The 461,373-nt window shown below is 41.4% G+C and carries 448 protein-coding genes, 17 tRNA genes, 3 rRNA genes, 5 pseudogenes, 3 CRISPR repeat arrays, 3 riboswitches and 3 other annotated features (2 of these 482 only partly in view); of the genes and pseudogenes, 152 read left to right on the top strand and 321 right to left on the bottom strand.

All coding sequences use genetic code 11. The features are described from left to right. Window positions 1-797, bottom strand: the 5' portion of a protein-coding gene (locus MHB79_RS05910) for a methionine biosynthesis PLP-dependent protein (protein ID WP_034619989.1). It extends 322 nt beyond the left edge of the window; the window shows 797 of its 1,119 coding nt (coding positions 1-797); the start codon lies at window positions 795-797; its stop codon lies off the left edge, out of view. Window positions 798-876: 79 nt separating this feature from the next. Beyond that, window positions 877-998, bottom strand: a riboswitch (SAM riboswitch). A 221-nt stretch (window positions 999-1,219) separates the two neighbouring features. Between MHB79_RS05910 and MHB79_RS05905 the strand changes: the two genes are divergently transcribed. From MHB79_RS05905 to MHB79_RS05895, 3 genes are read left to right on the top strand one after another with little or no spacing between them, the layout of a single operon-like run. Continuing rightward, window positions 1,220-1,960, top strand: a complete 741-nt coding sequence (locus MHB79_RS05905; RefSeq protein ID WP_003211044.1) for an alpha/beta hydrolase — start codon at window positions 1,220-1,222, stop codon at window positions 1,958-1,960. A 52-nt stretch (window positions 1,961-2,012) separates the two neighbouring features. Beyond that, window positions 2,013-2,528, top strand: a complete 516-nt coding sequence (locus MHB79_RS05900) for a YjcG family protein (RefSeq protein WP_003210845.1) — start codon at window positions 2,013-2,015, stop codon at window positions 2,526-2,528. Window positions 2,529-2,534: 6 nt separating this feature from the next. Continuing rightward, window positions 2,535-2,969, top strand: coding sequence for a GNAT family N-acetyltransferase (locus tag MHB79_RS05895; RefSeq protein ID WP_340989286.1), 435 nt, complete (start codon window positions 2,535-2,537; stop codon window positions 2,967-2,969). A gap of 82 nt (window positions 2,970-3,051) precedes the next feature. On the opposite strand, the gene MHB79_RS05890 is transcribed toward MHB79_RS05895, so the two are convergent. Beyond that, on the bottom strand, window positions 3,052-3,309 hold the full coding sequence (locus MHB79_RS05890; RefSeq protein ID WP_003210759.1) for a hypothetical protein: 258 nt from the start codon (window positions 3,307-3,309) through the stop codon (window positions 3,052-3,054). 126 nt (window positions 3,310-3,435) lie between these two features. On the opposite strand from MHB79_RS05890, the gene MHB79_RS05885 reads away from it, so the two are divergent. Beyond that, window positions 3,436-5,748 carry an ATP-dependent helicase gene (locus tag MHB79_RS05885; protein ID WP_340989285.1) on the top strand — a complete coding sequence of 771 codons (2,313 nt, stop codon included), beginning with the start codon at window positions 3,436-3,438 and terminating at the stop codon, window positions 5,746-5,748. 16 nt (window positions 5,749-5,764) lie between these two features. On the opposite strand, the gene MHB79_RS05880 is transcribed toward MHB79_RS05885, so the two are convergent. The 5 genes from MHB79_RS05880 to MHB79_RS05860 all read right to left on the bottom strand — a co-directional run bounded on the left by MHB79_RS05880 (window position 5,765) and on the right by MHB79_RS05860 (window position 7,240). After that, window positions 5,765-6,022 carry a stage VI sporulation protein F gene (locus MHB79_RS05880; protein WP_003212292.1) on the bottom strand — a complete coding sequence of 86 codons (258 nt, stop codon included), beginning with the start codon at window positions 6,020-6,022 and terminating at the stop codon, window positions 5,765-5,767. Window positions 6,023-6,160: 138 nt separating this feature from the next. Next, a complete protein-coding gene (locus MHB79_RS05875; RefSeq protein ID WP_003212017.1) occupies window positions 6,161-6,298 on the bottom strand; it encodes a YjcZ family sporulation protein in 138 nt (45 codons plus the stop codon). A gap of 84 nt (window positions 6,299-6,382) precedes the next feature. Then, a complete protein-coding gene (locus tag MHB79_RS05870) occupies window positions 6,383-6,604 on the bottom strand; it encodes a hypothetical protein (RefSeq protein ID WP_003211789.1) in 222 nt (73 codons plus the stop codon). 85 nt (window positions 6,605-6,689) lie between these two features. Next, the gene (locus MHB79_RS05865) at window positions 6,690-6,818 is read right to left on the bottom strand and encodes a hypothetical protein (protein ID WP_003211271.1); all 129 of its coding nucleotides are present in this window, start codon (window positions 6,816-6,818) and stop codon (window positions 6,690-6,692) included. Window positions 6,819-6,889: 71 nt separating this feature from the next. Continuing rightward, window positions 6,890-7,240, bottom strand: a complete 351-nt coding sequence (locus MHB79_RS05860; protein WP_034620057.1) for a DUF1360 domain-containing protein — start codon at window positions 7,238-7,240, stop codon at window positions 6,890-6,892. Between the two features lie 168 nt (window positions 7,241-7,408). On the opposite strand from MHB79_RS05860, the gene MHB79_RS05855 reads away from it, so the two are divergent. From MHB79_RS05855 to MHB79_RS05835, 5 genes are all read left to right on the top strand, one after another. Then, window positions 7,409-7,804: a spore coat protein gene (locus MHB79_RS05855; RefSeq protein WP_226805033.1), complete on the top strand. Its 396-nt coding sequence runs from the start codon at window positions 7,409-7,411 to the stop codon at window positions 7,802-7,804. 43 nt (window positions 7,805-7,847) lie between these two features. After that, entirely contained in the window at window positions 7,848-8,177 is a 330-nt protein-coding gene (locus tag MHB79_RS05850) for a hypothetical protein (RefSeq protein WP_034619991.1), read from the top strand. Between the two features lie 100 nt (window positions 8,178-8,277). Next, window positions 8,278-8,760: a spore coat protein gene (locus MHB79_RS05845; protein WP_003212213.1), complete on the top strand. Its 483-nt coding sequence runs from the start codon at window positions 8,278-8,280 to the stop codon at window positions 8,758-8,760. Window positions 8,761-8,906: 146 nt separating this feature from the next. After that, window positions 8,907-9,398, top strand: coding sequence for a CotY/CotZ family spore coat protein (locus MHB79_RS05840; RefSeq protein ID WP_003211658.1), 492 nt, complete (start codon window positions 8,907-8,909; stop codon window positions 9,396-9,398). Window positions 9,399-9,600: 202 nt separating this feature from the next. After that, window positions 9,601-10,044 carry a CotY/CotZ family spore coat protein gene (locus MHB79_RS05835; protein WP_144523679.1) on the top strand — a complete coding sequence of 148 codons (444 nt, stop codon included), beginning with the start codon at window positions 9,601-9,603 and terminating at the stop codon, window positions 10,042-10,044. A gap of 35 nt (window positions 10,045-10,079) precedes the next feature. Here MHB79_RS05835 and MHB79_RS05830 read toward each other — a convergent pair whose 3' ends face one another. From MHB79_RS05830 to MHB79_RS05785, 10 genes are all read right to left on the bottom strand, one after another. Next, entirely contained in the window at window positions 10,080-10,730 is a 651-nt protein-coding gene (locus tag MHB79_RS05830) for a CotO family spore coat protein (RefSeq protein ID WP_003211290.1), read from the bottom strand. Between the two features lie 113 nt (window positions 10,731-10,843). After that, window positions 10,844-11,620, bottom strand: a complete 777-nt coding sequence (fabI, locus tag MHB79_RS05825; protein WP_340989280.1) for an enoyl-ACP reductase FabI — start codon at window positions 11,618-11,620, stop codon at window positions 10,844-10,846. A 150-nt stretch (window positions 11,621-11,770) separates the two neighbouring features. After that, the gene (thiD, locus tag MHB79_RS05820; RefSeq protein WP_340989279.1) at window positions 11,771-12,577 is read right to left on the bottom strand and encodes a bifunctional hydroxymethylpyrimidine kinase/phosphomethylpyrimidine kinase; all 807 of its coding nucleotides are present in this window, start codon (window positions 12,575-12,577) and stop codon (window positions 11,771-11,773) included. Window positions 12,578-12,593: 16 nt separating this feature from the next. After that, window positions 12,594-13,607, bottom strand: a complete 1,014-nt coding sequence (locus MHB79_RS05815) for a thiazole biosynthesis adenylyltransferase ThiF (protein WP_106030379.1) — start codon at window positions 13,605-13,607, stop codon at window positions 12,594-12,596. Further along, entirely contained in the window at window positions 13,604-14,371 is a 768-nt protein-coding gene (locus MHB79_RS05810; RefSeq protein ID WP_340989276.1) for a thiazole synthase, read from the bottom strand. The genes MHB79_RS05815 and MHB79_RS05810 overlap by 4 nt, the downstream gene beginning before the upstream one ends. 4 nt (window positions 14,372-14,375) lie before the next feature. After that, the gene (gene thiS, locus MHB79_RS05805) at window positions 14,376-14,579 is read right to left on the bottom strand and encodes a sulfur carrier protein ThiS (RefSeq protein WP_003210896.1); all 204 of its coding nucleotides are present in this window, start codon (window positions 14,577-14,579) and stop codon (window positions 14,376-14,378) included. Further along, window positions 14,576-15,688: a glycine oxidase ThiO gene (thiO, locus tag MHB79_RS05800; RefSeq protein WP_003211712.1), complete on the bottom strand. Its 1,113-nt coding sequence runs from the start codon at window positions 15,686-15,688 to the stop codon at window positions 14,576-14,578. The genes thiS and thiO overlap by 4 nt, the downstream gene beginning before the upstream one ends. Next, window positions 15,672-16,289, bottom strand: a complete 618-nt coding sequence (gene tenI, locus MHB79_RS05795) for a thiazole tautomerase TenI (RefSeq protein ID WP_003211366.1) — start codon at window positions 16,287-16,289, stop codon at window positions 15,672-15,674. The genes thiO and tenI overlap by 17 nt, the downstream gene beginning before the upstream one ends. Next, a complete protein-coding gene (gene tenA / locus MHB79_RS05790) occupies window positions 16,264-16,974 on the bottom strand; it encodes a thiaminase II (RefSeq protein WP_003211004.1) in 711 nt (236 codons plus the stop codon). The genes tenI and tenA overlap by 26 nt, the downstream gene beginning before the upstream one ends. Before the next feature lie 78 nt (window positions 16,975-17,052). Further along, window positions 17,053-17,162, bottom strand: a riboswitch (TPP riboswitch). A gap of 59 nt (window positions 17,163-17,221) precedes the next feature. Next, entirely contained in the window at window positions 17,222-19,063 is a 1,842-nt protein-coding gene (locus MHB79_RS05785) for a monovalent cation:proton antiporter family protein (protein ID WP_340989273.1), read from the bottom strand. A 162-nt stretch (window positions 19,064-19,225) separates the two neighbouring features. Between MHB79_RS05785 and prpE the strand changes: the two genes are divergently transcribed. Further along, window positions 19,226-19,969: a bis(5'-nucleosyl)-tetraphosphatase PrpE gene (gene prpE, locus MHB79_RS05780; RefSeq protein WP_003211819.1), complete on the top strand. Its 744-nt coding sequence runs from the start codon at window positions 19,226-19,228 to the stop codon at window positions 19,967-19,969. A 42-nt stretch (window positions 19,970-20,011) separates the two neighbouring features. Here the strand turns inward: prpE and MHB79_RS05775 are convergent, their stop codons facing one another. The 4 genes from MHB79_RS05775 to MHB79_RS05760 form a co-directional block, all read right to left on the bottom strand. Continuing rightward, window positions 20,012-20,878: an RluA family pseudouridine synthase gene (locus MHB79_RS05775; protein WP_106035864.1), complete on the bottom strand. Its 867-nt coding sequence runs from the start codon at window positions 20,876-20,878 to the stop codon at window positions 20,012-20,014. A 44-nt stretch (window positions 20,879-20,922) separates the two neighbouring features. Continuing rightward, window positions 20,923-21,723 carry an NAD kinase gene (locus MHB79_RS05770; RefSeq protein ID WP_003211364.1) on the bottom strand — a complete coding sequence of 267 codons (801 nt, stop codon included), beginning with the start codon at window positions 21,721-21,723 and terminating at the stop codon, window positions 20,923-20,925. Between the two features lie 65 nt (window positions 21,724-21,788). Next, the gene (locus MHB79_RS05765; RefSeq protein WP_003211990.1) at window positions 21,789-22,418 is read right to left on the bottom strand and encodes a GTP pyrophosphokinase; all 630 of its coding nucleotides are present in this window, start codon (window positions 22,416-22,418) and stop codon (window positions 21,789-21,791) included. Window positions 22,419-22,451: 33 nt separating this feature from the next. Beyond that, complete coding sequence (locus MHB79_RS05760) at window positions 22,452-22,817, bottom strand: UPF0738 family protein (protein WP_003210805.1); 366 nt, start codon at window positions 22,815-22,817, stop codon at window positions 22,452-22,454. 236 nt (window positions 22,818-23,053) lie between these two features. Here MHB79_RS05760 and MHB79_RS05755 point away from each other — a divergent pair, with 236 nt between their 5' ends. The 5 genes from MHB79_RS05755 to MHB79_RS05735 all read left to right on the top strand — a co-directional run bounded on the left by MHB79_RS05755 (window position 23,054) and on the right by MHB79_RS05735 (window position 26,471). Next, a complete protein-coding gene (locus MHB79_RS05755; RefSeq protein WP_003212158.1) occupies window positions 23,054-23,632 on the top strand; it encodes a CYTH domain-containing protein in 579 nt (192 codons plus the stop codon). 21 nt (window positions 23,633-23,653) lie between these two features. After that, on the top strand, window positions 23,654-24,421 hold the full coding sequence (locus MHB79_RS05750; protein WP_253622727.1) for a lytic transglycosylase domain-containing protein: 768 nt from the start codon (window positions 23,654-23,656) through the stop codon (window positions 24,419-24,421). A 274-nt stretch (window positions 24,422-24,695) separates the two neighbouring features. Further along, complete coding sequence (locus MHB79_RS05745; RefSeq protein ID WP_008355333.1) at window positions 24,696-25,094, top strand: globin domain-containing protein; 399 nt, start codon at window positions 24,696-24,698, stop codon at window positions 25,092-25,094. Next, window positions 25,091-26,002, top strand: coding sequence for a ClpXP adapter SpxH family protein (locus MHB79_RS05740; RefSeq protein ID WP_268493137.1), 912 nt, complete (start codon window positions 25,091-25,093; stop codon window positions 26,000-26,002). Before MHB79_RS05745 ends, MHB79_RS05740 begins: the two co-directional genes overlap by 4 nt. Before the next feature lie 295 nt (window positions 26,003-26,297). After that, window positions 26,298-26,471: a hypothetical protein gene (locus MHB79_RS05735; protein WP_003211988.1), complete on the top strand. Its 174-nt coding sequence runs from the start codon at window positions 26,298-26,300 to the stop codon at window positions 26,469-26,471. Between the two features lie 100 nt (window positions 26,472-26,571). Here the strand turns inward: MHB79_RS05735 and pepF are convergent, their stop codons facing one another. From pepF to MHB79_RS19015, 5 genes and pseudogenes are all read right to left on the bottom strand, one after another. Then, window positions 26,572-28,398: an oligoendopeptidase F gene (gene pepF, locus MHB79_RS05730; protein WP_340989266.1), complete on the bottom strand. Its 1,827-nt coding sequence runs from the start codon at window positions 28,396-28,398 to the stop codon at window positions 26,572-26,574. A 214-nt stretch (window positions 28,399-28,612) separates the two neighbouring features. After that, on the bottom strand, window positions 28,613-29,773 hold the full coding sequence (locus tag MHB79_RS05725; RefSeq protein WP_106030386.1) for a competence protein CoiA: 1,161 nt from the start codon (window positions 29,771-29,773) through the stop codon (window positions 28,613-28,615). A 160-nt stretch (window positions 29,774-29,933) separates the two neighbouring features. Next, the gene (gene cls / locus MHB79_RS05720) at window positions 29,934-31,454 is read right to left on the bottom strand and encodes a cardiolipin synthase (RefSeq protein WP_050945276.1); all 1,521 of its coding nucleotides are present in this window, start codon (window positions 31,452-31,454) and stop codon (window positions 29,934-29,936) included. Between the two features lie 85 nt (window positions 31,455-31,539). Then, window positions 31,540-32,205: an adaptor protein MecA gene (gene mecA, locus MHB79_RS05715; protein WP_050945278.1), complete on the bottom strand. Its 666-nt coding sequence runs from the start codon at window positions 32,203-32,205 to the stop codon at window positions 31,540-31,542. Beyond that, window positions 32,172-32,292, bottom strand: a pseudogene (locus MHB79_RS19015) (hypothetical protein); the annotation flags it as partial. The gene mecA and the pseudogene MHB79_RS19015, both read right to left, overlap by 34 nt. Before the next feature lie 175 nt (window positions 32,293-32,467). Here MHB79_RS19015 and MHB79_RS05710 point away from each other — a divergent pair. Further along, entirely contained in the window at window positions 32,468-33,133 is a 666-nt protein-coding gene (locus tag MHB79_RS05710; RefSeq protein WP_050945279.1) for a TerC family protein, read from the top strand. Window positions 33,134-33,172: 39 nt separating this feature from the next. Here MHB79_RS05710 and spxA read toward each other — a convergent pair whose 3' ends face one another. The 8 genes from spxA to MHB79_RS05670 form a co-directional block, all read right to left on the bottom strand. Continuing rightward, window positions 33,173-33,568, bottom strand: a complete 396-nt coding sequence (gene spxA, locus MHB79_RS05705) for a transcriptional regulator SpxA (protein WP_003211421.1) — start codon at window positions 33,566-33,568, stop codon at window positions 33,173-33,175. Window positions 33,569-33,761: 193 nt separating this feature from the next. Then, complete coding sequence (locus MHB79_RS05700; protein WP_058014295.1) at window positions 33,762-34,340, bottom strand: GNAT family N-acetyltransferase; 579 nt, start codon at window positions 34,338-34,340, stop codon at window positions 33,762-33,764. A 137-nt stretch (window positions 34,341-34,477) separates the two neighbouring features. Further along, complete coding sequence (locus MHB79_RS05695) at window positions 34,478-34,765, bottom strand: hypothetical protein (RefSeq protein ID WP_340989264.1); 288 nt, start codon at window positions 34,763-34,765, stop codon at window positions 34,478-34,480. A 105-nt stretch (window positions 34,766-34,870) separates the two neighbouring features. Then, complete coding sequence (locus MHB79_RS05690) at window positions 34,871-35,791, bottom strand: ABC transporter ATP-binding protein (protein ID WP_106029964.1); 921 nt, start codon at window positions 35,789-35,791, stop codon at window positions 34,871-34,873. Between the two features lies 1 nt (window position 35,792). Next, on the bottom strand, window positions 35,793-36,872 hold the full coding sequence (locus MHB79_RS05685; protein WP_404841103.1) for an ABC transporter ATP-binding protein: 1,080 nt from the start codon (window positions 36,870-36,872) through the stop codon (window positions 35,793-35,795). Between the two features lie 12 nt (window positions 36,873-36,884). Beyond that, window positions 36,885-37,802, bottom strand: coding sequence for an ABC transporter permease (locus tag MHB79_RS05680; protein WP_050945283.1), 918 nt, complete (start codon window positions 37,800-37,802; stop codon window positions 36,885-36,887). A 3-nt stretch (window positions 37,803-37,805) separates the two neighbouring features. Next, on the bottom strand, window positions 37,806-38,750 hold the full coding sequence (locus tag MHB79_RS05675) for an ABC transporter permease (RefSeq protein ID WP_050945284.1): 945 nt from the start codon (window positions 38,748-38,750) through the stop codon (window positions 37,806-37,808). Window positions 38,751-38,865: 115 nt separating this feature from the next. After that, complete coding sequence (locus MHB79_RS05670) at window positions 38,866-40,503, bottom strand: peptide ABC transporter substrate-binding protein (protein ID WP_050945285.1); 1,638 nt, start codon at window positions 40,501-40,503, stop codon at window positions 38,866-38,868. Between the two features lie 481 nt (window positions 40,504-40,984). Next, window positions 40,985-41,203: a binding site (T-box leader), on the top strand. A gap of 53 nt (window positions 41,204-41,256) precedes the next feature. On the opposite strand from MHB79_RS05670, the gene trpS reads away from it, so the two are divergent. Next, window positions 41,257-42,252 carry a tryptophan--tRNA ligase gene (gene trpS, locus MHB79_RS05665; protein ID WP_003212181.1) on the top strand — a complete coding sequence of 332 codons (996 nt, stop codon included), beginning with the start codon at window positions 41,257-41,259 and terminating at the stop codon, window positions 42,250-42,252. Between the two features lie 35 nt (window positions 42,253-42,287). On the opposite strand, the gene MHB79_RS05660 is transcribed toward trpS, so the two are convergent. From MHB79_RS05660 to MHB79_RS05620, 9 genes are all read right to left on the bottom strand, one after another. Continuing rightward, entirely contained in the window at window positions 42,288-43,040 is a 753-nt protein-coding gene (locus tag MHB79_RS05660; RefSeq protein WP_050945290.1) for a YjbA family protein, read from the bottom strand. Window positions 43,041-43,192: 152 nt separating this feature from the next. After that, the gene (gene opp4C / locus MHB79_RS05655; protein ID WP_003212337.1) at window positions 43,193-44,092 is read right to left on the bottom strand and encodes an oligopeptide ABC transporter permease; all 900 of its coding nucleotides are present in this window, start codon (window positions 44,090-44,092) and stop codon (window positions 43,193-43,195) included. A 33-nt stretch (window positions 44,093-44,125) separates the two neighbouring features. Further along, window positions 44,126-45,076 (bottom strand): ABC transporter permease, encoded by a 951-nt coding sequence (locus tag MHB79_RS05650; RefSeq protein WP_050945293.1) that lies wholly within the window; start codon window positions 45,074-45,076, stop codon window positions 44,126-44,128. 226 nt (window positions 45,077-45,302) lie between these two features. Continuing rightward, window positions 45,303-46,937, bottom strand: a complete 1,635-nt coding sequence (locus tag MHB79_RS05645) for a peptide-binding protein (protein WP_050945295.1) — start codon at window positions 46,935-46,937, stop codon at window positions 45,303-45,305. 83 nt (window positions 46,938-47,020) lie between these two features. Continuing rightward, window positions 47,021-48,043 carry an ABC transporter ATP-binding protein gene (locus MHB79_RS05640; RefSeq protein WP_050945297.1) on the bottom strand — a complete coding sequence of 341 codons (1,023 nt, stop codon included), beginning with the start codon at window positions 48,041-48,043 and terminating at the stop codon, window positions 47,021-47,023. Beyond that, window positions 48,040-49,020 carry an ABC transporter ATP-binding protein gene (locus tag MHB79_RS05635; RefSeq protein ID WP_340989261.1) on the bottom strand — a complete coding sequence of 327 codons (981 nt, stop codon included), beginning with the start codon at window positions 49,018-49,020 and terminating at the stop codon, window positions 48,040-48,042. Before MHB79_RS05635 ends, MHB79_RS05640 begins: the two co-directional genes overlap by 4 nt. Window positions 49,021-49,190: 170 nt before the next feature. Next, window positions 49,191-49,985, bottom strand: coding sequence for a DUF2268 domain-containing protein (locus MHB79_RS05630; RefSeq protein WP_050945299.1), 795 nt, complete (start codon window positions 49,983-49,985; stop codon window positions 49,191-49,193). A gap of 77 nt (window positions 49,986-50,062) precedes the next feature. Beyond that, window positions 50,063-51,304, bottom strand: a complete 1,242-nt coding sequence (fabF, locus tag MHB79_RS05625; protein WP_003211631.1) for a beta-ketoacyl-ACP synthase II — start codon at window positions 51,302-51,304, stop codon at window positions 50,063-50,065. A 21-nt stretch (window positions 51,305-51,325) separates the two neighbouring features. Continuing rightward, window positions 51,326-52,264, bottom strand: coding sequence for a beta-ketoacyl-ACP synthase III (locus tag MHB79_RS05620; protein WP_003212296.1), 939 nt, complete (start codon window positions 52,262-52,264; stop codon window positions 51,326-51,328). A 169-nt stretch (window positions 52,265-52,433) separates the two neighbouring features. Here MHB79_RS05620 and MHB79_RS05615 point away from each other — a divergent pair, with 169 nt between their 5' ends. Further along, window positions 52,434-52,667 carry a hypothetical protein gene (locus MHB79_RS05615; protein WP_226805013.1) on the top strand — a complete coding sequence of 78 codons (234 nt, stop codon included), beginning with the start codon at window positions 52,434-52,436 and terminating at the stop codon, window positions 52,665-52,667. A 10-nt stretch (window positions 52,668-52,677) separates the two neighbouring features. Here the strand turns inward: MHB79_RS05615 and MHB79_RS05610 are convergent, their stop codons facing one another. The 4 genes from MHB79_RS05610 to MHB79_RS05595 form a co-directional block, all read right to left on the bottom strand. Then, entirely contained in the window at window positions 52,678-52,875 is a 198-nt protein-coding gene (locus MHB79_RS05610; RefSeq protein ID WP_003211983.1) for a ComZ family protein, read from the bottom strand. 10 nt (window positions 52,876-52,885) lie between these two features. Further along, window positions 52,886-53,848 carry a BMP family ABC transporter substrate-binding protein gene (locus MHB79_RS05605; protein WP_050945301.1) on the bottom strand — a complete coding sequence of 321 codons (963 nt, stop codon included), beginning with the start codon at window positions 53,846-53,848 and terminating at the stop codon, window positions 52,886-52,888. A 90-nt stretch (window positions 53,849-53,938) separates the two neighbouring features. After that, a complete protein-coding gene (locus MHB79_RS05600; protein WP_226805011.1) occupies window positions 53,939-54,514 on the bottom strand; it encodes a nad binding enzyme in 576 nt (191 codons plus the stop codon). A gap of 75 nt (window positions 54,515-54,589) precedes the next feature. Next, window positions 54,590-55,330 (bottom strand): hypothetical protein, encoded by a 741-nt coding sequence (locus MHB79_RS05595; protein WP_050945303.1) that lies wholly within the window; start codon window positions 55,328-55,330, stop codon window positions 54,590-54,592. 211 nt (window positions 55,331-55,541) lie between these two features. Here MHB79_RS05595 and MHB79_RS05590 point away from each other — a divergent pair, with 211 nt between their 5' ends. Continuing rightward, a complete protein-coding gene (locus MHB79_RS05590; protein ID WP_003211779.1) occupies window positions 55,542-55,736 on the top strand; it encodes a YjzD family protein in 195 nt (64 codons plus the stop codon). 115 nt (window positions 55,737-55,851) lie between these two features. Here MHB79_RS05590 and MHB79_RS05585 read toward each other — a convergent pair whose 3' ends face one another. From MHB79_RS05585 to MHB79_RS05525, 13 genes are all read right to left on the bottom strand, one after another. Continuing rightward, window positions 55,852-57,117, bottom strand: coding sequence for an MFS transporter (locus MHB79_RS05585; RefSeq protein WP_340989259.1), 1,266 nt, complete (start codon window positions 57,115-57,117; stop codon window positions 55,852-55,854). Window positions 57,118-57,287: 170 nt separating this feature from the next. Next, on the bottom strand, window positions 57,288-57,467 hold the full coding sequence (locus MHB79_RS05580; protein WP_003211282.1) for a YjzC family protein: 180 nt from the start codon (window positions 57,465-57,467) through the stop codon (window positions 57,288-57,290). A gap of 102 nt (window positions 57,468-57,569) precedes the next feature. After that, on the bottom strand, window positions 57,570-58,520 hold the full coding sequence (argF, locus tag MHB79_RS05575) for an ornithine carbamoyltransferase (RefSeq protein ID WP_340989257.1): 951 nt from the start codon (window positions 58,518-58,520) through the stop codon (window positions 57,570-57,572). Further along, the gene (locus tag MHB79_RS05570; protein WP_050945310.1) at window positions 58,517-61,597 is read right to left on the bottom strand and encodes a carbamoyl phosphate synthase large subunit; all 3,081 of its coding nucleotides are present in this window, start codon (window positions 61,595-61,597) and stop codon (window positions 58,517-58,519) included. The genes argF and MHB79_RS05570 overlap by 4 nt, the downstream gene beginning before the upstream one ends. After that, the gene (locus MHB79_RS05565) at window positions 61,590-62,651 is read right to left on the bottom strand and encodes a carbamoyl phosphate synthase small subunit (RefSeq protein ID WP_310427111.1); all 1,062 of its coding nucleotides are present in this window, start codon (window positions 62,649-62,651) and stop codon (window positions 61,590-61,592) included. The genes MHB79_RS05570 and MHB79_RS05565 overlap by 8 nt, the downstream gene beginning before the upstream one ends. Window positions 62,652-62,720: 69 nt before the next feature. Next, window positions 62,721-63,872, bottom strand: a complete 1,152-nt coding sequence (locus MHB79_RS05560) for an acetylornithine transaminase (protein WP_310427113.1) — start codon at window positions 63,870-63,872, stop codon at window positions 62,721-62,723. Continuing rightward, window positions 63,869-64,645 (bottom strand): acetylglutamate kinase, encoded by a 777-nt coding sequence (gene argB / locus MHB79_RS05555; RefSeq protein ID WP_050945314.1) that lies wholly within the window; start codon window positions 64,643-64,645, stop codon window positions 63,869-63,871. Before argB ends, MHB79_RS05560 begins: the two co-directional genes overlap by 4 nt. A 14-nt stretch (window positions 64,646-64,659) precedes the next feature. Continuing rightward, entirely contained in the window at window positions 64,660-65,880 is a 1,221-nt protein-coding gene (argJ, locus tag MHB79_RS05550) for a bifunctional ornithine acetyltransferase/N-acetylglutamate synthase (protein ID WP_113386935.1), read from the bottom strand. 20 nt (window positions 65,881-65,900) lie between these two features. Continuing rightward, a complete protein-coding gene (gene argC, locus MHB79_RS05545; RefSeq protein ID WP_034620058.1) occupies window positions 65,901-66,938 on the bottom strand; it encodes an N-acetyl-gamma-glutamyl-phosphate reductase in 1,038 nt (345 codons plus the stop codon). Window positions 66,939-67,075: 137 nt separating this feature from the next. Further along, window positions 67,076-67,624, bottom strand: coding sequence for an MFS transporter (locus MHB79_RS05540; protein WP_212046083.1), 549 nt, complete (start codon window positions 67,622-67,624; stop codon window positions 67,076-67,078). Continuing rightward, on the bottom strand, window positions 67,621-69,066 hold the full coding sequence (locus MHB79_RS05535) for an FAD-binding oxidoreductase (protein WP_310427117.1): 1,446 nt from the start codon (window positions 69,064-69,066) through the stop codon (window positions 67,621-67,623). The genes MHB79_RS05540 and MHB79_RS05535 overlap by 4 nt, the downstream gene beginning before the upstream one ends. Window positions 69,067-69,187: 121 nt before the next feature. Further along, window positions 69,188-69,496, bottom strand: a complete 309-nt coding sequence (locus MHB79_RS05530; protein WP_003211530.1) for a metal-sulfur cluster assembly factor — start codon at window positions 69,494-69,496, stop codon at window positions 69,188-69,190. 45 nt (window positions 69,497-69,541) lie between these two features. Continuing rightward, on the bottom strand, window positions 69,542-70,327 hold the full coding sequence (locus MHB79_RS05525) for an alpha/beta fold hydrolase (RefSeq protein ID WP_284906220.1): 786 nt from the start codon (window positions 70,325-70,327) through the stop codon (window positions 69,542-69,544). Between the two features lie 136 nt (window positions 70,328-70,463). On the opposite strand from MHB79_RS05525, the gene MHB79_RS05520 reads away from it, so the two are divergent. From MHB79_RS05520 to MHB79_RS05510, 3 genes are all read left to right on the top strand, one after another. After that, on the top strand, window positions 70,464-71,276 hold the full coding sequence (locus MHB79_RS05520; protein WP_050945320.1) for a Cof-type HAD-IIB family hydrolase: 813 nt from the start codon (window positions 70,464-70,466) through the stop codon (window positions 71,274-71,276). Between the two features lie 88 nt (window positions 71,277-71,364). Continuing rightward, on the top strand, window positions 71,365-71,517 hold the full coding sequence (locus tag MHB79_RS05515; RefSeq protein ID WP_008348539.1) for a hypothetical protein: 153 nt from the start codon (window positions 71,365-71,367) through the stop codon (window positions 71,515-71,517). After that, window positions 71,514-71,705, top strand: coding sequence for a DUF3813 domain-containing protein (locus tag MHB79_RS05510; protein ID WP_003211719.1), 192 nt, complete (start codon window positions 71,514-71,516; stop codon window positions 71,703-71,705). Before MHB79_RS05515 ends, MHB79_RS05510 begins: the two co-directional genes overlap by 4 nt. 61 nt (window positions 71,706-71,766) lie before the next feature. Here MHB79_RS05510 and MHB79_RS05505 read toward each other — a convergent pair whose 3' ends face one another. After that, window positions 71,767-72,222 carry a BsuPI-related putative proteinase inhibitor gene (locus MHB79_RS05505; RefSeq protein ID WP_044139906.1) on the bottom strand — a complete coding sequence of 152 codons (456 nt, stop codon included), beginning with the start codon at window positions 72,220-72,222 and terminating at the stop codon, window positions 71,767-71,769. 14 nt (window positions 72,223-72,236) lie between these two features. After that, a complete protein-coding gene (locus tag MHB79_RS05500; RefSeq protein ID WP_003211320.1) occupies window positions 72,237-73,079 on the bottom strand; it encodes a YitT family protein in 843 nt (280 codons plus the stop codon). A 140-nt stretch (window positions 73,080-73,219) separates the two neighbouring features. On the opposite strand from MHB79_RS05500, the gene MHB79_RS05495 reads away from it, so the two are divergent. Beyond that, window positions 73,220-74,077, top strand: coding sequence for a DegV family protein (locus MHB79_RS05495; protein WP_003211090.1), 858 nt, complete (start codon window positions 73,220-73,222; stop codon window positions 74,075-74,077). 48 nt (window positions 74,078-74,125) lie between these two features. Here the strand turns inward: MHB79_RS05495 and MHB79_RS05490 are convergent, their stop codons facing one another. From MHB79_RS05490 to MHB79_RS05480, 3 genes are all read right to left on the bottom strand, one after another. Then, entirely contained in the window at window positions 74,126-75,775 is a 1,650-nt protein-coding gene (locus MHB79_RS05490) for a methyl-accepting chemotaxis protein (RefSeq protein WP_050945323.1), read from the bottom strand. Then, window positions 75,772-76,749, bottom strand: a complete 978-nt coding sequence (locus MHB79_RS05485; RefSeq protein ID WP_339161737.1) for a BMP family lipoprotein — start codon at window positions 76,747-76,749, stop codon at window positions 75,772-75,774. Before MHB79_RS05485 ends, MHB79_RS05490 begins: the two co-directional genes overlap by 4 nt. 232 nt (window positions 76,750-76,981) lie before the next feature. Continuing rightward, complete coding sequence (locus MHB79_RS05480) at window positions 76,982-77,830, bottom strand: CvfB family protein (protein ID WP_003212403.1); 849 nt, start codon at window positions 77,828-77,830, stop codon at window positions 76,982-76,984. Window positions 77,831-78,067: 237 nt separating this feature from the next. Between MHB79_RS05480 and MHB79_RS05475 the strand changes: the two genes are divergently transcribed. The 4 genes from MHB79_RS05475 to MHB79_RS05460 all read left to right on the top strand — a co-directional run bounded on the left by MHB79_RS05475 (window position 78,068) and on the right by MHB79_RS05460 (window position 85,074). Further along, window positions 78,068-78,559, top strand: a complete 492-nt coding sequence (locus MHB79_RS05475) for a YajQ family cyclic di-GMP-binding protein (RefSeq protein WP_003211707.1) — start codon at window positions 78,068-78,070, stop codon at window positions 78,557-78,559. Window positions 78,560-78,640: 81 nt separating this feature from the next. Continuing rightward, window positions 78,641-78,759: riboswitch (SAM riboswitch) on the top strand. Window positions 78,760-78,837: 78 nt separating this feature from the next. Next, window positions 78,838-80,679 (top strand): bifunctional homocysteine S-methyltransferase/methylenetetrahydrofolate reductase, encoded by a 1,842-nt coding sequence (locus tag MHB79_RS05470; protein WP_137054802.1) that lies wholly within the window; start codon window positions 78,838-78,840, stop codon window positions 80,677-80,679. After that, window positions 80,663-84,091 carry a methionine synthase gene (metH, locus tag MHB79_RS05465; protein WP_340989245.1) on the top strand — a complete coding sequence of 1,143 codons (3,429 nt, stop codon included), beginning with the start codon at window positions 80,663-80,665 and terminating at the stop codon, window positions 84,089-84,091. The genes MHB79_RS05470 and metH overlap by 17 nt, the downstream gene beginning before the upstream one ends. Window positions 84,092-84,216: 125 nt before the next feature. Further along, window positions 84,217-85,074 carry a GNAT family N-acetyltransferase gene (locus MHB79_RS05460; protein ID WP_339161728.1) on the top strand — a complete coding sequence of 286 codons (858 nt, stop codon included), beginning with the start codon at window positions 84,217-84,219 and terminating at the stop codon, window positions 85,072-85,074. Between the two features lie 42 nt (window positions 85,075-85,116). Here MHB79_RS05460 and MHB79_RS05455 read toward each other — a convergent pair whose 3' ends face one another. From MHB79_RS05455 to MHB79_RS05430, 6 genes are read right to left on the bottom strand one after another with little or no spacing between them, the layout of a single operon-like run. Continuing rightward, on the bottom strand, window positions 85,117-86,931 hold the full coding sequence (locus MHB79_RS05455) for an IucA/IucC family protein (protein WP_340989243.1): 1,815 nt from the start codon (window positions 86,929-86,931) through the stop codon (window positions 85,117-85,119). 13 nt (window positions 86,932-86,944) lie between these two features. After that, on the bottom strand, window positions 86,945-88,294 hold the full coding sequence (locus MHB79_RS05450; RefSeq protein WP_340989242.1) for a lysine N(6)-hydroxylase/L-ornithine N(5)-oxygenase family protein: 1,350 nt from the start codon (window positions 88,292-88,294) through the stop codon (window positions 86,945-86,947). Further along, a complete protein-coding gene (locus tag MHB79_RS05445) occupies window positions 88,269-88,823 on the bottom strand; it encodes a GNAT family N-acetyltransferase (protein ID WP_253622742.1) in 555 nt (184 codons plus the stop codon). The genes MHB79_RS05450 and MHB79_RS05445 overlap by 26 nt, the downstream gene beginning before the upstream one ends. Beyond that, a complete protein-coding gene (locus MHB79_RS05440; protein ID WP_340989239.1) occupies window positions 88,820-90,601 on the bottom strand; it encodes an IucA/IucC family protein in 1,782 nt (593 codons plus the stop codon). Before MHB79_RS05440 ends, MHB79_RS05445 begins: the two co-directional genes overlap by 4 nt. Continuing rightward, window positions 90,598-92,094, bottom strand: a complete 1,497-nt coding sequence (locus MHB79_RS05435; protein WP_106035937.1) for a pyridoxal phosphate-dependent decarboxylase family protein — start codon at window positions 92,092-92,094, stop codon at window positions 90,598-90,600. Before MHB79_RS05435 ends, MHB79_RS05440 begins: the two co-directional genes overlap by 4 nt. Next, complete coding sequence (locus tag MHB79_RS05430; protein ID WP_113386925.1) at window positions 92,081-93,427, bottom strand: aspartate aminotransferase family protein; 1,347 nt, start codon at window positions 93,425-93,427, stop codon at window positions 92,081-92,083. The genes MHB79_RS05435 and MHB79_RS05430 overlap by 14 nt, the downstream gene beginning before the upstream one ends. A gap of 386 nt (window positions 93,428-93,813) precedes the next feature. On the opposite strand from MHB79_RS05430, the gene MHB79_RS05425 reads away from it, so the two are divergent. After that, the gene (locus tag MHB79_RS05425; RefSeq protein ID WP_034620007.1) at window positions 93,814-94,350 is read left to right on the top strand and encodes a serine O-acetyltransferase; all 537 of its coding nucleotides are present in this window, start codon (window positions 93,814-93,816) and stop codon (window positions 94,348-94,350) included. Here MHB79_RS05425 and MHB79_RS05420 read toward each other — a convergent pair. The 4 genes from MHB79_RS05420 to MHB79_RS05405 all read right to left on the bottom strand — a co-directional run bounded on the left by MHB79_RS05420 (window position 94,345) and on the right by MHB79_RS05405 (window position 96,418). After that, window positions 94,345-94,605: a hypothetical protein gene (locus MHB79_RS05420; protein WP_080984794.1), complete on the bottom strand. Its 261-nt coding sequence runs from the start codon at window positions 94,603-94,605 to the stop codon at window positions 94,345-94,347. The two genes, MHB79_RS05425 and MHB79_RS05420, sit on opposite strands and share 6 nt — an antisense overlap. Before the next feature lie 36 nt (window positions 94,606-94,641). Continuing rightward, window positions 94,642-94,908 (bottom strand): hypothetical protein, encoded by a 267-nt coding sequence (locus MHB79_RS05415; RefSeq protein ID WP_003212235.1) that lies wholly within the window; start codon window positions 94,906-94,908, stop codon window positions 94,642-94,644. 68 nt (window positions 94,909-94,976) lie between these two features. After that, window positions 94,977-95,537 carry a GNAT family N-acetyltransferase gene (locus tag MHB79_RS05410; RefSeq protein WP_003211119.1) on the bottom strand — a complete coding sequence of 187 codons (561 nt, stop codon included), beginning with the start codon at window positions 95,535-95,537 and terminating at the stop codon, window positions 94,977-94,979. Between the two features lie 14 nt (window positions 95,538-95,551). Then, window positions 95,552-96,418: an AraC family transcriptional regulator gene (locus MHB79_RS05405; RefSeq protein WP_003210875.1), complete on the bottom strand. Its 867-nt coding sequence runs from the start codon at window positions 96,416-96,418 to the stop codon at window positions 95,552-95,554. A 113-nt stretch (window positions 96,419-96,531) separates the two neighbouring features. Between MHB79_RS05405 and MHB79_RS05400 the strand changes: the two genes are divergently transcribed. Further along, window positions 96,532-97,908: an MATE family efflux transporter gene (locus MHB79_RS05400; protein WP_321999174.1), complete on the top strand. Its 1,377-nt coding sequence runs from the start codon at window positions 96,532-96,534 to the stop codon at window positions 97,906-97,908. A 25-nt stretch (window positions 97,909-97,933) separates the two neighbouring features. On the opposite strand, the gene MHB79_RS05395 is transcribed toward MHB79_RS05400, so the two are convergent. The 4 genes from MHB79_RS05395 to asnB form a co-directional block, all read right to left on the bottom strand. Further along, window positions 97,934-98,773: a phytoene/squalene synthase family protein gene (locus MHB79_RS05395; RefSeq protein WP_050945342.1), complete on the bottom strand. Its 840-nt coding sequence runs from the start codon at window positions 98,771-98,773 to the stop codon at window positions 97,934-97,936. Beyond that, window positions 98,766-100,241 carry a phytoene desaturase family protein gene (locus MHB79_RS05390; RefSeq protein ID WP_340989235.1) on the bottom strand — a complete coding sequence of 492 codons (1,476 nt, stop codon included), beginning with the start codon at window positions 100,239-100,241 and terminating at the stop codon, window positions 98,766-98,768. Before MHB79_RS05390 ends, MHB79_RS05395 begins: the two co-directional genes overlap by 8 nt. After that, window positions 100,238-101,755 carry a phytoene desaturase family protein gene (locus MHB79_RS05385; RefSeq protein ID WP_340989233.1) on the bottom strand — a complete coding sequence of 506 codons (1,518 nt, stop codon included), beginning with the start codon at window positions 101,753-101,755 and terminating at the stop codon, window positions 100,238-100,240. Before MHB79_RS05385 ends, MHB79_RS05390 begins: the two co-directional genes overlap by 4 nt. A 148-nt stretch (window positions 101,756-101,903) precedes the next feature. Further along, window positions 101,904-103,745, bottom strand: a complete 1,842-nt coding sequence (gene asnB / locus MHB79_RS05380; protein ID WP_340989231.1) for an asparagine synthase (glutamine-hydrolyzing) — start codon at window positions 103,743-103,745, stop codon at window positions 101,904-101,906. A gap of 155 nt (window positions 103,746-103,900) precedes the next feature. On the opposite strand from asnB, the gene MHB79_RS05375 reads away from it, so the two are divergent. Then, complete coding sequence (locus tag MHB79_RS05375) at window positions 103,901-104,428, top strand: DUF2777 family protein (protein ID WP_044139877.1); 528 nt, start codon at window positions 103,901-103,903, stop codon at window positions 104,426-104,428. Window positions 104,429-104,466: 38 nt separating this feature from the next. Here MHB79_RS05375 and MHB79_RS05370 read toward each other — a convergent pair whose 3' ends face one another. From MHB79_RS05370 to cotG, 3 genes are all read right to left on the bottom strand, one after another. Continuing rightward, window positions 104,467-104,835 (bottom strand): YisL family protein, encoded by a 369-nt coding sequence (locus tag MHB79_RS05370; protein ID WP_003212021.1) that lies wholly within the window; start codon window positions 104,833-104,835, stop codon window positions 104,467-104,469. A 92-nt stretch (window positions 104,836-104,927) separates the two neighbouring features. Beyond that, window positions 104,928-105,833, bottom strand: coding sequence for a fumarylacetoacetate hydrolase family protein (locus MHB79_RS05365; protein ID WP_310427153.1), 906 nt, complete (start codon window positions 105,831-105,833; stop codon window positions 104,928-104,930). A 126-nt stretch (window positions 105,834-105,959) separates the two neighbouring features. Next, entirely contained in the window at window positions 105,960-106,523 is a 564-nt protein-coding gene (cotG, locus tag MHB79_RS05360; RefSeq protein WP_340865837.1) for a spore coat protein CotG, read from the bottom strand. A gap of 205 nt (window positions 106,524-106,728) precedes the next feature. Here cotG and MHB79_RS05355 point away from each other — a divergent pair, with 205 nt between their 5' ends. The 8 genes from MHB79_RS05355 to MHB79_RS05320 all read left to right on the top strand — a co-directional run bounded on the left by MHB79_RS05355 (window position 106,729) and on the right by MHB79_RS05320 (window position 110,195). Beyond that, the gene (locus MHB79_RS05355; RefSeq protein WP_340989229.1) at window positions 106,729-107,823 is read left to right on the top strand and encodes a CotH kinase family protein; all 1,095 of its coding nucleotides are present in this window, start codon (window positions 106,729-106,731) and stop codon (window positions 107,821-107,823) included. Window positions 107,824-107,945: 122 nt separating this feature from the next. After that, window positions 107,946-108,107 carry an aspartyl-phosphate phosphatase Spo0E family protein gene (locus MHB79_RS05350; protein WP_012009503.1) on the top strand — a complete coding sequence of 54 codons (162 nt, stop codon included), beginning with the start codon at window positions 107,946-107,948 and terminating at the stop codon, window positions 108,105-108,107. 127 nt (window positions 108,108-108,234) lie between these two features. Next, the gene (locus tag MHB79_RS05345) at window positions 108,235-108,456 is read left to right on the top strand and encodes a spore germination protein (RefSeq protein ID WP_003211745.1); all 222 of its coding nucleotides are present in this window, start codon (window positions 108,235-108,237) and stop codon (window positions 108,454-108,456) included. Between the two features lie 14 nt (window positions 108,457-108,470). Beyond that, complete coding sequence (locus MHB79_RS05340) at window positions 108,471-108,704, top strand: spore germination protein GerPB (protein WP_003210877.1); 234 nt, start codon at window positions 108,471-108,473, stop codon at window positions 108,702-108,704. 31 nt (window positions 108,705-108,735) lie between these two features. Next, window positions 108,736-109,350 carry a spore germination protein GerPC gene (locus MHB79_RS05335; RefSeq protein ID WP_003211179.1) on the top strand — a complete coding sequence of 205 codons (615 nt, stop codon included), beginning with the start codon at window positions 108,736-108,738 and terminating at the stop codon, window positions 109,348-109,350. After that, complete coding sequence (locus MHB79_RS05330; protein ID WP_003210893.1) at window positions 109,347-109,523, top strand: germination protein GerPD; 177 nt, start codon at window positions 109,347-109,349, stop codon at window positions 109,521-109,523. The genes MHB79_RS05335 and MHB79_RS05330 overlap by 4 nt, the downstream gene beginning before the upstream one ends. Next, entirely contained in the window at window positions 109,523-109,954 is a 432-nt protein-coding gene (locus MHB79_RS05325) for a spore germination protein GerPE (protein WP_050945359.1), read from the top strand. Before MHB79_RS05330 ends, MHB79_RS05325 begins: the two co-directional genes overlap by 1 nt. Window positions 109,955-109,976: 22 nt before the next feature. Continuing rightward, window positions 109,977-110,195, top strand: a complete 219-nt coding sequence (locus tag MHB79_RS05320) for a spore germination protein (RefSeq protein ID WP_003211468.1) — start codon at window positions 109,977-109,979, stop codon at window positions 110,193-110,195. A 45-nt stretch (window positions 110,196-110,240) separates the two neighbouring features. On the opposite strand, the gene MHB79_RS05315 is transcribed toward MHB79_RS05320, so the two are convergent. From MHB79_RS05315 to addB, 5 genes are read right to left on the bottom strand one after another with little or no spacing between them, the layout of a single operon-like run. Continuing rightward, complete coding sequence (locus tag MHB79_RS05315; protein ID WP_113386916.1) at window positions 110,241-110,540, bottom strand: HNH endonuclease; 300 nt, start codon at window positions 110,538-110,540, stop codon at window positions 110,241-110,243. A 19-nt stretch (window positions 110,541-110,559) separates the two neighbouring features. Continuing rightward, on the bottom strand, window positions 110,560-113,955 hold the full coding sequence (gene sbcC, locus MHB79_RS05310; RefSeq protein ID WP_253622754.1) for an exonuclease subunit SbcC: 3,396 nt from the start codon (window positions 113,953-113,955) through the stop codon (window positions 110,560-110,562). Continuing rightward, on the bottom strand, window positions 113,952-115,127 hold the full coding sequence (sbcD, locus tag MHB79_RS05305; protein ID WP_044139868.1) for an exonuclease subunit SbcD: 1,176 nt from the start codon (window positions 115,125-115,127) through the stop codon (window positions 113,952-113,954). The genes sbcC and sbcD overlap by 4 nt, the downstream gene beginning before the upstream one ends. Before the next feature lie 26 nt (window positions 115,128-115,153). Further along, a complete protein-coding gene (addA, locus tag MHB79_RS05300) occupies window positions 115,154-118,852 on the bottom strand; it encodes a helicase-exonuclease AddAB subunit AddA (protein ID WP_340989225.1) in 3,699 nt (1,232 codons plus the stop codon). Further along, a complete protein-coding gene (addB, locus tag MHB79_RS05295; RefSeq protein WP_340989222.1) occupies window positions 118,830-122,339 on the bottom strand; it encodes a helicase-exonuclease AddAB subunit AddB in 3,510 nt (1,169 codons plus the stop codon). Before addB ends, addA begins: the two co-directional genes overlap by 23 nt. 165 nt (window positions 122,340-122,504) lie before the next feature. Here addB and MHB79_RS05290 point away from each other — a divergent pair, with 165 nt between their 5' ends. Next, on the top strand, window positions 122,505-122,951 hold the full coding sequence (locus MHB79_RS05290; RefSeq protein WP_003211961.1) for a ferritin-like domain-containing protein: 447 nt from the start codon (window positions 122,505-122,507) through the stop codon (window positions 122,949-122,951). 197 nt (window positions 122,952-123,148) lie between these two features. On the opposite strand, the gene MHB79_RS05285 is transcribed toward MHB79_RS05290, so the two are convergent. The 3 genes from MHB79_RS05285 to MHB79_RS05275 are packed head-to-tail and all read right to left on the bottom strand — an operon-like array spanning window position 123,149 to window position 124,870. Continuing rightward, a complete protein-coding gene (locus tag MHB79_RS05285) occupies window positions 123,149-123,559 on the bottom strand; it encodes a DoxX family protein (RefSeq protein WP_106029930.1) in 411 nt (136 codons plus the stop codon). Between the two features lie 56 nt (window positions 123,560-123,615). Next, entirely contained in the window at window positions 123,616-124,455 is an 840-nt protein-coding gene (locus MHB79_RS05280; RefSeq protein ID WP_050945367.1) for a M56 family metallopeptidase, read from the bottom strand. Next, window positions 124,448-124,870, bottom strand: a complete 423-nt coding sequence (locus tag MHB79_RS05275) for a BlaI/MecI/CopY family transcriptional regulator (protein WP_003210872.1) — start codon at window positions 124,868-124,870, stop codon at window positions 124,448-124,450. Before MHB79_RS05275 ends, MHB79_RS05280 begins: the two co-directional genes overlap by 8 nt. Before the next feature lie 266 nt (window positions 124,871-125,136). On the opposite strand from MHB79_RS05275, the gene MHB79_RS05270 reads away from it, so the two are divergent. Beyond that, window positions 125,137-126,282 carry an AbrB family transcriptional regulator gene (locus tag MHB79_RS05270; protein WP_212046139.1) on the top strand — a complete coding sequence of 382 codons (1,146 nt, stop codon included), beginning with the start codon at window positions 125,137-125,139 and terminating at the stop codon, window positions 126,280-126,282. Between the two features lie 34 nt (window positions 126,283-126,316). On the opposite strand, the gene lepB (MHB79_RS05265) is transcribed toward MHB79_RS05270, so the two are convergent. Further along, window positions 126,317-126,829 (bottom strand): signal peptidase I, encoded by a 513-nt coding sequence (lepB, locus tag MHB79_RS05265; RefSeq protein WP_003212294.1) that lies wholly within the window; start codon window positions 126,827-126,829, stop codon window positions 126,317-126,319. Further along, entirely contained in the window at window positions 126,829-127,446 is a 618-nt protein-coding gene (locus tag MHB79_RS05260) for a TVP38/TMEM64 family protein (protein WP_340989216.1), read from the bottom strand. The genes lepB (MHB79_RS05265) and MHB79_RS05260 overlap by 1 nt, the downstream gene beginning before the upstream one ends. Window positions 127,447-127,599: 153 nt before the next feature. On the opposite strand from MHB79_RS05260, the gene MHB79_RS05255 reads away from it, so the two are divergent. After that, window positions 127,600-127,962, top strand: coding sequence for a hypothetical protein (locus MHB79_RS05255; protein ID WP_003210969.1), 363 nt, complete (start codon window positions 127,600-127,602; stop codon window positions 127,960-127,962). A gap of 68 nt (window positions 127,963-128,030) precedes the next feature. Here the strand turns inward: MHB79_RS05255 and MHB79_RS05250 are convergent, their stop codons facing one another. The 3 genes from MHB79_RS05250 to MHB79_RS05240 form a co-directional block, all read right to left on the bottom strand. Continuing rightward, complete coding sequence (locus MHB79_RS05250) at window positions 128,031-128,987, bottom strand: LCP family protein (protein WP_309216351.1); 957 nt, start codon at window positions 128,985-128,987, stop codon at window positions 128,031-128,033. Between the two features lie 257 nt (window positions 128,988-129,244). Beyond that, a complete protein-coding gene (locus tag MHB79_RS05245) occupies window positions 129,245-129,520 on the bottom strand; it encodes a barstar family protein (RefSeq protein ID WP_309216350.1) in 276 nt (91 codons plus the stop codon). 64 nt (window positions 129,521-129,584) lie between these two features. After that, entirely contained in the window at window positions 129,585-130,754 is a 1,170-nt protein-coding gene (locus MHB79_RS05240; RefSeq protein ID WP_310024014.1) for an MFS transporter, read from the bottom strand. A 144-nt stretch (window positions 130,755-130,898) separates the two neighbouring features. Between MHB79_RS05240 and pdxR the strand changes: the two genes are divergently transcribed. Continuing rightward, window positions 130,899-132,338, top strand: coding sequence for a MocR-like pyridoxine biosynthesis transcription factor PdxR (gene pdxR / locus MHB79_RS05235; RefSeq protein ID WP_340989212.1), 1,440 nt, complete (start codon window positions 130,899-130,901; stop codon window positions 132,336-132,338). Here the strand turns inward: pdxR and MHB79_RS05230 are convergent. From MHB79_RS05230 to MHB79_RS05220, 3 genes are all read right to left on the bottom strand, one after another. Next, entirely contained in the window at window positions 132,329-132,853 is a 525-nt protein-coding gene (locus MHB79_RS05230; protein ID WP_340989211.1) for a hypothetical protein, read from the bottom strand. The two genes, pdxR and MHB79_RS05230, sit on opposite strands and share 10 nt — an antisense overlap. A 315-nt stretch (window positions 132,854-133,168) precedes the next feature. Next, window positions 133,169-134,275, bottom strand: coding sequence for a D-TA family PLP-dependent enzyme (locus tag MHB79_RS05225; protein ID WP_137054823.1), 1,107 nt, complete (start codon window positions 134,273-134,275; stop codon window positions 133,169-133,171). A gap of 158 nt (window positions 134,276-134,433) precedes the next feature. Further along, a complete protein-coding gene (locus MHB79_RS05220; protein ID WP_003212419.1) occupies window positions 134,434-135,012 on the bottom strand; it encodes a competence protein ComK in 579 nt (192 codons plus the stop codon). Window positions 135,013-135,300: 288 nt separating this feature from the next. Between MHB79_RS05220 and MHB79_RS05215 the strand changes: the two genes are divergently transcribed. Next, window positions 135,301-135,531, top strand: a complete 231-nt coding sequence (locus MHB79_RS05215; protein ID WP_003210924.1) for an IDEAL domain-containing protein — start codon at window positions 135,301-135,303, stop codon at window positions 135,529-135,531. A 63-nt stretch (window positions 135,532-135,594) separates the two neighbouring features. On the opposite strand, the gene MHB79_RS05210 is transcribed toward MHB79_RS05215, so the two are convergent. Next, on the bottom strand, window positions 135,595-136,455 hold the full coding sequence (locus MHB79_RS05210; RefSeq protein ID WP_340989210.1) for an SDR family oxidoreductase: 861 nt from the start codon (window positions 136,453-136,455) through the stop codon (window positions 135,595-135,597). Between the two features lie 145 nt (window positions 136,456-136,600). Here MHB79_RS05210 and MHB79_RS05205 point away from each other — a divergent pair, with 145 nt between their 5' ends. The 5 genes and pseudogenes from MHB79_RS05205 (at window position 136,601) to MHB79_RS05190 (ending at window position 141,700) form a co-directional block, all read left to right on the top strand. Continuing rightward, window positions 136,601-138,133: an FAD-dependent oxidoreductase gene (locus MHB79_RS05205; RefSeq protein WP_003211807.1), complete on the top strand. Its 1,533-nt coding sequence runs from the start codon at window positions 136,601-136,603 to the stop codon at window positions 138,131-138,133. A 91-nt stretch (window positions 138,134-138,224) separates the two neighbouring features. Then, window positions 138,225-138,764: pseudogene (locus tag MHB79_RS19010) on the top strand (protoglobin family protein); the annotation flags it as partial. A gap of 144 nt (window positions 138,765-138,908) precedes the next feature. Further along, window positions 138,909-139,520, top strand: coding sequence for a methyl-accepting chemotaxis protein (locus MHB79_RS19005; RefSeq protein ID WP_404841025.1), 612 nt, complete (start codon window positions 138,909-138,911; stop codon window positions 139,518-139,520). 61 nt (window positions 139,521-139,581) lie between these two features. Then, window positions 139,582-140,166, top strand: a complete 585-nt coding sequence (locus MHB79_RS05195) for a histidine phosphatase family protein (RefSeq protein ID WP_310023417.1) — start codon at window positions 139,582-139,584, stop codon at window positions 140,164-140,166. Window positions 140,167-140,554: 388 nt separating this feature from the next. Further along, window positions 140,555-141,700: a serine alkaline protease SapB gene (locus tag MHB79_RS05190; RefSeq protein ID WP_340989209.1), complete on the top strand. Its 1,146-nt coding sequence runs from the start codon at window positions 140,555-140,557 to the stop codon at window positions 141,698-141,700. A 41-nt stretch (window positions 141,701-141,741) separates the two neighbouring features. On the opposite strand, the gene MHB79_RS05185 is transcribed toward MHB79_RS05190, so the two are convergent. Next, complete coding sequence (locus MHB79_RS05185; RefSeq protein WP_340989207.1) at window positions 141,742-143,025, bottom strand: M48 family metallopeptidase; 1,284 nt, start codon at window positions 143,023-143,025, stop codon at window positions 141,742-141,744. Window positions 143,026-143,201: 176 nt separating this feature from the next. Here MHB79_RS05185 and MHB79_RS05180 point away from each other — a divergent pair, with 176 nt between their 5' ends. Further along, window positions 143,202-143,609 carry a hypothetical protein gene (locus tag MHB79_RS05180; RefSeq protein WP_003211259.1) on the top strand — a complete coding sequence of 136 codons (408 nt, stop codon included), beginning with the start codon at window positions 143,202-143,204 and terminating at the stop codon, window positions 143,607-143,609. A gap of 86 nt (window positions 143,610-143,695) precedes the next feature. Here the strand turns inward: MHB79_RS05180 and MHB79_RS05175 are convergent, their stop codons facing one another. The 3 genes from MHB79_RS05175 to MHB79_RS05165 all read right to left on the bottom strand — a co-directional run bounded on the left by MHB79_RS05175 (window position 143,696) and on the right by MHB79_RS05165 (window position 147,156). After that, complete coding sequence (locus MHB79_RS05175) at window positions 143,696-145,249, bottom strand: fatty acid--CoA ligase family protein (protein WP_050945383.1); 1,554 nt, start codon at window positions 145,247-145,249, stop codon at window positions 143,696-143,698. Window positions 145,250-145,420: 171 nt separating this feature from the next. Then, the gene (gene lplJ / locus MHB79_RS05170) at window positions 145,421-146,410 is read right to left on the bottom strand and encodes a lipoate--protein ligase LplJ (RefSeq protein ID WP_340989205.1); all 990 of its coding nucleotides are present in this window, start codon (window positions 146,408-146,410) and stop codon (window positions 145,421-145,423) included. 2 nt (window positions 146,411-146,412) lie between these two features. Continuing rightward, window positions 146,413-147,156, bottom strand: a complete 744-nt coding sequence (locus tag MHB79_RS05165; protein WP_050945473.1) for an MBL fold metallo-hydrolase — start codon at window positions 147,154-147,156, stop codon at window positions 146,413-146,415. Between the two features lie 156 nt (window positions 147,157-147,312). Here MHB79_RS05165 and yhfH point away from each other — a divergent pair, with 156 nt between their 5' ends. Beyond that, the gene (gene yhfH, locus MHB79_RS05160) at window positions 147,313-147,450 is read left to right on the top strand and encodes a protein YhfH (RefSeq protein ID WP_008359029.1); all 138 of its coding nucleotides are present in this window, start codon (window positions 147,313-147,315) and stop codon (window positions 147,448-147,450) included. A 339-nt stretch (window positions 147,451-147,789) separates the two neighbouring features. Next, window positions 147,790-149,079 carry a cation:dicarboxylate symporter family transporter gene (locus MHB79_RS05155; protein ID WP_144484625.1) on the top strand — a complete coding sequence of 430 codons (1,290 nt, stop codon included), beginning with the start codon at window positions 147,790-147,792 and terminating at the stop codon, window positions 149,077-149,079. Between the two features lie 34 nt (window positions 149,080-149,113). Here the strand turns inward: MHB79_RS05155 and MHB79_RS05150 are convergent, their stop codons facing one another. The 7 genes from MHB79_RS05150 to MHB79_RS05120 form a co-directional block, all read right to left on the bottom strand. After that, the gene (locus tag MHB79_RS05150; protein WP_003212389.1) at window positions 149,114-150,163 is read right to left on the bottom strand and encodes a M42 family metallopeptidase; all 1,050 of its coding nucleotides are present in this window, start codon (window positions 150,161-150,163) and stop codon (window positions 149,114-149,116) included. A gap of 118 nt (window positions 150,164-150,281) precedes the next feature. Beyond that, a complete protein-coding gene (locus MHB79_RS05145; RefSeq protein ID WP_212046107.1) occupies window positions 150,282-152,591 on the bottom strand; it encodes a YhgE/Pip domain-containing protein in 2,310 nt (769 codons plus the stop codon). A 63-nt stretch (window positions 152,592-152,654) separates the two neighbouring features. Further along, on the bottom strand, window positions 152,655-153,233 hold the full coding sequence (locus MHB79_RS05140) for a TetR/AcrR family transcriptional regulator (RefSeq protein WP_212046108.1): 579 nt from the start codon (window positions 153,231-153,233) through the stop codon (window positions 152,655-152,657). A 173-nt stretch (window positions 153,234-153,406) separates the two neighbouring features. Continuing rightward, entirely contained in the window at window positions 153,407-154,819 is a 1,413-nt protein-coding gene (gene hemY / locus MHB79_RS05135; RefSeq protein WP_050945386.1) for a protoporphyrinogen oxidase, read from the bottom strand. Window positions 154,820-154,841: 22 nt separating this feature from the next. After that, complete coding sequence (gene hemH / locus MHB79_RS05130; protein WP_340989201.1) at window positions 154,842-155,780, bottom strand: ferrochelatase; 939 nt, start codon at window positions 155,778-155,780, stop codon at window positions 154,842-154,844. Window positions 155,781-155,812: 32 nt separating this feature from the next. Next, a complete protein-coding gene (gene hemE, locus MHB79_RS05125; RefSeq protein WP_003211982.1) occupies window positions 155,813-156,871 on the bottom strand; it encodes a uroporphyrinogen decarboxylase in 1,059 nt (352 codons plus the stop codon). A gap of 124 nt (window positions 156,872-156,995) precedes the next feature. After that, window positions 156,996-159,131, bottom strand: coding sequence for a transglycosylase domain-containing protein (locus tag MHB79_RS05120; protein ID WP_340989200.1), 2,136 nt, complete (start codon window positions 159,129-159,131; stop codon window positions 156,996-156,998). Between the two features lie 127 nt (window positions 159,132-159,258). Here MHB79_RS05120 and MHB79_RS05115 point away from each other — a divergent pair, with 127 nt between their 5' ends. Next, window positions 159,259-159,744: an antibiotic biosynthesis monooxygenase family protein gene (locus MHB79_RS05115; RefSeq protein WP_003211655.1), complete on the top strand. Its 486-nt coding sequence runs from the start codon at window positions 159,259-159,261 to the stop codon at window positions 159,742-159,744. A gap of 64 nt (window positions 159,745-159,808) precedes the next feature. On the opposite strand, the gene MHB79_RS05110 is transcribed toward MHB79_RS05115, so the two are convergent. Then, window positions 159,809-159,961, bottom strand: coding sequence for a hypothetical protein (locus tag MHB79_RS05110; protein ID WP_339161671.1), 153 nt, complete (start codon window positions 159,959-159,961; stop codon window positions 159,809-159,811). 282 nt (window positions 159,962-160,243) lie between these two features. Between MHB79_RS05110 and MHB79_RS05105 the strand changes: the two genes are divergently transcribed. After that, window positions 160,244-161,431: a M20 family metallopeptidase gene (locus tag MHB79_RS05105; protein ID WP_137054831.1), complete on the top strand. Its 1,188-nt coding sequence runs from the start codon at window positions 160,244-160,246 to the stop codon at window positions 161,429-161,431. A 28-nt stretch (window positions 161,432-161,459) separates the two neighbouring features. Here the strand turns inward: MHB79_RS05105 and MHB79_RS05100 are convergent, their stop codons facing one another. Genes MHB79_RS05100 through MHB79_RS05090 form a run of 3 tightly spaced genes read right to left on the bottom strand, consistent with a single transcriptional unit; the run spans window position 161,460 to window position 164,174 of the window. Further along, a complete protein-coding gene (locus MHB79_RS05100) occupies window positions 161,460-162,167 on the bottom strand; it encodes an EcsC family protein (RefSeq protein WP_137054832.1) in 708 nt (235 codons plus the stop codon). A 53-nt stretch (window positions 162,168-162,220) separates the two neighbouring features. Then, window positions 162,221-163,441 carry an ABC transporter permease gene (locus tag MHB79_RS05095; protein WP_137054833.1) on the bottom strand — a complete coding sequence of 407 codons (1,221 nt, stop codon included), beginning with the start codon at window positions 163,439-163,441 and terminating at the stop codon, window positions 162,221-162,223. Beyond that, window positions 163,434-164,174, bottom strand: coding sequence for an ABC transporter ATP-binding protein (locus MHB79_RS05090; RefSeq protein ID WP_340989198.1), 741 nt, complete (start codon window positions 164,172-164,174; stop codon window positions 163,434-163,436). The genes MHB79_RS05095 and MHB79_RS05090 overlap by 8 nt, the downstream gene beginning before the upstream one ends. 487 nt (window positions 164,175-164,661) lie before the next feature. Between MHB79_RS05090 and MHB79_RS05085 the strand changes: the two genes are divergently transcribed. From MHB79_RS05085 to MHB79_RS05075, 3 genes are all read left to right on the top strand, one after another. Next, window positions 164,662-165,090: an HIT family protein gene (locus tag MHB79_RS05085; RefSeq protein ID WP_335365285.1), complete on the top strand. Its 429-nt coding sequence runs from the start codon at window positions 164,662-164,664 to the stop codon at window positions 165,088-165,090. Between the two features lie 357 nt (window positions 165,091-165,447). Beyond that, window positions 165,448-166,527: a 3-phosphoserine/phosphohydroxythreonine transaminase gene (gene serC, locus MHB79_RS05080; RefSeq protein ID WP_044140686.1), complete on the top strand. Its 1,080-nt coding sequence runs from the start codon at window positions 165,448-165,450 to the stop codon at window positions 166,525-166,527. A 125-nt stretch (window positions 166,528-166,652) separates the two neighbouring features. Next, window positions 166,653-167,171 (top strand): tryptophan transporter, encoded by a 519-nt coding sequence (locus tag MHB79_RS05075; RefSeq protein WP_003212065.1) that lies wholly within the window; start codon window positions 166,653-166,655, stop codon window positions 167,169-167,171. Between the two features lie 49 nt (window positions 167,172-167,220). Here the strand turns inward: MHB79_RS05075 and MHB79_RS05070 are convergent, their stop codons facing one another. Next, window positions 167,221-167,412, bottom strand: coding sequence for a hypothetical protein (locus MHB79_RS05070; RefSeq protein WP_003211362.1), 192 nt, complete (start codon window positions 167,410-167,412; stop codon window positions 167,221-167,223). A 128-nt stretch (window positions 167,413-167,540) separates the two neighbouring features. Between MHB79_RS05070 and MHB79_RS05065 the strand changes: the two genes are divergently transcribed. Together MHB79_RS05065 and MHB79_RS05060 are read left to right on the top strand one after the other, a co-directional pair. After that, window positions 167,541-167,897 carry a YtxH domain-containing protein gene (locus MHB79_RS05065; RefSeq protein WP_007497160.1) on the top strand — a complete coding sequence of 119 codons (357 nt, stop codon included), beginning with the start codon at window positions 167,541-167,543 and terminating at the stop codon, window positions 167,895-167,897. Between the two features lie 187 nt (window positions 167,898-168,084). Then, window positions 168,085-168,708, top strand: coding sequence for an HTH-type transcriptional regulator Hpr (locus MHB79_RS05060; RefSeq protein ID WP_340989194.1), 624 nt, complete (start codon window positions 168,085-168,087; stop codon window positions 168,706-168,708). Here the strand turns inward: MHB79_RS05060 and MHB79_RS05055 are convergent. After that, window positions 168,683-169,030 carry a YhaI family protein gene (locus MHB79_RS05055; protein WP_050945394.1) on the bottom strand — a complete coding sequence of 116 codons (348 nt, stop codon included), beginning with the start codon at window positions 169,028-169,030 and terminating at the stop codon, window positions 168,683-168,685. The two genes, MHB79_RS05060 and MHB79_RS05055, sit on opposite strands and share 26 nt — an antisense overlap. A 233-nt stretch (window positions 169,031-169,263) precedes the next feature. Between MHB79_RS05055 and MHB79_RS05050 the strand changes: the two genes are divergently transcribed. Beyond that, window positions 169,264-169,782, top strand: a complete 519-nt coding sequence (locus MHB79_RS05050; RefSeq protein WP_003210901.1) for a DUF3267 domain-containing protein — start codon at window positions 169,264-169,266, stop codon at window positions 169,780-169,782. An 82-nt stretch (window positions 169,783-169,864) separates the two neighbouring features. Further along, window positions 169,865-170,050 (top strand): hypothetical protein, encoded by a 186-nt coding sequence (locus MHB79_RS05045; RefSeq protein ID WP_072368131.1) that lies wholly within the window; start codon window positions 169,865-169,867, stop codon window positions 170,048-170,050. A gap of 53 nt (window positions 170,051-170,103) precedes the next feature. Here MHB79_RS05045 and MHB79_RS05040 read toward each other — a convergent pair whose 3' ends face one another. Further along, complete coding sequence (locus tag MHB79_RS05040) at window positions 170,104-170,193, bottom strand: YjcZ family sporulation protein (RefSeq protein WP_017360317.1); 90 nt, start codon at window positions 170,191-170,193, stop codon at window positions 170,104-170,106. A 146-nt stretch (window positions 170,194-170,339) separates the two neighbouring features. Beyond that, window positions 170,340-170,426: a YjcZ family sporulation protein gene (locus MHB79_RS05035; protein WP_008361129.1), complete on the bottom strand. Its 87-nt coding sequence runs from the start codon at window positions 170,424-170,426 to the stop codon at window positions 170,340-170,342. Between the two features lie 161 nt (window positions 170,427-170,587). On the opposite strand from MHB79_RS05035, the gene MHB79_RS05030 reads away from it, so the two are divergent. Next, window positions 170,588-171,472 carry a peptidylprolyl isomerase gene (locus MHB79_RS05030; RefSeq protein ID WP_003211354.1) on the top strand — a complete coding sequence of 295 codons (885 nt, stop codon included), beginning with the start codon at window positions 170,588-170,590 and terminating at the stop codon, window positions 171,470-171,472. A gap of 52 nt (window positions 171,473-171,524) precedes the next feature. Here the strand turns inward: MHB79_RS05030 and MHB79_RS05025 are convergent, their stop codons facing one another. The 4 genes from MHB79_RS05025 to MHB79_RS05010 form a co-directional block, all read right to left on the bottom strand. Next, window positions 171,525-171,755 (bottom strand): sporulation YhaL family protein, encoded by a 231-nt coding sequence (locus MHB79_RS05025; protein ID WP_340989193.1) that lies wholly within the window; start codon window positions 171,753-171,755, stop codon window positions 171,525-171,527. Between the two features lie 114 nt (window positions 171,756-171,869). Further along, window positions 171,870-172,814, bottom strand: a complete 945-nt coding sequence (gene yhaM, locus MHB79_RS05020) for a 3'-5' exoribonuclease YhaM (protein WP_003211952.1) — start codon at window positions 172,812-172,814, stop codon at window positions 171,870-171,872. A gap of 62 nt (window positions 172,815-172,876) precedes the next feature. Then, a complete protein-coding gene (locus MHB79_RS05015; RefSeq protein WP_340989191.1) occupies window positions 172,877-175,666 on the bottom strand; it encodes an ATP-binding protein in 2,790 nt (929 codons plus the stop codon). A 16-nt stretch (window positions 175,667-175,682) separates the two neighbouring features. After that, window positions 175,683-176,888 (bottom strand): metallophosphoesterase family protein, encoded by a 1,206-nt coding sequence (locus MHB79_RS05010; RefSeq protein WP_340989190.1) that lies wholly within the window; start codon window positions 176,886-176,888, stop codon window positions 175,683-175,685. A gap of 172 nt (window positions 176,889-177,060) precedes the next feature. On the opposite strand from MHB79_RS05010, the gene MHB79_RS05005 reads away from it, so the two are divergent. Further along, window positions 177,061-177,249 carry a YhzD family protein gene (locus tag MHB79_RS05005; protein ID WP_003210963.1) on the top strand — a complete coding sequence of 63 codons (189 nt, stop codon included), beginning with the start codon at window positions 177,061-177,063 and terminating at the stop codon, window positions 177,247-177,249. Between the two features lie 31 nt (window positions 177,250-177,280). Here MHB79_RS05005 and MHB79_RS05000 read toward each other — a convergent pair whose 3' ends face one another. After that, window positions 177,281-178,054, bottom strand: coding sequence for an enoyl-CoA hydratase (locus tag MHB79_RS05000; RefSeq protein ID WP_340989188.1), 774 nt, complete (start codon window positions 178,052-178,054; stop codon window positions 177,281-177,283). Window positions 178,055-178,651: 597 nt separating this feature from the next. Between MHB79_RS05000 and MHB79_RS04995 the strand changes: the two are divergent. Then, window positions 178,652-178,876 (top strand): annotated as a pseudogene (locus MHB79_RS04995) (hypothetical protein); the annotation flags it as partial. Here the strand turns inward: MHB79_RS04995 and MHB79_RS04990 are convergent. The 5 genes from MHB79_RS04990 to MHB79_RS04970 form a co-directional block, all read right to left on the bottom strand. After that, the gene (locus MHB79_RS04990; protein ID WP_106029913.1) at window positions 178,861-180,135 is read right to left on the bottom strand and encodes a lysine N(6)-hydroxylase/L-ornithine N(5)-oxygenase family protein; all 1,275 of its coding nucleotides are present in this window, start codon (window positions 180,133-180,135) and stop codon (window positions 178,861-178,863) included. The pseudogene MHB79_RS04995 and the gene MHB79_RS04990 overlap by 16 nt on opposite strands. A gap of 75 nt (window positions 180,136-180,210) precedes the next feature. Then, a complete protein-coding gene (locus MHB79_RS04985) occupies window positions 180,211-181,710 on the bottom strand; it encodes a coproporphyrinogen III oxidase (RefSeq protein WP_226804870.1) in 1,500 nt (499 codons plus the stop codon). 114 nt (window positions 181,711-181,824) lie between these two features. After that, window positions 181,825-182,691 carry a Cof-type HAD-IIB family hydrolase gene (locus MHB79_RS04980; RefSeq protein WP_050945401.1) on the bottom strand — a complete coding sequence of 289 codons (867 nt, stop codon included), beginning with the start codon at window positions 182,689-182,691 and terminating at the stop codon, window positions 181,825-181,827. A 451-nt stretch (window positions 182,692-183,142) separates the two neighbouring features. Then, window positions 183,143-183,499, bottom strand: coding sequence for a YlbF family regulator (locus tag MHB79_RS04975; protein ID WP_003211109.1), 357 nt, complete (start codon window positions 183,497-183,499; stop codon window positions 183,143-183,145). Between the two features lie 121 nt (window positions 183,500-183,620). After that, the gene (locus MHB79_RS04970) at window positions 183,621-184,754 is read right to left on the bottom strand and encodes a DUF445 domain-containing protein (RefSeq protein WP_251191032.1); all 1,134 of its coding nucleotides are present in this window, start codon (window positions 184,752-184,754) and stop codon (window positions 183,621-183,623) included. 214 nt (window positions 184,755-184,968) lie between these two features. Here MHB79_RS04970 and MHB79_RS04965 point away from each other — a divergent pair, with 214 nt between their 5' ends. The 7 genes from MHB79_RS04965 to MHB79_RS04935 all read left to right on the top strand — a co-directional run bounded on the left by MHB79_RS04965 (window position 184,969) and on the right by MHB79_RS04935 (window position 191,233). After that, window positions 184,969-186,072: a YheC/YheD family protein gene (locus MHB79_RS04965; RefSeq protein WP_340989185.1), complete on the top strand. Its 1,104-nt coding sequence runs from the start codon at window positions 184,969-184,971 to the stop codon at window positions 186,070-186,072. Beyond that, window positions 186,029-187,387 (top strand): YheC/YheD family endospore coat-associated protein, encoded by a 1,359-nt coding sequence (locus MHB79_RS04960; RefSeq protein WP_251191034.1) that lies wholly within the window; start codon window positions 186,029-186,031, stop codon window positions 187,385-187,387. Before MHB79_RS04965 ends, MHB79_RS04960 begins: the two co-directional genes overlap by 44 nt. Before the next feature lie 155 nt (window positions 187,388-187,542). Then, the gene (locus tag MHB79_RS04955; RefSeq protein ID WP_003211787.1) at window positions 187,543-187,752 is read left to right on the top strand and encodes a YheE family protein; all 210 of its coding nucleotides are present in this window, start codon (window positions 187,543-187,545) and stop codon (window positions 187,750-187,752) included. Between the two features lie 20 nt (window positions 187,753-187,772). Next, window positions 187,773-188,648, top strand: coding sequence for a helix-turn-helix domain-containing protein (locus MHB79_RS04950; protein WP_340989182.1), 876 nt, complete (start codon window positions 187,773-187,775; stop codon window positions 188,646-188,648). 139 nt (window positions 188,649-188,787) lie between these two features. Next, a complete protein-coding gene (locus MHB79_RS04945) occupies window positions 188,788-189,894 on the top strand; it encodes an ABC transporter ATP-binding protein (protein WP_137054843.1) in 1,107 nt (368 codons plus the stop codon). A gap of 231 nt (window positions 189,895-190,125) precedes the next feature. Continuing rightward, entirely contained in the window at window positions 190,126-190,329 is a 204-nt protein-coding gene (locus tag MHB79_RS04940; protein ID WP_003210761.1) for an alpha/beta-type small acid-soluble spore protein, read from the top strand. A 286-nt stretch (window positions 190,330-190,615) separates the two neighbouring features. Beyond that, window positions 190,616-191,233 (top strand): NAD(P)-dependent oxidoreductase, encoded by a 618-nt coding sequence (locus MHB79_RS04935; RefSeq protein ID WP_003212493.1) that lies wholly within the window; start codon window positions 190,616-190,618, stop codon window positions 191,231-191,233. Between the two features lie 103 nt (window positions 191,234-191,336). Here MHB79_RS04935 and MHB79_RS04930 read toward each other — a convergent pair whose 3' ends face one another. Further along, on the bottom strand, window positions 191,337-193,352 hold the full coding sequence (locus tag MHB79_RS04930; protein ID WP_212046115.1) for an ABC transporter ATP-binding protein: 2,016 nt from the start codon (window positions 193,350-193,352) through the stop codon (window positions 191,337-191,339). Next, entirely contained in the window at window positions 193,349-195,106 is a 1,758-nt protein-coding gene (locus MHB79_RS04925; protein ID WP_050945409.1) for an ABC transporter ATP-binding protein, read from the bottom strand. Before MHB79_RS04925 ends, MHB79_RS04930 begins: the two co-directional genes overlap by 4 nt. A gap of 557 nt (window positions 195,107-195,663) precedes the next feature. On the opposite strand from MHB79_RS04925, the gene MHB79_RS04920 reads away from it, so the two are divergent. Continuing rightward, window positions 195,664-196,170 (top strand): universal stress protein, encoded by a 507-nt coding sequence (locus tag MHB79_RS04920; RefSeq protein WP_003210990.1) that lies wholly within the window; start codon window positions 195,664-195,666, stop codon window positions 196,168-196,170. Window positions 196,171-196,216: 46 nt separating this feature from the next. Here MHB79_RS04920 and dat read toward each other — a convergent pair whose 3' ends face one another. Next, entirely contained in the window at window positions 196,217-197,074 is an 858-nt protein-coding gene (gene dat / locus MHB79_RS04915) for a D-amino-acid transaminase (RefSeq protein WP_050945410.1), read from the bottom strand. A gap of 296 nt (window positions 197,075-197,370) precedes the next feature. Between dat and MHB79_RS04910 the strand changes: the two genes are divergently transcribed. Then, window positions 197,371-198,225 (top strand): polysaccharide deacetylase family protein, encoded by an 855-nt coding sequence (locus MHB79_RS04910; RefSeq protein ID WP_003211425.1) that lies wholly within the window; start codon window positions 197,371-197,373, stop codon window positions 198,223-198,225. A 40-nt stretch (window positions 198,226-198,265) separates the two neighbouring features. Here the strand turns inward: MHB79_RS04910 and MHB79_RS04905 are convergent, their stop codons facing one another. The 3 genes from MHB79_RS04905 to MHB79_RS04895 form a co-directional block, all read right to left on the bottom strand. After that, entirely contained in the window at window positions 198,266-198,997 is a 732-nt protein-coding gene (locus tag MHB79_RS04905; RefSeq protein WP_371475034.1) for an NAD-dependent protein deacylase, read from the bottom strand. A 29-nt stretch (window positions 198,998-199,026) separates the two neighbouring features. Then, on the bottom strand, window positions 199,027-200,115 hold the full coding sequence (locus MHB79_RS04900; RefSeq protein ID WP_050945412.1) for a mechanosensitive ion channel family protein: 1,089 nt from the start codon (window positions 200,113-200,115) through the stop codon (window positions 199,027-199,029). A gap of 164 nt (window positions 200,116-200,279) precedes the next feature. Then, on the bottom strand, window positions 200,280-200,381 hold the full coding sequence (locus MHB79_RS04895; RefSeq protein ID WP_008359843.1) for a YhdX family protein: 102 nt from the start codon (window positions 200,379-200,381) through the stop codon (window positions 200,280-200,282). 307 nt (window positions 200,382-200,688) lie between these two features. Here MHB79_RS04895 and MHB79_RS04890 point away from each other — a divergent pair, with 307 nt between their 5' ends. Genes MHB79_RS04890 through crcB (MHB79_RS04880) form a run of 3 tightly spaced genes read left to right on the top strand, consistent with a single transcriptional unit; the run spans window position 200,689 to window position 202,172 of the window. Beyond that, window positions 200,689-201,405 (top strand): glycerophosphodiester phosphodiesterase, encoded by a 717-nt coding sequence (locus MHB79_RS04890; RefSeq protein WP_050945413.1) that lies wholly within the window; start codon window positions 200,689-200,691, stop codon window positions 201,403-201,405. 5 nt (window positions 201,406-201,410) lie between these two features. Then, complete coding sequence (crcB, locus tag MHB79_RS04885) at window positions 201,411-201,806, top strand: fluoride efflux transporter CrcB (protein WP_340989180.1); 396 nt, start codon at window positions 201,411-201,413, stop codon at window positions 201,804-201,806. Beyond that, the gene (crcB, locus tag MHB79_RS04880; RefSeq protein WP_106032302.1) at window positions 201,807-202,172 is read left to right on the top strand and encodes a fluoride efflux transporter CrcB; all 366 of its coding nucleotides are present in this window, start codon (window positions 201,807-201,809) and stop codon (window positions 202,170-202,172) included. On the opposite strand, the gene MHB79_RS04875 is transcribed toward crcB (MHB79_RS04880), so the two are convergent. After that, window positions 202,169-202,561 carry a hypothetical protein gene (locus MHB79_RS04875; RefSeq protein ID WP_050945415.1) on the bottom strand — a complete coding sequence of 131 codons (393 nt, stop codon included), beginning with the start codon at window positions 202,559-202,561 and terminating at the stop codon, window positions 202,169-202,171. The two genes, crcB (MHB79_RS04880) and MHB79_RS04875, sit on opposite strands and share 4 nt — an antisense overlap. Window positions 202,562-202,650: 89 nt before the next feature. Further along, window positions 202,651-204,033, bottom strand: coding sequence for a hemolysin family protein (locus MHB79_RS04870; protein ID WP_003210868.1), 1,383 nt, complete (start codon window positions 204,031-204,033; stop codon window positions 202,651-202,653). A gap of 334 nt (window positions 204,034-204,367) precedes the next feature. On the opposite strand from MHB79_RS04870, the gene MHB79_RS04865 reads away from it, so the two are divergent. Together MHB79_RS04865 and MHB79_RS04860 are read left to right on the top strand one after the other, a co-directional pair. Continuing rightward, complete coding sequence (locus MHB79_RS04865) at window positions 204,368-204,808, top strand: MerR family transcriptional regulator (RefSeq protein ID WP_034620022.1); 441 nt, start codon at window positions 204,368-204,370, stop codon at window positions 204,806-204,808. A gap of 58 nt (window positions 204,809-204,866) precedes the next feature. Beyond that, on the top strand, window positions 204,867-206,198 hold the full coding sequence (locus tag MHB79_RS04860) for a hemolysin family protein (protein ID WP_034620023.1): 1,332 nt from the start codon (window positions 204,867-204,869) through the stop codon (window positions 206,196-206,198). 39 nt (window positions 206,199-206,237) lie between these two features. On the opposite strand, the gene MHB79_RS04855 is transcribed toward MHB79_RS04860, so the two are convergent. Continuing rightward, complete coding sequence (locus MHB79_RS04855; protein ID WP_003212102.1) at window positions 206,238-206,840, bottom strand: lysophospholipid acyltransferase family protein; 603 nt, start codon at window positions 206,838-206,840, stop codon at window positions 206,238-206,240. Between the two features lie 372 nt (window positions 206,841-207,212). Here MHB79_RS04855 and MHB79_RS04850 point away from each other — a divergent pair, with 372 nt between their 5' ends. The 3 genes from MHB79_RS04850 to MHB79_RS04840 are packed head-to-tail and all read left to right on the top strand — an operon-like array spanning window position 207,213 to window position 209,033. Next, window positions 207,213-207,704: a sigma-70 family RNA polymerase sigma factor gene (locus tag MHB79_RS04850; RefSeq protein WP_003211938.1), complete on the top strand. Its 492-nt coding sequence runs from the start codon at window positions 207,213-207,215 to the stop codon at window positions 207,702-207,704. Beyond that, window positions 207,697-208,755 carry an anti-sigma factor gene (locus tag MHB79_RS04845; RefSeq protein ID WP_310427223.1) on the top strand — a complete coding sequence of 353 codons (1,059 nt, stop codon included), beginning with the start codon at window positions 207,697-207,699 and terminating at the stop codon, window positions 208,753-208,755. The genes MHB79_RS04850 and MHB79_RS04845 overlap by 8 nt, the downstream gene beginning before the upstream one ends. Next, window positions 208,743-209,033, top strand: coding sequence for a hypothetical protein (locus MHB79_RS04840; protein WP_003212420.1), 291 nt, complete (start codon window positions 208,743-208,745; stop codon window positions 209,031-209,033). The genes MHB79_RS04845 and MHB79_RS04840 overlap by 13 nt, the downstream gene beginning before the upstream one ends. A gap of 135 nt (window positions 209,034-209,168) precedes the next feature. Here the strand turns inward: MHB79_RS04840 and MHB79_RS04835 are convergent, their stop codons facing one another. Next, window positions 209,169-210,002, bottom strand: coding sequence for a C40 family peptidase (locus MHB79_RS04835; RefSeq protein WP_340989176.1), 834 nt, complete (start codon window positions 210,000-210,002; stop codon window positions 209,169-209,171). 354 nt (window positions 210,003-210,356) lie between these two features. On the opposite strand from MHB79_RS04835, the gene MHB79_RS04830 reads away from it, so the two are divergent. Beyond that, the gene (locus tag MHB79_RS04830) at window positions 210,357-211,721 is read left to right on the top strand and encodes an alkaline phosphatase (protein WP_137054848.1); all 1,365 of its coding nucleotides are present in this window, start codon (window positions 210,357-210,359) and stop codon (window positions 211,719-211,721) included. A 46-nt stretch (window positions 211,722-211,767) separates the two neighbouring features. Here the strand turns inward: MHB79_RS04830 and MHB79_RS04825 are convergent, their stop codons facing one another. Further along, a complete protein-coding gene (locus MHB79_RS04825) occupies window positions 211,768-213,192 on the bottom strand; it encodes a SpoVR family protein (RefSeq protein WP_373466169.1) in 1,425 nt (474 codons plus the stop codon). Window positions 213,193-213,259: 67 nt separating this feature from the next. After that, complete coding sequence (locus tag MHB79_RS04820; protein WP_106029903.1) at window positions 213,260-214,459, bottom strand: globin domain-containing protein; 1,200 nt, start codon at window positions 214,457-214,459, stop codon at window positions 213,260-213,262. 188 nt (window positions 214,460-214,647) lie between these two features. On the opposite strand from MHB79_RS04820, the gene MHB79_RS04815 reads away from it, so the two are divergent. Together MHB79_RS04815 and MHB79_RS04810 are read left to right on the top strand one after the other, a co-directional pair. Beyond that, on the top strand, window positions 214,648-215,079 hold the full coding sequence (locus tag MHB79_RS04815) for an Rrf2 family transcriptional regulator (RefSeq protein ID WP_050945422.1): 432 nt from the start codon (window positions 214,648-214,650) through the stop codon (window positions 215,077-215,079). Window positions 215,080-215,238: 159 nt separating this feature from the next. After that, window positions 215,239-216,714, top strand: coding sequence for a catalase (locus tag MHB79_RS04810; RefSeq protein ID WP_050945423.1), 1,476 nt, complete (start codon window positions 215,239-215,241; stop codon window positions 216,712-216,714). 40 nt (window positions 216,715-216,754) lie between these two features. Here the strand turns inward: MHB79_RS04810 and MHB79_RS04805 are convergent, their stop codons facing one another. Continuing rightward, window positions 216,755-217,138: a YqzG/YhdC family protein gene (locus MHB79_RS04805; RefSeq protein WP_226804858.1), complete on the bottom strand. Its 384-nt coding sequence runs from the start codon at window positions 217,136-217,138 to the stop codon at window positions 216,755-216,757. 128 nt (window positions 217,139-217,266) lie between these two features. Here MHB79_RS04805 and MHB79_RS04800 point away from each other — a divergent pair, with 128 nt between their 5' ends. Then, complete coding sequence (locus MHB79_RS04800; RefSeq protein ID WP_024426598.1) at window positions 217,267-217,515, top strand: YhdB family protein; 249 nt, start codon at window positions 217,267-217,269, stop codon at window positions 217,513-217,515. 35 nt (window positions 217,516-217,550) lie between these two features. On the opposite strand, the gene MHB79_RS04795 is transcribed toward MHB79_RS04800, so the two are convergent. The 15 genes from MHB79_RS04795 to MHB79_RS04725 form a co-directional block, all read right to left on the bottom strand. Further along, on the bottom strand, window positions 217,551-218,435 hold the full coding sequence (locus MHB79_RS04795; RefSeq protein ID WP_340989172.1) for a GNAT family N-acetyltransferase: 885 nt from the start codon (window positions 218,433-218,435) through the stop codon (window positions 217,551-217,553). 252 nt (window positions 218,436-218,687) lie between these two features. Then, window positions 218,688-219,338: a response regulator transcription factor gene (locus MHB79_RS04790; RefSeq protein WP_321999229.1), complete on the bottom strand. Its 651-nt coding sequence runs from the start codon at window positions 219,336-219,338 to the stop codon at window positions 218,688-218,690. After that, the gene (locus MHB79_RS04785) at window positions 219,335-220,480 is read right to left on the bottom strand and encodes a GAF domain-containing sensor histidine kinase (protein ID WP_050945426.1); all 1,146 of its coding nucleotides are present in this window, start codon (window positions 220,478-220,480) and stop codon (window positions 219,335-219,337) included. The genes MHB79_RS04790 and MHB79_RS04785 overlap by 4 nt, the downstream gene beginning before the upstream one ends. Before the next feature lie 151 nt (window positions 220,481-220,631). Continuing rightward, window positions 220,632-222,377: a phospho-sugar mutase gene (locus MHB79_RS04780; RefSeq protein WP_340989170.1), complete on the bottom strand. Its 1,746-nt coding sequence runs from the start codon at window positions 222,375-222,377 to the stop codon at window positions 220,632-220,634. 345 nt (window positions 222,378-222,722) lie between these two features. Next, a complete protein-coding gene (gene glpD, locus MHB79_RS04775; RefSeq protein ID WP_113386892.1) occupies window positions 222,723-224,384 on the bottom strand; it encodes a glycerol-3-phosphate dehydrogenase in 1,662 nt (553 codons plus the stop codon). Between the two features lie 139 nt (window positions 224,385-224,523). After that, window positions 224,524-226,020 (bottom strand): glycerol kinase GlpK, encoded by a 1,497-nt coding sequence (gene glpK / locus MHB79_RS04770; RefSeq protein WP_003212099.1) that lies wholly within the window; start codon window positions 226,018-226,020, stop codon window positions 224,524-224,526. Between the two features lie 15 nt (window positions 226,021-226,035). Then, on the bottom strand, window positions 226,036-226,851 hold the full coding sequence (locus MHB79_RS04765; protein ID WP_003211784.1) for an MIP/aquaporin family protein: 816 nt from the start codon (window positions 226,849-226,851) through the stop codon (window positions 226,036-226,038). A gap of 213 nt (window positions 226,852-227,064) precedes the next feature. Further along, window positions 227,065-227,622, bottom strand: coding sequence for a glycerol-3-phosphate responsive antiterminator (locus MHB79_RS04760; protein WP_003212480.1), 558 nt, complete (start codon window positions 227,620-227,622; stop codon window positions 227,065-227,067). A 182-nt stretch (window positions 227,623-227,804) separates the two neighbouring features. After that, complete coding sequence (locus MHB79_RS04755; protein WP_340989168.1) at window positions 227,805-229,145, bottom strand: aspartate aminotransferase family protein; 1,341 nt, start codon at window positions 229,143-229,145, stop codon at window positions 227,805-227,807. A gap of 256 nt (window positions 229,146-229,401) precedes the next feature. Continuing rightward, window positions 229,402-230,994 (bottom strand): PucR family transcriptional regulator, encoded by a 1,593-nt coding sequence (locus tag MHB79_RS04750; RefSeq protein ID WP_050945432.1) that lies wholly within the window; start codon window positions 230,992-230,994, stop codon window positions 229,402-229,404. Window positions 230,995-231,026: 32 nt separating this feature from the next. Then, window positions 231,027-231,944 carry an AEC family transporter gene (locus tag MHB79_RS04745; protein ID WP_003212117.1) on the bottom strand — a complete coding sequence of 306 codons (918 nt, stop codon included), beginning with the start codon at window positions 231,942-231,944 and terminating at the stop codon, window positions 231,027-231,029. A gap of 87 nt (window positions 231,945-232,031) precedes the next feature. Beyond that, complete coding sequence (locus MHB79_RS04740) at window positions 232,032-232,448, bottom strand: VOC family protein (protein ID WP_050945474.1); 417 nt, start codon at window positions 232,446-232,448, stop codon at window positions 232,032-232,034. Window positions 232,449-232,573: 125 nt separating this feature from the next. Further along, entirely contained in the window at window positions 232,574-234,112 is a 1,539-nt protein-coding gene (locus MHB79_RS04735) for a bifunctional GNAT family N-acetyltransferase/carbon-nitrogen hydrolase family protein (RefSeq protein WP_106032291.1), read from the bottom strand. Between the two features lie 15 nt (window positions 234,113-234,127). Next, a complete protein-coding gene (locus tag MHB79_RS04730; protein WP_003211898.1) occupies window positions 234,128-234,793 on the bottom strand; it encodes an HAD family hydrolase in 666 nt (221 codons plus the stop codon). Window positions 234,794-235,103: 310 nt separating this feature from the next. Next, complete coding sequence (locus MHB79_RS04725) at window positions 235,104-235,454, bottom strand: DUF5365 family protein (protein ID WP_003212251.1); 351 nt, start codon at window positions 235,452-235,454, stop codon at window positions 235,104-235,106. Window positions 235,455-235,562: 108 nt separating this feature from the next. On the opposite strand from MHB79_RS04725, the gene MHB79_RS04720 reads away from it, so the two are divergent. Then, on the top strand, window positions 235,563-236,471 hold the full coding sequence (locus MHB79_RS04720; RefSeq protein ID WP_340989166.1) for an RluA family pseudouridine synthase: 909 nt from the start codon (window positions 235,563-235,565) through the stop codon (window positions 236,469-236,471). Window positions 236,472-236,508: 37 nt separating this feature from the next. Here MHB79_RS04720 and MHB79_RS04715 read toward each other — a convergent pair whose 3' ends face one another. The 3 genes from MHB79_RS04715 to MHB79_RS04705 form a co-directional block, all read right to left on the bottom strand. Beyond that, window positions 236,509-237,075 carry a class D sortase gene (locus MHB79_RS04715; protein ID WP_185107634.1) on the bottom strand — a complete coding sequence of 189 codons (567 nt, stop codon included), beginning with the start codon at window positions 237,073-237,075 and terminating at the stop codon, window positions 236,509-236,511. Between the two features lie 46 nt (window positions 237,076-237,121). After that, window positions 237,122-240,025 carry a 5'-nucleotidase C-terminal domain-containing protein gene (locus tag MHB79_RS04710; protein WP_340989163.1) on the bottom strand — a complete coding sequence of 968 codons (2,904 nt, stop codon included), beginning with the start codon at window positions 240,023-240,025 and terminating at the stop codon, window positions 237,122-237,124. An 86-nt stretch (window positions 240,026-240,111) separates the two neighbouring features. Beyond that, window positions 240,112-243,492 carry a CheR family methyltransferase gene (locus tag MHB79_RS04705; protein WP_106029886.1) on the bottom strand — a complete coding sequence of 1,127 codons (3,381 nt, stop codon included), beginning with the start codon at window positions 243,490-243,492 and terminating at the stop codon, window positions 240,112-240,114. A gap of 144 nt (window positions 243,493-243,636) precedes the next feature. Between MHB79_RS04705 and MHB79_RS04700 the strand changes: the two genes are divergently transcribed. Beyond that, window positions 243,637-244,281 carry a spore coat protein gene (locus MHB79_RS04700; RefSeq protein WP_003212525.1) on the top strand — a complete coding sequence of 215 codons (645 nt, stop codon included), beginning with the start codon at window positions 243,637-243,639 and terminating at the stop codon, window positions 244,279-244,281. Between the two features lie 29 nt (window positions 244,282-244,310). Here the strand turns inward: MHB79_RS04700 and MHB79_RS04695 are convergent, their stop codons facing one another. Next, on the bottom strand, window positions 244,311-245,186 hold the full coding sequence (locus MHB79_RS04695) for a hypothetical protein (RefSeq protein ID WP_310427296.1): 876 nt from the start codon (window positions 245,184-245,186) through the stop codon (window positions 244,311-244,313). 156 nt (window positions 245,187-245,342) lie between these two features. Then, the gene (locus MHB79_RS04690) at window positions 245,343-245,852 is read right to left on the bottom strand and encodes a YhcN/YlaJ family sporulation lipoprotein (RefSeq protein WP_003211812.1); all 510 of its coding nucleotides are present in this window, start codon (window positions 245,850-245,852) and stop codon (window positions 245,343-245,345) included. A 151-nt stretch (window positions 245,853-246,003) separates the two neighbouring features. Between MHB79_RS04690 and MHB79_RS04685 the strand changes: the two genes are divergently transcribed. Beyond that, the gene (locus MHB79_RS04685) at window positions 246,004-246,402 is read left to right on the top strand and encodes a hypothetical protein (RefSeq protein WP_034620025.1); all 399 of its coding nucleotides are present in this window, start codon (window positions 246,004-246,006) and stop codon (window positions 246,400-246,402) included. Window positions 246,403-246,436: 34 nt separating this feature from the next. On the opposite strand, the gene MHB79_RS04680 is transcribed toward MHB79_RS04685, so the two are convergent. Continuing rightward, complete coding sequence (locus MHB79_RS04680; RefSeq protein WP_003211455.1) at window positions 246,437-246,817, bottom strand: hypothetical protein; 381 nt, start codon at window positions 246,815-246,817, stop codon at window positions 246,437-246,439. Between the two features lie 98 nt (window positions 246,818-246,915). Between MHB79_RS04680 and MHB79_RS04675 the strand changes: the two genes are divergently transcribed. Both MHB79_RS04675 and cspB read left to right on the top strand, forming a co-directional pair. Next, a complete protein-coding gene (locus MHB79_RS04675; RefSeq protein ID WP_003211754.1) occupies window positions 246,916-248,001 on the top strand; it encodes a GGDEF domain-containing protein in 1,086 nt (361 codons plus the stop codon). 217 nt (window positions 248,002-248,218) lie between these two features. After that, complete coding sequence (cspB, locus tag MHB79_RS04670; protein WP_003212277.1) at window positions 248,219-248,419, top strand: cold shock-like protein CspB; 201 nt, start codon at window positions 248,219-248,221, stop codon at window positions 248,417-248,419. Window positions 248,420-248,532: 113 nt separating this feature from the next. On the opposite strand, the gene MHB79_RS04665 is transcribed toward cspB, so the two are convergent. The 9 genes from MHB79_RS04665 to queG all read right to left on the bottom strand — a co-directional run bounded on the left by MHB79_RS04665 (window position 248,533) and on the right by queG (window position 258,449). Continuing rightward, window positions 248,533-248,892, bottom strand: coding sequence for a hypothetical protein (locus MHB79_RS04665; RefSeq protein WP_003211027.1), 360 nt, complete (start codon window positions 248,890-248,892; stop codon window positions 248,533-248,535). Between the two features lie 13 nt (window positions 248,893-248,905). After that, window positions 248,906-249,430: a flavodoxin family protein gene (locus MHB79_RS04660; protein ID WP_003210946.1), complete on the bottom strand. Its 525-nt coding sequence runs from the start codon at window positions 249,428-249,430 to the stop codon at window positions 248,906-248,908. A gap of 17 nt (window positions 249,431-249,447) precedes the next feature. Continuing rightward, window positions 249,448-251,067, bottom strand: coding sequence for a DHA2 family efflux MFS transporter permease subunit (locus MHB79_RS04655; protein ID WP_050945441.1), 1,620 nt, complete (start codon window positions 251,065-251,067; stop codon window positions 249,448-249,450). Between the two features lie 39 nt (window positions 251,068-251,106). Further along, entirely contained in the window at window positions 251,107-251,739 is a 633-nt protein-coding gene (locus tag MHB79_RS04650) for an HlyD family efflux transporter periplasmic adaptor subunit (RefSeq protein WP_003211200.1), read from the bottom strand. A gap of 363 nt (window positions 251,740-252,102) precedes the next feature. Beyond that, window positions 252,103-253,266 carry a sporulation protein YhbH gene (gene yhbH, locus MHB79_RS04645; RefSeq protein ID WP_003211440.1) on the bottom strand — a complete coding sequence of 388 codons (1,164 nt, stop codon included), beginning with the start codon at window positions 253,264-253,266 and terminating at the stop codon, window positions 252,103-252,105. Window positions 253,267-253,405: 139 nt separating this feature from the next. Further along, on the bottom strand, window positions 253,406-255,301 hold the full coding sequence (locus tag MHB79_RS04640) for a PrkA family serine protein kinase (RefSeq protein ID WP_003211752.1): 1,896 nt from the start codon (window positions 255,299-255,301) through the stop codon (window positions 253,406-253,408). Between the two features lie 518 nt (window positions 255,302-255,819). Continuing rightward, on the bottom strand, window positions 255,820-256,293 hold the full coding sequence (gene trmL / locus MHB79_RS04635) for a tRNA (uridine(34)/cytosine(34)/5-carboxymethylaminomethyluridine(34)-2'-O)-methyltransferase TrmL (RefSeq protein WP_003211950.1): 474 nt from the start codon (window positions 256,291-256,293) through the stop codon (window positions 255,820-255,822). 43 nt (window positions 256,294-256,336) lie between these two features. Continuing rightward, window positions 256,337-257,239, bottom strand: a complete 903-nt coding sequence (locus tag MHB79_RS04630; RefSeq protein WP_106029883.1) for an amidase domain-containing protein — start codon at window positions 257,237-257,239, stop codon at window positions 256,337-256,339. A gap of 61 nt (window positions 257,240-257,300) precedes the next feature. Beyond that, a complete protein-coding gene (gene queG, locus MHB79_RS04625) occupies window positions 257,301-258,449 on the bottom strand; it encodes a tRNA epoxyqueuosine(34) reductase QueG (protein WP_106029965.1) in 1,149 nt (382 codons plus the stop codon). Window positions 258,450-258,532: 83 nt separating this feature from the next. Here queG and MHB79_RS04620 point away from each other — a divergent pair, with 83 nt between their 5' ends. Further along, window positions 258,533-259,129: a hypothetical protein gene (locus tag MHB79_RS04620; protein ID WP_223251207.1), complete on the top strand. Its 597-nt coding sequence runs from the start codon at window positions 258,533-258,535 to the stop codon at window positions 259,127-259,129. A gap of 99 nt (window positions 259,130-259,228) precedes the next feature. Here the strand turns inward: MHB79_RS04620 and MHB79_RS04615 are convergent. The 7 genes from MHB79_RS04615 to MHB79_RS04585 form a co-directional block, all read right to left on the bottom strand. Next, window positions 259,229-259,302 (bottom strand) — tRNA-Gly (locus MHB79_RS04615). 127 nt (window positions 259,303-259,429) lie between these two features. Then, window positions 259,430-260,086: a hypothetical protein gene (locus MHB79_RS04610; protein ID WP_003211065.1), complete on the bottom strand. Its 657-nt coding sequence runs from the start codon at window positions 260,084-260,086 to the stop codon at window positions 259,430-259,432. Window positions 260,087-260,167: 81 nt separating this feature from the next. Beyond that, complete coding sequence (locus tag MHB79_RS04605) at window positions 260,168-260,449, bottom strand: hypothetical protein (RefSeq protein ID WP_003211021.1); 282 nt, start codon at window positions 260,447-260,449, stop codon at window positions 260,168-260,170. Continuing rightward, window positions 260,446-261,351, bottom strand: a complete 906-nt coding sequence (locus MHB79_RS04600; protein ID WP_340989155.1) for a PqqD family protein — start codon at window positions 261,349-261,351, stop codon at window positions 260,446-260,448. The genes MHB79_RS04605 and MHB79_RS04600 overlap by 4 nt, the downstream gene beginning before the upstream one ends. Then, the gene (locus MHB79_RS04595) at window positions 261,335-262,801 is read right to left on the bottom strand and encodes a hypothetical protein (protein ID WP_340989153.1); all 1,467 of its coding nucleotides are present in this window, start codon (window positions 262,799-262,801) and stop codon (window positions 261,335-261,337) included. Before MHB79_RS04595 ends, MHB79_RS04600 begins: the two co-directional genes overlap by 17 nt. Then, window positions 262,779-263,525 (bottom strand): ABC transporter ATP-binding protein, encoded by a 747-nt coding sequence (locus MHB79_RS04590; RefSeq protein WP_050945447.1) that lies wholly within the window; start codon window positions 263,523-263,525, stop codon window positions 262,779-262,781. Before MHB79_RS04590 ends, MHB79_RS04595 begins: the two co-directional genes overlap by 23 nt. A gap of 115 nt (window positions 263,526-263,640) precedes the next feature. Next, window positions 263,641-263,853: a hypothetical protein gene (locus MHB79_RS04585; protein WP_003211695.1), complete on the bottom strand. Its 213-nt coding sequence runs from the start codon at window positions 263,851-263,853 to the stop codon at window positions 263,641-263,643. A gap of 780 nt (window positions 263,854-264,633) precedes the next feature. Here MHB79_RS04585 and MHB79_RS04580 point away from each other — a divergent pair. Then, window positions 264,634-265,929 carry a homocysteine synthase gene (locus MHB79_RS04580; RefSeq protein WP_340989151.1) on the top strand — a complete coding sequence of 432 codons (1,296 nt, stop codon included), beginning with the start codon at window positions 264,634-264,636 and terminating at the stop codon, window positions 265,927-265,929. Window positions 265,930-265,966: 37 nt separating this feature from the next. Here MHB79_RS04580 and lepB (MHB79_RS04575) read toward each other — a convergent pair whose 3' ends face one another. Together lepB (MHB79_RS04575) and MHB79_RS04570 are read right to left on the bottom strand one after the other, a co-directional pair. Beyond that, the gene (lepB, locus tag MHB79_RS04575) at window positions 265,967-266,536 is read right to left on the bottom strand and encodes a signal peptidase I (protein WP_003211638.1); all 570 of its coding nucleotides are present in this window, start codon (window positions 266,534-266,536) and stop codon (window positions 265,967-265,969) included. A 155-nt stretch (window positions 266,537-266,691) separates the two neighbouring features. Then, complete coding sequence (locus MHB79_RS04570; RefSeq protein ID WP_003210978.1) at window positions 266,692-268,632, bottom strand: LTA synthase family protein; 1,941 nt, start codon at window positions 268,630-268,632, stop codon at window positions 266,692-266,694. A 533-nt stretch (window positions 268,633-269,165) separates the two neighbouring features. Here MHB79_RS04570 and MHB79_RS04565 point away from each other — a divergent pair. From MHB79_RS04565 to MHB79_RS04545, 5 genes are all read left to right on the top strand, one after another. Further along, complete coding sequence (locus MHB79_RS04565; RefSeq protein WP_340989150.1) at window positions 269,166-269,969, top strand: DUF2262 domain-containing protein; 804 nt, start codon at window positions 269,166-269,168, stop codon at window positions 269,967-269,969. Window positions 269,970-269,987: 18 nt separating this feature from the next. Further along, window positions 269,988-270,677 carry a DUF1963 domain-containing protein gene (locus tag MHB79_RS04560; protein WP_340989148.1) on the top strand — a complete coding sequence of 230 codons (690 nt, stop codon included), beginning with the start codon at window positions 269,988-269,990 and terminating at the stop codon, window positions 270,675-270,677. 65 nt (window positions 270,678-270,742) lie between these two features. After that, entirely contained in the window at window positions 270,743-271,012 is a 270-nt protein-coding gene (locus tag MHB79_RS04555; protein WP_113386887.1) for a hypothetical protein, read from the top strand. Between the two features lie 127 nt (window positions 271,013-271,139). Continuing rightward, on the top strand, window positions 271,140-271,331 hold the full coding sequence (locus tag MHB79_RS04550; RefSeq protein WP_003212265.1) for a hypothetical protein: 192 nt from the start codon (window positions 271,140-271,142) through the stop codon (window positions 271,329-271,331). Between the two features lie 54 nt (window positions 271,332-271,385). Continuing rightward, on the top strand, window positions 271,386-271,931 hold the full coding sequence (locus MHB79_RS04545; protein ID WP_268459678.1) for a histidine phosphatase family protein: 546 nt from the start codon (window positions 271,386-271,388) through the stop codon (window positions 271,929-271,931). A gap of 36 nt (window positions 271,932-271,967) precedes the next feature. On the opposite strand, the gene MHB79_RS04540 is transcribed toward MHB79_RS04545, so the two are convergent. The 22 genes from MHB79_RS04540 to MHB79_RS04435 all read right to left on the bottom strand — a co-directional run bounded on the left by MHB79_RS04540 (window position 271,968) and on the right by MHB79_RS04435 (window position 281,646). Next, window positions 271,968-272,666, bottom strand: coding sequence for a hypothetical protein (locus tag MHB79_RS04540; RefSeq protein WP_340989145.1), 699 nt, complete (start codon window positions 272,664-272,666; stop codon window positions 271,968-271,970). Window positions 272,667-272,921: 255 nt separating this feature from the next. Continuing rightward, window positions 272,922-273,716, bottom strand: coding sequence for a phosphotransferase (locus MHB79_RS04535; protein ID WP_340989144.1), 795 nt, complete (start codon window positions 273,714-273,716; stop codon window positions 272,922-272,924). Window positions 273,717-274,041: 325 nt separating this feature from the next. Further along, window positions 274,042-274,123: transfer RNA gene (locus MHB79_RS04530), tRNA-Leu, on the bottom strand. Between the two features lie 36 nt (window positions 274,124-274,159). Beyond that, window positions 274,160-274,248 (bottom strand) — tRNA-Leu (locus MHB79_RS04525). 13 nt (window positions 274,249-274,261) lie between these two features. Next, window positions 274,262-274,332, bottom strand: a tRNA-Cys gene (locus tag MHB79_RS04520). A gap of 5 nt (window positions 274,333-274,337) precedes the next feature. Then, window positions 274,338-274,412, bottom strand: a tRNA-Gly gene (locus MHB79_RS04515). 7 nt (window positions 274,413-274,419) lie between these two features. Continuing rightward, window positions 274,420-274,491, bottom strand: a tRNA-Gln gene (locus MHB79_RS04510). Between the two features lie 9 nt (window positions 274,492-274,500). Further along, window positions 274,501-274,576: transfer RNA gene (locus MHB79_RS04505), tRNA-His, on the bottom strand. Window positions 274,577-274,606: 30 nt separating this feature from the next. Beyond that, window positions 274,607-274,680: transfer RNA gene (locus tag MHB79_RS04500), tRNA-Trp, on the bottom strand. Window positions 274,681-274,693: 13 nt separating this feature from the next. Then, a tRNA-Tyr gene (locus MHB79_RS04495) sits at window positions 274,694-274,778 on the bottom strand. Between the two features lie 15 nt (window positions 274,779-274,793). After that, window positions 274,794-274,866 (bottom strand) — tRNA-Thr (locus MHB79_RS04490). 6 nt (window positions 274,867-274,872) lie between these two features. After that, window positions 274,873-274,948: transfer RNA gene (locus tag MHB79_RS04485), tRNA-Phe, on the bottom strand. A gap of 18 nt (window positions 274,949-274,966) precedes the next feature. Beyond that, window positions 274,967-275,043 (bottom strand) — tRNA-Asp (locus tag MHB79_RS04480). Window positions 275,044-275,091: 48 nt separating this feature from the next. Continuing rightward, window positions 275,092-275,168: transfer RNA gene (locus MHB79_RS04475), tRNA-Met, on the bottom strand. A 15-nt stretch (window positions 275,169-275,183) separates the two neighbouring features. Continuing rightward, a tRNA-Val gene (locus MHB79_RS04470) sits at window positions 275,184-275,259 on the bottom strand. Window positions 275,260-275,291: 32 nt separating this feature from the next. Continuing rightward, window positions 275,292-275,366 (bottom strand) — tRNA-Glu (locus MHB79_RS04465). A 17-nt stretch (window positions 275,367-275,383) separates the two neighbouring features. Next, window positions 275,384-275,474: transfer RNA gene (locus MHB79_RS04460), tRNA-Ser, on the bottom strand. A 4-nt stretch (window positions 275,475-275,478) separates the two neighbouring features. After that, a tRNA-Asn gene (locus MHB79_RS04455) sits at window positions 275,479-275,553 on the bottom strand. 9 nt (window positions 275,554-275,562) lie between these two features. Further along, window positions 275,563-275,678: ribosomal RNA gene (gene rrf / locus MHB79_RS04450) — 5S ribosomal RNA — on the bottom strand. Window positions 275,679-275,787: 109 nt separating this feature from the next. Continuing rightward, a 23S ribosomal RNA gene (locus tag MHB79_RS04445) occupies window positions 275,788-278,718 on the bottom strand. A gap of 182 nt (window positions 278,719-278,900) precedes the next feature. Continuing rightward, window positions 278,901-280,449, bottom strand: a 16S ribosomal RNA gene (locus tag MHB79_RS04440). The 16S, 23S and 5S rRNA genes sit together here with 16 tRNA genes alongside, the layout of an rRNA operon. A gap of 318 nt (window positions 280,450-280,767) precedes the next feature. Next, complete coding sequence (locus tag MHB79_RS04435; RefSeq protein ID WP_340989143.1) at window positions 280,768-281,646, bottom strand: nucleotidyltransferase-like protein; 879 nt, start codon at window positions 281,644-281,646, stop codon at window positions 280,768-280,770. Between the two features lie 190 nt (window positions 281,647-281,836). Between MHB79_RS04435 and MHB79_RS04430 the strand changes: the two genes are divergently transcribed. Beyond that, window positions 281,837-282,184, top strand: coding sequence for a YgzB family protein (locus tag MHB79_RS04430; RefSeq protein WP_003217804.1), 348 nt, complete (start codon window positions 281,837-281,839; stop codon window positions 282,182-282,184). A 34-nt stretch (window positions 282,185-282,218) separates the two neighbouring features. Here MHB79_RS04430 and perR read toward each other — a convergent pair whose 3' ends face one another. Both perR and bcp read right to left on the bottom strand, forming a co-directional pair. Continuing rightward, window positions 282,219-282,656: a peroxide-responsive transcriptional repressor PerR gene (gene perR / locus MHB79_RS04425; RefSeq protein ID WP_003217782.1), complete on the bottom strand. Its 438-nt coding sequence runs from the start codon at window positions 282,654-282,656 to the stop codon at window positions 282,219-282,221. 157 nt (window positions 282,657-282,813) lie between these two features. Further along, window positions 282,814-283,281: a thioredoxin-dependent thiol peroxidase gene (gene bcp / locus MHB79_RS04420; protein WP_003217794.1), complete on the bottom strand. Its 468-nt coding sequence runs from the start codon at window positions 283,279-283,281 to the stop codon at window positions 282,814-282,816. A gap of 128 nt (window positions 283,282-283,409) precedes the next feature. Between bcp and MHB79_RS04415 the strand changes: the two genes are divergently transcribed. Together MHB79_RS04415 and MHB79_RS04410 are read left to right on the top strand one after the other, a co-directional pair. Further along, window positions 283,410-284,705 carry a glutamate-1-semialdehyde 2,1-aminomutase gene (locus MHB79_RS04415; RefSeq protein ID WP_212046471.1) on the top strand — a complete coding sequence of 432 codons (1,296 nt, stop codon included), beginning with the start codon at window positions 283,410-283,412 and terminating at the stop codon, window positions 284,703-284,705. A gap of 246 nt (window positions 284,706-284,951) precedes the next feature. Continuing rightward, entirely contained in the window at window positions 284,952-286,025 is a 1,074-nt protein-coding gene (locus tag MHB79_RS04410; RefSeq protein ID WP_050944721.1) for an FUSC family protein, read from the top strand. Window positions 286,026-286,059: 34 nt separating this feature from the next. Here MHB79_RS04410 and MHB79_RS04405 read toward each other — a convergent pair whose 3' ends face one another. The 10 genes and pseudogenes from MHB79_RS04405 to fabL all read right to left on the bottom strand — a co-directional run bounded on the left by MHB79_RS04405 (window position 286,060) and on the right by fabL (window position 295,602). Further along, a complete protein-coding gene (locus MHB79_RS04405; protein WP_335365062.1) occupies window positions 286,060-286,956 on the bottom strand; it encodes an ABC transporter permease in 897 nt (298 codons plus the stop codon). Window positions 286,957-286,973: 17 nt separating this feature from the next. Next, complete coding sequence (locus tag MHB79_RS04400) at window positions 286,974-287,975, bottom strand: ABC transporter permease (protein WP_003217874.1); 1,002 nt, start codon at window positions 287,973-287,975, stop codon at window positions 286,974-286,976. A gap of 60 nt (window positions 287,976-288,035) precedes the next feature. Then, window positions 288,036-289,622 carry an ABC transporter substrate-binding protein gene (locus MHB79_RS04395; RefSeq protein ID WP_044139669.1) on the bottom strand — a complete coding sequence of 529 codons (1,587 nt, stop codon included), beginning with the start codon at window positions 289,620-289,622 and terminating at the stop codon, window positions 288,036-288,038. After that, the gene (locus MHB79_RS04390) at window positions 289,597-290,574 is read right to left on the bottom strand and encodes an ABC transporter ATP-binding protein (protein ID WP_340989139.1); all 978 of its coding nucleotides are present in this window, start codon (window positions 290,572-290,574) and stop codon (window positions 289,597-289,599) included. Before MHB79_RS04390 ends, MHB79_RS04395 begins: the two co-directional genes overlap by 26 nt. Beyond that, entirely contained in the window at window positions 290,543-291,565 is a 1,023-nt protein-coding gene (locus MHB79_RS04385) for an ABC transporter ATP-binding protein (RefSeq protein WP_340989137.1), read from the bottom strand. Before MHB79_RS04385 ends, MHB79_RS04390 begins: the two co-directional genes overlap by 32 nt. A gap of 112 nt (window positions 291,566-291,677) precedes the next feature. Further along, window positions 291,678-293,420, bottom strand: a complete 1,743-nt coding sequence (locus tag MHB79_RS04380; RefSeq protein WP_340989135.1) for an ABC transporter ATP-binding protein — start codon at window positions 293,418-293,420, stop codon at window positions 291,678-291,680. 95 nt (window positions 293,421-293,515) lie between these two features. Next, a complete protein-coding gene (gene ntdP / locus MHB79_RS04375) occupies window positions 293,516-294,046 on the bottom strand; it encodes a nucleoside tri-diphosphate phosphatase (RefSeq protein WP_003217818.1) in 531 nt (176 codons plus the stop codon). A 147-nt stretch (window positions 294,047-294,193) separates the two neighbouring features. Next, a complete protein-coding gene (locus MHB79_RS04370; RefSeq protein ID WP_113386875.1) occupies window positions 294,194-294,454 on the bottom strand; it encodes a YgaB family protein in 261 nt (86 codons plus the stop codon). 174 nt (window positions 294,455-294,628) lie between these two features. After that, a pseudogene (locus MHB79_RS04365) lies at window positions 294,629-294,775 on the bottom strand (gamma-type small acid-soluble spore protein); the annotation flags it as partial. Window positions 294,776-294,849: 74 nt separating this feature from the next. Beyond that, the gene (fabL, locus tag MHB79_RS04360) at window positions 294,850-295,602 is read right to left on the bottom strand and encodes an enoyl-[acyl-carrier-protein] reductase FabL (RefSeq protein WP_003217873.1); all 753 of its coding nucleotides are present in this window, start codon (window positions 295,600-295,602) and stop codon (window positions 294,850-294,852) included. Between the two features lie 81 nt (window positions 295,603-295,683). Here fabL and MHB79_RS04355 point away from each other — a divergent pair, with 81 nt between their 5' ends. Further along, complete coding sequence (locus tag MHB79_RS04355) at window positions 295,684-295,908, top strand: hypothetical protein (RefSeq protein WP_003217808.1); 225 nt, start codon at window positions 295,684-295,686, stop codon at window positions 295,906-295,908. On the opposite strand, the gene mutY is transcribed toward MHB79_RS04355, so the two are convergent. After that, a complete protein-coding gene (mutY, locus tag MHB79_RS04350; protein ID WP_340989133.1) occupies window positions 295,895-296,995 on the bottom strand; it encodes an A/G-specific adenine glycosylase in 1,101 nt (366 codons plus the stop codon). The genes MHB79_RS04355 and mutY overlap by 14 nt on opposite strands. A gap of 191 nt (window positions 296,996-297,186) precedes the next feature. On the opposite strand from mutY, the gene MHB79_RS04345 reads away from it, so the two are divergent. Beyond that, complete coding sequence (locus MHB79_RS04345; RefSeq protein ID WP_106036204.1) at window positions 297,187-298,167, top strand: metal-dependent hydrolase; 981 nt, start codon at window positions 297,187-297,189, stop codon at window positions 298,165-298,167. Window positions 298,168-298,830: 663 nt separating this feature from the next. Next, window positions 298,831-299,723: direct repeats of the CRISPR family, unit length 32 nt; unit sequence ATTTCAATCCACGCACTCATGTAGAGTGCGAC. Window positions 299,724-299,898: 175 nt separating this feature from the next. On the opposite strand, the gene cmr6 is transcribed toward MHB79_RS04345, so the two are convergent. From cmr6 to MHB79_RS04300, 9 genes are all read right to left on the bottom strand, one after another. Continuing rightward, complete coding sequence (cmr6, locus tag MHB79_RS04340) at window positions 299,899-300,675, bottom strand: type III-B CRISPR module RAMP protein Cmr6 (RefSeq protein ID WP_340989130.1); 777 nt, start codon at window positions 300,673-300,675, stop codon at window positions 299,899-299,901. Then, the gene (gene cmr5 / locus MHB79_RS04335) at window positions 300,672-301,040 is read right to left on the bottom strand and encodes a type III-B CRISPR module-associated protein Cmr5 (RefSeq protein ID WP_066031134.1); all 369 of its coding nucleotides are present in this window, start codon (window positions 301,038-301,040) and stop codon (window positions 300,672-300,674) included. The genes cmr6 and cmr5 overlap by 4 nt, the downstream gene beginning before the upstream one ends. Next, entirely contained in the window at window positions 301,037-301,906 is an 870-nt protein-coding gene (gene cmr4 / locus MHB79_RS04330; protein WP_223251329.1) for a type III-B CRISPR module RAMP protein Cmr4, read from the bottom strand. The genes cmr5 and cmr4 overlap by 4 nt, the downstream gene beginning before the upstream one ends. Before the next feature lie 13 nt (window positions 301,907-301,919). Next, complete coding sequence (gene cmr3, locus MHB79_RS04325; protein WP_340989127.1) at window positions 301,920-303,152, bottom strand: type III-B CRISPR module-associated protein Cmr3; 1,233 nt, start codon at window positions 303,150-303,152, stop codon at window positions 301,920-301,922. After that, entirely contained in the window at window positions 303,145-304,956 is a 1,812-nt protein-coding gene (gene cas10, locus MHB79_RS04320) for a type III-B CRISPR-associated protein Cas10/Cmr2 (RefSeq protein WP_340989124.1), read from the bottom strand. The genes cmr3 and cas10 overlap by 8 nt, the downstream gene beginning before the upstream one ends. Beyond that, window positions 304,926-306,263 (bottom strand): type III-B CRISPR module RAMP protein Cmr1, encoded by a 1,338-nt coding sequence (cmr1, locus tag MHB79_RS04315; protein ID WP_340989123.1) that lies wholly within the window; start codon window positions 306,261-306,263, stop codon window positions 304,926-304,928. Before cmr1 ends, cas10 begins: the two co-directional genes overlap by 31 nt. A gap of 15 nt (window positions 306,264-306,278) precedes the next feature. Beyond that, window positions 306,279-307,121, bottom strand: coding sequence for a DUF6602 domain-containing protein (locus tag MHB79_RS04310; RefSeq protein ID WP_106036211.1), 843 nt, complete (start codon window positions 307,119-307,121; stop codon window positions 306,279-306,281). A 240-nt stretch (window positions 307,122-307,361) separates the two neighbouring features. Next, window positions 307,362-307,656: a CRISPR direct-repeat array (repeat unit 32 nt; unit sequence ATTTCAATCCACGCACTCATGTAGAGTGCGAC). 343 nt (window positions 307,657-307,999) lie between these two features. Beyond that, window positions 308,000-308,295: a CRISPR direct-repeat array (repeat unit 32 nt). A 181-nt stretch (window positions 308,296-308,476) separates the two neighbouring features. Next, window positions 308,477-308,698, bottom strand: coding sequence for a sigma-O factor regulator RsoA (gene rsoA / locus MHB79_RS04305; protein WP_165840243.1), 222 nt, complete (start codon window positions 308,696-308,698; stop codon window positions 308,477-308,479). Then, complete coding sequence (locus tag MHB79_RS04300) at window positions 308,646-309,248, bottom strand: sigma-70 family RNA polymerase sigma factor (RefSeq protein WP_340989120.1); 603 nt, start codon at window positions 309,246-309,248, stop codon at window positions 308,646-308,648. The genes rsoA and MHB79_RS04300 overlap by 53 nt, the downstream gene beginning before the upstream one ends. Before the next feature lie 166 nt (window positions 309,249-309,414). On the opposite strand from MHB79_RS04300, the gene MHB79_RS04295 reads away from it, so the two are divergent. From MHB79_RS04295 to MHB79_RS04285, 3 genes are all read left to right on the top strand, one after another. Beyond that, window positions 309,415-309,579, top strand: coding sequence for a YvrJ family protein (locus MHB79_RS04295; RefSeq protein WP_340989119.1), 165 nt, complete (start codon window positions 309,415-309,417; stop codon window positions 309,577-309,579). A 94-nt stretch (window positions 309,580-309,673) separates the two neighbouring features. Further along, the gene (locus MHB79_RS04290) at window positions 309,674-310,837 is read left to right on the top strand and encodes an oxalate decarboxylase family bicupin (RefSeq protein WP_066031141.1); all 1,164 of its coding nucleotides are present in this window, start codon (window positions 309,674-309,676) and stop codon (window positions 310,835-310,837) included. A gap of 67 nt (window positions 310,838-310,904) precedes the next feature. Continuing rightward, window positions 310,905-311,327: a regulatory YrvL family protein gene (locus tag MHB79_RS04285; protein WP_339206878.1), complete on the top strand. Its 423-nt coding sequence runs from the start codon at window positions 310,905-310,907 to the stop codon at window positions 311,325-311,327. A 2-nt stretch (window positions 311,328-311,329) separates the two neighbouring features. Here MHB79_RS04285 and MHB79_RS04280 read toward each other — a convergent pair whose 3' ends face one another. After that, window positions 311,330-311,797 (bottom strand): DinB family protein, encoded by a 468-nt coding sequence (locus tag MHB79_RS04280; RefSeq protein WP_003217857.1) that lies wholly within the window; start codon window positions 311,795-311,797, stop codon window positions 311,330-311,332. 206 nt (window positions 311,798-312,003) lie between these two features. On the opposite strand from MHB79_RS04280, the gene MHB79_RS04275 reads away from it, so the two are divergent. Then, window positions 312,004-313,137: an FAD-dependent oxidoreductase gene (locus MHB79_RS04275; RefSeq protein ID WP_340989117.1), complete on the top strand. Its 1,134-nt coding sequence runs from the start codon at window positions 312,004-312,006 to the stop codon at window positions 313,135-313,137. 23 nt (window positions 313,138-313,160) lie between these two features. Here MHB79_RS04275 and MHB79_RS04270 read toward each other — a convergent pair whose 3' ends face one another. The 3 genes from MHB79_RS04270 to MHB79_RS04260 all read right to left on the bottom strand — a co-directional run bounded on the left by MHB79_RS04270 (window position 313,161) and on the right by MHB79_RS04260 (window position 317,385). After that, window positions 313,161-315,752: a YfhO family protein gene (locus tag MHB79_RS04270; protein ID WP_340989115.1), complete on the bottom strand. Its 2,592-nt coding sequence runs from the start codon at window positions 315,750-315,752 to the stop codon at window positions 313,161-313,163. A gap of 87 nt (window positions 315,753-315,839) precedes the next feature. Beyond that, window positions 315,840-316,823: a glycosyltransferase family 2 protein gene (locus tag MHB79_RS04265; protein WP_003217835.1), complete on the bottom strand. Its 984-nt coding sequence runs from the start codon at window positions 316,821-316,823 to the stop codon at window positions 315,840-315,842. 289 nt (window positions 316,824-317,112) lie between these two features. After that, on the bottom strand, window positions 317,113-317,385 hold the full coding sequence (locus tag MHB79_RS04260) for a YfhJ family protein (protein ID WP_003217809.1): 273 nt from the start codon (window positions 317,383-317,385) through the stop codon (window positions 317,113-317,115). A gap of 116 nt (window positions 317,386-317,501) precedes the next feature. Between MHB79_RS04260 and MHB79_RS04255 the strand changes: the two genes are divergently transcribed. Further along, window positions 317,502-317,651, top strand: coding sequence for a small, acid-soluble spore protein K (locus MHB79_RS04255; RefSeq protein WP_003217849.1), 150 nt, complete (start codon window positions 317,502-317,504; stop codon window positions 317,649-317,651). Between the two features lie 25 nt (window positions 317,652-317,676). Next, window positions 317,677-317,850 carry a YpzG family protein gene (locus MHB79_RS04250; protein ID WP_003217811.1) on the top strand — a complete coding sequence of 58 codons (174 nt, stop codon included), beginning with the start codon at window positions 317,677-317,679 and terminating at the stop codon, window positions 317,848-317,850. A gap of 102 nt (window positions 317,851-317,952) precedes the next feature. On the opposite strand, the gene MHB79_RS04245 is transcribed toward MHB79_RS04250, so the two are convergent. Both MHB79_RS04245 and recX read right to left on the bottom strand, forming a co-directional pair. Then, on the bottom strand, window positions 317,953-318,267 hold the full coding sequence (locus MHB79_RS04245) for a YfhH family protein (protein ID WP_340989113.1): 315 nt from the start codon (window positions 318,265-318,267) through the stop codon (window positions 317,953-317,955). A 3-nt stretch (window positions 318,268-318,270) separates the two neighbouring features. Further along, a complete protein-coding gene (gene recX / locus MHB79_RS04240; protein WP_065097456.1) occupies window positions 318,271-319,062 on the bottom strand; it encodes a recombination regulator RecX in 792 nt (263 codons plus the stop codon). A gap of 94 nt (window positions 319,063-319,156) precedes the next feature. On the opposite strand from recX, the gene MHB79_RS04235 reads away from it, so the two are divergent. From MHB79_RS04235 to MHB79_RS04225, 3 genes are all read left to right on the top strand, one after another. Then, the gene (locus MHB79_RS04235) at window positions 319,157-320,053 is read left to right on the top strand and encodes a TIGR01777 family oxidoreductase (protein WP_340989111.1); all 897 of its coding nucleotides are present in this window, start codon (window positions 319,157-319,159) and stop codon (window positions 320,051-320,053) included. 52 nt (window positions 320,054-320,105) lie between these two features. Then, window positions 320,106-320,216, top strand: coding sequence for a YfhE family protein (locus MHB79_RS04230; RefSeq protein ID WP_017358836.1), 111 nt, complete (start codon window positions 320,106-320,108; stop codon window positions 320,214-320,216). A 61-nt stretch (window positions 320,217-320,277) separates the two neighbouring features. Further along, entirely contained in the window at window positions 320,278-320,433 is a 156-nt protein-coding gene (locus tag MHB79_RS04225; protein WP_003217852.1) for a YfhD family protein, read from the top strand. A 40-nt stretch (window positions 320,434-320,473) separates the two neighbouring features. On the opposite strand, the gene MHB79_RS04220 is transcribed toward MHB79_RS04225, so the two are convergent. Next, window positions 320,474-321,061 (bottom strand): nitroreductase family protein, encoded by a 588-nt coding sequence (locus MHB79_RS04220; protein WP_003217860.1) that lies wholly within the window; start codon window positions 321,059-321,061, stop codon window positions 320,474-320,476. A gap of 272 nt (window positions 321,062-321,333) precedes the next feature. Here MHB79_RS04220 and MHB79_RS04215 point away from each other — a divergent pair, with 272 nt between their 5' ends. Continuing rightward, complete coding sequence (locus MHB79_RS04215; protein WP_050944748.1) at window positions 321,334-322,590, top strand: transcriptional regulator; 1,257 nt, start codon at window positions 321,334-321,336, stop codon at window positions 322,588-322,590. Between the two features lie 36 nt (window positions 322,591-322,626). On the opposite strand, the gene MHB79_RS04210 is transcribed toward MHB79_RS04215, so the two are convergent. The 3 genes from MHB79_RS04210 to mprF form a co-directional block, all read right to left on the bottom strand. Beyond that, on the bottom strand, window positions 322,627-323,094 hold the full coding sequence (locus MHB79_RS04210; protein ID WP_003217856.1) for a thiol-disulfide oxidoreductase DCC family protein: 468 nt from the start codon (window positions 323,092-323,094) through the stop codon (window positions 322,627-322,629). Between the two features lie 336 nt (window positions 323,095-323,430). Further along, window positions 323,431-323,979, bottom strand: a complete 549-nt coding sequence (locus tag MHB79_RS04205; RefSeq protein ID WP_003217810.1) for a thioredoxin family protein — start codon at window positions 323,977-323,979, stop codon at window positions 323,431-323,433. 91 nt (window positions 323,980-324,070) lie between these two features. Continuing rightward, window positions 324,071-326,641, bottom strand: coding sequence for a bifunctional lysylphosphatidylglycerol flippase/synthetase MprF (gene mprF / locus MHB79_RS04200; protein WP_050944751.1), 2,571 nt, complete (start codon window positions 326,639-326,641; stop codon window positions 324,071-324,073). A gap of 168 nt (window positions 326,642-326,809) precedes the next feature. Between mprF and MHB79_RS04195 the strand changes: the two genes are divergently transcribed. After that, window positions 326,810-327,289, top strand: coding sequence for a MarR family transcriptional regulator (locus MHB79_RS04195; protein WP_003217817.1), 480 nt, complete (start codon window positions 326,810-326,812; stop codon window positions 327,287-327,289). Window positions 327,290-327,311: 22 nt separating this feature from the next. On the opposite strand, the gene MHB79_RS04190 is transcribed toward MHB79_RS04195, so the two are convergent. From MHB79_RS04190 to MHB79_RS04165, 6 genes are all read right to left on the bottom strand, one after another. Next, window positions 327,312-327,593 (bottom strand): hypothetical protein, encoded by a 282-nt coding sequence (locus MHB79_RS04190; RefSeq protein ID WP_050944752.1) that lies wholly within the window; start codon window positions 327,591-327,593, stop codon window positions 327,312-327,314. A gap of 12 nt (window positions 327,594-327,605) precedes the next feature. Further along, on the bottom strand, window positions 327,606-328,133 hold the full coding sequence (locus MHB79_RS04185) for a YfiT family bacillithiol transferase (protein WP_003217850.1): 528 nt from the start codon (window positions 328,131-328,133) through the stop codon (window positions 327,606-327,608). Continuing rightward, window positions 328,130-329,155: a zinc-binding alcohol dehydrogenase family protein gene (locus MHB79_RS04180; protein ID WP_340989109.1), complete on the bottom strand. Its 1,026-nt coding sequence runs from the start codon at window positions 329,153-329,155 to the stop codon at window positions 328,130-328,132. The genes MHB79_RS04185 and MHB79_RS04180 overlap by 4 nt, the downstream gene beginning before the upstream one ends. A 90-nt stretch (window positions 329,156-329,245) precedes the next feature. Next, entirely contained in the window at window positions 329,246-329,749 is a 504-nt protein-coding gene (locus tag MHB79_RS04175; RefSeq protein WP_340989107.1) for a hypothetical protein, read from the bottom strand. A gap of 96 nt (window positions 329,750-329,845) precedes the next feature. Then, window positions 329,846-330,592 (bottom strand): anti-sigma factor, encoded by a 747-nt coding sequence (locus MHB79_RS04170; RefSeq protein WP_212046489.1) that lies wholly within the window; start codon window positions 330,590-330,592, stop codon window positions 329,846-329,848. Continuing rightward, window positions 330,589-331,155, bottom strand: coding sequence for an RNA polymerase sigma factor (locus MHB79_RS04165; RefSeq protein ID WP_340989104.1), 567 nt, complete (start codon window positions 331,153-331,155; stop codon window positions 330,589-330,591). The genes MHB79_RS04170 and MHB79_RS04165 overlap by 4 nt, the downstream gene beginning before the upstream one ends. 333 nt (window positions 331,156-331,488) lie before the next feature. On the opposite strand from MHB79_RS04165, the gene MHB79_RS04160 reads away from it, so the two are divergent. Further along, complete coding sequence (locus MHB79_RS04160) at window positions 331,489-331,815, top strand: YnfA family protein (protein ID WP_050944757.1); 327 nt, start codon at window positions 331,489-331,491, stop codon at window positions 331,813-331,815. Window positions 331,816-331,894: 79 nt separating this feature from the next. Here the strand turns inward: MHB79_RS04160 and MHB79_RS04155 are convergent, their stop codons facing one another. The 7 genes from MHB79_RS04155 to MHB79_RS04125 all read right to left on the bottom strand — a co-directional run bounded on the left by MHB79_RS04155 (window position 331,895) and on the right by MHB79_RS04125 (window position 339,533). Then, window positions 331,895-333,610, bottom strand: coding sequence for an ABC transporter ATP-binding protein (locus tag MHB79_RS04155; protein WP_050944758.1), 1,716 nt, complete (start codon window positions 333,608-333,610; stop codon window positions 331,895-331,897). A gap of 12 nt (window positions 333,611-333,622) precedes the next feature. Continuing rightward, window positions 333,623-334,552 carry an ABC transporter substrate-binding protein gene (locus MHB79_RS04150; RefSeq protein ID WP_050944759.1) on the bottom strand — a complete coding sequence of 310 codons (930 nt, stop codon included), beginning with the start codon at window positions 334,550-334,552 and terminating at the stop codon, window positions 333,623-333,625. Between the two features lie 138 nt (window positions 334,553-334,690). Next, complete coding sequence (locus MHB79_RS04145) at window positions 334,691-336,274, bottom strand: helix-turn-helix domain-containing protein (protein WP_340989102.1); 1,584 nt, start codon at window positions 336,272-336,274, stop codon at window positions 334,691-334,693. A 272-nt stretch (window positions 336,275-336,546) separates the two neighbouring features. Continuing rightward, complete coding sequence (locus MHB79_RS04140) at window positions 336,547-337,590, bottom strand: NAD(P)/FAD-dependent oxidoreductase (RefSeq protein WP_050944761.1); 1,044 nt, start codon at window positions 337,588-337,590, stop codon at window positions 336,547-336,549. 153 nt (window positions 337,591-337,743) lie between these two features. Further along, complete coding sequence (locus MHB79_RS04135) at window positions 337,744-338,373, bottom strand: rhamnogalacturonan acetylesterase (protein WP_003217853.1); 630 nt, start codon at window positions 338,371-338,373, stop codon at window positions 337,744-337,746. A 150-nt stretch (window positions 338,374-338,523) separates the two neighbouring features. Next, window positions 338,524-338,988 carry a DUF6884 domain-containing protein gene (locus MHB79_RS04130; RefSeq protein WP_340989100.1) on the bottom strand — a complete coding sequence of 155 codons (465 nt, stop codon included), beginning with the start codon at window positions 338,986-338,988 and terminating at the stop codon, window positions 338,524-338,526. Further along, on the bottom strand, window positions 338,985-339,533 hold the full coding sequence (locus MHB79_RS04125) for a VanZ family protein (protein ID WP_050944764.1): 549 nt from the start codon (window positions 339,531-339,533) through the stop codon (window positions 338,985-338,987). The genes MHB79_RS04130 and MHB79_RS04125 overlap by 4 nt, the downstream gene beginning before the upstream one ends. A gap of 173 nt (window positions 339,534-339,706) precedes the next feature. Here MHB79_RS04125 and MHB79_RS04120 point away from each other — a divergent pair, with 173 nt between their 5' ends. From MHB79_RS04120 to MHB79_RS04110, 3 genes are all read left to right on the top strand, one after another. Further along, the gene (locus MHB79_RS04120) at window positions 339,707-340,285 is read left to right on the top strand and encodes a TetR family transcriptional regulator (RefSeq protein ID WP_034620888.1); all 579 of its coding nucleotides are present in this window, start codon (window positions 339,707-339,709) and stop codon (window positions 340,283-340,285) included. Between the two features lie 273 nt (window positions 340,286-340,558). Continuing rightward, a complete protein-coding gene (locus MHB79_RS04115) occupies window positions 340,559-340,903 on the top strand; it encodes a DMT family transporter (protein ID WP_003217798.1) in 345 nt (114 codons plus the stop codon). Continuing rightward, window positions 340,904-341,218 (top strand): DMT family transporter, encoded by a 315-nt coding sequence (locus tag MHB79_RS04110; RefSeq protein WP_003217878.1) that lies wholly within the window; start codon window positions 340,904-340,906, stop codon window positions 341,216-341,218. Between the two features lie 53 nt (window positions 341,219-341,271). Here the strand turns inward: MHB79_RS04110 and MHB79_RS04105 are convergent, their stop codons facing one another. The 3 genes from MHB79_RS04105 to MHB79_RS04095 are packed head-to-tail and all read right to left on the bottom strand — an operon-like array spanning window position 341,272 to window position 348,361. Then, window positions 341,272-341,598 carry a hypothetical protein gene (locus MHB79_RS04105; protein ID WP_113386859.1) on the bottom strand — a complete coding sequence of 109 codons (327 nt, stop codon included), beginning with the start codon at window positions 341,596-341,598 and terminating at the stop codon, window positions 341,272-341,274. After that, on the bottom strand, window positions 341,591-342,193 hold the full coding sequence (locus MHB79_RS04100; RefSeq protein ID WP_335356042.1) for a class D sortase: 603 nt from the start codon (window positions 342,191-342,193) through the stop codon (window positions 341,591-341,593). The genes MHB79_RS04105 and MHB79_RS04100 overlap by 8 nt, the downstream gene beginning before the upstream one ends. A 21-nt stretch (window positions 342,194-342,214) precedes the next feature. Next, window positions 342,215-348,361: a SpaA isopeptide-forming pilin-related protein gene (locus MHB79_RS04095; RefSeq protein ID WP_340989097.1), complete on the bottom strand. Its 6,147-nt coding sequence runs from the start codon at window positions 348,359-348,361 to the stop codon at window positions 342,215-342,217. 711 nt (window positions 348,362-349,072) lie between these two features. Here MHB79_RS04095 and MHB79_RS04090 point away from each other — a divergent pair. Then, window positions 349,073-350,581 (top strand): helix-turn-helix domain-containing protein, encoded by a 1,509-nt coding sequence (locus MHB79_RS04090; RefSeq protein ID WP_137055515.1) that lies wholly within the window; start codon window positions 349,073-349,075, stop codon window positions 350,579-350,581. A gap of 53 nt (window positions 350,582-350,634) precedes the next feature. On the opposite strand, the gene MHB79_RS04085 is transcribed toward MHB79_RS04090, so the two are convergent. From MHB79_RS04085 to MHB79_RS04040, 10 genes are all read right to left on the bottom strand, one after another. Next, window positions 350,635-350,916 (bottom strand): hypothetical protein, encoded by a 282-nt coding sequence (locus tag MHB79_RS04085; RefSeq protein WP_003217864.1) that lies wholly within the window; start codon window positions 350,914-350,916, stop codon window positions 350,635-350,637. A 313-nt stretch (window positions 350,917-351,229) separates the two neighbouring features. Then, a complete protein-coding gene (locus MHB79_RS04080) occupies window positions 351,230-352,519 on the bottom strand; it encodes a hypothetical protein (protein WP_340989095.1) in 1,290 nt (429 codons plus the stop codon). A 17-nt stretch (window positions 352,520-352,536) separates the two neighbouring features. Further along, complete coding sequence (locus MHB79_RS04075; protein ID WP_113386856.1) at window positions 352,537-353,103, bottom strand: hypothetical protein; 567 nt, start codon at window positions 353,101-353,103, stop codon at window positions 352,537-352,539. Between the two features lie 170 nt (window positions 353,104-353,273). Continuing rightward, the gene (thrS, locus tag MHB79_RS04070) at window positions 353,274-355,196 is read right to left on the bottom strand and encodes a threonine--tRNA ligase (RefSeq protein WP_340989092.1); all 1,923 of its coding nucleotides are present in this window, start codon (window positions 355,194-355,196) and stop codon (window positions 353,274-353,276) included. Between the two features lie 50 nt (window positions 355,197-355,246). After that, window positions 355,247-355,471 (bottom strand) — a binding site (T-box leader). A gap of 37 nt (window positions 355,472-355,508) precedes the next feature. Next, window positions 355,509-355,731: a binding site (T-box leader), on the bottom strand. A 174-nt stretch (window positions 355,732-355,905) separates the two neighbouring features. Further along, window positions 355,906-356,640, bottom strand: a complete 735-nt coding sequence (locus MHB79_RS04065; protein WP_340989090.1) for an HNH endonuclease — start codon at window positions 356,638-356,640, stop codon at window positions 355,906-355,908. A gap of 149 nt (window positions 356,641-356,789) precedes the next feature. Then, a complete protein-coding gene (locus MHB79_RS04060) occupies window positions 356,790-357,620 on the bottom strand; it encodes a DNA alkylation repair protein (RefSeq protein WP_340989088.1) in 831 nt (276 codons plus the stop codon). Between the two features lie 190 nt (window positions 357,621-357,810). After that, window positions 357,811-358,998, bottom strand: coding sequence for an MFS transporter (locus MHB79_RS04055; RefSeq protein WP_003218012.1), 1,188 nt, complete (start codon window positions 358,996-358,998; stop codon window positions 357,811-357,813). Window positions 358,999-359,024: 26 nt separating this feature from the next. Next, window positions 359,025-359,852, bottom strand: a complete 828-nt coding sequence (locus MHB79_RS04050; RefSeq protein ID WP_003218038.1) for a MerR family transcriptional regulator — start codon at window positions 359,850-359,852, stop codon at window positions 359,025-359,027. A 138-nt stretch (window positions 359,853-359,990) separates the two neighbouring features. Further along, a complete protein-coding gene (locus tag MHB79_RS04045; protein ID WP_003218056.1) occupies window positions 359,991-360,314 on the bottom strand; it encodes a carboxymuconolactone decarboxylase family protein in 324 nt (107 codons plus the stop codon). A 26-nt stretch (window positions 360,315-360,340) separates the two neighbouring features. After that, window positions 360,341-360,730 (bottom strand): tautomerase family protein, encoded by a 390-nt coding sequence (locus MHB79_RS04040; protein WP_003218064.1) that lies wholly within the window; start codon window positions 360,728-360,730, stop codon window positions 360,341-360,343. 111 nt (window positions 360,731-360,841) lie between these two features. On the opposite strand from MHB79_RS04040, the gene MHB79_RS04035 reads away from it, so the two are divergent. Next, the gene (locus MHB79_RS04035) at window positions 360,842-361,726 is read left to right on the top strand and encodes a LysR family transcriptional regulator (protein ID WP_340989082.1); all 885 of its coding nucleotides are present in this window, start codon (window positions 360,842-360,844) and stop codon (window positions 361,724-361,726) included. Between the two features lie 29 nt (window positions 361,727-361,755). Here the strand turns inward: MHB79_RS04035 and MHB79_RS04030 are convergent, their stop codons facing one another. The 5 genes from MHB79_RS04030 to MHB79_RS04010 all read right to left on the bottom strand — a co-directional run bounded on the left by MHB79_RS04030 (window position 361,756) and on the right by MHB79_RS04010 (window position 367,268). Further along, entirely contained in the window at window positions 361,756-362,169 is a 414-nt protein-coding gene (locus MHB79_RS04030) for a DUF6508 domain-containing protein (RefSeq protein WP_106030220.1), read from the bottom strand. Window positions 362,170-362,275: 106 nt separating this feature from the next. Further along, the gene (locus MHB79_RS04025; RefSeq protein WP_340989080.1) at window positions 362,276-364,135 is read right to left on the bottom strand and encodes an alpha/beta fold hydrolase; all 1,860 of its coding nucleotides are present in this window, start codon (window positions 364,133-364,135) and stop codon (window positions 362,276-362,278) included. 58 nt (window positions 364,136-364,193) lie between these two features. Beyond that, on the bottom strand, window positions 364,194-364,760 hold the full coding sequence (locus MHB79_RS04020; RefSeq protein WP_034620919.1) for a TetR/AcrR family transcriptional regulator: 567 nt from the start codon (window positions 364,758-364,760) through the stop codon (window positions 364,194-364,196). A gap of 154 nt (window positions 364,761-364,914) precedes the next feature. Continuing rightward, a complete protein-coding gene (gene rlmD, locus MHB79_RS04015) occupies window positions 364,915-366,300 on the bottom strand; it encodes a 23S rRNA (uracil(1939)-C(5))-methyltransferase RlmD (protein WP_340989078.1) in 1,386 nt (461 codons plus the stop codon). Between the two features lie 98 nt (window positions 366,301-366,398). After that, window positions 366,399-367,268 (bottom strand): DNA-3-methyladenine glycosylase family protein, encoded by an 870-nt coding sequence (locus MHB79_RS04010; RefSeq protein WP_340989076.1) that lies wholly within the window; start codon window positions 367,266-367,268, stop codon window positions 366,399-366,401. Window positions 367,269-367,704: 436 nt separating this feature from the next. On the opposite strand from MHB79_RS04010, the gene MHB79_RS04005 reads away from it, so the two are divergent. From MHB79_RS04005 to MHB79_RS03995, 3 genes are all read left to right on the top strand, one after another. Further along, the gene (locus tag MHB79_RS04005) at window positions 367,705-368,217 is read left to right on the top strand and encodes a stress protein (protein ID WP_340989075.1); all 513 of its coding nucleotides are present in this window, start codon (window positions 367,705-367,707) and stop codon (window positions 368,215-368,217) included. Window positions 368,218-368,349: 132 nt separating this feature from the next. Then, window positions 368,350-369,309 carry a magnesium/cobalt transporter CorA gene (corA, locus tag MHB79_RS04000; RefSeq protein ID WP_003218035.1) on the top strand — a complete coding sequence of 320 codons (960 nt, stop codon included), beginning with the start codon at window positions 368,350-368,352 and terminating at the stop codon, window positions 369,307-369,309. 33 nt (window positions 369,310-369,342) lie between these two features. After that, entirely contained in the window at window positions 369,343-369,834 is a 492-nt protein-coding gene (locus tag MHB79_RS03995; RefSeq protein ID WP_340989073.1) for a DUF2716 domain-containing protein, read from the top strand. 35 nt (window positions 369,835-369,869) lie between these two features. Here the strand turns inward: MHB79_RS03995 and pdaA are convergent, their stop codons facing one another. Both pdaA and MHB79_RS03985 read right to left on the bottom strand, forming a co-directional pair. Further along, complete coding sequence (gene pdaA, locus MHB79_RS03990) at window positions 369,870-370,661, bottom strand: delta-lactam-biosynthetic de-N-acetylase (protein ID WP_003218060.1); 792 nt, start codon at window positions 370,659-370,661, stop codon at window positions 369,870-369,872. A 101-nt stretch (window positions 370,662-370,762) separates the two neighbouring features. After that, window positions 370,763-370,954 (bottom strand): SE1561 family protein, encoded by a 192-nt coding sequence (locus tag MHB79_RS03985; RefSeq protein WP_003218031.1) that lies wholly within the window; start codon window positions 370,952-370,954, stop codon window positions 370,763-370,765. Between the two features lie 146 nt (window positions 370,955-371,100). Between MHB79_RS03985 and yfkAB the strand changes: the two genes are divergently transcribed. From yfkAB to MHB79_RS03970, 3 genes are all read left to right on the top strand, one after another. Further along, a complete protein-coding gene (yfkAB, locus tag MHB79_RS03980) occupies window positions 371,101-372,222 on the top strand; it encodes a radical SAM/CxCxxxxC motif protein YfkAB (protein WP_106030318.1) in 1,122 nt (373 codons plus the stop codon). A gap of 7 nt (window positions 372,223-372,229) precedes the next feature. Beyond that, window positions 372,230-373,066 (top strand): mechanosensitive ion channel family protein, encoded by an 837-nt coding sequence (locus MHB79_RS03975; RefSeq protein WP_003218032.1) that lies wholly within the window; start codon window positions 372,230-372,232, stop codon window positions 373,064-373,066. A 260-nt stretch (window positions 373,067-373,326) separates the two neighbouring features. Continuing rightward, a complete protein-coding gene (locus MHB79_RS03970) occupies window positions 373,327-374,046 on the top strand; it encodes a YebC/PmpR family DNA-binding transcriptional regulator (protein ID WP_012009270.1) in 720 nt (239 codons plus the stop codon). A 353-nt stretch (window positions 374,047-374,399) separates the two neighbouring features. Here the strand turns inward: MHB79_RS03970 and MHB79_RS03965 are convergent, their stop codons facing one another. The 3 genes from MHB79_RS03965 to MHB79_RS03955 form a co-directional block, all read right to left on the bottom strand. Continuing rightward, window positions 374,400-375,182: a YfkD famly protein gene (locus MHB79_RS03965; protein ID WP_034620914.1), complete on the bottom strand. Its 783-nt coding sequence runs from the start codon at window positions 375,180-375,182 to the stop codon at window positions 374,400-374,402. Between the two features lie 67 nt (window positions 375,183-375,249). Then, window positions 375,250-376,317 (bottom strand): calcium/proton exchanger, encoded by a 1,068-nt coding sequence (cax, locus tag MHB79_RS03960; RefSeq protein ID WP_106030316.1) that lies wholly within the window; start codon window positions 376,315-376,317, stop codon window positions 375,250-375,252. 64 nt (window positions 376,318-376,381) lie between these two features. Further along, window positions 376,382-376,759, bottom strand: a complete 378-nt coding sequence (locus MHB79_RS03955; protein WP_340989071.1) for an OsmC family protein — start codon at window positions 376,757-376,759, stop codon at window positions 376,382-376,384. 75 nt (window positions 376,760-376,834) lie between these two features. Between MHB79_RS03955 and MHB79_RS03950 the strand changes: the two genes are divergently transcribed. Further along, entirely contained in the window at window positions 376,835-377,998 is a 1,164-nt protein-coding gene (locus MHB79_RS03950) for an MFS transporter (protein WP_003218010.1), read from the top strand. Between the two features lie 16 nt (window positions 377,999-378,014). Further along, on the top strand, window positions 378,015-378,515 hold the full coding sequence (locus MHB79_RS03945) for a GNAT family N-acetyltransferase (RefSeq protein ID WP_253622840.1): 501 nt from the start codon (window positions 378,015-378,017) through the stop codon (window positions 378,513-378,515). Window positions 378,516-378,729: 214 nt separating this feature from the next. Here MHB79_RS03945 and MHB79_RS03940 read toward each other — a convergent pair whose 3' ends face one another. From MHB79_RS03940 to MHB79_RS03930, 3 genes are read right to left on the bottom strand one after another with little or no spacing between them, the layout of a single operon-like run. Continuing rightward, window positions 378,730-379,548, bottom strand: a complete 819-nt coding sequence (locus MHB79_RS03940) for a YihY/virulence factor BrkB family protein (RefSeq protein WP_044139737.1) — start codon at window positions 379,546-379,548, stop codon at window positions 378,730-378,732. Between the two features lie 18 nt (window positions 379,549-379,566). After that, a complete protein-coding gene (locus MHB79_RS03935) occupies window positions 379,567-379,899 on the bottom strand; it encodes a YtxH domain-containing protein (RefSeq protein ID WP_340989068.1) in 333 nt (110 codons plus the stop codon). Window positions 379,900-379,919: 20 nt separating this feature from the next. Continuing rightward, window positions 379,920-380,390, bottom strand: a complete 471-nt coding sequence (locus MHB79_RS03930) for a low molecular weight protein-tyrosine-phosphatase (protein ID WP_050944791.1) — start codon at window positions 380,388-380,390, stop codon at window positions 379,920-379,922. A 173-nt stretch (window positions 380,391-380,563) separates the two neighbouring features. Between MHB79_RS03930 and MHB79_RS03925 the strand changes: the two genes are divergently transcribed. Both MHB79_RS03925 and MHB79_RS03920 read left to right on the top strand, forming a co-directional pair. Beyond that, entirely contained in the window at window positions 380,564-381,919 is a 1,356-nt protein-coding gene (locus MHB79_RS03925) for an alanine/glycine:cation symporter family protein (RefSeq protein WP_003218008.1), read from the top strand. A gap of 77 nt (window positions 381,920-381,996) precedes the next feature. Further along, window positions 381,997-382,212, top strand: a complete 216-nt coding sequence (locus MHB79_RS03920; RefSeq protein ID WP_003214000.1) for a DUF1128 domain-containing protein — start codon at window positions 381,997-381,999, stop codon at window positions 382,210-382,212. Between the two features lie 111 nt (window positions 382,213-382,323). On the opposite strand, the gene MHB79_RS03915 is transcribed toward MHB79_RS03920, so the two are convergent. Continuing rightward, on the bottom strand, window positions 382,324-382,842 hold the full coding sequence (locus tag MHB79_RS03915) for a type 1 glutamine amidotransferase domain-containing protein (RefSeq protein ID WP_050944793.1): 519 nt from the start codon (window positions 382,840-382,842) through the stop codon (window positions 382,324-382,326). 254 nt (window positions 382,843-383,096) lie between these two features. On the opposite strand from MHB79_RS03915, the gene MHB79_RS03910 reads away from it, so the two are divergent. Next, a complete protein-coding gene (locus tag MHB79_RS03910; RefSeq protein ID WP_340989066.1) occupies window positions 383,097-387,386 on the top strand; it encodes a multifunctional 2',3'-cyclic-nucleotide 2'-phosphodiesterase/3'-nucleotidase/5'-nucleotidase in 4,290 nt (1,429 codons plus the stop codon). A gap of 49 nt (window positions 387,387-387,435) precedes the next feature. Here MHB79_RS03910 and MHB79_RS03905 read toward each other — a convergent pair whose 3' ends face one another. From MHB79_RS03905 to MHB79_RS03875, 7 genes are all read right to left on the bottom strand, one after another. Continuing rightward, entirely contained in the window at window positions 387,436-387,816 is a 381-nt protein-coding gene (locus MHB79_RS03905) for a terpene synthase (RefSeq protein ID WP_340989064.1), read from the bottom strand. A gap of 121 nt (window positions 387,817-387,937) precedes the next feature. After that, the gene (gene treR, locus MHB79_RS03900) at window positions 387,938-388,666 is read right to left on the bottom strand and encodes a trehalose operon repressor (RefSeq protein WP_044139741.1); all 729 of its coding nucleotides are present in this window, start codon (window positions 388,664-388,666) and stop codon (window positions 387,938-387,940) included. Window positions 388,667-388,685: 19 nt separating this feature from the next. After that, entirely contained in the window at window positions 388,686-390,386 is a 1,701-nt protein-coding gene (gene treC, locus MHB79_RS03895) for an alpha,alpha-phosphotrehalase (protein WP_106036318.1), read from the bottom strand. 15 nt (window positions 390,387-390,401) lie between these two features. Next, window positions 390,402-391,838 carry a PTS system trehalose-specific EIIBC component gene (treP, locus tag MHB79_RS03890; protein ID WP_050944797.1) on the bottom strand — a complete coding sequence of 479 codons (1,437 nt, stop codon included), beginning with the start codon at window positions 391,836-391,838 and terminating at the stop codon, window positions 390,402-390,404. 164 nt (window positions 391,839-392,002) lie between these two features. Next, the gene (locus tag MHB79_RS03885; protein WP_106030308.1) at window positions 392,003-392,389 is read right to left on the bottom strand and encodes a DnaJ family domain-containing protein; all 387 of its coding nucleotides are present in this window, start codon (window positions 392,387-392,389) and stop codon (window positions 392,003-392,005) included. A 131-nt stretch (window positions 392,390-392,520) separates the two neighbouring features. Continuing rightward, window positions 392,521-394,245, bottom strand: a complete 1,725-nt coding sequence (locus tag MHB79_RS03880) for a methyl-accepting chemotaxis protein (protein ID WP_106033230.1) — start codon at window positions 394,243-394,245, stop codon at window positions 392,521-392,523. Between the two features lie 31 nt (window positions 394,246-394,276). Beyond that, complete coding sequence (locus MHB79_RS03875) at window positions 394,277-395,935, bottom strand: pyridoxal phosphate-dependent decarboxylase family protein (RefSeq protein ID WP_340989062.1); 1,659 nt, start codon at window positions 395,933-395,935, stop codon at window positions 394,277-394,279. A 579-nt stretch (window positions 395,936-396,514) separates the two neighbouring features. On the opposite strand from MHB79_RS03875, the gene MHB79_RS03870 reads away from it, so the two are divergent. Together MHB79_RS03870 and MHB79_RS03865 are read left to right on the top strand one after the other, a co-directional pair. Next, complete coding sequence (locus MHB79_RS03870) at window positions 396,515-398,497, top strand: LTA synthase family protein (protein ID WP_050944801.1); 1,983 nt, start codon at window positions 396,515-396,517, stop codon at window positions 398,495-398,497. Window positions 398,498-398,597: 100 nt separating this feature from the next. Further along, a complete protein-coding gene (locus MHB79_RS03865) occupies window positions 398,598-399,185 on the top strand; it encodes a YjgB family protein (RefSeq protein WP_268459389.1) in 588 nt (195 codons plus the stop codon). A gap of 45 nt (window positions 399,186-399,230) precedes the next feature. On the opposite strand, the gene MHB79_RS03860 is transcribed toward MHB79_RS03865, so the two are convergent. Beyond that, window positions 399,231-399,734: a DoxX family protein gene (locus MHB79_RS03860; RefSeq protein ID WP_003214123.1), complete on the bottom strand. Its 504-nt coding sequence runs from the start codon at window positions 399,732-399,734 to the stop codon at window positions 399,231-399,233. 194 nt (window positions 399,735-399,928) lie between these two features. Between MHB79_RS03860 and MHB79_RS03855 the strand changes: the two genes are divergently transcribed. After that, window positions 399,929-400,687 carry a DUF817 domain-containing protein gene (locus MHB79_RS03855; RefSeq protein ID WP_226804769.1) on the top strand — a complete coding sequence of 253 codons (759 nt, stop codon included), beginning with the start codon at window positions 399,929-399,931 and terminating at the stop codon, window positions 400,685-400,687. 18 nt (window positions 400,688-400,705) lie between these two features. On the opposite strand, the gene nagE is transcribed toward MHB79_RS03855, so the two are convergent. Beyond that, window positions 400,706-402,070, bottom strand: coding sequence for an N-acetylglucosamine-specific PTS transporter subunit IIBC (gene nagE / locus MHB79_RS03850; protein ID WP_050944804.1), 1,365 nt, complete (start codon window positions 402,068-402,070; stop codon window positions 400,706-400,708). Window positions 402,071-402,257: 187 nt separating this feature from the next. Between nagE and map the strand changes: the two genes are divergently transcribed. From map to MHB79_RS03835, 3 genes are all read left to right on the top strand, one after another. Beyond that, entirely contained in the window at window positions 402,258-403,007 is a 750-nt protein-coding gene (map, locus tag MHB79_RS03845) for a type I methionyl aminopeptidase (RefSeq protein WP_003213886.1), read from the top strand. 124 nt (window positions 403,008-403,131) lie between these two features. Next, on the top strand, window positions 403,132-403,293 hold the full coding sequence (locus MHB79_RS03840; RefSeq protein WP_003214360.1) for a hypothetical protein: 162 nt from the start codon (window positions 403,132-403,134) through the stop codon (window positions 403,291-403,293). A gap of 134 nt (window positions 403,294-403,427) precedes the next feature. Further along, window positions 403,428-403,565 (top strand): YflJ family protein, encoded by a 138-nt coding sequence (locus MHB79_RS03835; protein ID WP_003214303.1) that lies wholly within the window; start codon window positions 403,428-403,430, stop codon window positions 403,563-403,565. Window positions 403,566-403,607: 42 nt separating this feature from the next. Here the strand turns inward: MHB79_RS03835 and MHB79_RS03830 are convergent, their stop codons facing one another. Then, window positions 403,608-404,258, bottom strand: coding sequence for an MOSC domain-containing protein (locus tag MHB79_RS03830; protein WP_340989059.1), 651 nt, complete (start codon window positions 404,256-404,258; stop codon window positions 403,608-403,610). Between the two features lie 122 nt (window positions 404,259-404,380). Between MHB79_RS03830 and MHB79_RS03825 the strand changes: the two genes are divergently transcribed. Next, window positions 404,381-404,653 (top strand): acylphosphatase, encoded by a 273-nt coding sequence (locus MHB79_RS03825; RefSeq protein WP_226805323.1) that lies wholly within the window; start codon window positions 404,381-404,383, stop codon window positions 404,651-404,653. Window positions 404,654-404,680: 27 nt separating this feature from the next. Here the strand turns inward: MHB79_RS03825 and MHB79_RS03820 are convergent, their stop codons facing one another. Both MHB79_RS03820 and MHB79_RS03815 read right to left on the bottom strand, forming a co-directional pair. Then, a complete protein-coding gene (locus MHB79_RS03820; RefSeq protein WP_335365592.1) occupies window positions 404,681-405,787 on the bottom strand; it encodes a nitric oxide synthase oxygenase in 1,107 nt (368 codons plus the stop codon). Window positions 405,788-405,891: 104 nt separating this feature from the next. Further along, window positions 405,892-406,449 carry a PadR family transcriptional regulator gene (locus tag MHB79_RS03815; protein ID WP_340989056.1) on the bottom strand — a complete coding sequence of 186 codons (558 nt, stop codon included), beginning with the start codon at window positions 406,447-406,449 and terminating at the stop codon, window positions 405,892-405,894. A 112-nt stretch (window positions 406,450-406,561) separates the two neighbouring features. Between MHB79_RS03815 and MHB79_RS03810 the strand changes: the two genes are divergently transcribed. Next, entirely contained in the window at window positions 406,562-407,047 is a 486-nt protein-coding gene (locus MHB79_RS03810) for a phenolic acid decarboxylase (RefSeq protein ID WP_050944807.1), read from the top strand. A 72-nt stretch (window positions 407,048-407,119) separates the two neighbouring features. On the opposite strand, the gene MHB79_RS03805 is transcribed toward MHB79_RS03810, so the two are convergent. The 12 genes and pseudogenes from MHB79_RS03805 to MHB79_RS03750 all read right to left on the bottom strand — a co-directional run bounded on the left by MHB79_RS03805 (window position 407,120) and on the right by MHB79_RS03750 (window position 423,508). Further along, window positions 407,120-408,751, bottom strand: coding sequence for a M14 family metallopeptidase (locus tag MHB79_RS03805; protein ID WP_253622847.1), 1,632 nt, complete (start codon window positions 408,749-408,751; stop codon window positions 407,120-407,122). Between the two features lie 179 nt (window positions 408,752-408,930). Further along, on the bottom strand, window positions 408,931-410,229 hold the full coding sequence (locus MHB79_RS03800; RefSeq protein ID WP_050944809.1) for a citrate:proton symporter: 1,299 nt from the start codon (window positions 410,227-410,229) through the stop codon (window positions 408,931-408,933). Window positions 410,230-410,420: 191 nt separating this feature from the next. Further along, window positions 410,421-411,401 (bottom strand): tripartite tricarboxylate transporter substrate-binding protein, encoded by a 981-nt coding sequence (locus MHB79_RS03795; RefSeq protein ID WP_340989053.1) that lies wholly within the window; start codon window positions 411,399-411,401, stop codon window positions 410,421-410,423. Between the two features lie 3 nt (window positions 411,402-411,404). Beyond that, complete coding sequence (locus tag MHB79_RS03790; RefSeq protein ID WP_170966035.1) at window positions 411,405-412,103, bottom strand: response regulator; 699 nt, start codon at window positions 412,101-412,103, stop codon at window positions 411,405-411,407. Window positions 412,104-412,106: 3 nt separating this feature from the next. Then, on the bottom strand, window positions 412,107-413,702 hold the full coding sequence (locus tag MHB79_RS03785; RefSeq protein ID WP_339207317.1) for a sensor histidine kinase: 1,596 nt from the start codon (window positions 413,700-413,702) through the stop codon (window positions 412,107-412,109). A 138-nt stretch (window positions 413,703-413,840) separates the two neighbouring features. Further along, window positions 413,841-415,957, bottom strand: a pseudogene (locus MHB79_RS03780) (exosporium glycoprotein BclB-related protein). A gap of 631 nt (window positions 415,958-416,588) precedes the next feature. Next, complete coding sequence (gene ribD, locus MHB79_RS03775; protein WP_339206818.1) at window positions 416,589-417,674, bottom strand: bifunctional diaminohydroxyphosphoribosylaminopyrimidine deaminase/5-amino-6-(5-phosphoribosylamino)uracil reductase RibD; 1,086 nt, start codon at window positions 417,672-417,674, stop codon at window positions 416,589-416,591. 276 nt (window positions 417,675-417,950) lie between these two features. Next, complete coding sequence (locus tag MHB79_RS03770; protein WP_050945775.1) at window positions 417,951-419,708, bottom strand: WD40 repeat domain-containing protein; 1,758 nt, start codon at window positions 419,706-419,708, stop codon at window positions 417,951-417,953. Window positions 419,709-419,712: 4 nt separating this feature from the next. Next, on the bottom strand, window positions 419,713-420,516 hold the full coding sequence (locus MHB79_RS03765; protein ID WP_050945774.1) for a formylglycine-generating enzyme family protein: 804 nt from the start codon (window positions 420,514-420,516) through the stop codon (window positions 419,713-419,715). A 33-nt stretch (window positions 420,517-420,549) separates the two neighbouring features. Further along, on the bottom strand, window positions 420,550-421,275 hold the full coding sequence (locus MHB79_RS03760; RefSeq protein WP_052465529.1) for a GTP cyclohydrolase II: 726 nt from the start codon (window positions 421,273-421,275) through the stop codon (window positions 420,550-420,552). A gap of 278 nt (window positions 421,276-421,553) precedes the next feature. Continuing rightward, complete coding sequence (locus MHB79_RS03755) at window positions 421,554-422,210, bottom strand: class I SAM-dependent methyltransferase (protein ID WP_003214095.1); 657 nt, start codon at window positions 422,208-422,210, stop codon at window positions 421,554-421,556. Between the two features lie 950 nt (window positions 422,211-423,160). After that, the gene (locus MHB79_RS03750; RefSeq protein ID WP_340989050.1) at window positions 423,161-423,508 is read right to left on the bottom strand and encodes a general stress protein; all 348 of its coding nucleotides are present in this window, start codon (window positions 423,506-423,508) and stop codon (window positions 423,161-423,163) included. 221 nt (window positions 423,509-423,729) lie between these two features. On the opposite strand from MHB79_RS03750, the gene MHB79_RS03745 reads away from it, so the two are divergent. Both MHB79_RS03745 and MHB79_RS03740 read left to right on the top strand, forming a co-directional pair. Continuing rightward, window positions 423,730-424,119, top strand: coding sequence for a YfmB family protein (locus MHB79_RS03745; protein WP_003214189.1), 390 nt, complete (start codon window positions 423,730-423,732; stop codon window positions 424,117-424,119). A gap of 108 nt (window positions 424,120-424,227) precedes the next feature. Then, the gene (locus MHB79_RS03740; RefSeq protein WP_137055405.1) at window positions 424,228-425,232 is read left to right on the top strand and encodes an NADP-dependent oxidoreductase; all 1,005 of its coding nucleotides are present in this window, start codon (window positions 424,228-424,230) and stop codon (window positions 425,230-425,232) included. A gap of 35 nt (window positions 425,233-425,267) precedes the next feature. Here the strand turns inward: MHB79_RS03740 and MHB79_RS03735 are convergent, their stop codons facing one another. Then, window positions 425,268-426,410 carry a DEAD/DEAH box helicase gene (locus tag MHB79_RS03735; protein WP_106032774.1) on the bottom strand — a complete coding sequence of 381 codons (1,143 nt, stop codon included), beginning with the start codon at window positions 426,408-426,410 and terminating at the stop codon, window positions 425,268-425,270. A 152-nt stretch (window positions 426,411-426,562) separates the two neighbouring features. Between MHB79_RS03735 and MHB79_RS03730 the strand changes: the two genes are divergently transcribed. Continuing rightward, a complete protein-coding gene (locus tag MHB79_RS03730) occupies window positions 426,563-428,116 on the top strand; it encodes an ABC-F family ATP-binding cassette domain-containing protein (RefSeq protein WP_284907813.1) in 1,554 nt (517 codons plus the stop codon). A gap of 211 nt (window positions 428,117-428,327) precedes the next feature. Here MHB79_RS03730 and MHB79_RS03725 read toward each other — a convergent pair whose 3' ends face one another. From MHB79_RS03725 to MHB79_RS03715, 3 genes are all read right to left on the bottom strand, one after another. After that, window positions 428,328-429,518 carry an MFS transporter gene (locus tag MHB79_RS03725; protein ID WP_003214465.1) on the bottom strand — a complete coding sequence of 397 codons (1,191 nt, stop codon included), beginning with the start codon at window positions 429,516-429,518 and terminating at the stop codon, window positions 428,328-428,330. A gap of 56 nt (window positions 429,519-429,574) precedes the next feature. Beyond that, window positions 429,575-430,000, bottom strand: a complete 426-nt coding sequence (locus MHB79_RS03720; RefSeq protein ID WP_003213966.1) for a MerR family transcriptional regulator — start codon at window positions 429,998-430,000, stop codon at window positions 429,575-429,577. A 146-nt stretch (window positions 430,001-430,146) separates the two neighbouring features. Continuing rightward, window positions 430,147-432,030 (bottom strand): ABC-F family ATP-binding cassette domain-containing protein, encoded by a 1,884-nt coding sequence (locus tag MHB79_RS03715; protein WP_050945769.1) that lies wholly within the window; start codon window positions 432,028-432,030, stop codon window positions 430,147-430,149. A gap of 133 nt (window positions 432,031-432,163) precedes the next feature. Between MHB79_RS03715 and MHB79_RS03710 the strand changes: the two genes are divergently transcribed. Continuing rightward, a complete protein-coding gene (locus MHB79_RS03710) occupies window positions 432,164-433,231 on the top strand; it encodes a tetratricopeptide repeat-containing glycosyltransferase family 2 protein (protein WP_003214241.1) in 1,068 nt (355 codons plus the stop codon). Window positions 433,232-433,417: 186 nt separating this feature from the next. Beyond that, complete coding sequence (locus MHB79_RS03705; protein WP_106036035.1) at window positions 433,418-434,809, top strand: amino acid permease; 1,392 nt, start codon at window positions 433,418-433,420, stop codon at window positions 434,807-434,809. A 37-nt stretch (window positions 434,810-434,846) separates the two neighbouring features. On the opposite strand, the gene MHB79_RS03700 is transcribed toward MHB79_RS03705, so the two are convergent. Together MHB79_RS03700 and MHB79_RS03695 are read right to left on the bottom strand one after the other, a co-directional pair. Beyond that, complete coding sequence (locus tag MHB79_RS03700) at window positions 434,847-435,080, bottom strand: hypothetical protein (RefSeq protein WP_024424583.1); 234 nt, start codon at window positions 435,078-435,080, stop codon at window positions 434,847-434,849. 6 nt (window positions 435,081-435,086) lie between these two features. Beyond that, window positions 435,087-435,287 carry a hypothetical protein gene (locus MHB79_RS03695; RefSeq protein WP_340990559.1) on the bottom strand — a complete coding sequence of 67 codons (201 nt, stop codon included), beginning with the start codon at window positions 435,285-435,287 and terminating at the stop codon, window positions 435,087-435,089. Between MHB79_RS03695 and MHB79_RS03690 the strand changes: the two genes are divergently transcribed. Then, window positions 435,275-435,586 carry a hypothetical protein gene (locus tag MHB79_RS03690; RefSeq protein ID WP_340989044.1) on the top strand — a complete coding sequence of 104 codons (312 nt, stop codon included), beginning with the start codon at window positions 435,275-435,277 and terminating at the stop codon, window positions 435,584-435,586. The genes MHB79_RS03695 and MHB79_RS03690 overlap by 13 nt on opposite strands. Window positions 435,587-435,591: 5 nt before the next feature. On the opposite strand, the gene MHB79_RS03685 is transcribed toward MHB79_RS03690, so the two are convergent. Further along, on the bottom strand, window positions 435,592-437,007 hold the full coding sequence (locus MHB79_RS03685; protein ID WP_137055411.1) for an SLC13 family permease: 1,416 nt from the start codon (window positions 437,005-437,007) through the stop codon (window positions 435,592-435,594). A 260-nt stretch (window positions 437,008-437,267) separates the two neighbouring features. Here MHB79_RS03685 and pbp4 point away from each other — a divergent pair, with 260 nt between their 5' ends. Then, entirely contained in the window at window positions 437,268-439,307 is a 2,040-nt protein-coding gene (gene pbp4, locus MHB79_RS03680) for a penicillin-binding protein PBP4(5) (protein ID WP_340989042.1), read from the top strand. Window positions 439,308-439,441: 134 nt separating this feature from the next. Then, on the top strand, window positions 439,442-440,680 hold the full coding sequence (locus MHB79_RS03675; RefSeq protein ID WP_284907807.1) for an MFS transporter: 1,239 nt from the start codon (window positions 439,442-439,444) through the stop codon (window positions 440,678-440,680). A gap of 35 nt (window positions 440,681-440,715) precedes the next feature. Here the strand turns inward: MHB79_RS03675 and MHB79_RS03670 are convergent, their stop codons facing one another. Genes MHB79_RS03670 through rfbF form a run of 5 tightly spaced genes read right to left on the bottom strand, consistent with a single transcriptional unit; the run spans window position 440,716 to window position 445,497 of the window. Beyond that, complete coding sequence (locus MHB79_RS03670) at window positions 440,716-441,645, bottom strand: putative nucleotide-diphospho-sugar transferase (RefSeq protein WP_335365536.1); 930 nt, start codon at window positions 441,643-441,645, stop codon at window positions 440,716-440,718. After that, on the bottom strand, window positions 441,646-442,836 hold the full coding sequence (locus MHB79_RS03665; RefSeq protein ID WP_212046305.1) for a glycosyltransferase family 2 protein: 1,191 nt from the start codon (window positions 442,834-442,836) through the stop codon (window positions 441,646-441,648). It lies immediately after the preceding gene. Beyond that, window positions 442,833-443,744, bottom strand: coding sequence for a putative nucleotide-diphospho-sugar transferase (locus tag MHB79_RS03660; protein WP_253622860.1), 912 nt, complete (start codon window positions 443,742-443,744; stop codon window positions 442,833-442,835). Before MHB79_RS03660 ends, MHB79_RS03665 begins: the two co-directional genes overlap by 4 nt. A 12-nt stretch (window positions 443,745-443,756) precedes the next feature. Further along, the gene (locus tag MHB79_RS03655; protein ID WP_041816148.1) at window positions 443,757-444,728 is read right to left on the bottom strand and encodes a GDP-mannose 4,6-dehydratase; all 972 of its coding nucleotides are present in this window, start codon (window positions 444,726-444,728) and stop codon (window positions 443,757-443,759) included. A 4-nt stretch (window positions 444,729-444,732) separates the two neighbouring features. Beyond that, window positions 444,733-445,497, bottom strand: coding sequence for a glucose-1-phosphate cytidylyltransferase (rfbF, locus tag MHB79_RS03650; RefSeq protein WP_340989040.1), 765 nt, complete (start codon window positions 445,495-445,497; stop codon window positions 444,733-444,735). A 356-nt stretch (window positions 445,498-445,853) separates the two neighbouring features. Between rfbF and MHB79_RS03645 the strand changes: the two genes are divergently transcribed. Together MHB79_RS03645 and MHB79_RS03640 are read left to right on the top strand one after the other, a co-directional pair. Further along, window positions 445,854-446,003, top strand: a complete 150-nt coding sequence (locus MHB79_RS03645; protein ID WP_003213883.1) for a DUF1540 domain-containing protein — start codon at window positions 445,854-445,856, stop codon at window positions 446,001-446,003. A gap of 198 nt (window positions 446,004-446,201) precedes the next feature. After that, complete coding sequence (locus MHB79_RS03640; RefSeq protein WP_012009211.1) at window positions 446,202-447,281, top strand: DUF3900 domain-containing protein; 1,080 nt, start codon at window positions 446,202-446,204, stop codon at window positions 447,279-447,281. 64 nt (window positions 447,282-447,345) lie between these two features. On the opposite strand, the gene MHB79_RS03635 is transcribed toward MHB79_RS03640, so the two are convergent. Continuing rightward, window positions 447,346-448,545, bottom strand: coding sequence for an MFS transporter (locus tag MHB79_RS03635; RefSeq protein WP_268458195.1), 1,200 nt, complete (start codon window positions 448,543-448,545; stop codon window positions 447,346-447,348). A gap of 103 nt (window positions 448,546-448,648) precedes the next feature. On the opposite strand from MHB79_RS03635, the gene MHB79_RS03630 reads away from it, so the two are divergent. Next, a complete protein-coding gene (locus MHB79_RS03630) occupies window positions 448,649-449,557 on the top strand; it encodes a LysR family transcriptional regulator (RefSeq protein ID WP_106030039.1) in 909 nt (302 codons plus the stop codon). Window positions 449,558-449,590: 33 nt separating this feature from the next. Here the strand turns inward: MHB79_RS03630 and MHB79_RS03625 are convergent, their stop codons facing one another. Next, window positions 449,591-450,070, bottom strand: a complete 480-nt coding sequence (locus MHB79_RS03625; RefSeq protein WP_050945755.1) for an aminoacyl-tRNA deacylase — start codon at window positions 450,068-450,070, stop codon at window positions 449,591-449,593. A gap of 148 nt (window positions 450,071-450,218) precedes the next feature. Here MHB79_RS03625 and MHB79_RS03620 point away from each other — a divergent pair, with 148 nt between their 5' ends. Further along, window positions 450,219-451,418 (top strand): MFS transporter, encoded by a 1,200-nt coding sequence (locus MHB79_RS03620; protein WP_340989035.1) that lies wholly within the window; start codon window positions 450,219-450,221, stop codon window positions 451,416-451,418. Window positions 451,419-451,435: 17 nt separating this feature from the next. On the opposite strand, the gene MHB79_RS03615 is transcribed toward MHB79_RS03620, so the two are convergent. Then, complete coding sequence (locus MHB79_RS03615; protein ID WP_137055419.1) at window positions 451,436-452,167, bottom strand: MurR/RpiR family transcriptional regulator; 732 nt, start codon at window positions 452,165-452,167, stop codon at window positions 451,436-451,438. 199 nt (window positions 452,168-452,366) lie between these two features. On the opposite strand from MHB79_RS03615, the gene MHB79_RS03610 reads away from it, so the two are divergent. Further along, entirely contained in the window at window positions 452,367-453,695 is a 1,329-nt protein-coding gene (locus MHB79_RS03610) for a 6-phospho-beta-glucosidase (RefSeq protein ID WP_050945753.1), read from the top strand. A 34-nt stretch (window positions 453,696-453,729) separates the two neighbouring features. Here MHB79_RS03610 and MHB79_RS03605 read toward each other — a convergent pair whose 3' ends face one another. Then, the gene (locus MHB79_RS03605; protein WP_233421748.1) at window positions 453,730-453,978 is read right to left on the bottom strand and encodes a DUF3885 domain-containing protein; all 249 of its coding nucleotides are present in this window, start codon (window positions 453,976-453,978) and stop codon (window positions 453,730-453,732) included. Window positions 453,979-454,091: 113 nt separating this feature from the next. Here MHB79_RS03605 and MHB79_RS03600 point away from each other — a divergent pair, with 113 nt between their 5' ends. Further along, a complete protein-coding gene (locus tag MHB79_RS03600; protein ID WP_137055420.1) occupies window positions 454,092-454,292 on the top strand; it encodes a hypothetical protein in 201 nt (66 codons plus the stop codon). Window positions 454,293-454,302: 10 nt separating this feature from the next. Here MHB79_RS03600 and MHB79_RS03595 read toward each other — a convergent pair whose 3' ends face one another. Both MHB79_RS03595 and MHB79_RS03590 read right to left on the bottom strand, forming a co-directional pair. Further along, window positions 454,303-455,217, bottom strand: a complete 915-nt coding sequence (locus MHB79_RS03595) for an NAD(P)/FAD-dependent oxidoreductase (RefSeq protein ID WP_340989033.1) — start codon at window positions 455,215-455,217, stop codon at window positions 454,303-454,305. Window positions 455,218-455,281: 64 nt separating this feature from the next. Then, complete coding sequence (locus tag MHB79_RS03590; RefSeq protein ID WP_003214239.1) at window positions 455,282-455,719, bottom strand: Rrf2 family transcriptional regulator; 438 nt, start codon at window positions 455,717-455,719, stop codon at window positions 455,282-455,284. A gap of 182 nt (window positions 455,720-455,901) precedes the next feature. Here MHB79_RS03590 and MHB79_RS03585 point away from each other — a divergent pair, with 182 nt between their 5' ends. Beyond that, window positions 455,902-456,270, top strand: a complete 369-nt coding sequence (locus MHB79_RS03585) for a hypothetical protein (protein ID WP_340989031.1) — start codon at window positions 455,902-455,904, stop codon at window positions 456,268-456,270. Between the two features lie 55 nt (window positions 456,271-456,325). Here the strand turns inward: MHB79_RS03585 and MHB79_RS03580 are convergent, their stop codons facing one another. From MHB79_RS03580 to MHB79_RS03560, 5 genes are all read right to left on the bottom strand, one after another. Continuing rightward, entirely contained in the window at window positions 456,326-457,180 is an 855-nt protein-coding gene (locus MHB79_RS03580; protein ID WP_340989029.1) for an SMI1/KNR4 family protein, read from the bottom strand. A gap of 107 nt (window positions 457,181-457,287) precedes the next feature. Next, window positions 457,288-458,262 (bottom strand): tRNA dihydrouridine synthase, encoded by a 975-nt coding sequence (locus MHB79_RS03575; protein WP_050945748.1) that lies wholly within the window; start codon window positions 458,260-458,262, stop codon window positions 457,288-457,290. A 580-nt stretch (window positions 458,263-458,842) separates the two neighbouring features. Continuing rightward, window positions 458,843-460,750 (bottom strand): hypothetical protein, encoded by a 1,908-nt coding sequence (locus tag MHB79_RS03570; RefSeq protein ID WP_340989027.1) that lies wholly within the window; start codon window positions 460,748-460,750, stop codon window positions 458,843-458,845. Next, the gene (locus MHB79_RS03565) at window positions 460,737-461,222 is read right to left on the bottom strand and encodes a hypothetical protein (protein WP_224930658.1); all 486 of its coding nucleotides are present in this window, start codon (window positions 461,220-461,222) and stop codon (window positions 460,737-460,739) included. The genes MHB79_RS03570 and MHB79_RS03565 overlap by 14 nt, the downstream gene beginning before the upstream one ends. Then, window positions 461,219-461,373, bottom strand: the 3' end of a protein-coding gene (locus MHB79_RS03560) for an SIR2 family NAD-dependent protein deacylase (protein WP_340989023.1). The gene runs 1,138 nt beyond the window's last position; the window shows 155 of its 1,293 coding nt (coding positions 1,139-1,293); its start codon lies beyond the right edge, outside the window — the gene reads right to left on this strand; it ends in the stop codon at window positions 461,219-461,221. Before MHB79_RS03560 ends, MHB79_RS03565 begins: the two co-directional genes overlap by 4 nt.

The following is a 461,373-nucleotide window of genomic DNA, read 5'->3' as shown; positions in this document are numbered from 1 at the left end:
TTTAGAAACTCAGCTAGCTCCTTCGCATTTGCCTCGTGCTGGCGCATTCTAAGAGCCAGTGTTTTCATCCCTCTCATTAACAGCCATGAGTCAAATGGAGATAAAACGGCGCCAATTGCGTTTTGATGCTGGAACATGTCTTCAGAGAGCTTCTCTCCTTTTGTCACCACAAGCCCGGCAAGAACGTCATTGTGTCCACCTAAATATTTGGTTGCACTATGGATGACAATGTCCGCTCCAAGCGTAATCGGCTTTTGCAAAACGGGTGTGTAAAAGGTGTTATCGACAATGACCAAAGCGCCATGTTCTTTTGCAATCTTCGCTATTTTTTGAATATCCGCTTCCTGCATAAGTGGATTTGTCGGCGTTTCAATAAAGACTGCTTTTGTGTTTGGCGTGATTTTAGAGCGTAAACAGTCTTCATCTGAAAAATCATCGTAAAGAAAACGTAAGCCGTACTTTTTCCATTCGTTTTCAAACAAACGGTATGTACCGCCATATAGGTCTGATGAGACGATGAGTTCATCACCGCTTTCAAATAGCGCCATGATCGTTTGGATCGCAGCCATTCCCGAACTGAAGGCAAATCCGGCCGTCCCTTTTTCGAGTGAAGCAATCGCATCCTCTACAAGCTGTCTTGTTGGGTTTTTCGTACGAATGTAATCAAATCCGGTTGATTCCCCTATGCCTCTATGTCTGTAGGCTGTTGAAAGATAAACGGGGGGACTGACCGTACCAGTCGCCTCTTCGCTGCGGTTTCCAATTTGCGCTAATGTCGTTTCCACATGTTCTGTCATTTGACACCATCCTAAGTAAAAATCTGATTTCAAAACAGAAAACCCCTTCTTCATAAGAAGAAGGGGTTTTAATCGCTTCCTCTTATCTTCCAAGCAAAAAAGCTGCTTGCTGGATTTAGCACCTTGGTACATCACATGAAGTGATGCATACCGGTTGCTGAGGTTTCAAAGGGCCAGTCCCTCCACCTCTCACGATAAGAATGTGTTGTCTGTCTGTTCTAATTCCTAATACTGTAACGCATTAAATCTCATTTTTCAAGAGGAATCTGAACAATTAATTGAAATTTTCTGTATTTTATAACAGATTCGGTGTTAACTGAATTGATTGCATGTTAGCATATAGGAACAACGCTATTTTTCATGTTACAATGAATGGAAACGTTTCACTTTGTGATGAAATCGGTTAGCTGGAGGAATGGATTATGGTGAAGAAAACAGGCATTATTCAAGAAGAAACATTACATTCAAAAGAACTTGGGGCGGATGTGACCCTTTTGATCTATTTGCCAGTCAATTATTCCCCCCTTTATACATATCATGTCATCATTGCCCAGGATGGTCATGATTATTTCCGCTTAGGCAAAATAGGCAGACAGGCAGAAGAATTGATGCAAAACAAAGAAATGGAACGCTCCATTATCATTGGTGTTCCTTATGAAAATGTCACGGAAAGACGGAATACGTATCATCCAGACGGCACAAAATTTGAAGCGTATAAACGCTTTTTAGCAAATGAACTTGTCCCTTATATTGATACGCATTATCCAACCTATCAAATTGGCTCAGGTCGCACGTTTATTGGTGATTCACTAGGTGCTACAATTTCTCTTATGACAGCGATTGATTATCCTTCTTTATTTGGCGGACTCATTTTGCAGTCACCTTACGTTGATGAGTCAGTCTTAGAAGCTGTTAAACAGTCGACAGCCCTTTCTCATTATGCAATTATCCATCAAATTGGACTGGAAGAAACGGCTGTGAAAACGACAGATGGCCAAGTGCTTGATTTTATTCAGCCAAACGACGATTTAAAGGCACTTCTTGAACAGTCAGGTGCGGATTATTTATTTGAGACATTCGAAGGGGATCATAAATGGACGTTTTGGCAGCCGCTCATTGCGCCTTCGTTAAAAAGAATGCTCCCATATTCGTTAATCAACTGAATTTTGTTATAATAAACAATAATAAATACTTTCTTAATCAGGAGGGAACAAGATGAAATACGGAGTTGTTATATTTCCATCAAAAAAATTGCAAGATATTGCGAACTCTTACCGGAAGCGTTATGATCCGAACTATGCACTCATACCGCCTCATTTAACACTTAGAACACCTTTTGAATTAACGGATCTAGAAGCGGCTGAGGTCGTCTCAACGTTAAGAGAGTATGCAAAAAATGTTTCTCCTATTACGTTACGTATTAAAAAATTCAGTTCATTCGCTCCTGTAAACAACGTCATTTATATGAAAGTAGAACCGAACGAGGAAATCATGGCGCTCAATGAAAGATTGTACGCAGATCCACTTGAAGGTACACCTGAATATGCCTTTGTTCCGCATGTAACAGTGGCTCAAAAACTATCAGATGATGAGCATTCAGACGTACTTGGCACATTAAAGCTGAGAAAGATTGACCATGAAGAAACAGTGGATCGCTTCCACCTTTTATATCAATTAGAGAACGGATCTTGGACCGTCTATGAAACATTTATTTTAGGAGAAGAGGGTTAAGTACACTTGAAAACAGTCATCGCAACAGCACAAACACAACGAGAAGATGCATATTACGTTCGAAAAGAAGTATTCGTCAAAGAACAAGAAGTCCCAATAGAGATTGAAATAGATGAACTAGAAGACGAGGCCATTCATTTTGTCATTTATAACGATGACATGAAGCCTCAGGCAGCCGCTAGATTACGGATCATTGAAGGGCCAAAGGCAAAGCTAGAACGAATTTGTGTGTTAAAAGAGGCGCGCGCTTTCGGCCTTGGCCACAAACTATTAGAAGCGCTGGAAACAGAAGCCATTGCGAATGGAGCGAAGGAAGCAGTTATGCACGCACAAGTCCAAGCTCTTCCTTTCTACGAAAAAAAAGGCTACAAAGCCGTATCTGAACCGTTTGAAGAAGCGGGGATCACACATGTCAAAATGACAAAAACACTGTCTGTTTGACCAAAAGAAAAGCCAGAGCATTCAAGATGCCCTGGCTTTTCTTTCTTTATCATCGTTCGTCAATGGAAGAAAGCGCAATCATTTATATATACGTATTAATATGAACGCCTTTACCTTCCTCCATAAACATATCTCGTACAAAGCGTTCCCGCTTTTTTTGTTGTACTTTCGTTTCCGCTTCTGTCACTAAGTCCTCTTTTTTCTCCAGCTCTCTGTATATCTTGTCATGAAAAGTGCGAGTAACCTTAGTTACTTTCGCGTAGTCTTCTTTATCCTGAGGAGCAGGACGATTGATATATTGAAAATACAGATCCGGCTGAATCGGGGCTATATATCCCATCAAGAACGCCTCCTTTGCTTCTCTTCTACTCTACTATTCCCTAATTAATACTGTTTGAAACACGTCTCATTTGATATGATTAGATGTGTTTCTTTTTAAGATTGATTAACTATTGGAGGACTAGCTTTGAAATGCGCACGACGACATGATCGAACGATCTCATTACATACGTATTCGAGAGAACATTATCAATTCCTCCATGACGAGGGAAAAAAAGGGCACTTATTCTGCCCATATTGCGGACAACCAGTCTTTTTTAGATTAAATATACATGAAGAACCTGCCTTTATTCATAAACATATGACGCAGCAAGAGATGTGTGAACAAGCAGAAGAACAAGAAGATCAGAAAAAAAATGCAGAGCAAGAGGAAAGTGCTACCTATAAAGAACTTGGGGGCTTCCGTTTTCCAACAGGTAAACAAATCATCTCGCAAACGAATGAATCATATGACTGGCAGGAACCAAGGTCGATTCAATTTAGTGATGCGTTACATTTAGAAGAGAATGAACAAGCACATACCATCGATCTCTTTCCGCATATCACCTTTAGCACACCGCAGCTTCAAGCTGTCACACATAAAGACGGTCCAATGCTGGTGCTGGCTGGCGCTGGCAGCGGGAAAACAAGAGTCCTGACAGCAAGAGCGGCTTATCTCATGTCACATCATCATATTCCTGCTCACCATATCTTACTCGTGACTTTCACCACAAAAGCCAGCAGTGAAATGAAAGAAAGACTGCGCAAGCAATATCAGCTTCACCCATCACAAGCAAGCCAAGTGGTGACAGGCACTTTCCACAGTCTTTTTTATAAAATGCTGCTTCACGATGACGCAAACAAATGGAACGGCCAGCACCTGATCAAGTTTGATTGGCAGAAGGAACAGTACATTCGGAAAGCCATCATGAATGAAGGACTAGATGAAAAAAACTACCCTACCGATCAAGTCCTGCAATCGATCGGCTTTTGGAAAAATGCTTTTTTACCAGGCGAGCTTCCTGATTTGAAGGATGAAAAAGAAAAACACATGTGGACGATCTATCAATCTTATGAACAGCAAAAACGAGACAATCAGCAATTTGACTTTGATGACATGGCCATTGCCTGCTTGCACATGCTGACAGAACAGCCTGAACTACTGAAACGATATCAAGAACGGTTCAAGTATATTTTGGTGGATGAATTTCAGGATATAAATCCAGTTCAATATCAATTGATTCAGCTATTAGCTGGAGAAACTGAGCAGCTATTTTGTGTCGGTGATGATGATCAAGCCATTTATGCGTTTAGGGGCAGTAACCCTGCTTTCATTCTTGAATTCAAACGGGACTACCCTTCGGCTCAGATTGTCCACTTACATGCCAATTACCGGTCGCATCATACAATTGTCGCAAGTGCGGATGCCATTATTAAGAAAAATCAGCATCGTTATGAGAAAACGTTAAAAGCCGTCCGTTCGGAGACAATCCCGCCTACGCTCTTTTATCCATATGACGAGGAAGAGGAAGCGACCATGATCGTGGCAGACATTCAGGAGAAAATCAAAAACGGCGCAAAGCCTAGTGATATCTGCGTGCTCTTTCGCACCAATACGGGAGGCCGCGCGATTTATGAGCGTCTGCATCAATCCGCGATTCCGTATGAGACGGAATCTGGTGTCAAAGCCTTCTACAGCAGACGAATTGTTCGGGTTCTTCTCGCCTTTCTCTCTTTAAGTCAGGATGCTGATGATGTGGCTGCTATGAAACAGCTGCTTCCGGTTTTCTTTTTAAAGCAGCAGACCTTAAACACAATGAAGGCACTGACCATCACGGAAGATTGTTCAATGGTCGACGCACTCGGAAAACTAACAGATATTCAGCCGTTTCAACAGAAAAAGCTGCAATCCATTGTTCCTCTGTTCCGCACGTTACGAAATTTAAAGCCGTCTGACGCTGTGGCGTTTATTGAACAAAAGATGGGACTTGGTGATTACTTAAAAAAACGAGTGAATGATACGAATGTACTTGAAAAAGGGGCTGATGATGTACGAGATGTAAAAACCGCCGCCAAACGCTTTGAAACGATTGAAGCCTTTCTCGCACACGCCGAACATATGAAGTCTGCCGAAAAGGAAAAAACAGACGAACCAGGTGTTCAGCTCATGACGATTCACCGTGCAAAGGGACTGGAATTCCAAACGGTGTACATCACTTGCGTTGTCGACGGAGCACTGCCTCATGATTTCTCACTCGATGAACTCAGAAACGGTGAAGAAGAAGCCTTGGAAGAAGAGCGCCGTTTATTATACGTGGCTATGACAAGAGCTGAACAATCTCTTTATCTATCGGTTCCATCATTTAGACGAGGAAAAACCGCTCATCGCTCGCGCTTTTTGTATCCCCTTCTAAAGAAAAACCGAGAATTATTCGCAGAAAAACAACAGGCCCCCCTCTAAGCGGAGAGCCTGTTGTTTATTTTTTGTTGTTCATCATTTTAGCGATGGTATTGAAATCAAGCTTTTCTTTTCCACTTGTAATCGATTGAACGATTTTGTCTTCCATTTCTTTCGGTACACGTTTATTCGCAAGCTGCGCTACTTTTTTAATGACGCCTCGAACCGTTGCTTCATCTTTAAAGTTGGCATTTTGCAAAGAACCTGCAAGCTTAAAAACATCGTTCATATTCACACCCGTTTTATTTTCAACGCTTTTAAAGAATTTATTATCCATTCATTTGCCTCCTCTTTGTGGAGTAATCACCTTACTATATGAAAATAGGCGAGATATGTGCCTATCCTAAAGCCTTGTTTGCCCAAAGAGAAAGGAAAGCAAAAGGCTCCCCTATTGCTTCCCTCACCTTCTTACTGTTTAGTTAAAGAAAGAAGCACCAACGATGATTAGAAGGATGAAAAGCACAACGACAAGAACAAATGTTGATCCATATCCGCCGCCATAACCTCCGCCGTAGCCGCCGCAAGAACCGCCACCGTAACCGTAACAACTCATATATAAGCACCTCCTCTTCTCCCTTACAAAATATGAAAAATACAACAAATGGTTTGGACGATCACATAAAAAAGTGCGGAATTTTTATTTCTGCTGTTTAAAGACGTAATCTGCCTCTCCATGACGTATCATGAATGCTTCTGTTTCTTTCGCAAAAGCATCCATTTTCACGCCAAATGCTTTTAAATGCTCCTCAAGATCCTTCGCTTTATCCGTTAGATCCATTTCAACCTTTTCATGCGCTTGCTCTTTCCCATCATGGGGGTTAGTGAACAAGGAACCGATTAATTGTTCGAATGCATCCATTCTGGTCACCCCTTCTCTCTTACATATGCATCACTCAAAAAAAGGGCAACAAAAAAACCGGATAAATCCGGCTTTTGTTTTTCCTTTATTGAGGTTTCTTTTTGTTTCCACAGCCGCAGCCTGCTTTTTTAATTTTCTTCGTATAAACAGATTGTTGATTTGACTGCGCTGGATAACCTTGAAGCGTATGTGACGGCGTTTCAGTTGGTTTCATCGCAACCCTTCCTTTCCTATTCCATGATAGTATATGCATTTTTTAAAAGCGTGTCTGATCAGAATGCCTGTTTATTTCACCAGCTTTGAGACGATCGCTTCAATAATGCCTGCTGCTGCGGCAATCGCTAATAGTAAATTAAGCCACATGCTAATGACAGGAAATAATATGTATATCAGAAGTAAAGCAGCAGTGCACCACATGCCAGTACACCAATAACAGCTTAACAGCTCTCCTACCCAAGACCGCAGCCCTTTACCTTTAATGATGATATATGTCTCTACTTCACCTTGTTCATTGACCTCTTCTTGTTCTTCATGAAATAAACGGCGGAAAGGAGCAGTAATGGTATCAAACACAATGAGCCTCGTCAGTCTAAAGGATGCGAGGGCAAACACGACAAATGACAAAGCACCGCTCAGGAGCCTCCACCTCCTTCTTTCTTCTTTTTTGCGTCCTTTCTTTATATATGCAAAAAGAAAGACCGCCATGATGAATCGAGCAGAAATAAAATTGGGTTGTACTTTTTCACACTTTCCGATTCCACCTTGAGCCTCTGCTGCATTAAATAATGTATAGATAAGAAAGGAGTGAAAGTATTGTCTATTGAAGAAAGTGCTGATTTATTATACACACAACTGTTAAACGAATTAATCAGCAATTATGATGATTTCATTGAGATCAAAGATTCCGAAAATGTCACAATTCATAAAACAGATGTAACAGCCGCACTCTCCCTTCAAGCGACCGTAACGACAATCATTACTCTTTTAATCCAGCTTCTTGTACCAGACGATGAATTGGCTGCAGATATCACAGATCAGATTTTAGCCACACAACAAGTGACAGTCCAAAAGAAAACTGTGATTCAAATCATCAATTGCCATAACATCACGATTACATTAACTGATGCATCCATTATGAACTCCGTCCAAATTCTCACTCAAACATTGAATGTACTCTTAGTTGAAGCCGGCATTCTTTGACCCTTTCTTTTTCTAACATCATGTATGAAAGAGGTGAAATAGCTTGTCTGAAAATAATAAAAAACAAGATTACAATATTGATACAAATGTAGACCCTTTAACCAGCCTGCTTGTCAGTGATGTTTTAAATAAGTACAACATTACAGCAGAAAATAGACGCCCTTTAGATGATGAACAAAAAAGAAATATTTTAAAATTAGTTGAAGACCTTCAAAAGAAGGCAAATGATTTTGTTGAATCACAGAAAGAAAAAAAACGTCAAGAAGAAACTCAAGTTGCTCAACAACCAGAAGCAACTGATTCAAAAACTAGGCGTGGAAAAAGAACAAACACATTGAGACATCGTATTCATCAGCGAAAGGAGACTGAATAAAACAACAATGAATAAAAATGGGTGCTTATATCAAGGTATTTGCCTCAATCCAAAATCAATATTTCGCATTTAATAAAGTAAACGAGAGGAGGAAGAGAATATGGAATCAAAACCTTATTCATGGGTAGCACTTGATCGCAACTGTACACATCAAGAACACCACCATCACTTCGATAGAAAGCCTGTATGTCATGACCATTGTGATGATGACGAAAACGTTTTACAAATAGCGGAGCAATTTTCGCAAAATAAGCAAATTTCAGAAGAAGTCATCATTATTAGGGATTCTTGCGATATCAATGTTTCTACAGTTGATGCTCAAATCGCAGTTTCTATTCAAGTAGCGATACAGCTGGCCTTAGTTGCAATTATTAACATTTCGATTGCTGACAATGACTTAGCTGATGAAATCGCACAAGATCTAGTACAGTTAACGTCATCTAAACAAGCAAACCGTCAAAAACTTGTCATTGAAAATTCTCGAGATGTAAGTGTTACAACAGTCGATGCAGATGTAGCAGTTTCAGTTCAAGCGCTTGTACAAATTTTAGCTGCGCTAATCGTTGCAATCGGTATCCTCTAATGTCCAAAAGCAGAGCGAAAAGCTCTGCTTTTCCTTTTATAAAAATACAACAAATATAAATGGTCATTTACCCACACCAACTAGAGGGCGCATACATATGTTGTTAAGGACTAAAGTCAAATACCTTGTTAAAGGAGCTGAAATCCATGAGCTGCGGAAAACACCATGGCCGACATGATGAAAACTGTGTATGCGATGCGGTTGATAAGATTTTAGCAGAGCAGGAAGCCGTAGAAGATAAATGTCCTACGAGCTGCTACAGTAATTTATTAAGCCCAACCGTTTCTGGAAAAGATACGATTCCGTTTTTACTTTTCGATAAAAAGGGCGGATTGTTCTCTACTTTCGGAAACATTGGAGGATTTGTTGACGATTGCCAATGCTTCGAATCCATTTTCTTCCGGGTTGAAAAATTACACGACTGCTGTGCTACGTTATCTGTATTAAGACCTGTTGATGTACACGGACATACGCTAAGCGTGTGTCACCCTTGTGACCCTGACTTCTTTGGTTTAGAGAAAACGGACTTTTGTATTGAGGTTGATCTAAACTGCTTCTGCGCAATCCAATGCTTAAACCCAGAGCTTGTCGACAGAGTCATGCCATCGAAAGATAAAAAGCATCATCACCACGGCTAAATCAACCGGCCGTTGATCTAACTTGTCATGAGTCAAAGCATCCCCTTCCTTACGAATGACAGTCAATCATGCGGAGCAGTCAGCATAAGAGCTGCCGCTGCCGCATTGATTGAAAGTAGAAGTATCAGCCGGCAAAGATAGCTTGTAGATGATGACAGTGCTCAAACACTCAAACAAAATTCCTAGTATAGGAGGGTTGAATATGAGCCGCAAACATTCATGGAGCTGTGTAGCAGAGGCTGTTGAAAATATTAACGACTTACAAAATGCCGTCGAAGAAGAATGCCCGACCAGCTGTTACAGCAATCTCCTTTCTTCATCCCATTCATTAGGTGACACTGTCCCGTTTGTTCTCTTTACATCCAAATCAAAACCATTCGTCGCATTCGGAAACGTCGGAGAAGTAGATGCAGGTCCTTGCTTCAGCACTACATTTTTCAGAGTCGAACACATCTCTGACCACTGCGCAACACTCAGCTTGCTTATCGCATTTGACAAAGACCGTCATATTTTAGATTTTACAGACAAAGATTCCGTATGTGATGTGTTCCGATTAGAAAAATCGAAGTATTGCATTGAAGTAGATCTTGACTGCTTCTGCGCAATCGAGTGCTTAAATCCACGACTCATCAACCGTAACTGCTAACAAAAAAAGTCCCTCTATGGGACTTTTTTTATTCGTTAAAAGCCAAGTGGATGAATCGAGGAAATTTCATCTATTGCTAATTCAACTGGATTTCCCCCGCCCGCTGTTCGAATGACCACTGTATCTTCTTTTCGATCCATGATAATCCCTCTATATGTTTTACCATCAGCTTCAATTAGGCAAAGGGCTCTTGGCATATTATGAGGCAGGCTTGTGAGAAAATCGACTTTTTCGTCAATGCTCATCTGACTTAAAGGCTTTTTCACTCGTTTTCTTCTAGGTTCTTCTTTTGTTTCATGAAAAACGCCTTCTGGCGGCTTCTCCTCTTCTCGCTGAGGTTTTCGTTCTTGTATAAGCTCTGGTTCTTTTGTGATGTCTTTTTTTTGAGTAAGCTCTGGTTCTTTTGTGATGTCTTCTTCTTGGGTAAGTTCTGCTTCTCTCATCATGTTTTGCTCTTGCTGACGCGCAGGCGGCTCGGCTTCTTTTTTCTTCTCGATTTCTTGAGCCACAGGTTCCTCGTGTATACTTTCTTCGATCACATCTTTTTCACTCTTAGGACTTTCTTGTGGTTTTTCTGATTTCTTTCGCTTTCTCACAATATTTTGCATGGCCGGCATTGATTCATCATAGCTCGGCTGAACAATATACATAAGCGGCTTCTGGTTCTCATCACCTTTATTTGACATACTAATCCCTCCCGAATGATTCATTCCTTATATATATGAGCGGACGACTCAAATCAGAAGAAAAATAAAAAACAGCATACCCTTATTCGGTATGCTGCAAATCATTTAGTTGTTTAGCGAGCAATGATATGGAAGCCAGAATCAACATGCAGATTCTCACCTGTCATGCCGCGTGATAGATCACTGAATAAGAATAGAGCTGTATCGCCAACTTCTTCAGGAGTCGTTGTACGGCGAAGCGGTGCACGCTCTTCAATATCCTTCAGAATGGTATTAAAACCACTGATGCCTTTTGCAGACAGCGTACGAATTGGACCAGCAGAAATACTATTCACACGAATACCTTCTGCGCCTAAATCAGCTGCTAAGTATTTCACACTTGCTTCAAGTGCTGCTTTCGCTACACCCATTACGTTGTAGTTAGATACTACACGCTCTCCGCCTAGGTATGTAAGCGTGACAATGCTTCCACCTTCTGTCATCAATGGACGTGCTGCTTTTGCTACAGCTGTTAAAGAGTATGCACTAATGTTGTGCGCCAAAAGGAAACCTTCACGGTTCGTGTTTAAGTATTCACCGACAAGCTCTTCTTTGTTTGCAAATGCAATCGCATGCGCAACGCCATGAATGACTTGTACTTTTTCTTTAATTGTAGCGAAACATTTTTCGATTTCTTCGTCACTTGTCACGTCACATGGAAGAATGATTGAATCATCACGCTCAAGTGTGCTTGCAAGTTCTTTTACAGATTTAGCAAGACGATCTCCAACATAAGTAAAAATCAAACGAGCTCCAGCTTCGTGAAGTGAGCGGGCAATTCCCCAAGCGATGCTTCGTTTATTGGCAATACCCATTACCACGATATTACGGCCTTCTAAAGAAAAGTTCATATGTAATAAAGCCTCCTATTTTTTCAAGACATAGTATTAGTACCTGATCATAATATTATCACAGATCATGAGAGAATGACAATTTCCGCAGAAAGAAAGTTTCTTTTTCATCAAAAAACCGTCCTCGCAAATGAAGACGGTTCGATTTTCTTATCGTTTGAGCCGGTTTTGCTGATAAGCAAAGTGATTGGTAGGTCCGTGTCCAGCCCCAATATTCAAAGGGAACTTGATGGCTTCATGGACAAAGGTTTCTGCTGTGTCAAAAGCCTCCCTCATGGAGTATCCTTTCGCAATTTCAGCTGTTAATGCCGCTGCAAACGTGCAGCCTGTGCCATGTGTATGCGGGGTATCAATGTGTTCGTTTGTGACTTCTATAAAGCCTTTTCCATCATACAACAGGTCTGTAATCATCCCGCCAGATGGACCGTGACCGCCTTTGATCACGACATGTTTCGTTCCAAGCTCATATAGGCGCTCCGCTGCTAGATAGCGATCCTCTTTTGTCTGAATCCGCACGCCTGTCAGCACTTCTGCCTCAGGAAGATTCGGCGTTACGGCATAGCTGACAGGCAGCAAGTGTGTTTTCAACGCTGTGACCGCATCTTCATTTAATAAAGAAGCGCCTCCTTTTGCGATCATCACTGGATCGACAATGAGCTTCATGTCATATTGAACCGTTTTTTCAGCAACTATCTTGATCATGTCTGCGCTCCACAGCATTCCTGTTTTGACGGCATCTGGCAGTAAATCCTCTGCCACTGCATCAATTTGACTTTCTAACGCCTCGTTTGAAAGCGGATATACTCCGTGAACACCTAGTGTGTTTTGTGCTGTAATCGCTGTGATCGCAGACATTCCGAACACACCGAGCTCCTGAAAGGTTTTTAAATCAGCTTGAATGCCTGCTCCGCCGCCAGAATCAGAACCTGCAATTGTGAATGCTTTTTTGATCGTCATTTCATCACACCTCTCATTAGCCAATCCATTGATGATAAATGGTTCTTGCTTTTGCCATATCATTTGTGCCATGGACAAGAGCTCTGCCGTCTTTAAATAAGACAAGCTTATATTCATCCTTTTGACAGGAAAGCAAATACGGATTTTCAAGGACATCCATCCCTGCTTTCTTTAACCGAAGAGCCACTTCGTTTAATGGCGGCGGGGTTTCGGCTGCACTGCGGATTTGGACCGTATTGCGGCCGCATAGTACATCTGCTTTCGCTCTCTTGTCATAGGAGAGAAAAGGATATGTCTTCAGTCCGCAGCTTGGACATTGCTTCTTCTTTAAAGAGCTGGTTGATCGGATGTCAGACCGCTCATTGGTCCATAAATCAAAGGATCTTAAAATTGGCGTCACTTGATGACCTGTTAAACACTTCAGGGCATCTGCCACTTGATATGATGCGACCTGCTGCACAACTGGACTAATGATACCGGCTGTATCACATGTCATGCCTTGTGCGGGTAAATGTTCAAGCAGGCAGTGTAAACACGGCGTTTCACCTGGCATGACAGTAAATTGAATACCATAGCTGGCGACACAAGCTCCATAAAGGAATGGAATTTGATGTTTGACAGCAGCATCATTAGCGATCATTCTTACCTCAAAATTATCCGCTGCATCCACGATAATCGAAGCCCCGCTGACAAGTTCATCAATATGTTCAGCGGTCACATCAATGACAATTCCTTTGACATGCACGTCACTGTTCACCTGCTTGAGTCTATTTTCAGCTGCCACAGCCTTTGGCAGTCGATCCTGTACATCTTGCTCCGTGTAAAGCTGCTGACGCTGAAGGTTGCTCCATTCAATATAATCTCGATCCAAAATGGTGACAGATCCAACGCCAGCACGAACGAGCATTTCCGCACTAGCTGTTCCAAGCGCTCCTGCACCAATAATGACAGCCTTTGAGTCATTTAACCGCTTTTGCCCCTCTATGCCGATTGGCTGAAAGAGCTCTTGTCGTGAATAACGTGTGCTCAAAATGCCGGCATTCCTTCCAGCGGACTGCTTGCTGTCCCGTAGTTTTTCAAAGGAATACGTCCCGCCTCGAAGCCTAGCCTTCCTGATTCAATCGCCAGCTTCATGGCTTTAGCCATTTTCACAGGGTCCTTTGCACCTGACACAGCGGTGTTCAGTAATACAGCGTCAGCCCCTAGCTCCATCGCATAAGCCGCATCCTTTGGAGAACCTACACCAGCATCAATAATCACCGGTACCTTTGCCTGCTCGATAATAAATGAGAGATTCAAAGGGTTTAGTAAGCCTTGCCCTGAACCAATCGGCGAAGCACCTGGCATGATGGCATGGACACCAAGCTCTTCTAATTTTCTTGCCAGTACCACATCATCAGATGTATATGGCAGCACGATAAATCCTTCTTCGAGTAGCATTTCGGATGCTTTTAACGTTTCGACTGGATCTGGCAGAAGAGACCTTGAGCAGCCAATGACTTCTACCTTGATCATGTCACACAGTCCAGAAGCCTTCGCTAATCGAGCAATACGAACTGCCTCTTCCGCTGTACTAGCACCAGCTGTATTCGGAAGCAGCGTATATTTTGATAAATCAAGCTGCTCCAAAAAGTTTGGCTGAGATGCTTCGAAAATGTTCATTCTTCTCACAGCAAAGGTTAATATTTCTGCTTCTGATACGTTCACGGCTTCTTTTTGAACTTCAAATGATGGATACTTCCCTGTACCAAGTAATAATCTAGATGTGAATGTTTTTCCGCCAATATGCAGCATGTTGTCATCCTCCTCCTACAAAGTGAACGATTTCGATCGTGTCATTAGGTTGAATTTTCACTTGTTGAAACGCTTCTTTATCAATAATTTCTTGGTTCTTTTCCACAATCACTACTCGATTTTCAAGCTGATAGTCTGATAGCAGGTCATAGATCGTTCCATTCTCTTGATCGAAATCAACGATTCTGCCATTCAATTGAATTTTCATACAAACAGTGCCTCCTTTCGGTCAATACGAAATGCGTGAAGCCATTCTTTTTTGACCGGTTCACCTAATATCAGGTCGCGAATGATCTTTCCAGTAATCGGAGCAAGTAAAATACCATTTCTGTAATGACCAGCAGCAAAAAGAATACGCCGATCTTCTGGATGTCTTCCGATGTAGGGATGCTGGTCGCTTGTCGCCGGACGAAGGCCAGCCCAGCACTGATCAATCGGCATCTCCTTGATCGAAGGCATCAGCTGTGACGCCTTTTGAATAACAGCTTCGATACCGCCAAGCGTTGGAACAGTTTGCCACTCGTTTGGCTTCATCGTTGCGCCAACGATCAGTTTGCCGCTATCTCGTTGAACGATGTAACAATGATCATGGTAAATGGTGTGTTGGAGTGCTGGACCATGATTCCATACAGACACACATTCCCCTTTTACTGGATAAAGAGAATGAGATAATCCAAGCTCTTCAAAAAAATGGCCAGACCATACACCACTTGCTACAGTTAGTTCATCACATGTGAATGTTCCCATCGTTGTTCTAATTGCTAACGCTTCTTTCTCCCGCTTCACTTCGATCACGGGTGTACACTCTTTCACTTCTGCCCCGTACCTGACCGCCGCCTGCCAAAATGCTCGGCATACCGCATAAGGTTCGACATGAACATCCTCTTTAATCAAACCTGCTCCTAGGATATTCTCTGCCATTTGAGGCATGCATTTTTTTACGCTGCCTGCGTCCATCCACTCAAATGAAGACAAATGCTGCATCCGGCAAAGTGCTTGTTTCTCCTCTTCGGTAAAGGCTACCTTCATGATACCGCCCGCTGATGTTCGAATATCAATGCCAGATTCATGCTGTAGATCGACTTTTAACTTTTCGTACAATGCCTGGCTTGCTCTGCCTACTTGAAAAAAAATATCCTCATGACCCTCTCCTTCAGCATGTGCACCAAGCATCCCAGCAGCCGCACTTGTCGTTTGCTTCCCTACCTCATTCGCCTCAAATAAGACGACCTGCTTTCCTGCTTTTGCAAGGTGATAGGCAATGGACATCCCTATGATTCCACCACCAATGATTGCCACATCATAATGCTTCTTCATAAGGATGCTCCTTTACTTGTTTAGAAAATGCTTGTGCCATCTTGCGCGGCTGATGATGAGTAAAAATTCCAGACATGACAGCAATCCCTTTCACATTCGCGTGTCTCAATTCTGGAATGCGGTCAGGTGTCACACCACCGATTGCCACGACTGGAATAGATAGTAGAGATGTCAGTTCTTTCACAAGCTGTACGCCTCTTGCCTGAAGTCCTGGTTTACAAGTGGTGTCATATACGTGCCCAAATATGACATACTCTGCTCCATTTTTCTCAGCTGCTTTCCCTTCTTCAATCGAATGAACAGAGACGCCCGCATGAAGATGAGGGAATTTTTGCCGCAGCTCTTTTGGCGAAAAGCTATGGCCCGGGAGATGTACCCGGTGAATATTGGTGAGCAGTGCAACGTCTACTCTGTCGTTGATGATGAGCTTCTCTTTCGGTACACCTTCTAAAAGGAGACCTTTCACGAGATCAACAAGCTCACTTGCTGTTTTAGACCGTTCCCGGATATGAATAAAATCCACTTCAGGTGCAATGTTTTTTATTTGTTTGATCAGCTCACCCGCAGGAAGCGAATCATTTGTCACTGCGTGGAGTTCCATTTGCACCAACCCCATCTAAGCATGCTGTTTGCCACATTTCTTTTTGATACGCCATCTCCCAGAAATGGTATTCGTAATAGCTTGAAATCACAAAATTTTCTTTCATATTGGCCCGTACATGTTCTGGTGCTTTTTCGGCTAGTTCATCAAAGCGGTTGACTTGTTCAAAGACAAGTTCCTTAAACCAATCCCCTCCATATGTCAAAATCCATTCCTGATAAATCGGATGGTCAGGTGTGGTTTGTTTCAGCTTTTCACCCACCTCATAATAAAGCCAGTAGCACGGCAATAACGCAGCTAATATCTCTTCGAATCGTCCGCTTTTCACAGATCGGTACATATGAGACGTATACGCATATGCAGTGGGAGAAGGCTTAAAGTTCTCGATGGCTTCATCTGAAATCTCTAAAAGCTCTGTAAACTTTCTATGCAGCGACAGCTCTGCTTCATACGTTCCCTGCGCATGATACGCCATTCTGCCCGTCGTATGTAAGTCCTCACTAATTGCCGCTCCATATGCTTGCACCTTTGCAAAATGAGTTAAATAATATGAATCTTGCATCACATAATACGTGAAACGATCGAGTGACAGCGTGCCATCGCCAATCCCTTTCACAAAGGGGTGTGTAAAGCTTCCATTCCACCATGGTGCTGCTGCTTCTTTACATTCAGTTGAAAATGTCATGTTTCTCTCCTCCTGTTTTTCCATATAAAAAAGCCACTTTCCGTATGGAAAGTGGCTTGGAATTTGTAAAAAGCATAATCAAAAACCGCACCACTTCCCTACGCAGGTATGAACCTGTTCAGGTAATGAGGGTCTAAAAGTCGATACTTTTATCTCAGCCCTTTTAAAGGACTCCCCTAGTGGATCAAATATATGATGTTGTACTTCTATCTTAATCAGGAATTGTTCATTGGTCAAGGGTTCATTCTCACTCTAATTGGGCTCTAAGTCCTGCTACATACTCACGAGAGCCCGACACAAGCACACGGTCACCACTTCTAAGCGTCGTATCTCCATGTGGTACTAAGCTGTCTATCCCTCTGAAAATACGGACAAAGACCAAATTGCCGGTAAACGGAAATTCCCTCAGCATGACATTGTGGTAGCGATGATTGTTCATTTGAATTTGATACAAGGAAGTATCCTCATTTGTTAATAATCGAATCGCATCCGGTGCTTCAATCAAGGCTCTTAGCACCGTTTTAGATGATAGGAAATTAGAAAACGTATCAATGCCCGCTTCCTTCAATGTTAGCTCTGCCTCAGCTTTGCTCACACTCGCAATGACTTGTTTTGCTCCTTCTTCCTTTGCAAATAAAGCAATTTCCTTATTTTTCGTCTCACTGCCTGTTGCGACGACGAGGACATCCTCCTGGCCAACGCCTGCCTTTCGCAGCGTCTCATCGTCGTACTCTTCAATTGATTCGACTTCAAAGATGGAGTCGGCGAGCATCGCTTCTTTATTTTCTTGAAAGACATGCAAAATTCGAATATCATATTCATCCTGATGTAAATCGAGTGTGACAGGTAAGGTCAGCTGATTTGCACCAATAAAGGTCACACGTTTTTTATGGCTCACAGCTTGTTCTTTTTTAAACAGTGCTTTAAACCAAACTGGCGTTAAAATACTCGTGAGTATCGCGACTAAAATTAGCGCGCCGGACATTTTATGATCAATGACTCCGAGCCGCTCCCCGATCGTCGCAGCTGCAATGACGAGTGATAATGTCGATGTTAATAAAAAGCCAGAGCCGATCACTTTTTTCATGTCATACCATTTTTTCAAATAAAGAATCGGGATGAGTTTACTAATCAGTAATGCAATAAATAGCAGCGGGATCATGATCATAATGTTTGGGTCCTTGAACAGTGCCCATATATTCAAATCCACTCCGACCATCACAAAGAAGATGGGGATCAAAAATCCGTAGCCAAATGAATCCAGCTGCTGGACAAGCTCTTTATTCGGCGAAAGAAGGGACACAAGTACGCCCGCTAAAAACGCCCCAAGAATATTTTCAGCACCGAGTGATTCAGATAAAGCAACTAAGACTATAATGAGAGTAAAGATCGCCCTTGTCCCAATTTGCACGGTCCCTTTTGACATGGACTGAAAAATTGACTTTGTCTTAAATACGCGGCCAAATAAATAAAGAAGGATGCCCGCAGCAAATAATAAGAGCAGAAGCCACATATTCCCTGTACCATCGCCATAAATGGAGGAAAATACAGCAAGTAAAATCATCGTCACCAAATCCGCAATGACAGCGACAAGCAAGATGATTTGACCGATATTCGTCTGCATCAATTTTTCCTCTTTTAAGGTGGGAACCACTACCCCTAATGAGATCGTCGATATAATGAGCGTCATTAAAAAGGCATTTTGGATAAACCCTGCAAGGACAAACGCATAGGACAGAATAAAAGAAATACTAAATACGCCAAGAAAAACAATAGTGGCTGCTTTAAACGTATTCGGTTCTTTTAGACCATTTGGTAGTTCTCGTGCTTTCTTCTTTGACTCGAAAGAAGAAAAATCTATTTCAAGTCCACTTAAAAACATCAGAAAAATAAAACCGAGCATGGATAACGTATCTAACCATGCATCATGTTCAACTACCAGTTGAAGACCGCTTTTTCCAATGATGAGCCCCATGATGATTTCAGCAACAACGACCGGAATGGTCAGCTTAAATCGGTGCAATAAAAGTGGGGTGAAAAAGGCGACAATAATAACGACAACGAGTGATGAAACAGATGTATGCTCCATTGGCTAAAGCCTCCTAACATTGATGTTTAATCTTTTAAGGTTTACGTTAAAGCATTGATTCTAACAATTGCCTAAATGAAAAGAAAGCCATTCGTTATATGTTCTAAAATTCAAACTTCTTTAACCCCGATGAATGGATGAGAAAAATCAGGAGGAAATCTTATGAAATTTGATATCATTGGTGATATCCACGGCTGCTACGAAGAGCTGCTTGCCCTCATACACAAACTAGGATACGAATTCAAACATGGATTACCCGTCCATCCTGATAAGAGAACGCTAGCACTTGTCGGTGATTTAACAGATCGAGGACCTCAGTCAGTAGATGTCATGCGATTTGTCATTCATGCCTACGCACACGGCGCGATCCGCTACGTACCTGGCAACCATTGCTTTAAGCTTTATCGCTATTTAAAAGGAAATCCGGTGAAATTACTTCATGGCATTGAAACCACAGTGAACGAAATAAAAAAGCTGCCCCTTCATGAACAAACCAAATTGTCACATGAATTTAAGCAGCTATTTGAGAAGGCTCCGCTTTACGATGTACTTATTCCTGATGAACTGATGATTGCTCACGCAGCGATGAAGGAAAAGGACATTGGAAGAAAGCCGAACAAACAGATGCGATCCTATCTATTATTTGGCGCAGTCACAGGAGAAACGTGGCCGGATGGGCGACCTGTGCGGAAGGATTGGGCAAAGGAATATCGCGGAAAACCATGGATTGTCTACGGACATACACCAGTGAAAGAACCGCGATTCGTTGGCAGAACTGTCAACATTGATACAGGCTGTGTATTTGGCCACCGGCTGTCTGCCCTTAAATATCCTGAGCTTGAAACGGTTTCTGTTCCTTCCTCTATGCCTTATGACGATTCAAGGTTTCAGCATTTCACATCATAAAAAAACCCGGTCCTGCGCTTGCAGGTAGCCGGGTTTCTCTATTTAAAGCAGCAATGATTTCATGTCTTCTGGAAGCGGAGCCGAGAATGTCATTTCCTCCCCAGTCATCGGATGAGGAAAGACAAGAGTCTCACTATGAAGTGCCTGCCGGTTCATCCGCTCACTCGTCCCGCCATATAACGTATCTCCGATGAGCGGATGACCAAGATACTGCATATGAACACGAATTTGATGGGTTCTCCCCGTTTCAAGTGCCAGCGTCACATCTGACATGTTCAACTCAGCATCCACCGCTCGCACTGTAAAATGCGTCACAGCTTCCTGTCCAGTATCATCGACCATTCGCTCAATGATACTATCTCCTTTTCGGGCAATTTTTGCACGAATGGTTCCATGCTTTTCTTTGATCATGCCATGTGTAAACGCTCTGTATGTTCGTTTGACCGCTCCACCTTTCTGCGCTTTTGATAAAAGGCTGTGGGCAAAGCGATGCTTGGCCACAAGCATGACGCCAGATGTATCACGATCAAGGCGGTTCACTAAATGAACCGTCAGCCGAACAGACTGCTCTGCATAATGATGCAGCAATCCATTCGCAATACTGTGCTCTGGGTGCTCCCGAGAAGGAATGGACGGAATATATGGCTTTTTATTCAGCACAAGGACATGCTCATCCTCAAATAAAATATCAAGCGGAATTGGAGCAGGCTTTAGCCCTTCACTCACTTTTTCCTCTGGGAATAAAATGGTGAGCCTGTCTCCGTTATGCAGCTTGTATCTCACAGTCACATGCTCTCCATTAATGAGGAGATCACCGCCATCAAATTTAATATCCGTCAGCATTCTTTTCGAAATGCCAATATCTATTAAATAATCCTTTAAAAGCAGCCCTTCTTCTTTGGCTGTCATGGTTTTGTTTAGTGTAAAGTATTCCAGCGAGAACGACCTCTTTCTTATTCACCTTTTCCGATAAAGGAATCTTGCACCCTTTTCCAAAACGGAAATGGTCTAAATCGGGCAAAGCGGACATTCTCGTCTGCTACCCGGCATTGAATGGATTTGACGTCCTTATGAAGCAGCGTCAAATGATCAATGGTTACCTGAAAATCGACATCATTCCTCGGTTTAATGACACAAGTATGGTGGTCTGGTAAAATAAGCGGCGAACCGACCGTTCGAAACACTCTGTTGTTGATTGAAGCCATTTCTGCCAGCTGAATGGCTCTAATGGAAGGATGAATAATGGCGCCCCCAAGTGCTTTATTATAGGCTGTACTGCCAGACGGCGTAGACAGACAAAGACCGTCACCTCTGAATGTTTCAAACAGCTGACCCCTAATTTCAACATCTGCCACAAGTGTCCCTTCCATACTTTTAATCGTACATTCATTCATGGCTAAATATTTCTCTTCTCTGCCGCCATCGTTGTATCTGACAATGACTTCTAAGATCGGATATTCCACAATGTGATAAGGGGTTTTCGCAATAGCTAAAACGAGTTTTTCAATTTCACTTGGCACCCAGTCAGCATAAAAACCAAGATGACCTGTATGAACACCGACAAAAGCTGTTTCATTCAGACGGTCGCTATAACGGTGAAACGCATAAAGAAGGGTGCCGTCTCCACCAACCGTAATGACAAGATCGGGTTCCTCTTCATTGAGTTCCATCCCGAAATCCAATAAGTAGGTCTGAATTTTACTTTTGAGTGTGTCAGATACAGAATTCCCTTTCGAAGAAACTGCAAATTTCATGAATTCTTCTCCTTTTCCACCTTGCTGCTATGAGAGGGCAGCATCATATTTGATCAAGCACAGGCTCAGCTATCGTTTTTCTTTTTCCGGGAAAATGCCACTTGTGCTTCTTGAATTTCCCCTCTAATTTCAGACATCTCATCATCAAGAAGAGATGCTGCCTCGGAAGCTCTTTGAAGGCGCAGCTTGACTTTCTCCGGGATATTCCCGCTATATTTATAATTCAGAGAATGCTCAATGGTCGCCCAAAAATTCATCGCAAGTGTACGAATTTGGATTTCGACGAGGAGCTGCTTCTCTCCATTAATCGTTTGCAGCGGATATAACACAACAAGGTGGTACGAACGGTATCCGCTTTCTTTATGCTCTGCAATATAGTCGCGTTTATCAACAACCACGAAGTCTTTTCGTGACTGGAGCATTTTTTTCACGACTTGTATGTCTTCTACAAACTGGCACATAATGCGAAGCCCAGCAATATCCTGCATCGTTTCGATTTCATGCATTGGGATGTTTTTACGCTTTGCCTTTTCTAATATGCTGGCAACAGGTTTCACTCGGCCTGTAACAAATTCTACTGGTGAATGGTCATCCTCGAATTCATACAGCTTTCGAATGCCTTTTAGTTTCACTTTTAATTCTTCGACTGCTTGTTTATACGGTGCGAGGAATTGATCCCATTGTTTTTTGTCCATGAAACTTCCCCCAATTCCATATACCTAATTATTTCAGAGGAATGTGCTCTTCACTTTCTCTTCCATATCTCCGTAATTGGCATTGTCTTTAATATTGTCGATTAAATAATGTAATTCTTGATGAAGCTGAATGAGTTCTAACGAATGTCCTCCCGCTGTCAAATAGACAGGGATGTCAAGATTCATTGCTTCTTTTAATGGAGTCCATGTATGTTTCCCTAAGATAAGATATGAAAAGGACTCCTCGTTTTCAAGTATGTAAACGAACGCAAAGTGATCAGAATCAACAAGCATTTGTCCTGATGCTTTTGCTTTTTGGATTTGCTCTTCTGACTTGGTCGTCAAAATCAGCCTGTCTTCTTTTAAAGTTGCTTCTGCGATTTCAATTCGGTTTTGCATCATGATCTCCTTTACAACAAAGTACAGCTTTATTTTATCATATCAAGTTCAATATTGATAAACCGAACTTATTGAGAAAAACCTATTTTCTTCTTATAAATGATCCTTTCACGTAATTATTCATTGATTTTGGCACATGCGGAAAGAGAAATAATAGATAAAAACAGTCTTTTACATGATGAACATACTTCATGTACAATAATCATATTTCCTCTAAATGAAAGGTTGATGTCAAAATGGCACAGGAAATTGAAATAGAACTAAAGCAATTGTTAATGAAAGAAGAATTTGAACAGTTGAAACAACATTTTCAATTGAAGGATTCGGATTTTCACACGCAAACCAACCATTACTTTGATACACCTCAATTTGATATAAAATCTCAATTCGCTGCATTAAGAATGAGAGAAAGAAACGGTCAGTGGGTTCTCACGTTAAAGGAACCACACGAAATAGGCTTGCTCGAAACCCACCAAACGATCGCTCCTCCTTCAAGCCTTGACGATTTTCAGCTGCCAAAAGGTGAAGTGGCTGACAGGCTAGATCATTTGAACATTCAAAAGGATCAAATTGTGTATTTTGGTTCACTTGAAACGTCAAGAGCTGAAAAAATGATCAAAGAAGGCTTAATTGTTTTGGATCACAGCCGATATTTAACAGTAGAGGACTATGAACTTGAATTTGAAGTGAGCGACTTGGAAATCGGACAAGCCGCATTCTCCGCATTGCTCCAACAATTCCAAATCCCTGTACGAAACACGAAAAACAAAGTCGTACGTTTTTATGAAGAGAAAATGAAAACACAGAATAGATGAATTCCTTGAAGGAGGAACATGATGAACGTCAATCAACTTCAATCCTTTATGCAGCTCCAAGCGCTTAAAACGTTACAATCAGACCCTGGACAAACGCAAATGCCGGGCGGCCAAGAATCGAATGCTCAAGCTTCATTTCAGTCGCTGCTGCAAGATTTTTTAGGCGGATCAGAATTATCACGTCTGCCGCTTTCAATTTCTGCATTTATGGGAACGGACCCATCAACGGCTCCGAACACGCAATACGCGCGTACAAACCCATACTTATCTGCTATCGCTGGCGGTGAGCAGCTTCAAGCTCAACCTTCATATGCGAATGACGCTCCATTGAATACAGCAAATGGTATTGGAAATGTCTTAAACAACAGCTACACGCCGCCGCTTCAAAAGGCTGTTTCAAGCGGCTCATCATCAAAGGAAATTAATCAAATTGTGTCACAAATGGCTCAAAAACATGGTGTTCCAGAAAAGCTAATTCATGCGGTCATCAAGCAAGAATCTGGCTATCGTACGAATGCGGTCAGCCATGCAGGCGCGCTTGGCCTTATGCAGCTTATGCCATCTACAGCTAAGTCACTTGGCGTGAATAATGCCTTTGATGCGGCCCAGAACATCGAAGGCGGCACGAAGTATATCAAACAAATGCTTCAGAAATATAATGGAAATGTCTCACTCGCCTTAGCTGCTTATAATGCAGGCTCAGGAAATGTTGATAAATACGGCGGCATTCCACCATTTAAAGAAACACAAAATTATGTAAAGAAAATTACAGCACAATATTTCGCTTAAACCGAAGAGAATAACCTCTTCGGTTTTTTGTATGTCGCTTTTCACCCTTTTTTGACTGAATGTGTTATGATATGGTCAATTGATCACGGAACCCACCTCTCCCCTTATTTCCAATAGACCAAAGCGGTTTGTTTGTGGAATTGAGATGAGGTTGTTAAAATAAGTACAAGAATAGAAACATTAAAATAGAACAAACTGAATATCACTTTTGAAATAAATGAATTCACAATAGGGCGCTTCATCCTATTAACTACGAGTAAAAGGAGTAGTCAACATGGTACAATCGTTTAACGCACCTTACGAAGCGGTTGGAGAGGAACTTCTATCGCAACTTGTTGATACTTTTTATGAAAATGTAAAGTGTCATCCTTTGCTTCATCCTATTTTCCCGGATGACTTAAAAGAAACAGCAAGAAAACAAAAACAGTTTTTAACGCAATATTTAGGCGGACCCCCGCTTTATACAGAGGAGCATGGCCACCCTATGCTAAGGGCGAGACATCTCCCTTTTCCAATTACTGAGGAGCGGGCTGACGCATGGCTTGAATGCATGGAGGATGCGATGGATCAAGTAGGATTAACCGGCGATATTCGTGACTTTTTATTTGAGCGACTTTCTTTAACGGCTCGTCATATGGTCAATCAAACACCTGAAAAGGATGGACGATCTTGAGCTGCAATACGCACGATCAATATTTCTCACACTGTCACGGACATCCTCAAAAGCCGATTGAAATCTATGTATTCATTGACCCTCTAAGTCCAGACTGCTGGTTATTAGAACCATCCATTAAAAAATTAAAAATGAAGTACGGCCGTTTTTTCACTTTACGAACGGTGACAAGTTCTAGTATTAATGCATTGAATCGAAAACGAAAAAAGCATTTACTGACCGAAGCATGGGGGAAATTTGCGACCAAAACTCAGACCAAAAAAGAACAAATGCTGTCTGAACAAATTGTGACTTCACCGTATCTCGCCTCGCTTGCATTAAAAGCGGCTGAACTTCAAGGCAGAAAATGCGGAATGAAATTTCTGCGTCTCATTCAAGAATCACTTTTTTGCCATCAGCAAGATGTCACAAGTGAACATGTACTGCTAGAAAATGCAAAAAGCGCTGGACTAGACATCGAGGAATTCCAGCGCGATATTCATTCTCAAAGTGCTGTCAAAGCACTAAAATGTGATATGAAAATTGCCGCTGAAATGGACGTGTCTGAGCTTCCGACCTTTGCCTTTTTTAATACAGTAAACGGAGATGAAGGATTAAAAATTTCAGGTGCGTACTCTTATGATGTATACGAGGAAATCCTTTTTGAAATGATTGGTGAAAAACCAACCCCTTCAGAACGGCCTCCAATTGAATGGTTTATTGCTTACTTTCAATTTGCATCTGCCAAAGAGATTGCGGTCGTTTATGACCTGACACTTGATGAAGTTGAACGAGAAATGAAAAAGCTGGCTTTCGCTAAAAAAGTCGAACGTGTACAAGTGCATCAAGAAATGTTTTGGCGCTATAAAGAAGATGATCATCATTCAGATATTGATGTCTATCGCTGTGAGAATGAACATGGGTGCTGACCCATGTTTTTTCTTTACCTCAAAAGGAACGTTTGTTCTTTTTTAAACCACGAAGAAACCGCGCCGGGATAAGCGCGGTTTCACTATGTCTTAACGACAACAAAGGGGATGGGAGAAATTTTTCACGGTCAAACAAAGGGGTAATGTTTGTATGTGATTAATTTCACATCTTTAGTATATCAAATTTTGTCGACTTATGACAACAGATATACTATATGTTCATATTTTTGTCACAAAACATAAGAGGGTTGTCACTTTCATATAGTGAAAGTAACGAAAAAATGGAGGGATCTGCATGCGCAGCACAACCATTGGACTTGTTTCCATTGGCTTATGTTTCTTTTTAAACATATTAGGCTTAATGAAAATGCTTCCCCTTTATCTCACATCGCCACTCTTATTTGCTACAATACTTTTTACACTTTATCGAATGAACCACCGGAAGACCTTTAAAGGATTTAAAGGTTGATGATAATGAACGGCCTCTACATGTGAAGAGGTCTTTTTTGTGAAAAAAACTCCTGTCAAAAGATGAGTTTTCACTCACACGTCTGACAGAAGTCTTTTCATTACTCACCCGTTTTAGAGATGAGCTCTTCCATTTCTTTCAATTTTTCTTCGAACAATTGACATGCTGCTTCGATTGGTTCTTTGGAAGCCATATCAACACCCGCTTTTTTCAGCACATTGATTGGATAATCAGAGCTTCCTGCTTTAAGGAAGTCTGTGTAGCGCTCCACCGCAGGTTTTCCTTCTTCTAAGATTTGCTTGCTTAATGCCTGTGCAGCACTATAGCCTGTAGCATATTGATAGACATAATAGTTGTAATAGAAGTGAGGGATTCTCGTCCATTCTAATCCAATTTCTTTATCCACAACCATGCCGTCTCCAAAATACTTCTTATTCAGGTCGTAATAAAGGTTCGTCATGAATTCTGGCGTTAAAGCCTCTCCTTCTTGTGCTTTCACATGAATCAAATGCTCAAACTCAGCAAACATCGTCTGTCTGAATACCGTTCCTCTAAATCCTTCTAGCAAGTGATTTAACACATACAAACGCTGCTTTTTATCATCTAGATGATTCAGCAGGTATTCGCCAAGTAACGCTTCATTTGTCGTAGAAGCTACTTCAGCTACAAAGATGCTGTAGTTTCCATACGGATATGGCTGGTGCTTTCTTGTATAGTAGCTGTGGACGGAGTGCCCAAATTCATGAGCCAGTGTAAATAAATTATCAATATTATTTTGCCAGTTCATGAGGATATATGGATTTGTGCCATAGCTTCCAGATGAATACGCACCGCTACGTTTCCCTTTATTCTCATAAACGTCTACCCAGCGATTATTGAGTCCCTCTTTTAACACGGACACATATTCTTCTCCTAATGGCGCTAACCCTTTTAGCATATAATCCTTTGCTTCATCGTAGGTTAGCTTCATGCCAGCATCTTTTACAAGTGGCGTATACAAGTCATAATTGTGCACTTCATCAAGCTTTAACACCTTTTTACGCAATTCAATATAACGGTGTAATAACGGTAAATATTGATGAACTGTATCAATTAGATTGTCATATACTTCTTCTGGAATACTGTTTCGAGATAGTGCTGATTCTCTTGCCGATTTATAATTTCGTACTTTTGCATAAAAATTATCCTTTTTAATCGAACCACTCAGTGTCGAAGCAAGCGTGTTTTTATACTGATCATACGTTTTATACACAGCTTTAAAGGCATTCTTTCTCACTTCACGGTCATCACTGTTTAAAAATGTGATAAAGTTGCCGTGGGTAATTTTCTTTTCTTCCCCATTTTCATCCTTTACAGAAGGGAACGAAATATCAGCATTGTTAAACATACTAAAAGTAGTAGATGAAGTTGAGAGAGGTTCAGATGCCTCAGCTAATAAGGCCTCTTGCTCCTCACTTAAAATATGTGGACGTTCTTTATTAATTTCTTCAAGAGCATGAGAATACAGTTTTAATTCTTCTTTTTCCAGAATAAACTGCTGCAATTTATCTTCTTGAATCGATAAAATCTCTGGAACAATATAAGCAGAAGTACTAGAGAGTTGTGTAAATAAATTCGATGCTTTATCATTCAGCGCTTGAAATGATGAGTTAGTTGTATCCTCATCGTATTTCATGTGCGCATATGTATAAAGCTTACCAAGCTTTTCAGAAAGCTGATCCTGAAAGCTTAGGGCTTCATACAGTACATCAGCAGAATGGGCGAGCTTGCCTTTAAATTGGGCGAGCTTAGGAATTTCTTTTTTGACCGCTTCGAATTCCTTGTTCCATGCATCGACGCTTTCAAAAATATCTTCAAGTCGCCATTTGTTTTCTTCTTTTACTTCGCTTCTGTCTGGTAAATGGTTGTTTTTGCTTTGTGAAGTCATATGAATCCCCCTTGCATAAGTTGTGTTGAACCAACCTTTCGGAAAGTGAAAGAAATTGGTGTTGTATTTATCTTCTTTGTTTTGAACTATATTTGTCAAATCATATGCAGAAATAAATACCAAACAGACTAAAAAAATGAGAAAAAAGCGTTTCTTTCTATTCAATCGCAGCACCACCTTTTTCTTATCATGATCAAAGTGGGCATGAAACATGCTAATGAAATAAGAAAGCATCTCGTTTGAACGCTTCATCTACTGTTTGTATCGGCATTTGATTTGACGCTACTTCATAATTACCCTCTTTCGTCATGTGTAAAAACCCTTGTCTGACAAGCGCATGAACATATGATGTGATAACCTCTTTTATTTCTTCTATTGAAACATCCCCATATCGAAGCTTTACTTCTTTCATCTGGATACACCGCTTGATTTCTTTCATCAGCAGTTGAATCGTCACTGGACTGCTTCCTTTTTTCCTTATTATCCAATCATATAGACACCCCTGCCAGACATAAACGGGACTTGTAAAGATGTACGCTTCTGGCAGCGGGATAAATAATTCAGCCGGCAGAAAAGGGAAAGCTGTTTGATGATGCTCATAAAAAACGTCTCTCAACCGTTTGCTTTCATTTGATAAAATGCGAGGAGGCCGCTGCCTAAATTGCTGTATGCATCTTAGCCATTGCTTAGAAACTTGACGCTTGCTTGAGGGCGGCGATAGGATATCCGAAAGTTTGCGGTATGCTGTTGGCGGTCTGACAGTCATGGCAGCACATATTTTCGTTGGTTGAAATACAAGGAGTTGAGCAAGATGGATGAATCGATTCTGGAGCGGACAATAAAAAATCAGACTTCCTTTCTGTGATTCCCTTAGCATTCCCCAATGAATGGAGGAGAAGGAAAAGAGCTGGGCAGATTTTCGCTTTAAACGATTTGCTCCTAGGACCCATATAGGGAAGAGCCCTGCTTCGCGGAGTCCTGCTGTTCTTTTACGGAGCTCTTGCCGTGAAATATTTGAGCATTGATATTCGATTGCATAGCTTGTTCCTCCAATAGAGACGGTCACGTCAGGACGCTGATGAACCTTTGACACATACTTTTCAAGCACCGGTTTATGTCCCAGCTGCTGAAGCCAATTCATCATGGCTTCTTTCCCCGCCTGATGATATGCCGTTTCGCCTGAGGCTAGTGGACATGCTGTCAGCTGTTTATGTGCAAAATGATAAACACGTTGTTCACCAAGCTTTAATTGCACTTCTTCCCTGCATTCAGGGCAGTAAAATTTGCACGTCGTCCTGACATGCTCCAACCTGTTTTTAGATAAGTGATGTGTAATTCGAATAAGCTTTCCATTATCCATGATCGCTGTATTCATTCAGCTCGCCCCTTAGTCTTTGATGACCGTATTATAGCTTGTTCGTCTATAAGAGAGCGAATAGGCAAAATGAGCTTTTATTGTGTGAAAATATGATTTTACTGATGTTTTCTTGAGGAAAATGAAAAACCCCCTGATAAAAAGGGGGGAAATACAATCTTTATAGTAATGGCGATAATAATCTTGCTGTTGATTCAAAGAGTCTTACCCTTAACGGTCTCTTTGCAAATTCTTCTGGGACAATCTCGTGCGACTGTTCTAAATCACCTAAAAAGTCGTTCACGAGCTTCTCAGTGCTTTTCGTTTTATAGAGGAAGGCATTCACTTCAAAATTCAAATGAAAGCTTCTCATATCCATGTTGGCCGTGCCTATCGAAGCCAGCTCGCTATCTACAATGATAAATTTACTATGCATAAAGCCTTGATCATATTCATACACCTTTGCCCCTGCTTCTAAAAGCTCCGGGAAGTATGAACGGGACGCATGGAAGACGATCCGTTTATCTGGATTCTTCGGTGCAATAATCCGTACGTCTACTCCGCTTAATGCAGCAATTTTCAATGCAGACAAAATATCATCATCCGGCACAAAATATGGTGAAGCAATCCAAATAGACTTTTTGGCAGAGATAATCATGGAGAAAAAGAGATTTTTAATGACCTCCCACTGTTTATCAGGACCACCAGCAATCATTTGTACGCCTTCTGTTGTAATCTCAATGTGGGTGAAATCTTTGAAGTATTCCACACCTGCACATCTCTCATTCGTCATATAGTACCAATCCTGCATGAAAATCTGCTGCAGATCACGAACAGCTTCACCCTTAATCATCAAATGGGTGTCACGCCAAAATCCATATTGTCTGCTTCTGCCCATATATTCGTCTCCAATGTTTAGCCCGCCAACAAATCCAACTTCTCCATCAATCACGACAATTTTTCGGTGATTTCGGAAATTGATTTTATTATTTAACAGAGGCAGCCTCACGGGTAAAAAAGGAACGATCTGAACGCCAGCCTTTTCGAGGTCAGCAATATATTGACGAGAGAGCTTTAAACTCCCTACATCGTCATATAAAAAGCGGACAATCACGCCATTTTTCGCTTTATCAATGAGAATATCTTTTAATTCTTGTCCAAGGTCATCGTGGCGGAGAATATAATATTCTAAATGAATGTGATGTGTCGCCTTTTTGATTTCTTCAAAAATATGAGAGAATGTTTCTTCTCCATTCGTCAGGACTTTAGAGGACGTGCGATACGTAATAGGGGTATGTCCAAGTCTGTGGGCCAGCTTAAATAAGAGCTGCTGATGATCACCCATATGCGTCATTTTCTCAATCGCTTCTCTATGAATATGTTCATCTTCCTGGATTAACTGTTCGTCCAGGATGGCTTTCTTTTCAAACAACCGGCGCTTTTTGATATTGCGTCCAAAGAAAATATAGAACAAAAAGCCGAATAACGGAAAGCTGCCAAGCAGGACAAGCCACGTTATCGTTTGAGATGGATTCCGGTTCTCCAAGAATATGACAAACCCGATGAAGATAATCGATAAAGTGAACAGAACGCTGACTGAACTTAATACACTTACCGCTAAATCACCGGCAATTAATTGAATGACTAAATAAGCACCTATCGTAATGATAAGAAAAAATAGAACTTTGACTAAATTTCTCATTTCATTTTCTCCTTGCCGATCTCTTTATTTACCTATTCATTCCGATAAAAAAGCCGATTCCTCTATAGAAATCGACTTTTGTTGGTTACGAGAAGTGCTGTTGAATCGTTTCAAGGGCATTTCCTTCGATAATCAGCTGACCATATTCTTTCAGTCTGTAAATGCTGACCACTGATTCATGAGCATATTCAAGCAAAATGCTGAGCTTATTCTCCACTTGCTCATCTGACAAATCCTCGTGGAAGTCAACATATAGATAATAACGGTTTTCAAACGAATATAAACTTGAGGTAAAATCCTGCATATTTAATTGAGAAAGTGCAATCAAATCTTCAAAGTCATCCATTTTCAACACAAATTGAAGTTGAAGTTTTTTGTCCTTCTCATTATGGTCTTCTTGATCCTGCTCTTCTTTTTGAAAATCATCAAGCAGTGCGTCTAGACTTTCTTCATCTGTTTGATCTTTTTTATCTTCTGGAATCGGCAATTCGAGCTTTTGTCCATCTTTAGAAAGTTGGGCTTTCGTCACGACAATTTCAAGACCTTTGTCAAGTGCCTGCACTTGAATCCAAAGCGGTCCCTCAACTGCAAATTCTTCTTCTTCGTGCACTTCGTCCATTACTTCCCAAAACAGCTCTTCACTGCGTTCACGATTATACCAAATCTCTTCACGGTCAAATCCGCGGTCTTCAATATCACCGTAGGAAATATAAAATTTCACTGTATGTTCATTAATTCTTTCGATTTCCATTTTGCCAACCTTCCCTTCTATATAAGATGTTGAAGGGACATACAAGCTCCCAATTAATAGTACTTTACTACACTTTACCCGTTCCGTCTACATGTTAACCTTTTAAAGAATTGAGGTATTGCTTCGTACTGTCTATTTTATGATAAAACATGAATAAAAGAAATAAAAACGCATTTTTTGCAGAGAAAACTTACAGAAACATATATTTGAATTGTCTTCATATATTGGTTGTACGAGCTCTATTAGACATGAGGTGAAATGGATGGAAACAGAATGGATCATATCCTTACTGATGATTATTGGCATCGATCTGATTTTAGGCGGAGATAACGCGTTAATCATTGCGATGGCTAGCCGCAGCTTGTCAAATGACAAACGCAATAAAGCCATATGGATCGGCACACTTTTGGCAGTGCTGATGAGAATTACAATGACAGGTGCCGCAGTTTATTTATTGACCATCCCTTATTTGCAATTTATCGGTGGACTTTTTCTCCTTTATATAGGATACAATTTGTTAATTGAGCAAAAGAAAGAATCAATTCGCATTAAAAGCAGCGGCTCCCTTTGGCGTGCGGTTCAGACCATTGTGATTGCCGACCTCTTTATGTCACTTGATAATGTGATTGCAGTTGCAGGAGCGGCAAAAGGGAACATGCTGCTGACCGCTTTTGGCCTGATGATTTCAGTACCGATTATTATTTGGGGAAGTAAGCTGATTCATGCCGCTTTCACCAAGTTCCCGTTTCTTTTATACGGAGGAAGTGCTCTTTTGGCTTTTACTGGCGGTGAAATGATTGTTCGTGATGTGAAATTGAATGAATTTATGGCTCAGCATGCGACTCTTGAATTGATGCTTCCGTTTTTAACAGTCGTAATGGTCATTTTAGCCAGCCTGTTTTACGAACAAACGGCTGAAAATAAATAAAAAAAGCTGCCAAATGATCGGCAGCTTTTCGTTTTTCTATTAGTTAGCAAGTCGCTGAGCTTCTCTTAGTTGGAATGTACGAACCGTTCTTGGAAGGAAACGTCTAATTTCATCTTCATTGTAGCCAACTTGTAGTCTTTTTTCATCCAAGATGATTGGACGTCTTAAAAGACCTGGATGCTCATTGATCAGTTTATACAATTGTTGAAGAGGCATTGTCTCAACATTCACATTTAGCTTTTGGAATACTTTTGAACGTGTTGAGATAATTTCATCTGTACCGTCTTCAGTCATTCGAAGAATTTCTTTGATTTCATCGATTGAAAGAGGCTCTGAAAAGATGTTTCTCTCTTGATACGGAATATTGTGCTCTTCTAACCACGCTCTTGCTTTTCTACATGATGTACAGCTTGGTGATGTGTATAATGTTACCATAAATCTTCACTCCTCAATTTGTAGAATGAATATTGATCTGTATTCTTAAATTAAAATTGTTCTAAATAAATAATCTTTATAGTGATTATACTATAAAAAAGTAAGTGTGAACAGATTTTCTTGCAATTTTTGTGACAAAAACTAGACAATTTCATTCATTTTCTCGTGTTGCTTGATGTCTGAACATTCTCATTTAGTCGAGATGATCGAAAATATTTTTTTGTTTTCTATTTTCAATGACCTTCAATACATCATCAACATCTTCATACGACTGCCCATACCATTCTTCATCTTTATACGTATGGATTCGTTCATAGGTTTTCCTCATAGCCTCCATCATTTCTTCTTCATTATCTGTAAGAGGCGACCAATAAAGGATTTCCATGCGGTTCACTTCATTTGTTGCAAGTGACCTGCGTTTATAACCGATTGATTCTGCATGCTTGAAGTGCTCTCTTTGGTAAAACTTTAGGCGTTTTGCAGTATCTGCATCATCTTCATCTACAGGCTCAACCTCAAGCAAGATCGGTTTCTTTTTTTCCTTCAGCTTATGAATGAGCTTTGATCCGAGGCCTTCACCTCTTGCATCTCTGGAAACAAATAAATAATCAATAAAGATAAAATTATCAAATTCGGCGTACATCATCACATGATGAGGTCCTTCCTCCTTATGATAAACATCACTTCTTTCCTTTAATAAAGCTTCCATATGCTCTTTTGACTTCATTTCTTCTATCGGGAAGTATTCACTGAGCTTTTCATACCAATTCATGGATCCGCTCCTTATGATATCGTTAAGAACCACTTCCTTAGATATTCCCGATTTCCTGCTATTTAAACGCCTGTACTAGTAAGACGCAGCAAAGTCTCCTCTAGTTTCACTTTTTTTCAAACAACAGAAAAAAAGTTTTATATCGAACGATTCATGAGTAATTGAAAACAGACAAACAGGATAAGTGTCATCCCAGTTTGGAACATGATGAAATAAAGATACTTGCTGCGCCGTGCTTCCTCTTTCTGATTGCTTGTTTTCCGGTGAAACATATATTCCACGGAAAAAGACACGATGCCAATGAGCACCATAAATATGAGCATCCACTGTCCTCCATTTGGCTTTCTCAAAAACGACGTTGAAAAAAGCATGAATACAATGAGATAGTGAAAGAATGAATAGCGAAACGTCTTCCATATCGACATTTGATTTCCTCCTAGAACCCGCTTGTTGCTAACTAGAAATTACCATCTTCTTGTTTTTTTGTAAAATAAAAAAAGAAGCACTGACATAGCAGTGCTTCTTCCTTCTTATAATTGTTTTGCTTGAAGCTCTTTGAATTCTTCCTCTGTGCAGCTCACAAAGTGACCTGGCTTCACTTCACGGAAATCAGTGTTTGTTCCTTTGTGAACGGAAGGATCATACTTGATTCGCTTGCGGTTACGCTCATAATCTGGATCTGGAAGCGGAATCGCAGATAGTAATGATTTTGTATATGGATGAAGCGGGTTTTCGTATAATTCATTCGCTGGTGCCAGCTCTACCAATTTCCCGAAATACATCACGCCAATTCGATCGCTGATGTATTTTACCATGGACAGGTCATGGGCAATGAATAAATACGTTAAGCCTTTTTCTTCTTGCAGTTCTTTCATTAAGTTAACGACCTGCGCTTGAATCGACACATCTAATGCAGAGATTGGTTCATCGGCAATGATGAAATCTGGCTCAACTGCTAATGCACGGGCAATTCCGATACGCTGCCTTTGACCACCAGAGAATTCATGCGGATATCTGTTTGCATGCCCTTTGTTCAATCCAACGGTTTCAAGCAACTGGTACACACGCTCTTTACGCGCTTGCTTTGATTTCGCAAGGCCATGAATGTCAATGCCTTCTGCAATGATATCAAGGACTGTCATTCTAGGGTTCAGTGAGGCATATGGATCTTGGAAGATCATCTGCATTTGACGGTTGAACTCAAGCATTTTTTGTCTTGATTTCTTCCCGTGTACATTTTCTCCTTTATAAAGAACCTCGCCATCTGTCGCATCATAAAGTCTAATGATAGATCGGCCCGTAGTGGATTTACCACATCCAGACTCACCTACAAGACCTAGTGTTTCACCTTTGTAAATATCAAATGAAACGCCGTCAACTGCTTTCACGGTTCCTCTTGCTGTATGGAAATGCTGCTTTAAATTTTTGATTTCTAACAATTTTTCTGCCATGCTATTCACCCTCTTTTACTAATACAGGTTTTTCGTAGCTACCTTCTAGTTCACGCATTCTCGCCTTTACAGCAGCAGGCGGTTCAACTTTAGGTGCATTTGGATGAAGTAGCCATGATTTCACATAATGCGTATCTGATACTTTGAACATTGGCGGTTCTTGTTCAAAGTCAATTTTCATTGCATAATCGCTTCGGAGTGCAAATGCATCTCCTTTCGGCGGGTTTGTCAGATCTGGCGGTGTTCCTGGGATTGCAGTCAGCTTTCCTTCAGCTCCGCTATCTGTGTCTAGGCTTGGCATCGATGCCAATAGTCCCCACGTATACGGATGTTGTGGATTGTAGAAAATTTCATCAACAGTTCCTGTCTCAACAATTTGACCTGCATACATAACAGCTACACGATCAGCGACGTTGGCGACAACACCTAGATCATGTGTAATAAAGATAATTGACGTTTCAACCTTTTGCTGAATTTCTTTCATTAATTCTAAAATTTGCGCCTGAATTGTTACATCTAGAGCTGTTGTCGGCTCATCGGCAATCAATAGCTTTGGATCTGCTGCAAGTGCCATCGCAATGACAACCCGTTGTCTCATCCCGCCACTAAATTCGTGTGGGTATTGTTTGATTCTTTTTTCAGGCATTGCAATTCCAACAAGCTCCAGTAATTCAATGGCTCTTTTTTCAGCCGCTTCTTTTGAAATTTGTTCGTGCTTGAACAGCACTTCTGTAATTTGTTTCCCGACCTTCATCGTTGGGTTCAAGGAAGTCATCGGATCTTGGAAGATCATTGAGATGTCTTTTCCTCGAATGTTTTGCATTTGTTTTTCAGTTTTCTTGACAATATCTTGCCCATCAAACAGGATCTGTCCGCGCTTGAAATAACCCGGCGGCATCGGAATTAATCTCATGATGGCCTGTGATGTCACACTTTTACCAGAGCCAGATTCACCTACAATAGCAAGTGTCTCGCCTTTATTTAAGTGGAAGTTCACACCACGAATGGCTTGAACCTCTCCACCATATGTTTTAAATGAGATTGCAAGGTCTTTCACCTCTAGAATACGTTCACGTTCCATCCTAATCACTCCTTATTTACGCAACTTCGGATCTAAAGCGTCTCTTAGTCCGTCTCCAACCACGTTAAAACCAAACATTGTAATACAGATAAATGCGGCTGGGAACCATAATCTCCACGGGTAGTAAGTCATGGCTGGAATTCCGTCAGACGCCATTGTTCCCCAACTAGCTAATGGAGCTGGTACACCAAGCCCTAGATAGCTTAAGAATGCCTCCGTGAAAATAGCCGAAGGAATTGTTAGTGTCATCGTGACAAGAATTGGTCCCATTGAGTTTGGAATCAAGTGTTTAAATAAAAGTCTAGATGTTTTCGCACCTAATGTTTGTGCGGCAAGAACGTACTCTTGGCTCTTCAATTGTAAAACCTGTCCCCGAACAATACGTGCCATGTTAATCCAGCCTACAACTGTCATGGCGAGGATAATCGTTAATAATCCTTTTGGCAGAACAACCATCATTAAAATAACCATTAATAGTGTTGGGATTGCCCATAAAACGTCTGCGATACGCATCATCACTTCGTCCGTACGTCCACCTTTGAATGCAGCAATACTTCCCCAGATAATACCGATGATCACGTCAAGAACAGCTGCTGCAAGACCGATAAAGATCGAAATTCTTGCCCCAACCCATGTACGAACAAACATGTCTCGGCCTAAATCATCCGTACCGAACCAGTGCTCTTTTGAAGGCGGCTGATCTGCATTAAGCAAATCTGTCGTAGAGTAATCATATTTAGAAAACACCGGAACGAAGATCGCCAGCATCACAACAATGAAAATAATTGTAAGCCCAACCATTGCAAGTTTATTTGCACGGAAGCGAAGCATAGCATCCTTCCATAAAGATAGACTAGGTTTAGAAATTTTTTCAGATTCTGCTGCATCAGCCGTCGCCGGCACAAATAAGTCTTTTCTCATCTCTTCCATGTGTTAGACCCCTTTCTTCGCCTTCGTCAGTTTAATTCTAGGATCGATAATACCGTAGAGGATGTCAACGACTAAAATACTGATTAATAGAATAATACTGTAGAAGACTGTGACACCCATGATGACGGTGTAATCACGGTTTGTAATACTTGTGACAAAGTGAGAGCCTAATCCAGGAATGCCAAAAATCTTCTCCACGACAAAACTACCTGTTAAAACTGAAGCAGCCATTGGTCCCATGTAAGTAATGACAGGTAACAATGCGTTTCGAATCGCGTGTTTGATCGTAACAGCTGATTTCGTTAATCCTTTCGCTCTAGCCGTTCTAATGTAGTCACTGTTTAGCACTTCAAGCATACTTGACCGTGAAAGTCTAGCGATAAATGCCATTGGCATGAAGGAAAGTGCAATAGAAGGTAGTACGGTGCTGGCCCAAGACTCCCATCCTGCAACTGGGAAAATCGCTAAAATGCTTGCCTCAGATGCAAATACATATTGAAGTAGCGCCGCTAAAATGAAACTTGGAACTGAGATTCCAAAGATCGTTAAAATAGCAATCGTATAGTCTTGCCACTTGTTATGATAGAGCGCTGCAAGGACCCCAAACAATACACCAAATGCTAACGCGAGGAGAATTGCCTCAATTCCGAGGGTAAAGGAAACGGGGAATCCAGAACCGATTAAGTCATTTACGGTTTGTCCTTTGTATTTAAATGAGGGACCAAAATCTAATTTTGCAACTGAACCTAAGTAGCTTACATATTGAACAAATAAGGGCTTGTCCAACCCGTAGTGCTCGTTTAGGTTTGCTTCAATTTCAGCAGGAAGTTTCTTCTCCCCAGAGAATGGACCACCAGGTGCTGCCTGCATGAGAAAGAAAGTTGCAGTTACAATAACAAACAGTGTGATTAAAATATATATTAATCGCTTACCGATATATTTAAGCAACGGAATTGCACCTCCATGATTTTACAACATTTTCTCTAATCAGCAAGAAAGGTATATGGAGAGACATCCTCCATATACCTTAAGATCCTTGCCGTAGATCTCTTACACTATAATCTTACTTTTCGAAATGAGCCCATTTGTATTGAACATCACCAAGTCCAGATACGACGACACCTTTAAGTTTTGGATCTTGTACCCAAAGCTGAGTGTAGAAGTAGATTGGTGCTATAGGCATATCGTCGATGATGATTTTCTCTGCTTTTTTCAGCATTTCTTCACGCTTCGTTTTATCTGTTTCTTTCGCAGAATCATTCAACAATTGTTGATACTCTTTGTTTTCCCATCCAGTGTCGTTGTTTCCACCGTCTTTATCTTTGTAAAGCTCAAGGAAGTTCACTGGATCGTTGAAGTCACCTAACCAGCCCATACGTCCAATTTGGTAATCTCCACTGTGGATTTTGTCGATGTATACGTTCCACTCAGAGTTATCAAGTTCAACTTTCACACCTAAATCTTTTTTCCACATTTCTTGAATTGCTTGTGCAATCTTTTGGTGAGCTTCATCTGTGTTGTAAGAAAGTTTCAATGCTGGAAGATCAGAAACTGACTTATAACCTAATTCTTTCACACCTTTTTCAAGAAATTCTTTAGCAGTTGCTACATCGTGATCTTTGAAGTAGCCAGTTTTGTTATCAGTAAATCCTTCCATTGTTGGAGGAACGATTGCCATTGCTGGAACTTGTTCACCTTGCGTAATTTTGTCAACAATTGCTTGACGGTTGATTGAGTATGCAAGGGCCTTACGGATGTTTGCATTATTTAAAGGTTTTGATTCTGTGTTGAATTTGTAGTTATAAATACCAGCGATCGTTTGAATTTTAAGACCGCCATCTTTTTTCAATGTTTGTAAAGATTCTGTTGGAAGGTTTCCAGTTGGAGAACCAGCCCAATCAAGCTCACCTTTTTTGAACATGCTAAGCTCAGTGTTTGTGTCTTTGATCATAGACATGTTAATCTTTTTCAATTTCACAGTGTCTTTATCCCAGTATTCATTGTTCTTTTCAAGCGTGATAGAACCGCCATGTTTCCATTTAGAAAGAACGAATGGTCCGTTAGATACGTAGTTTTCACCAGCATTTGTGTACCAGTTTTTATTCTTTTCAGCCACTTTTTTGTTGACTGGCATATACGTATAGAATGCAGTTAGTTCAGTAAAGAACGGTGTTGGGTTCTCTAGCTCAACTACAAGCGTTTTGTCATCTTTTGCTTTAATACCAACATCAGCAACTTTCGCTTTCCCTTTGTTCGCTGCTTCAGCACCTTTAATATAGTAAAGCTGGTAAGCATATTGAGATTCATTTTTAGGATCTAATGCCCATTTCCAAGCATATTCGAAATCTTTAGCTGTGACAGGGTCACCATTAGACCATTTTGCATCACGAAGTGTGAATGTGTATGTTTTACCATCAGCACTTGTTTTGATATCAGAAGCCATTGCATTTTCTGGCTTACCTTCAGCGTTAATTCTTGTTAATCCCTCAAAAGTCTGACGGATGACACTTCCTGAAGTTGAATCATTTGCCAATCCCGGATGTAGAGAAAAAGGCTCAGTGGAGATATTCACATTTAGTGTTGTTTTAGCCTCTCCAGAACTGCTCGTGCTGTCGCCTGATTTGTTTCCGCTGAAACCACAAGCGCTTAATACAAGTGTGAAAATAAGCATTAAAGTAACAACAGACCAACGCTTTTTCAACTGTATTCCCCCTTATAATATGTTTTAGTTCAAAGGTCTCGATAGAAGATGAGATTCAGATTTAAGAAATAGCGTAAAAAAGTCCCTAAATAGCTTACTTTCTATTTCTTTTGTTTTTTCTGAATTTTCACTATGTAAAGAGCCTAGCACAAACGTGTGAACAAATTAATTATAATGAATAGAATAATTTATTGCAATATCAATTTCATATATTTTTAAAAAACGTAAATGGGGATAAAGAGGGATTTTTATAAACTAAAGTCTCAATCACTTCAACAAATTAAAGCGGAAATTGATTAAAATAATTTAACAAATTCAGCAGGAATAATGTTTTATACATATAATTAATCATCCTTTTTTAAAAAATTCTGACAGATAGTTGGTATTTTACCTAAAATTTTAAGTGTCAAACGACATGATGAGAAGGTCACATGAGGGCTTCGTGACTTTTTCATGGTCATCCTTTATAATAGATAGACATAATGTTGCGATGAAAAAGAAGAGTACATATATTCACCATTAACAGAGAGTCTGCGGCTGGTGCGAGCAGATAATGGCATGTATGGAATGGGCTTTGGAGCAGCTAACCGAACACTTTTAGAAGTAAGTAGGCTTAGACGGAGCAGTCTCCGATATCAACGTCTTGAGTGATTTCCATGTGAAATAACAAGGGTGGTACCACGGTTCATTCGTCCCTTTTCTGTTGAAAAGTGACGGGTGGGCCTTTTTATATTGAAGAAAAGAGGTTTTAGTATGACAAAGAAGACAATTTTTTCAGGCATTCAGCCGAGTGGTTCGGTCACATTGGGGAACTATATTGGAGCGATGAAGCAATTTGTCGATTTGCAGCATGATTATCACGGCTATTTTTGTGTAGTCGACCAGCATGCGATTACGGTGAGTCAGGACAGGCTAGCCCTTCGCCAAAATATTAGAAGCTTAGCAGCTCTTTATTTAGCGGTTGGACTTGATCCAGAGAAGGCGACATTGTTTATCCAATCAGAGGTACCTGCTCACGCCCAGGCAGGATGGATGCTGCAATGTGTTGCTTATATTGGGGAATTAGAAAGAATGACCCAATTTAAGGACAAATCCGCTGGTAAGGAAGCGGTTGTTTCAGGACTATTAACGTATCCCCCATTAATGGCTGGCGATATCTTATTATATGGTACTGATTTAGTCCCTGTCGGAGAAGATCAAAAGCAGCATCTTGAATTGACTAGAACGCTTGCTGAACGTTTTAACCGCAAATACAATGACATCTTCACTGTACCTGAAGTGAAGATTCCAAAAGAAGGCGCTCGGATTATGTCTTTAGCAGATCCGGTGAAAAAGATGAGCAAATCCGATCCGAACCAAAAATCGTTCATTACTTTATTAGATGAACCAAAGCAGCTTGAAAAGAAAATCAAAAGTGCTGTGACGGATTCAGAAGGCATCGTTAAGTACGACAAAGAGAACAAGCCTGGGATTGCCAACTTGCTGACGATTTACTCTGTGTTAGGTAACATATCGATTGCAGAGCTTGAGCAAAAGTATGAGGGCAAAGGGTATGGTGAGTTTAAGGGAGATCTTGCGAACGTCGTTGTTGATGCTTTAAAACCAATTCAAGATCGATACTATGAACTCATTGAGTCAGACGAGCTTGATCGCATTCTTGACGAAGGTGCTGAAAAAGCAAACCGCGCAGCAAACAAAATGCTGAAAAAAATGGAGAATGCAATGGGTCTTGGCAGAAAGCGCAAATAAAAAAAGCTTGCAGCACATCACGCTGCAAGCTTTTTCTAATTCACCTTTGATTCGTTTTCCATTTCCCAAAGCTTTTCAAAAAACGGCTGTCCCTTAATCATTTTTTCACAAAATGCTAAATGATTCTCTGACCATCCATCAATGGTTTCATTGTAAAGCATGTTCCAAATCTCTTCGAATGACATTCGTTTGATTTGATTGTACATGCGCGGATTCCATTCCGTATACCAATACGCAATCTCCGCCCTGTTTTGAAGACCTTTTAATTGATCGAGCGCCATAAACATTAGCTGCTTCAGCTGTCTTTCTTTTCTCGTTAATCCGCTGATGTGCTGCGGCGGCAAAGACAAAATGTGATACTCCTTCGCCGACTCAAGACGGTCCTGCGAGAATTCATATTCCTCAGCCTTCACATCCTTCACCATTTCATACACCAATTGCTCCTGCCTTGGGATTAAGCGGCTTTTCCTCACAGGAATGGAATACCCAATCGTATCCACAGCAATAATTCGTATGCCGTCTGTCACCACAAAGCAATATTCTAATTTACGCCGTTCATGATTTTTTCGAATATATGATTTCTCAAAAACAGATTCTAGCAGCGTCTTCGGCAGCTCTGAAAGATCATTCTCTATGTAATCATACAAAGGACTCTGCACCTTGAGTAAAGGTACTTGATCTAACAGCTCCACACTGTCCTCCTTGCGCCACTCATGAAAATGACACACATTGTAGCCATTTTCTTCCCCTTCAAACCAATTCACCCATACGTCATGAAGAAATAACATAACCAATCCCTCACTTTATAAAAACTGTTGTCCACAGTATGGGCAAGGGATAGAGAAATTATTCCAACTTTATTAAACTTCAAGCGGAGCGAATGTGGTTTGCATTTCTTTATTGCGCAGAGTCCCTTTCATCTTGTCATAAAAATGAGGCATTACTTTAACTTTTTAGGATCAAGCGCATCTCTCAGTCCATCTCCTAAGAAATTAAAGCATAAAACGGTCAGCAATATTAGTAAACCTGGGAAGAGCGGATACCACCACGCTTGCACCATAATCGAGAAGTTTTGTGCATCTTGCAGCATGTTGCCCCAGCTCGCTGTTGGCGGCTGTATGCCAAACCCTAGATAGCTCAGTGTTGATTCTGCTAAAATGACGGAACCTACTTTTAATGTAGCTGACACAATAATAGGACCGATACAGTTCGGTAAAATATGCGAAAAGATGATGACATGGTTTTTCGTTCCAATGGTTCTTGCTGCGAGTACGAATTCTCTTGTTCGCAGTGATAAAAATTCACTGCGGATCAGTCTCGCGGTTGTGGTCCATCCGGTCAAAGCAAAGATTAAAATCAATTTATCAATGCCCGGTTTGAAAATAGTAACGAGCGTGATCAAGAGAAAAATGTCAGGAATCGACAACACGACATCCACAAATCTCATTAACAAGGAATCAACAAATCCTTTGAAATACCCCGCTACCGCTCCGACCACAGTGCCAATGGTAATCGCACCGACCACCGAAACGAAACCGACTAATAAAGAGACCCTCGCGCCATAAAGCACCCTTGAGAAAATATCGCGGCCAAACTTGTCAGTTCCCATCAAATGTTCAACACTTGGCGGCTGGAGCCGTTTTAATAAATCTTGCTGCTCTGGTGCGTAAGGGGCAATCACAGGAGCGAAAATGGCTGAAAAGATAATGACCAATAAGATCACGGAGCCGGCAACCGCCAATTTATTTTTGAAAAATTTCTCGCAAAATAAACGCAGCATCGTCTCTGGCTTTGGCGGAAGACCTTCCTTTAATTTGAGATCAACAGGAGGTGTTCCCATATTAGGCTGTGCCAATTGTGCTTCAGCTCCCTTCTAATATTCAATACGCGGATCAACGATCGCATAGAGAATATCCGCAATTAAATTTCCAACCACCACGAGCACTGCGGAAATAACAGTCATCGCCATAATGACCGGATAATCTCTCGAAAAAGCAGAATCAATGAACAGCTTTCCAAGCCCTGGCCAAGTGAAAATTTGTTCCACTACGACTGCACCACCAATAAAGGATGGAATCATCAATCCGAAAATCGTAATGACAGGCATAAGACCGTTTCTTAACCCGTGCTTGAAAATGACTTTGTTTTCTCGAAAGCCTTTCGCTCTTGCGGTCCGAATGTAATCCTGCCTCATGACATCAAGCATACTCGACCTTGTGTACCGGGTGAGCCCTGCCATATCAGCGGTTGCTAAAACAAAGGCTGGTAAAATGATGTGATGAAGCCGGTCAAATACATTAAAATCGGCGTTTAAGGTAGAGACGCCGCCTGTTGGGAACCATCCTAAATTCACAGATAAAACCATTATTAGAATGAGTCCAAACCAAAAGTTCGGAATAGCCAGTCCGATAAAAGATGTAAATGTAATGCCATAGTCTAGCTTTGTATATGGACGTTTTGCCGAAAGAACACCGAATGGGATGGCGATAATCAGGGCGACTAATGTAGAAAAGATCATGAGGATGAGGGTATTTGGCAGCCGGGCAAAAATCAAATCAGCCACAGGCGTTCCCTTTTTAACAATGGAGGTGCCAAAGTCACCTTGAAGCATATTGCCAAGCCATTTCATATACTGCACATATTCAGGGTCGTTCAAGCCGTACTTATCAATAAAAGCTTCCCGGTCTGCCGCACTAATGGTTGGGTCCATCATAAGTGACATCGGATCGCCTGGTGCTGCTTTCATAATGGCGAAGGACAAAATGGTAATCCCAAATAAGATGGGAATGGAAAGCAGTGTCCTTCTAATGATATATGTAACCATATGCACAACTCCTTTTTCATCGGATCGCCATACTGTGATGAAAAAGGGCTAAAATGATCTTTCTTTTAGCCCTCTGTCTTCATTGCAATGTGATATCAGAACCCTTTCAATCTAACTGGTGCTCGGTGAATGAAATCGTGAGCACCAGCACGCCTGACTGACACCGAATGAAAGGGTATATCTTCACGCTAAAAGGAGAGAACTTTCCTCTTCTTTCACTAGCAGCCTACTGTTCAATCCACCATTTCTCGATTTTGTAATACTCATCTTTCGGGTGGTAAGAGTAGCCTTGGAGATTAGATGGCATCGCGCGATGTGAGTTGGCATAATAAAGGAACGTATATGGCTGATCTTCTGCGATCAATTCATAAATTTTTTCATATGCCTTTGAATATTCTTTTCGATCGCTTAAGTTCTTAGCATCCACTAACAGCTTATCGACCTCTTTATTTTTATACCAGATGTTATTCAAGCCTTTTTCTGACTGGCTTGAGTGGAAGATGCTGAATTGATCAGGGAATGTGGCAAGGCTCCAGCCGAGCAGCAGCGCATCATAATCCCACTTAGGCGGTGTCGTCTGCTCAATGAGTGCACTGAATTCCACAATTTGCGGCTTCGCTTCCACACCAATTTCTTTGAGCTGCTGCTGGACAACGACAGCAATGTCTTCACGGACTTTGTTTCCTTGGTTGGTCTTTATAACAAAGGAGAATTTCTTGCCATCCTTATCAAGATAGCCATCTCCATCTGTATCCTCCCAGCCCTCTTCTTTCAGCATCTTTTTCGCTTTTTCTTGATCAAATTCAAACACTGGAACACTTTCATTTTTAGGGTAGTTCCATGACAGCGGACTTTCTGGAATGTTGGCTACTTTGCCGTCTCCATCTAACACTTGATCGACAATCGTTTGGCGGTCAATGGCATGTGTCAGCGCTTGGCGGACCTTTTTACTTTTAAAGAGATCATTTTTCTGGTTCCAGCCAATGTATGAATAATTGAGCCCTAAATCAGATTCAATTTTAATGTTGCTGACTTTTTCAGCCGTTTGCAGCTCTGCTCCCGGTACAGCAAAGAAATCAATGTCACCTGCTGAAAGCTGGGCAATTGCTGCGTTCTGATCAGGAATCGTTTTAATCGTGACGGTATCAAGATATGGACGTCCATCCCAATAATCGTCAAAGGCTTCTAGTTTCACGTAGTCGCCTTCTTTCCACTCGGCAAATTTAAATGGACCTGAACCAATTGGTTTTTTTCGGTTAAATTCATTTTCACCGAGATCTTTTATAGGCACATCACCTAAAATATGCTTAGGCAAAATGCCGTAGCTTCCTAGTGTGACATTATAAAAATAGGGATCTTTTTTATTGAGCTTGAATTCGATTGAGTAATCCCCTGTCTTTTTAACTGAATCTAATACTTCAAATCCTGATCCGCGCTCCCCGTTGTAGTCCTTATTGATCGGAATGCTGTATGTAAACACAACATCATCAGCTGTCAATTCTTCTCCATCATGAAACTTTACGCCTTTTTTAATGGTCACATCAAACTGCTTCCCGTCATCAGATTCTTTAATATCTTCTGCGAGTGATAGCTGAGGGTTCAGCTTTCCGTCCGTTTGAAGTAAAAAGCTGTAGATTCTTTCTTCAATATCAGAGCTAGCCACATCTGTTGAATACAGCGAGTTAAATAATGTTGGTTCTGCAATGGAACCGATGACAAGATCTCCGCCCTGTACAGGTTTACCGGTGGATTTCTTTTCACTGTCTCCAGAGGTTTTATTTCCACTAGAGCAAGCCGCAAGCATGAGCGTGAAGATCAGCAGTAAACTAATCAATATGGATTTTCTATTTCTACCTTTCATATACAATTCCCCCTATCCTTTTTTAGAAATGACGACAGATGCCGCTTCATCCCCCCTCTCAAAGATGAATTCATCCAAGCCGATTAAGCGTCGTAGAGGTGACAGGCAACGAAGTGGTTTGGTTTTAATTCTTGAAATGCTGGTATTTTTTCTTTACAGATTTGTTTCGCATACGGGCATCTTGTGTGAAATACGCACCCTTTTGGCGGATTTGCAGGACTTGGCAGATCGCCTTGAAGCATGATCCGTTCTCTTTTGATCTGACCTTTTTTACGGGTAACAGGGACAGAAGAAAGCAATGCCTGTGTATATGGATGGAGCGGTTCATCGTACAGGCTGTGCTTATCAGCAAGCTCCATCATTTTGCCGAGATACATCACGCCGACTCGATCACTAATGTGCCTGACCACACTTAAGTCGTGAGAGATAAATAGATAGGTCAGGTCAAATTCCTCCTGAAGTTCCTCCATCAGATTAATCACCTGCGCCTGAATGGATACATCAAGTGCTGAAACCGGCTCATCTGCGATAATCATTTCAGGATTCATGGCAAGCGCACGAGCAATGCCGATTCGCTGCCTCTGCCCGCCAGAAAATTCGTGGGGATAGCGATTTGCAAAGCTTGGATGAAGGCCCACCTTTGATAAAAGCTGTTCTACTTTTTCATTTCTTTCTTTTAAGGAATATAAGTGGTGTGTTTTGTAGGGTTCTTTGATGATGCTTCGAAGTGTTTTTCTAGGGTTGAGTGATGCAAAGGGATCTTGAAAAACCATTTGGATGTTTTTTCGTGTTGATTGTCTTAGCTTTGATTCTGATACACGGGAGATATCTTGCCCTTTAAAAAGGATTTGACCGTCAGTTGGTTCATATAAACGAATCATGGTCCGGCCTAATGTTGATTTACCGCATCCTGATTCCCCCACTATCCCTAACGTTTCACCTTTATAAATCTTCAAATCTATGCCGTCAACAGCTTTGACTGCACCGACTTTCTTCTGAAAGACGCCTGCTTTAATCGGAAAATGTTTTTTGATTTGTTTCAGTTCAAGTATGGTTTCTTTCTCTATTAGATCTGTTGCATGTGGTTGATTTTGAGCAAGGGTCATGTTTGGTCTGCCTCCTCATATAAGAAGCATCTGACGCTTCTGCCATTTTCAAAAGTCCTCAGTTTAGGCAGTTCACCTAGGCAGCGCTCCTTCACTTTCTGGCATCTAGGAGCAAATCGGCAGCCGGCTGGAAGCTGATCCGGTGCAGGGACATTCCCTTTTATTGCTGTTAGCGGCTGTATGTCTCCGTCAATGACAGGAATCGATTCAAGCAGCCCTTTTGTGTAAGGATGCAGCGGCTGATCAAATAATTCTTCGACGGTCCCATTTTCAACAACCTGTCCGCAGTACATGACAATGACTCGATCTGCCACTTCAGACACGACACCTAGATCATGAGTGATGAGGAGAATCGATGTACCAAATGTCGTGCATAAATCTTTCATCAATGTGAGCACCTGGGCTTGAATCGTAACATCTAGGGCAGTTGTCGGTTCATCTGCAATGAGGAGCTTCGGATCACAGCTTAGCGCAATGGCAATCATCACTCTTTGCCGCATGCCGCCTGATAAACGGTGCGGGTAATCTTTGATGATTTGTTCCGGTCTGGAAAAACCAACAAGCTTCAGCAGGTCAATCGCTTTTTTTGTCGCTTCTTTTTTTGAAAGTTTTTTGTGATAGATGAGGATTTCTGTTATTTGTTCCCCGATGGTTAGGACGGGATTAAGTGAGGTCATGGGTTCCTGAAAGATCATCGACACGTCATTACCACGAATGCTGCATAATTCCTTTTCACCATATGTAACGAGATCCTTGCCATCTAGCTTGATGGAACCGTCCATAATTTTTCCACCAGTGCCGTTAATCAAGCCCATAATGGATAAGGACGTAATGCTTTTACCAGATCCAGACTCACCGACTAATGCGACAGTTTCTCCTTTGTTGATACTGAAATCAACGCCATCTACAGCAGGTATCGCTTCTTTTTTTCTAAAAAAATAGGTTTTTAAGTTCTGCACTTCAAGCAGCTTGGTCATGTATTCGCCCCTTTCACCATCAATCAATAGAAAAAAATCTATAAATTTCATCTTTTTCGAATAAAAAGAATTATCAAAATTTATATTTGTATATTATTACATTGTTATGACGAAATCAAGAAGAATTTAGTAAATTTGTAATATGTCTCTTTTTATGTGAATCATTCACTTTATGAGTCTATCGCCTTTAAAAAAGTTTCGGACGGCTCTGCAATCATAGACTCCTCGCTGATTCTGTGTTCGCTGAAATACTTTTTCACGATATAAAACCCAGTGGCGTAACCAAGCATTTTGGGGTAGTTCCCTTTTCCATAAAGGAGGTTCTGTATCAGTCTTTCGTCGTCCTGCACTTTTTGATCAAGATGACTGGATACCCATTTCTGATACATACGCTGAAGCTGCGTTTCGTCATAGAGAGTGGTCCATTTGGCTGTATAGCTTTCTCCGTATCTATGATACACAGCATATTCAGCGAGCCCCTCCATCATGATTGTATCAAGGAATGTAAAATCTTTTTCTTCTTTCGTGAGAAAATGCAACCTACATACATGGTGATATTCATGAGTCAGCAATGTGCCGATACGTTCTTTCGGGGTATTTGGCGACAAAAAGAGAAAGACCTTGTCGTCAAATGCCATGCCGGATTGATAATAAAATTGCTCTCTAATTTCTTTACTGCTCTCATTGACTGGCAAAATAAAGACTGGAATGTCAGGGCCTTTCCACTGCTTTTGCAGCGCCCGGTATTCTTTCATGACGAGCTGGAAGTACCCTTTTTCTTTGAGCTTGTCGATCATGTCTTTGCATGATCGAAAAGAGCGAATCATGCCGTGATGTTGCAGGTGGGAGAGAATAGAGGACCATTCTTTTTCCTCCGCCCCCTTAAAATAAGGAACAAAGCGCGACGCAAGCTCCTGAAATGATGAAGATTGATGAATGAGATATTGTGTATTGACTAGACCCATACTGCTAAACACCTCCATTTTCATCATATGCAAAAAAGCGGCGATCTGATTATAGATCGCCGCCTTCTTAGGAAATATTACGCTTCGTATTTTTTAAAGATAATTGTCGCATTGTGTCCGCCAAAGCCAAGTGAGTTACTTAGAGCCACTTGTACTTCTTTTGAACGTGCTTCATTTGCCACATAATCAAGATCACATTCTTCATCCGGTGTTACAAGGTTAATGGTTGGAGGAATAACGCTGTCTTTAATCGCAAGCACAGAGAAAATAGCTTCTACTCCACCTGCTGCGCCAAGTAAGTGACCTGTCATCGATTTTGTCGAACTGATCGCAAGCTGATTCGCATGCTCTCCGAACACTTCTTTAATCGCCATTGTTTCAAATTTATCATTGTACGGTGTACTTGTTCCGTGGGCATTGATATAATCAATTTCTTCCACAGACAAACCAGCATCTCGAATCGCTTCTTTCATTGCGCGTACGCCGCCTTCTCCGTTTGGAGCCGGTGCTGTAATATGATACGCATCTCCAGTTGATCCATATCCAACAATTTCTGCATAAATCGTCGCGCCACGTTTTAATGCATGCTCAAGTTCTTCAAGAACGACAATCCCTGCACCCTCACCCATCACAAATCCGTCACGGTTTTTGTCAAATGGACGGCTTGCTGTCTCTGGATCAGGATTTGTCGAAAGAGCTTTGTTCGCACAGAAGCCAGCGAACGACATTTTTGTTAACGGCGCTTCTGTTCCGCCTGTGATCATCGCATCTGCATCTCCGCGCTGAATGACTTTAAATGCATCACCAATTGAGTTTGTTCCTGTTGCACATGCTGTTACAGTACAAGAGTTAACCCCTTTTGCGCCAAGTGCAATTGAGATTTGGCCTGTTGCCATATCTGGAATCATCATTGGAACGAAGAACGGGCTTACGCGTCTTGCCCCTTTATTTGAATACACTTCAAACTGCTCTTCAAATGTTTCAAGTCCGCCAATACCAGATCCAACCCATACACCAACACGCGGTGCGATTTCATCTGTGATTTCAAGACGTGAATCTTCTAGCGCCTTTTGGGCAGCAACGACTGCATATTGTGTGAAGCGTGCCATTTTTCGTGCTTCTTTTTTCTCCATGTAATCTTCAATGTTAAAATCTTTTAATTCTGCAGCCACTTTTGCTGTATATTCACTTGAGTCGACACGTGTGATTGGTCCAACTCCTGATACACCTGCTAAAGCATTTTTCCATGTTGATTCTACATCGTTGCCAAGAGGTGTCAAAGCACCCAATCCTGTAACAACTACTCGTTTTTTATCCATTAATTTGTGCACCTCACTCTTTTATCGGCCCCATCGCATAGCGATTGCGCCCCACGTTAATCCGCCACCAAAACCTACCATTACAATCACATCGCCGTCATGAATTTTTCCGGCTTCGATTTCTTCACATAGTGAAATCGGAATGGATGCTGCTGATGTGTTTCCATATTTATGGACTGTCTTCGACATTTTTTCAACTGGCAGCTCTAGGCGTTCGCGGGCTGCTTCCATAATGCGAATATTTGCTTGATGCGGGATCAAGAAGTCAACGTCTTCTTTTGATAGTCCAGCTTTTTCGATGACGTTTACGCTTGACTCGCCCATTTGTCTTACAGCAAATTTAAATACTTCTCGTCCATTCATGATTGTATGATCTTTTTCATCTAAGTACAAGTGCTTACCGCCTCTTCCATCGGCTCCAAGCTCAAATGAGAGAATTCCTTTCCCTTCGCTGACCTCTCCTAACACAGCAGCACCTGCTCCATCTCCAAACAGAACAGCAGTATTGCGGTCATCCCAGTCGGTAATGCGAGAAAGTTTTTCAACGCCAACGACGAGCACGTGCTTGAACGTACCTGATTCGATAAATTGTTTTCCAGTAACAAGCCCATACATAAAGCCAGCACACGCAGCGCTAATATCCATTGCACATGCTTTATGTGCACCGAGCTGCTCTTGAATCATACAAGCGACTGTCGGAAATGATTGATCTGGCGTGACTGTCGCCACAAGAATCATATCGATATCTTCTGCAGCTACATTTGCGTCAGCTAATGCTTTTTTTGCAGCAGCAAGCGCCATATGTGATGTATTGACATCATCAGAAGCAATTCTTCTTTCTTCTATACCTGTTCTAGTACGAATCCATTCGTCAGAAGTTTCAACCATTTTTTCTAAATCAAGATTTGTTAACACTTTTTCAGGTATATAGCGGCCAAGGCCAATAATTCCAGCATTCATTGAATAAGACTCCTTTTACTCATACGAGCATGTGATATTGTGATCTTATATTAGTATCTGGTACTAATTTTAACTTATTTTTTTCTCCTTGGCAATACAAACGTCTAACCTTTCCTCTCACTTTTTTCATAGATTATTGATATACCAATCGTAGAAAGGAGCATTTGATATGGCGCAAAAAGATATTTTTTCGGCTATGATGTTTGGACAGCCGCTTGAAAAGGAGAAAAGCAAGGAAGAAGCAAAGGAGGAACGCGTGGAGACATCTTCAAGTGAAGACTCCATTGACTACATGCATGTCATGAACCAAATTGGGAACATTATGAACTCGATCGATGAGCTGAAGCCTGTGTTTAAAGATGTTGGCCCTATGATTAGTGCCTTCAAGAAAAAATTATCATAAAAAAAAGCCACTATTCTGTGGCTTTTTCTGATTCTGCATCTGCTTTTCCAAGCTCATATGCCTCTTGCATAACAGATGTAAACAATGATAAAAGCGGCTGAAGAGCTTCGGGCTCAAGCTGAATACCTGCTTTATCTAATTCTTCTTTTGCCTGCGGAAAATACTTCATGGCAATTTGTAAAAACTCCATCGATTTTTCGTGCTGCATCATCGTATCCTCACTTTTCATTTGGCAGTTTGCCAGTTTTTTTGTAAGACGCAATATCACTTTCAATGTCTTTCAAAAAAGCACGGTCAATGGTGGAACTAAATTTCCCCATTTCGATCACTCCTTCTTTAAAGTCAAAGGAGTACTCACCTTGTGCATTTAGCTTGCCTTCATTAAATTTCTTCGCAATAATACTATACGCTTTATCCACATGCTGGACTGTGCTTGTTAAGACGGTATGGCTGCCGAGGTTGGATTGATCGGTGACATATCCGATCGCTGATAAATTATCGGCTTTGATTTGTTCAATGACAGGGATATTATAACCATCACCTGCTGGATATACAACATCTACGCCCTGTTTTTCCAATTTTCGATAGAGCTCCACGGCTTTGTCCGCATCATCCCAGTTTTCAACAAACTCGGCAAGCACTTGTACATGTTCATCTTGATATTTTGCACCTTTAATAAAGCCGTCTACTTCGCTTTGCCAATCATATGTAGCAAGAATACCAATCTTTTTTGATTTTGACATATGTGCTGCTGTCATGCCTCCGAAAAAGCCCATCGCTTCACCTTTAAACGTCACATTCGCAACATTATCCGCCTGAGGCTTGTTTCCATTTACTGTGATAAATTGTGTTTTCGGATAATCTTCACTAATGATGTTGAAAATTTCGCTGTATTCACTGCCATGGCCAATAATCAAATTGACTCCTTTTTTGTGAAATTCTTCAATGGCATCAACGATTTTCTCTTTGTCGACCATTCCTTCCTTATAATAAACATCTACACCAAATGTTGATTGAATATTTAATAAGCCTTTATAACCTTTCGTTCCCCAAACTTGATCATTAATTGTATCGGGGACGAGTAAACCCACCTTCTCAATCTGTCCTTTTAAAGGTGCCTGTGAGCAGGCAGATAATAGGAGAAGGAACGAAAAGATCATGACAAGCCGCTGATACTTCATGCCATGTTCAACTCCCTTTGCCACATGCAGGCATGAACCTGTATGTTAAATATAGGTTTATTTTATACTGAAAAAAGATAAGATGGAAGATCATTCTTGCTTTTTGTCGAAAAATGTTGAGTTTTGTCTTTTCCATTCTGCCATCATTTCTTCTGCTTGTTTGTCATCTGTTTGTCTTTCTACCTTCAATTCATGTGTTATTTCCTGTCTTTGTTCAGAGCCTGATGCCCACTTGAACAAATCCCTTGCTACATCTTCTACAAAAAATGCCTCATCACGCTTCGTTCTTTCTTTATCAAGTGTCCATGGTCCAAACATGCGAGGTAGAATAACAGCCGGCACATTCTGATTGGATGATTCGTCTTCGTTTTTTTCGTAAAGAACCCGGTACATGCCATGCGCCGCTTTCAAGTCTTCGTATCTTTTATCTGGTTCTTCTGATTGAATAAAGATCAGATCATACGTGTCTTTCCCATCCTGAAGGTCAATGACACGGAAAAGATCATTTCTGCCAAGCCACATCATTCGTTCTTCTAATAACCTCTTTTGCTCTTCTGTTTGCTCATGAGGGCATGTGATATCCATTTGAATGCCCTCTTTCATCATATATTCACACAGCGCTAGGCCAAAAAATTCATCTGCCCCTATGATCAGTCCTGTCTCCATGTTCATGTCCCCTTTTTTAGCTTATCGAATAAAAAGAAGAGCCCTTTCCATGAAGGGCTGTTATCATCCTATTCATCACAATTCTCTTTCATGCGATTTATAAAACTTGTGAATGGATTGAAAGATTCTTCTCGGATGATCAAACATATGCAAGGTGAGATCGATCTGACAATGCTCTGGATTCTTCATGTGCTGATCAATAAAAGGCTTTGCATGCAGTTCATATGCATAGGGTGCACCGTTTAGTCTTTGCCATATGTGAATCGGTACATGAGCAGAATGAACAGGGAAAGCTGGGAGCGGATACGTTTCCGCTTCCTTTTCAGAGCAGCCGTAGCTCTTCGCTAATTCTTTGATTAGCTGTTTATAAAAGAATTTGTGTTCCTTTTCTCTTTCCCGTTGTGCATAGAGATGCAGACATGGATTCACCATCGCAATGGATCTTAGCACTTCTGGCATCTCTTCAGCAAGGCTCATAGCAACGAGTGCACCCATCCCCTCTGCCAGCACATGAATTTCCCGGTTTAATATTTCTTGTTTTAATGTGTGATGAACGAGCTGCTTTGTACTAAAAACAGCATCTTCGCATCCCCAGTGATTCCCATGAAGATGACTATTAAACAATGTATATCCTTCATCCTTTAAGGCAGTTAAAAGCTGGTTTCTTCCATAGTGCTGAAGCCAGAATGATGTATTTTCCTGCACAAAGTGATTTCGGTCACCGAGGATAAGAATGCCAAAGCCATTTGGTTTTTGAGGAAGGTGAATGACGTTCCACTGGGAACCAAGCTGGAAAAACCGTTCGCTTACACCCATATGGCCAGCCTCCTTTCAGTGATTCTGCTTTCTATGATATGAACAACAACTCTTGTAGGAATAAGGAAATCCCCTAATGACAGAAGAATTCTTTTTATTTTTATAGAAGAAGGTCTAAAAATGGTCACATAAAGGCTAAAACAGTCTTTTCCCCTCACTCGTATCTATGGTATGATAATCAATAGATTGTTACATAAAGGACGGTGGGATTATGCATTATATTATCACCCTCATTTGGACTTTTCTGCTGACACATATGGCTGGTTACATCGTTGCTTCGATGAATGGCGCTGCTTATGACTTTACTTTGACTTCTATTCTTGCAGTGGTGTTTACGGTTATTTTATTCATCTTTGCTGAAGTAAGTCCAATGAAAGAAACGGAAAGTTCAACAAAACACTCTTAATACGTAAGAGATGAATGCGAGAAAGAGCTAAAATGATCTTGATTTTAGCTCTTTTCTTTTTGCTTGAAAAGCGGTACGCTAAAACCCCCTGCAGCTACAGGGGGTTTTTTATTGATTACACCTCGACGGTTTCGGACTTCTGTTTGTCTTGAGTCAAATGGCTTTTCGCAAGCCCTGTAAACAGGAAGATCGCGATACCTGATAAAATTTCAAGGACCCCGCCGCCAGCAATGACAGGTCCCGCTCCAAATCTTTCTGCCAGAACGCCTGATACGACAGCTGCAAACGGGAGGAAAACATTTGATGAAGCATTGATCACCGCGTATACTTGCGGCTGATCATCTTGGTCGACAGACGTTTGAATAATGACCATTTCCGGTACATTGATCGCACTAACGGCGGCACCGAATATAAAGGAAGCTAGTAGAACGACTGGCAGCCATGTACTCATCCCTGTGATAAAGAACGCAGCTCCTTCAATCATACCAGCGACAATAAAGAACAAACCAAATCTCTTAATTTTTATCTTCGCCAGAGCAAAGCCCATCATAAACGCGCCGACTGCAGCAACACCTCTTAAAATGGAATACACCATAGAATCGCTTTGCAATGCTTCTGCTACGTATACAGCAGATAGTGCCTGCCACGGAGCTGCAGCGACATTCATTAAAATACAATACAGCGTCAGTGCAAATAAAATGTGATGATTTTTGACGACGAGAAACCCTCTTTTTAAGTTATAAAAATATGTATTCTTTGCTTGTTTTATACCTGCTGCTTTGTCTTCAGGGGTTTTCTTTAATTTAACACCGATAATAAACAGGCCGGATATGATGAATAAGGCAGTGGTGATGAGCAGGGTATCTGCAGGTCCGATTAATTTGACTAAGAGACCAGCGACCATGACTGCTGCAAGTGCGACAATTTCAAAAGAAGATTGCAGGATGGCATTTGCTTTTTGAATCAGATGCTTCGGTACAATCTGCGGTAAAATCGCCACCGAGGCTGGGTTATACGCTGCACCTGTTGCCGATTGAATAACCATTAATGAGATCAATAACCATAATGGCAATAGATGCGAAAAATGCAGTAGCGGAATAATGAGTACAATGGTTGCTCGAACGACGTCTGATGCGAACATCCATTTAGACAAATGGTGCTTTTTCATAAGAGGTCCTAGTATTGGGGCTAGCAAAGATGAAGGAAGTACGGTTACTGCTAGGAGAAGTCCTGTACCGAGCGCTCCATCCCCTCTCAAAATCAATAGCCAAAGGACGGATGTAAAAGCAAAACTTTCTCCTGTGTTTTTAATGAGTCTTGATATGAATAATGAGGTGAAGCGTTTATTCCAAACACTTTCACTGAGATTCGTCTTTTCCATCACACAAATCCTTTCAACTAGTTAATCTCACTTACATATTTTACCTTAAATTCTCTTTTATTCATACTATTTATTTGAAAATTTGAACTTAATTGTTTTTTATTATAAAGAAAAAAGAGGCATGACACATGCCTCTAAAGACTTATTCCAGCCGACTCTTAGTCAATTGCTTACGGCTTTCTCTGATAGGTCCAAACACGGTTATGGTTCGAGTTATCCGGAAAGACATCGCCTGCTTGAAGCTTAATCTTTAAAGGATCTTTCACCATACTGCCGGTTTCACCGATCTCGACATACACACCATTATTTGGTGCTTTATTCCCTGATTTAAACTGATGCTGCTGACCCATTTCCATCCTCCTTTCTCGATGATGTTATTATGTCCCGTGACTTGCCTCTCCAATCCTTTATGCAAAAAGTCCCTGCTCCTACGAGTCAGGGATGCTTTTCATTTATTTGGTTTGTTGATACATGAGCTCTTTGATTAATGCTTTTTGTACATGCAGGCGGTTTTCTGCCTGCTGAAATACTTTTGAGTGCGGTCCATCAATAATGTCTGCTGTCACTTCTTCTCCGCGGTGTGCTGGGAGACAATGAAGAAAAATATAATCTTTTGCTGCATGACGCATTAGTTCATCATTGACTTGATATTCTTTAAATTCAGCAAGGCGTTTCTCTGTTTCTGCTTCCTGCCCCATGCTTGTAAACACATCGGAATAAATGACATCTGCATTTTGGACAGCAGCGACAGGGTCTGTCGTAACGTTGACTTCTGCGCCTGATTGTTTTGCAAACTCACGTGCTGTGTCTGTTACTTCTTGAAGTGGTTCATAGCCTTTTGGTGATGCAACTGCAATATCACAGCCTAGCTGCGCACAGCCAACCATCAAGGAGTGAGCCACGTTATTTCCGTCACCGATGTAGGCGACTTTGATTCCTTTTAATGTTCCTTTTGCTTCTTTTATCGTCAATAAATCAGCAAGTGCCTGGCATGGATGGGAGTAGTCAGTCAGTCCATTGATGACAGGAATGGACGCGTATTGTGCCAGCTCCTCGACCTTCTCATGTTCAAAGGTTCGAATCATAATGCCGTCTACATAGCCAGACAGCACCTGCGCTGTATCACTGATCGTTTCTCCTCTGCCGATTTGCAAATCATTTGAGCTGAGGAAGAGCGCATGTCCCCCCAGCTGCGTCATTCCCGCTTCAAACGACACGCGGGTTCTAGTTGACGATTTTTCAAAGATCATCGCTAATGTTTTCCCTTTGAATAAATCTTGGTATGGGTTTTGTTTCATTTCTTCCGCTTTTTCAATTAAATAAGCAATGTCATTGATTGAGAAATCTTTTAATGATAAAAAGTCTTTTCCGTATAATGTCGGTTGCACGTCAACTTGACTCATGCCGTCACTTCCTTTTTGTATAATTCTTGGAGCGATACTGGTGATACATCTCCATTTTTTCCTTGCAGGAATGCTTGAACTGTTTCATATTCTGTTAGAACTTGGACGCCATGTGTGAGTGCTTTTACGCGTTGCTCTTTTGCCTCTTCATCCTCGCCTAAATGGATATGAAGGGATTTATCTTCGTTTTGCAGCCAAGTGTCGAAGCTGTCCGTCCAGACGTCAAAGCCTGCATGTTTTGCGTCATCTACCAATTGTTCACTGCCTTTTATAAAGAGGCTACCTTTCTGATGCCAGATCGATGCAAACACTTTTTTCAAGGCGCTTTCGGCGTTTTTGCCTACACACATTCCTTCTCCTGTCGCTTTCATTTCAGGTGTCAGCTTTAAGTCAATATCTTGAATGGCATGTGATGAGAAGACTGGGAATTTGACCGCTGTTCCCCCTTTGTTTTTCGTTACTGGGTTCAGTTCTTCAAGCGTTGCACCAGCTAGTAATTGAGTCGCAAGTGGAATCATGTCAATGCCCATCACCTTGCTGACAACTGGAACGGTCCGGCTCGCCCGCGGATTCACCTCTAGTACAAGCGCCTGATCCCCTTTGATCACAAATTGGATATTCATAATGCCCTTAAACGCTAATTTCTTCGCTATTTGTTCGGACGCAATATGCACCTGCTGTTTGATGTCCTCGCTGATGGAGACACTTGGTAAGATGGCAAAGCTGTCACCTGAATGGACGCCTGCTTTCTCAATATGCTCCACGATCGTTGGGATGAAGGTCGTTTTTCCGTCAGAAATCAGATCCACTTCAACTTCTTTTCCAGTGACATACTCATCAATTAAAATTGGATACGGCAAATGATCTGGCTGATCAAGTAGTGACGTCAAATGCGCTTCTGACTGGACAACAATCATTCCCATTCCGCCAATGACATACGATGGGCGAATTAACACAGGGTAACCGATGCTGTTAGCATGCGTGAGCGCTTCTTCTTTTGAATGAGCTGTATTTCCTTTTGCATGAGGTAGGTTCAGTTCATCAAGAAGCTGATAGAACAGATCACGATCTTCCAGCGCATCTAGCGTGTCAAAGGATGTACCTAACAACGTAATGCCCGCTTTTTCTAAGCCTTCTGCTACATTGATGGCAGTCTGTCCGCCAAATTGAACGATGACGAAATCAATTTGCTCTGCTTCCACAACGTTTAAGATGTGCTCTAATGTAATGGGCTCAAAATATAAACGATCTGCGATTTCATAATCCGTACTGACCGTCTCTGGATTGTTGTTCATCATGATCGTTTCAAAGCCAAGCTTTTGCAAGGTAAGAACGCCATGCACCGCACTATAGTCAAACTCGACTCCTTGCCCAATTCGAATTGGACCAGAGCCAATGATGAGTGCACGCTGTTTTGTTTTCTCTTGATGCTCTCCATCACTTTTTCCAAAGTATGTGGAATAGAAGTAGTTCGTTTTTGCATCAAATTCCGCGGCACATGTGTCGACAATTTTAAATGAAGCCGTAATGCCATATTCTTGACGAAGCTGTCTAATCGCCTCTTCACTATTGCCCGTTAGAAGAGCAATCGTTTCATCAAGGAAGCCCTTTTCCTTTACCTTTTTCAAGGTGTCTTTGGAGAGCGTTCCTTCATGGTTCTTCAATTCCTGTTCGAGCGTGATCATATTGCTGAACACATGTAAGAAGAATAGATCGATTTTCGTCGCTTGATGGATCGCTTCAACCGTTTCCTGTCTTGAAAGAAGCTCCATGACAGCGAAGAAACGTCGATCGTCTGGTGTTTTGACAAGCTCAAATAGTTGTTCAGTCGATTGGTCTTTCAATTCTGGCAGGTGGAAACCCTTTGTTTTGATTTCAAGAGAGGCGACCGCTTTTTGGATGGCTGACTCTAAATTACGGTCAATCGCCATGACTTCGCCAGTCGCCTTCATTTTTGTACCTAATTGACGATCTGCCTGTTTAAATTTATCAAACGGCCAGCGCGGAAATTTCACGACGACATAATCGAGTGCCGGCTCAAAACTAGCATAAGTTGTGCCTGTGAGCGGGTTTTTCAGTTCGTCTAGTGTATAGCCTACCGCAAGCTTTGCTGCCATTTTAGCAATCGGATAGCCCGTCGCTTTTGAGGCAAGAGCAGATGAACGACTAACCCGCGGATTCACCTCAATGACAAAGTATTCTTTACTGAGTGGATCAAGGGCGAATTGGATGTTGCATCCCCCGACTACATCGAGTGCTGAAATGATTTTCAGGCTCGCTGAACGAAGCATTTGATAATCCTGGTCTGTTAATGTTTGCGAAGGTGCAACGACAATTGAGTCTCCTGTATGCACACCAACTGGATCGATATTTTCCATATTACAAACCGTAATACACGTATTTTGACGGTCTCTCATGACTTCATATTCGACTTCTTTAAAGCCCGCAATGCTTTTTTCAACTAAACACTGATGAATCGGGCTCGCTAAAAGGGCTCCTTCAATAAGCGGTTTAAACGCTTCTTCTGTTAAAGCAATTCCGCCGCCCTTTCCGCCAAGTGTGTATGCTGGTCTTAGGATGACTGGGAAACCTACTTCTTTTGCAAATTGAAGGGCATCCTTTGCATTATCCACAATTTCACTATCTGGCACAGGTTCGTTCAACTGCTTCATGAGAGCACGGAATTTCTCTCGATCTTCACCGTTTTCAATTGTTTCAACTGACGTTCCGAGCAGGGTTACCCCGTGCTTTTTCAGCACACCGGCTTTTTCGAGCTCGACAGCAAGGTTTAAAGCGGTCTGTCCGCCAAGGTTGGCTAAAAGACCATCTGGTTTTTCCTTTTCGATGATTCTTTTCACTGAATCAACTGAAAGCGGTTCAAAATAGATTTCATCAGCAAATGATTCGTCTGTCATAATGGTTGCTGGGTTGTTATTCACTAAAATGACTTTGTAGCCCTCTTCTTTTAGGGCCATACATCCTTGTGTTCCTGAGTAATCAAATTCAGCTGCCTGACCAATGATGATTGGACCAGACCCGATGACTAGAATGGTTTGTATGCTTTGATCTTTAGGCATGTGCAACTTCTCTCCTTGCTTGTTTCACTTTCTCAATAAAATCATCGAATACCCATTCACTTTCAGCAGGACCTGGGTGTGCTTCTGGATGAAATTGAACTGACATAATGAGCTTCTCTTTATGAATGAATCCTTCGACAGATCCATCATTAACATGAAGGAATTTCACTTCCACTTCTTTGTCATTCATGCTTTTTTCATTCACCACATAGCTGTGATTCTGACTTGTCATGAAAACACGTTTGGATTCTGTATCTTGTACAGGGTGATTCGCCCCGCGGTGGCCAAATGGAAGCTTATACGTATCCCCGCCAAGTGCAAGAGCGATTAATTGATGACCTAAGCAGATTCCAAGTGTCGGGAAGGTCATCATGATGTCATGAATGGTTTTTAAATATGGCTTCATTGTTTTGGGATCTCCAGGTCCATTCGATAGCAGGACCGCATCTGGCTTAATCTCAAACACCTTTTCCAGCTGTTTGTACGGAATGACGGTTACTTTACAGCCGCGCGCTTCAAGCGAATCTGCTATTGATTTTTTAAAGCCAAAATCAATAAGCGCTACATGTTCCTCGCCGCTGCCTTGAGTGTAGATTTCATCCTCTGTCACCTGTGCGATCACATTGTCTTGTTTCATGGCCGGCGGTGTTTCGTTTTCGTCTACACTGATCACAGCGTTCATCGTCCCATTTGCCCGGATGTTTTGCACGACTGCACGTGTATCGGTATGAGTCAGAAGCGGAATGTTCCACTTCTGTAAATAATCTTTTAAGCTAACCGCTGCAAGATGGTGAGAGAAATGATCCGCTGCTTCATACACAACGACAGCTTTCACTTGTGGTTTTTTGCTCTCAAAGTCTTCATGATTAATGCCATAATTTCCGATGAGTGGATATGTGAAAACAATGATTTGTCCCTTATAGGAAGGGTCTGTGAGCACCTCTTGGTAACCTGTCATCCCTGTAAAGAAAACCACTTCACCTGTCATGCCAGCTTCTCCTGTCAGATCTCCTTCAAAAGAGGCTCCATCTTCTAAATTTAAATAACCTTTCATGCTTTTGTCACCCCAAATTGAATAATTAGTAATATAAATGCATTTTTATGCGTTTTGGTGTAAAAAAATTTATACCGTCACTGTTTCATTTGCTAAAACATGAGTCATCGCTTCTATTGCTTGATCTATTTCTGCTTTTTCTACATTCAGCGGAGGCAATAACCGAATCACATTCGGACCAGCTGGAAGTACTAGCAACCCCTGTTCTCTCAGAGCTGTGATATAATCTCCGACTGGCTGATGACATTCAACCCCTGCCATCAATCCTTTTCCGCGTACTTCTTTTACGATATTCAGTTGTTTCAGATCTTGCAGTTTTTCTAGCAGATAAGCGCCTTTTTCTTTGACTTCTGTCAGAAACTCATCTTTGAAAATGACATCGAGTGTTGCATTCACAGCAGCCATGGCAAGCATGTTGCCACCAAAAGTTGTTCCATGTGAACCTGGTGAGAATGCGTCTCCTAAAGCCTTTTTCCCGATGACTGCACCGACTGGGAAGCCATTTCCTAATCCTTTAGCAGAAGAGATAATATCAGGATCAAGTCCCGTCTGTTCGTATGCAAATGCTGTTCCTGTACGTCCAATACCCGTTTGAATCTCATCTACGATCAGAAGTGCTTCATGCTTTTGGCAAAACGCTTGAACAGCTTCTAGAAATTCTGTTGTCGCTGGATTTACGCCACCTTCTCCTTGCACAACCTCAAGCATCACCGCTGCCACATCATCGACTTCACATGCAGCAATAGCGTCTGGGTCATTGAACGGGACATAATGAAAGCCTTCCAGCATGGGACCAAAACCCGTTTTGATTTTATCTTGACCTGTAGCAGCCATACCAGCATACGTGCGCCCATGAAAAGAGTGCAAAAATGTCACGATGTTTGTTTTCCCTGTTGCTTTACGCGCTAATTTGATTGCACCTTCATTTGCCTCAGCTCCGCTATTACAGAAAAACACGAGATCCCCTGAACTGTTTGCAGCCAGTTTTTCTGCTGCTTTTTCTTGCAGTACATTTTCAAATAGATTCGATACATGCCAGACGTGATCAAGCTGTTTCTTGATGGCTTGATTGACCTTTGGGTGATTGTGACCGAGATTTGTGACCGCAATGCCTTGTATAAAGTCTAAATATTTTTTCCCTTTTGTATCGACTGCCCAAGAACCTGCTGCCTCTTGAATTTCAACATTCCACCGTCCATAAGTTTGAAAGAGATGACTCACAGGACCGCCTCCTTTTCCTTCACAATTCTTGTTCCTTTAAAGGTTTCCCCTGTAAAGATACTGCCTTTGCCATTGACGATCATGACTTCATCCACATCTCCTGATAAAGCACTCAAAGCGGATTGCACCTTTGGAATCATTCCCCCGGAAATAATGCCTTCATCAATGAGCGTGAGAGCTTCTTGTTCGGTGACGACATCTAATAGCTCGCCATTTTTTAAAATGCCTTCCACATCTGTAACAAACATGAGCTTATCAGCTTTCATCGCTCCTGCGACAGCTGATGCTGCTAAATCAGCGTTTACGTTTAACGTTTGGCATTCCTCTGTCATAGACAGTGGTGCAATCACAGGAATAAATTGTTTTTCCATTAATGCTTCTGCCATCTCTGGATGCACTTCTTTGATTTCACCAACGTACCCGTACACGTCTTGATTAAGAAAATCAGCGACAAGCATCTGACCATCTTTCCCAGACACGCCGACAGATGAGATATCATGCTTTGCGAGCTCTGACACAAAGTATTTATTGACCGTTCCCGAGAGGACCATTTCGGCTACCTCTAATACCGGCTTCGTTGTTTTGCGCTGCCCGTCAACAAATTCTGTTTTCACTTCTAGTTTTTGCAGCATGCTGGTGATTTCAGGGCCTCCGCCATGGACGATAGCCAGCTTAAATCCAGCAGCTTGAAGTGAGCGGACATTTTCATAAAAGGTATCTGAAAGTTCTCGAATGACACTGCCTCCACACTTGAATACGATCGTTTTATCCATGTCTATCTCCTTCATTATGTGCGATAGCTCGCGTTAATTTTCACATAATCATAGGTAAGGTCACAGCCCCATGCCGCTGCCTGACCATTCCCCTCATTCATTTGAATCAAAATCGTGATCTCATCCTGCTCTAAATACGCTTTTGCTTCCTCTTCTGAGAATGGCTGCGGTTCATTATGTTTAAACAGACATTGTCCACCTAAATACACTTCTACCTCTTGTGGTGTGACGGACGCTGCGCTATGGCCAATCGCTCCAATGATACGCCCCCAGTTGGCGTCGGTGCCGTATACGGCTGTTTTCACTAGACTTGAACCGACGATTTTCTTCGCTATGATGCCGGCTTCTAAATGATTTTTAGCGCCAGCGACTTGCGCTTCAATTAATTTCGTTGCACCTTCTCCGTCTCTTGCAATCTCTTTGGCAAGATCCTCACAAGCTAGCTTTAATCCTTCTTTGAACAATGGCCATTCTGGATGCTCTTCATTTAGCACATCATTTTCTGCCATGCCATTTGCCATCACGAGTACCATATCGTTTGTCGATGTTTCTCCGTCAACAGTAATTTGATTAAAGGTCACATCGGTAATATCACGCAGTGCATTTTGCAGAGCGTCTTGTTCGACATTTGCATCCGTTGTCACGAAGCCAAGCATTGTTGCCATGTTTGGATGAATCATACCTGAGCCCTTCGCTGCACCTGAAATGAGAATCTCTTTGCCGTTTATCGTCAGGGTGTATGTTGTGTTTTTAATGACTGTATCTGTCGTTAAGATTGCCTCTTCAAAATGACCATTTCCTGCTTTTGCTTCTTTCAGCTGAGTGATGCCTTTTTTGATTTTATCCATATCCAGACACTCTCCAATGACACCAGTAGAAGAAACAGCAATGTAATCAGGTTCTACCCCTAACATATTTGCGCAAGCTGCCTGCATTTCGTATGCGTCCTTTAAACCTTGCTCACCGGTACATGCATTGGCGATGGCACTATTGACAATGACCCCTTTTAATTGCCCTGTCTTTTTTAAGCTTTTCTGAGTGACTTGTAGAGGCGCAGCTTGAAAGTGACTTTGTGTGTATACCGCTGCACTCGCTGCCGGCACTTCACTGACGATCAGTCCGAGGTCTTTTTTTGAATAACGTAATCCAATATGAATCCCCTTTGCTTCAAAGCCTTTTGGTGATGATACGTCACCGTCTATTTTAACAATGCTTTTTTCATTCAATTCGATCATGTTTGTTGTCTCCCCTGTTCTTATGGATAGAGAGGTGTCATTGTGAGGCCCGCCTCTTCATCTAAGCCTTTGATGATGTTGAAGTTTTGAACCGCTTGGCCGGCTGCACCCTTCATGAGATTGTCGATCACAGACACAATCGTGAGTCTGCCTGTACGTTCATCTAAATGAAAGCCAATGTCACAGAAATTACTGCCGTATACTTCCCTTGTTTGCGGATACACCCCGTGATCTCTCACTCTGACAAAATAGGAATCTTCATAAAAGCCTTTCATATGCTTCATCAATTCCTCTTTTGTGATATCTGATTTCAGCTGGGTATACATCGTCGCCATAATCCCCCTTGTCATCGGGACAAGGTGCGTTGAAAATGTGATATTCGCCGTGTGCGGATTCCATTCTCTTAATATTTGCTCTATTTCAGGTGTATGTTGATGTTCATTTACCTTATAAATTTTGAAGTTGTCGTTTAGCTCTGAAAAATGCGTTCCAAGTGAGGCAGATCGTCCTGCACCGGACACTCCTGTTTTTGCATCTATTATGATCATAGATTCATCGATTAGATTCTGTTTCATCAGCGGTGCTAAACCGAGAAGAACTGCGGTAGGGAAGCACCCTGGATTTGCAATAACTTCAGCCTGCTCAATCGTTTCACGATTCAATTCAGATAACCCGTACACAGCTTGTTGAACAGATGCTTGATCAGCTGCCCTTCGTTTATACCAAGCTTCATAGGTTGCACCGTCTTGAATGCGCAAATCACCTGATAAATCAATGATAGGCACTCCTTGGTTCATGAGCTTCGGTGTGAGTTCACTTGATACGCCTGCTGGTGTCGCTAAAAACACAGCATCTGTTTCTCGCACAATGGCAGCAGGATCAATGGCTTTTAATGTTTGATCAGTAATCGTTGTTAGATGCGGATAAGATTGGCTGTATAATTGCCCATCACCACTCGATGAATACAATATACATTCATCCACGTGTGGATGTTGCTTGAAGATACGAACTAATTCCGCACCACCGTATCCCGTAGCACCTATAATACCTATTTTCAACGTCAATACACCCTCTTGATCTTTGTGAAATTATTTAACATTATAACATGTATAAAAATTAATTCAATTGTATATTTAATATTTCTTTTCATTTTTTTTCATAAAAAAATCCACATATCTACGTGAGATATGCGGATTTATCTTTCATATTTCATCAAGATGATCATGAGAGCACTGCATAAATATATGATAGAGCTTGCATAAAAAATGAAGTAAACGGTGAAGAAATCTGCAAACAGGCCGCCAAGCATAATTGCTATCGATGAAAAAAGAGCTGTCCAAAAATGATAGCGGCCGACCTCCTTCATTCTTTTATTCTCTGTTGTCAGTTCCGTAACGATGAGTTTTTCCCCGTGCTTTTGAAAGCCGCCTAGTGCACCAAGTGCCAGCTGAATCATATACACTTGCGCGACTTCTGTTATATGCGGAAATAGCAGCAAAAGAAATGCCATACCGAACGAATGAATAATCAAAAAGAGCCGCCTATCGGTGGTTTCGGGCATTTTCCCTAAAAGTAAATGAATAAACGCTCCGCTTAAACCAAAAAGGCCATAGGCAAGACCAAACTGAGAGTAGCTTGATCCAACATTTTTAATAAAAAGAATGTAAAAAGGGAAAATCAAACTGCTGGCGAAAAACAGCAGACTTTGAGAGTAGACGAACCATTTCATTGCTTTTGCATTCATTGTGTATTGTACCTTTCATAAAAGTAATTGATAAACCTGCCGTCCGGATCTGCTTGCTTTTTCTTTTGGAAGAACACATCCGTTTTAGGATACGCCTGTTTCATTTGTACCTTCGTTTGATAAGGCATGTACGGTAAGTAATAGCTTCCATGGTGCCGTAGCGTGATATCTGTCATTTGCCGGATGATCCGCTCTGCTTCTGCCTTCTCTTCTTTCTTAAAACCATAATTCACTAAAAGAACAAGGGCAAACATATCTTCTTTCGCATATGAGAGATCCGCTTTTTCATTTTTTTGTACGTAGCGGATCGTGATGTTCATTAAATTCAAATCTTCCTGTTGTAAAAAGTGTCTCATTTCATCGATATACGCACGAAAGCGATCCACTGGGACGAAATATTCCTGCAGTACATCTGTGTCTGACTCATTCTCATAGTCTAAAAAAGCAGAATCTGAGCGCATCACATTATTTCTTGTGATCAGCTGATCATTTTGACTTTGGAAATACTTCTTTTGCAAATTCCATAGCAGATCTTTCCCCATATCAAACCTTCTTGAAAGACCGAGCATAAATTTGAGTGGCATAACGAGTTGATCCTCTTTCAGCTCTTGATATGATTCGATCTCTTGTTGTGAAGTGAGGGAATAATTCGTTACATACATCTCTTTCAAAAAGTTGGTTTTCGATGTTGAGATTCTGGCAAGATGCATGCGTACTTGTTTATTTTGTTTGACATGTTTTTGAAAATAATCAGTGTATTCATCGTAATTTAGAGAGGTTGTCTCCATTTTATATAATTCATCCTTTGTTAAGGAAAGTTCAACATCTAAAATGACACCGAACAAGCCGTACCCTCCAATAACGGCAGTAAATAAATCATCGCCTGGCTTCACTGTGATAATCTCACCATCTGCTTTTAACAGTCTGAAAGAACGAACGGTGTCAATGAGTGATCCGTAGCGAATGTCACGTCCATGTGCGTTTGCACTGAGGGAACCGCCTATCGTAAAGATGTTCTGTGATTGCATGACCTTCACGGCAAGACCATATGGGTTGACATATCTTTGTATATCATCCCATGTAGCGCCGCTTTGGACACGGATGGTTTTCTTTTTTTTATCAAATGCTAAAATTTGGCGGAATTCTGTCATATCGAGCACGATGCCATTTTCATAATACGTGTGGCCGCCCATGCTATGCTGTTTGCCGGCAATGGATATCAGCAGGTTTTTTGCTTTCGCTTCTTCTACTACTTCTTTTAAAGTATCTATTTCTTTACCTTGAACGACTTTTTTTATTTTAACAGGCATGAGATGACTGACATCTGTAAACGCCTCAAGATCTTGTTTTTTGTGTGCTTGCTCCTCACGAATGGTGATTGATGTAAAAAATGCAGCAGCATATCCCATCAAAAGAACAATCCATAACCATTTTCGTTTCATTATAGGTACTCCGTTCTATGAAATTACACCCATTATATCGTACTATTCTCTTCCTCCACCTTATTTTTTCATAAAAAAACCCGGCATGAGTTCAACTCATACCAGGCATTTTCATTTGTGCTTATTGAATACCGAGCGCGATTTTTGCGTATCTTGACATTTTGTCTCGTGTCCAAGGCGGATTCCATACGATGTGAACTTCTGTTTCTTTCACTTCTGGAAGATCACTTAATGCTTTTTTCACTTCATCCACGATAACTGGTGCAAGGGGACACCCCATTGATGTTAAGGTCATCGTGATATCCGCTTTTCCATTCTCATCAAGATCGACATCATAGACAAGTCCAAGGTTGACGATGTCGACATTCAGCTCAGGGTCAATCACCTGTTCTAGGGCGCCTAAAATATTTTCTTTCAATGCTTCATCCATGATATCCACTCCTTTTCCATTAGTATAACGTACTTTTTCTTTTGACTAAACGTTTGTGCTTTTCAGATGTGTCACAAACCAGTCAATCGTTTCAAACATTGCCTGTCTTGAGACCTTATGGCCAGCTTGTCCATCTGTAATAAAACGAATCAGGTGCGGATCTTCTTTATATTGGGTTGCTGCCAACTCGTCATAAAGAGCTTTTGCATGTCTGTAAGGGACAACTGGATCGTTTTCTGCATGCCAGAATAACAGCGGTCTTTTGTTTAATCGATCTGTTTGCAGCGTTAAATCATAAGGACGCAGCGCGTCTAATTGCTGATGAACCTCTTCGTCTGTAATTTCTTTCATCAACCCTTTGTTCCGCATGTTCATGATTTGTGCTTGTAGGAATGTCGTATATTTCGGACTGCCCATCAAGCTAACTGCCGCTTTAATCCAATCATGCTTGGCGAGTGCACCAAAGGTCGTGATGCCGCCCATGGAAGTACCTGCAACACCGATCAGATCGGCTTCAATCAATTGTTTTTCTTGAAAATATGTTTTGAGTATATCGATTTCATGTATTTCGTTCAGGACAATTTCCCAGAACCTTGACGCCAGTTCCTCTAAGCTGAGGTTTTCTGATCTTACACCATGATAAGCACAGTCAGGCAAAATCACTCTCATGCCTTTTTCCGCCAAATGAAAGGCGAAGTGTAAGTTGTGCTCGCGTGCACTTGTAAATCCGTGTATAAAAAATACAAGCGGCAGCGGTTTGTTTTTATTTTCAGCTTTTACGATATGTAAAAATGGAATATCGCGCGCAATTTGCTCATCAATGGTGATCACAGCCTATGAATCCTCCTTTATCATTCCCGTCTTTGTTTATTTTAACATGTAGACAACAAAGATGTGATAAAGATACACTATAGGTAGAGGCGCCGCAAGAACTGCCTCCTATCACTTACAGATCAAAGGAGATTTTATGGAGACTAAACCTTATCTAATCGCACTTGACCTGGATGGCACGTTATTAAAAGATGATAAAACCATCTCTACACACACACTTGACGTCATTCAAAAAGTGAAAGACAGCGGGCATCATGTCTGTATTTCAACCGGACGGCCATTTCGTTCCAGCTCTCCTTATTATCAGCAATTACAGCTTGATTCACCCATTGTGAATTTTAATGGAGCGTTTGTCCATCATCCTCTTGATGAAAAATGGGGAAGATTTCATACGTCACTTGATCTTCAAGTCGTTAAACAGCTTGTAGACATTAGTGAGGAGTATAAAGTACACAATGTGCTAGCTGAAGTGTTAGACGATTTGTATTTCCATTATCATGATGAGAAGCTCATTGATATATTTAATATGAATGCAAATAAAGTTACTGTTGGAGACCTTCGGGACAACCTTGGAGAGAATGTGACGAGCGTGTTAATTCACGCAAAAGAAGAGGACGTTGGAGCCATTCGAAGCTATTTATCAGATGTTCATGCAGAAGTGATTGATCATAGGCGATGGGCTGCTCCGTGGCACGTGATTGAGATCATTAAAACAGGCATGAACAAGGCCGTTGGACTGCAAAAGATCAGTGATTATTACGGCGTTCCACAGGAGCGGATTGTGGCATTCGGAGATGAAGACAATGATTTAGAAATGCTTGAATTTGCTGGATGCGGTGTGGCTATGGGCAACGGAATTGATGCTGTGAAACGTATTTCAAATGAAGTCACTGATACAAACGAACAAGATGGGATTGCAAAGTTTCTAACGAATTACTTCTCGCTTTAATTTTTCCATTCATACATAGCAGATGGAAGCGGGCATACTACCTTTAGACAGGTTGTCCTGTCAGCTTGTGTAAAGGGGCGGATTCCGAATGGGTAAAAGAAGCAAATCGAAACGCTTTATACAACAAGGTAAAGATTCAGTCAGTCTGCATGATGCACGTTTTCCTTATCGTTCTACGCTTGAAGAAGCTGCGGAGGACAGGGGAAATATGAAGACTGATGCTTCTGGAGGTTCATTGTGAGAAACGAACTTTTTGATCAAGCCAAATCATTTACTGAAGAAGCCCTTACTTCTTCATTTCCATCTGGGTTAGAGCGTCAACAGGCGGTCAAACGAGCCAAAAATGCCGTATCATCTGCATTTGCCAATTCGACAGATGCAGAAAGAAACCAGCTGCATACCTTCCAAGACTTGCTCGATGATCTCTAACATAAAAAAGCTGTCCACACCATCGGACAGCTTTTTCTGTTTCTCATGAAGCTGAAAGCACTTATTTCACTTGGAACGTTTTCTTTTCCGTGATTTGCTTCAGCCCTTCTGCTTTTCCTTTAAATGTGACGACCGCTTCATACGTTCCCGGCTTGACACCATTTGACCACGTATCTTGAAAATCATAGGCTTCGCCTTTCTTTAGTACAAATGATTGGATGGCCTGAGTGAACATACGGTCTTTTGAGTAGCGGTATTGTTCATTTCCGTTTTCATCATACACACTGAGTTCGAATTTCTGGCTTGTGTTAAAGGTAAATTCAATATCTCGATCTGATTCATTTTTCAGTGACATGTTAAATTGAACCGAAGAACCTTTCTGGACGGGGTCTACTGTGAGTACAACCGTTTTTTCTCCCATTTGACCGGATACCTCCTTGTTTGGTTCATCCTTTTTTTGTTGTCCACAAGCGGTTAAAATCAATACAACGAGAAGAAGCACCAACCCTTTTTTCATTCGCTACCCACCTTTTAATCTCGTCTGAAAAATCCAAGAATATTAGTTGTTTGCACAATATTTGTAAAGGCTTTTGGATCGACTTCTTTAATAATTTGTTCAAGTTCATACAGCTCATACCTTGTAATGACGATCACCATCATTTCTTTTGGCTCATTGGTAAAAGCTCCCTTTGCAGGTACAGTCGTAATACCTCTGACCATTTTTCCATAAATGGCTTCCTTGATTTCATCAGCCTTCTTCGTCACAATCATCGCGGTCAGCTTCTCATGTCTTGTATGGATGGCATCAATGACCCTTGTGGTCACATACAATGTGACAAGGGTATATAATGCTTTCTCCCAACCTTGTAATAATCCTGCTGTAAAAATGATGATACCATTTAAAATGAAGAAATACGTGCCAACTGGTTTATCCTTCCACTTCGCTAAGATCATGGCTATGATGTCGAGTCCGCCTGTCGATGCCCCAAATTTGAGCGTGATCCCAATCCCTACTGCTGATATCACGCCGCCAAACACAGCATTTAGTAAAATATCATGTGAAACACTCGTTTCTGGTAAGATGCCGAGGAAAATGGTCGTCAGGGCCACACTGATGATGCTGTAAAACGTAAAGGAACGGCCCACTTTCATCCACCCTAAAATGCCGACTGGAATATTTAAAATAAATAATAGAATCCCTGTGGATACATAAAATGGCGCATATTGATCCATTAAGCTAGATAACAGCTGGGCTACCCCTGTAAACCCACTCGCGTATACATCAGCTGGAATTAAGAATAAATTTAGTCCAATCGCATTGAGCAGTGCACCAATGACGACGACAATGAGTTTTTTTGCTTCTCCGATGAACATATTGTCATTCCTCCACTTACCATTCTCTCTATGGTTTTCCCTAAAATTTAGAATTTGAACACGAAAAGTTGATTTCTGTGATATAGTTAGGCTAAAAAGTTGTAAAATATGGCTGATTTTTTTAGAAAGAAGGGATTTTGATGACTGTTCATATCATAGCAGACAGTGCTGCTGATCTGCCTCTTTCTTATTATGATGAACATAACATGACGGTTATTCCGCTCCGTGTATTGCTTGGCGAGCAGGAATTTGAAGATTTGGTCACCATTGAACCAAAACAAGTATTTGATGCGATGAGACAAGGTGCTAGCCCAAAAACGTCACAAGCTTCACCAAACCGAATCAAAGAAGCCTTTGTTTCTCTCGCACAAACCCATACATCTGCAATCTATGTTGCCTTCTCATCAGAGCTTTCTGGTACATATCAAACCGCTGTGATGATGGCAAACGAAGTGAAGGAAGAATACCCTGATTTTGATTTACGAATCATTGATTCTAAATGTGCTTCACTCGGCTATGGGCTTGCTGTCAAACACGCTCAATCACTTGCCATTGACGGAAATACAATACAAGAAATTGAAACGTCTGTAAAGCATTTTTGCGAATCTTTACAACATATTTTTACTGTAGACGATTTATCGTATTTAGCAAGAGGCGGAAGAATTAGTAAAGCGTCCGCATTTGTTGGCGGTTTATTGAGTATTAAGCCCATTTTACACGTCGAGGATGGAAAGCTCATCCCCCTTGAGAAAATCCGCGGACGTAAAAAGCTGTTGAAACGCATTATTGAACTGATGAAAGAACGTGGAACGGATTGGTCAAATCAAACTGTTGGCATTAGTCATGGTGATGATCCTGCACTTGCAGAAGACATGAGACAATTGATTGAAGCCGAATTTCATCCAAAAGAAATTGATATTCAGATTGTCGGCGCAGCTGTTGGGTCCCATTCAGGCCCAGGTACGCTTGCCATCTTCTTTACAGGCAAACCATCATAAAAAGCACCCTTCCCTGACACATCACGGGAAGGGTGCTTTTCTTATGACTTATGAAAGTTTAAAACGGTGGACGGTTTCATTTAACCTTGCCGTCATACTCATCAGTTCTTCTACCTGTTTGTTCATTTGATGGAAAGATTGCAGCTGTTCATTGGCCGAGGCAGAAATTTCTTCACTGCCAGCTGCTGTTTCTTCTACAACCGCACTAATATTTTCAATCGAGTTGAGTACTTGTCCGCCAAGCTCTGTTGATTGAACAATTTGGTCATTTAAGACCGCCATTTCTCGTTTAATGTGCTGCGCTTTTGTTTCTATATCTTCAAAGGAGTGCGAGGTTTTGTCCATCGCATCCTGCTGTTGAAGTGAAAGCTTGACTCCTTCTTTGACAGTTTGACTAATGGATTGAATGCCTCTTTCAATATGACTGACCATATCAAAGATTTGTCTTGTAGCGTTAGATGATTCGTCGGCTAGCTTACGAATTTCATCTGCTACAACGGCAAAGCCTTTTCCAGCCTCACCTGCTCTTGCCGCTTCAATCGCTGCATTTAGCGAAAGTAAGTTTGTTTGATCCGCAATGTCAGAAACTGTTTTGGCCATAGCCGAGATCCCACTAGCATATTGCGTGAATTCTCCTGCCGACTGCTCGATTTGCCTTGTGGCATGTGTATTTTTTTCAATCGCCGTTTTGGTTTCTGTTAACGTGTGCTTTCCACTTTCCACTGCTTCTATCGCATCCCCTGTACTTTGGATGACTGTTTGTGAACGTTCGGAATTTTTACGTCCATGCTGATCCATCTTTTCAATCAAGCTAACGCCATGCTGGAGATCCTCTGAAATGGCCTGTGACCCATTTGCCATTTCGTCTGTCGAGACAGATACTTGATTTGCAGATTCCATCAGCTTTTTGTTTTCATCATCTAACTGGATCGAGAATGTCTCTACTTGACTTGAGACATTACTGATTTCTTTAATCAAACTAATCAGTTGATCTGTCATTTGATTAAAGGATTCATTCAAGCCGCCGATTTCATCCTTACGCTGAATGTCCATTCGCTCGACAGCAAGGTTGCCTTCTGCGATCTGCTTCGCTCGGTAGGAAAGTGACTTAATCGGTGTCACGATGGATCTTGTTAATCCAATATTTAAAAAGACAGCAATGACAATCAGTGTGAGGGCTGCGACGAGTGCACTTGTGATGATCCATTGCACATTATCCGCTGTATTCTCTAGATTTTGTTTATATGCTTCTTCTGCTCTTTTATTCATTGTATGGATGTCGTTTAAAACACCATCAATTCTTGCAGCGACCCGTCTTGCATCCGATGCGTTTTTTTCACCAATGGCATTATTTGCTTCCTTGGTCCACGTGTCATATTTTGCATTTAACCTTGTTAATTCATCTTTATTTATATTTCCTGCGTGTTTGTTTAACGTTTGCAGCTGTTTTTTTGCTGTAGAAATACCGGTTTGAACAACCTCTAGCTGTTCATCAGAAAGGGTCATTGAATAATTGGTCATGGTTTGTTCGACGCTTTCAAAGCTTGCCTTCGTTTTTTGAACATTTAATAAGGCTTGAACTTCTGTTTCATTCGATGATTGGATCTTTGTCATACTGACAATGATAAAGGCGATGACGCCAACTGCTAAAAGAAGTGAGACGAGTGAGTTGAGTAAAATTTTGATGCGCAAGCTCATGATGCGTCCCCCTCATCTTTTAGCAATTGCTGCTTCAGTACATTTACTTTTTTGGTCAATGTTTCAGCATCTTTGAGCACCCGAATTCTTGCCATATCGATTCCGTCATTGTTTAAGTCGTAGATAACATGCCCATTTTTGATTTGATTGCTCTTGACGAGCTGTTCGCTGAATTGATAGACCACTTCATCGACTTTTTTTACCATGGACGAAATCACCGCTTTTTCAGCGGTGTAGTACTGATCACTATCTACACCAATGGCATATTTGCCCTGCGCTTGCGCTTCTTTTAATACACCGACACCTGTATAGCCAGCTGCGGCATATAAAACGTCTGCTTTCTTTTTGATCATGCCTTTGGCTATTTTACTGCCTTTGTCCGCATCACTAAACGTATTAGCATAGGTGGATAAGATCTTGATGTTCGGATTCACTGATTTGGCGCCTTTTTGGAACCCTTTTTCAAAACGATGGATCAACTCCGCATCGACACCGCCAACAAATCCAATGACATCACTTTTCGTTGTCATTGCAGCAAGTGCGCCCGCTAAATAGCTGCCTTGCTCTTCTTTAAACGTCACGGAGGTCACATTTTTCAGCTCAGATACGGCATCGATGAGCAAAAAGTGCTTCTTCGGATATTTCTTTGCGACTTTTTCTAAGTCTTCTTGCATACTAAAGCCTACCCCGATGACGAGATCATTGCCAGCTTTTACAAGCTCGGTCAGTCCTTTTTCATATGTATCGGTTTCTGCAATTTCTCTATAATCAAATTCAATACCTAGGTCATCACGTGCTTTTTCTAATCCTTTAAACGATGAATCGTTAAATGATTGATCACCAAGACCATCATCTGTGAGCATAACGCCAATATGCTTCGCATTTGATGCTGGTGGTTCCCCTTGTTGATTGCTGCATGCGGTGAGCACCATAAGCACGGCTACCAACAGAAGCAATGAAATTTTCACTTTCATCCAAACACACACTCCTTTTGTCATCCTTACTCCTTTCTTATCGGATTTGAGAGGCGTTGTTTCAATGATTAAGTGAAGGTTTTTCAGCTTTTTTCATGACTTTTTTCACTAAAAAAACCCATTATTTATCACAAATATAAAAAAAGGGATAAAACCATGATGATTTTATCCCTTTTTCTTCATTTCAGTGTGATATGAAAACCCATGAGGTTAGGGTTCTCTTTCACGCTGCTCATTTTTTCTCGTATGTCCAGCCCTCTTTTTGGTAGACTAGGCCGTTTTTCATCAAATGACCTAATGCTCGTTTAAAGGCTGCCTTGCTCATTTGGAATCGTTCACGGATGTCTTCTGGATCACTTTTGTCTCCATAAGGCATGGCACCATTTCTCGTTCTCATATAGGTTAAAATTTCTTCTGCATCGACAGATAACGCTTCCTGTTTTCTAGGAAGCAGAGAAACGTTCACGGTCCCATCCTCTTTCACAGCAATGACGCGTCCTGTCACGGTCGATCCTAATCTTGGTTCTTCCTTTCGTTCCGTGCGGTGGATAAACCCTCGCACACCTGTATCTGTCAGCATAAACGAGCCTGTCGCAATTAAGCGATAAATCGTACCAGTGATTTCTTTGTTCATTAAGGTTTCAGGTGCCTCGGTAAACAATTCACTGATCACATCTTCAGTGGCTGGCTTTGCGAACATTCTGCCGTAGCTTGTGACTTTCAGCATACAGTAAAGTTTGTCTCCTTTTTTCGGCCATGCTTCCTCGAAAGGCGGTAGATGTTCTGTTGCAACAAGTGCATCCTTTGAAAGCCCAACATCCACAAATGCGCCCATGTCTTCTAGGACGTCTACGACTTCTACCCAGCCATATGTATGCGCATTGATTGTCGGTATTTTCATCGTCGCAGCTAGTCTTTCTTCATGATCTACGTATAAGTAGACCTCTACTTCATCTTGGTCACCAATATCTTCTGTCATTTCACTGCGGTGCAAGAGGACAGAATCTTCACCATCTGTCAAAAAGTAGCCGTATTCCATCTCGTTCTCTATTTGCAAGGTCAGTTGCTCACCTGGTCTCATGTTCTCTTCCTTCCTATCTGCTCATAAAAGAGCGTTCGTTCATCTTTTGATTCACTTTATTCTACTATACTTCTCCTCACATGAACATCTCTAGTTCTGTTAGCTAAAGTGGTCAAACCGAACGCGATTTATACCGCTGCTGGCAGAACTCTTTGACTCATCTCTTTGATAAAGTTTCTTCTTCTCCACGTTGCATGATAAAATAGACGCAATATCTATCCATGGAGGTCATGCGTTATGGCAAAAGAAAGCTCATTTGACATTGTATCAAAGGTTGAACTGCCTGAGGTGCAAAACGCCGTTCAAGCAGCGCTGAAGGAAATTAAAAACCGTTATGATTTTAAAGGAAGTAAAAGTGATATTTCTCTTGAAAAAGAAGAGCTCGTGCTCATCTCTGATGATGACTTTAAGCTGGAGCAGCTAAAAGATGTACTTGTGTCAAAGCTGATCAAACGAAATGTTCCAACTAAAAACATCGACTACGGAAAAACCGAGCATGCCCTTGGCGGAACCGTACGCCAGCGCGCGAAGCTGATCAGCGGAATTGATCAAGACAACGCCAAAAAGATCAATGCACTCATTAAGCAATCCGGCATCAAAGTGAAGTCACAGTTTCAAGATGACCAAGTGCGTGTAACAGGAAAAAATAAAGATGATTTACAAGAGGTTATTTCTCTTATGCGCAAGGCAGATTTACCGATTGACGTTCAATTTATAAATTTTCGATAAATTTCAAATTTTCCATTGATTATTTCCGATTTTTTCGATACAGTGGATGGAAGTTCAATTTATTGACATGTTCATATCGCTTTCTTATCAAGAGAGGCAGAGGGACTGGCCCTGTGAAGCCTCAGCAACCGGTGTAGTAGAAATATATTTTCTATGACCAAGGTGCTAAATCCAGCAAGCAACTGCTTGGAAGATAAGAAGAAGAATTACGATACAGCCAAAAAGTCTTCTTCTTATCAGAAGGCTTTTTTTGTTACATAAAAATAAGGAGGAAACCAATGGGCCTATTACAAGACTTACAAAACCGCGTACTGATTGCTGACGGTGCAATGGGAACACTTTTATACTCTTACGGCATTGACCGCTGCTTTGAAGAATTAAATTTATCGAAAGAAGATGAAGTAAGGCGCGTGCACGAAGCATATGTGCAGGCTGGTGCGGACATCATTCAAACAAATACGTACGGCGCAAATTATATTAAACTATCCCGCTACGGCTTAGAGGAAGAAACAAAGCGCATCAATACAAAGGCGGTACAAATCGCAAAAGCAGCCGCCGGCTCTGCTTATGTCCTTGGAACGATCGGCGGCATTCGAACGTTTAACAAAAATGCCTATACAATTGAAGAAATTAAACGAAGCTTTAGAGAGCAGCTGTACATTCTATTAAATGAGCAGCCCGATGGATTATTGCTAGAAACGTATTATGACATGGAAGAAGCGAAGGCCGTTCTCCAAATTGCACGAAAAGAAACGACTCTCCCGATTGTCATGAACGTCTCCATGCATGAACAAGGTGTGTTGCAGGATGGAACACCGCTCAAGGATGGTTTATCTGAATTGTCCTCTCTTGGTGCAGACGTCGTTGGCATCAACTGCCGGCTTGGCCCTTATCATATGATTCAGGCACTCGAAGGCGTTCCAATTTTAGAAAATTCCCATTTATCAGTCTATCCCAACAGCAGTCTCCCCTCTCTTGAAGAAGGCAGACTCGTCTATGATACAGATAACGATTATTTTCGAAAAAGTGCACTTGAATTTAGAAATCAAGGCGCACGTATTATCGGCGGTTGCTGCGGAACAACGCCTCAGCATATTCACGCAATGGCTGAAGCGGTCAAGGATTTAGCCCCGATCACTGAAAAAGAAGTGAAAGTATTAAAAGAAGAAGTCATTTCGATTCAAGATCAGCGGACTGAACCAGGTCTTGATGAGCTCGCTACGAAAAAACGGACGATTATTGTAGAGCTTGATCCGCCGAAGAAGCTGAACTTCGAAAAATTCCTCGTCGCGGCAAATGAGTTAAAGAATGCAGGCATTGATGCCTTGACATTAGCCGATAATTCTCTTGCGACCCCGCGCATTAGCAATGTGGCTTGCGGGGCATTATTGAAACAGCAGCTTGATATGCGTTCACTCGTCCATATCACGTGCCGTGATCGTAATTTGATTGGGCTTCAGTCCCATTTGATGGGTCTCGACACCCTTGGTTTAACTGATATTTTAGCCATTACAGGCGACCCTTCTAAGATTGGAGATTTTCCAGGTGCAACGTCGGTTTATGATTTAACCTCCTTTGATTTGATTCGGCTGATTAAGCAGTTTAACGAAGGCCTTTCTTTCTCAGGGAAGCCGCTTGGCAAAAAGACTAATTTTTCAGTAGCTGGCGCGTTTAATCCAAATGTTCGTCACATTGATAAAGCGGTCAAACGTCTTGAGAAAAAAATCGAATACGGTGCTGATTATTTTATTTCACAGCCTGTTTATTCTGAGGAACAGCTTGTGAAAATTCATGAGGAGAGCCGTCATTTAGATAAGCCGATTTATATTGGCGTTATGCCGTTAACAAGCAGCCGAAATGCGGAGTTTATTCATCATGAAATTCCAGGCATCAAATTATCTGATTCCATTCGTGACATTATGGCCAAGGCTGGTGAGGATAAAGAGAAGCAGCGAGCAGAAGGCTTAGCGATTGCCCGCTCTTTATTAGATACAGCCTGCGAATTGTTTAACGGCATTTATTTAATTACCCCTTTCCTTCGATCAGACTTAACAGCAGAACTAACCACCTACATTCATCAGAAAGAAAAGGAGTCAAACACCCATGTCAACTATCACTGAACAGCTTAAGAAACGCATCCTCGTCCTTGATGGTGCAATGGGGACCATGATTCAAAATGCCAATCTCACAGCAGAAGACTTTGGCGGAGAAGAGTATGAGGGCTGTAACGAGTATTTGAATGTGACAGCCCCTCACATCATCCGCGCGATTCATAGAGAATACCTTGAGGCAAGCGCCGACCTCATTGAAACGAATACGTTCGGGGCTACAAAGCTCGTCCTTGACGAATACGGGCTTGGCCACCTTGCCTATGAACTCAATGTACGGGCTGCCCAGCTGGCAAAGGACGAAGCTGACCGTTTCTCCACGCCGGAGCAGCCTCGATTTGTTGTTGGCGCGATGGGTCCCACTACGAAAACATTATCTGTGACAGGCGGCACAACCTTCGATGAGCTCGTCAAAAACTATGAAGAGCAGGCCCGCGCCTTGATTGATGGCAAATGTGATGCCCTTCTTTTAGAAACAAGTCAAGACATGCTGAATGTAAAAGCTGGGTTCAAAGGCATTCAGGAAGCCTTCCAGCAGACAGGTATTGAGTTGCCTCTCATGGTATCAGGTACGATTGAACCGATGGGCACTACCCTCGCTGGTCAGGATATTGAAGCCTTTTATATCTCTCTTGAGCATATGAAACCAATGAGTGTCGGCCTGAACTGTGCGACGGGTCCTGAATTCATGACAGACCATATCCGCACGCTCTCCTCCATCGCCAAGTCAGCGGTTAGCTGCTATCCAAATGCTGGTCTACCAGATGAAGAAGGTAAATATCATGAATCCCCTGCTTCACTTGCTAAAAAAATTTCCGCCTTTGCCAAGGAAGGCTGGTTAAATATTGTTGGCGGCTGCTGCGGAACAACACCTGCACATATACAGGCATTGTCAGATGAAGTACGAACGATTCAGCCGCGTCACATTGCGCATGAATCGTCTCAGCATACCGTCTCAGGAATTGAGCCCCTGATATATGAGGAGTCAATGCGCCCTCTTTTTGTAGGAGAACGAACCAACGTGATTGGTTCACGCAAATTCAAACGACTCATTGCGGAACAAAAGTTTGAAGAAGCGTCAGAAGTTGCTCGTGCACAGGTAAAAAACGGTGCTCACGTGATTGATGTGTGTCTCGCTGATCCAGACCGCGATGAGGCGGCAGACATGGAAGGTTTTTTACAAGAGGCTATGAAAAAAGTCAAAGCCCCATTTGTCATTGATTCAACGGATAAACACGTGATCGAAAAAGCGCTCACATATTCCCAAGGGAAAGCCATCATCAATTCCATTAACCTTGAGGATGGCGAAGAACGCTTCGAAGAAATTCTTCCACTTGTGAAGCTATACGGCGGTGCACTTGTTGTCGGCACGATCGATGAAACAGGGATGGCTGTAACAGCAGAACGAAAGCTGGAGATTGCGGTACGCTCTCATGATCTATTAACGAAGAAATATGGCATTCCCGCAAGTGACATCATTTTTGATCCACTTGTCTTTCCAGTAGGCACTGGAGACGAGCAGTATATTGGCGCTGCCGAAGAAACGATCAAAGGCATCAAAATGATCAAGGAAAACCTGCCTGAGTGCTTGACGATTTTAGGCATCAGCAACGTGTCTTTTGGACTCCCACCTCTTGGGAGAGAAATCTTGAATGCCGTCTACTTGTATCACTGCGTCCAAGCAGGACTTGATTACGCCATCGTGAATACAGAAAAGCTTGAACGCTTCGCTTCCATTCCAAAGGAAGAAATTAAGCTGGCTGAAACACTGCTCTATGAAACAAATGATCAAACCCTTGCTGAATTTACCCAATTTTACCGAGGCAAAAAGAAAACGGAGAAAAAACCAAAGGTCTCCTTATCACTTGATGAAAGGCTAGCACTCTACGTCGTCGAAGGAACAAAAGAAGGACTTATCGATGATTTATCCCTGGCTCTAGAGCAATTTGAATCACCACTTCATATCATCAATGGTCCGTTAATGCAGGGAATGGCTGAGGTTGGACGTCTTTTCAATCAAAACGAACTGATTGTGGCGGAAGTGCTTCAATCAGCAGAGGTCATGAAGGCATCTGTATCGTATCTCGAGCAATATATGGAAAAGCAGCATGCAAACGGAAAAGGTAAGATTCTACTTGCCACTGTAAAAGGAGATGTCCATGATATTGGAAAAAACCTTGTCGACATCATTTTGAGTAATAACGGCTTTCAAGTGGTCGACCTCGGCATCAAGGTGACACCGCAAACATTGATCGAAGCTGTGCAAAAGGAAAAGCCAGATATGATTGGATTATCAGGATTGCTTGTGAAGTCAGCCCAGCAAATGGTACTCACCGCTCAGGATTTACAAAAGGCGAATATTTCCGTGCCCATTTTGGTCGGTGGCGCTGCACTTTCTCGGAAATTTACGAAAATGAAGATTTCGCCTCATTATGACGGACCGGTTCTTTACGCAAAAGATGCGATGGACGGCTTATCTTTAGCCAATGAGTTAAAAGCAAATCCTCTTCAGTTTCAAATAAAGCCCGACGAAGAGTCTGTGGCACCTGTCAAAGAGAAAGAAACAAAGCAGCCACAAGCTGTCATTGAATTACTAGAAAAACGTGCGGCACTCCCTGAGGCACCTATTTTCACACCAGAAAATACGGCACGTCATTATGTAAGAGACATCGATCTGCATCACATTATGCCTTATGTGAATGAACAAATGCTCATTGGCCACCACCTTGGATTAAAAGGAAAGGTGAAAAAGCTGTTGGCCGAACAGCATCCAAAAGCATTGGAATTAAAGCAGCTTGTCACAGATCTTCTAAACGAAGGCAGAGAGAAAAACTGGTTTGCGCCTGCATTTGCCTATCAATTTTATCCTGCCAGTTCAAACGGAAATGATCTGCATATTTATGATCCCAAAGCGCCTGACCGTATCATTGAAACATTCCAATTTCCAAGACAGGAGAAGCTTCCGTACCGCTCCATTTCTGATTATGTGCGGGGAAGCGGTGAAAAGGAGAAAGATTATATTGCCTTATTTGCCGTCACAGCCGGAGCGCGTATACGTGAAGTCGCGCAGCACTTTAAGCAAGAAGGAGATTATTTAAAAATGCATGCAGTTCAAGCTCTTGCGCTTGAGCTTGCAGAAGGATTAGCCGAAAGAACCCACCAAGTGATTCGTGACAAATGGGGCTTCCCTGACCCAGTCGATTTCACAATGGAAAAACGATTCCAAGCGAAATATCAAGGGCAGCGCTATTCCTTTGGTTATCCCGCCTGTCCAAATCTTGAAGACCAAGAAAAGCTGTTCAAGCTGCTTCAGCCTGAAAAAATCGGCATCCATCTAACAGAAGGATTTATGATGGAACCTGAAGCATCTGTTTCAGCGATCGTCGTTTCTCATCCTGAAGCTCGATATTTTAATGTTCATTAATGCAGAACCTCCGAAATTGGAGGTTCTTTTTTGCTGGGAAACTTAGATAAACTTCAATTTTTACACTATACCTTCTTATGGTACGATACACATAGATGAATTCAGCTAAGAAGGAGTTGCGCGTCATGACAAACGTTGTTCAACGAGCATTAACACTCGATGACATACCAGATCTTATCGCATTGTCTCAAGAGGTAGACTGGCCTGATTACAATGCGGAAGAGCTCACATCTCTTTTAACAAATGGATATTTCACAGGTTTTTCAACAGCGGATGGACAAGTCATCTCATGTGCAGGACTTTTCCAATATGATCGAATGGCGTCAATTGGTGCTGTCATTGTATCTGAGACACATCGCGGCTTAGGTCTTGCAAGGAAAATGATTGACACCCTGCTAGATCAATGTGATCAAAGCATTCCTCTCGTTTTAACCGCTACTGTCCAAGGGCGGCCAGTTTACGAAAAAATCGGGTTTCACACGGCTGGTTACATTACGACTTACAAAGCGCAAAACCCAAACCCAGAAGCGCTTCGTGTGTCAGATGACATCCACCTGTCTCCTGCCGATGAATCGCACCTTCCGTGTATTGAAGCACTAGATGAAAAAGGCGCGGGCACAAATCGATCAAGCTTTTTAAAAAACCGGATGAACCGGGCAGCGCAGCGTATCATTGCAAAGAATGAACATCACGACACAACGGGCTTTGCGTTCGGCGTTGAAACACCTGCCAATTTAATGATTGGTCCGCTTGCTGCAAATGATGAACTTACAGCTCTCTCGCTGATCCGTTCGCTCATTTCGTCTTATTCGGGTCCAATTCGTTTAGATATGCAGGAGGAAACAGCTGAGCGCCTCCATGAATCACTTGTTGAAGCAGGTTTTACGAAAACAAACAAAGCGCATTTTATGATGATTCGTGGAAAAGAAAAGCTGAACGATCCCGCTCTTCTTTATTTCCTTGCCTCTCAAGCATTTTCGTAATATATAAAAAGCTGTAGACACTTGATGTCTACAGCTTTTCTATTATTTCTCGCCGATGGACGAAAGAACATGCGCGAGTGCATTTGTGACCTTTCCATGCTCTGATGCATGCGGGCGGTCATCTCCGTCTCCATACCCATAATCAATCATTCGATTACGATTTAAGCACAGCTTTGTCAGCTTCGGCTGGAATAGATCAAATAGGTCAAAACGGTCCTTCAGCTGTGGGAATTGCTTTTGATACTGCTGAATTTCTTCGGCAAGCAAGCGCCAAAGTGTCACTTCATCTAATAGCTGATGGTTCTCTAACACGTTTGATACGTAACGCAGGTTACAAATAAACAATCCTGTAAAGATAAACTGCACTAAGCCTTCCGGCGGCTCACTCCGCAGCACTTCTTTTAAATCGTCTCCTAGAGAAGCCAATTCAGGCAGCGGCTGATCACTAATGTTCACATCGTCGACGAAATCTTTGATCGCCAAACGATGAGGCTGATGATCTTTTAACACAAGAATCGTATTTTGTCCGTGCGGTGAAAAGACGGTGCCGTATTGATACATAAAGTGCAATAGCGGCGGCATCACCACATGGAAAAATTTCGCCATCCACTCTTTTGCTGAGAGACCTGATTTTTCAATCAGCTGTTTCACATATGGCTCACCTTCATGATCCTCATAGGTGAGTGCCGCAAGTGTAACAGGGGTCTCTCCTTCATCTAAGTACGAGTAAATGCTTTCTCTAAAAATCACACCGAGCATTTCAAGATATTGATACGGCGCACCAGGCAGTTTGCTATAGTAAGGATGATCGACATTAATACTTGCATTCTCACCAGGTAATATCACGCGGCAGACATCAGATAAAAATGAATCTTGATCCGCGATCCCTTTAATATGCGCTGTAATGCGAGGGGCAATGACTGTCCGTTCTGACGGAAGTCCTCGGTACACGAGTGTATTTAAAATGCTCATTGGCAGTTTAATATGATGCTTGCCTTTATTTGAGATGTTCGTAAAGGTTCTGATCGACTGCTGCGGGATATATTGATCCAGTCCCTCTCCTACATACACAATCCGGCGCAACGCCAAATCTTCTGGGAAATGCTGAATAATCATATGTGTCCACTGCCATTTATGAACAGGCATCAAATAATAATCAGCTGCAATCAATCCTTCATCCTTTAGCACGCGGTGAAATTGACGGATCGTGACTTCATCTAACTCTTTGGCAATTACCTGCTCATAGTTTTCATGATCGACTGCATGGAATGTCGCAAGGTCCCGGTGAACAGCAATCCAAGACAGCTGCACACTTTCTTGCCTTTCAGGTGCATAGGCTAGGTAGTCATCATAACTGAACCCAATGCGTCCTTTGTTATACACAATCCAAGGATGGCCTGTCATTTCTCCTTCAATCCATGCATAATCAGTATCTGTCAGTTCATCCGCACGAAGTGCTTTTTTCGACAGCAAATGTACATCTGCTAACAAGGTGTGATGAAGCTCTTTTATAAGGTGTCCTGTTGTGTCAGAAGACATTGGAATGAGCGGCTGAATGTCTAGTAAAAACACAATGGCACTGACATCCTTTGACCATTTTCCGTCTTGACAGCACTCGATTGATTCAGCAATTGTATCAAAACTATCAAACAAACGAGGTTTTGCAAGATAGCGATATTTCTTATGTTCGTGAATGATTAATTCATACTGAGCAATGCCATCCTTTTGATCTAGCTGCACGGGATGAAGCATATCCTCATACATGTATTCAGACAGCATTTTTGCCACCATTCGCTGGTTTGCCTTTTTCCAAGCAGCCGGATTCACCGCTTTTTTCAATTCATCTTGTACACTCATCGCTTCATCCTCCTTAACCTTTGATTTCTTCAAATGTGTTGACGTTCTTATGTGTACCAAATGTCTGGAAGACGTGCTTTTGATAAAGTGGATACACGGTTTGACGAGCAAGTTCATTGATAATCACACTGTTTCGGTAAGCGCCAAGACCTAAATCTGGAGCGCCAACGCCATGTGTATGAAGCTCTGCATTTTGGACAAAAATATCATTTTCACCCATTGTATTCGTTTTTAAGCGATATTCACGTTCGATTTGGAACCGTCCTTGATCGTCCCATTGAATGTGATGAGAAATTGGATTGATAAACGGGGGCAGTACCGATTGATAGCCCGTCGCCAGTACGACAATATCTGTCTCGTGGGTAAAGGTGTCCTCTTTGACCCATTGCGTGCATGAAAGGGACAAGGTGCGAGCTGTTTCCTCAATCAAGTTGACCTCCGTCATTGCTTGAAGCACTGTGTTCAACTGCTCTCCGCAGGCAGAACGTTCATAAAGCAAATGATAAATATCACGGATCATTGCAGAGCTGATGCCCTTATACAGCAAGTCTTGCTGCTTTAACAACGCATCCTTTTTTGTTTGCGGAAGCTCATAAAAGAAATCAATATAATCTGGAGAGAAATATTCAAGACCAAGGTTTGAATATTCCATTGGGAAAAATCCTTTAGAGCGTGTGAACCAGTGAATATCCTTCGCCTCATCATCTGATAAAATATCATAGAACACTTCTGCCGCACTTTGACCAGAGCCGATCACTGTCACAGATTTCCCTTTGAAACAGCCTTCTTTCTTTCGTTTTAAATAGTCAGCAGAATGAAAAACTTTCTCTCCTAAAGCTGGCTGGAGCGACGCTGGTATCGCCGGCTGTGTACCAATTCCTAAGACGAGATGCTTACTTTCAAACACCTCTACCGTTTGGTCTTTCACATGACGCACATGCACTTCATATCGCTTTTCTCCTGCTTTCTCGATCAATGAGACAGATTCGACGTTCATGCCAAATCGGCAAGAGTCTAACTGGTCTGCGACCCAGCGGCAATAATGACTATATTCCTTGCGCGGGATATGAAAATCCTCTAGAAAGTAAAATGAATACAAACGGTTTTGTTCCTGTAAATAGTTGAGAAAGCTATATTTACTTTTCACATCTGCCATACTGACAAGGTCCGCTAAAAAGGGAACTTGCAGTGTCGTCCCCTCAATGAGCATCCCTGGGTGCCAATGAAAAGCTTCACTTCTTTCAAAAAACAAAGCGTCAATTTCATTTACCTCTTCAGATAATGCGGCAAGTCCTAAGTTAAACGGACCAATGCCGATCCCTATTACATCCACTACATTATTTTGCTTGTTGAACCGCGTCATGGTTATACTTCCTTTCGAATCTTTCTCGATCACAAAACATTAAAAGACCTGTTTTATCGGGTAAATTGACTGGTTTTACACGTTCAAATCCGCATTTTTCAAATACATGGATCATTTTTTCATTGCGAATATCCGGCTCAGCGACGACTTTTTCTGTTCGTTTATTCTGCTCAAATTGAAATGCTGTCATGGCCTGGAGCAGCGGAGTAGCAAAACCTTTTCCTACATAATCCGGCTCCCCTATTAATAGATGGATTCCTTGATCATGCGGAGAAGGCTGATAGTAAGATTCAATGACATCACCTTTGACGTTGTACGCCTCAAAATAACTCATGGGTGTCCCATCAATTGTACCTAAATAAAGGGTTTGATGCGGATCATGAATCGCCTGATAAAAATGCTTTTCAAAAGCAGGAAACGGAATATTCAAATGCCAAAATGGGTGAACATACTCCTCTTGCATCCACTTGTGGACAAGCCGGACATCTCTTTCATATTCAGCGCGAATAAACTTAATACGATCCCTCATCCAATCAGCGCCTCCTTATGTAAAAAGAGCGGATTCAAGACAGCTGTGTAACGAGACTGTGTTTCCAGAGATCCTGTCAGTTCATCCATATCTTCAAACCGTGTCAGCAAATTCGCTTTTGAAGGCAGTTCTTTTGAGCGCAGAAGGCTGTTTGTCAGCTCAGATGCACCGTATGTTTCCTCATGAGCGAGCAATGTGTCTCTCACAAGGGCGAGCAAGTCTTCTTCTTTCGCCAGACCTTCTGTACCAAAGCCGTTAATGAGACCAAATAAATGATTAAAGAAGAAATAATAACGCAGTCTCTCAACAGCTACCTCATCTGCACAAATCGTTTCACTTCTCACGCTCAGGTTTTGGACAAGATTTGCGAGTTTATCCTTTTTCGATTCACTATAGTAGTAGCCTTGGTTGTCACGATAATAGAAGGTGTGCGGGTAACCACCCTTCATTTGCACAACAGCGTTTTGCTGATGGGCTTCCAGTGCAAGACCATACGTTTCAAACAGCCAGAGCATCGGTTCTAACGAAATAGTTAAATATTGCTTAAACCAATCTTGGCTCACAGCCTCCAGTGATCGGCCTTCTGCGTCTGCAAGGTCATGAATGATCCCTGCTAATCGCGATTTTCCACCATACGCATGATCCTGACATAATCCAGCAATTAAGCTTGCCCCTTTTTCACGATGTAAAAATGGATTTTGACGAATGACTACTTCAAAGCCAGATTCCGCCTCTTCTCCTTGAATGGATAAATAGGCGGGATCTTCAATGACCCGGAATCCAGAAAATTTATCGTATAAAGAAACGCCTAATTCTGTTTTTAAAATGCGCGACATCTCTACACCGCGATCCAGTTCCTTTTGTTTATTAACACGTAAGGAGTTTGTAATTTTCACAGGAACAGAGAATTTGAGCATGTAAGCAGAATCCTTTTGATAGACGGTTCTGAAGGATGAGGTCGCTGTGTATTCAGAACCGATCGGTCCTAAATAAGTGAGTTTCCCTTCCTCTATATAACGGTTCACAAATGCCTTCTCCATGACCACTTTGACTTGCAGCGGGTGAATCGGAATGAGCACATATTCTCCGTTTTCTACTAACGTATTCAGTCTCTCTTTTTCTGCTGGTACCTGGCGCAAGAGCTCCTCTAGCATGAGGCTTGCCGCAGACTGTGTAATTGACGAATCCTGAAGCACAATCGAATGATGCGCTTTAAAGTAATGAAGATGGAAAGCCCCTTTCAGCTCAGGAGAATAGATCGCTTCCTCCTCCTCTGTCATTCCTTGTCTGCTTTTTGGGGTAGGATGCGTTAAATGACCAAGGAGAAGTGACTGCTCAGCCTCGATATACTCAAAATCGGCTTCAGAAAGAGCGGCTCGATCACTTTCTCGCTCCTTTAAGAACCGTTCAATATTTCGGCAGCTTAAAATGATGCGAAGCATGAATTCATCCTCTGCATCTGTACGGCCATATTCAATGAGAAGCTCCTTTGAACATAAAGCAACAAGTGTCGTGTAATCGACGATTGCGCCCTCTTGTTCACTGCCTTGCGGGCGAAAGCGAATCGGAAAATCAAAGAGATGGCGGCCAACAGATGAAACATATCGGATCGGAATCACAAGCTCTAGATCTTGTTTTGCTAGTTTTGCGATGAAGACAAGCGAGCCATCTGCTCTCGTCTCTTTTTTTGCAGATCGATCGATTCCTGTTTCGCGTAAAAAACAGTTTAAAAAGCTTTGCATGGTTGCATTTTCAGCCATTTGTTTATATTGACTCAACGTAGTACCCTCCCGGATTGAATATGAGCGATCCCGATATCAACGATGTCAGAAAGGATTTCCTCAATATGTGTGATTGTCGTTCTCGGATTTAACAAAGTGAATTTTAAGCATGTTCGGTCATTCACCACTGTTTTCGCAATGACAGCAGTTCCTGTTTTGAATAATGTCCGATGAATGATTTTATTGATGTCATCTGTTTGATCGTCATCCTTAAATCGGAACACAACTGCATTGATTTCTGGCTCAGGATTGATCACTTCAAGGTCATCATTTCTCTCAATAAGCGCGGCCACATCCTTTGCAAAATGAATGGTATGGTCAATGATTTCTCCAAAGCCTTCTTCTCCAATTAAACGAAGAGAAAGAAGTAATTTCAGAGCATCAAACCGGCGCGTCGTTTGGACAGATTTATTGACGAGATGTAGAATACCATCGAGCTCGTCTTCCTTTGGATTAAGATAATCGGCATGATAATTGATCAAACCAAAATGTCTTTTATCCTTTAGCAAAAATGCCCCGCAGGATATCGGCTGATAAAATTGTTTATGAAAGTCAATCGTGATTGAATCAGCAAGCTCAATACCGTCTAATTTCTTACGGTAGGTTTCGCTTAATACAAGTGCTCCGCCGTAGGCAGCATCCGCGTGAATCCACAGACCGTATGGCTTGACGAGGTCATATACCTCTCGAACTGGATCAATACTGCCAAAATCCGTTGTCCCGCAAGTCGCTACTACCGCAAAAGGCAGCAAGTTCTGCTCCTTCAACTCAGCCAGCTTCTTTTTCAAATCATTGAGGTCCATTCGATGATGCTCATCTGTCTCGACTAGTACGACTGCCTGCTCTCCTAAACCTAACTGGGAGGCAGATTTTTTCACAGTGAAGTGAGCATTCTTCGAGCAAAGGATTCTCATGCGGTGAGATTCACTTGGTAAGCCTTTCTGCTGAACATTCCACTGCCATGTGTTTTCACAAAAGGCATCTCTCGCTAGAAGCAGCCCCATGTAGTTAGATTGGGTTCCACCGCTTGTAAATGTCCCATCTGCTAGGCCGCCATAAGAAAATTTCGCACATAGCCACTTGAGAATTTCTTCCTCAACCAAAGAAGCAATACCGCTTTGATCAAAGGAATCCATTGATTGGTTAAAGGAACTTACCATCACCTCTGCGGCAAGTGCAGGAATAAGCGGTGGACAATGCAGATGTGCCAAGCATTTAGGATGCGATACATCAATCAAATGCGGCAAAAGATGTTCTTTTATATCTTGAAAGACGGATTCAATGGATTCACCAGACGGTTGAAATCGGAATAGCGATTCGACACTATCCGCTAATTTCCCAGGCAATATTCCACTGTATGGTCCTGTGTCTTTTTGCCATTGATCCAGTAAGCTGTCGATAGATGTATGAAGAGCCGCTTGGAAGGACTCTCTTCCAAGCTGGCTTTGATTGATAAATAATGAATCCACTGAAGCCTTAGTTGATTGCATCGTACACGGCCTCTTTAAAAATAGCGATGACTTTTTCAAGCTGTTCTTCTGTCATAATGAGTGGTGGCAAGAATCGAATAACACTTCCGAAACGGCCTCCTGTCTCCACAATTAAGCCTTTGTCGAAGCAATTCTTTTGAATAAGACTGGCCAGCTCTGGATTCGCTGGATAGCTTCCGTCCACATCCTGTTTCTCATTTGGACCTACTACTTCAACGCCAATCATTAAGCCTCTCCCTCGAACATCACCGAGAGCAGGGACTTGTTTTTGGATGTCTTTTAGATGCGCCTGCATACGATCTCCTAACTGTTCTACATGATCAAGCAGGTTGGTTTCTTTGATAAATTTAAGCGTAGCAGTTCCAGCAGCCATCGCCATTTGATTCCCTCTAAATGTCCCGATGTGTGCACCTGGATTCCATTGATCTAAATCTTGATCATAAATCACAACTGAAAGCGGCAGGCTTCCACCAATGGCTTTTGACAGCACAATAACGTCAGGTACAATTCCTGCATGTTCAAAGGCAAACATCTTCCCTGTTCGGCCGATGCCTGATTGAACCTCATCAATAATGAGCGGAATCCCTTTTTCTTTTGTGATTCTTCTCATTTCTTTCATCCATTCAATCGATGCTGGAATGGAGCCCCCCTCGCCCTGCACTGCTTCAAAGATCATACCTGCTGGCGGAAGAATACCACTTTCAGGATCATTTAATACGCGCTCAATATACGAACTTGAAATGCGGTGCGAATTCTTCCCACCAATTCCAAATGGGCAGCGATATTCATATGGGTAAGGCATAAAATGAACATCAGGTATTAACCCTTGCACTCTTTCCTTTGGAGATAAATTCCCGCTTAATGACATCGTGGCATGTGTCGCACCGTGATACGCACCATGGAAAGATAGAATGCTTCGATTCCCTGTCGCTGTTTTGACTAATTTAATTGCTGCTTCTATGGCGTCACCACCAGTTGGTCCACAAAATTGAATTTTGGCTCTTTTTGCAAACTCTTCTGGCAAGTGAGAAAAAATTTCATTCACAAATTCTTCTTTAATTTCTGAGGTTATGTCCAGCGTATGCAACGGTCTTTTTTCATGAAGCATACGTTCAATTGCATCTATAACAACTGGATGATTGTGACCAAGTGCAAGTGTTCCTGCGCCTGCCAGGCAGTCATAAAACTCTCTGCCATCCGCATCTGTCACGATCATACCCTCGGCTTTTTGCATGGCTAATGGGAACCGTCTCGGATAAGACCTTGCATTCGATTCTCTTTGACTTTGCTGCTCTAAAAATTGCTGATTTTTAGAAACGGTTTTGATGGACATAATAAAACACTCCTCCAATTGATAAAGATTATCATTTTCATTTACTAGCCTAGAGGATGTGAGATATGAAAGTCAATTGTATTCAAAAAGATGATTCTAAAAGCATATGAATACTATATTCTCTATTTAACGAGTAATTTCGTGTCATTTTGACAAACCTCTACTGCTATAGGGAGAATAAACGCGTGAGACAAAATAATGTAGAAAAAAATTACAAATCATTCTTCCTGGTTCTTTTGTTCTATTCATGACAAAGCACTTATTTTATATGGGAAAGTGGATGAAAGTGATGTAGAAAAGGAAAAAAAGAAACGTCATTCTATATTGATATAAATGGTTATAATGGTATAATTTCTCTGAAACAAAAGGGAATGGAGAGGGATCTGATGATTTTAACAAAGCATGATCTCCACCACTACTTAGCTCAGGACAAGAAAGCATTAGCCATTAAGCGCAAACGACCTAAGTGGTTTGGGGATGATATATGGAAATATCAAAGGATTTTACGAAAATATGAATACTATTCTAATAGCGGTGCTGAACTTCGCAAATGGTTCTATCGCTATTTACATAAAAAGAAAGGCATGCAGCTTGGCTTTGATATTCCGATTGGTGTCTTCGGTCCCGGTCTTAGAATCAATCATACGGGTCTCTTAATTGTGAACAAACATGCAAAAATTGGGGCATTTTGTGATATTCATCAAGGGGTGAATATTGGTCAGAATCATCATGAAAAAGATGTACCAACCATTGGGGATCATGTATGGATTGGCCCAGGTGCTAAGCTGTTTGGGGATATCTATATTGCAGATCATATTTCCATCGGAGCAAATGCTGTGGTAAACCGTTCCTTTCACGAGGAGAAAATTGTTATTGCAGGTGTGCCAGCGCAAAAGGTAAAAGAAAAAAGCCCTTCATCATGAAGGACCCACCTGATAAAAAAGAATGATACCGATCAAAACAGAGATGAGCAACATGAGGTAAAACAAAATCGTTAAAATAAGAATGGTCCAGCCAAGTCCCTTCCTCTCTGTCTTGATCAAATAAATACCGAGAACGATCGTACTAAATAAGACACCTAAAATGGCCCACAGCCATTTGTCTTTATCATGCTTTGGCGCATCAAACCATAAATAAATGGCAACAGCAAGTGAAACGAATAACCCTGTAAGTCTCACGTTCAAACTCCTCCTTATGTACACGCGTGCTTTCTATTATGCGTTTGAGTATCCGATCATCAGCAATAAGAAGTAAAAGACATAGACTAGAATGAAAATAGAATAGATGATAATGGACACGATCAGAACCGTCCAGCCCAATCCTTTTCTTCCTGTTTTGATCAGGTATATTCCAAATGTAAAGAGCCCGAATAAAAGGCCTAAAATCGCCCACAGCCATTTATTCTTCCCATGTTTAGGCGCATCTACAAATAGGTAAACGGCCACTATAATCGACACAAACCATCCGGTAATCCAGCGCAACTCATTCGTCACCCTTCTTTTTTAGTTTATTCAATCATACGCTACTTTTGTACTAAAAAGAAAAGGAATTATTCAGTTGAATGTTGCAGAAGGCTTTGCCATTCCTCTCTCAGCATCCCGTAACGCATCGAATCATAATACTCTCCTTGGTAGTAACGGACCTTTCGCAGTCTTCCCTCAAGGATAAACCCGCATTTCTCTGCGCACCGCATCATCCGTTCATTTCCCGACCATGTAGTAAGACCAATTCGAGGAATATCAATGTGTGTAAATAACTTATCAGTCCATAGACTTAATGCCTTTGTCCCAACGCCACCGCTCCAAAAGCGCGAATCATAAATGAGAATGCCGCATTCAAGCCACCGTGTACGTTCATTCTCCCAATAATATGACACGGTGCCTTTGATTTCGCCGTCTATTTCAATACCATATAGCTTTGGCGGAATGGATGTATCCTGTAAGTATCGTTTTTTAAAAGCAGCAAGCGGGATTTCGTGTTCATGAAAATATGGGGCGTTCCACTCTCGATAGGACTGGTCTGGTGCTTTGAATCTTAAATGCCATACCAACTCTAAATCAGCTTCGTTTAATGGTCGTATGTTCACAAGCTTTTGTTTTTCCCTTTTCATCTGTTCACGTTCCTTTACTTTGTCGTTCTTTTTGCAAGATGACGGTACTCGATAGGCGTCATGCCTTCGTTTTGCCGAAACAGCTTAGAAAAATAAGTAGGATCATCAATGCCTACGTGATCAGCAATCGCTGCGATTTTATCATTCGTTGAGGCAAGCATGCTTTTGGCTTTTTCGACCTTGAGACGATTGATATATTGGTTTGGCGTGAGTCCATACACCGTCTGCATACACCTTGTCATGTAATCAGGGTGATAGTGCAGCTTCTCTGCAAGCTCCTCCATTTGCAGTTTCTTCATAAAGTGACGCTCAAGATAATGAACCACTTCTGAGGCGACATTCTCCTTTGCACTTGGAATATGAAATGCTTCTTTTTGTAAATGAATGAGCAGTTCTTCAAACTGAAGCTGTTTTTTCAGCGGCAGTTCAGACGCGTCATCATTTAGGGCCCGCATCTGTGCAAGATGCTTTTCTAATACATTTCTTCCTTTCACTTTTCCTTTACGGGGCAGGCTAAATTCATATGTTGCCGGCTTTTCAAAGGTGGCTTGATTTTGTTTCATATCAAACCAGTGTTCTCTCGGCCGATTCGTCAGCTCATATGGATCAATTGAGAAATGCAGCCACTCATAGTGCGTATCTTCTTCGCATGGCAGGTGTCCGCCATGCGACAAGCCAGGTGAGAGAATGATATATTCTCCTTCTTTTACGTGATGAGCCTTTCTGTCCTCTGTGATCCATAGCTGCCCTCTTGTGACATAAAGAAGATCAAACACGGTGAAGGTTCTAGAGATATGTCTTTCTCCTTGATGAAATACGCCTTTGCCTGAAGCGATATAAACCGGGAACGGCGGTACAGTAAATGTAATAAATCGATTCATATTCATCCCCTTATGAAGTCGGATTTCTCCAATAAGTTTCGGTTTCATCTCTTCTTATTATAGTCGATGCAAGGTACACTATAAATCGGATTTATACGAAAGGAGGTTGATTGATGAAACCTCAATCACTGCCAATTCAAAAGATTCAAGCTAGGAGGAAGAAAAACCACCCTTCATTATTTGCATTAACTTGGCCTATTTTTATTGAAATCTCTTTATATATGCTGATGGGAAGCGCGGATACCCTCATGCTCAGCCAATATTCCGATAATAGTGTTGCAGCAGTTGGTGTAAGCAATCAGCTCCTGAATTTATTGATTGTCATGTTCAGCTTCATTACAACTGGAACGACGATTGTGATTGCGCAGCTTTTAGGAGCGAGCCGCAAGCAGGAAGCGACTCAAGTCGCCTATGTCTCACTAGGAACCAATTTCTTGATTAGCTTTGTCATTAGCCTTCTCATGTTTGGATTAGCTGTTCCCATTTTACACCTGATGGGCCTATCAAGTGAGCTCATGCCGGATGCGACTATATTTTTACAAATTGTCGGGCTGCTTTCTTTTATTCAAGCGCTCATTATGACGTATAGTGCTATTTTAAAAAGCTACGGATATACAAGAGATACGATGTATGTCACTATCGGAATGAACTTGTTAAACGTTGCTGGTAACTATTTGGTGATTTTTGGTCCGTTTGGTTTCCCTGTATTAGGTGTCATGGGGGTCGCTTTTTCGACCTCACTCGCTCGATTGATCGGATTAATGGCCATGATCCTCATTGTACGCCGCCGAATTGGATTACGCTTTTCACTAAAGAAGATGTTTCACATCCAGCGGACATATTTAAAAAAGCTGCTAAAGATCGGGATTCCTTCTGCTGGAGAGCAGCTTTCTTATAACGGCTCCCAAATGATTATTACACTGTTTATTACATTTATGGGGACGCAGGCATTAGCAGCAAAGGTTTATACTCAAAATATCATGATGTTCATTATGCTATTTGGTGCAGCCATTAGCCAAGGGACACAAATTTTAATTGGGCGCCATATTGGGGCGAAGGAATTCGATGCTGCCTATCACAGATGCATGAAAAGCTTATACTGGGCCATTGGCATCTCCCTTCTTTCTTCCACTGCTTTATCTTTATCATCGACGCATTTGCTTGCTTTCTTTACTAGCAACAGCGAGATCATTCAAACCGCCGCCACCCTCCTCCTTTTGACCATTATTTTAGAACCGGGCCGTTCTTTTAATATGGTCATTATTAATTCCTTGCGGGCTGCTGGCGACGCGAAGTTTCCAGTGTATATGGCGATGATTTCAATGTGGGGCATCGGGCTTCCGATCGCTTACTTGTTAGGCATTCAGCTTGAAATGGGCCTCATTGGGATTTGGATTTCTTTTATCGTGGATGAATGGGTAAGAGGCATCTTTATGTATAGGCGGTGGCGTTCAAGAGTTTGGACAGAGCATCGCTTTTCTTCCACATAAAAAGGACTGCGGGTGCAGTCCTTTTTTACGTAATATCTTCTAAAATAAGTTCTTTTTCTTGGTTCGAAATAAATGATCGCTGTGTAAACACGCGGTATTCATTTTCTCTTGTTTTATCTAAAATGGCTTTATAAAAGTGAGCAGCTGCTTTCACTGGTATACGTGAATAGAGCGGGAATTCATGAAGATGGTCAAAAAACTCCTCGTAGTATGCCTCTGCCTCAAAGGCAATGTACTCCCATACGTGCTGAAATGCTTGATTGATAATGCCTTCTTGCAATTCTTGCTCTGTATATCCGAATTGATCCATGACTTGCTTTGGCAAATAAATGCGGTCTCTTTCAGCCTTATCCTCGCCAATGTCACGAAGAATATTGGTCAGCTGCATGGCAATCCCTAATGAAATCGCTGCTTCTTTTAGCTGTTCTTTTTTACGCGGTGCAATAATAGGAAGCAGCATAAGTCCAACGGTACTAGCAACATGGTAGGAATAAATGAGCAGTTCATCTAACGTTTCATATCGGTGCTGCTCTAAATCCATCTCCTGACCTTGGAGCAAGTCACGGAACGGGGCTTCATCCATACGAAACTCTTGAAATGTATGTGCTAGCGCCACCCACATCGGATCATTCCGATCTACCTCACCTTGTAAAAATCGATCAAACGTCTCTCGAAAGGAGGCAAGCTCCTCTTTTGGCGAGGGGGACTCATCTACAATATCATCTGCTCTCCGGCAAAAGGAATACACGGCCCAGACGGCCTGTCTTTTCTTTTTAGGCAGCATGGAAAAGGCACGGTAAAACGTTTTAGAATGGGTTTGAATGGTCTCCTCACACAATTTCAATGCTGTTTGTACATCAACCACTTAGTTTCACTTCCTTTCTGTCATTCAAATCTTTTAACAGCACAGACGCCATCAGCTTCGCACTTTGCATCACGATCGGCACTCCGCCACCAGGATGGATGGAAGCACCTACCGCATAAAGATTATCGGTCTCAGCTGCCTTCACTTGCGGGCGGAACACACCTGATTGAAATAAGTTAGGCGCAAGTCCAAAGCTGCCACCTTCAAACAATCCTTCTCGCAAGGAATCATTTGGTGTTCTGATTTTTTTCCAGACAATCGACTCTCGCAATCTTGGAAAGCCTCTTTTCTCAAGACGATCGACCATTTTCTCTACAAAATCTTTCTCCTCTTCCCAGTTGATATGATCTCCTGAGGGAACGGGAATCAGCATATATAAAACACTACAGCCTTCCGGGGCAAGAGATGGATCAATGATCGATGGATTAAATGTATAAAACGACGGATCTTGAGGGATCGTCTTCGTTTGAAAAACCTCTTTCATATGCTGATCAAAGTGTTCGCCCATAAAGAATTGATGCACAGGCGCATCATGGTACATTTTGTTTAACCCGAGATACACCATTACACAGCCAGAGGACGGCACGTATTTTCGCCGATCTTGTTCGTCTAAACCAAGCTGTTTTAACGCAGCTGGATAATCTCCGTTGATGACAAAGGCATCAGCTGCTATATGGGCGTCACTGACTTTTGCTTTAACCACGCGCTTCCCATCAAACTCTAGCTCCGTGACTTCGACATTTTTTCTCACATGCACACCCATTTTCATGAGCTGCCCTTCCAATATATCTACTAAACTCGCATAGCCGCCTTTTAAATAGTAGATTCCATGTGCGTGCTCACTATATGAAACAAGCGAATATATAGCAGATGCTTCATATGGATTTCCTCCGACATAGAGGGTTTGAAGTGCATATGCATCTCGCAGGCGTTCGTCTGAGAAATACTTTTTCAGGGCACTTTGAACCGTGCGATACGCCTTTAATTTCATTAAAATTTTCATGTTTGCTTTTGTAAAAAATGTACGCTTTTCATGAAATGATTTCTCTAGAAAAGCTTGTTGTCCTTCTTGAAACCGGTCTGTCATTTCTTCCATAAACCTTAGGAATCCTTGATCTTCCTTTGGAAATACACGTCTGATTTCCTCTAGCTGACGAAATGCATCGGAGTACTTCGTGTAGGAGGTTCCATCTTGAAATTGAATCGTATACAGCGGATCAAGCTGCAAAAGATCAAGAGATGCTTCGTCAATTCCTACCTCATGTAAAATACCTTTTAACATATCTGGAAGTAGGACAATGGTTGGACCTTCATCTACTTTATATCCCTTCTCACTTACAAAAGCAAGTCTTCCGCCAAGTTGCTCGTTTTTTTCGATAAGCGTAACATCATGTCCCGCTTTTTTTAAATAAAGTGCTGAGATCATCCCGCCAATACCGCCACCTGCAATCAATATATGTTTTGTCATGAGGCGCTCCCCTTTTCTTGTTGCGGCAATGTTTTGTGCGTATGTTTCTCTTTTGAAAGAATCGCATTTGTCGTGATGCGTGCTGATTCTAAAATGGTCGGCAGTCCGCTTCCTGGGTGCGTTCCTCCTCCTACGAGCCAGCAATGATCCAATTCATCAAATTCATTGTGCGGCCTTAGAACCATCATCTGCGTCAGCTGGTGACCAAGGTTAAATGTGGCTCCTTCGTATACGTAAAGGTCTTCCTCCCATTGCTTCGGTGTGATCATCCGTTCGACTTCTATATGCTGCCTTACATTCTTAAAACCGGTTTTTCGCTCCAGTGTATTCAGTACAAGTTCTCTAAATTCATCTTGATGCGCTTCCCAGTCAATGCCGCTTTGATTGTTGGCAACAGGTGCCAATACATAAAGAGCTGACTTTCCTTTTGGCGCAAGTGAGTCATCTGTGACACTAGCATTTTGAATATAAATAGATGGATCATCTGGCAGCTCATATGTTTTCGTAATGCCTTTGACGAATTGCGCATAATCATCGGAAAATACGATGGTATGATGCGGCTCCTCATATATGGTATCTAATCCTAAATAAAGCATAAAGGTGGAGCATGAGAATTTTTTCTTTTTTAATTTTTTCTCGCTATATTTCTTTAAAAGTCCTGGCTCTACAAGCTTTGTCATCACATGTGCAAAGTCTCCATTTACGACAACCTCATCTGCCTGTATTTCTTCCCCAGATTCTAAGCGAATGCCTTTTACCTTCCTGCCTTCTGTCAGCAGTTTTTCGACGCCGGCTGACAGATGAATCGTTGCTCCAGCTTCAACCGCCGCTTTTGCCATCGCTTCTGACAGCTGATTGACCCCGCCCTTCGGATGGAACACACCTGTGCCATGCTCCATAAATGATAGAATGGAGAAAGCACCAGGGCACTCCCACGGTGACATACCTAAATACTTTGATTGAAATGTAAACGCATATTTCACTGATTCATTTGAGAAATAATCTGACAGCACATCATATAAACTCTTATTCAATGAAAGCTGCGGAAGTGCTTTGAGCACCTTTGGACGCAAATAATGATGAAAACGATCCATTTTACTTTGTAAAATAGGTGTAAGCCGATCCATTTTTCGCTTCGTATCGTTCATAAATCGAATATACCCTTCGCCCTCTCCAGTTGCAAAGGCTTCTAACCGTCTATACATTTCATCACGATCTCGTATCATATCTAGCTGATCGTCTTGAAAAATCAATCTATACATTTCTTTTAATTCGATCACATCAATATAGTCATAAAGATTTTTACCAGCAAAGGTGAACAGCTCCTCTGCAATATGAATCATGCTGAGAAAGGTAGGACCCGTATCAAACGTGAAATCACCCAGTTGAAACTTAGCGTTTCGTCCGCCGATAAAGGGCTGCTTTTCGTATACATGAACGTCATGTCCTTTGCTTTGAAGCATCATAGCTGCCGCAAGTCCCCCTGGTCCTGCTCCGATCACAATGATTTTCATTATCCTTTTTCCTCCAAATTAATTCACTTTAAGTTAATTATACAAATGAGAAAGATTAGATCAACTTTCGATGTGCTCTATTCGTCTCATGTTATGTATCAAAAAAAGCCGGCTTCCCTTCAACAAATGTAAGAAAGCCGACCCTTTATTACGCTTCTATATCAATTCGATACGTTTCAAACCAATGATGAATTTGCGCCAGATGAGCGATTAATTGCGGGCCCTTCATGAGCTGGCCATACCAAGGCACTTGAAAGGAAGCTCCTTCCGTTTCAATCAGCTGCTTTAATTGATTCGGATCTAGAAATTCGTGAAGGACAGAATCTTTTTGAGCAAGGCAGTCTATTAACATCTCTTTTACAGCCTGGGTATAGGCTGGATGATGTGTTTTCGGGTAAGGACTCTTCTTGCGATAAAGCACTTCATTCGGTAAAATTCCCTCTAATGCTTTACGTAAAACCCCTTTTTCACGATTTCCATGCATTTTCATTTCCCAAGGAATATTCCATACATATTCGACAAGGCGATGGTCCGCAAATGGTACACGTACCTCAAGACTCGCCCCCATACTCATTCGGTCTTTTCGATCTAGCAGCGTTGTCATAAACCAGACCATATTTAAGTAAAAAAGTTCTCTCCGGGCTTTATCTACTCCAGTTTCTCCATCTAAAAGAGGCGTTTCAGCCACGGTTTCTTCATATTTGCTTTGTGCATATTCTTTTAGTGACAGCTTCTTTTGCCACGAGTCTTGTAAGAGCTGCGTTCTAGCTTCCGTCGATCTCATCCAAGGAAAACCATTCGTTTCATTTGCCGAATGAAACCAAGGATAGCCTCCAAAAATTTCATCCGCACATTCACCTGACAAACCAACCACAAAGTCCTTTTTAATTTCTCGGCAGAACCAAAGCAAGGAAGAATCAATATCTGCCATACCCGGTAAGTCTCGGACCTCAACCGCTTCCTTTAAATAAGTAGCCAGCTCCTTTTGTCCAATGATGCAGCTGTGATGATTCGTTTGAAACGCCTTGGTCATGTGGTCAATCCATGGACCGTCCGCATTTGGCTGGAATTGACTTGCTTCAAAGAATTGATCATTCCCTTCGTAGTCAACCGAATACGTATGAAGCGGTGCTTTCCCTATTTTCTCAAAGTGCTTAGCGGCAATGGCGGTAATGGCACTCGAATCAACGCCCCCCGATAAAAATGTACAAACAGGCACATCAGAGACGAGCTGCCTTGTGACGGCATCTGTAAAGAGATCCTTGACGTGCTGTGCTGTGTCATCGAGCGAGTCCGTATGCGCCTTGCTTTTGACATTCCAGTATCTCCACACACGCAATCCGTTTTTTGAAAAGGTCAAGGCATGAGCAGGTCTCAGCTCTTTTACCCCTTTAAACACTCCTTGCCCTGGTGTTCTAGACGGTCCTAAACCAAAAATCTCCGATAATCCCTCATGATCGACTTTTGCTTTCATATCAGGATGAGCAAGAAGCGCTTTGATTTCTGAACCAAATAAAAAGGAATGATGACGTTCTGTATAGAAAAATGGCTTGACGCCGAGCCGATCTCTCCCTGCAAATAATAATTCACGCTCACTATCCCAAATCGCAAATGCAAAAATACCATTAAAATGGGTCACACACTCTTCCTTCCATTCTGTGTAGGCGTGAAGAAGTACCTCTGTATCAGAATGCCCAAGAAAGCGGTGGCCCCTTTTTAACAATTCTTTTCTTATATCCTCTGTGTTATAAAGCTCTCCATTGTATACAACGGTATAAGCATGGTTTTGATGTGTATATGTCATCGGCTGTTTTCCGCCTTCTACATCTACAACCGCTAATCTTTTATGCCCAAATAGAACGTGCTCACTTTTCCACGTATTTGTATCGTCTGGCCCTCTTTTAGATAATGTATCTGTCATTTGATTGATTACATGGTCCTGTTGGATGAGCTGCTTTTTAAAGTCTGCCCAGCCTGTTATTCCACACATCATCATCAGCTCCCATCCGTTTTTCCTCAAGTATTCTCATTCAGCCTTTCTTAGTTTATGCATCGTCTCCTTGATAGTTGATTTGTCCTTTTTTCTCGGGCGTATAGGACAAGCATGATTTGGTAAGAAAAGAAAGAGGAAAGGAGCGTCTGCAAATGGAAAAACGAATGAGGCAGCTTGAACGCTGCAGCCGAAGATGGTGCAGCGGGTATTTACTCATTGAAAACGGGCATTGTCTGATTGAAGATGAAGAAGGAGAAATCATGCTACCAGAAAGTCTTCAAAGCACGATGATCTGTTTGAAGGATAATGACAGGTGGACAAAAGGGGAACTGCTCGGCTCCATGATCCTTCATGAAAGTGGACAGCTGTTAGAAGTACGAGGCGGTGAAGTGATTCAATATACAGCATCACTTGCCAAAGGATGGCTTGACCTCCTGATGTTCGTTCCTGAAAACGTCTTTTATGAAATCATTGCACAGGTAGAGCAGCTTGGCTTTTCTGTCTACGATTGTGTTTTCTCTTCCTTTCATTCTTTTCAACGAGTTTCTTTCTTTCAGTTTTCGACAGATACACAATCACTTGCCCTTCAATGTCACCACGACTCCGCCGCAGGTCAAATTCGTTTTGAATGGACCACTTCTGACGGTCACCGGTCAGTTTCGCAATTTGAAGGCATATAAAAAGGACAGTGCTTCGTATAAGCAATGTCCTTTTTATGTTAAAAGATATGGAAACCGATTGGCAGACGTAACCCGAGAAGAATGGTCACAATCGCGAGTACGATAAAACCAATCAATACACCAGTCACCGATTTTCCTTTTTTCTTGCGTACAAGAACCATTTCCATGAAGCCGATCACAAGGATACCGAAAATCATTTTACCGATATACTCGCCACCGAAACCTGGAATCTTCATTCCTGTGCGAACATACAGCTCTACGCCTGTGGCGATAATGATCAAGTACAATAGTCTGACAATCATGTGCACAATTTTAGCACCTTTGTCGTTTTTACCTGCTAGAGCAAAGGCCACGAAGAATAAAATAATTCCTAGCACCCATGCTGTAATATGTAAATGCGTTCCCATCTGTTATTTCCCCCTTTATCAGAACAATTACCTTCTCATCGTACCACGAAATAAGTCGAACACAAAACGACAATCCTGTGTCATCTCACTCTTTATTTGACGCGATTTGATAGCGTCCCAATCGGTTCAATCGTGATGTCGATTCGATCCCCTGAAGCTAAAAATTTTGGCGGTTCAAAGCCTTTGCCAACCCCAGAAGGTGTTCCCGTTGCAATGATGTCACCAGCTTCTAGTGTCATCCCTTTTGAAAGAGTAGACACAATGTTCTCGATGGAGAAAATCATTAATTCTGTACTTGCAGACTGGCGAACCTCTCCGTTAACCTTTGTTTCCACATGGAGCGCGCCGTGATCCTCGATCACAGACTTATGCACAATATAAGGTCCTATCGGGCAAGTTGTATCTAAGCTTTTCCCTATAAAAAATTGTTTGTGTTTTTTCTGTAAATCTCTTGCCGTTACGTCATTTAAAATGGTGTAACCAAATAGATAATCATGGACTTCTTCAGGTGCAATATTCTTCCCTGATTTGCCCATCACGATCGCAAGCTCTCCTTCATAATCCAGTTCACTCGTCACATCTTCATGAAGGAGGATATCCGCTTCATGTCCAACGACTGAAGTAGGTGCCTTTGTAAAGATCATCACATCTTTAGGAATATCGGCTACACTTCCCATCTCCATGACATGATCTTGATAATTCTTTCCAACACACATAATGTTTTTAGCTGGCTTTGGAATCGGCGCATAGAGTTTCACGTCCGACAGCGGATAAACATAAGAACCGCGATCCTCTTCTTTTTTCTCAGCCCAGTCAAGGAGCTGTTTGACATGCTCAACAAACTTGTCCCCCATATGAATACATTCAGCTAAAGAGTTCGGCAGTGTCTCTAGCTCGAATAATTTGGCTTCTGCCTTTTTGACGTCCATGACCCATTCATCATCAATGACTACCCCAATAAACATCCTGCTATGTATCTCACCTGTAAAAAACTTCATGTCTTCCCCTCACAATCTTCATTTCGCTAAGTGGTGATGTCTCATTTTATTTCTCTATGAAATAAAAAAAACCCTTTTTTATCATACTCTCTTTTAAAAAGGGTTTCAAAAAAGATGATCTGATGTTTAGCGGTAGCGGCGATACTCCCACATGTTCCCTTGATCCCATTTGCGATCAACATTTCCTCTGCTGCGGAAATGATGCTTTTTCTTTCCACATCTTTTGCAAGAGTGGCTGCGGCGCGACTTGTGGCTCTTCTTATGATGGGATCTGTGCTTGCTGCGATGTGACTTGCGGCAGCTTTTCTTATGATGCGATCTGCATTTGCTGCGGTGCGACTTGCGGCAGCTTTTCTTATGATGCGATCTGTGTTTGCTGCGACATGACTTTTTCGGTTCGCTCTTTTTGCTTCTGCAAGATTTCTTGCTTTTATTTGACTTTTTACTCTTCATGCTTTTCTTCGAGCGATAACTTTTCTTGGAACGATAGCTTCTGTAGCTTTTTTTACTGTGGCATGATTTACGGCGTCCACCACCGCCAAAGAACCAATGACCGCGACTTGAATGACGAGAACGAGCTGACTTATGCGAACGTCTCGATTCTGGTTCACGATCTAAGTGATGATCACGCCCCTCACTTTTAAGTGAATCCACTGCATGTTCAATATGTGAATGATCAAATGTGCTCACGAACGATTCCCCTCCCAGTCTATACTTTGACAAAACAAACAGATCAAGCTGTTTATCTTCCCTGCTTTATGTTACGAGACTTGGTAGACAAGTGTTCTTGGCGGATGCCCCTTTCTTTTAAAACTCCATGAATACCTAACAAACGGGTACAGGACATTCCTTCATTTTCATATCGTAAAGAAGAGCAAAGGAGGAGGATGAACACATGACCACAGAACCTTTAAAGCAAATGGATATTTGGATTCATCCAAAGGACCTGATTGAATTAAGAAAAGACATATGGAACGACGAACCTGTTGAGGGCATTTTGAAAACTGGCCAGATCAAATCACACATTTATGCTTCATACCGGGGGTCTCATATTAGGAAACTTAAGAAAAAGTCCTATCAAATTGAATATCGAAAGCCAAAGCAAAGACAAGGCGAATCCATCTTTCATTTAAATGCGGAGTACAATGACCCTTCGTTTATCCGAAACAGGCTGTCCTTTTATTTCTTTGAGCAAATGGGCGTGCTAAGCCCTGCAGCGTCTCATGTGTTTCTCACGATAAACGGAAGAAAAGAAGGCATTTATTTAAAAATAGAATCTGTCGATGAGCACTTTTTTCAGAAAAGACAGCTTTCAGGAGGCGGCATTTATTATGCAGTCGATGACGACGCCAACTTTTCCCTTTTGAGTTCATTTGATAAAAAGCCAAAAAAACACCTTCTCCTCGGGTACGAGAAAAAAACAGGGACTTCTCAACATGATCAGCAGCTAAGTGAATTTATTTACTTTCTCAACACAGCGAAAGATGACATATTTGCAGAAAAGATTGAGCATTACCTAGATGTGACCCAGTATTTCCGCTGGCTCATTGGTGTTGTGTGCACACAAAACTTTGACGGCTTTGTCCATAACTACGCTCTTTATGTGAATGAACAAGGCAGATTCCAAGTGCTTCCTTGGGATTATGATGCGACATGGGGCCGTGACATTCATGGAGAAGAAATGGCGTTTGATTATATTCCAGTAAGCGGCTTTAATACTTTAACTGCTAGATTACTAGATATCCCTTCGTTTAAGAGAGCCTATTACACGCTTTTCCAGCACGTACTCGATACACATTTTTTAGAAGACCGGCTTTGTCCAATTATTGAAAAATGGCATGCTTCTATTGAAAACCGAATCGGAGATGATCCTTATACAAGAGACCGAAAAGACATTCTAAGATCAGAGCGAGAGGTCATCCGGCAGTATATCAACAAAAGACGACGTTATTTACAGGCTGAAATAAGAAAAGAGAGAGATCGCACGTAAGGACGCTTTCGAATTTTGTCACTTTATTACTCATATTGACGAAACAACTTTTTTTATAGAAAAATAGGGTATACTAACCATATCCTTCTATTTGATAAAAAATGTGAGAGTTGGCGTCCGTTATGATCAATTATGAAATTGAACAAAAAAGATTACATTTAATTGAGACCGCAAAAAAATTCGGGATGAATGCCGAAGAAACCATCAGGTGCAGTCAAGAGCTTGACACACTCTTAAATAAAGGCATCAAATATACCTCGAATGAATGCTCTAAAAAAGGGTAAACCATACACCTCATTCCTCTCATCAAAAGCTTTCAAAAAGACAATCACACATTAAAAGACCCATCATAAGCTATGGTGAAACGCCCAAAAACAAAGTGCCTTATTTTTATAAAGGATGTGCACCGCTATGCCGGCTATTGTTGGAGCCTTTAAAGTAAATGCCGTCGGAACGAGCGGAGTCGTTCATGTTGGAGACTGCATCACCATTTCTCCAAATAGTCAGGTTAAAACGTTTGCTGGCGCAGGCAGTTTTAACACTGGTGATCAATTGCGCATTAGCAACTATAAAAGTGTGACAAATACGTACGACAGTGATGTCATTGATCAACCGCTTGTTGGTAACTTGTAAGGAGTGAGAATCCGTTGAACTTCTATATTAATCAAGCGATACAAATTAATTATTTGCGTGTAGAGTCTGTCAGTAACTCCTCTGTGCTGCAAATTGGGAGCGCTGGTTCAATTAAAGCTCTTTCTAATCTGTATAACACGGGCAGCTACGTAGAAGCAGCACCTGCCGCAGCAGGCACACAAGGAATTGAAGAATCCCAAGGCGCAAGCACAGCACCTTTTGTACCGCTTCAGTCACCAACAACTTAAGTTCATCTGCAATCCCCGGAGGTGTATGTCAATGTATGACTATCAAAGCAACGCTTCACAAGTGTATGGCATCATTCAAAAACAAACACAACAAATCATGATGCTTGAAAAAAGGCTTAACGAACTTCAGCAGGAAATGCAAATGATCAAGGATAAACCGACAACGACGATTGAACGGATTGATTATCAATTTGATCAACTGAAAATCGAGCGGCTGGAAGGTACGCTGAATATCGGCCTCAATCCATCTGATCCAAACAGTGTTCAAAACTTTGAAGTGGGCCAAACAACAACCCCGGGCATTGGAATGATGCAGCAAGAAACGGCTGATCAATTTTTCAATCAAACACGCCAGCTTGTCGACGCATTCTTAAATGAAGAAGCGCCAGAACTTCTTGAAGAGCTGGAGCAGCGATATGAAGGGTCTCTTGATGAAAGCAACAAGCACCACATCATTGAGGATATTCGCAAGCAAATTGACAGCAGAATCAAATACTATGCAGGACAGCTCCCGCACCGGGAAGATATGACTCCGCTGCAGCGTTCAGAGCAAATTGCTGAATATGTGAAGCATGATGTTAAACGAGCGATTGAGCACTTCTTAGCCCATATTCCAAATGAAACGAAAGGAGAGGAAAACGGATGAATTTCACAGTCGTCAACCGCAACATCGAGACCGGAAGCATTAAAGTAGTTGGGGTTTCGTCCTCTTCCCTATTTATCATCGGGGACACAGATCATGTACAATTATCCTCCATTTTTGATACACCGCCAGAATCTTTGATCATTGGCCCGTTTGTTCCTCTGGCACCTCGATAATGATTAAGCGCACATCTCAAGTGAAGTTCTCGAAGGTGAATTCTGTCGGGATTTCGAGTGTCGTTCAAATTGGTGATACACAGGAGCTATGCCCGAAGGTCAAGGTGTTAGCTGTTCAACGGACGCTTAGTTTGTTTTATGGCTATGAAGCAGAAAACTTAAATGCGAAAGAATTTGAAGTATATTTTGAGCCGATTCCATTGATGCTGCCAGAACGATCAGTTAGAACGGCTTTTTACCATGAAAAGCCTGTGATTAAAGTTTCTTCGATACATGTAGAAGGGGTATCATCGTCCTCTGTCTATCAAATCGGCTCTACTTGTAGAATGAATGCCGTTGCGCGAGTGAAGCATATTCGAGAGTTATTTAGCAACGACGAAAGTCCGCCAAACTCACAAGTGGACCTACCTGCGCATATGATGGTGATATGACTTCGAATAAAGGATGTCGATTATGCCAGCAATTGTCGGACCCATTTACATTAACTCTATTTCTGGAGGCGTCGTAAACGTCGGTGACTCATTTTACCTTTCACCTAAAAGTTCGTCAAAATCTGCTTTAGGCTCTGGAGCGGGGAATACCGGAGATTTCTTGATATTAAATAATGGCATTAGCGCCACCAACTATGTGGATCCTGACTTAAATGATCAGAATATGGTAGGCAATGCATAAAGCAGCTCCTCTACAGTCATTTCATGAGAGGAGCGCTTTTTATGCTTATTTTTTTCTACGTTGTCTCGATTTTTTTGTTTTAACCAGCTTGCTTGCCGGCTGTTTTCGAATCCATTTGATGTACGAAGCAAGCTTTTCATCCTGCCTTAGTGCATCAAGTGTGTTCAAGCGCACGGCAAGCTCCTGGTTTGTAAAGAGGGCATGCACTTGTTTATGGCAGGGGATACACAGGAAGGTAGTCGGTAAAAAAGCCCCACCTTCTTCTCTTGGTGTTAAGTGGTGTTCTGTGAGCAGGACATGTTGTCTTCCGCAGAGCTCACATAATCCAATGGTTTGCTTTGCCACCCTGTCATCACCTCAACATTTACATTAATTCCATTGAGACCGTTGTCCCTTTCCCGCTTGGATCTGCTGGATGAACAATCAGTTTCTTCGGTAGTCTCATTTTCAATTCTTCCACGTGGCTAATAACACCAACTGCTAAATTGTGAGACTGTAGCTTTTCTAATGCGGTAATGACCGTATCAAGCAAGTCTTGATCGAGCGTACCGAATCCTTCATCAAGGAAAAAGAATTGCAGTGGGAATTCACCTCTCAGCTGAATTTGTGCGGAAAGAGCAAGGGCAAGCGCCAGTGATGTCAAGAAGGTTTCCCCGCCGGACAAGCTGGACACAGGACGCCTAACACCGCCATTTGCATCATCTCGCATAACAAAGCCGCCTTCTGAGTCGACCTCAATCGCATATCTTTGTCTCGTCAACATACCTAAGCGGGCGGATGCATCACGACTGACACTTTCCAGCTGTTCTTCTGCTAAAAATTCAACAAACGTATTCCCTTTAAAAACAGTTTGCAGTTTATCAAGGCGATCAATTTCTTCCTGCAGTGCTTCCAATCGTTCGTGAATACTTGCAAAGCGCTGATGATTCTCTTCAATCACACGCAGGTGTTCATGTGCGGACCCACTCATTGCTGTCGCTTCTTCCAATGCTTTTTCAGCTGCAGCTTTTCTGTGCTGAATGTCTGTCCACTGCTTTTCATCCAGTGACTCTTCTTTCAGTAATTCAGAAATTCGCTTTAAGTTTGCGGCACATTCCTTTCTTTTATCCTCAAACTCCTCAATTTCCTGTTTGACCGATTGACGTACTGGCTGTTCCATTGAAACAGACTCAATTTCCTGCGGCATATGAAAAGGAGAAGATTCTGCTTGTTTTTCCCATGCTGCTTCTGCTTCATGTTTTCGCCTGTTCGCCTCTTGAAGCTGACGCTCACTGCTTGAAAAATGACTTTGCGCCTCACTAAACAACTGCTGCGCGTGCTGCAATTGCTTGTACGATTGCTGCTCTTTTTCATTAAGAAGAGAAAGGGTGTGTTCAACCTCTATAAGTTCATCAGAAATAGAGGCAGCTTTTAATGGATATCGGCCTAAATCTGTTTCATATTGTTGGATAAGCTGCTGCTGACTTTCTAACTGATGCGCTAGTTTATCAAGTTCTTTCTCGACATTGTATATCACTGTCTGCAGCTGCTCTTTTGCTAGCTGTTTTTCTTCCAAAAACGTAATGCTTTTCTCAATACGTTCTTTATAGCCTTCCGCTTGTTGGTCCTTTTCATCGATTTGCTTTTGCATTTCTTGTACTTGATTCAATGTAAGATGCGGGAAGGTCTGTTCAAATTGAGTCGTTTGCTCTGAAAGCTCAGCATCAAACTCTTTGATCAGCACCTCTAATTCTTCGATGCGCTGCTGTTCAAAAGTCATTTGCTCTTTTATCTTGCTCATCTCTGCTACTTGATCATGCGTTTCATCCATTAAACGAGCTCGTTTATGTTCAACTTCTTGAGTATCCTGTTTTATGCCTTTCCATTCTTGCACCATACCCTGCAAAGACTGCGAATTTTGTACCGTTTCTACTGCTGCAGCGACTTCCGCTCCAGGGGCTTTCTGAGATAAGAAAGCGAATTGCTTTACTAATTGATTGGCATGCGTTTCGAGAAGCTGCTTTGCGGCATACATGTCTCTCCCATAATCCTCTGCCTGCTTGAGCTCTTTGTCCATCCGTTGAATGACTTCATCGACTTGTGCCACGGTTTCTTCATGGTCATTGGATTGCAAAGCCTTTGGATCATGATGAATCGACCCACAAACCGGACATGGCTCACCATCTACTAGCTCTGCCGCTAATTCTTTTCTTAATTCTGCCGCCCTTACCGCATCTCGCTGCTTTAATTTTTCGAGTTTCTGTTGTTGTTCTTTTTGACTCCATTCTGTCAGAGCTCGTTCGAGTTCACATACATAAAAATAGAGGTGTTCAATTGCTTGAAACGATTGGTCTATTTTTTCATAATGGTCGTTTTGCTGCTTTTGAAGCTTTTCATATGCTTCTGAAGTCTGTGAGGCTCGCTTGTTGAGCTCCTCCAGCTTTTGCTTTTCCTTTTGAATACTAAGGTTTATTCTTTCAACATTTTCACTTAAACGTAAAGCATCCTGTACACTTTTGCGTTCTTTCACTGAAACTTGTAACTGCTCCAGCTCATTTTTCAGCTGTGTTTGTTTCGTTAGTGCACGCTCTAATAGAGATTGGAGATTCTCCGCTTCTTTCTTCTTTTGGAGGAGCTGCTGCGCTTTTTCATTTTTTTGGCGCTCTATGCTCGTCTTTTCCTGAAAAGCTGCCTCTTTTTTACGTTCAATTTCTTTTAGCTGAATCAGCTGTTCTTTCTTTTGGAGAAGGTCTGGCTCTGTCTCTATTTTCTTTTGCCGGGCTTGCTCATACTCCCGCGCCATTTGATCATAGATCGTTCGTTGATGCTGCAGCTGCTTTTCTGCGTCCTGTTTCTCTTTCGATGCTTGAGAAAGCTGTTTTTCAGCCTTTGTCAATGCATCCGCATAGGGCTTTAGCGTCTCTGCCTGCTCTGCGATATGGAGCTTCGTCTTTTTCTCTTCTATTGATGGTGCTAGTAAATTCAGCTTGTTTTGTTCAGTCTCGTAAGCTTCTTGTTCCTTTTGATACTGCCAGATCGCTTGCGCCTTTGTAAAAGCAGTGAACGCTTTGTCCCGCGCTTGTTTTTTCTCATGAAAAATAGCCTTTGCCTGCTCAGCTGCTTCCTTTGCTTTTGCCAGCGCCTCTGGACCAGCTTCTCCTAAACCATTCAGTTCAGCTAGCAGTTCATTTTTTTGCCCATAATGCTTTTGAGCCTTTGCACGCAATCGCTTGACGAGTTGATCTCCATATTTCTCCAAGTTAAATAACCGCTGAAGCATTTGACGTCTGTCTGCCCCTTTGAGGGAGAGAAATTCTGCAAACTTCCCTTGAGGTAAGACAACCGCACGGGTAAAGTCATCAATGGTTAATCCGAGTAGTTCTTCTACTTTACGATTCACCTCACTCGCTTTATCTGCGAGAACTGTCTGCGTATCACCGATTTCAATTAGGCGGCATAATGTCGTTCTGACTTTCATTTCATCCGCTCGTTTGAAAGCACGTTCAACTTTATAAGAAATGTGGTGTTCCTTTTGCAAAGCAAATGTAAAGGAAACCGACAGCTTTTCTTCCGCTTGGTTCAAAATACCATGTGTATTATTTAACGCACGCTCCACTTTGCCATAGAGTGCCAGTGTCATGGCGTCTAATATGGAAGACTTTCCACTTCCTGTCGGTCCAAATATGCCAAACACACCCGCATCACATAATGAGCTAAAGTCAATTATTTGTTCTTCTCTGAAGCTATGAAGTCCTTTAATGGTCAGCGTAATCGGCTTCAAGTCGCTTCCTCCTCTTGCATATCATTGGCTAGCTCTAAAAACAGTTTGACTGTTTTTTCATCAGGCAGACCGCCACCTGTCTGGCGCTCATAAAACTTCACGAACCTCTCTTCGATCGAGAGTTTTTCCACTTGCTTTTGCTCTTCTATTTGCTGTAGTTCTTTGAACTTTGGACGAATGTGAACAAACCCACTATGCTGCTTTCGGAGCTGATGAATCTCTTCAATAGAGAGCTGATCTGTTAAATGAATCTCTAGATCAATCCATGCCTGAAGATCCCGTTTTTCATCCAGCCACTCGTACACTTGACTCAGTCCCTCAGTCGCCTTCCATTTCATAAGTGGTTTTCCGCTTGATAGAAACACTTCTTTCCAGCTCGCTTTTTCATTCGGTTTTGCCTCTACAATTGTGACTGATTTGGCGTAACCTGATTCAGAAAAGCTATAAGCAAGAGGTGATCCAGAATAACGAGCAATCGTTTTGGCACGTTTGATCGTTTGCGGCCTGTGCAAATGACCAAGTGCAACATAGCAAGCGGATTCTGGCAGGCTTTCAGCCGCAACAGTATATGCGCCGCCTACTTCAATCGGTCTTTCTGAATCTGTTTGACTCCCCCCTGCCACATAAATGTGGCTTGTTGCCATATTGACCGTATCCGGTTGAAATTGATTACTTAAATGTTGAAACGCTTGTTGAATCTTTAAATTGTAATGATCACGAAGCAACTTCTCTTCAAATGTTTCAGCTAGCACCTCATTTAGTCTCGCCTCAGACGGATAAGCGAGTGCTGCAATGGATAAACGTTCATCCGCAGAAGGAACATCGACACGGATGATGTCATTTGTCGGATATCCAATTAAATGAATCCCTTGATCATTTGTTAAAGGTGATGCGGCTGATAAACGATCCGGATTATCGTGGTTGCCTGAAATGACCACTACCTGGCGTTTTCCTTTATCAGATAAAGCAGATAGACTTTCATAAAAAAGCTGCTCTGCTCTAGCAGGCGGATTCACAGTATCAAAGGCATCACCGGCCATCACAATGACATCAATGTGTTCGTCTTTCACGATTTGATACAGTTCATCTAAAAACTGTGCTTGCTCATCGAGCCGGCTTCGACCTTCAAGGGTTTTCCCTAAATGCCAATCCGCTGTATGCAGAATCCTCATGTGATTCACCTCTCATTCCGATACATTTATAAAGAAATTTCTAAATTCCCATCGAAGAAATAGAGAATTTTCTCCTCTAATGTTCTGTTTGTCAAACGCTCTACAGCTTTTGCATATAAGGCTATTTGGGTTTCATAACGCTTTTTCAAGATCGGTTCAGCAGCGTCAACTGTATATCTGCCTTGTACTCTATCAGTTTTATAATCTAGTAAATATAGCTTTCCACCTGTTTCAAATAAACAGTCAATCATCCCCTGAATCAGAACAGGCTCTCCCTCAGTATCAATATGACTGTATACCTCTTTAACAGGTAACACCATACTAAATGACACCTCTCGTTTTACCCAGTCCGCTTTTAGCAGTTTTTGACCAATTGAAGTAGAGAAGAAAGAAGCAATTCCTTCTTGATTAATTGATTGGATCTGCTCATCTGTTAGCAAGTCTCGCTGCTGTAAGGATTCGAGCAGGTGTCCTATACGTGATTCATCATAGGGCTCCTCAGAAGGGAGCGGGATATGCTGCATCACTGTATGCATTGCGGTGCCTTGTTCTGCGGCAGTGAGTGTTTTTTTCTTCATGAAAGCTGGCCGGTCATACAATGTTGCACGAGCTTTTCGAATAGAAGAAGGAACACTGTACTCATCCTGTATTTCTTTCATTCTTTTTATCTCGGAAACAGACTGCTTTGTGCCGACTTGCGAGGCCGCTAGATACGGATATTTCCATGAGAGTCTCTCTGCCACCTTCTCATCAGCATCACCATATCCTTCAACAGGTAGACCATCGATCAATGCTTGTACAATCTCGTCTTGCTCCTTTTTTTCAAGTGACATATCTTCCTTTAAAAGATCAGAAGCTTGCGTAAATGAGATAGTAAATGTAGACGGATGCGAAAGAACAATATCTCCTGTTTCTTCTAAAACAGATGACATCGCTTGATGACGGATAAGGGCAGGGCCAATGAAATCTAAGTATGTTTTCGATTGATACCGTTCAAAATCAGGGAGCAGCCACTCTTCTCCGGTTGCGGCATTTTGCCATTTGCTTAATGCTTTCACCTGATTTTTGACAGAGCCGACCAGAAATAATTTTTCTTTAGCCCTTGTGAGCGCTACATATAGGACCCTTAATTCTTCAGATAATAACTCTTTTCTCATCTTTTTTTTCATCGCCACAAGCGGTAATGTCGCATAACTAATTCTCAGCTCAGGATGGATGTACTTGCTTCCAAAGCCTAGTTCTTTATCAAGTAAATAGGGCTGGTTTAAGTCCATCATATTAAAGTTTCTGCCGAGCCCTGCGGTAAAGACGACTGGAAATTCTAATCCTTTACTGCTATGGATCGTCATCATACGCACAACGTCCTCTGTTTCACTGAACGTTTTTGCTGCACCAAGATCATCCCCACGCTCCTGCATTCTTTCAATAAAACGAAGGAATCGGAATAGCCCTCTAAAGGCAGCTTTTTCGTATTGCTTAGCCCGGTCATAAAGGGCACGAAGATTTGCCTGTCGCTGCTTGCCTCCAGGCATTCCGCCAACATATTCAAGATACTGCGTATCACGGTAGACTTCCCAAATTAATTCTGCCACCGAATGATTGATAGAAAAATCACGCCACTTGCGCAGTAATTGGAAAAATCGCTCTAGTTTTTTGCATGTAGGGTGATCAGAATGCGTCACACTCATGAATGCCTTTACAGCATCATAATACGTGCCTTTTTTATCACTCGTTCGAATCAGAGCCAATTCATTTTCGTCTAAATGAACAATAGGTGATCTTAAAACAGCAGCAAGCGGGATATCCTGATATGGATTATCGATGACTTTTAACAATGAAAGAATGACAGACACCTCTGTTGCTTCAAAATAACCAGAGGAAAGATTCGCATATACAGGGATTCCCTGCTTCTTTAATTCCTCCATCATTTGCGGAGCCCAAGGCATAGACCGAAGCAAAATGACAATGTCACGATACTGCAAATTACGGGTCATTTGCTGCTTTGCATCGTACACTTGAAATGGCTGCTCCACTAATTCTTTTATTTTTTCAGCAATGATTCTCGCTTCAAATTGGACGGTCTCGAGCTCTTCTCGCTCTTCGCCGGTTTCTGCTTCCTGCTGATCTAAGTGGACAAGAAGCATTTCTGTCGTTGTATCTTTGCTTTCTGGATAACTCGCTCCAAGCTTTAATTCAGCTTGTTCATCATATTCAATTTCTCCCACTGTTTCCCCCATCAGCTGCTTGAACAAAAAGTTCGTACTATCTAAAACATCTGAACGGCTACGGAAGTTTTTATTTAAATCGATTCTCTTCCCTGTTTCTTTGCCGTCTGGTTGAAAGTGTTTATATTTGTTTAAAAAGAGCATAGGCTCTGCCAGTCTAAAACGATAAATAGACTGCTTTACATCACCAACCATAAACAGATTGCCCTCAGCAGAATGTTCTCCTTTAGATACAAGCTTTAAAATCGTTTCTTGTACAAGGTTTGTATCCTGGTATTCATCAACGAGCACTTCTTCAAACTGCTGTTGATAGTATTTGGCAGCTTCTGTTTCGATCAAATGTCCTTCTGCATCCTGCTCCGCTAAAATGCGTAAGCAATAGTGCTCTAAATCCGAAAAGTCGACAATTGACTTTTCCTGCTTCGCTCTTTCGAAACGCTCACCAAATTGGATCACAAGCTCTACAAGCGTCTCCACAACTGGCTTCATTTCAGCTAAGCTTTTTAAATGTTGGGCAGGACAGCGCATGAAGTATTCATCTTTTAGTTTTTCTAATTGTTTTTTTGCTTGATTACGTGCATCTGTGGATTTTTCTAAGAGAGCAGGGTCATATTCGTCCCCTTTGCACGTTTTGAGCCTTTTAAAATTGACGTTCGGCAAAAGCTCATAAAGCTTCTCAAAATCATCTTGATGACGGATTAATTCATTGACTTGCTCTAAATCATCTATAAAATTCTCTGCTCTCGGTGCTGGGCCGCCCGGTTCTTTTGATAGCGAAAGAGCTCGTTCAAGCAGCTCCTGGCAGCTCCGGAGAACGAGAGAAAGATCTTCTTTGATATATGGATAAAACGGTAATTCTTCTACTTTTGTTTGAGCATCTACATCATAAAGTGAAAGAAATGCCCGCATCCATTGCTCCGGAGAAGGATGAGATCTCGAAAACTCATAAATTCTCTTCACGAGCCATTGCAAATCTAAGTCGTGACGGTCAGATGTGTAACGATCAACCAATTCAAAGAATGATGGCTTTCCAGCCTTATATTCATCCTCAAACAGTTCGTCTAACACTTCATCTCCTAATAATTCTCCTTCTGTTTGGTCAGCCAAACGAAAGCCTGGATCAAGATCAATTTCATAGTAACAGGTGCGCAAAACCTGCAAGCAAAAGGAGTGCAAGGTTGAAATATTGGCTCGATTCATGAGGGACAGCTGCCTTCTCATATGAAGAGACCCAGGGTTTTTGGCTAATTCTTTTTCAAGTGCTTCTGTGATCCGATGCTTCATCTCTGCCGCAGAAGCATTTGTGAAAGTCACAACGAGCAGACGATCCACATCAACTGGATGTTCAGGCCGGGTCATTTTTCGAATCAGGCGTTCAACCAAAACAGCTGTTTTACCTGACCCTGCCGCCGCCGCAACCAAGATATCTTGTCCTTCTGAAACGATGGCTTCCCACTGGTCATCCGTCCACGTACTGTTATTCGGTTTTGGTATTTGCATACTGATCCCCTTCTTTTTTGATCCGTTCTATCACAACATCATCCTTTTCAGAGGTGAGCACCCTAAAATCATTATCTTCTATTGATTCATCGAATTGGCAAATAGACTTGAATGAACAAAAGCGGCAAGGTGTTTGATCCTTTAATTTATATGGATTAATTGCGACCTCTCCATTTGTAATTCTTTCGCCTGCTTCTTCAAATGTGCGCCGAACGTGTTGTGTGAGTATATGGAAATGATCCTCACTTAAAACTGCCGAATCAGAACGGAAAGACCCATCCTTTTTCAAACCGGCTTGAATGACTTGCGATCTACCTGAATCAAGCGTTTGATCCATTAGCTTTACTGCTTCCACATCTTCAAGCAATAAACCCTTCATTTTAAATTTCTTGAAGATTTCCTGCTCAATTTCATCCTCTGCAAGTGGAATCGGTGCTTGAATGAGCGGATCATGAATATGGAAATATAAAATGCCAGCAGGCGTTGCTTCTACGCCGAGCCACTCTTTCGAATACGTAATGGTTAGGTCTAAGTATGTGAGCATTTGCAAGGCAAGACCATAGTATACTTCTGCTAGGTCAAGACCTTTCTCACTGGATTTGTAATCGACGATTCTTAAAAGCAGCCCTTTTGAACCTTCTGCCTTATCTACCCTGTCAATCCTTCCGACAAGCTCCATCGTGCAGCCATTCTTTAATTGAAAAGTAAACGGCGGCAAAGGCCCTTGACCTCCAAAACCTAACTCAAGCCCTACCGGAGAAAATCCACTCAATTTGGCATGTTCACTTAATATAGAAGAGACTCGAATCAAGATTTTCTGAAGCTTTTCTTTAATATAAGCATGCCGATTAGAGCTTAATAGAATCTCCTTTTGAAGACGCGGAGCAAGCTGTTCGATTGCATGTCTTGAATAGGTGACACAATCTTCCTTCGTTAGGTTTTTCCAATCCTTTTTTTGTTCAACTAGCGTATCTGAAATATGCTTCAAAGCCGAGTGAAACAGCTGGCCGATATCGGGTGCTTCCAATTTGTAAAATTGTCGATCCTTTAGTTTTAAACCGTGGGAAGCAAAGTGAGAGAATGCACACGCATTGAACTTCTCCATTCTTGAAACACTGCCCTGAATATGGTCACCGTAAAGCTCTTTTGTGACATTAGGCTTTAATGGCTTCGCTCGATTTGTAAAGAACAAGCTTGACATGATGTTTTTTGATACATCCCGATGAGGAGATCTCATTAAGTAGTTATAGACACTCCACCATACACCGCTGATGGGATATTGATTGAGCCATTGCTGCAGCTGTGAGACGGTATAAGACAACGAAACATGCTCATTCGCTACAAATTTTAATTGCTCATCGTCTTCCAGCTGTTCTGGATCTAACACATAAAGAGCCTGCTGATGATTTGGCATAAGCTCTTGGCAATACTTGATGAGTGTTGAAGGCAATAGAGAACGTCCTTCTGCATCAGAAGCCGCATAGGATAGATACAAATGATGGGATGGACTTGATAACGCTTGGTAAATTAAAAATTGCTCATCTAGCAGCCGTTCTTTTCCTGTCTCTGCCAGCTCTGCTCCTGCTCGTTTTAACCATTCTCGGTCATCCTCAGACAATACACTCTCATCAGAGGGACGTGCGGGAATAACGCCATCATTTACACCAATGATAAACGTACACTTCACTTGATACATTCTGGATAAATCCATACTTCCAATAAATACTTGGTCGAGTGAAGGCGGAATCAAAGCGAATTTTAGAGAAGCTAACCCTGTATCTATCATCTGTTGGAATAAGGGAAATGAGAGCTCTTCGTCACCTAGTATGTCAACAAATTCATCCATTAATTGAATCACCGCATCCCATACTTGCCCGTGCTGCATTGCTTCAGCTAATCGACCTGCTTCTTCAGCCTCAAGCCTCGCCTTTTCAAGCTTATCTGGTACTTGTATCTCTTCTAAAAAGACATAGACAGCCTCTACCATGTCCCTTACCTTTTGCGCTTTTTTGAGCCTTTTCTGCAACTGGTAAAGCGGGGGCGCGATCCATTCTTTGACGTCATTTAGCATTTGTTCCATTTCAATTTCTTGATCTGTTTGTCCGAAATCCTCATCTAATGATTGGAAACGCCTGTAATGAAACCGGGAGCCGTTTGTCCAGCGCTCTCCTTTTACACCATAAGCAATGCAATAGTTTTCAAGCTGATCTGCCTGCTCTCTCGCTTTGTTCTTAGTGATTTCAAGCGGAAATAAGAACTCTGTTTTCACGCAGCGAAATACCGCTTCATACCGCCAATTTCCTTTTATGACATCCAAGCTCGAACGAATTAATTCAATGAGCGGATGATACTGCATCGATTCATTTCCATCAATAAAAAAAGGAATATCGTAATCTCGAAAAACCTCTTTTAACGTATCTTTATAGTCATCTACATGCCGCGCTACAATCGAGATATCTCGCAGTCTGAGTCCTTTTTCTCTCACTAAATCAAGGATATCTCTCGCTACTCCCTCAATTTCAGCTCGTTTATTTGCACTTTTAGACACTGTGAGATGAGGGGTGTTTTCCTGATATGGCTGAACGGGTCGCTGCTCATATTGGTGTTCTAAATAAGCAAGATCTGGTGTATAAAGGTGCCGATGATTTCTTTCAAAAATATTTTCAGAAATGTCAGCTTCGCACTCTTTAGCAAGCTGATAGAGCTGGAAATACGTTTTACCTGTCATACGAAATAAATCAAGTTCATTTGGCTGCCTATCATGATAGGATCGATCTACTGTGAAAGCCGCAGTTATTTTTGCTGCATGCAGCAAGAGCTGTTCAATGACAAGAAGCTGCTGCGGTGTAAATTGATAAAAACCATCTATATAGATGTGTGCTCCTTTTATTTCTTCAGCTGAAGGAATTTGCTGGGAAAGAAGAGTCAAATAGTCTTCTGAGTGCACATATTCATCTTGTAAATGCTCCTCCATCTGCTGATAAAGAACATGGAGATCATGCAATTTTTCGGCTGCCCGTCTTTCTTCTGTATACTCTGAATGCATGCTAGACGCTGAAATTTTCTCAATATCCTCCGGCAGCATACAGTATCTTTTTAATTCAGCCATCGTTTTTTCGATTTGCTCCACAAACCCCGGCTTATCACTCGCTTTTTTGAATACTTTAAACTTGTCTTTCTGCTCTTCAATCACTTTTCTTAAAAGCATTTGAATTCCTGTGCTTGTCACAAATTGCCGATTCGCTCCACCAGTCTGCTGTAAAATCGACCAAGCAAGACGAGTGAAACTAAATACTTTAGCTCTGATCATTCCACCAGCTTCAGACGTTTTCGCAAGCTCATATTCCATTAAAAATGTCATTTGATCCGGGACTAAAAAAATGATTGGCGGACCCAACGGATCAAGCCGAAGCTGTTCTTTGATTTCCTCTAAGATTGCAGTCGTTTTTCCACTCCCCGATCTGCCTGCTAAAAACTGAATCTCCACGTTCCACAACACCTTTCTTATGTACTCATATTCTAGCGAAAATAAAGGTAAATAGCTATTTTCCGATCACGTTCCCATTCTCCTTTCTGAAAAAAGACATAGGCACCTTTCCTCACTCTTTTCATATCATAAACCATCATGAACTAAAAGGAGGCTGGCAATATCATGTATTACGGTTACTATGACTACTCGCCTTATGACATGCGCCAAAACACAAGGATCATTTCAGACCTTGAGAAAGCGATTAATGGTGAGTATTCTGCGATCCAATGCTACGAAAAACTTGCCCAAAAGGCAAAAAATCCTGAAGCAAAAAAGATCATTCAAGAAATACGCCAGGATGAAGTCAGACACTATCAACTATTTTCAAAGCTATATTATTCTTTAACAGGGAAAAACCACAAACCAAGCGTAACAGAACCTTGTCCAGACCAATTCAGAGAAGGACTTATGTTTGCCTTTAAAGATGAACAAAAAACGGTCGATTTTTACTTAAGCGTATCAGACTATGTCCGGGATCAAGGAACAAAAGAGCTAATGAAACGTATCGCTCAAGATGAGCAGCAGCATGCTGTATGGTTTTTATATCTTTTAACGCACCATGTATCATAGATAGTCCTATTTTAATAGGAGATCGTATGTTCCGTCAAAAAATGAAATCGATTTTTCGTTCATTCAATCTATTAAAGAAAGCGCTAAATGTAGCAAATCCTCACATCCCTTCCTTATTTTCAAACGAGAAAATGAGATTTTGACCATTAAAAAAACTCCTCTGCCCAAAATAGCAGAAGGAGTTTTTTTATGATCTTTTAATGAAATTTTGCTTCATTGCTTTGCTGCTGATGCTTGAGTATCCCATCAATTGACAACAGCTTACTGCCGCTAAGAGTCAAATAAAGCGCCATGACGAGCAGCGAAAGTTCAAATTCATAGCCACCAACAAATCCTCTAGAAAAACCAACAGTGATAATCGCTACTGCCATAATTGGTACGAATAATGCTGCGAAAATACGTGTTCCTAGACCTAAAATCAAGGCAATACCACCGACTAGCTCAATTGTCTTCACAATATAGGCCATAAATTCAGGTACACCGATTTGTCCAAAGAATGCTGCTGTGCCTCCCAGCCCTCCTTGATATGCCTGAAGCCCATGTAAAAAGAAAATAATACCTAAAATAACGCGTACAAAAAGTGTTCCTATTTCTTGATTTGTTTTCATATAGTGATTTCCTCCTGTTTTTACACTACACAATGTAATGTTAATAAGTAAAAAAATTAGTAATTAAGGTTGAGCATAATCATTAAGACCACCATCAGAATGGCTGATGTGACGATTGGAATCATTGGTACATTAAAAGGAATATTGTAAGTTGGATTTAAGATTTTTTGTATTCTTAAATTCAATGCCCGATCCCCAAAGGACACCGCAAACTTTGTTTGTTTTTGAAACTGGGTTCTCTTTTTAATCAGCTTCAAAAGGGCCTGCCCTACTCCAAGCTCAGTACCTGTCTTCTGAATGGCATAGTCATCTGCAATCACTTCACGAAAAACAGAGTAGCTTTGTCTCATATGCTTTAACACTGGAATGTACCAAATGACTTTTGTGAGCATTGAGAACATGAAAGCCTTTAAAGGATCATAGCTGTATTTGTGATGCAATTCATGATGAACTACAGCGTCAATCTCTTCTTCATCCAGCATGTCCATGAGAGCTGTTGATAAATAAACCTTTGGGTGAAGCATCCCCATTGCAAAAGCAAGCGGTTCATGACAATGAAACACGATGATGTCATTAGCATATTTCTCAGATAAAGATTCGGTCGACTGGTGATCGACTGCAAGCATCAGATTTTGCTTGAATTGAATGTACTTTTTGATTTGTTTCGTCATATAAAAAATCGCAAAACCCAATGTGTAGAGGACTAAGGCATCCAGAAAGTATTTTAAAGGAGTGAATCCATAGAATTCGAGCACAGACTGGCATACATGGATCAGGTTATATGCTTGATTCCAGCCAAAAAAGCTTGAAAGCACGTAATACCCCATCTGATAAAAAATGGCTAAACCAATCAATATACCGCCTGAAAACAGCAGACTCGACTTCATTTTATTCATTTTGCTGCTCCTCTTTTTTAGATGCTAGCCGTGCTTCTAGTACTTTGAGTAATTCAGGATCAGCACTTTCAATCGCATCCACCATATGATTCACTGCCAGTGGACCGAAATCATCCATCAATCCTTGTGTAATCCATTTTGTTTGCTCATTTAGAAATTCTTCTTTTGTTAAAATAGGATTATAAATAGATGAGCGCCCTTTTGTTTTTTTCTCCACAATTCCTTTTTCGGTTAAGCGGTTCAGCACAGTCATCACGGTGTTGAAATTAATCGGCTTCTCATCTGACAGCTTTTGCTGCACCTCTTTAATCGGCATATCCTCACCTTCATAAAGGATCTCCATAATTCTTCCCTCTAAAGGACCAAAAAAACGATTCAATCCCTTTTCATTATATTTAAAAGAAGGAATTTTCATGTTATCACCCCACACTATGTAGTGTAGTGTAATTGAAAATGATAGTCAACTGATAACATAAATAGGGGAAAATCGTTGTATATAGACTTTGTTTTTGGTAAAAATGATATCTTTCTTTATAAAAATGTACTAATCATTTAGTGATAAGATAATCTTATGAAAATAGTGAAAAAATTCGTATTTTATTTATAGAGACTTTTGTATTATAGTGAAGTTAACAACATTTCACTTACTGAACAAACATATAGGAAGAAGGTTTACATGTGATAAAACAAGGAAACAGCCTTCGAACCGATCTCATTCTCATTGCGATAAGCGGTTTAGGTGGATTTCTTTTGTCTTTAACAGGTATGTCCATTGGCTGGATGGTAGGTACATTAATCACCGCAGCTTTTATTGCTATGCGCCGCCCCACCCTGTTTCAGCGTAAAGGAACTAGCACCTTACGTATTCACAGCAGATGGCTGCTCCTTGGTCAATTCATTCTCGGAATCGAACTCGGACAGAAAATGAATATGGAGGTCCTTCACATTTTCGCTGAAAATTGGCTCCCTGTGAGTTTCATGCTCGTCTTTTCTATTCTACTGGCGATGCTCTCAGGCTTTGTCTTATGGAAGCTGAGCAAAACAGATATGCTGACAAGCTTTGTCGGAACTGCCCCCGGCGGTTTATCCGCTATGCCGGGCATTGCCCAAGAGGTGGGAGCCAATACAGCTGTTGTGAGTCTCGTGCAAACGATACGTGTATTAATGGTTGTACTCACTATCCCATTTACAGTGTTTTATTTAAATACAAAAAACCAAGCGGATGTGGCTGTAGTTACGCAAGGGAGCGCTTTTTCTTCGGGTGTTTTCACCCTTTCAAACATCTCTTGGACCGCTGCGCTTATTTTAGGTGCCTGGCTCATGTCACGCCTAGCAGTTCGTCTTCATTTCCCTGCTCCTTGGCTGATCGGCAGCATGCTAGGCGTCGCAGCTCTTCAAGTTGGTGCGGGCGCACTCATAGGTTATGATTTGATTCCTTATTGGCCGGCACAAGCGAACATTGCGTCTCAAGTATTTCTAGGTGCAACCATCGGTTCAAAAATGAATAAAGAAATGTTTGTCGGGCTAAAAAACACTCTCATTGTGGCTGTCGTCAGCTCAGCTGGGCTAATTGCTGCGACTGTCCTCAGCTCTATTGCCATCGCTGAGATCACAGGTATCTCTGTCATTACAGCCATTCTTGCTTTTTCGCCTGGCGGTATTGCAGAGATGGCAACAACTGCGGTCACACTGCATGAGGATTCTACCTTTGTTGTGGCTGTACAAGTCGTCAGAATTATTCTCGTCATTGCAATGCTGCCACCGTTTTTCCGCTTCTTACATCACGTATGGGCAAAAAGGCAGCCTGATTATAAAGCCGCAAAATAAAAAGAGACGCTTTGCATGTGCAGAGCGCCTTTTTTTATTCGCTGGTATTTCTTTTAACACCGACAACTTGATCCTTTGAAATGGTGCCAAAATGCCGGCTGTCGAAGCTATGTATTCGGTTATCTCCGACCACAAAGTAATGATTGTTTTTGATTTTATCGTCTCCTGTGATGGCTTTCAGCTGAAAATCCCCTGTCAGAACGTTCCCCATTTTATGTTGTTTCTGCTTTTTTAAATAAGGTTCCTTCTTTTTTTCACCATCGACAAATAACTGATCATCTTCATACTTGATCGTTTCTCCTGGGAGTCCAATGACCCGCTTGATCAAGATTTGATTTTTAGGTCCGTGAAATAACACATAATCAAACCGGCTAATTTTCGTGAGTTTTGGCGAGAACTTATTGATTAATAATTCTGTTCCATCTGTAAAAGTTGGGTCCATACTAACCCCTTCTACTTTATATGTGACAAACATGAAATTCTTGACTTGGAACAATAAGACGATGCCTGTAATAATCATCAACCATAGCAATGGCTTCTTTTTCATTAAGAGCCTCCTTTGTTCTCACGTTTACTCATTCGAATGTTTAACCTATTTTCTACTCTCTTTCCAACATACCATAATACTGCAATAACTAGAACCGCAAAAATACTTCTTAACGGATTCTTAACTAAAGCAGAGAGGTCATAACCAATAAAACTAATGATAAAAAGCATGACACACTTACCAGATAAAGTAGCTAATGAGAATTGCCAAAAGCTAATTCTTGATAAACCTGCTACAACATTGACGGCAGCAGAGGGTGTGAAAGGAAAGCAAAGTAAAATAAATAATGGACCAAATCCCCGCTTCTCCACCCAAAGCATCAATTTTTTAATGGAAGGATGCCTGCTGATAAAGTTGAGCATTCTCATCTGTCCAAACTTTCTGATCAGTAAAAAGACAAGAATAGACCCTGCACTTGCGCCAATCCAGGTCAATAAAAATCCTTCCCAAAGGCCGAATGCATTTGCATTCGCTACAGCAAACACAACGAGTGGTAAAAACGGAAGAAATGCTTCTATTAAAGGGAGCAATATGGCCACAATCGGTCCAAAGGCCTTGTAGCTCTCAAAAAATGATGTGATATTTTCGTGAGTAAATAGGGAAAGAAATGATGTCAACTTGTTTGACTCCTTCAAGGTTTGTCTACTTTTCATTTTACATGGAAAACATAAAAATATACAAATGAATCCCCCCCCCCTTGAGATTATTTGACTCATTCGGTATAATAAATAAGAACATGTGTTCCATCAAGAAAGAAAGCAGGCTTGGACATGACGAGACTATCAAGAATACAGCTTCAGATGATGGAACAGGCCATCTTTCTTCCAATGGTCGTCTCCATCCTCAATCGTGATTTGACTCACTTAAAACAACATCAAACATTTAAACTAAATGAACCATACATTCAGCTTGTGACCTCCGCCTTAAAGGAAGCACAAAAAGCACTTTATGAACTAAAGCAGCATTTACGTAAAGAAAAAATGAAGGTACAGCAAATCGAACACGATGAAGGATTTACAACGTATCTATTTATCATGGATGGCTATGAAGAAAAACATAAATACTTTAATCCACGTATACGTCACCGGGTAGAGGAACTGCTGACACGGTATTTTCTTCATCAAGCGAATTGAATTTGCTTCATTGTCGCGCTTCCCCATTCAAAGCAAAAAGCCTGCCACAGCGGCAGGCTAATGCTTCTTTATGATAATTCAAGCTGTTCTCTCAGCTCTGTTCTCACTTCTTCTAATCCAGCGCCATCTAACTCAAAGTAATACACATTCCCAGGCTGATAATCATGGCCCTTTAGCTGAATGGTATCCACTGATTTCAATGAGCTCAATAACGGGAAAAGACCGATAAACTGCTTCATGGACAGATTGGTTGAAACATTATCACCAAGTGTATCAATGATGTTGTCATAGGATGGGATCGAAGAAATGGATTTAGACTTTTCAAAGATGGCTTGAAGTGCTTCCATTTGGCGCTTCCCGCGCATGAGGTCACTGTCTGCCTTTCTCGTTCTCACAAAGGCTAATGCTTCTTCGCCATTTAACGTATGTGTTCCTGTTTGCACATGAACTTTCCCTTTTGAATCCTTTTCCATTTGTTTTGCGATACCTTCATCTTCAATCGTTACGTCAATTCCGTTTAGCTCATCTACAATGTCTTGAAACGCCTTAAAGTTCCCTGAAATCACATAGTCTACAGGAATGTTCAACAGGTTTTCGACCGTTTTGACTGACAAATCTGCACTCCCAAACGCATGGGCGTGGGCGATTTTATCATATCCTCTTCCCGGAATATCTACATAAGAATCACGAGGAATACTGAGGAGCTTGATGGTTTTCTCTGTTCGGTTCACAGCCGCCAGTAAGACCGCATCACTTCTTGCTTCGTCTACCGTTTCACCTGGACGGCTGTCAATTCCAAGCAGCAGGACCGAGAAGCTGTCCTTTCCTGGATCAAAAGCTTTCACACGCTTTTGCGAGGTGTCTCCTCTTTCTAATGACACTTGCGCCTTATTCGACGCTTTTGAAATTTTATAGTAAGCATATCCTGTCACAGATATTGCCATCACCATGACAAATGCCATGATAAACAGCACGACTTTCACCCAAGGTCTCAGCCTTCTTTTTGATCTTGTTTTCTCCTTCATCCTTTCCGAACCCTCACTCTATCTTAGTCTATCAATGTAGGTTCCACTATAACATATTTTAACGAAAGTTTCCTGCACGCAACATATTTTTATGAATCCACAATTAAAAAAATTTAAAACTCAGATAACTCAATCTTTTAATCTGCCGGTAGTGTTCTTTTTAAATGATTCCGTATAGTTAGCATTGTCTACATCCATATCATCGCAGAAGAAAATTCAGAAAAAAGCAGCCTCTAATGTCGGCTGCTTTTTCACCATTATTGAAAACTCACTTGAAATTGTCCCTTCAATTCCTCTTCTGCTTCTTGAAATAACTGCTTTACGCTTTCTGCATACTCGCCAAGAGCGTCCTTGCTCGTGTCAAAATTCACCCATGTCAACTCTACTGGCAGATTTACTTCTCCTGTCAAACAGTCCCATAGGGCATCGAGATTTTTCCCGTAGTAGTCAGGAAGGTGTAAAACTGTTTTTAGTTGGTCATGAAGCTCTTCTTGCGACCTGCACGACGCGCCGTCCAGCTGCACTTTTTTCATGTCATCTTCCCCTCTCATGCCTTTATTTTAAACGAATGGAAGGCAAAAGAGAAAGCAAGACTCCTCACTTTTGTTTCTGTCTGACACTTGACATCAAAAGGATGAGACAAGCTGCCAAAACGACCAAGAAAAAGACGGTTAACACCACCTGAGTTCCGAACAGATCAGCGAAGAGTCCGACAAAAACACTTGGAAGACCCAGACCTAAATAGGCAAACAAATAAAACCCGGCAACGGCTCTAGCTGCCTCCTTTTTTCCCCGCTCGACAATAAGCTGAAGACCGCCTAAATAAGTAAATCCATAGCAGGCAGTACCCGCAAGCATCGTTCCGGCAAGCACAAGAATGATTGACCCACCATTTGCTCCAAATAGCAAGAGACCGTATCCACATGGAAGACAGATAAATCCGGCAAGGAGCGCTGCTCTGCTATTCATTTTGCGAACAAAAGGCTGCATCAGGACACCTGACATATTAATCAAAAACAGTGCCGGCCCTACCCATAATTCATATCCATTCAATTTAAGCTGTGCTGGCAAAACCGAAATCACAAGGCCACACACTGACCACGCGACAGCAATCGCTGCATTCGCTGGCATTGTTCCTTTTGGAAATGTTGGCATGTTCATCATCGGTTTATCTGCATCTCCTTGTACAGGCGGAACGAAAAAGAAGACACCCACGATCGTTAGGATTAAAAAGCCCATCACAATCCAATAACTAAGCGGCGCAAGCGTCACATACTGAAAAGAAAGAAGTGCCGTAAAAAGAGCACCGCCCCCAAAGCCAATCGAACTGCATAACGCAATAAAAGTTGGAATCCAGCTTGATTTTTCTGGATATAAAGCAATCAAATAAGCAGTGCATGTGCCAACACTCAGGCCAAGCCCCACCCCTTGCAGCAGCCGCGCCAAAAAGAGCATCTGAATGGTAGGATGTACGATCATCAATAAGGTAGCACATAACGAAAAACTAAGTGCGACCAATAAAACCGGTTTGCGTCCAGCCCGGTCAGATATCCCGCCAAGAAAAAGTAAAACTGGAATCAGTCCGAAGACATATGCAGCAAATACAAGGGCTGTAGCCGCCTTTCCGTACCCTGCTTGTTCGGCATACAACGTATAAAGGGGCACCTGCAGATTCACTGCGGTTGTAATCATAAAAAGACCAAATAAAACGAATATAAATGGAATGATGGATAGGTGTGCGGTTTCTTCTTTAGCTGCAGGGATCATTTCACTCTCTCCTCTAGTCATAAGCATATGAGAACAGTGTACACACCTTTTGGCTTACTTCCTATATCCAAAAACGATGCTATTGACCACTCCATATTCCCGTGTCATCATCATGTTATATGTGACAATGAGAGAAGGTGTCCGATGTATATTTATTTAGACCGCTCAAGTACTACCCCGCTCTGGCAGCAAATCGTGACTGAGATCATTCAACAAATTCATTCCAAAAAACTGAACCCCGATGATCAGTTAACACCGACACGCGTATTAGCACAGGAGCTCAATGTATCAAGATCAACTATACAGCTTGCTTATGATGAACTGCTGGCAAGAGGATATGTCAGCACATCTAGAAGAGGCGGTACGAAGGTCATTTCAAGTGATCACTATGCGGCCTCCACTCCCCATCAAGGTGAGCCGCCTTTTCCTCTTCCGGTAAGACCACACTTTCAAGAGGCGGAGAAACAAATGAACCACTGGCTGTCGGCCAATCAATTTCATGAGAAGCTTGATATTGATTTTCGTCATCAGGAACCAGCCATCGATGAACATTTCCAAAACATATGGAAACGCTCGCTCACAAAAGCATTACAGCGATTAGAGATGAAAGATTGGGGCTATTCCTCCCCGCATGGTTTATGGGAAGTACGTTCAGAAATACGCCAATACTTATCAGTAGAACGCGGCATCGATGTAGAAGAAGATCAAATCATGTTAACAGGAGGCACGCAGCAAGCCATTGATTTGATTTCACAGGTATTGCTTAAAAAAGGCGATACAGTAGCTGTTGAAGATCCAGGCTTTCCTGGAGCAAGGCTTTCCTTTATGCATCGTGAAATGAACATTTATCCCGCGCCCGTCGATGAAGAAGGGATCATGGTGAATACATTACCACGAAAAACAAAGCTGATTGCGGTGACGCCCTCCCATCAGCGTCCAACCGGTGTATGTATGAGTGTGAGCAGAAGGCAGCAGCTGCTAAAATTTGCCGTCAGTCATCAGTCTTATATACTAGAGGATGATTTTGATGGAGATTATCGTTATCATGGCGGACCGCTTCCTTCCTTATTTTCAGAAGCACCCGACCATGTGATTTATATCTTAAGCTTCTCCAAAGTGCTGGCACCAGGCATCCGCCTTGCTGCCATTATCGGCTCCAAAGCGGTCATAAAAGAAATCGCTTCCTTGCAATCACTCATTCAAAGACAGCTGCCCATTATGGAACAGATCACACTCGCCTCTTTTTTCAGAGAAGGAGAATTTACGCGATATGTCAGGCGAATGAGACAGCTATATAAAAAAAGACAGGCTGCCATGATGGATGCCCTTTTAACACAACAATTTGACAAGCACTTTCATATTTATGGAACAGATACGGGTCTTCATGTCTTTTTGGAAGGAGCGCCAAACTTTGACGAAAAAGGCAGTATTGAGGCAGCAAAAGCAGCAGGTATTGGCATTTATCCATTAAGTCCTTATTGTTTTGAGAGCAATCGAAAGGGATTACTGCTAGGCTTTGCTTGTACGGACGAAAACATGATTCAAGAAGGTGTGCGCCGCTTAAAGCAAATACTTTATATGTAAAAAAAGCCTGGAAGTCCGCCTTCCAAGCTTTTTACGTTGGATTGCTGAATGCGGCCGACTTCTTCAATAAATGCAGCTGCCCTCTGCAATCCATCTTGTAGATGATGAGTAGCGGAAATAAACAGCTTTTCTTGATCTGGGCGCTTTAATAGCTGCTCCACCTGACCAATTCCTTTTTCAAATGAATGAAGACCTGTCTTTAATTGTTCATCTGCCTTTTGATAAGCGGCTGGAATTTCTTGATGAGCAAGCCCCTTTTGAATCACACGATCAAAGGCTTTCGTCGCCTTTTTCAATTTTTTATTTACTTGGATCTTTCCCTGTCCATCTGAAATAAATTGGTCGGTCATGTTTTCATAAGCTTCATTTAACTCATCCATATAACGCTGAACCCATTGTTCATAAACAGCTTCTTTTGTGTCTTGTTTTGAAGGCGATTGACCTGCTTGCTGACAGGCTGCTAGTAAGGTCACTATCAAGGTGAATAGCAGCAGCAATTGCGATTGTTTTTTCATACAGAGCCTCCATTTCTTATTCCCATTCGTTCATATCGGTCAAAATAGGAGGATCCTTTACCACATACGAACACTTTGCAAGAAATGATTTCTTTTATTGTAACAGACGGCTCGTGTCACTTCTGTGATTTATGAATAATTGCTTGAAAATACGTCTAAGGATCCACATTTCTCTGTCATTTGGTGGACAGTCTACCGATACACACTCAATAGACGACTGGATATATGGATTTGGTTTCAACAAATTCATGTGCATGGTGGATGTTGTCGTGTCATCATAATGATGCCCCAACGAAGTCGCCTTGTCCTGTTGATTTATTGAAGTTTACCTTTACAAGCAATGTCAAGCTCTTCGACTACTTCACCATCTTGGATGAGATAGGCTTTTTCATGAAGATTGACAGCGGGACAAATATGATTTGGAATGATTTGCACCTTCTCACCGATCTGGACAGTCTGACGGAAGCCTTCGTGATAAATGATGGCATGCTCATCAAATACACTGGAAACAAATACATCATCAAAGTCTTTTACCTTGCCTAGTCCCTTTGTTTTCGTCAGCCCTTTTGTACGGGTTTGAGCCGTGAGCCCTTTGGCTCCAACATCTGTAATGACACGAGTATTTGTTGGCTTACTAATGACTGTCGTCAGGACGGCTGCTGCACAATGTGAAAAAGTGCCGATCACATTGGACTGAGAGGCATCCATGAAGATGTATGTGCCTGGGCGGATTTCGGTCACTCCCTTTGGAATATCAAATTGAAATAAGAACGGTGGTGTTGATCCTATGCTCACTACCTCTAGCAGCATGCCTGATTCTTTTGCAATCTGTGCAAATCGAAGCGTTCGATTCACAGCGTCTTCATATAATGTCTGACAATGCGCTTTACTTTCCGCCTTGTATGTATGACCATCATGAGAAAAAATCCCTTTTAAATGAACGAACTCACATGTTTTTATCGCCTGCAAGATTTGACGGAAATCACTCTCTTCAATGACACCAGACCTCTCTTCTCCAACCTCTATCTCAATTAAAACCTCCGCTTTTTTCTCTGCTCCACGAAAGACATCTTCAATTTGATGCACATGCTCTACACAATCTATTCCAAATGAAATGTGTATCGACTCTGCCAGCTTTCGAATTCGCTTCAGCTTTGTCTCACCTACAATTTGATTGGCGATAAAGATATCTGTTAGCCCATGCGCCGCCATCACTTCTGCTTCCCCTACTTTCGCTACAGTTAAGCCAGATGCGCCCATCTCCTCCTGCACCTTCGCAAGACCAGGTGTTTTATGTGTTTTCGTATGAGGACGCAGTTTGACTTGCTGACGGTCCGCATATTGCTGCATAGCAGCTAGATTCTCCATCATCACCTGTTTATCAATTAATAGCGCCGGTGTATCTAGTTCATCATAAGTCATCATCATATCCCCTTTTCTGTCGCTCATTATATAAAATTTTATACGTTGTACTTAAATTATATAATTTGTTATATAATTTTCAATGTTTTTTTCTTCGAGAAAGTAAGACGATATGCTAAACATAAGGAGTCCAGCGGCTGGGCTGCCGCTGGTTTTAGTTAATATCTGTTCCGAAGCTCCCTTAATATAAAATCGTATACAAGGTTGAGCTGTTGTTCCTTTGGATACAGCATAAATTCTTGTTTTTTAGGAAGACCACCATCAAGGCGATCTTGAAATTTCGTTCGGAGATACGCTGTTCTGTGCACCTGACTCTCAAATGACTTATATGAGACATCGAGTTTGACGGTTTGCTCATTTGTAAAGATGACCACCGTGTCTCCGAGGGATGATTCCTGGAAGGTATGAATGTATTTGTGGGAGATCCAGCCGCACTGAGGACGGTTGGATGAATAGGTTGGGAAGAAATACAGATGATTGGATGAGTCAATCACAATTGGAGGCTTATGAGATATTCCTGTTACTTCATATGTTCCCGCTTTTCTGCCTGCATAGCTTGAGCCGAAGAATCGGCAGCTGCGTTCAATAATTTGCAGAGGTTTTAATTCAACGTAAAAGCTTGTCTCTCTTTCTATGACTTTTGAATATACTCTTTTTCCTTCTTCAACCGGAAGGATCGCCATTGTTGTTTGATTAATGACGTATGAATCTAAAGGTGTTTCACTAATTCCTGACACTTCATTTCCTCCTGTGTTAATTTTTGGTTATTTTAGATACTATTAATCTATCACCAACATATAAGAAACGACAGGATTTTTTCAAAATTTATTAAAAATCATTTTTTTATCGTATTATTTAGTCCATTCGATCTATCGAAAAGCCTTTTTTAAGATATATCACATCGTGTCGATTGGACAAGAGGTGTCGATTTCGCTCAAAAATAAATTGTCTAAAAATTATAAATTCTTGTTGATTTTTTCTTCGCCAATCCATATACTATAAAAAAGGCATCGGGGGGATTCTTTATGAAAGAGAAAAAAACGTATGCTGAGCTCATGAAGTCCCGCAACACCCAAAAAACCGAAGAAAACGGCGTGACGATTTTAGACATCTATATTCAAATGGTTTTAGATGAGGCGCTTTATAAACAGCGCTTAACCTTCCTTAGAGAAGAGATTGATAAGGCACTGGATCAGCGTGATGAAAAACGATTCAACGACCTGTCAGCTCAATATGCAGAACACTGCTTACATTAATCATGATGATTTTACTTGCGGCAAAGAGGGCAGCAACTCGTCTCTTTACCGCAAGTTTTTTGTTTATCCATTTAAAATGGTTCCGCCATTGACATGCAGGATTTGTCCATTTATATAAGAGGAGTCTTCGCTCGCTAAAAATAAATAGCTCGGCGCAAGCTCTACTGGCTCACCAGGACGCTCCATTGGAACATCTCCGCCAAATTCAGAGACTTCCTTTTCCGTAAAGGTCGATGGAATGAGGGGTGTCCAAATGGGGCCCGGGGCTACCCCGTTTACTCTAATCCCTTGCTTAATGAGCGATAAAGATAATGATCTCGTAAATGTCACGACTGCCCCTTTTGTAGATGAATAGTCAATTAAGGTTTCATGCCCTTTATAGGCTGTGACAGATGCGGTATTAATGATACTGCTCCCCTTCTTTAAATGAGGAAGTACCGCTTTTGTTAAATAGAACATGGCAAAAATATTCGTTTGAAATGTTCGAAGAAGCTGATGTGAGGTAATCTGTTCAATGCTTTTTTGCGGATGCTGTTCCCCGGCATTGTTCACCAAAATATCAATGGAACCGAAAGCATCCTTCGTTTTTTTGACGACCTCATTTGAAAACGACTCATCTCCTAAATCACCTGCAATTAAAATGACGCGACCTCCCCCCTTTTCAATATAGTCCTTCGTTTCCTCTGCATCGCGGTGCTCACTCAAGTAAACAATGGCGACATTGGCGCCTTCCTTCGCAAATAAGACCGAGACTGCTCTTCCGATCCCGCTGTCTCCACCTGTCACAATGGCTGTTTTCCCTGCTAATTTTTTATCCGGCATCTCTCGATCAAAAACAGGCCTTGGATTCATTTTGTATTCAAGACCTGGACGCTCACTTTGATGCTGAGGCGGCAATGTTTTCTTAGGCTGCTTTGTTGACACGTCTGACCACTCCTTCCTTTTATCTTGTTTATTTTTATGTGTTGGCTATTTTTTTATGTATGCCAGACTAGTTTCCTTTCAAATGTATGATTTTCTTCATTGTGGAAAAATTATACACAACAAGTCACTAACTGGAGGCGACAGTATGGAACAAGAACATAAAGGATTGGAACAGGCAAAATCGTTATGGATAGCGGATAGTCAAAAGCATTCTTTTCCTACAGTAGATGAGGATCTCACAGCAGATGTCATCATTGTTGGCGGTGGTATTACCGGTATCGCTACCGCGTTTGAAATGACAGAACGCGGGCTGGATGTCATCATCATTGATGCTGATCAACTGCTGCAAGGTACGACCGGACATACGACAGCTAAGATTACCTCACAGCACGATGTTTATTACCATGAACTGATCCAGCAAATTGGTATGCCCAAAGCCCGTTTGTATGTAGAAGCAAATGAGAAAGCAAAAGAGCTAATTCAAGCTCGCGTCCAAAAGTACGACATCGATTGTCAGCTAGAAGTCAAGGATGCGTACCTTTATACAAAGGAAGAAAGCGGTGTAAAAAAATTAAAAAAGGAATTAGATGCCTACAAACAGCTTGGGATTGATCGGGGATGGAAAACAGCGCTTCCTTTTGATGCTGACATCAAGGCTGCCCTAGCAATGACGCAGCAGGCACAGTTCCATCCCCTTCATTATCTCAATGCACTCATTGACCAGCTCCTAGAGCGTGGTGTACGTATTTATGAACAGACAACTGCTGTTGACGTAAAAGAAGGAAACCGCCCTGCTGTCGTCACAAAAGACGACCATCACCTGACAGGCCGCTATATCATATCCTGTTCGCACTTTCCTTTTTATGATGGAAAGGGACTTTATTTCACGCGCATTCACCCAGAGCAATCTTATGTGGTAGCAGCCAAAACAACGAAGCCGCTCCCAGATGGAATGTACTTAGGGATCGACCAGCCTGCTCATTCTTTAAGAACGACAGAATGGCATGGTGAGGAAGTCGTTCTCATCGGAGGAGAAGGTCATAAAACTGGTCAAGGCGGGGATGAATCTGCTCACTATGAAGGACTAGAAAGGTTTGGAGACGCTACCCTTGGAATTGAAGAGGTGCTGTATCGCTGGTCGACACACGATATGGTCACAATGGATCAAATCCCTTACATTGGCCGCCTAACCAAGCACCATCAAAATATCTTCGTTGCGACCGGTTTTAGAAAATGGGGCATGACGACAAGCCACGCGGCAGCTACTCTTATCGGTGATTTGATTGAAGGAAAATCGAATCCATACGAATCCATTTTTACGCCATCAAGACCTGTTTCTGATTCTTTCGTCAAAGATTTCGTTAAAGAAAACAGCAATGTCGCTGCCAAGCTGATCAGTGGTAAATTAAAACGAACCGATCAAACCATTGATGATTTAAAGCCAGGTGAAGGCGGCATTGTATCGTACGAGCATAAAAAATGCGGCGCCTTTAAATCAGAGGATGGGAATATCTTTCTTGTCGATACAACGTGTACTCACCTAGGCTGTGAAGTCGCTTGGAATAATAGCGACCGCACTTGGGATTGCCCGTGTCACGGTTCACGTTTCTCCATTACTGGAGAGGTAGTAGAAGGCCCAGCAAAGAAACCACTAAAAAGGTCTTATAAAGAACAGTAAAATTTTACTGATCCCCTTTAAAAAATCCAATATTATCCGATAGATAATATAAAGTCTGATAATTTGTGATGATTATAGGGGGACAAAAACATTGTTATTTAAAAAAGAGACGAAAAGAAAAAACACTGCTTTTTTCACACAGCAGGATGATGGGATAAAACGTATCAACTTTTCTGACAATACGGATATCGCGAAACAAATTAAAATGATAGATCTGACGCAGCATGACCTATTTATTCTAAAACAGCTCAATCCAATTGTTCAGGAGGATATTGCACGTATCGTTGATAAATTTTATAAAAATTTAGAAGTCGAATCTTCCTTGATGCATATCATTCAAGATAATAGTTCTGTCGACCGTTTGAAAAAAACACTCCGCATTCATATTAGTGAAATGTTTGCAGGTGTGGTTGATGAAGCCTATGTGGCAAAACGAATTAAAATTGCGCAAGTTCATTTACGGATTGGCCTCCAGCCTAAGTGGTATATGGCTGCATTCCAGGACCTTCTGCTATCAATTATGGATTTATTTGCTCAGCATATCCAAGATTTCAAAGAATATCAGACAGCAGTCAAAGCGACGACAAAAATCTTAAATTTAGAGCAGCAGCTTGTCCTTGATACATTCCAAAATGAATATTCTAAAATTCGTGATGAAGCAGAACAGCAGCAGCAGGAGCTCCATACAAAAATCACAGAAACATCAAATTCACTTGCTTCTCTCTTCTCAAACACAACAAATGCCGTGGACAAGCTTGTATCAAAATCTGATGAGATGGCAGACATGTCGCAAGCTGGCACGCAAATTTCAGCACAGGTCGAGGAAAAATCGATTGGCGGTAAAAAAGAATTAGAGATTCAACAAACACAAATGAACCAAATTGATGGCAGCATGACAAAGATTGAAACAGAAATTAAGCGTTTAGAAGAAATCGCCAAACAGATTGAACAAATCTTTGGGATTGTCACAGGCATTGCAGAGCAGACGAACTTGTTATCTTTAAATGCTTCCATCGAATCTGCACGAGCAGGCGAACACGGAAAAGGCTTTGCTGTCGTCGCAAACGAGGTTCGCAAATTATCAGAGGACACAAAGAAAACGGTTTCAACCGTATCTGAACTCGTCAACAATACCAATTCACAAATCTCCATTGTGTCTCAGCACATTGGGGACGTGAATTTACTCGTGACAGATAGTAAAGAAAAAATGACTCAAATCAATTCGCTCTTCGATGATATCGTCAGCAGCATGAACTTAAGCAAAAATCAAAATGGAAAAATTGAAATAGACCTTCAAACCTTCCTGAACGAATTGAAGGAAGTCAAACAAACGGTTTCTCAAGTTGCCAGCTCAGTCGAATCCTTAACAAGTCTCACAAATCGCTAATCCAGTCTTTTTTCTTCTGCTTTAGTATAATAGAAGAAAAGATAGAAAAGGCGGGATTTGATTGACAACAATTTGCCTAGTCAGGCACGGGGAAACAGATTGGAATGCAGCGAAACGAATTCAAGGACGAACAGATATCCCTTTAAATGATACTGGTAAATGGCAGGCTGAACAAACGGGTCTTTATTTGAAGGATGCCCATTGGGATGTTGTCATTTCCAGTCCACTCACAAGGGCAAAAGAAACAGCACACTTGATTTTAAAACATATAGATGCGCCTCTTGTCATCATGGATGATTTCATTGAGCGTGATTATGGCGATGCTGAAGGCATGTCATTTGAGGAGCGCCAAAAGCTTTTTCCAGATAAACAGTATCCAAATATGGAGCCGCTTGAAACGATTCAGGATCGAATGGTAGAAGGCATTGAGAAAGTTAGAGCAGCCTATCCGAATCAACAAGTCCTGATCGTGGCACACGGCGCTGCCATCCATGCTTTACTCACCACCTTAGCGGATGAACATCTTGGTCTTGAGAACACGAGGCTCGTCAATGCTTGCTTAAATTATGTGGAATGGAAAGATGGTAAATGGAAGGTGCTTGATTACAACGTGGTCAGCCATTTAACTCAATCCTCTCCTATTTAAAGAACCTGTTATGTAAACAGGTTCTTTTTAAATGACAAAAACAATGATAAAATAGTATTTTTTTATATCGAAATTCGAAATAGATGCTAGACGTTTCTACCTATTTTAAGGCTTTTCGGGTATCGAATATTTCTCCGAAAATGGATCATAAGAAAAAAAGCACATTTCCTTTTTAATAGATAGCCGCTGAAATAGTAGAATAAACATATTTTACCATCATTTCCAAGTGACTTAATTCCCCAATTTTCGCTAGGACTTTCACAAAAATTCGGGTCTACTCTTATTTGCCTACTTCCCTTAAACTGAATATACAGAATAGTCAAACGGATCATTCTTATAGACTACGGATGATTATTCTGAAATAAGAAAAAAGGGATGTGGATTGTGCGTGAAAAAGAAAAATGTGATGACAAGTGTTTTATTGGCTGTCCCTCTTCTGTTTTCAGCAGGGTTTGGAGGCTCCATGGCAAATGCCGAGACGGTCTCAAAGTCAGATAGTGAAAAGAGCTATATTGTTGGCTTTAAAGCCTCTGCCACTACAAACAGCTCTAAGAAACAAGCCGTCACTCAAAATGGTGGAAAACTAGAAAAGCAATATCGTCTCATTAATGCCGCACAAGTAAAGATGTCCGAACAAGCCGCAAAAGAACTTGAACATGACCCTAGCATTGCTTACGTAGAAGAAGACCACAAAGCAGAAGCATATGCACAAACCGTCCCTTATGGAATCCCTCAAATCAAAGCTCCAGCTGTACACGCTCAAGGTTATAAAGGGGCTAATGTCAAAGTAGCTGTCCTTGATACGGGCATCCACGCTGCCCACCCTGACTTAAATGTTGCAGGCGGTGCCAGCTTCGTCCCTTCAGAGCCAAATGCCACCCAAGACTTTCAATCACATGGAACTCACGTAGCCGGAACCATTGCTGCCCTTGATAACACAATTGGTGTTCTTGGGGTCGCTCCAAGTGCTTCCCTATATGCTGTTAAAGTATTAGACCGCTATGGCGACGGACAATATAGCTGGATCATTAGCGGTATTGAATGGGCAGTAGCCAATAATATGGATGTCATCAACATGAGCTTAGGCGGACCGAATGGTTCAACAGCGCTTAAAAATGCCGTTGATACAGCGAATAACCGCGGAGTCGTTGTTGTGGCGGCTGCAGGTAACTCAGGTTCCACTGGTTCTACTAGTACAGTTGGCTATCCAGCAAAATATGATTCTACCATTGCCGTTGCCAATGTAAACAGCAACAATGTCAGAAATTCGTCTTCTAGCGCAGGTCCTGAATTAGATGTTTCTGCACCTGGTACTTCTATTTTAAGTACAGTACCAAGCAGTGGATACACATCTTATACTGGAACGTCTATGGCGTCTCCTCATGTAGCAGGAGCAGCAGCGCTTATCCTTTCTAAGTACCCGAATCTATCAACTTCTCAGGTTCGCCAGCGCTTAGAAAACACAGCAACACCGCTTGGTAACTCCTTCTATTACGGAAAAGGGTTAATCAACGTTCAAGCGGCTTCTAACTAAACAATAAATAAAATCCGGCTAATACAGCCGGATTTTTTTATTTATTGCTTCCTCGACGTTTCCTCTTTTTCCGCTGCTTTTTCCATTTCCATGATTCTCTCCATCATAGTTGGGTGCCCGTAGCGGAAGACCTTCACTAAAAGTGGCGGATTCACCTGAGACAGCCCTGATTTTGCAAGCTTTTGAAAAGACGTCACCCCTGCCTCTCCGTCTTTTGTCAGGTTTAGCGCATACTCATCAGCTGCACGTTCTTGATGTCTTGAAACTGCATTTGTAAAAGGTGATGCTGCAAATGACAGCATCGATACAATCATGAGAAGAAGCGGAAGAGCAGCGATGTCGCGCGGCTCCCTCAGCCGAAATAGAACTGCTCCTTTACGATAGAAATAAAAATAGAGACGGTCGATCGCAAAAAATCCCGCAAGTGACAGTACTAGATATCCTGCTAATCCTATATAGACATGCTTCATGACGTAATGTCCCATTTCATGTGCCATGATAAATAAAATTTCGCGATCTTTCAGCTTTTGCAGTGTCGTATCCCATAACACAATACGCTTATTTTCACCAATCCCTGTGACATAAGCATTCATCGTGTTCGTTTTCTCAGACATATTGACCTCATATACATGACCTGCCGGGATATGAGCTTTGTCTGCAAGTGTTAAGATCTTGTTCTCAAGAGCTTGATCCTTTAGTGGATAAAAATTGTTATATAACGGATCAATGACGACCGGCTGTATAAAGAAGAGAAATAGCGTGAATGGAACTGTCAAACACCAGGCATACAGCCACCAGCGCTTTCTTCTTTTTTGAATAAGCCAAAAGAATACAATTGCACATAGAGCAAGAAGCGGATATTGAATCCAGAAATCTAGAATTTGATCTTTCAACCAGCTTGCCGTACTTTGAGCAGATACTCCGTAGTGCAAAGACAGCTGATAACCAATCCACTTAATGGGAAGTGAGATCAGCATTGTCAAAAGCGATAGCACAAACACATATACAAGTTTACTTAAAAATGTGAAACGAGCTGCTGCCAGGCTCCAGTCTGCTAATTTTCGTGAAAACCCTGAAATGAGCAGAAGAAAAAAGACATACCAATCTAATGGAATTGTCATGAAAAATAGCAAGTTACGTAATCTCGAGAAATTCTCGCTGATGACAAGCTCATGGCTTGTCATAAAGGTATGCGGATCTGCACTTGTTCCTTTTACACTATCAGGAACCGCTGCATCCCCAAATAGAAACAAATAAGAATAAATAAAAAGAACGTACAATATGTATGCTACCGTTGCAAGAGCTACCCATTTACGTACTCGCACAGGTCAGCCTCCTTTCCATCCCTCTCTCTATTCTAATCATCCATTATTTTGTTTAGAACCTGTCTCATGTGGCTCCATCATAGCATGCCCTATCTGAAAAAGCTTTCACGAAAAAATGATTATGCTACTCAAAAATCGGAGATGCTACATATAAAATAGAGAGTTGGAGGATCGAAATGAAGAAAATTCTTGCAGGAGTTGTGATCTTTGGACTTTTACTTATTACCTTCTTTTATGTATTCAGCCGGACGAGCGAAATCTTTGATGAGAATCGAGCTGAAAAATTGCTCCTTTCATCTGAAAACGAGTCCACTTCTTATGAAATAGATGATAAGGACACAGCAGAAGACTTAATAGAAGAATTAAACAAAGGCAAACAAACAAGCAATCATCTCAAGAAAAATTTAAAGAAACCAGATTATATCGCCAAGGTGATGTACGGCCGAACAAACGGCACCACCTTTCAGCTTTGGACAAACCGTTCGCAGGTCGTTTTTTTAGTAGATGGGACTTATTATGAGCTGAATCAAAAACAGTCTAATTCTTTTCAGAAACAGTTAAAAGAAGCCATTCTAAAGGGCTGAAATTTTATTTTATCCCTTTGTCTTCTTATCAGCGTGATAGAACCTTAGCACACTAAGGGAGTCTCTTCATAAGAGACCCCCTTTTCTTATTTACTTTCCTCTGCTTGATACTTTTCCTTTAGTGCTCTTCTTAAAATTTTACCTGTTGTGTTCTTTGGAATATCATCTATGAAATGGATCGTTTGGGGCTGCTTATATTTCGCTAAAAAGCGTGAACAATGTGTGATGATGTCTTCTTGATCGATGTGAGCATGTTTCTTGGGGGAAATGTAACAGACGACAGCCTCTCCGGTGTTCGGATCTGGCACACCGATGACAACGGCTTCTGCTACAGCTTCATGTTGATAAAGCACTTCTTCTACTTCTCTTGGATACACATTATAACCGCCAACAAGAATCATATCCTTTTTCCGATCGACAATATAAATGTATCCTTCTTCATCTCTTCTTGCTAAATCACCGGTGTACAGCCATCCGTCTCTTAGTGCAGCTTCAGTATCTTCTGGCATTTGATAATAGCCTTTCATAATGTTGGGTCCTTTTGCTATGAGCTCTCCGACTTCATTTGGACCGACTTCTTCTCCCAGTTCATTCACAATCTTATTCTTCACATTCATAATGTCGGTCCCGACTGAACCGGGTTTTCTTTTTCCATCAAGAGGATTGAATGCAGTTACTGGGGAAGCCTCTGATAATCCGTAACCCTCCAGCACCGTGACACCAAATTTTTTCTCAAAACCGTGAAGTAAAGCAACAGGCATTGAGGCACCGCCTGATATACAAATCCTCACAGAGGACATTGCTTTCTCATGCCCTTCCTGGCGGTACAAATAGTTATACATAGTTGGAACACCAACAAATAACGTTGGCTTCTCTTTTTCCATCATACGCAAAAGCTCTGATGGGCTGAAATGCGGCAAGACATAGATGGTCGCGCCATGAATCAATGGTGCATTCATACAAACCGTTAAACAAAATACATGGAACATCGGCAATGCAGCAATCACCTTGTCCTTTTCATCAATGGATAGGTACTCAGCAACGTCTCTGGCATTTGAATACAGGTTGAAATGAGTCAGCATCGCACCCTTTGGTTTTCCTGTCGTGCCAGATGTAAATAAAATAACTGCCGTATCGTCCTGATGAATAGATGGATGCACGTTCTCTTTCGCATGACCAGACACAAGCTTTCCAAAGAAGACAAGTTGATCTGATACTTCCTTAAAACTTGATCTGCACGCAGATTCATTTTCTGCACAAATAATCACCCGTTCAATAGACGGAAGCTGTTCATACACTTGCTCGTACACTGGCAGCAGTTGTTCAGGGGCAACAATGCCTTTTACATCACCTGTAATCAGCATATAGCCAATTTCACTAGGCGTGTATGTTGGATTGATTGGTACTACGACAAGCCCGGCTTTTAAAGCACCAAAAAAAGAAATGACAAAATGCGGTGAATTTCCTAAAATAAGCGCGATATGATCCCCGGCTTGAAATCCTTCGCCCACTAATCCATCTGCAAAGCGCTCGATACTTGTCATGAGCTCTCGATAGGTCCACTGATTTCCTTCAAAGATCAGTGCGATATCTTCTCCCTTCGTCATCGCCGTCTGCTCTAGATTTTTGATCAAATCCATTCTCCCACCCCTTACATGTCATCAATGAATGAATAACCATTCATTTTATGGCCAAACATTCCTCCTTTCTATTATAATAGACAATCGAAAAAATCCACAAGATCAAATGTAAATCGCTTTCAATTCTTTCAATCAAAAAAGCACCGCTATCTCTAGCCGTGCTTGTCCCTCTTAATAAATCAAATCAAGAAAATCCTCTTTTGATACATTGCCGAAGTAGTGGCGCATGTCCATATCTTCTAATACGTCGCTGATCGTTTTGCGATCATATTGTTGCCCAATGAGTCTTTTTTCAATATCAGCAATATCCCCTACACCGAAGAAATCACCAAAGATCTTGCAGTCCTGGATCATCCCTTTTTTCACTTCTAATCGAAGATCAATGGAGCCTGCTGAGAATCTTTTAGAATGCTGTAAATTAAATTTCGGTGAACGGCCGTAGTTCCATTCCCATTTTTGATATCGTTCCCGAGAAATCTCGTGAATCTTTTCCCAATCCTTCTCAGTCAACTGATATTGAGGAACATCCCCATTCGTATCGAAAATGTAGCTTAACAGAATTTTTCTAAATTCTTCTGTTGTCATCTTTTGATCCATTAATTCACTAATATTGGCAACCCTGCTCCTAATGGATTTAATGCCTTTTGATTCAATCTTTTCTTTTTTCACTTTTAAAGCCGAAACAACATGTTCAATTTCTGAATCAAATAGCAGCGTGCCATGGCTGAAAATACGTCCTCGTGTTGCGAACTGGGCATTTCCAGAAATTTTCCGACCATCTGCCATGATGTCATTTCTGCCACTTAATTCAGCTTTGACGCCTAGCTTTTCAAGCGCTTGGATGACTGGCTCTGTAAATTTTTTAAAATTATGGAAGCTGTCCCCATCGTCTTTTGTGATAAAGCTGAAGTTTAAGTTTCCTTTGTCATGGTAAACTGCGCCACCACCGGACAGGCGGCGGACAACTTTGATGCCGTTGTCTTCCACATACTTCGTGTTGATTTCTTCTATTGTATTTTGGTTCTTTCCTATAATAATCGACGGCTGGTTAATATAGAACAGCAAGTACGTTTCTTCTGGGTCTAAATATTTTAAGCAATATTCTTCAATTGCCAAATTAATCATTGGATCATAATGTTGTTCGTTATCGATAAACAGCATCTCTATCTTCCTTCCTTGTTCCATCTAAGCCCTGAATGGGCAAGCTGTATATTGCCAGTATATAACGCCTGTGCTTCATTGACTAGGTCTTTATGACGACCAAAATGGGGCAAGTGGGTGATGATCAGTTCTCCAACATTTGCTTCCTTTGCAAGCTTGCCCACCTCTGTACTATTCATATGTCCTGCACTCGATCCATCCTGTCCAGCGTAAAAATTGCTTTCAGCAATCAGTAGATCTGCATCCTTGCTAAATGGGATAAATGCCTCCTGATCACTTGAGTCTGCTGTATACACCACCACAGCATCCCCCGCCTGAATTCTCATCGCATAGCATTCTGCCGGATGAACCGTTTTCAAAAAATCAATTTGAAATGGACCAATTTGAATACCCTCTTCTGGCTGATAAGCCTTTGCCTTAGTATGTACATCATCCGCAAGCCGCCCAAATGCTTCTTGATTACCTGTATGTCCATAGATCGGAAGCGGACCGCTGCTTTTTCCTAAATGATATCCCACTAGCTTCGCATATTGGAGTGGTCCGATATCTGCAATATGATCGTGGTGATAATGAGAAAGGAGAACAGCATCTAGTTCTTCTATATCTATGTATTGCTGCAGTTTGGAAAGAACACCGCTTCCGCAGTCTACAAGTAGACGAAAGCCATCTGATTCAAAAAGATACCCTGACGTCGCTTCACCAGCGGCCGGGAATCCTCCGTAGCATCCAATGACAGTTAATTTCATCGTCATTTTTCCCTCCTTTTCTAAAAATCCCCTTCTTACAATATACCCATTTTTCATGAAAAAAGCATTCTTCTTGCCTATTGTTACAAAACAGATTGACAAATATCAATCTGTTATAATACAATAATAGCAACAAAACGTATTGGAGGATGACAAATGCTAGGAAAAATCACAGAATTTTTTAGAAATTTGCCTTCAAAAAAATGCACAAAATGTGGAAATGATTTAATGGAACAACACGAGTGTTATGGTAATGAATGTGAGGAATGCTCACAAGTAAGTTATCTTAAATAAGGTAATAAATTGAATTAAAAAGCACTTTTTTCCTCCGTCGTCAGTTGGAGTCAAAAGTGCTTTTTATTTTTTCTGAAAAATAGGTAAAAAGGTAAAACCCTTGTCCTAAAAGGGTTTTTTAGTATTTTCATCTGATGAGTTTTAGTTCCGAAGGCACTTTTTATTGACTTGAATCAATAATGGAGGTTCTAAATGTTCATTTTTTCAAACAATTTTGTATTTTCTTAATATAATTTAATCGTGGACGAAACTCTTTAATTTTAGTTATACTTTAATTCATATATTAAAACTTAATATGATGGGAATATTCCTTTAATGAATATGTTAGGGAGGAAATCTATGAAAAAATTAAAATTTGGATTAGCGACACAAATCCTAATCGGTCTTATTCTCGGTGTCGTTGTTGGGGCAATCTTTTTCGGTAACCCAGGCGTTGAGACTTATTTAAAACCAATTGGAGACTTCTTCTTAAGACTCATTAAGATGATTGTTATACCAATTGTCGTATCTAGCTTAATTTTAGGAGTTGCAGGTGCCGGTGATGGTAAAAAGGTAGGGAAGCTTGGTTTTAGAACCATTCTTTATTTTGAAATTATCACAACATTTGCGATTATCCTTGGTCTTGTGCTTGCTAACTTTGTTCAACCTGGTGCAGGCGTTGACTTTGGAAATACGGAAAAACAAGATATTAGCCAGTATGTTGAAACGGAAAAAGAGCAAAGCAGCAAATCAGTTGCTGATACGTTCCTTCATATCGTTCCAACGAACTTCTTCCAATCATTGGCGGAAGGTGATTTGCTTGCGATTATTTTCTTCACTGTGCTATTTGCTCTTGGCGTTTCTGCCATTGGTGAACGCGGCAAACCAGTGCTCGCCTTCTTTGAAGGTGTATCACACGCCATGTTCCATGTCGTCAATGTTGTGATGAAAGCTGCACCATTTGGTGTCTTCGCACTCATTGGCGTGACTGTATCAAAATTTGGTCTTGAATCTCTTATTTCATTAGGTAAGCTTGTAGGTCTTGTTTATTTTGCGCTCGCTCTCTTCCTTATCGTTGTATTCGGAATTATTGGAAAGATGATTGGCGTCAATATTTTCAGATTTCTTGCTTACATGAAAGACGAAATGCTTCTTGCCTTTAGTACATCCAGCTCTGAAACAGTTTTACCAAGAGTCATGGATAAGATGGAGCGCATTGGATGTCCGAAGGGAATTGTTTCTTTCGTTATCCCAATCGGTTATACATTTAACCTGGATGGCTCCGTCTTGTATCAAGCGATCGCTGCGCTCTTCCTTGCACAGGTTTACGGCATTGACCTTACGATTGTCCAGCAGCTCACACTTATTCTTGTGCTAATGGTAACATCTAAAGGTATGGCTGCCGTTCCTGGTACGTCCTTTGTTGTATTACTCGCCACATTAGGAACGATTGGTGTTCCTGCTGAAGGTCTTGCATTTATTGCAGGTGTGGATCGTATCATGGATATGGCGCGAACAGTTGTTAACTTAACAGGAAATGCACTTGCAGCTGTTGTGATGTCTAAATGGGAAGGGCAATATGACCCTGAAAAAGGACATCGCGTGATGACTGGACAAGATGTACCTGAACCGACACAGCTTTCAAGCTAATGAAAAAGAACCCCGATAAATGGGGTTCTTTTTTTTATACTGTGATTAAGGATGATTGCACGTAGTGATAAAGAAGATTCGCTGTATGGACAAGGGAATCTTCATGCGTTCGTTCAAAAGCATGCGAGGAATCGATCCCTGGACCAATCAGTCCATGAATGATATCATGCCCTGCTCGAATCGCTGCTGATGCATCAGAGCCGTAATAAGGGTAAATATCTAAACGGTAATCTATGTTGTTCTCTTCTGCTAATGCAGCTAAATGCTTGCGTAATCCATAATGATAAGGACCGCTCGAGTCCTTCACACAAATAGACACGCTATATTCATCTGTTGATTGACCATCGCCGATCGCTCCCATATCGACAGCAAGATATTCCACCGTTTCTTCGGGAATATTGGAGTTACCTCCGTAGCCAATCTCTTCATTATTAGAAATTAAGAAGTGCGTCGTATGCGGCAGTGTGATATTTTCCTTTTGAATGCGGTGGATGAGTCGTAGCAAAAGCGCTACACTTGCCTTGTCATCAAGGTGTCTTGATTTAATAAAACCTGATGACGTCACTTCCACTCTAGGATCAAATGAGATAAAGTCCCCTACTTGAATCCCAAGTGCTTTGACATCGTCTGCATTTTTCACCTTTTCATCGAGACGAATCTCCATATTTTCTTGGTTTCGTTTTGCTTTTCCTGCATCCGCATAGACATGAACGGACGTTTGATGCATAAGAATAGTACCTGTGTATGTATGACCTGTTGCTGTTTCAATTTCACAATATTCGCCTTCAATTGAGTTATATTGAAAGCCTCCAATGAGTGCAAGACGAAGCCGTCCATTTGATTTAATTTCCTTTACCATTGCACCGAGCGTATCGACATGTGCTGTCAGCATGCGGTGTTCCTTGTCATCAGTTCCTTTAATAGTAGCAATTAAGCCGCCCTTACGATTTCGTTTTGTCTCAATATTTACATCTTGTAAAAAGCGTTCAACAAAGCCGATCACCTTTTCTGTATTCCCTGACGGACTTGGGATCGATACGAGCTTTTGAATTAGCTGAACGGTTTCGTTTACTTCAGTAGTCATTCGGCATTTCCTCCTTTGTGTGAAAGCAATTCCTTCCATTAAAATATATCGCTTCGGGTTCAAGATGTCTAATTTCAAATCAAAAATCCTTCCTCTATCAAGAGAAAGGATTCATTGATTAAGCTTCGTCTTGTTTCATTTTTCTTACGTTCCAAGCAAAGTATGCAGTTGTTGCCGCCATCATGATGATCGCAACTGTACCGAGAATCGCTGCTTGGTGCCATAAATAGCTGTCATCACCGCTTGCAATGATCGTTCTAAATCCATTGATTGTATACGTCATTGGAAGCAGACTATGGATGACTTGGAAGAACTTCGGCACAAGCTCAAGCGGGAATGTACCAGCACTTGCTGCGAGCTGAAGAACTAAGATAATGACGGCAATGAAGCGTCCTGGGTTCCCCATTGTTGTTGCTAGCAGCTGAATAATCGCTAAGAATGTCAGACTGACGACGATCGCAAAGAGATAGAAGCGCCAGAGGCTTTCCACCTCAAGACCAAGACCAAAGATGAGCATCGTACTTGCAATGACTGCTTGAAGGATACCGACAAGTAGAAGCACGCTATATTTGCTGACAAACCATTCAAACGCATTTCTAGGGCGGCCAGCAGGGTCTTTCATTGGGAATACGACGGTGAGCATTAGAGCCCCAACAAAGAGTCCCATGGATAAAATATAAGGCGTGAGCCCTGTTCCATAATTATCAATCTTCTTCGCTGTATCATTTTCTGTTTTAACTGGGCTAGCAATCATATTGTAATTGTCTTGCCCCGCATCAATTTCTCCTGTTTCATCAGCGGCGCTTTTCAATTTATTGGACAGCTTACCTGTACCGCTCTTTAAATCTCCCAATCCTTTATCAAGCGATTTTGAGCCTTCGGCAAGCTTAGATGTATTACTTTGGATATTTGTTGAACCACTTTCCAGCTTATTTAACGCTGCGCTCAGCTGGCTTGATCCATTCGCAAGCTTATCCGCACCGCTTTTCGCTGTATCAAGCTTTCCATTTGCTGTTTGCAGGCCATCTTGTAATTGGCCTTGACCTGTTTGAAGCTTCAGTGCACCTTGATACAATTTATTCGTACCAGACGTCATTTGGTCGATCGCATTTTGTATCGCAACTGTAGATGTGTACAGCTGTTCTGTTTTCTCTGGTAGCTGTTTGACTTGCTGCAGCTGCGCTTTTGCAGATGCAACTGCTTGTTGAACCTCACTTGCATCAGGCAGTTCCTGCAAGGCCGCTAAGCTTTGTTCGAGTCCAGACAGATCAGGCAGTTCGATTTTAGGCAGGCTGTTCAGCTGATCCATTGCCGCCTTTTTCTCTTCATCTGTCATAGAGCTGTTTTGGATAATGCTTTTTACATTAGCATCTCGATTTGATAGTGCTTCTTTTAATGAAGCAAGTTTTGTACTGAACGTTTTTGCGTCTTCTTTCACCTGATCGAGTTTAGGCGCCATCTTCTCTAAATTCGCTAATTCTGGTGACGACAAGACTTTTTCTACTGCTGCAATTTTTTCCGAAAAGGATTGGGCTTTGTTGTTTAGCTGCTCAATGCCTGCTGTGAATTGCGGCATTTTAGAAGCGAGCTGCTGATGTCCTTCTCGGCTTGTGTTTAATCCTTCGGTTAATGTATCAATTCCTGTACCAAGCTCTCCAAATTTCTGATCAATGGTTTGATAGCCTGTTAGGAGCTGACCAAGCCCACTGTCTAGAGACTGTATGCCTGTGTTCAGTTCACCCATTTTCCCTGCGAACTGATGAACACCTTCGCTATAGGTTAACGTACCTTCAGCCAATTTGGCTAAGTTGTCTTTTAATTTCGTACTGCCATCTTTTGCGCTTTTTGTTCCGTCATCAATTTTCTTCGCGCCATCGCTTGCTTGATCTAATCCTTTTGCAATCGTTTTGAAGTTATCAAAGATGACCTCGGCGTAATTTTTTGTGACTTCTTTTGAAACCGAATCTTTTAATTTGATAATGGCATTATTCGCAATTTGTGACGCCGCATAGTTGGCGCCTGGATTCGTATAATATTTCAGATTCGATTTTTTCGGATGTTTATCTAGCACTGTACTTGCATTTTTCGAGAAATTCTTTGGTATTTCCACCACGAGGTAATAGTCCTCGTTATTTAATCCTTTTATAGCCTTTTCATGACTATCGACAAAGTTCCATTTGAAATTATCGTTTTTCTTTAATTCCTTTACTAAATCATCGCCGACTTGAAGGGTTTTCCCGTCATAATGACTGCCTTCATCCAAGTTGACAACCGCTACAGGCAATTGATCAACTGTACCATAAGGGTCCCAGTATGCTTTTAAAAATACACCACTGTAAATCAGCGGAATAAATAAGACAGCTAAAATCGGGATCAGTAGTTTTTTGCTCGTTACAATGTCCTTCCATTGATTCCGAATTAAATTCATTGCTGTTTTCCTCCCATAGATGAATGACTAAATATAAAATTTGGTCATTTGAACTCAAAAAAATTATGTTGTTGCAGATAGTCCTTTTAAGACATAAAGCTCCAGCGATTCGGCTACCTCTTCTTTTGTTAAAGGCTCGTATCGCTTTTCCCAATCAAAAATCAGTGCAATATATAGTTTCACCATCACAAATGCAGTCAATTCAGGATCACAAGGCTTAATGTCGCCTTTATCCATCGCTTCTTGCACTTTCATTTTGATATAGCGAATGATCATCTGCTCCATTTTTTCGATCATTTCCTTGACCGCTGACGTGCCAAGCTCTGCATTTTCCTGAAAAATCTTAATTGTGAGCTGGTGGTTTTTTCGAAATTCTAAAATTGCAAAGAGTGCTAAGTGAAGGTTTTCAGAGAAACTATTCTTCTCATCAATTGCCTCATCCGCAATTTTCCTCATCTCTAGTAAAAGGGATGTGAAAATTTCATCAAACAACTCTTCTTTGTTTTTGAAAAATGTATAAATGGTTCCTTTTCCGACGTTGGCAAGCTTTGCCACAAGGTCCATTGTGGTCGCTTTATACCCGAATTGAGTAAATGCTTTCGTCGCACCCTCTAAAATCATTTGTCTCCTATCAACACTCATGTTCTCACTCCCGAAATGACTATTTGAACGTTTTGGTCATTAAGTACAGAAAGTAATATACCATATCTTTTTCCCCAGATGCAACAACTTTGTTCACATTTATGATTCCCAACTCTTTTTGAATGATTCGAACATGAAAAACTCCCTTTCCATGACAGAAAAGGGAGTTGTTTTTATGAAAATAGATACGATACAGCCTCTGAGATGGCGGCTTTTCCTTGATCAATACAATCAGGGATTCCAACACCTTCAAATGCAGCACCTGTGATATAAACACCAGGATATGATTGCTTAAACGTTTCTCGCATGTTCGAAATAGCTTTCTGATGACCGACGTGATATTGCGGCATACTTGTCTTCCAGCGAGTCACTGTCGTCAATTCTGGATCTGCTTTAATATCCATGATTTTCTTTAAATCTTCTAGCACGATGCTGACGATTTGACTGTCTGACTGCTCGACAATCGATTCGTCACCAGCTTTTCCGACATACGCACGCAATAGCGTTTTTCCTTTCGGAGCGGTATGCGGCCACTTTTTGTTTGTCCACGTACAGGCTGTAATAGAGAAATCACTGTTTCTTGAGATAACAAAACCAGTGCCGTCATATTCATTATGAACATCCTCTTCTTTAAAACCGAGTGCTACTGTTGCAACAGAAGTAGAGGTCATGTCATGCAAATACTCTAGCCCTGCTTCTTTAGGAAACATGGAATAAATCGATTGATGCGGCGTCGTGACAATGGCTGAATCGGCAAAAAGCGTTTGACCGCTGTCTAATTGCAAGCCATAGCCTCCATCCGTTTTTTCAATCTGTTTTACTTTTGTCCCTTTATACACCTTTGTCAGCTTGAGCTTACTTTCTACTGCTTCCACAAGCGACTGCAACCCTTGATTGATCGTTTGGAACTGTCCTTGTTTTTTCGCAGTCACCTGCTGCGCTTTCGCATGCTGCTGTGATTTTTTCATCCCAAGAATCAAACTGCGATGCTGCTGTTCTGTTTGATAAAATTGCGGGAAGGTGGACATTAAGCTCAGGCGGTCAATATCCCCTGCATAAATGCCTGATAGAAGCGGTTCAATTAAATTCTCAACGACCTCATCACCCACACGTCTTCTAAAAAATTCACCAAGTGACTGATCTTCGGTCTGCTTGCTTTTTGGCAACACGAAATCCATCGCCGCTCTTGCTTTTCCCGCAACTGAAAAAAGACCAGTTGTAATAAATGGGCTGATTTGAGTTGGAATGCCCATAACAGCACCCTTTGGCATCGGGTGAAGCTTTTCATTGACCAGTACATACGCTTGCCCAGTTTCATTATTGACGAGCTGATCGGACAGACCGACATCTTTCGCAAGCTGCGGCCCACTGACCTTTCTTTCTAAAAATGAATCAGGTCCACGTTCAATGATGTAGCCGTCTTTATATAATGTTTGTATTTTTCCACCTAGCCTAGGGCTCGCTTCAATAAGTGATATTTGAATCGGAAGACCTTTTTCTTCGACTTCCTTTTCCAAATAGAAGGCGGCGGCTAAACCAGTGATGCCACCGCCAATGATGACAAGGTGTTTTTGATTGTCATGCATAGGATCGCCTTCTTTTATATGATTACTTGCTTTCGTCAAGCTTCTTTAATACGACTGTTGCCAGAGCATCAATAAATGCTGGTTTCGCATTTGGCATTTCTGGACGATAGTAGGCTGCACCAATTTCATCTGTCACGACTTTACATTCATAATCGTTGTCGTATAACACTTCAAGATGATCAGCGACAAAACCAACAGGCACATACACGAATGTTTGATAGCCTTTTTGTTCAAATAAGTCCCGCGTTAAGTCTTGTACGTCTGGTCCAAGCCATGGATCCGGCGTATTGCCTTCACTTTGCCAGCCAATTTCATAGTGTTCAATTACCGCACCTTCTGCAATCATTTTGGCAGATTGTGCGAGCTGATCAGGATATGGATCTCCTGCTGCAATAATTTTTTCAGGAAGGCTGTGTGCAGACACAATAAGTACCGCGGAATCTCTTTCCTCTTGACTCATTGATGCATACGTATCCTTCACTTGCTTCACCCAATAGTCCACAAACTTCGGCTCATCGTACCAGCTTTCAACAGACGTAATCTGTAGATTGCCAAGCTTGTCTGCCTCATCTTGTGCACGTTTGTTATATGATTTCACACTAAAGGTAGAGAAATGCGGCGCTAAAACGATACTCACAGCTTCTGTCATGCCGTCCCTGTGCATGTCAGCAACTGCATCCTCGATGAAAGGCTCGATATGTTTTAAGCCAATGTACACATGAAATTCAATGTCGTCTTGAATGTCATTCAAGTGATCACACAAACCATGTGCCTGCTGCTCTGTAATTTTTGATAAAGGAGAAATACCGCCGATTGCCTTGTAGCGATCCTTTAAATCTTGCAGCATTTCCGGCTCCGGCTTTCTGCCTCTACGAATATGTGTATAATAACGCTCAATGTCTTCTTCTTTATATGGGGTGCCATATGCCATGACAAGAAGCCCCATTTTCTTTTTCTCCACAACCAACACTCCTTCAGATCAATTGAAATAGTTTAGATGGATGATTTTTTATGTGTAGCTGAATAGTCGTGAATAAAATCGGTCAGCTTCTTTAACGTATCTGGTGAAACATCTGGAAATACCCCATGACCTAGGTTAAAGATGAAGTGATCTGATTTCATCCCTTGATCTAATATGTCTTTTGCTCTTTCTTCAATGACTTCCCAAGGAGAAAGTAAGATCGTTGGATCAAGATTTCCTTGTAACGTTTTTGTGAGCCCTTCTTTTCGCGCTTCGTCTACACTCATACGCCAATCAAGTCCAACGACGTCTAGCGGCAGGTCATGCCAATCTTTCACGAGATGGCTTGCACCAACTCCGTACATGATCATTGGTACATTTTCACTCTTCAACTCTGTGAAAATTCGCTGCATGACAGGTTTAATGAATGTCCGGTAATCCGCTGCATTTAAAGCGCCCACCCATGAGTCGAAGATTTGGAACGCACTGACCCCTGCTTTTACCTGTGCGCGTATGTACGTGATCGTCATATCAGCTAATTTGTTCATGAGCAGCATCCATGTCTCAGGCTCACTGTACATGAGCGCTTTTGTTTTATGATAGTTTTTAGACGGGCCGCCCTCAATCATATAGCTAGCCATCGTAAATGGTGCACCAGCAAAACCGATGAGCGGTACATTCAGCTGCTCCTTCGTTAAAAGCTGAATGGTGTCAAGCACATATGGCAGGTCTTCTTCAGGATGAAGTTCCCCAAGACGTTCGATATCTGCTTTTGTCCGAATCGGTGAATCAATGACAGGTCCAATGCCATTTTTAATTTCAACGTCCACTCCAATAGCTGGAAGCGGGGTCATAATATCTTTATATAAAATCGCGGCATCTACACCATATTGTTCTACAGGAAGTCGTGTTACATAAGCACATAGCTCTGGCTGATGCGTAATTTCAAATAGCCCGTACTTTTCTTTAAGGGCACGATATTCAGGCTGTGAGCGTCCTGCCTGCCTCATATACCAAACTGGTACATGGTCTGTTTTTTCCCCTTTGCACGCCTTTAAGAACGTGTCATTAAAAGCCTTCGTTTTTCCCATTACCTTTCATTCCACCTTTCGCCTTACACTCTCTTTGTATAAGGCTCAAACACTGCTTTTACTATACCGCTTTTTCAAGGCACGGTATACTAAACCGGCTCATTGTTCAAAAAATCGCCGAATATTAACGTCCAAAAGCCTCTGGCTTGACATATGGACTGCCTTCTCCTTCTTCTTGCGTTTGGGTATTATATGGAACCACCTTATACTCCGCATCTGAAAACACATTGGCATACGGCATTGTGTAGCTGCCTACGCCTGTCACTGAATCGATCAGCGTCTCGTTTCCATTCCTCTTTTCATAAATACGGTATTCAACGCGTTTATCCTCCTGCTTGTCCCAAGACAGCTCTAATGTAAACAATCCTTTGATTTTAAACGCATAGCGGGCTTCAAATCCAGAAAGTCCTTCTAAATGAATTGGTGCTTGAAGTTCTTTAATCCCCTCTGGTTTTTTAAACGTTTCATTCGTTATTTGGGCTGCCGTTAAAATATCCTTAAACAACTGCACTGGGTATTGACTTCCGCCAGTTAAATAGTGACTGTTATCGGTTTTGTCATACCCCATCCAAATCGCACCCGTTGTACTTGGCGTATAGCCGGCAAACCAAGCATCTTTTGTTGCACCCTTCACACCTGAATATGTGGTCGTGCCTGTTTTACCTGCTAAATCTCCAGCATATGAACCGCTCTGGGCTGTTCCGCCTTTGACGACTTGCTGCAGCATTCTTGTCATATTCCAAGCATTCTGCACGCTAAACACTCGTTCTGGCTTACTACGGTTTTTCTCTACCGTTTCTCCTTCATCATTGGTGATTTTCTGAATGAAGAAAGGCTTTTGATATACGCCTTCGTTTGCAAATGTGTGGAAAGCTCCTGCGATTTGAAGTGGAGAAACCCCTTTTTCTAAACCGCCAAGGGCTATCGCAAGTCCTTGATCCGAAATATCGATTCCCATTTTCTCGAGATATGTTTTCGAGGTATCAATACCAAGCTGGCTTAATGTCCACACCGCTGCTGTATTCTTACTTTTCATGAGGGCCTCCACCATCGTGACCTTGCCTTCATACTGTCCATCGTAATTCTTTGGTGAATAACCGTCATAGCTTTTTTCTTCGTCTTCAAGCAGGGAATAAGGTCGGAATTTTTTCTCCTGCAGCGCAGGTCCATATACCGCGATCGGCTTGAAAACAGATCCAGGCTGTCTAACAGCGGTCACCCTGTTATAGCCCCTCGCTTGATATTCTCGTCCTCCAATTGCTGCTTTTACTCCGCCTGACTCATTATCAATAAAGATGGCACTGCTTTCAGGAGAACCGCTTTTTCCCGGGAAATAACGGTTGTTTTTCATCGCATCGTAGGTGACCTTTTGCAGATTCATATCAATCGGAACTGTTATGGTATAACCACCTTGAAGCAATTGTTCATGTGAAATGGCATACTCTGATTCTGCTTCCTTAATGATAAGATCGACATAGCTATCGACCCAAGGCGTTTCTGATTTCTTTTTTAAATGAATGCCTAGTGTTCTCCCTTTTGCTTCTACTGTTTCTGTTGATGATAAATATCCTTGCTCATTCATTAAGTTAAGAATCGTGTCCCGTCTTTGTTTATTTTTATCAGGGTGTAAAACAGGCGAGTAAGTAGACGGCGCCTTTGGCATCGCAGCGAGTGTAGCCCCTTCGCTGACCGTTAAATCTTTCACATCTTTACTAAAGTAATAATTGGCTGCTGCTTGGATACCGTAGACGCCATGACCGAAGTAAAGCTGATTCAAATACATTTCGAGCAGCTTATCCTTTGAATAATCTCTTTCTAAATTAATTGCAATGATGACTTCTTTTGTTTTTCGCAGAAAGGTTTTGTCATTTGTGAGAAAAATATTTTTTGCGAGCTGCTGAGTAATTGTACTGCCGCCCTCTACCTTTCCACCTGCTAATATATCTCGATAAATCGCCCTTGAAATTGACTGCGCATCAATTCCATGATGCTCATAAAACCGCTTGTCCTCGACAGACACAAAGGCTTTTGCTACTTTATCAGGTACATCCTTTATTGAAACAGGGTCCCGATTTTCTGAATACATACTTGTGAGTTCTTTTCCATTCCGATCAATGATTTGGGATGAAGCGTGAAATACAAGCTTCTTTTCATCTATGACATAATGTCCTAAAAATAAAATGGTCAGATAGCCAATAAATGAGAGTACGATTGTACTTCCTGCAATGACTAATGGAATGATTATCTTCTTATTCTTCAAATTAGGTCACCTCATTCCTTTATACGGATAGTATGGGATGTATTGCTTCATAATATGTTTTATGGATTGACTACCAAAGAATTATATATCATTCTTTTGTTATACTATCAAGCGGGAGGCGGTTTAGATGAATGTCTATATAACCTATGGAACAGCAGATTTCTTGCATAAAATCGCAAAGAAACACGATCAGGAAAATCTGCTTTATATGGTCGGAAAAGAACAAGCAGCTCTTTTCCATGAGACGGAGGGCGAGACTGTTTTTAAAGCCCCTCATGCCTATGATGTGATTTATGCGAAAGGTGAGCTAGTCCAACCTGGCTTCGTCACCTTGAATCATATCCCTGTGAAGCTTGAAAGCAGAGCACTGTTTGAATCTACTTTTCAGAAGAAGACGAACATTTCAGAACATCAGCGGGGCTTCCAGGCTCTTCGTGTGTTAAGACCGAAAAAAGATGAAGAAGTGTATTTGATTATGACACTCTGGGAATCAGAGGACTTATTTGAAGACTTTCAAGAATCAGAAGCATTCTTTCAGCCAAACGATGATACTGGCTCCATCTTCTCTCGTCCTGCTTATCTCACATCCTATCATGCCGTTACAGACAATTAATGAAGTGCTGCTTTCAGCACTTCATTTTTTTATGAAAAAAAGCCCAATCGCTGGGCTCTTCATTTTATCGTCGTGATGTCAGCTCGTACCGATGAATGATCGGCTGAAGTACATAGAAATTCAATAGGATCCATCCTAATAAGATCGGCCACTTCAGCATAGGTGAAGCCCCTTTCAATTGAATGAGCATCACCAATAGCGGAATCAAACAGAGCATGAAAAAACTCATTTTTGATACAAAGGTTTCTTTGATTTGATGCCGACAGCTTGGACACATCATCATTTTCGTATGTGATAAATGAAACTTTTCAACGAAAGAAAACGCTTTTGAACAATTTGGACAGCTTCCCAATACAATTCCTCCCTTTCTCCGCTTCATAGCACCTTCGACTTTTATGTAAAATGACCTTTTGATGCGCATACGACATTCTCTTCTGTTGAAAGATTCTAACAATTACCATACAATCAGTAAAAGAGCATGAAGGAGGTTTTCAAATCAATGACAATATCCACTTTACAAAAAAGCATCAATGAACGTCTTGATGAACATTATGAGGAAATGGTTGAAATTAGACGCCATCTCCACATGAATCCTGAACTTTCTTTCCAGGAAGAAGAAACAGCCGCTTTCATCGCCAGCTACTATGACAGATTACATATACCAACACGTACACAGGTGGGCGGCCATGGTGTACTCGCCTTTATCGAAGGAGCTTCTTCGGGGCCGACGATTGCCCTCAGGGCTGATTTCGATGCACTTCCTATCCATGATGAAAAGGAAGTGCCTTACAAATCGACAAAGACCGGTGTGATGCATGCCTGCGGGCACGATGGACACACAGCGACACTACTTGTCTTAGCGAAAATTTTGAATGAGCACCGTGATCAATTAAAAGGGAAAATCGTCCTCATTCATCAGCATGCAGAAGAATATGCGCCAGGCGGTGCAAAACCAATGATCGAAGACGGCTGCTTAGACGGTGTCGATGTCATATTCGGGACGCATCTTTGGTCTCCAGAGCCTTGTGGCACGGTTCTTTATAAAAGCGGAAACTTTATGGCAGCTGCCGACCGCTTCTCTATCCGAGTTCAGGGGAAAGGCGGACACGGCGCCCAGCCTCACTTAACGAAAGATGCTGTACTTATCGGTTCACAAATCGTCACAAACTTGCAGCAAGTCGTTGCCCGTAAAGTCAATCCAGTTGATTCTGCTGTTGTATCTGTTGGAGGTTTTGTAGCAGAGAATGCTTTTAACGTCATTGCAGATTCTGCAGTTTTGACTGGTACTGCACGGTCCTTTGAAGAAAGTGCACGACACACCATCGAACGAGAAATTGAACAGGTCGTAAAAGGGGTGTGCGACATGCATGATGCCGGCTACACATATGAATATGTGAGAGGATATCCTGCTGTTAAAAATCATCCAAAGCCAACTGAATTTATTGCTGACATCGCAAAACAAACAGATGGTGTCACAGAAGTAAAAGAAGCGGAAACCCAAATGGGCGGAGAAGATTTTGCTTACTACCTTCAGCATGTCCCTGGTACCTTCTTTTACACAGGCGCCATGCCGGAAAACAGCGAAGACGCGTATCCCCATCACCACCCGAAGTTTGATATCAACGAAAAAGCAATGCCTATCGCAGCAAAGGTACTCGCCCGTGCTGTCCTTTCCTACGATGAATAAAAAAAGCCGCTGGCAAACAGCGGCTTTTCTATTTCATTTCTTTCAACACCCGTAAGTGAAACACATGACGAGCGACATCTCCGAGCTGTCCTATCAGATGATGATTTGCCACACCGCCAACAGCGGCTCCGACAATCGGCATTAATTGAAACAGCTTCACTAGGTCAATGTAATCTCGATACTCCTGCTGAAAGCTGTACCAATCCATTTTCTCACGGCTCGTTTCCCAATCATCAATGATGCTCATCATTTTTTGACGATGCGCACTGCCGGAAAAGGCGAGTTGAAATATACAGAGCAAAAAGAGTCTTTCCTCTTTTTGAGACAAATCAAAGCCATAAATACATGCCAGTTCATAAAGACATTTCATCTTGATGCTAAGCAGCAGCGGAAAGTCTGCCATACCGAGCAAAATACCACCTGCACCTGTTCCAATTCCTTCGATCGCAGCTGCTTTTTGATAGTACTTCACTTTCTCCTTTGCCAGTTCATTTCGCTCAATGATGGATAATTGCTCATCAATGACTGAAAATGAAGTGAAGTGAGATCCTGATACGGTGGATTCAACCATTGTTTTGACCGCACTTGTGATGACTTGATGAAACCTGGCAGGGATTCGGCGGTTCACCTGCTGCTGAACTCCTTTTGAAAACCGTTCGATCTTTGAAGGTTTTCTTAAAAAACGCGTTTGAAAAAGAATGGCTTCTTCATATAACTCCCGTTCAGCTGCATTCATCCGGTCCCCTCCTTGATGTCATCATACGCTCGCTGTCAGAAACATATCTCTGCTTATCGCATCTTTTTTAATCGACTGAGTACGTAAGGCTTGAAGAGGACAAGCACAAATGCCAGTGAAATCAGAAGGGCAAGTCCACTTCCCTGCCATCCTCCTGCCGGTAGTACTGAACAGCTCAGCAATATCGATTGGATGATGAGCACGTTACGGACGAGAACAAAAAAGCTCCGATCCTTTTCTTGCTGAGCAACAGGATAAAGTGCCTGTAATGAAAGATGGGCAAAGTGCTTCGTTAACGGCACAAGCTGGACACCTGTGATGAACACGGTGAACAAGACAAGCAGCGCGCCCACCCAGCCTGCTGCACCTGTATACAAAATAATCAGGACAAACACGGCAGTTAGCCTAAAAACGAGACCAAAATAGTCATTTGAGCGTACAAACGCCCTCACATACATATAAGAAAAAGTTTTACGCTGGTCATACGGAACAAACTGCAAAAGCCAGTCCATATAAGCTCTTCTTTTCACCTGTTTCTTTAAATGAGGCACATCTGTAAATAAATTGGCCAAACGATAAAAACGCTGTTTTCGTTTTAATTCGTCAGAAATATGCAATTCCCATTGAAAAGGCTGCTTTTTGACTGCATTGGTTAAGTAAACGAGATAGACACCATAGATGAGATAAAAAACGATTGCGATTGCATAAGATGCCTGTAAAACGGTATAGATTAAAATCATATTCAATAGAAAACGAAGGAATGCATCAAGCCATCTCATCTGTTTTCCTTGAAAATACGTCATTCTCCATTGAATCGCTGTATTCAGACCCTTAATCAAAATCATTTGCGCCAATATAAGCACATACATCTTGATGCCGCCTGAAGACACCGCCGAATAAAGCGGGAGTGCGACAATGGATACGGCAATGAGAGGAAACAGCTGAGAAATGAAGCTAAAGTTAAAAGCTTGTTTTAAATAAGGCTCCATCTTCCCTTCCAAAGGAAGCAAAAACACGAGATCTGCTTCTTTGATCAACGTCCGCACGTAAGAGCTTGTCAGCACCAATGAGAAAACAACTGCCATGACCCAGTAGGAAGGAAAATGAGCTGGAATTTGTTTGAGCCAGTTACTATACCAGCTCGCTCCGCCTGCAAGGAAAAAAATGAGCACAATGACAAGATGATCATTGAACATGTATTTTAAATATTTTCTTGTATCTTGTATGTGTTCCGCTAACCGGGATTTCCAAATGCTTTGCGTCGTTTTACTCATAGCTTTCTTCCTTTGTTAATTCCAAATAAAGATCATCGAGTGTCGCATCTCTCATATTGAACTGTTCTCTCAGCTCTGTCAGTGTTCCTTTCGCTCTAATTTCCCCTTCGTGCAAAATAATAAAGGAATCACAATAGCGTTCAGCTGTCGCCAAGATATGCGTTGACATCAGGACACTAGCGCCGTTTTTCTTTGCAGCATTCATCCGTTCAAGCAGTGCATTAATCGCAAGAGGATCAAGCCCTAAGAACGGTTCATCGATGATATACAGTTCCGGTTCAACAAGAAACGCACACATAATCATGACCTTCTGCTTCATTCCTTTTGAAAAATGAGCAGGGAACCACTTCAAACGTTTCTCCATTCGAAATTCTTTCAGCAATGACGGCAGACGCTCATCTAATTGTTCCTTTAACAGTCCGTAAGCCATCGCTGTCAGCTCTAAATGCTCTTTTAAAGTTAATTCTTCATATAATACAGGTGTTTCTGGAATAAACGTAAATTGCGAACGATACGCCTCTTGATCATCTTGAAGGGTTCGTCCATTCAATTCAATAACACCTTTATGCGGTTTCATGAGTCCGATGATATGGCGAATGGTTGTGCTTTTCCCCGCCCCGTTTAAGCCGATGAGACCGACGATTTGATTTCTTTCTAATTCAAATGAGATATTTTTTAGAACGGGATTCTTCGTATATCCACCCGTTACATCTTTTACAGTGAGAAGGGACATGAATTCGTTCCTTTCTTTCGTTTTTCCTTTATAGTAACAAAAACGAAAGGTAATTTGAAATGTTTACCTATAGACAAGTCAAGAATAAAAAATAGGCATCTTGGTCATCATAATGTATGTAGAAGAAATGAACTTGATGACCAATAAGTAAATGAGGTGTTTGTTAAAGGCAAAGAACCGCATGACAAGTTGGTTTTTCATCTAAAAACCTTAGCTTCTGTTTTGCTTCACTGATTCTTGATTTTTGTGTCCTATACAATATGTATACGACAAACCAAAACGTCAAATGAGGTGTTTACGGCAGAAATAGCAGGCATATGAATTCTTTATTTCAGTAAATAGAGAATTCAAAAGGCATATCGAATGAAAGCATCAGCATTTCTTCTGCAGGAGCAGGATGAGCGACCAAAGGAGTTCGCTTGTCCTGTTTTCTTTTTTGCTCATTTTTGTGATACGATGAAGGAAAATGAATGAGGAGTGACATGACGTGAGCGATTGTATTTTTTGCAAGATCATTGATGGAGACATTCCATGTGCAAAAGTATATGAAGACGAGCATGTATTGGCTTTTCTAGATATTAGCCAAGTAACAAAAGGGCATACCCTTGTAATCCCAAAAATACATAAAGAAAACATCTATGACATGACACCAGAAGTATCTAATCACTACTTCCAAGCGATTCCGAAAATTGCAAGAGCGATCAAACAGGAATTTGAACCCATTGGATTAAACCTTTTAAACAACAACGGCGAAAAAGCCGGACAATCTGTGTTCCATTACCATATGCATATCATTCCGCGCTACGGCAAAGGCGATGGCTTTGGTGCTGTATGGAAATCACATCAAGATCAATACACGCCAGAGGATTTAAAAGAGATTTCTTCTGCCATCCACACGCGCCTTACCTCATCTTAATAGATGAGGTAAGATTGTTGACAAAGGGCTAAAATGATCTTTATTTTAGCCCTTTGTCTTCTTTTCAGCGTGATTGAAAACCTTTGAAGTCTAGGAAGGACGAGCACCGAAGCAGAGCGAATTTGACATTCGTGAGCATCGGAGCGCAGAACTGACAACGAATGCGAGGGTTTGTCTACACGCTGACCTCATCTTAATAGATGAGGTTTTTCTTATTTCTGCCCCCCTTTTATCCCCTCCATCTCTTAATAGTAAGATATTTAAAACGATTCAAATTTTTTGTCCAATTGCTTCAAATTTGTGATAGGATGGTTTTATCTTTTGATCCATTAACGCGAGAAATAGGGAGAGATTGTGATGAAGCGAACGACGAATTTTAATGCTGGTCCGGCGGCACTGCCGCTAGAAGTGCTTGAAAAGGCACAGGAAGAACTTGTTGATTTTAAACAAACTGGAATGTCTGTGATGGAGCTGTCTCATCGCAGCGGTGAATATGAAGAAGTCCACAATAAAGCAAAAGCACTGTTGGTGGAACTGATGGACATTCCTGAAGATTACGAAGTCCTCTTTTTACAGGGCGGAGCTAGCCTTCAATTTGCGATGATTCCTATGAACTTCTTACATGAAGACGAAACGGCTCATTTCATTCAAACAGGCGCTTGGTCAGAAAAAGCATTATCAGAAGCAAAAGGGTTTGGTGAAACATCTGTGTTTGCTTCAAGTGAAGACGACAACTACTCGTATATTCCAGAAGTAGATGCCTCCGGTTTAACAGATGGCGCTTACTTACACATCACATCAAACAATACGATCTTCGGCACTCAGTGGAAAACGTTCCCTGGTACATCATTACCACTCATTGCGGATATGTCTAGTGATATTCTCAGCAAAAAAATCGATGTTTCTCAATTTGATCTCATTTATGCTGGGGCACAAAAAAACTTAGGGCCTTCTGGTATCACGATTGTGATCGCGCGCAAACGTTTATTAGAAAAAGAGAAAAGCAGCACACCGAAAATATTAAAATATTCAACACACGCAAAAGCTGGCTCTCTTTATCACACACCACCGACTTTTGCGATTTATATGCTGTCTCTTGTCCTTGAGCATGTCAAACAGGCTGGCGGCGTAGAAGCAGCGGAAAAACGCAATGAACAAAAAGCAGGCATTCTCTACGACACAATTGATCAAAGCGGCGGTTTTTACAAAGGACACGCACGCACTGACAGCCGGTCGCATATGAATGTCACATTTACCCTTCGTGATGATGCGCTCACTGCTTCCTTTGTAGAGAAAGCAAAGCAGGAACAAATGGTTGGACTTGCCGGCCACCGTTCTGTCGGTGGATGCAGAGCATCTATTTACAATGCGGTATCGATTGAAGACTGCCAAAAGCTTGCGGACTTTATGAAAAAGTTCCAGCAAGAAAATGAGTGAAAAAGCTTTTCTATAGAGAAATAAATTTGTTATAATAACGAGAAATATAAAGTGATGACTCTTGCAATAAATGATGAGCCATATTATTGGAGAGTTCTAAGAGCTTAGCAGAGGAGAGCATAGAAATGAAAACAAAAGAATTAGTCATTATGTCATTGCTTGCAGCAATGGGAGCTGTTTTGCATACGATTTTCCCGCCCATCTTTTTCGGAATGAAACCTGATATGATGCTGGTTATGATGTTTTTAAGCATCATCCTTTTCCCAAAGGTACAGCATGTAGTGGTTATTGCCCTCGTAACAGGCGCCATTTCTGCATTAACAACAGGTTTCCCAGGCGGACAAATTCCGAATATGATTGATAAACCAGTAACAGCCTTTATCTTCTTAGCCCTTTTCTTATCTTGCATGAAGATAAAGAACAAAGTAGTGCTAACCGCTGTGTTAACTGCGATTGGAACCATCGTATCCGGCGTGATTTTCCTATCTGCCGCATTACTGATCACTGGACTGCCAGCTGCATTACCGGCACTTCTTGTAGGCGTCGTCCTGCCAGCTGCCGTGATTAATACCATTGCCATGGTATTTGTCTTCCCAATTGCTCAGTCCATTCTCAGACGTGCAAGAATGATAGAAGTTGCTTAACAAATAATCGAACCTCTTCATAATAGATGAAGAGGTTTTTTTCATGCTTTTATAAAAGAAAAAGGGTCAGCAGCAAAATGAGGAGCGAAATTCCTGCACCTGCCGCACACACAAGTGCTTTTTGCTTTAATACATGTTTTGGCGGATAAGACCCTGCATACCCCAGCTGTCTTGCATAATGAATAGAACCACCTGTAAAAACGACACCGATACACGTAAAAACGAACAGAAAGACAGACAACCTTCTCCCCTCCCTTTTCTTCAAAAGTATGCTAAAATAAAGCAAGCTATGTATGGAAGTTCAATGAAGCTGATCGTCAGCTCAGAGAGAACATGCGAATGTGTAAAATTTGACTAGAGGTGATTTGAATGGCTAGTGGACGTTCTTTATTAACAGGATTATTTGTAGGCGGTCTCCTCGGAGGTGCGGCAGTGCTCCTGACGACTCCCTCTTCTGGCAGAGATGTGCGCGGAAAGATGAAAGATGGCTATGACAAATTCGAAGATACGCTGACAAGATTAAAAAGAGATGGACAGGCTTTAAAAGAGCAAATTGTTGAAACAGCAAAAGAAAGCGCAGAGGTCATTAAAGAAGTCGGAACTGAATTACAAACATCGATTCAGCAATGGCGTGAAGAAATCAAGCCTCACCAGCAGGACTTGCAAAAGGAAATTCAGGAAATTGAGGAAAAGCTCAAGCAACTGGAGAAAACCTTACAAAACTAATATACTCAAGAAAAAATATTCGTTTACAAAAGTGTGCGGGGTGCGTATCCCGCACTTTTTTTGTTGAAAAAAGGTTATTTTGTCAATGTTTTTCATGAGTTTTAAAAATTCTTGAATTTTCAGCTTTATTAATCTTTATTTTATTGGCATAATAGAATTACAAGAAAAAGAGAAGTAGGTGAAATGGATGAATCATTCGGAAAAGCCTTTCGATGTAAAAGAAGCACTTTTATTCAGTCAAAGAATGGCCCAATTGAGCAAAGCTCTTTGGAAATCCATTGAAAAGGACTGGCAGCAGTGGATCAAACCGTATAACCTAAATATCAATGAACATCATATTTTGTGGATTGCGTATCAATTAAAAGGAGCTTCAATATCAGAAATTGCAAAGTTTGGCGTCATGCATGTATCAACGGCGTTTAACTTCTCCAAGAAACTCGAGGAACGAGGATTTTTAAAATTTTCTAAAAAGTTAAACGATAAACGCAATACGTATATTGAGCTAACGCCAAAAGGCGAAGAGACATTCCATAAACTACTCGAAGATTATGACCCTGCACGAACTGGTATTGTCAAAGGTGCACAGCCGCTTCATGACATTTACGGAAAGTTCCCTGAGATTTTAGAAATGATGTGTATTATCCGAAACATCTATGGTGAGGACTTCATGGAGATTTTTGAGAAATCGTTTTCAAACATTGAGAAGGACTTTTTGGATGAGCGAGGAAAAGTCACGAAAAAACCTGAGGAACTTGAAGACTCAGCTGATGCAGCAGAAAAAGTGGCTAATAAAGCAAATCAAATTGTTTAATGATCTTTATAAATTCATTCATTAACGGCTGAAACAGCCCTTGATCACGCAATGCAAATATCGTCTCATGCACATCCAGCTTTTCAATTAACTGTCCTGCAAAAAGCGCAAGCATATCGTCAAACATGACGTAGCCTTGTGCTTTTTGCTTGTCCATTTCCTCTGAAAGCTCAGCACAAATACGCTCAATTTCCTGCGCCTCTTCCTTCGATACCCGCTGCCTGATCAATAATGCATAATATGGATAACGGCTCATATCGGTCGCCGTCAGCAAAAGTTCCATATAATATTCGAGCTGGCTCATTCGTTCCTCAATACTCATGTACGTTCCCTCTTTCTCTTAGTCTTTCTATTCTAGCCGAAATTACTCATTGACGAAAGAGACGAACCTCCCTCTTCTGTCTTTTTTTCTTGAAAAATCCAAAGTTTCCTCTCTTTATTCCATGTGAACACAACATTTTATTTTTTTTCATGAAAACCATTGATTTTTATCTTCAGGAAGAGTAAATTATCTTGAGATATTCAATTAGTTTTTTAAGATTGGAAGGATGAAAAATGAATTGTTGGAAAACCATTAATCTTGAAAAGGATTATGGTTATACAAGACTGCTGATTTCAGCCATAAGTCTTGCTATACTTTTTTTCATTACGGCTTTTTTATGTTTTCAACTGACTCATCCTGAAACGAGACTAAGCAGTCACAACGCACCGCTTTTTGCGATGCTTTTACTTGTGACATTGCTTGTCCACCGCGTGGTTCACTTGATCCCAGTGATGAAAAACAAGAAAAAAATGACGCTATTTAAACGCAATTGCTGGCAGCGTGTACCAAAGAACATCATGCTTTATTCACTACTCAGTCCATTTTGTGTGATTTCACCGGTTTACTTTGTGTTAGGTGTGGCGTTTCCAATGTATGCACACTATTTTATCATCATCGCAAGTATTCATGCAGGCTATTGTTTGCCTGACTTTTTATTTGCATGGAAACTGCTCAAAGCACCTAAATCCTGCATCATCGATCAAGCCCAAGACGAGTTTGATATTTTAGTTGACCAAACATCCTCATCATGAGGTTTTTAAAGCCAACTTCTATCTTTTTCATAAAAAATTTGGTAATGTAGTATGGGAATAGCATAGAGAGGGGGGATCTCCGATAGTTTTATTTTACTTCATCGTCTTTGCCGCGTTTATTGTGTATTCAATAAACAGGCTTACTAATACATTATGCCTTGTCAGAGAGATTCCTGAAGAACGGCAAGATAAGGTGTTTCGCTTTATCAATGTATCGATACTGATCTTACTGATCTCATCATTTGTTGAAATTACCATATCTATTTAAGATCAAAGCAAAAGCTGCCAGTTTGAGGGCAGCTTTTTGTGTATATTCATTAATTAGCAAATCCAAGATGCACCGATAATGATCAATAAGATGAATAACACGACGACTAGTGCAAAACCGCCAGCGAAGACTTCTCCTCCCATGTAAAAAACACCTCCTGCCAGTTCTTCCTCTGTTCTAAGCTCAGTGTATGCTATAAAATTGAAAACGTTTAGGCACCTGTCATCGTTTGAAAAAAGAACCGCCCGCACGCATGGCAGGACGGCTCCTTTCTGTCACAGCAATTTAATTAATAAAGATATGCTGCACCAACGATGATCAGCAAAATGAATAGCACGACCAATAAAGCAAACCCATTAGAATATCCTGCTCCCATATAATTCAGCCTCCTTTTTGTGATCACTATATGTGTATGTAGCGCGCAAATTTTTGACTAGACGAATGCCCTCCCATTTGCATTTCTTTTTACAGCGTGTCACAATATGTTATGATACAAGCAATGATAAATAAATTGGAAAGATTAGGAGTGTTTTTTGAATGAAAAAAATGGCTTTAGCAGCTGTAACAGCAGTTAGTGTTTTAACTCTTGGCGCATGCAGTAGCGGTGATAAAGATGTCATCGCAACAACAAAATCAGGAGATGTCACAAAAGAAGAGCTTTATACGACTCTTAAGAAACAAGCAGGTGGAGATGCTTTAAATCTACTTGTTCAACAAAAGGTTCTTGCTGACAAATACAAAGTATCTGATAAAGAAATTGATAAGAAAATGGAAGAATATAAAAAGACACTTGGTGAAGATCGTTTAAAACAACTTCAAGATGAATTCGGAAAAGATTACATCAAAGATCAAGTGAAATATGAGCTGCTGACTCAAAAGGCTGCCAAAGCTAACATCAAAATCACTGATAAAGAAGTAAAAGCGTATTACGATGACCTAAAAGGGAAAATCCGCGCAAGCCACATTTTAGTAGCTGATAAGAAAACAGCTGACGAAGTGGAAAAGAAATTAGATAAAGGTGAAAAATGGGATGCTGTTGTGTCTGAATATTCAACTGATACCGCTTCAGCTGCACAAGGCGGCGATGTAGGCTGGTTCGCAAAAGAAGGTCAAATGGACGAGAACTTCAGTAAAGCTGCATTCAAACTAAAAGTGAATGAAATCAGCAAACCAGTGAAATCACAATTCGGCTACCATATCATTAAAAAGACCGAAGAACGCGGTAAATACGATGACATGAAAGCAGACTTGAAAAAAGAACTACTTAATCAAAAACAAGCAGACACAAATGAAATCCAAACGATCTTAAACAAATTGGTGAAAGATGCCGATGTGAAAGTAAAAGATAAAGAACTTGAAAACACATTCAAAGAAAAGTCTCAACAACCCGCACAAAATCAACAACCACAACAAAACCAATAATCACAAAAACCCCTCTGCCGTGATCGGGCAGAGGGATTTTTATATCACCTGATTAAGCAATCGAGTGATCTTCTTGTGCCGCCGTATCTTGGGATCTTTTCATTTGCTGTCCCTGTCGTCTGCGCTCTCTTTCTTGCTCCATTCGCTCGATAAAAATTTCTCCTTCCTTTTCAATAAAGGATTCATCAATCTCTTGCTCCTCTTTGGCCGTTGTCATTAATTTATACGCACAGAAAATAATGCCAATGATACATGCATACACCCACCATGGAAAAAACAACATTTTTTCATCGCCTCCTTTTTTTCAGAACAGCTCTCTTCCTTTGTGTTACATGCTTATGCGAGAAGAAGACAAGTTATGAAAAAAACGCCCGCATAAGCGGACGTTTTGACATGGTTATTCGTGAAAGGTTGGTTTATAAAATGAACGATTCTCTAGCGCAAAAATACGTTCTGTATATTCTCCTGGCTTCACATGCTCAAGCGCACGATCCATCATATTCATCTTCGCATCTAAATTATCAATATAGTGGAGAATTTCGGCTTCCTTCACCATTGGTGGTTTCGGGCTGCCCCACTCTCCTTTGCCGTGATGACTTAGTACTAAGTGCTGTAGAATCAGAATTTCTTCTGAATCAATGCCAAGCTCTTCAGCAGCTTTCGCAATTTCTGTCACCATAATCGAAATATGACCAATTAAATTCCCTTCCACCGTATAGGTGGTTGAGACTGGGCCTGAAAGCTCTTTGACTTTTCCTAAATCATGAAGAATGATGCCTGAATATAAAAGATCTCGATCTAGTGATGGATATAGATCCACAATTGATTTAGCCAAATGCAGCATAGACACTACGTGATAAGCAAGACCAGAGACAAATTCGTGATGGTTTTTTGTCGCTGCTGGATAGTCAGCGAATTCCTGTCCATATTTTTTCAGCAAATGTCTTGTGACACGCTGTATATTAGGGTTTTTCATATCAAAGATATATTGCATAATCGTATCCATCATATCATGTTTTGGAATAGGAGCTGTTTCGAGAAAATCATCGATTCGAATTTGCTCATTTTCAGCAACAGGGCGTATATTCCTAAGTTTCAGCTGATTCCTCCCGCGATAATGATGAATATCGCCTACTACCTTCACAATGGTTTGTGCGGCATAGGTTTGTTCATCATTCTGCTTCGCATCCCATAGTTTCGCCTCAATATCTCCACTTTGATCTTGAAGAATTAACGTTAAAAATGGTTTGCCATTACTCGCAATCCCTTTAGTAGATGATTTAATTAATAAATGCAGGTCAACTTGTTCGCCGACATCATAGGTCATGATCCCTTTAGCCATTCAATAAAAGCTCCTTCCATGTTTCTGCTCATATAAGTATAACATAAGTAATTATTTGTCAATCATTCAACAACTAAACTCGTAACCTGTCCATCTTCTGCTGCTTGCTTCATATGCTCATGACAGGTGAAATAAAACAGCTGTGTTTCAAAACGTGTGAGCTCGTCCATCATCTCCAGCACTCTGCCTAGACGAACGTGATCGAAATGAACAAAGCTGTCATCCATCATAAACGGAAGCTGACAATCTTGCTGATGAGACAAAGCAAGCGCAAAACGAATCGCCAGATAGATCTGTTCACACGTTGCCTGTGAAAGCTCCTCAGGACGGAATATTCGTCCATCCATTCTTTTCACCATGAGCAAGTCATCTTCAGGTGAAAATAAAATCGCTTCATAACGATCATTTGTTAACGGTTGAATAAAACTAGAGACTGTTTGAAGCAATGCAGGCAGCCTTGTTTCTTTATGCTCATTCAATTTTTCTCGTATGACGGTGCGGACAAGCTGAATGGCCGCCCATTTTTTTGCAAGGTGCTTCGCATGCTCCTGCTCTGCGGCAAGCTGATGAGTCAAATCAGACACTGTTCCAGAAGCTTCTATTTGCCGGATTTCCACCGCTAGTTCTGCTAAACGCTTTTCCATATTCTCCGCATTCAATTGAACGTCATGAAGGTGCTGCTTTGCTTCTGCACACTCCTCCTCAAGGAGAGGTAGTCCTTTATGAACAATCCATTCCTCCTCATCAAAACAACCGCTTCTATGAAGCTCTTGATTCAGCTGCTGCAGCTCAGAAAGCCGTTTCCGGTATTCTTTCGATAGATGAGAAAGCACTTGGTAATCTTCTTTGGACTGTGCTTCTACTTGACGAAAAAGCTCGTCTGTTTGTTTTTCGTAATATTGAATTTCACCTTCTAGTGTCGAGAGCTGCTGCATCGCATGTTGAATGGATACATGTAATGTCTGGCGTTCTTTTTCTCTTTTCGCCACATCTTTCAATATCTCTTGAAAGGCTGAAATATTCTCCTGAATAGTTCCTTCCTTATTTTGAAGGAGACTGCTTAACGCTGAAACCTTGCGCTCATAAATCGATTGCTGATCGGAGAGCACATCTATTTCACGCTGAAGCTCCTCATATGCCGCTGTATTCATTTTTAATTGTTTTAGAATATGGAAGGCCTCTACTAGGAAAGAAAGCTCAGACGACAAGCCAAGCTGTCTCTTCTTTTCCTCTACTTGCTGCTGGACAGGCTCTACCTCTAGCTCCCAGTCTTCATATTGCCGGATGATTCTTTCGTACAGCAGCTCCTTCTGCCTCATAAGTGTTTCAGCTGAAGCTGCCTGCACTTGAAAGGAATCTAAGGCGTCTTCGCCGCTTCTTTGTTTCATAGGGCTCATTTGACTGATTGAGTAAATGACAAAGAAAAGAAAAACAGAAAATCCCGCAAACAAGAGCGTGATCCACCACTCTGTTAAAAAGAATAGAACACACAGAAACACCACATCAAATGCGATCAAGCCTCGGAATAACCACGACCGGGAATGAATCGGTTTCTTTTTCGTTCTTGTCCCCTTCGCATCATCTTCTGTTCCGTGCAGTCTCACTTGCTGTTCCTTTAATCCCTTTAAAGCGGCTTCTGCTTCGTCCAGCTCATGTCTTGCGTGATCAAATCGTTCATCTAACTGCGCCTTTCTGTCCATGAGACGGACGTATTGAGTGACAGTCTCCTTTAATTCCCACTCAAATTCAAGCGAATCGTCGATTTGTTCGAGCTTTATCGGGCGATCCCACTTTAGCTTTGCTACCGCTTCGTCGATTTTTTGTTTCAATGAATCACGGTTTGCTCGACACTCTGCTATGCGCTTTTTCACAAGCTCAGCATTAGATGCTTCATCTACAACTCGTTTCATCTCCATTAAGGTATCTTTGTCATAGAGCGGTTGAACTTGTACGAGTGAGGTTTGCAAATGTTCTAACTTCTGTTTCAGTGCAGTCAATTGAGCCTTTTTCGGGTGAAGGTGTGATTCTAGTTTATCCAGCTCATGCTCTGTTTCTGCTCTAAAACGTTTGACCCGGTCTGGATAGCGGGCTAATTCCTTTTTCAACTCCACTTTTTTCTCAATCATGGGATACACTTGAATGGATTCAGTCAGTTTCTGAAGGTGTTCTTCTGCTTGCTTCATTTCATTTTGAAGCTTTTCGATCGTCTCCGTTAATTCAGATTGCTCCCGTTTCTTTTCGGTATAGCTACCTTCTATCAATCTCGCTTGTTTCAGCTGACCTGTTAGCTCTTTTAAATGATCAAGCTGCTGGTTTAATTCAGGCTTGCGGCCATTTGGTTTAAACAGCTGCTCCTGCTGCTTTAGCAGCCTGCTATCCATCTTGGTGGCTGCATCTGAGCCAAATAAACTTGAGAAAAGTAGAAATTCACCTATCTGATCCTGATTTAAAGCTTGGACATTTTGCAGTCCGAACACATCAAATGAATAGATTGATTGATATAATCTGCGATCCGTTCCCTTTAAAAGTATCTGTAGAAAAGCTTCGTCTTTCACTTCACCATTCGGTAAAAACACCTGTGCTTGACCACCGCGGTCGGATGTTCTCTCAATGTGAATAACGCCTAACTCGTCATCTTGGCAAGTGAGGGAACCACCATAAAAAGAACCCTGTTTCGTCTTGTACATCTTGTTTTTCGGAAAACCAAATAACATCGATTCAATAAACGTTTTCAATGTCGTTTTCCCCGATTCATTCAGGCCGTAAACTAGCTGAAAACCGTCATCAGAAAAGTGAAAGGTCCGATTTGAAAATTTCCCAAAATGGGCGATATGGAGTGAACGTATTTTCATTGTGCCTCTCCTTTTCTCATAATTGCTTTAGCTGTTCTGTCAGCAGCCTTTGTGCTTCTTCTTTTATATCCACTTCATCCTCTTTTGTGAGAGTTTTGCCTGACTTTCTATAGATTGGGTGACGCTTGATCGGTGATAGAAGCTCTTCATATGCCTCAAACTGTGAAATTTCAGCAGTGAGTTCCTTTAAAAAAGAATCTTCTGGATAGGCGACATCCTCATTTGTTCGGCAATCAATCGAGATCACCCAAACGAATACATCTTCATCTTCTTCCTGTTCATGAAGAACGGTCATGAGCTCCTCAAGCTGCGTATGCTCAAAGTAAGGTGGTGCCTCACCCGTCAATTCAATTTTCACAAAATGAGGGACGCCATCCTTTTTCAGTTCACTGATTTTGTTATCCACAAGTATCACAAGATCCGTCATATGAACCGTCTCTGTGATGTCTATTGCAAGTGTCTCAAACATCACATCTGCACAGCTCATAAATTCCGCTGTCGCAGAATCCTCGGAGAGTTGCACAACGTAACAGCCTTTCTCTCCTGTTTCTTTTATATGTCTGCCCTGCATGTTACCAGGGTAAATAATCAACGGGTCTTCATGCAGAAGGGCTCTCTTATGTATATGTCCAAGCGCCCAATAATCGAAATCTCGGGAAACGAGCTGCTCAAGCTGAAAAGGTGCATACGCGTCATGACCTTCTTGTCCAGCTAATGTACCGTGAAGCATCGCAATGTGAAAGGCAGCATCTGTCGTTTTGACGTAATGTGAGGTCATATTTTCATAGACAGCACGCTCCTTGTAGCTAAATCCATAAATACTTGCGACAAGCTGATCTCCTCTATAGTAGGATTGCTCACTTGGGGTACTGGTTGAAAAAACGTGCACATTCTCAGGCCACTCAATCGGTGTCCATTCACCGCCTAAATGATCATGATTACCATAAATAATAAAGACTTCAATCCCTTGAGTTTGCAGTCTTAGAAACTGATTTCTTAAAAACAGCTGTGCTTTCAGGCTACGGTTGGATTCGTCAAATAAATCTCCACTCAGCAGCACAAAGTCTACTGCTCGAGCAATGGCGAGATCAAACATATTCTTCGCACTTTGAAATGTACTTTCTTTGAGCCGCTTAAAGGGTAAGCTAGGGATATTCGACATTCCTGCAAATGGACTGTCTAAATGTAAATCTGCGGCATGAATAAAGGTGAGCTTAGTCAAACGTCTATCTCCTTGTCCGATACTGTCATTGTCCATATTTTATCATGCCATTTTTGCGAATGCACGTTCTATCACTCTCATTCTAAAAAACACATTTTTAAGGGCTAAAAAAGAGGTTTTATCTTATTCCTTGTTTAATTACATAGACAAGTAGAGGAAAGGAAGATGAGGAATGGAGAAGACATACTTTTTAACTGTATTTGACCCATCGGGTGAGACTTTATTAAATGAAAAAATCACAACGGATAGTGATGAAAAGGCAAAGGAATTAGGTCGCCATCGCTTAATCGAACAGCAATACACGAAGCATTCTCATCGGCTCGTTGATGATGCAGGCAAGCTGCTTTTATTTGAACGTTAAAAAAGCCGGCATTCGCCGGCATCACATCCGTTTATACATTCTGGAACACAGGTCGTCTTTTTTCTAAAAAGGCCTGAATGCCTTCCTTATGATCATGGCTTTGCCTCAGCCTTGCCTGTGCTGCCCTCTCCTTTTGAAGAACGGCTAATAGCTGTGATTCTGACTGCTGGAAATAGATTAGCTTTGTCTCGATAAATGCTTGAAGCGGCATGTTCATAAACGGCTTCACACATACCTTTTGATACGCATCGACTTCATCTTGAAACACGCCGTCTGCAAGGCCCAGCTTTAGCGCTTCTTCAGCAGGAAGCTTTTGTCCGCTCCAAATCAATTGTTTCGCGGTTTGTTCACTGACTCTTTTTGTAAGGAAAAAGTGTCCTCCGCCATCTGGTATTAAGCCTACTCCATTAAAATTCATGGCGAGCTTTGCATCTTGATGCATAAACAAGTAGTCACAGCTTAAAGCAAAGCTAAAAGCAAGGCCTGCCGCTGACCCGTGGACAAGAGCAATCGTCACTTTTTTCATACCGGCAAGAGAAAGCGTAATCCCCTCGATCAGATCCATCACACGATGGAAATCTTCTTCATTTTCCTGCTTCAGCATCATGCCAATATCTCCACCTGCTGAAAATCCTTTTCCCACACCCTTGATCACAACGACTTTTGCACTACTTTCCTCCGCCGCATCACATGCCTCTTTGAATTCAGCAAACATGTCCACATGAAATGAATTGTAAGCATCTGGTCTGTTGAAAACGATTTCAAAAATATTCCCGTCTAGCTGACAATTGATATATGTCATCATGCATCCCCCTTTTCTTTTAAACACACAACTTACTTCCATTTCAACCCGAATAATCCCTTTTCCTCTGCGTAAAAAATTTCAAGTTCAGTTGATACCAAAATAAGCAAAATTGTTGAAACAAAAAATATATTTTTATATAGTAAATGAGGAAAGAAATTGATGATGAAAGGGGGAGGATGGTTGATAAAGCGTTCCCTATTCATATTGGTTAGTTTCATCGTCATGTTTTCTCCTTTTTCAAATGTCGTTTTTGCTACACAAGCAGAAACGAGCACACCTAGTCTTATTTCTCCATCCATCTCCGATGAAGAAATACACGCTGTGAAAACACCTCTATTTTCAAAAAATATGCCTCTTCTATTCTATTAAAGGACAGATTATCACTGGCTGATTCAAAGGTTTTCCCTCTAAAGCCTGCTCCATCAGCTGCGTTATCGATTGACGTTTTTTGAAAATAAAGTGTGCGATCCCCATCATGTGTCAATCAAATGATCCATACTGATTCATTTTATTTCATCCGTATTACGATATGAAAATCACAACCTACATATTTGGAGGGATAAAATGAATATGAAAGAAAATGATCTTCCTGGGAGTATTGCGGGCGGACTTGCCGCTACCTTAAAACCATTTGCTGCATTGTACGTCTTAATCCTTGCGATATTAGGTCCACTAGTGACGAAGGAATCTAAGCGAATTTATCAAATTCTGAACAAAGTGTTCAAATGGCAAACAGAAAAGCCAAAAGTGAAAAAAGAAACGAATCTAATGAAAAAGGGCCCTATGCTTGGGGCCCTTTTTATCTCTTATTCAAATTGCTGAAAGGCTGTTTCTTGCTTAACTGGCGCTTCTTTGACCCCGCGAATGGTTTGAATCACTTTCTGGTTGCGGTAGATGGATAGTTTTAAATTGGTCGCCGCTGTTCCATGAGAGTGATCTAGGTGCGTGAATGTAAAGAAATGATGCGGACGCTTGTCTTTGAACACAAGCCTGAAGTCTTCTGTCACTTTAAAATGCTCTTCACTTTCCCATTCAATTAAAGGTTCATACGCACTAAACCATGCCGGGATATTCGGTGTATACCCTGTAGCCAATACGGCACGATCTACTGTTATATTCTTTTTTTTCTTTAACTGCCACTGCTTTAGGTGTAGCTTCAGGGACTGATTCTCCTCCACCTGTATGGCTTCAAGCTCGGTCATTGGCTGAATAATCACAGATGGCTCTTCGCCTGAAACAGACCGATGATACAATTCCTGATAAATGCGTGAGAGTGTCGATGCATCTATCCCATTTCTTAATCCAGTCAGCCTAGGTAATGTGTTCATTCGTTCTTCATAAGGAAGCGAATGGAAATATTCAACGTACTTTGGTGTAAACAGCTCCTGACCAAGCTCAGCCGTCTCCAGCTCTCTAAATTCACTAGATCGCGTAAACCAAGATAGCTGTTGCCCTTTCTTCTGATGCTGAAGCAGGTCTAAGAAGATTTCGGCTGCACTCTGCCCAGAGCCAATGACCGTCACCGCCTCAGCTTCATGAAGTTCTTTCTGTTGTTCTAAATACCGGCTGCTATGGGTCACATATGGCAGTGCAGCAGCAGGCACATCGACAGGAATCATCGGTTTGCTCCCTGTTCCGAGCACGACATGCTTTGCCTGATACTCAGAAAGCGATCCATCCTTCAATCGCCGGATTTTCACAAGATAACCACCTTGGCAGTCCGTCACTTCCTCTACCTTCATGCCAAATTGACAGCTATCTAATTCACCTGCGACCCATGACAAATACTCATTGAATTCTCTTCGCGGAATGTCAAACTGTTCAAATGTATAGAACCGGTGAAGTCTATTTGATTCATGTAAATAATTTAAAAATGTATATCTGCTCCTTGGATTCGCCATCGTCACAAGATCAGCTAAAAAGGAGACTTGTAAATCCGTTCCTTTGATCAGCATACCAGGATGCCAGGCAAATTCAGTCTCCTGTTCAAAAAAACAGCATGAAACATCTTCATACTCCGCTAACAAAGCCGCCAAACCTAAATTGGCAGGCCCAATCCCAATTCCGATCACATCAATCATATGTACACCTGCTTTAACTTTTTATCACTTATATACCCTTTTACAAATGAAAAAAACACTGCGTCACCGCAGTGTTTAAACATGAGGAACAAATAATGACTCAAGAAACTGAATTTTCTCTTCAGTATAGTGTTCATAACGGTCATTATATGATTTTGGATCTTTTGGATTGGCATATTGCGTAATTTTTCCTGAACGTGGATCAATAAACTTACTAGCAGCACCGCATCCAATCCCAATGATTGTCTGCACTTCTTCCATAATAATGATATTATACAAACTTTCCTGTCCATCTAATGAATACCCGACATTTTCAAGGTTTCCTAAGATGTTTTTTTGTCTATATAAATAATAAGGATGATAGTCATGTGCTTTCGTCCAAGCGACCGCTTCATCCATCATACGTGTGATCTCTTCTCGGTCAGCTACTTGATATTTGTCCTTATTGCGCGTCATCTCAGACGCTCTTTTAAAGGAGAGTGTATGCACAGTTAACGATTCAGGCTTAAGTTCTTCAGTCTGTTGCAAGGAATGCTGGAATTCCTTTAGCCCTTCTCCCGGCAAACCAATAATTAAGTCCATATTAATATTATTCATGCCATACTGTCTTGATAAGTGATACTTTTCAATCGTTTCTTCTACACTATGGTGCCGGCCAATGGCTTTCAGTGTTTCATTCTCATACGATTGTGGATTGATACTAATCCGGTCAATATGATATCGGTTTAGCACCTCTAGCTTATCAGGCGAAATCGTATCAGGACGTCCTGCTTCGACAGTCACTTCCCGTATATGTTTCACATCAGGGAACGAGCGATACATTTCTTCATACAGCAAATCCATTTCTTCTGCAGTGATACTCGTCGGCGTACCTCCGCCAAAATAAACAGTCGTCACTTTGATCCCATGTTCTTTTAGCCAAGTACCAATTTTTTGCATCTCATAATGCAGACCAAACAAAAACGTTCCCACTCTTCCAGCTTGTCCTTTAATCGCATAAGCAGGAAACGTGCAATAAGCGCATTTTGTTGGGCAGAAAGGAATACCAATATAAATACTTACTTCCTGCTGAAGGTCATACAGGTCAGGAATCGCTTGAAGCTGACGGTCAACAATCTCCTGCATCAAATTGATTTTTTCATCATGAATCAAATAATCACGCTTTAACGCGGCATGCGCATCTTCCTTTGTCATACCTTCTCTCAGCATCTTATGAAGTAATTTTGTAGGACGTATCCCTGTGAGAATACCCCACTTTTGCGTCATTCCTGTGTGCTCCTGAAGCAGATGTAAATAAACAGACAGCACTGTGTTTTTGATTTGCTTCCAGCGCTCCTTGTCATTCAAGCCCTCTGGGACGTCTCGCGAAAAACGACTAGTGATGTCTAATCCAGCGATGTGACCAGATGCCTCCACCGTTCCATTTTCTTCTTTCCAGCTAAACTCCATGACTAGTCCATCATGCAATTCATCTGGATCAAACAGCACTTCACTATCTTCTTCAAATAAATTGGCTATATTGACAAGCGGGCGATGAAATCGTTCATCTGACAGCCCTTTAATTAAAATTCGCATCGTATCACCTTTATCTTCAAACTTGTTTCATTTTACAAAATATATGTAGGAAAAGCAATGACTGGAACAGTTGAAGACCCTGCCATTTCTTGATTGACAGGGCCTTCGCCTATATTATCGTTTAATATCGAATTGATGTAAGAATCCTTCTCTTTGCTGCATTCTAAAGTATTCTTTGATCATATAAGCGACTCCCTGTTCATCGTGCGAACGTGTCACCCAATCGGCTTTACGCTTAACAGAATGAGGTGCATTTCCCATCGCAACGCCTAAACCAGCCAATTCAAGCATTGCGATGTCATCTGTTCCCTGCCCAATGACCACCGTATCTTCTAAAGTCAAATCTAATGCTGAGGTCAAAAGAGAAAGCCCCGCTTCTTTCGATACGCCTTTGCATACAATATTCATTTTCTCATCACTGATCCGAATAAGATCGACAGATGGAAAAGCTTGTTGAATGGTTCGGTGAATTTCAGGCTGCAGCTCTGCCGTTGAATATACTTCAATCACTGGTGTACTGACCGGTTCATCCATCAGCATATCACTTAGCGATTCAACAAATTGCACGGGATAGAAAATTGGATCAGATGGATGAATCAACGTCTTTCCCATCAGCTGTGACTGCGTTTTTTTCCGGTTGCCAATCGAGAATTTTTCATGCAGCAAGCGAACATTACAATCAAAGCTTTCAAGAATTTGTACAAGATTAAATGTTTTTTCTTCCGTTAGTTTCTTCACATGAAGCGGCTCATCGAGTTTATTCGCGATAAATGCACCACTATGCGTTACAAGGGTTGACGTTGGAATCTTCAACGCCTTGGCAATTTTTTGTGCGGAACGAAAATGCCGGTTGGTGACAAGCGTCACGTAAACCCCTTTTTTCTTCACGTATTCCACAGCTTCTTTTGTAGCGGAATGGATTTTTCCATTGGAACGAAGTAACGTTCCATCTATATTGAGTGCAAGTAATTTTTTTGACACTGAGGCATCCCCCTTCTTGATGACTGTACTTACGATGAGGATATGCCCTAGCTTGGTGCTTTAGAACATGCAGTTGAAAGAGCCCTATGTGTTATGAATCTTTTGCAAATAAAAAAAGCCTACCCCTAGGCTTTTTTTTATGTATGGTTTGGATGCGTCACAATGAGGTGATGAAGCTCCCCATGATCCCCTTATCTTTCACACACCAAAGCATTGCTTATATCAGATCCCCTTATGCTTTGTGTTTCTCCCAGAAGCGCTTCTCTCTCGTTTGGCTAATCGCCATAAATCCCAAGTGAAACGCACCCAATTGTCCCATGAGAGCGCTCATTTGAAAGCACTTTCAATATAAGTATTATCGCAAAATTTATGAGCTTCGACAACCTTTTTTTGAAAAGTTGGACAGGGAACATGTGAAATAAAAAAAGGGCGAATATCATCGCCCTTTTCATTAATTTTCTTCTGGATTCCCATAAAGCTCTTCAAGAGGCTTCATGATCACTTTATTTAATTCTCCGATGAGAACACTCACACGTTGTTCTGCTTCCATCAACTGCGAGATTTTATCGTGCTGTTGAACAAGTGCCACTGTTTTTTGAGCTTGCTCCACTTCTTCTTGTGTGATCTCTTGACCAGTCATTTGTTTTTGTTGAAGGTTTACTTGAATGTCACGGAAGTTATCGAACATTCTTTTAGAGGATTCATCCGCGTTTACCTCATCATAAAGATTTTTTAAAGTTGAATATTCTTCGCTATGACGCAGTGCTTTTTCAAGGTCATATGCAACATCATAAACATTTACAGACATGTTATGTCTCCTTTCTATCCGTTATCACCGATATGATCGGCGGACACCACTCCACTATAACAAACTATGGCTTTCGTTTCACATATATACAATGAATTCATCAAAATTTCTCTAGTCTGTCTTAAAATAGCGTGACAAAGATTGCTTGGATTGCGCCGATCAATCCGCCTAAAAGACCGCCTAAGAATGTAATCATCTTGAGCTCCTTATTGGAAATACTGACGACAAGCTCTTCCATTTTTTCTAGCGGGAAAAGTTCAATTTGTTCACGAATGATGTCTTCAAATTGCAGCTTTGCAAGCAGATCCTCTAAAACATTTGATGCCGCACTGATCCCCTTTTGAATCAGTACTGGTGCAACGTGTGTTTTAAGATCATCCGCTACAGCACTGACATATGCACCAACTGGTTTGTCTAATATCAGCTTTGTTGAGAAATGAGAAAGCAATTGGTTTTTCACGCTAAACATAAGTTCCTTCACATTCCATCTTTCATCAAGCTCATTTAGAGAGAACTGCTTCACCTTGTCCCATTCTTGAACAAGCAAATCTGATAAAAACCTTTTTGTCTCTGCGTTTCTTAAAAATTTGATGATTTCAGGATGTACCCGATCAATTAAGCTTGAATTTCCTAGAAACATTTGGACCATGCTGCCGAGCATTCCTCTTTCTTTTAAGAAATCATCAATCATATTACCGAGTCTTGATTTTCCTTCCTCACTTTCAAAATAATGAATCCCTCTCTTTAAAATATAATCTGCTGCATCTGGAATTTTTGAAGATATTTTGTTTTCCACATCTAGCGGAAGCAATTCAGATAAAGTTTGCTCATTATAATTTTCAAGTAGTGAATTGAGCTTATGATCAGACCACTCATGGATCCATTCATCTGCTTTGACGTCAGCCTGTGATACGCCGAAGCTTTCAAGCAAAGATAGCACTGTTATCTCCATTTCAGCGCCTTTGTCAATATATCGATGGACTGTATGTAAGATTTCTTGCTTTGCCTCCGATGATTCAAATCGCTTTTGAATACCTTCTGGCGTGAGCAAATGCTCCATCACCATGACACCAACCTGCTTGGCTACTTCGTCTCTTCTTTTCGGAATGAGCCCTGGTGTAAAAGGAAGCTGTTTCCCGAATAAGTAATACGGCTTATAAGGGCGAAAAAGCATTTTAATCGCAAGATGGTTTGTTGCTGCTCCAATGACTGCGCCTATCACAATCATAAAGATAAACGTTGTGAATATATTCAAAGTCGTCATCAACCTTTCAAATAACACCCGATGTTTATTGTTTTAACCTATACGTATTATAGTTGTTGTCAAGTTCCCAAGCAAATGAAGCATGCTGCTAGACATATGATCAATCGATCTGTCGTAATGATAAAGGAGCGCAATCTTTATGTAAAATCATGAAAAAGTGTTTTTCTGCTGGTAAAAAAAGAAGTTGAAAAGAAGGTGTTTTTTAATGACATCAACATTAGGTATTGTGACCCTTTCACCGAAGTATGAAGAGGCATTCACACGTAGGCTAGCCAAAGCTGCCCCTGCTTATGGTTTAAAGGTTGTCCGTTTTACACCACTTGATTTAAAGCCGGCTTCAAATTTGATACAAGGTCAAACATATACGAATGGTCATGGATTCGTCGCAGCAGAATTTGAGATTCCTGACTTGATTTACGATCGATGCCTTTACAAGCATGACGCACAATCTAAAAAAGCAAAACCAATCATGGATTGGCTGAAAAAGTATCCGAAAACAGATTTTTTGAATACAGGTATTTCAAATAAAATGATGCTATTCGAGCAGCTCCGCCTTCTCCCTGCTTTACAGCCATATTTACCTGTCTGCTCATTATTAAAAAAGACATCAGACCTTCTCAGCATGTTAAGGAAAGACGGTTATTGTAAAATGCAGCCGCTCTCTCAACACCATGCAGCATCTACTTACTTCATTTTCTTAAAAGACAACACTTTCACTGTTCAGCTAAGTCCCGAGCAAGTCATCACTTTTTCGCGTCCATCAGATATAGAGCGCTGGTATAAAAAATATGTAGGCCGATATTTCCTTCAATTTTTTCAGACGAGTGATGAAAAAGACTTTTTATTCAATGAAATAAGGATTTTCCTGATGAAAGATTCACAAAATCAGTGGAATCGCATAGGAATTCACACAAAATCACCTACAGAAAATAGTCATTTAAGCATTACACAAAAATCAGCAGCCATGATAGGCTTTGATCACTATCTAAACACCTTGCAGCCGCACATCAAAGAACTTCTTTTAGATGATATTGCATCCATTCAAGCATCTCTGCCAGCATATATAGATAAAACCCTTTCCCCTTGCTTTGAATTCGCTGTAGACTTACTCCATACAAGTGAAGGCAGGCTTTTCATATCAAATATAAGATCAAAACCAGGGCGATCCGCTTTTTTAAAAGCTTATCCTGACAAGGAAAATCATTTGATTCGTACCATTCTTGCACATGCCCAATCGATGAAGTCTCAACCGAAGGAGGTATCTTATGAACAAAAATCGCTGCATCATCGCTCCTCATCCCACAAGTGAAAAAACAATTCATCTTCCCGTCCGTTTTAAACAGCAGGAGGCGATCTATTCTCTTGCTTTAGGTTCCCGTTTAATAGATGACTTCACCGTTTCCTATCATCAACATCCGAAGAAAATTTTATTATCAGAAGATCTATATAGAGATTTACGAATTCCTTATCAATCAAAAGCTGATATGATCGCCATTGATCATACCCTGTTTTTAGGGCCACTGCTTGGTATTTTCACCGCAGGTTTTGAGCAAAGCACGCAGCCACTCGGAACGAGATCAGACTTTTTTATCAAACTGCTGCGCTCTTTCAAACAACATGCCGGTTTTGCCTATCTTTTTGGTACTCATTCTATTGATTGGGATAAAGGAATGGTAGAAGGATTGTTGTACCAACAGCAAACATGGGTTAAAAAACAGATGCCCCTGCCTTCAGTCATTTACGACCGTCTTCCAAGTAGAAAGGCTGCTCAGTCAGCATTCATTCAAGAAACAAAACGCAAACTCACTCAAGACTATGATATTCCTTGGTTCAACCCTCATTTTTTTAACAAATGGGATATTCATGAACAACTGTTAACAGATGAAAAAACATGTCCTTTTCTTCCACATTCCATACAATTGGACCCGGTGGACGCTCTAAATAAAATAGAAACACTCCTCCATCTACATCAGGTCATTTACTTAAAACCGTCAAACGGCAGTCACGGCGACGATATTTATCAATTAAACAAGAAGGCTCATGGAATCATTGTATGCTCAAATCAAGGAAGAGCTGTTCCATATGACTCATTAGAGGATTTCGTGACCAATCTCCGGAAAGATCACGCAGTTCAAGACTTTATGGCTCAACAAGGCATTGCACTTCTTCAAATAGACAATCAACCAATGGATTTCAGAGTCCATACCAATAAAAATAAGTACGGTCATTGGACAGTCACAGCAGCAGCAGCAAAAATTTCTGGCAATCACACCGTCACGACTCACCATTCACATGGTGGCTCGGTGAGAACACTTTATGATGTTTTTCCAGAAAAGAAGAAGCGTTTCAAAATCTTAGAGCAGCTTTCTTATACGGCCATCACGCTTAGTCAGGTAATTGATGAAAAAATGTCCGGTCATATTGGTGAAATCGGTTTTGATTTAGGTATTGATCAGACAGGAGCTATCTGGATGTTTGAAGCCAATTCTCGTCCTGGCCGCGAGGTTTTCCAGCATGTCTCATTGCGAAACTCAGAAAGGCTGATCGGCAAAAGAATCATGGATTACGCATCTTACCTTTCACAAACGACCTCAACAACTACAGACCATACAAACGTCTACTGAATGTTTTTCGTTTTAAAGTGAGGGTGCTATGAAATCTATGCTTTTCCTATGCTCTTTTCATCAGATGAGATACAATAAAATCAAGTTCAAGGTTGTTTCCGTATTGTCGTGTTTATTTATTGTTTCATCAATAAAAGCAAGGAGGCAATAATGATATGATTTCTCATTTTCAATGGAAACCTCTCTTTAAAAAAGCACAATTGCCAGGCTGGAAAATATCCTTTTTTCACAATGGTGCGCACTACGAAGGCATCTACCACAAAACAGGTGATATTGAATGGGGCTCTCAGCTTCCGCCCCATGAAGTCGAACCAACATTAAAAGAAGAAATCCACGAATTAATGCTATTCCATGTCTATGATTAAACTGTTTAAGGAGCTTCGCCATGTTAGAAAAATTAAAGCTTGTTTACGGAGAGCATATCATCAGCTCCCCTACAGATGATCATCAAATTCTTTGGTACCAAACAGACGAAGGCGAATTATTTGGAGTAGACAAATCAAAGCTTACAGCTAGAGAAACACTTCTTCTCAATACTTTCCTTACACCAATTGATCTTTCTCACACAAAGCAGACTGAGGATGAACAAAAATGGTACAGCTATCTTTTTGATAACAAACCACTAACTGTTCAGCACCCCGTCCGTGTATATTATTTTAAAATGTCACATCAAGCAGAACAAAGGCAGCAAATAAAAGAGGCTGTGGTCCACAGCCTCGAACAAACTCATTTCATTTGGACAGGCGCTCATACAGCGATGCTGATTCAAACAAACGCTACATCAGAAAATAGTCAATTAGAGCTGCTATATGATTTGTCTCTAGCCATTACAAGTGACTTTTTAACAGACTCAGTCTTTTTACAAGGACAGTTCCATTTGCCAAATGAACATTTACAGAAGAAATTGTTAAAAGAACAGCAGCTTGTCTTGGGCCATATGCAGCGAGCTAAGCCTAGGTCAGGGATTTGCACAATTTATCAATGTCTACCCTCACTCTTACATTATGATGAATCCGCCCTCTCTCATGCTATTTCAGATGCTTTTAAAGAGGCGGTCCTTGATCGGGACGTTTACCGTACCCTCATGACTTATATGCAATGTAACTTAAATGCATCTAAGGCAGCAAAAGCTTTATATGTTCACAGAAACAGCCTTCAATATCGAATTGATAAATTTATTGAGCGAACAGGAATTGATATACGACATTTTCCAGAAGCATCTGCCGTCTATTTTATGATGAATCTTCTCGACCTTTCATAACATTCAGTGACATGAGCACCCTGCCCAAAAATGAAAATGAGATGTTGTGCACGTTGTCCATTTACAGACGCTTCCCCATTTTATACACTTTATTTACAAGTAAAGCGCTTTCAATAAGTAAATGGGGAGGTTATCATCTATGGCTGAAATGATGCTCAATCAAATTTATAAAGTGTATGATAACAAGGTAACAGCAGTAGACAACTTTAATCTACATATAGAAGATAAAGAATTTGTTGTGTTTGTTGGTCCATCTGGGTGCGGAAAATCAACAACCCTTCGCATGATTGCAGGACTTGAAGAGATTTCACAAGGGGATTTTCTTTTAGACGGAAAACGGATGAATGATGTAGCACCAAAAGACCGGGATATCGCAATGGTTTTCCAAAACTATGCATTATACCCTCACATGAATGTATACGATAATATGGCTTTTGGATTAAAGCTACGGAAGTTCCCGAAAGCAGAAATTGATGAGCGGGTTCGAAATGCCGCTAAAATATTAGGCCTTGAGCAATATTTAGACAGGAAACCAAAAGCACTGTCTGGAGGTCAAAGACAGCGTGTTGCACTTGGGAGAGCAATTGTGCGTGATGCAAAGGTCTTTCTTTTGGATGAGCCGCTTTCTAATTTAGATGCAAAACTCCGCGTTCAAATGCGTGCTGAAATATCTAAGCTTCATCAGCGTCTGCAAACGACATTTATCTATGTCACACATGACCAGACTGAAGCTATGACAATGGCTACTCGTCTTGTTGTAATGAAAGATGGCTTTATTCAGCAGGTTGGAGCGCCGAAGGATGTATATGAAAATCCAGAGAATGTATTTGTAGGTGGATTCATTGGCTCTCCTGCGATGAATTTTTTTACAGGAAAGCTCTCTGACGGTGCCATTGCAGTTGGAAAAACGCATATACGTGTACCAGAAGGAAAGATGAAGGTATTACGCAGCCAAGGTTATATCGGAAAAGATATCATCCTCGGGATCAGACCAGAAGATTTTCATGATGAACCCGTGTTTATTGAAGCATCTGAGGGCACCAAGATCGATGCCAACGTAGAAGTTGCTGAATTAATGGGAGCAGAAACGATGCTTTACTCTTCTCTCAATGGTCAGTCTTTTATTGCACGTGTTGATTCTCGTACCGATGTTCAGGCCGGACAATCTATACCTCTTGCCATCGATATGAACAAAGCCCACTTCTTTGATTCGGATACGGAGCTCCGCATTCGTTCCGCTGAATAAAGAGATATATGCAGTGCCATCACTCATGATTGAGTGATGGCTTTTTTGCATGTTGAACAACATTTACCATGTACTTTTCTCGTATGTTTTTTTCGAAAATCACCATAATACTTAGTACAAAGAAGTTACTGCATTGGGTTTCGCCAAGTGGCAAATGACTTGATCATTTCGCTGGTGCGATTCCAGCAAACCCAACCATAAAAAATCATATACAAAAAGGAGATTCACATCATGGCTAATTCTAATAGTTCAAATCAATTACTAGTTCCTGGAGCAGAGCAAGCAATCGATCAAATGAAATACGAAATCGCTTCTGAATTTGGCGTTAACCTTGGAGCAGAAACTACAGCTCGTGCTAACGGTTCAGTTGGTGGAGAAATCACAAAACGTCTTGTGTCTTACGCTCAACAACACATGGGTGGAACAAAAGCTTAATTTCATATCTGGATCATAGAAGGCACCTCTTAAGGTGTCTTCTTTTTTTGTTATTCCCCCTCACCAATCTCCTTTCCAGCTCATATCATGGAGTAGAAAGGAGCGGATCTTCATGGACATTATTTCCGGTATGAACTTTGAACTTCTACAATTCGTAGGTATCTCTCTATTATGTGAATATGCTCATAGTATTCGGTCCTTTCATCTTTATAAAAAAAGCATCACATAAAAGTTGTACCATTTTGGGTTCTTTTCACTTATAGTATGTAGTGGAGGGATCGAACAGATGAAAATAGCTCTTTTCGGTGCTCATGGACGTGTAGGACAAGCATTTCTTCGTTTCGTTCAAGTAGATGATCGTTACATAGTTCGTTCATTGATTCGGACAAACCGAGAAGAAATGCTTGCGGGTATGTTTCAAGTCACCGGCAATTCAAGAAATCGAGAAGATGTGCTTGAGACGATCAAAGGAGCAGATATTGTTGTGAGCTGTCTATCGACAGATGGTGATGATACATTATCTGTTTCAATGGAACATATCGTACAAGCCATGAAGCAATCAAATACATCAAGAATTATTACAATAGGTACAGCAGGTATTTTAAAGGCAAGGCAGCAGCCGGAACTTTACCGTTTTGAAACAAATGAATCAAGGAGGACCACTTCCCGAGCAGCTAAGGAGCATGCCAAAGCGTTTGAACTCCTTCAATCGACTGATTTAGATTGGACCATTATTTGTCCAACCTATTTACCAGACGGAGAAGTGACACGGTCATATCGCTATGAGAAAGATTTTCTCCCTATAGATGGAAAGAAAATTTCAGTTGAAGATACCGCACACTTTTTATATCAGCAGTTAAATTCGAAGGAATTTGTACATCAACGCGTCGGCATTGCTTACTAATGTCGCATAACGAGTAAAGATCGAGGTCTAAAACGATTTCTCGACTTTTTTATGCAAATAAAAAGAGCCTCATTCATAATGAATAGGCTCTTTTTGTGATTCATCAGCTGTTTGCCACAGCACCTTTTTGCAGTTCGTACATTTGCGCATATAGCCCTTCTTGCTGCATGAGTTGATCATGACTGCCCCGCTCGACAATTTCCCCTTTTTCTAAAACCAAAATCATATCGGCTTTCTTAATGGTGGATAATCGGTGAGCAATGACAAAAGTTGTTCGTCCTTCTTTGACGACATCAAGCGCTCGCTGAATGATCGCTTCTGTTTCTGTATCAATGTTTGCGGTGGCTTCATCTAAAATTAAGATCGCTGGATTGTATGCTAGTGCACGAGCAAATGAAATGAGCTGACGTTCCCCTGAGGAAAGAGTACTTCCCTTTTCAACGACTGGTTCATCAAATCCTTCTGGCAGATGCTTCAATAACTCTACTGCGCCTACTTGTTTTAATGATGCTTCAATCGTTTCTCTTTTAATGTCTTCATTTCCTAAGCTGACATTGGATGCAATCGTTCCGGAAAATAAATACGGGTCTTGAAGAACAATGCCCATTTGTTTCCGCAACGTTTGCCGGGACTGGCGATAAATGCTTTCTCCATCAATGAGAATGTCTCCTTGCTGAATGTCATAAAAACGCAGCAGTAAGTTCATGATCGAGCTTTTCCCAGAACCAGTATGCCCCACAAGTGCAACCGTCTGGCCTTTTTTGGCCTCGAACGTAATGTTCTTTAATACATTTTTCCCTTCATTATAAGCAAAGGTGACATCTTGGAACTGAACGTGTCCTTCCATTTCCTTCTGAACGGGTTCTTCCACTGTTGTTCCTGGCTCATCCAATAATCGGAAAACCCTTTCCGAGGAAACCCGTGCTAATTCCAATCTCGAGAATTGGTTCACAATGCCTGTAATCGGCTGAAATAATCGATTTAAATAATCGACAAACGCATAGAGCACACCAATCGACACAATCCCCGTCGCACTTAAGGACGCACCACCAAAATACCAAATGAGTGCCACATAGGCTAAATTCCGAAGCAGGTTAACTAAGTTATGCGAAAGAAGTGAATTTAAATGGAGCATCTTTCGCTGATATCGAAAGTGATTGTTGTTCAGCTCATCAAATTCCTCTTTCGTCACTTTTTCATGACGAAACGCTTGAATAATGGTCATCCCTTGAATGGCTTCATTTAGCTTGGCATTGATGTCACTAATGATCGAACGAATGCGGTGGTTATACACCGATGCAAACTTTCTGTAGGTCATTGACCATAGGAAAATAATCGGTACCGCCACCAAACAAATGAGTGCCAGCTTCACATTTAATAAAAACATGGCAATATAAATCCCAATCATGTAAATCGCGCTCGTCACAAAATTGGCGAGGACTGTCACATATAAATCACGAATGGTTTCTGTGTCATTGGTAATCCTCGCTACGACCTTTCCAGCAGGTAAATTATCAAAATACCGGATAGGCAGTGTTTGAATATGCTCAAATACATCAACCCTCATTTTTTGAATAATTCGGTTGGCTATTCGCTGTAACAGATAATGCTGCGTATATTGAAAGAAAATCGCAATAACGAGAAGCCCTAGATAAAATAGAACAAGCTGCACCAAACCACTGATTTCCGGCTCATAAAAAGAGAAAATTTCCTCTTTCGATAAACGCTGTACTTGATAGGTCTCGCGCTCGTTTCCATTTTCAATGGTAAGCTGATCTCCCGATATCTTTCGGTTTCCATCAAAACGAATCGGCTCATTCACAAAATAGTAACCGAATCCGACCTGCACCACATTGATTTGTTTTCCGGATTCCATATCACTGTCTAATCGATCGCTTCGTATATAGTTATTTCCCTGGTAATAAACGGTTTTGTCTGTTTTTTCATTGACCTCGACATAAGGCTTTTCTACGCCTAAAATATGATCATCAATCATTTTCTTCCCAATAAATGGTCCTGTCAGTTCAGCACCTACTGCAATGATGAGAAAGATCAAGGCAACAGACAGTACTTTCTTATAAAGGAGTGCGTAGGCAAGGAGTCTTCTTCCTGTTGTCATGCCTCATCCCCTCCTTCCAGCTGGTTTGTCAGCTGCTGACGCAGAAATTGTTCTTTGTACCATCCATCTTGCTGAATAAGCTCTTCGTGAGTTCCCTTTTGGACGATGCGTCCTTCTTCCATGACAAGTATGAGATCTGCATGCTCAACAGCTGATAGACGATGAGTCGTAATAAACGTCGTTTTTCCATGACGATTTTGCCTTAAATTTTCTAAAATAGCGGTTTCTGTTTTTGCATCTACCGCAGAAAGCGAGTCATCCAGTATTAAAATGTCGGGATCTATTAATAAAGCGCGTGCAATGGAAATTCGCTGCTTTTGTCCACCTGACAGCGCCACACCTTTTTCTCCGACCATGGTTTCGAGACCCTCAGGCAAAAGACGTAAATCTTTTTCAAAATAAGCATCTTTGATCGCTTGTGCTAATTCATTTTGTTTTGCGTCTCGATGACCAAAACGCATATTCTCTTCTACACTTTTAGAAAAAAGAATATGATCCTGCGGTACGTATCCGATCCATTGAAATAGCTGATCCAATTCGATCTCTTGGATTGGGACTCCTGATAGCAGGATTTGACCATCACCTGTTGGGTACTGGCGCAGAAGCTGTTTTACGATAGTCGTTTTACCGCTTCCTGTTTTGCCTGTAATTCCGATCGTTTGCCCCTTTCGAATCGTAAAGGACACATCAATTAAATTATCTTTAGGGGAAGTTGGATACCTAAATGTCACGCGATCAAACTGAATATCGCCAGGCTCTTGTAACGTTTTTGGCTGAGAAGCGTCTGTGACATCCGGCTTGTAGCTGAGTGTATGATTCAACCGGTCTAACGACGCATTTCCTCTTTGCATAATATTAATCAACTCGCCGATCGCAAACATTGGCCAGATCATCATCCCAAGATAGACGTTAAAAGCGACAAGCTCACCAATGGTTAAATCACTTTGGAATACAAGATAGGCTCCGTAGCCAATTCCTATTAAGTAGCTGACACCGACAAGTAATTTCACTGTCGGCTCAAACAATGAATCAATGACCGCCACTCTCATATTTTTTTGAAATACATCATCTGTCATTTGGCGAAAGCGTTCGACATCTTGCTTCTCCTGTACAAAAGACCGGATGACCCGGACACCTGCGACCGATTCAAGGACGCGATCATTCATATCACCAAATGCATCTTGAGCAACTGTAAAGCGATCATGAATTTTGCTGCCATAATACGCAATCAAAAGCGCCATCAGCGGCATAGGGATAATCGCCATTAAAGTTAATTTCCAGCTAATCGTCAGACCCATCGTAAAAAAGATCATCAGCATATAAGCAGTGGAATCCACCAATGTCAGAACGCCAAAGCCTGTCGTTAAAGCTACAGCATTCAAATCGTTTGTACCTAATGCCATTAAGTTACCAGTTTTTTTCTTTTCATAAAAGGTGGGTGTCATCTTGAGTAAGTGGCGCATGAGTTTCCCGCGCATTACACGCTCCATGACATTTGCGCCGCCAAATAACTGATACATCCAAAAATATGTCAGTGTATAGACGACGACACCTAGCAAGCAAAAAATGGCTACATAAAACATCATACTAGATGTTGTAAATTGACCAGAACGAATGTCATCCACTGCCTGCCCAAGGTATCTTGGTGGCAGCATTTCAAGCACATTCACAATGAGCAGGAGCGTAATGGCGATCGTATAACGCCTCCACTCTTGTTTGAAGAACCAGCCTAATTTTGTAAATACTGAAAACATGTTTGTCTCTCCTTTTAAAGCTAGCCGCTTTCTAGATTTTCTTGGCTGTCACCTTGAATTATTTTTTTGGTTTTTGTCATTTGTCTTGTTTTTGGCATGTTCACATGCTTTCACTCCTCTTCATTTACTTGTTGATCTCCATCCCTTTATTTCGAAATGCGAAATGAATACAACAAAAAAAGAGGCAACCAGCAATCTGGTACGCCTCTTTTCGTCATGTAAAAAGGCGCATGTTGACAAATACGCAACATACGCCTTGATTCATCCGATCAATTGGAACATACGAGTCCCTTTTCAATGACCAATGAAGGTGTAATTGTCACGTGAATCAACCCATTCATGCAGTTTGATTTCATTCTTCCAATGTTGCACATGACATTTCCTCCTTTTGGCTCTTGAATCTTTTTTTATCTTATAGTGGCTGTCACCATTTTGTCAATAAATATTTTTCAATAAATGAAATTTTCTAACAAAAAGTTCACCACCTTCATGTGTATCTTTTTCAGATAACGGGTATACCATGAGTGTAAAGACTCCTTTTGAAAGGAATGAGGACATTGTTTCAAGCTGATCGGATGGTCGTTGCGTTTGATGGACATGAAGACAGTAAGAAAGCATTAAAAAAGGCAATCGCTTTAGCCAAAACCTTGAATGCCAAGCTGACCGTTGCCTATGCACATGATGGCAAATCAAGCAGACAGGTGTTTGATGCACCGCGCCCAATGACTGGCGGAGCTTATATCGGCGGCGGCATGGCAGACCTTCAAACACCCCCTGTGTATGTACCTCATGATGAACAGCAAAGTCCCTTGATTTTTGAAGATCATACAGAAGAGGTCGTTGCAGAAGCAAGAATGCTTTTAAATGAGGAGCAGTTTGAAGCTGCGATTGAAATTGTTGAGGGGGAACCAGCGGAAGCGATTATCGAATATGCTGAAGACATATCAGCAGACCTCATCGTCATGGGAGCACGTGACCAAAGCAGATTGAAAAAAATGCTCTTTGGCAGTGTAAGTGAAAAGTTATCATCAAAATCAGATATACCTGTGCTTATTGTAAAATAAAAGAATCACAAAAGGCTGTAAACATTCGTTTACAGCCTCTTTTTATTTATGAAGAAATCGATGCTTCACTTTCCTGTTTAATTTTTTGCTGGAAGCCTTCCTGTACACGCTTTGTTAACTCTCCTGGAACGCCTTCACCTACTGGCTGACCATCAATTTCAACAATCGGAATGACTTCAGCCGTCGTCGAGCTGATGAAAATTTCCTGCGCGCGCAGCAGCTCTTCTTTACTTATACGCGTTTCTCCAACACTGCATCCCTCTTCTTCACATACTTCAAGAAGCTTTCTACGGGTAATACCGTTTAGAATAAAATTGTTTGCGGGATGTGTGCGAATCACGCCATCAATGACGGCATATACATTCGAGGAAGTACCCTCTGTCACAAAACCGTCTCTAATCAGAATGGCTTCAAACGCACCAGCTTCAGATGCTTTCTGTTTTTCCATGACGTTATATAAAAGATTTAAGCTTTTAATATCACATCTTAACCAGCGAAGGTCCTCAGATAATATAGCCTTTGCACCAGCTGTCTGCTCATGAACAGGCTTTTTCACCTGGAACGTATATGCTGTGATTTGAGGAGTGAGAGAATTGCCATATTGATGTTTACGAGGTGCGACGCCCCGTGTGACTTGAATATACACACCGCCATCTGTTAATTGGTTATGGGCGACGAGCTGTTTTAACTTTTCTTCCATATCTGATACTGCACCTTGAAGATGAATGCCGATTTCTTTTGCACTCTTGAACAAACGCTCTGTATGCTCTTTTAATGTAAACAAATTCCCATTGTATACACGGATGACCTCATAGACACCGTCACCAAATTGATAGCCTCTGTCTTCAATATCCACATGAGCATCCTTTTTTTCAATGAAATCGTCATTATACAATACTTTCATACGGAATCTCCCCTTCGCTTCGCATTAATGGTTGAATCTGATGCTATCTTAGCGGATAAATGGGTATGTTTCAATGATTATTCAGAATTATTTTACATCATGATAAATGGTCAACTTTCTATTGTAACAAAGATAGACTCATAACCAAAAAGATTCCAATTTTTTAGCATCTTCTATATTCATAGGCTCTTTTTTCCTGTATACTTACTCCATATAAACACGACAAAAAACAGTGAAAAAAGACAGAATCTACTACATGATTCGACAAAAATTTTTGATTTATTGGAGCGATTGTAATGCAACGGGTTACGAAAAAACAGACACCTTCAAACACGATGCTGCTCTCAAAGGCGATTGGTTTAGTGATTCTGTCACTGATCCTCTTTTTTATTTGGGATATATCTAAAACCAACATGCAGGCAGCAGACCAGCCGGCTAAAATGTCTGCGAGCAGTCAATTCCGAGACACAAGCACAAGTCTGAAAGCAAAAGATGATTCTACGAAAACATTAGATGCACATTTTAAGATCAACCCAAACAAACACGTAACGGATCAAACGATCTTTTTAACCTTTGATGATGGTCCGTCAGCGACATCAAACCAGCTTTTAGATGTGCTTAAGGCACATCAAGTAAAGGCCACATTCTTCATGCTTGGACCACAGATCAAAGAACATCCGGCAGCTGTGAAAAGACTTCATCAAGAAGGTCATCAGTTAGGGCTTCATGGGATCACACACGATGTGAAACGCTTTTATCAAAAAAGTGATTCTCCCGTCAATGAGATGAAGGAAGATCAGCGCATTTTGGCTTCTGTCACAGGAGAGTATACACACCTTGTGAGAACACCTTATGGCAGCGCCCCAAATTTAACCGATCAGCAAAAAGCACGTTTAAAACAAAAAGGCTTTATCTACTGGGATTGGACAATTGACAGTCTTGACTGGAAATATAAAAGCTCAAAATATGTACCAGAAGTATTGAATCAGCTGCAAGTGCTAGAGACAAAACATCCAAAGGAACCAAAGATCATCTTAATGCACGATCAGCCAGCGACAGCAAAATACTTAAACAGTTTGCTCACACAGCTAAAAGCAAAGGGCTATACATTTGAAGTCCTAGATGAAACAATGGAGCCGCTGCAGCAATAAAGAAAAACCCGCACCTATTGGATGCGGGTTTTTTGATGATTTATAAAGCTTTCACGAGATCACCAATTCGCTCATGAAAGACAAGATCAAACAGTGGATCGTATTCTGTTTCACTCAAATTCATCATCACCTTGAAGATGGAAGGATTTTGAGCCGCATCTTCAGGAATATACCTTGCTGGCGCTACTTCTAGGGAGGTTCCCATGACGAGCAGAAGGTCCGCTTGCTGAAGTGATTTCTCTACTTGATCAAAATGTTTAACCCTGTCTCCAAAAAGGACAACATCTGTTTTCAGCACTTGCCCACATGTCCGTCCGTCTGAGGAAACCTTTAGACATACAGGCACTTCTTCTTGTAATAAATAAGGCAATTCATATGTCGCTTGGCATGATGGACAAGTAGCTGTTTGAATGGAGCCGTGAAGTTCATATACATGCTGGCTTCCTGCTTTTTTATGCAGGCCATCAATATTTTGGGTAAAAATCTCTACAAGTTTTCCTTGTTTCTCAAGGCTTGCTAAGAAGGTATGCCCGCTATTCGGCTCGTACTCCCCGCTCATTTTCATCTGAAACAATTCCTTGAATTTCGGCCAGAATTGATAAGGGTTTGATAAAAAGTAGGAGCGGCTCATCGCTTCCATGCGAGCGGTGTCTTCAGTCCATAAGCCGCCCGTTGATCTAAAATCGGGAATACCTGATTCCGTGCTCATCCCCGCACCTGAAAGCACCATTATATGTGAAGCCTGCGTTAATTTCTCTCTTAGCACTGCCACCTTTGTTTGATCCACGCATCCTTCCTCCTTTATTCACTCAGCTGTTTTTCACCTTTTTGTTTCATGTAAATGGTCTGTCCAGGGAAGGCAAATTCTACACCTTCTTCATGGAAGATATCCATAATACGGTAGTTAATGTCCTGTTTGATATTCAGGTTTTCAGCCCAGGCCGTCGTGTTTGTGTAAAAGTTAAAAAATAAATTCAAATAACTGTCTGCCAGTACATCGAGATTCACCATGATTGTCTCCTTGTGCACCCCATCATGCTCATAAAGCATTTGTTTGAGACGTTTGATACAATGGTCCAGATTTTCCTTTGGTGTATTGTAGGATACGCGTACGGAAAACGTAATTTGGCGTTTATTCATTCTCGTCCAGTTCGTGATTGGTTCCTTTGAAAGCGTAGAATTCGGAACTGTCACGACAGCTTCAGCAGGTGTTCTAAATTTTGTACTTCGAAATGTAATGTCCTCGACAGTCCCAAGAACACTTGGCGTCTCCACAAAGTCGCCCATTGTAAAAGGCTTCTCTGTAATGATGACGACCCCTCCAAAAAAGTTCGCCACCGTATCCTGTGCAGCAAGCGCAAAGGCTAGACCCCCTAGACCAAGACCTGCCACAAGTCCATTTACATCATAATTAAATTCCTGTGCAATGACACTAATACTTAGTGCAATAATAATGAAACGAAGCACCTTTGATAAAAAGGGCGCTAAAATATCATCCATTTCTAATTCAAATTTCGAATTTACTTTTTGAAATAAGAAAGAAGAAGCTGCTGTTAGATTACAAAGCCCCCATGTCAGCATCAATATAATGGAGGATCTATATAATTTGACGATGACATCCATATGATGCTCAAAGTATGGTGCCTGTCTTAACGCAAAATATAACCCAAGTGCAACAAAAAACAGTCTGGCTGGCTTTTCGAATGCCACAACGATTTGGTTAATGACCTCCGTTTTAGACCGATTGGTCAGCCTAAAGAGAAGATGAAATAAGTACTTCGTAAATACTTTCCGAAGCAATAAAAAAAGCAATAAAATACAAAGGCTAATACCGATTTGGATCGCAACATCTACTGTAAAATATGTATCCATCCATTTTTGTGTAATCATGTTTGTCTCTCTCCTTTAAAACAATCCTCTCTAGTTTATAATATAACCTTCGTTTATGTCCTCTCATAAATGTCTGACCTCTAAATAAAAAGCCTCGGGATCAGTCCCGAGGCATGATGTTCAATTATGAAATTTTGGCTAGAGACATATCGACGGGCAGCAAACTACTTTTTCTTCTGAGCCTGATCAAGGAGAGTCGCTTTAAACATTTCAGCATCCGTTTCGACCTTAATACGTTCTTCCACTCTAATTCTCCCTTTACCCAATCATCTCGCCTCCTTTTCATCATTATAAAACATCAGAATTTTCAGTCAACATGACGAAAGCACTAATATTTTGGCGAACGCTGACGATTTGGACAAAATTGATCGAAGAAAAAATTGATGTACTTCAGATTTACTCAATCATGGCTTGGGATATTCCTGCAACTTTTTACATTTGTATTCTCATACTTTCTTAGCAATCCGATTCACCATTACATACAGCTCTTCTTTCGTCCATATAGTAAAGAAGGAAAAACGGTAAAGCATTTGATATGATAAGACCAGAACTTAAGTCAGGGAGCTGGAGCATGTGTATATTATTGCGCATAGAGGGTCATCAAGCGCTGCCCCAGAAAATACAATTGCTGCATTTGATTTAGCTGTTCAGCAGGGTGCAGATTATATTGAATTAGATGTACAGCTCACATTGGACCAGCACGTCGTTGTAATCCATGATGATACAGTTGACCGAACGACGAACGGGAACGGCTTAGTCAAAAGCTATACACTCGATCAGTTGAAAAAACTGGACGCAGGAAGCTGGTTTGACCAACAGTACACAAATGAACGAATTCCAACATTACACGAAATTCTTGAAAGATACAGCCAGCGGATCGGGATATTGATCGAGATCAAACACCCAAAACGGCAGATAGGAATTGAAAAGGCAGTTGCCCGCATCGTCAATCGGTTTGCCTATTCTCGTCATATCATGATTCAATCTTTTGACGATCATGCACTGCAAAGAATCAAAGCTTTCGCCCCTTCTCTTCGAACAGCTTTGATTATAAAGCCTAATGCATTTAAACTGACGAAAAGAAAGTTAACGGCATACAGCTCGTTTGCAAATTGTCTTAATATGAAAAAAACGATGATCAATAGATGGTGGATAGACCGCATCCACACATTCGGGATGGATGTGTTTATATGGACTGTGAAAGATCAAAAAACAGCCGATCGGATTAAAAAATATCCCGTTGATGGTGTGGTGACGGATCACCCGCTATTTTTTCTAAAGGAGAAATGATGTAAATGAAAGCGTATCTTGCCGTATTTATTGGTGGACTGATTGGGACACTTTGCAGATATGAACTAAGCCAATCGATTGTCAGCCAAACATTCCCCTATGCAACGCTAATCGAAAACGTGACAGGCAGTCTGCTTCTTGGTTTTTCAACAGGATATTTTATGTTCCAAAAGAGAAAAAAATATCTTACCGCTTTGATCGGAACAGGATTTTGCGGAGGTTTTACGACAATGTCCACTTTTTCTAAAGAAACGATTCTTTTATTACAGACCGGGCAATTCACTTCAAGTGTGATCTACATCCTGCTCTCAGTCATTGCAGGAGTAGCGGCTGCCTTATGTGGACTAATGCTAGCTCAACGACTCTTTCATCAAAATAAGCAGCAGAGAGGAGGCAGATAAATGATCGTTTTATATACAGCTATTGCCGGCGGGATTGGCAGCGCCCTTCGTTTTTTCATTAGCCAATCGATACATAAAACTAAGTCTCATGCTCGTTTCCCGTACAGTATTATTCTCATCAACTTATTAGGTGCTGCCGGTTTAGGTATACTGACAGGTGCCGTGACTGCTAATCATCCGCTGCTTGTGATCATTGGAACAGGTTTTTTCGGTGGCTTTACAACATTCTCTACGTTTAGTGTAGAGTCTGCGACCATGCTACAGCAGCGGCAAATCGGAAAACTTGCTGTCTACTTATTGACGACAATCATCGGGTCTTTCTGTCTCTTTACTGCGTTCTATCAAATAGGACAACACCTTTTTTAAATATTGGTGATCGCAGCTAAGCTAATGAGCAATTGATCCATAAGCTGGCGCTTCATTAAAAAGAGGGTTTTTTCACTGTAGCCGATTTCCATCGCACACTTGGCCATCCGCCAATCTCGAAAGTATTTGTAATCGATGAGCTGCTTCTCTATCTCATCCAACTCTTTTAGTGCTGTTTCAATACAAGCAACGATGAGTTCATACTGATTTTTTTGCTCTTCTAACTTCTTCCGTGTCATGTGATCCAAATGATGCGTACTTCTTTTTTCAAGCTGTCTTTCGATATTTAAAATCGCTGCCTGGTAATTTTTAAAATTCTTCAAATGAAACTCAATTCGTTTCATTGAGGTTTTTTTCTCCGTGATACTGGCTGTTTCATACCAAAGCATATCCATCCCCCTCTATCGAACGTTTGTTCTCATTATAACCCGAACGAGCATTCGTAAAAAGAGACTAAATACCTAAAAAAACCTTGAGCTTATTTTTCGCTCAAGGTCATTTCATTTACTAACAGCGGCTCTTTTATATCAAGCCCTGTGCGTGTATTTCCTTTTTCTGATGATGTGACGCCTTTCTTTAGGTCGATCTTTTTCACATAGCGTCCATCCATCTCCAAGACCTTCATCCGAATATCATCAAGATAAATGGATTGTCCTTCTCGAATATCAATGTTCTCATTTAAGATTAACCCGCCTATTGTATCAATTTCTTCATCATGATATGACATTTCGATCAAATCTTGAACTTCATCTAATCTGACTTTGCCATCTAAAACATAATGATGATCGGCTCTTTTTTGAATAACCGGCTGCTCATCTTCATCGAATTCATCTCGAATATCGCCAACAATCTCTTCTAAAATATCTTCTGTTGTGACAAGTCCAGACGTTCCGCCATATTCGTCGGTTAAAATCGCCATATGCATTCGATCGCGCTGCATCTTGACAAGAAGCTCTTGAATAGGAATCGTGTCAATGACTTCAATCACTGGATATATATAATCTTGAATCTTCAGTTGATCTTTTTCTCCTTGATACACAAGATCTGCAAAGAGCTGCTTTTTGTTCAGCATGCCGATGACATGGTCTTTATCTCCTGAAAACACAGGAAAGCGTGTATACTTCTCCTGCGTCATGATGGAGAGGATTTCATCCAGCGGCATATCTTCTGGAATGGCACAAATTTCTCTCCGCGGGACCATGATTTCTCTGGCAATTCGATTATCAAAGTCGAAAATTTTGTTCATATAATTATATTCTGATGGGTTGATTTCCCCATTTTTTAAGCTCTCAGATAATAAAATCTTTAATTCCTCTTCAGAATGGGATTGTTCTTTTTCAGACCCCATATCGATGCCCATCATTTTGGTTAGAACACGGGCTGACCCGTTTAACACATAAATGAAAGGGAACATTAGGATATAAAATGCATGCAGCGGGCCTGACAGCCAGAGCGTCATTTTTTCCGCCTTTTGAATCGCCAGTGTTTTTGGTGCAAGCTCACCGACGACTACATGCAAAAAGGTAATAATAGAGAACGCAAGTGTTGCTGAGATCAGGCTGATTGCTGAATCAGGAATGTTTGTCAAACCGAAACCTCGAACCAAAAGTTCTTTTACAGCTGGCTTACCAATCCACCCTAAACCAAGGGATGTCACTGTAATACCGAGCTGACAGGCTGACAAATATTCATCCAGCCTTGATGTCACCTTTTTCGCCACGATGGCCTTTTTAGACCCTTCGGCAACAAGCTGATCAATTCTTGAGCTTCTTGCCTTTACTATGGCAAATTCAGATGCAACAAAGAAAGCTGTTAAAGCAATCAAAACACCGACTATACTCAGATTAACAATATCGTCCATTTAACCTTGCTCTTTCTTAGAAGAACAAGGAGTCACCTCCTGATTGATGATGTTATGTTTTGCAAAACGGTTAACTGATTAAATAAGACTATATTGAGGGCCCCACTTAACCACCTCCGGTTCACGTATAAATCCGCTTCTCTACATATATATGAAACGGTCTTCATTTTATCTTACCATAAATAATCTGAAAATTCCTGTATCACTATGTTAAATTTGACAGGACAATTTAGACTGAGAAATCCCTTTCTCCTCTTCATATCGGCAGGAAATATGAACAATTAACTTGTATTTCAGGCTAGAATTATATTAAACTATTTTCATAAACTATAACGTGACGGTTAGGAGGAGATGTTCAGATGGGGCTGAGAAAAAGTATCGTATTGGTGAACTAGCACAGATTGCACAGGTGACGAAACGTACTGTAGATTATTATACAAATCTAGGGTTGCTTGCGCCTGTTAGATCTTGCTCAAATTATCGTTATTACGATGAACATGCTTTAAAACGATTACAATTAATCGTTCTTTGCAAACAGCAGAGATTGGCTCTTTCTGACATCAAATCCAGATTAGATGAACAATTCCCTTCTCAAAAGGAAGATCCTGATGAACTTGTCCATTTAACATCTGATATCGATCGGATGAACGAGCATATGGACCGCATTTTGGTACGTTGTAAGCAGCTTCAACCAGAACAACGTGAAAAATTAAAAGAGCAGCTTACACCTGAGAAGATGACGGCTGTCCAATCATTTTTACTGCTGTTAAGTTAAAATTTTTACTAAACAGGAGGTGTTACCTTCGTTCTCAAAGTCAGAACGAAGGCCTTAATTGGACATAGTTAATTTACTTATAGTTGCTTTGCTTATAGCTTTAACCGCATTTTTCGTTGCATCAGAGTTTGCGATCATTCGCTTAAGAAGCTCAAGAATTGATCAGTTAATCGCAGAAGGTAATAAAACAGCAGTTGCTGTCAAGCATGTCACGACTCACCTTGATGAGTATCTGTCGGCCTGTCAGCTCGGTATTACCATTACCGCCCTTGGTATTGGTTGGTTAGGGGAAGAAACAATTGCGCACATGCTTGCTCCACTATTTGTAGAGCTGTCCATTCCTCAATCAGCTAGTTCTATTGTCACTTTTATTATTGCGTTTAGTATTATGACGTTTTTACACGTTGTGGTTGGAGAACTTGCACCAAAAACACTCGCCATTCAAAAGGCGGAGCAAGTATCTCTTCTTTTTGCTAGACCGCTCATGATTTTTTACAAAGTGATGTTCCCGTTTATCTGGGTATTAAATGGATCTGCTCGTTTGTTAACAAAAGCGTTCGGTCTTCAGCAAGTTTCTGAGCATGACATGGCGCACTCTGAAGAAGAATTGCGGATTATTTTATCAGAGAGCTATAAAAGCGGCGAAATTAACCAGTCTGAATTCAAATATGTAAATAAAATTTTTGAATTTGATGACCGTCTGGCGAAAGAAATTATGATTCCTCGTACCGAAGTTGTCAGCTTCCCTCATGATATTACCATTGAGGAAATGCTGAAGGTGACCAAGGTAGAGAAATATACACGTTATCCAATTGAAGATGGCGATAAAGATAATATGATTGGTGTTCTGAACATTAAAGAGGTTCTTACTGCCTGCATTAGCGGTGAGTGTTCTACAAGTGATACGATCGAAAAGTTTGTCAATCCAATTATTCATGTGATTGAAACCGTTCCTGTACATGATTTATTGCTCAAAATGCAGCGTGAACGTGTACACATGGCGATTTTATCAGATGAATACGGCGGTACAGCTGGTCTTGTGACTGTAGAAGACATCCTTGAAGAAATCGTCGGTGAAATTCGTGATGAATTCGATATGGATGAAATCAACGAAGTGCGTAAACTTGGAGAAGACCATTACATCTTTGATGGAAAGGTTCTAGTGGACCAAGTCAACCTGCTCTTAGGTACGCAGCTTGATAACGAAGAAGTCGATACGATCGGCGGCTGGTTCCTTACTCAGAAATATGAAGTTGAGAAAAATGACACCATTCGTGAGCAAGGCTATGAATTTATCATTAATGAAGTCGATGGACACCATGTGGTATATATCGAGGTCAAAAAGTTAAATGAACAATTAGCAGAAGCCGCTGAAGAAGGCGCTTCTTAAGAAAAAAACGACCCTTGCCAAAGCAAGCGGTCGTTTTTCTTATGCCTTTTCCATTAATTGAGCTTCAAGTTCTTTAATTCTCGTGTTTAATACTTCCGTCATGGCACCTAATCGTTCTTTTGGCGGCAGATGCTCAAATTCTGACTGCTCAATCGGTTCACCAATAATTAAGCGCATTTTCCCCTTTTTGAAAAGACTTTTCGCATTGGACGGTCCTTTGTACGCTGCTGGAACGATTGGTGCTTTACCGAGCTGTGCAATAGTAACCGCACCTCTTTTTAAAGGTACATCCTCTGTTGTACGTGTTCCGCTTGGAAAAATCCCGACGATCTTTCCCTCTTTTAATAATTTAATGGGCGTTTTAATACTGCTTGGCCCAGGATTCTCTCGATCAACTGGAAAGGCATGAATCTTCTTTAAAAATCCACCGATCCATTTGTTTGCAAACAATTCTTTTTTCGCCATGTAGTGGATCTCAAACGGAAGAATTCCTGCGCCTAATGCAAGAACATCCACAAAACCCTCATGTGTACATGCAATGACAAATCCCCGATCCGTTGGCAGATTCTCTTTTTGATATACTTTGATTCCGCCTCGGAGAGTAAATACTACTTTAATGGTATAGCCTGAAAATTTATACATAGTGCACTTCCTTTGTTTGAAGAATGAAGGATTTGTTTCTATTATAACAAATTTTTTATTACCTGGTACTAAAATTTTCATGAAACAGCCAAACCATCACATCATTTTTCTTTCTAAATCATCGTTCTTTCTGTATTCAGGTCTATGGTTTTAGGAGAGAATAGAAGAGGAATTGTGTCCAATTTTGTCTTTTTTTAAGGTTTTTTCCTGATTTGTTCTATTGAAAATGCTTTATAAATGACGCAAATTTCGCTATGATAAGGAGAAATGATTTTGATTCGGCGAAAGAAATGAGTATTGTACGGTATTGAGAAGTTTCGTGCAACTTTATGCCTTTCTTATGCGTGTATAACATAGAGGGGAGAAAAATCAGTGACGATCGATGAAATTTATCAAATGTATATGAACGATGTTTACAGGTTTCTGCTCTCCATGACAAAAGACAAACATTTGGCAGAAGACTTATTGCAGGAAACCTTTATGCGTGCTTATATACATATTCATTCCTACGACCATAGCAAAGTGAAACCTTGGTTATTTCAGGTGGCACGAAATGCTTTTATTGATTATGTCAGGAAACATAAAAAAGAAGTGACCATATCGGATGATCTTATTGGCGGCCTTTTACAAACGTCTGTACAAAGCCCTGCTGAACAGGTTGAAATAAAAGAAGTCCTCAACATGTATTTGGAACAGCTTCCAGATAACTACAAGGAAGCGTTGACATTGTATTATTTAAAAGAACTGAATTACAAGGAAGCATCCAAGGTCATGAATATTACTGAAGCAAATTTTAAAAGTGTTTTATTTCGTGCAAGGCAGCGCCTAAAAGCACTTTACAACAGAGGTGTTAATGATGAATGAAGAGTTTAACAAGCGATGGGAACAATATAATAATGGTGAGATGAACGAGGAAGAAATGATAGCGTTTGAAGAAGAGCTTGAAGAAAACGAAAAACGCTTAAGTCAGGAACTGAACGACTCGGATTGGACCGATTTTTCCATCAGTCCTGAAAAGCAAAAAGCCATCTTGCAATACGGAAAAAGAAAGTCTTATTTACGTATTTCTGTACTTGCTGTCATCTCTACACTTATTATTTTACCGCTTTGTACATTAGGAAGTTATCTATACTACGGCGTTGGCGGAGCAGAGAGCAAAGGGAATCACTTCATGGAAACAGCCGCTGTAACAGTCGCTTTGACGAAACCAAACGTGGCGATTGATATGAAGGATTTAAAAGGCCAAGTCAAGCTTTTTGGAATGAACACCGAATTGAAGCTGCAAAAACAAATTGGCAATAAAACAGAAGCCATTGGCAGTGAGCAAATCGAGATGTTTTTCGATAAATTAAAGCAGCCTACCATCTCATATTATGGTGACAGCGCACGCGATACGGAGGATTTCTTTACCCATCCTTCTACTCAGGCAGATGCATCAAAAAAACAAACACTCACTACTTTAGACAAGCTTCCTGAAGGAACAGTCAGTGAAGTGTATGTTTCCTATGACAAAGCGTATACACCAAAGGACGTTTATTCCTTTGCTAAAAAATATGATATGAAAGTGCTCTGGAATGCGATTAAAACAGAGGATTCATTAAGCGAGAATCAGCGGCCAATTGGCTTTCCTGGGAAAGACTCTGAATTCTTAAAAGAGCTTCAGCACACATCAAAAACAGAGGTAGATCAATTTAAAGATGCCCTTACTTATGTCAATCAGCACCCAACCTGGGCAAAAACGATCTCTGGCAGATCTGAACTGGATCTGTCAAACCGCATACGCTATATCAATCAAAATGGTGTCACGATTTATGGCTCTGTGATCACAGGTCCTTCGAAAGAAATCGAGAAATTCGTGAAGACAAAACGCATTAAAACGGCAAAAGTGAGCGAGGTGGAATTATGGAATTGGTAAGAATTTTTAAAGAGCATAATGTATTTGGCTGGATTTCTGTCGGTACAGCGATATTATCTCTGCTCATGCTGAACCTCGCCATTATCAGTAATGTGACATTTTATTCTTTTCAGATGCTTCCTTTTGCAATGGCCGCAGTTCCATTTGGCATTATTGAACTGTTCATTAAAAAAGGCCGTACGGGCCCTGGGTTCCTTGGTGTCGTTCTGAATATCTTTGTCATTCTTTGTGTCTATGCCATCGTATCGATCGATGTCGATCTTCAATTAGGCTTTTAAGCCGTTCTCAAAATGAAAAGCCCGAGTTACTTGACTAATGCCAAGTCGCACGGGCTTTTTTGAATATCGATTTATGTTCTTAAGTCTACAGCGCAAATAAAAAAGACTGCTTCATCAGCAGTCTCTTAAAATAAATTAGTTTACAAAAGCTTTCGCTCCAAGGTAAATCGGCTTCCAGTAGCTTGAATTCATATCACTGATCGTCACACCATCGGAAGCAGCATGAATAAACTTGTTGTTCCCAATGTAGACACCCATGTGAGACGGACCCGATTTATATGTTGTAAAGAACACAAAATCGCCAACCTTTGGAGAAGATACGCTTTTCATTGATCCCCAAAAACCTTCAGTTGTTTGTCTCGAAATCTTTTTTTGTTTGTTAATGATATACCACATAAACCCGCTGCAATCAAAGCCCTTTGGTGTCGTTCCACCCCATCTATATGGTGTGCCATTGTGCGCTTTAGCATCCGATACAAGCTTAGACGTGTTTAAAGAAGAAGCAGAAACTGTTTTTTCTTTAACAGGTGTTGTCTTCACTTTTTTAGACGATTTTTTGACCTTTAGCTTTTGCCCAATTTTGATCAGGTTTGTTTTGAGTTTATTTAACGATTTCAGCTCTTTTACAGTCATGCCGTACTTTTTGCCGATTTTAGATAATGTATCACCTTTCACAACTTTATGAGTGGCTGTGGCTGACGCCGCTTTTACTTTTGTTGTTGTTTTGGATGTTTTCGTTGTTTTTTTTGCGGCAGTACCATTTACTTTTAACGTTTGTCCAACATAAATCGTGTTAGATTTCAGCTTATTGTCTGATTTAATCTTGCTCACGCTTGTCTTATATTTTTTCGCTAGAACAGAAAGAGAGTCACCTTTTTGAACTTTTACTGATTGTGCTGAGGCAGCTCCGGCAAATAATGTCGTCCCAAGTAAAACTGCACTTGCAGCTGTGATCAATTGTTTTTTCATTTGTTCCTCCTGTATGTATCTATCGAGATCCGAATTTTTATCTACTTACTATTATAAGGATCAAATACCAGAAGAAATAGTCTTGACTTCCTACGACATTATGCTTATTAATTCGGCAAAATTTATTTTTTTTTAGGGTTCTTTATATTTCATTTTCATTACACAATCATGACAAAATAAACGCATCTTGTCATGGATAAATGATACATTCATTTCTCTTTTTGGCTCATTCTATGTAAAGTGGACCTTTACAATTTTAAAGGGAACTTTACGATCCTGTAAATGGGAATCTACAATTCTGCTCTACCATTGTAAACGTAAGGGCGATACATAAACATTGAGGAGGCAAAATGAATGAGTGTGTTGAAAAGCTCGAAAACGAAAATCGCTGCAGTGGCGGCAGCATCTGTGCTATCGATTGGCATTTTTTCAGGAATTGAATTTGGACAGGCTGACAAGGCAGAGGCTAAAAAGAAGCCAAAAAATGACGTACAAAATGTGATCGTGCTGATCGGGGATGGCATGGGAACACCGTATCTTTCAACTTACCGTTCATTTAAGCACAACGGAGACCTTTCAAAGCAAACAGCGTTTGACCCTTACCTTACTGGCATGCATAAAACATACCCTAACGACTCGAAAAGCAATATCACTGATTCTGCCGCAGCTGGTACAGCTATGGCAACTGGTAAAAAGACATACAACAATGCCATTGGTGTAAACAAAAACGGCAAAAAATTAAAAACCGTTTTAGAAGAAGCCAAACGCAAAGGAAAATCGACGGGTCTTGTCGTGACCTCTGAATTAACAAATGCCACCCCTGCTGCGTATGCGGCTCACGATGTATCGAGAAAAAACACAGCAGCCATCGCTGATGATTTCTTCGATGAAAAAATCGGTAAACAGCATACAGTCGATGTCATGCTTGGCGGAGGTCTCGTCGATTTTGTCCGAAAGGATCGTGATTTAACGAAGGAATTTAAGCAAGCCGGATATGATTATGTCACCAATAAAGATGCCTTACAAAAAAACAAAAACCAAAAGGTGTTAGGCATTTTTGCTGATGGCGGTCTTGATAAAGCGATTGATCGTGATAAAAAGACCCCTTCCCTGCAAGACATGACATCCTCAGCCATTAAACAGCTGTCTAAAAACAAAAATGGATTTTTCCTTATGGTCGAAGGCAGTCAAATTGACTGGGCAGGACATGATCATGATATTGTGAGTGCCATGAGTGAAATGAAGGATTTTGAAAAAGCATTTGAAGAAGCGATTCGTTTTGCAAAAAAGGATAAAAATACGTTAGTCATCACCACTGCCGATCATTCAACTGGCGGACTTTCCTTTGGGGCAGACGGCTCAGGTAGCTGGGATTACAAACCGGTAAAAGCAGCGAAAAAGACCCCAGATTTTATCGCAAACAAAATCGTCAGTGGCATGCCTGTTGAATCAGCGCTGAAACAATATATCGATCTTGATTTCACAACAGAAGAAATGGCCTCTATTCAAAAGGCCGCTGAAACAAAGGATACTGTTAAAATTGATGATGCGATTGAAGAAGTGATCAACGTGAGATCACATACAGGCTGGACCACATCAGGTCATACGGGCGATGAAGTGCCATTCTTTGCGTATGGCCCAACAAGCCAAAAGCTAAAAGGTCTGATGGAAAACACCGATCAAGCAAAACACATTTTCAAGCTGCTGAAAAACCAATAAAACTGACAAAAAAGATGTCTGCTAAGAGACATCTTTTTTTGTTTTTTTATGCGAGATATTTTCTATGAACTCCTTTTCCATCATACGAAAACATGACTTCTTTTCCTTCAAGAATGGATTCGATATGCACACTTCTTCCCCATAGCTGATGCAAATATGGGAGTACTTTTTCTAAGTATTTCAGATCTAGTTCAATGCCCTCATACCAATGTTTAATATAGAGTTCATTGTTTTTTAAATAGTCGCCATCCATCACGGTCAAATAAGGAAAGCCGCCATTGACCCTCATGCTGACTAGCTGATCACGAACAGCCTTCCATTCTTTATCGATGACTTTATAATCTCTCCCTTGTTTTTGAAACAAGTACAAATCTTCTCTCATCACAAGGTCTTTTGTTAAGTAATTTCGAATGAAGGAAATATCTGATTCAATCTCCCTTACTTCAAACATTTTGCTGCGGCCCGATCCTTCTGTCACCCCTGCTTTTTTTAATTCTTCACATGGGTTGTCATAGCGCTCTTCGATATCTTCAAAAATCTTCAAACCTAAATAGTAAGGATTGATGCCTGTTTTTGACGGCTGCACCACGCCAGCATTTAATTTGGCAAACTCAATCGATTCATTTGAATCCAAATCAAGCTCTCGCATTATCCGCTGATGCCAATACGATGCCCAGCCTTCATTCATAATCTTTGTTTCTAGCTGAGGCCAAAAATAGAGCATTTCCTCCCTCAGCATCGTGAGGACGTCGCGCTGCCACGGCTCTAACTCCCGGGAGTGCGCCTCAATAAAGAGTAAAATATCTTTTTCCGGCTTTGGAGGAAATGGCTTGGCGATTTTCTTTTTCTCACGTATTTTCGGCTCATCCATTCCCCACAAATCATCATACGGCGTCTGACGCTTTGGTTGGTCATCTTCATATTCTTCTTCATCGCCGATATTCCAGCTTAGTTTTGAACGAACAAGAGACGGATCAATATGCTCCTGAAGAGCCAATACGGCGTCTAAAAAGGATTCAACTTCTTTTGTTCCATGAAGATGCTCATATTCTTTGATCCGCTCTGCCGCAGCTGACATGCTTTCTACCATGTCTCGTTTTGTGTTTTGGAAACGGCAATTATTTTTGAAGAAATCACAGTGTGCCAGTACATGAGCCACAATTAATTTATTTTGAACAAGCGTGTTGTTATCAAGTAGAAAGGCGTAGCAAGGATTTGAATTGATGACCAGCTCATAAATTTTGCTTAATCCTAAATCATAATGAAGCTTCATTTTATGAAATTGTTTCCCGAAGCTCCAGTGGCTGAATCGTGTTGGCATTCCGTATGCACCGAACGTATAAATTATTTCCGCGGGACAGATTTCATACCTCATCGGATAAAAATCTAGACCAAATCCTTCTGCAATTTCTGTAATTTCATCAATGGCTCTTTGTAAAAGACGTTTTTCTGATACGCTCAAGGAAACCATCCCTCCTCATCGGACTTATCCCTACTATATGAGCGTATCTAAAAAAACATGATGTTCCGCCATTCGTTTAGACGACTTCCATTTCTTTTGTGGATTGCCCGCCGAATGACTCGAAATGTATATTCTGTTCTGGAATTCCCAGCTCTTTTAGTATATAAATCATCTCCTGTGTAAACACCGGGGATCCGCATAGATAAAATTGGCCTTTCCCTTCTCCAACCACTGATTGAAGAAATGGACGGTCAATGCGGGAAGCTGCCTTTTCAACAAGCTCACCCTTACCAGACTTCGCAAATTGTTCATTACATAAGATGATGCGGCCATGCGGAGCTGATGCTAGAACGCTTTCAAATTCATTTTCAAAAGCGGTGACATCCTCTAATCGATCTGCATGAATCATTGTAAATGGATGGCTGTTTTGCGCTGCTGTTTTCAATAAACCGATCATTGGCGTGACTCCAGAACCAGCACTAATGAAATAAACAGGCTCTTTTGTGGCTTCTTGCAAGCAGAACATTCCCTGCGGCATACTCACTTGAAGAACGTCTCCTTCTTCCATTTCATCATGCAAAAATGTAGACACATGACCATCGCGCTTCACTGTGATGCGGTAATAAGATGGATGATGGTGATCTGATAAGCTGTATTGTCTGCTACACATATAAGCCTCACCTGGCATATCTGCCTGAACCGTAATATATTGACCTGCTTCAAACATTGGCAGCTCTGATTCATCTTCTGGTACTAAGTAAAAGGAGATCAGCGCTGGAGATTCCTGTACCTTTTTCTTTATCACAAATGGCTTCACATCTGCCCATCCACCTGGTTGCTTTACATTCACCTCCATCATTTCTGCTTCAATCGTGATAAAAATATTTGCAATGATGTCATATGCGGCCTTCCAAGCTAAAAGCGTGTCATCTTTTTCCGTTAAACCAAACACTTCTTTCATCGCTTCAATTAGGTAATATCCGACGATTGGATATTGCTCTTTTTTGACCATCACACTGACATGCTTATGGGCAATCTGTTTGACCGCAGGAAGTAATTCTTCTAATCGATCGATGTGCAGTGCAGCTTGGTATAGTGTCGCAGCAAGCGCCTCTGGCTGACTTCCGTTCATGAGGTTTGTTTGATTAAATTGATTGAGTAGCTCTGGATGCTGACGAATCATATTTTGATAAAAAACAGTCACAAGGTTGGTTCCCTCGCCTTTTAATAGAGGGGCTGATTGTTTAATAGCATTCATTTGATCTATAGATAACATCGTCATTCCTTCTTTCAAAAGATGTATTTTAAATACATCTTTATCGTAACGGATGATAGCTTATAAAAGCAATATTTATAATACATGTTTTTAAATGTTGACACATTTAACACTTTCTCGAACAGTTTTTGTCTAAAATGTGTTACGATGATACATACAAAACTCTATCAGGTTTAGAGGTCGTCAAAATGAAACTAACGAATTATACAGATTTCTCATTAAGAGTACTCATTTATTTAGCATCAAGAGAGAACAATGAACTGTCAAATATTCAGCAGATCGCCGATGTTTATGGCATCTCTAAAAATCATCTGACAAAGGTGATTTATCATCTTGGAAAACGCGGCTATGTTGAAACGATCCGTGGAAGAAATGGCGGAATTAGGCTTGGGAAAAGCCCAGAAAGCATTAACATTGGAGAGGTTGTCCGTTATACAGAGGATGATTTAGTCATGGTTGAATGCTTTGATCCAAGGAAAAACAGCTGTATCATTTCCCCGATTTGTTCATTAAAGCATGTACTTCATGAAGCACTTACTGCTTACTTGCGCGTTCTTGACCAATACACATTAAAAGACTTAACTCAAAACAAAGATGCTCTTAGAGAGCTCCTCCTTTAGGCGAAAGAATTCTATTCTTTCGTCTTTTTCTTTACCTTCTTGTAATAATAATTAATTTAAAATTATTATAAATAGATATTGACTATCATGTTTGATTCAATATAATTAGGGTATATAGATTGCTAGAAACCATTTTTTTGTTTACAGGAGGAGAAAAGAATGACAAATTCAAATCATAAAAATTTGACAACGAACCAAGGCGTACCTGTTGGCGATAACCAAAACTCAAGAACAGCTGGTCACCGCGGACCTACATTTCTTGATGATTACCATTTGATTGAAAAACTTGCACACTTCGATCGTGAACGTATTCCAGAGCGTGTTGTTCATGCGAGAGGCGCCGGCGCTTATGGTGTGTTTGAAGTTGAAAATAGTATGGAGAAACATACAAAAGCAGCCTTCTTAAGTGAAGAAGGAAAACAGACAGATGTTTTTGTTCGCTTCTCAACAGTTATTCATCCTAAAGGTTCACCTGAAACATTGCGTGATCCGCGCGGCTTTGCTGTCAAATTTTACACAGAAGAAGGCAACTATGATCTAGTTGGTAACAACTTGCCGATCTTCTTTATACGTGATGCATTGAAATTCCCTGATATGGTTCACTCTCTCAAGCCAGATCCTGTAACCAATATCCAAGATCCTGACCGTTATTGGGATTTTATGACCTTAACACCTGAATCCACTCATATGCTCACATGGCTCTTCTCTGATGAAGGAATCCCTGCGAGCTACGCTGAAATGCGCGGTTCTGGTGTGCATACATTTAGATGGGTCAACAAATATGGTGAAACAAAATATGTGAAATATCACTGGAGACCTTCAGAAGGTATTCGTAATTTATCTATGGAAGAAGCAGCAGAAACCCAAGCGAATGATTTCCAGCATGCGACAAGAGACTTATATGACCGCATTGAAAATGGCAACTACCCAGCATGGGACTTATATGTCCAGTTGATGCCGCTTAGCGATTATGATGATCTTGATTATGATCCATGTGATCCAACAAAGACATGGAGCGAAGAAGATTACCCGCTTCAAAAAGTAGGACGCATGACACTGAACCGCAATCCTGAGAACTTCTTTGCTGAAACAGAGCAAGCTGCTTTCACACCAAGTGCACTTGTTCCAGGAATTGAAGCATCTGAAGATAAATTGCTTCAAGGTCGTCTGTTCTCTTATCCAGATACGCAGCGTCATCGTCTTGGTGCCAACTATATGCGCATTCCGGTGAACTGTCCTTATGCACCTGTACACAATAATCAGCAGGATGGCTTTATGACAACGACTCGTCCAAGCGGTCATATTAACTATGAACCAAACCGTTACGATGATCAGCCAAAAGAAAATCCTCACTACAAAGAAAGTGAACAAGTTCTTCACGGTGATCGTATGGTGAGACAAAAAATTGAAAAACCAAACGATTTCAAACAAGCTGGGGAAAAATATCGAAGCTACTCAGAAGAAGAGAAACAAGCATTGATCAAAAACCTAACAGCTGACCTGAAAGACGTAAATGACAAAACAAAATTACTTGCGATCTGCAACTTCTATCGTGCAGATGAAGATTACGGACAACGATTAGCCGATTCACTTGGCGTGGATATCCGCTCATACCTTCAAGGAAGCATGAAATAATTGATCCGGAAAGGGCACCTCTAATAAAGAGGTGCTTTTTTTATAACCGGAATACGTTAATACTAATCAAATGACCGGTCACCGGGTGAAAATAGATTTCTGCATGCGCAGCAAAAAGCGTTGAGCCTTCCTTCACTGTGACGCGAAAAACATCTTTTGTCTGATCTTCATTTACTTGTGTACGCCCGATATATTGATAATCGTTTAAAGCGGCGCCTTCATATTCCTCTTGCAACGCTGTGTACGCAAGTCTTTCCCAATTTTCAACAGGCTGCATCGCTGCATTTGTTGCAGGATGGATCATGAAACTGCCAAACAAAACCATTCCCGCTGCAAAAGGCACCCACCATTTCGGCTGCATGATATCATTGATCTCACTTTCATGTATATTTTGTTTATGTTGTGCTGATCGATCCATTTTCATACATGAAGCATTTATTCAGCCTATAATTCCCGGTACACGATTGATGCGGACACCAACTTTTCCCCTGAAAATGTCGATATGTTCCGAGCAAACTAATGAGGACTTCTCAAGGGAAAGGAGAAGGTTTGATGAATGTGGCGGATTATGATAAAGCACTTTATTATACGCATCGCTCGCAATGGGATAATTTACTTATTCTTATGGTACGTACGCAAGATGACTTGCTCTCGAAACGTATTGAGCATTTCTTACACGCGTATCAATTTAACCGGAACGATGCTGATGTTGAAAAATGTTTATATGGGCTCCTGCAGTACATTGACCATGCTTCAGAGGCCGCTGCTTCTGAAGTTTATTCACAACCGATGTACACATAAAGAAAAAGGCTGATTATCAGCCTTTTTACATACATTTAGCAGTGCGCAGTGATTGGAAGCATAAAGTGGTCTTTTACCCAATCTCGTTTTGTATAAACAAACAGCGCATCCTCGTCATTTGGTGCCTTCACCGAGTGTAAGCCGTCAATTGACGTATCAGGTGTAAAATAGAACATCACTTTTTCCGTCGTTTCATTCACAATATGTGCAACAACTTCCTCTATATTTTGTGGCTCGAGAGAAATGATATCAAAGACATGTATGGTTTCATTTTCTTCATTCATCAGAACAATCGTATCCAACGCTTCAATATAGAAAAGGGCATCCGGCCAAACCAATGTAAAATAAAACATCAATAAGCTGCCATGATGCTTAGCGTCTAATTTCTTTGAGCCCGTTTGGCGTTTTTCTGCGAACTGTTCGAGTAATGGCAGGTCATGTTCCAATGTCAGCTGCTTGAGACGCATGTCCTTTTTTATATGAATGGCGCTTTTGCTGATATCTAGACTAAACTCACTTTCGTGGTACCGTGTAAAGCCGAATTTTGGATAAAAATCCAGTACAGTTTCATTGGCAAAAAGAAAAATCAAATCACAATCATGTTCGTACGTATCCATAATATGCTCCATTAACTTTGTCGCTAATCCTTTATGGCGATAGGCTTGATCCGTCATCACCGTGCCAATTTGAACAGCTCGATACGTTTTTCCATCAATGATCAGTGACATGAGGTAAACGGAAGCGTTTGAGATCACTTTCCCGTGATGGACAAAGGAATAAGGAATATATTTTTCATCCCAATACCCTCTTTTGTACCAGTCACTAAAATCCAAATCAAATGTATTGATCGCTAGCTTATTAAAGCTTTCTTTCAATTTTTCATTATGGCGATAATCACTCACTAATTCATATGTCTCCATGCTCATTTCCTCCTTTTATCATTTCACCTTTAGTCAGCCGGTTTATCACCTCCTTCAAAATAAAAAAAAGACTTGATGAGCATATACTCATCAAGTCTTTTATCGTTTTACTCATAGAAATTAGACTGAACATGCTTCTCTTTTCACGCAAAAGGGCACGTCAAATAAACCAACAACCGTGCTCTTTTTATTCAATTCATTGAACTGAATGTGCGCTTAAAAGTTTTAGCATAACGACTAAATTCCCTTCTGTTATAGCAGCTCTTTAGGCTGACTTTTTTGATAATCCACTGCATATAGAGCCGCTTGGGTACGATCTGCCAGCTCTAGTTTTGATAATACATGAGATACGTGCGTTTTGACAGTTTTTTCAGAAATAAACAAGGATGAGGCAATTTCTTTATTGCTTTTCCCCTTTGCAATTTCGAATAAGACATCTCGCTCTCTATTGGTCAGCTCTTTTATTAACTCCCATTTTTGCTCTTTTGGCTCAGTCAAATGCTGCACAAGAAAATTGGTGATATGACCATCTAATTGATAGGTGCCCTTTTGTACGTCAATCATTGTCGTAAGAAGTTTTTCTGGCGCTACATCCTTGAGCTGATAGGCTTTTGCCCCTGCTTGAATGGCGGGAATAACATAATCTTTATCCGCATAGCTTGTCAGGATCACAATGCGGGTATCAGGCATTTCCAGCGTCATTTGTTTCGTTGCCTCAATGCCATTCATTACAGGCATCGATAAATCCATGAGAACGATGTCAGGTCGCGTTTGTCTGACAATTTCTAATGCTTCTTCTCCATTAGAAGCCTCACCAACAATTTCGACGTCAGGCTGTGTCTGCAGGAAAAACACAAGCCCTTTTCTCACAATATGATGATCATCTGCAATGACAACTCTCATGACGACCCCTTCCTTTCTTGAGAAAATGGCACCTTCACTTGAATAGTGGTCCCTTTACCGAGCTCAGACTCTATACAAAATGTTCCACCAGCTCTTTTGATACGGTCAGACATCCCTTTCAGACCAAGTGAAGGGAGGCTCATTTGCTCGTCATACTGAAACCCTTTACCGTGGTCGATGATTTTCATCTCAAACGTGTCTTTTGATTGTTCCAGCTGGACTTTAACGTCCTCTACTTCCGCATGTTTTTGACAATTATTCAGCGCTTCCTGGCATACCCGAAACAACGTTTCATGCTGAGTATGATCCATCTCCATACAACCTGATAACGATAATGTACAGCGTAATCCTAAAAGCTTTGCATACTCTTGAATCCCTGTTGTGAATCCTTTTTCAAGTCCTCTTGGCCTTAGCTGCCAAATGAGTGACCGCATTTCAACCAGTGCATCTTGTGACAAATGCTGAATAAAATCAATCATTTCCCCTAGATTCTGATCGTTTGTCATTTGACGGGCGGCTTTAGCAGTCAGGCTGACTGAAAATAGCATTTGGTTAACGGAATCATGTAAGTCCTGTGCAAGCCGGTTTCTTTCTTCCAAAAGAGCATGCTGATGTTCGTTTTGCACAAGCTTCATCCGTTGAATGGCGGTACCAATTTGAAGCGCAATGCTTTCAAGCAAGTTCAATTCTTCTTGCGTAAATGTGACTTTTCCTTTTGCCGCCACATTCAATAACCCGAACGTACGCTTACATGCTTTAAGGGGAACCGTCGCATGATGTGTAATTCCTTCAGTGTCCCCAAGCTGCTTTTTAACCGCCGTTTCGATGCGTTTACAATTCATAATGTTTGTGGCTGATTGGAGTGAGCCCTTTGTGTATCGATTGATGCAATAGCAATCGTTTTGACACATGAGCTGCTTTTGATGCTTTGCCAGCGCTTCTGGTAAGGAGACCTCTGCCATCAGTTCGTACGAGCCGTCTTTTTCTATAAAATAAATCCATGCGGAATGAAAGCCTGTGACATCCATCAGCATATGGAGCACTTCATGAAGCGTATCTTTTATTTCCAAGCCTTCATTTAGCTTTTCAGCAATTTCTTTTAGCGTTTTTAATGTTTCAACCTTCTCTTGATATTCTCCCATACTGTTTACCCCCGGCATTTGCTGCCTTCTCTTTTCATTACGCTCATTATATCATGAGCATTCTGCCGGTTCTTTCGCTAAAAGGATGATTTTTTCTCATCCTTTTGATGGAGAAAAAGCCATCATGTATTCACACAATGGCCTTGTTTGTTTATTTAGCTGTTTCTTCCACAATTTCATAAACGACTTTCATCACTTCTTCTGACAAATGCTTCAGCTTTTCTTCGCTATCTGTTAACGATGTACCTTTGACAGCAATATAAAATTTCACTTTAGGCTCAGTTCCGGAAGGTCTTAAGCAGAACCACGAACCATCCTCAAGGAAATATTTCAGCACGTTTGATGCTGGAAGGTGAATGGTTTCTTCTTTCTTTTCGGCAATCAGATATCTTTGACTTGATTGGTAATCCTCGATGACAGTGATGCGCTGACCCGCGATAGCAGCTGGCGGATTTGTTCTAAAGGTATGAAGGATCGCTGAAATTTGCTCTGCTCCTTCTTTTCCTTTTAAGGTTAACGACTTTAACCCTTCTCGGTAAAATCCAAACTCCTTGAAAATATCAACTAGCGCATCGTACAAGGACTTGCCTTGTTTTTTATAGAAAGCAGCGACTTCGACAGCTAACAGCGCTGCTTGCACCGCATCTTTATCTCGAGCAAAGTCACCGATCAAATAGCCATAGCTTTCTTCGTACCCGAATTGAAACGTGTATTCTCCGCTCTCTTCGAATTGCTTGATTTTTTCACCGATAAATTTAAAACCAGTAAGCGTGTCAATCGTATGGGCACCAAATGCTGAAGCAACAGCACGCCCAAGCTCACTTGTGACAATCGTTTTCATCACAACGGGACGAGGCGGCAGCTGACCAAGCTTTTGTTTTTCAGACAATAAATAATGGAGCAATAGAGCTCCTGTTTGGTTGCCTGTTAAGACGGTAAACTTTCCATCTTGATCTCTGACCGCAATACCTAGCCTATCCGCATCTGGGTCTGTTGCAATGAGGATATCGGCATTCTGCTTTTCGCCAAGCTCGATCGCATACTCAAATGCTGCATGCTCCTCTGGATTTGGCGATGTCACTGTTGAAAATTGTGGATCTGGTCTTTCCTGTTCAGGTACAACGGTTACATGCTGATAGCCTAAAGCTTGAAGCCCTTTTCGGACAGGGTCGTTGGCCGTACCATGAAGCGGTGTGAAAACGACTTTGACATCGACCTCATCTGCCAGCTCAGGGTGCACACTGATGGTTTTTAATTTTTCAATATAAGCATGATCGATTTCTGCTCCGATCATGTTGATCAGCCCTTGTTGTTTTAACGTTTCTTCTGAATCAACTGAAATCGACAGTTCATTTTCTATTGCATCTACTTCTTGAATGACTTGATCTGCTTGAAGTGGCGGCAGCTGTCCACCGTCTTCTCCATATACTTTATAGCCATTATATTCTGGTGGATTATGACTTGCTGTTACGACAATCCCAGCAAATGCATTCAGCTCTCGAACAGCAAAGGAAAGCTCCGGTGTTGGACGCAGTTCGTCAAACACGTATGTTTGGATGCCCTGCGAGGCAAGTGTTTTGGCTGCTTCCATCGCAAATTCAGGCGATTTATGGCGTGAATCATATGCAATGGCGACGCCTCTTCTTTTTGCATCCTCTCCATGTTTCGCAATATACGCAGCAAGACCTGCAGATGCTTTACGAACCGTGTACACATTCATTCGGTTCGTGCCAGCACCAATCTCCCCGCGCATTCCTCCAGTACCGAACTCAAGGTTTTTGTAGAAACAGTCTTCAAGTGCTTGTTGATTATCTTGATGTGCCTCCAGCCATTCCCTTAGCTCAGTATCCAGGTGCTTCTCATTGATCCATCGCTCATAATTCGTCTTCCAACTCATGGTCGTCCTCCCAGCTCTTATCATCAATAAAATAACCTCTACTGCTATTTTATATGGAATCATCCTCTATGTCATGCTATATCATTGGGAGATGAAGAAAATGCTGAACAAATAAAAAAGCCGATGCATGATCGGCTTTTACTTATTGCTGACAAAGGGCTAAAATGATCTTTATTTTAGTTCTTTGTCTTCCTTTCAGCGTAGTCTGAAAACCCTTGAAGTCTAGAAAGGACGAGCACCGGAGCGGAGCGAATTTGACATTCGTGAGCACCGGCGCACAGACCTGACAAAGAATGCGAGGGTTTGTCTACACGCTGAAAAGCCGATGCATGATCGGCTTTTCTTTTATTCAGCATCAAGCGGTACAACTGCTTCATGGAATAGTTGATCTAGTTCTGTTTGATGCTTCTGTTTTACTGCTTCATCCCAGCCAAAACGCTCTGCCATATAATCAGCGACAGGCTGTGCATATTTTTTTGCCCAGTTGATATTAAATAGTAGGCTTCCTGTTCTTCTTAAGAAGAAATCGACAGGAGTAACAGCTAATTCTTCTTCGATTGCATAGACAAGCTCTGCGAGTACATACGCTGGAATGTTTCGTTTGTCTGCTTCACCTTGAAGCTGCTCTACACGCTTGAAGAGACTGCTGACGTTTGAGCCATATTTTTCGGCAAGTTTTTGAGCAATCGGTTCTGTTAAACCAACAGATGCACCTTCTGCTGTTTTCGCTTGGACAAAGGAAGCCATATTTTTAGATCCGCCTACATGACCGCCTGAAATTGGCATGTGCTTTGTTTTACATGGTCCAAAGTCTTTGCCTGTTTCTTCTTTTAGTCCATCACGTACAAGATTCACAATATGCTCAGCCATTTTGCGGTAGCCTGTTAATTTACCGCCAGCAATGGTGATTAAGCCTGAAGATGATGTCCATACTTCATCCTTACGAGAAATTTCTGAAGGGTCTTTGCCCTCTTCATGAATGAGTGGACGAAGACCAGCCCAGTTAGATTCAACATCTTTTTCTGTAATATTGAGATCAGGGAACATGTATTGAATCGCATTGATGACATAATCACGATCTGCTTTTGTCATACGCGGATGTTCCAGCTGCTTTTTGTACACTGTATCTGTTGTACCAACGTACGTTTTGCCTTCTCTTGGAATCGCAAAGACCATCCGTTTATCAGGTGTGTCAAAGTAGATCGCTTGTTTTAATGGGAAGACTGATTGGTCGAATACTAAGTGAATACCTTTTGTATGCTGTAAGTGCTTCCCTTCTTTTGAGTGATCCTTGTCTCTTAGTTGATCGACCCATGGACCTGTCGCATTGACGATTTTCTTCGCATATACATCGTAGGTTTTCTGCGTCATGACATCTTCAATGACAACACCGACAACTTTGCCTTTATCATAAATAAATTCTTTTACTTTCGCATAGTTGACCGCTTCTGCTCCGAATTTCACAGCCTCTTTCATGACTTCGATTGTGAGGCGTGCATCGTCCGTACGGTATTCAACATAGTAGCCGCCGCCTTTTAAGCCGTCCTTTTTCACAAGCGGTTCTTTTGCAAGTGTTTCCTTCGCGCTCAGCATGCTTCTGCGTTCGCTATGCTTGACGCCAGCTAAAAAGTCATACACTCTAAGCCCAATGGATGTTGAAAACTTACCGAATGTCCCGCCTTTATGCATCGGAAGAAGCATCCATTCTGGTGTTGTTACATGAGGACCGTTTTCGTATACAATGGCACGCTCTTTACCGACCTCTGCGACCATTTTTACTTCAAATTGTTTTAAATAACGAAGTCCACCGTGCACTAGTTTCGTTGAGCGGCTAGATGTACCTGCTGCGAAATCCTGCATTTCTGCAAGACCGACGCGCATTCCGCGTGAAGCCGCATCAAGTGCTGTACCCGCGCCTGTAATACCCCCACCAATGATAAACACATCATATGGTTTTTTTGTCATTTCCTGCAGCATTTGTTCTCTTTCTAAGCTAGAAAAAGTCATCTCTTGTTCCTCCCATGTTGTACGGTAAAGAAAAAGAGACCGCAAACACCCAAAGCGTATTTCTACACTTCGGTGCCTGCGGTCTCTCCAGTTCTCCAACCGTTCTATTAACTTAATTGAAGTATATCATACTTTTGGTTTATTTGAAAGCTTGAGCTGCTTTTACAGCCTTTTTCCACCCGCTATATAACGAGTCACGGCTGCCTTCCTCCATCTTAGGTTCAAAGCGCTTGTCAAGGTTCCACTGTTTTGCAATGTCTGAACGGTCGTTCCAGAAGCCAACTGCTATTCCCGCAAGATAGGCCGCACCGAGTGCCGTCGTTTCATTAATTTCTGGACGCTCTACAGGCACATCCAGTAAATCACTTTGGAAGCCCATTAAGAAATCATTCTTTACAGCTCCGCCATCCACACGCAATGTTTTTAATGAAATATTTGAATCCTTTTCCATCGCATCTAACACATCTTTCGTTTGATAAGCAAGTGATTCTAACGTTGCACGGACAAAGTGCTCTTTAGAAGTACCACGTGTTAACCCGAATACAGCGCCTCTGACATCACTATCCCAGTATGGTGTGCCTAGACCAACGAATGCAGGAACGACGTATACGCCATCTGTTGACTCAACGCGCTCTGCATAAGCTTCGCTGTCTTTCGAGTCTTTAAACATTCTGAGTCCATCACGCAGCCATTGAATCGCTGAGCCAGCAACGAAAATACTTCCTTCTAAAGCATATTCAACTTTGCCGTCAATGCCCCATGCAATCGTCGTTAATAAACCATGATCCGACTTAATGGCTTTTTCCCCTGTATTCATCAACATGAAACATCCTGTACCATATGTGTTCTTCGCCATTCCTTCTTCAAAGCAAGCCTGACCGAATAAAGCAGCCTGCTGATCTCCCGCCGCTCCTGCAATCGGAATATTTCTGCCGAAGAAGTGATAGTCAGTTGTTTCACCATAAATGTGTGAAGATGGTTTCACCTCTGGAAGCATAGAAGCCGGTACGCCAAGGATATCAAGTAATTCTTCATCCCATTTCAGATCGTAAATGTTGAACATTAATGTTCTTGACGCATTGGAGTAATCTGTGACGTGTGATTTACCGCCTGTCATCTTCCAAATAAGCCAAGTATCGATTGTGCCAAACAGTAAGTCGCCATTTTCTGCTTTCTCACGGGCACCTTCAACATTGTCTAAGATCCATTTTACCTTTGTACCTGAGAAATAAGCATCAATAAGAAGACCTGTTTTATTTCTAAACGTTTCATTGTGTCCTTGTTCTTTTAACTCTTCACAAATGCCAGATGTTTGTCTTGACTGCCAAACAATTGCATTGTAAATAGGTGCGCCTGTATGTTTATCCCAAACAACCGCTGTCTCACGTTGGTTCGTAATTCCGATACCAGCGATTTGGTCTGCTTCAATTCCTGATTCAATTAAAGCAGTTGAAATGACCGATAGAACAGAGCTCCAAATTTCATTTGCATTGTGTTCTACCCAGCCTGGGTTCGGAAAATATTGATTAAATTCCTTCTGAGTTGTATGTGCAATTTTGCCTTCTTGATCAAATAAGATCGCTCTTGTGCTTGTTGTCCCTTGATCTAGTGCAAGAATATATTTTTCTTTTGTCATGATGTTTTCCTCCCCTTACATACTTTCATTTACAGCATTTGTTTGGTTTTTCGTAGTGATATAGAGTCCTAACAATACCACAACTAAAATAACGCTTACAATCCAAAAGGCTGGAGTGACGTTCGCTTTAAAGGCTGCATTGTAGAAAACACCGCCAAATGCGCCGCCTAAAATTGGACCAACGACTGGCACCCAAGCATACTTCCAATTCGATGGGCCTTTCCCTGGAATCGGCAAGATCGCATGTGCGATTCTCGGACCTAAATCACGTGCAGGGTTAATTGCATAACCAGTTGTTCCACCTAAAGAAAGACCAATTGCAACAATTAAGAAACCAACAATCAGCGGATTGACTCCGTCTGCAAATTTATTTGCACCAATCGCTAAAATTCCTAGAACCAATACAAATGTACCGATGACTTCACTAAGTACGTTTGCAAAAGTATGCGGAATCGCAGGACCAGTTGAGAATACACCTAGCTTTGCACCTGGATCATCTGTTGCTTTCCAGTGCGGTAAGTAATGTAAAAAGACAATAGTAGCCCCTATTAATGCGCCAAGCATTTGACCAACAATATACATTGGAACATCAGCCCAAGGAAAACTTCCTTCTAGCGCAAGCCCAATTGTGAGTGCAGGGTTTAAATGAGCTCCACTAATTCCACCAGTTGCATATGCTGCAATGGCTACTGCAAATCCCCACCCGAAAGCGATTACAATCCAGCCGGATTGATATGCGAGTGATTTCTTTAAATTAACTGCCGCACACACACCGCCTCCAAAAATAATGAGCAGCATTGTACCTACGACTTCTCCCCAAAATGGTGTCATGAAAAATTCCTCCTCTGGTTCAGTTGCCATCCCCTATGAATGTGTAGAAAAGATAAAGAAAAAGATCCACAACAAACATACTTTACATCAGGGTCATTTGTCACCTAGTAAAGCGTTGTTGTGGATCTCCGTTTCTCCATCACATGATATTAACTTAGTGCTATAGTATCAGAGGATGAAAACGTTGTCAATAAATATTCACATTTTATCTTTTCACTTTTGGAACGCTTTCCAAAGGGTGGTATTTGAGGTCGTCACTGCTGTAGCCCCTGCTTCAAGCGCTCTTTCTACATCTTCTTTTGTACGGATAAATCCGCCTGCAAAAATCGGGATCCCAGTTCGCTCGCGCACTTCTGTAATTAAATCTGGCACGACGCCCGGCAATACTTCAATAAAATCTGGACGATGTTTCCCAACGAACTCCATGCTTTTTTCCATGGCACTCGTATCAAGTAAAAACATTCGCTGAATGGCATATACCTTTTTTTGCTTGGCTTTTACTATGACAGAAGACCTAGTAGAAATAATTCCTGCTGGCTTCATTTCCTGACAAATAAATTCCGTTCCATACTCATCATGTTTAATCCCGTGAATGAGATCGACATGGACAAACATTTTTTTGTGATGAGCATTTGCCTCATTCATGATGCCCTTAAGCCGGCCTAAGTGAACATCAAGTAAAACACCATATGTAAATGGACTTTTTAAAAATTCCTCAAATTGCTTCATATTGCGTACAGCAGGTAAAATGGGTTGATCATGAAAACTCATAAGCCGTCTCCTTCAAAAGTGTATTGAATCAGTCTTCTCCTAACAGTAATTGAAACTCTTCTATTTTTCAATACACCTAGTGTGCCCAATACCGATTTCATCTCACATCATCTTCAGAGAACTAGCTCAAAATGATGAAAAGCAAACTTTTATTCCATAAAAAAAGCAGAGAAGTCTCTCTGCTATAGCTGTGCCATGCTTTCTTTTAAGGTATTGATGATAAATGAGGCGTCATCATCTGTTATATTAAGCGGCGGTGCAAGTTGGGCAACGTTATTATAGCCGGCCACTGTATCCCCATTTTTCCCGATGATCAGTCCGCGTTTTTTACATTCAGCAATCAATTGACCGACGACATGTGGCTCAGCTGGTTTTTTGGATTGTTGATCCTGAACAAGCTCAATGCCAAACAGCAAGCCTTTTCCTCTGACATCTCCGACAAATGGGTGTTCTTTTAACTCTTGCAAACGTTCAAGCATATCCCGGCCGAGCGCATCGGACCGTTCCACCAGTTGCTCGTTTTCCATAATCTCTAGGTTGGCAAGTGCCACTGCACAGGAAGCAGGGTGCCCGCCAAATGTATTCACATGACGCAGCCTGTCATACGTATCTTCTCCTGCATAGGCTTCATAGATTTCTCGTTTCACGCACGTTGCAGAAAGCGGTAAATAACCGCTTGTGATCCCTTTTGCCATGGTGATAATATCCGGCTCTACTTCCTCATGCATAAAACCAAACCGCTTCCCTGTCCGGCCAAATCCGCAGATGACCTCATCTACAATGAGAAGCGCTCCATGGGCTTCACAGATGTCTTTGACCTTCTTCAAATACCCTTTTGGCGGCATTAGGATACCTCCGCCCGTAATGATCGGCTCCATAATGACCCCAGCTATCGTCTCACTTAGTTCCCACGTCATGGCCTGATCTATTGCCATAGCACTTGCCAGATTCTCTTGATCCTCAGGATGACGATACACATCAGGCGGTGCGACATGAATAAAGCCCTGACCTAATGGTTCATATTTATATTTACGCTGCGCTTGACCGGTTGCGGCAAGAGCAGCTGCTGTATTGCCGTGATACGACCGGTACCGGGAGATAAACTTTGTCCTAGTACTTTCTCCTTTTTGCTCATGATATTGTTTGGCCATTTTAAATGCAGCTTCATTGGCTTCAGAGCCACTGTTAGAAAAGAAGATGACATAGTCCCCGCCAAGCCACTCATTTAGCTTTTCAGCCAGCTGAATCGCCGGCACGTGGCTTTGTGTAAGCGGATAGTAAGGCATTGTCTTTAATTGCTTATACGCCGCTTCTGCAAGCTCTTTCCGGCCATATCCGGCATTTACACACCAAAGGCCTGACATCCCGTCTAAATAACGATTTCCATGAATATCTGTCACCCATGCGCCTTCTGCCTCGTGAATGACCATACTTTCATTTTCCTTGTTTGTTCCTTTCATTTGATGCCAGATCAACTGATCATCTTTTGCCTGAAGATTTTGAGCCTGCTCATGTATTTTCATCTTCCCGCCCCCATGTATCCGTTTTCATCATTAAAGAAGCTTAGACCAATTCAGCAGCACATTGCCTCTCCATTCATTATATGGATGAAACGTGAGGCATATGAAACTGGAACCAGGCCGCCCGTAAGAGAGAACCAATCCGTTACTTTCATTATAAAAAAGGGGTCAGGCCGATTACATTAGACAGATCGTCAACTGATTGAGCACCAGCATAAGACACTTTTCTTGATGCCTTGGCAAAATGGAGCACACTCTGCTAACGTCGATTTCCTTGCAGGAATTCATAGGCAAGAATCGCAAATTCAAGCGCCTGCCGTTTCGGCGCCTGCATCATATCCTCACCGAGCAAGGCATGCAGTTTATCCAGTCTATGATAGAGGGTTTGCCTAACAATATAGAGCTGGCTTGCGGTTTCTTTTTTAGAACCGTTTGTCTGTAAAAAGATATTTAGCGTTTGATAGAGTCTCCCGCTATTTTGATTATCGTATACAATCACGGGCTCTAAATACTCTTTCACCATACATTCAAGCAGACCGCTTTCCTTCATCATAGGCATAAGACGGAGCATATGTAGATCTTGGTAAAATGGACTTTCCACCCGCTGAGGCATCACTTTTTTTAAATGCAGCACTTCTTTGGCTGCTTGAAAGCTTTTTCTCATGTGCTGAAACTTTTCACAATATTGCCCGATACCGAAATTGATCTCGGCCCCTCGGGGCTGCTCCCGGTCATACAATTGTTTGATGTCGTTTGCAGCCTTTTCTGCACGCTCTTTCCAGTCCTCTTTCTTTCTCGTGTTTAATAAAATAAACAAGGTTTGTTCTTGATGCTCATATGCAATCAGATGGAAACCAGCACGCTGAAAAATGGAGCGGCAAGAGACAAGAAAGTAAAGATTCCCTGTGATTTTTTCAATTTGATGATGTTTTTGAAAGAGCAAGACTACGCAGCCAGTTGGCTTTTTCACCCCTTCTGTTTCTTCTAGGTGCTCTATGATCTCTTGTTCTGTATGCTCTTCTTGAAACCATTTTTGCAGCCATTCATTTTCTTTTGTCTTCTTCAGCTCTTCTGTATAAAGCTCTCTTAATGTTTGCTGGGCTAGAGCATTGGCTCCTTTATCCATTACAAGCAGTTCGAATTCAGAGAGCGTGTCCGCTTGATGAATGAGCACAAGATCTGCAAATGTTTGTTTGAGCGCAAGCACTTGTTTTTGTGTCACTTCGTATCCTTTTGGCACGGAAGCAAACTGCAAATAATTCATGACCAGTTCTTCGGTTTGTTTGGAAGAATCACATAAAATAATCGGCTCGCCCTGAACAGGGAGGAGTAAAAGTATCCCCCTTACGTGCTGATACACTTGATCCAAAATATCCATTTGCGGATGCGGGGTCAGCAAAAGCTCATTTAGCTTTGATGACAGTGCTTCTAAATCAGCCATCATTTGATACTGACGCTCGATCATCATCGTATGAAGATGCTGCGTGATGTTGACGAACTTCACTTCTTTTGTAAACAGAATAAGCGGAAAATCTCTTTCTTCTGCATAGGTCAGTAATTCTTCCGGCACTTCGAATCTTAGCGGAACAAATTCAATACACAAGCCGGCCGCCCCTGAATCAATCAGCTGTCGTAAAAACGCTTGAAACACATCCAGTTGGTCATGGAAGCCTGCGGCTGTTGTTAATATAAGCTCGCCTCCATTTAATAAATCCTCTACATCAGGCACTTCTAACACATGTATCCATTTGACCTGCCGAAACAATCCTTTTTCCCCTGCTAACACTTTTGCATGCGCAAAATGCTTCGTTTTCAACACGTCACTCACTTGGAAATGAACATCTACATTCATTCATATGTCCCCCTTTGTATGCCGCCTATCCCCTATCCCAGAGGGTGCATGGATAAAATCCATAATAAAACTGGTAATGTCACGATACTTAAGATTGTACTGAGAAATGTCGTGCTTGAGACAAACTCAGGCTTCGTTCGAAATTGTACAGCCATCAGCGTGGTATTTGCTGCTGTCGGCATGGCTGCCACTAAGATCATAATTTGTTTCACCATATCATCTACCGGTAAAATAAGCGTAAAGCCAAATGCAATGAGTGGGGAGATAAACAGCTTCAGCAATACAGCATAAGAAATATTGCGATAATCCACTTGCTTAAAAGAAATCACAGCAAGCTGCATACCTAAAATAAGCATAATCGTCGGAATGGCAGCATTCCCCACAAGCTGAATACCCGTCATCAGCTCTTTAGGTAATGAAAGGTCAATCAGCTGAAATAATAGACCGATGAGTGCCCCATAAGCAACTGGCATACGCAGTACTTTTTTCAAGACGACCTTTCCATCTCCCGCATCCTCTCCACCCTTTGCTGCATAATACATGCCGATTGTACTCATGACAAGCTGCTGCAGTACCATCAACACGATCGCAATATCCAAACCTGCTGCTCCGAAGACAAGAAGCACAACAGGCGTTCCATAGTTTCCATTGTTCATAAAAGCTGACGACAAAATCATGGCGCAATACGTTTCATTCGAATACCCATAAATACGAGATAAAATAAAGACACATAAAATAAGTGCAAGACAAAGTCCGACAACAAAAATGGATAAATACACATAGTCCATCGACACTTTGTTTTGATAAAAGGTTTCAAACGCAAGAAATGGTGACATTAAATATAAAGACATTGATGAGAGCGTATGTATGTCAAAACCAATCGCCTTCTGCCCGATATACCCGATCAGGAATATGCCGAACACTGGCAGTAAGACAAGTAAAAACTCCATGCTGCACCTACTTTTCTTTAGTTGAATTCCAGATTCCTTCTGCTCCTCATTATCATACCATTGATAAACAATAAAAAAGAAGCACCCTTATGAAAGGCCGCTTCTCTCCTCATCCATATAAAACACTTCCCACAAATGACCATCAAGATCCTGAAAGCTCCATCCATACATGAACTCATGATCCTGCTTTTCCTTAAACGGTGAACCGCCTGCTGCCATTGCCTGCTCGACAAGCTCATCGACCTCTTCTCGTGAATGAACACGCATAGAGATAATCACCTCTGATGCTTTTTTTGCATCCACTAATTGTTTCTCTGAAATGGACTGAAAATGCCTGAGTGACAACAGCATGACGGTGATCGTGTCATCAATGACCAAACAGGCCGCCTGATCATTCGTGAACTGCTGCTCAAATTCAAAACCCAGCTGCTCAAAAAAAGCGATAGATTCCTTCACATGATTTACCGGCAAATTGATATACAGATGTTTAGATTGTCGCCCCATGTTCCTCTCCTTTTTGAACACATAATCTCCTTTCAGTATATTCAGCTTTTTCTTCAGCATCCCTTTGGCAATTGAAAAAAATATGTTATCAAAAAGAAGCGCCTCAACGATAGGCGCTTCCATCATTATTTCTTATATTCAATATGGTACACATCTCTTCTTCGGTCTTTCAGCTGACGTACGGTCCCATCTTGCCTTTGTCTTCTTAAAATTTCTAAATCGACATCCCCAACGACAACCATCTCAATGTTTGGATTACACTCTCCTACAATCCCATCTCTTGCAAATTCAAAGTCTGATGGGGCAAATATAGCCGATTGTGCATATTGAACATCCATATTTTCGGTTTGCGGAAGGTTGCCAACTGTTCCAGAGATGACGGTATAAATCTGGTTTTCAACCGCTCTCGCCTGTGCACAGTAACGTACTCTTAAATAGCCTTGGCGGTCTTCTGTACAGAACGGAGTGAAAATAATTTTCGCTCCTTTGTCAGCTGCAATCCGTGCAAGCTCAGGAAATTCAATATCGTAGCAAATTTGGATCGCAATTTTGCCGCAATCCGTATCAAATACCCGGACCTGGTCACCAGCTGAAATCCCCCACCATTTTCTTTCATTCGGCGTGATGTGAAGCTTATATTGCTTTTCAATCGTTCCATCACGTCTAAATAAATAGGCAATATTGTAGATTTTCCCTTCTTCTTCTACAAAGTGGGACCCGCCGATGATATTAATGTTATATTTCACAGAAAGGTCTGTGAACAAATTAATGTAGTCCTCGGTATATTCCGTGATCCGCTGCACGGCAAGACTAGGTGACCGCTCTTCTAAATAAGACATGAGCTGCGTCGTGAAAATTTCTGGGAATACCGCAAAGTCAGCTGATGCATCTGATGCAACATCCACATAATACTCGACCTGATTCATAAATTCTTCAAAGGAGTGAATTTGTTTCATCGCATATTGAATCACACAAATTCGAACAGGAAACGCCGATTTAAAATATCTTTTCGATTGCGGGCGATAATCGACATTGTTCCATTCCATTAACGTCGCATATGTGCTGGATGCTTTATCATCAGGCAAGTAATTCGGATTGATCCGCATGAGACTAAATTCATTTAACAGCTGAAAAGATAAAACGGGATCATAGATTTGGTGAAGCATGACCTGCTCAACATACTGGCGAGGCGTCATTTCCTCTTGGTATTTATGATAGTTCGGAATGCGCCCGCCAATGATGATGCTTTTTAAATTTAATCTTCTTGCCAAGTCTTTTCTTGCTTCATACAAGCGATGTCCAATTTTCATTCGTCGGTATTCAGGACTCACCATGACTTCGATTCCGTACATATTCATCCCATCCGGATTGTGGTTTGTGATGTACCCATCATCTGTAATGTCCTGCCATGTGTGGCGATCATCGTATTCATCAAAGTTAATTAATAAACTTGAACAAGAGCCAATGATTTCTCCCTCGAATTCAGCACAAAACTGCCCTTCTGGGAAATGCTCAAGGTGGCTTTCAAGATGCTCTCGTTTCCAAGGATCCATGCCTGGAAAGCATACCTCTTGCAAGGCAATGATTCGGTCAATATCCTCTTCCCGGATATTACGGATCTCCATTCTTTTTTCAAACCGTGTTAAGTCTAGTTTTTCTGCCATGATGTATTTGCCCCCTTACTGATCCTCTTTTTCAAGCTGATGGAATAGCTGGAGCAATTCGATTTCAGCCATGGATTCTAATCTGACATCATATTCTTCAAATTGCAGCGTGCTCGTCACTTTGTTTGGGACGATGACACATTTCATACCTGCCCGTTTGGCAGCTACTGATCCATTTACAGAATCCTCAAATGCCACACAATCTTTTGGCTCTACCCCTAAGCAGCGTGCGGTTTGCAAATAGAGCTCTGGATTTGGTTTGACTTCTTCCACATCATCTGACGTGCGGATACATTCAAAATAGTCGAAAAGACCAATCTGCTTCAGGTGATCAGACACCCATTTATAGTCTGAGCTGGAAGCAAGTCCAATCTTGATCCCCAGCTCCTTTGCTGCTTCTAAATAAGCTTCTACACCAGGTCTTGCTGATTCGTCCTTCATTCTTTTTTGAAAACGAGAACGCCGATCTGCTGTGAGTGTCTCATGATCCAGTGTCTTTCCTAGCTGCTTTTCCAAATATTCAAATGGCTTAAAGCCTGCCTGCGTCCCAATGACCTTGCCCCATACGGAAAGAGGCAGATCTGACTCATGCTCCGCAAACATTTCTTGTAAAACCTCATATTCATGTGTTTCTGTATCTAAAATTAATCCGTCAAAATCAAATATAATCGCCTTTACCAACGAGGCCACTCCTTTTTTTTACAAAAGTCTTAAAGATATACTCAATGCTATCATATCGTGAATAAAATTGACTTTCAAAGATGAATGTCTGCTAAAATGATTATGTATAAAAGGAGCCTGCACCGTTTTGTCAGGCTCCTACCCATGTTCGGTTCATTCTGCAAGAGATCCAAGCGCTCCGATTCGTGGAGAAATAGGCGATGTTGAAAAAGAGCGGGTTTGGTATTACAGATATTAAAGGTTTCTCCGTTCCCTTAAAAATAGTATGTGCGAGGGCCTTGTAAGTTAACAAGGAAGTTCACACCATCTTTTACGCATTTTGAAGGTGACGGCTGGCAAAATCGTCGAGATCAAACGGAAAAGAAAAGCCGCAGGCGTTGACCTGCTCACGGTTTCGCTCGAATAGCTCACGATCTCGTTTGGTGAGATGACGTTTCGGTTTTACAATAATGGTATGTAATAGCTGAAGTCCCGATAAAATACGAAAAGCATCATCCATCGTCCCGTTATATACACCATCAATAAAGGTAAGGGAGCGATCTTTTTGACGCATATCCCGCTGCTGTCCATTGACAGCATGAGAAAGAAGATCTTCAACATCCTTTGATATTTCTTCAATTGCCTGCTCTTGCAGGTCTGTAGCAGCTTTCATTAATCTCACGTGACATCTACCTCTCTGTCGTTATTCTTTATTCAGAATAGCACAGAAAAAAAGGCGTTCGCCAAGGTAAGTGTTTCCTATATATACCCATAGAGAGGAACGGATATCATGATCATAAAAGGACACACGCTCTCACTCAAAGTAGACGAGCAGTATCATCACACTTCACTCAGTCATTTTTTAAAGACAGCCGTCTCTGCATCAAAACCGATTATTCACTTTTGGATGGAGCATCAAAAAGTTCGTTTAAATCAAAAGCCTGCCCATCACGCAGCTAAAGTCAGTCAAGGCGATCAGATCATCATTGATTTATTTGAAACAGAAGAAAGTGATGTGACACCGGAATATGGTGAATTAGAGGTACTCTTTGAAGACGAGCATTTATTAATTGTGCAAAAACCTGCCGGCCGGCCAACTCATCCGAATGAACAAGGACAAACAGGCACACTGGCAAATCTTGTGGCATTCCATTTTCAAGCAAATGGTGAAGAAAAGCGGGTAAGACATATCCACAGGCTTGATCAAGACACGAGCGGCACCGTCATTTTTGCAAAGCATAGATTAGCCCATGCGGCTCTTGATCAAATGCTTTCTAAAAAAACAATCAAACGCACATACATCGCCATCGCAGAGGGACTTTTCAAAAAAAAGAAAGGCACCATCGATGCAGCGATCGGCCGTGACAAACACCATGCAGTCAGACGAAGAATCTCCCCTAATGGGCTAAAAGCTGTGACTCATTTTCAGGTCATGGACATGAATAAACGTCTGCAACTGACAGCCGCTAAACTTCAATTAGAAACGGGTAGAACGCATCAAATTCGTGTCCACCTGAGCAGTCTCGGGCATCCACTAGCTGGGGATACATTATATGACGGAGTTCGTGATTACATCAATAGGTGTGCTCTTCACGCCAAGCAAGTAGACATGAAACATCCTTTTACAGGTGAGCATCTGATCATCGAAGCACCTCTACCACCTGATATGGACCAGCTCATGAGTCAAATCATCCATTAACAAAAGAGCCTGCGTATGAAAAGCAGGCTCTTTTTCTTTATTCAGACACTCTTTTTGCATAAATAATATACCGCTCTGGCGCATTGCCGACGAAATGAAAAGGATAGCATGTGGTTAACACCAGCTCTTCCTTTTCATTCTGCAACGTAATGATGGATGTATCATGCTGATCAACAATTTTCGTATGTGTGATTTCATATATAAATTCACCATACGGCACAGTGATTTTCAGTTGATCTCCAATATCCAGTTCGCCTGTCCGGCGAAACACCGTGTCACGATGGCCAGAAAGAACGATTTGTCCATTTTGATCCGGATAATAACTGCCTTTGTAGTGTCCTACTCCCTTTGCAAGGTCATCCGCATCCGTCCCTTCGACAATGGGAAGGTCTGCTTTTAATTTTGGAATCGTCAGGATGCCAGAAGCTTTCCCCACTTCTGGAGCAAACTGCTTCTTGGACATCCCTTGATCGTCTGCCACGACCTTCTTCGCTTCGTCTAATGATTGGGCTGTTTGAAGATGAGTCGATGCGATTTGCCATATCCCCCAGCCGAGCAGCACAATCCCGGCTGTCATCACAGTCAGTGCAAGCCACTTTTTCATGCTTAAACTCCTTTGCCTGTTACATTTCTCTTAGATGATACGCTCTTTAGCTTGCTGCTTTTTCCTCTTGTTTTTCTTTTTGAATTCGTCCTTCTTTTTGATACACAATGGAAGCTCCTTCAAAGCTTTTCACAAAATCGACAGTGGCTTCTAAGTCTTCTGGGCCTGTTTCAGGGTTTTGCCCAAGCCTGCCTATTGGTGCATATTTACTGCCAGTTGCTGTTGCCATGAAGTTATTCACAGTGAGTGTATACGCTTGATCGAGAGCTATTGCTGAACCGTCTGGCAGCTTCAAGTCGACTACTTTATATGTTACAGGATCATAGGAATATGAAAAGCCTGAAATGCTATAATCTGGTCCAAATTGTGGAGAAATTTGTGCTTCTATGATCTCTACTAAGTCTTTTCCCTTGATCTCTAGTTTGACTAAAACGTTGCCAAATGGCTGAATATTAAAGAGATCTCCCCACGTTATCGGCCCTTTTTCAAGGTTTTGTCTAATGCCGCCTCCATTCATCATGGCAAAGTCACTTTTCATTGAATATCTCATACCATCCGCAATCAAATTACCGAGCGGCGTGTCTCCATCATTTGAATAGCCGCCTTCCATTTTGACCCCGGCTTCTCCAACAACCTCACTAATAATCGGCTCCACTTCTTTCCCGTAATGAGCCAAGATGTCTGCTGCTTCCTTGTCCTTTTCTATACCAGCTTGATCTACATACTGGATATTCGCACTCTTTTTGACGATATCCTTCGTTTTACGGTCAAGTGTCACATTGACTTCGCCAATCGCCTTTCCATATTCAAAGGCTTGCACAATTAATTTTCCATTGACCTCTCCATTGACCACTTCATGATTATGCCCTGCAAAGATGACGTCAATTTCATCATCACCTTCTTTTGCAAGCTTTGCACTCTCTCCGGTGATCGTATCCCCATTTTGAGAGGCTGTCATATGAGCTAAAACCGCTATGGCTTTAACTCCTTTTTGTTTTAGTTCCTTCGTGGCTTCATTCACAGCTTTGACTTCATCTGTAAACTGAATGTCTTTAATCCCTTCTGGCATGACCATTCCTGCGGCTGACTTGGTCACAACGCCGATAAATGCGACTGGGATTCCTTCGACATCGATGATTTCATAAGCCGGTAAAAGCGGTTTGCCAGTATCCTTGTATTCACAGTTCGCACAAACGAGCGGAAAGTTCTGTCCGTCATACCCCTTTGTGCCTTTAGGATGATCTCCGCCATTTAAGATACGCAATAGCTCGTCTACCCCTTCATCGAATTCATGGTTGCCGACCGTGCCGACATCAAAGCCAATGTTCTCCATGAGTTCAACGGTTGGTTCATCTTGCAGAAGAGAAGATATTGGAGAGCTCCCGCCAATCATATCTCCAGCATGGACCGTGATCGTATTTTTGTGCGCTGCTTGTTTTTGCTTCATAAAGGCCGCGACATAATCCATCCGCCCATACATGCCTTTATTGCCATCATCTTTTAGATCCAATTCGTATTCTTGATCAATTTTACCGTGTAAATCATTCAAACTTAAAATCGTTAATGGTACGTCGTCCGCATTCTTTGCCGGCTGATAACCAGCCTGCTCTGCTTCTTCTTTGGAAGCAAAAAAGATCCGTTTGTCCACATCGATTTCTTTCCATTTGTCAGGGGACACGTAGGTTTTGACAGATGAATCACCAACATAGCGTGTCAGTCCTTTTTTCTGTTCACGTGCTCTAAATTCAAATGGCTGTTCCAGCAGAGGGTCCGCTTCGTTCCATATGCCCAGTCCTTTTTCCTTTGCTTCTTTTACTGCTTTTTGAAACGTATGATAGTCCTTTTCATCTCCAACTGGCCAGATAAAATAAGTAGGGGCATATCCTTTTTTCACAAGCTCTAGATTTGTATTTAACCCTTTTTTGGTTTTTACTTGAGCTAAAAGACGTCCATAGTTATCTTTCGCTTCAGGACCAATCTTTAATGTGACTTGGTCACCGCTCGAAAGTAGTGTTTTTAAATAGTCAGTCGCTTGCTGTCCAAAACGCAATTGGTTTTTGTCTAATTCGCTTTTTGGCTGATGATACGTTTCCGGCGTGTCCATATTCACAAAACGCACCTTTGTTGTACCTAAAACGGGCTTCATTAGATGTATCGTATCTCCATCCACCACACGGTCAACCGTTGCTTTGTATTCTTTCTTCATCTTTGGCGGCTTTGGCTGGCGTTTCAGCAGGTTCATATCATCCTTATGTCTTAGAAGCACCTGCAACGTATCATATCTGCTTAACACCCCTGTAAACTCGTACCATTTTCCTGTCTTTACTTTATCAATCGCATTCGTATCGACCATCACTCTCAGAGTGGTGCTGTGATATTTTTTATCGATGATCACCACATTGTATCCACCGCCAGCCGGCTGCGCTGGTTTTGCCTCTACATAGCCTTTGACCTTTACTAGTCTTCCTTCATGTTTACCTGCTTGTTCCGTTTCTAGCTGCTTCACAGACACTCGCTTCGCCTTTGGCAAGGTTTGGTTCACAGCATCTATCTTCAGACTGCCTTGATCTGGCACAATTTCAATCATTCCTTTATAAGACGTGATTTTACCAGTCACCGTCACCTTCATCCCTGCTTTTAGTTCCGGGAAGTGATTGGGCTGAGCTGAATAAACATTGATTCCAGCTGATTTGTCTTGAATGTATGTGGACAGTTTCCCATTGCCTAAAGCTGATTGATCTGCTGTCACAATTCCGCTCACTGTCACGGTCTCTCCTATGAGCTGACGGGCTTTTTTGATCTGCACAATCTTTTTTTGTTTCCACACCATTTCTTTCTTTTCAGATGCATTGACCTCGCTCCCTGCGGACATACCAGGCAATAAGGATTGCAAACTAAAGATCACCAAAACCAAACAACAAATCATTCGAATAGACAGCATTCGTTTCATTAGACCTCTCCCCTTTGTGCTTCATCTCTCATAGTGTACAAAGTAAATATTGATGTTGAATGGATTTCATGTAAAACTTGTCTTTTTTAACTCATCGGAAAGGTAATAATCACTCGTGTCCCCTCAAAGTTTTTGCTTTCAAAACGAATGGTGCCGCCATGGCTTTCAATGATTTTAATGGTCATCATTAAACCAAGGCCTGTCCCCTTTTCTTTTGTTGTATAAAATGGTTCACCGAGTTTCCCTATTTCGTCCTCTGGTATTCCCTTTCCTTGGTCTTCAAAGATCAACATCATTTGCTGATCTTTCATGAGAGAGGTCACCTTGATGACGCCTGTCACACCATCCATCGCTTCTATTCCGTTTTTAAGGATGTTTAGGAAGACTTGTTTCAGTTCATTCGGAATGCCTTGAATGTTAGGGAGCGACGGAGACAGCTTTTTCTGAATGGACACGCCTTTTAAGACCGCCTGGGATTCAACGACCATGATCACTTCTTCGAGCAGAAGATTGACATGTACCGGTTCAAATTTCACCGATTTGCTTCTCGAAAGAACGAGGAATTCATTAATAATCGACTCGAGCCGATTAAACTCTGACATCATCACATCTGCATAATCTTTCTGATACTTTTTACTTTGAATCATCAGCTGTAAAAACCCTTTTAATGAGGTCAGCGGGTTCCGTATCTCATGAGCGATGCCTGCTGCAAGCTGCCCTACTGCTGACAGCATCTCAGATTTCATCAGCATCTTCTCTGACTGCTTTTGATTGGTGATATCCTCTGAAATCCGCATGACGGTTGACTGCATTTTGTCAGGGTCATCAATTCGGTGTAAAGAGACTCTCTCCCATCGTTCACGTCCAGATAAATCTTGAAAGTATAGTTCACCTGTCCAGCTGCCCTCTCTTAAACAAACCTTCCATTGTTTCTCTAAATCATCACATTGACATAGCGAATGATAGACAGAAAAAATATCTTTGCCGATCAGGTCATATTCATGCTGCTGGACAAACTGACAGAAACGCTGATTCACGCATTGGATGACCCCTTCCTCAGTTGCCACAACAATATGAATATGGCTGTTATCAAGTGCCGTCACCGCTAGATGAAGCGACTGCTTGATTTTCGTTACTTCAGTCATTTTAATCCAGGTCATCACTGCTCCTTCACGTTCTTCATCGTAGATGGGTGTGATGTGAACGGTGAATTGCTCGCCTTCGTTCGTTTCAATTTCACGTTCGATCGCGCGCCTATCCGATATGACGGATTGGATATCATGATAGAGCGTTTCCTGCGTAAGCTTTTTAGCCATCGACTGAAAGGATTGCTGATGTCTGATTTTCGCAGAAGTAAATAAAGAGGCAGCTGTAGGAGTGTAATAGCGTATATTCATGTCCCTGTCCACAAACAGCGTTGCAAGCTCCGGCTTGACAGAGGGTTTGTACAGTTCTTCTCTTGTCACCCTCAAGTTGTTTATGATATTTATATAATGTTCGTGTTTTTTCTCAAACTCCTCTAATTGCGTGTGTTTTGCTTTTAATTGAGCCCTTGCCTCCTGCTCCTTTTGTTTGACTTCATTGAGTTCATTTTCCAAATCGACAATACGCTGTTGATAGACTGAATTCTGATCTGACATCCCTATGTCCCTGCCGTTCTTTTGATTTTTTCCTCTCTCATTCATTCGAATGAGAATGACGTAAACTCCCTTAAAACGGCGGTCAAAACTTTTTACGGTAAAATCTGCATACTGCTTGCTGCCTTTTTCCGAAATGAGAACATGTTGAAACACAACCTCTGTCTCGTCTGTCCACACCTTTTGAAAGGTTTGACTGAGCATCTCTTTCATATAATCTGGTGTCACATATTCACATGATTGATTTGACACTTCTGTATGATCTAAAAAAGAATACGCACCCTTTGATACTGCCAGGATTTTGTCACTATCGTTGATGACCATACATGCATCATAATCCTTGCTTACTTCTTGCATATATTGTTCGGCTCGCGCTTTCAACTCGATATCACGAGCGTCTGGTGTCCAAGGGACATGTGGTTTTGAAACGTTTGAATGGGTGTAAATGTTCCATTTTTCATTGAACAAATGAAACAAACGAGGGATATTGGGTACAGTTTCATTTGGCCCTAATATCAACATCCCTTGATCTTTTAAAGCATATTGGAATCGGGACAATACTCGTTTTTGCACTTCAGGCTGGAAGTACATCAGAACATTTCGGCAACTGATAAAATCGAGGTGGATAAAAGGTGAATCGATCAATAAATTGTGAGGTGCAAAGACAATATGTTTTCTAAGCGACTGCTTCACAATAAAAGCGTCACCTTTCCTTTCGAAATATCGCGCCCGCCATTTTTCCGGCATCCTTGCCATAGACTCTACTGAGTAAAGACCTTTACTAGCTGTTTGAATGGCTTTCCGGTTGATATCTGTTGCAAATACTTGAAGTTCAATGGTCACTTGTCTTCGCTTCATTTCTTCTAAAAATAAGATCGTAAAAGAATACGCTTCCTCTCCTGTCGAACATCCTGCAATCCAAATACGGCATCGAGATTTCCCGTTTTTCACCGCATTTTCAATGATCGACGGAATGATTTGATGTTCACATACATGAAAAGCCTCCATATCTCTAAAAAAAGATGTCATGCCGCTTAGAAGCTGAGCGTGCAGAAGGTCAAGCTCATCTGGTTCTCTTTCTAATAAGTAGTCGTACTCTGCTAACAATGAAATCCGTTTTTTTGCAACATTCATTCGTTTTTGAATGACAGATAGCAGCCTTTTCTTTTGATAGGTTGAAAAAGCAATGCCTTTATACATTTCAAGACGTTCAATAATTCTCAGTAAAACAGGATCTGCCTCATCGAGATGCGGGACGTTGATGATATTTGCGATATATGCCGCAAGGGTTGAAGGGTCTTTGAATGTTTGTTGATACAAAGTGTCAAAACCACTTTCTTCCTCACTGCACGATAAAACTGTACCGCCCTGCTCAACCAACTGAAGCAAGCCACTTCCCACGCAATGACCTTTTTGAAAGAAAATCGCATATGCCTCCTCCTTTTGAACGCTGGCAAGAGACTGAAAAAGCAAGTCCACAGAGCAAGCCATGCACGCCGGCAGCTGCTCTGATAGGTGCAGCCGCTGATCTTCTGTTAACGTCACTACCGCATGCTGTGGACAAAAATAAATCGTCTTCTTCATGACTTTCTCACCATGTTTAATCGTTTTTGCCCGGTAGCCAATCGGTAAAACAAGTGCTTCCAAATCAGTTATACAATCGCCTGTCACATGATTTTGTACAACAATAAAAGAGGCATTTAGTTCATGTGGAAATGATTGAAAAAAAGCCTCAAGATGATGCTGTTCAAACGGCGAAACACCGATGCCAATCACTGGTGCCTGCACATGTTCGTCTTCTATCAAACGATTAATGATTTTGTCCTGCATCTGGTACCCCCATGTTCATTCGTCTGATACTTTTTTTCGACAAAAAGGAAGAAAACCCTCTAATTGTAAATAATGTTTTTTGCATGAAAGAAGGAAAACTTCCTCACATTAAAACAGAATGTATAAACAATAGGAGGAATCTCTATGCAAAACGATCAGCAGACAAACGTTCAAGGAAATGTCCAGCAGCCCCAATTCAATCATGGCGGGCATGAGTTATTTGATTTACATGAAGTATTAGCAGGGACCATTAATATTTTGGATCAATACATGATCTTTCGCCAATTCATCCAAGATCCCGCATTATCCGACATTTTAGATCGACAATATCAATTTGTATTGTCACAGTATAATGTCACGGTAGATTGTTTTTCTACTGGTCAAAAGCCTAGTGAAGAAACATCTACGTATATGATGAAAGAACAAACACAGGTGACATACGGAATAAAACCATCTCAGCCTAAGAAGCCAAATCAATCGTTACAGGATGTAAAGGACTCGGGAATTACAGGGCATATGCTAGGTCTCGTGAAATCACATGCTGGATTACTTTCAATGACTGCACTAGAGGTAACAAACCCTGTGGTGCGACGTGTGCTTGCAGCGCAAATTCCGAACTTTATTGAAATGGCGTATGAAATTTTCTTATATCAAAATAAACATAGCTATTATCAAGTTCCGCAACTTACAGCTCAAGATATGCAGGCGATGACGTCTACATTTGCCCCAATGAAGGGCCAAGTTCAAATGCCGCCAAACAAAGCCAATCAGCAAAAACCGCTTCATTAAACAAAAAACGGCCGACCTATATCCTCAGGTCAGCCGTTTTTTCTTTGATAACTCAGTTTAAATTGCTCTTCAAAATCTGCCAAACGTTGTCCTGTCGCTTGTTCAAAACCTCTATCAAAACGGCCAGTCTTCGCCGTTTCCTCCATAATCTCATGTATGACGTCTCGTCCATAAAGCTGCACGAGCTCATAAATCATATAGTAGCTTTGCACATAAACATCTGTCTCATACGTCATTCGGGAGTCCTGCCAATCTTGATCGGAATGAAGAAATTGAAAGGGAATGACGTCGAACCGTTCAGACGTGGCATTTAACACGTCATAGGCCGTCCATTCTGCTGTTCCCTCATGGAACCAAAGGGGAAAGATCACCGAAGACACTTCGTAAGAATGAACTTTTTCATAGAAAACAAAGTGAGCATATTCATGAATCAATAACGTGTTGAAAAAGTATAAAGGGAGTGTCTCTTTCTTCAATAATGCTTCCCGCTTATCTGGATATAACCCTATCATTTGATCATGATCGGAGTAAAAACCCGTAATATGCTTAATTCCTGCAAATTGCTCGATTGTCTCTTTATCATCAAAATAAATAATGTCTAAAGGTTTGTCAGTTTCAAATTGAAATACTGACGCTGTCCTCTTCTTTGCCTGATCCATGGCCTCAATTGTTAAATCAACAAAAGCGTCCTCTTCCTCTGCATAGTATATTCTAATATGTTCATAGACTTGCTTATTGAGTCCCTCCGTTAAAATCGTTTTAGGAGAAGACTGCTGCTCTAAATATTGTCCTGTCAGCTGAAACGCAACATAAATCAAGTACGCGGTGAAAGCATAAAAAATGAGACCTGCTGCTATCATTCCGCCTACAAGCTTTTTATGAATCAATGACGGCTTGGCTTTCATTTGCTCCCCACCTGAATTCATCCTGCAGCCTCTTTCTCTTTCTATGAAGAAACAAAGATCAACAAGAGGTGATATATTTTTTACTTTATGCAGTCAGGTGCGCAAGGTGCGGTTCCAAACAAAAAAGCCGCATATGACATACGGCTTTTGTCGTAGTTATTTTGATTCAGGGAAGACACGTCTGACCGTTTCAGTAAATTCATCGAAAAATCCTGAGATGGGCTCTCCGCTTCTAATACGTTTTCCGTACCCTTCCATACGATCGACAAAGTCTGGATTCGCAGATACATACACATTGTCGATTTGTTGATCCGTTGATTTGACTTTATCAGAAATTTTCTTTTTCAAATCTTCTGTTACATTACCGCTTTTATCGCCTTCAAGCATAACGGCAACAAATGCATTCTTTCCTGTAACAAGTACGTTCGCTGTTTTTACTTCAGACATGTTGGCTACTAGCTCTGACGCTTTATCTGCCACTTTGACCTTCTGAGGTGTTTGAACATCTGGCTGATCCTGCCTCATGTTGTCATTCTTATATGTGACATTTTCATACTGTCGTTTCATTGTTCCTCTTCGCTCATCGCCCTGGTTGTTCATACCACATCCAGTGGTGATCAATGCTGGAACGAGTAGTAAAGATAGCATCCATTTCTTATTCATCATTTATTCCCTCCTTTTGCTCTTAGGTTTTTCATCCAGCCGGCTTTTTATGCATACATCCTCTCTTTCAACGAAATGAATTCATAATTCAGCTTTGTTTGGTCATCCTAAACATGATGAAGAAGAATCATCACGATCAAATGGAGGGATTCGTTTGTTTAAAAAAAGAAAAGGCATGAGCACTGGCGCAATGATCGCAGCATCTACAGCCATCATTGCATTATTTTCCCCAGTTTTACGAAGAAGACTGAAAAGCATGACGCAAATGAATATGTCTTCAATGATGAAGGGAAAAGATCAACAGCACCATGAATCGTCTCGACAAGAGTCACACGCACAGAAAGAATCAAAGGGCACTGCGGAAATCGGACAAATGATGAAGCAGGCATTCACTGCTGTACAGCCAAATCATACGAATCCGCACCAATCGACATCAAGAAACCATCAGCCAAGAGAGTCTTATGCACAGTCTCTTCATATTGATGAAAGTGTCATGAATGTGATGGATGATGAATCAATCCAGCAAGTGATCAATGACATCGAGCACAAATAAGAAAACAGGAGCCTTTATGAATAGAGGCTCCTGTTTATTCTCCTGAAAAATGTTCTTTCATCATCACAGAGAAGAAAGGTAAAAAGGTGATTTCAACTGTTGTGATAAAATCGCCATAAGCTTCCACTATGATTAAAAGCTCTTTTTCGTATTGCTTGTCTTTTTTTATCTCTACATGTTGCACGGTTTTAAAATCATAGATGCCTAAAACAGATCCATCTTTTTTTCGAACAGCTTTTAACGTAAATTCTTGACTTCCAAGGTACATCGTGACAACGAAACGCTCGTCTTGATTCTCAAATCGAAATGTCAGGCTTTGATATTCAATAGGCATCCCTTTCTCGAACCTTTCATCAGGCTCCGTTTCAAAAAAAGAAAGCCAGTCCGTTTCATCTGGGAAGCGTTTTCCTCGCATATGTTTCGATCCCCTTATAAGTGAAATTTTTATTAATTATCCTTTTTCCCCTTTTCTTTTGCAACAAATTTTAGTAATTTTAAAAAGGTGATTTAATTTTGCTAAGAGACCTCTTTATTAATTTAACAATTCTTGTCACTTTTCATTATCTATTTCTGCTTGTGTTTAAAGAGAATTTTCTTAAGAAAGAAGATACCCTGCTCAGACAACTATTCAAAGGCATTCTTTCTGGGTTACTCGGTGTCCTCTTAATGTTCTTCTCTATCAAAGCAGGACCAGCCATCATCGATTTAAGACATATCCCCCTTATTTTAACGGCCTTTTATGGAGGCATCGCCCAAACCATCATTGCAGCCTGTGTTGTAATCATTGGTCGATTATTAATCGAAGCCAACGTCGCTTCTTTCATCAATATTTTTTCCATGATGATCATCGCAACAGCTTCTTTTTTAATTGCTGAGCGCCATATGAATCAAGTTATGAAAATGCTTTTGTCCATTACGTTAGGTAATGTCATTGCCACAAGCCTGTTTATCATGATCGTGCATGAGACATCATTTGAACTGCATTTTGCTTATTGGATGTTCTCATATGTTGCAGGACTGTTTAACTTTTACGTCATTGAGCATCAAACAAAAGCATATCAGCTGTTAAATTTGTATAAATTCCAAGCTCATTATGACTTTTTAACAGGTGTTTTAAATAAGCGGAAGTTCGATGAGGTCTTAAATGATGCTTTTTCGATGAAATTTAAGCAGCCTATCCATCAAATATCCCTTATTTACTTAGACATCGATTACTTCAAATCCATCAATGACCAATATGGACATCATGAGGGAGATATGGTTTTAAAAGAAATCGGAAAAAGGCTGATGAAAAACACAAGAAGCTCAGATTATATTGGCCGAATTGGCGGTGAGGAATTTGCCGTCCTTCTACCCAATTGTACAGTTGAAAAAACATGGCAGATTGCAGAACGCTTACGAAGAAAAATAGCAGATCAGCCGATTTATTTACAAAATGGCATGTCCATTCATATTACAGTATCACTTGGGTGTGCGTATTTCCCCGGGACAAGTCCAAATATCAAGCAATTACCGATTATAGCTGACCAAGAGCTCTATAAAGCGAAGCAGTCTGGCCGAAATCAAGTGAGCTTCTCAGGGAGAAAAAGAGGCCAATGAACATAGGCTTTTTCCTCAATTTGTTAGCGCTAATTATTTTTAAAAAAGTTTTTGGATAACAGTTGTTTTTTCCCGCAAACACTGGTAAAGTAAAGGTAATTATTTTTGTTCGTATCATCTTTAAGAAGAAAGTTTTGAAAGAGTTTTCGTCTTTGAAGTTTGTGTAAGAGCAAGAATAGTGAATTTAAGCGTTAAGATCGCTTTAGGAGGAAATTTCATGTTAGAAGGTAAAGTAAAATGGTTCAACTCTGAAAAAGGTTTCGGATTCATCGAAGTAGAAGGTCAAGACGATGTATTCGTTCACTTCTCTGCTATCCAAGGCGAAGGCTTCAAAACTTTAGAAGAAGGTCAAGCAGTTTCTTTCGAAATCGTTGAAGGTAACCGTGGACCACAAGCTGCTAACGTTAACAAAGCGTAATTTAAGAGCATCTGCTCTTTAGCACTTTATAGAGTGAAGGAAAACCGCCCGGCTTCTGCCGGCGGTTTTTTTGTGCTATAAAAAAAAGAGAACCTGACGAGAGGTTCTCTTTTTTATTTGTCGTTCTGCTTTAACTTCTGCAAAGCAGAACGATACATATCATCATTCATTTTAGTTTCTGGCTCTTCTTCTTTGACAGGTGGTTCTGGCTGCTTAAACTTTTGAAGCGCCTGTCTATAGAAATCATCACCAGACACTCGTTCATCCGTTTGAGAAGGCGTTGACGCTTCCTCTTCTACTTCAGGCTCTACAGGTCTCGCCGCAACTTCTGACTCGCTACGGGGCACGTCAGGCTGATTGGGCACATCTTCATTGATCTCTTTCTTCTCGACCGAAGCGTGTCTGACATTGAATGCTACTAATCCGATAATGACTAGAACAGCAGCTACTAACGCTACAATAATCGTCGCCAAAAGAACCCTCTCCTTATCGCTTAAATGACGCAGTGACTGATGCTACACGTCTTCCTAATGCTTTCCCGAGTTCAATGCCTTCTGTCGAAATCACTTCATCAGAATCAATCGGACATGTCACACCTGCTCCATAGTAAGAGCCGTATAAAGCATTTTCTGGCACATTTCCAGGAAGACCAACGACAAGCATCCCTTGGTGGAACATTGGTGTAATCAAATTATGCATCGTCATTTCTAAACCGCCGTGCGTTGTAGCAGTTGTACAGAAAACGGCACCGACTTTATCGATTAGTTTTCCCTCTGCCCATAGGTAGCCAAGACGGTCAATCCATGTCTTTAATCCAGCACTAATGGTCCCAAAGTGACCAGGGCAGCCCCAAATGATCGCATCCATTTGATCCAGCTTGCGAATATCCGCATCTTTCACGTGATCAACGAATACTTCAGCCTGCTCTGTTTCACCTGCGCCTGCTGCAATTGCTTCTGCCAGTGCTTTTGTATGGTTACCTTCACTATCGTATACGACATAAATTTTCATGTACGGTCCCTCCACACTTATCTTGCATCTTGGTTTGCTTCCTTAGGTGCTGGAAGCAGTGTTATTTCTTGTTTTTTATGCTGCTGATCTTTTCGCTTTTTATCCTTACGTACATCACGCAGGAACAAGCTAAGAATGACACCAGCGGCACAGAATAACGTTACCCACATGTAAGCATCATTGATACCCATTACGTTTGAATCAACCTGTGCTTTCGTAAAGAGCTGGGTGGATACATATTTTTGAGCAGCTTCAGCTGTCATGCCCATATGATGCATCACATTCGACACAGCCGCCTGGAATGAATTCATAAAGAATGGGTCCGCTGTATTTGTTTGATCCGCCATATTGGAATAATGGAATGTTGTCCGATTCGTATAAATCGTTGTGATCAAACTCGTACCGATCGAACCGCTTATTTGTCTTAATGTATTAGACATCGCTGTACCATGGCTGTTTAAGTGCTGTGGTAATTGGTTCATCCCAGCTGTCATCACCGGCATCATAAGGAGTGACATACCGAATGCACGCACTGCATACATGAGTACAATGTGACTATATGATGTATCAATGGTCAGCCTTGTAAACTCGAATGTGGTGACAACGGTAATGAGCATCCCCACAATCGCAAGCGGACGAGGTCCAAATTTATCAAACAAAATCCCTGAAATCGGAGACATAATCAGCATCGCAAGTGCCCCCGGAAGCATTAATAGCCCGGATTGCAATGCCGTAAATCCAACGAGGTTCTGCAAATAAATCGGAAGTAAGAACATCCCAGTGTATAAGGCAACTGTAATAATAATATTAATAACACTTGATAATGAGAAAATGCTGTATTTAAACACACGGAAATCAAGCATCGGATTATCAACTTTCAGCTGTTGGAAAATAAAGAGAATGATCGCAATCGCACCAACAATAATCGTCGATAAGACGATCGGATCTGTCCAGCCATCACTTCCGGCTTCACTCACTCCGTATAGAAGCGAAGCAAAACCAACGATGGAAAGAATCGCACCAAGGCCGTCCAGCTTGATCTTTTTAGGCTCTACAATATTTCTAAACATAAAGAAAGCCGCGATAATGACAATTGCTCCGATTGGAACAAGTCCATAAAACATAATACGCCAAGAATAATGTTCAATAATGTAACCAGATAATGTTGGTCCTACCGCTGGAGCAAACATCATTGCAAGACCGAAAATCCCCATTCCTTTCCCTCTGTTTTCAGGAGGGAAAATAAAAAGGATTGTTGTCATCACAAGCGGCTGCAGAATACCGCCGCCGATTGCCTGAATCAAACGACCGATAAGCATCGTTGAAAAGTTCGGCGCAATCCCGCAAATAAAGGTCCCTAGTGTAAACGAGATCATGGCAACTAAGAATAAGCTGCGCTGTCCAAAGCGTGTGATTAAAAACGCAGATAACGGAATCAGCACACCGTTGACAAGCATATAACCTGTTGTAAGCCACTGAATCGTCGTTGCACTCACATTAAATTCAGTCATTAAATGGGGCATGGCTACGTTCAGAAGTGTTTGGTTCAAAATCGCTACGAACAAGCCGGCCATTAAAATGATCAGTAAAGACAAGGAGCCTGCTCCCTGTTTTGTTGCTGCAGGTTGATTTGCCATCTCAGACAACCTCCTTTCATTTTTTGATATCAATCATCATTAAGATGAAATTTTGACAGAAGCATTCATACCAGGAAGTACTTTGTCTGATGGATTTTTAATTGAAATTTTCACTGCTACTTTTTGTGTGACTTTTGTATAGTTACCACTTGAATTTGTTGCTGGCAGCATGCTGAATGTTGAGTTTGTCGCATAACCAATTTGTTCAACTGTTCCTTCAAATGTTGTATCAGGATCACCATCTACGACGATGTCAACTTTGTCGCCTTTTTCAATGTTTTTAATATCTGTTTCTTTGATATTCGCTGTGATGTAAAGCTTGCTTAAATCAATCGTTTCACCAAGAACTGTACCAGGCTGCACTTGTTGATTGTTTTGTACTTCTTTTTTGACTAATGTGCCATCAGCCACTGATTTAATGTTTGTTTTTGTTTCTCCTTCAACTTTTGCAACTGTGCTGTCTTTTTGCACTTCGTCACCTTCATTGATATCCCAGCCTTTGATTTGTCCAGCTGCTGGTGCTGTGATTTGATACATGTCACCTGTCACTTTCGCCTCGTCAGTTTTGACAAAATTTGTGCTTTCGTAGTAGTAATAAGCACCTCCGGCAATAATGGCAAGAATTACAATAAGGCCAATAATGTTCGTTAGCAATAAACGCCCTCTGTTCATGTTTTGTTTCTCCTTTCATGTATAAAAATATAGTGTCATCTGCTTTAGCAAACTTAGAATGCCCATCATCTGACAGAATATGAAGCAAGCTCATAAAACTGTTATATCTCCTTCATCTTCCCCGCATGAATAATGGTGTGCAGCCCATTTATACTTATTGTTCACTCATGAGCAAAGAGTAGAAAAAGAAGAAAAGACGATCGGCATCTTTTTTGAAAAACTTATATTTAACAAGATTAAATATTAATAAATGAAAATTGAAATGTCAAAGAGAAAGTTTTACTTTTTTTCTGGTGATCCCTTCCTTCTCCATACAAAAAACCCTTCAGCCCTTATGCTGAAAGGTTTTTTCAAATGTGCTATTTACGAAAGAACTTCTTCCTGCTGAAAAAATTTTTTTAGGGCGAGAAAAACATCTGATTTTTGCTTCAAAATATAATGCTTAAATTTCTCATCCTGTATATGCTTATATGCTGACATTAATGTAGAATGCCGGTTGTATTGATTCACTTCACCATAACAGAATAAATTGGCTTTTTTCATAATTTCAGAAACAAGCTTTACGCACCGTGCATTGTCTGAGGTCAAATTGTCTCCATCAGAAAAATGAAAAGGATAAATATTATATCGCGATGGCGGATAACGTTCGTCTATGAGCTCTAGTGCTTTTCGATAGACAGAGGAGCAAATCGTCCCCCCGCTCTCGCCGCGCGAGAAGAAATGCTCTTCATCTACAACCTTCGCCTCTGTATGATGGGCAATAAATTCAATATCGACCGTCTCATACTTTGTCCGTAAGAAACGTGTCATCCAAAAGAAAAAACTTCTCGCCATATATTTTTCCCAAAGTCCCATACTTCCGCTCGTATCCATCATTGCCAAAACGACGGCTTTCGACTCTGGTTTGGTCACTTCATTCCACGTCTTATATTTGATATCCTCTGGGTAGATTGGATAAAAGGAAGGACTGCCTGTCATTGCATTTCGTTTAAATGCTGAGAGCATCGTTCGTTTTTTATGAATATTCCCTGTTAACCCGGTTTTGCGAATATCGTTAAACTCAATTTGCTCGACAATAATGTCGTCAAGCTCCTTTTGTTTAAGGTTTGGTAGCTCTAATTCCCGAAACAGCGCTTCCTCAAGATCCATTAATGAGACCTCTGCTTCGTAATAATCCTCTCCAGCCTGATCTCCTGCGCTCTGCCCCTTTCCTTGCCCTTGCTTACTGTCTGATCCATCACGTGCGACAATATCGCCTACCTCGCTATCTCCATCACCTTGACCCACATGCTTATTTTTATCGTAGTTGTACCGAATTTTATATTCATCTAACGAACGAATTGGAATTTTCACAACATCTTTTCCGTTAGACATGATAATGCTTTCTTCTGTGACAAGATCCGGCAAATTGTTTTTAATCGCTTCTTTGACCTTTTTCTGATGACGCTGCTGGTCGTCATAGCCTTTTCGATGGAGGGACCAGTCTTCCTGAGATACAATAAACTGACTTTTTTCTTGCCGGGACATCCATCCCCCTCCTCACCTGTTTGCACAATTCTTCTAACCACCGATTCCTTTATCTTATGCTGCTCGTCACCCAAGTTGACGGTCATTTCTAAAAAAGACATTACCGGTGCAGGTGCGCCAATAATGCCTCCTTCATTTATTAACGATTAAGAAGACTGCCTACATATTTTAAAAGTTCATTTGCACTTGTTGAATTATAGCCATGTTCATCAATTAATCTAGCCACTACTTCATTCACTTTCTTCAGCTGCTGTTCATCCGGTGTCTTCGTTGACGTCGTGATTTTCACCACATCTTTTAAATCAGCAAACAGCTTCTTCTGAATCGCCTCACGCAATCTCTCATGAGAATTATAATCAAAGCGTTTGCCCTTCCTCGCATAAGCCGAAATACGAATCAGAATTTCTTCTCTAAATGCCTTTTTCGCATTTTCAGAAATTCCGATCTGCTCTTCAATTGAACGCATAAGCTTTTCATCAGGATTCATTTCTTCACCGGTTAACGGATCACGCAGCTTGTTTTTGTTGCAATAGGCCTCGACATTATCTAAGTAATTATCCATCAGTGTTTTCGCAGACTCCTCATAGGAATACACAAATGCCTTTTGTACTTCCTTCTTGGCAATATCGTCGTACTCTTTTCGCGCAACAGAAATAAAATTCAAATAGCGCTCCCGGTCCTCGCTTGAGATAGACGGATGCTGATCGAGTCCTTCTTTTAACGAACGAAGAACATCCAGCGCATTGATCGACTCCATATTCTTCCGGATAATAGTGGAGGAAATGCGGTTAATCACATATCGCGGATCAATTCCGCTCATCCCTTCATCATGAAATTCCTTTTTCATCTCATCAATATCAGCAGATTGGAAGCCTTCGACACTTTCTCCGTCATACAGACGCATTTTTTTCACCAAATCAATATCAGAACGCTTCGGCTCTTTGAGTCTTGTCAAAATGGAGAACATCGCTGCTACTTTCAGCGTATGCGGGGCAATATGCACATCAGAAACATCACTTTCTGAAATCATTTTATGATAAATGCGTTCCTCCTCTGTCACCTTCAAGTTATAAGGAATCGGCATCACAATAATTCTTGAATGCAAGGCCTCGTTCTTTTTATTTGAAATAAACGACCGGTACTCGGTTTCATTCGTATGAGCAACGATCAATTCATCTGCACTAATCAAGGCAAAACGGCCTGCTTTAAAATTTCCTTCCTGCGTTAATGACAGAAGATGCCATAGAAACTTCTCATCACACTTTAACATCTCCTGAAACTCCATCATCCCTCGGTTTGCTTTATTGAGTTCTCCATCAAAGCGGTAGGCCCTTGGATCTGACTCTGATCCAAATTCAGCAATGGTTGAAAAATCGATGCTTCCTGTTAAATCAGCAATGTCCTGAGATTTCGGATCAGACGGACTAAAGGTACCAATACCGGTCCGTTTATCCTCTGAGAAGAAGATCCGTTCAACCCTTACATCCTCAATTCGTCCGCCATATTCCTCTTCCAGCCTCATCATATTCAGAGGGGACAAATTCCCCTGCACACGAATGCCATATTCTCTATAAAAATCCTCCCGCAGATTTTGCGGAATAAGATGAAGCGGATCTTCATGCATCGGGCAGCCTTTGATCGCATAGACTGCGCCATGATCTGTCAGTGAATATTCCTCTAGTCCTCTTTTCAGCCTAGTAACAAGCGTAGATTTCCCCCCGCTCACTGGTCCCATCAATAACAAAATACGCTTCCTCACATCGAGGCGCTTGGCAGCAGGGTGAAAGTATTCCTCCACTAATCTTTCCAATGATTCCTCTAATCCAAAAAGCTCCTGATCAAAAAATTTGTACGTTCTGACCCCATTCTCCTCTTCAATCCCGCTGTCTTTAATCATATGATAAACGCGAGAATGAGCAGATTGAGCGACAAGTGGATTTTCCTTTATAATGTCTAAATACTCGCCAAATGTGCCTTCCCATTTAAGACGCTGCTCTTCTTCTCTGTGCTGTTCGATTTTCTTTAAAATATCCATATGAACCTCCTCTTTCAAGATTGAAGCAAGTAATCAGATACTGTTTTACAATCTATGCGGAGGCGTCCTATTACATGCTTTCGTTCTTCAAAATGACGAATTGGCAAACTGAATTGACAACCATCCGCAAGACCCTTCATAATAAAGGAAAAACAGGAGAAAAATGATCTTCTTCTCCTGCTTTTCAAGGCGAACTTCACATCATATGAAACAGGCAGCGATAGAAACAAAGGGATAAGGGGGAGCTTATATGAGAACGGTCATTATGATGGGCGTCATCATTACGTTTTTAGTATCCATTTTCACAGCTGGCTACGAAGGCAAGCCTGGTAAATGAAAAAAAGGATGTTCCATGAGCGGAACATCCTTTTTTCATTTAGTTCGTTGTTTTTAGCACCTGCTTATTCACTGTGCTTCGATTTTTTCAATATGTCAAAAAATAGACTGAACAAATCATATTTTGTTCCTTATCTCATATAAAAAAAGCCGAGATTGGTATCCCAGCTTTCTTCTTAACCTTATATCAGATCTCGATATTGCTGCTGTCGAAGTGCCTCATACACAAGAATTGCTGCCGTATTCGATAGATTCAGAGAACGAACATGTTCTGTCATCGGTAGACGAAGGCAGCGGTCCATATTCCGCTCGATCAAATCTTTCGGCAATCCACTTGTCTCTCTGCCAAAAACGAAGAAGTAATCTTCATCTAACTGAGAGTAATCAAATGTCGTATGCGGCTTTTGGCCAAATTTTGTGATATAGAAGAATTGTCCCTTCGGATGAGCCTCAAACAATTCATCAAGCGAGTCATGATAGACGACATTGGCATATTTCCAATAATCGAGTCCTGCACGCTTCAGCATTTTATCATCTGTCGAAAAACCAAGCGGACGAATCAGATGAAGGGTTGTATTTGTTGCTGCACATGTACGCGCAATATTTCCAGTATTAGCTGGAATCTCTGGTTGATATAAAACGACATGAAGTCCCAAAAAAGTTCACCTCTAATTTTCTTTTCCGCTCAACATTATACCATTAACTACCCTTCGCGGCATCGTCCAAAATGTGAAAAAACGTATAACGAATAGCTGGTGTATAGGCGGTCGAATCCTCATACGACCAATAACGCATTCGGCTGTCATATGTCTGAGCATTCACAAGAGGCATTCCGCCTTTATCGTGATCGACGACAATGGTTGTATGATTATACCTGCCATCTCCCTCAAAATCGTAGCAAATGACATCACCAATTTGAAGCTCCTGCGCTTCCTTGAGTTTCTTTGCTCTTAAACCCGCTTTCGAATTCGCTAAATAATTTTTCATCGAATGAGCCACCGTCCAGCTATAGCTCCACGTATGCGGCCGCACCCACCAGCCAGATCCGCGGTTCGGATACCCTCTCGTTGGCGCATTCCCTGCCTTCAAGCATTGTGAAATAAAATTTGTGCAGTTATCATCGAAGTTTTTATAGGCGGGATTTCGTTTATTCCAGTACGTCTCCGCATATTGTACGGCTGCCCGCCGGTCATAGTGAAAGGCTCTCCCAAACTGTTCTTCGGTCTGAAAGCGCTCATCCACCTGCTCTTCCATTTGCCGCTTTTCTAGCATTATCCGATCTTTCACAAGCATGTCGTTGTAAAGGAACGCTTCTCTTTTTTCTACTTGTTCCTCTAAATAAAAAGAATCGTCTACATCCTTGCATACATAAGTGAGATGAGCAAGATACTGCACATGCTGAGCCCCATCATCCTGAATCGTTGAATCTAGGAGTGTTGCTTTCGCCTTCGCCTTGACAATCTCCACCTGTCTTCTAGCAAAAAGCTCTTTTTTCCGTTCGACTGCTTCCACATCAGACATGAGCTGCGGCTGTTTGATTGCACTTCCATTTAATAAATAACCAAGCCTGTCTTCTAATGTTTGCTCTAATAATTGTTTCACACAGACACCACCAAACTTTTTTTAAAATCTCTGTTTGGTTCATTCTATGTTCACAGAGATGTTATTTAGTATTTAAAGGTGTCTGTAAAAACTCAATCCCTTTGACAATTTCTTGTTTCGCTTCCTCATCACTTTCCCGCTCAAGGGCTTTTTCCAGCTCTGGGAGTAGCTGCTCGTCGCCAATTTTCCCAATTGCCCAAGCAGCCGTGCCTCGAATAACAGGCCTTGGATCCTTGTGCATCAAATCAATCAACACGGGTAAGGCAGATGTATCTTTAAAGTGAGCAAGTGCCAAAATCGCATTTCGCTGAATTGGCTTTTTCCCCCGCCATGAACCTGAAACATGACCGTATTTTTCCTTAAACTCACGATTACTGATCGTAAGAAGCGGCTTTAAGAGCGGCTTCGCAATTTCAGGATCCGGCTCCATTTCAGGATGCAGGTGAAAGTCCTTCCCTTTATTGATCGGGCAGACAATTTGGCACGTATCACACCCATATAAACGATTTCCTATTTTCGAACGAAACTCGTCAGGCAAAAATCCTTTCGTTTGCGTTAAAAAGGAAATACATCGCTGGGAATTCAGCTGTCCTGGATTTACAAGTGCACCAGTTGGACACGAATCAACACATTTATTACACGTTCCGCACTGGTCTTCAATTTTTTCATCCGGTTCAAATGGGACATTTGTGATCATTTCAGCCAAATACACGTAAGACCCAAACTCTGGCGTGATAATCATACAGTTCTTCGCACTAAAACCTATGCCAGCACGTTCCGCTACTGCACGATCGGACAGCTCCCCTGTATCCACCATTGATTTTGTTCGTATATCGACATGTTTGCTTCGCAAGAATTCCTCGAGCATATCGAGCTTTTTTTTCAGCACAACATGATAGTCTGTTCCCCAAGAAGCACGGCAAAAGATCCCTCTTCTTGCATCCTTTGTACTTCGAGGAGCATCTTTCATTTTGGAAGGATACGCGAGCGCTATCGCAACAATTGATTTGGCCTTCGGAAGCAGCAAAGAAGGGTTTGTTCGTTTTTCGATATCAGGCTCTTCAAAGCCTGACAAATACCCTAACGATTCATGTAAGATGAGGCGATCTTTTAATGAATCAAATGTATCAGCACTTGCAAATCGGATTTTATCGACACCAATTTCTTTCGCATATTGAATCAATTCTTCTTTTAATTCTCCAACATGAATCACCTTGCAAACCTCCTTTCTTTGTTTCTTCTGTTGTTTTCAGTATAATACGAGTGTATCATGACCGATTGGAGTGAGTCACTGTGAAGATACATATGGAAATTTCTCATCCTGACAACCCGTCTATCCATGTTGGACAGATTGAATATTCGCATATTGAAGTTGGCACATCCCCTCAAATGTTAAAAGGCCGGCTACGCCTGTTTCAAGAATCTTTATTCTTTGAATACGAAGATAAAGTCTTAGAAGAAGTATCAGCAATCAAAGAATGGACGGACCTTTTAAAAGACGTTCCTTTCCTGCCAATTCTTGCTGATATCCAAAAGGAACAATTTATTGACTCGACCAATTCCGTACAGGATTTGTCGATCTTTTTCTCTTTAAAATATTTCTTGCCTATCCTGACATTCGATGCTGATCGCATAGAAGAGCCGCTTTCACTAGCAAAACATGAGAGTGGTTACATTGAATGGCAGGACAACGCAGGACTTAAGGGATTATTTTCTCAACCAAGTAAAGCACACATTTCTCAAGACACAAAAAACATTCTGCAAATCATTCTGTTTCCGCCATCTATTTCCAGGGAAAAGAGTGAAGCTCTCATCCAATCCTTGACAAAGATGTTTGTACAAATACATGGTGGAGAAAGTAAATATGAATTTATTGAAAAAGCACTGTAGCTTGACAGTGCTTTTTCACATTATACTGACATAATAAAAAACGCAACACTTCGTTTATCTAAGAAACGAAATACTGCGTTATTAACAAAAATTATGTATTGGAGCGGGTGATGAGAATCGAACTCACGACATCAGCTTGGAAGGCTGAGGTTTTACCACTAAACTACACCCGCATCAATTTTTCAAAAGCAACGTCATCGCGTTGACCTTTATTATGTTACAACTTCCTAAACAATTCGTCAAGAGAATATGAAGATTTTTCGTCAAAAAACTTCATATTCTCCGTATATATTACGATAGTTATTTATCGAGCTGGATGTAAAATAAGTAGGCATGTGACTTATTCTTCAGCGCTTGCTTAGGATTTTTCTCAATCTCTTCAAGCATTGGTGAATTTCCGTCTTTCCCCATTGCCGCTGTATACGCAATCAGTGCCTTTCCTCCAGAAGAGACTTTGACAGTTTCAGATTGTGCAGAAAAAACATAGTCACTTACTTTGAACGGAAAGCTTGCTGTTGCTTTCGTCATTCCCTCGTTCTTGTTGTCTGACCACATACTAAATTGTGATTCATATGTATCTTTCTCATGCCTTAATTGTAAGAGCACATTCATCGTTTGGTCGGTTCCATCCTGATGTAAAGTAAAGGTGGCAGATGACGCTTCCTTATTAGCTAATCGGCCATTTTTATAATGACTCCCGATAAACGTAATACTCTTATCCTTCTTCGTTAATCCTTTTATTGTCAAAGCGACCATTTCATTAGTGGTTGATGCTTCTAGTAAGTTTTTTTCTTTTTTTGTCAGTTTCATTTGTTCGATGGTTACTTGCTTCTTAGTAGCAGACTCCGTGTTTATTGTCGATACCGTCTTCTCGGTTTGCGTGGTTTCTTCAGCCTTCTCACCGCATCCTGCTAATAGAAAAACAGTGAATATAAGAACACTCCATTTTTTTAACATTGAGATCCCCTTTGATGTTTTTTATTTTCTATTATACTAAAATTTGGTTGGACATACAAAAAAAAGATTAGGAGAATTCTCCTAACCTTTCGCTTTTTTCTGCTTCATGGCTGATAAGATAGCCACAATGAGAAAACTCGCGGCAAAAATCACAATCATATAAATAAAAAAGTTTGGCTTGATTTGAAAAGTAAATGCGGATGAACCTTCCATCTCAAAAGCGAGACTGTTAAATAATAAAGCATCATTCGTTTTTGATTGAAATAAATGATAGAATAATATGCCGATTGTCAGCATCGGAAAGCCTAAAAACCCCAGAAAACCACCAACAATAGCACCTTGTTTCATCGCCTGTACGTTCATGATCGTTGTCCTCCCATTCCCCCAAGCAATAGCTGCTTCATAATGGATTTACCATCCCCCATAAATGGAAGAAGATAGAGTAATTGAATAAAATACGTGATTGAAAAAATAAAGAAACCTGTTGAAATTGGATTTTCTTTTAGACATAATACGGTCACAATGATCCCTGCTGCTCCGATCACACCTGGGACAAGCGGCCCAAGCAGGGTAATCCATACCTGCTTTTTCTGAAACGGATCTAATACCGGTCTCACAAATTTCACTGACATCATATCACTTGCAAAAAAACCTTGTGGACCATCCCGTCCCGCAAATTTCCGATGCGTATAGCCGTGTGCTGCCTCATGTAAGGCCGTTCCCGTAATTAATCCAAAATAAATAATTGTAAAATAAATCGCAATGGCTGCAATCGACCGGTCAGGAATGAATAAAAAAGCGATTCCTGCCATGACCATAAATAGCATCCAGAAAAAGATGATTTTACGCGTCACCATGAGTAATGCTGTCCCAAAAATATGAAGGAACGAGTGACCAGTGCAATCAAATCGTTCCTTCATTTTCACTTGATACTGCTTGAAAAATTGACAGCAGGCTGTCACAATCCGATATGGTGATTGATAATGAATAGACAGTAAGTGGTTCTGATTCAACCCCATTATCAGTTGATAAAAGTCACGAGAAATCACAGACTCATCGACCTGAAACAAATCGGCGAGCTCTGTGGTAATACTCGCTTCTGTCCTTTTGCCATCTACTTTCGTTAACATATGATAGGCACTTTCATTAATCGGGAGTGTGCTTCCATACTGCGTATCCGTGAGATGCCTCTTTTGTAAGGTCACATACGGCGCGAAAGCCGGTACCCGCTCAATCTTTAGCTTATTGTTAAGAAGTTGAATCATGTGAATACCTCCATGAAAAACCTTTGTATATGGCAAAGATGAGCAGACCTTCAAATGCAGCTACAAGCAGCCACTGAAGCGTTTGACTCGACTCCCCTATGACATAGTTTCCAATAAAAACAATCGGAATCATGAGTAAAATAAGTGCTCCAAATGAAAAAATGCCTGTGTAAGGATTGTTCCGATCAAGCGGAAGTAAAATACCTACTACATAAAAGAGCGCAGTGGCATTGCATAAGACAGCGGCCCCAATCAATACGTTCCAAACCTGATCAGGAAGCGTCAGCGTTGTCAGCATGAAGATTGCAATTTGCAGTACACCAACAAACAAAAGCCCGATAAACTTATACAGAGCCACTTCCCACGATCTTAGACCAAATGTTTTGTACATCCCCAGCATTCGTTTATCATTGCCAAATGAATTGAAGGCGGTTAATCCAGCAAGAGCGCAGAGAACAAAAAATGCTTCTTCTTCAAAACGGAATCCAAATTGATAACGGACGAATAAGATCACAATGAGGAGAATGAGAAAGTTTAAAATGTTTTCTTCATTTCGCACCTGTGATTTCATTTCCTTTACAATAAGTGACCATTTTTTTGAAGAAGAGAACGGCAGTTTGTTTAAGAAGGTTAACGCTTTTTTCTCTGCCATAATCGGCATCATCGCAAGGGAAAGAAATGCACCGCTCGCCGATAAAAGGATAAACAGAATCAAAATTGCATAGTTTACCCCTTCAGGAGACATCCCTTGAGCCGCTAAGAAAAACGGTGCTGTAAAATACATCAAATGATAATCAAACTGTATATATGATTGCTGAATTTGACTGATATCAAAATGCGTCATTCCATACGCTACAACCAGTGCTAATAAAACAAAGATCGCTGCAAATTTTTGCAACGGTAATTTTAATTTCAGAATGACCAAATACGTCATATTATAAATGAGTTGCAAAAGCATTAAGACAAAAAGCGATTGCAAAATCACCATCAAAAAGAACGTAAAGATAAAGAAAATACCTATTCCCTGGGCAATAAAATTAGGTAAAAGCAGAATACCGATAAAAAATAAAACAAGTCCTGCCACTACTGTCACCATCGGAATAAAGTAACCAAGGCTTTTCTGAAAGGTAGAAAGCGGGAACCAGCTGAGCTGCATAGAAAAACGGTCTTGCTCAGGCGTTCTGACCTTGATCAAAATGAATAACAGGCTAGTAAAGATGGATGCATTGATCGCCATTGACACAACGAGTAATCCTAGTGAGCGCTCATCGCCATTTAAGAAAGCCTTCATAAAGACACCCGTAAAACTGTATCCGATGATGGCGCCCATTGTGACGGCAAATAAAAAGAATAAGATCACAATGATCCGCTTCGTCTGAGTATCAAAGAGCTTATACATCTCCTGCTGCCACATTTTAAGCATCATTCTAGAAATGATTAATGATTTCATCAAAATGTGCACCCCTATCACTTAACATTGAAGCTTTCAGAAACACCTGTTCCAATGTGCTTGATTGATACTTCTCTTTTAAGGCTGAGACCGTTCCTTCATCCATTTTATTTCCCTTAGAAATAATGGCGATTTTGTGGCACAGCTCTTCCGCTGAAAGCATATCATGCGTTGAAAGCAAGATCGCACCATGGTGCTCGGCATAACGCTTCATCAGTTTCTTTGTGTTTATAACCGCTTCAATATCAAGTCCTCTAAAGGGCTCATCCATGATCACCAATTGACTATCAAGCATAAAGGCGGCAATCAGCTGTGTCTTTTTTTTCATACCATGTGAATAGGTTTCAATCGGTCTTGATAAAGCCGAGTCCATATCAAACAGTTCAATTAGTTGATTTCTTCTATGAATTGTTTTACATTCATACATAGAAGAAACAAAATCTAAATATTCAGCCCCAGTCAATGCTTCAGGGAGCAGCAGATCATCTGGAACATAGGCTACTTGTTTTTTAAAGGATGGTTCGTCATTTGTGACATCCTGCAACAGAATCGTTCCTTCTGTATGCTTAATGATGCCGAGTATACAGTTAATCATCGTTGTTTTACCAGAACCATTCGGTCCAGCAACAGCAACGATTTGATGAGGGTCGATTTTTAAATGAAAATCATTGACAGCAGTCACGTTATTTTTATACGTCTTGGTTAATTTCTCGATCGTAAACATATAACCTCCAAGTGTCTGCATATTCTTTAAAAACAGATCAGGCTAAACCGCCCGCCACAGACGGTTTAGCCTTGGTGTCATTTCATAGAAGTAAAAAGATGAATCCTAAGTATAGCTACTTACATTCAATTTGGACTTTTAAGCCACTTTCCCACTGAACGGCTCCTGTAAAGCTACCCTTGCCGTTTGCTAAACACCAAACTGCTGCTCCTAGAACAACTGTTGCTCCCAATCCAAGAAGGACAGCAACAAATACTAAGAACCAAGCTTGGTCCATAATAGCAGGTTCCATAGTGGAATAGTCAACTTGCGGCGCTGCATAAGTCATACTTTTCACCTCCCAGCTTATGATGATCGTATCATAGGCTCTACTCTCCAAACATCAACAGAAGATCCCATTTTTGACCGAACGTACTTTCGGATAAAATGTGACTTTTTATTCAATTCTTCACTTTTAAGTGCATGACCCCTATCTTATTAGCTAGATTTTTCCACTCCTTAAGAACCACAAAACCCATATAATGGCAATTGAACCATCTTTTTTCTTCTTTTTTTGAAATAGTCCATTTTTATCAATCCCTTTATATATTATTTCTTTTTTGTGAAATAGAAAGAATTCCCCCGATATATCAGATAAAAAGGTCCTAATTATATGTCGTTAACACACCATTTATGAAATATTTACTGATAATTCCGATAAAAGAGTGAGTCTATTTCCCTTCTTCTCTTGTCACTTAAAATATGTATATACAAGAAAGTCCATTGGGAAAAAAGCCCTTTCTTTTCTTGAGTAACATCCAACATATGATTCGCTTCTTTTTATGAAAAAACAACTTACAGCATAGACATTCCCATGATTTCACTAGTTGGCAATGATTGATTGCTTTCAAAAAAACTGATCCGTACTCTCTAATGCAACAATCCCTCTTTTCATCCAGCGTATCCACACCCTTCCTCATTGAAATTAAAAAAGCCCATCAACTTTATTTATTATTTTTTCAGATTTATCTAAAAAAATGATTGACCAAGCTCGAAACAAGATTTATAGTCTTATTAAATATTTCTTATCAAAGTAGTTGGTTTTATCTAACAAAAGGAGGATACACACATGTCAGAAGAACGTCCATTCCGTTTAGAAACAAAAGCCATTCACGCAGGTCAGGAGCTTGATTCAGCAACCTATTCAAGAGCCGTGCCTATTTACCAAACAAGCTCTTTCGGTTTTAGAGATAGTGAGCATGCGGCGAATTTATTCGGACTGCAGGAAACCGGAAATATTTATTCTCGCATTATGAACCCCACAAATGACGTCTTTGAAAAACGGATCGCCGAGCTTGAGGGCGGCATTGGTGCACTTGCTGTCTCTTCTGGACAAGCAGCGACCACTTATTCTATTTTAAATATTGCAGGAGCTGGTGACGAAATTGTATCCTCAAGCAGCCTTTATGGAGGCACCTACAATCTGTTTGCTCATACGCTTAAAAAGCTCGGCATTACAGTGAAATTTGTCGATTCATCCAACCTTGAAGAACTCGAAGCAGCGATTACAGACAAAACGAAGGCAGTGTATGCAGAGAGTATTGGGAATCCTAAAGGCGACATTCTACATATTGAAGCCATCTCAGCCATTGCACACAAGCACCACATTCCGCTTATTGTGGACAATACGCTCGCAAGCCCATATTTATTAAGACCGATTGAGTTTGGCGCAGACATTGTCGTCCATTCCGCTACAAAATTCATTGGCGGTCATGGTACATCAATTGGCGGTGTCATTGTCGATAGCGGCAAGTTTCCTTGGGCCGACAGTGATAAGTTCAAAGGGCTGACTGAACCAGATCCAAGTTATCACGGCCTGACGTATACCGAAGCAATTGGAGAAGCGGCTTATATCACAAAAGCACGTGTGCAGCTCTTACGGGATTTAGGAGCAGCCTTGTCACCTTTCAATTCATTTTTACTTCTGCAAGGCCTAGAAACTTTGCATCTGCGTCTCGAGCGACATAGTGAAAATGCGTTAAAAACAGCGCAATTCTTACAAGATCACCCTCTTGTAGATTGGGTAAGCTACCCAGGTCTTGAAAGCCATGAATCTTATGAGCTTGCTCAAACCTATTTACCAAAAGGACAAGGCGCCATTCTCACATTCGGTATTAAAGGTGGACGAGAAGCAGGTAAAAAGCTTATTGATTCAGTTAAACTTTTCTCACATCTCGCAAATGTGGGCGATTCTAAATCATTGATCATTCATCCTGCCAGCACAACGCATCAGCAATTAAGTGAAGCAGAACAAAAAGCGACAGGCGTGACACCTGAGCTCATTCGTTTATCTGTTGGAACAGAAGCGATTGAAGACATTATTGCAGATCTTGAACAGGCGATCAAAAAAAGCCAGGCTGAATGAAATAGAAAAAGCACACCTCTGTGTGCTTTTTTATGTTTCATTCATTATTGAGTAGTCGAACGTCTTGGAAAGGATAGAACACAAATGATGTCGTTCCTTGAATATCACTCTTTGTAAAAAGACCTAAGCCATTACGACTGTCCATTGAGTTTTGACGGTTGTCACCCATGACAAAATACTTGCCTTTTGGAACGGTAAGAGGACCAAAATCAGGTGTCAGCAAGATGCCATCTGCGGCTGCTTTCTTTTTGTTTGACGCTAAGTAAGGCTCTGCCACCTTTTGACCATTGACATACAGCTGGTCATTTTTCATTTCAATTTTATCACCAGGTAAACCAATCAACCGTTTAACATAATGAGTACTGCGGTCTTCCCCATCAAGAACAATGATCTGTCCCCGCTTATAATCACCGAAATAATCAACCGTCTTATTCACAAAAACCCGCTCTGTATTATGCAATGTTGGATCCATAGAGGTCCCTTTTACAATATACGGTGCGAATAAAAAGTTACGAATGATAAAAACGGCAATGAATGCGATCAAGATCGCTTTGAGCCAGCCCCATACTTCTGATTTCTTTTTTTGTGTTTTTGTATTTGTTGTCATAAGCTCCTCCTGAAATCCCCTAGGACGAAATGAGTTCCGCTAGCTGCACGCCAGCATCACGCTTGTATCACCCTAAATATAAACATAATTTGCCAACAAATCAAGCGATGAGAGAGAAAAAGGCAAGCACCCTTCTGTGCTTGCCCAAAACTCAGTTACTTAGTAGAAGAATCCTCTTCTTTTTCTTTTGATTTACCATAGAAATAATCAGATGGATTCACTGGTTTAAAATCAGACAGCTTATGGAATCGAAGAAGATCCCTATAAAGCACTTTATCTGAAAGGCTTAACTGATTATCGACACGGGCTTTAATCGCCTCTGTCTTTTTATTTTGTTTCACAACTTTACCTGTTTTTGTATCATAGACAGTGTTATCTACAAGTGTATATTTTGGTGTCACATAGTTTCCGTTACGGAATGCAACAGTTTGATCATGTTTCTTAGAGAATAGATCTGTTCCAAAATTCACATACTCATTTGAATCAATACCTTGTAAGTGAAGAAGCGTAGGCATCACGTCTACTTCACCACCATACGTATGGTTCACGCCGCCCTGTTTGCCAGGAATACGAATCATGAGTGGTACACGCTGGTTTTGAGCATTTTGATAAGGTGTAATTTCTTTCCCTTGAATTTCGCTCATTGCACGGTTATGGTTTTCAGAAATACCGTTGTGATCACCATATAATAAAATGACAGAGTCTTTATACATACCTGATTTTTTCAAGTCTTTAAAGAATTGCTCTAATGACTCATCTAGATACCTTGCTGTTTGGAAGTAGTTATCTACTGTTTTGTCACCAGTTGTTGCCTTAGCAATCGTCGCATCTTTTTCATCTAAATTAAATGGATAGTGATTAGTCAATGTCATTAAATGTGCATAAAATGGCTTTTTCATTGATTCTAGCATCGGGATTGATTCTTTGAAGAATGGTTTATCCTTCAGACCCATATTCACAAGATTTTCTTCATCCATGTTGTAATGTGAAGCATCGAAGAATTGATCATATCCCATATGTTTATAAATCGTGTCACGGTTCCAGAAAGATTTATAGTCGCCATGAAGCACTGCGCTCGTATAGCCTGCTTTTTGATCTAGGATAGCAGGGAGTGATTGGTAAGTATTTTCACCTTTTGTCACAAACGCTGCTCCCTCTGGCAAGCCGAACATACTATTATCCATCATCAGTTCAGCATCAGCTGTCTTTCCTTGACCTGTCTGATGGAAGAAGTTATCAAAATACGTAAAGTCCTCTTTCCCATGAGCCAGCTTGTTTAAAAACGGTGTCACTTCTTCTCCATTTAGTTTGTAGTCAATTAAGAAAGACTGGAAGCTTTCTAAATGGATTTTAATGATGTTTTTCCCTTTTGCTTTACCGAAATACTCTGCGTTTGGCTTCGCATAGTGAGAAGCTGTATAGTTTACAACATCCGTTAAATCTTCACTGCTCGCATTTGCTACCTGTGTTGCATTTTGTGCTGATTGTACTCCGTCATAAATCGTATAATTATAAACACCTAAATATTTGACAACATACTTATGATCAAATGTTCTTGTTAATAATTCTGGACGGTCCTTTTCAGCTAAATGAAGGTTTACAAAGAACAGTCCTACACCTGCAGCCACAATCAACAGTGCAAATGTCTTTTTCATTTGGAATTTCTTCACTTCTGGTCTCCAGATCACAATCGCAATCAAGATAATGATATCAAGGAAATATAAAAGGTCATGCGGCTTAATACTAGATAACACACCGCCAGTCATGCCTCCTCCAAGATTGCCTGCTTGCTTCATTGTGGAGAAAGTCAAAAAGTCATCAAAGAAACGGTAGTACGCTACATTCGCATATAAAAGTGCGGTCATAATAAAGTCAATCACAATTAATACTATGGCAGATTTACGACCCTTCAAAAAGAGAGCCAGTCCCAAAAACACAATGGCTGAACTAAATGGATTTAATAAGAGAAGACCCTCTTGAAAAGAACCTTTCACTCCTAAATTAAAGTCCATTTTGTAGGCTGCATACGATTTCGCCCAAAATAAAAGGACAGCCAATACAAAAAAGCTATATTTGTTCGCAAATATTTTTTTCATAAAACCTCTTCTTTCTTATTATCGTTCTGATATAAATGAAATCATAAAAAATTTACATTGATTTTGCAAATGTAAATCTTCTTCACCAAGCATTCCCGATGCTCTGTTTCCGCCGGATATGTGTGCTCCGTTAATATAACGTATGAGAAGCATCATAGGTTTCAAAAAAATACGAGTAAATAAAAGGAAAAATATCCATTTACATTTCATTTACACACACTTTGCAATTCAATAGATGAAGAAGGGTTTGTAAATCACTCAGTACTACTTTACTTTTTTCATCTATTCGTGTCAAAGTAATTATAAAGAAAAGGAAGAATAACCTAGGCTTTTCGACTCATTTACCCAAATATATACAAAATTCGATACATAACATATTCGTATTTATTGTGACTCAACCTCCAATCATCCATGTATTTTCTCTCCTTCTGACAATCTAAAAAAGTTTTAAGCAAAAAAAGCTTGATTTCTCCTCCTCATGTGCGGTGTGATAAAGATATAGATTTTCAACAAATCAGGCTGGAGGACATCACATGAAACATAACAAACAAATTAACGCATTTGAAAAACGATTTTCAGAAGAAATAGATCACATCATTGCTGTCACAGGACCTTCAGGAGTAGGTGCAGGAAAAGCCGGACAGGAAGCTCTTTGGACCGCTTCTATTCCACTGATTGCATGGAAGGAAAAAGACTTCGTTACAACAGAAAACATAAGACTCTGCTGGTTAACAGATGAAGAGGGATTAAGGGAAAAGCAGGCACAATTACCTAAAGAATCAATCGTGACACTTCAGGTCCGAAAAGGTGAAGGTGAGTTCATGCTTGTATCACTCATCGATACAGATACACAGGATGAAGAGCTGCAAGAGATACTAGAAGAAGCCCAAAAACCTGTCTTTTATCATGATGACCTGCTGGGCACCTTTGAATTAGTGAAAGGACTAGACTTATTTGAAACAACGATCCAGTGGAGTAATCAAGAATGCCTGCTCTACTTCAACCTCGAAGAAGATGAAAAAATAAACGACTCTCTTCGAACCGCTAGACAACTCATGAAAGAGAAGACCACATGGGATGCTTCTATTAAATCATTTGCAGCAAATCAGCTGCTTGAATTAGCTAAAGACTGGCAGGAGCAAGATGACTCCGCTGAAACACAAGAAGAGCTTACGCTGGATCACTTTATAAGCCGCATCTCACTTGAAAGTCTGCATGCTTACCCAGATGGAGAGTTTGAAGTCTACTGTCATGACGGTGATTTATTTTGGGGACATGTCATCATTGTCTCAGGCAATATCAATGGCACGTTTCAAGATGCCCACATTGCAGGCTAAAGATTGGCGGGATAAATAATGGAGATCAAGGCTTTTCATGAATTAAAGCAAATTGGAAAAACACCCGTCGTGGCTAAGATTGGCGGCTTTCGTCCTGATCCAGCAGCACACAGCTGGTTTGCCGGCCATTTCTTCATCCACCCCGATCAAGGCTGGCCCATAGATCAAGATGGCGTCATGATTCCGATCTTACAAATTTATTTACCTGAAGTGCCAGGAGGATTGAACGAATTCAATGAATGTAAAATGATTCAAATCTTTCTCAACCAGAAAGCACTTCCGATGGATATTACCAAAAACGGCGAGGGCTGGAAGCTCATTGAATATGCAGATATGGAAGGATTAGAAGTAGTTGAAACTCCTGAAGAAGTGAGAGGACTCAAACCCTTTCAAATCCAATGGAACGAAAATGAGCAAAAGGACTTCCCTTGCTGGGAAGAAGCTTGGTCATATGTCGATTTATCAGAAGTGAATAAAAGTGAAGAAGCGACGGACCACTTCTTTAATCAATACACAAATTATTCGTTCACAAAAATCGGTGGATATGGGGCGTATATTCAATCTCCACCCCATCAACAACAAGGCGAATTCATGCTGCAAATCGCCTCAGAAGAAAAACCTCGGTTCATGATTGGTGATAATGGCACGATGTATTTCTATTACGACAAAGACACAAAAGAATGGTTTATGCATTGGGATTGTTTTTAAAGTTTTATTGAATGAAACCTTTCCTCCTTCTAAGCGTAGGAAATAATATGGAAGGAGGAACCAACATGGGATTCATTTTCGATATCTTTTCACTTGCTGTATATATCCCTTTTCTACAGGTAGATGAAGAGGATATCTCTAGAAACGCAGCCCATCTCAAAAAACATAGCTGGTTTCATGAGTTATTAAATGATCCAGCTTACAGGCATCTCATCATTTATCATCCAGATGTCCGCCAAGTCATTGGCAGATGTAACACAGATAAACTTCATCAGAAGCGATACAACTTAAAATGCGAACGTAAAGTGCTGAAAGCATTACGTCGTGCCAAGTAAATGGACAAAAGGGCCTTGCTTTCCTATGGCTCTTTTCATCGTTCTCTAAGAAAACATTTGACGCCTGGACAACTCTCCCCGTATATTATGTATAAATCCATCTTTTTCATAGAAAAGGGGGCTTTACATGCGCTTGTTTAAGTACTGGAGAAAAAAGCAGCCTAAACAACAGATCATCTCAGAAATGAAAGAAGACAGCATCCCAATCAACTTCTCCACACTTCCCTTTGGTACAGACACAGTAGATGATTTTTTGTTCAACTTAGACCTCACCTCGAAGCTCACAGATCCCTATAAAGAAACAGATCCGAACAAATGAACCTATCCTCATCCTCCTGGATGATTTTTTTATACTCAATGAAAGGTGTGGCCCATGAAAACATATTATATCGTCAGACACTGCCAAGCAACTGAACAATCCGAGGATGCGTATTTAACGCCACAAGGCATCGCACAATCTCATGCACTAGCACAGTTCTTTTCCGGCATTCACCTCAATAAGATCATCTCAAGTCCCTATAAGCGAGCGATCCAAACCATTGAGCCTCTTGCTCATGCAAAACAACTCGAGGTACAAATTGATCAGCGTCTCTCTGAACGTGTGTTAAGCAGCAAACCAATGGACGATTGGTACGAGAAACTAAAGCTCAGTTTTACGGACTTGCATATGACCTGTGAAGGCGGAGAATCGAGCCAAGAAGCGATGAATCGTATTGTAGAGGCACTCTATGAACAAATAAAATTAGGAAAAAATCATACTCTATTCGTCACACATGGCAATCTTATGAGCCTGCTTCTTAAACATGCCGATCCCACGATTGGATTCAAAGAGTGGGAGAAGCTAAGCAATCCAGATGTCTATGTCCTGAAATATTTCAAACCAGATCATATAGAAATAGAGCGTATATGGCATAACTAAACGGCAGAATGAATTCTGCCGTTTCCTCATCTATTGTTAATAATAAAAAGCCTCTACCCACTCATACGGCTTCTTACGCTCCGCACACCATTTCATGAAGCCTCTTGTCTCCGTTTGCTGAAATTTCTTCCAGTCCGATAAAAGCTGATCATAATAGGCTGCTTGTTTTTCAACATTGGTACGAATCCTTTTATCTTCGATCAGCATCATGACATCTTCAATGCCTTGAATTCGCTCTTGATCTTTCTCATAGGTGCTTAAATAAAGATCTTCATGTATATGATGAAACGAATACCACAAAGCCGATAAATAGGTTTCGCAAATTTGTACAATGACACGCTGCTCCTTGCTACCTCCAAGCTCTAGTGCCTTCAATAAATAGGGCAGCCCTTCTCCCTGATGCACAAACAAGCCCTGCCAGCGATACGGTCTCACATCCATAGGATCAACCTTCTCCCACTCTTGCAGAACAGGCTGAATCACCCCAATGATCAATGGATACACAAGCAAATGATGACCATCCTCAAACCGTTCAATCTTTTCAAACAGCCAAGCAACAAATGAACGCCGTGCTGCAAATTCGCTCTCCTTCATTTCTTCAACAAAAAACCGAAGAACCTTTAACGCATCTTTACGCAGACCCTGTTCTTTCTTCACACAGTACTGTCTAAAAAGCGGATAATCATGTGATCCCTCGTCTTCAATGATGGTCTGTAATATCGTCTTCATTTGCAAGTTAACAACTCCACCTTTTTACATTCTTTCTATTTCTCATTTATCTTTGAATCATAAACCTGATTCCTTAACACTGATTCACCCATTCTAAATAACGCCTTTGAATCACTTTTTTGATTTTATCGTAGTTCTCCCAACTATCTTTAACATAATATACGCCTTCAGCTTCTGGAAATGTCTCCTCCTTATTTAAGCGTGATAAGAGTGGTATAAACACCTAATTGGTCTTTGACTTTTAGAAGGCTCTTGGCATCCTCAAATCCATTCTTTTCGGTGTTCATGAATGAATTGAATGTCTTTTTGATAATGTTCAAGGTGCCCCTCATGAATCATTTTTTGAAAAGCTATATCACCTTCACTCGCTTTTCGTTTCATGTACTGACATAACCCTTTTAAACGCAGCAGCACCATATCCACATAATCTTCTGCTATTTCCTCACCATAAGCTTCAAAAAACAGTTTCACTCTATGCTTTATCTGGTCTGCATGTTCTGATGAATGGTAGTTCACGATCTCTCCTGTTTCTGTGCGAAAAAACCTACTGAGAGGTACACAAGTATACAGAGTATATGCGATATCCCACAGCCTTGGACCAGGAGCAGCTACATCAAAATCAATGATTCCTACTGGTTTTTCATTATTGAAAATGATATTGTACATAGCAAAATCATTATGGCACACAACCTCTATGTTGTTAGGCGTATTGTCCATTCGTTCCCAATCGTCTGAAATGGGAAAATCACGAACAGCATCATGATACAGTCTAAGCATTCTCGCTATTTCTTTTAAGGCATGGTGAGAGCACATGTATTCTTTTAAGGGATCATGACCGGCTACGCCTTCAATGAAGGACAATATCTCTCTACCTTTTTCATCAACCCCTAAAAACTTTGGAGCATAGGAGAAATTCTTTTTTTCTAAATGCTTTAGCAGCTTTTGTATATTGATATTGTCTGACTTTACTTCTCGACGAACCGTATCTCCAGAACGATATACGTTCGAGACATTGCCACCTGTCAATAACTCTTCATGATCATTTTGTTTTTTCATAAATTCTCCCCTCAAATTGGGTCACAATGATGATGTTAGCTAAAGATGTGTATGTACCCACAAATATTCATTTAGTTACACAAAAGTATTTCACTGTTTTATGTGAATGCGCTACCCCATTTTGTTTCCTTACATGGTTAAATGTATCTTATCAAATGTTGCAAATCATCTAAAGATTATTCTGCTAAAAGAAGTACATGCTCATTATTTTCTAATAGGTTTCTATTTTTATCTAAATAACTCATTTAAACCACAAAAAAACGTTTCACCACAAGGGTGAAACGTTAGGTTGACGGTAAAAACCGATCATGAAATTATTAATAGATACCGGTGGCCGGGGTCGAACCGGCACTCCGTGAGGAACACGATTTTGAGTCGTGCGCGTCTGCCAATTCCGCCACACCGGCATGATCATTAAAGAGCGCAACTTATGATAAAAAACATGGTGCCGAGGGCCGGACTTGAACCGGCACGGTAGTCACCTACCGCAGGATTTTAAGTCCTGTGTGTCTGCCAATTCCACCACCCCGGCAGTCTTTTCAAAAAGGCGACACCCGGATTTGAACCGGGGATAAAGGTTTTGCAGACCTCTGCCTTACCACTTGGCTATGCCGCCATTATTGGAGCGGAAGACGGGATTCGAACCCGCGACCCCCACCTTGGCAAGGTGGTGTTCTACCACTGAACTACTTCCGCGAATCAACTGGGCTAGCTGGATTCGAACCAACGCATGACGGAGTCAAAGTCCGTTGCCTTACCGCTTGGCTATAGCCCAATAATAAAATGGGGCGATTGATGGGAATCGAACCCACGAGTGCCAGAGCCACAATCTGGTGCGTTAACCACTTCGCCACAACCGCCATAGATGTTATGAATCATATTAAGAAAATTGGCAGGGGCAGTAGGAATCGAACCCACACCGGAGGTTTTGGAGACCTCTGTTCTACCTTTAAACTATGCCCCTATGAAAATAAAAATGGTGGAGGGGGGCGGATTCGAACCGCCGAACCCGGAGGGAGCGGATTTACAGTCCGCCGCGTTTAGCCACTTCGCTACCCCTCCACATTTGAAAAACAGTGCCGGCAAGAGGACTTGAACCCCCAACCTACTGATTACAAGTCAGTTGCTCTACCAATTGAGCTACACCGGCAAATAGTGGTGGCTCGGGACGGAATCGAACCGCCGACACACGGATTTTCAGTCCGTTGCTCTACCAACTGAGCTACCGAGCCAAGTATTTATTTTAAAAATGGCGGTCCGGACGGGACTCGAACCCGCGACCTCCTGCGTGACAGGCAGGCATTCTAACCAACTGAACTACCGGACCATTTTGGTTGCACTCAATGAGCACTCCCCATTGGTGTATAAAATAATTTGGTTGCGGGGGCAGGATTTGAACCTGCGACCTTCGGGTTATGAGCCCGACGAGCTACCGAACTGCTCCACCCCGCGATGATATAAAAGATATGGTGGAGGATGACGGGCTCGAACCGCCGACCCTCTGCTTGTAAGGCAGATGCTCTCCCAGCTGAGCTAATCCTCCGAATAAAAAACACTGGTGTATATTCTATAAAATGGTGACCCGTACGGGATTCGAACCCGTGTTACCGCCGTGAAAGGGCGGTGTCTTAACCGCTTGACCAACGGGCCCTTTATTATGTAAATTGTGGCGGAGAGCAAGGGATTCGAACCCTTGAGACGGGGTTACCGCCTACACGATTTCCAATCGTGCTCCTTCGGCCACTCGGACAGCTCTCCAAATTGGCTCCGCAGGTAGGATTCGAACCTACGACCGATCGGTTAACAGCCGATAGCTCTACCACTGAGCTACTGCGGAATGAAGAAAGCCTGGCGATGTCCTACTCTCACAGGGGGAGACCCCCAACTACCATCGGCGCTGAAGAGCTTAACTTCCGTGTTCGGTATGGGAACGGGTGTGACCTCTTCGCCATCATCACCAGACAATTTAGTGACAAAAGATATTATACTATGTATTGAAAATAAATCAAGAGATATTTAAAAAATGTTCTCTCAAAACTAGATAACAATGTTCAAACTTCACATTAGAATATAGGTTAAGTCCTCGATCTATTAGTATCTGTCAGCTCCACGTGTCACCACGCTTCCACCTCAGACCTATCAACCTGATCATCTTTCAGGGATCTTACTTCCTTGCGGAATGGGAAATCTCATCTTGAGGGGGGCTTCATGCTTAGATGCTTTCAGCACTTATCCCGTCCGCACATAGCTACCCAGCGATGCCCTTGGCAGAACAACTGGTACACCAGCGGTGCGTCCATCCCGGTCCTCTCGTACTAAGGACAGCTCCTCTCAAATTTCCTGCGCCCGCGACGGATAGGGACCGAACTGTCTCACGACGTTCTGAACCCAGCTCGCGTACCGCTTTAATGGGCGAACAGCCCAACCCTTGGGACCGACTACAGCCCCAGGATGCGATGAGCCGACATCGAGGTGCCAAACCTCCCCGTCGATGTGGACTCTTGGGGGAGATAAGCCTGTTATCCCCGGGGTAGCTTTTATCCGTTGAGCGATGGCCCTTCCATGCGGAACCACCGGATCACTAAGCCCGACTTTCGTCCCTGCTCGACTTGTAGGTCTCGCAGTCAAGCTCCCTTGTGCCTTTACACTCTGCGAATGATTTCCAACCATTCTGAGGGAACCTTTGGGCGCCTCCGTTACATTTTAGGAGGCGACCGCCCCAGTCAAACTGCCCACCTGACACTGTCTCCCTGCCCGATAAGGGCAGCGGGTTAGAAGGTCAATACAGCCAGGGTAGTATCCCACCGATGCCTCCACCGAAGCTAGCGCTCCGGTTTCCAAGGCTCCTACCTATCCTGTACAAGCTGTACCAACATTCAATATCAGGCTGCAGTAAAGCTCCACGGGGTCTTTCCGTCCTGTCGCGGGTAACCTGCATCTTCACAGGTACTATAATTTCACCGAGTCTCTCGTTGAGACAGTGCCCAGATCGTTGCGCCTTTCGTGCGGGTCGGAACTTACCCGACAAGGAATTTCGCTACCTTAGGACCGTTATAGTTACGGCCGCCGTTTACTGGGGCTTCAATTCGCACCTTCGCTTACGCTAAGCGCTCCTCTTAACCTTCCAGCACCGGGCAGGCGTCAGCCCCTATACTTCGCCTTACGGCTTCGCAGAGACCTGTGTTTTTGCTAAACAGTCGCCTGGGCCTATTCACTGCGGCTTCTCGGGGCTTTAACACCCTAAGAAGCACCCCTTCTCCCGAAGTTACGGGGTCATTTTGCCGAGTTCCTTAACGAGAGTTCTCTCGATCACCTTAGGATTCTCTCCTCGCCTACCTGTGTCGGTTTGCGGTACGGGCACCTCTCACCTCGCTAGAGGCTTTTCTTGGCAGTGTGGAATCAGGAACTTCGCTACTAAATTTCGCTCGCCATCACAGCTCAGCCTTCACGGGAAACGGATTTGCCTATTTCCCAGCCTAACTGCTTGGACGCGGATATCCAATACCGCGCTTACCCTATCCTCCTGCGTCCCCCCATTGCTCAAATGGTGAGGAGGTGGTACAGGAATATCAACCTGTTGTCCATCGCCTACGCCTTTCGGCCTCGGCTTAGGTCCCGACTAACCCTGAGCGGACGAGCCTTCCTCAGGAAACCTTAGGCATTCGGTGGACGGGATTCTCACCCGTCTTTCGCTACTCATACCGGCATTCTCACTTCTAAGCGCTCCACCAGTCCTTCCGGTCTGACTTCACAGCACTTAGAACGCTCTCCTACCACTGTTCGTAAGAACAGTCCGCAGCTTCGGTGATACGTTTAGCCCCGGTACATTTTCGGCGCAGAGTCACTCGACCAGTGAGCTATTACGCACTCTTTAAATGGTGGCTGCTTCTAAGCCAACATCCTGGTTGTCTAAGCAACTCCACATCCTTTTCCACTTAACGTATACTTTGGGACCTTAGCTGGCGGTCTGGGCTGTTTCCCTTTCGACTACGGATCTTATCACTCGCAGTCTGACTCCCAAGGATAAGTCATCGGCATTCGGAGTTTGACTGAATTCGGTAACCCGGTAGGGGCCCCTAGTCCAATCAGTGCTCTACCTCCGAGACTCTTACCTTGAGGCTAGCCCTAAAGCTATTTCGGAGAGAACCAGCTATCTCCAGGTTCGATTGGCATTTCACCCCTACCCACACCTCATCCCCGCACTTTTCAACGTGCGTGGGTTCGGGCCTCCATTCAGTGTTACCTGAACTTCACCCTGGACATGGGTAGATCACCTGGTTTCGGGTCTACGACCACGTACTCATGCGCCCTATTCAGACTCGCTTTCGCTGCGGCTCCGCATCTTCTGCTTAACCTTGCACGGGATCGTAACTCGCCGGTTCATTCTACAAAAGGCACGCCATCACCCTTTAACGGGCTCTGACTACTTGTAGGCACACGGTTTCAGGATCTATTTCACTCCCCTTCCGGGGTGCTTTTCACCTTTCCCTCACGGTACTGGTTCACTATCGGTCACTAGGGAGTATTTAGCCTTGGGAGATGGTCCTCCCGGATTCCGACGGAATTTCACGTGTTCCGCCGTACTCAGGATCCACTCTGGAGAGAACAACATTTCAGTTACAGGGCTGTTACCTTCTTTGGCGGGCCTTTCCAGACCTCTTCGCTTATATCGTTCCTTTGTAACTCCGTATAGAGTGTCCTACAACCCCAAGAGGCAAGCCTCTTGGTTTGGGCTGTTCCCGTTTCGCTCGCCGCTACTCAGGGAATCGCATTTGCTTTCTCTTCCTCCGGGTACTTAGATGTTTCAGTTCCCCGGGTATGCCTTCTCATACTCTATGTATTCAAGTATGGATACTACTCCATTACGAGCAGTGGGTTTCCCCATTCGGAAATCTCCGGATCAAAGCTTGCTTACAGCTCCCCGAAGCATATCGGTGTTCGTCCCGTCCTTCATCGGCTCCTAGTGCCAAGGCATCCACCGTGCGCCCTTTCTAACTTAACCATTTCTTACTTTAGAAAGAATCACTATGTGTGATGAACTTTGCATTGCATTCAATGTGAATGTATTACTTATTGTTATCTAGTTTTCAAAGAACAATCCTGTCTCGCTAGAGACATGTCTTGAAGGAATGATCCTTCAAAACTAAACAAGACGAAAACGCACACTGCTCCATATATCCTTAGAAAGGAGGTGATCCAGCCGCACCTTCCGATACGGCTACCTTGTTACGACTTCACCCCAATCATCTGCCCCACCTTCGGCGGCTGGCTCCATAAAGGTTACCTCACCGACTTCGGGTGTTGCAAACTCTCGTGGTGTGACGGGCGGTGTGTACAAGGCCCGGGAACGTATTCACCGCGGCATGCTGATCCGCGATTACTAGCGATTCCAGCTTCACGCAGTCGAGTTGCAGACTGCGATCCGAACTGAGAACAGATTTATGGGATTGGCTAAACCTTGCGGTCTCGCAGCCCTTTGTTCTGTCCATTGTAGCACGTGTGTAGCCCAGGTCATAAGGGGCATGATGATTTGACGTCATCCCCACCTTCCTCCGGTTTGTCACCGGCAGTCACCTTAGAGTGCCCAACTAAATGCTGGCAACTAAGATCAAGGGTTGCGCTCGTTGCGGGACTTAACCCAACATCTCACGACACGAGCTGACGACAACCATGCACCACCTGTCACTCTGTCCCCGAAGGGAAAGCCCTATCTCTAGGGTTGTCAGAGGATGTCAAGACCTGGTAAGGTTCTTCGCGTTGCTTCGAATTAAACCACATGCTCCACCGCTTGTGCGGGCCCCCGTCAATTCCTTTGAGTTTCAGTCTTGCGACCGTACTCCCCAGGCGGAGTGCTTAATGCGTTAGCTGCAGCACTAAGGGGCGGAAACCCCCTAACACTTAGCACTCATCGTTTACGGCGTGGACTACCAGGGTATCTAATCCTGTTCGCTCCCCACGCTTTCGCTCCTCAGCGTCAGTTACAGACCAGAGAGTCGCCTTCGCCACTGGTGTTCCTCCACATCTCTACGCATTTCACCGCTACACGTGGAATTCCACTCTCCTCTTCTGCACTCAAGTTTCCCAGTTTCCAATGACCCTCCCCGGTTGAGCCGGGGGCTTTCACATCAGACTTAAGAAACCGCCTGCGAGCCCTTTACGCCCAATAATTCCGGACAACGCTTGCCACCTACGTATTACCGCGGCTGCTGGCACGTAGTTAGCCGTGGCTTTCTGGTTAGGTACCGTCAAGGTGCGAGCAGTTACTCTCGCACTTGTTCTTCCCTAACAACAGAGCTTTACGATCCGAAAACCTTCATCACTCACGCGGCGTTGCTCCGTCAGACTTTCGTCCATTGCGGAAGATTCCCTACTGCTGCCTCCCGTAGGAGTCTGGGCCGTGTCTCAGTCCCAGTGTGGCCGATCACCCTCTCAGGTCGGCTACGCATCGTCGCCTTGGTGAGCCATTACCCCACCAACTAGCTAATGCGCCGCGGGTCCATCTGTAAGTGACAGCCGAAACCGTCTTTCATCCTTGAACCATGCGGTTCAAGGAACTATCCGGTATTAGCTCCGGTTTCCCGGAGTTATCCCAGTCTTACAGGCAGGTTACCCACGTGTTACTCACCCGTCCGCCGCTAACATCCGGGAGCAAGCTCCCTTCTGTCCGCTCGACTTGCATGTATTAGGCACGCCGCCAGCGTTCGTCCTGAGCCAGGATCAAACTCTCCGAGGTATGCAGGATGCATATCACACATGCGTTGCTACACGATGTAGCGAACTTAGCATGTGATCATTTCCTGCCTCGTCAGCGTTTGACTGACTACCTATGATGTTTCATAGGATTTTTTTATAAAAACTCGAATTAACAGGTACGTTTTGTCTTGTTTAGTTTTCAAAGATCATCTCCGTCGTCTCTCAGAGGCGACTTTCTCAATATAACATTTCGACGCTATGTGCGTCAAGTGTTTTTTAGAATTTCTTTTTGTCAGCTTTTCTTCCAAAGCAACTTGTTTGCTCGTTAGCGACGTATAATAATATACCATCATAATATTCAGGCGTCAATATTTTTTTTCACAAAATATCCTCGATGATAGATTTTTTGCCCCTTTGTCTCAATCGGCTCCACCTGAACAATTCCTTTTTCCACAAAGAAATCAATCATGACGCTAAGGTCAGGCGTGAAATACTTGAGGTCAGGATGCGCGAGAAGCTCGCCAAAAAGCCATATATCTTGCTGTTCCATGACATGACGCAAATGAGCGGCGCCAATTTCTGCTTTTGAATGGATCAAAAAGTCATTTGCTAAAAATAAAAGTTCCAAACGCTTATGAAGGCTTTCGTGGCTTTCAATGAGTTCTGAATAAAGTTTATATACTTCCGGTTCCATATGACGCACCTGATTCCAAACTGTCACTTCTGGGTGGAAACCTTTATCGATCACTTCAATACGTGCCAAATGATGCAGAGCATGCACAATTGAATTATATGCATCAAGGAATTGATTTGACTCAAAAAATGCTTTTCCTTCTATATATCTGCGAATAAGCTTGCCGTATTCTAAACCGATTTTAAGTTTGCGGTTTGAAAATGGGAATGTACTCAGGTCATCAATTAAGTTGAAAATATATTCATTTCGATCAAATAGGACTTTCCCATTCAAAATCCAATCAATGATTCGGCGGTTCGTGCCAAGGGTAATCCATTCCTTCAACTGCTCATCTGTGACAACATTTAAAGAAGCTGTTTGGTGATCGGATTCATAGTGCTTGATAAATAACGGCTCTTCCGCTTCTTTTACAATGACTAGAAGTGCTGCATCAAAGTTATCCGTCTCAGAAGATACCTTGTGTCTTCTTTCTACTATAATCACAGCCAATGTGTCTGGGTGACTTGCTCTCTCTTGATAAATAGGACGGAGAAGATTTTCCATAGTGATTCCTCCAATACTCGGGTGTAAAGTTCTTCTCTAATGCTATGTATTTCTCCTCATAGAATCAAAATTCCTTCAATTCAAGAAAAAAGATCATTGAATCATTATAAGCAATTTATTCACAAAACTCTATAACTAATTCAAACAGAAAGGTAAAATGTGCTATATTGGAGACAAGGGGGGGCTAGGGATGGCGAAATACTCCAGTAAGATTAATAAAATCAGAACATTTGCACTCAGTTTGGTTTTTGTTGGCTTTCTGATCATGTATATCGGTGTGTTCTTCAAGGAATCGATTTGGCTGTCGACTTTCTTTATGCTGCTCGGCGTCTTATCGATCGGATTGAGTACAGTGGTTTACTTTTGGATCGGTATGCTTTCTACGAAGGCAGTCCGTGTCGTATGTCCAGGCTGTGAGAAGGAAACAAAAGTGCTTGGGCGGGTGGACATGTGCATGCATTGCAGAGAGCCGCTTACACTCGATCCAGCATTAGAAGGCAAAGAGTTTGATGAATCCTACAATCGAAAAAAGTCATAAAAAAAGCTGACCATTTAACCGGTCAGCTTTTTCATTAATGATTTTCTTTTTTCGCACATTCTTGACAAGTCCCATAGATCTCCAAGCGATGATGACTGACTGTAAAGCCCGTCACATGGGATGCAAGCTGTTCAACTTCATCAAGGCCAGGATAATGAAAGTCCACTATTTTTCCGCAGTTTTCACAAATCGCATGGTAATGGTCAGATGTCGCAAAATCAAATCGGCTTGAGGAATCACCGTACGTTAATTCCTTTACTAATCCAGATTCCCGGAAGACTCGTAAATTGTTGTAAACCGTTGCGACACTCATATTTGGAAATTTCCCTTCAAGTGCTTTATATATATCGTCCGCGGTTGGGTGAGTCATAGAATTTACGAGAAACTCCAAGATGGCATGGCGCTGCGGAGTAATTCGAACACCGGTTTCTTTTAAAGCATCTAAAGCGTCTTTTAGTTCGTGAGCAGCCATTTCATCATGCACCTCTCTTCAAAAATATTCTTATATTGTAATCTTTATAATTAGTGTACCCCCAGAGCCGAATCTTTGTCAATTACAATCCTCTTTTTTACCTATTCTTCTTCACAAAAAAGACCGGCATGTCTGCCGGTCCTATCCTGTGATGATATTAAGCGTGAGATTTTAGTTCCTCAAGCGCTTCTTCTACGTGGTCTTTCACCTTAACTTTTCTCCACTCTTTCACCAGCGTTCCTTCTTTATTAATAAGAAACGTTGAACGTTCGATGCCCATGTATTCTTTGCCAAAGTTCTTTTTCAGCTTCCATACTCCAAAGGCTTCGGACAATTTCTGTTCATCGTCTACAAGAAGTAAGAACGGTAAATCATGTTTTTCTTTAAACTTCTGATGCTTATCCTGACTGTCTGGGCTTACGCCGATAATGACAGCATCTAATTCTGCAAAGCTTTGATGGCGATCGCGGAAATCACATGCTTCTGTTGTACAGCCGGGTGTCATATCTTTTGGATAGAAATAAAGGACAATATGTTTTCCTTTAAAGTCAGAAAGCTTTACTTTCTCCCCGTTGTCACCGGTTAATTCGATTTCAGGTACTTGCTGGCCTACTTCGATTGTCATGACACAATCCCTCCAACCCATTTTTTAATAGCCTATCCAATTTTGAAAGGATATTCAACTAAGGACGCTTGCATCGGCATGTTAAAATAATGATAGACGACGTGATACGTTGAGATAGGAGGCTATTTATGAAATTCACAGAATCAGAAAAATTACATCAAGAGGCGCTGGAGCATATTGTTGGAGGTGTCAACAGCCCGTCTCGTTCATATAAGGCAGTAGGCGGCGGTTCACCCGTGGCTATGGAAAAAGGAGAAGGCGCTTATTTTTGGGATGTTGACGGAAATCGCTATATCGATTATCTAGCAGCATACGGCCCAATTATTACAGGACATGCCCACCCTCATATTACAAAAGCGATTACAAAAGCGGCTGAATCAGGTGTCCTTTACGGAACGCCAACGAAGCATGAAGTCACTTTTGCTAAAATGCTGAAGGAAGCCATGCCTGCTTTAGACAAGGTTCGCTTTGTCAATTCAGGTACTGAAGCGGTGATGACAACGATTCGTGTCGCACGTGCATATACAGGCAGAACAAAGATCATTAAGTTTGCCGGATGCTATCACGGTCACTCTGATCTTGTACTTGTGGCAGCTGGCTCTGGTCCATCCACTTTAGGAACCCCTGATTCAGCAGGCGTTCCTAAGAGCATCGCCAATGAAGTGATTACCGTTCCATTTAATGATATTGACAGCTACAAAGAAGCATTGGATCGATGGGGTGATGAAGTCGCAGCTGTCCTTGTCGAGCCGATTGTCGGGAACTTCGGCATCGTGGAGCCTAAGGATGGTTTCCTGCAGCAGGTCAATGACCTCACTCATGAAAAGGGCGCACTTGTGATCTATGATGAAGTGATTACAGCTTTCCGCTTTATGTACGGAGGCGCACAGGACTTACTTCAAGTAAAACCTGACCTCACTGCATTAGGAAAAATCATTGGCGGCGGACTTCCAATCGGTGCTTATGGCGGTAAAAAAGAAATTATGGAGCAAGTCGCTCCTCTTGGACCAGCCTATCAAGCTGGCACGATGGCAGGAAATCCTGCCTCCATTCTTTCTGGTATTGCCTGCTTGGAAGTGTTAAAACAAGATGGTGTTTACGAGCATCTTGATCAGCTTGGCGCTATGCTAGAAGAAGGCATTTTAGCCCATGCAAAAAAACATCAAGTAGATATTACAGTGAACCGCTTAAAAGGGGCTCTCACTGTCTATTTCACAAAAGAAACCATTGTGAACTATGAACAGGCTGAAAATACGGATGGCGAAATGTTCGCTCGCTTCTTTAAATTAATGCTTTCGCAAGGGATTAACCTCGCTCCTTCTAAATATGAAGCTTGGTTCTTAACGATTGCACATACTGAAAAAGATATTTCCGAGACGCTGCAAGCAGTAGATCATGCGTTTGAACAGTTGAAACAATCATAATAGGGTCAAAAACAGGCGTAAAAAAATGCGCCTGTTTTTTTATTTATCAGCTCTTGTTTGTCAAAAGCGTGTGAATCTGTTACATTTCTTCTCAATACCTTCTTTTGATGTTTTCATGAACTTTCAAAAATCACTTGAATATTTCGGAAGACCGCTGTATATTACTTAGTTGTTCATCAAAATATTTATAATAAATGACGAGTGATCATCTATTATCTAAAAGAAAGGAATGCAGGGACAAAACCAATGAAACTTGGAGCCCGTATTTTAAAAACCGGTATTGCCATTGTACTCGCGCTTTACCTGGCAACATGGCTTGGGTTGCCAACGCCCGTCTTCGCGGGAATTGCAGCTGTATTTGCTATCCAGCCATCTATTTATCGATCTTTTTTAACGATTGTTGATCAAGTGCAAGCCAATATTATTGGAGCAGCACTTGCCATTACGTTCGGTCTGCTTTTTGGCACTGGACCAGTCATTATCGGTTTAACCGCCGTCATGGTCATCGCCATTAATTTAAAGCTGAAGATTGAACACACGATTCCAATTGCACTTGTAACCGTCATTGCGATTTTAGAAAGTGCAGGGGATCATTTCCTTTCCTTTGCCTTAATTCGAACAGCTACTGTGGTGTTAGGAGTTCTTTCTTCATTTTTAGTGAATTTAATCTTCCTGCCGCCAAAGTATGAAACAAAGCTTGTTCATCACATTATGGAAAATACGGAGGAGATTTTAAAATGGATCCGTCTGAGCTCCAGACAGTCTACTGATCATTCCATTTTAAAGGATGACATCGATCAAATAAAAGAACGCATGATCAAATTAGATCACATTTACTTGTTATACAAAGAGGAACGAAGCTATTTAAAGAAAACAACCTATGTAAAATCAAGAAAGCTCGTTTTGTTCAGACAGGCCATTATGACATCGAATCGTGCCCTGTACTTGCTGAAAAAGCTTCATAAATTAGAAAATGAAATTCATTTGATGCCAGAGCATTTCAAGGAAAGCTTAACAGATGAAATTGATTACTTACTGTATTGGCATGAGCGCACCTTGATGAAATTCGTCGGTAAAATGAAGCCGCAGGACGATGAATTTCAAAATGAATGCTCTCTTCGCCTTGAAACGTTAACGAAATCATTTATCCAGCATCAGCAAAACCAAGAAAACGACTTGCTCGATTACAATATGCTGAATGTCATGTCCAGCATCATCGAATACCGTGATGAACTAGAGCATTTAGATACATTGATTACAAGCTTCCAGACGTATCACCCAAAAGACAGTGAAATTGAGACAGATGAAAAAGAAGCATAAATAGAAAAGACCAGACCGATTCCAAGAATCGGTCTTATTTTATTTTCTTCATTTTAGGATCCAGTGTGTCTCTTAATCCATCTCCCATCAGGTTAAAGCCCAAAACTGTCAGCATGATCGCTACACCTGGGAAAATTAATGTCCAAGGGGCTTGAACGAGATAAGGTCTTGCATCGGCAAGCATTTTCCCCCACTCTGGGCTTGGTGCCTGTGCACCCAATCCTAAAAAGCCTAAAGCCGCTGCTTCGATAATCGCTGTTCCGATCGCAAGCGTCGCTTGTACGATGACCGGCACCATACTGTTTGGCAGAATGTGACGCAGTACGATGCGGCGGTGTGACATCCCAACCGCCTTTGCTGCTAGCACGTATTCTTCTTGTTTAATACTCAGCACTTTTGAACGAACGAGCCGTCCAAAGGTTGGGACATTAATAATCGCAATGGCAATAAGGGCATTTTGTAAGGAGGGGCCTAAGATAGAGACGATCGCAATCGCCAGTAGAATACTAGGAAAAGCGAGTAAAATATCAAACACTCTCGAGATCACAGCATCTAGCACTCTTCCGCCATAGCCTGCAATCAATCCAAGCAGTGTGCCTAAAATGACAGACCCGAGAACCGAGAAGAAACCAACCCATAAGGAAATCCGCGCGCCATGCACAACTCTTGAAAATATATCTCTGCCGAAATCATCTGTACCAAACCAGTGCGCAGCTGATGGTGCACTAAATCGCTCACCGAGAGATTGTTCATTGATTCCAAAAGGAGCAATGAGCGGTGCAAATATCGCTAAAATGAGAAATAAAAAGACAATCACACTGCCAATGAACGCCAGCTTGTGCTGAAAGAACAGTTTCATCGATTCAAGAATCAATGATTGAGAGCGTTCTTCTTTTGGTTGAGGTGGTTCAAACTCTTTTTGTGCTTCCATGTGATCACTCTCCCTCCCTAATATTTAATCCTTGGATCAATGACCGCATACAAGATATCCACAATGAAGTTGATCAGGACAAATATGAGCGCAACGACGAGAATGCCAGTTTGAATGACTGGGTAATCACGATAGCTGATGGCGTCATATATATACCGCCCAATGCCCGGCCATGCAAAAATGGTCTCTGTTAAAATGGCCCCGCCTAGCAAGAGGCCTGTCTGAAGACCAATAATCGTCAAGATCGGAATAAGCGCATTTTTCAACCCATGCTGATAAATGATGAAAAATGAACGTACTCCTTTTGCTTTTGCTGTTCGAATAAAGTCTGAATGAAGCACTTCCAGCATACTTGCCCTTGTTATCCTTGCAATAATCGCAGCAGGGATTGTAGCAAGTGCTGTACTTGGTAAGATCAAATGCTTGATGCTGTCAGTGAATTGATCAAACCGGCCTTGCAAAAGCGTGTCCAGCGTATGAATATAGGTGATTGATTCCACTGGATTTCTGACGTTTTCACGTCCCGTTGTCGGTAAAATACCTAATTCAATCGAGAACAGCCACTGCCCCATTAAGCCTAACCAGAAAATCGGCATGGACACTCCAATGAGTGCAATAAACATCGCGACATAATCAAAGAAAGAATGTTTAAACCAAGCACTGATGATTCCAGCATTAACCCCCACAACGATCGCCAGCACCATGGCAAAAAAGGTCAATTCTAACGTCGCAAATAAGTATGGCTTCATTTCCTGGGCAATAGCCGCTCCTGTTCGTATCGAAGTCCCTAAATCCCCTTTTAAAAGGCCCAGCATGTAATGTCCGTATTGAACATACCAAGGCTGATTTAAACCGAGCTGGATGGTTAACTGTTCTACTGCTTCTTTCGTTGCCCGCTGTCCTAAGATGACCTGTGCTGGGTTTCCTGGAATAAACCGTATAATTGAAAACACGACCAATGTCATTCCGATCAATACTGGGATGAGCATTCCTGCCCGCTTCATACAATAAGCAAACAAACAGCTTTCACCGCCTTTTCTTTGTTTGAATAAGGGAGATACAAGATCTCCCTTATTTGCTTATTCGAAATACACGTCAGTCAAAGCTTCTGAACCAGTTGGATGCGGCTGGTAGCCTTTTAAATCACTAGATGCTGCAAGCATTGGGATGGAATGCACCAATGGAATCCAAGGTGCTTCATCATGAATGATTTCTTGTGCTTTTTTATATAGCTCATTTCGTTTCTTTTGATCTGTGTCTGTTTGCGCTTCAATGAGGATGTCATGCATTTTATCGTTTTCGAAGAATGTATAGTTGTTGCCGCCAATGCTGTCTTTGTCCAAAAGTGTGTAGATGAAATTATCAGGATCGCCATTGTCCCCTGTCCAGCCTAATAAGAACACATCAGCTTCCCCTTTACTTGCCTTATCTAAATAGGTCGCCCAGTCGTAAGTCACAATTTCTGCTTTGACGCCGACCTTTTCAAAGTTTGATTGAATGACTTCTGCTACCTTCATCCCATCTGGCATATATGGACGCGGTACAGGCATCGCCCAAAGCTTGATGCGAAAGCCGTCAGGAAAGCCCGCTTCTTTTAAAAGTTCCTTCGCTTTTTCAGGATCATACGGATACGGATCAATGTCGTCATTGTAGCCTTCTAAAGCTGGCGGAAGAGGGTTTTTTGCTGGCTCGGCAAGTCCGCCATAAAATGACTTAATAATGGATTCTTTATCGACCGCGTAATTGAGCGCTTGACGAACGAGCTTGTTATCAAGCGGCTTTCTTGTGACGGTCAGTCCGATATAGCCTACGTTCATTGATGGTCTTTCAATGAGCTGGAGTGCTTGATCCGTTTTAATGCCATCTAAATCTGATGGATTCACGCCATCCATCAAATCGATCTCGCCTGTTTTCAATGCATTTAAGCGAGCCGAGTTTTCTGGGATCGAGCGGAAGATGATTTGATTCAGTTTTGGTTTATCCTTCTGCCAGTAATCTTCGTTCTTTTCTAACACGATACGGTCGTTTTGTTTCCACTCTTTAAATTTGAATGGTCCTGTTCCTACTGGATTTTCGCGAAAGGAATCGCCGCTTTTTTCAACAGCTGCAGGACTCGCGATGCCAAACGGTGACATGGCAATATTTTTAAGGAATGTCGCCTGCGGGCGCTTTAGCTGAAATTCAACTTCATGCTCACCTTTGACGATGATGTCCTTAATCACATGGCCTTTATCTTTTTTATAACCGCCAAACATGCCGTAGTAAGGGAATTTTTCTGCATCACCATTCATCCAGCGGTCAAAGTTGAATTTCACCGCTTCTGCGTTAAAGTCTGTGCCATCGTGAAATTTCACACCTTCTCTTAAGTAGAATGTGTACGATTTTCCGTCCTTTGCAACATCCCAGTCTGTTGCGAGACCTGGATGGATGGTCGTGTCTTTCTCACCGTAATTCAGCAGCTTTTCAAACATATTCTCTGTGACCTTGAAGGTTTCGCCTTCTGTTGTTGTGATTGGATCAAGCGAAGTGGAGTCTCCTCCTCTGCCAAATACGAGGGTGTCTTTTGTTGCCTTCTCTTCTGATGACGGGGCGGACGAGCATCCCCCTAAAAACAGTGCAAGTGCCAGCACAAAAATGAAACTACTGAACAACCATGTCTTCTTCATTGTGTTCCTCCTTTTGATATAAGTAACACGCCGCCGCGTGCCCCGCTTCCTTCTCATACAAAGCAGGTGCTGCTTTTAAGCATTTCTCCCACCTTTTTGGACATCTTTTGTAGAAAGCACAACCGCCGGTTGACGTCATGGCAGACTCTTCTACCGACACATCTTGCGTCTCTAGCACGTGATCCATATGTGGAATGGATTTCAGAAGCAGCGATGTATAAGGATGAAGCGGGCTGTGAAATACGTCTTCGGCAGGTCCCATTTCGACAATGCGGCCAGCATACATGACTGCGATTCGGTCGCTCATATACCTGACAACACCAAGATCGTGAGAAATAAATAGATACGTTAGAGAAAGCGTCTTTTGTAAGTCAAGCATCAAATTCAAAATTTGCGCTTGAACGGATACATCTAAAGCCGAAACGGGTTCATCGGCAATGACAAGACTTGGATGGGTAATGAGTGCTCTAGCAATCCCAATACGCTGCCTTTGTCCACCGCTAAATTGGTGCGCATAACGCTCCCCGTAGGAAGGGTCAAAACCGACAATATGCAACATCTCTTTTACCCGCTTCCGTCTTTCTGCTTTCGTTCCATGTCGATGAACAATGAGCGGTTCCTCTAAAATATCTTTGATTTTCATTCGTGGATTTAATGAAGCGTATGGATCTTGAAAAATCATTTGAATGTCTTTTCTTAAAGAACGCATCTCTCTTTCTTTCAAAAGAGTAACCTCTTGCCCTTTCATTTGAATAGAGCCTGACGTCGGTTCAGTCAATCTCATTAAGCTTTTGCCAAGTGTTGATTTCCCGCAGCCCGATTCACCAACAATGCCAAGCGTTTCCCCCTCCTTCACATGAAAGGACACTTGATTTAAAGCCAAAGTCGAATGGTTTTTTTTAGAAAAAAAAGCGGCTGTGTCATACCGTTTTGTCAGCTGATTCACTTGCAAGAGTGGGTGACTCAGTGTCTTCTCCTCCTTCCATTAGAAAGCATGCCACGCGGTGATCCTGTTCAATGGATTGTAAAACTGGATCTTCTTCAAGACATTGCGCCATTTGATAAGGGCAGCGCGCGGCAAATTGACAGCCGGATCGAATGGTCCCAGGCTTCGGTACATGGCCTGCAATAGAGATGAGCTTTTCTTTTTTCTCTTTAAACGATGGGACTGAGGCGAAAAGACCTTTTGTGTAGGGATGCAGAGGTTTTTGAAAAATACGGTCAACGGTTCCTTCTTCTACGATTCGACCGGCATACATAATCATGACTCGCTGGCATATTTGCCGCACGACACCTAGATCATGGGTAATAAATAAGATCGCGGTGTCCATCTCTTCATTCAGCTTTTTGAGCAGGCGAAGGATTTGCGCTTGGATGGTCACATCAAGTGCAGTTGTTGGTTCATCTGCGATCATGAGCTTTGGGTGACAAAGCATCGCCATCGCAATCATCACACGCTGGCGCATGCCACCTGATAATTCATGCGGGTATTTTTTAAGCAACGATTCGGCTTGCTTCAATCCAACTGTCTGAAGCAGATCAACCGCCTTCGCTTTTGCTTCTTTTTGACCGATTGCTTGATGTGTGAAAAGGGCTTCCGTCATTTGTTTGCCGATGGTCATTAATGGGTTCAGAGAGGTCATTGGTTCTTGGAAAATCATCGAAATGTCATTTCCTCTTATTTCTTGCCACTGTTTTTCTGAAAGCGACAGCAGGTTTAGCCCTTCGAATTGGATCTCTCCCGTTGTGTCTGTTTGCTGGTTCAGTCCCATTAATGACATAGATGTGATACTTTTCCCGCAGCCAGATTCGCCAACAATTCCTAAGGTTTCTCCTTTTTGAATCGAGAACGATATGTGATGGACGATGGGTACTTTTTGCTTTTTTTGCTGGAATGCAATGGACAGCTGTTTGACATCTAGCAGCACGTCTTGTTCTTTCACATATTCACCACCCCGTCATACTTTTTAAAATTGTATTGAGACAAGCTGGGAAATATGTCATGTTTTTGACAAGCATAAAAAAGCCTATCCGCTAGAATCGGATAGGCTTCTACTAATTTAATGTTTGAATGGTAAATAGATGGCGATAGTGGCTGTCTCTGTTCATTAATTCTTCGTGTGTTCCTTTTTCCACAATCTCGCCTTGTTCCATGACGACAATAAGGTCAGCATGTGTAATTGTTGATAAGCGGTGCGCGACAATAAAGGTTGTGCGGTCCTTTGCTAGCTTTTGCATCGCTTCTTGAATGTAATGTTCACTTTCTAAATCTAGTGCAGACGTTGCTTCATCTAAAATCAACAGCGGTGGATTTTTTAGAAAGACCCTTGCAATGGAAATCCGTTGTTTTTGACCACCTGACAGCTTCACGCCCCGTTCTCCTACCTTCGTGTCATATCCTTCAGGAAGAGACATGATAAAATCATGGGCATTTGCCGCTTTTGCAGCCGAAACGATTTTTTCAAAAGAGGCTTCTGGGTCTCCAACCGCAATATTTTCTTTAATCGTGTCACTGAATAAGAATGTATCCTGCAGCACCATTCCGACTTGATTTCGAAGGCTTCTTGCTCTGTACTCTTTTATATCAATGCCGTCAATTTCAAGTGACCCGTTTGTCACATCATAAAACCTTGGAATTAAGCTGACGAGAGTCGACTTCCCTCCACCGCTCATTCCTACAAGCGCAACCGTTTGTCCTTTTTCTACTTTCAAGGAGATATTGCGGAGAATCTCTTCCTGCGTGTGTTCATAACGAAACGATACATTTTTAAATTCGACCTCTCCTTTTAAATGATCGGCTTCTTTCGCATTCGACCGATCTGTTACCTCGTATGGCTCATCAATAAATTCAAAGATACGATCCATTGACGCTACTGACTGAGTTAAAGTCGTGGATGAGTTTATGAGGCGGCGAATCGGGTTGTACATCCGGTCAATATAACCGACAAAGGCAATCATGGTCCCGATCGAAAGTGATCCATTAATGACGGTGTAGCCAGCAAATGCAATGATCAATAGCGGTGCAATATCAGTAATGGTATTGACGACGGCAAATGTTTTAGCGTTCCAATTCGTGTGATTGATCGCTTTGTTTAAGAAATTTTTGTTTTCATCATGAAAATTCTCTTGTTCATATTCTTCAATGGCAAAGCTCCGAATGACTGGCATTCCTTGTACCCGCTCATGAAGATGCCCTTGCACTTCAGCCAGCGCCTGTGACCGCTCTTTTGTCAGCTTGCGGAGCCGTCCGTAAAAATACTTCACTGCAAACGCATATAACGGAAAAATAATGACAGACACGATGGTGAGCTTGATGTCCAGTGTACACATAATGGCGATCACGATCAGCACGGTCATCAAATCTAGCCAAATGTTCATAAGACCTGTGATGACAAACTCTTTTGTCTGCTCCACATCGTTGATGACTCTAGAAATGATTTCTCCTGTTCTCGTGTTAGCATAATAACGAAGGCTGAGCTTTTGAATATGCGAAAACAGCTTTTCCCGAATATCAAATAATACTTTACTGCCTGTCCACTGCGCATAGTATTGTCTATAGTATTCAACAGGCGGTCTCATCACTAAAAATAAGACGAGCATGATTCCCATAATCATCAGTAGAGATGATGTCTTTTCTTCAGCCGACCCCGTGCCTTGAATGACATCATCAATGACATACTTTAAAAGCAGAGGCAATGTTAAGGGAATCGAGAACTTGATCATCCCGATGACCATTGTCAATGCAATCTGTTTTTTATACGGTGTAACAAAAGCCATGTACCGTTTAATGACCCCCATGTAAATCTCCTTCCCAATCTATCAGTGCCTCTTATCCGTACGCAATCAAAAACCTGTTAGCCTAAAAAGCCAAACAGGTTTTTTGATGCTCTTGCTTATTTTGTATAATGTAAAAAACGTTCATACCACATATCCACAAATTCAGGAGCAAACGGACCTTTCCGCTGGTGAATCCAATGCAATAATGTATTCAGATGCTCTCTTAAGATACTATCAATTTCCTTTGGATAATTCATCTGCCTCTTATGATCTGCATATTCATCCTCATCCAAAATATTATACGTCATGTCTGGAAAGACTTTGACATCTAAGTCGTAATCAATATACTTAATTGCTTCTTCATCTGTTGCAAAAGGAGAGCTGATGTTGCAGTAATAATATACCCCATCATCTCTAAGCATCCCAATCACATTAAACCATTGTTTTGCATGGAAATAGCAAATAGCCGGTTCTCTCGTCATCCAAGTACGGCCGTCGGATTCAGTCACCATTGTCCGGTCGTTTGCACCAATGATACACAATTCCGTTGCTTTCAGAATGGTGGTTTCATTCCAAATCCTGTGGATCAAGCCATTGTGTTTATAGCTTTGAATTTGGATGCTTTCTCCTTCCTTGGGATAGCCCATATTTTCTCCCCTACTTTCTATAACAAACAAACATAACAGTCCAAAGACCTAATTTCCCAGCTAAACATGTCTCTATCATATTATACCGTTACATCATTAAAAAATGAAATGAAAAAGCCATTCAACCCAATTGAACGGCACACTGTCTTACATCACGGTTGAACTCTTTTCCATCTGCTTATATGAATTGATGACCTCTTCTGTCTGTTTTGTAAACAAGGTTTGGATTTTTTGCAGTTCCTTACGTTTCTGTTTGATTTGATCATGAAGCCTAGTCCACTCTTCTTTTTTTTCATCTTGCAGCAATTGTTTTTCTGTTTCTAAGCATAGATCGAGTTCTCCCTGTACATTGAGCAGTTGATCCATGAGCTGCATTTGTTCTTTTACAAGCTGATCGAAATCAGACATCTAACTCCTCCCTTTTATTTTCATCCACTTTTTGTCTGTATACCATTTCTTGAAAGATTGCCGAAATCCTTTGACTGTTTATGTAGAGGCTTTACAGGTTTTGTCGGATGGTGGGGAGAGGCAAAAAGAAAAGCACTTCATTCGTAGATGAAGTGCTTTCCTCTGTTTCAGTGATTAGCTGTTTTGTTGTTTGTTTTGCTCAGCTTTTTGGTTGTATTTTTTTACTTGCTGTGCGTCAGTCTCGCTAGCAAATTCAGTACCATATTGACCTTGAGCAGTAGCTTGGTTTTGTTTTTTCACTTGTTGTGCGTTTGTTTTGTTTTGTTGTTTATCCATCATTATCACCTCCACGCACATTAATTTGTGCAGAAGGTGCAAATCCTATTCATGATTTTTTAAACAAGCAAAGAACGTCCGCCATCTACAATGATGGTTTGTCCTCTAATCATGTCTGCTTTGCCTGATACAAGAAATTCGACGCTGTCGACCATGTCTTTAATTTCTACCATTCGGCCAGCAGGAGTGTTTTTCTTGGCGTCTTCTAAAAGCTCTTCTCGGTTCGGGAAGTGCTTAAGTGCATCTGTATCGATCGCGCCGCCAGATACAGCATTCACGACAATATTTTTTTGTGACAGCTCAACGGATAGATAACGCGTCAATGCTTCTAATGCTGCTTTTGATACGCCGACTACTGTGTAATTTTCAAGGTAGCGAATAGAGCCAAGTGAGCTAATGCTGACGATATGTCCGCCGCCGTTTTTCTCCATTAGTTTCGCCGCTTCTTGTCCGCAGAATAACAAAGCTTTCGCATTGATATTCATCGTCCAGTCCCAATGATTTTCTTCAAGGTCCATGATTGGACGCTGAACACCAGATGCCGCATTGTTCACAAATATATCTAGACGGCCAAAGGTTTCGTCGATTTGCTGAAACATATCTTTGATTTTCTCTGGCTGACCTACATTGGCTTTGACAACCAATGTTTTTACACCCATCGCTTCAATTTCTTCCGCTGTTTCAAGTGCGGCTTTTTTGCTTCTCGCATAGTTAATGACAATGTCATATCCTTTTTCAGCTAGGCGAAGGGCTACTTCTTTCCCTACACCTCTACTACTGCCTGTAATTAATGCACATTTACGTTGACTCATTATGGTTCATCTCCTGATTTGAATAGTTTTCGTCCATTCGCTTCACACTAATAGGAAAGTTCCTATTAGGAGGTTACATTCATGTATGTCGGACGCGATTTAAGCCAGCTTGGCATGATGTCCAAGGATCAATGGAAAGATACTGAGCTTGCTTACTTTCATCATGCTTTCCAACAAATTTTACCTTATTTAAACGAAGAAGGGCAATCTAAGTATCGAGAAATCATTTCAGAAATCGAAGACCGTGGGGGGCTGCACCGAAATGAAGCCGATTATACCCACGGTACAACGGTTAAATACGACTAGGCTCTTCAAGTGCCATCTTCCAAATTTTTTGGTGTGAGACTGGCAAAGCATATGCCTTAAATTCTTCTGTTGTCACTTTTTTCAGCATCGTGTCATCAGATACAGAGGTCACACGTCCAAAGAAAACAGAAATATTCCAGATGAGGTGGGTAAATACATGCTGAATGGTGCCTTCTAAATCACCAAGCTCTGCTTGTACACCTGCCTCCTCTTTTAAGAAATCCATTAGCTGCTCTTTTTCCGTTTTTCTTCCCTTTATGGTTTCCAAGTTAGGGAATTCCCATAAATTCGCAAGAAGGCCTGTACTTGGCCGCTTATGAATATAGAGGTTGCCTGCATCATCAAATAACACCACTGCTGCCATTGATTTTGCAGTCGGTTTTTTCTTTTTGCTTTTCACTGGGAGCTCATGCTGAACGCCTTCCTCGAGTGCCGAGCAATGCATGTTCACAGGGCAAATGAGACATGCAGGGGATGTTGGGGTGCAAATGAGCGCACCTAACTCCATTAGCCCTTGATTGAATTCAGACGGCTTTTCCCGGGAAATGAGCTGATCGACAGCAAATTCGAAAGTGTTTCTCGTTTTTGGTTTTGCAATATCATCCCATATGGACAAAATACGGGAAATAACCCTCATAACGTTGCCGTCTACCGCAGGGTACGGCTTGTTATAGGCGATACTCAGCACTGCGCCGCTCGTATATGGGCCTACACCTTTGAGCTTTGAAAACTGCTCTTTCGTATCAGGGACAACACCCTCGTAGGATTCATATACTTCTTTCACAGCTGCCTGTAAATTACGCACTCTTGAGTAGTAGCCAAGACCTTCCCATGCTTTCATGACCTTTTCTTCATCAGCTAAAGCAAGATCCTTCACCGTCGGGAATTGCTCCATAAACCGGTTGAAGTAAGGAATGACCGTATCCACTCTCGTTTGCTGAAGCATCACTTCTGATACCCAGACGCGGTATGGATCTTGATTTTCACGCCACGGAAGTGTTCGTTGTTCTTTTTCATACCAATTAATTAAATCATGCTGAAAGCCCGCAATATCTTTGCGGTCCAGCTTTTCTTGAATGTCTTTCATATCTATACTCCTTCTCATTGAACCGAGGGCTAACGTTCTGAAAAGAACCTTATTTGTTGTATACTGTTTGTAGATACGTTAACATGTTACATTAAATCAAGACAAAGCAAAAGTGCTTTTGCACATAGTCTTGAAAGAAGGCGTATACTTTGTATGATTGTTCCTAAGCATGACAACTAGGAGGTAATCAATTGGATACTGGTACTCATGTAGTAATGGGCATTTCTCTTGGGGGACTTGCACTTTTAGATCCAGCCGTCAGCGCAGATCCACACATGGCACACGCCGTGATGATCGCGACCATCGCCGGCTCCCAAGCACCAGACATTGATACTGTGCTAAAACTAAAAAATAATGCGGTTTATATAAGAAATCACCGAGGATTTACACATTCCATTCCGGCTGTACTGTTTTGGTCATTGCTGATTCCGGCTGTGATTTTCCCATTTGTGCCAGGGGCGAATTTACTTCACCTCTGGTTATGGACCCTATTAGCCGTTGTGCTTCATGTGTTTGTCGATATTTTCAATGCATATGGCACGCAGGCCATTCGTCCATTTTCGAAGAAGTGGGTAGCGCTTGGGATCATTAATACGTTTGATCCGTTTATCTTTTTTACACACCTTGTCGCCATTGTCGTATGGGCGATTGGCGGGCATCCCGGCTATACGTTCATCACGCTGTATGCCGTGATTTTCTGTTATTATATCGTCAGGGTCATCATGCAGCTTCAGATCAAACGTCAGCTGCGTGCACGATTTGATGAAATTGAAGACATTATTATTTCGCCTACGATGAAGTTCAGACAATGGCGCATTGCCGTGAAATGTAAATCCTCTTTCCATGTTGGGCGCAGTATGAATGGAGAGGTTGTCATTTTAGACACCTTTAACCGTGTGCCGGTCCCTGATACTGAAATTATGAAAATTGCCAAACAAGATGAAAACATTTCAGCCTTTCTCTCCTTCTCCCCTGTCTACCGGTGGGAAGTAGATAAATACAAGGATCATTACGAGGTGCGGTTCATTGATTTGCGCTACCGCAGCAAAGGTCACTATCCTTTTGTCGCGATCTGCCATATCGACATGGATCATCAAATCAAAAATTCCTATACCGGCTGGATTTTCAGTGAAGAAAAACTGCAAAAAAAATTAAGACTCGGCTCTGTGTGAGCGAGTCTTTTTTTGTTGTGTAGGGCTTGGATTTAGGGGGATAGATATTTGAATTTATGTAATTCGCAGAAACTGTGAACTATGCACTTATGTTGAGTGTAACGACGAGTTACTGCGCTATCTCGATATCCAAGACATTTCAATCCACGCACTCACGTAGAGTGCGACAATACCACTCTTTTGTCATACTAGCGTCAATCGTATTTCAATCCACGCACTCACGTAGAGTGCGACTCTATTCCAATTCTCTATTTCATCATCTGGAATATTATTTCAATCCACGCACTCACGTAGAGTGCGACTCTATTCCAATTCTCTATTTCATCATCTGGAATATTATTTCAATCCACGCACTCACGTAGAGTGCGACTGCGATTTCCGCCCTAATTATAACATTTTTTAGGGAATGATCGTCAAAACCCACAAGTTTCTATATAGAATTTTGTTTTCACCCTTAAAAAATATACATTTTTTCTCATTTTCGTCGAATGAAACGGTGCGAATGTTCCAGGGATTTTATGTTCACCTCACATTCGCACCGACTTTTTCTTAGTATGAAATCTATTTTGAAACTTGTTAATCATACTTCTTTATATTTCATCAACAATTGAATTCAATTAGATTCATGACTACTGAGGCAGAAGGCAGAGTTATGTTTTCGCAATTATTAATCCATCCACTCATGTAGAGTGCGACACCATTTCCTCACGCTGTAAACTCGTTATCCCAAAATTTCAATCCACGCACTCATGTAGAGTGCGACAATAACGAAAGTTGACGATCTCTTGTATCTGTGTATTTCAATCCACGCACTCATGTAGAGTGCGACAGAAGAATCGACCTTGCGCGACCTTTTAGATAAATTTCAATCCACGCACTCATGTAGAGTGCGACCGCAGTAATTGTTACTGATTTAGTTGTAGGTGAGATTTCAATCCACGCACTCATGTAGAGTGCGACGATACAGGGCGGCGCTCACAAGGGAGCTAGTAAGAATTTCAATCCACGCACTCATGTAGAGTGCGACACAATTTGCGTAATACTAAAAGACAAACACAAAAATTTCAATCCACGCACTCATGTAGAGTGCGACCAGCCCCCACCAATATAAGGACCATTCAACAACAATTTCAATCCACGCACTCATGTAGAGTGCGACATTTAGCATCTGGTCTTTGAGCACCAGCAATGAATTTCAATCCACGCACTCATGTAGAGTGCGACTAAAAGAACATTTAAATCATTGTATTGGCTAACAATTTCAATCCACGCACTCATGTAGAGTGCGACATGATAAAAATCCAAACGAACAAACAGATCAAATATTTCAATCCACGCACTCATGTAGAGTGCGACCTTTTCTAATATTGAGCACCAGTCCATTGAATACATATTTCAATCCACGCACTCATGTAGAGTGCGACTCACTGTACCAAAGTGGAAATACATTGGTGATGCATTTCAATCCACGCACTCATGTAGAGTGCGACTCTTGAAAAAATGGTTAAGATCGCAAGACAGCATATTTCAATCCACGCACTCATGTAGAGTGCGACTGCGATTTCCGCCCTAATTATAACATTTTTTAAGGAATGATCGTCAAAACCCTTAAGTTTCTATATAGAAGTTTGTTTTTACCCCTAAAAAATATACATTTTTTCTCATTTTTGTCGAATAAAACGGTGCGAATGTTCCAAGGATTTTATGTTCACCTCACATTCGCACCTAGTCTTATGAAATGACGTTGTCCATTTTAAGTCTTCCATAACCCGCATTTGTTTTAGCGCCGATTCCTTCGTGTTCTAAAGCTCCTAGTAAGATGGTTTTGGCGAGCTCGAGCCATTCCGCTTCTTCTGGTAGATTCTTTTTTGTTTTCAATAGAAGTTGAAAGCGGCCGTTGACCACCGTTAAGAAATGAATCGGTGTTGGTGAGTCATCATCTCGAGGGGCTGGAACACTTCCCCCTTTGTTCATCTTATCTAGCTTGACGCTGTTGTAGTCTGAATGATGTGGTGTCATCACATCCACTTTGAATGCTTCTCCTACCGTCTCTGGCATCATGAGCGCATCATGAAATTCGATGATACCGGCACGTTCGTTTGTGCCAAACAATGTGTTGTAATCACTACCACCTTGTTTTAGTTCTTCAAAGTTTTCACCTAATACAGAGTGGGCATAATGAGAGGCTACGCCTTTTAAAGCTGTTCCTGGTAAATAAGGAATGCCGTATATCGGGTGTAATAACAATCCCGTTTCAAGTACACCCTCTCCTCCATGTCCAATGACTAACGGCGATATGGACTTGACTAGGCATGTGGGGTTCGTATCGGTATAATATTGCTCCACAAATTTTTCATACAATAAGCGATTTTCCCCCCACTGTTTTCGATGTAGACTAATCACATTTTCATAAAATGACTGCTTTTTCGAACTGTCCTTTATGATGTTCGACAATGTAGAACCATCAATCTCCCATTTGCTTTTGTTTAAGGTTAATGACAGATTCATTGGATGTCCTCCACATTTTCCGCCCCTTGTTCCACCTTTAAAATAGATTCCGCATATCTTTTTAACCAAACAGATGCACTTAAAGCTTGTCTTGATTTGATTAAGTAATCTCGATTGGAAGCTGACCAACTTTCTTGTAAATCTAGTGTTTCTTTTATATCCTGAACGAATTGTTGATAAGCATTTCCTTTTTTTGATTTTGCCTCAAAAAATGTAATGGTGAGCCTTAATCCATTTGTTAAGATCATTGAGGCGAATCTGTGACAGAGTTGTCCATATTGATTTGAGAAATTCTCCTCATTCGTTTTGGCATTCATCACATGTTGATACGCTTTCTCAGCATAATGATGTTGAATGAGTTTCATGATCCCTCCCCTCCTGTCATGCGCCAGGATACTCTTCCTTTACCTACGTTTGTGTTTCCACCTAATTGAAGATACATCTGTTTTTCTAGTTGATTTAAAAGTTGATGTCTAACGGATAAATCATTGCTTCCATCGACACGATCACACCACATGAGCCCATAAAATATGGCTTCTGCCGGTACATACTCTTCATACCAGAGAGCTCCTTTACTAACTGTTTGGGTTTCATGATCAATTCTAATACGAGGTGTCACTTCAGAATTCATGGTGACAATGTATTGAAAAACGTCATCACTTACAATCACAAATCGTTCTATCCAAAGAGTTTGTGATTGTTTATCCTCGAATAAAAGTTTGGCCATCTGTTCAGCAAAATCGGTTAGTTGTTGAGATTTTTTCGCTGCCCCTTGGAATTCACCTAGGTATATTTCGTCATTCTCTACTAATTTAGAATTCATGGTGACTAGCGTGCTTGATTCTTCTATGAGATCAGGGATATCCAGCGATACGCCTAATGCTTTTGCATCGCGGGCTAATCTTTTCAATATGAGTGGACTTGCCACATATCCAAATGTACCGTATCTACTCGCCACAGGGAATGAAAATAACCGGCCATCTGTCATGACGACTGCTCCTGCGCTTCCATCTTGATCTCCTTGTGTACCAAATACTTTTTGTACGAATGTGTCTTGTCCTTTCGCGCGATAATGTTCACGCTGCACGCCTTTGATACTGCTTCCAGGTATAATCGGCCATTCTGTTACTTTTTCTCGTTGAATGGGCATATCAATCACGCCAACTCCTTCACCCGCTCCAATATGGAGGGGGGATAAACAATGTATCCAAAACCAACGGCTTGCTTCCATCATCTCACTCCTCTTATTCATTCGGCTTCCATGTTCCCCAAAGTGCTAACCCGCAGCCATCTTCACGATCAAACGCTTCTTTGCGCCGGTTACGATCGGATACTGATTGAAGCCACATTTTTTCGGCCAATTCTGCTGGATCTCCTTCTTCTACTGTAAAGAAGTAAACACTACCTGCGGGGACTAAGCGGCGTATTGCTTTTTCACGCCCTTTGTCTTTATTTGCTAAACTCCATCCAGAGATTGGCTGCCAATGTGGAACAGAGGCCCAAACCAATTTCAGTCGTACATTTGTATCAAATAGTGGTTTTGACATGAGCTGTTCATCCAACCATCCGGGCTGCCATCCTTTACTGAAATAAGCGGGTGTCGCCAATATCATGCGAACATACGTCTTGTTTTTGAGCGATTCTTTAATAGCATCCGGACATGTCCAATCTTGTTGGTATACATGTGGCCGGTCTTCTATATGAGCCAGCCGCCTTTCACCACCGATTGGGTGAAGACTTGAGAAAGGCTTTAATGCTTCTGACTCTTCAGTAGATAACTCTATTCCCGCCTCCAGTTTAAAGTCATCTGGGAATACGAGTGATTCTGTTGAAAATAGATGCTGATCTTTTGCCTTTTTACTGCCAGTTTCCACCTCAATTTGTGTCCGTTCATGACGCTGTAATGCTGGAATAAATGCCGGTGGTGTTTCCTTTTTGAAAGAATGATTTCGCTTCTGCATATGTTGGTATTCAGTCAAGGCTTCCTTCACCTGACTCTCATTCACTGCGTCTGTCAGCCAGTTCACCATCCACTTTAGTGATACAAAAGCAGGCGGCGATTTCATTTTTTTACGAGCACCAGCTCCAATTGGCGGCCATAATGCCTCACTAAAGCGGCCTGTTTTTCCTGTACCAAAAAAGCCCTGTCCTTCCGACATCATTGGCTTTGGTCTCACTTGATTCATCCCATACTCATCATCGAATAACTCAAGGTCATTAGGCATTGGCACATATAAATGATCATGCCAGCGATATAAAGGACCTCGCACAAGAGATTTCGCATAATAAGAAAGTGGCGTGGTGTGTTTGATTGATTGTCGTTTCTTCGCTAGTGCTGTTCGAAGTGTTCCTGCGACCACACTTGGTGGAACATCGTTTAGTGAACGCGCCCGTATACCTGGTACACTTTGAAATGGGCGTGCATCACGAATAAGCAGCGGATCAAGCGGTTGAATGTGAAACCATCTTTCAGGCATGTCCACTTACCTCCTCTAGTTGAAGAGCAATGATCATACATTCAGCGATTGTATGTAATTCTTCTAATGTATTCTTCTTCGGTATATACTTCGCAATCAATTGATCGATCCACTCTTTCGTTTCTTGCTCTGTTTTTGCTTCCGTTTTCTTTTTGAATGCAAGACGTCTTATCTCTAGTGGAATGAGTTCATCTAAAATTCCTGGCTGTTTTTTAAATGAAGACTGTTCGTATGTTTGATACAACTCTCGTAAGCCATATGCAAAGCCAGTCGTGAAATAAGACTGTTTTAACCACGCCGTCATCTCTTGGATAGAGGCCACTGGATCTATTTGAAATGAGACTGAGATATTCATTGTGTCTCCTCCGCCTCGCTTTTGGAAATGAATCGCTAATGAATTTCGCTCTTGTTTTGCATATTGCTCAGCTTGACGCGCCATGTTTCTTACTTCTTCAAGAGGCTCAAGCATATGGACGATGGCGATTCCAATTGAAATCGAAGGAGGTATTTCACTATGTTGATGAGCCTTCATCGTTGAAACAAATTCACTTTGTAATTTCCCAGCTGCTTCTAAGCATTGGTGCACCGGTACATAAGCCATGACATCATCTCCACCGCCGTAGATCAATGTACCTTCACATTTGGAAATAATCCCACGAGCCTTTGAAGCAAAAGTTGAGAGCGTTTTAGAAAATGCAATATGGCTTTCTACATGCTGTATATTTCGTAGTTGGCTGCCCATCTTATCTCCATCCGCCATGAGAAAGGCATAGTAAGGTGAAGGTGCTGGCGGTTTGATCGGCTGGCCGTGATGCTTGCTGTATTCACCTTTGAAATATTTTTCGAGCAGCTGTGTGATATCATTTTTCGCTTCTGTTCGTGTGGTCCCGACAAGTCCACGTTGTTCAAGATAATCTTCTATTCTTCTTTCATAAAAAAGCGATGCCTCACTCAAATCAATAGGGGCTACTGTTAGATTCATATTCTCAAGATATGTTTCTACATCTTTCACATATTGTGTGGCTGCTTTCTTCATCTGTTCATTTTTTAGCAACATATTTTGATAGGGAGCAAAAGCTTTATCACATACAGATGGAAATGTCTTGCTCGGATGCTTATGTAAGGACAATCGTTTGATCACTGAAATCGCATCTAATGATTCATGTTCACCAATTCCCAATTCCGCTAGTTGCGCCACTTGCTGTGGTGTTTTTTGCTTTTGAAAAACAGACTCTCGTCCACCGTCAAGTGATGATTTTGGTTCACCGAATAACGCCCCTGGCTCATTTTGTTTAAAATCTCTTAAAGTCTTCCTTGCCGCCATTAAACCTTCGACTTCTTGAAGAGCCAAATGATATGGACTTGCGGACGCATTTGCCGCTTCCTCTTGAGTTTGCATCTCAGTCCACACAGCATAAAATTCCAATAAATCATCTACTTGTCGATTCCATGTGCCTATTTGAATATAAGGGTCCACAATCCCTCTTACAAAGTCTGCGTATTCCTTCCATTTGTCATATATTGCTTTTTTCACTTGTCTTGCAATGGATGAAGGCTGTTCGTGTGAGATTTTCCCCAATATTTTATTTGGTGCATTGTTTGGTTCTGCAGAGGATTCGTTGAACACAGGGAAAATAAGCGTTCCACCCAGTTCTTGAAATTTCTTCGCACCTGCTTTACTTAATTCAGATAGAAGAAAAGAGCCAAACCATAAATCACGCGTCCGCCGTGCTTGCGCAATAAATTCTTGAACGGGCCCTATAGAAAATAGCATCAATGTTTGTTTTTGTAATTCTTCTGACAAAATGTTTGCACCTCCTTGCTATGTAAAAAGGCTTGAATCGCCGATGAGTGCGTACGGCCACTCTCGTCTTGTAATGGGTTTTTTGAGTAGGTGGCTGTTGGGTAGATACTTTGTTCATCTGTCACATCGGGCAAAGGCTTTCCGTACCCTAAAAGCGATAACGCTTCGATCTTTGGTTGTTGCAACACCATCACCATGCCCACCGATTCCTTTTGATTAATAGCTAACGGTTTTAAGATGAGTGGTGAAGCCAAACGATTTTTATTTCGCGGGACTAACGTCTTTGTATTAGGCTCCTTTTGAAACCACTTTCTTTTTGCTATTTCTTCTTTGCTTCGCTTCTTATCTTTTTTCGATTCCTTTTTAAAGTTAAAAACAATCGGCATACCAAATTGCGCCCTAGGAAAAGCGATATATCTCTTTGGTTTATTTGACGGATATGGTAATTCATGATCAGGATGTGACATATTCGATAGATGACGTATGGAATCTGCCTCAGGCCAATAACTTCTCCCAGCCTCCCCATTTTGGACATTATGTTTTTTTCGAAATTCACTGTATGTTTCCATTGTTTTCGTCCAGGATAAATGCGTTTGAGAAGCTTTATTTTGTAATCTAAAATCCCAGCTTAGCGTTGCCCATTCACGAGACACTTCGGGAATAGAGATAGCATATTGACATATCTTCTCTTTAAACCATTGATCAAATCGCTCCTTACTGACTTCTTGCTCTTTAGGAGAAAATGTTTCACAGTATAAACTCCCGCAACCACGTCTCGTTCTTGCACCAAGTCCCCCAAAATTGATCCACGCCCATAGTGCAGCTTCAATTTCATTGCCTAACTTCTTTTTATCTTGTGAAGTCATTGAAGCATTCTCGGTCAAATACACATTCATTTTGAAATATCCCATCAACATTTTATTTGGTGTTTTTTGAAAAATATATGTTGGAGGGAATTTGATCTGTTTTTTTTCTTTAAATATTGCTTCAACGATTACTTTAATTAAGCTGCTTTTTTCTGTATGACCAAATATCTCTGCTTCTCGTTTAGATAATTCATTTGCATTCTTGCAAGCAGCTCCTCGGGTTGCACGCCACCAGAAACGAAGATGACCACGAATCGCACTTTCTCGAATCGGTCTGTCTTGATCAATTGAGTTTGATTGGGGCCCTCCCCCAAACATTGGCGTAACCAAATGAATAGTAAGCGGCTCTTTAAAAAGTCTTTGGTCTTCATGAATGTTCGTGTCAATCGCATGTTTCACATCATGCCAATTCGTTTTGGGTTTACTAGATTCCCTTGTCATGTCGCTCTCCTTTCTTCACTTTGTTATCTGTTTCTGAAATAGCTCGGCATATGCATAGTGAGGGAAAAACATGGGATTGTTAATGAGCATCAGCAATTGATTTAATTGGAAATTTAGTGTCAACAGATCGTATCCATCAATACGTAAACCGCTGAGTTTGTTTTCATCTAAAAATTTTTCTTCTTCCTTAGATCGTTTTTCTTGTTTGAAACAATTTAATTCGTTTGACCACCATCTTAGATGTTCATGTTCATTAGGTACTTTTAATTGAAATTCATTGCTTTTTTTCATGAGCATAAAATCAAAAGACGCCGCTAATTCAGCTGCTTTATTTGAAATTGTTTGGTCCTCTTCTCTTTTAAAGTTACTTGCTAAAATGAGTAAAGGACGCGTCCTCTTTTGTGTATTACTTTCACTTGTAAAGTAACCTGTGGCCGTTCTAGCAATTCCTGTTGTTTTTGGTGTTAGCTGTTTTATTTTTTTAGACCATTCTTCTAAACCTTTTTCTTTCAAATTAGAGCTTTTACATTCAATAGCAACCGCAACCGCCTCAATCGGTATAAATTTCAACGAATTGTGTTGGAACACATACGGCGTATACTGCTCATCAAAAACGGCAATATCGACTTCGTTAGAATGATTTCCTTCTGAGTCAATAATGATGACACCTTGTGCTAATGAATATTTTTTAGGAATGATTTTCCGAAAAAACTCCAACCACATCACTTCTCTAGAATCTCCTGTCAGCCCGCCATGATTAGAAGCAAAGTCTACTTCTTCGGATATCATGCTGTTTAATCTTTGATAATTCTCTAAGATCAGCTGCTCAACTTTACCGGTTCGCTCCGTTTCACCCAAAACAATTCCTCCTTCATCATTCACTACGAATGGATAAAATTTGAATCTAAATGACTACTTTTCATTTCGACTTATTTTGAGATTTTTTAAGGTTTATTTAGGAAAAAGAAGAAGAAAAAAACATGACTGCAAGGAGTCATGTTTTCACTGTACAAATGAACAGTATATTTGATGGCTATTTGAAAGAGGATATTGTAAGAAGATGGATTTGAGGTGGCCATACCCGTTTAAGAGACAATCATTTAAAATCGCGCACTCTTGTAGAGTGCGACTGTAAGAGGTGCGAAATATAGTTACAAACCGAAATTTCAATCCACGCACTCTTGTAGAGTGCGACTTTCTTTTTGGGAAAAGATCGCCGAAAGTGATTTATTTCAATCCACGCACTCATGTAGAGTGCGACCATCAAGATCAATCTATGTCTAAGTCAAACGATGAATTTCAATCCACGCACTCATGTAGAGTGCGACCTCGATTTGCATAAGCATGTTGGACTGTTGACCATTTCAATCCACGCACTCATGTAGAGTGCGACTGCGATTTCTGCCCTAATTGTAACATTTTTTAGGAAATGATAGGTAAAATCCTCAACTTTCAATAAAGAATTTTGTTTTCTCCTTCACAAAATATACATTTTTACCCATTTTTGTCGAATAAAAAGGTGCGAATGTTCCAGGGATTTTATGTTCACCTGACATTCGCACCGAATCTCTCTTAATCCTATTTAATTAAAAACTATTACTGATGATAATCATACTTATTTCGCTGCTTCATCAACATCTTTGAATTCATTAATAAAATGGCTGAGACAGAGTTATGTTTTTCACACCTATTTCAAGCGCAATGTCAATAAATCTTTCAAGCTACCTACTGACAAGAATTTTATTCCTCACATTCATATAGAGTGCGACAAATATAAGACCTGTAATTAATACGGCTACTGTATTTCAATCCACACACTCATGTAGAGTGCGACGCGTCTTTCTTTCCTTCTGGTGCATCCTCAGCGTTATTTCAATCCACGCACTCATATAGAGTGCGACCGGAACCTCTACATTAACCAATCCAGGACTTTTTATTTCAATCCACGCACTCATATAGAGTGCGACAATACTATTTATATAAACATTACGAAGAAAAGCATTTCAATCCACGCACTCATATAGAGTGCGACTACGATTTCTGCCCTAATTGTAACATTTTTTAGGAAATGATAGGCAAAATCCACAACTTTCAATAAAGAATTTTGTTTTCCCCTTTATAAAATATACATTTTTTCTCAATTTTGTCGAATAAAAAGGTGCGAATGCACCGGGGATTTTATGTTCACCTCACATTCGCACCATCAGCTTCTCTTACAACTTCGTCATATATTCCACAATAAACTCCCAAAATCCAGGTCCCTCTTGGTAAATTAGCCGGTCTACTTTTTCGATGAGTTTGATATAGAGTTCTTGTTCGAGGTCTTCTCTTTCTTGATATGCCGTGTTTTGTAGTTTCTTTTTGATCATGGGTGTGAAGGTTTCAATGATTTCTTCCATTTCTCCATTGGTCATTTTTTCTTCGTTCACGGACATCTCCCCCTGTTTCTTCTTTTAGTTTGTTGAGCGCTTTTTTGTGGATGTTTGAGATGTTTTGTCTCGTTTCGCCTAGCCGATCGGCTATTTCTTTCATTGTTTGACCATCAACATAAATATGGGTTAAGACCATTTTTTGTTTGTCTGTGAGCTGCTGGTAGGCCTTGTACAATGTTTGATCTTGCAGGTGCTCTCCTAGGTCTTGCTGGTTGAAGAGCACGGCTTCATACGTATCTGTTTGAACAAGATCTTTCACTTCTTGTGTATCAGGATGATCGAGTATGAGCGGAAAACGCTGCTGCTTTTTTTTCACTCGTTTATCAAAGTCGACTGAAAAGATGCGGATCATTGTGGAAATATACTTGATGATGCGGATTTTTTGATAGAACTGTTTGAACTCGGAATCTAGTTTTTTCGCATTTTCTTCGTTTGGCTCTTCCATGACTTGCCGGAGTAGCTGCTGGTTTTTAGGGTTGCTTAAAAATTGCTTAATGAGTGGGTGATCGATGATTTCATTCCATTTTGCTTTCAATAACAGCCGATAATCCATGTGCATCCTCCCCTTTGTTCTCTCTACTTGCATTAAGTGGACAAAAGTTAAAAAAAGTAAACTTTGTGAAACGGGTCTAATGGTTCATTTTCTCCCCCTTTGATTTCCTATTTCTTCTTTCATACCACTTATAGAGAAGTCGAGCATCCGCTGGGAGGTGAGACAAATGGAGCCCTTTTTTTCGGAGGAATGGCTGAAGCAGCTCAGTCAGGCTGGCTTTCCTGCCATTTTGACAGTTTACTTGCTGACACGTTTTGAACGAAAGTTTGATGAATTAAGCAAGCTCATCCAACGATTGGTCGCTGTTCAAAAAAATGATGAATCAGATTGACATCTTCTTGATTCGTTTCACCTTATGAAAACGAGGGCGAAATGAAAGGCCTTTTGTCACCTCACACAATACGATGTTGAAAGGGGATTTTATCATGAGTGAAAAGCAAAATGGTGTACCACAGCCGATTCGAGGAGAAAAAGGAGCAACGGTCAAAATTCCACGTAATCTCGAGCGAGACAGACAAAATCCAGATATGCTCACGCCGCCAGAAACCGATCATGGAACGGTTCCCAACTTGAAATATTCTTTTTCTGATACGCACAACCGTTTAGAAAAAGGCGGTTACGCTAGAGAAGTCACGGTACGTGAACTGCCAATTTCTAAAAGTCTTGCCTCTGTGAACATGCGGCTAAAACCTGGTGCGATTCGTGAGCTGCACTGGCATAAGGAAGCGGAATGGGCGTACATGATTTATGGGGAAGCCCGGATTACATCGGTTGATGCAGAGGGGCGCAATTTTACAGAGGATGTGACCGAGGGGGATTTGTGGTACTTCCCTTCCGGCTTGCCGCATTCTATTCAAGCACTTGAACCGGGAGCTGAATTCTTGCTTGTGTTTGATGATGGTTCCTTCTCTGAAAATAGTACGTTCCAAGTGACTGATTGGCTTGCCCATACGCCAGAGGAAGTTGTGCTCCAAAACTTTGGAATGACAAAGGAACAATTTGAGAAGCTGCCAGAGAAAGAGAAGTATATTTTCCAAAAAGGAATTCCTGGTTCCCTTGAGTGTGACAAAGTGAAAACAGAGCAAGGAGAGGTCCCAAATTCCTTTAAATATGAGCTGTTAAAACAAGAGCCGATTACGTCAAGCGGTGGACAAGTGTGGATTGCGGACTCTACCAATTTCAAAGCGTCTAAAACGATTGCGTCTGCTCTTGTGAAAGTCGATCCAGGCGCCATTCGTGAGCTGCACTGGCATCCAAATACGGATGAATGGCAATATTTCATTTCTGGAAAGGCACGAATGACGGTATTTGCCTCTGATGGACATGCGAGAACCTTCAACTATCAGGCCGGAGACGTTGGCTATGTGCCATTTGCGATGGGGCATTATGTAGAAAATACAGGCGACGAACCGCTTTATTTCTTAGAAATCTTCAAGAGCGACCATTATGCAGATATCTCACTCAATCAGTGGCTTGCGGTCACACCGAAACAGCTTGTTCTTGATCATTTAGATCAAGGCGAAGACTTCTTGAAATTGCTTGACACTGAAAAACACCCTGTCATCGCTGCACCTAAAAAAGAGGATTAATTCAACCTTCCTGCAAAAAGGCTGTCCTTTTTGCAGGTATCTTCATGTAAAGGAGTGTTGTTTACCCATGCAGCAATCTGTTCACGCTTTATGGCAAGGGCTGAAATGGCTGATGGCGCTATCAGCTATCTGTTACATATTTTTGTTGTTTTGTGTGCTGTTCTTTCATTTGACGGGTGCTTTTTATCAATCGATTTTATCGCTGCTACTGTTTATGGGCATCTATGTTGTACTCGGGATCTCTTTTGAACATCTGGAACACGTGCTCATGCGGTTTGTTCGAAAATGCCGGTCCAAAAAACGATCCATCGTTTTCTATGCCATCTTACTTCACCTTTTGTTTATTTGGGGTGCTGTCTATTTATCAGACGAATTGGTTGACGGCATTTTGCTGACTACTTCTGAAGAAATTCTCTTTGCGCTTAGTCTTTGGCTATTTCATTTTTTGTTTGATTATGCGACGTTTCCATTTGAGAAAGAAGCATCGTGAGGCTATCGTCTTTCTGTTGAGAGCGCTTGTTTAACCTGCTCCATATGATGGAGATCATGCTTAATTAAGCCTGGAAAATAACTTGATAACGTCAGCTCGGTTTGACCGATCAGAAAGGGTGTAGTCCAGCGAGATGCTTCGATTTTCTTCATTTCTTGAAGCAATTCTGTTCTGACAGCAATAAATCGCCCAATCGTCTCGCTTCTCTTTTCGTGTCTTGCCCTTTCGGCTGACTTTCGATTCATTTCATGCACATCAGGTGCCTTACATAACGCCCGATCGTTCCAAAATTCCTTTAGGCGATCATGTAAAATAAATTCATCCCACGGAACAAAATGTGCGATGATCTCAGCAATGCTCCACTTTCCATCAGCAATGGCGCGGCGCCATTCTTCGTCTGTTACATCCGCTAGTGACAGTACCCATTCAAGGGTGTGTTCGTAGTGTTTTATCACGGTGTCTTTGTTCATGTTTTGTTATCCCCTTCATGTTTTTAAAAGAAGTTGATTAGAAATTGGTTAGTTTCATTCTTGCGAAATCATTTATAACATATTATCATATACTTTAATTACCAAATGAAAAGGGGGAATTGTGATACGCTGTCCTATATGAAAAAGCTTATTTTTTTGCACTAAAATAAACCGACTGGTCTGTTTATAAAAGAGGAGGGGAAATAATGAAATCTCAAAATGTGATCATTATCGGCAGTGGTGTAGCAGGATTGGCTACTTCTTTATTTTTAAAAAAGGCTGGGATGGAAAGTACGATTTATGAAAGCAGGTCAGATGAAGAATTAGAAACAGGAGCAGGTTTTTTACTGTCTCCGAATGGGGTAAAGATTTTGGATGAAATCGGGTGTAAAAATGAAGTGATAGCAAATGCAACAGTGATAAAGAAGATCCACCAAATAAACAGTGAAAATGAAGTAGAAGCGATCTTTCACAATTATAGTGAAAAATATTATGATGCCCCTTTACTGAACGTCATGAGAGACCAAATCATCAAATCACTTTTAAAAGAAGTTCACCGTCAAGGAATAGAAGTGAAATACAACAAAAAGTTAACCTCGATCAAACAGCTGCCTCATTCCGTACAGGTTCTTTTTGAAGATGAAACTGAGATAACAGGTGATATCGTAATAGGAGCAGATGGAACTTTTTCGAAAACAAGAGAGGCTATTGCGTTTAATGCTAAATTAGATTATAGCGGCTTTTGGGGACTGCAAGGAGTATCGTTTGTGAAGGATTTTGTATTGGATGAGGCAACAAGTTATTTTTACAATGACGGAAACTTTCAATTCATTTTTGGAAAAGCGCATCCAACAAATAAAATGAATATTTTATGGCAAGCTTTCTCTCAGTGTCCTGAGAAGTTACCTACAAAACATTTTGAGAAAGCCAATAAAGAAACCATCCGACAGTTATTATATAAACAAATGGAACATTGGAACATTCCTAAACACCTATCTGACATCATCGATCATACAGACATGTTCTTTCCAAGAAGTATCTATGAAATAAAGGATCTTCCTGTGTGGTCAAAAGGACGAGTTGTTCTTATAGGTGATGCTGTTCATACAGCAAATCCTTTTGTTGGTCAAGGAGCATCGTATAGTCTAGAAGATGCCATGGTCATAGCAAAGATGCTAAGGGATCATGATGATCGAGATGCGTTCTATTATTATGAAAAGGATCGAAGAAAGAGGACAGAAGAATTGAACGCGCTATTTCAGCACATAAGTATTCAAAACGATATTGATAAAAAAATGAACGAATATACGATTGAATGGGATGAAGAAACTTACGTATGAGATGAAAGACAAAAAAACACCACTTATGATGAAAAGTGGTGTTTCTTATGTTGTCTCCGTGCATAGAGGATCGCACAAATCAAACTGACGAGTGAAATCAATGCGAGAATTCTGATATAAGGTGGATAGTAGGTTAGCACAATCTCGTTCTCACCTTTTTCTATTGGAAACCCAATAAAAGTGTAGTTGGCTTTTTCGATATCGGTTTTGTGTCCATTCACCGTGAGCTCCCAGCCTTTTTCATATGGAACGGGCAGAATCATGTAGTCATCACTGCGTTTGTTATCATATGAAATAGTAAAGCGGTTGTTTTCGAGCTTTACCTGCTGGTTGCCATCATCCTGTTTTTCTTTTTCATATGCTTTCTCTAGGACGCGGTAAGGCTCTTGATACAGCTTCAGTTGATTGAGCTCGTATGTCCCTTTTGGTACTCGAATGGAGAGGATCTTTTCCGCTGGGACCCGAATCGTCACTTCATTTACGCCTGTTTTGTAGATGGATGTATTGCTTTTTCGTGATGTGACATAGTCGTCAACGGATAACTGAAATCCTTCGTTACGGTCGGTCCGCTTCACATAAAAGCTCACATACACATCCCCAGCGCGAGCGATGTCATCTGGAAGTGTGATATTCAGACCGCCCATTTCTCCGTATACATCAAGCACGCCATGTTCGTATACAGCTTGTTCCGTATGAATATTCGTATCTTTGAGTCGATCTGCTGCGTGCTCGATTTCAGCGTTTCCTTTTTTGTCTAAAATGACGCCTTGCAGCATCGCATGCTCTTTATCAAGTGCTGAGGCATCCTTTAAGGATTGTTCTGAATAAACGGTGCTCGTTGTTCTTGCAAATGGCAGTGACCGAGTATTTTCATATACCTCATAATGCTCACTTTTCAAGATTGGCTTAAAATAAGCTGGTGGTGAGTAAGGCATCATGCTGTTTCTCATATAATACTTTCCGTAGGTCAGGCTGTATAAATTCGCCCTGTCCCCCATTGTTGCATACCGGCTGACACTTTCCCGTCCCATATCGATTTGCAGGTCATTCCAATAGAAATTGAGCAAATGCTGATTCAATATACTTGAATACACACTCATGCCTTGGAAGCCTTCAAATAATGGGGTATTGTTTCGCACGCCATTCATCCAATCAATCCGGGCGAGCGGATCTTTTGAGCGGCTTTGAATTTGCCGAATGAGCTTCATTTGTTCATGTCCAGCATATGCCTCACTATTCAGATACGTATCTGATACGCTCTTAATATTGCTTCTTTCAGATAAGTATCCCTGCTGATACACGCCTGCTGTCAGTAAGCTGATGGCAATAAGCACAGCTGAAAAGAGACGAAGGTGCTGACGTTTTTCGGCATGCATCCATAGGAAGAACAAGCTGATCACAAGCAGTCCTATACCTGTAAACACAACGACATCCATGTTTCCCTTTGCTCGTTCTGAAAGGGCGACTGCGAGTAGGAACACGATCCAAGCGCCTAAGACCGCACGCTTTTTCCACTTCCACTCGATTTGTGAGAAATGCCTGATCGTGATGGCAACGACCGCTCCAACTGTAAAGGCAAGAATGTATTCAAATCTGTACTGTGGTGCTGAAAAACCATTAAACACACTCGCCATCTTTGGGCTAAAGTGAAAAACAATGAGCAACATACTCATGGATGTGAACATGAAAAACCATCTGTTCCGGTAAAGCGGTACGAGAAACAGACAAATCAGAAAAATCACAGGTAATAAATACACCCTGCTCGTAAACAACAAATGATCATGCAGCTCGAACCAAGGAATCGCCTGTTCATACGGCGGTCTTATATTGTTAAGAAAGCCATAAACAGACGGGATAAAAAAGGCGGCACTGATCCCAAAGGATAACAGCGCAGAGATCGCAAGCGTCCAGAACACTTTCCACCCGCGCTCCTCACTTCGTAGCTTGATCATATATCTGAAGACAAGATATATCGCTAAAAAGATAAAGTGAATATAAGCAAAGTAAAAGTTGTTGATGAGCATCAGGCTGCACGCCAAAATAAACCAAGCCGGCTTACCCGTTTTGAATATCCGTTCAACCCCAAGCACAAGCAGCGGAAGCCACATCATGCTGTCGGTGAAAAATTCCCAAAACGTTTGATGCCGGAAATATACAATAGATAGTCCATAAATTGCGGCACCTGTCAGGGCACCCAGTCTATTTTGAACCATTGAGAGAAGCACACGGTAAGCAATGAATAGAATGAGCGTCAGCTTAATCACGCTCAGCCAAATCACGGCATTTGCCCAGAAATGAATGTCCGTTGATTGTATGAGGTGAAGCGCATTCATCAGCCAGACGACAGCGACTGTGACCATAAAGACCGTCGACGTTGTGAAATAATATCCTAATTGCGTGTATGTACCGCCGCCTAGACCGAATTGATAGGAATAAAAGAAATTCCCTTTGACATATTCGTCGTAAAGCAGCTTTTTAAATGGGAGCATTTGTGAGATCCCGTCTCCATCTCCTGTCATGTAACGGCCTTGCGTATATTCATATAAGAAAAAGGAGTGGCCTAATAATGCGAGAATGAGGCACATTCCAATGATTATCCATCTACGTTTCATCATCTAAATCCTTTCCACAAAAGATCCATTGTTCTTTGAAACAAAACAACCCAGCAAGCGATACGTGCTTGCCGGTTATTTGACTCCACGTTATTTAAATAACTGTGTTAACACTCGGTCTTGTTCCTTAGAGCTTGTCTCTTGCTGCATGACATTTGATTCTTGGATCAAATAATGTGGCCTCTTTTTCGTTTCATAATAAATGCGGCCAATATATTCTCCAATCACACCTAGACTCAAAAGCTGGACACCTCCGAGGAAAAGCACAGCCGATATTAAAGTGAAATAACCAGGTACCATCACGCCCGTTCTAACGATTTGAATAAAGGTGGCAACGATGTAAATCAAAGAAAGGAATAAGATCAGTATGCCAGTATAAAAACAAATACGCAGCGGGCGGTTGTTAAAGGAAATGACGCCATCTATGCCATAGTTAAACAACTTCTTTAGCGACCATTTTGTATCACCATGCTGTCTTTCTACATTTTCATAATAGATGACCTTTTCTTCAAACCCAATCCAGCAAAAAAGCCCTTTTGAAAAACGATTTCCTTCTTTCAACTGAAGTAATGCATCAATTGCTTGGCGCGAAATTAAACGGAAATCTCCGACGCCATCACGCAAGTCCACTTCGACTACCTTGTTCATCACTTTATAGTACATGGATGATAAGTAAGAGCGAAGCTTGCTGTCTCCTTTACGGTTCCGTTTGGCAATGACTTGATGGTAGCCTTCTTCATATCCTCTGACGAAGTCCTGAATCAAATACGTTGGGTGCTGCAAGTCGGCGTCCATGATGATCGCAGCTACTCCCTTCGCATATTCAAGTCCTGCCAGAATAGCGGCTTCCTTCCCAAAGTTACGTGAGAAGGAAATGTATTTGACCTTTGCACTTTTGCGAGAGAGCTCTCTCATATATTGAAGTGTGTTGTCTTTGCTTCCATCATTCACAAAGATGATTTCAAAGTCATAATGAAAATCGCGAAACTCTTCCTCGAGTGCCTCAAAGATTCGTCTGATGTTTTCACCTTCATTGTAAGAAGGAATTATAACAGAGAGCAATTCTCGTTCCATATCGCACCTTCTCTTCACTTTTTTCACATAGTCTGATATGTTCATTATTCCTTTTTTGTCAGGAAACGAAACCCTTTTTTATTATCCATAAATTACATGTCTCTTTAATCGTTCCATTATATCAAAGTTTTATTTCCAGTGATTTTCAGTAAGATGAATTTAATGTAATTTTAAGTTTAACCATTGTAAAAAGCCTGTAATTTCGATCACAGACTGGGTATTGTATCATAAAATTGTTTACTCATTTATATATTTTCCTATTTCTTGAAAAAGATGAGGGGCACTTCTTTTAATGAAGCAGCCCTTTATTCTGCTCTTGTAGATGCTCGTTTGCCTTCGATTGTTTATTTTGGAATAAATGCAGCTGCGCACCGTAGCTCTCAATCCACTCTTGGACAATCCGTTCAGTTGTTTCCTGTCCTTTATACTTGTGGCCAGCCTTTGCATAGGTCGTTTCAAAATCACTCCAAAGCAGCTCTACCCATGTACGTGCTTCATCATATGTCAGCATATTGTTTTTTTCCATCAGTTGTTCTGTTAATCGCTCAAAGTATTGTTCCATGTCGGTTCCTCCTTCATCTAGCAGAAAGTGCCTTTTTAAAAAAACCTCTTTTTTCATATACTACCCTTACGTCTTCAAAAGACGCAAATGATTTGTATTGTTTGGAGGGAATCGAGATGCGTAATAAAGCAAAAGGCTTTCCAAATCAAGTGAATCACAAATTTGAAGGCGAGCCAGGCGCCACAGATGCTTATGCGTCTAAAAGGCCGAATGGTGAGACGAATACACGTCCACAGGAACGAATGAGGGCATCAGGGAAACGCTAATTTTTCCAAAGGGAGTGCTTGAGATATGAGTTCAAATGGGAAATCGTATATGGAAGACTTTGTTCAATTAAGGACAACCGCTTACCCTCAACCATGGGCGAATGCAAAGCATTCTGCCTCTCAGGTCAACGGAGAAACGCAGCAAACGCAGCACGACATCGTACTTCAGAACAACGTCCGTAAACAACGTTCGAAGTAAAGAAAAGGACTGATCTCTAGGATCAGTCCTTTTCAGCGTGATAGAAAACCTTTGCAGCCCGCACGACTGACACCGAATGCGAGGGTTTGCCTACACGCTGGATCAGTCCTTTTTCGTAAGCATTGAAATTGGCAGGGCATCTTCTTTATTTGGAGCTGATACTCTGTGTCCCCACGCAAATACACCATTTAAATATTCCACATAAAACGCTTCGTCTGTATCTTTGATTTGATAAGTCGTTTTCGTTTGAATCAAGGCTGGATCTAATAAGTAGGCTTTGGCCATATCGATTTTCCGTTCTAAGACGGCATATTCATTCACAATGCCAAGCTGCTCAGCCTTTCGTGCTTTTTCAGAAAGAGAGGCAATCTCCTGCTTCAATTCGTATTCCGTTATCTCACTATAACGTTTGTCCATCTGTCATTCCCCTTTGTCTAAAACGTGATCAATTGTGTCGAGATCAAAACCTTTTCTGAATAAAAATTGCTTCACCTTCATCTTTTTTTCAAATGACCCGTCATATCCTACCTTGCGTTTTGCCTTCTCCAGCATATAGAGGAGGGCTTCTTCTTCCTTTTCCTCTTCTTGTCCATCATAGGCTTCTTGAATGGCTTTATCAATGATCCCAAACGAAAATCCCTTTCGCTGTAGCTGCAGCTTGATGCGCTGCTCGATCTCTTTTGCGGAACGATTTTTTTCTTTTCTCACAAGCTTCTGAACCTGCTTCACAGCTTCCTCCAGCTGTAAGTCATCAGGATATTGCGATAGTGCTTGTTCAATGTTGTCATCATCTATTCCTTTGAGCTTTAGCTCTTTTTTCAGGACAGACGGCCCTTTGCTGTTCGTTTTACGGTGGGTGTTTACATAGGCTTCCGCAAATTCAAGGTCATTTACATACTTGTATTGCTTTAATTTGTGTATAATTTCACTAATAGCAGGTGCCGGGATTTCTTTTTTCGTCAAATAATCGGTTACTTCTTTCACCGATCTCATTCGGTATGATAAATAATCGACGGCCTGTTGAAATCCTTTTTTCACAGCATCACCGAATTGAATGTCGATGATATCTGCTTCGTCCAGCTCTTTCCCTTTTTTCAAATCGTGCTGGACGAGCACATCTAGATCAACGCTAAAGGCGTACTTTTCATCAAGAAAGATGTTCACCCGCTCTGTATTGTTTTTCTGAGCGGAGATTTTTGTAATATAGGGCATCCTGTGATCACTCCTTTTTTAAAACAGTCAGGATGTTTCTTCTGATTCAAAATCGTGAAAGATATAGGTATGTATATGAGAGGAGAGATGTCAATTGAATATCGCTATCACCGGAGGAACCGGTTTTATCGGCCAGCACGTCACGAAAGTGCTCGCTGCTGAAGGACATCATCTATATATTTTAACAAGAAATCCAAAGGAATCCGAACAAAATCATTTACACTATGTGCAGTGGCTGACAGAAGGTGCTGCGCCTGAGCATGAATTGCCTGCGATTGATGTCTGGATTAACCTTGCTGGAAAATCCATTTTCACCCGCTGGACAGACAAGGCAAAAGAAGGCATCCTCTCTAGCCGTATTCAATCCACACAAGAAGTAAGGCGCATTATAGAAGCGCAGAAATCGAAACCATCTGTGCTCATTCAAGCAAGTGCTGTCGGAATTTATGGCACGTCTCAAACAGGAGATTTTACAGAGGAATCACCTCCTGCGGATACTGATTTCTTAAGTCATACATCAAAGCGTTGGGAAGCTGAGGGGCAAAAGATTGAAGCACTCGGCATTCGTACCGTCTACACACGCTTCGGCGTCGTGTTAGGAGAAAAAGGTACCTTGCCACTGATGACACTGCCATATAAACTATTTGCCGGCGGAACGATTGGCTCCGGCTCGCAATGGGTTTCATGGGTTCATGTCGAAGATGTAGCACATCTCATTGCTTATGCAATACACAATGACGACATCTCAGGTCCACTCAATGTCACATCACCGAATCCTGTTCAAATGAAGCAGCTTGGACAAACGATAGCGTCTGCCCTTCACCGCCCTCACTGGCTGAAGGTCCCATCCTTTGTCATTCGAACGGCACTTGGCGAAATGTCATTACTTGTTTTAGAAGGTCAGCGTGCGCTGCCGAAGAAGGCATTGCTTTCTTCTTATGACTTTTTGCATCCTGAATTAAAAGAAGCGATTTTGCATTCAAAGGAATAATTTTTGTCAAAAACACCCATCCTATTAGAAATGAGATGAGGGGGCGATTTTGATGAAGAAAAAAGAACACCAGCCAACTTCAAAGCTGAAGAAAACCCAGGAAGTCCTGTATCAGCAGGAATTCAAAAAAGCGGAAAGAGCAGCAGAAAAAAGAAACAAATAAGATGGATATTCCACTCCAACAAGCACATAACTAAAGTGATCTTGTAAAGGAGGGAAAGGCTTTGAAAAAAGACCAACACCAAAAAGCCAATCACGAACTTGCAGCACAAGAGTCGGATGGCGAATATGTTGAATTTTCCAAAGAACTTGCAGATCCGAATGACGTAAAAGCAATGGCACGTATGAAAGCAGCCGATCAGCGCGCCAAAAAACAATAAGTAAAAAAAGCAGACCCTTTTGCGGTCTGCTTTTCTTCTTTTATTGAATTTCAGTAAGAAGACTTGATGCTTTCTGACGTGATTTTTCCTCAGGCACCTCTTCTGGATAACCAATATGAAGGATGGCAGCAAACCGCTCGTTTTCCTTTAGGCCCATGTCCTGTTGAAAGCCTTTGTCGTATAAGATGCGGCCGCTCTTCCAGACCATACCGATTCCTTGATCCCAAGCAAGCAGCTGGAAGTTTTGAATGAGCGCGCTCACAGCGGCAAAATCATCATTTCTTACCACTGGGTTCTCGTCTTCCTTTAACACCACAAGTAAAAGGGCTGGGACTTTTGAAAAGTAATCTCTATATTGATTGATCTTTTCTTCCTTTGCATCTGGATTGTTGCGCTTGAAGAACGCAATGAAGCGATCAATAAATGTCGCTTTCGCTTCCTCCGTCACCGCATATAGAAAGCGCCAAGGCTCCGTAATTTTATGATTCGGTGCATAGACCGCATCCTCTAATAACGGCTGAAGCTGCTCAATGGTCACCGGCGTTTCTTTAAATTTTCGAATGGATCGTCTATATCTGACAGCGTCTCGTACCGTTAACGCTTCTGTTTGTTGTTTGATTTCTGGCATATGTGTCATCCTTTCAATCAATCTTAATTGAAATTGATTCTCATTCACATTATAAACATCATTGCGAGCAGTTGCAAATGATGTTTCCCATCCCTTCTGCTAAAAAGTTGTTTGAGTTTTTCAAGTAATGTTACAATCATATTACGTTTTAAACAAATTTTGATAAAAAACCCAAGATGATGAAATAGGTTTAGTTATTCCCATTTTGTCTAATGCGGTTATTTTGTCAAAAGGCTTTCAAACCATGATTGGAAGGGAGGCTTCTGGATGGAATGAAAATCAATATCGGGCAAATCATCAAGCTCTACCGGTATAAACAAAATATGACCCAATCTGAATTGGCAGAAGGAATTTGTTCTGTCTCTCATTTAAGTAAAATCGAAAATGGCTCAAAGGAGGCCAATCAAGATACGATCAATTTACTGCTTGAACGACTTGGCATCAGTCAAGAAACGCTGTCACAAAAGGCGCGTCACCTGCTGTCACTCTTAGATGAGTTTCAAATGAATATGTATTTCTATGCACTCGATCAAGCTGAACAAAATGCAGAAATGATCATTCAGCACGAAGAACAGTTCTTTTCGCTAGATTTAGGCATTCAGTATCATTTGTCCCTATTTCAATTTTATTTATTATCGGACAAGCAGCCACTTGCCTTAAAAACACACCGCGTGCTTAAAAAGTTTGAAAAAACCTTTATTGAAACGGAAAAAGAAATATTTGAATATCTAGATGGCATTCATCTCATTACAAATGGTCAGCTTGAAGAAGGGATAAAGAAACTTGAGAGCTGCTTTTCTTACGCGTCTGTTGAACAAAGTGACCTGTATTATCACTATGCAAAAGCACTTGGAAACATGGGACTTCTTGGCGATGCGCTTGAAGCAACCCATCAAGCCATGGATTTATATAGACAAAAGAACAATTTCAAGCGGATCATTCACTGCACACTCATTCATGGCGTGATCTCACTGGAACTAAAAGCCTTTCAAACGGCGAAGAAATATTTAAAAGAAGTGATTTTGCACACGTCCCTTTATCCTGATGCCTATATTAAAATGACCGCTTATTTTTATTACGGGGTGCTCTTAAAACGTGAAGGCGATTTTTCTTCAGCTGTGCCTTATTTACTAGATTCACTCAATTACTTTAATCAAGAACAGATAGAAGACCGTTATTGTGAAACTCTGTATGAAATCGCGACCTTATATGCTGAATACGACCGCAAAAAGGCCCTTCCCTACATACATGAGCTGTTAAAACAGCCTCGTATTCAGCCAAACTGTTTATATATGATCAAAATCTATAAATTGATGATTGAGGAAAACCCTCTTGATTTGAAAACCTATTTGATCGAAGCAGCTCTTCCTTACTTTAAACAAAATGAGCTGCACAGTGAGTACTTGTTTGCTCTTAGAACCTTGCTTTCCTATGCGGGTTCTGAGCTTGACGAACGTACCTATATGTCCTACACGAGAACGCTGCTTCATCACCTTGCATCATATGTCCCCTATTACAAAAAAGCATGACCTTCTGCCGATCGAAGGTCATGCTTTTCCTATTCATTAAATGGTCTTCTGTTGATCTGTATCAGGACGGGTGACTTGTTTGACTGAATGAACATACCGTTTTCTCGCAAAGTAATCGTACGCATGCTGACCAAAACCTAACCAAATGCTGAGCACGATGAATGGGATCGTTCCCCATAATGCAGGGATATTGCAAGCAATTTTCAGCCATGTATAGATCCCTGAGTTTTTTTGGTTTTTGGCTAAGGAAATTGACACGATTCGCTTTTCTGCCTTTTCTTCACTTATTTTGTTCAGTTTGAGCAATTGCGAGTGTCTAAAGGATTCAAAATGAATACGGTTCTTCCAATCGAGAGCTTTCAACAAGTCCATCGCTTTTGCACATGAAGGACTTTGCCCGTCATAAAACACAAGCAGCCTAAGTGATTTGATGGAACGCTGTTCTCTTTTTTTCGATTCAGCGAGCTTCTTTTTTTCTTGATCGAGATAAATGATTTTTTTCATAGATTGATCGCCAGCCCTTTTCCGTCATTTGTTTTTTAGTTCGTTCAAAGGAGATTACAACTAGATTACTATAGTTGCTGGGCCTCTTGTATTGGGAAAAAGCAAACCAACGTGCGTTATATGAGCCTTTAGATAAGGGCAAAATTAAGGTTTTCATGACACATATGAGGTTTTTCAACTAAAAATGGTTGGGAAAATCGTGATGCGTTGCGGTTTTCTGCGGTTTTTTGTAGAATTCTGCGGTTTTTCTACATCTTTATGCGGTGTTTTGTAGGTGAGACGCAAAAACAAGATAAAAAAAGACTACTTCCCGTTGCGGCGAAGTAGTCTTTTGGTTTATATTTTTTCCAAAACTTCTACTATTTCTTTCTCAATATCTTTCCATAAGTAACGATCTGTCGTATAGTGATGTGCGGCTTCTTTCGCAAATACTTGAAAAGCTTCCTCAAAATCAGGTGCATCCTTGTCGGGTTTTTTCTCATCAACAAATCGCTGTGCTTCTGTTGAGCGTGGTCCCCATTTACCTACTTCATTCCCGTCCTGATCAATGATCACGATAATCGGAATCGATCTTGCGGTCCCGTTCGTTAAATACTGATCCATCAGGTCTAGATGCTCGTCCCGAATAAAATAGCGCGCATCAATGAGTGCTTCACTTGCAATACGCATGAAAATTGGTACATTGACCATCGCATCTCCGCACCAATCCGCTGTGATGACAAGCGCTCTGAGCTTTTTCTTTTGCAGCTTTTGAAGCAGCTCTTTTTCTTTTTGATGAATTGCGTACTGGTTGTACACCGTGAGTAGATTTTCTCGGTTTTTCTCCATGTTGTGTACATATGTACGTTCAGTTAATCCCTTTTTAAACCATTCATTTAATGTCATATTTACATCCCCCTTACTCTTCAACTTTACCACTTTTGCTATTCTTTTGTCTAAAAAAACCTTCACCTAGTGAAAGGTAAAGGTTTTTCATCTATGGACGCCGGTTGCGATTCGGGTCCATCCCTATCAGCTTGGTGACAAGCACCATTGTGACAGGTAATGATGTATTCTTTTTATACGCTAAGTATTTTCCGCGCCATTCAGGTTTATATTTCTGTTTAAACGACCGTAATCCGCTGAAGCTGTACATAAATCTGACGTTGTTGAAAATAACACTCGCCAAACGCTCCGTGAGGAAGGACTGATGAAATGTTCCTACATTTGATAAAGGCGCCATTCCCATGTTAAAGGATTTGTAGCCTTTTTCTTTCGCCCATTGAAAAAGGTGGATAAACAGCGCATCCATCATCCCGTTCGGTGCATCATGCATATGACGCATTAGGTCGATGGAAATCTCCCCTTCTTGATACATCGGCATTAGTGATACAAAAGAAATGATTTCCCCTTGTTCATCCTTCAGAATCGCAATCGGTGCTTTTTGAAGATAATCTTCTTGAAAATAGCCGAGCGAAAACCCTTTTTCATTTTTCTTTCCGAGCCAGCTGTCAGAAATCTGTTTTAAGGTTGAGATGAGCTCATCTGAAAAAGGCGGTTCCAGCATTTCAAACGTATAGCCTTCTCGTTCAAACTTATTGGCCACAGCCCGTAAATTTGATTTTTTCTTACCGGAAAGAGAGAACGTTTCTAAATCGACCATGGCTTCTTCTCCAAGCTTAAAGAAGTGAAAGCCTAAGTCATGGTAGAGCGCCATCCCTTCCCGTTCTACTTGATAAAAAGCAACGCGATAGCCTGCTTTTTCTGTCTGCTGTAGAAACTCTTCAAGTACAAGTGGATAGGATGCTTTACGTCCGGATGGATCTCCAAGCACAATGACGCAGCGGCCAATGCGCCCAAATTGAAGCATCGCCTCTCCATCACTTGAGAAAAATAGTTTTTTGTCGCCTAAAAAGCCAAGATGACTGAGGGCATTTCCGCCCTTTTCTTCTAAAAACGTTTTTAATTTTTCCTCATCTGCTTTTTCTCCAATCGGAAATGCTCTTTTATTAAAAATCAATCTGCTAATGAAGAAAAAAAGCGGTACACCTATGAGAGCAATCATGCTTGTCATTGTGATATGCCGTTCATTATGCACGAGGTAATCCCTACTCAAGAAATGTCCAATTTTTGTCCAAATAAAGTTGCCGATGACATTATAGTTAAACAGCACGAGTAAATATCCAGCGGCAGCCGCCACAAACTGATACAAGGAATAAGGGGCCTGCTGCTTCACAAATTGATTTCGAAGAGAGAAAAATACAGCCATGATGACTGGCAGTATAAAGATGAGACTCAGGTTAAATCCTTTTAACAAAGTAAACACAAAGCCGCCTGCTAGGGCGATCATCGTCAGCACGTACGATCTTTTTGTTCGTTTATACACTTCAATGGACAAAATCATCAGGATGATGCCGAACATTAAAGAAAGACCATTAAATCCTGATAATAGAAAGCGTGGAATGCTTGTAATCACGCCTAATCGATCGACAGGAAGCACAACAGACGCCATAATGAGCAAGCCGCTTCCAAAGGTTAAAATCGATAAAGATCCGTACAATAAACGGATTAATAAAGCACGGTGCAACACAATTAAGACGTTCGTTGTTTCTATGGCAGGTGCCATTCTCGGATTGCCTTCAAGACGTCTTAGCGTCGTTCCCGTTAAATCGTAAGCAGCTAGACAAAGCCCAAGGATAAACGGGAAGATCGAGTACACGAAGCGGTACAAAACGAGCGCCGTCAGCACCATCTCTTTATCAAACCCAATGTACTGCATGCTCAGTAAAAAGATGAGGTCAAATGAACCAAATCCGCCCGGAACCATACTGATTAAACCGCCGATTGACGCAATCGCAAATACGCCTAATACAATCCGGACATCGACATTCATCCCCATAGAGACGACAGCCATGTACATGACGAGACCAGCTGCCAGCCATTCTAAAAACGATGCTCCGATATAAGCGTAAATCGGATGCTTCAGTCCGCTTTCACCGCTCTCAATCGAGCTTTTTCGTACGGACGCCATAATGATGTAAATGGGCACAATACAAGCAAAGATGATCACAAAGGCCCATAGCCACGGCTCTTGGCTAATAATACTTTCAACAGGAAGCACCCTCACCAAGATCAGATCACTGAAAATAGATAAGCCCAAAAGAACCGAGGAAGTCAAAAGGGCAATGCCTTTGAGCAGTTTTTTCGTATCGGTTATGTACTCCTTATATAGAAGTGTTCTAAGCCCTGCTCCTGATAGACCGCCGAACCCAAGGACACTGTTAAAGGAGTTCGCAATCCAAGAAATGCGAATCGTTTTCCAGCCGCTGATGGGCATATTCAGGCTTTTTCGTAAAATAAAATCATATAAGGACATCGATAACACTGCGACAAGTCCAAGAAAAACAAGAATAAACAAGTCCATCCGATTCAAGCTGTCAATGATATAAAACGTTTTTTTAATGGAAAGGCCGCTCAGTTCCTTTTTGGCGACGAAAATTAAGACAAGGATAATCACGATCGGAAAAAGCATTTTTAAGATCGTCATACCCGTTTTTTTGTTCCACATGATTTTCCCAACTTTCTAAGTTGCTTCATTTATTTCGACTGACCATTATTATACAACAAATACCACTTGATTCATGCAGTTTAACATTCAAAAGCTTGTCGAACCTTTCAATTAGAAGTAAAAATCAGTAATATAGAGAAAAGAGCCGCTTAAAGGAAGTGAACGAGCGTGGAATATAATATTCATGACACCACCGTATTAAAAGAAGAGATTCTATCTCCAGAGGAAAAAAAGACATGGGTGCTCTATATGAAAGTACTCACAGCTGCAGGTCTTGGAGATGTGTCAGAATGGATGAAGCTTGATATGAGTATGCCTCAAATGAAGGTACTCATGCTACTCAATAACCATGGCTCTCTCAAGGTATCCGAAATCGCTGAAAAAATGGGCGCTTCTTTGTCCAATATGACAGGCCTGCTTGACCGGTTAGAACAGTCTCATTTTGTTGAACGAAAACACTCTGAGCGTGACCGTAGAATCATTGTCGTCGAACTAACAGAGGAAGCGAAAAATATTTTTAGAAGCATTTATCAAAAAGGACACGAAAAAATCAAAAACTCCCTGCAACGGCTCAATGACGAGGAAAAAGAAAAAGTCAACGAAGGGCTGGCTATTTTAGAAAAAGCACTGCGTCCTGAACGCGGCTAAACATGAAAAGGAAAAAAGACGGTCACTTGAGATCCGTCTTTTTTAGTTCTTCTACTTGTCGATCTGGGGTGAAGAGATTTTTACGAATGACTTCCCTGTCGTCCCATAAAAGATAACCTAAACCGATGATAAGAAAAAAGATACTGATCCACGTACCGCCAGGCAGTATCTGTTCAAGTTCCTCAATCGTTCTTTCTGAGCCTAAGCTATTACTATAGCGTATCTCAAAAAGCACATATTTTACTATATAAAACAATGCCGCCATACAAATAAACATGGCGCCGACAATTCTTCTACCAGACATGTCATGACTCCTTTAATTCCATTGATTTCTTTTGATTAATTCCGTGATATGGGCAAGATGATGCTTTGAGTGCCAGACGTACATACCTGTTGCATCATATAAGGACACCGTTTGTTGATCGGCTGGGTGATAATAGGATGCAGTGAAGTCTTCCTCTGACATCCCTCGAAGTAATGTAACCCATCTGCGATGCAGACTGCTGATTAAGGGCAGTGATAGGCTGATGGGCGCTTTGCTATCTGGAAGCTCGGCGAATCCCGCCTGATCATATGGACGGATGTGCGGTATTTCTTCTGTGAGCGCAAGCTTGAATCGTAAGTATGCATTCAGATGGCTGTCTGCTACGTGATGAATGAGCTGACGGACGGTCCATCCTCCAGGCCGATAGGGTGTATCCAGCTGAGCATCTGTCAATTGATTGGTGACTGTTTCATATTCTTGTGGAATCGCACCCAACTGATCAATCCATGACTCTAGCTGTTCCTTTGTTTTATTTTCAACCGGTTCATATAACCCAATCGGATATTGTAATGACGTCATACCCTCTCCCCTTTCTCAAATCCTTCTAGTACAAATTTGCCAATCATCTTTCCTTGTTCAAGGGTTTGGTGTGCCTGCTTCAAATGAGCGGCATTGATCGGACTGAGAACCTTTGTTAACGTATGCGTTAATGTCCCGTGTTCAAATAACTCAGCCACCTCTGTTAAAAGCTCATGCTGTTTGATCATGTCCGCTGTTTTGTACATAGGGCGTGTGAACATGAACTCCCATACAAATGCAGCACTTTTATTTTTGAGTAATTGAATGTCTAGGTTGTGCTGATTCTCGACAATGGTACAGATCGTGCCTTGCGGTTTGATGGCTTCTGCCATGCCTTTGAAGTGTCCATCTGTATCATTTAGGCATAAAATGAAATCCACTTCGCCTATTCCTTTTTTCTGAAGCTGCGCGAGAAGCGGCTCATGATGATCAATGATATGATCAGCACCTAATGATAGACACCACTCTTTTGTTTCAGGTCTTGATGCGGTGGCGATTACAGTGGCATTTGCTAATTTGGCTAGTTGGATGGCAATAGAACCTACTCCGCCTGCACCGCCGATGATGAGCAGTGTTGCCCCTTCTGCATTTCGCTTCATATGCATCCGGTCAAATAACGCTTCATATGCCGTAATTGTCGTCAGAGGCATCGCGGCTGCTTCTGCAAAGGAGAGATTAACAGGCTTTTTTGCCACAATCCGTTCATCCACAAGCTGATACTCACTATTTGAGCCTTGACGCGTGATATCTCCCGCATAGTACACGTGATCACCAGGCTGAAATAATGTACACGCTTCGCCAACTTCAACAACCGTACCGCTTGCATCGTAGCCAAGAATTTTCAGTTTTTCTTCCTTCTGATCCTTCGGTGATCTCACCTTCGTATCAACTGGATTCACTGACACAGCCTCTACCTTCACCAGTATATCCCTGCCCGTTGCTTTAGGCTTTTCTACTTCCTGATCCATCAAGCTTTGCTCATGCTCAATCGGTAAGTACTCCAATAGTCCAACAGCTTTCACTCGCTCGCACTCCCTTTCACCATGCTTCTTTTCCACATTTTATCATAATTTTCTGATGTTTATGGATAGATCAAACGAGTGATTGCACATTTAGGACCCTTTCAAAGCCTTTCGCTCCCTCGCTATATATGAAGGACGAGCCTTTTGCAATGAAGGAACATAGGAGAACCAGCTTTTGGATTTAAAAAATAGCTGAACGTAATAAAGCTGGATGTGCTGAAGGAAAACAAGGATGAAGAAAAAAGTAATGAAGAAGAGGTTAGACATATCTGCTATCCCCTGTATCCATTCGTTTATAAAAAACAGCACAAAACTGATCATCATCAGCTGTTCAAGCCTTTGCACGATCTGGGTCAAGACATGTCCTCGTTTCGATAGATCACCAGACTGATGCTTTCTGATCTTTCTCGATTTATAAAACCAAATGATACTTTCCGCTAAGTTATGAGTGATAAAAAATGCAATGAGCGTAATGAATAAAAGCGATGGGTAATAAAAGAATGGGATCAAAAATGGGATGACAAGAAAATAAATGGCCATACATGCGTGTCTCACTGATAAGAGAAATAGTTCTTTTTCTATGTATGGTTTCATCTGTTTCACCTCCATATGTACTACGTCTTATCTGCCAAAAAGTTCCCTTTGCCTATCAAAAAAGGATGCCCCAAAGGCATCCTTCCTGAATCACATTTAAAATGCAGCGCTTAGTACGACAGGTCCTTGCGGCAGTTTGTTATCCTTTTTTGGTTCAAGGGTGACTGCCACGGTATCCCATGATTCGCTCGCTTCTTTTTCTGATAATGCATAGGTGACGGTTCCTTCTCCTTTGTTATCTGTTTTAAAGGCACCAGCTGGTACCGGCTGATCTCCTTTAATGAGCCACACTTGATAAACAGCAGATGAATCAAGCTGATCCTTTAATCCGTCTGCACTCACCACCAGCTCTTTTTTGCCGTTATGCTCAATCACTGAAAAAGCACCCGTTGTTTTTGGTGATGCGGCTGATGCCAGTGATTTTGTCGCTACAACCCTGACAGGTTCTTCCGCTTGTTCTTTTCCATTCGATAAGAAATACACGTTTCCAGCTGCTGAAATAAGAAGCAGTGCGGCAACAAGTGGCAATAGCCATTGGTTACGTTTCTTTTGCAGTGGTTTCATCTCGTTTGGTTCATGTGCTGCCTTGAGCTCTTTCCTATGGCTATTCTTTTCTTCGACCGTCTCTTCTTCAAACACCTGGGATAAAATACGGTCTTTCATCCCTGCCGGAGGTGTTTGGTCATCTGCTAGAAATGGAATGTCAGACATGAGCGATGTCAATTCTTCAAGCTCTTCTTTGCAAGCTGAGCAGTTCTTGAGGTGCTCTTCAAATTGTGCTTTTTCTTCTCCTTGTACATGCCCGTTGAAATAATCAATCACTTGATGTTTACACTGAGTCATGCCTCTTCCTCCTTTCCTCCGCGAGACAGTCTCGTCCGTAAGTGCTTCAATGACAATCGAACTCTTCCCTTCACCGTTCCAATGGGGATGCCTAGTTTTTCAGCAATGCTTTTTTGTGTCATTCCTTTAAAATAGACATCTTCTATGATAGTTTGCTGTTCTTTTGACAATGTAGATACTGCTTCACGTATGATTTGTTTTTTCTCGTTCCATTCAACTTCCTTTGATACATCTTCTTGATGATCGGCTAAATATTCAATATGCTCATCTTCTAGTGCCGTTTCGTTCCGGTGCTTTCTTAGGAGATCGATGGCTGTGTTGCGTGACATCATGAATAACCACGAGGAGAATTTGCCTTTATCCGTATGGTATTCTCCTATACCGCGCCAGAGCTTGATAAAGACTTCTTGCAGCACTTCCTCCGCAAGCTCACGACTTCCAGTCATTTTATAAATAAACGAATATAACACACGTTCATAGCGATCATACAGCACTTCAAGTGAAGGCTTGTGACGATCAAATTTGATCTTGTGATACAGCTCAGAATCTTTCAGTGTATCCATGGTCATCTCCTTCCTTTTTCATGAGAAAGAGCATGCTGCATTCATCATGAAATCCTTCACGTATTGCTTATCACTCGATTTGCTGAAATAAGCCTACTTTGTACTTTACTCTTTTTTAAAGGAGAAAAAAAGAGCGCCGAAAAAGGAAGTGTGCTCCTCATGAGAATGTACTTACTGTACGAAAAGCAAGGCCATTTGGATCACTTCTATCTGAAAAGTCAAGAATCCATGTGTTTCCATTCTCTGTTCAGTTGATTTTAGCAAACTCTCATGTCCCTCACAATGTCAACATGTCATAATAGAAGGTAACGAAATGAATTGGAGTGTCCTTACATGATGTTGACGATCGTTCTTTTTTTATTAGCAGGAATAGCAGAAATTGGCGGTGGCTATCTTGTGTGGCTTTGGCTGCGCGAAGCCAGACCTGTCAGCTATGGAATCGCCGGCAGCCTCATCCTCGTCGCTTATGGGGTCATCCCTACCTTCCAGCAGTTCCCGACTTTCGGACGAGTTTATGCGGCCTATGGCGGTGTGTTTGTGGTTCTTGCTGTGTTTTGGGGCTGGTGGGTCGATCGAAAAACGCCTGATTTGTACGATTGGGTAGGCGCTCTTATTTGTTTAATAGGTGTGAGTATGATGCTCTTTGCCCCTAGAAACTAGGGAAAAAGATTGCAATACATGTCATGAGAAAAAAGCCGGCGCTCTTTTGCCGGCTTTCACATTTCTTCTAATGGACTTTTTATGCCCCGAATTGTGTTTCATAAAGGCGCTTATATAAGCCATTTTGCGTTAGTAATGTTTTGTGATTTCCTTGCTCTGCAATGCCACCTTTTGTCACAACCACAATTCGATCTGCATGTTGAATAGTTGCAAGGCGATGCGCAATGACTAGCGTCGTTCTACCTTCTGAAAGCTCTTCTAGTGATCGTTGGATCGAAGCCTCTGTTTCAGTATCTAGTGATGAGGTCGCTTCATCCAGTATTAAAATAGGTGGATTTTTCAGGAAAATACGTGCAATTGATACACGCTGCTTTTGTCCACCTGACAGCTTGACGCCTCTTTCACCAATCATTGTCTCAAGACCTTCGGGCAGGGATTCGACGAGTTCTTTTAGCTCTGCTTTTGACACTGCCTGCCATATTTCATCCTCAGTTGCATCAAGTTTTCCATAAAGAATGTTCTCTCGAATGCTCCCATTAAATAAATAGACGTCTTGTTGGACTATTCCAATTTGTTGGCGCAGTGAAGACAGCTTCATCTGTCTACTATCAATTCCGTCTATCGTAATGGTTCCAGATTGCCATTCATAAAACCTTGGTAATAAACTGCAAAGCGTGGATTTACCAGCACCGGAAGGACCTACTATGGCAACCGTTTCCCCTTGTTTGATCTCCAGATTAATATGCTCAAGGATCAAACTGTCCTTCTCATAACCAAAGCTGACATCATGAAATGTAATTTCACCTTTTAGCCCATCGACATGAATCGCATCAGGGACGTCCTTTTCGTCTGGGGCTTGATCTAAGAGCTTAACAAATCGCTTAAAGCTTGCGACTCCCTTTGGATACGTCTCAATGACTGAATTAATTTGTTGAATAGGTCCTAAAAAGATTCCAGACAGCAGGACGAATGAAATGAATTCGCCATAGGTCATATTCTTTTGCATCACAAACCATGTCCCGCATACAAGTCCAAAGATGGTGACGCCCTTCATAAGCAGGTGACTAATTGAAGCGTGTAATGCCATCATTTTGTATGTGGTTAATTTCGTTTGTTTAAACTGTTCATTGTGTTCAATAAAGCGATCCACCTCGTGCGTTTCATTCCCAAATGCCTTCACTACTCGAATTCCGCTCACATTATTCTCAACCCTTGCATGGAATTGACCAATACTTGAAAACATGTGATCAAAGGCAATCGACATTTTCTTCGTAAAATAAACCGATAGCCCTATTAAGAATGGGACAATGAGAAACGTGAGGACGGCAAGCTGCCAATTGATTGATAGCATCAAGGCAAATGCACCTGTAAGAGTCATCATTGCAATAAATAAATCTTCAGGACCGTGGTGAGCGATTTCACCAATATCCATTAAATCGTTTGTCATGCGTGAAACAAGCTTTCCTGTTTTCTTTTGATCAAAGAATCGAAAAGACATTTTTTGTACGTGGGTGAATAGCTGACTTCTCATATCTGTTTCAATATTGATACCTAGCTTATGTCCGAAATATGTCACCACATAATTCATTGCTGAGCTGACGACATAGACTGCCAGTAAAATTCCACTCCAGATGAGAATCATTTCCCAGTTTCTGTTTGGGAGAAGGTCATCTACAACCATACTGATCGCGAGTGGAAATGATAATTCAAGTAGTGCCGCTATGACGGCACAGGAAAAATCTAATATAAACAGCCCCATATATGGCTTGTAATAGGAGAAAAATCGTTTTAACAAAAAGCAGCCCCCTTACTTCTGAGACAATTCTGTCAATATCTCAACGTATTTTTCTGCTTGATTGGCGATAGCTATTGGATCAAATGGCCAGAAATACGTAATATCCAAGTCATGTACTTGATTCTTTTTCACCGCTTTTAAGCTTTTCCATATTGAATTGTTCTTATCGAACGTACCTCCGTTGGCTTCATCAACAAATATATAATCACCTGCATATTTTGGTAGCACTTCATATGAAATATGTTCAAATCCTGACTTTCCATTTAAAACAGTGTCTGCAACATCTTTTGGCGGCTGAAGCTGCAATTGTTCATAAAGTGCTTGTCCACCTCGATAGATACCATTCCCATACACATAGACATCATTTTTAAATGCACCCAAGATTGACACTGTTTCGCCTTCTTTGATGACTGTTTTCACTTTCTTTCTAGCAGCTTCTATACGTTGATCAAATTTTTTCAAAAACGCTTTTCCTTCTTCTTCTTTATTCAAGATGCTGGCTAATGTAGTGATCTCTTCTTGTGAATTTTTAAATACACCGAACGGATAAACAATCGTTGGGGCAATCTTTCTGTAGACGTCAAGTACCTTTTCATCGTCTACAGCTGAAATGATGAGGTCTGGTTTTAAGCTTGCCACCTTTTCGGCGGAGCGTTCATCACTAATGTCTGCCACACCATCCACTTTGCCTTTGAGATGTATGTTTTTTAAATCTTGTGTTGTGGCACCAACCGGTTTCACCCCTAGTGCAACAGCACTACCCAAATAGCCATCTACGAGAATACGCTTTGGATTTGCTGGAATCTCGACCTTGCCTTTCACTGTGTCAACCGTTTTTGTTTTTTCTTCGGCTTTTTTACTTTCTTCCTTTTGACCGCAGGCTGCTAGTGCGAATAACAACACTAAAGCTATTAAACTAAGAAATATGCCTTGTTTTTTCATAACTTCTTTTCTCCTCCATATCATGATGAATCACTGAGAATCATTATCATTTATTTGTCTCTCGTATTCTATCAACCGCTTGTCTATCGGTCTATGGATAATCGTCATAACTTGTTTATGGACAATTGTTAGATACTCTTATTCTTTTATTAAAAATTGAGAGAATCGTTTCATGATTTCTATCGCCCGTTCCCCTTCACCAAATCTAAATTCTTCTAGTTTTAACAGGTAGAATGTATTATTTTGCACTGCGGGTAAATTACGCAGGACATCACTTTCCTTCATACGTTTGTCCATATGTCTGTACCATCCATTCCGAACAGCCACAATAAAAAACATATGATCTGCTGCATAATCTGCTAAACGCTCAAGCGGAATCACAACATGTTTATCCGGTTTCAGCACCTCCTCTTGAATGGCTTCAGGGGGATTCAACCCCAACGTTTTATATAGGTTGATTGCTCCTCTCGCATGAAAAGACCACATATACACCTTGTCATGTCCCCTTACTTCATATAAAGCAACTGTTTCCTTTTTTTTAGAAAATGGCGTCAAGCGAGCTCTTTCCTTCTGTGCTTGCTTCTCATAACGCTCCACCCATTGCTTTGCTTCTTCGCTCCTTCCGATGAGGCTACCTAAACAAAGTACCTCCTCTACAGGACTCAGACGACTATATGGAAAAACAAGCACAGGAGCGATTTTCTCCATGCGTTTCATCCATTCTATGTTTGTATAGAAATAATCAGGCATTAAAATGAGGTCTAAGTTCATGTCCTTCAAAACGTCGTCAGGTGTATGCTCATGAATGACGATAACATCACTGAGTTGACCTTGAAGCACATCTGAATAAAGAGCAATATCTTCTTCCATGCAAATTGGTTTCACTCCAAGCGCAAGCAAAGAGCCTACAAACTGAAAAGCGGCAATTCGTTTTGGTTGGCGGCTCAGTCGATACTGACTAGGCGATCTGCCCGTTTTTTGACGAAATTTTCTGCTGAAATAGAGGCTATCAGTATAGCCTACTCTTTGTGCAATCGCCTGAACCTGTTCATCGGTTTTGAACAATAGCTTTTTTGCTTCATCCATTCGAATTTGTGCAATATAATCTGTGACACTCATTCCAACGCTTTTCTTAAAAAAAGTAGAGAAATAGCTTTCATTAAAGCCCATTTTATGTGCTAAGTCCTTACGGGTCAGTTCTTGTTGGTAATGCTCTGCAATGTATTGAAGAATCATTTGAATTGAATAATGATCAGCATCAGTTGTTTTTTCATTTTGTTGCTGGAATATTTGCAGTACTAGCTTTAGTAGCTTCACTTGGCTACTTTCTGAATAAGAGGGGTCACTTAAACGTTTAATATGATGAAATAATACCGGTGAGCCCATCACCACTTGCCCGTTATCAGGCAGGGTATCATAATTGATTTTATAAATTAATTCATCATCAGCATCATTTGTGAGCATGTAATGTTCAAATGAAACAGCAAAAATTGTGACTTGCTGATTAGATAAAGAACGGATGACAACGGGGATGTGAGATCGTATAAACAGGCTATCCCCACCGTCAAGCTCGTACTCCATTCCTTCTAGCTGAATGACAACGGTACCATCAGCTGTTAAAACGCTTGGAGATTTTGTCTGCCATCTGTTCGTTTGTTTTGCTTTCAGACACATCTGAACTTTCTTTTTCATATGTAGCATCGTTTCCATTTGTGCGTTCATCTTCAGATACCTCCTTTCAGCGATAAAAAAGGTGATGCCGTTGCGGCACCACCCCAGCGTGTAGACAAACCCTCGCATTCGTTGTCAGATCTGCGCGCTGGTGCTCACGAATGTTGAATTCGCTCCGCTCCAGTGCTCGATCTTCCTAGACTTCAAGGGTTTTCAATTCACGCTGAAAAGAAGACAAAGGGCTAAAATAAAAATCATTTTAGCCCTTTGTCAACAATCTGAGGTGATGCCGTTGCGGCACCACCCTTCTTGTTTTGTTTTTTTTAGCGATTCGCACCGGCTGCTAGCAATTCTTTGTTTTTTTCCTTAAAACGTTCATTATGAGAAGATACATACGCCACTTTCTCCGCATCTGGTTCGATATATAATTTCGCACTATTTAGTGCGTTCACACCATCTACAAACGTTCCTGCAATCAAGCGGACCTTGCTTTTATGTGTACATAAATCACCTACTGCATACACACCTGGTAAATTGGTCTCCATCTGCTCATTCACTTCAATGAGTCCCCATTCACCTTGCTTTAATCCCCATTCTGCAAGAACACTTAAATCGCCTTTCATGCCGTGGTTGACAATGACTGCGTCTGTTTCAATACGTTCTTTTTCACCTGTTTCTAAATGCTGAACAGTGACAGCTTCGATTTCTTTTCCGTTACCATGTAGGTCAGTTAATTCATGTGGGGTTAAAATACGTGCACTTGATGCTTTCATATTCGCCACGTTTTTTTCATGTCCACCAAACATATCTCTGCGGTGTATAACAGTGACACTTTTCGCAATTGGCACAAGGGCATTTGCCCAATCCACCGCAGAATCGCCGCCCCCAGAGATGACGACTTTTTTTCCCGCGAAGGTTTTGAGCTCCTGAACCGTATAATAAAGGTTTGTTACTTCATAGCGATCTGCATTTTCAACCTCCAGCTTTCTTTGAACTGGAATACCGTGCCCCATTGCCAAAATCAAGGTTTTGGTTAAATGGCGATCACCATTTTCGGACGTAATCAATATATTTCCATCTTCTAAGCGATGAAAGTCTGTTATTTTTTGATTTAATGCAATGACAGGTTCAAATGTTTTGGCTTGCTGTTCAAGCTGTTTAATTAATTGCTCTCCTCTTGTTGGCACTAATCCACCTACATCCCAAATGACTTTCTCTGGATACAGTAGGATTTTCCCACCAAGGCTTTCGTTATACTCCAGTACCTTTGTCTTTAAATCCCGCATCCCACTATAAAAGGCGGTGTACATTCCTGCTGGACCGCCGCCAATAATGGTGACGTCAAACAATTCAAGCTGCTCTGTCATTTGAGTCCCTCCAGTTTTTCATCGATTGATCTATTTACAAGTGATATTGATTCTCATTATCATATGTACCTATTGTAGTCTACTCTGGTGAAGGGAATCAATAGCTTTCTGCAAAAAAAGAACAGGACGAGCGCTTTCTCGTCCTGTCATCCATCACACAATCGTTAATCCAAGGTCTTTTAATTCAAGCGAAACAAGTCTTGCAATCGCATCTGCTCCTTCTTTTGTAAAGTGCGTGCGATCCTCTACGCCTGTTGACAGCATAAAGTAAGAAGTCGTTTTCTCTATGCCGGAAATTTGATAAAATTGAAGGCTTGCCGTATTTAAATCAACAAGAAGGACTTCTTCTTCATCAGCTAGTTCTTTCATAGCGGCACAGTAATCAGGGAAGTCATTGATGTATTCTCCGTCTTTTTCATGAAAGCGGCCGACTGGCGTTAATAAAAGCGGTGTAGCGCCTTTCGCTCTTGCTCCGTGAATATATTGAGACAAATAGCTTTTATACGTCGTGAAAGGATCTGTATGCCGTTCGGGCTTCTCCGTTGAAGCATCATTGTGCCCCATTTGTGTAAGCAGCCAGTCCCCAGGCTGAATGTCAGCCAATATTTTATCAAGCCGTCCTTCTTCAATGAATGTTTTTGAGCTTCTTCCACCGATTGCGCGGTTGTCGACGCTCACGCCTTGCGCTGTATAGCGATGTAAAAACTCTCCCCATCCTCCTTGAACAGGACGATCCGGGTAAGATGCAACGGTTGAATCACCAGCTAAATAGATGGTTGTCATGTTCATACGCCCCCTTGTTCATATAGCCACTCTTATAAGCGATGCGGACATCCTAGTGGCTGCTGAAAAGATATGAAACAATCAGCATCGCTACTTCATTCATTCTCTTTTTAATGATCAAACCCCTGCTTACCGGTAGATGTGAATGCGTTAAATATGCGGCGGAAGTTCTACTTTTGTCTCAACGGCTTGCTTTAACGTCTGAAGCATGTAGCCAATTCCTTTATATGGAGCTAGCGGATAAATCGCTGTCTGATGAGGAAGTAATAAAGGATCGATCACCTTTCGATATTTCTTTCCACCTAGTATCACTAGTTCATCATATGCAGTGAGATGTTTTTCATGAAATTGCTGCCTTAGTGCTTCACGTGTTATCTGATCAGCATGCGGTGTACCAAAAGCCACATCATAATTTTCATGAATGATATCATCTGCTATTAGGAATCCATGCTTCGCTGATATGATCAGCCAGTCTGAAAAGAACGTTTGGGCATAGCTCTTCGTACGCTGATGCAGCGGACTTAAATAAACGAGGTTCGCTGGCTGGCTCCCTGCCTCTGGATGGACGTCCCAAATTTTCTTCGCCCCACATGGAATGATACATACTCGCTTCACTTGATTTTCTCCTTCCTTCGTCGATACATTCGATACAACATACAACCTAGCGCTGTGCCGAGTGTATTTAATAGAATATCATCAATATCGCTGCTTCTTGTAATCATACCAGATTGCGAGAATACCCATTGAAGCACTTCAATCATTGTTGACAAGAAAAAGCCAGCAAGAATCGCCTTTTGCCAGCGCAAGGTTCGGAATGCCTGATAGAGAAAAAAACCAAGTGGCACAAATAACAAAATGTTCCCTGCCAAATTTAAAAAAACAAGATTGGGATAGCCGTGATGATAGGCATGGAGATTTTGATAAATGGACTGCAAAGGCATGAGGTTGACACTCACCTGATCCCTTGGTGCGGAAAAACGATTAGGAAAGACCGTCAAATACAATAAAACATTCGTATACATAAACAGACAGGCAAGAACGATTTCTGTTCGTAAATAGATAAATCGTTTTTGCTTTTTCGCCTGTCTGTATCTCATATGTAAATAGAGCGGGACGAGCAAGAGAAAATAAGTAATGGAAAACATCGCACTGAATGTCATACGGAGAGCTGCCCCTTTCTCACATGATGCTTGACCATATTTACAGCTTATTCAGGCCTGCCCTCATCTATTCATCACTTATTCTCCTATTCAATGACGAGACACCCATATTGACAAATCGTCAGTTTTCCGCTAAACTGACTGACATTCAGTCATTTAAGGTCGGTGATGATGTGTCGAAACGAGAAAAGATTATGCTTGCTGCCATTGATGCGTTTAAAGAAAAAGGAATCGAAAAAACGACCATTTCGGATATTGTGAAAGCAGCAGGAGTGGCGCAAGGAACGTACTATTTATATTTTCCTTCAAAGCTGTCTGTCATGCCTGCTATCGCAGAACATCTGATCTCGCAGATGGTTCCCGCTATTGAAAAGGAACTGACTCAGCATGCGGATGTCCTCGATCAAGCAGATGCGCTTGTTGAATTCATCTTCTCTTTTACAAGACAATACCGTGACGTCCTTGCTCTAACCTACTCAGGTTTAGCTGCCACGGAGCATTTAAAGGAATGGGAAGATATTTATGAGCCGATTTACAAATGGGTCGCTGCTTTTTTAGAAAAAGCAAAGCAGGACAAAAGGGTCCGTGCGAATTTGAACTGTCAATATGCAGCCAAATTCATTATCGGTTTACTTGAATCGTCTGCTGAGCAAATGTACTTATTTACAGAAACAGATACAGAAGAGGTTCTGATTCAAAAGCGAGAGGTGAAGCAATTTCTTCTTTACGCACTTGGCATAGAGACACCTTAACTTAGTACAGCACTTGCTGTACGGCGTGTAGACAAACCCGCGCATTCGGTGTCAGTCCTGCGTGCTGGTGCTCACGAATGTCAAATTCGCTCCGCGCCAGTACTCGTCCTTCCTAGACTGCAAAGGTTTTCTATCACGCTGAAAAGAAGACAAAGGGCTAAAATAAAGTTCATTTTAGCCCTTTGTCAACAATCTGAGTACAGCACTTGCTGTATGTTCTTTTTTGGTTTTAAAATGACGAATCGTCAGTTTTGAGTTTTAGGAGGAAATACGATGAAAAAAAGCTGGATGTATGTCGCACTCACTTGTTTATTCGAATTACTTTGGGTGTTTGGTTTAAATAGAGCTGATGCGGTGTGGGAGTGGGCGATCATTATCTGCCTGATCCCGGTTGATTTTTATTTTTTAATGAAAGCCTGCGAGAAGCTGCCGACAGGGACCGTGTACGCCGTGTTTGCCGGAGTTGGAACGATTGGTACGTCTTTGATGGATTACGCGCTGTTCGGCGGTTCGTTTTCATTAGAAAAGCTCTTATTTATGGGCATTTTAATTCTCGGCATTATTGGACTGAAAGTGTCTGATGGAGATGCACATGAGCAGAAAGGAGAAGCGGTATAAATGGGCTGGTTTTTTGTACTATTAGCCTCTGCCTGCGAAATCGGCGGAACCATTGGCCTCAATATGTTTAGTAAGAAAAAGCAAATCACGACAGGTATTTTATTTGTCGGCGGATTTGCCCTATCCTTTTTGTTTTTATATGCCTCGTTCTCTTCCGTTCAAGTATCCGTTGCCTATACGGTCTGGATTGGACTTGGAACGGCGGGCTCTGTCTTGTTTAATATGATTCTATTTAAAGAACCGAAAAACATGATTCGTATACTCAGCTTGCTGCTGATTGTGATTGGCGTCGTTGGGCTGAAGTTATTTGCGTAATTGAATGACAAAAAAGGAAGGGAGTCAAAGCCCCTTCCTTTTTTAGTTCTCGTTTAATGTGGATCATGCTGCTCAAGCAAGAGATCCATTGCGTAAATCGATTCGCCTTTCTCATCTAATAAAAAGTACACTATCAAAGGCTCTCCAAAAGCTGCTGTTTGCTGCGTAAACAACACACAGGTGAATTTTTCGATACCAATTGGAAGCTTTCTTTTTAATATAGGATGAAGAATAGGCGAAGTCCGAATTGTATCTACATCAACATCCCAACGTTCGTTTTTTAATGTTGGATAATGCTCTGATAACAATTGGTGTAACATGTCGATCGTGAGCGTTGCTTTTCCATCGTATCCATCATCTATTATGTTGGTGTTATACATCCGACGGTTGCTCACCCTTTGAAGCATTGATTCGTATTCCTTTTAAGACAAATCGTTTCTGACCATCAAGAGTACAAGTGATCAATGTCAGTTCATTTTTCCCGTGATCCTTTAGTACATCAACATCCGTCGGTTCAATCGTAGCTGAGCTGACAATTTTATATTCATATGTTTCCGCTTGATGATGTAAGACGACTTTTTCTCCCTTCGGCACCTCTGGCAGCTGCCTGAAAAGCCGGTCGCCTTTATACCCTCTATGGCCTGCAATCGTGAAATTTCCTTCACCTGGCATTTGATGAGATTTGATCTGAGTCAGTGCAATACCTAAATTTTCTTTTGAAGTAACAGGAAGCACTTTTTCGTTTAAATCAATTGACGGGATCTCTAGCTCCATCACATCTCGAAGGTCTTCTTCTGACACAGTTAGATGTGGAATAGAAGAAAGGGCATCACTGTCATTTTCTTCAATCATCTTTAATGCCTGTTCCATTGCTGCTGTCTCTTGAGAAGTTCGCCACTCATATATAAAAGGAACGGAGATGAGCATTAGCCCAGCGACCACCAAAAAGCTGCCTAATAAGGTTCTTTTTTTCATCAATATACTCGTTCCTTCCTTTTACTGAATGGCTCTTCTTCTAATAACAAGAAGAACAGTTCCAGAAACTACTAGTAAAATCCCTGCATACATCATATAACGCAGCCATTCTTCTCCAGTCTTTGGCAGCTCACCGTTTGAGTCATGAGGTGGATGTTGATCCCCTTTAGGTGAGGCTGGAGGATTCGTGTGGTCCTCTTCATTCTTCACTGGAGCATTTTTCACAATCAATGTCTTGATCTCCACTTCGCCCATTTGAATTGTAAAGATGAGTGGTTTCTTTAAAGCTACATAACCATTTGGAGCTTTCGTCTCTGTGAGTGTATATTCACCAGGTTTAAGCCCTTTGACAATGGCTTCTCCGTCTTTTCCTGTTGTCACAGATTTTATGGTTTTCCCGGCTTTTGTACGAATGTCAAAGGCTGCACCTTTTAAAGTTCTATCTGTCTGCTGGTCTACCTTTATGATACGCAGACTTCCTAAGATCAAGTGATTCTTCGCTGTTAATTGAAGTGGCTTCTGCTGATTTTTTTCAATTGTAAACAGGATCGGCTTATGGTCCAATTGATAGCCATGAGGTGCTTTCGTTTCAACGAATTGATATTCTCCCGGTTTTAGATCGTTGATGCGAAGCTTTCCTTTTTGATCGGTTACAAGTGATTTCTTCAACGTTTTCCCTTCTTTACTCAAAAGAGCAAACTCTGCATTTTCGAGCGTATGTCCCTCATCATCCACTTTGGTCAGTTCCACTGCTCCCGGCGTCAGTTTGTTGATCATTTCTACTTTGGCTGGTTTGTCTTGACCTAAACGGATCGTAAATGAGACAGGTGTCTGATCCAATTCATAGCCGGCAATGCTTGCTGTTTCGACAAATTGATAGGTTCCTGGCTTCAGTTGATCGACTGTCAGTTGACCGTTTTTGTCTGTCTTTAAGTCTTTCTTCACACGCTGATCGTGCGCATCAATCAGGTCAAAGGTCACGCCAATGAGCAACTGACCATCCTCCCCTTTTTTCTGAAGCTTCACAGCACTTGTCGTCCGAATATTTTCTTTTGTCACTTTCACCAGTTGATTTGGATTGAAATCAATCTTAAAGTCTACTGGTTCTGCATCAAGTTTATGTCCAAAAGGAGCCTTCGTTTCAACCAATTGGTAAGCGCCTGGTTTCAAATCGTTGACAGTGATGATGCCTTTCTCGTTGGTTGTTAAACCTGACATCAATTCTTTACCATCGTCATTGAAAAGTGTAAATTCTGCGCCCTTCAATCTTTCTTTTTCTTCCCCTATTTTTGTTAGTTCTACAGAACCTTTCTTGAGCTGATTGATGGCCTCCACTTGAATCCATTCTTTTTGACCTAATTCAACTTGAAAGACAAGTGGTTTCGCACTCAATTCATAGCCTTCAAGACTCTTTCTTTCAACAAATTGATAGGTTCCAGGTTTTAGACCTGTGAAGGTGATTTTTCCATTCTGATTGGTTGTAATCCCTTCTCCTCCTGCCACTAACTTTCCTTTGGCATCAGATAGATCAAAGACAACCCCTTCTAATGATTTCCCATCTTCGCCTTTTTTGTGTAACAGCACTCCGCCTGTTGTGCGGCTATTTTCTTTTGTCACACTGACCAGCTTCTCAGGGTTAAATGGAATAGCAAAAGTAACAGGTGTTTCGTCAAGCTCATGACCGAATGGAGCCTTCGTTTCAACAAACTGATAGGTTCCAGGTTTAAGATCGTTGACGATGATTTCCCCGTTCTGATCAGTGACGAGACCTGTTTTCATCTCTTTTCCATTTGCATCTACAAGCTTGAATTCTGCTCCTTCAAGCGCTTCATTCTTTTCACCAAGCTTCGTGAGCTGGACAGCTCCAGTTTTGAGATCATTGATCACTTTGATCTCTGCCGGTGTTTTTTGTGCGATTTCGATGGTAAACGGATAAGGTTTATTTTTCTTTTGATAACCATCAATACTCTCTGTCTCTACAAGCTGATATTTGCCCGGTTTGAGGTTATCGACCAAAAGCTTCCCATCTTTATCTGTTGTCAAATCTTTACGTACAACTTCGTCATTTTGATCCGTGATTTCAAATCGAACACCTTGAAGCTGCTTGCCATCTTCCCCTTCTTTCATCACTTCTAATGCACTTGTTTCATATAGGTTCTTTTGTGAAATGATGACTGGTTCTGTTGGATCGAGTGGTACTTCAAATTTGATTGGTGTTTCATCTAATACATAACCATCAGGTGCTTTGGTTTCAATGAGCTGATACGTACCCGGTCTTAGTTCGTTTAACGTGATCTTGCCATTTTCTCCTGTGACAAGCGAACCATTTAGCTCATGCCCGTCTTGATCTAAGAGCTTGAACTGTGCACCTTCTAGTCTCTCTCCGCTTTCACCTATTTTGCTCAATTCAGCAGAGCCTTTGATGATGTCATTTACTGCAGTGACAATCGTTGTTTCTGTTTGATTTTCTTTGATTGTGAACGGCCATTTTTGCTGATTTAATTGATAGCCTTTCGGTGCGTTTGTCTCAACAAAATAATAGGAACCTGGCTCAAGATGTTTGAAAAGAATTTCTCCTTTTTCGTCCGTTTTCAACTGGGTTTGGACGGTATCTCCAGATTCATTTTTCAGTTCAAATTCAGCATTCTCTAATGCCGCACCCGTCTCTTTGTCTTTTTTCGTTAACTTGACATGCTGGCGGATTTCTTGGTTCTGCACCGTCATGCTATTTCCTGTTTTCGCTTGATCTCCTGATTCGTAGGGCTGATCAATCGTTACATTGATTGGTTCCTTCGTCTTAATATAACCATCAGGTGCTTTCTCTTCTGTCACGATATAGTCACCATACAGAAGACGATCAAATCGAAGAGCTCCTTCTTCATCTGTTGTCTTTGTTCCAATGACGATACCGCTCGCAGCATCTGTCAGAGAAAAGCTTGCTCCTTTTAGCGCTTTTCCACTACTCGCGTCTACCTTTTTAATGGTTAAAGCGCCAATCGCTCCTGTGCCATCTCCCATACCAGCGGTGCGTTTGACCACAATTGAGGCTTCGGATTCCTTTTTGATTTCTTTTACATTTTCACCTCTAAACGTTACTTCGTTTTGAAGTGTACTTCCCACCTTATCTAAAATGAGAGATTGGTATTCTAAAATATATGGTCTCGTGATTTCTTCTTTAAATTTGATTTGAAAAGAATCTGGATCGAATTCAAGGTCTAGTTCATAGTCCTTCCCTTTTTCCAGCTCTTCCTTTTTGGTCACTTGCCCCTTTTCATCTATTGTCGTCGAATAGAGATGAAATGAGTTTTCTATTATCGCTTGGTTACTGCTCGGATGGTCTATAATCGTCGCATCTTGGACTGTTGATTGGCCAAAGTTGATATTGAGTTTCCAATCAATGACTTTCCCTTGCTGATTTCCTGATTTGCTTGTGTATTTCCCTCCATTTGGAATGGACACCACAGCATTTACGTCTGATTCTTTCGTCTTTCCATCATAAAGGGTCGCTTTATTTTCATAGGTTTTCTGTACTAAATCCATTCCTTCAACACTTGTTTGATACGTGATTTTGTATGGGGAATCAATGGCATGTTTGAAAATGACTTCGAAGCCTGATTCTCCTTTTTCATTTTCAAGGAATTTGATGTCATAATGTTCTTTCGCTAATACCTCTTTTTCTTCCGCCCCATTTTCCCCGCCTTGTAAATCAAGCGAGTAGACGGTGATTGAATCTTTTAGCAAACGCTGATTTCCTTGAATGAAATCCTCGATTTTCGCCTCTTCTAAATGTTTCAAGTTATAGTTCACACCGATATTCCATGTGATCTCTTTTTTCTTTGCATCATATGTTCCGTTCTTGAAACCATTTGACTGCGTGTATGTGTCAGGCGTGAAGACAGACTGATTTTCCTTCGTCAAATCCTTGCCATCTTCATTTACCCATTCAAGCTTTACATGATTACGCAGGTTCTTTTGATCTTTATCTGCTCTTTTTTCATAATCAAAAGACGTTGTATATGTGACGGTATGTTCTGTCTTGATTTCTTTCGTAAATTGAATATCAAATCCATTTGCATGTTCAACGATTTGATAATCTGTGCCTTCTTCAAGCACTGTATTACCTGTCGTCACTTTTAAACTATCTTTTTGCAGCGTCAATCCTTCGTTTGTAAACGTATCTTTTAATATCAGGTTGTTCATGGTTTGTTGATCTTTGTTGAAGGTGATACGCCATGGAATGGTCTTGTTCTTGTAATTCGGTGTTCCATGATTTTTCGTTAGGATTTGTTGGTCAATTCTTTGCTTCCCTTGTTTGCTCTCTTTGCCAGCTGTTACAGTATTGATAATCTCTTCAGCTTCGAAAATCCGCTCGGTTGCTTTTGTTTGATATGTGATGAGATAAGCCGATTGAATATCTTGATTGAATTGCAAGGTAAACCCGTTTTGATCTTCCTTTTTTATAGGTTGAACCACATAGTTTTCAAACGCTTTTGTCCCTGCTTCATTGCCATTCTGATCAATTGTGACTTCTTTGACTTGAAATGAATCAGATATCAGCGCCTGTGTGCCATTAAAGAAGTCTTCTAACAAAGCGTCCTTTTTAGCCAGCGTTTTTTCGTTATAGTTGTAACGAATTTCCCACGTAATTGTTTGTGTGACTGGATCGTAGTGGGCGGCTTTTTTATTTAAAGGACTGCCTCTTGTCACATTCACTGTTCCTTCTGCTGAACTAATCACTTTATCACCAGAAACAAGGGACGCTTTATTACGAAACGCAGACTGATCTTGATTCGTAATGTCCGTTTCATACATTAAACGGTAAGCTAGATGCACGTCATCTTTAAATTCAATCGTGAAATCTTGACCATCTGCTGTTTGGCCAATTGTGTAGTGGTTTTCGTCAAGCAGCTGACCAAGCGATGTTTCACCATTTAGCTTTGTATCAACACGATAAAGCTTGATTGAATCTTTCTTTAACGCTTGACCTTCTTGAATCGGATCTAAAAGTCTCGCTTGTTTCACATCGTCTAAGTTCATATTAAAATCGACTGTCCATTGAATGGTTTCAGCATTGTAAGATCGATTTGGTTCTCCCTTTTTAGAGACGTTTGGACCATTTGGAATGTATTGAATCGGGATCGATATCGTATCTTTGCCTTCAATCGGGGTAATGACCACTTCTTTTTCTTCAGTAATGACTGTTTTTTGATCTAATTGCGTCCACACTTGAAGTGTTCCATGGATATTTGAATATTGTTTGATAAAGTCAGTGAATTCGATGGAGGCATTTCCGCTCTCATCTACAGAAAAATAACCAATGGTTACCTGATTAAATTTCATCTCGAGACGATCGATTTTTTCATAAATCACTAATTCCTCTGGAACCTTGAAATGGAATTCATCCCCGCCATTATAGCTATGACCATTTGGGATCGCCCACTCATAGTTAATGGAAATAAGCGAGTTGATGTCAGGCTTATCAACTGAATTTCCTTCCTGATCTTCAAATATTAATTTCGCATCAGTGAGGAGATTTTCTTGTATCAGCATTTGTTTTGAAACACTTTGCAGCCCTACACGCTTAGATACGTTCACTTTGTTTTTTAGTAATTCATCTTCATCGCTTTGTTTCGTTTGAGCGGCTTCTTGATTCTTATCGTCTTTTTCAGATGAGGTTGAGTCATCTTTTGGAAGGCTTTCTTCACGCTCGTTTTGCTTTGTTTTCTCTTTTGGCTCAGCTATACTGGTGACATCTATGTTTATTGATCCTTCTAAATTTGGATCAAGATCAACATCTTCTTTAAATATGACCGTTACTTCATTTTGTTTTGAAACGGTATACTCACCAACAAGTATGTCACCCACAGTAATGGGTTCCTTCTGTTCCTTCTCTACCTGTATGGCTGAAGGAAGAGTGAGAACATACGGATATTGTTTTTTTAGATCGATTCCTTTTATCGACCAATGGACAATTGCCTTTCTGACTTGCTGATCTTCCATGTTTGATAACTTGTTTCCTTCGCTATCAGCAAACTCAATATCTCCATAAATGTTTTCTTGGATTTCTTTTGCTTGTGCCCCTGCTAAAGGCAAGATTCCTAATATACTAGACTGTATGACTAACACCGCGATGAGAGCCAATGACAATATTCTTTTCAATACATCCACCCTTTTCTAAAATTAATTTTCAACCATGATAAAAAAATCATTTGTATACTGTCAGATCAATCACTCCGCTTCTGATCAAAATATTTTCTAAAAATTTGCACCTTAAGACCCTATGAATAAAATGAGTTGATCAATCATGAGCTTGAAAGGGAATCATGAGTAGTGGATATAATAACTGGGTAGGGGTCTATAGAAATGGGGAATAGTGAAAGAGATCATGAAAGAATAAAAGTGAATTTTTCTATTTATACTGGAATGAACAATAAATTATGTGTACATGCATATATAAGCATGTATTCACATATGGTTCGTTCATATGAAACAAGCATGTATCATATCGTATGTAAGGTGAGACAGTTCAGCATTATATAAATCGCATTCCTTTCTACTCCCTTTCATATGGTAATCAAAAAGTTGCTGCGTTTTATTCTTACATTTACCGTTTCAACAGCAAAAAAATAAACGAAATATCTAAAATGATCCATTTTTATAGGATTCATGGCTTACTTACCACTTTATAAATGAAAAATATGGAGAATCAGGGCATAACATTTGTTTTCGTCTAATTTTTTTCTCTTTTATCATGAAAAGTGAAGACAAAACGATTTAGCCTAAACATTACAATCATTTCATGCCTATTTTGAGTATCAAATGTTCTTTAAGTGAACTTCATAATATAGAGGCAAGCCAAAGGAAGGAGTTAGTTGTTTGATGGAGCTCATTGATAATAAATCAAAGAGATGGATAAACATTTTAAAACTACTTGTATCCAAAAATAAGTGGTGGAGCCTTCAAGAGATATCGAATGAACATATCGGTTCGGTTCGTGCCATTCAAAGCGATTTAGAACAAATGAAATCGTTCAAAACAGAGAACGGTGAGCCGTTAATCCACATAAAGCCGAGACAAGGCATATCCATTTGTTATACACAGACGATACGAGTGGACTACTATATCAAGGAAATTTTAAAAGATACGATTGAAATTCGATTGATTGACGGCATTTTTTTCGAACAAAACAGGTCTTTCTATGAATGGATGGACACGCTTAATATCAGTAGATCCACATTGTATAACACCATTCATAAAATCAATTCCATTCTTATCTCTTATGACATTGAGTTACGCCCAGATAGTATGCAGTTCCATGGAAATGAGAAGGAGATTCGTCAATTCTTTGTTGAATTTTTGTTTGAAGTGTATGGAAGCCGGCTTTGGCCATTCGATGATATTCAAAAGCAAGATGCAGTTGATTTATTACAGGAGCTATTTCAGGTGCTAGAAGTCAATGTGCCAGATGTGGCGATAGATAAATACTGCCTATGGTTCGCCGTTTCCATTCACCGAATGAGGAAAAATTTCACAATAAGCCGTAAATATACGTACTCAATGAAAGAGGAAAAACAAAGTTCTGTAGCCAAAGGGATCTATGATCAAATCCAAACATGGGAAGAGCATATTTGCCGAATGACCAAAGACGTATTTGATGTGACGCTGGATCATCATGAATTTGTCTTTTTGCTATTGATCGAACCAGCTATTGGACACTTTAAATCAATTGAAACTGTCGAAGAAAAATTGACGTTCTTCCAATCACATACACCACGACTTTATGATGCCATTCATTCATTTATCAACCAATTGGAGTCGATTTTTCATCAAGAAATAGCGAATCGCAAGGTGATGACACTCGTTCTTCTCCAATATTATGTGTATTCCAATGAAATTACCGTGAGAGATGGATTCCTTTTCAAAAAGAAATCGAGCTATTTATCAGAGGTGAAAAAACAGTTTCCTTATTTCTATTCGAGGATTACTCATATCATCCAAGAGTTAAAAACAGACGATATCCTCGGTCCTTTTGTGAAAAATGAACGGGAATTGATTCGTATGATTACGTCGTCCTGGAGAGGGCTTGTTCAATTGGAAATGGAACGGAGAAACGTGTTGAACATATTTGTTATTTCAACATTAGGCTATTATCATAGTTTGTTTATTGCGGATTTAATTAAATTAAGCGTACCTCCTCTCATTCACATTTTTACAAGTCCAGAGAATACATTAAATGATGTCACGATGGAGGAACTTGGGATCGATATGATTGTGACCGATACCGAGCTGCCTCTTCAATTCGGACAATCTACGCTGCTGATCAGCTCTTTTCCAACAAAGAAAGAATTGGACAACTTGCACTCAAGATTGGTTGATATGACAGGCTAATGTTCATCAAAAAAAGCTGCTGAGGAGCTCTCAAGCAGCTTTTTGCTTCTGTATTAATGAAGCACTATTTGTTCATTCATCAAATCAATGGCATAAAGTGATTGCTCATATTCATCTAATAGAAGGTATACTTTGAGCGGTGCAGCGGTTTGATCTGTCTGCTGCGTGAATAGGACACAAGTGAATTTTTCGATCCCCTCTGGCAGCTTGCTTTTCAGAAAAGGATGAAGAATAGGAGAGATTCGAAGAGTATCAACATCTTTTAGCCAAAGTTCATCTTGTAACGCAGGATAATGGTCAACCAAAAACTGACGAAACACTTCCAATGTACTCAAGGTAGACATCCTCACTTTCTTCTATCATGGCTTCAAGCTTACCTAAATCAAACATGTTCAAAGTCATCCTATGATGTCAGCCCACCAAATGTCGTATACTACTAGAGACACGATTTCATTTTTTTCAAAAAGCATTGTAGATCAACTTTACTGTCATGAGTGTTTCATATGTATGATGTCTACTAATATTCCAACCGATGGACCTATGATCATATTCTTATCTGTTTCTTTCGTGATGAAACGACAACTTCCTGCTACAAAATTCCAAATTTCTTCAAAAAATTGGTGCAATGAGACAAAAAAGAACAGCTCCTCACTGTTCTTTCAAAGAAAACACTTCGCCGCTCTCTGCATCAACACCATCATGGCAATCGAGCTTTCCGCATAGAACATATTGTTTTTGCGCTTCGTCATAGACGTAAATAGGTGTAAGTTCAAGACGTTCTCTCAATTTTTCAAAGGCTTCTTTCTGAGATACAGAAATATCACTTGCCGCTTGAGAGGGGCTGAGTATCCCGCACACTTGAAACATTTCTTTTTTATCTATGTAATTAACGGCTTCAAACGAGCTGGCGTCAATGAAGACCTTGATCTTGTCCATAAACCCACTGCCTTCTTGCCCGTTCGTTTTTAATATCGCATGGATGTATCCATGCTCACGATGGAGTGTTTTCAGAACCCACTTCCCTGTATCCTTTGGATATTTTTGCGCCAAGAAGGTTCGGACTGCTTTGATACACTCAGCTTGCTCTTCTTTTGATATCGGGAAAGTATCTGGTGATGGTTCCAATGAGAAAGCTTGTTCAGCTGAAATGTTCTCATGAATGTTCATTTCCTTTTTTTCAAAGGCATTGTTTATCGGTTCATTCCACTCAATGACCTCATTCATGTGTATAAAGTGCGTTTCTTCACGCCCAATTTCAAACGGAAGCGTTCCTGTTCCATCGTTTTTCACATAAATTTCTTCTAATGCATAAATAGATCGGATTCGGTTGTGCTCGAAGGAAGGCCATTGAAACAGCTGTACTTGCTGCTCGGCTAAGTTCTCCAGCTTATCAAGAGAAAGTGCATATTCCTCAGCTTTCAGTAATGTTTTGGCTAAAAATGGGCCGTGGTGTGTAAAGTACATGAGCTGTCCATGTTCATTCCATTTCACTTCGATTCTGCCTGATGGCGTCACTTTCACACCATCTATTGCTTCTTCGAAAGAAAGTTCCCCTTTCTCCTTCTGATGCATATGAAAATGCTCATCATAGATCAACCCTGTTTCTTGTTCGATCCATTGAATGACATGAGCTGGATAAGGTCTCTTAAACGTGACACCCTGCTGCGCATAGGTTTTGTCCATGACAAAAATAACCGATTCAATCTGTCCTGTATTCAAATTCACTTCAATGACAGCTGTGCCGTCTGGGTTGATATCGTCGTCCTCAGGTTCAGCTTCATGAGAGGGGAACCATTCCATATTCAATGTATAAATCGTTTCATTGAACATGTTGACGTAACGATGAAAGCTGTGTCTTTTTAGATCATAAAGATCTAAGCCAAATTTCGCCTTTGTCTGATCAATCAATTGTTGTATGTTTGCATTCAATGGTTTCACCTCTAAATAATGATGTTTTATGGAAGAAGAAAAATGACGATAAAGATAGAGATGATGATTGCCATCAATAACCCTAAAGCAATTCCCATCATGTTAGACTCTTTTGTATAGCCTGTTAATTCTCCTTCAGTCGATCGATCGATTTTTCTAAAGCGAAAAAGCATGCTTATATTGATAGAGGCTAGAACGATTAAAAACAATAAAATGGTCAATACAGGCTCGATGTCACTAAATGGATTCATTACATTTTGAAAACTAAATGATTGAAAAAACATAATGCCACTCAATACGACTTTCCACACATTCTCTGAAAATTTTTCTTTCTCCCATTCTTTTCCTAATTTCTCTTTTTCATAAATAGCTACCTGCTCAAAAATAGGTATGAAAAACTTTGTTTTTCCTTTTTTGATAAAGCCGATAATGCCTTGGAGAAGCATTAAAATTCCTAAACACAAAAAGAAATGTGTAAGTTGGATATTAAAGATTTGAATCACCATAAAAAAAGCGATGATCATAAGTCCGAATATCAAATTAGAGACACCTATTTGTTTTGTCCTCATCTTTTTCAGTGCAGCTTGTTCCATGTAATACTCCTCTCCGTTTCAAAGGTTTCTGTTGAACGCTCTATCTTTATTACGATTTCACTGAAAAAATGTTTCAATATTTTCCCTTTCTACTGTCAATTCGGCTTTTTTCGCAAATGAAAAGACGCCCATCATTCGAACGTCTTATTCTTCTTCAAGAAATCATCACATCATATTTGGGCAACCGTTCTGTTTTTTATTTGTTGAGCTGCCAGATATTTAAAGTCATCAATAGAGAGCTGTCTAGATGTCTTTTCTCCATGCTGTCTGATATTCAGTGTTTTTTCTTGCATTTCTGTATCACCAATGACAGCGATATAAGGGATTTTTTGCATTTGTGCTTCTCTCATTTTATAGCCGAGTTTTTCATCCCGTTCATCGATTGTGACTCTGATTCCGATCTTTCTTAATTGCTGCTGCACCTCAAGGCAATGATCAAGGTGAATCTTTGAGACAGGAATGATTTGTACTTGCACTGGTGCCAGCCATAACGGGAAGGCACCTGCAAAATGCTCGATGAGAATCCCAAAGAAACGATCTAGAGAACCAAAAATGGCACTGTGAATGACAACTGGTCGTACCTTTTCATTCTTTTCATTGATATATGTTAAATCAAATTTCTCAGGCATTTGAAAATCTAGCTGAATTGTGGCGCACTGATGGCTCCGCTGCAAGGCATCTTTTATATGAAAATCGATCTTCGGTCCATAAAATGCCCCATCTCCTTCATTTAGCTGGTAATCGACCTTTAGCCGATCAAGCACATTCTTTAGCGCTGATTCAGAGATATCCCAAATGGCATCATCCCCTAACGCTTTTTCTGGACGAGTGGATAGTTCCACAGAGTACTCAAACCCAAATGTCCGATACACATGATCAACTAATTGGAAAATCTGTTTGATTTCAGCTTCAATTTGATCTTCTCTCAAAAAAATATGGGCATCATCTTGGCAAAAAGTTCTGACCCTGAACAATCCATTTAATGCTCCGCTAAATTCATGACGATGCACCTGACCGAACTCAGCCATTCTGATCGGAAGGTCTCTGTATGAATATAAGTTATTTTTAAACATGAGCATATGTCCTGGACAATTCATCGGTTTTAAAGCAAAGCTTGTATGATCTACTTCTGAGAAATACATATTTTCATGATAATGATCCCAGTGACCTGACTTTTCCCATAGCTCTTGGTTCATCATAAACGGTGTGCTCACTTCTTCATATTGCGCTTTGTTTCGCACTTCTCTTGAAAAGGCCATTAATTCATTTCTCACAATCTGACCTTTTGGTAAATAAAACGGCATACCTGGCGCTTCTTCCGAAAACATGAACAGAGATAATTGTTTCCCTAATTTCCGGTGATCACGTTTGCTGGCTTCTTCCATGAAATGAAGATACTCAGCTAGATGTTTTGGATGTTGAAACGCTACACCATACACTCGCTGCAATACATCTTGATGACTATCACCCCGCCAATAAGCCCCTGCAACACGTGTTAGCTTAAATGACTTTACGAACCCAGTAGAAGGTAAATGAGGCCCGCGGCATAAGTCGATAAATTCACCCTGCTGATACACTGTGATGGCTTCTTCAGATGGGAGTCGTTTTAAAATATCAAGCTTATATGGATCATGTGCAAACAACGATTCAGCTTCTTTGTAAGTGACCGCCTTTCTTTGGATGAGATGATTCTCGTTTATGATTTTTTCCATCTCTTTTTCAATTGTAGCCAAATCCTCTACACTTAATGTTTGATTCAGCTTCATATCATAGTAAAATCCATTTTCGATGACCGGTCCGATTCCAAGTGTGACATTGTCATATAACCTTTTCACGGCTTGGGCTAATACGTGTGCAGATGTATGGCGCAGCACTTCAAGCCCTTCTTTTGAATCGAGTGTGACAATAGACAGCCGAGCATCACTTTCCAGCTGATGACTTACATCGACCATTTGTTCATTAATCTTTCCTGCCACTGCTTTCTTCCTTAAGCTCGGGCTAATATAGGAGGCAACATCTGCGACAGTCGTACCTGCAGAGAACCCCTTTATCTTTCCATCTGGAAATTGAATCTTCACCATGTTTTCTCTCATGACTGACACACCTTTCTTTTTTAAAAATAAAAAAACACACCCATCCCGCATAAAGGGACGAATGTGTAATCCGTGGTTCCACCCAAATTCCCATAACGCATATTCGCTTTATGGCTCTGGTGCCGTAACGTGGCATAGTCGGTATTGGATACTTCAATTTTCCCCAATACAGCTCAAAGGTGGTAAGACAACTTTTCTGCGTTAGGAAGATTTCAGCGTGACTTCCCTCTCTGGTAACCGATAAAAGTGGCTCATGTCCTTTTCAAAGCAATGATAATCGTTGAGAGAACAAAAAAACACACCCATCCCTCATAAAGGGACGAATGTGTAATCCGTGGTTCCACCCAAATTCCCATAACGCGTATTCGCTTTATGGCTCTGGTGCCGTAACGTGGCGTAGACGATATTGGATACTATGATTTCCCCAATACAGCTCAAAGGTGGTAAGACAATTTTCTGCGCTAGGAAGATTTCAGCGTGACTTCCCTCTCTAGTAACCAGTAAAAATGACTCATGTCCTTTTCTTCGCTTTTAATTTCTCCATATCTTACATGAAGGTGATGGATCATGTAAAGCTTTATTTTTTGCAGTGCAATTGAATTTCATTCTTTAAATGATATGTTGCGTGAATTTTTGAAATTAAATTTGTCTGTTAGCATCCTATTTTGCTGTAGGAATAATTAAGCCAGAAATAATTTACTTAGATTTCTTAATCCTTATAGTAAGAGTATAACTGTGAAATTTCTATATCTATTCCACCTTTAACAAGTCTTTGTCTCCTACTGTTAAATAGTTTATCTAATATTTCTCTCTTATCCTCAAATCGTCCATAATGGATTTTTTTATGACAGACTAAACAAATTGAAACAATATTAGCATGGATGTCTAAACTATGATCAAATTGATCTTGATATTGCATTGGTATCAAATGGTGAGCCTCTACATAATTCTCCCCATTAAATTTAGAAATAAAATGTTTGTGTTGATTGTCAAACTCACATAAATAGTTTGCATCAGCTACAGCTCCACTTGCATATTTAGGATTTCTACGCCATACCTTTTTATTATTCACTAACCCATGTTTAGGCTTACCTTTTGGCTTATCCTCAATATCAACACTACTCACTTCAGCGGGATTTTCTATTAGGTATTTATCAAATTCCTGCTCCTCTTTAAATAGTTCTGCTTGTAACTCAGAATCATAATAATACTCAATGTATTTTTTCAAATGATTTAAAGCTACACTATACATCCTATGTCCTTTTTCATTCTTCTTTTTAAACTCAGCATTACTAAGAATTACATCAATAAAGGCAGGATCAGTTAAAGTAAATAAATTAGTACTCTGTAATCCATAACTTTTTAATTCTGAGGATATTATACCAATAGCTTTAGAGTATCTTCCTATAGAGTATGTTTTATATTTGCATAAGTTCTTAACCATTCAGCAAAAGTATCTTGATTCATCAATGGTGCTATTCACTCTCTCTGTATATTGTTTTCTTTATAAATAGATATTTTAGAATTAGTCAGCAGAAATAATATGATCTATTGAATTTTGTATAATAAAGAAATTTCAGTTCATGTTCTTATTCACAAATTCCCCTTCACAATCGTTCTCTTGGCTTTCTTAACAATTCTGCTAGTTGCTTTTGTGTCAGAATTCTTTGACCACTGGTCGCACAGGTTTGTTACCCAATTTGGTTGTGTTTTACTTGCGTCATTGAGCCAGTTTCCTACAGAATCTTGAACATATATGGATGGATCGGATTTGAGTAAATTTAGAATAGGCAGTGTCCTCTCTGGCTCTTGTTTTAATAACTCAATATGCTTTGTCCATACCCCTCTCGGACGGAGCGACTCTACAGAGAACCGGCGAATATTTTCATCCTCGCTTTTTGCCCATTCTGTTAAATGCTCTATACTTTGATCGAGCTGAAGACTTAGACTTTCTCTCACTGACATCCATGCAATTTCTCGAACACCAAAATGATGATCAGCTGCAAATGGCTGAATGTACGCAAGTTTCTCTTCCAGTGTTGATAAACTCTGTTTGTTCATATAAGCAGCCCAACAGCGAACGCTATCAGATATGTGGTGAGCAAATGCCAGCAGCACTTCCGCTTGTTTTTCTTCATTCTCTTCATGTAGCACGTCATCTAACAATTGACCAATGAGCCGAATGGCTTTCATTCCTGATTCAGCTTTTTGTTTAGTGATCTCAGATGATACATCGTCTAAACGATGCTCTAAACCAACGGACGGCAAAACATGCTGTATTAGCGTCATATGATTGACAGCCAGCCATTCAGTTAAATTCACACTTTCGATCTCTCCCTGATTCAAAAGGGTCAAGACGTCATGAGGGATATCAGTCCCCTTTCGAGCGCCTTTTCGATTGATCATTTCCTCACTTATTGGCATTCTGTATTCTCTCCTTGTCTAGTGGTTCTTTTGTTTGATATTCATTGTTTTTAAAAGGAATTTGTTGATGCTTTCAATCTTTGGATATTGACTCCTATTGAGCAAATAAACAACTTCACTGGTGCATTCTTCAAATCAAAAAGGAACTACCCGAAATAAGTAGTTCCTTTCATACAACATTGAATGTAAGTTAGCTTCCTTGCTCGATCACCTTCAAACTCTTGCGCTGAGAAAATCGGTCAAACGCTACCATTAGAATGGTCATGAGTAGAGCGAGAAAAACCGTGCCAGCACTGATCCAGCTTAGGTTTAATATAGATGTTTCGCTTAGCACAATCCCTCCTACACCAGAGCCTAAGGCAAATCCGAATTGAATAAATGATGTATTGACACTTAATGCGATATCAGGAGATTTTGGTACAAGTGTGACAAGATATAGCTGCTGAGCTGGTGATGTGCTCCATGTAGCGATCATCCATATCATGATGACAGCCACCATGAGCACGAGATTATCTGTGACAAATGATAGCAGCAAGAGCATGATGATTTGCAAAATGATTCCTGAGAAAATCGTGAATATTGGGCCTTTTTTATCTGCCGCCATCCCTCCAAGGCTGGAGCCCAAAAAGCTGCATATTCCTGCTAGTAACAAAATGCCACTGATTTCTGTGATGCTAAGATTTGCTGATGCTTGCAGAAAGGGCGTTAAATAGGTAAACAACGTGGAATATCCACCTACATAGAATAGCGTCACTGCCACCGCCAGTAATATTCGCTTGTCTTTTAAAATCGATAACTGCATACGAAGCGTCACCGGTTCTTGTTCTTTCATAGAGGGGATTCGCCTATACACAACAATCAGCGGAATAAGCGTGATCAATCCAATGGCTGCGAATAATGCTTTCCATCCGATCATACTGCTTAGAAATGTCCCGATTGGAACGCCTAAAACCAAGGAGCTGCTGAGTCCCATTAAAATGATACCAATAGCTGTTCCTCTTTTTTCACGTTCTACAAGACGAGTCGCAACAGCCATTGCCACCACAATAGCCGTCCCCCCACTGATTCCTTGTAAAATCCTTGTCATCATCACCATTTCAAACGAATGGCTGACACTTGTGATGACATTACTTAAAATAAAAATAATTAACATCCATGACAGTATTTTTTTGCGGTCTATATTGATGGTCAGTGCAATGACAATCGGTGCGCCGATGGCTGCTGAGAGCGCTAAAGACGTGACCAATAATCCAGCGGCAGACGTCGTGACATGTAGATCATCTGCGACCATCTGGATAATGCCTGTAATGATATATTCGATTGTTCCGATTAAAAAGGCTGCTAATGCAAGTAAATAGACAACGGTTTTATTTTTCATCGTGACGTTTCTCCTTTGGACAATGCTTACGATTTGATTTCATCTATAATAGGAATTTGAATTTCAATGAGTCTGCCTTCTTCATTTTCAGACAATGGGTAATAAATCTCTCGGCCTGGCTGGTCTTCTTTCACGCGGTATCCATTATTTTCGATCCATGTCGCCAGGTCAATACAAGCTGTTTGGGCGGATGGAGAATGTGAATGAAATAATAATGTCGCCATAGTTTCTTCAGCAGGTAACGTTCGTATCGTGATTCCTTGAGGAAGATTGCCTTTTAACGCTTTGATGGAATACCCGACCTCAAATTCAAACTCACTTTCCTTTTCGACTGATTCCCTCCATAGCACCACTTGTGGTCCCGAAATTGATTCTTGTTGATGTTTAAGTAATAAATGATGAAACGTCTGAAAAAATGAGGGGATCTCATCAACCGTTCCGTTAGATTGGAAAGACAGGATGCGTTTGCTTTCAACGGATTTGATGATGACCTCCTGTTCTTTTTCAACACATCCCTCTCGTTTGATGAGGTGCATCCGCTCCTTAATACGCGCCAATTTCTGTTGTTCTCTCTCGATCAATTGCTGAATTTCACTTTCTTTCAGCAGAAACATGCCCTGAATCTGCTCTACTGAGATATCTTCACGAAGAAGCTGAGCCATTTGCTTTAACGTAAAGCCCAATTCCTTGTACAGAAAAATTCGGTTGACCTCAAGCAGCTGTTCAGCTGAGTAATAACGGTATCCTGAATCTTGATCAATCTGCTTAGGCTTTAATAAATCAATTTGGTCATAATATCTTAAGGTTTTAACAGGCACTTTACTTAACATAGAAAAATCGCCGATCTTGAACATCCTGCATCTCCTCCGTTTTGTTGATCTGATCAAAGTATAAACCTTTCAGTTAAGGGGAAGGTCAACAGAAGAATTTAAAATAAAATTTACCGCATATAAAAAGCCCTATCTCAAATAGGGCTCGTTGTTTGATGAACTTTATTCGTCCTCCAAAATATGTTTAGCCGCTTCTAGTGCTGAAGCTGCTTTAGGCCATCCGATATAAAAACTAAGATGGGTGATGAGTTCAATCAACTCGTTCTTCGTTACACCATTTTCTTTGGCAAGATGTAAATGATATTCCAGCTGATTCAGGCTGCCCGCACTTACTAAGGCTGAGACTGTAATCAGACTGCGATCTCTTAGAGAAAGTTCCTCTCTCCTCCACAAATCTCCATAGAGAACTTTTTCTGAATACTCAACAAATGCTGGAGCAAAATCTCCGAGAGTGTATTTTACAGTTGGCTTGATTGGTTGATGCATAGCTATTTCCCCTTTCATTCGTTCCGTTACTTGATCATCTGCGCAAGCCCTTCTCCAAAAGACCAATTCTCCAAGCCTGTCTCAATCAGCATAATGAATACATTTTCTTTACGTATATTGAGCTGGCAATACAACTGGTCAGCTATTTCCTTATATAAAGACTGCTTCTGTTCCTCGGTTCTTCCTGAACCACATGTAATTTGGATATATAAAAGGCGATGATCCCTCTCATGACGAAGAAGATAATGGGGATCATAAAAAAATTCGTCTTTCTTATGTGAACTGAACACCTGAAAGTAGTCTTTTTTAGGAACTTGAAATTCTTTCATCAGAGCCTTCATGATCGTTTGGCTAACAGAAGCTAAGCTTTCTTGATCGTACGCCTTTTCCATATAACTGACTTTTACAAATGGCATGATTATCATCTCCTTTTTTCTATTTCACTTCATTTTACATCCCAATACTTATTTTATATAATTGAATAATATATAAAATTATATTCATATATCGAATGGAGATTATTAGAAATGGACTTAAAAGAGTTAAAAGCATTTCAAGCCGTGATTCAGGAAGGAACATTCTCAAAAGCCGCTCAAAAATTGAATTATGCACAGTCGACCATAACGAATCAGATCAAACGATTAGAAAAGGAGTTAGGATTTCAATTGTTTGTAAGAGGATGGGAGGCTGAATTAACCCCTTCAGGACAATTGTTTGCCAAAGAGATTGATCAGTTGATACTCCATTGGCGCTTTGTATTAGAACAATCACAAAAACTCCAAAAAGAAGAAATCGGAACCTTGAATATAGGCGTCATAGAACCAATTGCTGCCACTATTCTTCCTTCCGTCCTTCAAATATTCAGGAGACATAAACCGAATATCACATGCCACTTTATCATCGGTAATACAGACTTTCTTTACAAGCTTCTGCTCAAGGGTGAGATTGATTTTGCCATTGCAGGGGAACCAGTGATGAATACACTTCCGTTTGAGGAGTTGTACAAGGAGGAAATGTCTTTTATTATCGCAAAACAGCAGGCAGATCAAGTTGGAACGATTTCATTGATCAAGGATCTTTATCAACAGCCTTTGATCATAGGCGGGGAAAGCTGTTTATATCACATGAAGTTACAAAAGGAACTCTCAAGAATTAATGTGGAGCCGTTCACTTATACCATCAGCCAGATTTCAGCAATTCCATCATTTCTAAAGGAATTCCCCTCTGTCGGAGTCGTCCTTTCCTCTATCCCATTGTCAGACGAGTTTGTGCAAATTCCAATTGAAATGGAGGACCCTTTTATCTCGATAGGAATCTTAACTCATAAGGAACCCCTTCTCTCTCTGGAAAAGACCCAGCAGCTGCTGCTTGATCTATTTCGTCAAGAAGCGGAGCAATTCACATTCTCGTGATCTCGTTTCAGAAACAAAAAACCTAGATTTTATACATCTAGGTTTTTCAATCTTTCAAGCCATTTTAAGATGGCTCCGCTTTTAAAGAAATTGAGTATGGCACCCTCGCTAAATCGTTCGGCTCTCACAACCTCCATCATAAGAGCAAGCACACACTGCGCATTTAAATTTGAAATGTCCACATTCTCCATATCATTCATTCCCGATTCAATCCCATTTTCTTTAAGGATCTCTCTGTAGCGGATAAGCCCCATTTCTTCGTGTTGTTCTGCAAAGGTATAAATATCTTCTATCAAGTGACGGACCGTTTCGGAATATTTCACAAAAGGCATTTGAATCGGATGTTCAGGTGTACCATCATTTTCTCGATCGATGACCCATTCTCCAATAGGATCTTCCTGAAGCATCGGTATGTATTTTGTTAGAATATCGAATTGGCTCATTCTCATCCTCCTCTATTTCATTGATATGGTTCACTTTGTTTCTCACGATTTCATCAAGTAATCTACTATTAAAATTTTTTAGCCACGCTGGTCTACCTCAAACCTTTTATTTATCCCATACCCTCATCTGCCTTATGACCAATGTTGCCGTTTCACTCGGATGGCTAAGTGGGAAATGATGACCATATGGAACAAAATCAACCTTGCCCAGATGTGACGGGGCAGAATAGCCTTTGTCATAATCCCCCCAAATAATATGAAGATGATTCTTTGTGACTTCATTGAAATCATCTTGATCGGTTTTCAGTAATAAATGATTAAGCTGAACCGTCGTATTTAATATTCTAGGAGACGTAAAACTATTTCTGACTTTTTCAATATAATGTTCAGGGATGCTCTCCGTATTTTCAAACAAACCATTCCTTAATACATAACGCCCTATCATATTAGTCGTTGCCCATTTCAATGTCCATTTGTTTATCAATTGAGGAACATGTCGCGATGCAGTATTTTTCTTATCAACAGGTGGCTGAAGTAACGTGATTGAATACTTCTTATCGATGTATTCTTGTACCAATGCCTCCAGAAGAATATACGAACCGAATGAATGACCAATTAGATGTGCACCATTCGTCGCTTTCTCCAATATCTTTTTCAAGACATTCAAATACATATCTAGAAGATGTTTCTCTCGTTTAAAAGGAGAACGCCCCAAACCTGGAAGATCCAAGATCCATACAGGTTGACCCGTTTTTTTATGAAGCTCTTGTGCTAAAGGGAATAAATCCTCTCCATCGCTCAATAAACCATGTAATAAAATAAACGGTTTACCCTCTCCTTTTAATTGGTAAAGGGTCGTGTTATCACATAGTGTTCGTTTAAATAGATGATCATCCTTACCGTTTTGATTCATCATTCGATAATCCAGATCAGCTACTACAGCAGGGAAAAATTTCATGACACTCGTCTTCTGAAACCAATCTTCTCCCATTATTTTTTTCGCTGCAACATTTGAAAATGTTCGTTTTGTCATAAAGTTCAGTCCATCAGAAGGAATATTTGTCATTTTACTTACGCCACTATTCATCATAGCTTTCATCAGTGGCATTGGGACAGAGATTTTTGGTGCCCTCATATTCATACTTTCTGACATCACACTCAATAATTCACCAATATTCTGATCGCGCTGCTTGTCTTCAACAAGCGTATATGTTTGAATAGCCGGTTGCTCCAGTTTGAAAACCTGCACAATAAACCTCGCAAACTCATCGTTTGAAATAAGTGGTAACCTATAGTCCTTACCTCCAGGAATCACCGGCATGAGCCCTCTTCGCATACTCTTCACAAGCAAACCTACTCCTGCTATTTGCTCTGTACTCCCCGTTTGACTACTACCGACGACAGTCGGCGGATTAATGACAGAAAGCGGATAACCTACTGCTGATGCCTGTTGACGAATATAAAGATCTGCTAAAAATTTTGTTCTCTCATATGGATTTTTTATTTCCAAATAATGGTTTACTTCTTTAAACACATCAATTTCAATCTTGCTATTTTGATCATCAAAGGGACTCATATAACCGACAACATGAATAAATTGCTGCAAGCCCTTCAATTGATGAATACTTTTAGCTAAGTCACTCATATGTTTGGCGCCATTTAAAAAGACGGAAGCTGCCTTTTTACTTGTCGCTTGAATATCCATGGGTCCTCCTGCGTGAATGATCACATCCGTTTTCAACACCTTCTCCTTATCTTCAGCACTTAGACCCAAATCGACTTTCGTCAAATCACCTTCAACAAAGTGCATCACTGCCTCTTTTAAAATACCTCTTTCTTGAAAAATGCGTGTTGCTTTACTTTTCGACCTCACTAAAAGAAGAATGTTCACATCCTCTTTGGCTAATTCTTTTACTAACTCCTTTCCAATAAAGCCCGTTCCACCAATTAATAATACTGTTCTCATATAAACATCTCCCTTTTAGTACTAATTAGTACTAATTTAATGTGAAAAAAAAGCTTCTTTATCGAAGCAAGTTAAACATATGATCGGCTGTTTTCGTAATGACAGTGGCATCCTTCAATGTTTCTGAAATAAATAACGCGCCTTCAAGATTGGTAATAAATAGTGATGCAACCTCATCAATATGAATCGTCTTTCTGAATTCTCCATTCTCTACTCCTTGTTTCAGTAATAGAGAAACTTTCTTTTGTAATCCTGTAAAAAACAGACCTATTTTTTCTTTTATTTGTGTGGCCTGTGTAGGACTTTGAATATAAAGAGTAATAAATGGACAACTCCCTTTATAGTCTCTCGATTGAACTCCTTGTGATAATTGCTTTAAAAATAGTTGGATACGTTCTTCAACTAAAAATTGGTTCTGAGATAGTACGTCATCAATTGCAGATTGATACATGTCAATCCAATAATCAACGACCCCTTCTAATAATTCCTCCTTATTAGAAAAGTGATAATACACATTAGACTTTGACACTTTGCTTACACGTACTAATTCATCCATGCTTGTATAAGCAAATCCTTTTTCTAAAAATAAAGTTGCAGCTACTTCAAGCACACGTTTTTGATTCATTAATTTTACTTTTTTCATAATTAGAACTATATAGTACTAATTTAAACATTGCAAGTGTATATGTTCATTTAGAAAAAAGTCTGATGAAAGAAATGCCCGCAAAACAAAAAAAGCTCGAAAATCTAATATTGATTTTCGAGCCTTGATTTAAAGTCTATTTTTTCACGAGCGATACAACAGTCTCCACATGAGATGTATGCGGGAACATATCGACTGGCTGCATGTATTCGATTTTGTAGTCTTTTGACATGTATTCGAGGTCTTTTGCTAGTGTTGATGGGTTGCAAGAGACGTAGACAAGGCGTTTTGGCTTGACTTGTTTGACGGTGTCTAAGAAGGTGCTCTCGCAGCCTGTTCTTGGCGGGTCCACGACGATGACGTCAGGACGGAAGCCTTCTTTGACCCATTTTGGCAGCCAATGTTCAGCTGTTCCTGTCACATAGGTCGCGTTTTTCATGCCGTGTTTTTTGGCATTTTTCTTGGCATCATCAATCGATTCTTTGATGACATCCATTCCTCGTACTTCTTTGGCGCCATCTGAAAGCCACATCCCAATCGTTCCAACGCCGCAATACGCATCGACAACTTTTTCTTTGCCAGTTAGTTTTGCCGCTTTTTTCGCTTCGTCGTAAAGCTTTAGCGTTTGCTTCGGATTCAATTGGAAGAAAGCACGTGCACTCAGTTCAAAGGAGACGTCTCCTAAAAATTCTTGAATGACCATGTTGCCAGCTAGGTGAGATGTCTTATGGCCAAAGATGACCGACGTTTTTTCACCATTGATGTTGTGCATAATGGACGTCACTTCTGGCAGACGTTTTTGAATGGCTTCGGCGATTTCTTTTTTCTTTGGAAATTCCGGCTTTGATGTGACAAGAACGACCTGCACTTCCCCTGTTTCAAAGCCGACACGCACAACAATTGAGCGTACATCGCCTTTTCTCGTCCGTTCATTGTAGACCGATACACCGAATTTCTCTAAAATTTTGCGGACAACGCCCGTTGTTTTGTTCGTTTTTGGATGCTGCACGATGCATTCCTTAATCGGTACAAGCTTATGAGAGTTCAGTCCGTAAAGCCCCGCAATGATGTCACCGCTATGAGAACGCCCTACTTGGAACTGACTTTTATTTCGGTAGTGCCATGGATCTTCCATACCGATCGTTGGCCTGATATCAAGCTGTTCAACTGGTAGTTTTGTATGTCGTTCCATTGATTGAATGACAATATCTCGTTTTTCCCTTAGCTGCTGCTCATACGCCAAATGCTGAAGCTGACAGCCGCCGCACTCTTCGTATACTGGGCATGGCGGTTTCACTCGATGCTCGGAGCGCTTTCTTACTTTTCTAACCGTACCTTCTGCATATTTTGTTTGGACATTCGTTGCTTCCACAACCACTTCTTCGCCTGGAAGCGCACCTGGGACAAAGACCACTTGCTTTTTAAAATACCCGACCCCTTCCCCATTAATGCCAAGGCGTTTAATGGTAAGCGGGAACTGCTGTCCCTTTTGCAAAAGGGCACCTTGCTGTTTTTCCTTCACTTCATTCTCTCCGTTCTATCTGAACCCTTGATAGGTTGTCTTCATTTTATTCCATTTCATTAGTATACCATGACTTGGACAAAGAGAGAAAATCCCTTTCATTTATCTGTCTCAATGCTTCTCCATAAATATAAAGATGCGTAGCTTAAATAGGGAGCCCAGTCCTTGCTTAACACTGCCATCTCTTCTTTTGTCGGCTTTTCAGGCAGGTCAAAATGACGCTTGATGGCGTTTTGAATCCCGATATCTGCCATCGGAAAGAGATTTGGTCTTCCAAGTCCATTCATGAGCACATTTTGAACTGTCCAAGGTCCAATCCCTCTAATTGGAAGCAGGCGTTCTTCCACCTCCAGATCAGTTAATTCGTGTAATTCTTCTAAACAAAGAGAGCCGCTCACAATTCGCTTCGAGACATCGATGACATATTCCGCTTTCCGCTGACTAAATTGGAGCTTTCTCAATTCCTCTGTTTCAAGTGAGGCGATGGTTTCTGGTAAAGGATCAAACCAAACCCCCTCTATTTGCTCGCCATACGTATGAACAAACCGTTTTGTGAGTTCATAGGCAAACGCCAGATTGAGCTGCTGATGAATGATGCATTTCATCAAGCAATGATATAAGTGAAAATCCAGCATGAGCGGTGTTCCCTTATGACGCTCAAAAACGGGCGCTAGATTTGTTTGAGAAAAATGCTCATGCACAGCGTCTAATTGATGCTCCATGCCAAATATCCGCTTCATCTCGCATATGAGAGGTTCCTCAGGACCATTTCCTTTCACCCGAAACGTGGGCGCTTCTTTTGTTCCCGTGGCTCGAACGACGACAACGTATGGTGTTTGTTCTAATCTGATTGGTACTTTGATTTCTCTTTTATTCAAATCGACTGCTTTTAATGGATCATTTGATAAGCGTCTCAGCACTTGATCGAAGTGATATGGCGGTTCAACCACCAGCTGTTTTTCCCACATGTTTTCCCTCTTCCTTTCTGCAAACACGCGCAGATGCGATTGTTTCATTTTGCTTGAATGATTCTCTATATTAAATATTTTTGAATATAAAGAGTACAAGAATTTATCAGTTATATCTTCCTTATTTGTGGTCATTCTCCTTTTGGTCTGATGAAAGTTTTTGGTCGAATTCAGCTAATATTCGACATGATCCTCCAATATTTTAGGATCATTTTCCTTAAATTAGAAATAGAACCTCTGGGTGATATCTTCTATCCCGAAAAAATTTGTATAATTATGACATATCAAGGAGGTGAACAAAGGAATAAGCTGATTAGGCAATCATTTGTTTTATCTTGCAGGAACATATTTTACCTCATTGATAACCGGCTTCACCTAGTTTCACTTTTTACGAAAAGGAAGACCCAAACATTTTAAAACAAAGGAGATCCGACCAATGAAAAAAACCATTCTTTCTATTGCCCTTGCCACTGCTGTTTCTTCGACACTGCCAGTATTTGCTGACGCTGCTGAGAAAAAAACGTCAGCACCCGTCTCTACTACACTACAGCAAACTGTATTAAACAAAGATGCTGAAGGAAAAGCTGGAACGACAGCTAGTCCTAATGTTAACGTCAACTTCGATGTTCTTGGGATTGCCAATGCGATTGTTAACGCAGTAAACGCAAATGCAAACCGTCCTGGGTTCGTTAAAGGCGTGATGGAAAGCACATTCTATGCTGCTGGTGGCAGATATAATGTCATGGTCTTTAACCTAAGCCAAAATTATGAAGACCGCTTTAACGGCGTGAAAACTTTTGCAACTGCTAATCTTGGTAACGTTGTTTACGGTATTTGGGTATTTGAAAGTGGTACCTTTAAAAACAACGGCGATGGCGGCTGGGATAACTGGGCGTTCAGAGGCTGGTTTGACCGTCAAGATAAATTTGTTACGTTCCGTCGTCCTTAATTCTCGGTTTTATCCATCAATCATACACGCACAATGGACCGATCTCAGTGATGAGATCGGCTTTTTTATGGAGAGAATGTATAAGTTCACTGGCGTTGCTTCATGATATAATGCAAGTCTGGAGGGGTGTATATGCTGAAAAAACTTGCAGTGACAAAGAACGGAGACTTGATTGAACATGCAACATTGCATCAGCTTTCAAGCCCCGATATCGCCTGGTATTGGATTGACTTTCATGCGCCAACGGAAAAGGAAGCAGCACTGCTGAAGGAATTCTTTCAGTTTCATCCGCTTTCAATTGAAGATTGCTTCCATTATTTACAGCGGCCTAAGCTTGATTTTTATGAAGAGTATTTATTTTTCGTTCTTCATGCTCTCAATCAAAAAACACTTCGTTCAGAGGAAGTGGACCTGTTTGTTGGGGAAAGTTTTATTGTCACCTTTCATTTAAAGGAAGCACCATACATTGATCGTGTGATGCGAAAGCTAAAAGCATCTGAACACGCGCGAAATAGTGGACCTGAGCATCTTGCCTACATGCTGATTGATGATCTGGTTGATGATTATTTCCCGATTATTTATCAAATTGAAGACAGGTTAAATGAGATCGAAGATGAAGAAGGTCATAAAACGTACGGTACTTTAATGAACGAAGTATTCGGAATTCGGTCAGACTTGTTAAAGCTAAGAAGGACAATTATTCCGATGAGAGACCTTTTATATCGTATCGTGAATATTAATATGATGAAAAACGATAAAAATAGACAAGCCTATTTCAATGATATCTATGACCACCTTCTGAAATTAACAGAGATTGTCGAATCAAACCGTGATATGACAGCCGATTTACGAGACAGCTATCAGACGCTGAATTCTAACCGAATGAATGCAATCATGATGACGCTGACCATTGTATCGACCATCTTTATTCCATTGACCTTTATTGTTGGAGTGTACGGAATGAACTTTGATAACATGCCTGAATTACACTGGAAGTATGGCTATTTTGGCGTACTGATTTTCATGGGTCTGCTCGTCTCGGGTATGCTTTTGTGGTTTAAGCATAAAGGATGGTTCCGCATATTCAAATAATGTGTAGAGTGAATGACTGAGGAGGCGGTTAGAATGAAAAACTGGATTCCTTTGTCTCATCAAGAACTAAAGCTCGTATGGGAGACGCTCTATCGAGATTTCAAATTTAATCCGAGCCTCTCTCGTTTTCCCTCATTTCACGTACCTTCTCCTTTCATTACATATGATATTTCTGCTTATTTTGAGGACTCTTCCCTTCTTCATGCAGATGAAGACCTTGAAGAGAAAGCATTACTTGTTTTTCAGGAGCTTATCAGAACAGACGAGTATATGCTGGCACTTGATTGGCAGCACGAATGCTACTGGATCACACCATACGGCTCATTTGAAAAAGATGAATTCGGAGATTGGGCAGTGCCTGTGCTACCGAACGGGGATTATTATTTCTTTTTATCAAAAGAGATGCATTGGGGCTTGCTAGGACACCCTTGGGAGCAAAGTATCACGATTTTCGGTGAGGGCTTGATTGACTCTTTCACTCGTCATCATCCGATTTTGTTTCAGCGTAAAATAAGAGAAGGATAAAGAAAAAGCTCGCAGGTCTTCTGCAAGCTTTTTTTCTATAGCTGAGGCAGATGCCATACTTTTTCAAGCATGAGATCGTCTAGGCTTTTAAAGGAATAACCTTGTTTTTTCAGTGACGTGATGGCATCATCCAATGCCTCGGCATTGTCTCTTGAGACGGTATGAAGTAAGTAAATGGCACCTGGGTGCGCCTGCTTCATCATTTGATCGTAAGCATACTGTTTTCCTTTTTGATGATGAATATGCCAGTCCACAAACGCCACTGACCAGAAAACGGTTTGGTAACCGAGCTCTTTTGTTTCCTTCAGCACTCTTTCACTGAATACACCGCGCGGCGGACGAAGATAGAGGTTGTCTTGTTTCCCAGTGATTTTGTACACGGCTTCATTGACGCGCCCCAGCTCTTCTTTGATTTCTTTCGTACTCTTTGTTGTTAAATCTGGATGGTGATAGGAGTGGTTGCCAATGATATGACCTTCCTCCGCCATACGTTTAACGAGCTCAGGCTGGTCCTTGACAAAGTGACCTGTCACAAAAAAGGTGGCTGGCACTTGATGTTTTTTCAGCACATCTAAGATCTTCGGCGTGTACCCATTTTCATAGCCATTGTCGAAGGTAAAATAAATCTCTTTCTTTTTCGTGCTTCCTAAATAGAAGGCATCATACTTTTTTAAAAGGGCGTTCAGTTCTTTACCCGCATCCGCTGGCTTGTGTTCTTTGCTTTTCGCAAATCCCCAATGGACGGGCTGATTAGACACGGCTTCCGCTTCTGAGAGAGGCATGGATACAAAAAGCGCACATAAACAGATGAGCATGTATTTTTTCATTTACGTCACTTCCCGGTTTTTCTTCTATTGTGCAGAATAAGACCGAGACTCATACACTGATTCACCTGCCAATTTAAAGAAAAAAGCCCGCACTGTGCGAGCTATTCTTCCTTCCAATCGGTTTTAAACCGTTCATATTTTGCTTCTAGGTCGTCAATCATCTGGATCAGTCTGTCTATATCCTCAACATCTGTTGATTCTGGATCTAATGAATCAATCACATTCATAAACATATCTAATCGGTTCTTTAAATAATCAACCTGCTGCTCTTTGCTGTCTGCTGCCTTGCCCATAGATACACTCCCTTTAGCATTTGTTTCTAGCTTATCTTTTTTTCCCTTGTAAATCAATGAAACCCCACTTGCGTATAACGGTGATGGGGCTTAAAATTAACTGTTGGCGGGTCCACGTTTGCCCGAATGAAAAGGAGATAGATACCATGAACCAAAAAACAGCACTTCGTCCGATTACACCTGCATATGACCCTTGGGAAGCCTATCTTGATGTGCAGGATTACGGAGAGATGAAGCTGACAAATATTGAATTTACAACTACGACGTTGTGTAACATGAGATGTGAGCACTGCGCGGTCGGCTATACTTTGCAGCCAAAAGACCCGAATGCACTGCCGCTTGATTTACTGCTTCGCCGTTTAGATGAAGTTCCGCTTCTGCGCTCAATCAGTATTACAGGCGGAGAGCCGATGCTTTCTCTCAAATCTGTGCGGGAATATGTCGTCCCTTTATTAAAGTATGCCCATGAACGCGGCGTCCGTACACAGATCAATTCAAACTTAACACTTGATTTGGCGCGATATGAAGAAATTATTCCATACTTAGATGTTCTTCACATCTCACATAACTGGGGAACTATCGAAGAGTTTGCAACGGTCGGTTTTGCGATGATGGACAGAAAACCAACCTTTGAGCAGCGCGAGAAATTATTTAACCGCATGATTGAAAATAGCCGGGCACTTGTCAAAGCAGGTGTTACCGTATCTGCTGAAACCATGCTTAATAAACGCACACTTCCATATATTGAACACATCCACCGGCAAATTGTGGAGGAAATGAAATGCCAGCGCCACGAAGTTCACCCGATGTACCCAAGTGATTTTGCCAGCGCCCTTGAATCATTGACGCTTCCGCAAATGCGTGATGCGATTCATCAGCTGCTTGATATTCGTGATCAAGACACATGGATGCTGTTTGGCACCCTGCCATTTTATTCTTGCAGTACAGATGAAGAAGACCAGCGCCTCCTCAAACGATTACGCCAGGAGAAGCATGTCACGGTACGAAATGACCCTGACGGACGCTCACGGTTGAATGTGAATATTTTTGATGGGAATATTATTGTGACAGACTTTGGTGATACACCGCCGCTTGGAAATATTGCGACCGATACATTGCAATCAGCTTATACTCGCTGGATGGACACAAAATTAGCAAAAGAGCTGAATTGTCATTGTCCAAGCGTACAATGCCTCGGTCCGAATGTTCTTGTGAAAAACAGCTATTATCAAGATGTTGATTTTACTTCTCGTACAGCCAGGGGGTAACCGATAGATGGACGATACATTTCTGACAGTGGTCAAGAACAAATACATTGAAATTCTAATTGTTGGACTTGTTCTTTGGCTTGCCGTCTTTATCATCAACAAAGCCCTTCAGATTTTCTTTAAACGAACGGAGTTTATTGAAGATAAGAAGAAGAAAACGATCGAGAGCTTGGTCAAATCTGTGACGAAGTACACAGCTTCAATTTGCTTTGTATTCTATGTCATTTCTCTCTTCTTTCATGATTTCGGAAAAATTCTTGCAGGTGCCGGTGTTGCTGGGATCGTCATCGGTTTTGGCGCCCAGACGCTGATTCGCGATATTTTAGCAGGCATCTTCCTGATCTATGAACGTCAGATTCATAAAGGGGATTATGTGACAGTGAATAACCTCTTTAATGGAACGATTGAAGAAATTGGTCTCCGCTCTCTGCAAATTAGAGAATGGAGCGGCAAGCTGTTAACCATTTCTAACGGAGACATCCGGCAAATTCAAAACTATAACATGCACTACATGCGGATTACGGAGTCTGTATTAATTAGTGCGAATCAAAACCCAGACACCGCCTTTCAAGCACTCGAAACGGCCTGTGACAATTTAAATCAAATGCATCATGATTTTCTTAAAAAAGATGAATTCCAGCATGCCATTGAACCGTTTCAAGTCCATGGCATTATGGGTCTGAACAAGCTGAACCGCGGGATTGAGATCACAGTGAAAGGAATGGTCGAAGACGAAAAATACTTCGATGCCGCCCTCGCTGTCCGAAAAGAAATGATCAAACAACTTCATCAGCATGATGTCAAATTGCTTGAAGATCTCGTTTATCCCCAGCCTGCAAAATAACCTCATTTATGATGGGGTTATTTTTTATATCATCGGCTCTTATTATTTCTTTATTTATTAGGTGCGCCGAGCTGACTCGGGCTCTCGAAAAACATGAAACGCTTGAACAGCTTGGACATATCCGTTAAGAATTCGCTTTAATTCAGCCCCTCTAACTTCTATCCTCTTGACTAATTCATGTATAATAGAAAGCAGAATGATTTCATGCAGCATGGGGACCCTCATACTGTGTATTTTCTAAGTGAAAGAGAGTGAATAAGATGGGTCGTAAGTGGAACAACATTAAAGAAAAGAAAGCATCAAAGGATGCCAGTACAAGTCGTATTTACGCAAAATTCGGGCGTGAAATCTATGTGGCTGCCAAACAAGGTGAGCCAAACCCAGAATCAAACCAAGCACTTCGTTTTGTCCTAGAACGTGCAAAAACATATAGTGTCCCAAAACACATCGTGGACCGTGCCATTGAAAAAGCCAAAGGCGGTGCGGAAGAGAATTTCGATGAGCTGCGCTACGAAGGATTTGGTCCAAACGGATCAATGGTGATCGTTGATGCCCTCACCAATAACGTGAACCGTACAGCGTCAGATGTTCGTGCGGCATTTGGGAAAAACGGTGGAAACATGGGCGTAAGCGGTTCTGTTGCCTACATGTTTGACCAAACAGCTGTCATCGGTGTCGAAGGAAAAAGTGAAGAAGAAACGCTTGAGCTTTTAATGGAAGCAGACGTTGATGTACGTGACATCATGGAAGAAGATGAAACAGTGATTGTGTACGCTGAACCAGATCAATTCCATCAAGTACAAGAAGCATTCAAACAAGCCGGCGTAGAAGAATTCACTGTCGCTGAAATCACAATGCTTCCTCAAAATGAAGTGACATTAGATGATGAATCTAAAGAACAATTCGAGAAACTAATAGATGTATTAGAAGAGCTTGAAGACGTGCAGCAGGTTTATCATAATGTGGATTTAGGGGAATAAAAATTTAAGCCATAGTCGAGGTTGGGTTCATTCAACTGCTGCTATGGCTTTTTTATTTTCTCAAAACATGTAATATATAAATAAAATGTTAATTTCTACAACTCTTTAAGGAGCTGAGCTTCATTTTTAAAACATGGTGGTTTTCTTATTATGGATTTATGATCATTCCTATTCTTGGGCTAAGTTTAATTTTCAGCAACTTCATGATAGTAACAAAAATTTTCTTCTTTCTCTTCATCGCATGGTATTTATATACCATCTTTGACTTTTACAAAAGTGAATTGAAAGGGAAAAATGATAAAACCAATTAGCAAAAAACAGTCATCTCCCCTTGATAAGAGGAGATGACTGTTTTAATTCATCCCTTGAAACCCAAACGTCAGGTGATCCTGAACAGGAATCCAAGCGCCGATTCCTTGTGAGGTCACGTTTTTCACGACGAGTTTGCGTTTATTTCCTTTAAGCACAAGGTACACTTCTCCGTATGTCACCTTTCCTTTTTCGTTAATGGCCGGGGCATAGGCATGAAGTGAAGCTGCTTTTTTCGGAGAGACATGGTACGACTGATCTCGTTTTGTTCCTGCGCCAATGACTGTGTCAAATGCGAGGGGTAGCTTTGTTTTTTGAATGGCTTTTTGCATCATCAATGTTTTCACATCTTCCGGGCTTGGCACCTTTGCTGTGAGCCCGCCGCTCACTTTTACTTGCTGCTTTTGAACATATTTGCCAATGGCTGTTTTGTTGCCGCCTCTGTTATCAATATGATTCGTATTCACTTTTTTGTATTCCCAGTTGGCGACCGTTTCGTTTGAATCATAGCTCAGTGCCCATCTTCCAAGGAAAATGGTCGCGCGGTAACCAACAGCTAATGGCGTCCCTGAAATGCTGGATTCATTCAGCATTTTGATCAAATGAGTATTCTCAATCGGCACATTCGTTGTTTTAAACAATTCGGCTGTCAGCTCGCTCGGCTGGAGCAATGGCTGATCCTGTGACGCATTCGGATACGTATTCTCCTTAGAAATACTGGCGACAGACGATGGCACCTTAAATGGCTTCGCCGCCTCCGCTGGAAAGCTGTATAGAAAACTTAAGGATAAGAGAACAACAAACATGATGCGGGGCATCTTTTTCATATCATCACTCTTTCTCATTCATTTTTCCATAGTATTTTCCGCAAAGGCGTCCCTTATCCACAAAAGATTATAAAAGGAAAAATCCAATCGCCATAATGAAATAGGCAGCAAGTAATGTGGCGCCTTCAAACCAATTGGTATCTCCGTCATTAGATAAAATGACTGTGAGTAATACAGCGGACGCCATGGCAATGAGCTCTGGTAAGGAGAAAATGAGCGGCATCTGCGTATTGAAAAAAAGCGAGCTGATGACAAGGATTGGTGCGACCATCATCGCAACCTGAAGTGTGGAACCAAAAGCAATTTCCACTGCGACATCCATTTTGTTTTTATACGCCATGATGACAGCAGAGGCATGTTCTGCCGCATTGCCGACGATGGCCACAATAATGACTCCGATAAACAGCTCACTCCAGCCAAATTGTTCCCCCACCGTATCAAATGTATGGACGAGGCGCTCTGAAATGTACGCAACGGCCATCGTTGCAAGCAGCAAAATCAAAGTGGCAAACTTACCAGACCATTCAGGTATTTCTTCTTCCGTCTCCGCCTCTCCGTCCAAGCTCTCCTGCTTGGCAACATAGACACCTCGGTGGCTCACCAGTTTGAAATAGAGCGCTGCAACATAAAGCAAAATCATCACAATGCTAATGCCAATGCTTAAAACAAATTGCTTCTCCTCAGCCATTTCCACCGAAAACACTTCTGGAATGACAAACGCCACAATAATGGCAAACATGAGCAAGCCCGAGTTGTGCCTTGCATCGTGGACATTGAACACTTGGCGCTTATATTTTAATCCGCCAACGAAAAAAGACAGTCCCGCCACAAGCAGTAAATTTCCGATCACTGAGCCAGTTAACGACGCAAGGACGATGGCTGTCAGTCCTTGCTTTAATGCAAAAAACGAAATAATTAACTCCACCGCATTTCCAAATGTGGCGTTTAAAAGCCCGCCAATTCTGGGACCTGCTATGATGGCAAGACTTTCTGTGGCTCTTCCCATAAAACTAGCAAGACCAATAATCGCGATACAATACACAGCAAACATGATGACCTGCGGAAAATGAAGAAAACTGCCAATCACCGATAGTGGTACACCAATTGCGACAATCACAAGAAACAAACGATTCATACAGCCATTCTCCTTTACATATGTCTGACTGTTATTCTTTCGTGAGTGCCGGCTTCATATACATTTAGGTTTTCTCGTGTGAGAAGGTGATTTCAATACTACCTTTCACAGACTGCACCATCGCGCAATGCTTCAATGCCAGTGTAATGCTTTTCTCTATTTTTTCATCAGATGTACGGACGCCTTCAAATAAAATATGTAAATGAATACGGGAGATTTTGTTTACAGCTCCTGCTCTTGTCGTTTCAGGTGTAATCGTCAGCCCTTCCCAGGATATTCGCTTTTTCCGGCATACATGAATGAGCATTTCTCCAAAACAGCCGGCAATAGCTGAGGTGAATAATTGAGATGGCCTGTACCCCGTTTCTTCATTTGCTGATATATACAGCTGCCTTTCATCTATTCCCGCGATCCACCCGCCTGATTCGTATATCAGTTTCATTCCTTTCCCACCTTTCTATTGAAACCCCTATGGTTCCATTGTACGATGAAAACATGAACTTGTAAGGAGCATCTTATGTCGAGAATTCACTTTATGATTTTAATTTTACTTGTATCTGTATCTGGTTTTTCGCAGGGAGCGTTATTGCCAGTCATTTCGATTATTTTTGAACATGCCGGGACTTCTCCTACGTTAAACGGACTGCATGCCACAGGCTTATATCTCGGCGTGCTGCTAGCATCTCCCTTTATGGAAGCGCCGCTTCGCCGGTTTGGGTTTAAGCCGTTAATTGTCATTGGAGGCGCCGCTGTTTTTTTAAGCTTGTTCAGCTTTGTGTTTTTTGAATCTTATGTTGTCTGGTTCTTCCTGCGGCTCATGATCGGGATTGGTGATCATATGCTGCATTTCTCTACACAGACGTGGGTGACCTATGCGTCGTCATCGAGAAATCGCGGGCGAAATATTTCATTGTATGGGTTATCCTTTGGACTTGGTTTTGCCGCTGGACCTTTTTTAACACCACTCATCGAAATCAATCCATCTTTACCTTTCATTGTTTCCGGTGCTGTTAGTTTATGTATTTGGCTGCTTGTTTTTGTTTTGAAAAATACATATCCAGATACGGGCGAAGTGCAGACGTCAGAGCAGACAAACAGTTTGAAGCGCTTTAAGAAAGCTTTTCAATTTGGCTGGGTCGCCTTTATGATGCCTTTTTGCTATGGCTTTTTAGAAACGACACTCAATAGCAACTTCCCTGTGTATGCACTCAGAAGCGGGGTGACCGTAGATGCAGTGGCGTTTATTTTACCTGCGTTTGCCATTGGAAGTATTGTCTTTCAGCTACCTCTCGGGATGCTCAGCGACCGGTTTGGCAGGCGCCGCATCATTTTATGTGTCACACTCGTTGGATCTTTCTTTTTCTTACTAGCGGGGATTTTCATTCAATCAGTTTTGGCTGTGGCGATTTGTTTCTTTATTGCCGGAATGGCTGTAGGCTCTACCTTCTCACTTGGCATCAGTTATATGACCGACTTATTGCCAAAGCATCTGCTTCCTGCTGGAAATTTGATGTGCGGAATGGCATTTAGTGCGGGAAGTATTCTCGGGCCTGTTCTCGGTGGAATCTTTGTGCAAACGTTTGAAGGAATGAATTTACTTTACCTTGTCAGCATCGTGATATTATTCGTGTTTTTCTGCGTTCGATTTGGGCGAACGGCGGCAGTGGTGGAAAGTCATTAAAATGGAGGGTCGATCTTTGTTTTCATACGACGTCACAAATGAATTGACTTTGGCATCTCTACAATTAGATGATGCGGACACATTATTGGAGCTTATTCAAGAGAATCAGGCTCATTTAGGGGAATGGCTACCATGGGTTCATCACTGCAAAAGCATAGAGGATGTCAAAACGTTTATTCAATCGACTCAAACCATCTACAATGAACAAAAAGGATTGGAAGCTGGCATTAAACTGAACGACCAATTGATCGGGGTGTTCCGCCTGACGTTTAATCAGAAAATAGGCAATATCGGTTATTGGATTCGTCAAGACGCGCAAGGTCGGGGCATTGTGACAACGATCGTGAAATATATGACAGAAACTTTTTTTTCAAAAGTCGATGGATTTGAAATTTTTTGTCCCGTAGGTCATGTTCGAAGTGAACGTGTAGCAATGAATGCCGGATTCGAGCTAGATCCTCACTATGAGTCAAAGCCTGATGCCGCTTTTATCCTTAAACGATATATACGATTGTGAAATAGAAACTCCCCTGCATCCATGCAGAGGAGTTTTTTTCATTTAGTGATATCCATTTTGCCCGTTCGCACTGCCGCTTGTTTTGTGCTTAGGCTGATGGCCTTTGTTTTGTTTCGTATTGCTTCCGCCTTTTTTCGATTGTTTGGACATATGTGGTTTCCCCCATCCATTCAGATTGAACTTGATCGTTCTTCTTTAGGATGCCCGGATTTCTTTATAGTTTGCCTGGTACGATTTTACGCTTATGTAAAAGCGCATTGAGCTCGCCGCCAAGGATAATCATGATGCCGGTTAAATAAAACCAGATCATTAAAATAATGATTCCCCCAATGCTTCCGTACATCGCACTGTAGTTAGCAAACTCGCCTACGTAAAATGAAAATAGCATGCTGACCAAAATCCATCCAATCGATGCAAAAATGGCACCTGGCAGAACAAATTTTAATTTCAGCCTGATGTTTGGAGCAAAATAGTATAAGGATGTAAAAACAATCAATAAAATGAGCGGGCTAATGATCCATCTCATCGCAGTCCATACAGTGAGAAAGGCGTCTGACTGCCCAACTAATTTAGCGACAAATAAACCGAGTTCTTTGCCAAAGACAGGTAGCATCAGGGCAAAAATAATGGTCAAAACCATCGCGATCGTTAAAATGATCGATGTTAAACGTACGAGAATGAAGGAACGATTTTCCTCAACTTCGTAAGCATGGTTAAATGCTCTGACGACGGCATTAATGCCGTTAGATGCTGACCAAAGGGCGGCAATAATCCCGAACGATAATAACCCGCCATTACGATTATTCAGCGTCTGTTCGGCGATGGATTCAATCATCGAAAGCGCTCCTTCTGGCGCATAGCCAGAAATGACGCTTAGGACATCCTTTGACGTCAGCGGCAAATACCCAACGAGTGTCAGTACGAAGATGAGAAACGGAAATAATGAAAGCAAAAAGAAATAGGCAAGCTCAGCAGATTTTGCCGGTCCTTCATGCAGCAAAAAGCGTTCAATTAACGCTTTAATAAAACCCATACGCCTCATCTCCAATGATCAATCTGTCTGTTTCGATTGAAAGTGATCCTTTGTTTCTTCAATAATTTCTAATACCCTTGGGGTTGTTTCCTTTAACTGATTGACCTGTTCATTTAAAAATGACAAATCATCTGAGACTGTTCGCATAAGTTGCTTCGTTTCTTCCAGCTTTTCTTTCATGCAAGCCGATATTCTGCCTGGCTCCTCACGGTACTCATCAAGCTTTTGCTGGCAGTCATTCCATTTTTCTTTGAGTGCAATTCTTGTTGGCCGATGAAATAAAGTCAGCAATGCGCCGCAAGCTGCACCTAAGAGAGCTCCTCGGAGCATAATTTGATTTTTTTCTTCCATCTCGTCTGATCTCCTTTCAGTTAAAGGTGGTTCTCTTTCTTTACATACGTCAAAAAACGGTCAATTCCTGTTTCAATTAATTCATGGACTTCCTCAAAGTTTCCAGTGTAATAAGGATCTGGCACATCATCTCGATCGTCGTCTTCTACAAAATCAAGAAGACGGCCAATAAAGTGATGTTTCCCATAGCCAGCTATACTGCGAAGTGCCCCTACATTTTCAGCATCCATCGCAATGATATAGTCATATGTTGTGATGTCCTCATCCATGATTTGTCTTGCGGACATTCCTTCATAGCTGATGCCTTTTTCATCAAGCAGCTTTCGCGTTCCTTCATGCGGAGGACTGCCTTGATGCCAGCCGCCAATACCTGCTGAATCAATCACAAAGTGCTCGCTAAGCCCCTCATCTTCTACTTTTTTTCTAAATATGGCCTCTGCCATCGGTGACCTGCAAATATTGCCAAGACACACGAATAACACATGAATCATCCTTCATTCTCCTCCTATCTTTTCCCTAAGAGTTCTTTTCGAAAACCTTTTCTCTATCATATCAAGCCCTTTTTCTTTTGAAAACTTTGCAAGAAAAACTCTCATCGGCATTGACACATTATACAAAAAAAGGAGACACTTTAGGAGAATTGCACAAATAAAGGGGGATACATATGGGATGGGTTGAACAGATTGTCAGCAATATTAATGACGTATTATGGGGACCGCCGCTCTTGCTTTTGATCGTGGGAACAGGGATTTACCTGACCTTTCGAGTGCTTTTTATTCAGATTAGGCTGCTTCCTTATTCACTCAAGCTTGCATTTTCAAAGCAAGACAAGACATCAGAAGGTGATATTTCTCACTTCCAAGCATTAATGACAGCTCTAGCTGCAACGGTTGGAACGGGAAATATTGTAGGGGTCGCCTCTGCTGTCATTGCCGGCGGACCAGGCGCCGTGTTTTGGATGTGGTTTGCTGCATTCTTTGGCATGGCGACAAAATATGCTGAAGCTGTTCTTGCCGTGAAATATCGTGTAAAAAATGAAAAAGGCGAAATGTCTGGCGGGCCGATGTATTATTTGGAGCATGGCTTGAAGCAAAAATGGCTTGGGGTGCTGTTTGCTATTTTTGGCGCCACGGCTGCCTTTGGAATTGGGAATCTCGTACAGTCAAATTCGATTTCTGGTGTCATGAATTCAACCTTTCAAGTCCCAACATGGGTCACAGGCATCATCATTACTGTTTTTACTGCCCTTGTGATTTTAGGCGGAATTAAAAGCATTGGCCGGGTGACGTCTATTTTTGTACCAGTCATGGCATTATTCTACGTCATTTGCGGACTGATCATTCTTGTCATGAATGCCGACCTTGTCCCAGGCGCAGTCGGGCTCATTTTTTCAGACGCATTTACTGGTCAAGCGGTTGCAGGCGGTGCTATCGGTACGGTGATTCGCTGGGGTGTGGCGAGAGGGGTCTTTTCCAATGAAGCAGGTCTCGGGTCTGCTCCAATCGCTGCGGCCGCAGCAAAAACGGATATGCCCGCTCGTCAAGCGCTTGTGTCGATGACGCAAGTATTCATTGATACGATGATTGTTTGCTCCATCACAGGTATTACGATCGTCATGGCAGATATGTATGTCACAGAAAAAAGTGATGCACTCACCTCGTTATCCTTTGCTCATTTCCTCGGTCCAATCGGTTCAACCATTGTGGCCATCGGCTTACTTTTGTTCGCTTATTCCACCATTATTGGCTGGTCATATTATGGCGAAAAATGCTTTACTTATTTGGCGAAAGACTCTTATGTGATGTATTATCGTGTTGTGTTTGTCATCGCTGTCTTTTTCGGTGCCATCTTCAAGAATGATTTCGTCTGGGGTGTGGCAGATATGCTCAATGGGCTGATGGCCATTCCAAACTTAATCGGACTCATCGGTTTATCAGGGGTTGTCGTATTTGAATCCAAACGAATCATTGATAAGATGAAGCAGGAGAAAAAGGAGAAAAACATCTCTGTGTCATCTTAATAGCCCTTTTATTCTTTTGCATTTCTGTTAAAATAGATATATTATTCGACACATATGCAGGAAAGGACGTGCCGCCCTTGTCAGAGCAAAAAGCGGCTGAAGTCAATCAGCTGATTGAAGACATTTCGCAAAAGTTAAATATGCTGAACATTGGAGTCATCAAAGCAGAAGACTTCAGTCCAGACAAGTACGAAGATATTGAATTTCTTCACCAAATGGTGATGAAAAAATCTTCATTCAGCCCAAGTGAAATGCAAGCCATCGCAAGCGAGCTAAAAAACTTAAGAAAATAATGGTGCAAGGGAAACTGTTTTTATGGTCTACACGCAGTTTTCTTACATCATGCACACAAAAATCCAGCACCCCGCAAGGTGCTGGATTTTTTATTCTTTTACAACTGCGGTTTATTTCTCAAGCAGTTTTAATGATTCACGGTTAAAGGCTGGAATGTCATCAGGTGTACGGCTTGTCACAAGCTGATCCTGACAAACGACGACTTCTTCGTCTTTAAATTTAGCGCCTGCGTTTTCCATATCGACTTTGATGGATGTATACCCAGTCGCCCCTCTTCCTTCCAGCGTCTTCGCTGTAATGAGCAATTGCGGTCCGTGACAGATTGCAAATACTGGTTTTTTCTCATCCATAAATGCTTTAGTGAATTGGACGTAACGATCATCTGCACGCAGAATATCTGGTGAGAAACCGCCAGGAATGAGAAGTGCATCGAAGTCTTCAGGCTTCACGTTGTCAATAGACGCATCCACTCTTACTTCTGCCTCTCCTTGCTTCCCTTTCACTGTTTTTCCTTTTTCATTTTCAATGACTGTCAACTCATGACCTGCATCTTTAAAGGCTTTTGCAGGCTCGGTGAATTCAACATCCTCAAAGTAATCTGTTAATACAACTGCAATTTTCTTACCCATGTAGAAACCCTCCTGCTTGATTATCGTTTACACTACACACTATACCCGGGCATGTTGAAATCAAACATCCTATCCCTATCAGAAAACCCCTTATGATAAAAATAAGCATTTAGACTCATTCACATTACCTCAACAAGGTAATTCGTATGATTTATGTTATCTTTACAATAATCTGCAAAAAATAACTACAAAAGTTAACGAAACATTTCTACAATAGGTATTGTGGTCAAAAAAATTAGAAAGGCGGAGATCAGGTGAAGAAGCAAGCACATAGGTCTAAACGAAGGAAAAACCTGTCTATTCTGCTCACTTCCATTATGATGATTAGTCTCATTCTCCCAGCAGTACCTACTCATGCAGAAACAGAAAACGGCAAAGCCGTAAAGGTCAGCATCTTAGCCACAACCGATGTTCATGCGAACATGATGAATTATGATTATTACAGCGACAAAGAAACAAATGAATTTGGTTTGGCAAAAACAGCCGAGCTGATCGACAAGCACCGATCACAAAACCCAAATACACTCCTTGTGGATAACGGAGACTTGATTCAAGGAACCCCTCTTGGAGAATACGTTTACAAACATGAGAAAGACAGCATCATCAATCAAACAAAGGTTCACCCTATTATTCATACACTCAACAAACTAAAATACGATGCAGGAACACTTGGCAATCATGAATTTAACTACGGATTATCCTTCCTTGACGGTACCATTGCGGGCGCCAACTTCCCGATTGTTAATGCGAACGTCAAAAAGCTAAATGGAGAACACCGTTTTACACCTTATGTGATCCAAGATAAAACCTTTAAAGATGCAAACGGAGCCTCACAAACTGTGAAAGTTGGTTACATAGGATTCGTTCCACCACAAATTATGACGTGGGATAAGAAGCATTTAGATGGACAAGTCCAAGTGCAGGACATCGTCGAATCTGCCAATGAAACCATTCCTGAAATGAAAGAGAAAGGCGCAGATATCATTGTCGCTCTTGCTCATACAGGAATTGAAAAAACCGCTTCACCTAAAGGATCAGAAAATATGATCTTTGACCTTGCCACGAAAACAAAAGGCATCGATGCCATTGTATCAGGCCACCAGCATGGCACATTCCCAAGCGCTGAATATAACGGCGTCGACAAATTCAATGTCTCAAAAGGAACCATCAATGGCATCCCAGTCGTCATGTCAAAAAACTGGGGCAGCTACCTCGGGGTCATTGATTTAACACTAGAGCCTGACGGCAGCAACTGGAAGGTCACAGACGGAACAGGCAAGATCGAATCTGTTGCCGGAGTATCATCTCAAAACAGTACCGTAAAAGACGCCATTCAAACAACGCATCAAAACACACTTGATTACGTGAGAAAGCCTGTTGGCAAAACAGAAGCAGACATTAACAGCTTTTTCGCTCAAGTGATGGATGACCCTTCGATTCAAATTGTGACAGATGCCCAAAAATGGTATGCACAAGAAAAAATGAAGGACACATCGTATAAAAATTTACCGATTTTATCTGCAGGTGCTCCGTTTAAAGCAGGCGGCCGAAACGGTGTAAACTATTATACAAATATCGCAAAAGGAGATTTAGCGATTAAGAATATCGGCGATCTCTACCTTTACGATAACACTGTGCAGATTGTGAAACTGAAAGGCAGTGAAGTGAAAGACTGGTTAGAAATGTCTGCTGGCCAGTTTAATCAGATCAAACCGAACGATGCAAAAGAACAGCCGATTTTAAACGAGGAATACCGCTCGTATAACTTTGATGTAATTGATGGCGTGACATACCAAGTCGATGTGACGCAGCCTGCTAAATACAGCACAACAGGCACACTTCTCAACGCCAATGCCAACCGCATCAAAAACCTGTCTTACAACGGGAAAACCGTCTCTGATAATCAAGAATTTTTAGTCGTAACAAATAACTATCGTGCTTCTGGCGGCGGAGGCTTCCCTCATCTGACGCAAGATAAAGTGGTGCTTGCCTCAGCAGATGAGAACCGTCAAGTACTAATGGATTATATTATCGAACAAAAAACGATCAACCCAAGTGCAGATCAAAACTGGTCTATCGCACCGATCAAAGGCGCAACAGTCACTTTTGAATCTTCTCTTTTAGCCAAATCGTTTGCTAAAGAATCAAGCAGCGTAGACTTTATTCGTAACGCAAGCACAGATGGTCTTGGTGTGTATAAGCTAGCCTTTAAAGACGATGGCACAACAGAACCGCCTACATCAGACAACTGGAATTTAACAGTGATGCATACGAACGATACACACGCACACCTTGATGATGCGGCAAGACGCGCAACAAAGATCAAAGAAGTCCGTGCTGAAAGCAAGAACAATATTTTATTAGACGCTGGAGATGTCTTCTCTGGTGACCTGTACTTCACAAAGTGGCAAGGACTTGCCGATCTGAAATTGATGAATTTAATGAAATACGATGCCATGACGTTTGGTAATCATGAATTTGACAAAGGTCCTTCTGTACTCCGTCAATTCCTGACAGGTGATGCATCAGATGTCGATCCGAAAAACCGTCATCAATTTGAAAAGCCTCGATTCCCGGTCGTGTCATCCAACGTGGATGTCTCGAAGGAAAAACAATTGAGTGACTTAGTGAAAAAACCAGCCTCATTTAAAGCTGGTGAGAAAAAAGAAGCCGGGATTTACCCTTACATCCTGCTCGATGTAAACGGTGAAAAGGTGGCCGTATTCGGTTTAACGACTGAAGACACAGCCATTACCTCCAGCAGCGGTCCTAACATTCAATTTAAAGATGCGTACAAGAAAGCAAAAGAAACAGTTAACACCATTCAAACAGAAGAAAAAATCAATAAAATCATTGCGTTAACACACATTGGCTACAACCGTGATCTTGAGCTCGCTCAAAAAGTCGATGGGATTGATTTAATCATTGGCGGTCATACGCACACACTTGTAGAAAAATTAAAGGTCGTCAAGAAAAAAGAACCTGCGATCGTTGCTCAAGTGAAAGATTACGGACAATTTTTAGGAAAAGTAGACGTAGCCTTTGACAAAAAAGGTGTCATCCAGCCAAAAGAATCTTCATTTGACCTGATTCCCATCGATGACTCTGTCAAAGAAGATGCAGAGGCAAAAGCGATCCTTGATGGATACAAAGCGGATATTCAAGATTTAAAAACAGAAAAAGTCGGCCATACAGATGTCCTTTTAGACGGTCAACGTGAGCATGTCCGTGCGAAGGAAACGAATCTTGGGAACTTTATTGCTGACGGCATGCTGCAGAAAGCGCAAGAATCTGCTGGAGCTGACCTTGCCATCACAAACGGCGGCGGTATTCGTGGAAGCATCGAAAAAGGTGATATCACGTTAGGTGATATTTTAACGGTGATGCCTTTCGGAAATACGCTTTATGTCGCAGATTTAAAAGGCAGTCAAATTAAAAAAGCACTTGAACAGGGGCTGTCAGGCATTGAGGAAGGCGGAGGTGCATTCCCTCATGTAGCCGGCATTGAATATACGTTTACGCTCAGTAAACCAGCTGGAAGCAGACTGATTGATGTGAAACTGAAAGATCAAAAAGGTCAACTGACAGACATTGATGATGAGAAAACATACCGCGTAGCCACAAACGCATTTGTTGGCACAGGTGGCGACGGCTACAGCGTCTTTACAGAAGCCTCTCACGGCGAAGACTTAGGGTATGTCGACTATGAAATTTTCAAAGAGCAAATTGAAAAGGCAGACGGTCAAATTTCGCCTGTTATCGATCACAGGGTGAAAGAAGTGTTCCTTCCTCGTGCGAAAGGAAAAGGCGCTTATGACATTCAAGATGATAAGAAATTCCAAACGTATGTACAGCATACAAACAAAGCATTGCTCTATTTAGACAAAGCAAGCAAAGTGAAAAACGTTCAATTGTCTCTATCAAAAGCGCAAGTAGCCGAGCTGAAGAAAAGAGAGCAAGATCCAAACGTCACCATCTATCATGACAAAGTGGGACTCGTATTACCGCTCTCGAATTTATCCGAGACAAGCGCAGATATATGGATGACAAAGACAGATAAAGTGAAAAACGCATTAACGGATACGTATGATTTCCAAATCAAACAAGACAAGAAAAAGGTTTCGACCTTTAAAGACCCTGTCACACTATCCTTTACACTAGACAAGCCTCAAAAGGCGAAAAAACCTAGTGTATATTATGTGGATCGCAAGAAAAATCGTTACACCAAAACTAGTAATGGATCATTTGAAAACGGAGTCGTATCAGGTCAAACTGAGCACTTCAGCGAATACACGGTCCTTAACCAAAGCGGGGCAGCTGGAACAACGCCAGATCAAACTGGCGGAGACGGCGGAACAACAGCACCAGGCGGAGGCACAGGTACAGATCCAAACCAAGATGGAACAGGCCTTCCTGGCGGCACATTGCCGAATACAGCCACGATGATGTATACAGCTGTACTGATTGGCGTGCTCATGCTCTCTGCTGGCGGTATCCTATATTACTACCAGCGCAAGCGTACAAGAAAAAATGTATCATCCTAAAGGAAAAGGACAGAGCCTATGCTCTGTCCTCTTTTCTTGGAATAAGACATCAATCTTGAGATAAATAGATCCAATTGCGATCGTCGAATTCTTTTACATCATCTGACCCTATATGCCGAAGCATCCTATTAAAGAACATCATGTCATTTTCATCATCGACATCATATAAATCCTTTAAAACATAATCTCTCGTAATAAAATTCGTTAAGTTCGTATTATTTACTAAATCAGCAAAAAAACCTTTTACCATCGTTAAATCCTCTTCACTTAATTTTTCATCATTGATAATGGAAATATGAAAAACATTCAAAATCGCTTGTATATCTTCTTCATCCATATAACATAATGGCTCTAGCTTTCTGTCTTCTGCCGTAAACGGTTTTCGCGTATCTTCAATGATGACATAACATAAAATCTGATGATCTTTCATCACGCTGAATATTTCTAAGTCCCTTCATTTTAGTGGTCTATTTAATCTCATCATCTTTCCTCCTGAAAATGGTGATCTATTCGTCGTCTACTTCTCCCAAAACCTGAAAAGGACAGAGCGCCTATGCTCTGTCCACTTTTTCTCTTCTTGCAAAATCGACGAATCTGAAGCGGTCTAATCGGTGACGGCTTTCTGTGTATTGAAATAAACTTGTATCCTCTAAGAACACGTAATTCTTCACGACGACGACATGATCAAACCCGTTCAAATCAAGATACTTGGCGTCCTCTTCTGTACATGGCTCTACCACAAATTCCTTTTGGGCATAGCTGATTGATACACCGAGCTCTCCTTCAATATACTCGTAGATGGATCCTTCGCATATGTCCTTCGACAAGACCGACACATGCTTTTGCAAAAAGTAATCCTTGTCTAAAATCACTTCTTCTCCGCTAATATTACGAGATCGAATGACTTCCCAGACATCCTCCTGCCCATTAATTTTCAGCTGAGACTGAATATACTGATCCGGTTTGATTAAACCAAATTCGTGAACCGTCGTAACGGTCTTTCGGCCAAGCGTTTGGGAAAGTTCTTTAAAGCTGACAAGACCCGAGACTGGGAATTGCATTTTCTCTCGATTCAGCAAGACAGAGCCTTTGCCGCGGATTTTTTGGATATAGCCATTTTGCACAAGGATATTTAATGCCTTTCTTACCGTCTCACGGGATGTGTCATACATCAAGGACAGCTCATGCTCTGATGGCAGAATGCCTTTATCCTGCCATTCACCTTGTTCAATTCGTTTTGCGAGCTGATCATAAATCACTCGAAACTTATTCTCTTTCATTTTCCCTCCGCCCCATTTTCTAGCGTTTGGTTAAATGATAAACGATTGACTCGTATGGACGCAACGTAAATCCCTTCATATCTGCCGGTGCATCCTCATAATTGGATAACAGCACTTGCCCCTCCATCTCATCTACAGCCTGCATAAGCTCATCAGGAAGCGTAAAGTCCGTCTCTCCTGCATAAAAGTGATTGATCACAAGAAGCTTCTCCTCACCGCTTTCTCTCACATAAGCAAAAATCTTTGGATCTTCTGCTAAGAGTAAGGTGAAGCTTCCATATGTGATCACGTCAAGTTCTTTACGCAGCCTGCAAAGGGCTTGATAATGATAGAAAATAGACGACGGGTCCTTTAACGAAGCTTCGACCGAAATGTCGTTATTGGCTGGCTCAATCCAAGGTGTCCCTTTTGAAAAACCTGCATTCTTTTCTGAGGTCCACTGCATCGGTGTTCTCGCATTATCTCTTGACTTGACCTGTAAAATGGCGAGCGCTTCTTCCTTTGATTTCCCTTTTTCAAGCATTACTTCATACATATTGAGTGATTCGATATCGCGGTAAGACGAGATGTCCTCAAACTGAGGATTCTTCATGCCAATCTCTTCACCTTGATAAATATATGGAGTCCCTTGCATGAGATGAATAGTGGTCGCCAGCATCTTCGCTGATTGCTGATGGTACGTTTCATCATCACCGTATCTTGAGACGATACGCGGCTGATCATGATTGCACCAGAAGAGCGCATTCCAGCCGCCGCCCTCATGCATTTTCGTCTGCCACTCAGACAGAATCGACTTCAATTCCTGAAAATCAAATGGTGCGAGGGCCCATTTTTCTCCGTTTGGATAATCGACCTTTAAATGATGAAAATTAAACGTCATATCCAGCTCCTGCCGATCCGGTCTTGTATACCGAATGCAGTCTGCAATATTCGTTGAAGACATTTCTCCGACGGTCATGCTGTCATATTTCGAAAAAACCTCTTGGTTCATTTCGTGCAGAAATTCATGAATTCTTGGGCCATCCGTATAATACATGCGGCCGTCTCCTTGTACAGATTGTCCGGCGTCATCTAAGAAGCGTTGATCCTTTGAGATGTTGTTGATGACATCCAGCCTGAATCCATCAATTCCTTTTTCAAACCAAAAATGCATGATGTCATATACTTGCCTGCGCACCTCATCCTTTTCCCAATTGAGATCCGCTTGGGTGACATCATATAAATGAAGATAATATTCTCCCGTTTCTTCATCTAGCTCCCAGGCTGGACCGCCGAATTTTGACTGCCAATCATTCGGCGGTGATCCGTCCGCCTTGGGCTCCTTCCAAATATAATAATCTCGATAAGGATTATCCTTTGACTCGCGTGATGCTTGAAACCACTTATTGAAAATGGATGTATGATTGACGGCTAAATCCATGATGACTCGTATGCCTCGATCATGGGCTTCCTTCAGCATGTGTTCAAAATCTGCCATTGTGCCGTACATGTCATGGATTTTTGTATAATCACTAATATCATAGCCGTTGTCATGCTGCGGGGACTCATACATTGGCGTGAGCCAAATACAATCCGCCCCAAGCTCTTTGATATAATCGAGCTTTTTTGTCACACCATTGATATCGCCTGTACCTGAGCCCGTTGTATCTAAAAAGCTCTTCGGATAAATTTGATAGACCACCGCTTTTTTCCACCACGGTTCGTTCGTTTGTTGTTTCAATTTCATCCACCACCACTAGTTAAGTTCTTGTGAAACATCTTTCTTCTTTTTCAGCTTTGCATACAAAAGGGTTCCGATGAATGGGACGATGAGGACAATGACCATCCCTATCGCAAATGCGCCCCAATATTTCGGGATAATAGAGAAGATTCCCGGAATGCCCCCAACACCAACTGAGCTTGCCAGCACCCCTTGAGAGGCGATAAACATACCAGCTAAACCAGAGCTAATGAGTGCGAAAATAAATGGGAATCGGTAGCGCAAGTTGACGCCAAACATCGCTGGTTCGGTAATTCCTAAGTAAGCAGAAATACTTGATGTGAGTGAGAGACCTTTTTGCTTTTCATCTTTCAAAACAAACATCATCGCAAGTGCGGCTGATCCTTGTGCAATATTAGACAGTGCGAGCATTGGCCATAGAAACGTGCCGTGCAGTTTTGAATTAATCAATTGAATATCAACAGCAAGGAACGTATGATGCATTCCTGTAATGACTAACGCCGCATACAAACCGCCGTATAATAGACCGCCAAGTGCTGCGAACTGTTGGAATACAGCGACAAGTCCAGATGTTAATACGTTACCGATTGCAAATGTAATAGGTCCAATGACGATAAAGGATAAAAAGCCAATAACTAATAACGTAATCGGAGCAACCACTAATAGCTGAATGCTTTCAGGTGTCCGTTTTGTGATAAACAATTCGAGCTTCGCTAGTAAATACGAGGCGACGAGTATCGGAAGAACCTGTCCTTGATAGCCTACCTTTTGCACTTCAAGTCCAAACAAATTCCAGACTGGAATCTCACCGGACTTTTCAGCCGCTCCATAGCCCCACGCATTTAATAAGTCCGGGTGTACGAGCATGAGTCCAAGGACCATCCCTAAAAGCGGATTTCCCCCAAACCGCTTCACGGCTGACCAGCCGATTAATGCGGGCAGGAATGTGAAGGCAGTGCCTGCAATCAAGTTGATCATATTCGCTAAATCAGCCCATGCCGGATACACATCGACAATCGATTTTTGATCAAAGAAAATATCAGGAGCTGTTAAAATATTATTAATCCCCATTAATAAACCGGCTGTGACGATGGCAGGAAGAATCGGAATAAAGATATCCGCAAGCGTTTTCACAGCACGCTGCAATGGATTTAATTTTTGATCAGAGGCACGCTTCACGTCCTCTTTTGAGGCTTCGCCAATCCCTGTCTGTTTCACCATTTCGGCATATACCCGATTGACGACCCCTTGGCCGATCACCACTTGGTATTGACCGTTCGCTGAGAAAGATCCCTTCACTTCTTCTATTTGTTCAAGTGCTTTCTCATCAACCTTTCCTTCATCCTTCAGCACAAAGCGCAGCCTTGTCACACAATGTGTCGCTTGATCAATATTTTCTTTGCCGCCGATGGCTTTCACAATCTGATCTGCTGCTGCCTGATAATCAGCCATGCTATCCCCTCCGAGATCGTTTTTTATAAGAAAAAAGAACCAAAAAACTTGTATATACATGTTTGATTCTTATTTTATATTTGTATATACATGTAGTCAATAACAAAATGTAGCGCTTTCATAAAAAAAGCCCCCTCAATGTGCTCAGGAGAGGCTGCGTGTCATCATCTTTTTTTATGCTCCGTTAATTTTTCGTAGACCCTGTTTTTATAAAAGGAGGAGGCTGGACGAGCAAAAGTTTGGCGCTTAGATGTGAGTTCATCCAGTCGTTTTTGTTTTTCTTCACATATGAGAGAAAGCTTTTTTCTTTCCTCTCCGTCTATACTGGAGTGAAGTAGGTCTTTGACGGTCATGAGTTCTTTTTTCAGTGCTGTTTCTTCCCCAGCAAAGCCAGCATTTTTCATCATCCGGTAGCCCATTCTTAGTTCTTCAGGCACATGAGCAGCGTCATCTTTAGGTAGAGGTTTGCCAAAGCCAGATAATCCTTCAAAAGCCCCGTTATCCATCGCTTTTTTGATCCGTTCTTCTGATAATCTCTGCGCAAAATCCATGGCGTTCTCCTTTCGTCTGAAACGATTTGATTAAGCATAGCAAAAAAGCTGACTCTCTCACAAGAGTCAGCATCAGCTACGTTGAACATAAGACAAAGGGCTAAAATCAAGATCATTTTAGCCCTTTCTCGTTATTTATTGTCGATTTTGAAAGTAGAAACCATATGTGCTAAGTCCTCTGACATATCAGAGAGCTGTTCAATCGCACTTGAAATTTGCTGCATGCCAGCACTTTGCTGTTCTGTTGCTGCCGCTACTTCTTGAGAGCTGGCTGCATGTTCTTCCGATACAACAGAAATTTGCTCAATCGATGTAGAAATCGTTTGATATGCTCGTTCTACTTGCTTAATAGAAGCAAGCAAATTGTTCGTTCTTGTTGCAAATTGAGACACACCGTCGTAAATCAAAGCGAAATTTTGTGACGTGCCTTCCATTTGTACGCGTCCCTCTTCCACTGCTTTACTGCTTTCCTCTACGCTTTCAAGAACGCGCTGACTGTTTTCCTGTGTGCCGATGACGAGGTCTGAAACGGTTTTAGCCGCATCCGCTGATTGCTCAGCTAACTTGCGCACCTCATCTGCCACAACAGCAAAGCCTTTTCCTTCTTCTCCAACACGTGCCGCTTCAATTGAAGCATTCAGTGCAAGCAGATTCGTTTGGGCCGAAATGTCTGTAATAATTGAGATGACACTTTCAATCTCCGTTGAATGAGATTGTAATTCTTCTGCTGCATGCTTTGAGTTGGTCATCTTGTCATGAAGCATATTCAGATGATCAAGCACATGGTTCACTAATGTTTGACCAGATTCTGACTGCTCTTGTACGTCAGATGAAACAGATTTCATTTCATCGACTTCTTTTGTGACGCCTTCGATTTGAGTATCGATCTCTGCAACGGATGTCGTACAATCCGTAATATTTGCGACAGAATCATTGATTCCTTCACTCATATTCGTCATAGCTTCTGATACTTGCTGCGCACTTTGACTCGATTCGGTCGTCACTGTACGAAGCTGTGAAGACATTTTCGACACTTCACTAGATGAGTGTGAGATTTTCGAAATAAGCTCTTTGATCCGCCCCTGCATCTTTTGGAAGGATGCGGCAAGCTGGCCGATCTCGTCTTTACTTTCAACCTCTACCATACCAGTTAAATCACCGTCAGCAATTCGGTTTGCTGATTCCATCAAGGAACGTGCTGGTTTCGCAATTCTTCTTCCCATAAAGAATGAGAAGAGTAATCCACCGATGAGCACAATAGCAGATGCCACTGTGATATAGATCATCAACTTCTGCGTTGTTTGAGGCACGACAGACGCATCTAAATCAATGCCTAAAATCCCTGTCAGCTCACCGCCTGAATCCTTGATTGGCAAAAAGACTGATTTATGTGTACCAAATGAATCTTTATAAATATCACTTTTGACCATTTTATCTTCAGAGAGCGCTTGTTTCATCTCATCTGAAAAAGCATAATCTTGATCAAAGTCATTTTCTTCACCGGTTAATATAATAATTCTTTCTTTGCCGCCTTTATTAGATAGCACGTATAAGTTCTCAAGCGTATGATCTTTTTGAAGCTCTGTGAATTTCTTTTTGACCTCCACATAAAGAGGGTCATCTTTCCCGCTAATACCAAGGACGTTCCCATCCAGATTATCGATCTCTTTCTTCGCTGTATCAACATCTGTTGTTAATCGATAATCAAATTGCTTTAATAACTGGGATGATAAATCCTGGCTGACTAGATAAAATGTTAGAACGAATAGTGCAACGGTTGCGAGTAATGTTACGACAACGACTGACATGATTTTAGAGGATATGGTGTATCCTCCAAATTTCCTTTGTTTCGCCATTTTTTCCTACATCTCCACTCTCAGATTTGATTTAAGCATGTACATGTTCAAATTGTCCACAAACAGATGCGATCACATCTTTTAAATAAGATACGATATGTGGGATATGCTCTGGTAACGTATAAGGTGAGATGACAAAAAACTTACTAACGCTTAGATAGAATTCTTGTCCTTCTTTTGCATTTACAAGTAAAAACTTCGTTGTATCACCAAAGAACATTTCATCTCTTTTTTCTCCAAGCTTTTCAAACAGCATTTTGTTCAATTCATTGTTCCGCTCAATTTCCATTGCCGTTGCTTCGCCTGAACTTTCTTCTTGAAAGCGCGGTGAGCCGTCTAGGTAAATTCTAAATAATGTAGCCATTCCGACATTGTCATCATTTACGACTTCTGCTTGCGGAATTTCTTGACTGAGTGCTTCTCTGAAGGCAAGGTTCACCTCTAAGAATTGACCGAGCAAGCGCTGGTAGCCTTCAACTCCAAACGTTAACAGCACACTCAGCATACTGATCGAGCTTCCCATTCTTGAGCATTCCAGCGTATAACCTGTATGGTATTCGCCGTAGCCTCTATGACCAACGTATGGTGTCTCTTGTTCTTCCAGATCTAAACGCTTTAGGTCTGCCGCGTTTTTCACTAAGAATAAACTAGATGTGTAAGGTGTTTGGCCGAGCTTTTGAAAGTCAAAGCACATCGTGTCAGCAAGAGAAAGATGCTGGAATTTCGCTTTGATTTCTTTTAACATACGAAGAACACCGTCTGAGAATTGCAGCGGGTTTTCAGCTAGATCATACTCATTAAAGAAAGCAAAGAATCCGCCGAGCGCTGAATCCGCATGAATATGCGGCACCTTTAGACCATACTCCTCAGCAATGGCTTCTGCTGTTTCACGTACCCCTTTTACATCATCAATTGCAATGGCATCTGTTGTTCCGGTTGTTGCGACAATATAAACGGGAATTCCGCCATTTTGTGCAACACGTTCCATTTGACAACGCAAATCTTCCATATCCATCGAATGATCTTTATTCGTTTTAATTCTGATCAAGTTGTCTGTGCCAAGTCCTGTTGCTTCCATTGACTTAAATAAGCTGTAATGTGCCGCATCAGAACAAAACGCATAAAGGTTTTGTGGAACACCTTTTCGCAGTGACTCCGGCGCAGCTTTTGCAATCGCTAAACGCAGTCCTGAGAAAATGGCTCCTTGACCTCCCCATGTTGTATATCCCCCGCTCACACTTGGATCATATCCGATGAGCTTAGACATCATTGAGACCACTCTGACCTCAGCTTCCGCTCCTGCTGGTCCATAAACATCCCATAGGTTGTTTCCATTTACCAGCATCGCCGTCAGCATGCCTAGAATTCCTGGTGTACTTGCCATTGGCAAAATGTTCGTGAAGAAATACTTTGTGTGGTAAGGATGGTTATGTAAAAGCTTCAGTAATTCTTCATTCACAAGTTCCGCTTGTTGGCCGTTCAACGGAATTTGACTTGTTTCAGTGAGCTTTTGGTAAAAATCCTCCTCACGATTCTTTTCACCCTTTAGGTGAGCACGGTTCGGATCTTTCAGGTGATCGACCCCTGAAACAATCTGCTCCATCAATTTGATGAGTTCTTTACGCTCTGCTGCATTTCCGTCCTCACTCGGAAACCAGTTCTGAACGAGGTTGTTTGCTCGTACAGTCATATACTATCAATCCTTTCAATGGAAGATTTCCTGTCAAAGTCTATATCGACCCCATTTCAAAAGTTTATAGTCTCGAAATGTTCACTTAAGTATATTTAGATAATTTGTTCATTCATCAAAATAAATAAAACCCTTACAAAACACATAAAAACCATTATATTGATGAAACAAAAAAATATATCGATATATCTTATATTAGGAAATTTCATCCATGTCCTTTCTCTTTTCTTCTTCTCATTTTTTTTACTTAACCTGCATAAACATTAAGAAACACTGGAAATACACTCTAAATCATCATTGTAGAAACCAAATTAATTCTTTAGACTCGTGCCTTTTTACCTGTTTTATTGATATAGCAACTGGAAAACGGCTGAATTTTCTGTTAATAATAGGATGAATTTCATAAAAAGTTTTTCGAAGAGCGAATATTTTCGTTTTCCACCCTTTTATTGCGCGGACGAGCTGCTAGACACTCTTCGCCGGTTATCACTTTTCTATTTGATCATTTCATGGTATATTCTAATGGTTCGTTTTCTTTCGTTCCGCCTCTTCCGTGTATCGGAGAAAAGGAGTGTTTTTATGAAAACATTTATTCAAAAACGAGGCCTCGGCTTCTTTGTTATTGCAGTCATTTTACTGTGGCTCAAAACGTATTCAGCGTATTTAATTGAATTTAAACTTGGTATATCAAATGTGCTTCAGCATATTTTGCTTTTCGTGAATCCTATTAGCTCCAGCTTGTTCTTTCTTGGCTTTGCTTTATTGTTCAAGAAAAAATGGCAGCCTGCCGCTATCATTGTGATTCATTTTTTCATGTCTTTTTTACTATACGCAAACATTGTGTACTATCGATTCTTCAATGACTTTATCACGCTGCCTACCGTGATGCAGGCAGGAACGAATGGCGGACAATTAGGTGATAGTGCATTTTCACTCATGCGTTGGACTGATATGTTTTACTTTATGGATACCATCATTTTGATCGTACTCGCAGTCCGCATGAAAAAGAAGCAGCAAACAAGTACAGCTACTGTACCTGTTCAAAAGTCAAAATCGTTTAGACTCGTCCTTGTGTCCTCTGTTGTCATCTTTGTGATGAATTTAGTCGCTGCAGAGATTGATCGTCCAGAGCTTTTATCAAGATCATTTGACCGCAATTATTTAGTGAAATATTTAGGTGCTTATAACTTTACTGTGTTTGATGCCATTCAAAATGTGAAATCAAACAGCCAGCGCGCTCTGGCAAATTCAAATGACGTGACAGATGTAGAGAACTATTTAAAAGCGAACAGCGCTGATCCTAACCCGGCTTATTACGGGAAAGCGAAAGGCATGAACGTGATTACGATTTCTCTTGAATCTCTGCAAAACTTTGTCATTGATTACAAAGTAAACGGAAAAGAAGTAACGCCATTCCTTAATTCATTGGCACACAACAACAAAACGTTTTACTTTGATAACTTCTTCCATCAAACAGGACAAGGAAAGACGTCTGATGCTGAATTTATGATGGATACTGGGCTCTTCCCATTATCCCAAGGCTCTGTTTTTATTAACAAAGCGCAAAACACGTATCAAGCACTTCCTGGCATTTTGAAGAAGGATCAATACACGTCAGCAGAGTTCCACGGCAATACAAAAACCTTCTGGAACCGTAATGAAATGTTTAAGTCGTTTGGATATGACAGATTTTACGATTCTGAGTATTACGATATGAACGAGCAAGATACGAAGAACTATGGGCTGAAAGACAAACCATTCTTCAAAGAATCTATGCCAATGCTTGAAAACTTGAAGCAGCCGTTTTATTCGAAATTTATTACGTTATCGAACCATTTCCCATTTGGAATGGATGAAGGGGATACCGATTTTGAACCTGGTGACTTCGGAGACTCTGTCGTCAATAACTATTTCCAATCGGCTCATTATTTAGATGAAGCGATTGAACAGTTCTTCAACGACCTGAAAAAGTCTGGACTCTATGACAATACAGTCGTCATTATGTACGGAGACCATTACGGCATTTCTGAAAACCACAATGAAGCGATGGAAAAAGTGACAGGACAAAAAATCGGAGATTATGAAAATGCGCAGCTCATGCGCGTACCGCTCTTTATTCATGTACCAGGCGTAAAAGGCGGACAGATTCATAAATACTCTGGTGAAGTCGATGTCGCACCAACCCTTCTGCACCTGCTTGGTGATGATACGAAGAACTATTTAATGTCTGGTTCTGATATCTTATCGAAAAATTTCAAGGAGCTAGTGCCATTTAGAAATGGTGACTTCGTCTCTAAGGATTACACAAAAGTAGGCAATAACTATTACAGCAACAAAACAGGCGAGAAAATCGAGCCGACTGATAAGGCATCACAAGAAAATGAAACGGTGAAAAAGATGCTTGAGACATCTGATAAGATCGTCACCGAAGATTTACTCCGTTTCTACAAGCCTAAAGGCTTTACACCGATTGACCGCAATCAATATGACTATACAAAGAAAGTACAGGATGAAGAAGATTCCTCTTCCGCCAAAGATAAATCCGGCACTTCATCAAAATAACTTTCTCATTTTAAGAACCAGCCGATCCATGATCAGCTGGTTCTTTTTACGTTTGACTCCTATTGCACCGGGTATAGAAAGAAGAAGGAGGGATTTTATCATGAAGAAAACAACCGCTTTTGTCATGACTGCTTCACTCGCTACGTCCTGCCTCATTGGATTCAGTCCTGCAGTCTCAGCACACGCCATGACCAAAACAGCAGTCGAACAATCCGTTCCTCAAGGTCCGAAAACCGCACTAAACAACATTTATGAGCTGGCACATAAAGGACAAATGCCGTATTATGCAAAAGGTCTTAAAATTGGAGTTCAAACAAAGATGGATGTCCATCATAAACTAGGAAATCCATATCCAGAAACAGGTCAAAGCAGCTTTGATTTGTATCATGCTGAAATGGGGAATCCGGGATTTGCTTTTCATTATGATGCAAAAGGCAAAATTGACGAAATCCGTTATTTCGGTACAAATGTAGAAAAAGAAACGAATATCGGCGGAATGACCCCTTCCCTATTAAAGAAACAACTTGGACAAGCAGGTTCGGTCAGCACCATCCCACAGACAAAAGAGAAAAAATACGTGTATCGTACTGGAGATTATGAGCTGGAATTTATCGCCGGCCATGACCCAGATATAAATCAGCAGAAGCTCACCGTCCTGCATATTAATCTGGTGAAAGCTGATTCCTAAATAAAAAAAGCATCCTGAGCAGAAGCTGAGGATGCTTTTTCTTTATTATGAAGCCACTTCTAAATGCGGCTTTCTTTTCATAGTTCGTTTCAAGACGGGACCTGCGACATAATCAAGTCCAAATTTGCCTGCATTTCCTTTCGCAGCCATGATGACGATGGCAATGAGCAGAAGAAGCGGGTTGACAGAGACGGTACCAGCTAGTAAGAAAGAGACATTCATCATGCTTCCGAAAAACGCTGCGGTTGTTGTGAATAATCCAACAATTAATCCTAGACCTACTAAAATTTCTCCCCACATGACCATGGCACTGAATAGTCCAGCATTCGGCAAAGCGACATTTTCTAAAAACCATACATAGAACGGATACACAAGGTTTCCATCTTTGACAACAGGTTCAGCTATCGCAAATTGTAAATATCCTGATGCATCGAATCCGCCTGTTAGTTTTCCTATACCAGATGTGAGCCAAGTCCAACCGATATAAAGTCTTGCTGCCAAAAGGATAACCGCTGCCCATACATTCGTTTGTAAGAATTTTGTAAACATGATGATGCCTCCCTTTAATTTATGTGAATTTCTTCACATTTTCTTTATGATCTTATTATACTATGTTAAAACTAATTTGTGATCTTTTTCACATACATATTCACAAATTGTTCATGAATATCTAGTTGAGGTAACTTTTCCCTTGCTAAATCCGTCTTAGTCATTTCAGACAATGAAAAGAGGTTTCATTTTGTATGAAAACATTATTCCAGTTTGCTTACTTACAGGCGATGTCGTGTCTATTCCCCGTCATGATCTTTGCGGCGCTTGCCCTATCAAAGATAGTGACGATTCCTTTTCTACACCGGTATGATTTCATTCTACTGCTTTGCCTTCTTGCCCAGATACTCATGCTGACGCTTCGGCTGGAGACATTGAATGAATTGAAGGTGATCTGTCTATTTCACATAATAGGTATTGGCTTAGAATTGTATAAAGTTCATATGGGTTCTTGGTCCTATCCTGAAGAGGCTTATATGAAGGTATTTGGGGTTCCGCTCTATAGCGGGTTTATGTATGCGAGTGTAGCAAGCTATATTTATCAGGCACTGTCCCGGCTTCACGTGCAGGTCAGTTCATGGCCCCATCCGTTTCTTTCAATTGGGATTAGCTTGTGTATTTATCTCAATTTTTTTACGCATCACTGGCTCTATGATGTCAGGTGGTGGCTGACATTACTGCTTGTTGTCGTATTTCGAAAAACGTCCGTCTCGTTTCAGGTTGGCTCTTCTACCTTCCGAATGCCGCTTGTCGTCTCTTTCTTGCTGATTGGTTTCTTTATTTGGATTGCCGAAAATGTCACCACCTTTTTAGGGGCATGGCAATATCCAAATCAACAGCACGCTTGGTCTCTCGTCCATCTTGGGAAAATCAGTTCTTGGTTTTTACTTGTTGTGATCAGTATTGTGCTCGTCATTGAACAGCGCAAACAAAAAAACGTTCAGCCCATTTGACCTGGCTGAACGCTTTTTTTAATCTCGATCGACTTCCTTGCGAAGATCATCTGCGACAAATTCTACATTCGTTCCAATGATGATTTGTACGGAGGTTTTCCCTGAAGTCAGTACCCCTTTGGCACCTGCTTTTTTCAATGTGCCTTCATTTAATAAATGTGTATCTTCTACTGTTAAACGCAGGCGGGTGGCACAATGATCAATGGCGGTGATATTGTCTTTGCCGCCAAGTCCCTCTAAAAGTATACTCGCACCTGCCGTCTTCGTATCATCGGCTGCAATATCTTCAATGTCCTCATCTTCTCTACCCGGTGTTTTGAGCTTTAACAGTTTAATGAGGAAATAGAAAACGACAAAGTACACAATGCCATAAAGCACCCCAACCCCAAGCAGCATGAGTGGTTTTTGTGCAATGCCAAAGCTTAAAACGTAATCAATTGCTCCTGCTGAAAAAGCGAAGCCGCTATGAATCCCGAGAATGTTCACAATAAAGAGCGAAAGACCCGTTAGTACAGCATGGACACCATATAGGAGTGGAGATAAAAACATAAATGAAAATTCAATTGGTTCAGTAATCCCTGTAATAAATGACGTAAGCGCCATCCCAATCATCAGGCCAGCCGTTGCTTTTCGCTTTTCAGGCTTTGCGGTCACAATCATGGCTAAACATGCCGCTGGCAGACCGAACATCATCACTGGGAAGAAACCAGTCATAAAGACACCCGCGCTCGGATCTCCTTTAAAGAATCGCGCTAGATCTCCTGTTGCCCCGCTGAATTCCCCGAATTGAAACCAAAATAAGTTATTCAGCACATGATGAAGCCCTAATGGAATGAGCAAGCGGTTAAAGAAACCAAACAGCCCTGCACCCGTTGCACCAAGACTTAAAATCCATTCTCCTAAACCATTGATCCCGCTTTGAATCGGAGGCCATACAAATCCGAAAACGGCTGCTAATAAAATGGTGAAAAGTGCGGTCATAATCGGCACAAGCCGTCTTCCGCTAAAGAAACCTAAGTATTCGGGCAGCTTCGTATCCTTGAAGCGATTGTACACATAACCTGCCAATAGCCCGCATAAAATACCGCCCAATACCCCCATATTGTTCGTTGAATTAATCGACGTTGTACCAGCTGATAAAATAAAATAAGAGATTGCACCTGATAATGCCGCTGCCCCGTTACCATCCTTTGCAATGCCGATCGCTATCCCCATTGCAAAAATTAAAGCCAAGTTTGCAAAAATGGCATTTCCAGCCGCATGAATAAACGGGATATCGAATACATCCTCCCGCCCAATAGCCAAAATAATCCCTGCTGCTGGAAGTACAGCGATTGGAAGCATAAAAGATTTGCCTAGCTTTTGAAAAAACTGAAACACCATTTGCCTTCTCCCCCTTTGTCATCATCATGACTAAACGTCCATGATGCTCATAAAAAATATATCATATGCACATCTAGTTATCTATACCAATTTGTCCACATTCATTTGAATTCCGCTCTTTACTCTTTTTGCGTAAAATGTGGTAAGCTATTGAATAGAATGAAGTTATAGAAAGCGGGAATGAACAGTGATTGTCAAACATGATCATGAGTTAGAAGCCTTAAAAAAAGTCGGCCGAATTGTCGCTTTGGCAAGAGAAGAAATGAAAAGCCAAGCGAAACCAGGCATGTCTACAAAAGAACTAGATTTGATTGGGAAAAAAATATTAGAAGAACATGGGGCGAATTCAGCACCCGAAAAGGAATATGACTTCCCTGGGACGACTTGTATCAGCGTGAACGATGAAGTTGCTCACGGTATTCCAAGTGAAAAAACCATTTTACAAGAGGGCGACCTCATCAATATTGATATCTCAGCAGAGCTGGACGGCTATTATTCCGATACCGGTATTTCATTCGTATTAGGTACAGGTGATGCTCGTCTTGAAGCATTATGCCAGTGTGCAGAGGATGCATTCCTTGAAGGATTAAAGCATGCAAAAGCCGGTAAAAGACAAAACCAAATTGGCCGTGCGGTCTACAATACAGCAAAAGAACAAGGATTTACTGTCATTAAAAACCTGACAGGACATGGTATTGGGAAAAATCTGCATGAAGCACCTAACCATATTTTGAACTATTATGATCCATTCGATAATGCTTTGTTTAAGAATGGCACCGTGATCGCCTTCGAACCTTTTATATCAACAAATGCTGAATCGATTTATCAAGCTGATGACGGCTGGACCTTTAAAACACCAGACAAAAGCCTTGTCGCACAGATTGAACATACCATTGTCATCACAAAAGACGAACCGATTATATTAACGAAGCTATAAGCCAGCTGATCCCCTTCTTCATTGGAGGGGATCCTTTTCGTTTCCCTTTCACGAATCTGTCATGACTAAACAAAAATGCCTGTGGTAAAATAGGCAAAGATATGCGAAAGGGGTCTTATTTGATATGTGGTTCATCATCATCGGCGTTATCTTTTTGATTGAAAGTATTATCTTAACGGTTGTAGGTATTAAGAAAAAACAATCCATGATGACTTATCTTGGTATTGTCATCATGATTATGACGGTCGGCATGATCATCGTTACCCTCAACCCGCCAAATTCATAAATGATCATTTCCAGCATATACATGGATCATAGGAAGATAGAATCAGTTTTCATTTATTCATACCTGCACACTTTTCACGTCCTTTTTTGAGATGTTACAATGCAGGCAGTTTCAATTGAAAGGAGTTTTCTATCATGCATTATGGTAGCAAAGGCTGGTATGTCGAAGAATTAAAGAAGCTTGGTGTGACCAAGCATGAAGGAAGAAAGCTTCAAAGCTTAAAAACATATTTCCTTGCAAATCTTCTTGAGCAAAAGAAACCTAGCTCATAAGCGCTTAAAAGCCGTACATCTTATGCTGATGTACGGCTTTTTTTAAATGGGCTGAATTCGTTTTTCTAAAGACTTCCTCACGACATCTGCTAAGGCATCTACTTCAAGAACGGCTTTTAGCCTCTCTGGACTTGTTTGACGATATTTGACCTCGTTCACTTCATGGACTGTAATGTGATGAGGTGCTTTTTCTACTAATACAAGAGAAGCATCAGCAGGCACTAAGCCTTCTCTCAGCACCCGTAAATAAAAGCCGGTATACCCCGTTTGCTGTACTTCCTTTACAAGCTTCATGTTGCCATGCTTAAAAGCTAGTTTCACACACGGCTGTCTTGGCTGGCTCACTTCAACAAGTGCTTCTCCAAGCTGAAATACATCGCCAATCCGCACTTCTGTTTCAACTAGTTGGTGCACGGTCACATTCTCACCGAAGGCAGCTTCCTGTAACGGAACCCCTAAAAACTGCTCAAAATAAGCATAATGATCGTATGGAAAGACGCAGACGGCTTTATCATATCCTCCATGATGAACCAAATCACCTTGACCATCTCCCTCAAAATTGACCTTACTCAAATAGACAGGCTCATGAATTCGCTTTTTGTTGATGGCTGTTTTGATTTCTTTTCCGTTTGCATAGGTCGTGATGGGTTGTCCTACTTGAATTCCTACTATGTCGTATCTCTTCTGTCCCACGATGACCATCTCCTTTGATTGTCTCATGGCTATTATTTTACATCGTTAGACAGTGAAATCATAGTCGATGCGTGAAGGTCAGTTAGATGCTATGGTACGATGAGAAAAAAGGAGAGATGACATTGATTCATTATCATGCCATTGTCACAGGACGGGTGCAGGGAGTCGGTTTTCGCTATTTTGTACAAGGAGAAGCCGTCAATCGCGGGATGAAAGGCTGGGTACGCAACACAGATGAAGGGCATGTCGAGTTAAAGGTAGAGGGTGAGCAGCAGGAAGTGCTTGATTTCTTAAAGACCGTCCGGAAAGGAAGCCCTTTTTCAAAGGTCACAGATATGCAGATGGAGCCGCTCACTGAGTTCGCTCATTATAAGGATTTTCGCATCAAGGGATGAAGTTTTCATAAAAAAACCTAGCTTTCGCTAGGCTTTTTCTGTTCCATGATAGGGCTTTTCCTGATAAAAATAATTCGGCTTCACAATGGTATTGTCGTAATGCTTGTGGAAGATGTGGGTAGCAGCTGGTGATACCGGTGGAATCAGCCAAGTCCAGTCCCCAGTCAGCTTACGGTCAGCCTTTTCTTCCTGCTTTTCGAACTGTTTGAATTGATGTGCTGCTGTATGGTGATCAACAATGGTCACCCCTGCTTCTCTGTAAGAATGGAGAACCGCCACATTCAACTCGACAATGGCTTTGTCCTTCCAAAGCGACGCATTCTTTGTCGTGTCCAGTCCTAAAATCGAAGCGACTTTTTTCAGCATATTGTAGCGATTTTCATCGGCTAGATTACGTGCGCCAATTTCTGTGCCCATATACCAGCCATTAAACGGCGCTGCATTGTAATGTATACCACCAATCTCCAATTTCATATCAGCAATAATCGGAACGGCGTACCATTTCAGTCCTAAATCACGAAATCCTTCATATTCAGGATGGGTAATCTCGACTTCTTGGACGATTTCTTTCGGAAGCTCATACAAAACTGGCGGTTGATCCTTTAGCTGAAACATGAGAGGCAGGATATCAAAATGCGTGCCTTCCCCTTTCCAGCCATGGGCTTCACACAACTTTGTTAATTCAAGAGAAGCCTCGTCGCCGATGATGCCGTACTCCGTCTCATAGCCTGCATAACGAACGAGCTGATGATTATAAATGACGACTTCCTTTTGCGCATGATTTTCTGGAGGAAAGATCGTAATGGATGGTTTGATTTTCCCATCATTGGTCGCATACTCAATATGATGAAAGAGTGCCTCTTTCACCTCTTCTTCTGTCTTCACATGACGACAGTCGTGAACATGCAGGGTTGACCAAAATAAACGGCCAATGCAGCGGTTGCTGTTGCGCCACGCCATTTTCGCCCCATGCGCCAATTCCTCTTGTGTGTGAGTATACATCCCTTTAGAGTTAATTTCTTGTTTTATTTCATGCAGACGTGCTGCTTTCTCTTCATTTGACTTGCCCAATTCTTCATAGCATACAGAAATAAAAGCTTCTGCTTCATTCCACAACGCTTCTTGATTACTCAAACATACTCGCCTCACTTTAATACGAATATATCCATTGTAGCGGTTTCTATTTATAAATTCACTAGTTTCAAACCATTTTTTATCATATCATCCGACCATTGTCCTTAGAGCGAGGATGAAACAATCCGTTTAAGGGTTTGCTCGAGCCAGCGGACATAGCCTTTTTCTCTTTCAATTGCCCTTGTCAGCACTAAGTAATGCCCAAATTGCGCTGAATGAAGCGATTCAGCCCCAGGATCTTCCTCTGTTAACGCATGCAGCTTCTGCTTTAGCATGTCGACTTTCTTCGTGCGCTCTAGCAGTTGATGTGTAAACAGATCAGCCGCTTCTTTTTTGTCCATGGAGGAGATGAAAAATGTTTTGAGCATGAATTCATCCTTTGTTGTTTCTGGGATCGGGTCTTTTGTCCTTAACCACTGATGCAATGCTGCTTGCCCCGCCTCTGTGATTTGATAAACCTTCTTCTCCAGCTTCTTTCCTTGTATACGAACATCAAATTCAATAAACCCTTCTTCTGTGAGCCGTTTCAGCTCAGGGTAAATTTGGCTATGCTTCGCGCTCCAAAACTGTCCAAGGGAATCCTTAAAATGTTTGGTGATATCGTATCCAGTCAGCTCACACTGATCTAGTAAACCAAGAATGGCATATTTCAAAACTCTCATGATGTGCCTCCAACGTTTATTCTTTGACAATAGTATACCACAGGCTTTAAAATAAACATGTAAATCACGACATGTTTGAAACAACATCATTCTAATGAAAGAAGGAATCAACATGGAACAATTCGTTGGACTTCATATGATTTATACGTATGAAAATGGCTGGGAATATGAGATTTACATTAAAAACGATCACACCATTGATTACCGCATTCATAGCGGAATGGTTGGAGGCCGCTGGGTCCGTGATCAAGAAGTGAATATTGTGAAGCTAACAAAAGGCGTTTACAAAGTTTCTTGGACAGAGCCAACTGGGACAGACGTCTCTCTGAACTTTATGCCTGAAGAAAAACGCATGCATGGCGTCATCTTCTTCCCAAAATGGGTGCATGAACGTCCAGATATCACAGTTTGCTATCAAAATGACTACATCGATCTCATGAAAGAATCTCGTGAAAAGTACGAAACATATCCGAAATATGTTGTTCCAGAATTTGCGGACATTACGTATATCCATCATGCAGGTGTAAATGACGAAACCATTATCGCCGAAGCACCATATGAAGGCTTGACTGATGAAATAAGAGCAGGACGAAAATAAAAAAGCAGCACGCACTGTGCCGCTTCTAGATTGTAGACAAAGGGCTAAAATGATGTTGATTTTAGCCCTTTTTTATTTAATGCCCAACGTCCTTTTAGATAGCAAGAACCGGTATACTGGCAGTTCATCGCCTACTTTTGAAGCAATAAATCCAGATGACATGTAGCTGTCTTTTGATTCTGGCTCAAGGGCAAGTGACAACAAATTCGTTTGCGGCTGCGCCGTGAAATATACCTTTGTCCCTTTTGGCAGCTGACGTTTCTTTTGGACGAGTTCTGTTTCAAGCTGAATATCTGTTTTACTCTTTTCATCTCGTTTTGTTACTTGATAGGCTTGTACCGGTACTTTTACACTGGCAGGCAATGTGACACTTTTTAACCCTAAGGTTTGAAGCTTCCGTTCTACCCCTTCATGTCCAGGTAAAACAAGATAAGCTGTCGGTCGCTCTCTCGACATGACAGGAGTAGCATCGCTCGCACTGTGAAAGCGTACAGGGACATTGATGGTCTGTCCTTTTTCAATATCTACCATTTCAAGCGAATCATCCACCGGCGCTTTGAAATCATCTTGAATGACCACTTGATCGTCATCATTCGATTGGAGACCTTTTTTCACCAGCTTCAAACGCTCCGTCACCATTTGCTGCTTCACCTGCTTTGCATGTTTCACCGTTGTTTCAATGATTTTTTCATGTGTGGTGACTTGTGCTGCGACGCGGCGGGTAAAGTCCTCTCTCCCAATGCCAATCCCTCTGCTTTCTACAAGAAAGGATAGTGCTGGGGAGAGTGCCAGAGCATTTCGACCAATTCGTGCATCCGTTCCGCCTTCATAGAGATCGATCTTTCCATCAATTCCTCTTGTGCTTGTATAATATAAATCATTTGAAAATCCTTGATTTGTTAGCGTTTCACGGACGCCGCTCACGTATAATTCATTTGACGTGAGCCGGATGCTTTCTGGAATATTCAAGTTCTTCCCTGATAAGATCAGTAAATCGTGATATTTGAGGGCTCCCGCTGAGCCGATATCTTCAAACTGCTTTTGACCCACATCGTATTCATGGGCATCAATAACTACCTCTGGCGCATACCGATTAAATTCTTGATGCAAGGCTGTCAGCTCTGGAGATTCTAATGTCATATGATCACGGTTTCCATCCATTCCGTTTGCAAGCCTGCGGTCAAACGCATAAGCACCATCAGGATTGATTCTCGGGACAATGATGATATTGACATGATTGAGTATACGCTCTCCTTCTTCACCAGCTAATCGTTTTGCGATGACGAGTGCCGATTCACCGGAGGCTGGTTCATTTCCGTGTATTTGTGCTTGAAGCCAGATCGTTGGCTTTTTTGAAAGTGGAGAAATATGACGATCCTTTGTAAAGTAGAGGGCTGGAATGGACCGTCCTTCAATGGATGTTCCAATCTGCTTCTGCGTAGCGTAAGGACTTTTGCGGACAATATCACGTAAGAATTGTTGAAGCTCTTCTTGTGTGGTGAAGGCTTCTCCTTTTTTCTGAAATGCGGGGGTATCGAACGTCTCGTCAGGCTCAGGGTATAGCTTCTTCACTGAGGCTGGCTGTTCATAACTCTTTCCATAATAAGGGGTATCTGCATGAGCTGAAGCCGGGCTCATCATCGACAAACTTCCTGCTATGAGACATACAGCAGCAAAAAGAATCGTGCCTTTTCGGTTGGACATGCTATCCTCTCCCTTCGTTGATTTGCATTATAAAGAAAAAAACAGTAAAAGTGTCAGTATTTTTCAAAAATATATCTTTTGGAGGAACAAGAGTGTTTTTGTATAGGGCAAATGAATTGAGCCTGCTCGGCAATATGACCTAAAAAAAGTGCCTGCTCACGTAGCAGACACTCTTTTATTTACCAAATGGAAATGGCCCCAATGAGTACCGACATGACCGTCATGGCAACGACTGCAAGCACAGCCCATTTCATGCCAAACTTCTGATGCTGATCCAGTGATACCCCAACAAGTCCAACAAGTAAATGAGTGGATGGAACAAGTGGGCTTAACATATGAATCGGCTGGCCAATAATAGAGGCTCTCGCGATTTCAATTTTATCAACACCGTATGCTGCCGCTGTTTCTGATAGGATCGGCAGGACCCCGTAAAAGTATGCATCATTCGGCATAAAGAACGTAAAGATTCCGCTCGTTAACGCCACAATGACTGGAATGAAGCCGCCAAGCTGCTCTGGAATGGCAGATACAATTGAAATTGCCATTTCATCGACCATTTTCGTCCCAGTTAAGATGCCTGTAAAAACACCTGCCGCAAATATCATCGAAGCAATGGCTAAGACGTTGGTTGAATGAGCCGCAATCCGCTCACGCTGCTGTTCAAGGTTCGGATAGTTCACGATAATTGCCACACAGAAAGCAAGAACAAATAGAACCGTTAAGCTGACTTTTCCTGAGACAAGAAGGAGCACCAATAACAACGTAAGCGACAGGTTAAACCACCAAAGTTTCGGCCGCTTGATGTCATCCTGTAGTGCCGCTGCCATTTCATTTGCATGAATCGGCTGTTCGAGCTCAATGACACCAAGACGCTTTCTTTCAGACTTCCCAAGAAAATATGCCACCACAATCATGCTCAAAACCCCTGCACCAATGACTGGAATCATCGGACCAAATAAAAGTGATGGATCAACGCCAAGTGCACTCGCCGCTCTAGGTGTGGCTCCTCCCCATGGAATTGTATTCATAATCCCCATGCCAACTCCGGCAATTCCCGCTAAAATAATCGGTCGGATGCCAAGCAGCGTAAATAACGGAAGCATCGCTGTTGTTGTAATCATGTACGTTGTGGTTCCGTCACCATCAAGTGCAACAAGCATAGTCAGGACAGCTGTTCCGACGACAATTTTTAATGGATCGCCTTTGACGATTTTTAAAATTTTCGCCACCATCGGATCAAATAAACCTGCATCAATCATAATGCCAAAGTACAAAATCGCAAACATGATCATGACCGCTGTCGGTGCGACTTGCTGCACACCTTTGACAATCATGTCTGAAATTTCAGTAAAATGAAAACCTGCGATAAGAGCAAATGCAATTGGTGTTAACACCAATGCCGTTAAAACAGACATACGTTTCGTCATAATCAAAACCATAAATACAACCATCATAAGAAATCCTAAGATTGCTAACACTTTGTTCACCCCTTATGTTGTATACGCTTTCATTAAATGTTGGTATCCCATTTCCAACCCTTTCTGTCATGATATCTGACGCCTGAATTGAAGTAAATATTATGAATTTTAATTCTTTTTCGGTCGATAAATGCTTTTTGTTCATTTTGTTCAAACCTTGGTTTTGATGGATTCCATGAAAAAAAGCGGTCTCACTCGACCGCTTGTTCTCCTTGAATAAACTGCTCATATCGCCTTAATTGCTCTTCCATAAAGATCTTTGCCTCTTTGCTGTTCATATAACGACTTGTCCAGCCCTTTTGCTTTAATTGCTTTTTCCAGGAATTCGTTTGTGTCATTTTTTGAAGAAGCTGATCCCATTCACGAATCTCGTGCTGATTCATTTGCTTGGGTCCCATGACACCACGCCAATGAGAAAAGATGAGTGGGATGCCTTGCTCTTTCCAAGTAGGCACATCTTCAAATCCCGCTAAACGCTGATTGGTTGTGGTCGCTATGAGTTTTAGCCTCTTCTTTTCATAATCATGACGAACCTCTGTAATCGTTGTTGTTGCTGCATCCACCTCATGGTCAATGAGCGCCTGAAATAAATCATCTGCACTGTCAAATTTCAAAAATTGAATGCGGTATGGATCAATTCCTGCCATTTCTGCCGCTCGTGCGAATGAGATTTGATCATCATTTCCAAAGTCTGGGGCAAATCCAATTTTTAAGGAATCCGGTTTCTTCTTTAGTGTGTTTAATAGCTCCTTCCCATTTGAAAAGGGAGAATCCACTGGGACTGCGACGACCTGCCACTCTTCTGCAAGAATCGCAAGTGGCGTGACATCGTTCATTGTCATGTTACTGCTGCCAAGCAAATTACGGCTTAACAATAAACTTGAATTCAAACTAATATAGTTGGTATCTCGCTCCAGCATATATGTCCATCCTTTATCCACCGTTCCGCCTCTTTGATAAAGGATATTCACCGGCCGCTTCACCAGCTTTTCCTTCTCGAGCACTGATTTCATCACTTGAGCTGTTTGGTCAAAGCCGCCGTCAGGGACACCAGACACCACAATATATAATGGACTGTGCTGTAGGAAAGAGTCACCTCCCTTTTTTTCATTAAAGGTGAGCGTCATACAAAGACATATTATGATCACGACAAGGCATATTGCTTTTTTCATCTTTTAAGACTCCGCTTGCTTTTTGGCAGGATAATATTTTCGCTCTGGTCTGCCAATGATTCCGTACGCAAGCTCTGCCCGGCATTCTCCTGTTGTCACGAGATACTCAACATACCGTCTCGCTGTTGTACGTGATGCCCCCATCTTTTCTCCTAGCTCTTCTGCTGTAATTCCATTATTCTCTGATGCCATCAATGTTTTCACCTTGTCCAAAGTCAGCGAATTGATGCCTGTAGGCAGGTCTCTGTCATCCTGTTCCTTTGGCTCTTCCTGCATCTGTCCAAAAAACAAATCAATCATCGTTTGATTGACTTCATCCTTGGAATTGATGATGTCTTTCTTCTCTTTATATTCAGTTAAAACTTGCGCAAACTTTTGTGCGGTCACTGGTTTGATTAAATAATGAACCACTCCGTATTGAAGGGCATCTCTTAAAAGTGTCGTTTCCGTAGCCGCTGTGATAATAATCACATCTATTTCTGGATAGCGTTCTCTTAAAAGCGGCAACAAGTTTGTGCCGAGCTCATCGGGCATATACACATCAAGCAAGATGAGGTCGACTTGTTCCTTTTGAAGCGCCTCCCACATATCCTTTGCACTCTTTGCCTTTCCGGCGACTTGAAATCCCTCTATTTGTTGTATATAAGATGCATGAATGGCTGCGATTCGAAAATCATCCTCCGCAATGAGTACCTTCATCACCATTTATTCCCCCTTTGTGCCTTTCGGTATGTATGCAGTGAAGATGGCACCGCCTTCTTTTTGGTTCGTTATTTCAATCCAGCCCCCAAGTTCGTCCAGCACTTCTTTGACATTGGCGAGTCCATAGCCTCGTCCTTCTCCCTTTGATGAATGTCCTCTTGTGAAAAGTTGTGAAATGGCTCCTTCATTGACACCATCCCCTGAATCAGACACCTCTATGATAATATCAAATCCAATATCTGTGATGAACAAGCTTACTTCTCTTTTCTCCTTATTCAATACAGCCTCAAACGCATTGTCTACGAGATTGCCGATGATGGTAATAAAGTGAGATAGACTTAAATGTGCTGGTAGCGGCTCCAATGAACTATTTTCATCGATGTGGAAATGTACCTTCTTCTCAGAGGCTTTCCCTAGCTTGCCAAGTAGGATGGCTTGTATTTTAGGAGATCGTATTTGCTTCATCAGTAAATCGTGCTGACGGTTTTGCAGCGTATATTCTTCCTTTATTAAGTCAATGGCTTCATCCACTTGCTTCAGCTCAAGCAAACCTAAAATGGCGTACAGCTTATTTGAAAATTCGTGCGTTTGTGCTCTCAGGTCTTCTGAATATTGGCTGACCTCTGTTAATGTATCCAACAGCTTCGTCAGCTCTGTTTTCTCCCTGAAGCTCACAATCCCTCCAAAGACACGGTTGTCCTGCACCACTTTTTTCACATTTAAGACATAGGTTTTATCATTGACAACGGTTTCGATGTTCGGTTCAATTGTCTCTGCCTTTAAATAGAAAAGGAGGTTGGCTTTTGGCAAGACTTGATCAATATGAAGCCGCAGCTCGGATGAAACGCGCAGCATGTGTTCAGCAGATGTATTCATCATCGTAATCGCGCCTTTGCGGTCAAATGCAATAATCCCTTCTTTTATCGCAAGCAGCATCGCTTCTCTTTCTCGAAATAATGAAGCAATTTCATGCGGTTCAAGACCTAATGTATCTTTACGAATACTTCTTGTTAAAAAGATCGCTCCGAATATACCAGGCAGGAGGACAAGAAGAGCAATATAGCTAAGCTTGAATAGTTGATGGGCGGTCGCTTGATCGATTTCCTTTTTTAAAAATTCGACAGTGACTGTGCCAATAATTTCTTCATGCTTGCCTGTTTCTTTCATAATCGGGGCACTGCCTCTGACAACGGTTTCACCATTAGAATCACCCGATGATATGGAGGTTCCCCCAAAAAGCAGGGTACTTCTTCCTCTAAATACACTGATGGTTTTTCCTACATTCTCATGGTTCGTATGAAAAAGGATCTTCCCTTTTTGATTGGTAATGAAGATGGCATGTGCTCTAACTTGATCCTTCATTTGCTCAAGTACTACCTGTTCTTCATTTTTCGATGCAGATGTGGCCACCGATGTTTTAATGGGCGGCATATATGAGATTGTTCTAGCGGTTTGCACCGCCAGCTGTTCTGCTTGCCGCTGCCTTTCTGAGGTCTGCAAAAAACCAAAACAAATGGTCAATAACGCAATGACAACAAGCAAAAGCCCGATTATTAATCCCAAAATTTTCGTTTGTAAAGTGACTTTCCTTTTGCCCATCCTCACCGCCACAACCCCTAATCCAACTAAATTCATCGAATAAGCTCTAAGAAAATCATATCATTTTTTCTTGCGAAGTTAAGAGAAAATTCATTCAAACAAAAAAGGACGACTCAAATTGAGTCATCCCTGTTTCAATTACGTGATGGATAAGCCTGCACTCGCATAGCCTGCTACGGTGTTAATTAAAGATAAGCCTGTTGCAGTCGCAGAGAAAACAACCAGTAATCTTGTTTCTGCTGTAACTGGCACATTCAGACCAGTAGCGATGCCGTTTGAAATAGCACCTATCGATAAAATACCTGTTAAGTCTGGAGCCAATGTGACGCTCGCTACTTGAGTGAAGCTGTTATCTGGTGTCGGTGAAGCAAATAAGCTAGCTGTTACTGTAATATTCGTGCCGACTAAAGCTAATGCTGCCGTGGTACTAAAGTATCCGGCAAATGAAGTAATGGTTCCGTCCCTTGGTACAGAGAATGCCATATTTAAAAGCGTACCTGCTGCACCTGTTAAGTCGATGATACCACCAAGTATGCTAACGCCTGTTGCAGAGCTACCAAAGCCGACCAAACTAGATGTTCCAACAAGACCGCCTGCAATTGTAGTCAAGACAGCAGGGGTACCTGATGCAAATGGAATAATCGCACTCGATCCAGTTGCTCCGGTGACTCCAGTGGCGCCGGTATCTCCTGTTGCTCCCGTTACTCCAGTCGCTCCGGTGGCTCCGGTGGCTCCAGTGACTCCAGTGGCGCCGGTATCTCCTGTTGCTCCCGTTACTCCGGTCGCTCCGGTGACTCCAGTGGCGCCGGTGTCTCCTGTTGCTCCCGTTACTCCGGTGGCGCCGGTATCTCCTGTTGCTCCCGTTACTCCAGTCGCTCCGGTGGCGCCGGTATCTCCTGTTGCTCCCGTTACTCCGGTCGCTCCCGTATCTCCTGTTGCTCCCGTTACTCCAGTCGCTCCGGTGGCGCCGGTATCTCCTGTTGCTCCCGTTACTCCGGTGGCGCCGGTATCTCCTGTTGCTCCTGTGACTCCAGTGGCGCCGGTATCTCCTGTTGCTCCCGTTACTCCGGTGGCGCCGGTATCTCCTGTTGCTCCCGTTACTCCGGTGGCGCCGGTCGCTCCGATATCTCCTGTTGCCCCCGTTGCTCCGGTCGCTCCGGTGGCGCCAGTATCTCCTGTGACTCCGGTGGCCCCGATATCTCCTGTTGCTCCCGTTGCTCCGGTGGCTCCGGTATCTCCTGTTGCTCCCGTTACTCCGGTGGCGCCAGTATCTCCTGTGACTCCGGTGGCCCCGATATCTCCTGTTGCTCCCGTTGCTCCGGTCGCTCCGGTGGCGCCGGTATCTCCTGTTGCTCCTGTGGCTCCTGTACCTGTTGCTCCTGTGGCTCCTGTGATCCCGGTTGCTCCCGTTACTCCGGTGGCGCCGGTATCTCCTGTTGCTCCCGTTACTCCGGTGGCGCCGGTCGCTCCGATATCTCCTGTTGCCCCCGTTGCTCCGGTCGCTCCGGTGGCGCCAGTATCTCCTGTGACTCCGGTGGCCCCGATATCTCCTGTTGCTCCCGTTGCTCCGGTGGCTCCGGTATCTCCTGTTGCTCCCGTTACTCCGGTGGCGCCAGTATCTCCTGTGCTCCGGTGGCCCCGATATCTCCTGTTGCTCCCGTTGCTCCGGTCGCTCCGGTGGCGCCGGTATCTCCTGTTGCTCCTGTGGCTCCTGTACCTGTTGCTCCTGTGGCTCCTGTGATCCCGGTTGCTCCGGTAACTCCAGTCGCACCTGTATCTCCTGTCGCACCGGTCGCTCCTGTACCTGTTGCTCCTGTGGCTCCTGTGATCCCGGTTGCTCCGGTAACTCCAGTCGCACCTGTATCTCCTGTCGCACCGGTCGCTCCTGTACCTGTTGCTCCTGTGGCTCCTGTGATCCCAGTTGCTCCGGTAACTCCAGTCGCACCTGTATCTCCTGTCGCACCGGTCGCTCCTGTACCTGTTGCTCCTGTGGCTCCTGTGATCCCGGTTGCTCCGGTAACTCCAGTCGCACCTGTATCTCCTGTCGCACCGGTCGCTCCTGTACCTGTTGCTCCTGTGGCTCCTGTGATCCCGGTTGCTCCGGTAACTCCAGTCGCTCCTGTATCTCCTGTCGCACCGGTCGCTCCTGTACCTGTTGCTCCTGTGGCTCCTGTGATCCCGGTTGCTCCGGTAACTCCAGTCGCACCTGTATCTCCTGTCGCTCCTGTACCTGTTGCTCCTGTGGCTCCTGTGATCCCGGTTGCTCCGGTAACTCCAGTCGCACCTGTATCTCCTGTCGCACCGGTCGCTCCTGTACCTGTTGCTCCGGTTGCACCCGTTTCACCAGCAGCTGCTAACAATGTATAATCTGGTGACGTACCTGGCGTACCTGTTGGCGGCGCTGAATTCACCACATACGTACTTCCATCGAATGTCACGACTTGACCTACTGGATAAGTTGGGGCTACCGCTGGATCAAATGCCACGATGCCAGTTAAGCCTACTCCCGTTGGACCTATCGGGCCTGCTGGGCCTACTGGACCTGCTGGACCTGCTGGACCTGCTGGACCTCTTCTGCCTGGCCGACCTTGAATGACACAAACACAAGGATCTTTTCCGCAGCAAGGATTTTTCACTGGTTTTCCTGACTTTCCTTTCTTACAGCTATCACATTCCCATCCATCATCCTTATACGCATCATACCAGCTTCCTTTTTGGTAATGGCCTTTAGAATGAGAGGGATAGGTTTTTCCGCATTGTCTACATCTTTTCATAGAATCACCCCCATCCATCGTATTCAACCTCATAGTGAAAGGTGTATGTACATTTTTATTTTTATTTGGAAAAGTTGAGAAGACCTTGCGCTCCATACACAAGGTCTTTGTTTCATTGAAATCTCATCGTCATTTTTAAATCTTTTCCTACCATACTATATTCAATATCCGCTGGACGGATCGCCTCTTTTAGTTTTTTCACACCCTCTCCTTCAAAGAAAGTAGGTGCGTCTTTCCCTCCGATCAATAAAGGCGCCATATAGATAACGGCTTCGTTCACAAATGATGCTTCTAAAAATGACGCACTCACACTGCCTCCTGCCTCAACAAGCACTGACATCACAGAGCGCTTCTTCAACATGTGTAACACATCCTGAAGATCTGTCCGATGTTCTCCGCTTGTGACAAATACTTGATGTCCTTTTTGTATCAGCTGATGATACTTTTTTTGATCGTAGTTTTGTGATGTACAAATAATGGTTTTCGCCATGTGATCTGTTAAGCATTTGGCATGAAGCGGAATTCTTAATGTGGAATCTAAAATGACACGAATGGGCTGGGTCATGATTGAATCTTTCACAATAAGACCTGCATCATCTTGAATAATCGTTTCGACACCTGTTATCACAGCATCTGCTTCTTGGCGCAATTGCTGCACTTCTTGCCTCGCTTCGGTTCCTGTGATCCATTTGCTTTCAAGTTGAGCTGTAGCAATTTTCCCATCTAATGAAATGGCTGATTTTAAGATGACGTAGGGAAGGTTTGATTGAATGAAATGAAAAAAAGGCACATTTAAGCGATCCGCCTCCTGTTTACATATTCCTTCATCTACTTCGATCCCTGCTTGTTTCAACACGGTAATCCCTTTCCCTGCTACAAGCGGATTCGGATCTTGCGTCGCAATGACTACCCGTTTCACACCACTTTTGATAATCGCTTCGGTGCAAGGACCCGTTTTCCCATGATGCGAACAAGGTTCGAGCGTTACATACAGATGAGCTCCTTCTGCCTTTTCTCCTGCCATGTGCAGTGCATGAATTTCAGCATGAGGTTCGCCCGCCTTCATATGAGCACCCATTCCAACAATTTCACCTTGCTGCACAATGACTGCACCGACAAGCGGGTTTGGGGAGGTTTGCCCTTTCATTGCCTTTGCGTTGGCAATCGCCAGTTTCATATAAAACACATCGTCTTTCATGTGAGTCTCCTTTCTTCTCTTTCAAGGGAAAGAACTCCTTCAGGAAATGAAGGAGTTCTATTCTCATATTTTTTCCATCCGTTTCTTTTCAGAACGATCATAGTAAGGCAAGGAATAAAAAAGTTTATATGATGCTCGTTGTTTACAAAAACAGCATTTGCGACATTCATATTTATTAATGAGGAGCACATGCGGACAATTGAGTACAGTCAGACCTTTTTTCATATGTTCCTTGCAAACACTTATCATGAGAATCCCCCGCTTACATTCTTTTTCTTAATGAGAGATTACTTCTTTTGGAAATTGTTCAAATAAGCGCAGTACTTCGGTATACGTGCCATCTTCTCGAATATGATAAATCCCACCATCATACGAGCTTGCGTATACATCATTGCCTAATTGTCTGATGGCACTAATTCCATTCTTGGCAATTCTAATTGGGCCGGTATTGACCCCGAGCTCTGGATTCCACACAACGATATAGCCCCAATAATCTCCGCTCACAATATAGCCAGAGTCTGTGACAGAGACCGATTTAATCGAATACTGGTGTTCATTATGCTGGTCTAAAATTCTTCCTGTATGCAAATCAAACAATCTCACATTCTTGTCACGGCTGACAATGGCAATACGATCTCTTTTGCTATCAATGAATACGTCATTTAATAGCTCAGTCGCCCCGATATATTTCGCTTTTAAAGACAAGCTCTTCTTATCTAAAAGACAGATGGTTCCTTCTACCGCAGCTGTGATGATATGATCTCCTTCTACTTTTAGTGCTTTCACAGCACAATCGTGTGCTTTGGAACGGCCAACTTCCTTTAAATGCTCCGTCGAAATGACATGTACATAGCCGCCGTAAGTTCCAATATAGAATTGCCGATCCTCCTCGTGGAAATACACACTGTTGACCGGCCCTGTATTGAGATCAAACGAAACCATTTGCTGTAATGATTCATGAACAATATGCACCTGACTTGCATGATCTCCCCAAGCATAATAGCTTCCATCTCGTGCGACAGCCACTCCATTTGTTAAAACGCCTGTCGATTTAGCGATTTCAATCCCATTCTTTCTGAATTTTCCGTCATCTGATGCTGTGATGATATCTCCCGCATCAGTCAGTGCAATATCATTAATAGATGGTGTCGCCATTTCGATCTCATCTGATACCACTTTCCCCTTTTCAATAGACCATTCACAATACGTTTTTCCAAAGCTGGCTCCTAGGATGGATTTCTCATCCTCCGTCCAGACAAGCGAGCGCTCCCACTGATATTTATGAGGGAGAAGAGTATCAACCAAATCCCCTGTTTCGTAATTCCACAGCTTAATTAAATGGTCATAGCCTGCTGTCAGCAAGTAATTGCCGCTTGGAGAAAAGTTCACACGCTTGACGCCCTGTAAATGAGCTTTGATGATTTTTTTCTCCTGTAAAGTCACCGCATCATAAATAATAACGGTGCCATCGTCTCTGCCAAGTGCGAACACTTCTTTTTGATTGCTGCCGCTGATTGTGTCCAGCTCATAATCAAACGGACCGATCTCCCCTACAATTTCTCCTGTATCATACAGCCACACAAGAACATAGCCATCATCACCTGTTGTATAAGCTTTATCGCCATGTATCCATACAGCTAATACATCCTTGCTATGTCCATGAAATTCTCTTAGGATGGCTCCTGTTTCGATATCCCAGACTAAGCATCGTCTATCTCTAGATACCGATACAAGCAACGTATCCTGCTTCGCAAAAGCAACGGCTTCTACATCATCCGCATGACCAAACAGGGTGCGAATTTGAGTATGAGTACTTGTATCAAACAATTGAATGGTATAGTCTGACGATGCACTCGCTAAATACTTTCCGTTTTCAGAAAGAGATAAAGAGTTAATGATATGCTCGTGACTTCCAATAAACGTTCCTTCTCCTGTCGCCCGGTTCCACTGATAAATACAGCGGTCATAGCCGCCAGTGTAAACAATTTGGTCCTGCTGAGTTGATAAAACAGATGTAATTGGTCCTCTATGCATAGTTTTACACTCCCACCTTTATATGTTGTTTTTGACGAGTCATTACACGAAAGCCAGTAAATCGAAAAACAGGGTCTGGGTGCTTTCCGTGTCTTCTGGCGACTCTGCATAAATCTCCGCCTCTTGCAAAGGAGCCGCCTTTTAAAATGTAGTAATCACTGCCAAGCGTTTCCGTTAAATCATCTACGACCTCAATGCCGCCTTCGTACACATGATATTTGGTGTTGACCCATTCCTCGACGTTGCCCCCCATATCATAAAGACCGAATAAGGATCTGCCCTTTTCGTAATGGCGGACAGGCGTCGTTTTTTCGATATTTGATTCGTACGTATTACAGGAAGAAGGGTCAAACTCATCTCCCCATGGGTATTGATTTCTCGTGTTACCCCGGGCAGCATATTCCCATTCTTCTTCAGTAGGAATCGACACGTCTATCCCAAGTTTCCCGCTCAGCCACTGACAGAATGAGAAGGCTTCCTCAATCTCCATTCCCCACGCCGGATGATCTTTCCCGCCGCCAAGCTCTTGATTCGTTAAGCTCTCCGGGTACGACTGGCCTGTTTCATCACAATAGCTTTGATACCATTCATTGGTGACGACCGTATCTGAAATGAAAAATTCATTGATATACGACTGATAGGATGGAAATTCTTTATACAGCCATTTTTGAAATTTTTTCTCACGGCCGTAAGTTGGATTGAGAAGCTTGTCCTTCCAGAATTCTGATGCCTTTTTCATATCTTCTTCATTACTTCCGATTGTTGCATAGCCGCTTGGGATTTGAATCCAATTGATTTCAGGTTTCACGCTTTTCTCCCGCCTTCTTTAAAGTAAACTCATCTACTGATTAATTAATTTTTTCTCATCGACCATATGCCCTGAGGCTGCTTTTGCTTTTAAATAGGCTTCATTATAGAGAGAGGCTTCGACCGTATGATCAAACCGTAAAACAGGAAGACCGTAAGCAGCAATGGAATCGACTTTATCTGGATTGTTCGTTAGGAGATGCATTGGTTTCCCTTTGTTTAAATAGTGCAGAACAGCCGCTGCCTCCTCGTAATGCCGATCATCATCGCCGCAGCCAATCAGGCGGTTGGCTTCAAAAGTATCCAGCTGCATTTCCTGTAATTTATACGTCAATGCTTTCGCCATTAGCCCAATTGACCGCCCTTCTTGATTGGCCATATAGACGAGCATGCCTTTTCCGTAATCGGTGATTTTCTTCAGCGATAACGCAAGCTGTGGACCGCAGTCACATTTCAGTGACCCAAACACATCCCCTGTTTGGCAGACACTATGAATTCGCACAAGCGGCGGCATTTCATTTTCAAAGTCGCCAAATAAGAGACAAGAGGAAAAGGTTTGCTGCGCGGTACTCATTTGGACAATAGATTCGATCGTTGGTTTTGTCTCCCCTTCAACAGGTGCGAAGGCATACCATTTAAATGGCACTTCTTCATGTTGAATGGAGATTGGCAGGTTCACTGGCCCCACGAGCAAATAGTTTTTTTCTTGAAAGGTAAAATGATGAATCATTGATTGCAATTCATCTACAAACTTGTTCATTTGTCTCCCCCCTATTCATCGCTGCACCCAAATCGACTCACGTAGCGCAGTGATGGTGATGAATATGTGCCTGCACTAATAGCTTAAAAGAACATGGATGTGCGTTTCCTCTCATCGTTCAAACCTTGATTCCACCTATTCTAGCGATATGTCAATCTAGGTCTTTTCCAGTACAAAGGAGCAGAATTCTTGGTTCATAACGCCTTTCCCTTACATGTTGCGCACAGGCTGTTTCTTAGAATGAACACCTCTGCTACGTTTGAGTGTTCACCTTTGTACTAGATTTTGACGGCAATGACATGATGCTGGCTAATGCCGGCTTTTGCTTTTAATGGTGTAATCGATACAAGCTCCAGACCTGATGAACAAATTCTTTCTCCAAGCTGAGAGTCTGAAAACGAAAAGTGGAAACGGCCATCCTCTCCGATTAATCCTGTTCTCCACTCTTCTCCCCATACAACAAGTGAGAAGACGCCGCCTTCATGAAGCAAAGAGGAAACCTGTTTTAAATAACGCTCATGATCATCAGGGTGCTGGTGATGAAAGCAGCCATGATCTAAAATTAAATCAAACTGCATCCCTCGACCCTGGCCCATCGACCAGGACATAAAATCTTGATGAACAAAATGGACAGGAACCGTTTCTCTTTTCTGTAATCCTACCCACTCCTCATGCTCATACAGGTCGATGCCGACATATGCGGAAAGCCCGCTTAAATGTTCAAGTGCCCGGCCGTTCCCGCACCCGATATCCAGCACAGAAGCAAGTGCATTCTTTTCCCTTGAACGCCATGCCTTTAGTGACACCACGGCTGCATCTGTTAAAGATGGATCAGTAGACCACATATCTGTTCTTTTCTCATAATGTTCTTGAAATGCCATTCGCATTTTTTCTAGATACAACCCACTGTCTTCATGGTATAAAGCCTTTTTCATCATAGGACCTCCTTCTATTTAAAATCGACTTTCCGGGCAAAGGTCATTTTCAAGCCAAACACCTTATGTTAAAATGAAAGATGGATTTTTTAGGAAATCTATTTTCTGAAAAAGGAGAGAAGCATCCCACATGTTCACTCTTCTTTTTCAGCATGCATCCTCATATGCAGCCATTTGACAGCTGCAGCGCCTCAGCTTGTTCTCTCTTTTTTTCATATGAGTTCACCTCCTTCACCGTTCGATCAACTCACTGCCTTTCTTGAAAACGCTTTCTCTATTGTGCAGGAATACGACGTCTTTTAATTATCTCTTGCAAAGTGATCATATTAGAAAGATCATCTACTGTTTAAATCGACTATCATTTCTTCTTCATGTAAAAAACCATTTTCTTGTGTTTTAGTAGAAATTTCCCGAGTGCTTTTACCTTGGTTTTATGCCACCACCTATCACTAGAGTGTGCCTAGAATAAACCCATCAGAAATTTAACAACTACTTCCATAACAACTGGAATAAGCCAAATATATTGTTTTTAGATTATTTTGTCAACAAATTATTTCCTAAACATTAAAATGAATTTTCTAATTGAAAATACAGGTATTTTTCGTGGTTTTTTGACCTCAAAACACTTATTTCTACATAAAAACACAACATAAACCAATAGAACTAAGAAATTTATCTACTAAATTACACAAGATTCCCATTACATTTTGAAACAAAATTGAAAGATACAATAATTATTTCCCGAATAGATTTTTGTGATATTTTGACTATTCCTTTCTCATTTCCTATCATTTTCTTTGGTATATCTGCATTTTCAATTAGATGATTTACTGTTTATTCCAATCTGCTGTTTTTTCTTAATATAGGAAAAAAGATGCATCCTCTCCTTCAGAGATGAAGGCATGAAAAAAAGCCCCTTACGAAAGTAAGAGACTTTTTTCAGTTGGCGATTATGCCCAAATTTTCACTTTTTCATGGTCTGTCACAAAGAGAAGGACTTTCCCTTCGTCTAAATGTTCTTCAAATGTTTCAGCTTCTTCTTTAGAGAAACCAATTTCATGGATTTTATTTCGGAGCTCATCGCCCTTTTTACTAAAGATGTTCCCAACAGCATGTTTCAGTCCAACTTCTCTTGGACCTATCGTATTGGCATCTGCGTTTCCAGCAATACGCTCTGTACGATCATCGTCATGGGACAGAACATAAATGTCCTCTCTTGCAACACCGAGTGATTTTAATTGCTCTACATCTCTTTGAAGTGTTTCATCATTTGAATACTCTCTTACAACAGGTTTCATTTTATATTCCTCCTTTAGCGTCTTACGAATCTTTTACCCGTCACTTTTATCATTAAACCTTCCTTGAGCACATCCATTTTACATTGTGTACTAGCCATGCCTATTGACTTATTTTTGACAAAAACCCTGTAAAAATGACTAAATTTTCAGAAATATTATGTTCATCCCTGCTATTTTGGTGTACAATTCTTGTACTGGAGGCTAGAAATGAGGTAGAGCTGATGTATTACTTTTCAGCGGAGCAGCAGTTTAATGCTTGGGTTGTCAGTGATTTGGTGAAACAGCTTTTTCAAAAGTGGAATCCTGAAGAAGCAAAAGCAAAGCCGCTTACATTGTTTGCTGAACAGCACTTTCGCATCTCCATTGATTATCTCTTTTCCATCATTATTAACATTGGAGATATCGAGTCAATTGAACAAGATCCACAAGACCTGTTGTCCTCATACTTGAATATCCTTTTTCCTTTTGTGACGCGCGATATGATGAAAGCCTCCATGCAAAATGCGAACGAATATTTATTAAAAGAACGTGATGCGGACGTGTATCAGCTGTTTGGCTGTCTGCCACCGCTCCTCTCTGTTGACTTCCAAAAAAGTAGTCCTCATCTCTGAGATGGAGGCTGCTTTTTTGTATGTGCTTGAAATAGACCGTATGTTTTGAATGAAAAGAAGCATCATGTTAATGTAAATCTAGGTTGCAAGTGAAAGGGAGGATTTGACATGAGTCAACAAAAGCAAATTCAATTAGCCAAACGTCCACAAGGATTACCTACAAAAGATGTTTTTCATTTTGAAACAGTCGATATACCTGTGCCGCAAGATGGTGAAGTCTTGATTCAAACGAAATATGTTTCTGTAGATCCTTATATGAGAGGACGAATGCAGGATACAAAATCCTATACACCTCCATTCAAGCTAAATGAAGTGATTCAGGGCGGTGTTGTCGGAGAAGTTGTCGAGTCTAAATCGCCTCAATTTGAAAAAGGTGATTTTGTTCTTGGATTCCTTGGCTGGCAAGAATATTCTACAGCCAAAGCTGAATCTCTGACTAAAATTGATCCATCCATTGCGCCATTGTCCTATTATTTAGGCATTTTAGGCATGCCAGGACAAACCGCTTATTTCGGTCTTCTTGCGATTGGTCAGCCAAAAGAAGGCGAGACCGTTGTCATTTCTGGGGCCGCAGGTGCTGTTGGTTCCGTTGTTGGGCAAATTGCTAAGATCAAAGGCGCTCACGTCGTTGGGATTGCGGGATCTGATGATAAGCTGGCTTATTTAAAAGAACTGGGTTTTGATGAAACGATTAATTATAAAACAACAAATGACTTAGATGATGCTATTGCAAAGGCATGCCCTAACGGCGTCGATGTGTATTTTGACAATGTAGGCGGCGAAATATCTGATGCTGTGATGAATCATTTGAACCGCTTCGCACGTATTCCAGTGTGCGGCGCGATTTCGTCTTATAATATTAGCGCAAGCGAGGACATCGGACCGCGTGTGCAAACAAAACTCATCAAAACAAGCGCATTGATGCAAGGCTTCATTGTTGCCAACTATTCAGATCGTTTTGAAGAAGCAGCAAGAGATCTCGCACAATGGGTAAAAGAAGACAAACTGACTTACAAAGAAACAATCATTGAAGGCTTTGACAACATTCCTGATGCATTCCTCGGACTATTCAAAGGGGAAAATGTCGGAAAACAGCTTGTCAAAATTTCATAAAAAGAAAGGACCCTCCATGTGGAAGGGTCCTTTTTCTATGCTTGCTTTGGCGCAAGATGCAGCTGGCCTTGCTTATAAACAATTTCCTGAAGCGAAAGATTCAGCTTTTTCGCCATTTTTTTGAGCGTTGTATGCTCTGGAGGTGTGACTAGGCTGATGACAGCCCCTTCTTTTCCTGCGCGACCGGTTCTGCCTGAACGGTGGATATAGCCTTCTTCGTTTGGCAGGTCGGCATGGATCACGTAAGGCAGATCGTCAATATCGATCCCTCTTGCTGCGATATCTGTTGCAAGAAGAAGCGGGAATTCACGCTGTTCAAATTCCTTTAAGATGATAGCTCGCTCTGCTTTTTTCGCTTCACTATGAAGAACACCGAGGTCGACATGGTGATACGCTAATTTCTCTGCATAAATGCTTAGATTCGTAATATCACGCACAAAAACGAGCGCCTGCATGTCCTCAAGCCGTGATAGCTTTTGCAGTAGTTTCACTTTGTCACGCTGGTCACATAACAGATAATAGTGTCCTACTTTCTGCGCTTCTTCCTCGCTTCTGGCAATTTTCAATACTTCTGGTTCAGTTGTCATTTCTTTAATCAGTTGAACCGTTTCGTCTTTCAGGGTTGCAGAAAAACAAAGAATTTGTCTTTCTTTTAATGTGGATTTAATAATCGCTTGGATCGTTTTCATATGCTCTGGCACAAGAAGCTGATCTGCTTCATCTAGCACGATCGTTTTGACTTCGTGCATTTTCAGTTTCTTGATTTTGATTAATTCTTGTACACGGCCAGGTGTTGCGACAACGATGTTCGGGTGTTTCTTTAGTTTTTCCTGCTGCTTTTTAATGTTCGCTCCACCAATCAAGGAGATCGCTTTGATGTCTGATCCTTGTTTGAACTCTTGCACGACATCAAAAATTTGCATCACAAGCTCTCTTGAAGGTGCCAAGATTAAGACTTGCGGGTGCTTGATATTCACATCGATTTTATTTAAAAGCGGCAACACATACGCCAGTGTCTTCCCCGTTCCCGTAGGCGATTCTGCAATCACATCACGCTTCTCCGTAATCCATTCTGCTGTTTTTTCTTGTATAGCTGTTGGTTTTTCAAAACCAGCCGCTTGGAAGTTCTCTTGTATAAATGGCTTTGCTTCTTTCAAAAATGCCCAATTTTCTATCATGTCGATCTCCTTTATCCTCATTCAATCTATCCTTTAGTATCTCAAAATCAGCTTTGAAACGCAATTTTTCTTTTGATGCTTTTATCGAGCCGGACAGTTCGATATAATCATGAGAGGCACTAGCCGTTTTGAATCTATTTGAGGTGTAAAAAATGATATTATCTGTTAAAGATTTAAGCCATGGCTTTGGCGACAGAGCCATTTTTCACGAAGTCTCCTTCCGTTTATTAAAAGGCGAGCATGTCGGCTTAATTGGCGCCAACGGTGAAGGAAAGTCAACGTTTATGAATATTATTACTGGCAAGCTGGAGCCAGATGCAGGAAAAGTCGAATGGGCAAAAAATGTCCGTGTTGGCTACCTTGATCAGCACACTGTGCTAGAAAAGGGAAGAACGATCCGCGAAGTCCTTCAGGATGCATTCCACTATTTATTTTCCATGGAAGCATCGATGAATGACATTTACGGCAAAATGGGTGAAGCCGATCCTGATGAGCTGGAAAAGCTGTTAGAGGAAGTGGGCGTTATTCAAGATGCGCTCACAAACAATGATTTCTATATCATTGATTCCAAGGTTGAAGAAATAGCCAGAGGTCTTGGGTTAACGGATCTCGGGCTAGACCGTGATGTGACGGAGCTGAGCGGCGGGCAGCGTACAAAAGTATTGCTTGCGAAATTGCTGTTAGAGAAGCCAGAAATTCTCCTTCTCGATGAGCCGACCAACTATTTAGATGAGCAGCATATTGAGTGGCTGAAGCGCTATTTACAGGAATATGAAAATGCGTTTATCCTCATTTCACATGATATTCCGTTTTTAAACAGCGTCATTAACTTGATCTATCATGTTGAAAATCAAGAGCTCACGCGCTATGTTGGTGATTATGATCAATTTAAACAAGTGTATGAAGTCAAAAAGCAGCAGCTTGAAGCAGCTTATAAAAGGCAGCAGCAGGAAGTCGCTGAATTAAAGGACTTTGTTGCAAGAAACAAAGCACGTGTCAGCACAAGAAATATGGCCATGTCCCGTCAGAAGAAACTGGATAAAATGGATATGATTGAACTCGCAGCAGAAAAGCCAAAGCCTGAATTCCACTTTAAGACGGCACGGACTTCTGGGAAATTGATTTTTGAAACAAAAGATTTGGTCATTGGTTATGATGAACCGCTCTCTCGTCCATTAAATCTGAAAATGGAACGCGGGCAAAAAATTGCGTTATACGGCGCTAACGGGATCGGAAAAACGACATTGCTGCGAAGTCTCCTTGGAGAAATCTCGCCAATTTCGGGTGAGGTGGAACGCGGAGAATTCCTTCATATTGGCTACTTTGAGCAAGAAGTAAAAGAGCAAAACAGCAACACCTGTATTGAAGAGGTATGGGGCACCTTCCCTTCTTACACGCAATATGAAGTGAGAGCCGCTCTTGCAAAATGCGGATTAACGACAAAGCATATTGAAAGCCGCGTGTCTGTATTAAGCGGAGGAGAAAAAGCAAAAGTCCGTCTTTGCAAGCTGATCAACGAAGAAACCAACTTACTTGTTCTCGATGAGCCGACCAATCACTTGGATGTCGATGCAAAAGAAGAACTAAAACGTGCATTAAAGGAATACAAAGGGAGCGTCTTATTGATCTCTCACGAACCTGAATTTTATCAAGATGTAGCCACTGAAACTTGGAATTGCGAATCTTGGACGACCAAAGTATTATAGGCTTCAGATTGTTGACAAAGGGCTAAAATGATCTTTATTTTAGCCCTTTGTCTTCTTTTCAACATGATAGAAAAACTTTGAAGTCTAGGAAGGACGAGTACCGGAGTGGAGCGAATTGAACATTCGTGAGCACCGGAACGCAGTCCTGACAAAGAATGCGAGGGTTTGTCTACACGCTGAGCCATAGATGCAGATATATGGCTTTTTCTATTTAATGACCTGCTTGAATATTGATGAGATGCTTACGACCAATCAGCAGGATGATCATGCCTAACAGAACGACAGCCGCCCCAACATAGTAAGGGGTGCTTGCTGTATAAGATTCAGCAAGTACGCCGGCAATCCAAGGAGCAATCGCGCCCCCAATAAACCGTACAGCACTGTAAGAGGATGAAGCAATGGAACGCTCAACCGGTGCTGATCCCATCACAGCGGTCGTGAGCACAGTATTGATCATGCCAAGAATACCCCCAGCAATGACAATTCCGCAGATGACGACGACAACATGTGAAGTCCAGATCCCAATACCGAATAAAATCACAGCAAACGAAGCAAACAGAACCACAAGAGAAGTCAATGTCCCAAGCTTGCGATGAATGACCGGCGCTGAGAAGACGGATGTCACAGCTAAAAATAGTCCCCATCCAAAAAAGACATAACCAAGACCATGCTCATCCAGATGAAGCACAAATGGCGAATACGCTAAAAGCACAAAGAAACCAAAATTGTATAAGAAAGCGGCAGATGCCATCGTTAAAAGCCCTTTATATTTTAACGCCCCGACAGCCTCGAATAATTTCACCTTTTTCTGAGGTTTTTGCATCGGTGGAAGCATAAACGTAATGGCTAAAAGAGCAACAAGCATTAATACCGCAACGCCAAAGAATGGTCCGCGCCAAGAGATCGTCCCAAGCTCTCCCCCAAGCAGTGGTCCAACCGAAATCCCAAGACCTAGTGCAGCCTCGTATAAAATAATGGCCTTCGCACTTCCTCCAACAGACACGCCAACAATGACAGAGAGAGCCGTTGAAATGAATAAGGCATTCCCGATGCCCCATCCGCCTCTAAAGCCGATTAATTCGTTAATCGTTGAAGAGGTACCGCCTAAAGCAGAAAAGACAATAATAAAAATAAGTCCGATTAATAACGTCCATTTCGCACCAATCCGGCTAGAGAGAAAGCCGGTAAAAAACATCACAAAGCCGGTCACAAGTAAGTAGCTCGTAAATAAAAGAGAGACCTGACTTGGAGATGCATCTAATTGTGATGCAATGGCCGGCAAAATCGGGTCCACAAGTCCTATCCCCATAAATGAAATCACACATGCAAAGGCAACAGCCCAGACGGCCTTCGGCTGTCTAAGCAGACTTGTACGCTGTTTTAACACTTCTTCTTCCTTCATTCCATCAGAACCTTTCCTTCAAATGTTGACAAAATAAAATAAACACACAGAGGTGTTTATTTTTGTAATTGCTCAATTGCATGAGCCGCTTTATCTTTCATCGTTTCAAGATCCTTTTTAAAGGATTGAATCGTTTCAAGCTTTTTTGTAATCAATTGATGCTGCACAGTCAGCTGCGCATCCATATCTAACAGCTTCTCTAATCGTTCCTTCGGATCAAGCGACAGCAAATAGCCTTCTTTATTTAGCTCTAACTGCTTTCCTATTTCCATAAACGATTGAAGCTCTTGTAAAGAAAAGCCGAGTACCTCTTTTGCCTGCATCACTTTTTCTAGTTCTTCCATGTCGTCCTCTGAGTACAGTCTGACACCGCCCTCTGTCCGCTTTGGTGCTGATAATAAACCAATCTCTTCATAGAAACGAATCGTCCGTTTCGTCAGCCCGCTTCTTTTCGCCACTTGATCAATTTTCATCCATTCCATTGCCAGTGCCTCCTGCTCATCAATTCATGATTTATTATACACCTTTATAACCTTAACGTAAACGTAAATGTTTGAGTTCTTGATTCTCTCGTGTTTTGATGTAAAGCAAAAAACCTGTAGAATGTTCTACAGGTTTCATATTAGGATTAACCCTCTAATTCCTCAATCATGATCGACAGTTCTGTCCAGCGGTCCATTGCTTGTTCTAGTTCTTCAGCAACGGCTTTTTGTTCGTCCATCAGCTCTTGAATTTTCCCAAAATCACTGCCTGCTTCTGCAATGCTGGCTTCAAGCTGCTGATGTTTTTCCTCTAATGCCTGAATCCGGTCTTCAATTCCGTCCCATTCAAGCTGATCTTTATAAGAAAGTTTTTTTCTCTTTTTAGGCGCCGCTTCTACTTGTTTCTCAGCAGGCTTTGTCTCTGTCCGCTTCGCCTCTTTTTCTTGCTCCATGTAATCGCTGTAAGCACCTTGGTAGTGTGAAATGCGGCCATTTCCTTCAAAGACAAGCAGACGATGAACCACTCGATCTAAGAAATAACGATCATGCGATACGGTCATGACAACGCCAGGGAACTGTTCTAAATAATCCTCTAAAATGCTAAGTGTCTCCGTATCAAGATCGTTCGTCGGCTCATCTAGAAAGAGAACATTCGGTTCTTCCATTAAGACTTTCAGTAAATACAGTCTGCGGCGTTCTCCCCCTGACAGCTTGCGAATAAACGTCCGCTGCATGGATCTTGGGAATAGGAACCGTTCCAGCATTTGCTCTGCTGTCACTATGGCGCCATCAGATGTCTTAACGATTTCAGCTGTTTCCTTGATGTATTCAATGATCGTCAGCTCTTCATCCATTTCCTTGTGATCCTGCGTGTAATAGCCAATACGAACGGTTTGTCCAATTGTCAATTGTCCTGAAGTCGGTTCAATTTTACCCGCGAGACAGTTGAGAAGCGTCGTTTTTCCGACTCCATTCGGTCCGATAAATCCAATCCGGTCGCCCGGCACGACTAAGTCTGTAAACCGCTCCACAAGGTTCTGGCCAGCAAAGGAAATCGATAAGTCTTCTGCCTCTATGACTTGTTTTCCTAGGCGATGGGAACCGATGGCGAAATCCAGCTCTCCCTTCGCATCAGGCCCTTTTTGATCCATCAGCTCTTCGGCTCTGCCGATGCGTGCTTTCTGCTTCGTCGTTCTTGCTTTTGCCCCTCTTCTCAGCCATGCAAGCTCGCGTCTGAGTAAGTTTTGACGCTTCGTTTCTTTCACCTGAGCCTCTGCTTCTCGTTCCGCTCTTTTTTCTAAAAAGACTTCATAATTTCCTTTATACGTATAGAGCTGTCCTTGATTCAATTCATAAATCCGATTGGCCACACGGTTGAGGAAATAACGATCATGCGTCACCAGAATGACAGCACCGCTGTATTGACTCAAATATCCCTCGAGCCATTCAATCGTTGCATTATCGAGATGGTTGGTTGGCTCATCTAAAATCAGCAATCCCGCAGGCTGAATTAAATTTTTAGCAATCGCGACACGCTTTTTCTGTCCGCCTGATAAGGCATGAACAGAACGGCTCACATCTTTGACGCCAAGCTTTGTCAAAATCGTTTTGGCTGACAGGTTCGCATCCCATGCGTCTTCCTGATCCATTCGATTTTGCATGCGCATGAGCGCCTCTTGTTTTGCTTCATTTTGCGGATCATGCTCTAAATCAGCGAGTGCCTGTTCATATGCCTTCATCGTTTGAATCATGGGTGCTGTTCCAGAAAAAATGTAATCGAGAATCGTTTCATCCCCGTTCATTTCAGGGTCCTGCTCAAGAAATTCGATATCAAGTGTCCCTGCCTTCGTGATGTCACCCTCCTCAAACGATTCAAGTCCTGCAATGACCTTTAGGAGCGTTGACTTTCCTGTTCCGTTTGGTCCAATCAATCCGATGCGTTCCTTTGGTTCTATATGAAAAGAAATATGATCAAACAGCGTTTTCTCGCCATAGGTTTTATATAATCCTTCAACATTCAATAAACTCATTTTTATCAGCCCTTACATAGATTCTTCCTTTATTCTAAATCAGCCAGTAGCAGAAAACTAGTTTTAAAAAACCTGCTGCTGAAAAGAATGTTTCCTTTTGCTGCTCGATACACTATGAAGAGGTGATCTAAAGATGGTAACCATTAGCTTATGTATGATCGTGAAAAATGAAGAGGAGGTGTTAGCGGACTGCCTCTCCTCTGTTCAAGACATTGTCGATGAGATGATCATCGTTGATACAGGTTCAACAGATCGTACGAAGGAGATTGCTCACTCCTTTTCAGCACAGGTACTTGATTTCGAATGGGTTCAGCATTTTGCCAAAGCCCGCAATTTCGCTTTCTCACGTGCAACGAAAGAGTATATTTTATGGCTTGATGCAGACGATGTTCTGCTAGAAGAAGACCGTCAAAAATTTCTTCAGCTCAAAGAGACACTCGATCCTTCGGTAGATGCCGTCTCGATGTTTTATCATGTGGGATTTGATGAAGACGGTCGGGTGAATTTTAAATATAGAAGAAATCGCCTAGTGAAGCGTGCCTTAAACTTTCAATGGTACGGAGCCGTTCATGAGTATCTTCAAGTGTATGGCAACATCTTTCCAGCCGATATCGCCGTCACACACCAAAAGCGTAAGAAAACAACCGCTGGTGAGCCTGGGCGCAACTTGCGAATTTATGAAGATATGCTGGCAAAGGGAGAGAACATGACACCCCGTGATCTCTTTTACTTTGCCAATGAATTAAGAGATAACAAGCAGCATGTCAGAGCGATTCGTTTTTATCATGAATTTTTAGCGACAAAACAGTGCTGGATTGAGGATGAAATTCGCGCATGCCAATATTTAGCCGACTGCTATTATGCGGTAGGTTTCGAGGAAGCGGCTTTATCCTCATTATTACGTTCTTTCTTATATGATCAGCCTCGGCCAGAATTTTGCTGCCGGATCGGGGATCATCTAAAAATTCAAAATAAACATCAGGCAGCGATCTTTTGGTATGAGCAGGCGCTGAAGGCTCCTGAAAACGAAGCAGCCTTCACACTCACACAGTATAAAACGTGGTATCCTCACCTTCAGCTTTGCTATTGTTATTATCAGCTCGGCAATTTGGAGAAAGCCAAAACACATCACCTTGCCTCCGCCGCCCATAACCCCACTCATCCAAGTGTGCTGTATAATGAAAAAATATTTACTAAATAGACATAGACTATCTATCGCCACATCCGCCTTCCATCTCTTGGCGGATGTCTCTTTTTAAGCACAAATTCGATTGTGGCGTTTAATACTTTAGTGATTTAAAGCGTTCTCCAACCAATTGACTAAATTATCATTTAAGCATATACTAACACTCGTCTTACGAAAAGATTTATCCATTAGGAGGTCAACATGAGTTCTTTATTTCGAAAAAAGTCTCTCGACCAGCTCATGCTTGAAAGTCAAACGAAGCGGCTCAGCCGATCGTTAAATACGTTTGATTTAATCTTGCTTGGCATTGGCTGCGTGGTCGGGACTGGTATCTTTGTGATTACGGGGGTTGCTGCTGCGAAAGATGCGGGACCTGCGATTATTATATCTTTTATTTTAGCTGCGATCGCATGCGCCCTTGCTGCTTTTTGCTACGCTGAATTCTCCTCGTCCATTCCTGTGTCAGGAAGCGTCTATACGTATTCCTACGCAACACTTGGGGAATTTCTCGCCTTCTTAATGGGCTGGGATCTCATGCTTGAATATGTCATTGCGCTCTCTGCTGTAGCAAGCGGATGGTCGTCCTATTTTCAATCACTGCTCAGTGGATTCGGTCTGCACATACCGAAGGCATTATCAGCTGCACCTGGAGCCGCTGATGGAGCCGTCTTTAACCTTCCAGGCGCACTCATTATTTTGCTCATCACCTTTATCGTCTCAAGAGGCGTCAAAGAAAGCACGAAGCTGAATAACATCATTGTGCTGATTAAAATTGCCATCGTCCTTCTCTTTATCATTTCTGGCTTTGCTTACGTCAAACCTGAAAACTGGACACCTTTTATGCCGATGGGCTTTCACGGCGTGATTGCTGGAGCGGCGACTGTCTTTTTTGCTTACCTTGGATTTGATGCAATCGCTAATGCGTCTGAAGAAGTCAAAAATCCTCAAAAGGCGATGCCAATCGGAATCATCGGTGCGCTCGGTGTTTGTACGATTTTATACATTGGTGTTTCATTCGTCTTAACAGGCATGGTTCACTATACGAAGCTGAATGTCAGTGACCCTGTCGCATTTGCTCTTCAAGTTGTTGGCCTGAATAGTGTGGCGGGCATTATATCCGCAGGTGCTATTATCGGGATTACGACAGTGTTAATTGCACTTGTTTATGCTCAAGTTCGCTTAACCTTTGCCATGAGCCGAGATGGACTCATGCCGAAAATCTTTTCAAACGTTCATCCAAAATCGAAAACACCGGTTGCCAACACTTGGCTCACAGGTGCTGTTGCGGCATGTATCGTTGGATTCGTTAACTTATCTACGCTAGCGAATTTAGTCAGCATCGGTACACTTGCAGCCTTTACGGTGATCTCTATCGCTGTGATCGTACTACGGAAAAAACATCCGAATATGAAGACAGCTTTTAAAGTACCTTTTGTACCTTACCTTCCCATTATTAGTGCGGTCATTTGTATGATATTGGCTGCTACACTGAAATGGGAGACATGGAGAGCCTTCCTGATCTGGGTGGCCATTGGTGTCGTTGTTTATTTCACCTATGCAAGACGAAAAAGTCATCTGAATGAAACACATTAGAAAAGAGACACGGGGATTCCCGGTCTCTTTTTTTTGCTTAAACCACGCTGTTTTTGACTGAATTTGAGTCCACCATATCTGGATCTAACACGCTTGAAATTGGAATGACAAGCGGTGAACAATCTCCATTGTCCTCTCCAAATCCTTGGTTCAATTTCATTGAGAGAAAATAATCGATCTGCTGATAAGGACCTAGCGTCAGTGATGCACCCCGATCCATTGCATTGATTTTAAAAGCACCGACATTGACGACTGAGGGTGAGAATAACATCACACGTCACTTCCTTTGAATGGGTTTAGCTGCTGGTGAAAAAGAGGCAGGTGAGTCCACTTGATCTCGATCATCTACATGGCTTTTTGTCCCGACAAAACCGCTGGCATCTCCAAAATTTTGTCCGTACCCCTGATTTTTTTTATCTGAGTTTTGCCACTCTGCTAACAAATTTTGTCCGACATTCACCGCCGATGCATTTTCCAGCCATCCCCTCTGTCACCGAGCTGGAGAAAAGGCTCACCGCTCTCGAGCAAAAAATGTCCGCACCAGCTTCTCCTGTCTCAGAGGATACACACATTCATATCGAATCCCTGCATGTGGACAAAATTGATTACCATTTAGAGTTTGGGGAGCTTTCCATTGATCAGCTTCAAGGCAGGCTCAATATTGGGGCAACCTATTACACGCCAAAGGACACTCACATCAAAAAATCAGCACCACCACCGAAGCCAAAAGAAACAAAAACACCGACAGTCTCGATTCGATCAAAGCCATCATCTTAACCCGCTCAGCTTTTAAGCACAATCGGGAGCCAGAAATACACCGCAAGGACAATCACCACAATACTCATGATATTTAACCAAAAGCCTGCCCTGACCATATCAGATATTTTCAGCACGTCCGCACTAAAGACAGCGGCATTTGGCGGTGTGGAAATCGGCAGCATAAACGCACATGAGGAAGCCAAAGCAGCCGCAGCCATTAACCCATAGGGCTCGATGCCAATCGCAAGCCCAAGCCCTACCGTAATCGGAATAATCATATTGGCAACAGCTGTATTTGACATAATTTCAGTCATAAACAAAATCGCTCCCGTTAAAATGATCAATAGCATGATATACGAAAGCCCATTTAAATGCTGTAGATTTTCCCCGATCCATCCTGTTAGATTGGTTTCTGCAAAGCCCGTAGCGAGTGAAAGCCCACCTCCAAACAAAAGCAACAGCCCCCATGGTAGCTGTTTCATATCCTGCCATTCTAATATTCTCTCTCCGTTTGTTGCTGGAATGAGAAATAACAGCATGGCACCGAAAATGGCGATAGATGTATCAGATACGGTGATCCCTCCAAACAAAAAGAGCTTAAAAATCCACAAAAACGCCGTCATAAGAAAAACACCAAACACCCATTTCTCCTCTTGTTTCATTTTCCCTAAATTCTCTAATCCCTTTCGAATGAACGTTACACTCATTTCACCTGTGTGCTCTACTTTGAACTGTACCTTGGTCAAATACAGAAATAAGAGAATGAGCAGAATCATCGCAACAGGAAAACCAAACAAAAACCACTCAAAAAACATAATTTCCCGATCTAATAGCTTTTTTGACATTGCAGCAAACACAGCATTTGGCACAGACCCAACAAGTGTTGCCAAACCACCAATTGACGCTGAATACGCAACCGACAATAAAATACTTTTACTGAATCGCTCAAGAGATGGACCAGCTAAGATGTCATTAGCCTTGACCTCTTTAATCACAGCCAGTGCCACCGGAAGCATCATCAGGGCTGTCGCTGCATTTGAAATCCACATAGATAAAAAAGCAGTCGCAATCATGATACCTAATACAATGCGGTCACTTCGTGTGCCAATCACCCTTAAAATGTGTAAGGCCATTCTTCTATGCAGATTCCATTTTTCAATGGCAATTGCAATCATAAATCCTCCCATGTACATAAAAACGATCGGATCTCCATAAGCTCTTGATGTCTGTTCCATAGAAAGCCCGCCAAGTGTCGGCAGTAGGATGATGGGCAATAAAGATGTTGCAGGTATGGGCAGTGCTTCTGTCACCCACCATGTAGCCGTCCAAGCGGTAATGCCCAAGACTACCCTCGCAGCATAGGTCAATTCATTTTCAGGTATGAGAAAAAGAATGAGCAAGAAGAGTGCCGGTCCAAGAACAAGTCCAATCACATTCACCTTTTTATAAACGATAACAATTCCCCCTATTGAAAGCGTTTGTATATTTTTCTATTTTTTCACATTCGATGATCTCTTAAGAAATCCTTTAAATCATAAGAAAAAATGAAGATATCTTTCATAGAAACAAGCTATCATTTTCGTCCCTTTCCCAAAACCATGACATCGTGCCTTGGTCTATTTTCATAGGAGAAACTATACAAATCACGACCAATCACTGTAAAATATAGAGGATCTAATCAAAAATTGAGGTGTTTTCATTGTATACGGATCAACGAAAATCATTTTGGAAACAGAAAAAAGTCATGATCCCCATTCTTAGTATCATCGTAGTTGCTGCTGCTTTCTTTTTCTTAAAAGATTCTCTTTTTTCAAAAGAAAAAGAAGCTTTAAAAGCGGCTCAATCCTTTACGAAACAAATGGAGAAGAAAGACTTTACAAAGCTGGCTGATGAGGTAACAAGTGCGTCTTTGAAAGCCAATGACTTCTCAAAAAAACAACTAGCCGAAAAATACGACAATATCTTTAACGGAATTGGTGCTTATGATCTGAACATATCAAAGCTCAACGTCGAAAAACAGGACAAAGGAAATGGGTATCAATTTTCCTATGATGTGACAATGAAAACGTCATTGGGCAAGCTGCACAAACTTTCTTACAAGGGCGTTCTCTCAGAAGAAGATGACAAATGGAAAGTCGACTGGAAGCCAAATCTCATCTTCCCGCAAATGGAGAAGGGAGATACCATCAAGGTCAAATCAGACCCTGCTGTCCGTGGAAACATCGTCGATCGAAAAGGGCGTACCCTAGCAGAAACAACTGGTGGAAGCGCACTTGGCATCATCCCAGGAAAGCTTGGCACAGGGGAAGAAAAAGAACGCAATATCAAAAAAATCAGCAAGGCGTTTGATTTAGATGAAGAACTAATCGACAATCAGCTGAAACAAGCATGGGTCACAGACGACACGTTTGTCCCGCTCAAATCAATGTTAGAACAGAAGCCAATTCCAAAGGATATAAAAGGCGTCACCTATCAATCGAAGGAAATGCGTTACTATCCTTATAACGCAGCCGCCGCCCATCTCACCGGCTATGTCGGGAAAGCAAATGCAGATGATATCAAAAGAAATCCGGCATTAAAAGCAGATCAAATCATTGGCAAAACCGGTCTTGAATTCACATTTGACAAAAACTTGCGCGGACAAGATGGCGGAAGCATTTTGATCGTCCATGATGAAACAGGCATTGAAGAAACATTGCAAAAGTCAGATCGACAAGATGGAAAAACAGTGAAGCTGACCATTGATGCCTCTTTACAGAAAAAAGCCTATGAACAGCTGAAAGGTGAAAAAGGGGCCGTCACGATCATGAATCCATCATCGGGGGATCTATTAGCGCTTGTCAGCGCCCCTTCCTATGATGTCAATCTTATGACAAATGGGATCACACCTAAGCAATATCAGGCATACAGTGAAAACCCAGATCTCCCATTCCAAGCCCGGTATGCGAGCCGGTATGCACCAGGGTCTACATTCAAAACCATTACAGCAGCCATCGGGCTGGAAACAGGTGTCACAAAGCCTAATAAAGTACGCACCATCCATGGACTGAAATGGCAAAAGGATCAATCTTGGGGCAATTATCGAATTACACGGGTTCACGATAAAGAGAACGTAAATATGGTTGATGCCCTCGTGTACTCAGATAATATTTACTTCGGACAGGAAGCACTGGAAATTGGCAAAGACACCTATGAGAAAAAAGTGAAAGCATTTGGGTTTGGCGAAGATTTGCACATGCCATTTACAATGAAACCAGCACAAGTATCAAACGACGGCATTCAATCGGACATCTTACTTGCTGACTCAGCATATGGTCAAGGCGAATTACTCATGTCACCGATTGAACAAGTACATGCCTATTCTCCATTTGCAACAGGAGGCAAGCTTGTCTATCCTCGAGTCGTTCAAGATGAGAAAACAGCATCACCAAAACAAATCATCAAAGAAGACTCGGCAAATACAGTGAAAGACGCGCTCACTCAGGTCGTGACGAGTCCAAACGGTACAGCTCACTCCTTACAAATTGAAGGAGCTGATATTGCCGCTAAAACAGGAACGGCAGAGCTGAAAAGCAAACAAGGAGCGACAGACGGTTCTGAAAATGGATTTTTACTTGCTTTTAATCCTAAAAAAGAAGATTACGTCCTCGTCGGCATGATTGAAGGTGTAAAAAATCGCGGTGGTAGTGGACTCGTTATTCAAAAAATGAAGCCTGTCATCGCAACTTTTTATAAGTAACCATTTAGAGACACAAGCGCTTGTGTCTCTTTTTTCTAAATCATGACAATTTGCTATTGTTTTATAGTTCACCTTATGAATAAAATGAGAAGAATGCAAAATAGAAAACAGTTGAATGAAAGGAGGAAGTCTCATTGGCTATTGCTGCTCGTACAAAGGATAAACCTCAAAATTCTGTCACTGGATCAACGGTTTATCCCATTTTATTGATTATTGGCATTTGCCATATGCTCAATGACACTTTGCAAGCCGTTATTCCTGCCATGTTCCCTATTTTAGAACGCTCAATGGGGCTGACCTTTACACAATTAGGGCTGATTGCCTTTACATTAAATATGGTCTCCTCCGTGATGCAGCCCGCTATTGGGTGGTACACAGATAAAAGGCCGATGCCTTATGCACTCCCGGTTGCTTTATTTTCTAGTGCTGTCGGTATATTCGGGCTTGCGTTTGCGCCTTCCTTTGCCACCATCTTGCTTTGCGTTGTCTTTATCGGACTCGGCTCTGCCATTTTTCATCCAGAGGGCTCCCGCGTTGCCAACATGGCAGCTGGTCCAAGACGAGGACTTGCACAATCCATCTATCAAGTAGGCGGAAATACAGGTCAAGCCTTTGCTCCGCTAATCGCTGCTTTAATGCTCGTCCCTCTCGGTCAGCCAGGCGTGGCTTGGTTTACGATTGTTGGAATGATGGCTGTCGGTTTCCTTCTTTATATTTCAAGATGGTACGCAGGAAGACTTCAAACCATTCGAGCTCAAGCGAAAAAAGCTCCACCAAAAGCTGCAAGATCTGAACTTCACCGTAAGTCAGCACTCACAGCACTTGGCATTATCGTCTTTCTCATCTTTGCCCGCTCTTGGTATGGGAATGCGATATCAAATTTCTATGCGTTTTATGCGATTGAACAATATGGATTGACGATTAAAGAATCACAGACTTATATTTTCTTATTTCTCATTCTAGGTGCAATTGGGACATTTTTAGGCGGACCGCTTGCAGACCGCTTCGGCAAGAAAACGGTGATTTTAATTTCCTTATTGGCATCCTTTCCACTTGCCTTGCTGCTGCCATTTGCCGGACCTGTTTTTGCCTATGTTTTACTTGGACTGATTGGAGTCATTCTGACGTCAAGCTTCTCTGTCACAGTCGTTTATGCTCAAGAACTATTTCCCGGGAAAATTGGCACAATGTCTGGTTTAACGGTTGGACTTGCGTTTGGTATGGGTGCAATCGGATCGGTCGCTCTAGGCTCATTCATTGATGCCTTCGGTTTAACGCCTACCATGATCGGAGTCGCCTTTTTACCGATATTAGGCATCCTTGCCTTCTTACTACCTAGCGATCAAACCATCTCCAAATGGAATGAATCATAAAAAGGAGAAAACCGCTCAGTGATTGAGCGGTTTTTTCATATCTCATAAAAATGCGTATCAGGTACATGCTTCTTTGCAATAAACCCTTGCTGGAATTCCGGAAAGACCTTTTGCACCTGTTTGATTTTTTGACGAACCAAATCGGCATATGGAATATATAAATGATCCACAAGCTTTTGTTCTGTCATATAGTAATACCAATTCAGATTAAAGGTATTCTCATCAATGATCGTAAAGGCAGAAAAATGATAGAACAAGAGTGGACATTCGTCGAGATACATTTCCCCTTTCACAACTGAAAGCTTGTAGTTTTCAATATTCCAAATCGCGGCATTGGCTCCTTTAGATGTCACCACATGGACCCCTTCAAAATCATCGATCCATCTTTCAACATACCGCTGATCTCCATACGTCTTATTTTTTGTATCCATTTCGACTGTACAGTGTGCAAGACAGTTTTCCTTCCATTGTGTGACCGCCCGTTTGGCAACGTCTGTGTTGCGGCAGCCGACAAATCCAGTATTGAAGCGGCCAGATAACTCATAAAAGTGATAGAACCGCTTGGAATTCATATGATCCGTCAAAAATAAATGAGCGAGTGGATTCTCTGCAAATATCGCCTCTGGATCATGATAAAAATACAAATCCGTATCCAAATGGGCGAGATAATCCGCTTCTGAGGACTCAAGGATTTTGAGCAAAAAAACGGGCTTTAACGTCCAGCAATACTCATGGAACGTCCGATCATCCTTTGCCTTTCGCAGCGTCTCATCTTCAATATCTTCAAGCTGTTCATATTGAACGTGCGGATGAGGAAATTCACTTAACACCTTGTAAGCCAAAGGGTCTGCACATAGAACAGACAACTTGAATGAATGAGCGGTTTGTTCAAGCGAATGAATCAGCGCCAAAAGCTTAAAAACATGGGTATTCGACACAATGGTTGTAAAATGATAAGACGCCATCTACAACACATCCACTTGAAACAAATCAACGCGTAATAACTCTTTTGTCAGCCCTTGAATGGCTTCTACAAGCACTGTGCAGCCATATTCCTGCCGCGCAAGCTGCGCTGCCTCGGACAGTTTTTTCAAAGGGACATGTCTAGCGGTCAGCTGATCTTTTTTATCCCGTTTGACGCCTACGTTCCGCTCCGTGATCAAATGAAGCAGCTCTAAAAAATAAGAGAGCAGACCATCGAATACCGGATTTTCACGCAGCTGCCGAACCTCTTTCACAATGTCATTTGTGACGGTGTGAGAAAATGGACCAGAGAAAGCCAAATGGACATCAATGGCATCAATATTGTTGTACTTCTCGCACATATACAAAATGTTATATTTGATGTCATCAAATGACGTTAAATTACTTGGATGCTCCTGATGCACGCTCATGATATCCTCTCGCAATTCAAAGGAGAGACCAAGCTGATGCAGACGAATTCCTAAATCATAATCCTCAAACCCATACCGAACGATCTGTTCATCAAACATCCCGAGCGCGATGACATGCTTGCGTTTGACAGAGGAGTTATTCGTAATAAAAAATCGCCACGGCAGCTCATAAGAGCCTAAATCATAGTTGTACGTGCGCAAAATGTCTTTGAGGATATCAATAAACTCAGACTGCAAATCGAAGCTTTTCTCTAGAAATGCACCATTTTCAACTTCCTTCATTGATAAAAGAGGCGTTTTATCATTCATTTTCCGCTTATACAGGCCTTGCTTTTTCAACCGATTGATATGATCCTGATCAAATGCTTCGTAAAAATAACGATAAATCCGCTTCCAGCATACACCACAAATGACAAGGTCCTCATGATCAGCATGTGCCTCCGCATGCTTTTGAATAAATTGCGGCTCTGCCAGCATATCGCTGTCATGGAATATCAGCAGGTCTCCCTCCGCCTCGCGAATGGCATGATTGCGCCCCTTGGCTATCCCTTGATTGACAGGAATACGCACCTTTTTAAACGGGAAATTCACCTCAATGTTCTCAAGCATTTCCATCGTGCCGTCCGTTGACCCATTATCGGCGACAATGACCTCAAACGGAATATTCGTATCCTGAAGCGTTAAAGAAAAAAGACTCCCTTCTAAACGCTCCTTGGCATTATAGCTCGGAATAATGACGCTTACCTTTGGCTTCTCATTCATGCGTCATCCTCCTCCAATTTGGCATAGCCGTTAAACAGCGGATCGACCTGCTCAACAGATTCAATTACATGGCGCAGCACGTTTCGATAGGCTTCTTGGAAAAACGGCAGATCATCTCTCCCCTTTTCATGAATTTGCTGCATCTCATCCTTGCTCACGATGCGAAAGCCGCTGAAATGATAGCAAATGAGCGGATGTCCATCCTCCAGCAAAATCCGTCCATTCTCTTCCCGATAAGAATGCTGCCCATAGTTCCAATGACCAATATTCACGCCTTTTGTTTGAATATCCTCCACTTTTTCAAACAGCTTCGGCATATGATCGAGATATCCTTGATCTCCAAACTTGCCTTCTCCCGGTGCATTTTTGCATTCCTTCAAGCATTCTTCCTTCCACCAGCTGAGGCATTTTCGTCCGGCTTTATCTCCTTTAAAATGCAGGAAGCCAGAGTTATAGCGACCTAAAAGCTTCTGAAGCATTTTCACTTCCTCAGGATCGAAGCTCGGAATCACAATATCCCCTCTCGAAAGTAAAACAGAGGCATCCGGCTGATGTTGAAAAATCACTTGCGGGCTCTCATAAAAAAATAAATCCGCATCAAGATAGGTTACTCCTTCTGCCTGCTCCTGTTCAAATAACCACTCAATCCACATCGGTTTTAATGTCCAGCAATATTCCGAGGCATCCCGTTCCTCTTTTTTCTCCAGCAGCTCCGGCGTTTCGAGCTCCCGTACATGAACAAGATCAACATGAGGAAAATTCATTTTTTGAAGCAGATCAAATGCAGCATCATCCATACATAACGTCTTGATGACAGCATCATCTTCTACTTGCTTCAATGACAAGAAAAACGCAATGGCTTGATAAAGTCTTCCACTTGATAGAACCGTACAATATATGCTGTTCATCTACTTACACCTCTATTTTTGAAAGAATTCGCGGTACCATTCAATCGTCTTCTCTAAACCTTCATCAATCGAGTAGTCTGGCTTCCAATCAAGCAGCTTTCTCGCCTTTTCTGCCGACAAATATTGATGCTTTATCTCATGCGTTCCTTGGTTTAAAATACGAGGCTTCAGTTCACTGCCCATTGCCTTTAAAATCTTATCCACGAGCTCAAGAACCGTCAGCTGAATTTCATTACTAAAGTTAAAGGCTTCTCCAGCGAGCCCTTTTTCCTCCATCTTCTCAGCTAGCAACAAATAAGCCTTAACCGCATCTTCAATGTAGAAATAATCACGAATAAATGTCCCGTCACTTCTAATTTCCGGCGCTTCTCCTTCTAGCACAAGCTGGATGGTTTGCGGAATGATTCTGTTGAAATTTAAATCCCCGCCCCCGTATAAATTGCCGCAGCGCGTAATACAAACTGGAAGACCATATGTGTTGTAATACGTGTGAGAAATTAAATCTGCACAGCTCTTTGATACATCATACGGATGTTTCCCATTTAGCGGCATGTCTTCATCGTATGGAAGCTGCTCCTGATCGCCGTATGCTTTGTCACTTGATGCCACGATGACTCGTTTGATCAGCGGCTGTCTTCTGCAAGCCTCGAGTACATTCCATGTCCCTAAAATATTGGCTTCAAATGTAGAAACAGGGTGTCTATTTGCGACCCCAACAATGGCCTGCGCCGCCAAATGGAAGACAGTATCAATTTCGTATTCTCCTAACGCACGTTCAATCGTTTGCATATCCTCCAATGCACCTTGCACCACATTCATCTTTTCAAATTGACTGCCTTGATATAAATTCGACCTTGGCACCTGATCACGCACAAGTCCCGTCACGTTTGCCCCTTGATCAATCAATTCCTTGACGAGATAGCTTCCCAATAGTCCTGTACATCCAGTCACAAATACGTTTTTCCCATTCCAAAATCCGCTCATGCCGTCACCAAACCTTCCATGGTTGTTTTCCATTTGTCCACATGCCATTGATTTCCTTCAGGTTCTTAAACGTATCGATCGCTGTCCAAAATCCGTGGTGCTCATAAACCGCAAGCTCTCCATCATTCGCCAGATTTTGAAGAGGCTCCGCTTCAAACACGCATTGATCATCGTCTGTCAAATAGTCAAATACCTTTGGAGACAACACAAAAAATCCTCCATTGATCATCCCGATACTGTCTGTCTTCTCAGAGAAGGATTGTGCCATCCCGTTATATACCTTCAACGTCCCGTACTGTGACTTCTTTTCAATTCCTGTGACAGTCGCAGCTGCCCCAAGATCCTGATGACGCTTCAGCAGATGAAACATATTGACATTGGCAAGTCCATCACCATACGTCATCATGAATGTCTCATCCCCAATGTAGTCCTGTGCCTGCATTAACCGTCCGCCTGTCATCGTATTCTCGCCTGTATCTAAAAAGGTGATTTTCCAGTTCTCTGACTTTCCTAAAAGCTTCATCTCCCCTGTCGCCATATCCAGCTTCATGCTGTGATGCCGCCAGTCGTAGTTCAGGAAATACTCTTTGATCTTCTCTCCTTTATATCCAAGCAATAAGATAAACTCATCTACTCCGTAATACTGATAGATTTTCATAATATGCCATAGAATAGGCCGATCTCCGATCATAGCAAGTGGTTTAGGAAGCGCTTGTGTGACCTCACTCATTCTCGTTCCCTTTCCTCCGCAGAGAATGACTGCTTTCATCTTCTCCCCTCATCTCTCTATGAAAAATTTTTGATTGAAAACCTTATCTTTATGCGGAAAATCAGTACATGTACCCTCATACTTTGTCCGACATCAGGTTTTGAATCTACTCTATTCATATGTCGAAATGAGAGAGGGTGCCACCTAGCATTTAACTATTTTTACAAATAAAAAAAGAGCGAGATTTGCATTCTCGCTCTTTCAAAGTTTAAATTGTATATTATCAGGGTAGATGGTATGATAAACATGTGCATCAACAGCACAAACAGCCTCTTTTTATCAAGAGACTACTAGATGGAATGAATTCAAGTGGCAGCTTGCTTCATTCTCAATATGAATCACGGAGGTGAATTCCCATGGCACAAAACGTACTTTGTGAAGTGAACTCTTGCCGTTTTTGGGCTGATAACAGCTGTACGGCTTCTACCATTAAAATTGGTAAAAACACAATGACTGATGTGACTCGCAATGCTGAAACTGATTGCGAAACGTTTGAAACAAAATAAGAGGTTTTTCTGAGATGAAGGAACTGGCAGGTTCCTTCTTTTCTTTTATCATTCTATCAAGAATGATAATTATTATCAAGTGTTTTTCACTAAACATTTCTCGGGAAATAATGACACGATATTTCTCCATTCGTTGACGATTTTCACTCCTTTTTCTATACTCAACATATCCGAAGAAGAAAAAGTGGTGACCAATCAATGGATTTTACGATACGTTTTCTATCATTCTTTGTCGTAGAAATCGAAGGCAAAGATGAACAAGCAAATAAACGGTTCAAGCATTATCAAACATTAGATCAAGAGGAATTTGAACAAAGTGAGCTGAAGGACTTTTTAGATGGTGAGCTAAAAAAAATCGTCAAACGAAAAGTGGACAGACACCCTAAATCTGAACAAGTACCAACCAAAATTGGCCGGTTCATTGTCGAACCCGGTCATGAACTCGATTCAAATCCAAACTACAATTTATTTCATCAGACGAGATTTGCCGATACAAAAGAAGTATTTAATGAATGCAGTGAACAGTTTGTTCGCACGTATTTAGATACAAGTGCTGTCAGAGGCGGCGTTTTTTTAGTTGCGTCTGCCGTTCCTAAAAAGTACTTCGATGACTCCTTTGTCTTTATTATGAAATGCGATTTTGAACAGAAAGTTGCTTCTATCGCTGATACATCTACCTTGATCAAAAAAGTAGAAATGGCGATTACAACAAAAAACATGAAATCAATTCAATACCCTTTTATGCCAGAAGAGGGCATGACAGAGGAAGCTGAAGTGAAAATTCACCAATCCTCACATGCTCGTTATTTTGAGGACTTTCTGAAATTCGTCGAATACGGAGAATCTATGCCTGAAATCATGAAATCACAGGTCATGAACATGGTGCAGGAACAAGTATTTGAAACATTACAGGATGAAAGTGAAGAATTAAAGCAGTTCGAAGAGGATCTTGAAATATGGGAAGCGAGTGAAAAACGAGAAATTAGAGAAACACTCGATACAGAACAGGTCACACTAGCAGCTTCTCACATTGTGGAACAAACCCCTGATATCACAATGAAAATGCGTCTAGGTGAAACAGAAATCAAAGGGCTTCTAGCGGACTTTGGCCACTCGATCCATATTGCGAAGGTCAACAATCGATATGTCGTGCTCGTCGAAGCAGACCAAATTGTCTTCGAAAAAGGAAGCACACCTGTTGAATTCCATAAACCAAATGGATTAAAAGAGGTTGTCAGCCAGCTCACGCAAAAAGCCTACGATTCAGACTTAGAATAAGAGAATATGACTGCCTCCTGCGATCAGCTGCATGAGGCAGTTTTTTTATATAACGCTTTATTTTTTACACTGCACTAGAAGAAACATGCTGCCCGCCTCTTACCCACATGCTGACAAGCATTAAGCTTATGATGAGCATCAACCAAAAGACGCTGTTTGTTCCGAAAAACTGAATCAACGTATACCCGCACAAAGGCCCTAAAGCAGCCCCCATATCTTGAACAAAAGAATAGCTGGCGAGAAAGCGGTTCTTATCTGTTTGAGCAGAGGCTTTTTGAAAGGCAAGTGTATCGGTGAACGTTGTGACAATCGATGCCAGCAGCTGAATCAAAAGCAGCATCAATAGGAACCAGCCGCTTACCTTCAGCATGACCCCAAGAAAACTGAGCCCTCCAAATGAAAGAAACATCCAGCATAGCATTCGTTCCTTCATTACAAGCCGATCAAACCATTTGCCCGTTCTCGGTGCTACAAATGGTTCCCATCCCCACCTAATTGCTTGAATCACACCGCTTAAAGCCGAAGCTCCGATGACAAAGCCAAACAGAGTCAATTGATCCTGGTCAATCTTTGCTTCAATGACATGACTCAGCGTGGATGCGAATAAACCTTGAATGATCAGTGCGATCAGCATGCCTGTTATCAGTACTTTTACAACATCTCGTGTAAACCACTTTTGTTTGATGCCATGATACACCTGCGTGCCTTCTCTCTTTTCAATTTCATCCAACGATACATAAAAAATGCATCCCATCAATGTAAGTAAACCAAAGACTAGCGTCATGGACTGGAAGCCGATCAAGCTAGCAAAGATTCCGCCAAATAACATGCCAAATAAACTGCCAAGCCGGTAAAGCCCATTATAAAGCCCCGTCAAATGTCCTTGTGAGCCTTCGTCCATTTCAGCCAAAACCCTCATCCCGCTCATTCGGAGTAATGTCCAAGCGAGACCCCATGCGCAGCGGCAGATAAGCAGCAGCCAAAAGCCGCTCATCCCATATAATATCGTGGTCACTGACGCGATCAAAATCGCGATCAATACACCCGTCTTCATTGGGATATAGCGATAGAGCCACCATACGACAGGTGCTAGCGGGATACGAATGAATCGGTTGATGGACAGCAGTAACCCGACCTCCCAAATGGATGATAAACCAATCTCTTTCCAATAGACCGGGAGAACAATATAGAGCATTGAATCCCCAATAAGTGCAAATGCTGTGATGAGCGATATTGACACAACTTGCTTTTGACGACGATCCATTTTTTCTTCCCCCTTCGCTACCTTTACGATAAGGGATGCCTTATAATAAATCTAATGAATGTTTTTGATTGTTTTATCAAAATAATTGATAGGTGGTGCGAAGTTGAATTTACATGCCCTTCGGATTTTTGCAAAGGTCGCAGAGACAAAAAGCGTCACACAAACTGCCGACGCACTATCTTTGACACAGCCAGCTGTGACGGCTCAGCTTAGAAGCATTGAACGAGAGATCGGGTTTCGCCTTTTTAAACGAAACGGTCGGGGCATTGCGCTCACAGAAATGGGAAAGATGCTGTATCCTTATGCCCGGCAAGTGTTTGAGGCTGAAAAGGAAGTAGAATATCAGATCACGCTATTACAAAACGGGAAGAAGGGGCGCCTCCGCATCGGTTCTACCTATGTACCACTCAACTTTTTACTGCCTGATTGGCTGGCTGCTTTTAAAACGTCATCACCACAGACAGAAATCGAATTAAAAAGCGGAAATTCCGCTCAAGTGATAGAGAGCCTGCTTCAATATGAATCAGATGTCGCCATCGCTGTAATTGAAGATTTGCATCATGAGGAGATCGTTACCTCTCATTTGACGAATTTAAGCTATGATTTTATTGTGCCAGCAGACCATCTGTTGAACGGAAAAACCGTTCCGCTAGAGCACCTGAGTCAGGAGCCCTTTTTAATGCGTGAAGAAGGCAGCTCCACTAGAGATAAGCTCTTTTCCCTGTTCACCTCGAAAGGAATTAAAAAACCGACTGTTGATTTACAATTCAGCGGTGTTCATGAAGCGATTCAAATGATTAAAGCTGGCTATGGGATCACACTTGTTCCCCGTGATGCGGTTCAAGGCAGTCTCAAGCGGAAAGAGATTGGGCGTGTATATATCGAAGGCATAGAAATCGTCAGACCTGTTGTGATCTGCAAACGGGCGAATGATCTTGAAGAGAATAGAACCGTGGATGCCTTCCTGCAAATGAAAGATATCGGTCCATTTAAGGAGCCTACTGCAAATTAAAAAAGTGCCTGCATGAGAAACAGGCACTTTTTTCTATTCTGCTGGCTGCACGATGTCATACGGTACAGCCTTTGAGGCTTTCACTAATTGTTCTGGTGTGATCAGTATTTCATTTCCCCATTCACCTGCTCCAACGCCTAATATTTCCTCCTCTAATAGCGAAGCTTCGATGATGGTGCGGAAGCCTTCTGGCTGCCAGCAAAACGGCGGTATTGAGCCAATTCGGTAGCCTGTCACTTCCAGAACCTTCTCTGGTGATGCCATTTTAATATTACGAGAGCCGGCCGCTTTCTTTAGTTTCCCTGACTTAATATGCTGGTCTGCGCCAACCATCACAAGCAGTTGCTCCCCTTCCCCTGTTTCAAAAATCAATGTTTTGATCATTTGTCTTTCGCGAAAACCAAGGGCTGCTGCTACATTTGCGGCTCCCTTCTCTGTTTCGGAAGAAAATGTTTTGATTTCATATGGGATACCGTGTTTGTCCAAAAAGTCATGTGCTGGTAATGTTTTCATTGATTGAACCCCTTTCCTTACGATGTGTTTAATTTAGCTTATCACAATCCTCTCATACTTAAGATGTATTTTTGAATGAAAATCCTCTAGGTACTTCATCACCATGGTATACTGAACTTGTTTTTGGAAAAGAAGGAGTCGATTGGATATGGGAAATAAGTTTTGGTGTTATACAGGCAGTAAAAGCCTTCTCATGCTAAGTGATATTCTATTTTTGATGACGATTACGTTAGTTATTTATCAAGATACACAATCTGTTGCCTATGCTGCTGTATTTCCGCTCATAAGAACGCTATGTCAGCTATTGGCTGGGCTCATCTCTCCTGTTTTGACCGCTCACTTTCACGCCGATCGTCTATTGAAATGGGTCCCTCTTTTACGGATTGGGATGCTCGTCGTGTTCACGACACAATTTCATTTCTTTCAGCAGCATCTGATCTGGCTATTTAGTGCGTTCATTTTAATTTCCATCACTGGCGGGTTCATTAGTCCTTTATTACAGTCCATCATGCCGATGCTTGTACCAGCAAATCAGCTTGTGAAAGCGAACAGTACAGCCTCCATTTTTCATCAATCTGTTCAAATTGCCGGCTATTCGTTCACTGGAATGCTTGTCCTATTGATTGGGCCATTTTATTTAATGTGGGCCTCTTGTTTCATGATTGCGTTGTCTTATCTATTTATCATCCCTGTTTTTTCTCTACTCAAGCAAGAAGACACGGTTCAAAAAGCAAATACGAAGAACAGGTTCAAGGATGGCTGGACGATCATTTGGACAAACAAAACGGTTCGCACCCTGACCTTCATGGATGTTTCTGAAAATATTGCAGGTGCTTTGTGGGTCGGACCGGTTACGCTTGCCTTTGTCACACTTGTTTTAAAGGAAGGTGGAGAATGGTGGGGATTTATCAATGCTGCTTATTATATAGGTGCCATTATAGGCGGGATCTTGGCTACATGGTTGAGCCGATTTATTCAAAAAAAGCTTCTCCTCTTTATGGCAGCAGGCTCTTTTATTTATGCAGTGCTGACCATTCTATTTGCGCTGAACAGCCTCCCGTGGCTTGCGTTGCTGCTTTGTATTTTGATGGGGCCTGCCTATCAAATTCGGGATGTTTCACAGCAAACCATTCTTCAAACGGAAACACCAGTCCATGATTTATCAAAAGTGTATTCGGCTCAATACGTCCTCTCTTCTATATCTGTCAGTTTATCTATTTTCTTTGTTGGATTGATTGCGGATACATTCGGAACGAGATTTGTGTATTTGCTAGGCGGTCTATTTGTGCTTGTCTGTTCCGGTATTGCCATCCTCGCTTTTATAAAGCAGAAAAAAGAGAGCGGCTGATTCATGCAGCGGCTCTTTTACTTTTCCTTTAACATCGCGAACATATCACGTGCCATCGCTTCTAAAATATACACAACGGGCGTCTGTGTCGTAATATTAGCTCTGTGAACCCGTTCGTCTGTCACGTAATAAGCAATATTTAAATCAGAAATGCGCGAAACCGTACAGTGCTGATTGTTGGTAATGCTAATGATTTTGCTTCCTTCTCTTTTTAACTTCGAAATATGATCAATCGTAATACTGTTCTCCCCTGATACAGACAGCACAATGGTGACACTATTGTCTAAATACTGCATATTCATCGGGAAAAACGGATCATTGATGTAAAATGAAAATTTCTCAAGACTTGAAAAGTACCTTGCCCCATACTGCGCCAAAATACCAGAGCTGCCAGTGCCAATAAACAGCACATTTTTTGCATCGGCAATGAGTCTTGCTGCCTCTTTAATTTTCCCCTCAAAGTCCCCTTTTAGTGTTCGTTCAATAAATTCATACAGAAAGTGCTGGGTGCTTTTTAAAGTAGGTGTCTGCTCTGCTTCTAAATACATTTTAAGCTTCACTTTAAACTCTGAAAAGCCTTCACAATTTACTTTTCGGCAAAAGCGAAGGACAGACGAGGTGGATATATGGGCAGCATCTGCTAAGTCCCGAATTCTCATATACACGACCTTTTCACTGTTTTCCATGATGTATCGGTATAAAGCGCTTTCTAGTTCATTAAAGCTGGAAATAACCTCACTTGAAAACATCTGACTTCCCCTTTCTCCAACAGCATGTCACAATGTGTTTCTTTTATGTAACAAATCTCTAAATAGGGCACCCTTGCCTAAAGACGCTGAAGTCATTTACGCACGAGATGCTCTCACGATAAGCTATAGATGTACAAACAAAAGAATTGGCTTTTCTCTATTATAACATTGCGCGTTACATTATTCGGAGGTGCAGAACATGGCAAAAGGATTAAAGGTTGTCACAATTGGCGGAGGATCAAGCTATACACCAGAGCTTGTAGAAGGATTTATTAAACGGTACGATGAATTCCCGATTAGCGAGCTTTGGCTTGTCGATATTGAAGCGGGAAAAGAAAAGCTTGAAATCGTCGGAGATCTTGCAAAACGAATGGTGAAAAAGGCAGGACTTCCAATCGAGGTTCATTTAACATTAGATCGCCGGAAAGCGCTTGCGGACGCTGATTTCGTCACAACACAATTCCGTGTCGGACTTCTCGAAGCACGTATGAAGGATGAACGCATTCCTTTAAAATATGATGTCATTGGTCAAGAAACGAATGGTCCAGGAGGTCTATTCAAAGGGCTTCGCACCATTCCAGTCATTCTTGATATTGTGAAAGATATTGAAGAACTGTGCCCAAACGCATGGCTTGTGAACTTCACAAATCCAGCGGGTATGGTTACAGAAGCCGTACTTCGCTATTCAAACCATCGCAAAGTCGTTGGACTATGCAACGTGCCAATCGGCATTCGCATGGGAATTGCCAAAGGGCTTGATGTCGACGCAAGCAGAGTCGAGGTCAGCTTTGCTGGATTGAACCATATGGTCTTTGGACTCAATGTATTCTTAGATGGCAAAAGTATCATGGATCAAGTCATCGAAGACATGGCAGATCCAAACTCCACGATGTCGATGAACAACATTCATGCCATTCCGTGGGATGCTGATTTCTTAAAAGGGCTTGGCGTGATTCCATGTCCATATCACCGCTACTACTACAAAACAAGTGATATGCTGGCTGAAGAAAAGAAAGCAGCAGAGAATGAGGGCACTCGTGCAGAAGTCGTTCGTGCACTAGAAAATGACCTGTTCGAGCTGTACAAAGACCCTGATCTTGATATCAAGCCGCCACAGCTTGAAAAACGAGGCGGTGCCTACTACAGTGATGCAGCTTGTAACTTGATTGCATCCATTTATAACGACAAGCACGACATTCAGCCTGTCAACACCATCAACAATGGTGCCATCAGTGACATTCCAAATGATTCTGCTGTTGAACTGAACTGTGTCATCACAAAAGACGGCCCTAAACCAATCGCTGTTGGTGAAATGCCAGTCGCAGTCAAAGGACTTATTTCTCAAATTAAATCCTTTGAACGTGTTGCCGCTGAAGCAGCCGTGACAGGCGATTACAACACAGCACTTGTCGCAATGACAATCAACCCGCTCGTCCCATCAGATGCCATTGCAAAAAGCATCCTAGATGAAATGCTAGAAGCACACAAAGAATATTTACCACAGTTCTTCAATAAAGTAGAAGCATAAAACAGAACCGCACTTGTCGACAAGTGCGGTTTTCTTATTTCTCTGTAAACAACTGATCCATCTGAGAGCGGTCATAGTCTAATAGCCAGTGCTGTAGATCAAAAGCATATCTGACAATTTTCAAAGCACGATCCCCTGCTTTTTCTAATACAACTGATTCTTCTCCTAATGACCAATCTGCCACTTCAAAGCGAAGCCCAAAAGGCCACCCATAAAAAAGAGGCGGCGTGAGGACAAGATCAGGAAAATGACTTTTTAAAAAACTATCGGTTTGATCGCTCATGTCATATCCTTCCATTGGTTTTATTTCTTATTTTACCGTTGAAACTGATGGAAACATAATTGGAAATAAACTGTCATTTCTTATATGATAGAAAGAGATGGAGGTGTGACCAATTGAAAAAATGGTTTTTACAGGTGTTCCTCACAGCATTGATCACCATGTGGATACAGGCTGGACTTGATCAGGCGAACATCATTCATATCACCAATGTATGGGTCGATGTCAGCAGCTGGATTCTGATCTTCTTTGTCATCTACGCACTTTTTGAATGGACAGCTCACGTCTTAGCAAAAAGGAAAACCGTTCATCGCTAAACATCTCTTTTCATAGAGATGTTTTTTGTTGAAATTCTTCCTGCACAAGTTCATGGATAACGCCCATTCCTGCCTGGCTTCCAGCTGCTGCTGCAAGGACAAGCTGAGCAGGGCCGCCTAAATTGTCACCGCATGCAAAGACACCGCTGACTGTTGTACGACCAAGAATATCTGTTTCGATACCGCCATTTTTCGTCATTTGACAGCCTAGTGTTTCAGCAAATGGAGCTGACTGCTTGAATTCACTTGCGACAAATCCGCCTTCTCTATTCACCGTTCCCCCATTCGCAAGGTGAATAGAGTGCATTTGCCCATTCTCATGATGAATGGACATAATCGGTACATCAATGACTTGGATAGAATGTGCTGATAGCAATGCCTTCTCCTCTTCAGCAAACACTTGCTGCCCATTCGTAAACACAATCAAATCCTTTGTCCAATTGGAAAGAAGTTTAGCCATATGCAAGGCGCGTGGATTCTCAGCAATGAGAGCAAGCGGCTTATCCTTTAGCTCCCAGCCATCGCAGAAAGGACAGCTAAACAACGTCTTTCCATACACTTCATGCATCCCCTTGATCTCTGGCAGTATATCCTTTAGTCCTGTTGCCAATATGATTTTCTTCGCTTCGAATCTTTCTCCCTCTTGTGTCAGTAAGGCAAAGTTGTCCTCATTGTTTTGTACCTCAACAATTTTACTTCGTTTGATTTGGATATTGGGGTAGTTTTGAAGATCTGCTTCACCCGCTTTTCTGATCTCAAACGGTGTCATTCCATCGTTTGTAATAAATCCATGTGATTCCTGAGTCACTCGATTTCTTGGCATCTCGTCATCGAATACAATGACCTGTTTTCTGCCTCGCCCCACAACAAGTGCTGCACTTAATCCGGCTGGCCCGCCTCCAATAATGGCACAATCTAATAACATGTCAATCTCTCCTTTTTATTCAAGACTTTAAAGACTCTTAATATCTATAATAGATTCAAAAAAATCACATGTTGAAAAATGGATTTTTTTCTGTCTGCTCTATTTGACTTGCAATATCAACTAACCGCTTTTGACTTAGCGTTTCCTGCATTTTCGTTTCAACATCCTGCATGACCTGTTCAATCAAACAGCCATCATGAGGCATGAAAGAATCATGTTCTAAGGAACAACGAAATAAATTGGTTTGTCCTTCTACAGCCTGAATCACATCTAAAAACGAAATGTCTTCCTTCTGTTTCATAATGGCGTAGCCACCTTTTGCGCCAGGTGTTGATTCAATCAATCCTGCCTTCACAAGCTTTGTTAAGATTTTGGATAAATAAGTGGATGAAAGGTCTTGCATCTTGGCGAGAGGCTCAACGCCTATTGCTTTCCCCTTTGGTGCAAGAGTTAAAAACACCATTGTATGCAGTGCATAGTTGGTCGCTTTAGAATATTTCATAGGAACATCCCTTTCTATCTATTACAGACCTTTTATATCTGTAATTGATCATAAAATATTCAAGAAGAAAAAGCAAGTGTTGTGAATCTACTTCTTTTTTCATTCCACATTTCGCATTTCCTTCCGATAATAGAGGTAAGCACGAATCAAATTTTGATGAAAACTAGAAGGAGTGAAGAGAAATGTCAGATCAACAGCACAATGCAGCACACGAAGAAGAGGAATTTAACGTATACGACATGCTTCCGCCCGCAGGAACAATCATTGGAGAAGCAACAGAAGAAGAAATGGAAGCTGCGGCAGCATTAGAAGTGAGACATGTCGCGTTCATGCGCCTTCAAGATATGTTCATTCAATTTGATGGCTCGTCTTACAAAGACTTATTAAAAGACTTCCAAGAATTCGAATTGGATTCAACAAAATTCTGGAGAGCCATCGCTAGACGACTTCAAGTTCCATACGAATGGCCAATCCGACTCGACCACGCAAACGGTCCTATTTATATTGGTGAAACAGAGGATAGCCGTGAGGTTGAGGAGATTGCGGAGTAAGGAAATGGTGACCCCCTTTTTGGTGAGGGGGGTCTATTTTAAAAATGATAAATACTTATTCCTCTAAATCAAATTCAAATGCGATTGATATATTAATGGCAATGTTATGCATCTCATCTATTTCTGATTGACTTAATTGTTTCGCAAAACGACGTGCATGCTCGACAACATCAGCATGCTTCTTAATCATTTCGTCATTCATTATAAAGATCGTATTGATTGCCCAGCCAGCAGTCGTTAACATTTCTTCGTTCTGAAGGGTGTCCATATACGTTTCTACCTCAGAAAAGATCCACTTGATATCATCAATTTGTTCTACTTGGAAATTCGCAATTTTTGAAAGCTGTTCAGGGTCTTTGGTTAAGAAGATATCTTTCACTTCTTCTTTTGATAATGGTTTATTCTGCTTTTCATATTCAGCCTGCCACTCTTCATCTGACATCCCATCTTCTTCGCTATCTTCTGCGGTATAATGCCCAGCAATCAGTTCATCAAACGAATCCGCTAATTTGAAATCCGTCTCATATTCTAGATCAAAGTAATGAATTGGCGGATGCTCCTTTGTTTCTCTGTAATCCAATGCAATCCAAGTATGACCATCCCCACAAATGAGCACAAGACCCTCAGGCAATTCCCATTCTTCTATTAAATAATCACTGTCCATGATGCCTTCGCCTTTGGCAATTCCTCTTAGATGGTTGAACTGTACATGATCCTCTGCCCATCCATTCGGCTGGTCTGTTGGAAAAGCATTATGAATGGTATACCCGCCATTTTGTTCAAGAATCAGTTTTTTATATGTATCAGGCAGGATGACGCCTAGCTTCTTTTCCGCTTTTGCAATGCCTTTCTCATTGATTTTCTTAAATGTCTCTTCACTTTCTATGTCTATATCCCAAAATGGTTTCAAATAAAATACCTCCAATTGTTATTTCTATCTCATTTTACCATTTAGAGCCACTAGTTTAATAGTCCTATTCATAGAAAAAAGAGAAGGGCTTCCCCTCCTCTTTTTCATCATGATTGTTCTTGATTTCTCGCTTCAAATTCATCCAGCATTGCACGCACTTCATCTGTTGATGATGTATTCATTAATTGATTTCTTAGGAAACTCGCTCCTCTGAATCCTTTCACATAAATCTTAAAGAAACGATGCAGTGCCTTGAATGGGCGCAAACCTAGTGAGGAATATTGATCATGAAGATCAAGATGTAATCTTAAAAGACCAAGCAGTTCATCACTCGTATGCTCCTTCGGCTCTTTTTCAAAAGCAAATGGGTTATGGAAAATTCCGCGCCCAATCATGACACCGTCCACTCCATACTGTTCAGCGAGCTTTAAGCCCGTTTGACGATCAGGAATATCACCATTGATCGTCAAAAGCGTATCAGGTGCTACTTCATCACGAAGTTTTATAATCTCAGGAATGAGCTCCCAATGCGCATCCACCTGGCTCATTTCCTTTCTAGTACGAAGGTGGATCGATAAGTTCACAATGTCTTGCTCCAAAATGTGTCTGAGCCAATCGCGCCACTCATCGACCTCTGTAAAACCAAGTCTTGTTTTGACGCTGACTGGTAATCCCCCAGCTTTAGCCGCTTGAATCAGCTCTGCCGCAACATCTGGGCGAAGAATCAATCCACTGCCCTTCCCGTTTTGCGTGACATTCGGGACAGGACAGCCCATATTAATATCAAGCCCCTGAAACCCTAATTCCGCCATTCCAATGCTCATTTGTCTAAAGTTCTCGGGCTTGTCTCCCCAAATATGAGCAACAATCGGCTGCTCATCCTCTGTAAACGTTAAACGCCCCTTCACACTTTGAATGCCATCAGGGTGGCAATAACTCTCACTGTTTGTAAACTCTGTAAAAAATACATCCGGTCTCGCCGCCTCACTCACAACATGACGAAACACAACATCTGTCACTTCTTCCATTGGTGCTAATATAAAAAATGGCCGCGGTAAATCACGCCAGAAATTTTTACTCATCTTTCATCCAATTCCTCTCATGACATAGCGCCTTAAAGGGCATGTCCTTCTATAAAGTCTTTCAGCAATTTTTATCATTATATACTTTAATATGAACCGGGCAAAATTGCAAAAAAGGACATTTGGTGATGAATTGCGGGATAAAAAAATTAATTCCACTTTCAAATATCATTTTTTAGTGCCGATTGAACATACAAAAATAAAAACATCCCGATTTCAATGATTATCATGAAATCGGGATGTCTCAATACATTATTGATTTAGAATAAAGTGTGCCACACATTCAACATGTATTGTCACTACTATGTGTACTAAATTATTATCCTTGTTAGCTGTGCACAATACCATAGATGTTTTTTTATTACCTTTTTCGCATTGATTTAAACTTCTGACCAACAAAACTGTTACTTAATCCTTTTATATATGAAAGTAATCATGACATGCCTTTGTTTCAATCTTCATTTACACCATCCTCAATTACATTGTCAAAAACATTTTCGAATACATATCGATCAAATGTATGTGCAAATTAATAAATGTTTATCGGAAAAATTATCGTAACTCGAGCTCAAAAAATTAATTAGTCAACTAGGAATTCATTCTTACTTATATCTATGAATCCCTTTTCTCCATTTCTAAATGAATATTTCACATATCGTGACATTTCTTCAGGAGGAGTATTTTCAACAATTATTATTTGTGCGTTTTGCGATAATTCTACTAACATATAATATATATGCAAATACACTTCCGGATCATTTATCATATTTTCATCATCAATTTGAGGATTTTGTTCGTTTTTATTTGTACCGAAATACTTGCTAATAGAATCAAGAATTAATAACTTAGGATGAAATATGGCAGAGGTATTAGAAATAATGGCATTGAGAAAAGAAAGTTGCATGCACTCTAATAATCCCCCACTTTCATGCTCATAAACACTAGCATTTTTATAATATGGAATATAATCTACTTCATCAATGAACGATGCAGTTGTGTCAGTATATTTCATTTTTTTCATATTGGTTAAATAGACACTATTTAGTTCCTTCATTATTTGTTTTTTCCCTTTGCTCTTCTTATCCATTTCTTTTAATTTGGTCTTTAATCTATCTAATTGTGATCTATCTCTATTCACTTTATTATTAAGTTCATTAATCTTATTAAAAACACGCTTACTTTCCAACAAAACCTCCCTATCTTTTTCTAAATTATTTATATTTACATTAATACTGTTAAGTTGAGGTAAAAAAGGTGTATGAATATCTTTAGAAAACTCACTTAATGCAAGAGATAAAATCTCCTTTTTTCTATTTTTTTTACTGATCTGAGCTTGAAGTTCCGAGATTTTTTCTTTGCTAGAAATGATTACTTCATCAACCATTTTTATTTTACTTTGTATATCTTTCAAAATATGTTTAAAATTATTAGGTGAGCTTCCTTTTATGGGCTCCTGAAGTAAGTTTTTTTTTATTTTCGTATTGCATAAAGGGCATGTAAGCTCATGCGAATCAATTTTCAGTTTATAATTTATCTCCTCGGTGGTTTTTATATCCTTCAGTTCAGAATGATAATCACTTAAGAGTAATTCATTACTAGTTATGCCTAACTGCATATCTTTTATTTTACTTTTTATTTGCTCAATTTCAAAATCTAATTCATTAATTTCTGAGTTTAAGAGAATATAGTCTCTATTGCTCGATACTAATTCATTTTCTTCATTCTGTCTCTTAACAATGTTATTTTTCCTTTGTAAGAGTTCATCTATTTGATCATCAAACTTACTAATCTGCTTCAACAGATTAGTATAATCATCATTGCCTCTTTGATCGAGATATCCTTCTAAGTTAGCTATCTTTTTTTCATTATCAATTATTTGGTTTTGTACCTGAGCTATTTCCGTTTGTAACTCATTTTGTGAAAAGTTAACTAAGTCAAAAATCATTTCAAATGAAATAGGGTTTTTATACCTTTTCATAGGTTCATTGTGAGATAAAAAATTATGAGTTCCTAAGTCATGTTGATTTATAAAACAGTACCTATAAATATCCCTAAAAGAGATAGTTTCCGTGGTTAACTCATTACTTCTTATTTTATTTTTTGTCTTCTTAAATTCCATTGCCCCCATTTTTTTCATTAAAAAAGCCTGTAAATCTTTTTTATTAAGTTTTTCTGGAATGTATTCATTAATGAAGTCAAATTTGCAGTGATAAAGCCAAAATATAGTAATATCCTTTTTTATACCTCGAAAAACAGTAAATGTTTCTTGATTAACTTCTATTTCTAGAAAAATAAAATCTACATTATCTGCTAGCTCAGTTTGTACCTTCAATGAAATACCGCGATCTTTCCCTAAACAGTAATCAATCAGCGATAGAACTAATGATTTACCAGATGTTTTTTCTCCACTTATAATATTTAAACCCCTTGAAAAATCTAGTGTCCTCTGATAGGATATACCTTGGACAATTAACTTATTTATAATCAATTTTCAAGTCCCCCTCGTATAACAATTGATTAAAATTCTCCCCCATATTCCCATATGGATATCTTTTTATAATAATAAAGATATTTTCCGAATATAATAATACATTCTCGGATTCCAAAGATTTAATTGTTTCAATTCCTTTTTTCGTTATAGAAATTCTCAGCTTATCAATTGGAGTGAAAATATCGCCATGGACTTGAATAAACTCAAGATTTTCTAATGATATCATGCTTTCATTGATTGTTTTCTTATCTCTTAAATACTTATAAATTAAAGGTGCATCAATTTCATGATTTTCAAAATAAATTATTGAATAATAATATAATAGTTCTTCAAGACTTAGCCGCCTTTTGTTAAAGTTTTCTTTTAGATGATATATAATCAAAAGATATTTTAAAATATCTAACTTTATATTATCAAAGAGCAAATCTATTTCTGTGGGCAATTGAAATATTATCTTATCAGTACTCATAATCTTTCGCTTCCCCACCAAACATTCTTTTCTTCATCATCAGCAAGTATGTGAATAAACCCTTTAGATTCCGCCGTAGTTGGTTTATTTGAGTTATTTACCAATCTATCAATATTAATATTTTCTAAGTTTTCATGAATTTTTATTAATA

The organism is Bacillus sp. FSL M7-0558, from assembly GCF_038003245.1.
In the GTDB taxonomy this organism is placed as follows: Bacteria; Bacillota; Bacilli; order Bacillales; family Bacillaceae; genus Bacillus; species Bacillus pumilus.
The sequence above is the reverse complement of the archived record's forward strand: the minus strand, read 5'-3'. Positions and strand labels throughout refer to the sequence as shown.

Bases quoted from the DNA above. Each gene is read 5' to 3' on its own strand.
- MHB79_RS05880 (WP_003212292.1), bottom strand. From the start codon at position 6,022: ATGGATAATAAATTCTTTAAAAGCGTTGAAAATAAAACGGGTGTGAAT.
- MHB79_RS05100 (WP_137054832.1), bottom strand. From the start codon at position 162,167: ATGAATGCAGCTGAACGGGAGTTATATGAAGAAGCCATTCTTTTTCAA.
- MHB79_RS04705 (WP_106029886.1), bottom strand. From the start codon at position 243,492: ATGCAGGACAAAATCATTAATCGTTTGATAGAAGACGAACATGTGCAG.
- MHB79_RS05400 (WP_321999174.1), top strand. From the start codon at position 96,532: ATGAAACCTCAATCACTGCCAATTCAAAAGATTCAAGCTAGGAGGAAG.
- MHB79_RS04740 (WP_050945474.1), bottom strand. From the start codon at position 232,448: ATGGGGCGACAATCTAAACATCTGTATATCAATTTGCCGGTAAATCAT.
- MHB79_RS04950 (WP_340989182.1), top strand. From the start codon at position 187,773: ATGTTAGAAAAATTAAAGCTTGTTTACGGAGAGCATATCATCAGCTCC.
- MHB79_RS04250 (WP_003217811.1), top strand. From the start codon at position 317,677: ATGAGTTCAAATGGGAAATCGTATATGGAAGACTTTGTTCAATTAAGG.
- MHB79_RS05250 (WP_309216351.1), bottom strand. From the start codon at position 128,987: ATGAAGGAGAAAACAAGATCAAAAAGAAGGCTGAGACCTTGGGTGAAA.
- MHB79_RS05745 (WP_008355333.1), top strand. From the start codon at position 24,696: ATGGTACAATCGTTTAACGCACCTTACGAAGCGGTTGGAGAGGAACTT.
- MHB79_RS03585 (WP_340989031.1), top strand. From the start codon at position 455,902: ATGTCAGATCAACAGCACAATGCAGCACACGAAGAAGAGGAATTTAAC.
- MHB79_RS05175 (WP_050945383.1), bottom strand. From the start codon at position 145,249: ATGGATTTGATCAAAAATCTAGAGCAGACGGCGATGACGAAGGGAGAA.
- MHB79_RS05460 (WP_339161728.1), top strand. From the start codon at position 84,217: ATGACAAACGTTGTTCAACGAGCATTAACACTCGATGACATACCAGAT.
- lplJ (WP_340989205.1), bottom strand. From the start codon at position 146,410: ATGCTGTTTATCGATAACGAACAACATTATGATCCAATGATTAATTTG.
- pdxR (WP_340989212.1), top strand. From the start codon at position 130,899: ATGTATATTTATTTAGACCGCTCAAGTACTACCCCGCTCTGGCAGCAA.
- MHB79_RS04985 (WP_226804870.1), bottom strand. From the start codon at position 181,710: ATGCGAATTTTAATTAAAGGGCTGTCAGATGAACGATTTCATCGCCCG.
- MHB79_RS05480 (WP_003212403.1), bottom strand. From the start codon at position 77,830: ATGAGACCAGGTGAGCAACTGACCTTGCAAATAGAGAACGAGATGGAA.
- MHB79_RS05365 (WP_310427153.1), bottom strand. From the start codon at position 105,833: ATGAAGTTTTTTACAGGTGAGATACATAGCAGGATGTTTATTGGGGTA.
- MHB79_RS05775 (WP_106035864.1), bottom strand. From the start codon at position 20,878: ATGACAGCCAAAGAAGAAGGGCTGCTTTTAAAGGATTATTTAATAGAT.
- MHB79_RS03640 (WP_012009211.1), top strand. From the start codon at position 446,202: ATGGATTTTACGATACGTTTTCTATCATTCTTTGTCGTAGAAATCGAA.
- MHB79_RS04005 (WP_340989075.1), top strand. From the start codon at position 367,705: ATGAAAAAAACCATTCTTTCTATTGCCCTTGCCACTGCTGTTTCTTCG.
- MHB79_RS04265 (WP_003217835.1), bottom strand. From the start codon at position 316,823: ATGGAACGAGAATTGCTCTCTGTTATAATTCCTTCTTACAATGAAGGT.
- MHB79_RS03815 (WP_340989056.1), bottom strand. From the start codon at position 406,449: ATGAGAGTTTTGAAATATGCCATTCTTGGTTTACTAGATCAGTGTGAG.
- MHB79_RS04960 (WP_251191034.1), top strand. From the start codon at position 186,029: ATGAACAAAAATCGCTGCATCATCGCTCCTCATCCCACAAGTGAAAAA.
- fabL (WP_003217873.1), bottom strand. From the start codon at position 295,602: ATGAGTCAACGTAAATGTGCATTAATTACAGGCAGTAGTAGAGGTGTA.
- MHB79_RS04640 (WP_003211752.1), bottom strand. From the start codon at position 255,301: ATGGATATTTTAAAGAAAATCGAACAGCACAGAGAAGAAGAGCAGCGT.
- MHB79_RS05515 (WP_008348539.1), top strand. From the start codon at position 71,365: ATGGGTAAAAGAAGCAAATCGAAACGCTTTATACAACAAGGTAAAGAT.
- MHB79_RS04300 (WP_340989120.1), bottom strand. From the start codon at position 309,248: ATGGATTATCGGCTGTTATTGAAAGCAAAATGGAATGAAATCATCGAT.
- argB (WP_050945314.1), bottom strand. From the start codon at position 64,645: ATGGATAAAACGATCGTATTCAAGTGTGGAGGCAGTGTCATTCGAGAA.
- MHB79_RS05760 (WP_003210805.1), bottom strand. From the start codon at position 22,817: ATGCAAAACCGAATTGAAATCGCAGAAGCAACTTTAAAAGAAGACAGG.
- MHB79_RS04535 (WP_340989144.1), bottom strand. From the start codon at position 273,716: ATGAAAAAACAAAATGATCATGAAGAGTTATTGACAGGTGGCAATGTC.
- recX (WP_065097456.1), bottom strand. From the start codon at position 319,062: ATGCCCTATATTACAAAAATCTCCGCTCAGAAAAACAATACAGAGCGG.
- MHB79_RS05005 (WP_003210963.1), top strand. From the start codon at position 177,061: ATGGAGAAGACATACTTTTTAACTGTATTTGACCCATCGGGTGAGACT.
- MHB79_RS04580 (WP_340989151.1), top strand. From the start codon at position 264,634: ATGTCAGAAGAACGTCCATTCCGTTTAGAAACAAAAGCCATTCACGCA.
- serC (WP_044140686.1), top strand. From the start codon at position 165,448: ATGAAGCGAACGACGAATTTTAATGCTGGTCCGGCGGCACTGCCGCTA.
- MHB79_RS04735 (WP_106032291.1), bottom strand. From the start codon at position 234,112: ATGGCAGAAAAACTAGACTTAACACGGTTTGAAAAAAGAATGGAGATC.
- MHB79_RS05905 (WP_003211044.1), top strand. From the start codon at position 1,220: ATGGTGAAGAAAACAGGCATTATTCAAGAAGAAACATTACATTCAAAA.
- MHB79_RS04205 (WP_003217810.1), bottom strand. From the start codon at position 323,979: ATGACATTAAATGAATGGTTTAAAAAGGGATTAACTGAACGTACATAT.
- MHB79_RS04245 (WP_340989113.1), bottom strand. From the start codon at position 318,267: ATGGACAAACGTTATAGTGAGATAACGGAATACGAATTGAAGCAGGAG.
- MHB79_RS03605 (WP_233421748.1), bottom strand. From the start codon at position 453,978: ATGAGCGATCAAACCGATAGTTTTTTAAAAAGTCATTTTCCTGATCTT.
- MHB79_RS05345 (WP_003211745.1), top strand. From the start codon at position 108,235: ATGCCGGCTATTGTTGGAGCCTTTAAAGTAAATGCCGTCGGAACGAGC.
- MHB79_RS04050 (WP_003218038.1), bottom strand. From the start codon at position 359,852: ATGTTCAAGATCGGCGATTTTTCTATGTTAAGTAAAGTGCCTGTTAAA.
- MHB79_RS05565 (WP_310427111.1), bottom strand. From the start codon at position 62,651: ATGAAAGGTTATTTAAATTTAGAAGATGGAGCCTCTTTTGAAGGAGAT.
- MHB79_RS04975 (WP_003211109.1), bottom strand. From the start codon at position 183,499: ATGTCTGTAAATGTTTATGATGTTGCATATGACCTTGAAAAAGCACTG.
- MHB79_RS03575 (WP_050945748.1), bottom strand. From the start codon at position 458,262: ATGAGTAAAAATTTCTGGCGTGATTTACCGCGGCCATTTTTTATATTA.
- cmr6 (WP_340989130.1), bottom strand. From the start codon at position 300,675: ATGAATCTGTCATTAACCTTAAACAAAAGCAAATGGGAGATTGATGGT.
- argJ (WP_113386935.1), bottom strand. From the start codon at position 65,880: ATGATCGAATTGAATGAAAAAAGCATTGTTAAAATAGACGGTGACGTA.
- MHB79_RS05390 (WP_340989235.1), bottom strand. From the start codon at position 100,241: ATGACAAAACATATATTGATTGCAGGTGGCGGTATTGGCGGGATGATC.
- dat (WP_050945410.1), bottom strand. From the start codon at position 197,074: ATGAAAGTATTGTATAATGACGATTTCATTGAAAAAAAGGATGCTCAT.
- ribD (WP_339206818.1), bottom strand. From the start codon at position 417,674: ATGAAAGACGATGTGTTTTATATGAAACTGGCGATTGCCAACGCAAAG.
- MHB79_RS04410 (WP_050944721.1), top strand. From the start codon at position 284,952: ATGAAACTTGGAGCCCGTATTTTAAAAACCGGTATTGCCATTGTACTC.
- MHB79_RS04660 (WP_003210946.1), bottom strand. From the start codon at position 249,430: ATGAAAATTTATGTCGTATACGATAGTGAAGGTAACCATACAAAAGCA.
- opp4C (WP_003212337.1), bottom strand. From the start codon at position 44,092: ATGGGAACACCTCCTGTTGATCTCAAATTAAAGGAAGGTCTTCCGCCA.
- MHB79_RS05150 (WP_003212389.1), bottom strand. From the start codon at position 150,163: ATGACTACTGAAGTAAACGAAACCGTTCAGCTAATTCAAAAGCTCGTA.
- MHB79_RS05290 (WP_003211961.1), top strand. From the start codon at position 122,505: ATGTATTACGGTTACTATGACTACTCGCCTTATGACATGCGCCAAAAC.
- MHB79_RS05770 (WP_003211364.1), bottom strand. From the start codon at position 21,723: ATGAAATTTGCAGTTTCTTCGAAAGGGAATTCTGTATCTGACACACTC.
- MHB79_RS04150 (WP_050944759.1), bottom strand. From the start codon at position 334,552: ATGAAAAAACAAGGCATATTTCTTAGTTTAATAGCTTTAGTGTTGTTA.
- MHB79_RS05505 (WP_044139906.1), bottom strand. From the start codon at position 72,222: ATGAAAAAAGGGTTGGTGCTTCTTCTCGTTGTATTGATTTTAACCGCT.
- MHB79_RS03720 (WP_003213966.1), bottom strand. From the start codon at position 430,000: ATGGAATGGATGAAAATTGATCAAGTGGCGAAAAGAAGCGGGCTGACG.
- MHB79_RS05105 (WP_137054831.1), top strand. From the start codon at position 160,244: ATGACAATATCCACTTTACAAAAAAGCATCAATGAACGTCTTGATGAA.
- ntdP (WP_003217818.1), bottom strand. From the start codon at position 294,046: ATGGGCTATCCCAAGGAAGGAGAAAGCATCCAAATTCAAAGCTATAAA.
- MHB79_RS03870 (WP_050944801.1), top strand. From the start codon at position 396,515: ATGAAAACATTTATTCAAAAACGAGGCCTCGGCTTCTTTGTTATTGCA.
- cls (WP_050945276.1), bottom strand. From the start codon at position 31,454: ATGAGAAATTTAGTCAAAGTTCTATTTTTTCTTATCATTACGATAGGT.
- MHB79_RS05500 (WP_003211320.1), bottom strand. From the start codon at position 73,079: ATGTTCATCGGAGAAGCAAAAAAACTCATTGTCGTCGTCATTGGTGCA.
- MHB79_RS04555 (WP_113386887.1), top strand. From the start codon at position 270,743: ATGGGATTCATTTTCGATATCTTTTCACTTGCTGTATATATCCCTTTT.
- MHB79_RS04065 (WP_340989090.1), bottom strand. From the start codon at position 356,640: ATGGTTAAGAACTTATGCAAATATAAAACATACTCTATAGGAAGATAC.
- MHB79_RS05445 (WP_253622742.1), bottom strand. From the start codon at position 88,823: ATGAGGGATCGTATTAAGTTTATTCGCGCTGAATATGAAAGAGATGTC.
- MHB79_RS03705 (WP_106036035.1), top strand. From the start codon at position 433,418: ATGAGTTCTTTATTTCGAAAAAAGTCTCTCGACCAGCTCATGCTTGAA.
- MHB79_RS03915 (WP_050944793.1), bottom strand. From the start codon at position 382,842: ATGGGTAAGAAAATTGCAGTTGTATTAACAGATTACTTTGAGGATGTT.
- MHB79_RS03740 (WP_137055405.1), top strand. From the start codon at position 424,228: ATGAGTCAACAAAAGCAAATTCAATTAGCCAAACGTCCACAAGGATTA.
- MHB79_RS04285 (WP_339206878.1), top strand. From the start codon at position 310,905: ATGCAGCAATCTGTTCACGCTTTATGGCAAGGGCTGAAATGGCTGATG.
- MHB79_RS05595 (WP_050945303.1), bottom strand. From the start codon at position 55,330: ATGGGTGTAAGCGAACGGTTTTTCCAGCTTGGTTCCCAGTGGAACGTC.
- MHB79_RS04295 (WP_340989119.1), top strand. From the start codon at position 309,415: ATGGAGCCCTTTTTTTCGGAGGAATGGCTGAAGCAGCTCAGTCAGGCT.
- MHB79_RS05275 (WP_003210872.1), bottom strand. From the start codon at position 124,870: ATGAAAATTCCTTCTTTTAAATATAATGAAAAGGGATTGAATCGTTTT.
- MHB79_RS04595 (WP_340989153.1), bottom strand. From the start codon at position 262,801: ATGAAATCATTAATCATTTCTAGAATGATGCTTAAAATGTGGCAGCAG.
- MHB79_RS04355 (WP_003217808.1), top strand. From the start codon at position 295,684: ATGTATGTCGGACGCGATTTAAGCCAGCTTGGCATGATGTCCAAGGAT.
- MHB79_RS05630 (WP_050945299.1), bottom strand. From the start codon at position 49,985: ATGGGTCTAGTCAATACACAATATCTCATTCATCAATCTTCATCATTT.
- MHB79_RS03635 (WP_268458195.1), bottom strand. From the start codon at position 448,545: ATGGATCGTCGTCAAAAGCAAGTTGTGTCAATATCGCTCATCACAGCA.
- MHB79_RS05620 (WP_003212296.1), bottom strand. From the start codon at position 52,264: ATGAATGCTGGAATTATTGGCCTTGGCCGCTATATACCTGAAAAAGTG.
- MHB79_RS05695 (WP_340989264.1), bottom strand. From the start codon at position 34,765: ATGTCGATATGGAAGACGTTTCGCTATTCATTCTTTCACTATCTCATT.
- MHB79_RS05840 (WP_003211658.1), top strand. From the start codon at position 8,907: ATGAGCTGCGGAAAACACCATGGCCGACATGATGAAAACTGTGTATGC.
- MHB79_RS04260 (WP_003217809.1), bottom strand. From the start codon at position 317,385: ATGGAACAATACTTTGAGCGATTAACAGAACAACTGATGGAAAAAAAC.
- MHB79_RS04165 (WP_340989104.1), bottom strand. From the start codon at position 331,155: ATGGATACACTGAAAGATTCTGAGCTGTATCACAAGATCAAATTTGAT.
- MHB79_RS05690 (WP_106029964.1), bottom strand. From the start codon at position 35,791: ATGGCAGAAAAATTGTTAGAAATCAAAAATTTAAAGCAGCATTTCCAT.
- treP (WP_050944797.1), bottom strand. From the start codon at position 391,838: ATGGCTGATTATCAGGCAGCAGCAGATCAGATTGTGAAAGCCATCGGC.
- MHB79_RS05900 (WP_003210845.1), top strand. From the start codon at position 2,013: ATGAAATACGGAGTTGTTATATTTCCATCAAAAAAATTGCAAGATATT.
- MHB79_RS04935 (WP_003212493.1), top strand. From the start codon at position 190,616: ATGAAAATAGCTCTTTTCGGTGCTCATGGACGTGTAGGACAAGCATTT.
- MHB79_RS04925 (WP_050945409.1), bottom strand. From the start codon at position 195,106: ATGTTTTCAGTATTTACAAAATTAGGCTGGTTCTTCAAACAAGAGTGG.
- MHB79_RS03670 (WP_335365536.1), bottom strand. From the start codon at position 441,645: ATGGCGTCTTATCATTTTACAACCATTGTGTCGAATACCCATGTTTTT.
- MHB79_RS04135 (WP_003217853.1), bottom strand. From the start codon at position 338,373: ATGACAACCATCTATTTAGCTGGTGATTCAACCGTTGCATCTTACCCG.
- MHB79_RS04220 (WP_003217860.1), bottom strand. From the start codon at position 321,061: ATGCCAGAAATCAAACAACAAACAGAAGCGTTAACGGTACGAGACGCT.
- MHB79_RS05485 (WP_339161737.1), bottom strand. From the start codon at position 76,749: ATGAAAGTGAAAATTTCATTGCTTCTGTTGGTAGCCGTGCTTATGGTG.
- MHB79_RS03995 (WP_340989073.1), top strand. From the start codon at position 369,343: ATGAAAAACTGGATTCCTTTGTCTCATCAAGAACTAAAGCTCGTATGG.
- MHB79_RS05425 (WP_034620007.1), top strand. From the start codon at position 93,814: ATGATTTTAACAAAGCATGATCTCCACCACTACTTAGCTCAGGACAAG.
- MHB79_RS05050 (WP_003210901.1), top strand. From the start codon at position 169,264: ATGAATTGTTGGAAAACCATTAATCTTGAAAAGGATTATGGTTATACA.
- MHB79_RS03760 (WP_052465529.1), bottom strand. From the start codon at position 421,275: ATGAACAAGTTTGTAGATGAATTGCAATCAATGATTCATCATTTTACC.
- hemE (WP_003211982.1), bottom strand. From the start codon at position 156,871: ATGGGAAAAACGAAGGCTTTTAATGACACGTTCTTAAAGGCGTGCAAA.
- MHB79_RS05810 (WP_340989276.1), bottom strand. From the start codon at position 14,371: ATGCTGCATATTGGCGGAAAAACATTCACATCTAGATTATTACTTGGT.
- MHB79_RS03710 (WP_003214241.1), top strand. From the start codon at position 432,164: ATGGTAACCATTAGCTTATGTATGATCGTGAAAAATGAAGAGGAGGTG.
- treR (WP_044139741.1), bottom strand. From the start codon at position 388,666: ATGAAAGAGAATAAGTTTCGAGTGATTTATGATCAGCTCGCAAAACGA.
- MHB79_RS05330 (WP_003210893.1), top strand. From the start codon at position 109,347: ATGAATTTCACAGTCGTCAACCGCAACATCGAGACCGGAAGCATTAAA.
- MHB79_RS04990 (WP_106029913.1), bottom strand. From the start codon at position 180,135: ATGATTGATGTGATCGGAATTGGGATTGGGCCTGCCAATTTAGGTTTG.
- addA (WP_340989225.1), bottom strand. From the start codon at position 118,852: ATGCAAATACCAAAACCGAATAACAGTACGTGGACGGATGACCAGTGG.
- MHB79_RS05430 (WP_113386925.1), bottom strand. From the start codon at position 93,427: ATGTCCATCAAAACCGTTTCTAAAAATCAGCAATTTTTAGAGCAGCAA.
- glpD (WP_113386892.1), bottom strand. From the start codon at position 224,384: ATGACTTTTTCTAGCTTAGAAAGAGAACAAATGCTGCAGGAAATGACA.
- tenA (WP_003211004.1), bottom strand. From the start codon at position 16,974: ATGACATTTTCAACTGAATGTAAAGAAGCAGCAGCACCATGGTGGAAT.
- MHB79_RS04550 (WP_003212265.1), top strand. From the start codon at position 271,140: ATGCGCTTGTTTAAGTACTGGAGAAAAAAGCAGCCTAAACAACAGATC.
- MHB79_RS04720 (WP_340989166.1), top strand. From the start codon at position 235,563: ATGATCATAAAAGGACACACGCTCTCACTCAAAGTAGACGAGCAGTAT.
- yhaM (WP_003211952.1), bottom strand. From the start codon at position 172,814: ATGGCTAAAGGGATCATGACCTATGATGTCGGCGAACAAGTTGACCTG.
- MHB79_RS03770 (WP_050945775.1), bottom strand. From the start codon at position 419,708: ATGCATAGAGGACCAATTACATCTGTTTTATCAACTCAGCAGGACCAA.
- mprF (WP_050944751.1), bottom strand. From the start codon at position 326,641: ATGTGGAACAAAAAAACGGGTATGACGATCTTAAAAATGCTTTTTCCG.
- MHB79_RS05015 (WP_340989191.1), bottom strand. From the start codon at position 175,666: ATGAAAATACGTTCACTCCATATCGCCCATTTTGGGAAATTTTCAAAT.
- MHB79_RS05240 (WP_310024014.1), bottom strand. From the start codon at position 130,754: ATGATCCCTGCAGCTAAAGAAGAAACCGCACACCTATCCATCATTCCA.
- tenI (WP_003211366.1), bottom strand. From the start codon at position 16,289: ATGGAACTCCACGCAGTGACAAATGATTCGCTTCCTGCGGGTGAGCTG.
- MHB79_RS04075 (WP_113386856.1), bottom strand. From the start codon at position 353,103: ATGGAACAAGCTGCACTGAAAAAGATGAGGACAAAACAAATAGGTGTC.
- MHB79_RS03665 (WP_212046305.1), bottom strand. From the start codon at position 442,836: ATGAATGAGAAGCCAAAGGTAAGCGTCATTATTCCGAGCTATAATGCC.
- MHB79_RS04845 (WP_310427223.1), top strand. From the start codon at position 207,697: ATGAATGAAGAGTTTAACAAGCGATGGGAACAATATAATAATGGTGAG.
- MHB79_RS19005 (WP_404841025.1), top strand. From the start codon at position 138,909: ATGGCAGACATGTCGCAAGCTGGCACGCAAATTTCAGCACAGGTCGAG.
- MHB79_RS03905 (WP_340989064.1), bottom strand. From the start codon at position 387,816: ATGAAAGATCATCAGATTTTATGTTATGTCATCATTGAAGATACGCGA.
- MHB79_RS03795 (WP_340989053.1), bottom strand. From the start codon at position 411,401: ATGAAAAAAGCAATATGCCTTGTCGTGATCATAATATGTCTTTGTATG.
- MHB79_RS05600 (WP_226805011.1), bottom strand. From the start codon at position 54,514: ATGGAGACAGGACTGATCATAGGGGCAGATGAATTTTTTGGCCTAGCG.
- MHB79_RS04825 (WP_373466169.1), bottom strand. From the start codon at position 213,192: ATGGTTTCCTTGAGCGTATCAGAAAAACGTCTTTTACAAAGAGCCATT.
- MHB79_RS04610 (WP_003211065.1), bottom strand. From the start codon at position 260,086: ATGTTAAAAAAATGGAGTGTTCTTATATTCACTGTTTTTCTATTAGCA.
- MHB79_RS05385 (WP_340989233.1), bottom strand. From the start codon at position 101,755: ATGAAAATCATTGTGATCGGAGCAGGACCAGGGGGACTTGCGGCAGCT.
- MHB79_RS05180 (WP_003211259.1), top strand. From the start codon at position 143,202: ATGAAGAAAATTCTTGCAGGAGTTGTGATCTTTGGACTTTTACTTATT.
- MHB79_RS05370 (WP_003212021.1), bottom strand. From the start codon at position 104,835: ATGGGAACGCATTTACATATTACAGCATGGGTGCTAGGAATTATTTTA.
- MHB79_RS05060 (WP_340989194.1), top strand. From the start codon at position 168,085: ATGAATCATTCGGAAAAGCCTTTCGATGTAAAAGAAGCACTTTTATTC.
- MHB79_RS05495 (WP_003211090.1), top strand. From the start codon at position 73,220: ATGACTGTTCATATCATAGCAGACAGTGCTGCTGATCTGCCTCTTTCT.
- corA (WP_003218035.1), top strand. From the start codon at position 368,350: ATGCTGAAAAAACTTGCAGTGACAAAGAACGGAGACTTGATTGAACAT.
- glpK (WP_003212099.1), bottom strand. From the start codon at position 226,020: ATGACAAAAGAAAAATATATTCTTGCACTAGATCAAGGGACAACAAGC.
- MHB79_RS05700 (WP_058014295.1), bottom strand. From the start codon at position 34,340: ATGAATTGGTATGAAAAGCTCAGTGAATACTTCCCGATAGAAGAAATG.
- cax (WP_106030316.1), bottom strand. From the start codon at position 376,317: ATGAATCGTTTGTTTCTTGTGATTGTCGCAATTGGTGTACCACTATCG.
- MHB79_RS03950 (WP_003218010.1), top strand. From the start codon at position 376,835: ATGTCGAGAATTCACTTTATGATTTTAATTTTACTTGTATCTGTATCT.
- MHB79_RS05145 (WP_212046107.1), bottom strand. From the start codon at position 152,591: ATGAATTTAATTCGGAATCAATGGAAGGACATTGTAACGAGCAAAAAA.
- MHB79_RS04815 (WP_050945422.1), top strand. From the start codon at position 214,648: ATGAAACTAACGAATTATACAGATTTCTCATTAAGAGTACTCATTTAT.
- MHB79_RS04765 (WP_003211784.1), bottom strand. From the start codon at position 226,851: ATGACACCATTTTGGGGAGAAGTCGTAGGTACAATGCTGCTCATTATT.
- MHB79_RS03750 (WP_340989050.1), bottom strand. From the start codon at position 423,508: ATGAAACCTGTTGTAAGAGAGTATTCAAATGATGAAACACTTCAAAGA.
- MHB79_RS05065 (WP_007497160.1), top strand. From the start codon at position 167,541: ATGGCTAGTGGACGTTCTTTATTAACAGGATTATTTGTAGGCGGTCTC.
- MHB79_RS05570 (WP_050945310.1), bottom strand. From the start codon at position 61,597: ATGCCTAAAGATCAAAGCATACAAACCATTCTAGTCATCGGGTCTGGT.
- MHB79_RS03700 (WP_024424583.1), bottom strand. From the start codon at position 435,080: ATGTTATTCTCACCCTCAGTCGTCAATGTCGGTGCTTTTAAAATCAAT.
- asnB (WP_340989231.1), bottom strand. From the start codon at position 103,745: ATGTGTGGAATAACAGGCTGGGCAGACTTTAAAAAGCAGCTCATCCAA.
- MHB79_RS05280 (WP_050945367.1), bottom strand. From the start codon at position 124,455: ATGAATAAAATGAAGTCGAGTCTGCTGTTTTCAGGCGGTATATTGATT.
- MHB79_RS04820 (WP_106029903.1), bottom strand. From the start codon at position 214,459: ATGTTATCTATAGATCAAATGAATGCTATTAAACAATCAGCCCCTCTA.
- mutY (WP_340989133.1), bottom strand. From the start codon at position 296,995: ATGAAAGACATTCAAGAAAAGCTGGACCGCAAAGATATTGCGGGCTTT.
- lepB (WP_003212294.1), bottom strand. From the start codon at position 126,829: ATGAAAAAGAAGCCATTGCTATGGTTGATGATTATTACAGGCATCGTC.
- MHB79_RS03595 (WP_340989033.1), bottom strand. From the start codon at position 455,217: ATGTTATTAGATTGTGCCATTATTGGAGGCGGGCCAGCCGGATTAAGT.
- cmr5 (WP_066031134.1), bottom strand. From the start codon at position 301,040: ATGAAACTCATTCAACATCATTATGCTGAGAAAGCGTATCAACATGTG.
- MHB79_RS05765 (WP_003211990.1), bottom strand. From the start codon at position 22,418: ATGGACAAAAAACAATGGGATCAATTCCTCGCACCGTATAAACAAGCA.
- metH (WP_340989245.1), top strand. From the start codon at position 80,663: ATGTCAACTATCACTGAACAGCTTAAGAAACGCATCCTCGTCCTTGAT.
- MHB79_RS04210 (WP_003217856.1), bottom strand. From the start codon at position 323,094: ATGAAAAAAATCATTTATCTCGATCAAGAAAAAAAGAAGCTCGCTGAA.
- MHB79_RS05030 (WP_003211354.1), top strand. From the start codon at position 170,588: ATGAAAAAAATGGCTTTAGCAGCTGTAACAGCAGTTAGTGTTTTAACT.
- MHB79_RS05605 (WP_050945301.1), bottom strand. From the start codon at position 53,848: ATGAAGTATCAGCGGCTTGTCATGATCTTTTCGTTCCTTCTCCTATTA.
- MHB79_RS05725 (WP_106030386.1), bottom strand. From the start codon at position 29,773: ATGAATACAGCGATCATGGATAATGGAAAGCTTATTCGAATTACACAT.
- MHB79_RS05640 (WP_050945297.1), bottom strand. From the start codon at position 48,043: ATGACCCTTGCTCAAAATCAACCACATGCAACAGATCTAATAGAGAAA.
- MHB79_RS05750 (WP_253622727.1), top strand. From the start codon at position 23,654: ATGAACGTCAATCAACTTCAATCCTTTATGCAGCTCCAAGCGCTTAAA.
- MHB79_RS04395 (WP_044139669.1), bottom strand. From the start codon at position 289,622: ATGAAGAAGACATGGTTGTTCAGTAGTTTCATTTTTGTGCTGGCACTT.
- fabI (WP_340989280.1), bottom strand. From the start codon at position 11,620: ATGAACTTTTCTTTAGAAGGCCGTAATATCGTGGTAATGGGTATTGCC.
- nagE (WP_050944804.1), bottom strand. From the start codon at position 402,070: ATGGTGTTTCAGTTTTTTCAAAAGCTAGGCAAATCTTTTATGCTTCCA.
- MHB79_RS05735 (WP_003211988.1), top strand. From the start codon at position 26,298: ATGCGCAGCACAACCATTGGACTTGTTTCCATTGGCTTATGTTTCTTT.
- MHB79_RS05870 (WP_003211789.1), bottom strand. From the start codon at position 6,604: ATGGATGCATTCGAACAATTAATCGGTTCCTTGTTCACTAACCCCCAT.
- MHB79_RS04170 (WP_212046489.1), bottom strand. From the start codon at position 330,592: ATGACTCAGTGTAAACATCAAGTGATTGATTATTTCAACGGGCATGTA.
- MHB79_RS05320 (WP_003211468.1), top strand. From the start codon at position 109,977: ATGCCAGCAATTGTCGGACCCATTTACATTAACTCTATTTCTGGAGGC.
- MHB79_RS04115 (WP_003217798.1), top strand. From the start codon at position 340,559: ATGAAAAAAAGCTGGATGTATGTCGCACTCACTTGTTTATTCGAATTA.
- MHB79_RS04795 (WP_340989172.1), bottom strand. From the start codon at position 218,435: ATGGAGACATATGAATTAGTGAGTGATTATCGCCATAATGAAAAATTG.
- thiS (WP_003210896.1), bottom strand. From the start codon at position 14,579: ATGAAAATTCAATTGAATGGCAGAATCGTTGATTTCGATCAAGAGAAT.
- MHB79_RS03875 (WP_340989062.1), bottom strand. From the start codon at position 395,935: ATGACTGTACGAGCAAACAACCTCGTTCAGAACTGGTTTCCGAGTGAG.
- MHB79_RS03810 (WP_050944807.1), top strand. From the start codon at position 406,562: ATGGAACAATTCGTTGGACTTCATATGATTTATACGTATGAAAATGGC.
- MHB79_RS05785 (WP_340989273.1), bottom strand. From the start codon at position 19,063: ATGGAGCATACATCTGTTTCATCACTCGTTGTCGTTATTATTGTCGCC.
- MHB79_RS05685 (WP_404841103.1), bottom strand. From the start codon at position 36,872: ATGGAACGTGAACGTATTCTAGAGGTGAAAGACCTTGCAATCTCATTT.
- MHB79_RS05755 (WP_003212158.1), top strand. From the start codon at position 23,054: ATGGCACAGGAAATTGAAATAGAACTAAAGCAATTGTTAATGAAAGAA.
- MHB79_RS05875 (WP_003212017.1), bottom strand. From the start codon at position 6,298: ATGAGTTGTTACGGTTACGGTGGCGGTTCTTGCGGCGGCTACGGCGGA.
- MHB79_RS05530 (WP_003211530.1), bottom strand. From the start codon at position 69,496: ATGGATGAAGCATTGAAAGAAAATATTTTAGGCGCCCTAGAACAGGTG.
- MHB79_RS05245 (WP_309216350.1), bottom strand. From the start codon at position 129,520: ATGAAAAAAGTGCAGCTGGACGGCGCGTCGTGCAGGTCGCAAGAAGAG.
- MHB79_RS03745 (WP_003214189.1), top strand. From the start codon at position 423,730: ATGTATTACTTTTCAGCGGAGCAGCAGTTTAATGCTTGGGTTGTCAGT.
- pdaA (WP_003218060.1), bottom strand. From the start codon at position 370,661: ATGAAAAAATACATGCTCATCTGTTTATGTGCGCTTTTTGTATCCATG.
- MHB79_RS04755 (WP_340989168.1), bottom strand. From the start codon at position 229,145: ATGAAAATACATGAGCAGGCTCAAAATCTTCAGGCAAAAGATGATCAG.
- pepF (WP_340989266.1), bottom strand. From the start codon at position 28,398: ATGACTTCACAAAGCAAAAACAACCATTTACCAGACAGAAGCGAAGTA.
- MHB79_RS03970 (WP_012009270.1), top strand. From the start codon at position 373,327: ATGGGTCGTAAGTGGAACAACATTAAAGAAAAGAAAGCATCAAAGGAT.
- MHB79_RS04380 (WP_340989135.1), bottom strand. From the start codon at position 293,420: ATGGGGGTCATTAAACGGTACATGGCTTTTGTTACACCGTATAAAAAA.
- MHB79_RS05475 (WP_003211707.1), top strand. From the start codon at position 78,068: ATGGCAAAAGAAAGCTCATTTGACATTGTATCAAAGGTTGAACTGCCT.
- MHB79_RS05645 (WP_050945295.1), bottom strand. From the start codon at position 46,937: ATGAAAGGTAGAAATAGAAAATCCATATTGATTAGTTTACTGCTGATC.
- MHB79_RS04060 (WP_340989088.1), bottom strand. From the start codon at position 357,620: ATGCCAATAAGTGAGGAAATGATCAATCGAAAAGGCGCTCGAAAGGGG.
- MHB79_RS04945 (WP_137054843.1), top strand. From the start codon at position 188,788: ATGGCTGAAATGATGCTCAATCAAATTTATAAAGTGTATGATAACAAG.
- rsoA (WP_165840243.1), bottom strand. From the start codon at position 308,698: ATGTCCGTGAACGAAGAAAAAATGACCAATGGAGAAATGGAAGAAATC.
- MHB79_RS05025 (WP_340989193.1), bottom strand. From the start codon at position 171,755: ATGTTGTTTTTTCCATGGTGGGTGTATGCATGTATCATTGGCATTATT.
- MHB79_RS04695 (WP_310427296.1), bottom strand. From the start codon at position 245,186: ATGAAAGCCAAGCCGTCATTGATTCATAAAAAGCTTGTAGGCGGAATG.
- MHB79_RS04010 (WP_340989076.1), bottom strand. From the start codon at position 367,268: ATGTGGGAAAAACAGCTGGTGGTTGAACCGCCATATCACTTCGATCAA.
- MHB79_RS05615 (WP_226805013.1), top strand. From the start codon at position 52,434: ATGGCGCAAAAAGATATTTTTTCGGCTATGATGTTTGGACAGCCGCTT.
- MHB79_RS04215 (WP_050944748.1), top strand. From the start codon at position 321,334: ATGAAAATCAATATCGGGCAAATCATCAAGCTCTACCGGTATAAACAA.
- MHB79_RS03925 (WP_003218008.1), top strand. From the start codon at position 380,564: ATGGGATGGGTTGAACAGATTGTCAGCAATATTAATGACGTATTATGG.
- MHB79_RS05470 (WP_137054802.1), top strand. From the start codon at position 78,838: ATGGGCCTATTACAAGACTTACAAAACCGCGTACTGATTGCTGACGGT.
- cmr1 (WP_340989123.1), bottom strand. From the start codon at position 306,263: ATGACAAGGGAATCTAGTAAACCCAAAACGAATTGGCATGATGTGAAA.
- MHB79_RS03645 (WP_003213883.1), top strand. From the start codon at position 445,854: ATGGCACAAAACGTACTTTGTGAAGTGAACTCTTGCCGTTTTTGGGCT.
- MHB79_RS04810 (WP_050945423.1), top strand. From the start codon at position 215,239: ATGACAAATTCAAATCATAAAAATTTGACAACGAACCAAGGCGTACCT.
- MHB79_RS03860 (WP_003214123.1), bottom strand. From the start codon at position 399,734: ATGTTTACAAAATTCTTACAAACGAATGTATGGGCAGCGGTTATCCTT.
- bcp (WP_003217794.1), bottom strand. From the start codon at position 283,281: ATGACAATCGAAGTAGGCCAGCAAGTACCTGAAATCGAATTAACCGGT.
- MHB79_RS03855 (WP_226804769.1), top strand. From the start codon at position 399,929: ATGAAAACATTATTCCAGTTTGCTTACTTACAGGCGATGTCGTGTCTA.
- MHB79_RS04040 (WP_003218064.1), bottom strand. From the start codon at position 360,730: ATGCCATTTGTAAAAGTCAGTTATATGGAAAAGGCGTACGATCAAGAA.
- MHB79_RS03715 (WP_050945769.1), bottom strand. From the start codon at position 432,030: ATGAGTTTATTGAATGTTGAAGGATTATATAAAACCTATGGCGAGAAA.
- MHB79_RS03690 (WP_340989044.1), top strand. From the start codon at position 435,275: ATGCATTTTCCAGCCATCCCCTCTGTCACCGAGCTGGAGAAAAGGCTC.
- MHB79_RS04290 (WP_066031141.1), top strand. From the start codon at position 309,674: ATGAGTGAAAAGCAAAATGGTGTACCACAGCCGATTCGAGGAGAAAAA.
- MHB79_RS05490 (WP_050945323.1), bottom strand. From the start codon at position 75,775: ATGAGCTTGCGCATCAAAATTTTACTCAACTCACTCGTCTCACTTCTT.
- MHB79_RS05225 (WP_137054823.1), bottom strand. From the start codon at position 134,275: ATGACTTATGATGAACTAGATACACCGGCGCTATTAATTGATAAACAG.
- MHB79_RS03755 (WP_003214095.1), bottom strand. From the start codon at position 422,210: ATGAAAAAGGCTTTATACCATGAAGACAGTGGGTTGTATCTAGAAAAA.
- MHB79_RS05830 (WP_003211290.1), bottom strand. From the start codon at position 10,730: ATGTCAAATAAAGGTGATGAGAACCAGAAGCCGCTTATGTATATTGTT.
- MHB79_RS04875 (WP_050945415.1), bottom strand. From the start codon at position 202,561: ATGCTTTGGTATGAAACAGCCAGTATCACGGAGAAAAAAACCTCAATG.
- MHB79_RS05375 (WP_044139877.1), top strand. From the start codon at position 103,901: ATGGAAAAACGAATGAGGCAGCTTGAACGCTGCAGCCGAAGATGGTGC.
- MHB79_RS05865 (WP_003211271.1), bottom strand. From the start codon at position 6,818: ATGAAACCAACTGAAACGCCGTCACATACGCTTCAAGGTTATCCAGCG.
- MHB79_RS05520 (WP_050945320.1), top strand. From the start codon at position 70,464: ATGGAGACTAAACCTTATCTAATCGCACTTGACCTGGATGGCACGTTA.
- yhfH (WP_008359029.1), top strand. From the start codon at position 147,313: ATGCTAGGAAAAATCACAGAATTTTTTAGAAATTTGCCTTCAAAAAAA.
- MHB79_RS03660 (WP_253622860.1), bottom strand. From the start codon at position 443,744: ATGAACAGCATATATTGTACGGTTCTATCAAGTGGAAGACTTTATCAA.
- thiD (WP_340989279.1), bottom strand. From the start codon at position 12,577: ATGACGATCAAAAAAGCATTCACAATTGCAGGTTCTGATTCTGGCGGC.
- MHB79_RS04370 (WP_113386875.1), bottom strand. From the start codon at position 294,454: ATGTCTGATTTCGATCAGCTTGTAAAAGAACAAATGCAGCTCATGGAT.
- MHB79_RS03955 (WP_340989071.1), bottom strand. From the start codon at position 376,759: ATGAAACTGATATACGAATCAGGCGGGTGGATCGCGGGAATAGATGAA.
- MHB79_RS04270 (WP_340989115.1), bottom strand. From the start codon at position 315,752: ATGATGAAACGTAGATGGATAATCATTGGAATGTGCCTCATTCTCGCA.
- MHB79_RS03935 (WP_340989068.1), bottom strand. From the start codon at position 379,899: ATGGAAGAAAAAAATCAAATTATGCTCCGAGGAGCTCTCTTAGGTGCA.
- MHB79_RS04715 (WP_185107634.1), bottom strand. From the start codon at position 237,075: ATGAAAAAGTGGCTTGCACTGACTGTGATGACAGCCGGGATTGTGCTG.
- MHB79_RS03930 (WP_050944791.1), bottom strand. From the start codon at position 380,390: ATGATTCATGTGTTATTCGTGTGTCTTGGCAATATTTGCAGGTCACCG.
- MHB79_RS04930 (WP_212046115.1), bottom strand. From the start codon at position 193,352: ATGACAACAGGAAGAAGACTCCTTGCCTACGCACTCCTTTATAAGAAA.
- MHB79_RS04800 (WP_024426598.1), top strand. From the start codon at position 217,267: ATGAATGTGGCGGATTATGATAAAGCACTTTATTATACGCATCGCTCG.
- MHB79_RS04230 (WP_017358836.1), top strand. From the start codon at position 320,106: ATGAAGAAAAAAGAACACCAGCCAACTTCAAAGCTGAAGAAAACCCAG.
- MHB79_RS05000 (WP_340989188.1), bottom strand. From the start codon at position 178,054: ATGATGACATATATCAATTGTCAGCTAGACGGGAATATTTTTGAAATC.
- MHB79_RS05635 (WP_340989261.1), bottom strand. From the start codon at position 49,020: ATGACCAAGCTGCTTGAAGTGCAGAACTTAAAAACCTATTTTTTTAGA.
- fabF (WP_003211631.1), bottom strand. From the start codon at position 51,304: ATGGATAAAAAACGAGTAGTTGTTACAGGATTGGGTGCTTTGACACCT.
- MHB79_RS04415 (WP_212046471.1), top strand. From the start codon at position 283,410: ATGAAATTCACAGAATCAGAAAAATTACATCAAGAGGCGCTGGAGCAT.
- MHB79_RS03620 (WP_340989035.1), top strand. From the start codon at position 450,219: ATGGGAAATAAGTTTTGGTGTTATACAGGCAGTAAAAGCCTTCTCATG.
- MHB79_RS03785 (WP_339207317.1), bottom strand. From the start codon at position 413,702: ATGGGCAAAAGGAAAGTCACTTTACAAACGAAAATTTTGGGATTAATA.
- MHB79_RS05540 (WP_212046083.1), bottom strand. From the start codon at position 67,624: ATGAATGCAAAAGCAATGAAATGGTTCGTCTACTCTCAAAGTCTGCTG.
- MHB79_RS04910 (WP_003211425.1), top strand. From the start codon at position 197,371: ATGCAACGGGTTACGAAAAAACAGACACCTTCAAACACGATGCTGCTC.
- MHB79_RS05140 (WP_212046108.1), bottom strand. From the start codon at position 153,233: ATGAGTGTTGATAGGAGACAAATGATTTTAGAGGGTGCGACGAAAGCA.
- yfkAB (WP_106030318.1), top strand. From the start codon at position 371,101: ATGAACCAAAAAACAGCACTTCGTCCGATTACACCTGCATATGACCCT.
- MHB79_RS04840 (WP_003212420.1), top strand. From the start codon at position 208,743: ATGGAATTGGTAAGAATTTTTAAAGAGCATAATGTATTTGGCTGGATT.
- MHB79_RS03725 (WP_003214465.1), bottom strand. From the start codon at position 429,518: ATGAAGGAAGAAGAAGTGTTAAAACAGCGTACAAGTCTGCTTAGACAG.
- MHB79_RS04405 (WP_335365062.1), bottom strand. From the start codon at position 286,956: ATGGAAGCACAAAAAGAGTTTGAACCACCTCAACCAAAAGAAGAACGC.
- MHB79_RS03565 (WP_224930658.1), bottom strand. From the start codon at position 461,222: ATGAGTACTGATAAGATAATATTTCAATTGCCCACAGAAATAGATTTG.
- MHB79_RS05230 (WP_340989211.1), bottom strand. From the start codon at position 132,853: ATGAAAAAACAATCGCAATTGCTGCTGCTATTCACCTTGATAGTGACC.
- MHB79_RS04045 (WP_003218056.1), bottom strand. From the start codon at position 360,314: ATGCATCAACCAATCAAGCCAACTGTAAAATACACTCTCGGAGATTTT.
- argF (WP_340989257.1), bottom strand. From the start codon at position 58,520: ATGAGTCAAGTTGACGTGCAACCGACATTATACGGAAAAGACTTTTTA.
- MHB79_RS03840 (WP_003214360.1), top strand. From the start codon at position 403,132: ATGTGGTTCATCATCATCGGCGTTATCTTTTTGATTGAAAGTATTATC.
- MHB79_RS04125 (WP_050944764.1), bottom strand. From the start codon at position 339,533: ATGACATTCAGTGCGATGTTTTCCATTACTTATTTTCTCTTGCTCGTC.
- MHB79_RS05845 (WP_003212213.1), top strand. From the start codon at position 8,278: ATGGAATCAAAACCTTATTCATGGGTAGCACTTGATCGCAACTGTACA.
- MHB79_RS04940 (WP_003210761.1), top strand. From the start codon at position 190,126: ATGGCTAATTCTAATAGTTCAAATCAATTACTAGTTCCTGGAGCAGAG.
- MHB79_RS05095 (WP_137054833.1), bottom strand. From the start codon at position 163,441: ATGAGTAAAACGACGCAAAGCATTTGGAAATCCCGGTTAGCGGAACAC.
- MHB79_RS03940 (WP_044139737.1), bottom strand. From the start codon at position 379,548: ATGGGTTTTATTAAAGCGTTAATTGAACGCTTTTTGCTGCATGAAGGA.
- MHB79_RS05325 (WP_050945359.1), top strand. From the start codon at position 109,523: ATGATTAAGCGCACATCTCAAGTGAAGTTCTCGAAGGTGAATTCTGTC.
- MHB79_RS04435 (WP_340989143.1), bottom strand. From the start codon at position 281,646: ATGGAAAATCTTCTCCGTCCTATTTATCAAGAGAGAGCAAGTCACCCA.
- MHB79_RS04255 (WP_003217849.1), top strand. From the start codon at position 317,502: ATGCGTAATAAAGCAAAAGGCTTTCCAAATCAAGTGAATCACAAATTT.
- MHB79_RS04870 (WP_003210868.1), bottom strand. From the start codon at position 204,033: ATGGACGATATTGTTAATCTGAGTATAGTCGGTGTTTTGATTGCTTTA.
- spxA (WP_003211421.1), bottom strand. From the start codon at position 33,568: ATGGTAACATTATACACATCACCAAGCTGTACATCATGTAGAAAAGCA.
- MHB79_RS04020 (WP_034620919.1), bottom strand. From the start codon at position 364,760: ATGAATCAAAAACGTGTGCTTGAAGTAGCTGCAACTTTATTTTTAGAA.
- MHB79_RS03975 (WP_003218032.1), top strand. From the start codon at position 372,230: ATGGACGATACATTTCTGACAGTGGTCAAGAACAAATACATTGAAATT.
- MHB79_RS04035 (WP_340989082.1), top strand. From the start codon at position 360,842: ATGGACTTAAAAGAGTTAAAAGCATTTCAAGCCGTGATTCAGGAAGGA.
- thrS (WP_340989092.1), bottom strand. From the start codon at position 355,196: ATGAGAGAAAACATGGTGAAGATTCAATTTCCAGATGGAAAGATAAAG.
- MHB79_RS04680 (WP_003211455.1), bottom strand. From the start codon at position 246,817: ATGCGAGGAAAACGCTTCCCAGATGAAACGGACTGGCTTTCTTTTTTT.
- MHB79_RS05650 (WP_050945293.1), bottom strand. From the start codon at position 45,076: ATGGTTACATATATCATTAGAAGGACACTGCTTTCCATTCCCATCTTA.
- perR (WP_003217782.1), bottom strand. From the start codon at position 282,656: ATGGCTGCTCACGAACTAAAAGACGCTTTAGATGCTTTAAAAGAAACC.
- rfbF (WP_340989040.1), bottom strand. From the start codon at position 445,497: ATGAAAGCAGTCATTCTCTGCGGAGGAAAGGGAACGAGAATGAGTGAG.
- MHB79_RS04745 (WP_003212117.1), bottom strand. From the start codon at position 231,944: ATGGAGTTTTTACTTGTCTTACTGCCAGTGTTCGGCATATTCCTGATC.
- MHB79_RS03730 (WP_284907813.1), top strand. From the start codon at position 426,563: ATGATATTATCTGTTAAAGATTTAAGCCATGGCTTTGGCGACAGAGCC.
- sbcD (WP_044139868.1), bottom strand. From the start codon at position 115,127: ATGAGGATTCTGCATACAGCGGATTGGCATTTAGGGAAAACCCTTGAA.
- MHB79_RS04145 (WP_340989102.1), bottom strand. From the start codon at position 336,274: ATGAACGCACAAATGGAAACGATGCTACATATGAAAAAGAAAGTTCAG.
- MHB79_RS04025 (WP_340989080.1), bottom strand. From the start codon at position 364,135: ATGAGAACAGTATTATTAATTGGTGGAACGGGCTTTATTGGAAAGGAG.
- prpE (WP_003211819.1), top strand. From the start codon at position 19,226: ATGAAATTTGATATCATTGGTGATATCCACGGCTGCTACGAAGAGCTG.
- MHB79_RS05040 (WP_017360317.1), bottom strand. From the start codon at position 170,193: ATGGGAGGAGAAGTCTTCGCTGGCGGTTTTGCACTAGTCGTCGTGTTA.
- MHB79_RS05410 (WP_003211119.1), bottom strand. From the start codon at position 95,537: ATGAAAAGGGAAAAACAAAAGCTTGTGAACATACGACCATTAAACGAA.
- MHB79_RS04700 (WP_003212525.1), top strand. From the start codon at position 243,637: ATGCAAAACGATCAGCAGACAAACGTTCAAGGAAATGTCCAGCAGCCC.
- MHB79_RS04545 (WP_268459678.1), top strand. From the start codon at position 271,386: ATGAAAACATATTATATCGTCAGACACTGCCAAGCAACTGAACAATCC.
- MHB79_RS05435 (WP_106035937.1), bottom strand. From the start codon at position 92,094: ATGCAATCAACTAAGGCTTCAGTGGATTCATTATTTATCAATCAAAGC.
- yhbH (WP_003211440.1), bottom strand. From the start codon at position 253,266: ATGTCCCGGCAAGAAAAAAGTCAGTTTATTGTATCTCAGGAAGACTGG.
- MHB79_RS04030 (WP_106030220.1), bottom strand. From the start codon at position 362,169: ATGAGCCAATTCGATATTCTAACAAAATACATACCGATGCTTCAGGAA.
- crcB (WP_106032302.1), top strand. From the start codon at position 201,807: ATGATCGTTTTATATACAGCTATTGCCGGCGGGATTGGCAGCGCCCTT.
- MHB79_RS04710 (WP_340989163.1), bottom strand. From the start codon at position 240,025: ATGAAACGAATGCTGTCTATTCGAATGATTTGTTGTTTGGTTTTGGTG.
- MHB79_RS04785 (WP_050945426.1), bottom strand. From the start codon at position 220,480: ATGGGAGAATATCAAGAGAAGGTTGAAACATTAAAAACGCTAAAAGAA.
- MHB79_RS05535 (WP_310427117.1), bottom strand. From the start codon at position 69,066: ATGAAACGAAAATGGTTATGGATTGTTCTTTTGATGGGATATGCTGCT.
- cmr4 (WP_223251329.1), bottom strand. From the start codon at position 301,906: ATGGAAGCAAGCCGTTGGTTTTGGATACATTGTTTATCCCCCCTCCAT.
- MHB79_RS04965 (WP_340989185.1), top strand. From the start codon at position 184,969: ATGACATCAACATTAGGTATTGTGACCCTTTCACCGAAGTATGAAGAG.
- MHB79_RS04280 (WP_003217857.1), bottom strand. From the start codon at position 311,797: ATGAACAAAGACACCGTGATAAAACACTACGAACACACCCTTGAATGG.
- MHB79_RS05055 (WP_050945394.1), bottom strand. From the start codon at position 169,030: ATGAGTATTGAGGAACGAATGAGCCAGCTCGAATATTATATGGAACTT.
- MHB79_RS05890 (WP_003210759.1), bottom strand. From the start codon at position 3,309: ATGGGATATATAGCCCCGATTCAGCCGGATCTGTATTTTCAATATATC.
- MHB79_RS05450 (WP_340989242.1), bottom strand. From the start codon at position 88,294: ATGACGCGGTTCAACAAGCAAAATAATGTAGTGGATGTAATAGGGATC.
- MHB79_RS05580 (WP_003211282.1), bottom strand. From the start codon at position 57,467: ATGGGTCAGCAGCATCAGTTTAAATCAGGGAATAAAGCACCAAATAAT.
- MHB79_RS03985 (WP_003218031.1), bottom strand. From the start codon at position 370,954: ATGGGCAAGGCAGCAGACAGCAAAGAGCAGCAGGTTGATTATTTAAAG.
- MHB79_RS03865 (WP_268459389.1), top strand. From the start codon at position 398,598: ATGAAGAAAACAACCGCTTTTGTCATGACTGCTTCACTCGCTACGTCC.
- MHB79_RS04605 (WP_003211021.1), bottom strand. From the start codon at position 260,449: ATGAACGTACAGGCGATGAAACAAGGTGCTATTGTTGGTGGTTTTCTG.
- MHB79_RS05075 (WP_003212065.1), top strand. From the start codon at position 166,653: ATGAAAACAAAAGAATTAGTCATTATGTCATTGCTTGCAGCAATGGGA.
- MHB79_RS04190 (WP_050944752.1), bottom strand. From the start codon at position 327,593: ATGTCTGGTAGAAGAATTGTCGGCGCCATGTTTATTTGTATGGCGGCA.
- MHB79_RS03880 (WP_106033230.1), bottom strand. From the start codon at position 394,245: ATGGCGAAACAAAGGAAATTTGGAGGATACACCATATCCTCTAAAATC.
- MHB79_RS04565 (WP_340989150.1), top strand. From the start codon at position 269,166: ATGAAACATAACAAACAAATTAACGCATTTGAAAAACGATTTTCAGAA.
- MHB79_RS04600 (WP_340989155.1), bottom strand. From the start codon at position 261,351: ATGATTCAACTTCTTAACAATAAGCTAAAGATTGAGCGGGTACCGGCT.
- MHB79_RS04900 (WP_050945412.1), bottom strand. From the start codon at position 200,115: ATGATTACACAAAAATGGATGGATACATATTTTACAGTAGATGTTGCG.
- MHB79_RS03885 (WP_106030308.1), bottom strand. From the start codon at position 392,389: ATGGATTTTGCGCAGAGATTATCAGAAGAACGGATCAAAAAAGCGATG.
- MHB79_RS05455 (WP_340989243.1), bottom strand. From the start codon at position 86,931: ATGAGTGTACAAGATGAATTGAAAAAAGCGGTGAATCCGGCTGCTTGG.
- MHB79_RS05585 (WP_340989259.1), bottom strand. From the start codon at position 57,117: ATGGAAAAGACGAATCTCAGTGAAAGTGTTTGGAATAAACGCTTCACC.
- MHB79_RS05680 (WP_050945283.1), bottom strand. From the start codon at position 37,802: ATGGAAGAGATGAGAAAAGACTTATTTGTGCCGGCGACGGCTGATGCA.
- MHB79_RS04055 (WP_003218012.1), bottom strand. From the start codon at position 358,998: ATGAAAAATAAAACCGTTGTCTATTTACTTGCATTAGCAGCCTTTTTA.
- MHB79_RS05590 (WP_003211779.1), top strand. From the start codon at position 55,542: ATGCATTATATTATCACCCTCATTTGGACTTTTCTGCTGACACATATG.
- MHB79_RS05710 (WP_050945279.1), top strand. From the start codon at position 32,468: ATGGAAACAGAATGGATCATATCCTTACTGATGATTATTGGCATCGAT.
- MHB79_RS05215 (WP_003210924.1), top strand. From the start codon at position 135,301: ATGAAAGAGAAAAAAACGTATGCTGAGCTCATGAAGTCCCGCAACACC.
- MHB79_RS05090 (WP_340989198.1), bottom strand. From the start codon at position 164,174: ATGTCCCTTCTCACTGTAAAAGATGTAACGGGTGGATATACGAAGAAT.
- MHB79_RS05835 (WP_144523679.1), top strand. From the start codon at position 9,601: ATGAGCCGCAAACATTCATGGAGCTGTGTAGCAGAGGCTGTTGAAAAT.
- MHB79_RS04790 (WP_321999229.1), bottom strand. From the start codon at position 219,338: ATGAGAGTTGTCATTGCAGATGATCATCATATTGTGAGAAAAGGGCTT.
- MHB79_RS05285 (WP_106029930.1), bottom strand. From the start codon at position 123,559: ATGAAAACAAATCAAGAAATAGGAACACTTTTTGTACGCGTTATTTTA.
- MHB79_RS04690 (WP_003211812.1), bottom strand. From the start codon at position 245,852: ATGATGAATAAGAAATGGATGCTATCTTTACTACTCGTTCCAGCATTG.
- MHB79_RS04585 (WP_003211695.1), bottom strand. From the start codon at position 263,853: ATGACTTATGCAGCGCCGCAAGTTGACTATTCCACTATGGAACCTGCT.
- MHB79_RS04175 (WP_340989107.1), bottom strand. From the start codon at position 329,749: ATGAAACCATACATAGAAAAAGAACTATTTCTCTTATCAGTGAGACAC.
- hemY (WP_050945386.1), bottom strand. From the start codon at position 154,819: ATGCATGACAATCAAAAACACCTTGTCATCATTGGCGGTGGCATCACT.
- MHB79_RS05405 (WP_003210875.1), bottom strand. From the start codon at position 96,418: ATGAATCGATTTATTACATTTACTGTACCGCCGTTCCCGGTTTATATC.
- MHB79_RS03590 (WP_003214239.1), bottom strand. From the start codon at position 455,719: ATGAAATATTCTAAAGCGACCAACTATGCACTGCATACAATGGTGTTT.
- MHB79_RS04090 (WP_137055515.1), top strand. From the start codon at position 349,073: ATGGAGCTCATTGATAATAAATCAAAGAGATGGATAAACATTTTAAAA.
- MHB79_RS04560 (WP_340989148.1), top strand. From the start codon at position 269,988: ATGGAGATCAAGGCTTTTCATGAATTAAAGCAAATTGGAAAAACACCC.
- MHB79_RS04780 (WP_340989170.1), bottom strand. From the start codon at position 222,377: ATGAGTTGGAAGACGAATTATGAGCGATGGATCAATGAGAAGCACCTG.
- MHB79_RS04650 (WP_003211200.1), bottom strand. From the start codon at position 251,739: ATGAACAGAGGGCGTTTATTGCTAACGAACATTATTGGCCTTATTGTA.
- MHB79_RS04855 (WP_003212102.1), bottom strand. From the start codon at position 206,840: ATGTATAAATTTTCAGGCTATACCATTAAAGTAGTATTTACTCTCCGA.
- MHB79_RS04430 (WP_003217804.1), top strand. From the start codon at position 281,837: ATGGCGAAATACTCCAGTAAGATTAATAAAATCAGAACATTTGCACTC.
- MHB79_RS04760 (WP_003212480.1), bottom strand. From the start codon at position 227,622: ATGAGTTTTCATGATCAACCCATTTTACCTGCTGTACGCAATATGAAG.
- MHB79_RS05610 (WP_003211983.1), bottom strand. From the start codon at position 52,875: ATGCAGCACGAAAAATCGATGGAGTTTTTACAAATTGCCATGAAGTAT.
- trpS (WP_003212181.1), top strand. From the start codon at position 41,257: ATGACAAAGAAGACAATTTTTTCAGGCATTCAGCCGAGTGGTTCGGTC.
- MHB79_RS04105 (WP_113386859.1), bottom strand. From the start codon at position 341,598: ATGTATAACACCAACATAATAGATGATGGATACGATGGAAAAGCAACG.
- MHB79_RS05035 (WP_008361129.1), bottom strand. From the start codon at position 170,426: ATGGGAGCAGGATATTCTAATGGGTTTGCTTTATTGGTCGTGCTATTC.
- MHB79_RS04100 (WP_335356042.1), bottom strand. From the start codon at position 342,193: ATGAAAAAAAGAACCTTATTAGGCAGCTTTTTGGTGGTCGCTGGGCTA.
- mecA (WP_050945278.1), bottom strand. From the start codon at position 32,205: ATGGAAATCGAAAGAATTAATGAACATACAGTGAAATTTTATATTTCC.
- MHB79_RS05660 (WP_050945290.1), bottom strand. From the start codon at position 43,040: ATGTTATTTCTTCATGACGTATGGGTGAATTGGTTTGAAGGGGAAGAA.
- MHB79_RS05155 (WP_144484625.1), top strand. From the start codon at position 147,790: ATGAAAAAATTAAAATTTGGATTAGCGACACAAATCCTAATCGGTCTT.
- MHB79_RS03735 (WP_106032774.1), bottom strand. From the start codon at position 426,410: ATGATAGAAAATTGGGCATTTTTGAAAGAAGCAAAGCCATTTATACAA.
- MHB79_RS04110 (WP_003217878.1), top strand. From the start codon at position 340,904: ATGGGCTGGTTTTTTGTACTATTAGCCTCTGCCTGCGAAATCGGCGGA.
- MHB79_RS04750 (WP_050945432.1), bottom strand. From the start codon at position 230,994: ATGAATGTAGATGTTCATTTCCAAGTGAGTGACGTGTTGAAAACGAAG.
- MHB79_RS04835 (WP_340989176.1), bottom strand. From the start codon at position 210,002: ATGAAAAAACAATTGATCACAGCTGCAAGTGCAGTTTTACTTGGGACG.
- MHB79_RS04955 (WP_003211787.1), top strand. From the start codon at position 187,543: ATGATTTCTCATTTTCAATGGAAACCTCTCTTTAAAAAAGCACAATTG.
- lepB (WP_003211638.1), bottom strand. From the start codon at position 266,536: ATGACAACAAATACAAAAACACAAAAAAAGAAATCAGAAGTATGGGGC.
- MHB79_RS04160 (WP_050944757.1), top strand. From the start codon at position 331,489: ATGATGTTGACGATCGTTCTTTTTTTATTAGCAGGAATAGCAGAAATT.
- MHB79_RS05165 (WP_050945473.1), bottom strand. From the start codon at position 147,156: ATGAAATTAACTGTCATTGGATGCTACGGAGGATTCCCGGCCGCTGGT.
- MHB79_RS05335 (WP_003211179.1), top strand. From the start codon at position 108,736: ATGTATGACTATCAAAGCAACGCTTCACAAGTGTATGGCATCATTCAA.
- MHB79_RS04590 (WP_050945447.1), bottom strand. From the start codon at position 263,525: ATGTTTACGATCGAGAAATTAACCAAGACGTATAAAAATAACGTGACT.
- MHB79_RS05205 (WP_003211807.1), top strand. From the start codon at position 136,601: ATGGAACAAGAACATAAAGGATTGGAACAGGCAAAATCGTTATGGATA.
- MHB79_RS03655 (WP_041816148.1), bottom strand. From the start codon at position 444,728: ATGAGCGGATTTTGGAATGGGAAAAACGTATTTGTGACTGGATGTACA.
- MHB79_RS03835 (WP_003214303.1), top strand. From the start codon at position 403,428: ATGCATTATGGTAGCAAAGGCTGGTATGTCGAAGAATTAAAGAAGCTT.
- MHB79_RS03805 (WP_253622847.1), bottom strand. From the start codon at position 408,751: ATGTCCAACCGAAAAGGCACGATTCTTTTTGCTGCTGTATGTCTCATA.
- MHB79_RS03615 (WP_137055419.1), bottom strand. From the start codon at position 452,167: ATGTTTTCAAGTGAGGTTATTTCCAGCTTTAATGAACTAGAAAGCGCT.
- MHB79_RS03610 (WP_050945753.1), top strand. From the start codon at position 452,367: ATGGCAAAAGGATTAAAGGTTGTCACAATTGGCGGAGGATCAAGCTAT.
- MHB79_RS04570 (WP_003210978.1), bottom strand. From the start codon at position 268,632: ATGAAAAAAATATTTGCGAACAAATATAGCTTTTTTGTATTGGCTGTC.
- MHB79_RS04275 (WP_340989117.1), top strand. From the start codon at position 312,004: ATGAAATCTCAAAATGTGATCATTATCGGCAGTGGTGTAGCAGGATTG.
- MHB79_RS04805 (WP_226804858.1), bottom strand. From the start codon at position 217,138: ATGAAAATGGATCGATCAGCACAACATAAACAAAATATACATGAAAGT.
- MHB79_RS05350 (WP_012009503.1), top strand. From the start codon at position 107,946: ATGATCAATTATGAAATTGAACAAAAAAGATTACATTTAATTGAGACC.
- MHB79_RS04655 (WP_050945441.1), bottom strand. From the start codon at position 251,067: ATGGCAAATCAACCTGCAGCAACAAAACAGGGAGCAGGCTCCTTGTCT.
- MHB79_RS04830 (WP_137054848.1), top strand. From the start codon at position 210,357: ATGAGTGTGTTGAAAAGCTCGAAAACGAAAATCGCTGCAGTGGCGGCA.
- MHB79_RS03625 (WP_050945755.1), bottom strand. From the start codon at position 450,070: ATGAAAACATTACCAGCACATGACTTTTTGGACAAACACGGTATCCCA.
- MHB79_RS03965 (WP_034620914.1), bottom strand. From the start codon at position 375,182: ATGAAAAAGATGCCCCGCATCATGTTTGTTGTTCTCTTATCCTTAAGT.
- thiO (WP_003211712.1), bottom strand. From the start codon at position 15,688: ATGAAGAAGCATTATGATGTGGCAATCATTGGTGGTGGAATCATAGGG.
- crcB (WP_340989180.1), top strand. From the start codon at position 201,411: ATGAAAGCGTATCTTGCCGTATTTATTGGTGGACTGATTGGGACACTT.
- MHB79_RS04185 (WP_003217850.1), bottom strand. From the start codon at position 328,133: ATGACGTCATTACAATATCCGATTGGGTTATATGAACCGGTTGAAAAT.
- MHB79_RS05110 (WP_339161671.1), bottom strand. From the start codon at position 159,961: ATGCTCTGTTTGATTCCGCTATTGGTGATGCTCATTCAATTGAAAGGG.
- MHB79_RS05115 (WP_003211655.1), top strand. From the start codon at position 159,259: ATGAATGTCTATATAACCTATGGAACAGCAGATTTCTTGCATAAAATC.
- MHB79_RS05255 (WP_003210969.1), top strand. From the start codon at position 127,600: ATGACGAGACTATCAAGAATACAGCTTCAGATGATGGAACAGGCCATC.
- cmr3 (WP_340989127.1), bottom strand. From the start codon at position 303,152: ATGCCTGAAAGATGGTTTCACATTCAACCGCTTGATCCGCTGCTTATT.
- MHB79_RS05355 (WP_340989229.1), top strand. From the start codon at position 106,729: ATGACCACAGAACCTTTAAAGCAAATGGATATTTGGATTCATCCAAAG.
- cspB (WP_003212277.1), top strand. From the start codon at position 248,219: ATGTTAGAAGGTAAAGTAAAATGGTTCAACTCTGAAAAAGGTTTCGGA.
- MHB79_RS04140 (WP_050944761.1), bottom strand. From the start codon at position 337,590: ATGACAGAGCAGCTTGAATTGTTTGACGTCACCATTATTGGCGGCGGT.